Genomic DNA, 447,488 nt, shown 5'->3' with positions numbered 1-447,488 from the left:
TGCGCTCCCGGCTGCCCCCCCCCCGCGGGCGGCCACCCATCCCCGGGTGGGGGGGGCCCCAACATTGGCGCCCCCGCGACGTTGGTTGAGAGACTTGGGAGACATTGCTCATGACCGAAGTGCACGGCGAACTGCGCGCCGGCCAGACGGCTGATTCAGAAGGATCCATGACCTCCTCGCTCAGCGGCCCGGACCCGATGGCCGGAACGATCCCCGGACCGCCTCCCACCGGCGACGACGCCGACAAGTCCGGATCGGGGTCCTCGGGCACCGTCACTCGGCTCGGCGACCAGATCTTCCGCACCCTCTCGGTCGGCTCGGGCATCTTCATCTCGGTGCTCATCGCCCTGATCGCGGTGTTCCTCGTCATCCAGGCCGTTCCCGCGCTGCTGAAGAACACCGAGAACTTCTTCACCTACTCCGGCGACTGGGTGACCTCCGGTGACAACCTGCAGTTCGGCATCCTGAACCTGCTCTACGCCACCATCGTGGTCTCGGTGATCGCTCTGATCCTGGCCATGCCGATCGCGCTGGGGATCTCGATCTTCCTCACCCAGTACGCCCCGCGCCGCCTCGTCGGTCCCATTACCTACCTGGTCGACCTGCTCGCCGCCGTGCCGTCGATCGTCTACGGCCTCTGGGGCATCCTCGTGCTCGGTCCGGCGCTGGTACCGCTCGACAAGTGGCTGGTGGACAACCTCTCCTTCCTGCCGTTCTTCAAGGAACCGACCCAGGTCGCGAACCTCTCGACCGGTGGCACCCTGCTGACCGCAGGCATCGTGCTCGCCGTGATGATCCTGCCGATCATCACCGCGGTCACCCGCGAGGTCTTCGTCCAGACCCCCATGGGCCACCGCGAGGCCGCACTCGCCCTCGGCGCCACCAAGTGGGAGGTCGTGAAGGTCTCGGTCCTGCCCTTCGGCTTCTCCGGGTACATCAGCGGCTCGATGCTCGGCCTGGGCCGGGCACTCGGCGAGACCATGGCGCTGCTGCTGATCATCTCGACCGCCGGTCCGCTGAACTTCAACCTGATGGAGAGCGGTGAGACGTTCGCCACCAAGATCGCGAACAACGCCGCCGAGTTCGACTCGCCCATCAAGACCGGTGCCTACATCTCGGCCGGCCTGACCCTGTTCGTGCTGACCTTCATCGTCAACGCCGCGGCCCGCTCGGTCGTCGCAGGAAAGGCGAAGTCATGACCGCCACCCTCGAGAGTCCCAGTGTCGGCCCGGTCAAGCGGGATCCGTCGGGATTCACCCCCGTCATCGCCCGCCGCAAGATCACCGACAAGCTCGCCCTGGTGCTGGTGTCGGTCGCGCTGCTGATCGCGCTCGCGCCGCTGGTGTGGTTGCTGGTCACGCTCATCTCGCGCGGCATCAGCCCGATCCTGAGCGCGGACTGGTGGCAGTTCGACGAGCTGCACGGCGGAGCGTTCAACGCGATCGTCGGCACCCTGCAGCAGACGCTGCTCGCCGCGGTGATCTCCATCCCGGTCGGCATCTTCGTCGCGATCTACCTCGTGGAGTACGGCAACAAGTCGGCGCTCGCCCGCTTCACCACGTTCATGGTCGACATCCTCTCCGGTGTGCCGTCCATCGTCGCCGCGCTGTTCATCTACGCCGTGTGGCGCACCACCCTGGGCCTGCCGCGCTCGGGCTTCGTGGTGGCCCTCGCGTTGGTGCTGTTGATGATCCCGATCGTCGTGCGCTCCACCGAGGAGATGCTCAAGATCGTCCCGCAGGATCTGCGGGAGGCGTCGTATGCGCTCGGTGTGCCGAAGTGGCGCACCATCGTCAGCATCGTGCTGCCGACGGCGCTGTCGGGCATCGTCACCGGCGTCATGCTCGCCGTCGCCCGCGTGATGGGTGAATCCGCGCCGGTGCTGATCCTCGTCGGGTCGACGAGGGCGATCAACAACAACCCGTTCGAGGGCAACCAGCAGTCACTGCCCCTGATGATGGTGCAGCAGTACAACAACGGCCCCGACGCCCTCGACAAGGTGTGGGGTGCAGCGCTGACCCTGGTGCTCATCGTCGCGGTGATCTACTTCGGCGCCAAGCTCGTCTCGCGCCTGTTCGCCCCCAAGAAGGCCTAGGCGAGTCTTCGCCCGACCACACCGCCGCACACAGACATTTCGCACGACCGGAAACGAAAGAGCCCGAACATGGCAAAGCGTCTCGACATCAAAGACCTGAACATCTACTACAGCGCGTTCCACGCGGTGAAGGACGTCTCGCTCGAGGTGCCGCCGCGCTGCATCACCGCCTTCATCGGCCCCTCGGGCTGTGGCAAGTCGACGGTGCTGCGCACGCTCAACCGCATGCACGAGGTCACCCCGGGCGCCCGCGTCGAGGGCAAGGTCCTGCTCGACGGTGAGGACATCTACGGCCGGGCGGTCGACCCGGTGAGCGTGCGCTCGACCATCGGCATGGTGTTCCAGCGTCCGAACCCGTTCCCCACCATGTCGATCCGCGACAACGTCGTGGCCGGTCTGAAGCTGCAGGGAATGCGCAACAAGAAAGAGCTCGACGAGGTCGCCGAGCGCAGCCTGCGTGGCGCGAACCTGTGGGAAGAGGTCAAGGACCGTCTGGGCAAGCCCGGCGGCGGCCTCTCGGGTGGACAGCAGCAGCGTCTGTGCATCGCGCGCGCCATCGCGGTGTCGCCCGAGGTGTTGCTGATGGACGAGCCGTGTTCCGCACTCGACCCCATCTCGACCCTCGCGATCGAGGACCTCATCACCGAGCTGAAGAAGGATTACACGATCGTCATCGTCACCCACAACATGCAGCAGGCTGCACGCGTGAGCGACCAGACGGCGTTCTTCAACCTCGCCGGCGTCGGCCAGGCCGGACAGCTCATCGAGATCAACGACACCGAGACCATGTTCTCCAACCCCGAGCAGAAGGCCACGGAAGACTACATCTCCGGCCGCTTCGGCTAAACGACAGCACACTCGACCACCACAGCCCCGGTCCTCCTCGTGAGGGCCGGGGCTGTGGCACGTTTGGGGCGCAGGGTCGGCACCCTCGGCGCACAGAAGGGCACGCCCGGCGGAAACCGCCGAGCGTGCCGAAAAGCTGTGTCGAGCGTGCCGTGACTAGTGCGGCTGCGCCTCGACGAACTGCTCGGGGGTCTTGCCCGTCGACTGGAACACGACGCGACGACCGATGAGCACGGCGTGGTCGGCGAAGCGCTCGTAGTAGCGGCCGAGGAGGGTGACGTCGACGGCCGCGGCGACGCCGTGCTTCCAGTCACGGTCCATGAGGACGGTGAACAGGTGACGGTGCAGGTCGTCCATCGCGTCGTCGTCGCTCTGCAGGCGCAGCGCGTCGGTGGGCTCCTGGCTGTTGAGCACCTCGCGGGCCGACAGCGCCATCTGCACGGCGAGACGACCCATCTCGGCGAAGTAGCCGTTCACCTCTTCGGGCAGAGCCTTGCTGGGGTGGCGACGACGCGCGACCTTCGCGACGTGGAGTGCGAGGGCACCCATGCGGTCGACGTCGGCGACGATCTGGAAGCCGGAGACGATGGCCCGCAGGTCACCGGCGACGGGGGCCTGCAGCGCGAGCAGGGCGAACGCCTGCTCCTCGGCCTGTGCGGAGAGCCGAACGATCTGCTCGTGATCGGAGATGACCGACTCGGCGACCGCCAGGTCTGCCTGGAGAAGTGCCTGGGTGGCGCGCTCCATGGCGACGCCGGCGAGTTCTGACATGTGACCGAGGATGCCGTTCAGTTCGGCCATCTGCTCGTGGTACGCATTCCGCATGTGCCAAGAGTACTGGCAGACCCCGATCGGACGGTTGTCTCGCGGTGAACGCGTGGTGAACGCGCAGGAAGGTCGAGGTTTCGGCGGTCGGTCAGCCGCTGCAGGAGGTGTCGGCGGCGTTGGTCACCGACAGGTCGCCGGGTAGGTCGACGGCCTCGTCGGATCGTGGATTCTCGGTCACCCGCAACGATTCGCCGGCGGTGGGCACCGCGCCGATCTCGCCGGGGTAGTCGCTGCCCAGAAGAACCTCGACACCGGATTTCACGGTCCGGTCCGACTGGATCACGGCACCGGAGATCATCGAGGCGACCGTCGCGGCGGCGGCCTGCTCACCGGGGCCGTAGCGGACCACCGTCTGCGTCTGGTTCTCCGAGGCGTCGGCCACCCCGCGCACGTCGAATCCCAACTGCGACATCTGGTCCGACACCCGCGTGGCCAGGCCTGTGGTCCCGGTCCCGTTCAGGACGCGCACGCCGACCGCCGACGGCGACAGTGCCGAGGCCGTGATGACCTGGGGTTGTTCGGGCGGTGTGCTCGGGCTCGCCGACGACGGCGCCTTCGACGAGGAGGAAGACGAAGACGGAGTCGACGCCTTCTGCTCGCCGGGCAGCGGATCGTCGTTGATGACGGCGTCGAAGATCGCGTTGATGTCGTCGGTGCGCGGGATCTCGTTGTTCGACCCGTCGGTGGTGGTGCCCGAGGTCGGGATCGTCAGGAACGTGACGCGTCCCGCCTGCAGACCCTCGAGCGACTGCGCGAGGTTCACGAGACTGTCGGTGTCGATGCCGTCGACGTAGCTGTACTTGGTGAAGGTGTTGATGATCCCGTTGAGTCGCGCCGGGTTCGACAACACCTGGCCCGAGAGCATCCCGCGCAGCAGCGCCGACATGAACAGCTGCTGGCGTTTGATGCGGCCGTAATCGCCGTTGCCCTCGGTGTCGATGGTGCGGGCGCGCACGTAGTTGAGTGCCCGTTGGCCTTTCACCGTCTGCTTGCCCGGGCGCGACAGGATCTGACCGAGCTCGTAGTCGTAGAGCGGTGTGGGGGAACACACCTGCACGCCGCCGAGCTTGTTCACCACCTGTTCGAACCCGAAGAAGTCCATCGCGATGAAGTGATTGATGTTGAGACCCGAGAGCTGCTGGATCACCTTCACCGCGCACTTGGGTCCGCCGTCGCCGTAGGCGGTGTTGAGTTTCGCCCCGGTCTCGGCGGGGATGACGTTGTTCGGGTCGTAGGTCGCGGTGTTGTTGTCCCAGCTGTCGCAGGCGGGGCGGTCGATCTGCAGGTCACGCGGGAACGACACCGCCACGACTCGACTCCGGTTGGCCGGGACGTTGACGAGGATGACGGTGTCCGACCGGGCGCCCTCGGCGTCGGCGGTGGTGCCTGCGCCGACCTTGCCGTTGTTCCCGACGCGGGTGTCGGTGCCGACGATCAGGTAGGTCTGGTCGCCATACTGGGCGCCCTTGTTCCGGATGTTCTTGTCGTTGGCGTCGACGGCGTCGATGGTGCGGAAGCCGCCGTTGGTGACCCGGAGGTATCCCCACACGGTGCCGGTCCCCACCAGCGCCAAGACCGCACCCACCACGATCACCACGCGAGCCGCAGTCCGGGCGCTGCGCATCCGACCGCTGCGTTTGGCGGCCTTGGCCACCCGGTCGCCACGCGGCGGCAGGACCTCGGGGGCGACGGCTGCGCGGGGCGCGGACGGTCGGGAGGGCGCCGGCGGGGCCGGGGTGTCGTCGACGACGGGCGGGATGGTCTCGGTGCGGTCGTCGTCGGCGGCAGGCGGAGAAGGCGCGGGAGGAGATGGCGCAGGGGGAGTGGAGACAGGGGGCGCCGACGGCGGGGGTGTGGGAGGCGGTGTCGCGGCCGCCGACGGGTCGTTCATCTGCGCGAGCAGCTCGGCAACGGTCAGGCGGCCGGAGGAGCCACGGCGCAGACGTTCCCGATCGGTGGGCTCGCGCAGTACGCCGTCGGACGGATGATCGAGACGACGACGGATGTCGTCGCGTCGGGAACCGGGGGCGGGGCGACGCGCGGGATCACCCGGATCTGCTGATCCGGGAGTGGGGTCGTCGCTCACCGAACTCCTCTGCCGTTATGGGAACGTGACCGATGGTACGTGCCGCTACGGCCGGATGAACATGTCATGGAATCGACTCAGCCCCCGGAGTGCATGACGTCGGCGCCGGCGGGCACGGCGTCGTCGTCGGGATCGTCGAGCCAGCCCTGGGGCAGGGCGACGGCCGCGGGCGATCCCTGGCGTCCGCGCGGACCGTGACCGTCGCGGGGGAAGGGTGCGTCGGCGTCGAGCGTGCCGACGAGGTCGACGAGCTGATCGACGCTGGTGACCAGCGCGAGGTCGCGGCGCAGATCCGAGCCGACCGGGAACCCTCGCAGGTACCACGCGACGTGCTTGCGGATCTCGCGCATGCCCTTGTCCTCACCGTGGTGGTCGGCGAGGAGACGTCCGTGGCGGACGATGATCTGCGCGACCTCGCCCAGTGTCGGCGGGGTCGGCGCGGGGAGTCCGTTCAGTTCCGCGCTGAGTTCGGCGAACAACCACGGGCGGCCGAGGCAACCGCGACCGATCACGACGCCGTCGCATCCGGTCTGCTCCATCATGGCCACCGCGTCCGGCGGTTCGAAGATGTCGCCGTTGCCGAGCACCGGGACGTCGGTCACGTGCTCCTTGAGGCGTGCGATCTCCGACCAGTCGGCCTCGCCGGAATACCGCTGTGATGCGGTACGCGCGTGCAGCGCAACGGCTTTCGCGCCCTCGGCGGCGGCGATGCGGCCGGCGTCGAGGTGGGTGTGGTGGTCGTCGTCGATGCCGATGCGGAACTTCACCGTCACCGGGATGTCGGTGCCCTCGGTCGCGCGGACCGCCGCGGCGACGATCTGGGCGAACAGGCGGCGTTTGAACGGGATGGCCGCGCCGCCGCCCTTGCGGGTCACCTTCGGTACGGGGCAGCCGAAGTTCATGTCGATGTGGTCGGCGAGATCCTCGTCGACGATCATCTTCGCCGCGGCGTAGGTGTACTCCGGATCGACGGTGTAGAGCTGCATCGACCGCGGGTTCTCGTCGGGCCCGAAGGTGGTCATGTGCATCGTCGACTCATGCCGTTCGACGAGCGCGCGGGCGGTCACCATCTCGCAGACGTAGAGGCCCGAGACGGTGCCGGTGCGTTCCAGTTCCAGCTCCCGGCACAGAGTGCGGAACGCGACGTTGGTGACACCGGCCATCGGCGCGAGCACCACCGGACTACCCAGTGCGAAGCGCCCGATGGAGAGCGCGGGACGGTCCGATCCCGATGCCGAAACCGCCGCGCCCGAGGAATCGGGGGCGGCGGTTGTCGGATCCAGGACCGTGGTCACGGGCTGCCTAGGACGCGCGGGCCTCGCGCTTGGCCGCCTCACGGGCCAGCGCGCGATCACGCATCTCCTCGAATTTCAGGGTGTCCTCGCCGAGCTTCTCGACGAACGCACCGAGGCGCTCGCGGTCGGCCTCGCCCTGGGCGCCGAAGTCGTCGCGGTCGAAGACGTTGAGCTTGCGGAGGATCGGCAGCACGACCTCCTCGTGGTGCTGACGCAGGTCGTAGATGCCGTGCTTGGCCATCAGGACGCCGTGGCGACGGAAGTTGGGCATGCCGGCGCCGGGCATCTGGAAGTTGCAGATCACGTCGGTGATCGCGCGCATGGTCTGGTCCGGCGTGAGGTCCATCGCCGCGGAGACGATGTTGCGGTAGAAGATCATGTGCAGGTTCTCGTCGGCGGCGATGCGCTGCAGCATCTTGTCGGCGATGGGGTCGTTGCACGCGCGGCCGGTGTTGCGGTGGCTGACGCGGGTCGCGAGCTCCTGGAACGTCACGTAGGCGACGGTGTAGAGCAGGCCGAGCTCGCCGCCGTGGGCCTCGACCTCGTCGGCGCGGTCACCACCGACACCTACGGAGGTGAACCCGTTGGTCATGTGGATCATGCGAGCCTCTTCGAGGGCCACGGGATCGACGCCGCGGGTGACCACGAGGTAGTCGCGCATCGCGAGTCCGTGGCGGTTCTCCTCGGCGGTCCAGCGGCCCACCCAGTGGCCCCAGGCGTCGTCGGTGGAGAAGTTGTTGGCGATCTCGCGGTGGTACGAGGGGAGGTTGTCCTCGGTGAGGAGGTTGGTGATCATGGCCGCCTTGGCGACGTCACCGAGCTCGGACTGCTCCGGCGACCAGTCCTGACCGCCGAGCATCGCGAAGTTGCTGCCCTCGTCCCACGGCACGTAGTCGTGCGGGTTCCAGTCCTTGGCCACGGCGAGGTGACGGTTCACGTTCTCCTCGGCCGCAGGCGACAGCTCCTGGAGGAGTTCGAGCTGGGTCATCTCGCGTGCCATGTGTTCAGCCCCTCTTCGACGTGCGTGGATCGACTCTCGACAGTGTTTCAGAGTACGGGCTCTCCCTGTGCGACCCAAGTTTCCGCAACACTGTCGTGACGAATACCAGTCACGGTCCGCCCCGGTACCGCGGGCGTCAGCGGAAATAGGCTCCGGTCGTGTCGAGCCACCGCTGCGCCTCGGCGGTGATGACGCCGTTCTCTTTCGCCCGCACACACCAGGTTTTCGCGGCCTGGCCGAACTCCATCGGGTTGTAGACGTCCTCCTCGCACGACCACAGGCCGTCGCCGGCGAAGGTGAGGATGGTGATGTTCGTCGCCGACACCACCGAGCCGTCCCCGGGGTCGCGCATCGGGTTGTCGATCTCGCAGATCACCCGGGCGGTGGCCGGATCGGTGACATGCCACAACGACGGGAACGCCACCATGTGGTTGCCGGGGAACGTGCCCATCGTCGTCGCGATCCAGGGCCGGATCTGCTCGCGGCCCTTCATGGTCCCCATCGCGTGCTCGATGTAGTCGGCGTCGACGGTGAACTGCTCGGCCCACGGGTTCCAGTCGCCGGTCGCCGCGCAGGCCTCGGTGGTCGCCTCGAACGCCGCGAATGCGGCGCTCAATTCCTCGGGGGAGAACCGTACGGACATGACCCGCACCCTAGGCGATCAAGCGCTCGCTTGGTCGGAGGATCGGCGTCAGGCCGGGTCGAGGATGCGCTTGAGGAAGGTCTTGGTGCGGTCACTGGTCGGGGCCGCGATGACCTGATCCGGCGATCCGCGTTCCACGATCGCGCCGCCGTCGATGAACAGCACCTGCGAGGCGACCTGTGCGGCGAATCGGATCTCGTGGGTGACGATCACCATCGTGGTGCCGGTGGTGGCCAGATCCTTGATGACGCCGAGGACATCGCCGACCAGTTCGGGGTCGAGAGCCGAGGTCGGCTCGTCGAACAGGACGACCGTCGGCTTCATCGCCAGCGCCCGGGCGATGCCGACCCGCTGTTGCTGACCACCGGAGAGCTGGTGGGGGAGTTGGTCGGCCTGCTTGCTGAGCCCGACCTGGTCGAGCAGGGCGAGGGCGTCGGTCCGCGCCTCCTCGGCGTCGCGTTTCTGCACGATGACCGGACCTTCGGTCACGTTCTGCAGCGCGGTCCGGTTCGGGAAGAGATTGTGGCTCTGGAAGACCATGCCGCTCTGGAGGCGGTATCGGGCGAGCAGTGCGTTGTCGGCGCGGGTCAGCGTTCGGCCGGATCCGGGACCCCGTTTCGGTCGGCCCAGCTCGGCGAAGTCGACGCTCACGTCGCCGATGCGGATCACTCCGGCATCGGGGATGTCGAGGGCGTTGAGCGACCGCAGCATCGTCGTCTTGCCCGAACCCGAAGGGCCGATGATGACCGAGACCGACCCCGTATCGACCGTGAAGTCGATGTCGTGGAGCACCCGGATCGGGTCTTTCCCTGGACCGGGGAACGACTTCGTCAGGCCGGTCGCCTCGATGACGGGTGTGCTGGTCATGTGGCCACGTACTTTCGCAGTCGGTCCTCGAATCTCGACTGTCCGAACGACAGCACGAGGCAGATCACCCAGTAGTACAGCGCGGCGGTGCTGTAGAGCGCGAGGTAGTCGAAGGTCGACGCGGCAGCGATCTGGGCCTGCCGGAACATCTCGGTCACCAGGATCGTCGAGGCGAGCGAGGTGTCCTTCACCAACGAGATCAGCGTGTTCGACAGCGGCGGAACGGCGGTACGTGTCGCCTGCGGCAGGATGATGCGGCGCAGCGTCGTCGTGTAGTTCATGCCGATGGTCGACGCCGCCTCCCATTGACCCTTGGGGACCGACTCGATCGCTGCTCGGATGATCTCGGCCGCGTAGCCGCCGACGTTGAGGCTGAAGGCGACGATGGCGGCGGGGAACGGGCTCACCACGATGCCCAACTCCGGTAGCGCGTAGAAGATGATGAACAGCTGCACCAGCAGCGGAGTGCCGCGGATGATCGAGATGTACAGCCGTGCAACGCTGCTGACGATCCGCCGCTTGGACATACGAGCCAAGGCAACCCCGAGTGCGATCGCCAACCCGATGACGAAGCTGATCGCCGTCAAGGGGATCGTCCCGGTGATCGCCGACTTGAGCAGCGGGACCAGATTGCTGCGGACGACCGACCACGCACTCGGCGCCGTCGCGGTCGCGTCGAAGTACTTCGCGTAGGTCCTGTCGAGGGTGCCGTCGTCGCGCAGGGCGGCGATCTCTGTGTTGATCGCCGGTATGAGTCCGGAGTTCTTCCGTGCGGCGAAAACCTGGCGGCTCTTGTCCGATGTCGTCGCCGCGATCTTCACGGACTTGTCTTTCTTTCGGGTCAGGTAGTCCTTGACCGTGAGCTCGTCGTTGACCGTCGCCTGGACCCGACCCTGTCGGAGAAGGGTGATGGCCTGATCGAAGCCCGGCACGGGTTCGATCACCGCGCCGGCCGCCTTCGCGATCTCGGCATAATTGCTCGACAGCGATTGCGCGGCGGTCTTGCCGCGCAGGTCGTCGACCGACCGGATGGAGTCGTCGCCCGAGCGCGCGACGACGACGCTCGCGGATTCGACGTACGGGTCGGACAAGTCGTACTTCGCTGCGCGCTCGGCGGAATACGAGATCTGGTTGGCAATGAGATCGAACCGCCCGGCCTCGAGCGCGGGGAACAGACTGTCGAAGCTGGCCTCGACGAACTTCACCCGCAGGCCGAGCTTCTTCGCGACATCGGTGATGACGTCGACGTCGAAACCCGTGAGCGGCCCGGTTCCGTTCTCGTGGTAGCTGAACGGTGTGTACGTGCCTTCGGTGCCGACGGTGAGGACACCGGGTTCGACGGTCGACAGGGTCGGTGCGGCGTGCGCTTTCGGCGTCGCACCGCCGATCACGAGGCTCGCGGTCGCCGCCAGCACGATCAGCAACAGCCCGACGGCGCGTCGACCGAGCGACGGTGAGCAGGTCATGGTTCATCCAACCATCGCGGCCTGCTGAAAACGTCCCCGTGGAGCCGGTCCGAGGGCATATTCCCCTCGGTGGGCCGAATGGGGGCAGTTCTCAGCAGCGCTCGTATCGGTACGCCGCGTCGCCTCGCGGGAGCAGGTCCCGGTCGCGCAGGATCGTCATCGGCGGGGTCGCCGGACGCCGGCACACCTCGGCGAACGACCCGCGCAGGTCGTCGGTGTACTCGATGTCGAACACCCTGGGTCCGTAGACGTCGGTCGCGGCGCCGCACTCGTCGAAGCGATCGCACTCCTCGGTGACGGCGAAGTCGAAACCGATACCGTCGCGGCCGCGGGTGCCGAGGTCGGTGGTGTTCTTCTGGCCGACGGCGAGTCCGGCGCGGTGCGCACGTGCGGTGAGGTCGGTCGCGAAGGTGACGGCGTCGTCGAGGGTGAATGCCCCGCGTGCACGGGTGTAGGAGTCGAGGTTGTCGAACTCCACTGCGCGAAAGCCCTTCCGCGCGCACGTGTCGATCGTGGCCTGTTGTCGTGCGGCGGCCGCAGCACGCTGCTCCGGCGTCGACAGGTCGAGCAGGTGTTCGTCGGGCCAGCCCGGGTCGACGAGCAGCGACCCGTCCGATCGCCGGACCAGCAGCTCCCGCGGCCATTCGACGCCGGGCTGGGTCTGGAACCCGTTCACGTAACAGATCGTGTAGATCCCGACCGCGGACTCGGCGGTGCTGTCCCGCGCGACGACGGTGACGCCGTCGGCAGGCGGGTACGCCCCGCCGAGCTGGTAGTCGAACCCGCCGGTCGACGGGGGTGCGGTGATGCCGTCGCGGGCGACCGGTGAGGTCACCTCGACCCCACGGTCGTCAGGCGTCGCGCTGCAGGCACCCACCAGGAGGAGCAGCGCGACGAGCAGCGACCGGCGCACCGCGGTCAGCGACCGGTGCTGTCCCACACCGACATCAACTCGGTGAGGATGTCGGTGGCCATCCCGAGGCCGCCGAGGTGACTGTCGCCGGGCATCGGGTACAGCGTCGCGTCGGGGAGGAGATCCACGACGTGCTGTCCGTGTCGGAACGGGATGATGTGGTCGCGGTCGCCGTGCCACCAGCGCACCGGGACGGTGACGTCGCCGATGCGGAAGCCCCAGTCGCGGGAGAACACGACGACGTCGGCGAACGGAGCCTCCATGCGGTGCTTGCCGCCGTTGAGCAGGTCGTCGAGGAACATCGCCTTGAACTCGGGGCGCGCCAGCAGTTGCCGGTCGGCGCGTGGCGACAGCAGTCCGTACAGGCCGATGGCCGGGCTCGCGATGGGCCGCGCCACGCGGATGAATGAGCTGACCGTCCGCCCGATCGGTGCGCCCGCGACCTCGAGCACCCCGGCGGCGTACTTGCCCAGGCCCATGGCGCCGCCGTCGATCGCGTCGGGACCGACGGTCGGTGCGACACCGCCGAGGACGCCGGCCACCACGACCCGTTCGGGCATCGCGTAGGAGGTGGCGAGGGTGTACGGACCGCCGCCCGACAGGCCGATCACGGCCATCTGGTCGACGCCGAGGGCGTCGGCCACGATGCGCAGGTCGTCGGCGAAACCGAGCACCGACGGGTAGCGGTATGGGGTCGACGACCCCACGCCGGGACGGTCGAGACCGATCACCCGCACGTTGTTCTCGCCGGCCCACCGACGGGCCTCGAGGGGGATCTGCCGTCGCGCTCCCGGGGTGCCGTGGAGCCAGATCACCGCACGTCCGTGGGGGGATCCGAATTCGGCGAAGCCGATCCGGCGCCCCTGGCGCACGGCGACGGAACCCTCGATCTGCGGGCGGTCGATGTCGATCACCTCTCGAATATGCCACCGGCTCCGTATCGGTCGTCGGCGTTCCGCCACGCGAAGGCCGACCGTGCGCGCGAAATGCGCAGAACGTGCCTTACGCGCTCAAGCGTGACTGTGATCTGCACGACCCCGAGACTCCAGATGTAGCGGAGATCACTCCGATCCAGATCACTCCGACCCAGATCGTTCCGAACACAGTCCGGTGAGAAAGCGGTAGACGCCATGCTCGTAGTACTCGGCCTCCTGATGGTGGTCACGTTCATGTTCCTGATCATCACCAAACGCGCCACCCCGGTGGTCGCGCTGATCCTGGTCCCCGTCGCGTTCGGTCTGTTCGCCGGCGCCGGACTCGGTATCAGCGACATGATCAGCGACGGCATCAAGGACCTCGCGCCGACGGCCGCGATGCTGTTCTTCGCGATCGTGTTCTTCGGGATCATGATCGACGTCGGGCTGTTCGACCCGGTGGTCCGCCTCGTGGTCCGGCTGGTTCGTGACGATCCGGCGAAACTCGTTGTCGGAACCGCGGTTCTCGCGATGATCGTGTCGCTCGACGGCGACGGATCGACCACCTTCATCATCACCACCTCGGCGCTGCTGCCGCTCTACCTCAAGCTCGGTGTCAGCCCGGTGGTCCTCACCGTCGTCGCCGGCCTGGCCAACGGCACCATGAACATCCTCCCGTGGGGCGGCCCCACCACCCGCGCCGCCGCCGCGCTCGGCGTCTCCCCGTCGGATGTGTTCGTCCCGATGATCCCCTCACTGGTGGTCGGCCTGATCGTCGTGATGATCTTCAGCTACCACCTCGGCATCATGGAGCGTCGTCGCATCGGCAAGATCGAGATCCGCGAATCCGTGCTCTCCCGTTCGGGTTCCGGTGGCGACTCCGCGGTCGCCGTCCTCGACGGACCCGGCGCCGGTGGCACCGGGAACGGCGCCGCGCCCCGCCCCTCGATGGCTGTCGGCGACGGCCCCGACGACACCGACGAGACCCCGGCCCCGAACTCGGGCTTCACCGGTGGCGCGCTCGATGAGAACCGCCCCACACTGCGCCCGAAGCTGTTGTGGGTCAACGCCGGTCTCACCGTCGCACTGCTCGCCGTGCTCGGCATGGACGTCATCTCCATCCCGGTCCTGTTCATGATCGCCGCCGGCATCGCGCTGGTCATCAACTTCCCCCGAGTCGCCGAGCAGCAGGCCGCCATCACGCGGCACTCGTCGTCGATCGTCTCGGTGGTCGCGATGGTCCTCGCTGCAGCGGTGCTGACCGGCGTGATGTCGGGAACCGGCATGGTCGAGGCGATCGCCCAGTGGCTCACCTCGGTCCTCCCGACGTTCCTCGGACCGCACATGGCGATCGTCATCGGCATCCTGTCGATCCCGTTCACCTTCTTCATGTCGAACGACGCCTTCTACTTCGGTGTCCTGCCGGTGCTCTCGGAGACCGCGGGCAAGTACGGCATCGATCCCTCCGAGGTCGCCCGCGCGTCCATCACCGGGCAGCCGTTCCACATGCAGAGCCCGCTGGTCCCCGCGATCCTGCTGCTCGTCGCCCTGGCGGGGGTGTCGCTGGCCGATCACCACAAGAAGGTGCTGTGGCGAGCGGGCCTGGTGTCGCTGTCGATGCTGGGAGTCGGCGTGCTCGTGGGGGTCATCCCGTTCTGATCGGTCAGACATCGAGATCGACCAAGGTGGGCACCCGTCGTATGACGGGTGCCTACCCTTTTCGGATGAAGCTGCGCAACCAGGTGTTGGTGCTGCAGATCGTCGTCATCGTGCTGAGCCTGGGCGTCGGGTTCGGTGTCCTCATCTCCGGTTCCGGTGACCGCCTGCGCGACGAGTACGCGCAACGCGCATTGGCCATCGCGCGGTCGGTTGCCAGCGATCAACAGGTCCGTGCGGAGGTCACCCGCTACTCGCGGCTCACCCCGGGTGCTGTCGACCCCACTCGCGCCGCCCTGCAGGACGGTCCGCTCGAGCAACAGGCGCTGGCCGTCGCCGCCCGCACCGGTGCGCTGTTCGTCGTCATCGCCGACGACCGCGGCGTGCGACTGGCCCACCCGGAGGTCGACAAGCTCGGACAACCATTGAGCACCGATCCCTTCCGCGCGCTGTCGGGATCGGACGACCTCGCCACCGAACGCGGCACCCTCGGCGAATCGGTGCGGGCCAAGACGCCGATCCGCGGGTCCGACGGGCGCATCGTCGGGCTGGTGAGCGTCGGCATCTCGACCGAGCAGGTCCGGCGTGACATCCGCGGTGACATCGTCACCACCACCGCGCTCGCCGCCGCCGCCCTGCTCGTCGGCGTCATCGGATCGGTACTGCTGTCGCGCCGCTGGCGCAGGCTCACCCTCGGCCTCGAACCCGACCAGCTGTCTGAGTTGGTTCGGGAGCAGGAGGCGGTGCTGCACTCCATCGGCGACGGCGTGGTGGCTGCGGACGCCCGCGGCATCGTGCGGGTCGTCAACGACAGGGCGCGTGACCTCCTCGCCATCACCGGCGACGTCGGTGACCGCATCGACGACATCGGCCTCACACCACGGGTTCTGGAGGTCGCCCACGATCCGGTCGAGACACCGCGCGCGGCGGCGGTGGGCGATCGCATCGTGTTGGTGAGCTCGAGGCGGGTGCGCCGCGACGGCCGCGACCTCGGCCTGGTGGTGTCGGTGATCGACCGCACCGATGTCGAGGGACTCACCCAGGAGGTCGCCTCGATCAAGGCGATGACCGACGCGTTGCGTGCGCAGCGCCACGAGTCGGCGAACCGGATCCACGTGGTGTCGGGTCTGATCCGGCAGGGGCACGCCGACGCCGCGCTGGAGTACCTCGACGAGGTCGCCGGCACCGGACGCTTCGCGATCGAGACGCCCGGACTCGACAACGTCGCCGAACCGCATCTGCGCGCGTTCCTCGACGCCAAGGCCGCGTCGGCCCGCGAGCACGGCGTGACGCTGGTGCTGGGGCCGCAGACCTGGATCGACGGGGAGCTCACCTCGCCGGTCGACGTCATCACCATCGTCGGCAACCTCGTCGACAACGCGATCGACGCGGCGAGCACCGGCAGCCGTGAGCCACGGACGGTCGAGGTCGAGGTGGTCGCCGACGGCGACACCGTGCACGTCACGGTGAACGACAGCGGCGACGGCATCGAGTTCGACGACCGGGACGAGGTGTTCGTCGAGGGCGTCACCAGTCATCGCGATTCGACCGTCCCCGGTGGCCGCGGCATGGGTCTGGCGTTGTCACGTCAATCGGCGCGCGGTCACGGTGGCGACGTGACCATCGGCGACCCCGGTGGCGAGGTGTCCGGAGAGAACCCGTTGGGTGGAGCGGTGATGGTGGCGCGGGTTCCCGGTGTGTTGCGGGTGCTCAGCACCGAGAACGGGGGGACGTGATGGCCAGAACCGAGTTGTCGCTGTTGGTGGTCGACGACGACTTCCGCGTCGCGGCCCTGCATGCCTCCATCGCCGACGCGATGATCGGCTTCACCACGACCGCACGCGTCGGGAGCGTGGCCGAGGCGCGGACCGCGCTCGTCGACCATCCGGAGATCGATCTCGCCCTCGTCGACGTGCACCTGCCCGACGGGTCGGGCATCGAGCTGATCCGTGAGATGCGCTGCGACGCCTTCGTGGTGACCGCGGAGGACAGCGCCACCGCGGTGCGGCACGCACTCACCGCCGGCGCGCTGGCCTATCTCATCAAGCCGTTCGAGAACACCGAGCTCGCGCGACGCCTCGCCGGCTACGCGCAGTACCGGCGCATCGTCGAGGCCTCCAGCCTGGTGCAGTCGCAGGTCGACTCGGCCATCGCGACGATGCGCGGCGAACGCGTCACGGCACCGCGCTCGGAAGAGATGTCGCAGACCGAGCAATCGATCCTCGCGGCGGTCACCGAGGCCGACGGGCCGGTGTTCGCCGATGAGATCTCGGTGTCGGTGGGGATCTCACCGCCGACCGCACGGCGGCACCTCGCCACCCTGGTGGCTGACGGGCGACTGGCCATGAAACTGCGGTACGGGACCACCGGTCGCCCGAAGCAGGAATACAGGCTGCCGGAGCAGTGATTGCAGATGTCGGATGTTCGTATGCTTTCTCAAATTATCCGTACAAAGGCGCGGGAGATTGGGACATACTCCACATGTGTCCCCGATCACGCTCACGACAACCTCGACTCTCGAGGTCGAGATCTGTCCGCTCTGCGAGCACCGCGTTCGTCGCGACCCCTCGGCCCTGATCGACCGGCCGATTCTGCGCACCCTCTATCGCTGGAACCGTGCCGTCGACGACGCCGTCGAGCGGGTCACGGACTGGTTGGCGTTTCACGGCGACGCTCACATGTCGTGCTTCTGCGACGAGATCTCCGCCGGCCGGGGATTCGGGTGGAGCGGTGAACTCTGCGACTGCTGCCACCCCAGCCACGCGCACTGACGCGAGAGTCCTCCCGGAAAGAGTGCCCCCAGTAGGGCTCGAACCTACGACCTGCGGATTAAAAGTCCGTAGCTCTACCAACTGAGCTATAGGGGCTGGTGCCTGCGGCGAACCGAGGCACGAGGGAGTTTACAGACGGCTCAGCGGGTCCGGCACCGTGCGGCCTGCGCGTCGCGGATCTGCGCATCGGTGAGCGCGGGGACCGTCACCGTGTGGCGCTGCCCGTCGGCTCGGATGCTGTCGAGCATGAGTTCGAGGTACCGCCGCCACGTGCCCGGCGCGGTCGACTCGGTGACGTCGGCGACCGCCGACAGCATGGTGAAGAAGGCGAAGAAGTCGGTCCGTTCGATCTCGGGACGCAGCACGCCTTCGTCGACCCCGCGTCGGTGGACCTGCTCGATGAGGGTGGTCATGGCCGTCTTGGCGGTCTCGATCGCCGGCGCCGTGTGGTCGATGCGCATCATCACCGAGGCCAGGCCCCGGTCGCCGGCCATCGTCTCGCCCACGTAGGTGAACAGCGTGACCACGCTCTCCCAGGTGTCGGGCGACTCGAGTGCGGTGCGCAGGCGCGTCGCGACGTCGTGCAGGTGCTCGACGAAGACGCCTTCTATCAGTTGGTCGCGGTTGTCGAAGCGGCGGTAGACGGTTCCCACGCCGACGCCGGCGTGGACGGCGACATCGTCGAGCGTGACCTCGAGCCCCCGTTGCGCGAACAGCTCACGAGCTGCGGCGATGATGCGCAGTCGGTTGCGTTCGGCGTCGGCGCGGAGCGGCTTGGCGCAGGTGGGCGCCTGGTCCGCTGTCCGCTCTGTCCGGGTCGCATCCGCAGTGGTCATGATCACAGCGTATCAAGTGGAGCCAGAATCTCCACTTAGTGCTAGCGTGATCTTCGTAACCGGAGGCAATACCTCCGCCTAGCTACTCGTTCGGAGAAGTCATGACCACATTGACGAAAGACCTCGACGCCGACGGCGCCGGTGACACGGAGAAAGGGGAGAACGCGGGGGAGCGCCACCACCGGCTCCGCTGGGTGATCCTCGGTGTCCTCGCGCTCGCCCAGCTGATGGTGGTGCTCGACGCCACCATCGTGAACATCGCTCTGCCGCATGCGCAGTCGTCGCTCGGCTTCGACAACGCCGACCGGCAGTGGATCGTCACGGCCTACGCCCTCGCCTTCGGCAGCCTCCTGCTCCTCGGCGGCCGTCTGTCCGACATCTTCGGTCGGCGCAACACCCTGATCATCGGTCTCGTCGGCTTCGCCGTGATGTCGGCGATCGGCGGCGCCGCGGTCAACTTCGAGATGCTCGTGATGGCCCGTGCCGGCCAGGGCGTCTTCGGTGCGCTCCTCGCACCCGCGGCCCTGTCGCTGCTGACCACCACGTTCACCGACCCGAAGGAGCGCGGTAAGGCCTTCGGCATCTTCGGCGCGATCGCCGGCGGTGGCGGTGCCATCGGCCTGCTGCTCGGCGGCATGCTCACCGAGTGGGCCGACTGGCGCTGGTGCCTCTACGTGAACCTGGTGATCGCCGCGATCGCCCTCGTCGGTGCGCTGCTGTTCATCGGCCACAACAAGGCGGCGGTCCGCCCGCGTCTGGACATGCCCGGTGTCGTCACCGTCTCCGCGGCCCTGTTCTCGATCGTCTACGGCTTCTCCAACGCCGAGACCAACGGATGGGCCGACTGGGCCACCATCACCTGGCTGGTCGCCGGTGTCGTGTTGCTCGCGGTGTTCGTCACCCTGCAGGCCCAGACCGCACACGCCCTGCTGCCGCTGCGCATCGTTCTCGACCGCACCCGCGGCGGGTCGTACCTGGTGGTGTTCATCGCCGGCATCGGGATGTTCGGCATCTTCCTGTTCCTCACCTACTACCTGCAGCAGAACCTCGGCTTCAGCCCCATCAGCACCGGACTCGCATTCCTGCCGATGATCGGTGCCCTGGTGCTCACCGCGACGATGTCGACGGCGGTACTTCTGCCCCGATTCGGGCCGCGCTGGTTGATGACGATCGGCATGCTCGTCGCCGCCGGCGGCATGGTGTACCTGACGCAGCTGACCGAGACGAGCTCGTACGCCTCGGACATCCTTCCCGGGTTGATCGTGATGGGTCTCGGCATCGGTTCGTCGATGGCGCCGGCCATGCAGGGCGCGATCTCGGGCGTCTCCGCCGAGGACGCGGGCGTCGCGTCGGCCACGGTCAACACGATGCAGCAGGTCGGCGGCTCGGTCGGCACCGCGCTGCTCAGCACCATCGCCTCGAGTGCCGTCGCGAGCTACCTCACCGACCATGCGTCGGCGGTGGCCTCGAACCCGGCGTACGCAGGTCAGCTCGCCGCCGTGCACAGCTACACCACGGCGTTCGGTTGGGCTGCCGGCATCTTCGCCGCCGGCGGTGTGATCGCCGCGCTGCTGGTCCGAAGCGGCAAGCTGCCGGCCACGCCCGAGGGTGCGGCAGTCGTCCACGCCTGACGCCTCTGGCGCCAGGGCCCGGGGTCGCCACGGCGGCCCCGGGTCCTCTGGTCAGCGGATTTGAGAAAATTCCGGCCGATGTCCTAAGCTCATCTGGCTCCCCACGGAGATACTGGCCCCCTTCGTTTAGCGGCCTAGGACGCCGCCCTTTCAAGGCGGTAGCGCGGGTTCGAATCCCGTAGGGGGTACGCTGATCCGGCGTTCGAGGTGACAACTCGAGATACGCCGGAGCACGTGTTGTACAAGCAAGGCCCTGTGGCGCAGTTGGTTAGCGCGCCGCCCTGTCACGGCGGAGGTCGCGGGTTCGAGTCCCGTCAGGGTCGCCAGGTTTCTGGTGATCAACCGGAGGTCGGTGCATCGGCACCATCCGGCCAGGTAGCTCAGTTGGTACGAGCGTCCGCCTGAAAAGCGGAAGGTCGTCGGTTCGATCCCGACTCTGGCCACCCATTGTTTCTGCAGGTCAAATGGTTTCTCCACGCCTCGGCGGTCAGCCGCGCTGCTCATCGATTGCGATGCGGGCTGCAGCCCGCAACACAGCGTGAACCGTTCTTCTGTCGGCCGCTTGGTCAGTTGTCTGCCTGAGTAACGATGCTGTTTGTCTGTACGACATGGATTCCGTGAACGACGGCGGGCAGGGTGCGACCGATGGCGGCGGAACCTCGTCGCGCACCAAACGAACTCCGACGATCGCGGTGTGGGTCGTGACCCTCGCCGCTCTGGGAGGTGTGGTCGCTGCGGTGCTGGTGTGGCCGGAACCTGATCCGCAGGTGACGTCGTCACCGTCGACGAACGGCAATGCATCCACATCCACCGTGTCGGACCCGAAGGCCGCGATCCCCGGCTGCGACGAGGTCGTGGCGACGTCCGCTCCCGGCGAAGAGACCTCCAGAATGGCAATCGGCGAGGACGTATACGACAATCCCCGGTTTCCGTGGTTCACCAGCGCCAAAGCCACCGCGATGTCGGATGCGCTCAAGGGTCTGCTACCCGCGGGGGCCGAGCTCCAGTTCGGCAGAGTGACGGAATCGTTTGTTTTCCAGCCCATTACCGATTTCGGGGACCCGGATCCGACAGGATCGACCAACGCCTACGGCTCGGTGATCAACGGCGACGCCCGCGGCCGCGTGCAGGTGTATGTGCAGAAGACCTCGGCTCCTGTGCCGCCCTGTGTGACAGGGCAACTCGATGAGCGCCGCACCCTGCCGGACGGGACTGTCGTCGACGTTCGCGAAACGCGGCGCCAAGACGACGGTGAACAGACCATCGCTCGTTCGGTGGACGCCTATGTGGCCGACGGATCCTGGATCGGGGCCACCGCCGACGACAGGATCGGTGAAGACGAGAAGGAGCGTAGCGGCAAGCCCCCGTTGACCATCGACGATCTGGTGCGCATCGTGAGCAACCCCCGACTGCGCGTCAGCACCACCGTCCCCCCGGGCACGCCCGCGCCGCGCGAGGAATGTCTCGGCTTCTACGGTGGGTCGATCGGTCCGGTTCTCACTCGCGACCAAGCCTCCAGGCTCGACAGCGTCCTCGAGACGATTGACTTCGGGGGCCGCAAACCGCTTCCTCTACAACCCAGCAACTCGACGAACCATGCACTGTGTACGAGCGTTCCGTCGATAGGCGCGGACGCGAAACTCGACATCTCGATCGCGGGCGGCCAGTCCGCACCAATCGCGGGGCGTCCCGATCCGACGGACGGTTACCGCGGAACGACCAGGAGACTCGCCGACGGGTCCATCGTGCAGACGACATTCGACTCCGTCGTCGTGACGCGACCCGACGGAACCCAGGTTTCGGTGACCGCCGAGATTTCCTCGCCCGCTCAGGTGCCGGCCGACGGGATGCTCGAATCCATCGCGCTGACGCCCGGGTTGACACCGTGATCGCGCTGGCGCGACCCCTCCGATGGCACGCGCGTAGCGCTGGTGAACCCGAGTCGTGACGACTCCAAGGTTCCGGTGGTGCGACTGTCGAAAGCCACCGCGATGACGAACGCCGTGGACGAACTGAGTCCGCCTCGATCTGACGGGTCGGCCGCTTCCCCGCCAACTCAGCCGGCTCGGGACTCCGGCCGGTGCAGAACCGAAGCGACGGGGCGCGATCTCATCTGGCAGCTCTGCGTCATTGCGGGCAGCAAGTGATGCCGACTATCGCCGATGGCATCACTGGGATGGATAAGTGATGCCATCCAGGGGACTCGCCATCACTTCGGTTGACCGTTCTGCGTGAGCCGCCCCAGCCGATAGCGGAGTTTCGGTTCGCGATCCCTGTCCGAGGTCATCCCCGCGGTCCGTTCGATGTGGTCGTCGCCGAACCGGGCGAGCAGCAGATCGTCGACCAGTCGCACGTGCGTGGGCGCGAACTTGTAGTCCATCGCCGAGATGACGGCGTCGACGTCGGCGGCAGCCAGGAACTCGTCGAGGTCGTCGCGCACCGTGATGCCGTTCGCGGCGAGCAGCGTGACGAGCCATTCGTAGGCGTTCGCGCGGGCCGGACTGATGTCGGGCAGCGCGTTCGTCAGCACCTCCTGCAGGGTGCCGATCTCGATCTCCTCGGTGGCGCGAGCGTGCGCGAGGTCGTTCTTGTGGAGAGTGTCGACCTCGGCGAACTGCGCGTCGGCCAATTCGATCAGTCCGGCGGCGAGCGTGAAGGCGCGGTCGATGGGAGCCGAAGACGTTGTGCGCGAGCCCTTGTAGCGGATGCCGTGCTCGATCTCGGCCCACGCGTGCTGCAGGACGGTGCGGATCTGCACCTCGAAATCGAGGTCGTCGTCGGCGCGGAGGATCAGATGGGTGCCCGCGTACCCGAAGGTGCCGGCGCTCTGCGTGACCGAGGTCTTGTCGACTCGCTGCCGCACCTCGAACGTCGAGGTCAGGGCCTGCTCCACGCGGTCGATGTCCGACGTCAGGTACGTGATCACCCGCACGCCCACCAGGTCGGTGACCTCGCGCAGTGGGTCGGTGAACATCGGCGCGCCGGATTCGTCGAGTCGAGCGAACTTGCCCGCCGCCGAATCGGGCTCCTTGGTGCGGGATTGGACGGCGTGCACGGCGATGTACGACTCGGTGAGTCGCAACGTCACGGCCCGTTCCATCTCCGCGGTGGCCTGCTGGAACCGTCCGAAGTCGCGAAGGTAACGGTCGATCGCCGAGGTCATCTGCGCTCCTTCCTTGATCAGACGAGTCTAGGAGACGTGGCGCTCCGTGGAGCGCGGCATCACGCGCGCGTCAGCGTGCACATCACTCCCGAATGGTCGCTCAGGCGTACCTCCGGCGATGTCCCTGACCAGGTGCGCAGGCCGGCGCAGGTCAGATCGGATGCGACATGGTCGATCAGCGGACCGTGCTCGACGTCGCCCGCGGTGTGCACGGTCCATCGGCCGAGCACCTCGGCGAGTCGAGACGCGACCCGTACCGGCTGTCGCACCCGGGGCACGCGCTGATTCATGTCGCCGGCGATCACCACGGGGATGTCCGCGTCCAGGCCCGACACCAGTGCTTCGATGTGGTCGAGACACTCGAGGTGCTCGGACCACACCGCGGCGTCTTTGCGACCGGTGGAGACATGGGCGTTACTCCACGGAATACACACGGCGAGAACGCGGATCGGCCCTGCGGGTGTGGTCGTCATCGCGGTCACGACGCGCCCGGCCCCAGCTCCGGTGGTGATGCGTTCGACGTCGGTGAGCGGCTGCTGAGACCACAGAAGCACCTTGCGGCGATCGCGCTCGCGGCCGTACCCCCAGTCGTCACCTCCGTCGGCGACGTGGCCGCCCTCGGCAAGCAGTCCGCGGCGTCCCTCCGTCACGACCAGGACATCTGCGTCGGTGTCTGTCAGACGCTGTCGGATCAGCTGTCCACGACGGCTGCCGACGGTCGCCCAGGCGGTGTTCCACGTCGCGACCGTGATCTCGGGTGTGCGATCCATGGTCGCACTCTAGATTCCGCTGCGCCGAGCGCGACACGGCACCATGGAGGCATGACCATCCTCGTTCTGCTCGAACTGCACCTCGATCCCGCTCAGCGCGACGCCGCGCCCGACATCATCGACGAGACCCTCGTCGCGACCCGCGCGTGGCCCGGGAACGAGGGGATCGAGGTCGTGGTCGACGACGACGATGCGTGCCACGTGATGGTCGTCGAGCGGTGGGCCAGCACCGCCGATCACGCCGCATACGCGGAATGGCGCCTGACCCCTGAGGGTGCGAGCCGCCTTCGGGACATCGTCGCGGCGGCGCCGGTGAAGACCGTCTGGTCGACCACCATCCCGCTGCGCGACTGACCCGCCTGGGCCACGAGCCACCCACGGACCAGCGCCGTCACGCGAGCGGCAGCTTCACCGAATCCGTGTCTTGCGAGGGGGTTTCGACGCTGTGTTCGTCGTTCTCCGACTCCGGGGTGCCGGGGTGGGCGGGCAGGAAGACGAGCGTGAGCACGGCCGCGACGGCCGTGACGCAACCGGCGACGATGCATCCGGTGGCGAAGCCGTCGACGAATCCCGAACGGGCGATACCGGCGAGTTGCTCACCGGCGCGGGCGCCGGCCTCCCCGAAACGCTCGGCGGCGATCCGCGACGCCTCGAGGGCGGCGCCGATGGAATCGCGTGCGGGATCGGTGAGCTGGCTCGGTAGTGCGAGCCCGTCGAGCTTCTCCCGGTAGACCGACAGGGCGACCGATCCGATCACCGCGACGCCGAGCGTCCCGCCGAGTTCGCGGGTCGCATCGTTGACCGCGGAGCCCATCCCGGCCTTCTCCGGGGCGACGACGCCCATGATGGCCTCGGTGGCCGGAGCGCTGGTGAGGCCGATCCCGGCGCCGAGGAAGATCATCTGTCCGGCGATCACGAGGTAGCTCGTGTCGGTCCCGACCGTCGAGGCCCAGATGAAGGCGACGCTCAACGAGAGCAATCCGAACGCCACGACCAACTTCGAACCGATGAAGACGGCGATCCGCGGACCCAGCAGAGCGGCCATCGCCAGCGAACCCGCCACCGGCAGCATGCGGAGTCCCGTCTCCAGCGCGCCGTAGCCGCGGACGGACTGGAAGTACTGGGTGACCAGGAAGATGAAACCGAACAGCGCAAAGAACGCGGCGGTCACCGCGCCGCTCGCGGCCGTGAACCGCATGTTGGCGAACAGGCGTACGTCGAGCATCGGGTGTTCGACGCGTATCTCCTGGACGACGAAGGCCGCGAGAAGGACTGCTGCGGAGACGAATCCGACGAGTGTCGCCGTCGAGGTCCATCCGCGGTCCGGCGCCTCGATGATCGTGTAGACCAGGGCGCCCAGCGCGACCGTGGACAGGACGAGCCCCACGAGGTCGAGGGGTGGTGTCGACGGATCGCGGGAGTCCGGCACGAACCGGAAGGTCAGCACGATCGTCACACCCGCGGCGACGGCGCCGAACACCAGAATCGATCCCCACCAGAAGGATTCGAGCAACGCACCGCCCACGACGGGTCCGACGGCGACCGACATCCCGGTCGCGGCGCCCCAGATGCCGATGGCCGTGACCCGCTCGGACCGTTCGGTGAAGACGTTGGTCAGAATCGACAGGGTGACCGGGTAGACGACCGCGGCCGCGACTCCGGCCACCGCACGCCAGGCGATCAGCATGTCGGGGTTCTGGCTCCACGCCCCGGCCAGCGACGCGACCAGCGAGACGGTGAGTCCGAGGAGTAGGAAGCGTCGTCGACCGAAGCGGTCACTGAGCGACCCGGCGGCCAGCACCAGGGCGGCGAACGCGAGGTTGAACGCGTCGACGATCCACAGCAGGTCCCGTGTCGTGGCGCCGAGTTCGGTCACCAGCGACGGCAGGGCGATGTTGACGATCGTCGTCGAGACGTTGACGACGAACACCGCGAAACACAGCGCGATCAGCACCGCGGTCTTGTTGGTCGCCTGAGCGGAAGGACCCCCGAGGAGTGGCATAACGAAGTTCTATCACGCCCTCGGGGCCGTGTCATCATTGGCGTGTGACCGAACAGCACGACACTGCGACCGATGCGCGGCCGCAGACCGTTCCCGAGAGGTTGGTCGCAACGACGATCGAGTTGCTGGCGCAGGTGGGTCCGTCGGAGATGAAGGTGCGTCGGATCACCGAGGCCGCCGGCCTGTCGACGATCACCGTCTATCACCACTTCGGCGGCGTGGCCGAATTGTTGACCGCCGTTGTCTCCGAGGGGTATCGAGCGCTCGCCGCGGCGATGGAGGACGCAGAGCACTGTGACCCCGACCCCGGTGCGCAACTGTTCGGCATGGCCCTGTCGACCCGACACCTGGCGCAGCGAAACCCGCATCTCTACGACTTGATGTTCGGGCTGTCCACGCGTGGGACCTACCGCTCGGTGACGCCCGCGGCCGAGAACGTGGTGGCCGAACGATTCGCCGCCGGCTACGACATCCTCGCCTCGGCATGTCACCGACTGGTCGAGTCCGGGCGCATCTCGGTCACCGATGGCGACCAGGTCGCCGCCCAGTTGTGGAGCTTCGTCCACGGTTTCGTGACGCTCGAGGGGGCGGGGCACTTCGCCCGCTTCGCCAACCCGGTGGCCGAGGTGCTCGCCCCGATGGCCATCAACCAATTCGTGGGGATGGGCGACGAACGTGCGCGCGCCGAGGCGTCGGCGGTGATAGCGCTGCACTGGTGGAACACCGAGGGGCCCGGCGCATCGGGAACCTACGCGATCAGCTGATCATCCGTCGGGAACGCAGTTGTCGGTCGTTCCTGACGTCACGGCGGTCCGGGTTCTCGGGAGCGCGGTCGGAGGTGTTCCACTCTCAGCCCGGGGTCGACGATGAGAACACCCGCAGGTGGCGTGGCGCGGATCGGTGAGACCCGAAGCCGCCGATCAGCCCGCGGTGGCCACGTCGTCGGCGCGGGACTTGTCGGCGTACATGTGCTCGTCCGCGGCACGCAACAGTGCGGTGTGGTCACCGTCGGCCGACCAACTCGATCCCACCGACGCCGCGATGGTGATCGGGGCGGGCACCGAGGGAAGGCGATGGACGCCGGTGACCGCGGACTTGAGGGCAGATCGATAGAGCTCGATGTCGGGGCCGGACGACCGCGACCGGACCAGCACCACGAACTCGTCTCCGCCGATACGGCACGCCAGATCAGCCGGATCGATCTCATCGGCGATGCGGCGTGCCACCGCGACGAGCAGCTCGTCCCCGGCGCCGTGACCGTAGGTGTCGTTCACCCTCTTGAAGCCGTCGAGATCGAGAAACAGCAAGCCGAGGGGGCCGCTCGTGTGTCCGTCGATCTCGGCCATCAGGCGGTGTCGGTTGCCCAGACCGGTCAGAGCGTCGGTGACGGCGAGCCGGGCGAGTTCGTTCTCGGCGGTCTTGCGGCGGGTTATGTCCTGGATCTGCGCGATGATGATGCCCTCGCCGCCGGTACCGCGCACGACAACCGCGTTGCGCTGCACCCACACCACACTGCCGTCCTTGCGCAGGTACCGCTTCTCGGACTGGATGTGGGTGCGGCTCCCGTCGAGCAACTGGGCCAGATGACGGTCTGCGGACTCGACGTCGTCGGGGTGGGTGATGTCCCGAAAGGTCAGCTGCCGCAGCTCGTCCGCGGTGTACCCGGTCAGTGCGCAGAGGGCCTGGTTGACCTGTAGCCAGTGGCCGTCGGTGCCGACCACGGCCTGGCCGATCGCCGCGTGGTGCATCGACGTCTCGAACAGTGAGACCGCAGCGTCGCGGGCACGCTCGGCCTCCACCCGTCGGGACACATCGGCGACGTGGACGGAGAACCCCCGCACGCGGCCGTCGACGATCTCGGGAACATAGGTGGCCTGGGTATACCGCGTGACACCGTGCACGTCGACGAGGGTGCGGTCGAACTGCTGCGGTTCGCCCGCGAGCACGGCCTCGATGTGCGGTCGGTTCAGTTCGTACACCTCGGGGCCCAGGACGTCACGGATGTGCATCCCGCGCGCCTGCTCGGGGGTGAGACCGAAGTACTCGACGTAGGCCTCGTTGGCGGCGAGGTTGCGCAGATCGGCGTCCCAGTACCCGATCAATGCGGGGACGCTGTCGATGACCCGGCGAAGGATGGCGGCGTCGGAAACGCTCTCGTCCACGGCCGTCCCCCTCTGTGTCGCTCGAGGTGATGATCCCACAGCGCCGACGTCAGTCGTGGGTGATGACCACCTTGCCCGCGGTGGTCTTGCCCGCCTCGACGTGGGCGAGCGCGTCGAGGGTGTCATCGAACCCGAACACCGAATCGACGATCGGGCGCAGGGCCCCACTGTCGTACAGCGCGGCCAACTCGGCGAGCCGGGCACCGTCGGCGTGCATGAAGAAGAACCGGTAGTCGACGCCGTTCTTCTTCGCGGCCTTGCGCACGCTCCGGCTCACGGCGGACAGCACCCACTCGAGGGGCTTGGGGGCACCGAGCTGCCGCGCGAAACCCGCGTCGGGTGGGCCGGTCACGCCGAGGGCGAGACCGCCGGGCGTGAGGACGGTCAACGACTTCAGGAGGTTCTCGCCGCCGACGGCGTCGATCACCAGGTCGTACCCGGAGACGACGTCGGCGAAATCGGCCGTGCGGTAGTCGATGACCTCGTCCGCGCCGAGGCTCGACACCAGGTCGATCGATGACGCTCCGGCGGTGGCCGCCACGTGGGCGCCGAGGTGGTGGGCCAGCTGCACCGCGGTCGACCCCAGACCGCCCGCACCGGCGTGCACCAGCACTCTCGACCCCGGGCCGATGTGTGCGGTCTCCACGAGCATCTGCCAGGCCGCGAGCGCGACGAGGGGCACCGCGGCGGCCTCGGTGAACGTCAACGACGCCGGCTTGTGGGCGACGTCGCGCTGGTCGATCGCGATGTACTCGGCGAAGGTGCCGATCCGCAGATCCCGTGGACGCGAGTAGATCTCGTCACCGACGGCGAAGGCCGTGACGTTCGCTCCGACCTGCGTGACGGTGCCGGCGACGTCGTGGCCCAGCGCCAGCGGGAACCGGTACTTGAGCAACTGCTTGAACGTGCCGCTGCGGACCAGCATGTCCAGCGGATTCACGCTCGCGGCAACGACTTTCACGAGGACGTCATCGGGTCCCACGGTGGGTGCGGGGATGTCGGCGGCGTGGACGGGGCGCTTGTACCCGTCGATCACGAACGCCTTCACAGCGTGAGTGCGTCGTCGGCCATGGCCTCGACGGTGTCGGGGGTGGTGCCGCGGGCCGCGGAGCCGGTCATGACGTTCTCCTCGAGGGGTGTGCGGATCGGTGTCATCGGCGACGGTAGCGGAGCCGCTCGCATCTGTAAACAGATCGGTGTACTTTACGAGGATGACCTCGACGACCTCGACCGCCACGTCGGGCGTGCGCGACCGGATACTCGGCGCGGCGATGGAACTGTTCTATGTCGACGGCATCAACGTCACCGGCGTCGACCTCGTCGCGTCGAGGGCGCAGGTGTCGAAGCGGACCCTGTACAAATACTTCCCCAGCAAGGTCAACCTGGTCGAGCAGTACCTCGCCCGGCTGGTGCAGATCGCGCTCGAGCCCTGGGAGGCCGAGGCCGAAGGGCCCCGCGACCGGCTGATGGCGTTGTTCACCGTCCCCGAGCGGGGGACCGGGCGCATGCGGGGATGTCCGTTCCACAACGCTGCGGTGGAGGCGGCCTCGGCGATGCCCGAGATCGCGGACTTCGTCCACGAGCAGAAACACGCCTTCGCGCAGGCGATCATCGGGCTGTGTCGTGATCTCGGTGTGGCTGATCCCGACGTGCTGGGCCTGCGGATCGCCCTGCTCTACGAGGGAGCCGCCGCGCTGTCGACGTCGCTGGACTCGGTGGAGCCCTGGCGACAGGCACGTTCGACCGTCGAGTTGTTGCTCGAGGCCGCAGATCCCGCGGGCGACGGGTCGCCGCGCTAGCGGGTCCCGAGGTAGATCATCGCGGTGTACAGGACGACCGCGGGGACGAGTACCGCCCAGCCGGTGATCAGGATGTTGCGGACCCCCGCCGAGCGGCACAGTCCCATCACACCGAGCATGTTGACGTTGGGCAGCGGACCGTAGGTGTCGGCCTTGGATGCGAACAGCAGGACGACCACCCACACGCCCGAGCCGATCCCGGCGGCTGCGGCCAGCTCGCCGAACACCCTGTCCACCAACACCACCTGCGCGGCCGAGGCCCCCGGGACGCCGACCCAGCCGATGAGGGCGACGGTCATCGCGAGCAGGAATGGCGACAGATGCGCGATGTCGGTGCCGTAGGAACCCAGCACCACCGAGAACGGGTTGATGCGGGCGATCGCGGTGAACAGCACCGCGAGTCCGAAGAACAGGACGAACAGCCACGCGAGGGCGGCCGCGCCCCGGAACGCACTCGTGACGAACGCCTTCGGCGACATGCCGGCCCCCAGGGCGGTGGCCACCGCCATGAGCGGGAGCGCGACGATCGGCAGCACGATACCCGCGGTGGTGACGGTCGCGACGACGAGCACGACCGCGAGGGTGACGGCGAACGCGATGGTCGCGCGGGTCGCGCGGCGGTCGTCGCCGGTGTCGGTGGGGAGGGCGACGAGCTCGTCGGGGGCGTAGTGGTCGTCGAGGTCGCGTGTGCGGCGCTGCATCCACGGCACCACGATCATGCCGACGGCGAGCGACACCGCGGCGAGCGGTCCGCCGCCGTGGAGCAGGTAGCCGAGGTAGCCGATGTCGGCGGCGCCCATGATCGCGATGTTCCCGGACGCGAAGGGTGCGACCGCGAAACCGGCACAGCCGCCGATGAATATCGCCGAGGCGGTCGCCGACCGTGTGAGTCCGGCCCGCGCGGCGATCGGCAGCAGCACCGGGACGGCGACGGCCAGGGCCCCGGCCAGCGTGCCCAGTGCACCGACCAGGAGCAGGCAGGTCACCATGATCCCGGCCCCGACGGCGGTGGGGTTCGAGGTGCCGACGAACCGCATCGCTGCGGTGACGATCGCCGCCGCTGCACCGGTCGCGCGGAGGATCTCCGCGAGCGCCCCACCGAGCAGGATCACGATGCCGATGACGGTCACCTGATCGGTCGCGGCCTCGGTGGCCATGTCGAGTGCCGTCCGTGCCCCGGGCAGCAGGATCAGCAGCCCCGAGACGACCGCGACGGCGGTCGCCCGCAGGATCGGCATGCCGAGCGCGGCGAGGAGCCCGTAGAGCACGATCGGCGCGAACCCCCACAGCGTGGACGTCTCGACGGTCACCCCGACGATCAGCGAGACGGTCAGGCCGGCCACCGCCACCCCGGTGGGGAGGCGGCGCATACGTCGCAGGTCAGACCCGGTCGAGCCGGTGAGGGTGTTCTGCACGCGAGGACGATATCCCTCAAATCGGTCATGGGCGTCACAGTCGACGATTCCCCTCGCCGGAAGGATCCGTCGTCCGCGAACGTTCTGGATGAGGAGATGCTTGTCACCCCCACCCGGATCTGGACCCCGTCACGTGTCGTCGTGACTCGTTCGGCGTCCGAACTCCCGCACACCGCCGAGATCCTGAGGCGGTGCGAGGCCGCAGGTGTGTCCGACATCGACGTGCTGTCCGGTGACCGGCTCACCGGTCTGCGCGGCGGGTCCGAACGCGAGACGTACGCGATCGCCAAGAAGACGCTTGCCGTGGTCGTCGCACCGCCCAGTGTGCTCCGGCCGCAACCCATCCCGCCGAGCGCTGACTGGCGGATCGATCTCGCGAAGGGCTGCCCGGCGCACTGCCAGTACTGCTATCTCGCAGGATCGCTCTCGGGTCCACCGGTCACGCGCGTGTTCGCCAATCTCGACGAGGTGCTGGCCGGTATCGGAACCCACGCCGGGTACGGCAGAATCACCTCGGGCACGGCCGAGCGCGGCCACGAGGGAACGACCTTCGAACTGTCCTGCTACACCGACCCGTTGGGGATCGAGCACGTGACCGGCTCGCTGGCCGAGGCGATCACTCGCGTGGGGGCGGGGGAGTACGGCGACGGGGTGTCGCTGCGATTCACCACCAAGTTCGACGATGTCACCGACCTCCTCGCGCTCGACCACCGTCGGCGCACCCGGGTGCGGTTGTCGGTCAACGCCGACGACATCGCCCACCGTTTCGAGGGCGGCACCGCGCGGATGCCGGCGCGCATCGATGCGCTCCGACGACTCGCGCAGGCCGGCTACCGGGTGGGACTGACGATCGCGCCGATCATGCCCGTCCCGGGATGGCGTGAGCAGTACGGTCGCCTGCTCGCCGATGTCGCCGCTGCCGTGCGCGACGTCGACGACCTCGATCTCACCGCGGAGATCATCACCCACCGGTTCACCGCGTCGAGCAAGGACGTACTCCTGAGCTGGTACCCCGGTACGAAACTCGAGATGGACGAGGATCTCCGGACCGTCAAGCGCACGAAGTTCGGTGGCGCCAAGTACGTCTACCCCCGCGAGACGATGGTGGAGATGAAGTCGTGGTTCACGCGAGAACTCGACGCGGTGTTGCCCCAGGCGCACCTTCTGTACTGGACGTGACGACCATCGACATCGACGGCGCCTGAGGTCAGGTGACCGCGTCGGTACTGTGGATGGTGGTCCACCGGTGGGTTCAGCGAATCAGCCCGCTCCCGACGATCATCGGATCGTCACACCGACTCATCGGAGCCCACCATGCCCACCGTCTCACGCACCTTCTCCGTCACCGCCGCGCCCTCCCGCGTCGTCGAGTACCTCTCCGACTTCGGCAATGCGCCGCAATGGGATCCCGGCACACAGACCTGCACCCGCAACGACGACGGTCCGATCCGCGTCGGGTCGAACTGGCACAACGAGTCCAAGATCGCCGGTGTGAGTACGGAATTGACGTACACGCTGAAGACGCTCACCGCCGACACCATCGTGTTGGTCGGTACCAACGACACCGCGACCTCGACCGAGACCATCACCGTCCACCCCGACGGCGGCGGCAGCGAGGTCACCTACACCAACGAGATCGAGCTGCAGGGGATGGCCAAGATCGGCGCCCCGGCGATGAAGCTCGTCTTTGAGAAGGTCGGCGTCGACACCGAGAAGCAGCTCACCGAGGTCCTCAACGGACTGGCCGGCCCGCAGGGCTGATCGGCCTCACCCGCCAGGTCGACGGTGGGATGCCCACACCGCGGCATGTCCCGGTCGATACAGTTCGCTGCAGTGAGCAGTGTCGACCGAGGATGTGGGATGGGCGAGGAAACGACAACGAACGTGCACGTGGCGATCGCCGAGGTCGCCCGGCGTCTGCATTCGGCGGAGGACCGGCCGGCCGAGGCGGTTCTCGGCGACGTCGTCGGCGGGGCGCTCGACCACGTGCCGGGGGCCGAGGCCGCGAGCATCTCCATCACGCACGGCCGCAACGCGCTGACCACCGAGTTCTCCACCGATCCGCTGGCTACGCGGCACAACGAGATCCAGACCGCGCACGGTGAGGGTCCCTGCCTCGCCGCGGCGTGGGAGGAGGCCGTGGTCCGCATCGACGACCTGTGGGAGGACGACCGCTGGCCCGGCTACGCGGCCGAGGCGCGTTCGGCGGTGCCGTTCCGGTCGATCCTGTCGTTCCGGCTCTACACCGCCGACGAGAAGTTGGGGACACTCACGCTGTACTCCCGCGTCCCCGGCAACTTCGGGATCGACGTCGAGGAGATCGGGCTCGTGTACGCCGCGCACGTCGCGAACGCGTGGATTGCGCGTGAGCGCAAGAACCAGTTCACCAGCGCCCTGGCCAGTCGCGACATCATCGGTCAGGCCAAGGGGATGATCATGGAACGCTTCGGCATCGACGCCGTGCAGGCGTTCGAGTTGCTGCGCCGCCTGTCGCAGGACAGCAACGTGAAGCTCGCCGATCTCGCTCGACAGTTGGTCGAGACCGATCACCCCGCCCGCGAGGAGTCGTCCCGCTCCTGAGTCGTCACGTTCCGCAGGGCCTCGAGTGCGGCGACGCAGTGGGCGACCTCGTCGTCGATCGTCACGCGGTCGGGTGCGGCGGGATCCGACCACTGCAGAGCCCGGTCCTCGACGTAGGCCGTCCACGCGTGGATGAGCGGGATCTCGCTCTCCGGCGCGCCGATCGACTCGGCGATCTGCCGGGCGAACGTGAGCCGCAGGCTCACCACCCGGTCGCCGCCGAGCGCCACCGACGCGGTCCCGTAGACCAGCGCGAGGTAGAAGTCGCGGCGTCGTTCGATCTGCTCGAGGAACCGTCGGACGAACTGTGTCGGCGCCGCCTCGGCGGTGGCGTCGGGATCGGGTGCGGTGGTGCGGAGCACGCGTCGCGTGGCGGCGTCGATGACGGCGTCGTAGAAGGCGCTCTTGCTGGGGAAGTAGTGGAACAGCAGTCCGCGCGAGATCCCCGCCTCGGCCGCGACGGCGTCGATCGACAGCTCGTGGATGGGCCGCTCGACGAGCATGCGCAGGCCCAGCCCGAGCAGTTGACGGCGGCGGTCCTCGGGGGACATCCGGCTCCGTGAAGGTGTCGACACGCTATTGAGCATCGCTCAACAGAACGCTACTGTGCAACCCATGGACCTCAGCCATTCACCGCGGGCCACCGATCTCCGCGATCGTGTCCGCTCCTTCATCGAGACCCACATCGAACCCGTGGAGCACGACCACCACCGCGAGATCGCCCGCCTCCGCAACGGTGGCGGCGACCCGTGGCAGCCCCTGCCGTTGATGGGCGAGCTGCAGACCAGGGCGCGCGCGGAGGGCCTCTGGAACCTCTTCCTGCCCGCCGGCCACGAGATGCACTACGCCGAGAAGTACGGCACCGACGGCGGCGCGGGCCTGAGCAACATCGATTACGCGCCGGTCGCCGAGGCGATGGGCCGGTCGTTCCTCGCCCCGCAGGTCTTCAACTGCAACGCCCCCGACACCGGGAACATGGAGGTGCTGCTGCGCTACGGCACCGATGCGCAGCGCGAGGAGTGGCTCGAACCGTTGCTGGACGGTCGGATTCGCAGCGCGTTCTGCATGACCGAACCCGACGTCGCCTCCAGCGACGCGACGACGATGGAACTCACCGCCGTCGCCGACGGCGAGGACATCATCCTCAACGGACGCAAGTGGTGGTCGACCGGTGTCGGCAGCCCCGAGTGCGAGATCCTGATCGTCATGGGCCTCACCGCCCCGGACGCCGACCGGCACCACCGGCACTCGATGGTGCTGGTGCCGCGCAACACGCCGGGTGTCGAGGTGGCGCGCATGCTGCCCACGATGGGGTTCTTCGACGAGCCCGGTGGCCACGGCGAGGTCACCTTCACCGATGTCCGCGTACCGCGCGAGAACTTCATCTCCGGCCCGGGCCAGGCGTTCGAGATCGCGCAGGGGCGCCTCGGACCGGGTCGTGTGCACCACGCGATGCGCGTCGTCGGCCTGGCCGAGAAGGCGCTCGAACTCGCGTGTCGTCGCGGCAGTGAGCGACTGGCCTTCGGCAAACCGATCGTGAACCTCGGCGGCAACCGCGAACGGATCGCCCAGGCGCGCATCGCCATCAACTCCACGCGCCTGCTCATCCTCGATGCCGCCTACAAACTCGACACCGGTGGGCCGTTCACTGCGCTCAGCGAGGTCGCGCAGATCAAGGTGGCGGCGCCACGCATGGCGCAGGAGGTCATCGACTTCGCGATGCAGATGCACGGCGGCGCGGGCCTGTCCGACGACTTCCCGCTCGCCGCGGCGTGGACGAATGCCCGCGCGCTTCGACTGGCCGACGGGCCCGACGAGGTGCATCTCGGGATGGTCGCCCGCATCGAGCTGGGTTCGTACGGGATGAAGCGATGAGCCGGCGCGTCATCGTCACCGGCGGTGCGTCAGGACTCGGCGCCGCCCTGGTGGAGCGTTTCGCCGCCCGCGGCGACCGGGTGCTCGTCACCGATCTCGCCGAGGAGTACACCGGCCCGCAGGGCACCACCTACCGCCGACTCGACGTCACCGACGCCGACGACTGGGCCGATGCCCGCGATCACCTCCAGGCCACCTGGGGTGGGGTCGACATCGTCGTCAACAACGCCGGCATCGCCGCGGGTGGACGGATCGACGTCGTGACCCTCGAGGAGTGGCGTCGCATCGTCGACATCAACCTCCTCGGCGTGGTGCGCGGGTGCCAGACCTTCGTCCCGATGCTCAAGGAACACGCGAGCGCCCAGAAGGGCACGCCGGCAGGACAGATCGTCAACATCGCGTCGATGGCCGGGCTCGTGCACCCGCCGGCCATGTCGTCGTACAACGCGGTGAAGGCCGGCGTCGTGGCGCTCAGCGAGACACTGTCGTTCGAACTCGAACCGTGGGGCATCGCCACCTCGGTGGTGTGTCCGTCGTTCTTCCGCACCAACCTCTCGTCGTCGCTCGCCGGCAGCGACGCGATGCTCGACCAGATCGCCGCGCGCCTCATCGACCGCTCCGACATGGGCGCCGACGAGGTCGCCGACGCCGTGATCGCCGGCGTCGACGCGCGTCGGCCGGTGATCCTCACCGACCGGGCGGGCCGGAAAGCGTTCTTCGCCAAGCGGTTCGCACGCCGCGCCTACACCCGCCAGATGCTCGGCATGTCCCGACGCATCCACGGGGCCACCGCCTCGGCCCCGACCACCGACAGCAGGGAGTCGACATCGTGAACTCGCCCATGACCACCCTCATCACCGGGGCGAGTTCGGGTCTCGGTGCCGAGATGGCGCGTCAGTTCGCCGCTCTGGGACATGATCTCGCGTTGTGCGCCCGTCGCACCGACCGCCTCGAGTCGCTGCGTGCGGAGATCCTCGCCGCGCACCCGGGCCGCCGCATCGAGCTCGCCGCGCTCGACGTCACCGACGACGAGGCCGTGTTCACCGTCTTCGCAGATCTCCACGCCCGTCTCGGCGGTGTCGATCGGGTGATCGTCAACGCCGGGTCGGGGTCGGGCGCCGCGCTCGGCACCGGCAAGCAGCACGCGAACCGTCGCACGGCGATGACGAACTTCGTCGGGGCGCTGTCGCAGACCGAGGCCGCGCTCGAACTGTTCCGCGCGCAGGGCCGCGGACACCTGGTGATGATCTCGTCGGTGTCGGCGCTGCGCGGGATGCGCAAGGCCATGACCACCTACGCCGCGACCAAGGCCGGTGTCGCCGCCATCGCCGAGGGCGTGCGGTCGGAGAACATCCGCGGTGTGGAGGTGTCGGTGATCTATCCCGGGTACATCCGGTCGGAGATGAACGACCACGTGGAGCAGAAGACGAAGCTCATGGTCGACACCGAGACCGGCGTGACGGCGATGGTGAAGGCCATCGAGAAGCGGGCTCACAAGGCGTACGTCCCGACGTGGCCGTGGCTGCCGGTGTCCCTCGCCCTCAAGGTGTTGCCGCTGTCGGTGGTGCGGAGGATGGTGTGACCGACGGTCACACCGGCGAGGTCGCCGGCGCCCGCCCGGTTCGTGACGAAGATGCCTTCGACGCCGGGGCCGTCGCCACCTGGCTGCGCGACAACGCACGGGATACAACAGGCCTGGACGTCACACCGGAGGTCCGGCAGTTCTCGGGTGGTGCCTCGAACCTCACATATCTGCTGCGCTACCCCGATCGGGATCTGATCCTGCGTCGACCGCCGGCCGGCCAGAAGGCCAAGGGTGCCCACGACATGGGCCGTGAGTACCGCATCCAGACGCAGCTGGCGCCGGTGTTCCCCCACGTGCCGACCACGATCGCGATGTGCGACGACCCGTCGGTGATCGGTTCGGAGTTCTACGTGATGGAGAGGCTCGTCGGCCACATCCCTCGTCGTGAACTGGGTGTCGATCTCGACCGCGAGCAGGTCCGGGCGTTGTGCACGAACGTGATCGACCTCCTGATCGACCTGCACGCGGTGGATCCCGTGGCCGCCGGCCTCGACGGCCTGAACCGCGGCGACGGTTATGTCGGCCGGCAGGTCAGCGGGTGGTCCGATCGGTATCGCAAGGCGCGGGTGTGGAACGTCGGCACCTTCGAGTCGGTGATGCGCTGGCTCGACGAGAACCAGCCCCCCGACAGCGGCAACTGCCTCATCCACAACGACTTCCGCTTCGACAACGTCGTGCTGGATCCCGACGACCCGACGCGCCCGATCGGTCTGCTCGACTGGGAGATGGCCACCATCGGCGACCCGCTGATGGATCTCGGTGGTGCGCTGGCGTACTGGGTGCAGGCCGACGACGGTCGCGTGTTCCGCGGCACGCGTCGGCAGCCGACACACCTGCCCGGCATGATGACCCGCCGCGAGGTGGTGGACTACTACTGCGACCGCACCGGGCGAACCCTCACCGATCGGGAGTGGGCGTTCTACGAGGTGTTCGGGCTGTTCCGGCTCGCGGTGATCGTGGCGCAGATCTGGTACCGCTACCACCACAAACAGACCACCAACCCCGCGTTCAAACACTTCGGGAAGCTGGTGATCCTGCTCGAGTTCCGTTGTCGCCGACTCATCCGGCAGGCCGGCAGGTGAAGCAGATCCTGCTGGTGCGCCACGGTCAGGCGTCGTTCGGGGCGCGTGACTACGACGCGTTGTCCGACCGCGGCCATCAGCAGGCCTACCTCCTGGGCCGCGCCCTGCACGTCCGGGGCGTGCGGCCCGACGTCGTGATCCACGGCGACATGACCCGACACCGCGAGACCGTCGACGGGCTGATCGGCGGCATGGGGCCGGCCGTCGCGCCGCCGGTCGACCTCGACGCCGGGTGGGACGAATTCGACTTCGCCCACGTGATGGAGGTGCACAAGCCCCTCTACCGGCATCGCGCGGTGATGGTCGCCGACCTCGCCCGCACCCTGAGGCCGCGGCAGGCTTTCGAGCAGGTGTTCACCGACGCCACCCTGCGCTGGGTGAGCGGCGACCACGACGACGACTACCGGGAGTCGTTCCCGCGGTTCACCGATCGTGTCCTCGGTGCCCTCGACAGGGTGGCGGCACGTTCGCCGGACCGGGGGATCGCGGTGGTGGTCACCTCCGGTGGACCCATCGCGCTGGCCCTCTCCCACGTCCTCGCCGGTGACGCATCGCTGTGGCCGACACTCAATCGCATCGCCGTGAACACCGCGGTCAGCAAGATCCTGCACGGCTCGCGTGGCCTGACCGTCTCGACGGTCAACGGCCACGAGCATCTCGAGTCCGACCCGGACCTGCTCACCTACCGCTGACCTGACTGTGTGGAAACGGTCAGTCGAGGCTGTGCTGGCTGTGTGGAAACGGTCGGGCGAGTGGTTGTGCTGACTGTGTGGAAACGGACGTTGAGTGTGCTGACCGCGCATCGTGAGCCGACGACGAGACAACGCACACTCGACGGTCGGCTTCCGCACCGTCAGCGGCAGTACAACACGACCAGAAACCGAGATACACTAACGTTCAACACTATTCACTGAAATCAACTCCCCACGCCTCGAACATCCGTGCTAATCTGGATGTACAGAACCACCTGGGGAGGGGGCAGTCCGTGAGTGATCTCGTTGCGAAATACGTGGCCCTGCAATCCCTTGTGAAAGAGATCGCCGCAGAGACCTCGGACGCCTACGACGACGAGACAGTCGCTCAACTGGCGATCACCCATGAAACCGCTGTTCGCCAACTCCAATCCGCCGGCAACCGTCGCATCCTCGAGGTCTCCGATCGCGATGCGCACCGCGCGGCGGGGTGCGTGACTCTTGCTGAGTTCCTGCAGACGAAACTGCGGATCACGCAACCGAAGAAGCGTCTGAAAGAAATACAGGCGCTCGAATCGATGCACGCGATGACCGGCGAGAAACTTCCGCCGGTATGCCCCAACACGGCACGCGAGTTGGCCGCCGGAACGATTGGCCCCGACCACGTGCACGCGGTCCTCGACGTGATGGCCAAGATCCCCACCGCGGTCGACCCCGAGCACCGCGCCTTCGCCGAGAAGACCCTCGCCGAGTTCGCCACAACGCTGACACCGAAAGAGATTGCCGCCGCCGGCGTACGCATCCTCGCCCACCTCGATCCCGATGGCACCCTCACCGACGATCGAGATCGCGCTCGGAATCGGAAACTGAATCTCGGCTGCCAAGACAGCCAGTTGATGTCGAAGTTGACCGCCACGTTGGATCCGATCACCCGAGCCTTGTTCGACGTCGTGCTGGCGAAGTGGGCCGCGCCCGGCATGAACAACCCCGACGACGACCAGTCACCCAAGGGCGACGGCAGCGAGATCAGCAGCGATGTGCTGCGCGAAGCCGCGGATCGCGATTGCCGCTCGCAGAGTCAACGCAATCACGACGCTCTGAAAGCCCTGTTCGACGCCGCGGTCAACGGCGGACTCCTCGGTGCATCGCATCGTGGGTTGCCGCCGCAGATCATCGTGTCCATCACCGACGCACAGCTGCGCGAGCACGCCGGCGTCGCACGCACCGCCACCGGGACCGACCTCCCAATCTCGGAGGTCGTGAAGCTCGCCGCGACAGCGCAGACCCATCTCGCGGTGTTCAGCGACGTCACCGGCGAACCCTTGTTCTTCGGTCGCGGCAGGCGGCTGGCGTCCCAGGCGCAACGGCTGATGGCGTTCGCCAAGTACGGCGGGTGCAGCAAAGACAACTGCCCGGTCCCGTTCGCGCACACCGAAATGCACCACGCCGAACACGATTGGGCCGACGGTGGACTGACCGACGCCACTGACCTGGCACCCGCCTGTGGACCGCACAACCGCGCCGTCGGGAGTGAGCCGCATCAGTGGAGCACCGAGAAGATCACCGACGGACCCGACCGAGGCCGCTACGGCTGGCGCCGCAACACCGACCCACCCGAGACACTCCGCGCGAACCACCTGCACCGCATCGACGAACTGCTGCACCAACATTCGTCGAGCAACGACTTGTGGGCCGACCCGCCGGACCTGTCACAACGGCCGCGGCAGCTGATCGACGTCGAACACCAGCTCGCCCGCCTCGCGGCCGAGCGGCTCCCGCCCGCACCTCGTATCGACATCACTTGGCCACCCGACATCGACGTCGGCGCAGCGTGACACCGGCCGCGACACGAGTCCCGGCCGGCGTGGCTCACTCGCGCGCGGACTCCAGCGCCGAGTTGAACGTCGAACTCGGACGCATCACCTCGGCGGTCTTGTCCCAGTCGGGGTAGTAGTAGCCACCGATGTCGACCGCGTCGCCCTGGACCTTCGCCATCTCCTCGACGATGGTGTCCTCGTTGCTCTTCAACCTGTCGGCGAGCTCGCCGAAGTGCTTGGCGAGACCCTCGTCCTCGGTCTGCGCCGCGAGCTCCTGCGCCCAGTAGAGCGCCAGGTAGAAGTGGCTTCCCCGGTTGTCGAGCTCGCCGGTGGTGCGTGAGGGCCCCTTGTCGTCCTCGAGCAGGCGACCGGTCGCGGCATCGAGCGCCGCGCCGAGGATGGTCGCGCGCTTGTCGCCGGTCTTCTTCCCGAGATCCTCGAGGCTGACCGCCAACGCCAGGTACTCGCCGAGCGAATCCCACCGCAGGTGGTTCTCCTCGAGGAGCTGCTTGACGTGCTTGGGGGCGGAACCGCCGGCACCGGTCTCGTAGAGCCCGCCGCCCGCCATCAGCGGCACGATCGAGAGCATCTTCGCGCTGGTGCCCAACTCGAGGATCGGGAAAAGGTCGGTCAGGTAGTCACGCAGGATGTTGCCGGTCGCGGAGATGGTGTCGAGCCCGCGGATCAGGCGCTCCATCGTGTACCGGATCGCGCGGACCTGCGACATGATCTGGATGTCGAGGCCGTCGGTGTCCTCCTCGGCGAGGTACGTGCGGACCTTGGTGATCAGCTCGTTCTCGTGCGGGCGGTACGGGTCGAGCCAGAACACGACCGGCATGCCCGAGTCCCGGGCACGCGTCACGGCCAGCTTCACCCAGTCGCGGATGGGCGCGTCCTTGACGATGCACAGCCGCCAGATGTCACCCTCCTCGACGTTCTGGGTCAGCAGGACCTCGCCGGTCGCGTTGTCGACGATGTCGGCGACACCGGCCGCAGGGACCTCGAAGGTCTTGTCGTGCGAGCCGTACTCCTCGGCCTTCTGCGCCATCAGACCGACGTTGGGGACGGTGCCCATGGTGGTGGGATCGAACTGGCCGTTGGTCTTACAGAAGTTGACCATCTCCTGGTAGATCCGGGAAAACGTCGACTCGGGGTTGACGGCCTTGGTGTCCTTCTGGCGGCCGTCGGCGCCGTACATCTTGCCGCCGGAGCGGATCATCGCCGGCATCGATGCGTCGACGATGACGTCGCTGGGGGAGTGGAAGTTCGTGATGCCGCGCGCCGAGTCGACCATCGCCAGCTCGGGCCGGTGCTCGTGGCACTTGTGCAGGTCGTCGACGATCTCCTCGCGCTTCGTCGCGGGCAGCGAGTCGATCTTGCTGTAGAGATCGGACAGGCCGTTGTTCACGTTGACGCCGAGTTCGTCGAACAGCTCACCGTGCTTGGCGAACGCCTCCTTGTAGAACACGCGCACCGCGTGACCGAAGACGATGGGGTGCGACACCCGCATCATCGTCGCCTTGACGTGCAGCGAGAACATGACGCCGGTCTCGTAGGCGTCCTGCATCTGCTCCTCGTAGAACTCGATGAGGGCGGTCTTGCTCATGTACATGCTGTCGATCACGTCGCCGTCGGTGAGCGACACCTTCGGCTTGAGCACGTGCGTCTCGCCGTCGGTGGTGGTGAGCTCCATGCGTACCTCGCGGTCACCGTCGACGGTCATCGACTTCTCGCCGTGGTAGAAGTCGCCCTCCTCCATGTGCGCGACATGAGTGCGCGACGCCATCGACCACTTGCCCATGCTGTGTGGGTGCTTGCGGGCGTACTCCTTGACCGCCTTGGGTGCGCGACGGTCGGAATTACCCTCGCGCAGAACGGGGTTCACCGCGCTACCCAGACATTTCGTGTACTTGTCGTGGATCGCGGCTTCCTCGTCGTTCTTCGGGTTGCCCGGGTACTCGGGGAGGTCGTAGCCCTTCTCCTGCAACTCGGCGATCGCGGCCCGCAGCTGGGGGACCGAGGCGCTGATGTTGGGGAGCTTGATGATGTTGGTCTCGGGCAACTGCGTCAGCCGACCCAGCTCGCCCAGGTTGTCGGGCACCCGCTGATCCTCGGGCAGCGTGTCGCTGAACTCGGCCAGGATGCGGCTCGCCACCGAGATGTCGCTCGAGGTGACCGTGATGTCGGCCGCATCGGCGAAGGCGCGCACCACAGGCAGGAATGCGTGTGTCGCCAGCATGGGCGCCTCGTCGGTAAGGGTGTAGATGATGGTCGGCTTCTTCGCGTTCATGTTTCGCCTTCGCCTCGTAGTACGTGGACTGTTCCGGGGGTCTGCCCGTGTCCGCCTACACCAGTATCACGGACGGGCCCGCCTGCCGAGCGATGGCTCGGTCGTCTCGCCTGCGACCTGGCCGATCGACCCGCCCATCAGCGGCGTCACGCGTCGGGTCGGGCGACGTCGGCCTCCCATCGGGCGCGCCGTTCGTCCATGCTCTGTTCCCACCACGGTGTGCCGCGCTCACCCAGCGCGACCTTCGCAGCCTGCACACCGGCCCGCGACTCCGGCGCCCCGTCGGTGCGCTTCACCTCGCGACGCCACGCCATCAGGATCGACCGCAACTCGGCGTCGCGGTCGGCGGGGATCTCGGGATCGGTCGCCCGCCACCGACGCCCCTTCACCACGATGTAGCGCCCGTCGGAGGTGCGCTCGGGTCCGTCGCTCATGCGTCAACGGTGCCACGTTTGCCTCCGGGTGGGTCGAACCGTCCCGACGACCATCCGGGCCGCCCTAGGGTGACGGTGTCCTACCCCGTTCCACGACAGGAAGATTCATCATGAGCGACAGCGTCTACCGCATCACCGAGATCGTCGGGTCCTCGCAGACCAGCATCGACGACGCCATCAAGGGCGCGATCGCCCGGGCGAACAAGACCGTCCGCAACCTCGAGTGGTTCGAGGTCGTCGAGACCCGCGGCCACATCGAGAACGGTCAGGTCGCCCACTTCCAGGTGACCCTGAAGGTCGGCTTCCGACTCGCCGAGGACGGCGAGTAGCGGCCGACACCGGTCCTCGCGCCGGCGAGGATGTTCCGGGTCACCCCAGGTCGGGTCATACCGTCAGCGTGGGCGCAACCCTGTCGCACCCGAGGGGGGCGGCCCGAAGATCATCGTCGATGCGCATCAACTGGTTCTTGCTGAAACCCGTGTTCATGGCGGCACTCGTGGGTGTGGTGGCCGGATGTGCCGGGACCGGCGTCGGCGGCGGCGACAGCGGTCCGCCCCACCGCGGGGGCACGCTCAAGTACGGGCTGTCGCTGGCGCCGACCTGTGCCGATCCGGCGCAGGCGTCGAGCAACCAGACCATCTACGTCACCCGTCAGGTCGTCGACTCCCTCACCGACCAGAACCCGAAGACCGGCGAGATCGTCCCGTGGCTCGCGCAGAGCTGGCAGGTCGATCCCACCTCGCGCGAGTTCACCTTCCGGCTCCGTCCCGGCGTGACGTTCAGTGACGGGACCCCTGTCGACGCCACGGCGGTGCAGCGCACCTTCGACGCGATCGTAAAGAGACTCGGCGGTGTGAAGGCGCCTCTGCCGGCGAGTTACCTCGCCGGATACGCAGGAACGACCGTCGTCGATCCGCTGACCGCGCGGGTGACGTTCTCCGCCCCGAACGGGCAGTTCCTGCAGGCGTCATCGACGCCGCAGCTCGGCATCCTCGCGGCGTCGACGAACGCGGAGTCGCCCGAGACGCGATGCCAGTCGGGGATCGTCGGGTCCGGGCCGTTCACCTACGCCGACTACCAGCAGGACCGCTCGGCGAAGCTGGTTCGCCGCACCGGATACGCCTGGGGTTCGGCGGCGTTCGGACACACCGGTGAGCCGTATCTCGACGCCATCCAGTTCACCGTGGTCCCGGAGTCCGGTGTGCGCACCGGCGCCGTGTCGTCGGGTCAGCTCGACGCCGTGAGCGACGCGTTGCCGCAGGACGCCCCGCTGATCGAGAACACCGGCGGATCCATCCGGACCACACCCAACCCGGGCCTGACGTTCGGGATCCAGCCGAACGTCTCCCGGGGTGTCCTCGCCGACCCCGCGGTGCGGCGTGCGCTGATCCCGGCCATCGACCGGAAAGAACTCGTCGACACGGTGCTCGGTGACGACTTCCTGCCCGCGACCGGCGTGCTGTCGATCAAGACCCCGGGCTACCAGCGCGCCGACGCGGTCACCTTCGATCCCGAACGCGCGAAAACGCTGCTCCAGCAGGCGGGCTGGACGCCCGGATCGGACGGGATCCGGGAGAAGAACGGCACGCGCCTGAGCTTCTCCATTCTCTTCAGCGCGGTGTTCGCCGGCAATCAGACCATTCTCGAACTCGTGCAGCAGCAGCTGCGCAAGGTCGGGGTGGACGCGCAGCTCGATCTGGTGTCGCTGCCCGAGTCGACATCGCGGCAGAACAGCGGGGACTTCGACGCCACGTACTACAACTCGACCCGCGGCGACGGCGACATCCTGCGCACCTCGTTCTCGGTGAGTCAGCGGGACCTCAATCAGCAGGCCGCGCCCGACCCGGTGCTCGAGCAGGCGTTCGTCGGCGAACTCTCGACCACCGAGGCAGCCGCCCGCAATCGCTTCTTCGCGCAGGCGCAGCAGCAGATCCTCGACAACGGTCTGTGGATCCCGACCATCGAGCTGTCCCAGGCGATCGGTGTCGGCCCCCGTGCGCACGCCGTCGCTTTCGACGCGTCGGCGCGGCTGCAGTTCTACGACACCTGGGTGAACGGAGGCTGACGACATGGCCCGATATCTGGCTCTGCGCGTACTGCAGGCGATCGGTGTGCTGTGGGCGGCGTTCACCGTGTCGTTCATCGTGCTGTTCCTGCTGCCGTCGGACCCGGTGAGCCTGGCGGCCGAGGGCGGCGGCGTGGGCACGCCGGTGGACAAGGTGGCCATCGCGGAGCTGCAGGCCCGGTACGGACTCGACCAGCCCGTGTGGGAGCAGTACTGGACCGCGCTCACCCATGCGGTTCGGGGTGACCTCGGTTTCTCCATCTCGACCGGACAGACGGTCACCGGCGCCATCGCGGCCGCGATCCCCAGCACGTTGGCGCTCGCGGCGACCGCGTTGGCGCTCGCCGTCGGCGGTGGCGGTCTGCTCGCGTTCCTCGGTGTCTACACCCGAGCCCGGTGGCTGCGCACGCTGCTGCTGTCGCTGCCGCCGCTCGGTGTCGCCGTACCGACGTTCTGGGTGGGACTGATCCTGCTGCAGTGCTTCTCGTTCGGCCTGCCGGTGTTCCCGGCGTTCGGCGACCGTACACCGGCCGCGGTGGTGCTGCCCGCGATCACGCTGGCCATCCCCACCGGGGCGGTGATCGCGCAGGTGCTCGCGAACTCCCTCATCTCGACCTGGCGTGAGCCGTTCGTCGAGGTCGCCGCGACCAAGGGTGCGTCGCGCTGGTACATCCACACCCGACACGTGTTCCGGCTCGCCACCGTTCCGACGCTGACCATCGCCGGCGTGCTCGTCGGCGAACTGCTGGCCGGCTCGGTGGTGGTCGAGACGGTGTTCGCGCGGGCCGGGGTCGGGCGACTGACGCAGACATCGGTGCTGTCGCAGGACATCCCGGTCGTGCAGGGTGTCGTCGTGCTGACCTCGCTGGTGTACGTCGTGGTGACGTTGGCCGTCGACGTCGTCTACCCGTTCATCGATCCACGGATCGTGGAAGGTACGCGCACCCGCCGCGAATCCGCCACCACGAAGACCGGGGCGCCGTCGGAAGAGGCTCATGTCTGATCATCTCGTGCTCGATCCACCCGCGCTCGACGAACCGTCGCCGACGGAGCCCGGGCGCCGCGTCCGGCGACCGTCGCTGTCGCAGTGGGGCGGCCGGGTGTCGGTGGCCCTGGCCGTGCTGGTGGTGCTCCTCGTCATCGGCTGGGCGATCGTGCCGTCGCTGTTCGCGAGCGGCGATCCGTTGTCCGGTACCCCGCGCGAGAAGCTGCAGCCACCGAGTGCATCGCATTGGTTCGGGACCGACAACATCGGACGCGACGTCTACACCCGCGTCGTACACGGGTCGCAGCTGTCGCTGACCGCGACACTGTTGGCCGTCGGCATCGCGCTCGTCGTGGGGTCGCTCATCGGGCTGCTGGCCGGCGCGGTCGGGGGCGCCGTCGACGCGCTGCTGATGCGCATCGTCGATGTGCTGCTGTCGATCCCGCTGCTGTTGCTGTCGCTGGCGCTGGTCACCGCGCTCGGGTTCGGCACCGTCAACGTGGCCATCGCCGTTGGCGTCACCATGGTCGCGAGCTTCGCGCGGGTCATGCGATCGGAGGTCCTGCGGGTTCGACGGGCGCCCTACGTCGAGGCGGCGTTCGCCGTCGGATCGCGGTGGCCGCACGTGCTGGTGCAGCACATCCTGCGGAATTCCTACGCGCCCGTGATCGGGCTCGCCGCGGTCCAGTTCGGGATGGCCGTTCTCGCGGTGTCGGCTCTGAGCTTCTTGGGCTACGGCGCGAAACCACCCACCCCGGAATGGGGTTCGCTCGTGTCGGAGGGGCGCAACTACCTCGCGACGGCGTGGTGGCTGACCACGGTGCCCGGTCTGGTCATCATCGCCGTCGTGCTCAGCGCGCATCGGCTCGGTCGCGCGGTCCAGGAGCGTCGGTCGTGACGCGGAAGCGTGAGCCGCTGCTGGTCATCCGCGGGCTCCGGGTCGCCTATGGCGACACCGAGGTCGTGCACGGCGTCGATCTCACCGTCGACCGGGGTGAGGTGATCGCGCTGGTCGGCGAATCCGGCTCGGGCAAGACCACTCTGGCGCATGCGGTGGTGGGACTCCTGCCCGCCGGCGGACGCGTCGTCGACGGCGAGATCCGGTTCGACGGCGAGCGTATTGATTCCGCGCCGGAGCGTCGCCTCGAGAAGCTGCGCGGGTCGCACATCGGTGTCGTGCCCCAGGACCCGACGTCGTCGCTGAACCCGGTGCGGCGCATCGGCGATCAGGTGGGCGAGATCCTGCGGGTCCATGGTCGGGCGAACCGGCGTACCGCCGCGCTCGAGGCGGTCCGGATACTGGAGGAGGCGGGCATCGACCGCCCGGAGGTCCGCGCCCGGCAGCACCCGTCGGAGCTCTCCGGCGGCCAACGACAGCGCGTCCTCATCGGCATCGCACTGGCGTGCTCGCCCGAGCTGGTGATCGCCGACGAGCCGACCAGCGCACTCGATGTCACCGTGCAGAAGCGGATCCTCGACCACCTCGACGAACGCGTCGACTCCACCGGCGCCGCGGTTCTCTTCATCACCCACGACCTCGGGGTCGCGGCCGATCGGGCCGACCGGATCGTGGTGCTGCGCGACGGCGTCATCGTCGAGGACGGGCCGACGGCGCAGATCCTGACCTCCCCGGAACACGAGTACACCGCGCATCTGCTGGCCTCGGCGCCGAGCCTCGCACAGCCGCGGACCCGTCGGACGCCGCCGCGGGTGCACGGGTCGCCGCTGCTGTTGCTGCGGGAGGTGGGCAAGACCTTCCGGGCCGGCGGGGAGAAGCTCGTCGCGGTCGACGGTGTCTCCCTCGAGATCCGGCGAGGCCGGACGGTGTCGCTGGTGGGGGAGAGCGGCTCGGGGAAGTCGACCACCGCCCGCATCGCCGCACGACTCGAGACACCCACGACCGGATCGGTGTCCTTCGACGACACCGACGTCAGCGCCGCACGTGGAAAGCAGTTGCGGGACTTCCGACGTCGGGTGCAGTTCGTGCATCAGAACCCGTATCTGTCGCTCGATCCGAGCCTGTCGGTCGGCGACACGATCTCCGAGCCCCTGCGCGCCTTCGGCATCGGCGACCGTGCCGGTCGACGGACGCGGGTCGCCGAACTCCTCGCGAGCGTGTCGCTGCCGGGCGACGTGGCCGATCGCCGACCCGCACGTCTGTCGGGAGGTCAGCGACAGCGGGTCGCGATCGCGCGGGCACTGGCGCTCGAGCCCGACCTCGTGATCCTCGACGAACCCGTCTCCGCGCTCGACGTCTCGGTGCAGGCGACGATCCTGGAACTGCTCGACGACCTGCAGCGCGACCTCGGTCTGACGTACCTGTTCATCTCGCATGATCTGGCCGTGGTGCGCCAGATCAGCGACGAGGTGGCCGTCATGCGAGGCGGACGGATCGTCGAGCAGGGCGACGTGTCATCGGTGTTCGATGCGCCGACGCACCCGTACACACGTGACCTGCGCGATGCGGTGCCCGGGCGGGACCATGTGCCCGGTCGATCCGGATAATTGCCCGATCGACAGCATCAACTGCCCGATCGGCGGGGTCAGCGGCGCGGGGCGACCTCGTCGAGGACGGTGAGGATCTGGCGCACGAGGTCGTCGATGTCGGCGTCGGTGGTGTCGATGGTGATGTCCGGGTTCGCGGGGGCCTCGTAGGGCGCGTCGATGCCGGTGAGGCCCTTGAGCTCCCCGGCGCGGGCGCGCGCGTAGAGGCCCTTGGGATCGCGACGCTCGCACTCGGCGAGCGGGGTGGCCACCGCGACCTCCACGAACGGCAGGTCGGCCGCGTCGTTGAGGGCGCGGGCGATGGCCCGATCGGATTCCAACGGCGACACCAGCGACGCGATGGCGACGACACCCGCGTCGGCGAGCAGACGCGTGAGGTGCCCGACCCGACGGATGTTCTCCGCCCGGTCACCCGGGGTGAACCCGAGATCGTCGGACAGGCCGTGGCGCACGTTGTCGCCGTCGAGCAGGTATGCGGTGCGGCCGGATTCGACGAGTGCACGCTCGAGTGCGACCGCGACCGTCGACTTGCCCGACGCGGGCAGGCCCGTGAGCCACACCGTGGCGCCGGACTGACCCGTCGCGCCCCAGCGGTGGGTCCGGTTGAGGGCAGACGGATGCCACTTGACGTCCTTGCGCACCTGCGCACCGGGCTTCACCTCGCGGGCGTCGAGGATGGTGCCCGCGCCGACGGTGTCGTTGGTGGTCTCGTCGATGAGGATGAAGGCGCCGGCGTCACGGTTGCCGACGTACGGATCGGCCACCACGATGGAGCTGGTGCGCAGCGTCACGACGCCGATGTCGTTGAGCGCCAACTCCACCGGCCCGTCCTGCTCGTCGAGGGTCTCGGGGTCCAGCCGCGACGACAGGGCCTGCACGGTGGCGCGCACGGTCGTCGCGGTGTGCTTGAGCGACAACCGATCCCCGGCCCGCAACGGGGTCTCGCCGAACCAGCAGACGGTGGCGTCGAGCTCGCGGGCCAGCACGGGAACATGCGCCGCGTCGTCGCCACTGACCAGCACGTCGCCGCGGCCGATGTCGATGTCGTCGGCGAGCTGGACCGCCACCGACAGCGGGGCGACCGCGACGTCGCGGTCGTCGTCGAGGGTGTCGAGTGCGGTGACGGTGCTGCGCGATCCCGACGGCAGCGCGACGATCGGGTCGCCGACGGCGAGGGTGCCGGCCGACAACCGCCCGGTGTAGCGACGGCGTTCGGTACCCACCGGCCGCGACACCCACTGGACGGGCAACCGGAGCTCGGTCGACTGCGCCGACGGTGCGACGAGTTCGATCGACTCCAGGTACTCCAGCAGGGTGGGGCCGGTGTACCAGGGCGTGTGCTCCGACCGGTGCACCACGTTGTCACCGTCCTTGGCGGCCAACGGGATCACCGTCAGCTCGACGTCGCCGAGACGTCCTGCGAGCGCGACCAGTTCGGCCTCGACCTCACGGAACGTCGACTCCTCGTATCCGATGAGGTCGATCTTGTTGACCGCGGCGACGAGGTGTTTCACGTTGAGCAGCGTCGCGATCCGGGCATGGCGACGGGTCTGGCGGAGCACGCCGGCGCTCGCGTCGACCAGCAGGATCGCCACGTGCGCGGTGGACGCGCCGGTGAACATGTTGCGCGTGTATCGCTCGTGTCCCGGGGTGTCGGCGAGGATGTAGTTGCGGGTCTCGGTGGAGAAGAAGCGGTAGGCGACATCGATGGTGATGCCCTGCTCCTGTTCGGCGCGCAGACCGTCCGAGAGTGCTGCGAGATCGGGGACACCGTCTTTGAGCACCGCCTCGATGTGGTCGAGGGGCAGGCTGTCGGTGTCGAACATGAGACGACCGATGAGCGTGGACTTGCCGTCGTCGACCGAGCCGGCCGTGGCCAGGCGCAGCAGTTGGCGGTGGGCGTGGGTCGTCATCAGAAGTATCCTTCGCGTTTGCGGTCTTCCATCGCCGCGATCGATGTGCGGTCGTCGGCGCGGGTCTCCCCGCGCTCGGACACCGTCGCCGCCGAGATCTCGGCGATCACACCGGCGATGTCGGTCGCGTGCGAGCGCACGGCGCCGGTGATGGTGAGATCGCCGACGGTGCGGTAGCGGACCCGCTCCACCGAGGCGGTCTCCGACTCGCTGGGCGGGGTGAACTCCGACGTGGCCAACAGGATCCCGTCGCGCTCGAAGACCTCGCGTTCGTGGGCGAAGTAGATCGACGGCAGCTCGAGGTCCTCGAGTTCGATGTAGCGCCAGATGTCGAGTTCGGTCCAGTTGCTCAGCGGGAACACCCGTACCTGCTCGCCCCGGCGGATGCGGCCGTTGTACAGCGACCACGGCTCGGGGCGCTGGGCGCGCGGATCCCACTGACCGAACTCGTCGCGGAAGCTGAGCACACGTTCCTTGGCGCGGGCCCGCTCCTCGTCGCGACGGGCACCGCCGAACGCGGCGTCGTGGCGACCGGCCTCGAGCGCGTCGAGCAGGGTGCGGGTCTGCAGGCGGTTGCGCGAGGCGTTCGGGCCACCGATCTCCTGGGCGCGGCCGGAGTCGATGGACTCCTGCACCGAACCGACCACCAGGGTGTGGCCGGCCTCGCCGAGGCGTCGGTCACGAAACTCGATCACCTCGGGGAAGTTGTGGCCGGTGTCGACGTGGAGTACGGGGAACGGCAGCGGTGACGGGCGGAAGGCCTTCTCGGCCAGCCGCAGCAGCACGATGGAGTCCTTGCCCGCGGAGAACAGCAGCACGGGGCGTTCGAGTTCGGCGACCACCTCGCGGATGATGTGGACCGACTCGGCCTCGAGGGCCCGGAGTTCGTCGACGTGTGTGGTGTCGTCGGTGAGCGTGGGCAGGGTCATGCGGACGCTCCTTTCTCGAGAGGGTCGGCGCCATGGGTGTCGCGCTGGTATCGGGCGATCCAGTCCGACGACCGCGCGTTGGCCTGTCGTTGCAGTGCCGGTGGAGGAGCCGACGCCGGATCGAGGCCCAACGCCTCGAGCACCCGGGCCACCTCGGAGGTGGTGTCGGCCGCCAGCCGCCGGTACTCGATCTCGATGGGGGAGATGTCGGCTTCGGCGAACCAGCGCCGCCAACTGCGTTCCTGTTCGGCGAGGATCCGGTGTAGATGGGCGATGCCGCCCGCGTGGTACTCGGCGCGGGCATCGACCTCGGGGTCGGCGGCACCGCGCCACACGCGAGTCTGCACCGCGCGCCACATGGAGACGGCCTGGGCGGCGATGTCGTCGCGGTACACGTGGACGTAGAGGACGTCGGGACCGAGCAGGTCGGAGATCGCCGAGCGCAGGTCTGTGCCCGAGCGGTTCGGCAGACCCGCGGCGTGCGCGGTGAGCAGCGGCGTCTGGTTCCACATCAGCTTGCCGCCCCACACCCCGTTGTCGGTGGCGCCCGCGGTGCGGATGCGCGCCGCCCACTCGTGCGCGGTCTCGGTCTGCGGTGTCCCGGGGTCCAGTGGGTCGAGCAGGTGCAGGATCGACTCGTCGGTGACGCCGTCGAACCACTCGCGCGGCTGCGGCGTGAGATCGCTGTGCGGCAGGTACTGGAAGAACTCCTGCGGATGACCGGCCTGGCCGGTGGCCCGCAGCGACTCCACGAGCAGCGTGCTGCCGCTGCGCTGGGTCGCGAGCACCAGGTAGGCCCGCGGTCGGTTCGTCATCTGCGGAATACTAGTCAGATCGCAGCTCGATTGTGCACCAGTGGTTTTCGCTCACCCTGGGCGTAAACGTCGACGGCAGGGCGCCTCAGCGGAGTCGCGGCGGAGCAGTGGTGCCGGGGACCGCGGCCCAGGCGATCAGGCCCTCCACATCCAGCCCGTGCGGTGGATCGGCGGCGAAGGATCGCAAGCCCTCGACGCCGCGGGCGAGGAGTCGCTCGGCGCCCTCGGGGCGTCCGCGCAGGCGGTGGGTGAGACCCACCGCCAGCTGCGCCAGCGACTTCCACAGATCGGCATCGCCGGCGCCACGGTCGCGCGCGGACTTCCATGCGTCCTCGAACACCTCGTGGGCGTGAAAAGGGTGCCCGGCGTCCAGGAGTCGCTGCGCCTCGGTGATCGTCGCCTCGACACTGCGCACGACACCCTCGGGCGCGCGCGGCACCCCGACGGCCCCACGCGGCAGAGGCCGGCCGAGACCGTCGCGTGGGCGGGCGTTGCGGGGACGGCCATCGGGATCCCTGTCCCGTCGTTCGTCGCCCACACCTGTCATCGGTCCACCCTGTCACGGCACTAAGTTGCATTATTTTCGGTCACATCGCCGTTGACGCCCACGGCGCCGCGACGACAGGGTGAGAGCCAGGCAACAGAAGGGCTCACACATGGACGCCATCACATTCGCCCGCACCATCCGGGAGCGCCGCGAATCGATCGGATACTGGGTCACACTCGATGCGCCACCGGCCACCGAGCGCATCGCCCGTGTCGGCTACGACTTCGTCTGCCTCGACGAACAGCACGGGATGATGGGCTACTCCGGCATCCTCAACGGGATGATGGCCATCGACGCCGGGCGCACCGCCGTCGGACTCGTCCGCGTCGGGGAGAACTCCGAGCGGCTCATCGAACGCGCCCTCGACGCCGGCGCCGTGGGCGTCATCGTGCCGATGGTCAACACCGCCGCCGACGCGGTGCACGCGGTCGCCGCGACCCGCTACGCACCGCTGGGCGTGCGGTCCTACGGACCGGCACGGTCCGCGCTGCGCATCGGGCCCCGCCCCGCCGAGGCCAACGAGGCCACCGTCGTGATCGCGATGATCGAGACCCTCGAGGCGCTCGAGAACATCGAATCCATCTGTGCCGTCGATGGACTCGACGGCGTCTATGTGGGCCCGTCGGACCTGTCGATCGCGCTCGGGGGTGCCTACCCCTACGACCCGTCGATCAACGAGGTGTACGAGCAGGCGCTGGCCACCGTGGCCGACACCGCCCGGCGTCACGGTGTCGCCGCGGGGATGCACGCCCCCGACGGCGCCACCGCGGCACTGCGGATCGACCGCGGCTACACCTTCGTCTGCATCGCCAACGATCTCGCGCACCTCGAGGTCGCCGCGGCCACCCACCTGCATGCCGCGCGTATCGGGGTCCGCGACGCCGAAGCCGTCTCGCGCTGAGCCGTTCTCAGGTCAGGCGCACACCCGAGATGGCGCGCGCGATGACGAGCTGCTGGATCTGCTCGGTGCCCTCGAAGATGTCGAAGATCTTCGCGTCACGGTGCATCCGCTCCACCGGGTACTCGCGGGTGTAGCCGACGCCGCCGAGGATCTGGATCGCACGCTCGGTCGACCACACCGCGACGCGACCGGCCTTGAGCTTGCTCATCGACCCCTCGGCCGCGGCGAACGGCTGCTTCGCCGCACCCATCCAGGCGGCACGACGCACCAGCAACCGCGCCGCGTCGATCTCGGTGGCCATGTCGGCCAACATGAACGAGATCGCCTGGTTCTCGATGATCGGCTTGCCGAAGACCACGCGATCCTTCGCATAGTCGAGGGCGTACTCGTAGGCGGCGCGGGCCACGCCGATCGCCATCGCGCCGACGGTGGGGCGGGTGGTCTCGAACGTCGCCATCGCGGCCTGGGCGCCGGTCTTTCGGCCCTCTTTCGCGCGGGCGATCTTCGCGTCGAGTTTCTCCTTGCCGCCGAGCAGAGCGCTCCCGGGGACGCGGACGTCGTCGAAGAAGATGTCGGCGGTGTTCGAGGCGTGCAATCCGTGCTTGCGCAGCTTCTTCGGCGCGGCGATGCCCGCGGTGTCGGACTTCAGCACGAACGCGGCCTGTCCGCGGGAGCCGAGGCCGGGTTCGACGACGGCCTGCACCACGAGCACGTCGGCGATGCCGCCGTTGGTCACCCACGCCTTCTGGCCCGAGATCACCCACTCGTCGGAGGCCTCGTCGTACTTCGCGGTGGTGCGCATGTTCGCCACGTCGGAACCGGCCTCGGGCTCCGAGGAACAGAACCCGGCGACCTTCACGTCGTCGGCGGTGCCGTAGCACTGGGGGACCCATTCGATGATCTGCTCGAGCGTTCCCGCGGCGGCGATCCCGGCCGCGGCGAGGCCCGTGCCCATGATCGCCAACCCGATGCCGCCGTCACCCCAGAACAGCTCCTCGGTGAGGATCGGGAAGCTCTGGCCGGTCTCGTCCTCGCGCAGGTTCGACATGATCTCGAAGCCGTAGAGCCCCGCCTTGGCGGCCTCCTGCAGCACCGGCCACGGCGTCTCCTCGCTCTCGTCGTACTCCGCCGCGGCGGGCCGGATCGTCTTCTCGGCGAACTCGTGCGCCCAGTCGCGCAGCGTGATGTGGTCGTCGGTCAGAGCCAGCGAGAACGTCATCGAACGCCTTTCGTACAGGTGAGGATCGGCGCGGATGACGCGATCTCCTCGACTCTAGGGGCGGGGGTCGTGCCACGCCGAGAGATCAGTCCAAGACCGGGCGATGCCCGTCGGCGGGTACCAGCGGGCTGTGACCTTCTCCCACCGGCGGTGTCGGTGCGGCGCCGTACCGTGCGCACATGGACCAAGGGACCGCGCGCGAGCTCCTCGACGCCGAACGTGCGGAGGCGTCGGCGCTCATCGAGTCGATGCACGCACGCCTCGCCGCGGTCGTCGACGCCGCGGTCGACGAACACGCCGACGACGAACACGATCCGGAGGGGTCGACCCTGGCGTTCGAACGGGGACAGCTCGTCGCCCAGATCGACCGGTCGACCCAGCGCGTCGCCGAGGTCGACGCGGCGCTGACGCGTCTCGCGAACGGCACCTACGGGCGGTGTCTGGACTGCAGGGGCGACATCGCCGAGGTGCGACTCGAGGCCCTCCCGGCCACCGGGGTCTGCATCACCTGCGCCTCCCGGCGACATCGATCGCGCTGGTGAACTCGGTTACTTGCAGCGTGAAGTGAAGTGCTGATACTTTTTGCTTCACGCATGAAGTGAATTGATGTGTCCCTGCCCCGCTCGACCGCCCGCGAAAGGCCCGCCCATGACCACCACCCTTCCCCGCGATGTCGCCCTCCTGATCGCCCGAGTCGGCGTCGGCGTCGTGTTCCTCGCGCACGGACTGCAGAAGCTCGACGTCTGGGGCTACTCCGGGACCAAGGCGGCCTTCGCCGGGATGGGCGCTCCCGTCCCGGGCGTCTCGGCATTCCTCGCGACCTGGATCGAGATCCTCGGCGGGGTCGCCCTCATCGCCGGAGTGGTGACGCCGATCGTCGGTCTCCTGCTGGTCGCCGACATGGTCGGTGCCTACTTCATCGCCCACATCGGCAACGGCATCTGGATCTCCGACGGCGGCTACGAGCTGGTGCTCGGACTCGGTGCCGCCGCCCTCGTCATCGCCGCGGTGGGTGCCGGACGCTTCAGCATCGATGCCGTCCTCGGTGAGCGTCTGCCGTGGGTCCGCCCGGCCGCGAGCCCGGCACGCGCTCGGGTCGACGCCCGCTGACGCGGCCGCGCTCAGCCGTGCTGTTCGGCGTCGAGGCTCGCCCGTAGCCGTGTGCCGATCTCGCGGAGGTGGCGGATCTGGGTCGCGGTGAGCGGATCCAGGACGAGGCGCCGCACGGCGTCGACGTGACCGGGGGCGGCGTCGACGACAACGGCCATCCCGGCGTCGGTCAGCTCCGCGAGCGTGAAGCGACCGTCGGTCGGGTCGGGACGGCGGACGAGCCATCCCCGTCCCTCCATCCTTGCGGCCACCTGCGAGAGCCGGGGCAGTTGGGACTGGGTGAACTCGGCGAGCTCGCTCATCCGCAGTGTGCGCTCGGGTGCGTCGGACAGTCCGCCCAGGACGAGGTACTCGAAGTGGGTGAGGCCCGAGTCGCGCTGGAGCTGGCGGCTCAGTGCGCCGGGGAGCCGCATCATCACGGTGGTCAGTGCCATCCACGCCTCGAGCTCCTCGCTGTCGAGCCAGCGCGTGGGGTCCTCCGGGGTGGGGTCGGCCATGCTGGGGAGCGTACTGCAGGCACGAAAACCCCGGCCGCAGAACCGAGTTGCGATCTCTCCAGGTGGTTCGCGGTGGGTCCCCGACGGTGGCGGTGTCCGATTCCGCGGAACCCGGATGTGATCGCCGTTACACTCGCGATCATCAGACGCCAGGTGTGAGGAGTTCCGATGACCGCCGATCTCGACCCGGGCCCACAGACCGTCAGCGACGGTCGGGGGCTTCTCACGGACTTCGTCACCCGCTGGGCACAGGAACGGCCCGACGCCGCGGCCATCACCTACGGCGACACCTCGTGGACGTGGGAGCAGTGGGACCTGCGGATCCGGCGGCTCACCGGGGCATTGCGCTCGGCGGGAATCGGGCGGGGTGACACCGTCGCCTTCGTCGACAAGAACCACCCGGCGTGCCTCGAGGTCACCTTCGCCGTCGCCGCCCTCGGTGCCGCGGTCACCATCGTCAACTGGCGACAGGCCGGTGACGAACTCGTCCACGTCCTCGTCGACAGCGGCTCGACGCTGGTGATCGCGGGTGCGGAGTTCGCCGAGTCGGTTGGTGCGGTCGCCGACCGCACCCCGGCGGTCACGCGCACCCTGGTGGTCGGCGGAGACGCCGGCGCCGACGACTACGAGACCTTCCTGGCCTCGGGTGAGCCGACCTCGGCCGGTGCCGACGTCACCGACACCGACACGCTGCTGGTCATCTACAGCTCCGGCACCACCGGTCGCCCGAAGGGCGTGGTCCTCGATCAACATGCGCTGATCACCCACACCGTCGACAACGGTGACGTGTTCCCCTACGCCGAGGGCGACATCAGTCTGGTGGCCATGCCGCTGTTCCACGTCGGCGGTATCTCGTACGCGTTCATCGGGATCCGCGCCGGCGTGCCGAGCATCATGACCCGCGAGCCCGACGCCGCGTCGCTGGTGGGGGCCTTCGTCGCCGGTGCCACCCACGCCTTCTTCGTCCCGCCGGTCCTCGCCGGTTTCCTCGCCGCGGGTGACGGTGCCATCGGAGCGTTCGCGAAGCTCCGGTTCGTCGGTTACGGCGCCGCGCCGATGCCGTTGCCGCTGCTGCAGCGGGCCCTGAACGCCTGGCCGCACATCGATTTCGTCCAGGTCTACGGCCAGACCGAGATCGCGGGTGTGGCCACCGTCCTACGTCCGGAGGTGCACAGGGATCCCGCGCGCGAGCACCTGTTGGTCTCGGTCGGGAACGCGTTGCCGGGCGTGGAGATCCGCGTGGTCGACGTGGTGACCGGAGAGGACGTGCCCGCGGGCGAGGAGGGTGAGATCTGGCTGCGCACAGCGCATGCCATGACCGGATACCTGAACCGACCCGACGCCACCGCCGAGACCATCACCCCCGAGGGGTGGCTGCGCACCGGTGACATCGGTCGCATGGACGCCGACGGGTACGTCTTCGTCGACGACCGGATCAAGGACATGATCATCACCGGCGGCGAGAACGTGTACGGACCCGAGGTGGAGCGGGTTCTCATGGAGCACCCCTCGGTCACCGACGCCGCCGTCATCGGCGTCCCCGACGAGCGGTGGGGTGAATCGGTGAAAGCGGTGGTCGCGGTGTCGACCCCCATCGACGCCGAGGAGGTCATCGCGTTCTGCCGTACGCGCCTGGCCGGATACAAGTGCCCGCGCACCGTCGACGTGATCGACGCTCTCCCGCGCAATCCCAGCGGCAAGATCCTCAAGCGCGAACTGCGCGCCCCGTTCTGGGAGGGGCAGGGCCGCCGGGTCTGAGATGCACCCCGCGCGTGCGCGGCGCGCGGGGTCGTTGGACAGTGGGGTGATGGACAGCAGCCCGACGCCCGTCGACCTCACCGGTGACGACGCGAGCGTGCGTGCCCGGATCGCGGAGCGTCTCGCGGGGTTCCCGTTCACCCGGGTCGATCCGCCGGACACGCGACGCGCGGCAGTGGTCATCGCGGTGACCTCCGTCGACGGCGTCCACGGCATCTGGCTCACCAAACGACCCGACCGGATGCGGGAACACCCCGGTCAGTACGCGCTGCCCGGAGGCCGTCTCGATCCGGGTGAGGACGACATCGACGCCGGATTGCGGGAGCTGCACGAGGAGATCGGCGTGATCGCCGGCCGCGACGACGTCCTCGGCCGGCTCGACGACTACCCGACGCGATCGGGCTATGTGATGGCACCGATCGTGGTGTGGGCCGGGCCCGACCGCGTGACTGCGCTGAATGCCGCCGAGGTCGCCACCCTCTTCTTCATCCCGATGGACGAGGTCGCCGTCGAGCCTCGATTCATCGCGATTCCGGAGTCGCCGCGTCCGGTCATCCAGTTGCCGATCGTGGGGGCGCTGGTGCACGCACCGACCGCCGCGGTGATCTACCAGTTCGCCGAGGTGGTGCTCGCCGGGCGGGAAACGCGGGTGGACGACCTCGAGCAGCCGGTGTTCGCCTGGCGCTGAGCTGCGAGAACCGGATGTTCACCACGAATGTTCTCCCCCGGGGAATACATCCGGACTGCGGTCCGGTTGAATGGGTGTCAGCAACGCGAACCGCCCCGGTTCACACCACCTGTAGGAGAAACCTCATGGCCGACACCATCACCACCACCGATCTCGCCGCGGGCACCTGGAACATCGACCCGGTCCACTCGGCCATCGCCTTCTCGGTCCGCCACCTCGTCGTGAGCAAGGTGCGGGGCACCTTCGACACCTTCAGTGGCGCCATCACCATCGCCGCCGACGGCACCCCCTCGGTCACCGCGGAGATCGACGTGACCTCGATCAACACCAAGAACGAGCAGCGCGACGGCCACATCAAGTCCGCCGACTTCTTCGACGCCGACACCCACCCCACCGCCACCTTCGTCTCGAAGTCCGTGGCGAAGAAGGGCGACGACTACGTGCTCACCGGTGACTTCACCCTCAAGGGCGTCACCAAGTCGGTCGATCTCGACCTCGAGTTCAACGGTGTGAACCCCGGCATGGGTCACGGCGAGGTCGCGGGCTTCGAGGCCTCGGTCGAGCTGAACCGCAAGGACTTCGGCATCGACATCGACATGCCGCTCGAGACCGGCGGCGCCGTGGTCGGCGACAAGATCACCATCACCCTCGAGATCGAGGCGCTCAAGGCCTGATCTGATCTCGCGGCGGACATCTTCGCAGACGCGAGGGTGGTCGCGCCACTGCTTTTCGGCGCCCGTTAATTCGGTCGACGCACGTGGGCGGGTCGCCTACCTTCATCGGTGAAATGCACTGCAGGAGCACACCGATCGGAGGAGAGACCATGAGCACATTCCACGTCGCCGGGGCGCCGCGCGTCGTCGCAGGACTCGACCTGCGGTCGCTGTGGGCGGGCCTGCGTCCGCGTCACGAGCCGGTCGAACTGACCGACGAGCAACGGCTGCAACGACATCTGCGTCGGCAGAACCGACGTGAGATCGAGCGTGCCGCGTATCGCGCTGCGTACCAGCAGTTGTGGTTGCGCCGCTGATCGGTCAGCGGGGCGCGATGCCGTTCACCACCAGGTCGACGAGGCCGGTCAGATACCCCTCGTCGACCTGTTGGTGTGTCAGGAGCAGGCGTGCGTAGATCGGCGCGTACAGCGACTCGAGCGCGAGTCGGTGATCGACGGTGTCGGTGATCTCGCCGCGCGCGACGGCGCGTTCGAGGATCACCCCGACGGTCGCCATGCGGTCGTCGACGAGCCGCTGTCGCGCCTCGTCGAGCCGGTCGAAGTCGAGAGACATCGTCGCCAGCCGCAACAGGGCCTTGCTCTGGGGTGACGAGAGCGAATCGCGCAGCCCGATGGTGAGCTCGAACAGGTCGCTGCGGAGGTGGCCGGTGTCGGGGACGGTCACCGATCCGATGTCGATGTGGTTGAGCAACGCGTCGGTGATGAGCTGTTCCTTGGTTTTCCACCGCCGGTAGACCGATGTCACATGAACGCCTGCGGCCTCGGCCACCGATGCGATGGTGACACCGTCGAAACCGGTGTTGAGCAGCTCGTTCACTGCGGCGTTGAGCACCCCGTCGACGACCGCCTTGCCGCGGCGATGGGTCTTCTGGGGGGTTGCCACGCGGCTGAGCCTAACGCAAGGCGGGTTGCGTTATGTACGCTTTCGCAAAAGGTGTTGCGTTAGATGGGACGGATTCGGGGAAGGCGGTGACCGACATGACAGGACGTGCGACAGCGCGCGTGCGCAGGCTCGGTGGCCGCAGCGCGCGTGAGCGCCTCCTCAACCCCTCCACGCTGCCCGGCTTCGGCCTGGTGCGGTCGGTTGCCGGCGACTACCCGTTCGCCGGACGCGACTGGGAGTCGATCGACCCGGCCGAACGCAGGACCGTCGCCCGCCGCCTCATGACGATCGCGGTGCTCGGCATCGTGGTCGCCAACGTCGCGGTCGGCATCGAGACCGTCATCCTCGTCGCCCTGGTCACCAGCGGCGGCGATCTGTCGTTGATCTCCGAGGACGGGACGTCGATCGTCGCGGTCGCCCTCGCGCTCGTCGTCGGCGTGGTCGTCGACCTCATCGCCGGGGTCTCGATGGTCCGCCCCCAGACCGCATGGTTCACCAGCGGTGAACCCGCCGACGCCCACCGTCGACGCTCGGTGCAACGGATGCCGATGCACGGCGTCGTCGCGACCGCGATGGGCTGGGCCGCCGGTGTCCTGACCTACGCGGTGGTCAGCGCCGACGCGTCGTGGATACAGATGCTGATCGTGAGTTGTGCCTTCGCGCTCGCCGGGGCGTCGTCGGGCTGCGTCACCTACATGGTGCTCGAACGTGCCGGCCGTCCGATGGTCGCCGCGGCCATGCGCGACGCACCGCCGCGCCGGCCGATGCTCGGTGTGCGCGAACGCATGATCGTGCTCTGGGTGGTGTGCAGCGGCGTGCCCCTGGTCGGCATGCTCATGATGAACATCGGCCGCGCGATCGGGTGGGTCCCGCCGAGCCACACCGCGCTCGACGTACCGACGGTCGTGCTCTCGGCGATCTGTCTGCTCAGTGGCGCCCGCGCCATCGCGCTGGTGTCGAAGTCGATCACCGACCCCCTGCGCGGTATGCGCCGTGCCGTCGACCGGGTGGGGGAGGGCGAGTACGACACGAAAGTCGACGTCTACGACTCGTCGGAACTCGGCGTGCTGCAGCACGGCTTCAACGAGATGGTCGACGGCCTCACCGAACGCGAGCGGCTGCGCGACCTGTTCGCGCGCCACGTCGGCAGCGAGGTCGCCGCGCAGGCGCTGTCACACGACGTCGGGATGCACGGCGTCAACACCGACGTCGGTGTGTTGTTCGTCGACATCGAGGGCTCCACGCGCTTCGCCGAATCGGCCGACCCCACCGTCGTCGCGGAGATGCTCAACCGCTTCTTCACCATCGTGGCCGAGGTCGTCGAACGTCACCACGGTTTCATCAACAAGTTCGAGGGCGACGCCGCGCTCGCGGTGTTCGGCGCGCCCAACGCCATGGACGACCCGTCGGCCGCCGCCCTGCGCGCCGCGCGCGAACTCGGTGCCGAGCTCGAGGCGCTGCACCCGCTGCGGGTCGGCATCGGGGTGTCGGCCGGTCGCGTGTTCGCCGGCAACATCGGCGCCGAGACCCGATACGAGTACACCGTGATCGGTGATCCGGTGAACGAGTGCGCGCGCCTCGCCGAGGTGGCCAAGAGTGCCAAGTCGAACGTGCTCGCCGGTGGTGCGGCCGTCGCGGATCTGCTGGGCGACACCCCCGTCACCGACGAGGACGTCGACGACGAGGACGCCGGCTCCGAGATCGTGGCGCACGACGAGATGTGGGAATGGGTCTCGATGGGGTCGATCACCCTGCGCGGCCGGGCCGCGGCGACCGAGCTGTTCGCCCCGATCGATCTGCTGCCCGACGGGGAGTCCCCGATCACCGAGCTGGTCGACGGCCTCATCCGCAAGCCCCTGTCGATCCTGCGCGGCCGCCGCTGACCCTGCGCCGGGTCAGGGTGTGGGTGCCGCCAGACGCGTCAGGTCGACGTTGCCGCCGGACAGGATGACCCCGACGCGCAGACCGCCGAAACCGTGTCCGGCGTCGAGCGCCGCGGCCACGCCCAACGCCGCGGTCGGTTCGATGACGAGCTTCGCCCGCGTCGCCACGAGTTGCATGGCCTCGATCAGGGCGGAGTCGTCGACGGTGAGGATGTCGGTGACCCGCTCCGCGATGATGCCGAACGTGTGACGCCCGAGGTGGGTGGTCTGGGCGCCGTCGGCGATGGTGCGCGGCGGGTCGATCGTCACGATCGACCCCGACCGCAGCGATCGCAGCCCGTCGTCGCCTGCGGCCGGTTCGACCCCGTAGACGCGGGTGTGCGGTGCGAGTCCGCCCGCGGCCAGCAGTGACCCGCTCAGCAGTCCGCCACCGCCCAGGGGCACCAGCAGCACGTCGAGATCGGCGGTGTCGGCGAACAGTTCGAGCGCCGCGGTGCCCTGCCCGGCGATGATGTCGGGATGGTCGTAGGGCGGGATCACCGTCGCGCCGTTCCGATCGGCGATCTGCGCCGCGATCGCGGCACGGTCCTCGGTGTAGCGGTCGTAGCGGACGAGGGTGCCGCCGTACCCCCGGGTCGCGGCGACCTTCGGCGGTGGTGCGTCGTGCGGCATCACGATGGTCGCGTCGATGCCGTGCAGTCGGGCGGCCAGCGACAGCGCCTGCGCGTGGTTGCCCGAGGAGAAGGTGACGACACCGCGCCGCCGCACCTCGGGGTCGAGACGGGCGATCGCGGTGTAGGCGCCACGAAACTTGAAGGCCCCCATGCGTTGCAGGTTCTCGCACTTGCAGAACAGCTGCGCACCGGCGACCTCGTCGATCGCGGTGGAGGTCACGACCGGGGTGCGGTGGGCGACACCGGCGAGCGTGGACGCGGCGGCTTCGACATCGGCGAACGTCAACGGCTCGGGGGTCAACGGGTCGGCCATGAGCGTGACCCTACCCACGGGACCGTCGGCGTCGGTCCCGGTCCTCTGACCCCGGGTAGCATCGGCGCGGTGAGCACATGGTCGATGAACGACATCCCGGATCAGACCGGCCGCACGGTGGTCATCACCGGCGCCAACAGCGGGCTCGGCGCCCAGGCGGCCACGGCGCTCGGCGCCGCGGGGGCCACGGTGATCCTCGCCTGCCGCACGGTGTCGAAGGCCGAGCCGGTGGCCGCGGAGATCGGGCCCAACGCCTCGGTGGCCGCGCTCGACCTCGCCGACCTGTCGTCGGTGCGGGCGTTCGCGGAGGGTATCGACCACCTCGACGTGCTGATCAACAACGCCGGCGTGATGGCCGTCCCGAAGTCGCGTACCGCCGACGGTTTCGAGATGCAGTTCGGTACAAATCATCTCGGTCACTTCGCGCTGACCGGACTGTTGCTGCCGAAGATCACCGATCGGGTCGTCACGGTGTCGTCGTTCGCCCACGCGATCGGCAAGATCGATCTCGACGATCTCAACTACGACCACCGTCGCTACGAGCGGTGGTCGGCCTACGGTCAATCGAAGCTCGCGAACCTCATGTTCTCCTTCGAACTGGCGCGCAAGCTGGGCCGGTCGGGTTCGTCGGTGTCGTCGATGTGCGCCCACCCCGGCTACGCCAGCACCAACCTGCAATCGCACACCGAGTCGTTCTACGACCGCTTCATGAAGCTGAGCAACCTCGTCGCCCAGTCGGCGGCCGACGGCGCGTTGCCCGAGCTGTACGCGGCGACGTCGCCCGAGGCGGCGTCGGGGGCGTTCTACGGCCCGCGCGGACTCGGTGGGTTGCGGGGTGCGCCCACACTGACCAAGCCGCTGCCCAAGGCACGCAACGAGAGTGTGGCCCAGTCGTTGTGGGTTGCGTCGGAGAAGCTGACGGGCGTCACGTTCGACCTGTGACCGCGGCGGAGCGAACACGTTCGCTCCGGTCGGTAACAGTCGCTTCTGAGGGATTTGCGCTGTAGCTTGTCACCGATCACCACCGCGATGATCGGAGAACAGTCGTGACCAGCCCTGACGATCCGACGCCGGACAAGCCGTCACCGCCGAGTCCCGCGGGTGAGCCTCCGACATATCCACCGACCTATCCGCCGGCGGGGTCCGCGCCCGGATCGGCCCCGATGCCTCCCGGCGGTGTGCCACCGCAACCCGGCGCTCCCGGGGCCGGTCCCTACGGCGCGCCGCCGCCCTATGGAGCCTCGCCGTACGGCGAACCGCCGAAGAAGTCGCGCAAGAAGCTGTTCTTCATCATCGGCGGCGTCGCGGTGTTGCTGCTCGTGGTCGTCGTGATCATCGGTGTCGTCGCCTCGAAGGACACCATCACCGACATCAACGATGCCAAGGCCGGTGACTGCATCACCGTGAGTGGCAGCAGCACCGACGCCACCCCCAAGACGGTCGACTGTGGCGGCGACACCTTCAATTTCATCGTCGCCGAGAAACTCGACGGTGGCGCGAACTGCGCCAACGAGCAGTACTCCCAGTTGACGCAGAAGGACAAGGGCAAGTTGTGCCTGGTCCCGAACATGCAGGTCGACAAGTGCTATCAGCTCGCCGGTCCGGGCGGATCGATCACCGATTTCCGGCAGGTCGAGTGCGGGGAGGCGCCCGGTGAGGGCGGCGCCCAGGTGGTGACGGTGCGCAACCGCGAGGCGGCGACCGAGATCGATTGCACCGACGGTATTCCCGTCACCTTCGAGAAGCCCACACCGCTGGGCTACTGCCTCGCGGTGAACAACGCCACCGGGTAGCCACAGTCAGCACCAGGAGAATCCGACGATGTCGACACCGAACGCGGGCCGAGCATGTCGACACGTGTGCCAGGTGACCCGCGTTCGCCGAACTGAACTGCGTTCGGCTCTGTAGCGGATCGCGGCCGGGTCACCACACCCCGGTGGGCCGGAACTGCACGCTGATCCTGGGACCGACGCCGGTGACCTTGGGCACCGCGTGTTCCCACGTGCGTTGGCAGCTGCCACCCATGACGAGCAGATCACCCTGCGCGACAACGAACTTGCGCGACGGACCGCCGCCGCGCGGGCGCAACATCAACGGGCGGGGCGAGCCGAGCGACACGATCGCCACCATCGTGTCCTCGGTGCTGCCGCGTCCGATGGTGTCGCCGTGCCAGGCCACACTGTCGGATCCGTTGCGGTACAGACACAGACCGGCGGTCGCGAAACCCTCGGGGAGTTCGGGGCGGTAGTGCGCCGACAGCGCGTCGCGCATCGTCGTGAGCAGTGGGTGGGGGAGTGCGACACCCTCGCCGTATTGGCAGAGGAGTCGGGGAACGTCCACCACGCGGTCGTACATGGCGCGCCGCTCGCCGCGCCACGGCACGTCGTGGGTCAGGCGCTCGTGCAGCTCGGACGCTCCGGCGATCCACCCCGGGGCGATGTCGACCCACGCGCCGTCGGTGAGGGTGCGTCGCACGACGATCGACGCGAGATCGGCGCACGCGGGTTCCTCGGTCGCCTCCTCGAACAGCGAACCCTGCAACCCGGCCGTACCCATGGGCCGAGTCTAGCGAGGATCGAACACGTGTGCGAGCAGATTGCGAGCTCAGTGTCGCAGCGCGCGCAGGCGCTCGGCTCCCTCGACGAGGACCTCGTCGCGCTTGGCGAACGCGAACCGGACCAGGTGCGACCAGTTCTCCCGTCGGTCGACGAACGCGCTGACCGGCACCGCGGCGACACCGATCCGCGCCGGCAGGTCCCGGCACAACTGCTCGCCGTCGGAGTAGCCGAGGGGACGGGGGTCGGCGCAGACGAAGAACGTGCCCTCGGAGCGGTGGACGTCGAAACCCACCTCGCGCAGCGCCGCCGACAGCAGGTCGCGCTTGCCCTCGAGCGCGGCGCACGACGCGCCGACCCAGTCCATCTCGTGGTTCAGCGCATGAGCGATCGCCGGTTGGAAGGGCCCGCTGCCCACGTATGACATGAACTGCTTGGCGGTGCGCGCCGCGGCGACGAGACGCGCGGGGCCCGAGATCCAGCCGACCTTCCAGCCGGTGACGTTGAACGTCTTGGCCGCACTCGACACCCGCAGTGTCCGTTCGGCCATCCCCGGCAACGCGGCGATCGTCGCGTGCGAGCGGCCGTCGAAGACGAGGTGTTCGTAGACCTCGTCGCTGAGCACGATCACGTCGTGGCGGATGCAGGCCTCGGCGATCGCCGCGAGGTCGTCGTGCGACAACACCGTCCCGGTGGGGTTGTGGGGGCTGTTCACGATGACCATAGCGGTGGCGTCGGTGATGGTCGTCGCGAGAGCGTCCCGGTCGAGCACGAACCCGTCACCGTCGGCGACGAGCGGCACGGTGGACCGGAACGCACCGGCCATCGCCGTGGCCGCGGCGTAGGCGTCGTAGAACGGTTCGATGAGCACCACCTCATGGCCCGGCTCCACCAGGCCGACGACCGCCGCGGCGATCGCCTCGGTGGCACCGACGGTGATCAGGATCTCGGCGTCGGGGTCGTAGTCGATTCCGAGACGGCGTGATTGGTGGTCGGCGACCGCCTGACGCAGCGCGGGGATACCGGGGCCGGGCGGGTATTGGTTCTGGCCGTCGGCGATGGCTGCACGCGCGGCGTCGAGCATGGACTGCGGGCCGTCGGTGTCGGGGAAACCCTGACCGAGGTTGATGGCGTCGTGCTCGACGGCCAGCTGCGACATCTCGGCGAAGATCGTGGTCGCGAACGGCGCCAGGCGGGCAACGGTGGTCATGTCCTCCAGGCTGTCACACCCCACACGGGGTGCCCGTCGATGGCAGTAGTGTCGTCCACAGGCCCGATGCGGTGCGTGCACCCGAGGAAGCGGAGAGAGAGTGATGACCGGTCCCGAGGACTCGACGCCGCCCGGATGGACCCCGGCCGACGGAGGTCCGCCGGTCCCGCCGCCCCCGCAGGATCCGCCCCCGTACTACCCGCCGCCCCAGTACCCGCCCGTCGGCTCCCCGAACCCGCCGCCGCAGATGCCGTACTACCCGCCCCCGGGACAACCCACCCCGTTCCCGGCGGCCCCCGGCCCGTACGGCCCCGGCGTCCCCTCGGCCGCGATGGGCTACGGGATGAACCCGTACGGCACACCGCCGCTGCGACGTTCGCGGCTCAAGTGGGTGCTGCTCGCCGTCGGCGTGATCATCGCGCTGATCGGCGCGATCGTGGTGGCCGCGGCGGTGCTGACGCGCGACAACATCACCCGCATCGACGACGTGTCGGTGGGTAGCTGCATCACCGTGTCCGGCGAGAAGAACGACGCGACACCGAAGAAGTCCTCGTGCGATGCGCAGTCGTTCAGCTTCATCGTCGCGCAGAAGACCGACAGTGAGTTCAGTGTCTGCGGCGATCCCCTCGACGCCCAACTGACCCAGGACGACCGCGGAAAACTCTGCCTGGTCCCGAATCTGCGCACCGGCAAGTGTTATGTCTTCCCGACCGCGAACGGCTCGATCGTCGACTTCGCGGAGATCGACTGTGCTGCGCCCTCTCCCGATGCGGGCACTCTCGCCATCAAGGTGGTCGACCGGATCGAGTCCGCATCGGTGAACGTCTGCACGCAGGGGACGCCGCTGCAGTTCACCCGCCCGACGCCGCTCACCTACTGCGCCTCCCTGCTGACCCCGCAATGACAGGACCCCGTCCGTGACCCACCCCGGCTTCGGGCCACCGCTCGGCCCTCCGTCGCCCTACGGCCTGTACCCCCCTCTGCCGTCGGCCCGACGACGCGCGGTGCCCCCGATCCTCTGGGTCGCGCTGGTCGTCATCCTCGGACTCGTGATCGCCGTGGCGGTGTTCGCGTTCACCGCCATCCACAACCGTGTCGATTCCACCGACGACGTCGCCGTCGGCGACTGTGTCTCGGTGCGCAACGCCGACAACGACGAGGTGAGCGTGCGGCGGGCCAGCTGTGGCCGCGACGAGGTCACCTACTACGTCGCGAGCACGTCGGACCTGTCACGTTCACGGTGTCCCGGCCCGGCGTACGACCAGGTCTCGCTCTCCGGTGACGGATCACTGTGCCTGTCACCGAATCTGCGCGAGGGCAGGTGCTACGAGATCGGTTCGCGGTCGGCATTCGTCGACCGTGCCTGCACCGCGATCGCCCGGGGATCGAACACGATCGTCGAAGTCGCCCGCCGCATGGCCGGTGACATCACACCGCAGTGTCCATCCGGCAGTCGCGCCGTCGGGTTCGCGCTCCCCCGTCCCGTCGGCTACTGCCTCGCACCACCGTCGGGCACACCCACCTGATCGGAGGGGCGGTGTCGGCTCAGCCGATCGCCGGACCGAGCAGGTCGTCGGCGTCGGTGATGCGGTAGGCGTACCCCTGCTCGGCGAGGAACCGCTGGCGGTGCGCGGCGTAGTCGGCGTCGAGGGTGTCGCGGGAGACCACCGAGTAGAAGTGGGCCTGCCCGCCGTCCTTCTTGGGACGCAGCAGCCGGCCGAGGCGCTGCGCCTCCTCCTGTCGGGACCCGAAGGTGCCCGAGACCTGCACGGCGACAGACGCTTCGGGCAGGTCGATGGAGAAGTTGGCCACCTTGCTGACCACCAGCGTGGAGACCTCGCCGCGCCGGAACTGATCGAACAGGATCTCGCGATCCTTGTTCTTCGTGGAGCCCTGGATCACCGGGGCGTCGAGCGCGGCGCCGAGTTCCTCGAGTTGGTCGATGTAGGCGCCGATGATGAGCGTCGGCGAACCCTCGTGGCGGGCGAGGATCGACTTCACCACGTTGACCTTGGTGTGCGCGGTCGAGCAGAGCTTGTACTTCTCCTCCGGCTCGGCCACGGCGTACTGCAGTCGTTCCTCGTCGGTGAGCGTGACCCGGACCTCGATGCAGTCGGCGGGGGCGATCCAGCCCTGCGCCTCGATGTCCTTCCACGGTGCGTCATAGCGTTTCGGGCCGATGAGGCTGAACACGTCGCCCTCGCGGCCGTCCTCGCGGACCAGGGTCGCGGTGAGGCCGAGGCGACGCCGCGACTGCAGATCGGCGGTCATCCGGAACACCGGTGCCGGCAGCAGGTGCACCTCGTCGTAGATGATGAGGCCCCAGTCGCGGGAGTCGAAGAGCTCGAGGTTGCGGTACTCGCCCTTCGACCGGCGGGTCATCACCTGGTAGGTCGCGATGGTGACCGGACGGATCTCCTTGCGCTCACCGGAGTACTCGCCGATCTCCTCCTCGGTCAGCGACGTGCGGGCGATCAGTTCACGCTTCCACTGCCGACCCGCGACGGTGTTCGTCACCAGGATCAGGGTCGTGGCACCGGCTTTGGCCATCGCCGCGGCGCCGACCATCGTCTTGCCCGCGCCACAGGGCAGCACCACGACGCCCGAGCCGCCGGCCCAGAACGAATCGGCGGCCATCTGCTGGTAATCGCGCAACTCCCAATCGGTCTCGGCGAGCTCGATGGGGTGCGCCTCACCGTCGACGTACCCGGCGAGATCTTCTGCGGGCCAGCCGATCTTGAGGAGCAGCTGCTTGATGTGGCCGCGCTCGGAGGGGTGCACCACGACGGTGTCGTCGTCGAGACGCGCGCCGAGCATCGGGGCGATCTTCTTGTGGCGCATGACCTCTTCGAGCACGGCGCGGTCGAGGCTGACCAGCGTGAGACCGTGCACCGGACTCTTCACCAGTTGCAGACGGCCGAACCGCCCCATCGTGTCGACGATGTCCATCAGCAGCGGCTGGGGCACCGCGTACCGCGAGTAGCTCACGAGGGCGTCGACGACCTGCTCGGCGTCGTGTCCCGCGGCGCGTGCGTTCCACAGCGCGAGCGGGGTGATGCGGTAGGTGTGGACGTGCTCGGGGGCGCGTTCGAGCTCGGCGAACGGCGCGATCGCGCCACGCGCGGCGGGCGCGTCGGGATGGTCGACCTCGAGGAGCAGGGTCTTGTCGGACTGGACGATCAAAGGGCCTTCGGTCACCGATCCATTGTCCACGGTTTTCGCAGACCGTGTCGCGGCCCTCGACGGGCGGTCGCGTGCGGCTACGAGCCCTCGAGGAGCTCCACCGAGGTGATGCGGTGCAGCGCGTAGCGCTCGTCGGCACCGTCGGCGTCGTTCACGACCAGTTGACCTGCACCGACGAGCTTCGGGACCACCACGTGCTTGCTCGCCGAACCGTGGGCGTCGACATAGCCGATCCGCACCTCGCGACCCACGCGCATCGCCAGTTGCAGCAGCGCCGTCGCCGGTTCGCCGCCGCCGGCGCGGACCGCGGACGCCGAGTGCGCGGGCACCGCCGAGACGGCGGTGTCCTGCATCCGCATGCGGGTGACCACCGTCGCCAACTGCTCGGCGTTCGGGGCGGGTGGCCTGCGCGCCGAGCGCCGCTGGTTGCGCTGGATCGGCACACGCGCCCCGCGCTCGCGGAGATCGACCAGGTCGCCGGCACTGTCCTCGCCCGCGGGAGCGAAGCCCGCCGCGCGCAGTTCGTCGAGCACCTGCCGCAGCGGAGCCTGCGACACCGCGACGGTGGGCGCGAGAGCCCGCAGCGCCAACGCCTCGGTGACCGGTGACGACAGCACCGCCGCCAACGTCGTCGCGTCCTCGCATCGGATGAACGACGACGCGACCCCGACGCGCAGCTGGCCGTGGCGCCGGGCGACGTCGTCGACGAGGTACTCCAACGACTGCGGCACCGGTGTCTTCGAGTGCGCGGTGAAGAAGCCCATCAGCTCGGTGCCGGTGCGCCCGGTGTCGAGGGCGCGGCGCACCGAGGTGTCGGTCACGCGGAACACCGAAGCGGCGCCGCCGGATTCGAGGTCGGCGACGAGCGCGAGCTCGGCCGCGAGCTCGGCGGTCAGCGGTCCGGGCGCGGTCACGGTCAGATCGGCCTGGGTGAGGAAGAAGTCGATCGGATCGGGCAACGCCTTCGCCATCGCGGCCACCACAGGCTTGTCGACATCGACTGCGGTGACGTCGCGCTCGGCCATCGTGAGCAGCGCCCGACCCGACGCCGTCAGTGCCCCGTGCGCGACGAGACCCAGTGCGCGTGCCTCGTCGAGCGTCGCGTCGACGAGGCGGCGGGACAGCCGTCGTTGCCACCGGGGGTGTCGCCAGGCGATGAGGGCCATCAGCGCATCGACGTCGATCGACTTGCCGGGTGCGCCGGCGGCCAACGCGGTCAACACCATTCGCCGTTCGACGACCGCCGACACGTCGTAGAGATCGCCGGCGAGCGAGGGGATCGGTGCGCCTTCGGTGCTGGCCTCGCCGATCTGCCATGGGCGTCGGGGCAGCGTCAGCCAGGCGTCGGCGATCGCGAACCAGCGTCGCTCGGGCGGCTGGTGCAGCCACGGATCGGCCGACACCGTCGGCGCCCAGGCCGGTTCACCGCTCTCCAGAGGCGGGTCGGGGAACCCGCTGTCGATGAAGCGGGCACCGGCGAGCAACTCCACCACGAAACCCTGTCGCGTCGAGTCGATCCCGGTGGTCTTGCAGAGCTTTCGCAGTTCGCGGACACCGAGGCCGCCCGCCCGCAGCACCAGCGCCGGGGTGGCGCCGAGCGCGGCGACGGTGTCGGTGAGGTGGCGCAGCAGTTCCAGGGCCTCGCCGCCGGCGGCCGCCTCGACGTCGGCGACGGTGAACTTCCGTGCCCCGGTCACCGGCACCAGGGGCGGCTCGCGGAGATCGTGTGGCTCACCGGGTTTCTCGCCGCGCAGCACCTGGCCGAGGACGGGCGGCAGCTCCACGGTCTGATCGTCGACACGGGCCAGCAGACCCAGCGACACCAGTCGCGGGACGGGCCGCTGCGGATCGGCGTCGGGCGCGGCGTCCCGGGTGCGGCCCAGCGGTGAGCCGGTCGCCAGGGTGTCGAGGAGTTCGCGCTCGCGCTCGCTCACCGACGACAGTGTGTCGGCGATCTCGGCGAGCGTCAGATCGGCGAGCGGCCCGGTGAGGTGCATCGCCCTGGTGGGCAGGAGCGCGGGGGTGTGTGCGCCGGTCATCAATTCGGTGTCGGGGCCCCACACCAGCGCACGGGTGCGCAGCAGGTCGAGTCGCGCGACGATGTCGTCCTTCTCGGCCCGTCCGTCGAGTGCGGCGACCACCGCGTCGACCGAGGTGGGGACACCGATGCGTCGGCGGTCGGTGTCGGTGCCGAGGCGGATGGTCTGTTCGGCGACGGCCACCGACAGCAGGTCGAGGTCATCGGCCGCGAGGTTGATCGAGGGTCCTGCGAGCGCTCGCTGGGCGAGCACCGCGGTGCCCGCGGGCGGGGGACTGGCGAGGTCGGGCCGGGCAGCCATCAGGGCGACGAGCTGCTCGTCGGTACGGGCACCGAGGTCGGCCGCGAGCCCGCCGGGACCTGCGGCATCGATCGAGCCGTCGCGTCGATCCCCAGAACTCATCCCACCGATGATAGGGACCGCGCTCATGGCAGAATGATCGCCGTGGCTGAAAAGAAGAGATACGTCGACAACGGCTGGCCCCAGTCGGACGAGGGTGATCACGAGCACGCCGTGTCGGAGTTCGCCGCCAGCATCTCCGGCGCGCTCTCGCCTTTCGGCGACGTCGAGTTCCCGCTGCCGGTCGATCAGCTCCCGTACACGCACGCCAAGACCACACCCAACCGCTGATCAGTGTCTGATCCGCGGTCGCCGGGTGACGAGCTCCCCGGCGATCCCGGCGCCGGTGGCCTGTCCCACATCGATGCGACCGGCGCCGCGCGCATGGTCGATGTCGGAGGCAAGTCGGTCAGTGACCGTGTCGCCGTCGCCGGTGGGACGTTTCGCACCACCGCCCAGGTGATCGACGCCCTGTCCGACGGAGCGCTCGCCAAGGGCGACGCACTCGCGACCGCCCGCATCGCGGCGATCATGGGCGCCAAGAGAACTCCCGACCTCATCCCGCTGTGCCATCAGGTGGCGCTGTCGTCGGTGACGGTCGACTTCGCGATCGCGCCCGAGAGCATCGACGTCACCGCCACCGCTGCCACCTCCGACCGGACCGGCGTCGAGATGGAGGCCCTGACCGCGGTTGCGGTCGCGGGGCTCACTCTGCACGACATGGTCAAGGCGCTCGATCCGTGGGCGAGCATGACCGACATCCGTCTGCTCACCAAGTCCGGCGGCAAACGCGGCATCTGGACCCGATGACCACCCACACCGCGCGCGTCGTCGTCTCCTCGAGTCGGGCTGCGGCCGGTGTCTACGCCGACCGCACCGGGCCCGTGATCGCGGAGTGGCTCGCCGCACGCCTGATCGAGGTCGACGACGTCGTCGTGGTCGCCGACGGGGACGACGTCGGTGTCGCGCTCCGCGCCGCCGTCGACGCGCAGATGTCACTCGTGATCACGACCGGGGGTACCGGGCTGCACCCGACCGACGTGACACCCGAACAGACCCGCGCCGTCCTCGACCGCGAGATCCCGGGGCTCGCCGACGCCGTGCGCGCCGCCGGTGTCGACAAGGTGCCCACAGCGATCCTCTCGCGTGGCACCGCGGGCATCGCCGGCTCGACGCTGATCGTCAACCTCCCCGGCTCGACGGGCGGCGTGAAGGACGGACTCGCGGTGCTCGAGCCGGTGCTGGCCCACGCTCTCGATCAGATCCGCGGCGGCGACCACTGATGGCCGCGGTCGTCGCACGCGCTGTCGTGACCGATGCGCCCATCGACCTCGCCGACCACGAGCGTGCCGTGGAGGCCGCCGCCGACGGTGCCGCGGGTGCCGTCGTCGGGTTCGTCGGCGCGGTCCGCAACCACGACGGGGGTCGCGATGTGCGCGCACTGCACTACTCGGCGCACCCCACCGCCGGCGACGTGGTCGCCCAGGTCGTCGCGAAGGTCGCCGCGGAATCCGACGGGGTGCGCGCCATCGCGGTGTCGCATCGTGTCGGTGACCTCGTGATCGGTGACGCCGCGCTCGTCGTCGCCGTCGCGGCGGATCACCGTCGTGCCGCGTTCGACACCTGCGCGCGCCTCGTCGACGACGTCAAAGAGGCTCTACCGGTCTGGAAGCACCAGATCTTCGCCGACGGCACCGACGAGTGGGTCGGCTCGGCCTGAGCACACGCTCGAGGATTGGACTCGAGTAATGGAAAAGGGCCCCGCACGGACCTGATGGTCACGTGCGGGGCCCTTCGACTGCGAGCCGTCTAGGAGATCACGGCAGGGGGAGAAGTCCCTTGTTCTGGTTGAACAGAGCGATCTGTCCGGCGTCGAGCTGGAAGCCGCTGCGCTTGGCCTGCTCCCAGAACGCGGCGATCGCCGGGTTCACGCCGGGCTTGGCGACGGCCTCGTCGACCTGCTTCTTGACATCGGCCGTGGACTTGGCCGGACCGGCCTCGTCGAGCGACTTGACGGGGGCCGAGGCCTTGCCGTTGAAGTCGGGTGCCTTGAACTCGGGGAGCTTCGGCACGTCGGTCGGCGCCGAGCGCGGGGTCGGCGCACCGAGGCCGGTGCCGCAGACGGGCCATGCGCCCTTGCCCTGGCCGGCGAGCACGCGCTCGGCGACGGCGATCTGCTGCTCCTTGGTGGCCTGGTTGGCCGAGGGTGCGTACTGGGTGCCGCCGTGGCCGGCCCAGGTGCTCTGGCTGAACTGCAGCCCGCCCTGGTAGCCGTTGCCGGTGTTGATTCCCCAGTTGCCGCCCGACTCACACTGCGCGACCTGGTTCCACTCGGAATCGGTGGCGGCCGAGGCGTTGCCGACTCCCATGAGGAGGGTGGCGCCACCGCCGAGAACGGCGGAGGTCACGGCCACGCGGGCAACGGTACGGGTGGCGGATGACTGCTTGCGATGACGTCCGGACATAGAGCTGTTCGTTCCTCTCTCCACGCGCCGACGAAGTGAGCTGTCGGGTTCGGGCTGAGAGGTTGCCCGGCTCCGCGGTGCGGAGCTTCACCCCGAGGGACTCGTCGTGGTCGACGAGCTCCGTTTCCGATGCCGGCGTCCGAAGACGGTCGGTGTCGGAGGTTGGGTCCCCCGCCCTCGTTCCTGAAGTGTGTCTCTGGTGGCTCTGTCCACGGAACGAGGTTTGGCGCGGCAGACAGAACGTGTTGTTTCGGGTGTGGCCACAGGTGCAGCCGAACGAGACGCTACGTGTTCGTCTCAGGTGTGTCATACCTTCGCATGACGAACGAGTCCAGGTGTCGCATCGCGTCTCGGGCGTGTTTCGGTTGTCCTCGCAGGCCACAGCGCTGATAGCCGGTCCGTGTCCGATCCGTTATCGCCTCGTGATGTGAACAAGGTCACAGCGCAGATCGGGCATGGATTCGGGCGGGTGGGAATGCTTCCGCGTGAGCCCGAAAAGTGGTCGCGCAGTCGGGATCTCACAGATACGCAGTTGTGACCTCAGCCACCGGCGAACGGTGGTAGAACCTCGATGACAGCGCACGGGGCGACCGACATCGCACGATCGCGGACGGCGACGGAGTCACGCAGGTACGTGCATCGGCGCAGGACCTGCGCCAACGCCGGGTTGTCGCGCCCCAGCGCCGACTCGAGGTCACCCACCGTCGCCGACGAGCCGATCTCCACCGTTCGCTCGTCGTGGCCGGCGGCCGCGCGTGCGGCCGCGAAGAAACGCACCTGCACCACCACGGTGTCGTTGTCGACGCTCATCCGCCGATCGCAGACATCGGTCGGGTGGGCTGGAGGAAGCCCGGGTCGTTGATGGCGTGTCCGGGGAGCTTGCCCCAGGTCGCGCCGCGCCACGCCTGTGCGATCGCGGCGTCGTCGGCGCCCGTGCGCAGCAGTGCGCGCAGGTCGGTCTCGGTGGTCGAGAACAGGCAGGTGCGCAGCTGTCCGTCGGCGGTGAGGCGCGTGCGGTCGCAGTCGCCGCAGAACGGGCGGGTGACCGAGGCGATGATCCCGACCCGCGCGGGCACGACGGTGCCGTCGGCGTGCGTGACGTGATGGCCGTCGACGATCCACGTCTGTGCCGGAGCCGATCCACGCGGTGCGGTGTCGGCGATCAGGTCGTAGTCGCGGGAGAGTCGTTCGACCACCTGATCGGCGGTGATCATGGCCGTCCGCGACCACTGGTGCTCGGCGTCGAGCGGCATCTGCTCGATGATCCGCAACGAGAAGCCGTTCTCCAAGCACATCGCGAGCAGCGCCGGAGCGTCGTCGAGCCCGCCGTCGGGATGCAGCACCGCGTTCACCTTCACCGGGGTCAGGCCTGCCTCGGCGGCCGCGGCGAGCCCGTCGAGCACGTCGGCGATGCGGTCGCGTCGGGTGATGGCCGCGAAGCGTTCGCGGTCGAGGGTGTCGAGGGAGACGTTGACCCGGCTCAATCCCGCGGCGGCCAGCGCCCGCGCGTGGAGGCGCAGTCCCAGTCCGTTGGTGGTCACCGACGTCTCGGGATGGCCGGGCAGCGCCGAGACCGCCTCGACGATGCGGGGGAGATCCTTGCGCAGCAGCGGCTCGCCACCGGTGAACCGCACCGCCTCGATGCCCAGTTCGGTCACGCCGACGGTGATCAGGCGGATGATCTCGTCGGTCGAGAGCACGGCGTCGCCGGGCAACCAGTCGAGTCCTTCGGCCGGCATGCAGTAGGTACAGCGCAGGTTGCAGCGATCGGTCAGCGAGACACGCAGGTCGCGGGCGGCGCGACCGAACGTGTCGACCATCGGGCCCTCGGTGGGCATGCCCTCGGTGTCGACCCCCGTGCCCGACATCGCGGCGCCCGACGACATCGATGCGCCGGGAACGGCGAGCGGGATGCCCAGGGCGATGGCTGTCATGAGACCAGCGTAGCCAGCTGCGACAGCAGGCGGCGATGACGCGGACGACCGAGGGGGCCGCTACGGGTCAGGCGCGGGCCTCGAGCGCCCGGAACGTGCTCGCGTGGAACACCAGCGGCTCGATGTCGGGGTCGGCGTCGAGCGCGGTGATCTCGAGCAGCACCAGGTCGTGGTCGCCGGCCGGGATCTCGGTGTGGATGGTGCACGAGAGGATCGCGGCGGCATCGGGCACGAACAGTGCGCCGGTGTCGGTCACCGCGGGCGTGACGCCGTCGAAGCGGTGATCGGCCGCACCGGCGAGCTGACGGCACAGCGCATCCTGACCCGCGGAGAACACGCTGACCCCGATCGACGGCGCGTCGCGCAGTTTCGGCCACGTGGTCGACGTGTGTTGCACGCACAGCGACACGAGCGGCGGGTCGAGGGACACTGTCGCGAACGAACTCGCGGCCATGCCCACCGCGTTACCGTCGATCTCGGCGCACACCGCGACGACCCCGGACGGGAAACAGCTGTAGGCCTTGCGCAGGGCGTCGCCGTCGGCGGCGGGGCGCAGGTCGGTCGCGGTCACGGTCATCGGTGTCCCCCCTGTGGTGTCCCTGCCATCCAAGTCCCGCTGATCCAACTCCCGCTGATCCGAGTCCCCCTCATCGGTGTCCCCGTCATCGGTGTCGCCGTCCCGATCGCAGGGCGAAGACGAGCGCGAGCACGAAGCCGATGGGCAGGCCAAGGGTGCACAGATACACCAGGGCGGGCGCGCGCGTGCCGTCGTCGAGCGCGGGGACGGCGAACATCGTCGCGGTGGCCACGATGCCGATCGCAAAGAAGATCAGCGCTGCGTAGAGCAGTCGGTTCCCGGAAGCCGGTGGCATACCCACGACGGTAGAGCAGCGCGCCGGTAGGGCGCGCATCGGCGCCCGCCGTCGACGGTGATGGAGTCCGTGCGGGCAAATCACTCGACGACGAGGGCATAGAATGGTGGAGTAGCGCGTCGGTGAGTGGGACTGATGTCTCCACCTCGATGCGCTTTCGTCGTGCCAGGGGATTCCCGGGCCGACGACTCGAGACCTACGACGATGTGAAGGTGAGCACGGTGCCTACCGGCAAGGTGAAGTGGTACGACGCGGAGAAGGGCTTCGGCTTCCTGTCCCAGGAGGGCGGGGAGGACGTCTACGTGCGGTCGAGTGCGTTGCCCTCGGGTGTCGAGGGGCTCAAACCCGGCCAGAAGGTCGAGTTCGGCATGGCCGCCGGGCGTCGTGGTCCGCAGGCGTTGTCGGTGACCGTGCTCGAACCGGCCCCCAGCGTCGCGAAGAACGCCCGCGAGGCCGCCGCCGCACGTGAGCCGGCCGCCAAGCGTCACTCACCCGACGAACTCCACGGCATGGTCGCCGACCTCATCACCCTCCTGGAGGGCAAGGTGCAGCCCGATCTCCGCCACGGTCGCTACCCCGATCGCAAGACCGCACAGCGCATCTCCGAGGTCGTCCGCGCCGTTGCCCGGGAGCTCGAGCACTAGCCTCTGACGCCGTTCGCACCCTGTCGCTTCGTTCGCATGCCGCTCGACGCTTGCGAATGACGCGCATCCGTGCGAACGAGCGGCCAACGCATGGGACTAGCCGCTACCGGTGAAGTTCACGATCGCGACGGGGCCCTCGGGTGTCGGTGTGTTCGGCGGCAGGGTCTTCAGCGACCAGAAGCCGCGCGTGATGGGTGCGCCGCCGGCGTCGGTGCGACCCGACGGCAGGCGCACCTCGACATTCGACACGATCTTGTCCTTCGTCGACGACACGGTGAACGTGAACCGCTCGTTGGGTGCGTAGAACACCGGCGGCTCCTGCTCGAACCCCTTCGGCGTCAGGTACTCGACGGTCAGCGCCCAGGGGGCGTCGGCGATACCCTGCGACACCGAGATGATGGCCTGCTCGCCGACCGGGACGGGCAGCTCGCGGGCGAAGGTGCCCTCTTTCCCCTTGCGGCAGTTCGACAGATCGATGTCGCAGAGGATCGTCGGCTCGACCTTCACGAGTGTCTTGCCCGTGGTGGCCTGCAGGTAGGGCGCCTCTTCCTCGGAGCCGGAGGTGAGCGCGAACACGCCGCCCGCGACCACCGCCACGAAGACGACACCGATGATCGCGATGATGGCGAAGAACTTCTTCTCGCCGGAGCTCAGTCTGAACACGAGGCTCTACTGTCCGTTCTTCTCATGTGACTCGACGCGGACGCGACGGGTGGCCAGGCGGTCGAGGTCGATGGCACCGGTGGGTTGGGTCTGGGCCGGTCGGCGTCCACCGAACCCGGGGACCAGCGTGGCGCCGCGGTAGGTGAAGAACGTCTGCGACATGCCCAGCGCCAGCAGCACCGACACCACCGTGAAACCGATCCACAACGTCGAGGGCAGCAGCACGCCGAGCGCCGCGCCGATCACCCAGCACAACTGCAGCACCGATTCGGATCGGCCGAACGCCGAGGCGCGCGACTCGTCGGGAAGGTCGTCCTGGATCGAGGAGTCGAGACACACCTTGCCGATGGCACTCGTCCCCGACGCGACGAGTGCGGCGAGTGCGGCGAACAGGATCGAGCCGAACACCGCGGCCAGCACCGCGGCGGCGAGGCTCGCGCCGGTCACCGCGACCACGATCTTCTGCGGGTTCCGCAGCTCGAGTCGGGTACCGGTCGCGTTGCCGACGAAGTTGCCGACACCCGCGGCCGCGCCGACCGCACCGAGCAGCGCCAACTGCATCCACCCGGTGTGCGAGTTCTGGTTCGACTTCGCCCAGAACGCGATGTAGAGGGTGAGAAAGCCGGTCAGGATGCGGATGGTGCCGTTGCCCCACAGGCCGGTGAGAACGTTGCGTCCCAACGGCTGTCGCATCTTGGCGGCCAGTGCCGCGGGGGTGAAGCTGCGTTCCTTGGCGCCCGAGGGTGCCGGCGGTTCACCGTGGTAGGCCAGCGTCGCGGGGATCTCGCCCGCGGTCACCTCCACCCACGCCGGGATGCGCATGCAGAACACCGCGCCGGCGATGGCCAGCAACGCCAGACACACCATCGCGCCGGGCAGGTGCAGGGGCAGCACCTGGCCGAGCATGGTCTCGAACAGTGCCGCCGTGGCGCCGCCGATGACCGTGCCGACGACCAGACCCCACGTGGTGAGACGGGAGTTCACGCGCACCAGGTCGATGCTCGGCGGCAACACACGCGGCGTGACCGCCGATTTCAGCACGCCGAACGACTTCGACAGCACCAGCAGACCCAACGCGCAGGGGTAGAGCACCCACGGGTCGTAGGTCAGCTGGTCCTTCACCGGATCCCATCCGGCGTTGGTCATGATCAGCAGCGCCAACAGCACGCGGATCCCGAAGGTGGTGGCCATGGCGATGCGGCGCCCGCGCTGGAGTTTGTCGAGCGCCGGACCGATGAGCGGTGCGATGAGTGCGAACGGCGCGATGGTCAGCGCGAGGTAGAGCGCCACCTTGCCCTTCGACTCCGCACTCGCCGCGGCGAAGAAGAGGGTGTTGGCGAGAGCGACGGTCATCGCAGCGTCGACGGCGTTGTTCAGGATGACCGGGAACGTCAGAGCGGTGAGGCCCGATCGGTCGGCGCCGTCGGCGGTGGCCGCGCGATGGAGTTTGTCGATGCCCTTCGAGGTCAGTTCGCGACCACGCAGGGCGGCGACCCGGGTGACGGTGAGTTTGCGCGGCATCGAGCGCGCACTGTCGCGCGTGGTGCCGCGTTCGGCTGCGGGCTTTTGATCCCGCTCGGAGCGATCGTCGAGGGGGTCGAGGTGCGGGTTGTGCGTCGGCGGTGGACGGTAGGCAGATGCTCGGGGCGGGACCGTCGACCGCGGCGGGGTCGGCACACGGCGACGTCCGTCGACGGGATAGTTCGCGGCGCCGGGATGTTCGCCGGCGGGCCGGTCGGTGGGTCCCACGAAGCGGTCGGTGGGAGCCGCGGGATCGGCCTGCGGACGTCGCACACGCGGACGCACTCCACGACGCTCTCCGGGCCGGTTCACCGTGCCGATTCTTCCCTATCGCTCCGATCGCGACCAACCCGCAACGCTGGTGTCGGCGCACGATGCGGCAGAATAGTGGTGTGGATACTGCTTTCGAGGACTCGCCGACCGACCGGTCGACACCGACTGCCGATCTCGAGGCGCGTCTGATCGCCGCCGTCGACATCGCGCGCGAGGCCGTGGAGGCCTCCGGTGAGGGCGCCGTCGGCGAGCACATCGAGGCCGTCGTCGAGGGCGACTGCACGGTGTCGCACTACTTCACCGCCGATATCACCGGTTACCGCGGCTGGGTCTGGTGCTCGGTGCTCGCGACCTGTCCTCCCGCCGAACCCGGCGACGACATCGACATCACCGTCAGCGAGATCGCCCTGCTGCCCGGTGCCGACGCGCTGACCGCGCCGCAGTGGGTGCCGTGGGCGGAGCGGATCGCCCCCGGCGATCTCGGGCCCGGCGACGTCCTCGCCGCACCGGCCGACGACCCGCGCCTCGTCCCCAACCACATCGACTCCGATTCGCTCCTGTCGGAGTCCGACCTCGACGAGGTCTCCGACGTCATGCTCGAACTCGGGCTCGGCCGTACCCGCGTGCTGTCCCGGGAGGGCCGCGACGACGCGGCGACGCGCTGGTTCGAGGGACCGCACGGTCCCGACAGCGACATGGCCGGAGCCAGCAAACTCCACTGCGGAAGCTGCGGTTTCTACCTCCCGGTCGCCGGCGCACTGCGCGTCGCGTTCGGTGTCTGTGCCAACCAGTACGCCGCCGACGGCACCGTCGTCTCGGCCGAATACGGCTGCGGCGCGCACTCCGACGCGGTCGCCCCCTCGGGCGAGGGGTCGCCCGCGTACGACGCCTACGACGACGGCGCCATCGAGATCGTCCCCGCCGCACCCGCCGAGACCGTCGAGCCTGCTCCCGCCGCCGAGCCTGCTCCCGTTGGCGCCGCGCCCGAGGCCGCCGCCGAAGCCGAGGTCGTCGCTGACGATGCACCGACCGAGGCAGAGGTCGCGCCCGTGGCCGACGAATCCGTCGCCACCGACAGCTGATCCGTCCCCTGCCGGCGATGACCACCGTCGTTGTGCCGGAACCCGATCCGTTCGACACCGCGTCGATCCGGTCGTCGACGCTGCGGTCGTGGGAGTCGTCGGTCACCCGGCTCGCCGAGGACGTCGCGGCCGAACGCGAACTCGTCGAGTTCGGCTACCGCGACCGACTGCTGACCGAACTCGCGGCCAACGCCGCCGACGCCGCCGACGCCGCCCACGACACGGGCGGCGGTGCCCTCGCGGTGTGGCTCGAACCCTCCGACGTCCTGCACGTCGCCAACACCGGTGCGCCGTTGCACGCCGAGGGTGTGCGCTCGCTGTCCGCGTTGCGCGTGTCGGCGAAGAAGGCCGCGTCGGTATCGGATACGGGGTCAGCGCAGGTCGGACGCTTCGGCGTGGGTTTCAACGCGGTCGCCTCGGTCGGTGTCGAGGTGTCGGTCCGGTCGCGCACCGGCGGTGTCGTGTTCGGGCTGCGACGCACGCGAGAGGCGTTGGCCGACAGTGACATCGGCGTGGACATCGGCGGGGAGATCGCGACCGCACCCCTGCTGCGATTGCCGTGGCCCGACCCGGTCGCCCCCGCCGACGGATACGACACCGAGGTCGTCGTCACCCTGCGCGACGACGTCGACGGACCGACGCTTCTCGCATCAATGGCCGGTGAGATCTCCACCCTGCTGCTGGAACTGCCTGCGCTGGAGTCGATCACGTGCGGTGACACGATGATGCGACGGACGGGGTCCACGACCGACGACGTCGACACCCTCACCATCGGCGACACGACGTGGACGCAGGTCAGGACCGCGCACGCGCGGTGGCTGATGCCCGGCGCCGCAGATGCGCCCGCACCGCTCGACGCCGACGTCCTGCACGCCCCCACCCGCACCGACCTCGCCCTGACCCTGCCCGCGATGTGCGTCGCCGACGTCGCGGTCACCCCGGATCGGCGCGCGCTCCACCCCGACACCGACATCCGCGTCGCCGCGCACGGCTACCACCGGCTCGCCCTCGCCCTCGACCCCGCGCACCGGTTGGCGGTCCTGCCGTCGGCGGGCTTCCCGGCGAGCGCCACCGACGGCGATCTGCGCGACGCCGTGATCGCCGACCTCACCGACCATCGCTGGTTGCCCACCGCCGACGGCGAGCTGGTCGCCCCGGGTCGTGCCGTCGTGATCGCCGACGCCACAGAACGTCTCACCGTCCTGCTCGCCGAGTTCCTCGACGGTGTCGTGATCGCGGAGCTGTCGGACACGACGTCGCTGCGCCGTCTCGCCGCGGTCGGCGTCACCGAGACGTCCCTGGTCGACGTGTGCGAACGATTGTCGGGCGTGACCCGCCCACCGCAGTGGTGGCGCGATCTCTACGAGGCGATCTCGCCGTTGATCGCCGACGACAGGGTCCGCGGCGAGATCGCGACCATCCCGGTGCCCCGGGCCGACGGCCGCATGTCGATCGGTGCCCGCGGACTGGTGCTGGCCGATCTGCGTGCCAGGACCGACGCCGCGGACGGCGCTGCGCCGCCGTCGATCTCGTGGGTCGCGACCGTGCACCCCGACGCCGAGCACCCGCTGCTCGAACGGCTCGGCGCGCAGCGTCGCTCGGTCGGTGAGCTCCTCGCCGACCCCGCGCTGCGGGCGGCGATCACCGACACCCACGACTCCGACTCGTGGGGAGCCGATGCGGATGATCCGGCCGAGGCGCTGGCGCACGAGGTGCTCGGTCTCGTGGCCGCCGACCCCGACGCCGACATCCCACCCTGGTTGGGGCAGTTGCTGATCCCCACCCAGACCGCCGAGCCCGACGAGGAGCCGCTGCGGCCCGCCGACGAACTCCTCCTGCCGGACAGCCCGATCGCGTCGGTGCTCGTCGCCGATGCGCCGTTCGGTCGTGTCGCCGCCGAGGTCACCGACCGCCACGGTGTCGAGGCGCTGCGGCGGATCGGTGTCGGGTGGGGCTTCACCGTGATCGCCGACGAGTTGCCCACCGGCCCCGACCACGACCTCCCCGACGAGGCGCAGTGGTGGGACCACCTCGATTCCGAGCCGCAACGCCTCGTCGCCGTGCGCGATCTCGATCTCGTCGACCCCGATCGATGGGCACAGGCCCTGTCGCTGCTCGCCACCGATCCGGCGACCGCGGGCACCCTGACCGACCCCGTCGGCTACACCGCCTGGTGGCTGCGGACGTACGCCGAGATCGACGACACGCCGCTGGGATGGTTCCGCGCGCCCGACGACGACACGTTCACCGGTGTGCTCGACCCGTTGGACCATCCGCACGCCGCGCTCCTGGCCGGGGCGCTCGCGGGTGCCGAGGTGACCTCCACCGACCTCGCCGCCGTGGTGCTGCGCCGCCTGGGCGACGCCGATCGGGACATCGCGCCCGGTGTCGCCGCGACAGCCCACGCCGCGCTGGTGCGCGCACATCGCCGCGGCGTGCTCGATCTCGACCGTCTCGATCCGCCGGTGGGGGTGCGCACCCTGGCGGGCACCGTCTCCGACACCGCCGTCGTGATCGACGCACCGTGGATGCTGCAGATCGTCGACCCCGACGACGCGGTGGTGCTGCCGCCGCCGCTGGTGGCCGCCGACGCGACGCGGCTGGCCTCGATCCTCGACATCGCCACCGCGGGTGAGGACCTCGCGGTGACCGTGGCCGAACCCGGTGAGCCCTCGACGTGGGCGCAGAGCGCGGTGGCCTGGGCGTTCGCGCTCACCACCGGCATCGCGGCGCCCGGCGGCGAGGTGCGCCTGCACGACGCGGTACGGCTCGACGTGCGTCACGGCGACGGCATCCGTCACGTCGAGGTCGACTGGTGGGTCGACGACGCCGGCGTCCACCATCTGGGCCAGATCGGTGACACCACCCGGAGGAGAAGGTGACATGCCCTTGACGACACCGGGCGTCGATCACGACATCACGCGGTGGGTCGCCGACCACCGGACGGCGTGGCTCACCGACGTCTTCCGCGTCATCACCACCGTCGGCAACACCGCCGCCATGACGCTGATCGCGGTCGTCGCGGCAATCGTGCTGTGGCGGATCGGTTCCCGGGACCGGGCGCTGACCGTCCTGATCGGGTCGGCCTCGGGATGGCTGCTGATGCAGGCGCTCAAACACCTCATCGCCCGACCGCGCCCCGAACCGCGGTTCCGGGTGATCGCCATCGACACCTTCTCGTTCCCCTCGGGGCACGCCATGATGTCGGCGGTCGTCCTCGGGCTGGTCGGGGTGGCGGCGTGGCAGACCTCGACCCGGGTGCGTGCGCACCCGGCGATCCTCGCGATCGCCCCGGCAGCGTCACTGCTCATCGGTGCGAGCCGCGTCTACCTCGGCGTGCACTGGACCACCGATGTGGTGGCGGGCTGGGTGATCGGGGCGATCTGGGTGGTGCTGGCCGGTGCGCTCGCGCGAGCGCTGCGTGCCCGGCGTCGGACGACGGCGCCGGCCCGCGACGTCAGCTGAGGCCGCGCTGGGCCGCGCGGTCGCCGCGGCGACTCGCACGCCGCTGCACCGTGAAGACGGTCGTCCCGAAGACACCCACAACGAGCCCGATGATCGCGCTCACCAGGGTCGACGTGGACCCGATGCCGGTCGCAGCGATGACGATGGTCGCGACGAGCCATGCGGCCATCCCGACGTAGACGACGTTGTCGGGCGTCATCAGCCACGTCGGGGGTTGGGGGAGGGCCTGCGCATCGCCCGCATCGGTCATATGTGCCAGCGTAGGGTCTGCTCCGGGCAAGGGACAGCCCCACGAGCCACCACACCGCGAGAATTCGACACACCAGGAGGCGGGCGTGCCGCGCATCCCCAGCGAGAAGACCGATCCCGAGAACACCGGCACCCCGGGGTCGGTTCCCGGGAGGTCCGGGGCCGTGCATGATCGGCTCGACCACTTCTTCCATGTCTCCGAACGCAACTCCACGATCTCCCGGGAGATGCGCGGCGGACTGGTCACCTTCTTCACGATGGCCTACATCGTGGTCCTCAACCCGATCATCATCGGCGGCGTCGCCGGCAGTGACCGTAACGCCGACGTGTTGGGCAACGTGCTGCCGATTGCGGCCGTCGCCGCGGTGACCGCGCTCGTCGCCGGGCTCATGTCGATCGCCTTCGGCGTCATCGCCAACTACCCGTTCGCCATCGCGACCGGACTGGGCATCAACAGCCTGCTCGCGGTGAGCATCGCGCCCGACGTCACCTGGCCCGAGGCCATGGGCCTCGTCGTCATCGACGGCATCATCATCGTGCTGCTCGCGGTCACCGGACTCCGCAGTCGCGTGTTCGCGGCCATCCCTGCCGAACTCAAGGCCGCCATCGCCGCAGGCATCGGCTGCTTCATCGCGTTCATCGGCCTCGTCGACGCCGGTTTCGTCACCCGCACCCCCGACGCCGCGGGCACCACCGTCCCCGTCGGCCTCGGGGTCGGCAACTCGATCACCACCCTGCCCACGCTCGTGTTCGCGGTCGGGGTGCTCGTGATGGGTGTGCTCGTGGTGCGCAAGGTGCGCGGCGGTCTGCTCATCGGCATCGTCGTGACGACCCTGCTCGCGGTCGTGGTGCAGGCCTTCGCCGACCTGCCCGCCTCGGGCAACGGCCGCAGCGGATGGAGCCTGAACATCCCAACGTGGCCCGGGACCATCGGTGACCTCCCCGATCTCAGCCTCGTCGGCGACGTCGACATCTTCGGCGCGTTCATCCGCATCGGCGTGCTGTCGGCGTCGATCTTCGTGTTCACCCTCGTGCTGTCGAACTTCTTCGACGCCATGGGCACCATGACCGGGCTGGGCAAGGAGGCGGGCCTCGTCGACGCCGACGGCAACCTGCCGAACGTGGGGCGCGCGTTGGTCGTCGAGGGTGTCGGGGCCATCGCCGGCGGCACCGCGTCGGCGTCGTCGAACACGGTGTTCGTCGAATCGGCGTCGGGTATCGCCGAGGGCGCGCGCACCGGACTGGCCAACGTCGTCACCGGGCTGCTGTTCCTGGTCGCGATGTTCTTCACGCCGCTGTATCAGATCGTCCCGCTCGAGGCCGCCGCCCCGGCGCTGGTCGTGGTGGGCGCGTTGATGATCGCCCAGATCCGGTCGATCGACCTGACGCGGTTCGAATACGCGCTGCCGTGCTTCCTCACCGTCGTCGTGATGCCCTTCACCTACTCGATCGCCAACGGCATCGGCGTCGGGTTCATCAGCTGGGTGGTGCTTGCCGCCGCCCGTGGGAAAGCGCGATCGGTGCACCCGCTGTTGTGGATCATCGCGGTGCTGTTCGTGGTGTATTTCGCCAAGGGCCCCATCGAGACACTCATCGATCGTTGACCACGGATTTCATACCGACGACCGATGCGCGGTCATTCATAGGAGTTGGCGCGTCACATTGGTAGTTCGGCGTGCAATGGGTATGACGTGACCTATTGTTGACCCCGTGAATGCCAAAGACGACAAGCTGGCCAGCGATCTGGCTCTTGCGGTTGTGCGCCTGGCGCGGCACCTGCGCGGGCGGCGGCAGTCCTCCACGGTGTCGTTGACGCAGCTGTCGGCATTGTCGACCCTCGATCGCGAAGGCCCCATGACGCCGGGCGCGATGGCCGCCCAGGAGCGCGTCCAGCCGCCGTCGATGACCCGCGTCATCGCCTCGCTCGCCGATCTCGGCATGGTCAAGCGCGACCCGCACCCCACCGACGGACGTCAGATCATCGTCACGCTGTCCGATCTCGGCAACGAGGTGGTCCGCGACGAGACCAACGCCCGCGAGGCGTGGCTGCGCGGTCAGCTCGAGAAGCTCGACGGCTCGGAACAGGCCGTTCTCCGTCAGGCCGTCGAGATCATGTCGACGATGGTCTCGAGCAGCGACTAGTTGTAGTGACCTGACACGTTGTTGTCAGGCGGCGAGCCGGCTGATGGGTGGTTGTCCGCCGAGGGCGGAGTGGCCTCGTTGAGTGTTGTAGCGGCGGAGGAATCGGTCAAGGCCTGTGGTGCGTGCGCGGTTGGATGACCAGGGGCGGGCGTAGGCCCATTCGGTGAGCAGGGTGCGGTTGAAGCGTTCGGCTTTGCCGTTGGTCCAGGGGCAACCGGGTTTGATGAAGCGGCGTTTGAGTCCCCAGGCGGTGCAGACCCAGCCCCAGTTGCTGCCGCGGCGGTAGACCATGGCGTTGTCGGTCAGCAGCCGTCGCACCCGGATGCGGTGGCCGGCGAACCATTCCAGAGCCCGCTGCAGGAACGCGGCGCTGGTGAGGTCTTTCTCGTCGGGGAGGACTTCGCTGTAGGCAGGCCGGGTGTGGTCGTCGATGGCGGTGTGGATGTAGTCGTAGCCGATGCGGACTCGTTTGTGCCGGTTGGCGACTGAGACCGCGGCGTCACGTCCGTGTAGTCGCCACCCACCTCCGGTGGGGATGCGGCCGAGTTTCTTGACATCGACGTGGACCATCGAGCCTGGGGTGCGGTGCTCGTAGCGGACGTTGCTCCGTCGCGACGCACGTACCGGTTCACCGGTGATCGGGTCGATCGCCGCCAGGTGGGGCATGTGGTGGCGGGCCAGGATCCGGCCGACCGTCGAGGGATTCAGACCGAGTTCGGCGGCCAAGACCACCGCGCCGGGGCGACGGCGGCGGCGCACGGCAAGAACCCGTTGTTCGATCCGGGCCGGTGCGCGGCGCGGCGTCCGTAACGGGCGTGAGGATCGATCTGCCAGGCCCGCCTCGCCGTTGTCGCGGTGGCGGCGTAGCCATTTGTAGACCGTGGCCCGCGAGACCCCAAGTTGCTCGGCGACGTGGGCTGGTGGCCAGCCGGCAGCGACACGCTCGATCATCAGGCGGCGAGCGAATACGGTGGTACGGGCGTTAGCGTGGGACACGAGGACCTCCTACGGGTAGATGCCAGACACATCCACTCCGTCAGGAGGTCCTCCCCATTTCAAGACGGCACGCCGTAAACAACGTGTCAGGTCACTACAACTAGTCGCGGGGTTCTCGAGCCGGGTTTGCCTGATCTGCCCTCTTCTTAGCGGCGGTAACATGGTCGGGTGCCGTTGCCCCTGATGTTCTCGTCCCTCGGGGTACGGAACTATCGCCTCTGGGCCGGTGGCCAGGTCGTGTCGCTCGTCGGCACCTGGATGCAGCGGATCGCGCAGGACTGGTTGGTCCTGCATTTGTCCGGGAACAGCGGTCTCGCCGTCGGCATCGTCATGGCCCTGCAGTTCGGGCCCACCGCCGTGCTCTCGATGCCGGCCGGTGCGCTCGCCGACCGCTTCGACAAACGTCGTCTGCTGATGGCCACCCAGATCGGCATGGCGCTCTGCGCATTGTTCCTCGGCGTGTCCGACACCCTCGGCATGGCCACCCTCGGACAGGTCTATGCGCTGTCGCTCATCCTCGGGTGCATCTCGGCGATCGACGCCCCGATCCGCCAGTCGTTCACCGTCGAGATGGTCGGTCCCGAACACCTGCCCAATGCGGTCGCGTTGAACTCGATGACCTTCAACCTCGCGCGCATCATCGGCCCGGCCATCGCCGGCGTACTGATCACCGTGATCGGTACCGGCCCCGTGTTTCTCGTCAACGTGGTCAGCTTCGTCGCCGTGCTCATCGGGTTGGTGCTGATGCGCCCCGGCGACCTGCTGCGCAGCGAACGGTCCACCGGACGGTCGTCGGTGCGCGCCGGCATCGCCTACGTCCGAGCCCGACCCCACCTCGTCGTCGTGTTCGCCACGGTGTTCATGGTGTCGACGTTCGGCATGAACTTCCCGCTGTCGCTGGCGTTGTTGACGGCCAACACCTTTGCCGGTTCTGCCGGTGGGTACGGCTTCCTCTCGACCATGCTCGCCGTCGGGACGTTGGCCGGTGCGACCCTCGCCGCGCGTCGTCGCCACCCGGCGCGTCTGCGGCACTTCCTCGCCGCCGCCACCGTGTTCGGTGTCCTCGAGGTCGTCGTGGGGCTGATGCCGAACTTCGCGTGGGTCGCCGTCATGCTCGTGCCCACCGGCGCGGCCGTCCTCACCTTCAGCACCTCGGCGATGAACATCGTGCAGCTGTCGGTGGACTCGTCGATGCGCGGCCGCGTGATGGGTGTCTACATGTTGTGCTTCCTCGGCGGGACCCCGCTCGGCAGCCCACTGCTCGGCTGGCTCGCGCAGGTGACGGATCCCCGTGCGCCGTTGATCCTCGGCGGCGCGATCAGTGTCGTCGCGACCGTCGGGTGCATCGCGGTGCTCATGCGCGTCCGCCACATCCGACCCCACGTCGACCACGGCAAGCTCGTCCTCACCCCCGGCGACACCAAGGATCCCGTCACCGTCTGACCTGCCCGGTCGACGGGGTGGGGTGGGTCAGAAGAAGGTGCCGGAGAACGGTTTCCGGTCGGTGAGGAAGGCCTGATCGAGGTCGCAGAGGGTGGTGTGGTCGGCGGCCCAGAGGCGGTCGGCGGCGGCGAACTCCGTGGCGCGGTACCCGCCGAGGTAGATGCTGCCCAACACCGACACGTCCATGCGCACCGTCGCGGGTTCCTCGGTCGGTGCCGCGGTCGCCTGACCGTCGCGCACCGACATCGCGAACCGGCCACCGTTGCCGCGGAAGGTGTCGGTGATCTCGAGGACCGCGTCGAAGTCCTCGGAGTAGGTCCGTGCCTCGAGTGCGGCGGTTATGTCGATGATGCGCAACCACATCGAGTCCGAGATCGCCGTCACCGTCGGTGCGCGCAGGTTCGTCAACTTCATCGGCAGCGGGTCGTCCACCGGGATCGATGCGGTGACCGTGGGCGTCAGGTCGAGGCCGAGCAGCACTCGCCACAGATCGGTGTGCGCGGTGTCGGTGATCGCGACGAACTCCGACACCTCCGCCCGTGACGTCCCGTCGACGTGGTTGATGCGGTAGCTGGCGTAGCCGTCGGGATGCACGAGGTAGTGCAGCGCAGAACGGCCGTCGCGCAACATCTCCCGGTCGGCGAAGATCATGTTCCACCACACCCGTGACCGCACGATCGCGCCCGGGTTCATCGACGCCCAGCGGTCGTGCAGATCGGGCACCAGCGCACGGACCTGCTCGTCGGTCGCGAACCGTACGGGCGAGTACGACGGCGGCGGGTCCCGTAGCTCGGCCTTGTTCAGGTCGATCGTCGCGCTCTGCTCGAAGCAGGCGGGCCCGTAGCCGAACCGTTCGTAGATCGTGGCCTCGCTGGCGGTGAGGATCGAGAAGACGTTCTCCTCGCGCTCCCACTGGTCGAAGAGCTCGGTGATCATCATGCGCAGGATGCCGCGGCGACGATGCGTGGCCGCCACCGACACCCACGACAGGCCCGGCAGGTCGGCACGGGTGCCGCCCGGCAGCGTGAGGGTCATCCGGTAGAACATGGCGACACCGGCGAGCACCGATCCGTGCGGTCCCGAGTCGTCGTAGACCACCACCACGTCGGAGTCGCGCAGCTTGCTGCGGATGTCGGCCTCGGCCTCGGCGTCGAGCGGGTGGATGAACGCGAACGCGCGGGCGTCGGCCGCGATGATCGCCGGCCAGTCGGCGTCGGTGGCCCGCCGCAGGGTCAGATCGGTGTCGGTCACACCTTCTACGTTTTCACATCCGGCGGTCCCGGAAATATCGGGACTCGATCCACGCTTGACTCTGGTCATGAGTCAGACGAATGGATCCGTGTCGCACGAGGGGGCGGGCATGCGCCTTCTGCCCACAGCCGGGCTCGCCGTCGTACTCGGCGCGGTGATGCTCGGCACCACCATGCCGACCCCGCTGTACTCCACCTACGAGCGCGAGTTCGGGTTCTCGCTGCTCACGGTGACCATCGTCTACGCGATGTACGCGGTCGGCGTGCTCGCGGCGCTCATCGGGCTCGGGACCTGGTCGGATGTGCTGGGTCGCCGGCCGATCCTGGCGCTGGGCGTCGGGTTCTCGGCGGCCAGCGACGTGGTCTTCCTCCTCGCCGGGGACACCACCGTCCTGCTGATCGCACGGGTGGTGTCGGGGCTGTCGGCGGGTGTGTTCGTCGGGACGGCGTCGGTGTCGATCATCGAGATGGCCCGCGGACGACTGGCCGGACGCGCGCCGGTGATCGCCTCGCTGGCCACGATCGGTGGGCTCGGTCTCGGACCGGTCGTCGCATCGATGCTGATCACGTGGGCTCCGGCGCCCCTGCACACCACCTACTGGGTCCACCTGGGTCTGATGGCCGTCGCACTCGCGATCATCGCGGCCGTCCCCGAGACCCGCGGTCGCCACCGTGAACGTTCGCTCGGACTCATGCCGGTGCGGGTGCCCGAGGACATCCGCGCGTTCTTCCTGCGCGCCGCCCTGCTCGGGTTCGCAGGGTTCGCGGTGATGGGCCTGTTCACCGCCCTCGCACCCACCATCTCGTCCACGATCGTCGGCGTGCACTCGGCCATCGGCGCGGCGCTGCTGACGGTGTCGGTGATGGCGGGATCACTGCTCGGCCAGCTCTCCGGCCGCGCACTCGCCCGCGAGGTCGCCGACATCCTCGCGATCGTCGCGATGATCGCCGGTATGGCGGTCCTCATCGTCACCCTCGTGGTCGGACGGTGGGAACTGCTCGCCGTCGCCGGGATCGTCGGCGGATTCGGGCAGGGCATCGCGTTCGCGCGCGGCCTCCAGGGCATCGCCACCGGCGCCCCGGCCGACGAGAAGGCCGCGGTGACCTCGGCCTACTTCGTGATCACCTATATCGCCATCAGCCTGCCCGTCGTCGCCGAGGGGTTCCTCTCCCGCGCGGTCGGGGTGAAGACCGCAGGCATCACGTTCGCCGCCGTGGTGATCGGGCTCGTCGCCGCCGCCGCGCTCCTCCTGGTCCACGAACGGCGTGTCGAGGCCGCGCGCACGACACCGGCGACGGCGGACGCCTCCGCCTGATCGTCCCCGCCTGATCGTCCCCGTCTGACCGTGCGCCGGGCCGCGCGGAACCCGTCGGGTTGGATGGGCCCATGCCTGTAGACGTCATCGACATCGTCGACCCCGACGATCCCCGCGTCGACGACTTCCGTGACCTGAACTCCGTCGACCGGCGCCCCGACCTCCCCGTGTTGCCCGGCGGTCGTCCCGGTCGGGGACTCGTCGTCGCCGAGGGCGTGCTGGTGGTGCAGCGGATGATCGCCTCGCGGTTCACCCCGCACGCGTTCCTCGGCGTCGACAAACGCCTCGGCGAGCTCGCCGACGATCTCGCGCTCCCGACGGTCGACGGTCTGCCGTTCTACCGCGCGAGCGCCGAGGTGATGGCCGAGATCGTCGGGTTCCACCTCAACCGCGGCGTGCTCGGGGTCGCGCGCCGACCCGACCGTCTCACCGTCGACGACGTCGTCGCCGATGCGCGCACCGTCGTCGTGCTCGAGGGCGTCAACGACCACGAGAACATCGGCAGTATCTTCCGCAACGCCGCCGGACTCGCGGTCGACGCGGTCGTCTTCGGTCGCGGGTGCGCCGACCCCCTCTACCGCCGAGCCGTCCGTGTCTCGATGGGTCACGCACTCCTCGTACCGTTCGCGGCTGCGGAGAACTGGCCCGGCGACCTCCACGACCTCCGCGACCGCGGGTTCACGGTGGTGTCGTTGACACCCGACGCCGATGCGGTGCCGCTCGCCGACGCCGTCGGCGCCGACAGGGTCGCGTTCATGGTGGGCGCCGAGGGACCGGGACTCTCGGAGACGGCGATGCGGGCCGGCGATGTACGGGCGCGGATCCCGATGGCCCGCGGCACCGATTCGCTCAACGTGGCCACGGCGGCGGCGATCTCGTTCTACGCCCGCGTCGCCCGATGATGGGTGGTTCTCGCGACGACAAGCCCAGGTGGGTTCCGCGAGTACACAGAACCGGTCAGCGGCGAAGGTGCCGCAGCGCGGACGACGCCGCGTTGTAGCCGCCCATCCCGTGGGCGCCGGCGCCCGGCGGGGTCGACGCCGAACACAGGTACACCCCGTCGATGCCCGTGGCGTAGGGATCGATCGCCGGGCGCGGCCGGAGCAGCACCTGCAGCCCGCCGTTGGAGCCGCCGATCACGTCGCCGCCCGCGTAGTTCGGGTTGCCGGAGGCGAAGTCGGCGGTGGTGGTCACCGAGGTGGCCCGGATGCGCGAGGAGAACCCGGGCGCGAACCGCTCGATCTGTGCTGTGATCGCCTCCGTCGCGTCGCCGGAGAACCCGTGCGGCACATGGGCGTAGGCGTAGAGAGGGTTCAGGTCGCCGTGTGCGCGCGACGGGTCGGCGACGTACTGCTGTCCCACGATGAGGAACGGCCGGTCCGGCATCACCCCTCGCGCCACGAGTCTCTCGGCGGCGAACACCTCGTCGGCGTCGCCGCACACGTGGACGGTGCCCGCCGACGCGACGCCTGGAGCGGTCCACGGCACGGGGCCCTCGATCGCGTAATCGACCTTGAACGCCCCCGGCGCGCGGCGGAACCGGCGATAGGCGCGGTGCACGCGACGGGGGAGGAGGTCGCCGTAGATGTCGGCGGCCACCTGCGGCGAGGTGTCGAGGAGCACGATGTCGGCCGGCGGCAGGTCGGCGGTGTCGGTCACCCGGTGTCCGGTCTCGACGGCCCCGCCCAGGTCGACGAGCATCGCTGCGAGTGCGGAGGTGATCGCGGCCGAGCCGCCCCGCGCGACCGGCCAGCCGAAACGGTGCCCCGACGCGGCGAGCATCAACCCGACCGCGGACGTCAGCGGTCGGTCGAGGCGGGTGTAGGCGTGCGCGGCGGCACCGGCGAACGCGGCGCGTCCCTGCGGTGTCGCGAACAGGCGCGCGGTGATCGTCGCCGGCGGCAGTGCGCGGGGACCGAGCGCGGCCAACGCGAGCAGGTGTCGCGGCAGGTGCACGATCGGTTGCATCACCTCGGCGGCGAGGTCGTCGAACCGCGCGGCCAGGGGTCCGACCAGCGCGCGCCAGCGCGAGCCGTCGCGGCCGAGTCCGTCGGCCGTGGCGTCGATGGACCGGTGGAGCAGCGCCGCGGTGCCGTCGTCGAGGGGGTGCGCGCAATCGATCGGAGCGTGATCCCAGTGCAGTCCGTAGCGGGCCAGGTCGAGACCCGACAGGAACGGTGACCCGACACCGAGCGGATGGAACGCCGAGCAGTGGTCGTGGGTGAGCCCGGGCAGCGTCAGCTCGCCCGAACGCGTACCGCCACCGATGGTGTCGGCGGCCTCGAGCACCGTCACCGCGACACCCGACCGGGCGAGGTGGACGGCGCCGGCGAGCCCGTTCGAACCCGACCCCACCACCACGGCGGTCGTCATCGGGGGACGACCTGCGACACGACCTTCCGACCCATGGGTTCGACGCTACCGACTCGCACGGGCAGGGGAGACAATGACTCATGTCGTCCGCCGAGCCGACGCCCTGGGCACTGGGGCTCACGCTGGCCGCGGTCTCGGCGATCGTCGTGACCGGGGCGGTCCTCGGTGTCTACAGCGTCGTCGCCGAGACGGGCCGCCTGCTGGGCGTGTTCGCCGTCGTCGTCGTGTGCGGGGGCATCGGCCCCTCGGCGTGGGTGTGGCGGGAACGCCCGGTGCTGCGATGGATGGGCGGCGGTGCGCTCATCGGCCTCGCCGTCGGTCTGGTGGTCGCGGTCGCGTACGCCGCGACACGGTGATCAGCGCTTGCCGAAGCCGAACCATCGCGCCACCTTGACCACCGGTGGCGCGTCGTCCTCGACGGGCCGGGCGCCCGAGTCGGCGGTGTGCGGGGCCGATGTCGCCGGGGTGTGGTCGGCGTCGGTCGGCTGGTGACCTGCGGGGCGGATCGCGAAGCGCGACACGGGAAGACGCGAGATGGGGAAGTCGGCCCCGGCGTTCTCCGGTGACCCACGGCCCGCGTCGAGACGCAGCCCCAACCAGGTGTGCGCGGCGCAGGCGGCGAACTCGACCGGGTGGAACGGCAGGGCCTGGGGATCGTGGGCCACGCCGTCGACGTACTGCAGCGGATGCTCGCCGGCCCAGAAGGGGCCCTCGAAGAGGAAGGGCAGTCCCTCGTTCTCGACGATGTCGACCGGGTCGGCGGCGAAGGAGCGGCGCAGGCGTCCGGAATCCCACTGTGCGAACACGCCGTACGCGGCCTCGGTGTCGGTGTGGACGAGGTAGGCGTGCGCGGTGGGGCGGGCGGTCACGAGTTCTCCGGGCAACTCCGACGGCCGGGTCGCGGCGAGGCGGGGACCCGCGATCACCGCGAGACGTCCGTACACGCCGACGCCGATCTCGTCCTCGGCGCCCGACGCCACACGATCGAGGGTGGTCTCGCCCCGCGGGACGAGGACCGAGTCGCCGACGACGGTGCGCGCCAGGGTCTCCGCGGTGACGTGGTCGTTGACCACGCCGAGCCGCAGATCGGCGATCGGGTCATCGCTGTCGATCAACCAGAGCATCGATGTCGTCGCCACGACAGGCACTCCTTCGGTCACTGACGCCCCAACCCGTTACTGGTGCCCATTGCTACGGACTCCGAGGAGGACATCTTCCCACGCCGGAACCGAGGGTTTGCGTGCGGCCTTGCGTCGACGAGGGGTCGGCGCCTCGTCCGATGTGGGTGTGCCGCTACGCATGTCGAGCGGATCTGCGGCAGGCGCGGGCACCGTCTCGGACGCCGCGGTCTCCGAGGTCGCGGCCGGCGTCGGCTCGGCCCTTGTCTCCCTGTCGATCTCGGTGGCACGGTCGATCTCGGTGGCACGGTCGATCTCGGCCACCGGTACCTCGTCGGGCTCGACGTCGTCGTCGAGATCGTCGACCACATCGGCGTGGTGGTCGATGAGCGTGGGCTGGTGTGGTTCGGGGGTGTCGGACGCGACGACCCGCGCACGTTGGCGACCGATGAGGTCGTCGGCACCGACGGTGTAGTGCTCACCGGCCGCGGCGAGGGAGACGACGGAGGTCAGTCCCCGCAGCGGACGGCTCAGGTCGGGGTCGGTGATCTCGTCGGCGGTCTCGTCGAGCGGCTCGGTGATGCCACCACCCGAACCGGGCTGGTATCGCCAGTGGGCGTGGTTCTCCGACCGTCCGACCCGCCAGCTGACCTGGACGATCCAGCGACCGTCCTCGCTCTTCCAGGCGTCCCAGTCGGTGTCCTCGGGGTTGTGGCCCCGGGCGCCGAGTGCCGACGCGACGACCTCGGCCAGTGTCGACAGGGCCGGTCCGTCGATGCGGATGGGGTGCGAGGACGAGGCCAGTTCGGCGGCACGTGACCGTTCGAGGAGCACCGGGTGGGCGAATCGGGAGACCTTCTCGGGCGTCACCCCGGCCGCGGCGGCGACCTGGGCGACGCTGGCACCGGCCCGGATGCGGGCCTGGATCTCGCGCGGTCGCAGGGTGGACTCCATCTCGATCTCGATCTGTCCGAGTCGGGAGATGTCGCCGCGTGCCGCGGCGCGCAGTCGGTCGTCGGCGGGGAGATGGAACTTCTCGCCGGAGTCGGGATCCTGACAGATCACCGACCCACCGTCGGTGTCCAGACCGATGACACGCAGTTCACGCATCTGCCCCTCCTCCTCGAGTGAGAGCGGGTGTAACCGATCTGTCGTGACCGATGTTCATCCGAGCGACTGTTCACCCGACCCTAGTGCAGCGACGGCGTGTCGGGTCGATGACACACCGGGAAACACCAGCTCAGCAGGGCTGTCTCGATTGTCCCACGGGCCACTTGCGTCACGCCCACCCCCACCAGTTGGGCCCTCGTTTGCGTTGGTTGGGCCGTTGTTCGTATCGGTGGGGCACCGGAGCCCACTCGATACGAACGTCGGCCCACCTGGCGCGAACGACGGCCCACCTGGCGCGAATGTCGGCCCACCTGGCGCGAACGACGGCCCAACTGGCGGGGTGGCGGCAGACAGGGTCAGAGCGCGGCGACCACGTGGTCGATGCAGCGGGTGAGCGCGGTGATGTCGTCGGGCTCGATGGCCGGGAACATGCCGATGCGCAGCTGGTTGCGACCGAGCTTGCGGTAGGGCTCGGTGTCGACGACACCGTTGGCGCGCAGGGTCTTGGCGACGGCCGCGGCATCGACCGAGTCGTCGAAGTCGATGGTGCCGACCACCTGGCTGCGGTGCTCCGGCGCGGCGAACGGCGTCGCGAACTCGCTGGCCTCGGCCCACTCGTAGAGACGCGACGAACTGTCGGCGGTGCGCTTCGTGGCCCAGTCGAGGCCGCCCTGGCCGTTCATCCACTCGAGCTGGTTGGCCAGCAGCAGCAACGACCCGACCGCGGGGGTGTTGTAGGTCTGGTTCTTCGAGCTGTTGTCGACCGCGGTCGGCAGCGACAGGAAGTCGGGGCACCAGCGGCCCGAGGCCTCGATCGACGCGATCCGCTCGAGTGCGGCCGGGCTCATCAGTGCCAGCCAGATGCCGCCGTCGGAGGCGAAGCTCTTCTGCGGCGCGAAGTAGTAGACGTCGGCGTCGGCCGCGTTCACCGGCAGGCCGCCGGCACCCGACGTCGCGTCGATCACGACCAGCGCGTCACCGGCCGCCGACGGGCGCGAGACCGGCACCGCGACACCGGTCGAGGTCTCGTTGTGGGCCCAGCCGATGAGGTCGACGTCGCCGGCCTGCTCGGCGGTGATGTCGGCCGGGTCCGGGGCGGTGCCCGGGTCGGTGGAGATCACCGTCGGGTCGTCGAGGAACGGCGCCTTCTTCGCGACACTGGCGAACTTCGACGAGAACTCGCCGTAGGTGAGGTGCAACGACTTGCGCTCGATGAGGCCGAAGGACGCGGCGTCCCAGAACGCGGTCGACCCGCCGTTGGAGAGGACCACCTCGTACCCGTCGGGCAGCGAGAAGAAGGTGTGCAGCCCGTCGCGGATCGCGCCGACGACGTTCTTGACCGGCGCCTGCCGATGGCTCGTGCCGAACACCGATGCGCCGGTGTCGACGAGCGACTGCAGCTGCTCGGGGCGGACCTTCGACGGGCCGCATCCGAAGCGGCCGTCGGCGGGGAGGAGGTCGGCGGGGATGGTGATCGCGGAATCGCTCATGGGGCGATCGTAGTTGCCGCAGCCGTGGTCGACGACGGCGCATACGGCCCGTCGACACCACCGGGACCCGCACACCCTTGCCCCCGACTGAACAACTGTTTAGTATGTTGAACGGTTGTTCAGCCACGATGGGTCGAGTGCAGTAGGGGAGGGAACCGACGTGAGTGATCTGACCGCCCGCGCGCGGGTGCGTGACGCCGCGATCGCCGTCTGGGCCCGCGACGGGTTCGTCGCGTCGGTGCGGACGATCGCCGAGGAGGCCGGGGTCAGCCCGGGACTGGTCATCCACCACTTCGGGTCGAAGGAGGGGCTGCGCGCCGAGTGCGACGCGCACGTCGCCGACGTCACCCGTGAGCGCAACCGCGCCGCCCTCGCCGATGCCGAACGCGGTGCCACGGCCGTCGGCGACCAGCTCGCGGGCCTCGCCGACGCCGGACCCTCCCTGATGTACTTGGTGCGCAGCGTCGCCGACGGTGGCGAGTTCGCGCGGTCCTTCATCGCCCGCCTCGTCGCCGACACGCAGGAGTCGATGCGGATCGGTGTCGCCGGAGGTGTCATCCGGCCGTCGGTCGACGAGGCCGCCCGTGCGCACCACCTGGTGGCACAGTCGCTCGGCGCGATGCTCGTCGACCTCACCGTGCACCCACCCGCCGATCACGCCGACAGCGCGGCCATCGTGCGCGACCACGTGCAGCGCACGATGGTGCCCGCCGCCGAATACGCCACCCACGGCGTCCTCACCGACACCTCGATGTTCGAGGCCGTCCTCGCCCACCGGAGGGCAGAGCGGTGACCGCATCGCGCGAGGCCGTGGTGGCCGTGTCCGGCCTGCGCAAGCGGTTCGGACGCAGCCAGGTACTCGACGGGCTCGATCTCACCGTCGAGAAGGGTTCCGTCGCAGGCTTTCTCGGACCGAACGGCGCCGGGAAATCGACCACCATCCGGGTGCTGCTCGGGACCTGTCGGCGCGACGCCGGGTCGGTCGGCGTCCTCGGGGGTGATCCCGTGCGCGACGCCGTGGCCATCCATCGCCGGATCGCCTATGTCCCCGGCGATGTCGCCCTCTGGCCGCAGCTGACCGGTGGCGAATGCATCGACGCACTGCTCGCGCTGCGGGGGGCGACACCGCGACCGGCCGATCGCGCGGCGATGATCGAGCGCTTCGATCTCGATCCCACGAAACGTGTGGCGACGTATTCGAAGGGCAACCGCCAGAAGGTCGTGCTCGTCGCCGCGTTAGCCTCCCGCGCCGACCTGTTGATCCTCGACGAACCCACCTCGGGTCTCGATCCGCTCATGGAGGACGTGTTCGGGCGCTGTGTGCGCGAGGCGGCCGACGCGGGCACCTCGGTGCTCCTGTCGAGCCACATCCTCGGCGAGGTCGAACGACTCTGCGACACCGTGACCATCATCCGGTCCGGGCGCACCGTGGAGAGCGGGACGCTCACGCAGATGCGTCATCTCACCCGCACACGGGTGACCGCCGAGGTGGTCGGGTCGACCGACGGGCTGGCCGGGCTTCCGGATGTCGCGGACCTCGAGACGACGCCACCGACCACCGACACCGACGCCACCGCGGTGACGCTGTCGGTCGCTCCGGCGGGACTGTCGGCGCTGCTGGTCGAACTCGGCACCCGCGGGGTCCGGTCGCTGCAGATCGCGCCGCCCTCGCTGGAGGAACTGTTCCTGGGCTACTACGGCACCGACCGTGACACTCCCCACCGGGACGAGCCCCACCGTGACGTCCACTGACCTGCGCCGGCCGACCGCGGGGGTCGGGTTGCTGACCGGTTTCGCGGCACGGCGGGAGCGGGTCCGCACACCCCTGGCCGTCGTCGCGCTGCCGGTGCTGGTCGGGGTCACGGGTGCGGCCATGGCGTCGCTGTATCCCGACGCCGCCGCCCGCGAGGCGTTGCGCTCGGGTGCCGCGGACAATCCCGCGTTCCGGCTGCTACTCGGTCCGCTGGGCGGCGACACCTCCGCCGCCGCGATCACGACGTGGCGGGTCGGGCTGTTCCTGGCGCTCGTCGCCGGGATCCTGGTCGCCCTCACCGTCATCCGGAACTCTCGCGCCGAGGAGGATGCGGGCCGCGGCGAACTCGTGCGCGCCGGTGCCGTCGCACCGACGGCTCCGATGCTCGTCGCCGCGGCGGTCGCGACGACCGTGGGTGTGGCCCTCGGCATCGTGACTGCCTGTGCGACAGCAGTCGTCGGTGCGTCGGCCGCATCGGCGGTGATGGTGGGCGTCGGCTACGTGACGGTCACCGCCGCCGCCGTCGGGGTGGCCGCGATCGCCGATCAGGTCTTCGCCACCGCACGCGCGGCGGGCGTCGCCGCCGTGACCGTGCTGGCCGGTGGCTACGTGTTGCGGGGCGTCGGTGATCTCGTCGACGGGTTCACCTGGCTGCGATGGGTGTCGCCCGTCGGGTGGGTCGAGCTGATCGACCCGTTCGGGCAACGCCGTGTGCTGCCGGTGGTCGCCGGGGTGACGGTCGGCGTCGTCGGGGTCGCGGTGGCGGCGGCCGTCGCGCGTCGTCGCGATCTCGGCGAGGGCCTGCTGGTGCGTCGAGCCGGGCCCGCGGGATCCCGACGACTGCGCGGTGCCGGTGCGCTGGAGGCGCGGGTGTCGGCACCGACGATCGCGCCGTGGGTGTCGGCGACCGCGGCCTACTGCCTGCTGCTGGGCTTCCTGCTGTCGTCGGTGGGTGATCTGGTGCCCTCGAGTGGTGGCGTCACCGACATCGTCCGCGACCTCGGGGGCGGTGGCGCGCTCGCGGAGGCGGTCATGACCGCGGTGCTCGGGTTCGTCGGTGTGATCGCCGGTCTCGCGGGTGTCGCGGTGGTCGTCCGGGCCCGTGCCGACGAGACAGCGGGGCGCACCGAGCAGATCCTGGCCACGGCGACGTCGCGGTCGCGGCTGTTCCTCAGCACCGCCGCCGCTGCTCTCGGGGCGTCGGTCGCCGTGATCGTCGCGGCCTCGGTCGCCGTCGCGGTGGCCCACGCCGCCGGCGCCGGGACGTCGGCGGTGCCCGACATCGGGACCGTCCTGGGTGCCGGGGCCGTGCAGATCCCCGGAACGCTGCTCGTCGTCGCGGTCGGTGTCGCCGCGTACGGCTGCCGGCCACGTTTCGTGGCGGCGGGATGGGCCGCTGTTCTGGGGGACATGCTGCTCGCCCAGTTCGGCGAACTGTTCTCCCTGCCCTCCTGGGTGCGTGATCTCGCACCCCACACCCACGTGTCGGGGATGACGCCGGGCCACGTCGGACTCACCGCGCCGATCGTGAGCCTCGTGGTCGCCGCGGCGCTGCTCGGCCTCGGCTGGTGGGGGTTCGGTCGGCGCGACATCGTCGGCGCAGGAGGCGGGTGACACGATGCGGTCGTGGATGTCGAGACGTTTCGCCGACTGCTGACCGAGCCCGGCCAGGCGTTGCTGGCCGAGATCGCCGAGCGCGCCGGCGTCGAATCCGATCACGCGCTGGGCAGCCGGCTGCGCACCGTGCACGACGGCGACTTCGTGGCCGCCGCCGTCACCCAGAACCACCTTCGTGGGCTCGCGAGAACCAAGTTCGGCGACGACGCCGCACGCATGTACTTCACCCACGACGCCCTCGAGCAGGCCACCCGCGCCTCGGTCGCGACGCATCGCGCCCAGACGCTGCGGTCACTCGGCGCCGATGCGGTGGTCGATCTCGGCTGCGGCATCGGCTCGGATCTCCTCGCATTCGCCCGAGCGGGTCTCGCGGTGCGGGGTGTCGACATCGACCCGGTCCGCGTCGAGATCGCCCGGGCCAATCTCGCCGCCCTCGGCGTGCCGGGCACCGTCGAGGTCGGGGACGCCACCACCGCGCCGGTCGCCGACGGGGAGGTCGCGTTCTTCGATCCCGCGCGGCGCACCGCACGGGGCCGGGTGTTCCGTCTCGACGGCCTCACGCCGCCATGGGATCTCGTGGCGCAGCGGCTCGCAGGGCGCGCGGTCGCCAAGGTGATGCCCGGTATCGCCCATGACGACATCGGCGACGGAGTGCGCGCCGAGTGGGTCTCCGAACGGGGCAAGCTCGTCGAATGTTGCCTCTGGGGAGCAGGATTCGACCACGACGACGCCGGGCGGCGCAGTGCGACCCTGCTGCCGGCAGGGGTCTCGATGAGCGGCGGCGGCCCTACCGGCTCCGACGCCGACACCGACGAGGCGGGTCCGGTGGGGCGGTACCTCTTCGAACCCGACGACGCCGTGATCCGCGCCGGCCTCGTCGCCGATCTCGCCGAACAGATCGACGGGTGGCTCCCCGACCGGCACATCGCCTACATCACCACCGACGACCCGGCCGACACCCCGTTCGCGCGGGGATATCTCGTCCTCGACGAGCTGCCCTACCGGACCAAGCAGTTGCGCACGGCCCTACAGGATCTCGACGTCGGCACGCTGACGGTGAAGAAGCGTGGCGTGCAGGTGGTCCCGGAGGATCTCATCGCCAAGCTCCGACTCACCGGAAGCCGCTCGGCGCTGATCGTGCTGACCCGGGTCGCCGGTGCGGGCCGCGCCTTCCTCGTCGAACCGCTCGCCCGCGGCTGAGAACGCCCGGGGGTCAGGCGATCTCGCCCCAACCGTCGACGTCCTCGGGGCGTCGCGGCCCGGGTCCGGTGTAGATCGCGGCCGGCCGGACCAGCTTGCCCAGGCGCTTCTGTTCCATGATGTGGGCGCACCATCCCGCGGTCCGCCCGCAGGTGAACATGGCGGGCATCATGTGCGGCGGCACCTCGGCGAAGTCGAGGATCACCGCGGCCCAGAACTCGACGTTGGTCTCGATGGCCCGGTCGGGACGCCGTTCGCGCAGCTCGGTCAGCGCCGCCTGCTCGAGTGCCGCGGCGACCTCGAAGCGGGGTACGCCGAGTTCCTTCGCGGTGCGGCGCAACACCCGGGCCCGTGGGTCCTCGGCCCGGTAGACCCGGTGCCCGAAGCCCATCAGCTTCTCCTTGCGGTCGAGGATGCCCTTGACGAGCCCGCGGGCGTCGTCGGACTGTTCGACCTCGGTGATCATCGGCAGCACCCGCGCCGGGGCGCCACCGTGCAGCGGTCCGCTCATCGCGCCGACCGCTCCCGACAGCGACGCGGCGACATCGGCGCCGGTGGAGGCGATCACGCGGGCGGTGAAGGTGGAGGCGTTCATGCCGTGTTCGGCGGCGCTGACCCAGTAGGCGTCGATCGCCCGGATGTGCGCCGGATCGGGCTCACCGCGCCAGCGCGTCATGAAACGTGCAGTGACGGTGTCGCATTCGTCGACCTGCGCCTGCGGTACGGCGGGCTGGTGGATGCCGCGCGCCGACTGCGCCACGTACGACAGCGCCATCACCGACGCCCGGGCGAGGTTGTCGCGGGCGGTGGCGTCGTCGATGTCGAGCAGCGGCTGATACCCCCAGATCGGGGCGAGCATCGCCAGCGCGGCCTGCACGTCGACGCGGACGTCGCCGGTGTGGATGGGCAGCGGGAACGGTTCGGCCGGGGGCAGGCCGTCACCGAAGCGACCGTCGACCAGCAGGGCCCACACGTCACCGAACGTGACCCGGTTCTCCACGAGGTCCTCGATGTCGACGCCGCGGTACCGGAGGTTGCCGCCGGCCTTGTCCGGCTCGGCGATCTCGGTGGTGAAGGCGGTGACACCTTCCAATCCCGGAACAAAACCGTCGGGGACGAGGTCGTCGGGCACGTGTGCGGTGTCCGAGGGGGTCGGTGAGCTCTCTGCCATCAAGTCGACTCCTTCGTCGCCCGTTCGCACTGCTGACGGTGAGAACTCTAGTGCCCACATCCGCACACACCGAGTCAGCCCACAGGGTTCGACCGGCACGCAGGTGGGTACGTCGACGACAACAGCGAACGCCATCGACACAGGAGCGACCATGACAGACCCGACAGCGCAGGGACCGGCCCCCGACGACGACAGGGCGGTCCTCACCACGCGGCAGGGCCACCCCGTGTACGACAACCAGAACCAACGCACCGTCGGCCCTCGGGGTCCCGCGACCCTGGAGAACTACCACTTCCTGGAGAAGATCAGCCATTTCGACCGGGAACGCATCCCCGAGCGGGTCGTGCACGCTCGGGGCGCCGTCGCCTACGGCCACTTCGAGGCGACCGGGAAGTGGGGCGACGAGCCCATCGCGCAGTACACCCGGGCGCGGCTGTTCGCCGAGGAGGGCACCCGCACCGACGTCGCCGTCCGGTTCTCGACCGTCATCGGTGGGCGCGACAGCTCCGAGTCGGCGCGTGACCCCCGGGGTTTCGCGGTGAAGTTCTACACCGAGGACGGCAACTGGGATCTGGTGGGCAACAACCTCGGGGTCTTCTTCATCCGCGACGCGATGAAGTTCCCCGACGTCATCCACGCACTCAAACCCGATCCCGTGACATTCCGGCAGGAACCGGCCCGCATCTTCGACTTCATGTCGCAGACCCCCGAGGCGACGCACATGCTGGTCAACCTGTTCTCGCCGCGGGGGATCCCCGCGAACTACCGCACGATGCAGGGGTTCGGCGTCAACACCTACCGATGGGTGAACGCCGACGGCCACACCCACCTGGTCAAGTACCACTGGATGCCGACGGTGGGCGTCGCGAGTCTGACCGAGGTCGACGCCGCGGCGATCCAGGCCCGCGACCTCGGACACGCGAGCAGGGACCTCCACGACCGCATCGAGGCCGGTGAGTTCCCGCAGTGGGATCTGCTGGTGCAGATCATGAGCGACGACGACCACGACGAACTGGACTTCGACCCCCTCGACGACACCAAGGTGTGGCCCGAGAACGATTTCCCGCCGAGGCTCGTGGGGCGGATGACGTTGACGTCCAACGTCGCCCACCACTTCGCCGAGAACGAGCAGATCGCGTTCGGCACCGGCGTGCTGGTCGACGGTCTGGACTTCTCCGACGACAAGATGCTCGTGGGTCGCACGTTCTCCTACTCCGACACCCAGCGGTACCGCGTGGGCCCCAACTATCTCCAGCTGCCGGTCAACCAGCCGAAGAACGCCTCGGTGGCGACCAACCAGCAGGGCGGCCCGATGCAGTACCGGGTCGATGCGGTGGGGAACGACCCGCACGTGAACTACGAGCCGTCGACCACCGGTGGTCTGCGGGAGGCACGGGCACCCCACGGTGACGATCAGGGCCCACCGGTCCACGGCCGCCTGACGCGGTCACGTATCGACCGCACCGACGACTACACCCAGGCGGGGCAGCGGTATCAGCTCCTCGAGCAGTGGGAGAAAGACGATCTGGTGGGCAACCTGGTGGCCAACATCTCCGAGGCGACCGCTCAGGTGCAGCAGCGGATGGTGTGGCATCTGCTCATGGCCGACGACGAGCTCGGAATCCGGGTGGGCCAGGGGCTGGGTGTGTCGCCCGACGACGTCCGGCACCTCGAACCGCTCGCGACGCAGTCACTGTCGGACGCCGAGGAGCAGCGGCGAGTGAACCTGGGCAAGAACGGCCCGCGCGACGTGGAGGGCCTCGTCATGACCCACTGCGTTCCCGACGAGCACGTGGAGGTCGCATCGTGACCGTGTCGGCCGAGGACGTCCGCGCGCTGCTCACCAGCGACGCCCGCGACGCTCATCTGATCCTGGAGGAGGGCGTGGTCTCGGTGGTGTCGGCCGATGCCGTCGCCGACGACCCGTCGGCGCTGGTGGTTGCCACCGCACGCGAGATCACCGACGCGCTCGGGCACGCTGACCTGCCCGGTGACGACCGACTCCGCATCCTGGCGGCACAACTCGACAGTCGCGTGGCCACGCTCGGCGGCTGACGTGGCAGGCCCCCGCACCCATCATCCCCGACGAAAGGCGTCATCATGTCCACCACCCCGAACCCGTCCGACACCCCCGATCCGTCCGTCCCGTCCGTCCCGGCCGCGTCCGGTCCCACGCCTCCGCTGCCCATGACGGCGGCGGTGGCCGCGGGTGCGGCCTCGCAGGCGGCGCCGGTCGGGCCCCGCGTGCTCGGCGCGATCACGGCCGCCTACAGCGCGGCGCTGCTCGTCCGGCCCTCATTGCTCGCCCGACCGTGCGGTTTCGCGCCGGGAACCGCCGTGCCCCGGTCGGTCGCGACCCTCATCCGGGGGATCGCCGTCCGCGATCTCGCCGGTGGCGTGGCGATGGTGGCCGCGCCCCCGGGAGCCCCGTTGACCGCGGCGATCGGTGTGCGGGTCGCCTCCGACCTCGGTGACGCCGTCGTGTTCGGTGCCGGCCTCACCGGCACCCGCGCGCCCAAGATCGCGGGATTCGCCGCGATGTGGGGTGCACTGTGTGCTGCGTCGACCCTCGTCGGGCGGCGCTGAACGCGCCCGGCCCCGCGTGATCGACGCCGTGCGGAGGTGACCGTCCGACGTCGGGAGTAGCGTCGTCCCGCGTGGATGGTGAGGCAGTGAACGTGTCCGATATGCGCGTCGGCTACGGCTCGGCCGGGGGCGGGGGACTGGGTCCGGAGTCGTTGACCGGCGACCCGCTGTGGCTCGACCTGTTCGAGCGGTGGCTGGCCGACGGCGTCGCCCGATCGATCCCCGAACCCAACGCGATGGTGGTCGCGACCGTCGACGCCGACGGCGTGCCCGCGACCCGCACGGTGCTGTGCAAGGCGGTCGACGACCGCGGAATCGTGTTCTACACCAATCACGATTCCGACAAGGGCAGGCACCTGGCCGCCGAACCCGTTGCCTCGGCGACGTTCCCGTGGATCGCGATGGAACGTCAGGTCCACTTCCGCGGCCCGGTGGTGCAGATCGCGCGTGCGGAGACACAGGCCTACTGGGACAGTCGCCCGCGCGGATCGCAACTCGGCGCCCACGCCTCGACGCAGTCGCACCCCATCGCGTCGCGCGCGGACCTCGAGGCCCAGGCGCGCGCGGTGGCCGACCGCTTCGAGGGCGACGAGCCGGTGCCGCTGCCCGAGAACTGGGGTGGGTACCGCATCGAGCCGACGACCGTCGAGTTCTGGCAGGGCGGCGCCGACCGGCTGCACGACCGGGTCCGCGCGCTGCGCGACCCGGCCACGGGCCGGTGGGACGCCCGCAGGCTGCAACCCTGATGGCGGGTCTGCTCGCCGACACCGCGCCGCTGCGCAGTCCCCACTTCCGCCGACTCTGGTCGGCGAACATCGTCACCGTCATCGGTGCCCAGCTCACCGTCGTGGTGGTGCCCGCACAGATCTTCTTCATCACCGGCAGTTCGGCGTACGTCGGACTGGCCGGCCTGTTCGGTCTCGTCCCGCTGGTCGTGTTCGGGCTGTGGGGCGGCGCCGTGGCCGACATCGTCGACCGTCGCCTGCTGCTGATCATCACCACGATCGGCCTCATCGGTTGCAGCGCCCTGTTCTGGCTGCAGGCCGCTGCGGGTATCGACAACGTGTGGGTCATCCTGTCGCTGTTCGCCGTCCAGCAGGGCTTCTTCGCGGTCAACCAGCCGACCAAGTCGGCGATCCTGCCCAAGATCGTCGACATCAAGGACCTGCCCGCCGCGAACTCGCTCAACATGACGGTGATGCAGGCCGGCGCCATCGCCGGACCCGTCATCGGCGGCGCGCTCATCCCCAAGCTGGGGTACTCGACGCTCTACCTCGTCGACACGATCTTCCTGTTCGCCACGTTGTGGGCGGTCATCCGGTTGCCGTCGCTGACACCCGAACGCAGCGACGACGCCCCGCGCGTGGCCGGACTGCGGTCGGTCATCGACGGATTCGTGTACCTGCGTGGGCACAAGGTGTTGATGATGTCGTTCGTCGTCGATCTCATCGCGATGGTGTTCGGTATGCCGCGGGCACTGTTCCCGCAGATGGCGCACGAGAACTTCGGCGGCCCCGACGGCGGTGGCCTCGCCTTCGCGTTGCTGTTCGCCGCGATCGGGGCGGGCGCTGTCGTCGGTGGCGTGTTCTCGGGGTGGGTGTCGCGGGTACAGCGGCAGGGCCTCGCGGTGATCGTGTGCATCGTCATCTGGGGTGCGTCCATCGCCGGGCTCGGAGTGGTGGTGGCGTTCGCCGGGGGAGCGACGTTGCCGATGCTGCCCATCGCGGTGGCGCTGCTCATGATCGGCGGCGCGGCCGACATGGCGTCGGCGGCGTTCCGGCAGTCGATGCTGCAGTCGGCGGCCAACGACGACGTGCGCGGGCGTCTGCAGGGTGTGTTCACCGTCGTCGTGGCCGGAGGTCCGCGCATCGCCGACGTCGCGCACGGCGGGGTGGCCGCGACCGCCGGCGTGGCGGTGACCACCGCCGGCGGCGGTATCGCGGTCATCGTGTTCACGGTGGTCGCGGCACTCGCCGTGCCCGCGTTCGTCCGGTACCGCCTCGTCCACTGATTCGCCCGAGCCACTGATCTGCTCGAGCCGCTGAACCGACGGGTATGCCGGCCGCGTCGGTACCCTTGCCTGCGTGAAGGAGATGACCGGTCGCATCGGCGGCAGCGTGGTGCTGCTGGCCGCGATGGCGGTCGTCTATCTCGTGACCGTGTGGACGACGGCGGGTCAGCGGGTCGACCAGCGCATCTACGAGTCGATGTACGGCGCCGACACGTGGCGTGACCTCCTGCATCGCGTCGGTTTCCAACGGGTGACCGACCCGCGGCTGTGGCTTCTGGCCGCGGTCGCCGTGATCGTCCTCGGTCTCCTCGCGCGGCGTCGGGGCAGCATCATCGCGCTGCTCGTGCTGCCCGCGCTCGGTGTCGTCGTCGCGCGGATGCTGCGGACCGAGATCCTCCCCCGGCCGGAGCTGATGGACATCGCCCGCGCCGCGTTCAACACCTTCCCCAGCGGGCACACCGCGGCCGCCGCCGGCTGTGTCGCCGCGGCGATCCGCGCGGCGCCACGGGTGGTGGCCCCGGTCATCGCGGTGGTCGGCGCCATGTGGACCACCGTCGTCGGCCAGGGACTCATGGAGGTCGGTGCCCACCGACCCAGCGACATCGTGGGGTCGCTGCTCATGGTGGGTGCCGCGATGCTCCTGGTACCCGATTCGACGCGCTCGGGGGTGCGGCCGCCGATCGCCGCGCTGACCGGCGTGCTCGCCGCGGTCGGCCCCCTCGTGTGGGCCGTGTACACCGGCCACCTGGTGCTGGCCGCGATCGGTGTGGTCGCCGCGGGTGTCTTCGCACTGCTGACCGCGGGTATCGGCTCGCGTGCGCGGCGCGCGACTCCGCTCACGGGAACGTCTGTGCCGCAACCCCGGTGGGTCGCCGACCGCTGATCGCGGTCCACCCGTCGCATCGTCCGCACCGCCCCACCGAGGTGTGTCGCTCGTCACCAACTGTGGCCATCGTCAGGGCTGCCGTGGCTTACTATGCATTCCGTCATATCAATGATGATTGTGACAATGCACAGGAGCACCATGGCGCACGGGCACAGTTCGGTCCTCGGTCGTACGGGCGCGTTCGCGGCTCGGCGTCGGTGGTGGGTCATCGGCTTCTGGCTCATCGCGGTCGCGGGTCTCAACCTCGCGGTGCCCCAGATCGAACACACCGCCGCGGAGAAGTCCGCCGCGTTCCTGCCCCACCACATGCCGTCGGTGGATGCCCTGCGAGACATGTCGACCGACTTCGGATCACCGGCCTCGACGGCGGTCGGCAACGTCGTGCTTGCCGCCGACCGCGGGATCGGACCGGCCGAGACGCAGTTCTACGGCGAACTGGTCCGCAGGCTGGCCGCCGACACCGACAACGTCGCCTACGTGCTCGACATGTACGGCAATCCCGCGACGCGGGACTCCGCGCGCAGCCCCGACGGCCGGGCCGTGACCGCGATGGTCGTCGCGCAGGGCGATGTGGGCAGCACCCGCGCGCACCGCAGCACCGTCGAGATCCGGTCCGAGATCGACGCGATCCCCCGGCCCGCCGGCCTCGACGTGTACTACACCGGCGCCTCGCCGACCCTGGCCGACCTGTTCTCCTCGATCGATGTGTCCCTGCTGATCATCACCGTGGTCTCGCTGCTGCTCATCACCGTGATGCTGCTGATCGCCTACCGGTCGCTGTGGGCGGCGATGGTCCCGCTGATCACCATCGGCGTCGGCCTCGGTGTGGCGCGTGCGATCGTGTCCGCACTCGGCGCCGGCGAGCTGCTGCCGATCTCCAACTTCACCATCGCGATCATGACCGCGTTGCTGCTCGGCGCGGGAACCGATTACGCGATCTTCCTGATCGCCGGCTACCACGATGCGCGACGGGCGGGTCAGGACCCGACCGCGGCTCTCACCACGGCGAGTGGGCGGGTGTCACCGATCCTGGTGGCCTCGGCGCTGACCATCGCGGCGGCCGCCGCCGCGATGGGGTTCGCGAAGGTGGGGATGTTCCGGACCGCCGGTCCGCCGACCGCGATCGGGGCGTTAATGATCCTCGCGGTGGCCGTGACGTTGACACCGGCCCTGATGGCGGTCGCCGCCGGACGCGGTCGGCTCGAACCCCGCGCCGACACCGAGCGCCGGTGGCGCAGACGTGGTGCGGCGGTCATCCGCCACCGCGGCCCTCTCGCCGCGGCCTCGCTGGTGGTGCTGATCGCGCTGGCGATGGTGATCCCCACGATGCGGGTGAGTTTCGACGAGGAGTCGGTGCAGCTGTACGCCAACGACTCGACGCGCGGATACGACGCGGTCCTGGAGCACTACGGCGTCAACGAGATCCTGCCCGAGTACCTCGTGGTCCGCGCCGACCACGACATGCGCAACACCAACGACCTCGCGGCGCTGGAGATGATGGCGATGGCGGTGTCGAAGCTGCCCGACATCGCCCACGTCCGGTCCATCACGCGTCCCGACGGCGCGCCCATCCCCGAGACGTCGACCGGGTACCAGGTGGGGCAGGTCGGCAGTCGTCTCGACGACGCGCATCGACAGGTGCAGGACGCGACACCCCAGCTGCGTCAATTGGCCTCGGGTGTCACCGATCTGCGCGACGGCGCCGACTCGGCCGCCGCCCGTCTCCCCGAACTCGTCGCCGGCACCGATCAGGTGGTGTCGTTGGCCGACGGGGTGCTCGGTGCCGCCGACACCGCCGAGCGGATCGTCGCCGCGGCATCCGGGGGATCGCTGGACCTGCCCCAGGGTGTCCGGGCGCTCTCGGTGCTCGCCGACGTGCTGGGGAACCTGATCCGCGATGTCTCGCAGAGCAATGCGACGACCCTGGACGCGGCCTCGCGCCTGCAGACGGTCTTCGGCCCGATGCTGACCGCGGCACCCGATGCGCGGTGTGTCGCCGACCCACGCTGCCTCGCCGCCCGCGCGGCGTTCGCGGTGTTCGATCGGGCCACCGCCGGCGAGGCGTCGCAGGCGCTGCGCGAGGTGTCGGCGATCGCCGGGGTCCCCGGTGTGGTGGTTGCCCGCGCCACCACCGCGCTCCCCGAGATCCGCACCGGATTGACCCAGATCCAGGCCCTGCTCGACGGACTCGGAGGTCGCAGCGTCGAGCAGATGCGCGGCGACCTCGGCCGTCTGACCTCGGGCATGGCCGAACTCACGGGCGGCATGAACCGGCTGGCCGACGGGCTGCGGCAGGTGAAGGACGGTACCGACAAGACCGTCGCGCTCACCGCGCGACTGACCGCGGGGCTCGGCGAGGCCGGCGGGTATCTGCAGACGATGGCCCGTGACACCACAACCGGCCCGGGCGCCGGCTTCTATCTCCCTGCACAGGGATTGAGCGATCCACGGTTCGTCGCCGGATCGAAGCTGCTGTTGTCGCCGTCGGGCCGCACCGCCCGGATGCTCGTGATCCGCAGCGACAACCCGTACGGGCACAAGGCACTTCGGGATGTGGGCCGGATCGCCGACACCGCCCGCACCGCCGCGACCGGGACGGTGCTCGAACACGCCGAGGTGTCGTCGACGGGACTGGCGTCACTGTCGGCCGACATGAGTGATCAGGTCGACCGGGACTTCGCGCTCTACGCGCTCGTGGCGATCCTCGCGGTGTTCGCCATCCTCTGCGTGCTCCTGCGCAGCCTGCTGGCGCCGGCACTGCTGGTGCTCGCGGTCATCCTGTCGTTCGGCGCGACCGTCGGGGTGAGTGTGCTGGTGTGGCAACACCTTCTGGGCATCGACCTCGACTGGTCGGTGATCCCGATCGCGTTCATGGCCCTTGTCGCCGTGGGCGCCGACTACAGCATGCTGTTCGCGTCGCGGATCCGAGAACACTCGTCGACCGGGATGATCAGCGGCATCGTCCGCGGGTTCGGGTCGACCGGAGGCGTGATCACCACGGCGGGAGTCGTCTTCGCGGTCACCATGTTCGCCCTGATGAGCGCCACGGTGATCAACCTGTTGCAGCTGGGTTTCACCATCGGTGTCGGGCTCATCCTCGACGTGGTGATCGTGCGGACCGTCCTCGTGCCCGCGGCGATGGCGGTGATCGGCAACCGCGTGTGGTGGCCGGCGAAGGTGTGACCGCGACGACGCCCCGCCGGCAGAACGTGGCGGGGCGTCGTGCGTCGTACGACTGTGCCGGGGCTCAGGCCTTGGCGTAGGTCAGGCAGTTCGCGGTGTCGGAACCCTCACCGGCGCCGATGCGCACGGCCGCGGCGGTGCACTCGAGGTCGGCGTTGTGCGAGCAGTCGGCCCGCTGGCAGGCGCCGACCTGGGGCGAGACGACGTCGAGGCCGCCCTTGGTCGACAGCGGGATGAAGGTGGCGCAGTCGGCGGTGCCGTTGTCGCCGCTGACGTTGATGGCGAATGCGTGGCATCCGTCGTGGTTGTAGGAGCATGCGCTCACCGAACACTCGGTGACGTGCGGCATCTCGAGAGTGGCCATGGGAACCTCCGGGAAACTCGGGTGGACACGCGATCACGTGGCGTCGAGATCGCCTGGCACGCATCACGCTACGACCGGGATGTGGTTTCCACCAGCAAGGTCAGGCTCCCCTTCGCGGACGCTACGGGTCGGGGTGAGGTGACGGTCAGGCCGCGATGCCGAGGGTGTCGAGGATCTGCCGGAACTCCTGCGCGACGTCGTCGAGGGGAGCGAGCGACCGCTCGACGCGCGCCAGGATCAGCGCCCCCTCGGTGGCGGCGATCATCATGACGGTCACCGACCGTGCGCGGCCGGACTCGACACCGGCGGCGATCAGGGCGTCGCGGATCAGGACGTGCCATTCGGCGAAGATCGTCGACACCTGATCGTGCAGGACGGGATCGCTCTCGGCTCCGCCCACCGCGGCCCCGGCGACGGGGCACCCGGCCTCGAAATCACTCGAGGTGAGCAGATGACGCCAGAAGGCGAAGAACCCGTCGATCGCCTCGTGCAACGGCTGATCGATGTTCGACCGGATCAGCGACGTCATGGTGTCGCCCGCGCCACGCAGGGCGTCATGGAGCAGTTGATCGCGGCCGCCGGGGAAGTGGTGGTACACCGATCCCCGGGGTGCGCCGCTGTCGGCGAGGACGGCGTCGACGGTCACCGCGGCGGCGCCGTTGCGCTGCATCAGACCGATGGCGCTGCGCACCATGCGGGCGCGGGTGTCACCGCGTCGCGCCATCACTGCACCACCTCTCGCAACGAACTATGTCCAAAAGCATACCGTGGCCGCGCGGACGGGCGGACCATCCGCGCTAGGCGTGCGGGTCGATCATCAACGAACACAGATCCCGCAGCTGCGCCATCTGCTGCGGCGAGAGCCGACTGCGCATGGCTCGTGACACCTCGCGGGCGTGCGCCGACCCCGCCCGTCGTGAGAGCTCGCGGCCGGCCTCGGTGAGGGTCACGACGACCGCGCGTCCGTCGCCGCCGTCGCGGCTGCGGGTGATGAGACCACGGGTCTCCATCCGGGCGATGAGCCGAGACAGACCCGGCTGGGTCAACAGCACGTCGTCGGCGAGGTCGGTGATCCGCTTGCCCGGCGCCGCGTGCGCGGCCGACAGGGCGTGGAGAACGCCGTACTCGCTGGCGTGCACCTCATCCCATACGGCACTGTCGGCGAGCTCGCGGGCGATCGTCGCCTGCGCCCGGTAGAGCGCCTCCCACGCCTCGTTCGCCGACACGACCCCGCCCGACACGACCCCGCCCGACGCGATCCCGTCAGGGGTCATGTGCGGTCCGCGGCGATCGGGTTCGCCCCCATCAGCCGCGTCACGGCCGGCTTCACCGACCCGCCGAGCAGCTCGATCCCGCGCAACATCGCGTCGTGTGGCAGCTTCGTGTTCGTCATCTGCACGGTGAGGCGTGCGAGACCGCCGAGGTCGTCGGAGACGCGGGCGATCTTCTCCGCGACGGTGTCGGGTGAACCGACGAACATCGCTCCGTGGGGTCCGGCCATGGCGTCGAACTCGGCGCGCCCCGGGGCCCCGAAACCACGCTCGCGGCCGATGCGACCGAAGAGGTCGGCCCACCCCGGGTAGGCGGCGGCGATTGCGGCGTCGTCGGTGTCGGCGACCAGGCCGGGCGCGTGGATCCCGACGGGCAACTGCTCGGGGGTGAACCCCGATCGTGAACCGGCCTCGCGGTACAGGTCGATCAGCGGGCGGAACCGGCGCGGTTCGCCGCCGATGATCGCGACCATGAGCGGCAGTCCGAGTCGGCCTGCGCGGACGAAGGATTCGGGGCTGCCGCCCACGCCGAGCCACATCGGGATCGCGCCCTGCAGCGGCGTGGGATACACGCCCTGACCCCGCAGCGCGGGGCGGTGCGGACCACTCCAGGTGACCGACGCCGGGTTCTCCCGGATGCGCAGCAGCAGGTCGAGTTTCGCTGCGAACAGCGAGTCGTAGTCGGCGAGTTCGAGTCCGAACAGCGGGAACGCCTCGGTGAACGATCCGCGCCCGACGACCATCTCGGCGCGACCGTTCGAGATCAAGTCGATGGTGGCGAACTGCTGGTGCAGGCGCACCGGGTCGTCGGCCGAGAGCACCGACACCGCGCTGGTCAGTCGGATGTCGCGTGTGCGGGCCGCGGCGGCGGCGAGCAGCACTGTCGGCGCCGAATCGTAGAACTCGGCGCGGTGGTGCTCGCCGATGCCGTAGACGTCGACCCCGGAGCGGTCGGCGACCTCGACCTCCTCGAGCAGGTGGGCGATCCGCGTGCGACCGTCGATCTCGCGACCGATGTCGTACTCGACGACCGAGGAGACGAAGTTGTCGATACCGATCTGCATGGCGCACCGTCCTGTTCGTGCGGGCGTCACGGTCGCGCCCGTCTCCCCTCGGACAACAACATGCGCGGTCATGTATTCCGGACCGCGAGGATCGCGTCGGGCGATCAGCGCTGCCAGGGCAGATCGGCCCGCCGCGCGGCGCTCACCGGGCAGTAGTGCTCGGGCAGCCCGCGCCGGTCGACCGGCGGGAGGTTGCGGACCGGGGTCTCGACGAGGGGGGCGTCGGCGGCGACGCGCCCCGACACCCGGTCCCACGCGTCGCGGGGACGGGGGTGCACGCGATACCGCGGCGGCACCAGGCGCATCGTCACGTCGACGGCGCGCCCGAACCGACGGAACCGCCGCTCGTCGGTCGCCGACCACGACAGGCCGAGCAACTCGCGCACCGGTTCGTCGTAGAGGCCCGTCGTGACCCACACGAAGCCCCGCGCGACGACCTTCGCGGCCGGTCGCCACAGCACGCCGGGCATCCACGACATCCACGGCGGCGGGGGAAGTTCGGCGATGTCGAGAACGGTGCGCACCGCCGGGTGGTCCTCGAGGGCGTTGTGGCACATGTGATCCCAGTACGCGAGGAAGTCCTCGTAGGTGTCCGGGCACGGCCGCATGCTCAGGCCGTACATCGAGTACCAGACCCTCGACTCCTCGAACATCGCGCGCTTGTCGGCCTCGGAGATCGCCGGCCCGAACGCCTCGGCGCACCGCACCGCGCCGTACCAGAACGTGGCGTGCGCCCAGTAGAAGACGTCGGGGTCGAGGGCGTGGTAGCGGCTTCCGTCGGGCATCACCCCGGAGATGGTGCGGTGGTGGTCGCGCACCTCGCGTCCGGTGTCGGGCGTGCGGTCGAACACCACCCCCGAGATCGGATAGAGCGACCGCATCAACCGCTGCCATCGCTCACCGAAGAAGTCCGAGTGCTCCCACACCGCCGCACCGAGTTTCGGGTGCATGTTCTGCATCGAGCCCGACCACAGGCCCATCAGCATCCCGCGCCAACTCCCGAAGTACCTCCACGTCACCGAGTCGGGACCCAGCATCGGGATCTCGTCGTCGGCGCGCGGGGTGCGGTCGGGATGCGTGGCCGTCATGAGACGAAACAGTAATTCCGTCTCACCCGGCTCGTCAACGGTGTGTCGGGACCAGTCGCACCCGGTCGCCCGCGACGAGTTGCGCGGCGGCGTCGATCGCGTCGGCGGTGAGCACCGCGACCACGGGGTACCCGCCGGTCACCGGGTGATCGGCACCGAACAGCACCGGTTGCCCACCCGGGGGCACCTGCACCGACCCGAGCGCGACACCCTCCGAGGCGCGCTCGGTGCTCGCCGGGTGCAGGGCCGATGGCGGATCGGAGCGGTGCGGATCGCGGTCGAGGCGCACCCCGATCCGGTCGCTCGCGGCGTCGACCACCCAGATCCCCGCGGTGAGGGCCTCGGGGTCGATCAGGGCGTCGGCGCGGGGTCCGGGGGAGATCGCCAGCGTGATCGGGCCGTGGTGCGCGGCGGCGGCGGTGAACGACTCGGTGGCCATCGGCCACGGCCCGGCGTCGGACCCGACCGGCAGTCGGTGCCCGGCCGCCACCGTCGGCGGCCCCAGGCCCGAGAGGGTGTCGGTGGCGCGCGAACCCAGCACGGGCGTGGCGTCGATGCCGCCGCGGACGGCCAGATACGACCGCAGCCCCACGGTCGGCGGGCCCAGGGTGATCACGTCGCCGGCGTGCACCGCGAACGCCGCCCCGTGCCCCATCGGGGTGTCGCCGCGGGTGACCGCGCACGGCGCGCCCGTCACCACCACGAACGCATCGTCGTCCACGCGGACCCGCAACCCGCCGAGGGTGGTCTCCAGGGTCGCCGCCGTCTCGGTGTTGCCCACCAGTCGGTTGGCGAGGCGGTGCGCTCCCCGGTCGGCCGCGCCCGACATCGGCACCCCGAGATGGGCGTGGCCCGGTCGGCCGAGGTCCTGCACGGTGGTGAGAGGACCGGTCGCCAGTACGTCGAGGCCGGTCATGTCGCGCGGAACCGCACCGTGGCGCCGGGTGCGAGCGTGGCGGGCGGTGTGCGGTCGACGTCCCACAGCGCGATCGCGCTCGTGCCCAACAGGTTCCAGCCGCCGGGGCTCGACCGCGGGTACACCGCGCTGTACCCCGCGGCGACGGCCACCGACCCCGCGGGCACCGACGACCTCGACTCCGCACGCCGTCCCAGCGCGCACAGGGCGTCGAGGACCGGGGTGCGTGTCCCGTCGGGTCCGGTCGTGTCGGGCACGAGGTAGCCGAAACCCGGTGCGAAGCCCATGAACTGCACGCGCCAGACGGTGTCGGTGTGGGCGGCGACGACCTGCCCGGGGTCGACGTCGAGCGTCGCGGCGACGGCGGCGAGGTCCGCGCCGTCGTAGTCGACGTCGATGATGACGGGTGACGCCGCGAAGGTGTCGGTGCGAGAGGTGTCGGTGCCAGTGGTGTCGCCGGCAGGGGTGTCGATGCGAGCGGAGCCCGCGGCGCGCAGCACGCGACGGATCCCGAGCCGGTCGAGGCCGGCCCCCGGGGTCCCCTGCACCAGCACCGTCTCCGCGGTCGGGACGACGTCGAGGACGCCGGTGAGCGCACCGTCGGCGGCGGCCGTGCGCAGGGCGTCGGCGGCGATCAGGGCATCACGCCACGGGGCCTCGGCGTCGGCGAAATCGAGCAGCACGGCGTCGATTCCGGCAGGCAACTCCCGCATCGACCCACCGTACGTCGCAGCTGCCGTGGGCCACCACCGCGACGGCGCCGACCACGACGCCCGAGCCGGGCTGTCGGTGGGTGTCGGTGTGCCAGACTCGATGGCGTGGGCGAATTCAGGATCACGGCGGGCGACTACAGCGCGGACATCGTGGCCCGCGGGGCCGGACTGCGAGCGGTCCGGCACGGCGACCGACTGCTGACCGAGACGTGGGACGCCGCGGAGGTACTGGCCACCGAGGGTGGCAAACCGCCGCTGTCGGCGGGCCTGGTGCTGGCGCCGTGGCCGAACCGCACCGCCGACGGCCGCTACACGTTCAACGGTGTCGACCATAAGCTCGAGATCACCGAGACCGCCCGCAACAACGCCAACCACGGCTTCGTCCGCACCGTCGAGTGGAACCTGCACGAGGTCACCGACCGGTCGGTGACCCTCGGGGTCCCCATCGGTCGCCACCCGGGGTGGCCGTTCGACCTCACCCTCGTCGCCGAGTACGCCCTCGACGCCGAGACCGGTCTCACGGTGACGGTCACCGTCACCAACGTCGGTGACACCACCGCACCGTTCGCGCTGGGCCACCACACCTTCGTCCGGGCCGGCGACGCCGACATCGACGACTGCACGCTGCAGCTCGCCGGAGCCGCCACGCTGCCGCTCGACCCGCAGCGCCAGCTGCCCGCCGGTGACCCGACACCGGTCGCGGGCACCGACCTCGACTTCCGGTCACCCCGGCGCATCGACGGGGTCTGGATGGACACCCCGTTCACCGATCTCGCCGTCGAGCCCGGTCGCACCGGATCGACCACCGGCAGCGAGGGCCGCCACCGCAACCGACTCACCGCGCCCGACGGCGGGAGCACCGAACTGTGGACCGACCTCGGCTTCAGGTGGGCGCAGGTGTTCACCGCCGACCCGGCCCACGACCAGGCGTTCCCCGGCCGCGGGCGCGCGCTGGCGATCGAACCGATGACCGCGCCGCCCAACGCGCTGGCGTCGGGCACCGACCTCATCGTCTGCGCACCCGGTCAGATGTGGTCGGGCAGTTGGGGACTGCTCCACCATGGCAGTGGCGACCAGGCGCGCGGCGACGCCGCCGGGCCCGAGGTGCTCCCGGCGTGAAGGAGATCGTGGTCTGCGGGGAGTCGCTCGTCGACCTCGTCGCGCACACCGGCGGCCTCGCACCCCTGCGCCCGGCGCTGGGCGGCGGCCCGTTCAACGTCGCGGTCGCCCTCGGCAGGCTCGGGTCGGCGGTGTCGTTCTGCTCGCGCGTGTCCACCGACCACTTCGGTGACGAACTCGTGGCGTCGCTGCGGGCGGCCGGGGTGAACCTGTCGCTGCTGCAACGGGATCCGGCCGCGCCCACCTCGTTGGCACTGGCGTCGCTGGGCGACGACGGCGCGGCGAGCTACACGTTCTACGTCGAGGGCACCGCCGATCGTCAGGTCGTCGATCCCGGGCCGCTGCCGGGCACGGTCGGTGCGCTGGCCTTCGGGACGCTGTCGCTGGTGCTCGAGCCCGGCGCCTCGGTCTACGAGCAGATGATGCACACCCATCACGCGCAGGGGCGCCTGATCATGCTCGACCCCAACATCCGGACGCCGGTCATCGCCGACGCCGACGCCTACCGCCGGCGGTTCGTGGGCTGGCTCCCCTCGGTCGACGTGGTGAAGGTGTCCGACGACGACGCCGACTGGCTCGCCGACGGCCCTGCCGGGTCACGACCCGCCGACTGGCTCGAGGCCGGTGTCGGCGCGGTCGTCACCACCCGCGGTGGTGCCGGACTGTCGGTCACCACCGGCGAGTTCACCGTCGAGATCGCCGCCCCGTCGGTGACCACCGCCGACACCATCGGCGCCGGTGACACCGTCGTCGGGGCGCTGCTGCACTGGCTGGACGCGCACGGGTCGCTCGGCGCCGACGCGGTGCGCGACCTCGACCGCGACGCCTGGCAGGCCGCGCTGACCTTCGCCGCCCGCGCCGCGGCGATCACCGTGTCGCGCCCCGGCGCCGACCCTCCGTGGGCGGGGGAGCTCACGAGCGACTAGGTTGACCTCAAGGCGTACGTACACCCTCCGAAGTGGCCCACGAGGCCCTCCAGCCAGTCGAAAAGGGGCCTCCAGTGTCCGCGGAAACAGTCTCGTCGAACGGGGCAGAAGCCCAGACCGCAAAGTTCACCTACCCCGGAGGCGAACTCGACCTCCCCATCGTCGAGGCCACCGAGGGTGCTGCCGGCGTGGGGCTCGGCAAGTTCCTCGCCCAGACCGGCATGACCACCTTCGACGGCGGGTTCGTGAACACCGCGTCGACCAAGTCGGCCATCACCTACATCGACGGCGACGCCGGCATCCTGCGCTACCGCGGCTACCCCATCGACCAGCTCGCCAAGCAGTCGACCTTCATCGAGGTCAGCTACCTGCTGATCTACGGCGAGCTGCCGAGCGCGAGTGAACTCGACGACTTCACCAACCGCATCCAGCGGCACACCCTGCTCCACGAGGACCTCAAGCGGTTCTTCGACGGGTTCCCCCGCAACGCGCACCCGATGCCGGTGCTCTCCAGCGCCGTCAACGCGCTCAGCGCCTACTACCAGGACTCGCTCGATCCGAAGGATCCCGAGCAGGTGGAGCTGTCGACGATCCGTCTGCTCGCGAAGCTGCCCACCATCGCGGCGTACGCGTACAAGAAGTCGGTCGGCCAGCCGTTCCTGTACCCGGACAACTCGCTGAGCCTGGTCGAGAACTTCCTGCGCATGACGTTCGGGTTCCCGGCCGAGCCCTACGAGGTCGACCCCGAGGTCGCCAAGGCCCTCGACATGCTGTTCATCCTCCACGCCGACCACGAGCAGAACTGTTCGACCTCGACGGTCCGTCTCGTCGGGTCGTCGCAGGCCAATCTGTTCACCTCGATCTCCGGCGGCATCAACGCCCTGTGGGGTCCGCTGCACGGCGGCGCCAACCAGGCGGTCCTGGAGATGCTCGACGACATCCGGGCCGGTGGTGGCGACACCAAGGAGTTCATGAACCGGGTGAAGAACAAGGAGGCCGGGGTCAAGCTCATGGGCTTCGGACACCGGGTCTACAAGAACTACGACCCGCGCGCGGCCATCGTGAAGGAGACCGCCGACACGATCCTCAAGACCCTCGGCGTCACCGACGACCTGCTCGACATCGCGAAGGGCCTCGAGGACGTCGCCCTGCACGACGACTACTTCATCGAGCGCAAGCTGTACCCGAACGTCGACTTCTACACCGGCCTGATCTACCGCGCGATGGGCTTCCCGACCCGCATGTTCACCGTGCTGTTCGCCCTGGGACGCCTGCCGGGCTGGATCGCGCACTGGCAGGAGATGAACGCCGACCCGAGCACGAAGATCGGCCGTCCGCGCCAGATCTACACCGGGTACACCGAACGCGACTTCACCGAGATGGGACAGCGCTGATGGCCGACCAGACCAAGCCCGAGGTCGATTTTCCGGAGGGCCCCGCGCCCACCGAACTCGTCACCGAGGACATCGTCGTCGGTGACGGCGACGAGGCCGTGCCGCACGGCATGGTCGACGTGCACTACGTCGGCGTCGAGTACGAGACCGGCGAGGAGTTCGACTCCTCGTGGGACCGTGGGCAATCCGCGAACTTCCCCCTCGACCGGCTCATCCCGGGCTGGCAGCAGGGCATCCCCGGCATGCGTGTCGGTGGGCGCCGCAAGCTGATCGCGCCGCCCGAGCTGGCCTACGGTCCCGCGGGTGCGGGACACCGGTTGTCGGGCAAGACACTCGTCTTCGTCATCGACCTGCTGGGTGTCGGCTGAGGCCGATCAGCTGTCGAACGACCGCGTGTCGTCGGGTTCCTGCGACGGGGTCGACAACAGGCCACCCAGCAGTGGGTCGCCACGGAAGTGGTTCTGCGCCATCACGATCGCGCGGCTGTGCTGTGCCACCGCCACGCGGTGTGCCCGCGCCTGTCGCACGATGACCTGACGGGCCCGGGTCGGGTCGACCTGCATCAGTTCACTGACGATGCCCACGGCCATCGACACCTGTCGACTGTCCTCGAGCAGCCGGCCGATGACGTGGCCGGTGGAGGCACTCCGGTTCCCTGATCGACCCGACGACAGTGCGATCGCAGCGAGATCGGCCAGCATCGCCCCGTGCAGGGCCGGTCGGTGCGCACCCCACGGTTCGGCCGCGTGGACGACGACCGATCCCACCGGTGCGTTCATCACGGTGATCGGGAACGCGCGCATGCTGCGCAGGCCGGCCGCCCGGGCCGAGGCGCGAAAGGTGGGCCACCGATCCTGTTCGTGCTCGTCGTCGAGATCGGCGATCATGGTGATCGCCCCGTCGGCGGCTGCGGTGAGAGCGGGGCCTCGGGCGTAGAGCGCGGTGTCGAGGGCGTCGTCGGGCCGCGTCGACTCGGCCACCGACATCGCCGACAGCTCGATCGACGAACTGTCGAGGAGGATCACCGCTGCCGCACGTGCCCGGTGCCCGCGGCGTGCCGCGTCGGCGACGCGCTCCATCACCGTCCCCGCGTCGAACGACTCGGTGAGGGTGTGGACGATCTCGGCGACGGCGACAGTGGCCGCGTCGGCGCCCCGGGTGTGCTCGCTGGGAGTCATCGTCGGCCCTCGTTCTGCTCGTCGTTCCGGTCCTCGTCGTTCTCGTCGTCGCGGAAGGTGATGGCCCGGGACACGATGTCCTCGGCGACGTCCTTCACCGGGCGGCCCTGTTTGTACGCCAGGGCGCGCAAACGGCCGAGCGCCTCGTCCGGCGAGACCGAGAGCTGGACCGCGACCATCCCCGACGCCAGGTAGACGCGCTCCCGGCTGAACTCCCCGGGCTCGAAGACCGGCGCCGGGGCGCCGTCCCCGTGCTCGGTGTCGGCGGCGTAGACATCCCAGTTCCGTCGGATCGTCACCGCGGCCGCCTCGGCGCACATCGTCGCCGAGGCCAGCTGGGTCTCGGTGAGGCCCCCCGGACGCCGACGATACAACTCCAGGACCCCCAGCGGCGTGCCGGAGTCGCCGACCGGGATCGCGAAGACCGCACGGGCACCGAGGGCGATGGCCTCGGCGGTGAACACGGGCCATCGCTCGCCGTCGCGCCCGGCGTCGATGTCGTCGAAGAGGTGCACCCGCCGCTGGACGAAGCTGTCGATACAGGGACCCTCACCCAGCGTGAACTGCAGATCATCGAGTTGCTGGGAGATGACATCACTCGCGTAGACGAGTTCGCGGACCACACCGCCGGACCCGAAGAAGGCCATCGCCGCACCGTCGACCTCGGTCAGTCGCACCACGATCTCGCACAGCTGTGCGATGCCACCGAACAGGGCGTGACGGACATGGTTGTTCTCCGGCGGGTTGTCGTGGGTGTTGTTCACCGGCATCTCCACGGGGCTGCATCGAGGCGGTCAACCGGCTCTCGGCGGTGCCCCGTCAGGACTTTCGACTGTAGCGGTCGTCGGGATCCGACGACACCGCACCCGCCCGACGGCGCATGTAGAGCGGGGTAGCCAGCCACGCGGTGCCCAGCACGACCGCGAGCACCACGCCGGCCGTCGCCCCCGCGGTGGAGGTGACGACCACGTCGACGATGAGCGTCACCGCACCCACGATGGCGACCCCGAGCAGGAGGAATCCCCCCATCGCGAGACGGTTGCCGGCGCGCACGAGACGGTCGATCGCGTGGCGCCGGAACAGGATTCGATGCATCGCGACCGGCGCCACCAGCAGGACGGTCGCCAGCACCGAGGCGAACAGCGTCACCAGGTAGATGGTGGTGTCGCGGTCGTCGATCGAGGCGAACCGACTCTGGAACGGCAACGTGAGCAGGAAGCCGGTGAGGAACTGCACGCCGGTCTGGATCACCCGCAACTCCTGCAGCAGCGACGACCAGTTGCGGTCGAGGCGTTCGATCGGGGTCTCGCCCCGGACGTTCTCGTTCCATGCGTCGTCGTTCACGCCTCGTCGTCCCTCATGCACCGGCACCGTTCACCTCTCGATCTCAGCACGTCGCGCCCCCGTGACAGACTGCGACGGTGAAACAGCATCGCGGGTCGGGACTGGTTGCAGGCGTCGATGTCGGGGGCACCAACATCGAGGTCGGGTTGGTGAACGCCGATCACGAGGTGGTCGACCGCGCGAAGGCGTCGACACCCACCGACGGCCCCGACGCCGTGCTGTCGACCATCGCCGACCTCATCGGATCGCTGAAGCACCGTCCGGACGCCGTCGGGGTGGGCATCCCGGGTGTCGTGCACGACGGTGAGGTGCTCACCGTCCCCAACCTCGAGAACTGGCACGAGCGCGTCGCGATCGACGACGACCTCGGTGGGCGACTCGATCTGCCTGTCGCACTGGGCAACGACGTCAACGTCGGGTTGCGCGGTGAGTGGCGTGCCGGCGCGGCACGCGGTGTCGACAACGTGCTCGGCGTGTGGCTCGGGACCGGCATCGGCGGCGCCCTCGTCCTCGGTGGGAACTTCTTCGAGGGGTCGCGCGGCGCGGCCGGTGAGATCGGCCATGTGGTGGTGCAGGAACGTGGTGCGCTGTGCGGCTGCGGGCGACGCGGTTGCGTCGAGGCCTACGCGGGTCGGCGATCGATGGAGACGACCGCGCAGGCGATGGTCGACGCGGGCCGACAGACGCGCCTGTTCGAGATCCGAGACGAGGTCGGCAAGACCAAGGTGACCTCGAAGGTGTGGAAGAAGGCACTCGACTCCGGCGACGATCTGGCGACGTCGCTGTTCGACACGGCCGTCGAGACCCTCGGTGTCGCCATCGGTTCCACCCTCAACCTGCTCGATCTCGACCTCGTGGTGATCGGCGGCGGACTTGCCGAGAAACTCGGCGGCGCACTGGCCGACCGGATCGCCGACGCCGCCGCCCCGTGGGTGCTGCAACCGAATCCCGATCGGGAGTTCGTGGTGTCGGCACTGGGCGACGACGCCGGCATCGTGGGTGCGGCCGATCTGGGTCGTGCGCTGCTCGCGCAGCGCTGAACTCTCTCGGCCGACCGGTCAGAACCGGTCGCAGGTGGCGATGACCCTGGCGATGCCGCGGTCGATCTGCGGCCGGTAGCGATCGACCTGGGCGGCGACGTCGGGGTTGCGGTCGAGGTAGCGCTGCACCTCGGCGCGGCGCTGTGGCTCGGGGAGCACGACGATGCGCTCGAACTCGCCGCGGATCTGCGGGTTGCGCAGGTAGCCGCCGAGGGCGGGGGACACCGCGGTGGTGGCCCGCTCGACCTGGCCGACGGTGCAGGACGTGCCGGGGACGCCGCGATCGGCCGGTGCGGCCGACGCGGTGGCCGGCATGAGGGCCATCGCGCCGATGCCTGCGGCCGCGATCGCGAGGCCGGCGGTGCGGGAGATGCGGGTGCGAGAGATGCGCTGTGCCATGGAGTCTCCTCGTGGAGTGTCGCTGTGGAGGCCGCGCAGACACCGGCGGTTCTGCAGCGTCGCGACCTGCCGTCCACCGTAGCGCGACAATTCCGACATGCCCGCCGATCGGTCCCTGACCAGCGTGCGCCCGGGCTGCGGGGTCAGGCGCCGATGGTGATGGTGAGCCGGGTGCCGCCCAGCGGGCTGTCGGTCAGCGCCGCGGTGCCGTGGTGCAGGACGGCCTGCTGGGCGATCAGCGCCAGACCCAGACCCGACCCGGAGTGTTTGCTGGTGCCGCGTTCGAACCGTCCGAAGAGTCGGTCGCGATCGGCGACGGGGATGCCGCGCCCGTTGTCGTCGACCACGACGGCCGCCCCGGCCGGGCCGGGGTGTGCGGCGACGACGACCTCGGTCGCCTCGCCGTGGCGTATCGCGTTGAGGACGGCGTTGTCGACCGCCATCCGCAGTCCCGTCTCGACGACGGGCACGATCACCGACGGTGCGCCTGCGAGGGTGATCCGCACGCCCGGATGCCGCGCACTCGCCTCGGTCACCACACGGTCGAGGAGATCGACGACGTCGACGGCCTCGCGATGTCGGCCGCCGAGTTCGCCCTGCGCGAGGCTCTCCAACGCCGCGAGGGTCTCCTGGATCCGGGCGTGGGCGCGACGCAGGTCGCCGACGATCTCCGCGCGCGCCACGGCGTCGGGGGCGAAGGTGTCGAGCACCTCGAGGTCGGTGCGCATCGCCGTCAGCGGGGTCCGCAGTTCGTGGGCCGACACCGACGCGAAGTCGCGCGCGGTGGCCAGCGCCTCCTGGGTGCGGGTGCGTTCGTCGTCCACCCGGTGCAGCAGCGCGTCCATCGCCTCGGCGAGCTCCTCGGCCTCCCGGGCGCCGCGCACCGACTGCAGCGCAGTGCGTTCGGGTGATTCCGGGCCGGCGTCGACGCCGATCGCCGCGGTCTGTCGGGCGAGGCGACGCAGGGGTCGCACGGCGAGGCCGCCGAGCAGCCACGCCAACACCGCCGCGGCCGCCACCGCACCCAACGCGATGAACAGCAGTGCCCGGCGCTGGTCGTCGATGCGGTTCTCGGTGTCGCGCAACGGGATCGCCACCGACACCGTCGCCAGACCGTTGAGCACCGTCGAATCCAGCACCGACACCGTCTTCACGCGATAGTCGGTGCCCGCGATGGTCTCGTCGCGCACCCCCACCGACTGTGTCGGGACCGGCGGTGTCGTCGAGGCGACCGACAGGGTGCCGAGCCGGATCGTGGCGAGCGCGCCGGCGGCCACACCGGTGGCGACGGTCGTCGCGTTGGGGTTGGAGATGCTGGGTTGCATCGCCGCCGAGAGGGTGTCGACGCGGGCGTCGAGTTCGCGGTAGGCGCTGGTGTGCACCTGGGTCCACGCGACAGCGCCGACGATCGCGACGATGACCACGGTCGCCGCGGTCGCGGCGAGGGTGACGCGGGTGCGCAGCGACGGCGTGCGCCTCACGGCGTGGTCCGGACCACGAACCCGACCCCGCGGACGGTCTGGATGATGCGCGGTTGGCCCTGCGCCTCGAGCTTGCGGCGGATGTAGCCGACGAAGACGTCGACGACGTTGGTGTCGGCGGCGAAGTCGTAGCCCCACACCTGGCTGAGGAGCTGCACACGGCTCAGCACCATCCCGGGGTGCTCCATCAGCACCGCGAGCAGTTCGAACTCCCGGCGCGTCAGGTCGACGAGGTGGCCGTCACTGTGGACGCGGCGCGCACCGACGTCGAGGTCGACGTGGGCGACGCTGCGGACGTCACCCCGCGCCGGGTCGTTCGTCGGTGCCGCGGTGGCCTCGGCGGGGCGACGGCGGAGCAGGGCCTTGATGCGGGCGACCAGTTCGCCGAGGTCGAAGGGTTTGGTGAGGTAGTCGTCGGCGCCCGCCTCGAGGCCGGCGATGCGGTCGTCGACCGAGGTGCGTGCCGACAGCACGCACACCGGGATGTCGTCGCCGATCGCGCGCAGGGCCGTCACCACCCCGACACCATCGAGTCCGGGCATGTTGATGTCGAGCACGAGCAGGGCGGGCCGACGGACCTGCATCGCACGCAACGCCTCGGCACCACCGGTCGCGGTGTCGACGGAGAACCCGGCCAGCCGCAGCCCACGCTGTAGCGAGTTGAGGACGTCGGCGTCGTCGTCGACGACGAGCACACTGACGTCGGTGGCGGTGGTCGACTCGTCGGGCATGGGCTCCATTGTGCCCAGCGCAGCCGGGCGGGCACGTGGTCGGCGCGCACGGTGTCGTGGTTGCCGCTGTGTCGTGGTTGCCGCTGTGTCGTGGTTGCATGGAGGTGATGACCGACACCGCGCTGCTCTGGTTCCGCCGCGACCTCCGTCTCGCCGACCTGCCGTCGTCGTCGGCGGCCGCCGACGCCGCCGACGAGGTGCTGGCGTGTTTCGTGCTCGACCCGACGCTCATCGCGAGCTCGGGGGAGCGACGCCTGAAGTTCCTCTACGACTCACTGCGCGATCTCGACGAGCAACTCGACGGTCGCCTGCTGGTGGTGCGCGGCAAGCCCGAGAACCAGATCCCGCTGATCGCCAAGGCGGTCGGCGCTACGTCGGTGCACATCTCCGAAGACCACACCCCCTACGGCGTGGCCCGCGACGAGCGCGTCGAGTCGGCGCTGTCGAAGGTCGGCGACGGCGTCGAACTCCATGCCACCGGTTCGTCGTTCGCGGTGACGCCCGGTCGTGTCACGAAGTCCGACGGCGAGCCGTACAAGGTGTTCACCCCGTTCTTCCGTGCCTGGCGTGACCACGGTTGGCATTCTCCGGCGAAGACCGGGCCGAAGACGGCGACGTGGGTCGACCCCGCCTCCGTGACGGGCACGAAGTCGTCGGATGTCCACGCCCACGACATCCCCGACCTCGACGTCGAGTTGTCGATCCCCGCCGGCGAACGTGCGGCGCTCAAGCGGTGGAAGCAGTTCCGCGGCGGCACCGGCGACTACGGCGAGCACGCCGTCGGCGACTACGACGACGAGCGCGATCGTCCCGACCACGACGCCACGAGCCGGATGTCGGCGTACCTCAAGTACGGCAACATCCACCCGCGCACCATGCTCGCCGACCTCACCCGCCTCGAGGACGACGGCGACCTGAAAAAAGGTGCCACCTCGTATCTGCGCGAGCTGTGTTTCCGCGACTTCTACGCCTCGGTCCTCAAGCAGTGGCCGCACAGCGCGTGGCACAACTGGAACCGCGACTTCGACGCGATCGAGGTCGACGAGGGCAAGGACGCCGATGCGGCGTTCGAGGCGTGGAAGGCCGGCAAGACCGGTTTCCCGATCGTCGACGCGGGCATGCGCCAGCTGTCCGGGTCGGGGTTCATGCACAACCGGCTGCGCATGATCGTCGCCTCGTTCCTGGTGAAGGATCTCCACGTTCCGTGGCAGTGGGGTGCGCGCTGGTTCCTCGACCAGTTGATCGACGGTGACCTCGCGAGCAATCAGCACGGCTGGCAGTGGACCGCCGGCTGCGGCACCGACGCGTCGCCCTACTTCCGCGTGTTCAACCCGACCACCCAGGGCCTGAAGTTCGACCCGACGGGTGACTACGTCCGTCGCTGGGTGCCCGAACTCGCCGATGTCGAGGGCAAGGCCGTCCACGAGCTCAAAGACGGCCGCCCGTCGGATTATCCCGACCCGATCGTCGACCACAAGGCAGAGCGCGAAGAGGCACTGCGCCGGTATCAGGCCATCTCGAAGAAGTGACACCACTGCCGAGTTAGGGTACCCGAAACTTTTTCTTCGCCCGAGTTGAACTCGGTGTCGCGGTGTGTCAGATTGGTGCGATGGCCGCCACCCCTGTCGACTCGCCGACCTCGGACGCCGAGGCCGACCCGGCGGCGTCCGGCAAGGGTGTCCGGCGCACCCGGCGGTTCGCCGGAGTGGCACTGCTCGGCCCGGCGTTCGTCGCGGCCATCGCCTACGTCGACCCCGGGAACGTCGCGGCCAACGTCACCGCCGGTGCCCGCTACGGCTTCCTGTTGGTCTGGGTCCTCGTCGTGGCGTGCGCGATGGCCGTGATCATCCAGTACCAGTCGGCGAAGCTCGGGATCGTCACCGGCAAGACACTGCCCGCGCTCCTCGGCGAGCGACTCCCACGTCGCCGTCGCCTCGCGTTCTGGGGACAGGCCGAGATCGTCGCCGCGGCCACCGACATCGCCGAGGTCGTCGGTGGTGCCATCGCGTTGCAGCTGCTCTTCGATCTCCCGCTGGTCGTCGGGGGCGCGATCGTCGGTGTGATCTCCATGGCCCTGTTGGGTTTCCAGTCCCGCAACCGCCAGCGCACCTTCGAGTCGATCATCGCCGGTCTGCTGATCGTCATCGTGGTGGGATTCCTCGCCGGCCTCGTCATCAACCCGCCGTCGGCGGGGAATGTGTTCAGCGGACTCGTCCCTCGTCTGCAGGGCACCGACACGGTGCTGCTGGCGACGAGCATGCTGGGCGCCACGGTGATGCCGCACGCCATCTATCTCCACTCGGCGCTGGTCGTCGACCGGCACGGGCCCAGCACGACCGACGCCCGCCGCCGTCGACTCGTGCGGGCCACCCGCTGGGATGTGGTGTGCGCGTTGGTGGTCGCCGGAGCGGTGAACATCTCGCTGCTCCTGCTGGCCGCGCAGAACCTGCAGGGCAAGGAGGGCACCGACACCATCGAGGGCGCCCAGCGCGCCGTCGGTGACGCCATGGGGCCGGTGATGGCCACCGTGTTCGCCGTCGGACTGCTGGCCTCGGGCCTGGCCTCGACCTCGGTCGGCTGCTACGCCGGGGCGTCGATCATGCAGGGACTGCTGAAGATCCGGCTGTCGATGGTGGTGCGGCGGCTGGTGACGCTGGTCCCGGCCCTGGTGGTGCTCGGCAGCGGTGTCGACCCGACGTGGGCCCTGGTGATCAGCCAGGTGGTGCTCAGCTTCGGCATCCCGTTCGCGATCATCCCGCTCGGCCGCCTCACCCGCGACCGTGCCCTGATGGGTGAGTTCGCCGATTCACGCAGCCTCCGCGGCGTCGCCATCGCGATCGCGACGGTGGTCGTCGCCCTCAACGTCGGCCTGATCGTCCTCACGGTCACCGGCACCGGCTGACCCACCGGGGGTCAGGCCTTCCTGAGGTCGGGGTTCTCGGCGTAGACCTCGGCCAGGACCGACATGTCGAAGATGTCGGAGGCCGAGATGGTGTAGCCCGCCTTGGCGAGGGCCTCGATGTTCCTGGCGATGAGGTCGTCGGTCATGGTGAGCAACCCGTTGGCCTTCGTGTCGGCGGAGACGACGAGCTCGTTCTGCGCCTGCGCCTCCTTCACCTGCTCGTCGAGCTTGAGTCCCAACGACTTCCCGTAGACGTTGACGGCGAGTTCGGCGGACTTCTCCGGGTCGGCGACGGCGTCGTTCCAGCCCTGCACCTCGGCCTTGAGGAACTTCTTCAGCGTGTCGCGCTCGTTGTCGATGGTCTCCTGACGGACCACCAGGGTCTCGGCGACCAGGGGCAGGTTGTAGTCGGCGAACAGCAGCGTCTCGGTGGGGAACCCTTTCGCGGCCAGGGTGATTGGCTCGTTGGTGCTGTAGGCGACCCAGCCGTCGACGTCACCGGTGGTCAGCGGGGTCGGGTCGTACTGCACCGTGATCTTCGAGATGTCGCTCTCGCTGAGATTGTTCGCGGTCAGCAATGCCTTGAAGACGTTCTCGTTGGAGGCCTGCACCCCGATCTTCTTGCCCTTCATGTCGGCCGGCGACGAGATGGGCTTCTTCGCCGACGACATGATGCAGAACGGGTTCTTCTGATAGGTCGCGGCAACGGTTTTCAGCTTGGCGCCCTGCAGGATGACCGGCGCGGTGAGCTGCGGTGCGGTCGTCCCGATCCACACCTTGTTCGAGGTGAGACCGGTCTCGACACCTGTTCCCGCACCGCCGCCGGTGATGAGTTCGGGATCGGCGGGCAGACCCGCGGCCGTGTAGTAGCCCTTGTCGAGTGCGTGGTACTCGCCGGCGAACTCGATGTTCTTGATCCACGACAGCTGCATCTTGATCGCGTCGGAACTCGACGACGACGATCCCGAGCTGCACGCGGCGAGCAGACCCGAGCCGCCGACGGCGGTCGCGGCACCACCGGCGATGAGCGAATAGCGCAGGAAGGAACGACGATCGAAGGTGGGACTCATGATTCTCCTCAGGTGGGTTCGGTGCCCATGCGGGCGAGCACGATGTTCTCGATCACGCCGACGACGGCATAGAGCACGATGGAACTGACGGTGATGACGACGACCGACGCCCACAGCTCGTCGTAGGCGGCGGCGGGCAGCGCCTGCTGCAGGCTGGCGCCGAGACCCTTGTTGGTGCCGAGCCATTCGCTGACGGTGGCGCCGATCATGGCGCCCGGCACCGACACCTTCGCCGCGGCGAACAGCGCCGGCACGGCCGAGGGGAGCGACGCCATCCGCATCGTGGTGAACCGGGTGCCGCCGTAGGCGGTGATGACGTCGCTGATCTGTCGCGGCGCGTTGTTCAGCCCGGTCATGATCATCACCAGGGCGGGGAAGAACACGATGATGCCGCCCATCACGGCCACGCACGCCGGTCCGCGACCGACGATCATCGTGATCAGTGGCGTCATCGCGACCAGCGGGACCGAGCGCAGCAGCATCGCCAACGGCATGAACGTCTGCGCCGCAGGCCGGAACATCACGAACACCGCGGCGACCCCGATGGCGGCCACCATGCCGGTGACGAACCCGATGCCCGTGTCGCCGAGCGTGATCCACAGATCGTCGAAGATCGCCGACCGCTGCGACGACGCGTCCGAACCCGAGACGAGGAACTCGAACACGTCGATCGGGGTGCGACCGATGATGGGCCCGATGTCGGGGAACGCGAGCAGGAACAGCGACCAGATCACGACTATCAGCACCAGCGAGCCCACCAGCGCGCCGAGGAACCGGGTGGTCGTCGAGAACACCGAGGTGCGGGTCATCGGCCCGAACCCGATCCCGAACGCACCGATTCGCCGGTCGCCCAACGGTTCACGAACACCGCCACCACCGCGACGATGGCGTACCCGATGCCGGCGACGGCACCGGCGATGAGCGCGATCGCCCACACCTGCGGGATCGCGGCGCTCTGCTGGGCGAGGATCATGGCCGGACCGATGCCCTGTTCGGGCATCGACAGGAACTCACCGAGCACCGCACCCAGTACCGCCGCCGGGGCGGCGATCTTCAATGCGCCGAGGATGTTCGGCAGGGCGGCGACGATGCGGACCCGGATCAGCTGGGCGAACACGCCTCCGCCGTGCACGCGCACCAGGTCGAGTCCCGCCTGCGGTGGCGACCGCAGCCCGGTGAGGGTGCCGATCATGGTCGTGAAGAACACCGAGATCGCGGCGAGGAACACGATCATCGTCTGCACCTCGGTGAACGCGACCTGAATGATCGGTGCCACCGCGATCAGCGGGGTGCAGTAGCTGATGATGGCGAGTTGGGTGGCCAGACCTTCGATCAACGGGATGACGACCACGAGCAGCGCGACCGCGATCGCGAGCAGGTTGCCCCACAGGAACCCGCGCAGCGCCAGTTCGACGGTGGGGGTCACGTTGGTCGAGTAGAACTGGGCGCCCTGGTCGCCGAGGGCGTCGATCACCGCCAGTGGCGTCGGTATCGTGCCGGAGAACCACCGTGCCACACCGGCGATCGTCCACACCGCGATGACGGCGACGAGTCCGGCGACGCCTGCGCCCCAACGGGATCCGGCCGTGCGCAGCCCACCCCATCGCGCACCCGGCACGGGGACGCGCTCGATCCCGGTGCTCATGTCCGCCGTGCTCACGTGGAGGCGGGGGTCGAGGTGCGGCCGAACAGCAGTCCGCTCAGGTGATCGTGCAGGGCGTGGAACTCCGGCGTCCGCATCATCTCGGGCACGCGCGGACGCGGCAGGTCGATCGGCAGCACCTCGATGATCCGTCCGGGTCGTGGGCTCATCACCGCGACCTCGTCGGAGAGGAAGACCGCCTCGGCGATCCCGTGGGTGACCATCAGGGTGGTCGCGGGCTTCTCGGTCCAGATGCGGAGGAGTTCGATGTTGAGGCGTTGGCGGGTCATGTCGTCGAGCGCACCGAACGGCTCGTCGAGCAGCAGTGCGGTCGGCCGGACGACCAGCGCCCGGGCGATCGAGACACGTTGGCGCATACCGCCCGACAGGGTGGCGGGTTTCGCCTTCTCGAAGCCGGTGAGTCCGACCAGCTCGATCAGCTCGGCGATCAGATCGTCGTCGACGGGCATACCCGCGACCTGCAGGGGGAGCTTGATGTTGGCCGCGACACTGCGCCACGGCAGCAGCGCCGAGTCCTGGAAGGCGATCCCCAGCCCGTGGTCGCGCTGCAGGTCGCGGGGGGACTTGCCGTTCATGAGCGCGGTGCCGCCGGTGGCCTGTTCGAGGCCGGCGAGGATGCGCAGGACGGTCGATTTGCCGCACCCCGAGGGGCCGAGCAGCGCGAGGAACGATCCCTCGGGGGTCTGCAGGGTCACTTCGTCGAGGGCGGTCACCGTCGAGGACCGCGACCCGAACACCTTGGTGAGTCCGGAGACGTCGATACCCGTCCCGGGGGGACGGGTACCGACGGACGACTCGGGAGCAACCATGTCGGCGACGCTAGGTGCCGGTGGTTGCTGCGGTGTTAACCCTGTGTAACGCCGACCTTCTCGGGCGCCGGCGCCGAACCCGACGAGCCCTTGAGCGCGTCGGCCCAGCGCACCTTCGACCCGGTCTGGAGGATCGACCGCTGGTAGATCCGCGACGCGGCCCACACCGCGGCGAGGCACGCGACGATCATGATGACCACGGTGCCGATCACCTGGACGGTGTCGGTCTCACCCGCGGCGATCCGCATCGGCATGAGCGACGCCGAGAAGGGCGGGATCCAGCTGAGCACCTTGATGAAGGTGGAGTCGAGCGAGTTCACGCCGAAGATGCCGGCGTAGAGCACGCCCAGCGACAGGATGGTCAACGGCGCCGCCGTGGACCCCAGTTCCTCCTGTCGCGACACCATCGCGCCGGTTGCCGCGTAGAGCGTCGCGAAGAACAGGAAGCCGAGGAGGAACCACACCACGACCGCGGCGAGCATCGACACCGCCGCGCTGGGCACGGTGAGCACGCCGGTCACCGACGCGGTGATCAACCCGGCCCCGCCCAGCACCACCAGCTGACCGAAGGTGATCGCGCCGATGCCGAGGATCTTGCCCCACAGCAGGTGCAGCGGGCGGATGGTGGCGAGCAGCAGTTCCACCACACGCGAGGTCTTCTCCTCCACGACACCGGCCGACACCATGCCGCCACCCTGCATGATCGCGAACAGCAGCAGGATCACGCCCACGTAGGCGATGGCCAGACGTTGGCCCTCATCGGGCTTGGCGGGGTTGATCTCGGTGACGTCGAGACGGTTGCCGGCCTGCTGGTCCCTGGCGAACGCCGCCGGGTCGATGTTGTTGCGCGCCAACGCCTGCTGCTGGGCGAGCTGGGCGATCGCGGTCCGCACGATCGTCTCCGAGGTGCCCGAGAGCCCGTCCTTGGTGACGGCGGTGAACGCGGGTCCGCCGGCCTGCCCGGCGGCGAGGGCCACCGACACGTCGCCGGAGTCGACCTGGGTGCGTGCCTGCGCGACGTCGGCGAGCGGCACGATCTCGATCGTCGTCCCGGTGACCTGCCCGGCGGCGGTGATCGATTGCGACAGTGCGGTGTTGGTGCCGACGACGCCGATCTTCTCGGGCTTGTCGTCACCCCCGGTGAAGATCGACGCGACGATGAGACCGCCGATGATCACCACGAGGAGCAGTGCGTTGGTGACGAGGAACGATCGGGCACGCACGCGGGTGTTGATCTCGCGCCGTGCGATCAGCGAGACCGCGCGCCGCGCGCCGAGCCGGGTGGAACCGGATGTGTTCTGGCCTGTGATTCTCGGGGTGCTCATGCGGATACAACCTCTCGGAACAGATCGGTCAGGTGGGGAAGGCTGGTGGCGAAGCGGTGCACCGGCCCGTGGGACATGGCCGCGGCCAGGATCTTCTGGTCGTCGGCGCTCGAGTCGAGGGTGAGGAAGCTGTCGGCGCCGCGGTAGTCGACGTCGACGACACCGGGCAGGCCGTCGGCCCAGCGGGTGCAGGTGTCGGGACCGGTGACGTGCAGGGTGACGCCATCGCGACCGCGGAGTTCGTCGACGGTCCCCAGCGCCCGCATGCTGCCCTTGGTGATGATGCCGACGCGGTCGCAGAGCCGTTGCACGAGATCGAGCTGGTGGCTCGAGAACACCACGGGGACCCCCTCGGCGGCCTTCTCCTTGAGCACGTCGCTCATGACGTCGACCGCGACCGGGTCGAGACCGGAGAACGGTTCGTCGAGGACCAGCACCGACGGTTCGTGGACGAGTGCCGCGGCCAGCTGCGCGCGTTGCTGGTTGCCGAGGCTGAGGTCGCCGACGTTGTCGTCGATGCGTTCGGCGATGCCGAGCCTCGCGACCCACCGCTCGACGTTGTCGCGGGCGTCGGCGGTCGACAGCCCGTGCAGTTCGGCGAGGAACCGGAGTTGTTCTCCCACCTTCATCTTCGGGTACAGGCCGCGTTCCTCGGGCATGTACCCGATCTGACGGCGCATCTCCAGGTCGATGGGTCGGTCGCCGAGCAGCACGCGGCCGGAGTCGGCGGCGAGCACACCGAGGATGATGCGCATGGTGGTGGACTTGCCGGCGCCGTTGCTGCCGACGAAGCCGAAGATCTCGCCGGGGTGCACGGTGAAGGTCATGTCGGCCAGGGCGACGAGATCGCCGTATCTCTTGGTCAGTCCATCGATGATCAGTGGTTCGTTCACGGTCGCCTTCTCTCGTTGTGGGTGAGTGCGATGACTGCGGAGGGTCGGTGTCGAGGTGGGATGGCGAATGTGGCTGCGGCCGTGGGGATCACCACCGTGCCGGGGCGGGGGGATCCCGATCCGACGCGGGCTCGATCGCCGCGAGGGTGGTGGCGGCGTCGGTCGGGAGCTCGGGGTCGGGCTCGGGCTCGGGCTGCTCGAGGTCGACCGGCTCGGTGTTCTCGGAGGTGAGGTAGTCCTCGGGATCGGGGTCGTCGAGCCACCAGGACGTCAGGATCGTCGGTGTGCAACTGCCGATCAGGGCGATCGTCACGAGCACCACGCCGACGCCGTAGACGTTCTGGCCGGACACCTTCTCGAACGCCGAACCCATCAGGATGAGGAACATGAACGGGATGAACGTCAGCGTGTAGAGCACGATGTAGCCGATGGAACGCGCCGAGTTGCGTTGCGCCAGTTGGATCTCGTCGAGGGCCGAGACGGGGGCGTCGGCGATGGCGCCGGTCACCACCTTGAGGATCGAGAGGGTGGCGAGGATGCCGAACAACGATGCGAGGTAGGGAGCGACGAACCACACCGAGCTGAAGAACGCGATGACCGCAGAGATCGTCAGCACGATCAGGAACACGATCAGCAGTCCCACGAGCCGGCGAAAAGACCGTCGGTTCCGGAGACGGGGGAACTTCGACGCGTTCTTCGCCAGCAGACGTTCGTATCGACCGGCGCGCCAGTTCTCGTACCGACGCCACAGCTGGGGTTGGGCGTACTCGGGGATCGCCGAGTGGGGATCGGTCATCGTCAGGCTCCGTTCCGTTTGGCGTACAGCTCGGCCGACATCGCGCCGAACTCGGTGCGGCTGAAGACGGCCTCGACCGGCAGGCCGAAGACGCCGCAGATGCGGAACGCGAGGTCGAGGCTGGGGTAGTTGTCGCCACGCTCGAGAGCGCCGACGGACTGCACGTTGATGCCCACGAGGTCCGCGAGCTCGGCCCGCGACATCCGACGCTCGGCGCGCAGTACGCCGATGCGGTTGTAGATCGGGAGTTGCACACCCCGCCGGACTGGACTCATGCAACCAAGTATTAGGAAAACACAACACTATGTCAACAGGTGACAACGTATCGACGCGTCGTCACGACGAAGCGCCAGGTCAGGAGGTGACGGCTGCCGTCGTGGCGACCGTGATGGCCGCGGTGATCGCCACCTGTATCTGGCGCGTCGCCGCACGTAATGCCGCGTCGGCCCATGAACCTGTGGTGGCTGTCGCGATCTGGCCGGGATCGGCCGAGGGGAACCGTCGGTGCGCCATCCGCGTGGCATCGAGGACGGCGATCACGGTGGCGACGTGGGGGCGGAGGGTGGCGCCGGGAGTGCTGATCGCCGCCTCGACCTCGCGCGCCACCTCGGCGGCGGCCTGTCCCGGCACCGGGAGCCACTGATGGGTGGTGAACAGGCGCAGTCGCTTTCGGGTGCGGTGTTCGAGAACGCCCGCGGTGACGGCGGCGGCCACCTCGTCAGCGCGAACGCGGCCGGCTGTGGAGGTCAATCGGGTGATCACCTGCGGGGGTGTCGTTGATCCCGCCGCGGCGATCGCGTGCAGCGCGTCGTCGAGGACCGTGGTGCCCACCGGTGACGCATCGGTCACGGTGATCGAACCGTCGACCAGATCGATCCGCTCACGCAGGGCGAGGTCGGCGACCAGGGCGCCGGCCACGGCGACATCGAGCACCCCGTCGGGGGCGAGCGCGACGCCGGTCCTCGGGTCGAAGGAGAGCCAGATCAGATCGGTGACCACCGTTCGCGTACTCATGACCGTCCATTTCGTTGGTGTATCTTGCTAACGATATGGCATCCCGGTAGCCACTCGTCGCCGTTCGTCTGACATCGAGGAGTCAGTACAGTGCCAGGTCAGGGCCTACCGACCTTCCCGGTCGCCTCCGCACCTCGCGTCGCCGACGACGTGGCCCTGACCGCACCCACCGATGATTCCGGGAAGTGGGTGATCTCCGCCGGCGCCACCCACTACTACCGCGCGGGCGCCGACCTGGTCGAGTTGCTCGGTGCGCTCGACGGGCGCCGCGGGGTCGACGACATCGTGGCCGCCCTGGGTGACCGATGGTCGCACGAGCGGGTGCTCGCGGGGCTCGAGGTCGCGCGTCGCATGGAGCTCCTGGACGGGTCGGACGACGATCGGCAGACCCTCGACGGCCGACGTGTGAAGTTCGTACCGCCGCTGACCGTGCAGATCGCGCTGACCCGACGTCTCGACCGCACCTTCGACGCCCTGCTCGCCGCGGCGCGTCCCCTCGCCGCCCTCCCGAGAAGACCCGGTCTCGTCGTTCTCGCGGCCGTGACGGTGGTCGCGATGATCTGCTGGGCCGCGCAGATCGGCGCCACACTCGACGCGCTCGCAGGCACGCTGACGATCGCCGAGATCCTGGTCGTGCTCGCGGTCTCGCTCGTGGGAACCGCCGTGCACGAGTTCGCCCACGGCCTCGCGCTGAAAGCCCAGGGCGGCAGGGTGAACCGCATGGGGATCATGGTCTTCTACCTGATGCCTGCGTTCTTCTGCGACATCTCCGACGCCTGGACCCTGCCACGGCCGGCCCAGCGCGTACGCGTCGCGTTGGCGGGGATCACCGTGCAGTGCAGCGTGTTCGGGATCACCTCGATCGCTGCAGCCGGAGCGTGGGCCGCCGGCGCCGACGGGATACAGCGCGTCCTGCTCCTCATCGCCCTCACCAACATCGCGATGGCGTTGATCAACCTGATCCCGTTCGTCAAGCTCGACGGATACATCGCCCTCATGAGCTGGTGTGACGTGAACCAGCTGCGCGAGAGGTCCATGCGCCTCGTCTCCGACCGCAGCCTCGCGATCCTCTACGGCGCCAGGGTGCCCCCGACGCCGGGCGTCGCGCGATGGCGCTGGTGGTACGGCGCCGGCTGCATGATCTTTCCCGTGGTGGTGATCGTTGCCGCGCTGGGGAACTGGCGCGGAGCGCTGGCGGGACTCGGTGTCATCGGCGCCGTCGTCCTCGCCCTGGTGTCGCTGTATCTGATCCTCGTCGTCGGTACCCTGGTTCTACGGGGGCTGCGGCGTGCACGTGACTTCGGGGCGGCGCTGCCGAGAATGATCGCGGTGACCGGTGCCGTCGTCCTCGCACTCGGCGCCGCCGCGCTCCTCATCCGCACCGACGAGACCGTCGACGGGTCGTTCGTGACCGCCGACGGCACCACCTATCTCGTCTCCACCGACGCCGCTGTGCTCGATGCCCTCCGCGCCGGTCAGTCGGTCGCGTTGCGCGAGAACGGCATCGTCCTGCATCGCGACGTCGCCTCGGGGGAGCTGTCGGGGGACCGCCTCGCGCGTGATGTCCCGCTGACCGCGCTGCTGCCGGTCGGAGGTCTCGATCTCGACGTCCCCGCCACCTGGGTGCGCATCGACGGCGTCGACGCGCCGCGCGTACTCGACGGGCTCGCCGAGGTGACCGTCGGACGGGTGTCGTTGGCGCGCAGTCTCGTCGATCGTTTCGTCTGGCCGACCGCGCTCGGGCGGTGGTGACCGATGCACCGGATGACGTTCTGCCCCGCGGGCTCCCCGTTCTACGACACCGTGCGCACTCCACCGGACGACCCCGGTTACGGCACCGACCTCGACCTGCCCGCCGGCTGGCATCGCCTCCCGGGTGAGGACTGGACCATGATCGTCGACACCGGCGTCACGCTGCCGCTGCAGGGCTGGAAGATCCACGTGTCGGCGACCCACCACAACGCCGCCGAGGTCCTCGCCCGCTGCTGGAGCTACCTCGTCGACGGCGGTCACGCCTTCAAACACCTGCGGTCGCAGGCGGTGCTGCTGCGACGGAACGGCAAATACGGAGATCGCTCGGGCAGTGGGAAGTTCGTGACGATCTATCCCCCGGACCTCGACACCTTCACGACCGTGCTCACCGAGCTCGACCCCGTCCTCGCCGGTCTCGACGGCCCGTACATACTCAGCGATCTGCGGTGGCGGCAAGGCCCCCTCTACGTGCGGTACGGCGGATTCGTCCCCCGCCCGACCCGCACCCGCGGCGGACGCGTCGCGTACTGCATCGAGGACCCGCAGGGCCGTCTGGTCGAGGACTCGCGCCGGCCCGGATTCCATCCCCCGGACTGGGTCACCGTTCCCGCGGTGCTGCAGCCCGCGCTCGAGGCGCGCGCACGGGGCACCCTCGAGGGCTTCCCCTATCGCGTGGACCGGGCACTGCACTTTTCTAACGGTGGTGGCGTCTACGCCGGACGTGCCGACACAGACGACGCACCGGTGCTCATCCGTGAAGCCAGGCCGCACGCCGGGGTTGATCTGCGCGGCGAGGACGCGACCGACCGGCTGATGCGCGAACGCGACGCGATCGATCGTCTCGACGGTCTCGGCATCGTCCCGCGGGTCATCGACCTGCGCCGTGGCCACGAACACGACTACCTCATCCGCGAATTCGTCGACGGGGTCTCCCTGCTCGACGCCGCCGCCCGTCGCCGCGCCGAGTGCCCGGCCGCGGAGTACGTGGCCTGGGCCGGGGAGATGACCGATCGGGTGGACGCCGCCGTGACCGTCGCCGGTGAACGCGGCCTCACCCTCGGTGACGTCCACCTCGGCAACGTCATGGTCGGCGCCGACGACCGCATCAGCCTGATCGACCTCGAGACCGCGTCCACCGAACCCGACGCTCTGCAGGTGCACGCCGCGGCAGGCTTTCAGGCGCCGCCGTCCTACCGCGGACCGCGGATCGACCGGTATTCCCTCGGCTGCCTGCGGCTCGCCGTGTTCAGTGCCGCCCTGACCACGACCCTGCCGTGGAACAGCGACGCCCTCGACCTCGCACTGGACCTGATCGCCGTCCGCTACGACCCGCCGGATACGTTCGCGCGACGTGTGCGAGCCGATCTCGGATCCGCCCGGCCACTCGGATTCTCCGGGACCGAGGCGTGTCGGCCCGCGCCGACGATCAAGGAGGTGACCGACGTGCCCGCGGTGCGGTCGGCGATTCTCGCCTGGGCCACCCCCGAGCGCACCGACCGCCTCTACCCGGGCGACTGCACGTCGTTCTCCGTGCCCGAGGGGGGATTGTCGTTGGGTTACGGTGCGGCCGGGGTGATCTGGGCGCTACAGGTGACCGGCGCGACGATCCCCGACGACCACCGCACCTGGCTCCGCGAACACCCACTGCTGGCCGACCCGCGACCCGCCGACATGGGCTGGGGCCTCTACACCGGACTCACCGGTGTGGTGCACACACTCGCGGTGATCGGCGAGACCGAGATCGCGCTGCGCATCGCGCGGACGGCGTTGCGCGATGCGCTCACCTCCGACGAGACGGCCGATCGCCACGGCGTCGACCTCTTCTCCGGACTCGCCGGGATCGGGCTCACCCTGACCGATCTCGCGGACCGCACCGGTGACGGCGACCTCGTCGATCTCGCCTCGGCGGTTCTCGACCGTGTCGCGACGCGATGGGACGACGATCGCCACCGCGCTGTCGCACCGGGTCTGCTCTCGGGATGGTCGGGCCCCGCCCTGTTCGCCGCACGCCTGCACGACCTCACCGGCGACGATCACGCCGCCGACCTCGCCGTGCGTTTCCTCGCCCACGACGTCGCCGCCTTCGACCATCGCCCGGAACCCGGCGTCCGCACCGCGCTGCCCGGACCACTCGGAACCGCCCTCGTCGCCGCCCAGTTCGCCGCCGACGCCGCCATCCCCGCCCCCTCGGCGGAGAGCTGGGCGGCCCACGCGACCCGTCTTTCTCGTCGCGGCGGGCACAGACACATCGGCGACGGCGCCGGCCTCGCCGCCGGGTGGGCCGGTGGAGCCGTCTGTGCCGCCATCCTCGACCGCCACGGCCTCGTGGACCCCGACGTCCGAGATGCGCTCACCGACCCGACCGAACTGCGGGTGTACTCGAGCCGACTCGGTGACGAGATCGGGTTCCTCGGTCAGGACAACTGGCGACTGTCGATCGACCTGCTCACCGGTTCCGCCGGTGTGCTGCTCGCGGTGCACGCGCTCGACGGCGGACCGGTGACCCTGCCGCTGCTGTCGCGACCGGTCTGACGGTTGTGGCCGCGCCGCGGATCTCGGTGATCTGTCCGACCTTCAACCGCTCGACGGCCATCGTCGACACCGTCGAGTCGGTGCGAGGGCAGCATCACCACGATTGGGAACTCATCGTGGTGTCCGACGCGAGCACCGATGACACCGACTCGGTCGTGGCCGCTCTGGCGGCCGACGACGACCGGATCCGCCTCGTGCGCACCGACCGTCGACACGGACAGCCGGCGACGCCACGCAATGTCGGTCTGGCCCATGTCCGCGGCGACATCGTCGCCTACCTCGACCACGACGACCTCATGGTGCCCGATCACCTCGCGACCGTCGCCGGGATGATCGACGACGGCGCCGAAATCGTGGCCACCGGCGCGACCACGCGCGACCCCACCAGGCGGATGACCACGCGGACCCGGGCCGCGCATCTGTTCTGGCATCCCGAGATCGCGGTGTTGGGGCCGACATTCGAGCCGTCGCGCGTCGCGCATCGCACCGGACTCGTCGAGCGCGTCGGCGGGTGGCGGCCCGGCCCGGGACTCGAGGACTGGGACCTGTGGGTGCGGGTGTCCGACGCCGGCGTCGGCTTCACCACCACCACCGCACCGACGGTGGAACTCCTGGCCGACGCCGCCACGCGTCGCCACCGGATGGCGTGTCGATTCCACGTCGCGGTCGCCACCTTCGACACGGCACGCGATGCGGCCCAGGCGTTGTCGCGGCTACGCGCCGACGACGACGCCGAGCGACACCGCGCCGCGCTCGTGGCCGACATCGTCGACTGGTATCGACCGATGACCCGGTCCGCGGCGTTCGTCACACCGAGCGGATGGTCGGGCGACCCGGTCGACGAGGTCGTCGACTCCCTCGGTACCCCGCGCCCCTGGTCGGATCTCGTCGTGGTGCGCGGTGATCGGGGGTTCGCCGTCGCCCGCCCGGTCGCCTGCCACACCGCGGCCCACGCGTCCCGCATCCAGGCGCTGGCCGACCGCATCCGTCGGCGTCAGACGGCGTTGGCGCGCAGTGTCATCGGCGCAGATCGGCCATGACGCCCTCGATGTCCGAGTGATCGAGCGTCCCCAGTGCGGGCAGTCCGCGCCCCCAGGCATCCAGGCACTGCCGGGCCGCGCGTGACGCGTCGTCGCCGCTGATCGGAGGCATCGTGGTGATCCCCCAGTCGTCGACGAGCGCTCGGAAACCCTGCACCGGATCGGCGTCGACGGCGCGGACCGATCCGATCTCGGCCCACAGCCGCGCCAGCCGCTGCGCCGATCCCCACCGCCGGTCACCGTCGGCGACGCGCCGCCACCACGGCGGGATCACGGCGGCGAACGCCGCGATCTTGCGTGCGGAGAACATCGTCGACAACTCGTTGCTGAGGTACCACCCCTTGTTGGCGAACGGATCCCGCGACGGGCTGGTGAACTCCGCGGACTGGGCCCACGCGCTGAGTTTCGCCGCCTCGAGTCGGTCGTCGGCCGTCATCGCGCCGTCGGCCGCACCCGCACACAACCGATCGCCGACCGCGATGGCCCGGCGGATGACCGTCAGCACCAACTCGTCCTCGATCCTCTGCCCGTCGGGGGACACGTCACCGATGAACGCGCCGCTCTGCCGGACGACGTTCTCCATCACCCCCTCGAGCACGAGGTGTGCGGGCAGGGTGGCCGTGGCGACGGGATCCAGTACGGCGAGATCGGGTTGCAGCGCGGTACCGAACAGCAACCGTTTCCGGCCGCCGAGCACGAGGCAGGCCCGCGGCCCCCGCTCGCTACCGGTACCGATCGTGGTCGGGACGGCGACGTGGCGGATGACCGGTGTGGTGGTGTCGCGCAGGAAGATCACCCCCGACCGCCCTGCCGCGTCGAAGTGGCGTCGTACCCGGGGATCGGCGGACATCGCCACGGCGACCTTCACCACGTCGAGTGTCGCGCCGCCGCCCAGTGACACGACGACATCGCGTCCGGCGAGATGGTCGGCGACGACCTCGACACCGGGCATCGCCGTGTCGGCGGGGGTGGCGACGACGTCGACGGTTGCCCCGGCCCAGGTGATCGCCGCGCGCAGCTCGCGGGCGACGGCGGTGTCGCAGACCGCGGGATCGGCGACGACCACGACCCGGTGCGCGCGGCGATCCTGCAGCCATCGCGACATCCCGCCGACGCCGATCAGCATGGGGCTCGCCGGAGCGAGAAACACCGCTCAGCCCGCTTCGCGCACGGCCGCGGTCACCGCGAACCGCTCGAGTCCGCGGGTGATGCATGCGAACAGGGCGTCGAGGTCGGCGTCGGTGTAGACCAGTGCGGGGACGAGTTGGACACCCGAGATCCCCGGATGCACGATGGCGCCCTCGGCGCGGATGCTCGCGACGACCGCGGCGACGTCGCGTTGATCGAGCGGTTCGCCGCTCCGCGGATCCGACAGGGCCACGGCCCGGAATGCCGCGGGACCCACCGACGCCCGTACCCAGCCGGTATCACGGGACAGGGCATCGATGGCGGCGTCGAGACCTGCGGCGAGGACGGGGACCCGGTCGGCGATCGCCAGGCGCTCGACCTCGTCGATGGTGGCGCAGATCGCCGCGCAGGTGATCGGCGTCCCGGCCTGGGTCTCCCCGTGTGACAGCAGGCCGCCGGGGGAGTCGAACCGCTCGTCGACGTGACCGGCGACGAGCACGGCCGACCCCGCTGACGTCCCGTTGGTGAGGCCCTTCGAGGTCACCAGCAGATCGGGCGGCTCCGGCCAGCGCTGACTCGCGAAATACGTCCCCGTGCGCCAGAACCCGGTCGCCACCTCATCGGCGACGAGGAGGAACCCGTACTGCTCGCGCAGGTCGAGGAGTGTCGCGATGTATTCCTCGGTGAGGGCCACCGCACCGCTTCCGAGCATCGGCTCGACCACCATCGCCGCGATCCGGTCGCCTTGGCGCCGCATCAGCGCCGTCAGCGCCTCGCCGTCGTTGGGCGCGACGTGGCGGATCAGGCGCTGGTCGACGCCGTAGATCTGCTGGCCGAGATCCTCGCCGGTGAGGGCGAACCCGCCGAAGGTGAGACCGTGGAAGCTGCCGTCGAGCGCGGCGATGAGGTTGCGCTGCGGCCTACCGTCGAGCGCGTGGAACTGCCGCGCGAGCTTCATCGACAGGTCGTTGGCGGCTCCGCCCGCGGTCGAGAAGATGACCCGTGAGAACGCAGACGGGCCGGCGACGCGGCGTAGTGCCTCGGCGGCGGCGCGGGCGTAGGTGTTCTCGTAGCGGAAGACCGACAGGTACGACGCGTCGCGAGCGGCTCGTCCGATGGCGTCGGCGATCACCTCGTTGCCGTATCCGAGGTTGACGTTCCACAGTCCACTGCTCCCGTCGAGCAGCTCGACACCTGCGGCGGTCTTCACGCGCACCCCGTGGGCCGAGGCCATGCACAGGTCCTCGTGGCCGTGCAGGTCGTGGGTGATCAACGACGGCCACAGCGCACCCCTGCTCACGGGGTCACCGCCTCGATCACGAGGTAGCGGTGGCGGCCGTCGGGGGTGGTCACGACCCGGGTGCGCCGGATGGTGAACCCGACCTCGGCGAGTTCGGCGGTCACGACGTCGGCCGGCACCACGCCGATGCGCGTCACACACACCTCGACGGTGTCCCCGGGGCCGGTGAGCTGGTCCTCGTCGTACATCACGACGACACGTTCGGTGGCGGCCGCGGGCCACGACTCGATCATGCGGACGTGTCGCCCGCCCGCACCCTCGGCGCGGGTGCGGGCGATGGCGTCGCCACCGGCGTGCTCGGCGTCGAGTTCGACCGTCGAGACCACCAGTACGCCACCGCTGAGGAGTTGGCCGAACAGGTTGCGCCACATACCTCGTCGCGCGTCATCGGTCAGCAGAGAGATCGATGTCGTCGCGATCACCGCGGCCGCCACCGACTTCTCGGGTTCGGCGTGGGTGGCCATGTCGCCCTGCACCAGCCGGGCGGTCCCCCGCAACCGCGGCGCGGCGTCGAGGCGACGGCGCAGCAGGGTCAGCATGGTGTCGGAGAGATCGACCGCGGTGACGTCACGTCCACCGGCGACCATCGGCACCGTGACGCGACCGCTGCCCGCGGCGAGTTCCAGGACGGGGCCGGGGTGGCCCTTGATGGCCGAGAGGATCTCGAAGACCTCACTGGTGTTCGAGAAGCCGATGTCGTCGTAGAGGTCGGCGCCGAAGTCGTCGTGGTAGAGGTCGCGCAGCCGCACCCGTTTGCCGGACCCGGCGAGGTCCGCGCGCGCGAAGTCGGGGATGGCGTCGATGTCGGTGACGGTCATCGCCTCACGCCCCGACCGTCTGAGATGCCTCGGCGCGCGTCGGTGTGCCGAACCCGATCCCGACGGCGGTCATCGCGGCCAGCAGCCGTCCCGTCGCGCCGTCGGCGTCGGGGGTGACGGGTTCGGTTGAGGTGAGCACGTTCTCGAGCAGGACGCCCGCGTCTCGCGACACCCTGCGCAGTCGACCCTCCTGCCACACGAACGCGTGATCGGAGGTGAAGGCGAGAACGGGCAGATCGCCGCGGGCGCGGTCGGCGTCGGAGGCGACCCCGGAGTCGAGTCGCGCGCCGAAGCCCGAGACGCGGACGTCGTCGTGTCCGTGGGACCGGATCGCGCGGATCGCCTCGACCGCGCACAGGTATCGGCCGAGCCAGGGGCGGTCGGCGACGGACCGCGCCCGCAGGTCGGGGTCGACGACGTGCGCGAGGGGTATGGCCGCACCGACGAGACCATCGGGCCCGCCTTCGGCCCAGGCGGTGTCGAGGCCGGCGACGGTGAAGTCGGAGACGGTGCCCAGCGGGGTCGTGAAGGGGGAGACCGCGATGTCACCCTCAGGAGACACCGACAGCCGCACCCGCGGGCCGTCGACCGCCGGTCCGGTGGGGAATCCGAGTGCGGTCAGATCGGCCAGCGCGACCGCGGGGCTGGTGAGGAACTCTGCGAAGGTGCCCGATTCCGCGGCGGAGTCGGCATCGTCGAGATACTCCGCGAACTCGGAGTCGGAGGTGACGCGCACGACCGTGCTGCCCAGGATCGAGACGTAGGGACTCGAGGAATAGTCCTGTACCCGGACCGAGACCGGACCGTCGGGGTGATCGGAACACAGATACACCTCGTCCATCTCGCCCAGGTCCCCGTCCACGTCGACGACCACCGTGGGGGAGTCGGCGAGATCGCAGGCGACGTCTCGCGGGGCGAACACGGTCACGGCGCGACCGAGGACGTCGGTCAGGTCGGACACGTGCGCGGTCCGCGACACCGCGATCTCGGGTGGTGCGCCCGCCGGGCGGGGCGAACCGTAGTCGATGCCGGTGATCAACGTGCGCAACCGCGGGGTCATCCGGGTGAGGTCGCCGGTGAAGTACATCGTGTTCTCCTCGCTGTCGTCGGGCTGTGATGAGGGTCGGGATGAGAGGTCAGACGGTGGCGGTCACGGGCGTGCGGATCGCCGAGAGGATCTCCCGGAGATCCGACATCGCCGCCTCGCGACCGTGGACCGAGCACACCCCGGTGGTGTTGAGGACCACCTCGTCGACACCGGCCCGGTGGTACTCGGCCAGTCCGTCGATGATGTCGGAGACCGATCCGTGGAGAAAGGCACGTCCCTCGATGAGATTGTGCGCGGATTGTTCGAGATCGTCGGTGATGGCTATTCCCGCGGTACTGAGCATGGCTCGATAATGTGGAGCGGAAATGTGCATCCGGTTGCTTGCGAGAACGATGTCGATCGCATTCCGGGAATCATTGTCCAGTGCCACCGGGACCATTGCGACAATGCGTGGACGTCGCGGTCGTCCTGCATCCCGTGCCCCGTCGGCGAGGGCGGGCGCGAGGCGTGCGGCGACATGATCAGGGGGCGTCAGCCATGTGATGGCCTCGTCGGCGAGTTCACCGGCGAGGTGTGCCATCCGCTCACGAAGCACCCCGAATCCCAGGCGCACCGGCGGTGCCGCGACCGCGGCCATCGGGCTGTGACAGTGGAAGTACTCACCGTCGAACCGGGCCTCCCGGTGGTCGATCAGATCTCGCAGGATGGTGGCGTACTCGCGCACCGCGGCCAGTTGCCGGGCGTACGGCGCGCCCAGCGTCATCGCCTGAAAATGCTTGTCACCAGGTCCGATGCCGAGACTGAACGATTCTCCGGTCGCGATCGCCGCGGTCGTGGCCTGATGTATCGCATCGAGTGGGTGACGAAGGGGCATCAGGGCCACGCCCACGCCGGAGGGGACGCGGAACCCTGCCGCCGCAGCCGCGGTGAAGCCGCCGAAGGTGTCGAGAACCATCGACTGTCCCTGCCACAGACGCACGGCATCGGTCCACTGGACGAGTGCGGCGAACGGCAGGATCTGCTCGACCCGGCGCGGGATGAACGGGAGCAGCACCGAGACCGCGGGTGTCGTCGACGGGTGTGTTTCGTGTGCGGGGTTCATCGTTGTCTCGAATGGTTCCCGTGCAGGCAGGCGTAATCATTTCTCTTGCGAACAATATCGCCTCGACCTACACTGATGACCGTTCTACGCAGCCTCTCTCATTCGATGAAAAGGATTGACATGACCAACGACAAGTCGGTGGAACTCGCCCTTCAGGAATTCGATGTCGAGCAGATGGAGGACCTCGACGCGATGGACTGGGGTTCGAGCTTCGCGACCAGTTTCGCCGCGTCCATCGGTGCGAGCGTCGCCCTCTCCATCGCTACCTAGACCGCACTCGGCGGGTCTACGCAGAAATCAGGCGGGGTGTTCGCACCCCGCCTGATTTCGTGGTCACCGCAACCGTCCGGCGCCGGCGCGCCGGCGCGCCGGCCCCGGGGGTCGACGCGCCGAGCGCGGCTACTCGTTCGCGATGTGCTTGCGTGCGACGAACAGCAGAACCACCGATGCCACGACGACGATCACCGCCCACGCGCCCACCGCCACCGTCTGCCAGCTCTCGCCACGGCTGACCGCGAAGAGAATGGCGGTGATCGCACCGACGGCCAGCACGTAGAACGCGGCAAGCGTGCCGATGCCGAACCCGCCGGAGGGTTCGGGCGCGCTCACGTGAGGATCGAGATCGCGGCCGAGTAGCTCACGGCGCCGCCGACGCTGGCGCCGCTGATGGCACTGAGGACGTCACTGAAGCCCGGTGCGTCCATGTCCTCGAGTCGTTCCACGTCGAACTCCTGCAGTGCGAGTTCGATCGACCGGTCGTTGTTGATCGCCACGATACGTCCTTTCCTGAGGGTGAGTAATGATCGAAGCGTACGGAGTGCTCAGGAAGTTCGCAATGCTTTGGATCATGACGGTCAGATGAACGACGGAGGACTGCTGTGTGCAGGTCAGACCGTGTCGGCGACGACGCGCGCGGCCTCACGACCCGCGCGGTTGGCGCCGATGGTCGACGCCGACGGGCCGTATCCGAGCAGTTGCACCCTCGGTTGCGCGGCGACGACCGTCGCGAGTCGACCGGTCATGGTGATACCGCCACCCGCACTGCGCAACCGCAGCGGCGCGAGATGGTCCAGCGCGCTGCGGAATCCGGTGTTGTAGAAGATGACGTCGACGTCGAGGTGCGTCCCGTCGGGAAATGCGACTCCGGTGTCGGTGATGCGCGTGAACATGGGTCGCCACGCCAGGATCCCGTCGGCCTGCGCCGTGGCGATCGCCGGTGTGCGCCGCAGGCCCGTCACCGACACCACCGATGTCGGTGGCAACCCCGCGCGGACCCGCCGTTCGACGCGGGCGACGGCTTCGCGACCCTGCTCGGGGGTGAAGGGTCCGTCGGTGAACACCGGCTCGGTGCGCGAGCACCAGAAGGTCTCCACATCGGTTGCCGTACGGGCGATCTCGATGAGCAACTGGACGGCGGAGATCCCCGCGCCGACCACGAGGACGCGCTCGCCGTCGAACTCGTGGGGGCCGGTGTAGTCGTGGGTGTGCAGGGTGCGGCCGGTGAACCGCTCGGCGCCGGGGATGTGCGGAACGAAGGGGCGATCCCAGGTACCGGTCGCGTTGATCACGGTGGCCGCCTCGAGTGTGGTCGTCGGCGTCCCGGGACCGCTGCTGCCGGTCACCGCGAACCGGGGGTCGTCGGGGTCGCGCCCGGGTACGAGGTGCACCGCGCTCACATGCACCGGTCGGCGGACGGGCAGATCGAAACGTCGTTCGTAGCGCCCGAAGTAGTCGGCGACCGCGGTCGAGGCCGGCCACTCGTCGCATTCGACGCCCAGAGCCTCGGTGAGGCCGTACCCGGGGAGGTCGTGGACGTGGTTCGCGCCCGCGAGGGTGAGTGTCGGCCACCGGAACTGCCACGCCCCGCCCGACGACGGTGCGTGGTCGAGGATCGCGAATCGACCGTCGAGGCCCCGCCGCTGGAGGAAGTATCCCGCCGACAGTCCGGCCTGACCGCCACCGATCACCACGCAGTCGAGCTGCTCGTCGGTGGGCACGACGAGAACTCTACTCAGTGAGCACGGCCTGACGGTGGGCACGCGGGAGCCTGATGCTCTCGGCGACGAGGAACTGCAGTCGTCGTTGAACCATCACCGAAACGGGTTCAGGTGGCGCATGGTCGGCCACGATCTGCGCGGGCCGGTGCAGGTGATTCGCGCGTGGTGGGCCGGTGCTGCCGTTGGGTGTCCAGCCGTAGCGTCCGCGGTCGGGCCCGGAGTCGATCTTCACGGTCCGGAATCGGCCCGGGCCGTCGCCGACGACGCGGTTGTGGGGACCGCAGGCGGGGGCCAGCTCGGTGACGTCGGTGGCACCGCCGTCGGCCCAGTCGGTGTCGGCGTGATGAATCTCGACATGTGCGAAGGGTGCGGGGCATCCGGCCTTGCCGCAGCCGCCGTACTGGGAGAACAGCACGAATCGTTGGGCCTGCGTCGCCAGTCGCTTGCCGCGACCGTAGAACAGCGGTTCGCCGGTGATGTCGTCGAACACCGACAGATGCATCTGTGCCGTCGCTGCCAGCGCGATGACGTCGGTCATCGGGAGGTCCGCGCCGGTGGCGGTGTGGGCGATCCCGGCTCGCTCTCGTAGCTGCGTGTCGGTGATGGACACGATGATGTGGGGCGGCAGACCCCGGTGGGAGCCGCCGAGCAGCCCTCCGTCGACAGCCGCCTGCAGCAGCGCCTTCAGGGCGTCGTGATTGCGCTGGGACTGCGAGCGGTGGTCGCGATCGGCGGCCTCTCGCACGCGAGCGGGGTCGACACCGTCGTTGCCGCCGTGCGGTGAGTGATCGTCATCGGGGTTGTTCATGCCCGGCGCGGCCCAGGCCGCGAGGACGACGTCGAACAGCGCTCGTGTCATCGGGTCGAGATGGCCGGTGAGCTTCGACATCAGCAAGGAGTCCTGGGTGCCGATGCCCACGCCGCGGTTGCGGGCGCGATCGCGGTCCGACGGCAGGTCGCCGTCGGGGTCGAGATGCGCCAGGATGCGTGCGCCCGCGCGGGCGATCTCGCGCGGGCCGAAGTCACGCGCGATGTCGGCGAGTTGCGCCTCGGCGCGGTCGCGCGCACCCGAAGGTGTTGCGGCGGGCACTTTGTCGAGGACGTCGAGCACGGCGATGACGTGCTCGTGGGACAGCGCACCGTCGGCCATGGCGGCTGCGGTCTCCGGGCAGCGCGGGGGCAACGGTTCGCCGGTCATCGACAGCATCGACGACAGTTCGGCGACCTCGCGGAGCCGTTTCTTGGGCGCCGCGACCCGGAGCTGTTCGCCGACGAACTCGATCAGGTTGCGGCACTGCACCGTTCGGTACGCCTCGCGATCGGATACGTCCGCGATTCGCCGAAGTCCGGTGGATCCCATGGTGCGCGTGAGTCGTTCGTGGGTGATCGCGAGTTCTGCGACCTCCGACTCCGTCAAGGCGTCGGTGGATTCGTCGGCGATCTCGGTCAGGAGTGATTCCACCGCAGCGTATTTGGCGATTAGAGTGTTCCCCACAGCGCAGCCTCCCCCCGGATGCATCGACTGCCACAAGTCTAGTTCACATGTGCGACAATCGCAAGTGTGTTCGATTACAAGTTCCTCGTCGCTGCCCGGGTTGTGGTCGCGGCCGTCCGGTGTGTGTCGCGCGATACGCTGACCGCCATGATCGGGAGCACGTCGAACGGGTCCGTCACGACCATCGAGCTGCAGCGTTCGGACAAGCGCAACGCGCTGGACCACGCCATGGTGGACGGTCTCGTGGCCGCGGTCGACGACGCCGTCGCCGCCGGTGCGCGTGCCATCGTCCTGACCGGTGAGGGCCGGGTGTTCTGCGCGGGGGCCGACCTGTCGGGCCCGGTCTACGACCCGGACTTCCTCGCGAAGCTGGTGTCGGCGCTGCAGCGCATCGAGTCGGTGCCGGTACCGGTGATCGCGGCCGTCAACGGCAGTGCGCTGGGTGCCGGTCTGCAGCTGGCCATGGTCGCCGACCTGCGGGTGATGGCGCCCGACGCGCTCTGCGGGATACCGGCGGCCAAGATCGGAGTCGCGGTCGACGAATGGACGATCCGACGACTCATCTCGCTGGTCGGATCGGGTACGGCGCGCGGGATGCTCATCGGGTGCGATCCGCTCACCGCCGAGCACGCGCTGTCGGTGGGTTTCGCCAACCGCATCGGCGACCTCGCGATGGCGCAGGAGTGGGCGGCGAGCATCGCCGAACTCGCACCGCTCACCCTGGCCCACTACAAGCTGGTGTTCGCCGGCGACGGTGCCCGCGACGAGGTGCCCGCCGTGCGCGCCGAGGCGATGATGCGTGCCTGGGAGAGTGTGGATCTCGCCGAGGGTCGCGCCGCGCGGACCGAGAAGCGCAGCCCGCGGTTCACCGGACGGTGAGCGTCACCGCACTCGCTTGACCGACGAGCCCGGACGGTAGACGAGCCGCTTCACCGCGGCCGGCGGCGGCGCGATCCCGGGACCGCCCGCGCGCATCCACTCACCGACCTCGGCCATCGCCGAGGCGGTCAGCACCTTCTGCAGCCAGACCGGCCGACCACCGTTGGCCCGACCCGCCCGCGACGGCGACACCACGATCACGTTCGACCGCGCGCAGTCGTCGAGGCAGTCGCTGGTCCGAACCCGTGCGGCGTCGCTCGCCGAGGCACGCAGCGCGTCGAGGTGCTCGTCGTGGTCGATGTCGGGATGTTTCCGTGAGGTGCCGCAGCAACAGCCGCGACACACGGTCGCCGTCGGCAGGGTGGTGGCGGACTTCGTGCCGGACAGGGTGAGCTCCGATGGTCGGGTGGGGACCGGCGTGGCCCGGTGACCCTGACGAGCCTAGGTCACGTGCCGATGACCTCAGTACGCCACCCGCCTTTCGTGCGCAAGGCTAAAGGGTGTGAGTTTTCGTGCCCGAAACATGCTCGAACTGCACGGGATACACGTCGCCTCTAGCGTCGCGATATTGCCCGCCGGTCGGCGGACACACATCCGCGAATGCCGACGACAGAGGAGAACGCATGACCCAGGAAGTCGTGGAGCCGAATCCGGCTCTCACCGGACCGCAGGCCGCGGCGACACGAGAGACGCTGGAGGACTACACCCTTCGTTTCGCGCCCCGCAGCTATCGCAAGTGGGGGCCGGGCGTCGTGTCGATCTCCGCACTCGGCGGCATCGCCTACCTCGCCGACTTCGCGATCGGCGCGAACATCGGTATCGCCAACGGCACCGGCAATGCGTTGTGGGGCATCCTCTTCTTCGCCGTGGTCGTCGTGTTGACGGGCTATCCGCTCGCCTATTATGCGGCGCGCTACAACATCGACCTCGACCTCATCACGCGCGGTAGCGGTTTCGGCTACTACGGCTCGGTGCTGACCAACGTCATCTTCGCGTCGTTCACGTTCATCTTCTTCGCCCTCGAGGGCTCGATCATGGCCCAGGGCCTCAAGCTCGGACTCGGGATCCCGCTGTGGCTCGGCTATCTCGTGTCGTCGGTGCTGGTGATCCCGCTGGTCATCTACGGCATGAACACCCTGGCCAAGCTGCAGGTGTGGACCACCCCTCTGTGGCTGGTCATGATGGTGCTGCCCTTCCTGTACCTGCTCATCACCCATCCCGACGCGGTGGGTGACTTCCTCTCCTACAGTGGCGGACTCGACGGCAAGGGAGGCCAGGGCGTGTCGTTCGCCGGCACCATGCTCGCCGCCGGTGTCTGCCTGTCGTTGATCGCCCAGATCGCCGAGCAGATCGACTACCTGCGCTTCATGCCGCCGAAGACCGCCGAGAACAGCCGCCGCTGGTGGACCGCGGTGATCACGGCCGGCCCGGGCTGGGTGTTCTTCGGTGCCATCAAGCAGGTCGTGGGTCTGTTCCTCGCCGTCTACCTGATCCTCAACTTCGCCGACCAGGCCGGCGTCGCCAACCAGCCCGTCGAGCAGTTCCTCGCCATCTACGAGGACTTCATGCCGCACTGGCTGGCCCTGACCCTCGCGGTCATCCTCGTGGTCATCAGCCAGATCAAGATCAACGTCACCAACGCCTACTCCGGCTCGCTCGCGTGGACGAACAGCTTCACCCGCGTCACCAAGACCTACCCGGGTCGCCTGGTGTTCCTGGTGTTCAACGTGGCCATCGCCATCGTGCTGATGGAGGCCGACATGTTCAGCTTCCTCAACAATCTGTTGAACTTCTACGCCAACTGCGGCATCGCGTGGATCGCCACCGTCGCCTCCGACATCGCGATCAACAAGTTCCTGCTGAAGCTCTCGCCCAAGCAGCCCGAGTTCCGGCGCGGGATGCTCTACAGCGTGAACCCGGTCGGGTTCGGCAGCGTCGTCATCGCCGGCGGGTTGTCGATCATGACCTACTTCCACGTGTTCGGTGACGCCATCCAGCCGTACTCGCCGATCGTCGCCCTGGTCCTCGCGGTGGTGCTGCCGCCGATCTTCGCCATCGCGACGAAGGGGAAGTACTACCTGCGTCGCACCGACGACGGGATCGACCTGCCGATGCTCGATGCCGACGGCAACCCCTCGGATGCCAAGCTGATGTGCTGCGTCACCGGCATCGAGTTCGAGCGGCCCGACATGATCGCCTCGGCCAAGCCCGGCCCGAACGGGGAGAAGCAGTACATCTCGTCGTTGGCCCTGTCGTGTGACAAGACCGGCGAACACGTTCTGCCCGAACAGAAGTAGCACCACCACGGGTGATCGGCCCGGCACTGCGGGGAGCATTTGACATGATCGGTCGATGACTCCCCGCAGTGCTGCGCAGGTCCTCGACCTCGTCCTCGACGAGAACACGTGGGTGTCGTGGGATGCTCCGGCGATCACCGCCACCGACGATCCGCGCTACGCGGCCGATCTCGCCAAGGCCCGCGAGAAAAGCGGGGTCGACGAATCACTGCTGACCGGTGCGGGACTCGTGCACGGTCACCGCGTCGCCGTCGTCGTCAGCGAGTTCGGTTTCCTCGCCGGATCGATCGGCCGCGCCGCCGGGCGCCGGATGGTCGCCGCCGTCCGACGCGCCACCGCGCAGGGGCTGCCGCTGCTGGCGTTGCCCGCCTCGGGCGGCACCCGGATGCAGGAGGGGACCCCTGCGTTCCTGCAGATGGTCGCGATCGCCGCGGCCGTGGTCGACCACAAGGCGGCTCGACTGCCCTACATCGTCCATCTGCGACATCCGACCACCGGCGGCGTCTTCGCCTCCTGGGGATCGCTCGGTCACGTCACCCTCGCCGAACCCGACGCACTCATCGGCTTTCTCGGGCCGCGCGTGTACGAGGGGCTGTACGGCGAGCCGTTCCCCGAGGGCGTGCAACGCTCCGAGAACCTCCGCGCCCACGGTCTCGTCGACATCGTGACCCCGGTCGCCGACCTCGCGCGTCACGTCGACGCCGTCCTGAGCATCCACGGCTCCCGGTCGGCCGCGGCTCCGACGGCCGGCCCCGACCTCGCAGGGCCCGCCGCGGTCGGCGACGCGTGGGACGCGGTCCTCGCCTCACGACGCGAGAACCGCCCGGGTGTGCGAGACCTGGTGCGTCACATAGGCACCGAGGTGGTCGCCCTGAGCGGCACAGGCGAGGGGGAGAGCGACCGCGGGCTGCTGCTGGCGATGGCGCGCATCGGTGGTCGGGGAGTGGTGGTCATCGGCCAGGACCGGCGCCTGCAGCGGCCCAAGTCACTGTTGGGCCCGGCCGCTCTGCGGGTGGCGCGACGCGGCATGGCGCTGGCCGCCGAACTCGATCTGCCGCTGGTCACCGTCGTCGACACCCCGGGTGCGGATCTGTCCAAAGACTCCGAGGAGGGCGGGCTGGCCGGTGAGATCGCGCGCTGCCTGGCCGATCTCATCGCGCTGCCGGTGCCGACGGTGTCGGTGCTGCTCGGTCAGGGCGCCGGTGGCGCCGCGTTGGCGCTCTATCCCGCCGACCGGGTGATCGCGGCCGCCGGCGGTTGGCTCTCGCCGCTGCCGCCCGAGGGGGCCAGCGTCATCGTCCACCGCGACACCGACCACGCCGCCGAACTGGCCCGCGCGCAGTCGATCTCGTCGACGGATCTCCTGGCCGCGGGTTTCGTCGACGTCATCGTGCCGGAGGCCACCGAACCCGCCGACGACCCGATCGCGTTCTGTCGCGACGTCGGCCAGGCCGTCACCGCGGTGCTGACCGAGCTCGACGGGACCGATCGACAGCAGCGAACCGACGCAAGGATGCGCCGGTTCGACTGAGCCCCACTCGATCTCACGTGTCGAGGATCAGGGGAAGAAGAGCGTCCCGCCGTTGAAGTCCTGCGCCCAGCCGCGGCCGTTGCGGTACTCGTCGCTCACCGGGAACCCGAAGAACCCGGTCGATCCGCCCTTCGCGGTCCACCGGGCGAGGATGCCACCCCACACCGTGCGGGTGCCGCCGGCCGAGGAGTAGTAGACGTTGCCGCCCTGGAAGTTCTGTCGCTTGCCACGCCCGGGGACGTCGATCTCGTTCGTCAGGGGCCAGCCGAGCACCCCGCGCTCGTACCGCAGCGACGCCCACTTGCCGCGGATGGCGCCGCCCACGTAGTGCGCGGTGCCGCCGGCGACATTCGCCTTCCAGTAGAACGAGACGTTCTTCTCGAACCTCTGGAATCGCCCGCCCTGGTAGGCAGGGGACTCCGGGATCAGCGGGTTGCCCCAGGTGTCGGGTCCGCCGGTGGCCGTGTAGGCCTCCTCGATCCGCCCGCCCACGGTGAACTCGCCGTAGGTGTCGTCGGCGCTCGCCACCCCGGCGAGCTGCGTCGACGCGAGCGTCAACACGGTCACGGCCGCGACGGTCAGTGCCGTCACTCGTTCTCTGATGCGCATGGGTGTCACTTTCTGCTTCATGAGGTCACCGACCCGGGTCGATTGTTCCCCCACGGCGACGGTTCGCACCAACCGTCGACCACCGAGGGTGACGGGACGCGGTCCCGCCGCAGTCTCCGATATGGTTGATGAGTACACGTAATTAGGGAGGCTAGATGTCTGACGTGATCCCGGACTACCCGATGACCCGGACCTGTCCGTTCGACCCACCCGCCGAACAGACCGAGAACGGCCCGGTGTCGAAGGTACGGATCGAGACGGGCGCGACCGCGTGGCTGGTCACCGGCTACGACGAACAGCGCGAGGCTCTCGTCGACCCGCGTCTGAGCTCCGACTTCCGTCGCCCCGGCTACCCCGCGCGGGTGCTGGCGCGGCGGACGCGGTCGTTCATCTCGATGGACAACCCCGAGCACCAGCAGCAGCGTCGGATGCTCATCAAGCACTTCACCGTCAAGCGGATCGCGTCGATGCGGCCGGCCATCGAGGGGTTGGTCGACACATTGCTCGCGCAGATGCTCGCCGGTGACGGCCACGCCGATCTCGTCGCCGACTTCGCGTTGCCACTGCCGTCGCTGGTCATCTGCGACCTGCTCGGCGTCCCGTACGCCGACCACGACTTCTTCCAGCGGTGCAGCAGTGTGCAGCTGACCGTCACCGCGCCGATCGCCGAGCGCGAGGCGGCGCGCGACGAGCTCGCCGACTATCTGCGCGACCTCGTCGAGAAGTCGGTCGAGAACCCCGGCGACGACCTCATCGGCGACCTCGTGGTCAACCAGGTGCGGCCCGGTCACCTCACGACCGCCGAGGTCGCCGACATGTGCAGCCTGCTGCTCATCGCCGGACACGAGACGACCGCGAACATGATCGCGCTGGGGACCCTCGCGCTGCTGCGCCATCCCGACCAGCTCGCCGAACTCCGCGCGAGCGACGATCCCGCGCTGATGACCTCGGCCGTCGAGGAGCTGTTGCGCTACCTGACGATCGTGCACCAGGGACTGCGACGCGTGGCCACCGACGACATCGAGATCGCCGGCACCACCATCGCGGCGGGGGAGGGCGTCATCATCTCCGCCGACGCGGGCAATCGCGCCGACGACGCCTTCGACGGCGACCCGAACACCCTCGACATCCACCGCGCCGCACGACACCATGTCGCGTTCGGCTTCGGGGTGCACCAGTGTCTCGGGCAGGCGCTCGCCCGTCTCGAACTGGAGATCGCCTACCGCGCGCTCGTCACCCGTGTCCCCGGTCTGGCCGTGACCGCCGATCTCGACGACATCGACTTCAAGGACGACATGTTCGTCTACGGCGTCCGGTCGCTGCCCATCACGTTCGACACCACCGCGGCGGCGGACGCATGAGCATCGACATCGATCGCGACGCGTGTGTGGGCGCAGGCCAGTGTGTTCTCGCGGCACCGGATGTGTTCGACCAGACCGAGGACGAGGGCGTCTCCTACGTCCTTCCCGACGCACCCGTCACGAAGCGGACATCGGAGATCGCCGACGCCGTCGACCGCTGTCCCGCGAGGGCCATCACGACCACCGTGTGACGCACTTTCGGCTGACGCGCTCGTGGTCGGTCGTTGATAGCCTCAGCCGGGTGAACGGTCCTTGCGCTCCGACCTCGGTGATCGTCGGCCGATGCTGATCCGGCTGCTGCGTACGTATCTCGCGACCTATCGTCGTGAGCTGCTCGCCGTGGTGGTGCTCCAGCTCGTCGCCACCATCGCGATGCTCTACCTGCCCACGCTCAACGCCGACATCATCGACTCCGGTGTCGCGCGCGGCGACACCGACTACATCGTCGACATCGGCATGTGGATGCTCGGCATCTCCCTGGTGCAGGTGCTGTGCAGCATCGCCTCGAGCTACTTCGGTGCACGGGCGTCGCTCGGCGCCGGCCGCGACATCCGCCGCGACCTCATGCGCCGTGTCAGCACGTTCTCCGCGCGCGAGGTCGGCCAGTTCGGTGCGCCGTCGCTGATCACCCGCACCACCAACGACGTGCAGCAGGTGCAGATGCTCGCGGTGATGGCGTGCACGATCCTCGTGACCGCACCCATCATGTGCATCGGCGGCATCGTCCTCGGCCTGCACGTCGGCAGCTCGCTGGCGTGGGTGCTCGTGGTCGCCGTGCCCGTGCTCGGCGGCAGCATGGCGGTCATCATCGCCCGCATGATCCCCGGCTTCCGGGCCATGCAGAGCCGCATCGACACCGTCAACCGTGTTCTGCGCGAGCAGATCACCGGCATCCGCGTGGTGCGTGCGTTCGTCCGCGAACCCTACGAGCGCGACCGTTTCGACCGCGCCAACGACGACCTCACTGACTCGGCGCTGCGCGTCGGCCGCCTGATGGCGCTGATGTTCCCGGTCGTCATGCTCATCACCAACGTCACGATGGTGGCCATCGTGTGGTTCGGCGGGTACAAGATCGCCGACGGCACCGTCGAGATCGGTTCCCTCACCGCGATGATCAGCTACGTCATGCAGATCATGATGGCGGTGATGATGGCGTCGTTCCTCGCCATGATGGCCCCGCGCGCCACGGTGTGCGCCGAACGGATCTCCGAGGTCCTCGACACCGACACCTCGGTGAAACCACCGGAGAAGGTGGCACCGTTCGTGACCGATCCGGGCACCGTCGAGTTCTCCGGCGCCGAGTTCCGCTACCCCGGCGCCGATGCGCCTGTGCTGTGCGACATCTCGTTCACCGCCACCCCGGGCACCACCACCGCCGTGGTCGGTTCGACGGGGTCGGGGAAGACCACCCTGCTGGGCCTCGTCCCGCGACTGGTCGACGTGACCGGCGGCGCGGTGTCGGTCGGCGGCACCGACGTGCGCTCCCTCGACCCCGACGAACTGCGACGCGTCATCGGACTGGTGCCGCAGAAGCCGTACCTGTTCTCGGGCACCATCGCGACCAACATGCGGTACGGGCGCCCCGACGCCACCGACGACGAGATCTGGGAGGCGTTGACCGTCGCCCAGGCGGCAGACTTCGTACGCGACATGCCCGATGGCCTCGACACCGCCGTCGCGCAGGGTGGCACCACCGTCTCCGGCGGGCAACGACAACGACTCGCGATCGCCCGGGCGCTGATCCGCCGGCCCCACATCTACCTGTTCGACGACTCGTTCTCCGCACTCGACCTCGCCACCGACGCCCGCCTGCGGGCGGCCCTGCGGCCGGCGACCACCGATGCGTGTGTCGTCATCGTGGCCCAACGCATCTCGACGATCATCGACGCCGACCAGATCGTGGTCCTCGAACACGGCCGCGTAGTCGGCGTGGGTCGCCACCACGAGCTCCTCGACACCTGCCCCACCTACACCGAGATCGTCGAGTCGCAGATGGCGGTGGACGCCCGATGACCCGCCCCGGCGGCGGCGGTGGCATCCCGATGGGCGGGGTGCCGGGGGAGAAGGCGCGGTCGTTCCGGCCGTCGGTGAAACGTCTCGGCGGCAGGCTGGCGACGCGCCGGTTGTCGCTGGTGGTGATCTTCGTGGCCGCGGTCGGATCGGTGGTCCTCACCGCGCTGTCGCCCCGGATCCTCGGGCACGCGACCGACATCATCTTCTCGGGCGTGATCGGTATGTCGTTGCCCGACGGCGTCTCCAAGGCCCAGGCGGTGGCGGGTCTGCGCGAGCGCGGCGACGGGACCTACGCCGACATGGTGTCGTCGATGAACGTCACGCCGGGCACCGGTGTCGACTTCGGTGCGCTGGGGTCGACGCTGACGCTCGTGCTGGTGCTCTACGTCGCCTCGGCCCTGCTGGCATGGTTGATGAGCCTGCTGCTCAACGTCACCGTGCAGTCGACGGTGCGCGAGCTGCGCACCGAGGTGGAGGACAAGATCCACCGACTGCCGTTGCGCTACTTCGACACCACCCCGCGCGGAGAACTGCTCAGCCGCGTCACCAACGACATCGACAACGTGTCGCAGTCGTTGCAGCAGACCATCTCCCAGCTGCTCAACTCGCTGCTGATGGTCATCGCGATCCTGGTGATGATGCTCGTCATCTCGCCGCTGCTGTCGCTGATCGCGATCATCACCGTGCCGCTGGCGGTGCTCGCCACCGCGATGGTCGCCAAGCGGTCCAAGCCGCATTTCCTGGCGCAGTGGAAGAGTACCGGCGCACTCAACGCACAGGTCGAGGAGGCCTTCACCGGCCACGAGGTCATCAAGGTGTTCGGGCGCGCGCAGGAGGTCGCCGACCGCTTCGACGAGCGCAACGAGTCGCTCTACGCGTCGAGCTGGCGGGCGCAGTTCATCTCCGGGATCATCATGCCCACCATCATGTTCCTGGGGAACCTGAACTACGTCGCGATCGCGGTCGTCGGTGGTCTGCGCGTGGCGTCGGGCAGCCTCAGTCTCGGTGAGGTGCAGGCGTTCATCCAGTACTCCCGCCAGTTCACCCAGCCGCTCACCCAGATCGGGTCGATGTTCAACCTGATGCAGAGCGGGGTCGCCTCGGCCGAGCGCATCTTCGACATCCTCGACGCCGAGGTCGAGGACGCCGACCCGGCGACGCCGAAGGTTCCCGTCGGCGGAGCCGGCCATGTAGCGGTGGAGGATGTGTCGTTCAGCTACCGCGACGACGCACCGCTCATCGAGGCGCTGTCGCTGACCGCGCAGCCCGGGCACATGGTCGCGATCGTCGGTCCGACGGGCGCGGGCAAGACCACCGTGGTGAACCTGCTGATGCGGTTCTACGACGTCGACGCGGGCACCATCACCCTCGACGGCGTCGAGACCCGCGACATGACACGTGCCGACCTGCGGAGCCGAACGGGCATGGTGCTGCAGGATTCCTGGCTGTTCGGCGGCACCATCCGCGAGAACATCGCCTACGGCGATCCCGACGCCGACGACGCCGCGGTGATGGCCGCCGCGCGGGCCGGCCACGTCGACCACTTCGTCTCCATCCTGCCCGACGGCTACGACACCGTGATCGACGAGGAGGGTGGAGGTGTCAGCGCCGGGGAGAAGCAGCTCATCACCATCGCGCGGGCGTTCCTCGCCCAGCCGCGGCTGCTGATCCTCGACGAGGCGACGAGTTCGGTCGACACCCGTACCGAGCTGCTCATCCAGAAGGCGATGCAGGCGTTGCGGGCCGACCGCACGAGTTTCGTGATCGCGCACCGGCTCTCGACGGTGCGCGACGCCGACACCATCCTCGTGATGGAGGGCGGCAAGATCGTCGAGCAGGGCTCCCACGACGAACTGATCGATGCCCGCGGCGCCTATTTCCGGCTCTACAACAGCCAATTCGCCGGCACGGTCACCGCCGACACCGATCGCTGAGCCTCACACCTGCACCGGTGGGGTCGCGCAGACCGAGATGACGGCGGTGCCCGCCGTCCGCAGACCGTCGTCGACGAGGACGCGGAACTCGTCGTTCTCCACGAACGGCAGGTCCGAGGTGTAGACGAAACGGCCGTCGGCGTCGATGCGGACCGAGCCGTGCCGGGGGCCGCCGACTACGGTGTAGATCCGACCGATGCCGTCGTCGGGGCCCACGATCGCGCCGGGCACCGAGCGGGTGAGCACGGTGACGGCGTCGGCGGTCGCGGCGTACACCCGGGCGCCGTCGGGACTGCACACCAGGTGGCGGGGGAACTCGCCGGTGGGCGCTGCGGCGACCACCGCGCCGGTGCGCAGGTCGACCGCCGACACGGCGTCGCCGAACGACGCCGACACGTAGACGGTGTTCCCGTCGGGTGCCGCGGCGACGCCGGTGTGGAACCCGCCGAGGTCGATCACCGAGACCACCATCAGGGTGCGGGTGTCGACGGTGATCAGCGTGCGCGCGCCGGTCGAGACCAGGTGCAGCCGTGTGTCGTTCGCGCCGAGGGCCATGTCGTGGACGAAGCCGTCGGTCCGGATGGCGCCGACCTTGCGCGGCGCGCTCACCGCGTCGCCGAGTGCGATGTCCCCGAGTGCGACGACGTGGACGATCGCGTCCGGACCGGACTCGTCGAGCACGTAGGCGCGCAGCCCGTCGTCGCTCGTCAGCACCGAACGGATCCGACCGAGTCCGTCGACACGCCCGACCTCGTCGCCTGCCGCATCGAGGACACGCAGCGAACCGTCGGCGCCGGCCACGATCAGTGACGCCCCGTCGGGCGACACCCCGACCGCGACCGGGGCGGACACGCGCACGCCCCCCATCACCGTGGCCGAGGCGGTGTCGACGACGGCGATCGTGTCGTCGTCGGTGAGTGCGATGAACAGACGCGCACCGGACGGGTCGACACACAGCGCCGTCGGGACGCCCGGGAGATCGACCACGCCGACCACCGCCGAGGTGACGGTGTCGATCACCGTCGCCGACGATGCCTCGGAGCTGATGACGTAGAGGCGGGTGCCGCTCGCGTCGAGCGCCGTGGTCCGCGGTGTCGCGGCCAGGTCGATCGACGCGCTGCCGGTCGCGTTGGCGCAGAAGCGCACCGGCGTGCGCGCGGCGTCGGCGGACACGATCGGGGTGACGGCGAGCGTGTGTCGTCGGCCGGCGTCGTCGGAGACGGCGACGCGGAAACGGTCGGCGACGGGACCGGCCGTGCGACTCAGACGGTGCACCGCCATCCCCGGCACGTAGTCGAAGGAACCGTCGGGGCGCACGGTCACCCGACCGTGCTGCGGTGCCGACTCGAGGACGTGGCGCCAGGCGGTGTCACCGGCGCCGGCGGACGCGGGATCGACGACCGAGACCCGGCCGGTGACACGACGGACGCCGGTGTCGCCGGTGGGGGGTGCCGCGGTGTGGAACACGCGCCGCCGCAACGAGGTCTTCCAGCGCGGCGTCGCGGGGACGGGCGCGGTCGGGACGACGGGGTCGAGCGGGATGCCAGGGACGAACAGCTGCGGGACGGGGTCGAGGCGCGTCGGCAGGTGGGCCGTCCCGCGCGTGATGATCGGTCCCGATCGGTCGTTCCCGATCTCGTCCCGTCCGGTGTCGCGATGGCCGACCGTTGTCTCGATCGGACCGTTCTCGTCCAGCCCGTGCATCTTGCGCCCCCGCTGTCTTTCGTCAGATGTTCACTGTCTCGACCCCGCGCGTTGCACTCCCCGCCGCCACGAGATCACCTGTGTGGTGCTGCCACCCATAGTGCCCCCAGAGTGTGAAAAAAATGCAAAAACGCCAGTTCAGCGATGGTTGGACGGTGGTTAACGACGGCCGACGCACCGCGGGGCCCCACTCGGCGCGATCGGTGTCGGCCGATCGGCCTATCGTCGTCGGATGGACACCGGGGCTCCGATCACGATTCGTCTGATCGGCGTCGTGTCGGTCGGTGTCGTGTCGGAGGTCCACGGTGAACGGGTCGTCGATCCGCGGGTGGTCGGAGGACCGCGCTGTGTCGAGATCCTCGCCTACCTCGCCCTGCACCGTCAGCGCGAGGTGAGCACCACCGAACTGGCCGATCTCATCTGGACCGACGGCCGGCCCCGCTCGTGGACCTCGGCGCTGCGCGGGCTCATCTCGAAGGTCCGCGACGCGGTCGAGGCGGCGGGCATCCCGGGTGAGTGCGTGCGATCGCGGGGCGGCAACGTCCGGCTGCTGCTGCCCGAGTCCGCGGTCGTCGACCTCGAGACCGCACGGGCGAACTGTCGGCCGGCGATCCCGGACGCCGACGGCACGATCGATCACCGCGCGGTGGCCCAGCGGGCACGTGCGGCGTTGGCGGCGCTCTCCGACGAGGCTCTCGTCGGGGTGACGGGGGACTGGGCCGACCCGATCCGCGCCGAGTGCGTGACCCTGCGTCTGCGCGCCCTGGATCTCGACGCCGGATCGTCTCTCGAGACGGGCGAGAACGAGCACGCGGTGGCCTCGGCCGAGGCGCTGCTCGCCGCCGACCCCCTGCGCGAGGTCGGCTACCGGATGGCCATGCGCGCCTACGCCGCACTGGGTGACCGTGCCCAGGCCCTGTCGGTCGCGGCCCGGTGTCGCCGGGTGCTCGCCGAGTCGCTCGGCGTCAACCCGTCGGCCGACACCGAGGCCGTCTTCGCCGACCTCCTGCGCGACGACGCCGACGAGAGCTCCGCGTCGCGGTCGGCCGCCGTCGACGAACCGGTGTCGATCGGACCGTCGACCTATCCGTGGCTGCACATCGTCGGCCGGGGCGACGAGATGCGCGAACTCGAGACCGCGATCGACGCCGCCGCGCACGGACACGGGCGATTCGTCGTGGTCTCCGGCGAGAGCGGCACGGGCAAGACCACCCTGGCGACCGAGGCCGCGCGCCGGGCACGCGAGGCCGGTGTCGAGGTCGTCGTGGGCCGCTGCAGCGAGAACGCCGCCACCCCGTACGAGCCCTTCGTCGAAGCGGTCACCCACGAGATCGATGGCCGCGACACCGCCGACACCCGCGAGTGGCTGACCCGCCACGGCGCCGACATCCTGCGCCTCACACCGCGTGCGGCGCGCCGCTTCCCCGACCTCATGCCGGCGTCGGTGTCCGATGACCGGCCGCTGGTGATGGAGGCGGTGGCGACCTGGCTCACCGGTGACCCCGGCACCACCACGGTGTTGCTGATCGACGATCTGCAGTGGGCGTCGGCGGCGACACTGACGGTGCTGCGCTACGTCGTCGGGGCGTCGGCGCAGTCGAATCTGTGTGTGGTGGCCACGGTCCGCGACGACTTCGCCCCGCACCCCGAACTCCTCGCGACGATGCACGCCGCCGAATCGGCGGGCCGTCTGCACCGCATCCCGCTGGGGTTGCTCACGCCGACCGACGTGAAGGAACTCGTCGATCTCGCGGGCTTCGACATCGACGCCACCGCGCTGCACCAGCGTTCCAACGGGCTGCCGATGTTCATCGCGTCGCTGATGTCGGCGCACTGGCGGATGCCCGAGGAGGCGTTGCCCTCCTCGGTCGCCGACGCCGTCGCCCAGCTCGAACGCCGCCTGTCCGACGCCACCGTCGGGTTGCTGCACCTGTGCGCGGTGATCGGGATGGCGGTGTCGCGCAGCGTGCTCCGGCACGCCGCCCGCTGGTTCGACCCCGACGCGTTCGACGACGACACGCGGTTCGCCGAGGCGATCGACGAACTGATGCTGCGGCGCTTCCTGCTGCTGTCCGACGACGACTCCGACGACTACTTGCGCCTGCGCCACCCGCTGGTGCGGGAGACGCTGTACGCGACCACCGCCGGCGCGGTCCGCGCCCGCATGCACTCCTCGGTGGCCCGCGCGCTCGAGGAGATCGGCGCGTCGGTCGACACCGACGACTTCGTCCGGTTGGCGTATCACCTCAGCCGCGCGCTCGACACCGATCGTCCTGCCGCGGCGAGGTATTCGCGTCGTGCGGGCGAGAACGCCCACCGCGTCGCCGCCTACGAGGACGCCATCGAGTACTTCGGTGACGCGTTGGACCGCATGGTCCCGCGCGGTGATTCGGTGGCTCGCTGCGAGGTGCTCATCGCCCGCGGTCGGTCGATGCGCCGCATCCGCGACCCGCAGGCCCGCCCGACGCTCTTCGAGGCCGCGGCGATGGCCCGGCGTCTCGGCGAGCTCGACCTGCAGATCGCCGCGACCCTGGCGAACGCGCTCGAGGGCATTCTCTTCGTCCAGATCCACGGCATCGACCACGAGCGGGTCGACAGCCTCGGTGACGCCCTCGCCGCACAGGAGGCATCCGGTGTCGAGGACAACGCCGACACCGCGCGCCTGTTGTCGCAGTTGGTGATCGAGCTGGGGTGGGAGAACGACTGGGAGGCCCGCCGCGGGTTCGCCCTGCGTGCGTTGGCCGCGGCCCGCGCCGTGGGTGATCGCGATGCGCTCGCCGCGGTGATGCTGTCGGTGCTGATCGGCCTGAGGGTGCCGCAGTGTGCCGATCTGCGGGAATCGGCGCGCGCGGAGCTGTCGGATCTGATGTCGCTCGCCACGCAGCGCGTCCGCGATCCGGCCGTGGCGATCTGGTCGTCGCGCGCGGAGGTCGAACACGGCGATCCCGATGCGGCGCTACGGATCCTGAGTCGGATCACCGAGGCCCAGACGGCACGCAACCCGGAGCTGGCGGCGCTGGTGCAGTACGGGCTCGTCGGCATCGACGTGACCGTGGGGCGTCTCGCGCACGCCGAGGAACGGATCGCGATGCTCAACGCGTTGCCCACCGCGCCGAACGACGTCTCCAAGTGGGGGCGACTGCAACTGTCGCTGCTGACCCTCAACACCCTGCGCGGGGATTTCTCCGCGCAGGTGGCCGAACGCGACGTCTTCGTCGAGGCGGCGCGTGTGGTCCCGGCGTTCCGTCCGATCCTGGCGCTCGCCCTCGACGACGTCGGGCACACCGATGTCGACGGCGCAGCGGCCCTGCGGGCCGAGGCCGTCGAGCTGATGGACCACTACACCGCCGAGCGTGTCTCCGAGATCCCCACGTCGGTGACCGTGTCGATCTATCTCGCGACGCTCGCCCGCGCCGCCGCGGTGACGCGCAACGTCGAGGTGTGCCGTGCGGTCTACGAGCGGCTGGTGCCGTTCGCCGATCAGACGATCATCGTGTGGGCGGCGGTGTTCGGCGTGGTGCACCATCACCTGGCCCACCTCGCGATCGCGATGGGCGACCTCGACCGCGCGGCGGTCCACCTCGCCGACGCGCGCCGCGAACACCGGCGTCGAGGCTATGTGGCCTGGGAGATCGAGACCGAGCACCTCGCGTTGGTCCGTGCGGCGGACTCCGGTGCGAGCGTGGATCCCGCAGAGCTGCAGGCGGTGTCGGCGCGGGCCGAGCGCATCGGGGCGACCGCGATCGTCCGCCGTGTCGCCCTTCTGTCCGACGCGCTCGGCATCTGACGCGAGCGGGGCGCAGCGGGCGCCGACCGGTGGCTCAGCGGATTCCCACCACGATCACGTCGGCGTCGACGGGTGCGTTGCGCTCGTAGAGGTCGTCGATGCGGACCGCGAAACGATCATCGGTGACGAACGGTCCGTCGGCGGTGTAGACGAACGAACCGTCCTCGCACACCGACACCGTGCCGTGCCGTGGCGGGCGCCGGAGTTCGTGGTGGACGCCGGAGTCGAGGAGTCCGCCGAGCACGGTGCCGGTCACCGTCCGCGACAGCACCGTCACGCCGTCGGCGCCCGCGCAGTAGACGGTGTCGCCGTCGGGTGCGACGACGACGCATCGCGGTCGGGCACCGGCGCGGACCGTCACCGCGCCGGATCGCTCGCCGTCGACGTCCACGACCGTGACGGTCTCGTCGAGAGAGTTGACCGCGACCACCGAGCGGCCGTCGGCGGCGAACATCGGGGCGCTGTGGCCGGGTGCGAGGGAGACGGTGTGCACCGTCATGAGCGTCGCGGCGTCGAGGACGATCAGGCAGTCGCCGTGTCCGTGGGCGCCGGCGTCGAGGAGCGCGAGGCGACGACCGTCGGCCGACATCGCGACGCCGCCGATCACCCCGCGCGCGGTGAAGCGGTGGGTGGGCAGCGGTGCGTGCGTCGGCGACTCGACGAGCTGTACGGCGCACGCCGAGGCGTCCTCGGTGACCACGTGCAGCCGGGAGTCGTCGGGCGAGAGCAGCACGCCGCACACCGTCCCGAGATCGTCGAGGTTCACCAGCGTGCGGATGGTCGCGGTGTCGATGACCTCGATCTCCCCGCCGCGGGTCGCGACGACCAGCCGCGTCCCGTCCGTCGACAACGCCAGGCGCATCGGCGCGTCGATCCACAGCGAGTCGAGGATCTCCCCGGTGGCCGTGTCGACCACGTCGACGCAGTTGCTGCCCGCGATCGCCGCGTAGATCCGCGGTCGGTGGGTGTCGACGACGAGGGCCGCGGCCGGCCCGGTGAGGTCGAACGTCTCGACGACACGGCTCGACATCACGTCGATCACCGAGACGACGGCGGCCTCGGGCGAGACCGCGTAGAGCCGTTCGCCGTCGGGGCTCATCGCCAGGGCGCCCGGGGTGTGCGGCAGGGGGATCGTCGCCGTGGTGACGGTGTTGGCGCTCGTCGCCACCTGCGGCTCGCGCGTCCCGGTGCCGACGGGCACCACCACCGCGATCCGGCGGGTGGTCCCGCTCGGTTCGGTGCCGGTCACCACGAAGGTGTCGTGGGTGGGTCCGCCGGTCGCGGCGGCCCGGATCGCCGCGCGCGTCGGGACGTAGCGGAACTCCGTCGCCCCGATCACCGTCGCCCGGCCGAGTCGCGGCAGCACCGTCATCCGGTGCCGCACCGACACGGGGTCGGTGTCGTCGACGTAGAGGTTCCCGCTGATCGTCGCACCGCCCGCGATCAGCGGACCGCCCACCCGCAACGCACGCCCCGCCCACCGCAGCGTCGCGGCGCGCGCGGCCTCCGCCCGCTCACCCCGGTCCGCGGATCGGTCCGCGCCGACCGCGCTGTCCTGCATCTCCCGCTGATTCATCGCCCCACCTCGCTCTCTCCGAGCAGGGTGGCGAACGAGTGCAAGTTTTCTGTAAGAGTCGCAGGTCACACCGATGGGCCCGGAATCGGCGGAGCCCGCGCCTACAGTCGTGTGGGCGTCGCGGTGTGAGCTGCGGCGACGGCGAACCCGTGTCAGATCGACCGGTGTTCACGACGACGAGGAGCGTGTGGAGCGATGGCGTATCGGTACCTGGGCAACAGTGGCCTGAAGATCTCCGAGATCACCTACGGCAACTGGTTGACCCACGGCTCGCAGGTGGAGAACGACATCGCCGAGAAGTGCGTGCGCGCCGCGCTCGACGCCGGCATCACCACCTTCGACACCGCCGACGTCTACGCCAACGGCGCCGCCGAGACCGTGCTGGGGCAGGCCCTGGCCGGCGAGCGTCGCGAGGGACTCGAGATCTTCACCAAGGTCTACTTCCCGGTCGGTGAGCGCGGCCCCAATGACACAGGGCTGTCGCGCAAGCACATCTCCGAGGGCATCAATGCCTCGCTGAAGCGTCTCGGCACCGACTACGTTGACCTGTACCAGGCGCATCGCTACGACCACGAGACGCCGCTCGAGGAGACCATCACCGCGTTCGCCGACGTCGTGCGCTCGGGCAAGGCCCTCTACATCGGGGTGTCGGAGTGGACCGCCGAGCAACTGCGTGACGGCCAGCGTCTCGCCGGCGAGGCCGGGTTCTCGATCATCTCCAACCAGCCGCAGTACTCGGCGCTGTGGCGGGTCATCGAGGAGAAGGTGGTGCCGACATCCGAGGAGCTCGGCATCTCGCAGATCGTGTGGTCGCCGATCGCCCAGGGCGTGCTCACCGGCAAGTACAAGCCGGGGCAGGCGCCGCCCGCGGGGTCGCGCGCCACCGACGACAAGGGTGGCGACGAGATGATCAAGCGCTACCTCGACGACTCGGTCCTCACCGACGTCGCGAAGCTCGAACCGATCGCCGCCGACCTCGGGATCACGATGGCGCAGCTCGCCGTCGCGTGGGTGTTGGCCAACGACAACGTCGCCGCCGCCCTCGTCGGCGCCTCGCGGCCCGAGCAGATCAGTGAGAACGTGAAGGCATCCGAGGTCACCCTCGACGCCGATGTGCTCGCCAAGATCGACGAGGCGTTGTCGGGCAGCATCATCCGCGACGCATCGCTGACGAAGAGTCCCGAGACGCGCCTCGTCTGAGGGCGGCCGACCGCATCGGCGGCGTTCGTCGCGGAGGGAGTGTCGGCGGCCGTGGCTACTGTCGAGGACATGGCCCTGATACCGACCCCGCCGGCGCCGTCGGGGACCGATGACCACAGCGCGACGGTCGCCTGGGTCGCCGAGCATCTCGGTGATCTGGCCCGCGAGGACCCGGCCGACATCGCGGCGGGTGCGTTCACCGGTGGACAGACCGCGGCCGATGTGGCGTTGGCGTCGCTCGACATCACCGGCTACGCACGCGACCGCAACACCGTCCTGCCGGTGGGGCGTCGCGGAGCGAGCCGCATGTCGCCCTACATCCGCCACGGGCTGCTGTCGCTGCGGGAGGTGTGGGACGCGGTGTCCGACGCACCGGGCCGCGACAAGAGCAAGTATCGCGACGAGCTGCTGTGGCAGGAGTACGCCCGGCATCTCTACGCCCGCGTCGGCACGGAGCTGGGGGAGTCGCTGCGCTACGAACAACCGCGTCGCCCGGTGTCGCCCGAGGACCGTCCGTTCGGCGGCGACCCCTGGCCCACCGAGATGAACTGCATGTCGGCGACGCTGGACGAACTCCACGGCGACGGCTGGCTGGTCAACCAGACCCGCATGTGGATGGCGTCGCAGTGGGCGGTGCGTGTCGGCGCGACGTGGCGCGAGGGTGAGGACGAGATGTTCGCCCACCTGCTCGACGGGTCGCGCGCGGCCAACCGGCTGGGCTGGCAGTGGACGGTCGGGACCGGTTCGGGCAAGCCCTACGGTTTCAGTCGCTGGCAGGTGCAGAAACGGTCACCGTCGCTGTGCAAGGAATGCGCGCTGAACGCCGACTGCCCCATCGAGGACTGGCCGCCGAGCGATCACGGCGCACCGCTCGACGGGCCGTACCTCGGCGCCTCCGACATCCCCACCGGACCCACCGAGGTCGACGGCGGGAGCGGCGACCAGGTCTGGCTGACCGCGGAATCGTTGGGACACAACGACCCGGCCCTCGCCGCCGATCCCGACCGGCCCGCGGTGTTCGTGTTCGACGACCCCCTGCTGCGGAAGCTGCGGTTGTCCGGCAAGCGACTGGTGTTCCTCGCCGAATGCCTCGGCGACATCGCCGCCGGTCGCGAGGTAGAGGTGCGGCGCGGTGTGGTCGCCGACGAACTCGACGGCCGGTCGCTGGCCGCGACGTGGGCGCCGGTGCCCGGCTTCGGTCGGATCTCCGCGCAGGTCGTCCCCACCGAACTGCACCCCTGGCCGTGGCTGGTCACGCCCCGCCGGGCGCCGGTCCGGTCGTTCAGCGCATGGCGCAAGGCGGTCGGCACCCCGCGCTGAAATCCGCGCATCGGTCGCCGTGGCGGCGCCGGTCTCCCTAGTCTCATCGGTATGCGAGCCTCGCGGACACCGACCCCGGCGGAGGTGCGTGCGTGACCGCGGTGATCGCGACGATCAGTCTCAAGGGCGGCGTCGGCAAGACGACCGTCACCGCCGGACTCGCGGAGTTCCTCGCCGGCGAGTTCGGTCGCAGCGTGCTGCTCGTCGATCTCGACTCGCAGATCAACCTCACCACCATGTTCCTCGGCGACGCGCGGTGGCTCACGTTGAACGCGGCCGGGCACACGCTGGCGACCCTGTTCGCCGACGCCGTCGACGGCACCGCGGAGTTCTCGCTCGAGGACACCCGCCAGCAGGACGTGTCGACGGTCCGCGGTGTCGGCGGCATCGACCTCATCCCGTCGTCGCTCGATCTCATCGAGGTGACCGAGGAGGTCAGCGCGATGCGGGTGCGCACCGACGACACCCTCGCCGGGGTGTCGGCACTGCGGGATGCGTTGGCGCCCATCATCGGTGACTACGACGTCGTGCTCATCGACTGCCCGCCCAACATGGGTCCGATCACCCTCAACGGCCTCGCGATGGCCGACGCCTACCTCATCCCTACCATCCCGGATGTGTTGTCCACGTACGGCATCCCGCAGATCCAGACCTACATCGGCAGTTTCGGTGACGAGATCGGGCGGCGCCTCGTCGAACTCGGTGTCGTGATCACGAAGTACAAGGCGAACTCCGCGGTCCACCGCGAGACGGTGACGAGGCTACGGCGCGACCCGTCGATCCAGAACGTGCTGCCCGGCTACCTCGGTGAGGCCAACGCGATCGCCGCCGCAGCCGCCTTCGGCGAGTACCCGACGCTGCGCGCGAAGTACGGCCGTCCCCAGTTCGACCAGTTCCGCGCACTCGCCGGCACCGTCCTCATCGAGGCCTCCGCCAAACTCCCACCCCGCCCCACCCCGCCAGGTGGGCCGTAGTTCCCGCCAGTTGGGCCGTTGTTCCCGCCAGTTGGGCCGATATTCGCGTCGGTTGGGCCGTAGTTCCCGCCGGTCGGGCACGTAGCCTCGTCGAGTGGGCACCTCATCACCGACGGCCGCGCACGATCGGGCCGCCGCCCTCGACGCCGCCGACCCGTTGCGGACGTATGTCGACCGGTTCGTCGCCGGTTCCGGTGTGCAGGCCTACCTCGACGGCAACTCGCTGGGCCGCCCGACGCGCGTGACCGCGGAACGGATGCGCGCGTTCGTCGACGACCAGTGGGGCGATCGGCTGATCCGCGGGTGGGACGAGGGCTGGTTCGAGGTGCCGCTCACCCTCGGTGATCGTGTCGGTGCCCTCACCCTCGGTGCCGCGGCGGGCCAGACCGTGGTCGCCGACTCCACCACCGTCCTGCTCTACAAGCTGATCCGCGCGGCCCTCGCGCTGCGGCCCGGCCGCACCGACATCGTCGTCGACCGCGGCAACTTCCCGACCGACCGGTATCTCGCCGAGGGCATCGCCGCCGAGACCGGCGCGACCCTGCGCTGGATCGACCCGGCGCCCGATTCGGGCGTGACCGTCGACCTCCTGGAACCTGTGCTCGGCGACCGCACCGCGCTCGTGCTCGTCAGTCACGTCGCCTACCGCTCAGGACACCTGCTCGACGCCGCGGCGATCACCGACGCCGCACACGGCCACGGCGCGCTCGTCCTGCTCGACGTGTGTCATTCCGCCGGTGCGCTGCCGGTCCGCCTCGACGCGTGGGGCGTCGACCTCGCCGTCGGCTGCACCTACAAGTACCTCAACGGCGGGCCCGGGTCACCGGCGTTCGCCTACGTCGCCGCACGACACCTCGATGCGATCACCCAGCCGATCCAGGGGTGGATGGGTGCGGCCGAGGCCTTCGAGATGGGGCAGGGTTACGTTGCCGCGCAGGGTGTTCGACGGCTGCTCAGCGGTACGCCGCCCATCGTCGCCATGCAGCCGATGGTCGACATGCTCGACCTCATCGACGAGGCGGGGGTCGACTCGATCCGCGAGAAGTCCGCGGCCCTCACCGCGTTCGCGATCGACCTCGTCGACGACCGCCTCGCCCGGTACGGCGTCACCCTCGCCACGCCTCGCGACCCCGACCGTCGCGGCGGCCACATCACGATCGACCACCCTGAGTCGCGACGCATCACCGCCCGCCTCTGGGAACGCGGCATCATCCCGGACTTCCGGCGCCCCAGCGGGATTCGCCTCGGGCTCAGCCCGCTGTCGACGTCGTTCGCGGAGGTCGCCGTCGGCATCGACGCCATCGAGACCGAAATGGTCGGCTGACCTACAGCGGCAGCGCCCGTTCGATCGCGGCGAGCGTGGCCGCCCACAGGCGGTCGGACGGGTCGATGATCGCGAAGTGGTCGCCGGGAGCGGTGACGGTGGCCACCTCGTCGCCGGCCGCGGCCGCCGCCTGTGCGTAGTCGGCGCTGATGTCGATCAGGTTCGGGTCGTCGTCGGTGCCGCACGCGATCACCTGCGGCACGCCCAGCGGCAGTCGGTGCCGGGGCGACGACGCCACGTCGTCGGGTGAGTCCGGATCGAACCGATGGCCCAGCGCGTTCTCCACCGCCCCGTCACCCATCCGCCGCTCGTCGGCGGTCGCGAGATCGATGACCCCGGCCAGCGACACCGCGAGCACCGGCCGATCGGTGTCGGCGGCGACGCGCAACGCGAGTTGCCCGCCGGCGGAGTGGCCGATCACCGCGACCGGTCCGTCGGCGTCGACCGCCGCCACCGCGGCCGCGACATCAGCGGTGGTCGCCGCCCAGCCGTGTTCGTCGGGTCGGCGGTACTCGATGTTCCACACGGCCACCCCGGTGTCGGCGAGCGCGTCGGCCAACGGGTCCATCAGATCGAGCCGGTACTTCGTACGCCAGTAGCCGCCGTGGATCAGCACCGCGGTCCAGCGCGGATCGGCCGAGGGCCTGCGGACGGCGATGTGCTGGTCGGCGTGGTCGCCGTAGGTGACGGTGCTCGCGGTGACATCGGTGCTCATGGATTCGAGTGTGCCCGAGGCGGGTCATCGGCCGAACTCCACCGGGCCCCCGGGGCATCCGTGCCACGATGGGCCCATGGGACTGACGATTGCGGTGACCGGCCCGACCGGGGAGATCGGTATCTCGGCGGTGACGGCTCTGGAGGCCGATCCGAAGGTCGACCGGATCCTGGGGATGGCGCGTCGACCGTTCGACCCGGCCGAGCACGGATGGACGAAAACCGAGTACCGCCAGGGTGACATCCTCGATCGCGACGCCGTCGACGATCTCGTCTCCGACGCCGACGTCGTGATCCATCTGGCGTTCATCGTCATCGGTTCGCGTGAGGAAGCCGAGCGCATCAACCTCGCAGGCACCCGCACCGTGTTCTCGGCGACCATCGATGCGAAGCGCCCGAAGCGGATGGTCTACACGTCGTCGGTCGCCGCGTACGGCTATCACGCCGACAACCCGTTGCCGCTCACCGAGGACACCCCGATCCGCGGCACGAAGGAGCACTACTACTCGGCGCAGAAGGCGCAGTGCGAGGAGGCGATCGCCGATCTCGTCGCGGGCACCGACCTCGAGCTGTTCATGCTGCGGCCCTGTATCGTCGCCGGCCCGAAGGCCCCCGCGCTGGCCAACGCGATGCCGTGGAACATGTTGCCGGGTATCGCGACGTCGGCGATCAACGCCGTCCCCGGACTGAAGGTCCCGTTCCCCGACCACGGCGTACCGGTGCAGCTGGTGCACCATGACGACGTGGCCGCAGCGATCGCGTTGAGCGCCACCACCGACGCGCCCGCAGGCGCCTACAACATCGCCGGTGACGGCACGGTCAGTCTCACCGAGATCGTCGACGCACTCGGCGGCCGACCGGTCCCGGTGCCGTCGTCGGCGGTGAAGATGGCGGCCGAGGCGGTCAAGCGCCTGCCGTTCATGCCGTCGTTCTTCGAATGGATCCACATCGGCCGCACCTCGGTCGTCATGGACACCAGCAAGGCCCGCGACGTCCTCGGCTGGACCCCGCAATTCTCGGCGAAGGACACCCTCGAGGCGCTCGCCTACGCCCGCAAGTCGCAGGAGTAGGCGAGGCGCCTCAGGCGCGGGTGATGCGAAAGATCGGGAACTTCCGGCCCTCCGCGGTCTTCGTGTATTCACCGAAACCCGGTGAGGCGTCGGTGAACTTCTTCCAGTCGGCGTCCCATTCGCTGTCGGGGACCTCGGTGACGTCGACGGTGATGGTGGCAACCTTCCCGTCGTCCGGGATCTCCATCTCGATCCGCGGGTTGGCCCGCAGGTTGTGCACCCACGCCGGGTGCTTCACGGCGCCGGCCGCCGAACCGACGATGAGCCAGCTGTCGTCCTCGCTCAGCGCGAACAGCGGGTTGAGTCGGATGTCGCCGGACTTGGCGCCGATGGAGTGCAGGACCACGAGGTTGTCGCCGAAGCCTGCGGTCTCGACGTGGCCGTTGTTCGAGCGGAACTCGTTGATGATCATCTCGTTGAAGTCGGTCATGGGCTCATCATGACAAGGGACGGTGCCCGCAGGTGGGCGATCGCTTCACGCGCGGATGACCGATCGATGGCTCACACTGATCGACATGCCAGATTCAGACCCCTCGTTCGCATCGGCCTTCCGCTGGACCAAGGTCGAGGGCACCGACGCCGTCGTCGCCCCCGGAGACCGGCTGACCTGGCCGCGCACCGTCAGCATCGGCCTGCAGCACGTGGTCGCGATGTTCGGTGCCACCTTCCTGGTCCCGGTGCTGACCGGGTTCCCGCCGGCGACCACCCTGCTCTTCTCCGGCATCGGCACGATCCTGTTCCTGCTCATCACCCGCAACCGGCTGCCGAGCTACCTCGGGTCGAGCTTCGCGATCATCGCGCCGGTCACCGCGGCGACGGCATCCGACGGCCAGGGATCCGCGCTCGGCGGCCTGGTGATGGTCGGACTGCTGCTGATCGTCATCGGCGTCGTCGTGCACGTCGCGGGCATCCGGTGGATCGAGATGCTGATGCCGCCGATCATCACCGGCACCATCGTCGCGGTCATCGGCCTCAACCTGGCGCCCACCGCCAAGACGAACTACGAGAAGGATGCGCTCTTCGCGACCGTCGTGTTGGTCCTGCTGATCGCGGTGCTGGTGCTGTTCAAGGGCCTGATCGGGCGCCTCGCGATCTTCGCGTGCGTGGTCCTCGGCTATCTGCTCGCCCTGGCGCGCGGCAAGGTCGAGACCGACGCGATCGGGGCGGCGAGCTGGGTCGGATTCCCCGACTTCACCACCCCCACACTGCATCTGTCGGTGCTACCGCTGTTCATCCCGGTGGTGTTGGTGCTCGTCGTCGAGAACATCGGGCACGTCAAGTCGATCCAGACGATGACCGGCGTCGACTACGACAAGCAGATCGGTCGCGCGCTCGCCGCCGACGGCATCGCCACCGTCCTCGCCGGCAGCGGCGGTGGTTCGGCGACCACCACCTACGCCGAGAACATCGGCGTGATGGCCGCGACGAAGGTCTACTCGACGGCCGCCTACTGGGTCGCCGGCATCGCGGCGGTGCTGCTGGGCTTGTCGCCGAAGGTGGGCGCGGTGATCGCATCGATCCCGCCGGGCGTGCTGGGTGGTGTCACCACCGCGCTCTACGGCCTCGTCGGGATCCTCGGTGTCAACATCTGGGTCAGCAACCGCGTCGACTTCTCCAAGCCGATCAACCAGTTCACCGCGGCCATCCCGCTGGTCATCGGCATCGCCGACTTCAGCTGGACCATCGGCGATCTCAGCTTCGGCGGCATCGCCCTCGGCGCCGTCGCCGCACTCGTCATCTTCCACGCCATGCGCATCATCGGCGGGTGGAGGGGAACGGTCGTCGTGGACGACGCGCCCGGTGAACCGGCCACCTCAGAGCGCGCCCAGTAGACCGGACAGCAGCGCGAAGATCTACTCACCCCGAATGCTCGAAACCACTCGACCGGCGTAGCGGCATCACCGATCCTGGACGCATGACATCGGAGACGCACCCGGTCACGCCCGATCGTTTCGAGGACTTCGCCGACGTGATCAACCCGAACCGCCGGGCCAACCACTGCTGGTGTCTGTCGCACCGACTTCGTCTGCGAGAGATCGAGGAGCTCGGCGAGGGCAGTCGCGAGCAGGCCATGCGTCGACTTGCCGAACGCGACCACCCGCCCGGCGTCGTGGCCTACCGCGACGGGATACCCGTGGGCTGGTGCAACATCGGGCCGCGATCGGAGACCACGCGGCTGACCGGGAGCAAGCTCATCCGTCCCGTCGACGACGTCGCGGTGTGGAGCATCGTGTGCGTGGTGGTCCGCGGCGGTCACCGCAAGCAGGGTGTGTCGGGTCAGGTGATCGCCGGTGCGGTGGAGTACGCGCGCACCGCGGGCGCCCCGGCCGTCGAGGCGTATCCGGTCGACCCGCCCGGTCGCATGGACACCACGATGGCCTTCGTCGGTACGCGAAAGATGTTCGTCGCGGCCGGGTTCGAGGTGATCGGTGAGACCGACGCGGTGGCCTCGAAGATGCCGCGGCTGATCATGCGCCGCGACCTCACCTGACGGCGGCACGCATCTCCGTGACGTCACCCGGTCTCGTCTCCGCGCCCGGTCATGATCAGTGCCATGTTGGTCAGCGCCCGGTTCTGGCGGCCATCGGGGTGGATGTCCCAGTAGGCGCTGTGATCACCCAGGCGGGGATGGTTGCTGTGGTCGGAGGTGAAGCGCTGGGCACCGAACACGGGATTGTTCGGGCTGATGCCGTGGATGCCCTCGGTGAGTCCGATCAGGTCGGTGGTCGAGGTGCTCGCGTAGACGTGCTGCGCCATGTCCGACGGCGCGACCCCGGTCAGCGACAGGTCGTCGGGGGAGTTCGGCCCGCCGATGCCCGGGCTCGCGAGGAACACCAGATCGTCGGCATTCAGGGTGTGCCCCTCCGAGGCGGCCTCACCCACCACCACCGTGCCGTAGCTGTGGCCGAGAACGGTGTTGTGCGAGCGCGAGGCGCCCTCGTGGGTCGCGCGCAATCCGTCCTGGAAGCGGTCGAGGGATTCGACCGCGCCGGCGGCCGAGGCCGGTCCGGCGGCGGCGGCGAGCCCGCGCGGTGCGTGATAGCCGTACCAGGCCACCACCGAGGTCGCCGCTCGCGGATCCGCCCGTTCGGCGGCACCCACCATGGTCTGCGCACGGTCGACACCGCCGCCGATGGTGCCCAGGTCGGAGCCCGTACCCGGGACGTAGGTGGTCACGTTCGCCGCGGTGTCGGGGTTGTTGACCGCCACCGCGCCGCGGCCCCGGTCATCGACCTGCAGCAGGAAGCGCGGATTCGAGCCGGTCGGGTCCTGGAGCGCCCTCTCGAGTGTCATGAGCGCGCGAAACCTGGTGTCCGACCCGGTCCGCGCGTCGATCTGCATCTCGGCGAGATGTCGGCGGTTGAAGTGGTCACGATCGGCCGCGGGCACCCCGTCTCGATTGCCGACCGACCGGTCCGCGTTCCACAGCGCCGCCTTCTCGTTCGCGGTGAGGGTGTCCCAGAAGGTGTTGAGCGCTTTCGGGTCCGACGGCAACGACGCCCGCCGGTCGACGATCGCCGACACCTCCGGTCGCACCGGCACCGAGGTGGTCGCGCGGTCGGCGGCCTGACCGAGCGCGGTCAGGGTCGAGTCGATCTGACGGGCGAGATCGGCGTCGGCCCGACCGGCCGCGGCGAGCGCGGCCATCAGGTCCTGGTGGTGCACAGCGGCGTTCGTGGCGGCGATGGTCGCCGCGACCGTCTGCGAGGCACCGGCCGGGACGTCGACGGGGTGGCCCGGACGCGCGTCGGCGGGTGGGGTCACCGCGCCGGTGTCGGCGACGAGGTATCCGTCGGCGATCAACGAGTCGGCCAGTGTGCGCGCCACCTCACACGAGTGGACGAACGTGGGCCCGACGCGGTGGAGGTCGTCGGTGATGTCGAGGATCGTGATCCCCAGACGGTTGCTGAACTGCTTCTCGGCATCGGCCTGTGCCGACGACGCCCGCGCGGCGTCACCCCGCCAACTCTGCGACACCGCGTCGACGTCGCGCAGCAGGTCGTTCATCACGGCATCGAAAGCGTCGACCATCGCATCGACCTGTGCGGCCGTGTCGGACAGGGCGATTCCCCGGGTGCTCCACGCGCGCACCTGCGACACCGTCGGGCTGCTCACCGGCGCCTACGGCTCCGTGGTCAGGGTCGCGCGGATGCGGGCGGCGTAGGTGTCGTCGGCGAGGCCCACGGTGTCCGCGGCGGCGCGGTTCGCCCTCGCGAGGATGTCGACGCGGCCGGCCACCTCGGCGAGGGCCTTCGCAACGGCCGCCTCCGCGCGGGCGCAGACACCCGCCACGTCGGATCCGGCGACACCGGAGATCGTTGCGGCGAAGGCGTTTCCGGCGTCGAGTCCACGGATCGACGACGCGCTGACGCGTTGCTTCTGCGACAACACGCGGATGGCGTCGAGATCGGCTCTCATCACGTCGGACACGGGTCGCTCCTTCCCACGCCGATCGGTCTGCGGCGTGGGCCGAAAGTAACTGTCCGGTGTGTCCGCGAAGTGCGGTGAGATCCGCCGGTGCACAACGCCGACGGCTGTCGCGGTATCTGGGGAAAACCCGATCAGTCGGCGGCGAACGCCTCGTCGGGATACCAGCGCCGGTAGACGTCGGGGTGGGCGCGGGTGCGGCTCTTCCAGGTGTTCTCGCCGTAGGTGGCGAACAGCGGGTTGGCCGGGTCGGCGGTGATGCCGGGGGCCTGCGCGCCGGCGGGGGCGCCGATGGTGGGGATCACCGCGTCGAGCGACGGGGCGAAGAAGTAGGGGATCGACAGGCGTTCGGGTGCATGCGGCGCGGTGAGCACGCGATGTCGTGTCGCCTTCAGATAGCCGTCGGTGGCGACCTCGAGCATCTCGCCGATGTTGACGATGAAGGCTCCCGCGAGGGCGGGCGCATCGATCCACGTGCCGTCGGCGCGTTCGACCTGCAGCCCACGAGAGTCGTTCTCCAGCAGCAGGATGGTGAGCACGCCGGAGTCCTTGTGCGCACCGACACCCTGATCGTCGACGGCCCGGTCGTCGGTGCGAGCGGGGTAGCGGATGAGCTTGATCAGCGTGGCGGGCAGGGCGAACGCCTCGGTGAACGCATCGGCCTCGGCGCCGAGCGCGACCGCCCACCGCGACAGCAGCTCCCGCGACACCCGCGCCAACTCGGTGTCGTAGGCGGCGACGGCCTCGCGGAGTTCGGGCAGCGCGGCCGGCCATTGGTTCGGTCCCTGCAGCCGCAACGGGCCGCGGGCGTCGGGGAGCGGTGTGCGCTCGGGGCCGATGTCGATCTGTTCGCGACGGTCGACCGACCCGTTGGTCAGCTCGCCGCCGAGCTGGTTGTAGCCCCGGAAGTGCGGGCTGTTGATCATCGCCACCGACTGCTTCTCGGCGTCGGGCAGGGCGAAGAACGCCCGCGCGGTGTCGCGGATGCGGTCGATCGCCGAGTCCGGGACGCCGTGGTCGACGAGATGGAAGAACCCGACCTCACTGCTCACCCGCGCCAGGTGTCGCCGTCCGTCGGCGGTGTCGAGGTCGGCGAGGGAGATGACCGGAAGCATGTTCTCGACGATAGGTCGGGTGGCAGGGGGACCGCCGCCGACGGCCGGTTTCCCGCAGCACTGCGCCGAAAGGCGTGGCCGATCCACAGCTGCGAAGGGACGAAAACGCCAGCTCACGGCACTGCGACCAACCGGAAATTACGTTTCTGAAAAAGGTGTAACGGGCGGCCCGACATTTGCGACAATCCCCGTGAGATTCATGTGAGGCCACTGCGAGTTCACTGTTGTGAACCCGGGTGAGTGGCGGTCCACCTGGTGCAGACGAAGCGGCAGAGGTTCACGACTCCCATGCGCTCGTCACCCATCACCCGGCTCCGCCTGGAGCCCCTGACTGTCCAGAGGTCGAAAATGAATCGCAATGCCAAAGGTGCCCTCGCTGCCGGTGCCGCCGTCGTCGTCCTGCTCGGCGGTGCCGGTTCGTACGCGCTGTGGAGCGACACCGCGACGGGCGCCAATGGCACCGTGACGACCGGTGAGCTCAAGCTCACCGCGGTGGGAACCCCCACCTGGAAGGATGTGTCGGCCACCGGCATCGTCGGCGGGACCACCGTCAACCCGGTCACCGACTTCCTCGTGCCGCAGGACACCTGGGAGTACACGACCACCTACACCGCGCTGGCGACCGGTAAGAACATGAAGGCTCAGGTCACGGTCAGCCCGGGCACCGCGGGCGCGCTGCCGACCGGCGTCACCCTCACCCCGACCGCCACCGTGGCGGGCGCCGCGGCCACCGGCGGCACCGCCGTCACCATTACCCCCGGCGCCCCGCGCACGGTCGAGGTGAAGGTCACCGTCGCGTTCGCCGATGTCACCGGCACCACCAGTCAGAACACCCCGGTCAACGTGTCGGGGATGACGGTGAGCCTGAACCAGATCCGTCCCTGACGATGACTCGGTCGGGTATCGCCCGGCTGGTCGTCGTCGCCATCGCAGGCCTGGTGGTCGCACTGTCGCTCGCGACGGTGCGATCCACCGGCGCCCTGTGGTCCGACCGTGCCAACGCCGCATCGGCCACCGCCACCACCGGCACCCTGACCCTTGTCGCAGGGAGTGGGTCCGGCTCGTCCTACCAGTTCCCGGCCCTCAACGGCAGCAACATCCTGACCGGTGACCAGACCCAGGCGCCGCTCGTCATCAGCAACGGCGGATCGACGCCGTTGCGGTACCGGCTCACGACGGCCGGGCCGGTGCTGACCTCGGGTCCGGCGGCCACGGTCGCGCTGTCGGGAGCAGTCGGTGGCAGTTGCGGCGCCGGGGCGCTCACCGGCGCCACGGCGTTCACGCCTGTCACCACCTCGACACCGGTCGCGACCACGAGCAGCTGGAGGTCGCTGGCGCGCGGCGCATCGGAGACGTGGTGCGTCCGCAGCGTTCTGCAGTCGGTCGCCGCCGGCACCGGGTCGTCCACCTACACCATCGCTTTCACCTTCGGAACAGAACAGACGAGGCCATGACCACGGTGCACGAGGAGTCCCGCAGCGCCCGCGATCAGCGTCGCACCGGACCGCTGTGGTGGCTGTGGCAGACAGTGACCTGGCTGGCCCTGCTGTTCCTGGTCGGCATCCTCCTCGCCGCGATCGTGGTGCCGAAGGTCGCCGGCGGACAGCCCTACACCGTTCTCACCTCGTCGATGACGCCGAAGTACCCACCGGGCACCCTCATCGTGGTGCGCCCCGCCGACCCGGCCGCTCTCGACATCGGCGACGTGGTCACCTACCAGATCCGTTCGGGCGAGCCCGATGTCATCACCCATCGCATCGTCGGGGTGACGTTCGACCAGCAGGGCAACCGCATCTTCACCACACAGGGCGACGCCGTCGACAAGCCCGATGCACGGCCGGTGCAGCGAGCACAGATTCGCGGCGAGCTGTGGTACTCGATCCCGTACCTCGGCTACGTCAACAACTGGATCACCGGTTCGGCGCGCCAGATCCTCGTCTACGGGATCGCCGGTGTGCTGTTCGTCTACGCGGCATGGCAATTCGTGCGGTCGATGCGTGAGCGCCGCGCGACGAAAACGTCATGACCATGAGTCTCCGAGCCCTCGGGTTCGCGTTCATCAGCCGACGGTTCCGGGCCGTCCTGTCGGTGGGGATGGTGCTGGGACTCGGCGTCGTCGGGACGTTGGCGCTGTGGTCGAACTCGGTCACCACCACATCCGGCACCTTCACCACCGCCACCATCTCGATCCTGGCCGACAACACGAAGAGCGCGAACATCGCTTTCGAGCCGAACGGCCTGTTGCCCGGGAAGTCGGCGGCGAAGGTCATCACGGTCTCCAACTCCGGCAGTACGGCGCTGCGATATTCGGCCGCCGTCGCCAGCGCCGATGCCCTCGGAAAGGGGATGACGCTCACCGTGATCCCCGGTGCGACCGCGTCCAACGGTGTCTGCAGTGCAGGGACTGCACTCACCTCCGGCTCGGCGATCACGGCGACCCCGACCACGTTCGTCACCGGACGCGGACCGCTCGCAGCAGCCAACGGCGCCGAGACACTCTGTGTGCAGGTCAACCTGCCCATCACCGCCCTGGCAACCCTCGCCGGCACGTCGGGCACCATCACCCTCACCTTCACCGGGACCGCAGGTGTCTGACATGGCTCCCCGCACTCGCCGCTACCTCACCGAGACCGCCCTCACCCTGGGTGCGATCGCGGGCGTGCTCTGCGTGCTCGCCGCGGTGGCCGGGGTCGCGTTCGGTCTGTCGCCGTTGGTGTTCCGCACCGGCTCGATGGCGCCGACCATCGGTGTCGGCGACGTCGCCATCGCGCAGTCGGTCCCCGCTTCGGGGGTCGCGGTCGGCGACATCGTCAGCGTGACCCGTCCCGACGGAGAGCGCGTCACCCACCGCGTGGCGTCGATCGATGCGCGTGTCGGCAATTCGACCACCATGACCCTGCGCGGCGACGCCAACAACGTCGCCGACGCCGCGCCCTACACGGTGACCTCGGTCGACCGCGTGCTGTTCGACGTCCCGAAACTGGGGTATGTGCTCGGTGTTTTCGCCAGTCCCTACGCCTGGGTGCTCGCGACCCTGGCCACCCTCGGGCTGCTGTGGATCGCCTTCGGCCCCGACCGGCGAGCGCCGGGTACTGCGGCGTCGGGGCGCCACGCCCGTCACGCGGCTCCGGCACCGACGGGGTTGCGCCGCAGCACCATCGCGGTGCAGGCCGTCGCCGTCCTGCTGGTGGTCGCGGCGGCGGTCACCGGGTACGCGCGCACAAGCGGCACCCTCGCCGCGCTCACCGATTCGGCCACCGCGTCGGGAACCGTGTCGGCGATCCGGCCGACGGCACCCGCATCGCTGTCGTGTGCGAACGTCTCGGGCAGCGCTCGATTGTCGTGGCCCAACCCCGCAGCCAGCCAGGGTTTCGACTACCAGTTGATCTTCACGCCGACATTCCTCGGTGGGAACCCGACCACGACCGTGGTGGCCGCGTCCACGACGGATCCCGCGAGTCTGCTCGTGTCCCGCACCTCGACCGGGGGAGCGCTCGGACTGGGCCTGCTCGGCACCTACTCGGTCGAATTGCGCAGCAAGGTCGGCAATTTCCTGTCCACCGGCCGCGTCACCATCAACCTCACCGTCCTCCTCGGCAGCGTGATCTGCGGCTCGAGCTCCGGTACGCCGTCACAGAACACCGTTGCCGCCCGCCAGGCCGCACCCGCCACCACATCGTCTGTGCCATCCACCTCGGCGTCGGCGTCGCCCTCGTCGGAGACGGCGGTCCCGAGCTCTGCCACGAGCACGCCCTCGTCGACCACATCAGCCACCGCGGCGCCGACGTCCACACCCGCCGGTGCCACGCCGTCACCTACGCCCACCGCGCAGGCCGCGCCCGGGGTCACGTCGCCGGATGGTGCGAGCACCGCATCGGTCACCGACGGCGTCGTCGTGATCCGTGACGTCGCGTCGGGGGCCGAGCAGTACCGCTCGGATCTGTCGGCGGCGTCGGTGGCGTGGGTCGACGACACCACCCTGCGCGTCACCTCACGCGACGGGACGACGACCACGCTGAAGCGCGTGGCCGGGGTGTGGAGCGTGGCGGCCGCGGCACCGACCACTGCCCCTGCCGGCTGAGGCCGCACGTCGGTCGACGAGTTCGTGCGCTCGGGTAACCTCACGCTCGAATCCGTACTTTCGACCGGCAGCCTCAGGAGTCACGATGAACACGAAGACCATCGGTGCGATCGCCGGTGTCGCGGCCTGTGTGGGGGTGCTCGCGGGATGTTCGTCCGACGGCACCACAGCGCTTCCGTCCGGCGCCGGTGAGCAGGGTGGCGCGGCGGCCGGTGCGACCGCGCAGACCGACGGCAAGCCGCTGTCGAGCTACCTGCTGCAGCAGTCCGATGTGCCGGTCGGTTTCACCGCGCTACAGGTGCCGGCGGGTGCGGGTGATCTCAGCGGATCGGTGATCGACGCGACGAAGAGCGCCAAGATCACGCCGTCGTCGTGCCAGCCCGACCTGTCCGGCCTGTCTTCCGACGACGCCGCGAACTCCCCGAAGGCGTTGTTCACCAACCCCTCTGCGGGCACATCGATCATCTCGGCGGTCAACCCCGCGTCGAACAAGAACGCCTCGCTCAGCAACTTCAAGAAATACAACCTGGGCGACTGTGCCTCCTACGAGCTGACGTCGTCGGTGAGCGGTCAGTCGTTCACCGCCACCGTGCAGACCGAGGACGCCGGCGTCGAGGTCCCCGGCATCGACGACGCGCTCACCGTGCAGCAGAACACCCAGACGCAGATCCCCGGTGCCGGCACGCGGTCGTCGACGGTGCTCATCGCCCTGATCCCCGTGCCCGGCGGCACCATGACCGTCCAGGTCGGCAACGTCCTCGGTGGCGCTGCCCCGGACAAGTCACTGTTCTCGACGGTCGTCGACGCCGCCGCGAAGCGCGTGACGGGCTGACCATGACGAGCCCCGAGAACGTCGACGAGACCTACGCCCACCTCGGCGAGATGATCGAGCAGGTCGGTGCGCTGCAGCGTGAGGCGTTGGCCATCACCGCCAGCGCCCTGTCGCACGATCGCCTCGTGGAGGTGTGGGTCAACGCGACCGGTGTCGTGATCAAGATCGAGATCGACCCCGAGGCGCACGCCGAAGTCGGTGCCCGCGGTCTCGCTGCGGCGATCACCGAGACCACCCAGGAGGCTGCCGCCATCGCACAGCGGGAGGTCGCGGTGAAGACCGCAGAGATCCGCGAGGTCACCGGCATCTCGAATATCGCTTCCGAGCTGGCCAACGTTCCCGGTCTCGCCGATCTCACCTCGTCGGTGACGGCGTCGATCGCGGATCCTGCTGCCGAGGAACGTGTCCGGCCGCGTCACGACCGCGGGGCGTGGTGACGTTTCGGCCGGCTGAGGGCTCGGCGGCCTGAACGTTTTGCTGGCCTGTCGCGTCTGACCGCGCGACAATCGACGGACCCCGAACGAGGAGGATCGATCATGCTGGTGGCGATTCTGGTGCTCAGTGCGTTCGTGCTCGGTGTGGCTGTGTTGGTGAAACAGACCCGCGGTGAGCAGTCCGAGCAACCTGCGCAGCGACCCGGTCGTGGGGGCATCACGCCGATCTACAAGCGCTCGTCGTCATCGGGCATCGGTGGTCGCGTCGGTTATCTCGGCGGTGGGGGAGACGGCGGCGGATGGTTCGACGGCGGTTCCGGTGGTTTCGACGGTGGGTCCTGCGGGTCGGGTGACAGCGGCTCGGGTGGCGGGGATTCCGGCGGAGGCTGTTGACCGGCCCGCTGGGTGAGGCCGGCGGCGTGCAGAAGGTCGTCGACGCGCTCGCAGGTGCGCAGACGGTCACCGTTCTCACCGGCGCCGGCATGTCCGCAGAGAGCGGAGTGCCCACGTTTCGCGATGTGCAGACGGGACTGTGGGCGCGGTACGACCCGATGACGCTGGCGACCCCGGAGGCGTGGGAGGACGACCCGGCGCTGGTGTGGGCCTGGTATCAGCGACGACGCGCCATGGTCACCGCGGTCGAACCCAACGCCGGACATCATGCGCTCGCCTCATGGGCGCGAGCCTCCGACGTGCGAGTCGTGACCCAGAACGTCGACGACCTCCACGAGCGCGCGGGCAGCACCGACGTGGTCCACGTCCACGGCAGTCTGTTCACCTGTCGGTGCGACACCTGCGGCCGGTCGCACGATGCCGAGGTGGTCGATCTCGACACCGACCGCCTCGACCCACCCGAATGCGGGTGTGGAGGTCTCGTGCGCCCCGGCGTCGTGTGGTTCGGGGAGTCGTTGCCGCAGAACGCGTTCGCCGAGGCCACCGCCCGCGCCGAGGCGTGCGACGTGTTCCTGCTGGTGGGCACCTCGGGCGTGGTCTACCCCGCGGCCGGCCTGCCGCACATCGCCCGAGCGGCCGGCGCGACGATCGTCGAGATCAACCCGCACGAGACGGACCTGTCCGACGCCTGCGACATCACGGTGCGATCCACCGCGGCCGTCGCGCTGCCGGCGATCGTCGAGGCCGTCGCTCCCTGACGACTACCGTGGACGGGGTGCCGAGAGGGGCACGGTGCACGGGAGGGAACACATCATGACGCCGCGTCGCATGCGATTCGCACTGATCGTCACGGTGATCATTGCTGTCGCGGCCGTTGCGACCGCGATCTGGGGCCGCGGCGACGATGCGCCGACGTCCGACGGTCCCTTTCTCACTGCCGACAACTTTCCGTCCGGTTACCAGGTGTCGCGTCTGTCGAATACAGCGCCGTCCGGCATCGGCGGTACGACGACGCCTGCGGAGTGCGGGCAGGTGGTCGCTGACCAGGCCGCCCGTGAATTACGTTCCACCACAGTCGGTGTGCTCGCTGTTCCGAAGGACGAGACCGCACCCACCTTCGCGCAATCGATTGTCACCGGCGGTGAATCGGTGTCCGACACGGTCGGAGTCGTCCGGAGATGTTCTTCCTATCGGCAGCAGACCGACACCGAGTCGCTCGACTCGATCTCATCGATCCTGTCGACCCCGGCAGGTTGCCCTCGCGACGCCACGGTCATACGAGTCCGTACCCGATTCCGCTCGCCGACAGGCGATTCTGATTCCACGTCGGTGAGGGCCTACGTCCAGGGCGGGGCCTCGGTGGGCATCCTCACCGCGTCGCTCACCCAACCCGAGGCGCCGGTGCCCGATGACTTCTGCAGACTGACGTCTCTCGTCGCTGATCGGCTCGAGTAGCGCCGCCGCTCGTCAGCTGCTCAGCACGTCCTGCATGCCAGGGGCCAGCACATCCGACAGCGCCGACCACGGGACGGTGATGGTGATCAGGCCCGCGGCGTAGGCACCCACCTGGTAGTCGCCGAAGTGGATGCGCATGCCCTCGGGCGACGCGGTCCAGTTCGCGTAGTTGGTGAGCGTGGGGGCCATGCCCTCGCGGACGTAGCTGGGGCCGGCGGTGGTGGTCGGCAGGATCTTCGCGGCTTCCGACGACAGTCGTTGCAGACCGGAGTCGAGGTTGCCGAACGCATCTTGGAGGGTGATCGGCTTCGCGTTGTCGGCGTTGATGGTGACCGTCGAGATCAGCGAGTCTCCATGTGCGCCGGGTGGGTTGGCGATCCAGCCGGTGATCTGCTCGGCACTGATCACGCGCCCGCCGATGTGGAACGGCCCCTTCGCATACCCGTTGCTGAGCGTGAAGCCGAAGGGCGGGTCGTACTGCGCGTCGATCTGGTCCTGGAGCGCCGCCCGCATCGACTGGTTGAACTCGGCGGTGACGGCAGGCGTGCCGCCGGAGAGCTGCGGGATGGTGACGTCCCAGGTGGCGCGCTGGTTCGCTCCGGTGATGCGAGCGCTGGTCGCGGTATACGGACTGCTGGTGGCTGTCGTGGTGGACGGCGTCGCCGAGCCGGGTGACGCGCTGGGCGACGCCGTGACCGTGACAACCCGCGTCGACGGTGCGGGTGTTGCAGTGCCGTCAGTGCTGGAACACGATGCCAGGCTCATCGTCAGCAGAGCTGCAGCAGCAAGGTAGCCGGAGGCGCGCGCAGATGTCATGGAACAAGTGTGCGCTTTTCTGCCCCCAACGGTCGAGGTCGGGTGGTGCGTGAGCTGCAGTTCCGAGCGCCGCGGCGTCATGCGCCCGGCGAAGGTCAGGTCAGCCCCTGGAGGGCGTCGACGACGCGGTTCAGGGAATCGCTCGCTTGCTTGTCAGCGCTGCCGATCCTGGTGGCGTCGGAGACGATGCGTTGGCCCATCTCGCGTAACGCAGCAACCGCATCGCGCGTTTCGGATTCCATCATCGAGCAGTACGCCGACGTCGCCGAACCGGCGGCGAAACCCGGGTTCGCTGCGGCCGCGGGTGCGGCGCTGTCATAGCGTCCGGCGATCGCAGCCGCTGCAGTGTCGGCGTCAGCGGTGATCTGGCTGCCTGCCTGCGCCACCTTGTCGGGGTCGATGTCCGAGAACGGTTGCGTCACAGTAGTTTCCTCACAAGTTGCTGCACAGGGGTCCGAGGGTGTCGTTGCGCGCTGAGAAGCCGTACCAGCCGAGCAGGAACAGCAGACCGCACGTCAGCAGCAGCACAACTCCGGCGAACAGCGTGAGTCGTCGGCGGGTGGAGGCAAGGACGACGATGGCCGCTACGACGCCAACCGCGGAGAGCAGCATCGTCACCCAGAAGTACTGCGCGATCTGCAGCGGTGGGTGCGGATCGCAGGTGCGGCGCATCTCATCGCGCACGGAGATCGCCGCAGCGATCTGCGCGCCGTAGAGGACGGCTGCGGCTGCTGTCGCGATCGCTGCCACGGCCAGAGCGAGTCGCGTGCGAGTCGCGGTGACGGCACTGGTCATGCGTGTGCTCACCAGCCCTGTCGCGGCCGCACGAAAACGACATCCTGGTCGCCCTCAGATTGCTCGCCCTCGGGGAGACGGCCCTGGACGGAATAGTTCTCCGCGCTGGGTGTGTGCTGCGAATAGACCGCTTCACCGTCAGGGAGGACGGAGGTGACGATGGCGGCATGGTGCGATTCGCCGTCAGGTTCTCCGCCCGGTCCGTCGTTGTAGTTCCAATACGCGACGTCACCGGGTTGCGCGTCCTTTGCGCTCACGGTGGCACCGCCGTTGTTCTGGAAGAACTCCCGCTGAGCGTTGGCGTTGTACCAGGAGTCGGTGTGGCTGATGCCTTGCACCGATGGGATCCCGGGCAGGTCCGGTGTCTTCCAGTTCCAGTCGCCGGCGGCCGATCGTCCCCAGCCGTCGTCGTCGGTGGTGAACGTGCCCTTCTCGTCGAGGCCGGCGCTGAGAAGTCCGTTCGACACATAATTGGCACAGTTGTTGTCGAACACGTCGATGGACTCGTCGTTCACATGATCGCGTGCGTATTTCAGGAAGGCGATGCGGTTGTACCCGTTCTCGTTTGCCTCCAGGCTCGTTCGTACCGAGGCGGGGATGCCGGGCAGGTCGTAGACGTCGATCGGTACCGCGTTCTCCAAGGTCGTCCGCTGATTGTCGGAGAGTCCGTTCCACCACCGTTCGACGGCTTCGGGTGATTGTCCGTGGGGGAGGGTGTCGCGCAGCATGGCAATCGATGCCTCCACGGCGTCGGACTGCTTCGCGCGCGCCGAGTCCTGAGAGGTCGTATCGGGGTCGACCCTCAACGACGTCATCGATTGCTCGGCGAGCCCGTCGGCTTGGGTGGCTGCCTCCACTGCATCCGTGATTAGGCTCTGCGCCTCGGTCTGCACCGACTGCAGGCGTGCGAGGTCACCCGCGGCGACCGTCGGCGGGAGGTTCACGGTTCCGTTCTCGTCGACGGTCAGTGAGTTCGCAGTGGCGTACGAGACCGCCGACGTCAACTCTCGCTGCGCCAATTCGACGGCGTCCTGCAAAGTGTCGAGAGCAGCGGCCGCCGACCGGTTCAGGATGGCCATCACGTCGAACTTGTCGGCCGCTGTGGCCAACGAGTCGCGGACTGCGGCGCCCAGTTCGTCTTTCCAGGAGTCCTCGAGCTTCCTGCGACCGTTGGCGTGGATGGCGTTCGCCGACTCCTCGGAGTCCTTGGCCGCGGCGAGCAGATCGTCGGCAACCGCTTGGAACTGAGCGGGTTTCGCGTCGCGTAGTTGCGCGAAGGTGACCACGCAGTCCTCCTTGTCCCCGGGCTCGGATTGACGCCGTGATGGTAGCCGACCCGCAACCCGTCGATCGAGTTCAACCGTGATCGGCGAACTTCTCTTGATTTTGCGCACGACGTGAGACAAGCTACAACTCATGAACTTGAAGCATGGAATACCGGAGCCATGGGCGACGGCGCTGACCGAGGCGGGATTCGTGAGCCCGTGGGACACGCCGAGCATGAACCGATTGTCGGAGGCGACCGGCATCCACGTCTCGACGATCTCGCGGATCGTGAAGGGGCAGAATGTCAAAGGGCCGACGAAGGATGTCGTGACCCAGCTCGCTGAAGCGTTGGGGAAGCCGGCACGCGAGGTGGGCGGGTGGATCGACGCGGCCTGGGCGCAGCTCGAGCCGTACACCCCGCCCGCAGCGGCCGACCTGATGACGAACGAACAGCGCGCGGCGGTCGATTCGATCATCCGCGCGTTCGCCACCGCCAACCGTGCTGCGGCCGACAGTGCGAGGCTCTCCGATGAGCTGGCCGTGGCGATGGCGAAGAAGCCAGGGATGCGCGCTCAGAGCAAGAGGACCTGACGACCGAGCGGTCGCGAATTCACCGCGACGTTGCACGAGATCACTTGTGGTCAGACTCCTCGTGTGAGGCGGGATGCGCCTGTTCGCGGCCCGTCAACGTCGCTGTGAGCGGTGCGAGTGTGTCGAGATAGACCACCGCCAGCGCGTCGGAAAGGGTGCCGGCATCACGCACTCGTTGGCCCTCGCGCCTGTCGACATCATCGCGCTGTGCCACCGGGCTCCTGCGGTCATGGCTTGCGCTGCGAGACCGCTGTCGCTGCGAGGAATGCCGGGTGTACCACATCCCAGGTCGCGATGAATGCGTCGTCGACGATGCTGCGTGCCAACGCTTCTGAGTCCTCATGGGAGCACGTGAGGCTGGTCTCGGTGCCCGCCCACCCTGCCTCGACAAGTAGTTCCCTCTGCTCGTCTCGGCACTCTGCGTCGGGATGCAGCGTGGTGATGTCGATGCAGGCCACGCGCTGGTCTCGCGGCGAGGTGGTCACCACGACCGATCCGTGTGGACCCTCGGTGTTTTCGCTCGATTGCGCAACGGTGAGATGCTGTCCGGGGCGCAGGGCGTCGAGATCGCCTGCGAGCTCATCGATGTAGTCCTCCCACGCCTGCGCGGTCGCGAGGTCGACCGTCGGGGGCTGCGAGTGGCCGGCCGGGGCCGTCGATACCCAGCGCCTGCCGCAATGCGGGCAGGCCGTCGTCCAGGAACTCGAACCATCGCGCGAGGTACCAGCCGAGGTAGAGGTACTTGTAGATCCCGTCGCACGGGTAGAACGTTGCGGCGTAGAGGTCGCCGTTGCTGATGACGAGGGTGATGCCATGAGATTTCGGACCGAGGAGCCGGGCGAGCGTCGGCGCTGACACAGCGGCCGGGAGGTCGGTGATCACGCGCGCGAAGATGTCGACCTGCGGTGCCCGCATCGAGACCGCCACCGACGTCGGGAAGTCGGCGCCGGGGATCGTGATCACGGCATCAGAACCGATGACGGGAGCTCCGCCCGCGAAGGCCGCGAGGTCGTCACGAATGCGGGCACGCAACGCAGCGGGACCGAGTCTGACGGGTAGCGACGCCTCAGAGCTGACGAATTCTCCACCGATGCCGGCGATGTCGTCGGGCTCGGAGAGCAGCCAGGTGTATCGGGCGATGTCGACGACGGTCGACGCCAATTCGCCGGCGCACCCGGACTCGCAGATGATCCGATCGGCTCGGAGCATCGGCGGAAGGATGGTGGCGTCGTCGGCGGATCGTGGTCCGACGAGTCGCCACCCGACTGCGGATAGCTGGCGAATCCGCAGCCCGTCGGCCGCCTCGCCGTCGGCGGGGACGATGAACACGAATTCCTCGTGGTTCAGTCGCTCGATGCGACGGGTGAGGGTGGAGGCGAATCCGCTCCACTCCGCCTCGAGATTCGTCAGTTGGTCGGTCATGGTGACCTCCTTGATTGCTGACGCGGCCCGGTCGTCAGCGGATGGATCGGGGCCGTCGGATCGGCGATCGCGGACCCGCACTCGGTGGAAGAACCACCGTTCACCTGCAGGTTAGATCACGGGTCCGACAGCGATCGGGCCACCGTCGGGAGTGAGCATGCGCCGTCCTCCACAGAACGGGACGATCGTGTCGTGTCGGTGCGCGAAGCCGTACCAGGCAATCACACAATGCACCGCGTGCAGGCCGGCCAGGACGATCGCCGAGATACGGGTGGCCGGCCGCGCCGCGAGAACTGCTACGGCAGTGGCAGAAAGGCCGGCGAACGCGACCAGGATCATCACGATCGAGTCGAGCGCGAGGAGGTCAACGGCTGATCGCGTTTCGGCGCAGTGCCGTTTCACCTCGGGCGCGAGCGCCATTGCGCCGGTGGTGATGTGGGCCTGCAGGGCGACCGCGATGGGTGTGGAGAGCAACGCCGTGCCCCACCAGAGGGCATTTACCCGTCGGCGATGAGGCTGTGGGGGTGACCCAGGATCGCCCGTCGCGTGCATGTCGGCGCCGGTTCTCGCTCCTGGTTGTGGGGCAGCTGTCGGCCGCCGCGAGTCGGCTTTGAGATGTCCTCGAGACGTCTAAAGTTCCCCCGGCCGGCGCGCGCGGGACGCAAGTAGGGGCCTCGAGCGTTCACCAGTCGAAGGAATCGCATATCGAACGCAACTGAGGGGACGAGCTGACGTGTTGTCGAGAGTCGTGAATGTTGTCGAGCAGGTTGCCGATGCCGCACTGGGGATCGTGGGGGTTCGTGTGCTAACCGAGGAGCCGTCGCACACCACGACGACGCTGACGAACGCGGTAGAGATCCGGCGGTACGGTCCGCGGATCGCGGCCGAGACCACGGTGCAGGGTGCTGACGAGGAGAAGGCGCGGTCGGACGGCTTCCGGCGTTTGGCCGGCTACATCTTCGGCGGCAATCAGGCGGGGGAGAAGGTCGCCATGACCGCCCCGGTCAGCCAGGGTTCGTCGAAGGGTCAGAAGATCGCGATGACCGCGCCGGTGTCGACGTCGAGCGACGAGAACGGTTGGGTCATCCGGTTCTTCATGCCGTCGAAGTGGACCATGAACACTCTGCCGATCCCGAATGACGATAGCGTCCGGCTCGTCGAGGTGGCCGAGGAATCGGTTGCCGCTGTGCTTTTCACCGGCTCTCGGAGTTCCCAGGCGGTCGCGGCGAAGACGAAGGAACTGCTCGATGTGCTGTCGGCGAAGGGTGTCGAGACGGCGGGCGAACCCGTCAGCTGGTTCTACGACCCGCCCTGGACCCTGCCCTTCCGACGTCGCAACGAAGTGGTCGTCCCGATCGTCGAGTGCGACTGAGCGTTGGGTGCACTGGCATGCCTGTTGCAGCCCAAATCCTTTCGTCGCGCGTAATTGAGTCGGCGCCGGACCTGAGCCCGTTAGCCGCGGCCACGGATGCTGTGTCGGGGCCTGAAGCGCAAGTTCACCCAGCGGGTTGAGCGCATCGCCCGAACTCCCATCGTGACCCCGGTTTCGATGGTTTGGTAAGTGCAGATTCGCTTTCATTCGCGCAGTCTGCGATTTTTCAAGACGCCGATCGGATCCAGCTAAGGCCACCCGAGGTCTGAGGACCGCACTAGCCTGCGGAAAGGACTTCGAACGCCTTCCGACGGTTGTGGACTTGACGGCAAGCCCATAACCGTCGTTGCAACGGACGGCGACACACTCTGGGTTACTGCCACCCGGGACGCTGCCGAACTGAGGTGTGTTGCATCATTGCGTGATGATGACTTTTCGGTTTGTAGATCCTGAGGACGGCGAAACGGTTGAGGGTGAGTTCGCCGGCGATTTTAAATGGCACTTCGACACGAAGGATTCTGTAGCCTCAATTGTTATTCCGGCTGACCCTGTCGCAATATTCGGCGATGTCATCAGCGAAGGCGCCCGACTAAACTGGCGTCTGAAGTTTTACTCACAGGATAGTCTGGGCAATCCTCTATTGGTTCTAGAAGACTTCGGTACTGTTGGCGACGTTGGCGAAGGCGTGGCGGCGATCGAGGCAGCTATTCGCCGCCAGGCGAGCTGAATTAAGCAACGAACTACCGATACCATTGTGCTGGACCAAACGTGGAAATCTGGTCGAAAGGGACCTTTTTGTTGAAGTCGCGTCAGACCTCATTTAAGGGTTTTCGGTGAATGGACACTAGTTGGTCTTTATCGGTGCAGGCGCAGCTGCGCATTGACGCTATGGACTGGCTGCGGGTCCGTTCGAATGACGGTGACGCGATCCTGACCTCAGAGGACCTTCTCGAGTTTCGGTTTCGTGGTGAGCCATTTCGCTTAATGGATGCTCAGCGCGGCATTCGGAAGCCGCGGCAGTTTGACAGCGCTCTGTCTATCCGTACCGTCTACAGGCCAGAGGGATATGAGAGGCCGTACGAAGACACAGCCGGCTCCGACGGACTAATCCGTTACAAGTGGCGCGGTACTGACCCCGGGCACCCCGAGAACATCGCGCTTCGTCGGGCGCTTGAAGAGCGAGAGCCGCTTATTTGGTTCTTTGGCGTGGGAATTGCGCAGTACAAGCCCATATTCCCGCTTTACGTGTTCGACGAGGAACCGGACCGCCACCAATTCCTGCTCGTGACTGACGGCGTTCGAGAATTGGTGACGACGGGTTCTCCGATAGAGGAGCATTTACGCAAGTATGTGGTGGCAGAGGTTCGGCGCCGGCTGCACCAGCCCGTATTTCGCGCGTCGGTGATGCGTGCTTATCGGAGCCGATGCGCAGTTTGCGCGCTCGGGCACGCTGAACTTCTAGATGCCGCCCATATTGTTCCCGACTCGGAGCCGGAGGGAATCGCAGCGGTGCGTAATGGTCTTTCGATGTGCAAGATTCATCACGCGGCGTTCGATTCGAGCATTCTCGGAATCGAGCCGTCTTCGTTGAAGGTGGAGATTCGCTCAGATTTGTTGACCGAGATTGATGGTCCGATGCTGCAGTACGGGCTGAAGGAGCGCCACGGCCAGCGGCTGATGGTTCTACCGTCAAAGCGTGTCGAGCAACCCGACAAAGAGCTGCTGGCGGCGGCGTTTGAGCGGTTCAACGCGGCGAGCTGATATGCAGCGTCGCCGCGTTAGCGGTGACGACCTCTAGTCTGTCTAAGCCCGCCGGAGCGAATCGAGATCACACTGCTCCCGCCGCCACTATGCGACGTTGTTGGCTTTTCGGGCGATCGGTGCTGATGGCGCGACCGCCGCCGGGCAGTTGTCGTGCCAGCTTCGATGGCCGCAAGCAGCTTATTCTCCCGTGCCATAAGGGTCTGTTGTCTATTTGCGCTATCCGGAGTAATGCCGGTGCGACGAACCTCCCACCGCAGCGCCTCCACCTCGATGCGGACGTCTCGTAGCTGTAACGTCAAAGGCCTGTCTAAACTGTTAGACGCGGTTCCCTTCGTGCGCGGTTTTGACTTCCTTCTGCGCTTGCGTTCAGAAGACTTCTCATCGCCAAGCGTCTCGCGACGTTTCACCGGTGCCGGTGTGGCCGAACTTTTTCGAGTTTTCGAGCTGTGTTCTGTCGGTTGCTGCGGAAAGAATTGCCGCAGCTTCGCCCGCTCCTCGTCCCACGAACCCAACTTTCGCCTCCGCCTTCTTCGAAATACTAAAGTTCCCAGACGTGGTCCGGGTCATCGAGGGCTGCACGAACTTGGCTGAGGTCGCCCATGTCGGCGATGGGCGACGACTTCGCAATGTCGACAACGCTGTCGACAACCGTCTTGATGACCGCTGGATCGCCGGACTCGAGGGCGGTGTCGAGGCGGGTGAACATCTGGTCGATCGTGTTCTTACGGTCCGCGAAGACGAGCGCGAAGTAGTTTCGAAGGACGTTCTCGCCGGCCTTGATCCGCGCAATCTCGGTATCGCGCGATGCACGGATCTGTTCCTGCTTTGTCGACTCGGTCGCGTGGATCGTGACGCACTCCTGCGCGGCATCCACGACCTGCTTGAGGGCGTTGAAGCCGTCGAGCGCAGACACTGCCTTCATCGCGGGTGGGACAACAGTTCCCTCGTAAACTTTGCGTTCAGCCATCGATGGTCTCCTTGGTCATCGTGCGGTATTTCACCGCGATGGTGGCGCTCTCGTCGGTGAGATCGCCTTCGTCGTCGAGCACCTTCGTCGCCGCGACGTCCCGAACGCCTTGCGCTAGGAGAACGCAGCGCTGGAATCGGGGAGCGTGCGCAGTCGGGTCGAAGTCTTCGGATTCAAGCTCGTCGAGCGCGACGACCGCCCGCGACGTCAAATCTGCGAGAACACCGCTGAGTTCATCGACGCGTGCTTCGATCGCGTCGAGTCGGGCGGCTAGGAGGTCGGCCTCGGCAATGGCGATGTCGATCGAAGCAACCTTCGACTTCGCCTCCGTAACGGCTTGCTTGCCCTTACCCTTCAGGACCAGTCCGCCGACCAGGAGCGCTGGTCCAACCGTTACGACATTGAGCACGGTGGCGCCGAGCGCCATTCCTCCGCCGCCCGTTGCCAGGCTGCCGCCGCCGAGCCACGCGAGGGTCGCACCTTGAGCGGCTGCACCGCTGAGCCCGGATATTGCTGCGCCTGTGCTCGCTGAGGCGAGAGCGCCAACTGTTCCGGTGACGGCCGCCGACGTCCCTGCACCGGCGGTGAATGCCCCAACGATTCCGCCCAGGATTCCGCCGAAGTCGATCACAGGACCTGTTGTGGTGTTGACGACTCCGACAGTCACATCCAGGCCATCGGTCAGAATTCGCTCGTTTTCTTTGATCGAGCGGGCGTTCCGCCGCATGAAGTCGGCGAGACGTAGCAGAACCTTCTCGATGGCGTCCTCTTGCTGGCTGCCGTAATCGGTCAGGCGTTGGTTGGTCACTGTGGCACGCGCTTCACTTTTCTTGCGGCTGTCTTCGTACCGAACGATCGCCGCCTGGAGGTCTTTGCGCGCCCGCTTCATGTCGAGTGCGCCTTTGCCGCCGAGGGCGAGTCCGCCACCGCCGGTGGCGCCGCCGGCCACGATGATCGCCGCAGCGATGAGTGGTAAAGGCATATTAGTCTCTTTCGTTGGTACTAGAACGTCAGTTGTTTGCGCGGCCAGAAGCTTTGCGCCAGATGGCGTGGTCGAGAGTGGTGGCGTCGACGCCGAGGTGGTCTGCGGCGTCACGAACGAGCGTTGCGCAGGTGGTAGGCGTCAGATCGGAACGACCGATAGCCGTCGAGACAAAGCGAAGCACCATGCGATCGGACTTCACGCCGGGAAGCCCGGCGAGCATCAGCGCGTACTCAAAGGTGATTCCGGACCGTTGTGCTTCGGCCGACGTCCAGAGCTTCTTCAGCGCGGCGCGGCGATCTTCGTTGCCGGCAGCCAACTCACCGTGCTCGCGGAACTGAGCCGACATCCGGATCCCCGCGTCGTGGAGCTTCTGGGCGACATCGTGCATGACGTCGGCCTTCAGCGAGGCGCCCCGCTTAGTGGATGCCGCCTTGAAGTTGCCGACTTTCTTGGCCCAATTACGGGCCCCACCGAGCTGATCGAACGACGCCAGGAGTTCCGCGGTGCCGTCGGTGGCAGCGGCGTCGGCCCGTAGCTCGCGGTAGCGGTTCACGACGTTCAGCACGCTGTTGTAGTGCGCACCAGTTGACTGAATCGAGTCGATGATGCACAACGCAAGGCTGTCCGGATACCCGTTGGGCCGGAACCACTCTGACTGCGGACCCAGCTGGTCGCGGCATGCCCCTGCGAGCTTGTCGAGATCGGTTGCTCCAGACACGGCGACCCCCTTTCGTTCTGCGACACCATCGCAGAGAGGTCCGACAAACCCGGCAGCGATCGCTTTGGGCAAATATAGCGATCGCTACCCGCCCGTGTACGCATGTCTGGCAGTATCGGTTTGCTCGCCGAACTTTCGAGGGGATTGCTGTTGTCGGATATTGCCTGGTTGGACACGTCCCCGGACGAAGAGCGGCAGATGCGAGAAATCGTCAAGCTCTTCTCCGACAGCTCGACACTCGATGACATCGGGATCGGCCAGGTGCGCGACAGCCTGGCCGACCGCCTGTTCCCTGCGACATCGACGGTTCACACCCGTGCGCGGTACTTCCTGTTCATCCCGTGGATCTACGCGGCCGCGGCCGGCAAGTACTCCGGTACGCAGGCGACGTCGAAGGCGCGTGACCAGGAGCGGGCGCTCATCGAGACGATGAAGAAGTCCGGCCACACCAAAGGACTGATCGGGCGCGTCGCCGGCGCGAGCGTCGCGACACTGCCCTCGAACATCTACTGGTCGGCACTCGCAAACCTGGGTATCCGCGGGGAGTTGCCCGGCAGTCCGACCGGGTGGAACGTCAGCGTCGAGCCGCCGCCCGGCTTCCCGAAGACGGTCGACGATGGCTTCGCGCTCTCCACCGAGGAAGCCCGGTGGCTCCAGGAGCGAGTGCTGACCACCAAGCCGACGTCCTACCTCGCGCACATCCTGCGGTCCGGCCTCGACGCGGACATCGACTCCATCGTCTGGCCCTGGGAGCATCCCGCGCTCGCAACCGCGAGTCCGGAACTGCAGGCGCTGGTGGAACACGCCCGGCTCTTCTCCCTCGCCATGGAGGGCGCCTCGCTGCTCTACAACCTACTGCTGGCGCAGAAGTACGACGGCCTGGTCGAGCCCGACGAGCCGTGGGCCCCGTACTACGCGGAGCGACTCGAGGACTGGGCGGCTGAAATCGCTGACGATGTAAATGCACTGAGCACCTGGGACCTGGCCGAGTTCTGGCGCGCCGCCGAGGCGGATCGGAACACGCCGATCCCGGGCGGGACCCGACTCTTCGTCCAGACATGGATCGACGAGGTTCGTGCCGGACGCGCTGCGCAGGCCTCCGAGTCGGAGCCTCTACGCACGTTGATCGCCAAGCGTGAACATCAGAACAAGGGCGAGCAGTCACGCCTCCGCACAGACAACCTCATCAAGCAGTGGTCGGGTGCGTCAGGCGCCAACCGCCTCGCGTACCGATGGCCGACCGTGCAGACGCTGGTGACCGACATCCGGGAGGGCCTCGGGCATGCTCCCGCCTGACAGTCGAACGACGCTACTGAAGAAGCTCGAGCCGCCGCCCGGCTACTCGGTGACACACGTCGTCGGAACAACATTCACCCTCGATCTCGACAGCGCTCTGCTCCCGTCGCTCGCGCTCTCCCGCAGTGCTGCAGCCGACTCCGCTGACCGACTCGAGACAATCGCCGCGGTGCAGGCGAGCATCGGCAAGATCGACATCTTCCATCAGCTCGGTCAGATCAACGTCTCAGGCACGCGTTCGCGGCTCCACACTCTGCTCGAGCCCGCTGTCCACGGCGTGCGTCCGGCAAATGGCTTCCTCTTTCACCCGAAGGTGTGGATCGCTCGCTACGAGGACCCCAACAACCTCACCCGCATGCGGATGCTGGTCTTGAGTCGCAACCTGAGCCGTAGCAAGTCCTGGGACGTCGCGGTCGCGCTCGAGGGGTGGGTGATGACCACGCCCAAGGCCTCGAACAGGCCGATCGCCGACTTCGTTCGCTTCCTGCCCGAGCAGGTGACGGTGCCTCTGCCGGCGAGTAGACGAACACGGCTGACAGCACTTGCCGACGAGATCCGCTACGTCGAGTGGGAGCTACCGAAGGGGGCGAACTCTCTGGAGTTCCACGCCTTCGGCCTTCCCGGTCGGCCGCGGCCAAAGATCGACTTCACCGGCTACAAGCACCTGATCATCTCGCCATTTCTCACCGACGATGGCTTCGCCGAGCTGGTGCCCAACGATTCGAAGAACGTGACCGTCGTGTCCAGGCAGGAAGCTCTCGACGGGTTGTCGAAGGACAACGCCGAGTGGATCACCACCCCGTACGTGCTGTCCCCGACAGCGGGTATCCCGGCCGAGGACGAAGAGTCCACCGGGTCAGCGGCACTGTCGGGACTGCACGCAAAGCTCTACTGCGTCGAGCGGGCGAGAAACGCTCACCTCTTCATCGGATCAGCGAACGCGACGTACAAGGCGTTGAACGGCAACGTCGAAATCCTCGTCGAGTTGACCGGTGGCGCAACTGCTCTCGGCGTCGACCGCTTCCTCAGCAAGGACGGCTTGCTCCCGATCCTGGAGGAGACGACTGCCGGAGCTGGCGAGACCGTCGACAACGAGGCGCAAGTCGCGCTGGACGCGCACATCAGGGCGATCGCATCGATGGAACTGCAAGCGGTGCTCACCGGCGACAACGAGGCCTACGACCTGCGAGTCGTCAGCCGCGAGCCAGTGCCATCGAAGCCCGATGTCACCGTCGCGATGTCGCTCTACACCGACAAGTCAACGGCCACTGAGCTGAACCCCGGAGTTCCGATTGACGTCGCGTTCGGCGGGCTCGCCCTGTCCGACGTGACGGCATTCGTCGTGATCGTCGCCAGCGACGCCGGGGGCCGTCAAAGCGCGACCATCGTGAAATGCCACCTGATCAAAGATGTTCCGGGCCGAATGGATTCCATCGTCACCAACGAGATCAACAACCCCAACGACTTCCGTCGGTTCCTATCCCTGCTCCTCGCCTTCGGCGCGCCGACCGAGGAGACCGAGGGCGGAGAGGGGGAGTCAGCCGGTGGAGCAGGGAAGTGGCACGTCTTGGAGAACGGACTCTTCGAACAGCTCCTCAAGGCAGCGACCCTGAGCCCGGAGAGTCTCGAGCGTCTCGCCGGAGTGGTCACTAGCATCATCCAGCGCGGCGACCCCCACAACGTCCTCCCCGACGGCTTCCCGGATCTGTGGGCTGCCATCTCTGCCGCCGCCGACATCGAGGTGCCCGCCCATGCCTGACAACACCACGTTTCGCGCCGAGCCGTATCTGGCGAAGCTGCGTCCGTTCCAGCGTGCAACGGTCGACCACGTCGTCGACATCCTGTACCGCAGCAAGTCGGGGAAGCGCTTTCTCGTGGCCGACGAGACCGGACTGGGCAAGACGATGGTCGCCCGCGGCGTGATTGCGAGCGCCATCGAGGCATTGCAGGACGAACCTGGCGTGGACCGCATCGACGTTGTCTACATCTGCTCGAACGCCGACGTCGCCCGGCAGAACGTGAAAAAGCTAGACATCCTCGGCAACGAGGCGTCGCTCTCCACCCGTCTCAGCCTGCTCGCTGCCGAGACTGACAAGCTCAAGAACGGCGACCGGTCCGCAGGCAAGCCTGTCAACCTGGTCTCTCTCACTCCGAAGACCGCCTTTCCCGACAAGGGGTGGCGCGGCGGCACCAGTCGCGAACGAGCGTTGCTGCACATCATCTTTCGAGACCGATTGGTATTGAAGGGCAAGTACGAAACGGCGTCGTTGCGATTGCTGCAGGGCGGGGTCGGGACCATGGAGCGCTTCAAGCAGGCGGTCACCAACTTTGAATACCAACTGGGCGCAGCGCCCGGGCATGGTGCCGGCAAGCTCGACGCGGAGATCGTCGACAGGTTCTGGAAGATGGCATCGCAGCCGGCCGCGGACAACGGTTCGCTGGTCGACCGGTTCACCGCGTTCGTCGAGCAGACCGCGGGGAAGTCCAAGGTGCCGGCCGCGTCCAGTGAGGTGTCTCAGCTTCACAGCGAGCTACGCCGCACCCTGGCACGCGCGTCGGTGGATGCGCTTGAGCCGGATTTAATCATCCTCGACGAGTTCCAGCGATTCACCGAGCTACTCGACGCGGAGAATCCCATCGCCGAGCTGGCACACGACCTGTTCACCTTCGAGCACGCCAAGGTCCTGCTGCTCTCGGCCACGCCGTACAAGCCGATAGACAATCTCAGCCAGGATGGCTCGACACACCAGTCAGAGTTCCTCGGCGTCCTGGAGTTCCTCGCGCACGAGAAGGCAGGGGAGCCCGCAGCCGGGATCGAGAAGCTGCTGGCTGAGTACCGGCAGTCGGTGAAAACTCGGACCGACCCCGCCGAGCTGCGCGATCGCATCCGCGGTGAGCTTCTCCAGCTCATGTGCCGAACCGAACGGCCGACGAAGTCTCGCGAATCCATGGTCCAGGAGCGCGAATTTAAGGCCCCCGCGATCAGCGCCGACGCAGCAGCCCAGTTCTTGGCCATGTCGAAGATCGCCAAGCACGTCGACAGCAATTTGCCGATGGACATCTGGAAGTCCGTGCCCGAGCTCGTGCACTTCTGGGAGGCCTACAAGATCGGCGACAGAGTACGGAAACAGCTCGACGCCGGCGACGAGGAACTGAAGGAGATGGTCGCATCCCTCCGACGACTGGACCCTGCGGCGGTCGACCGTTTCGACGAGCTTCCGGTCGACAATCCGCGTCTCCAAACGCTTCTCGACGAGACGACCGGGAAGGGATGGCAGTCGCTGCTGTGGATGCCGCCTTCGCTGCCGTATCTGAAGCCCGGCGGACCATTCGCGTCTCCCGACGTGGCGAGCATAACGAAGAAGCTTGTCTTCTCGTCGTGGACTGCGACACCCACCGCGGTGGCTTCTTTGGTCAGCCACGACGCGAGCCGACGTATCGCCCGCCCCGACCAGTCGCGGACCCCCAAAGTCACGGTCGAAAACCGAGATAGTGTGTCGCAGCGTATTCAGTTCCGAAGGTCCGGCGATCGGCTCAGCGCGATGGCCGGATTTCTTCCCTTCTTTCCGCTACCGGGGTTGGCGGACATGGCAGACCCGCTGCAGCGAGCAGGCGTTGCTGGGCAACCGTTCAATCGCGAACTCGCGGAGTCGAGGATTGCCGGCGATCTGCAAAGCCGGCTCGGACGCGACGTCCACGAGTCGGGAGCGAGTGAGCTGTCTGCGTTGACCTGGCAGTGGCCACTCGCGCTCAGCGACGGCATCCTCGACGAGGCGTTGTCCGCAGTGATCGTCGATGCGAGTCATCAGGCGATCACCGTTGCCGACGCCATCGCCGGCCGGGCGGCGTCAAAAGGTGTTGAACAGGAGGACGATCGGCGCGACCAGGGTACGGCCATCGACGAATACGTCACCGAGGCGTGGGCTGTTCATCGCGGTAGGGCGACGCTCGACGTGCGGGCGGTGCCACCCGGGTTGGCGGCGCAGACGGCGCGTCTCGCGATGCATTCGCCCGCCAACTGCGCATGGCGTTCCTTCGGCCGGCTCTCCGTCGACGATTCGGCAGTGACAAACGGAGGCCGATGGCGCGCTGCAGCCATCTTGGCCTCCGGCCTGCGAGCGTTGTTCAACCGCTGGGATTCCGCACTCCTGCTGGACCAGCTGTACGGCTCAGCCACCCCCTACTGGCAGCGCGTTTTGCAGTACTGCGCTGACGGCAATCTTCAGGCTGTGCTCGACGAGTACCTCTTCCACCTGGTGCAGGTGGAGGGTGACGCGGCGTTCGACGATGCTGCCCTGATCAAGTTTGCCTGGCACGCCGCGAGCGCGTTGAAGGTAACCCCGGCCGCCTACAAGGCGAAGGACCCGCTGGAGGAGCAGGACATCGACTTCTCGAATCGCTTCGCGATGCGCTACGGCGGGGCAAGGGAGAGCGAGGAGTCTGCGAGGCCGTCGGAGATCCGAGACGCGTTTAACTCGCCCTTCTGGCCGTTCGTACTCGTCTCGACGAGCGTCGGCCAAGAGGGGATCGACTTTCATCCGTGGTGCCACAACCTGGTGCACTGGAATGTGCCGACCAACCCAGTCGACTTCGAACAGCGCGACGGCCGTGTCAACCGGTTCCGGGGCCACGCGGTGCGCAAAAACATCGCGCACCAATTCAGTCGAAAGATTCTGGGTGCCAATAATCCCTGGCAGGAGGCGTACCGACTCGCCGGCGAAAACGCCCCGCACTCGGATGTGCCGGGTCTTGCACCTGAGTGGGTCTACCCGGGGCCGGCGTCTGTGGCACGCGATGTCATGCCGTATCAGTTGAGCATCGACGCTGCGCGGCTAAGGCGCACCCATGAGCGAGTCGCATTGTACAGACTAGCTTTTGGGCAGCCGCGGCAGGAAGACTTGATGGAGCTGATGGCTGCAGCTGGTGTGAGTGAATCAGACGCCAGTCAATGGCGGGTCGACTTGCGCCCCTCGGGCGCGACCTGATGCAGCCACTCGGACTGAACGCTTCTGGCGTCTGCCGCGGCGGAATCCCAGCGAGCCCGACTTGTTCACGGTTCGATTCACTGAGAGAAACGAACGCAGCCCAAGCCGAGGTGGTGGCAGGCTCCAACTCGGATTGTAGGAAACTTGATGGACGTTTTTGAGGTACACAAGCAGCTGGTCGACGACTACAAGTCGTTCACGACGTCGTCGGTAGAGGTGCGAAATCCTCGTCTCAAGCAGCATATTGACGAGCTGATAGAGCGTGGTGACCAGTGGCCCGAGCCGTGGCTATCGCTCAATCCACTATTTGAATCCGGTGGATCCATCGAGGAGCTGGTGGCTGAGGGCCTGCTCGGCGCAGAATGCGAGCGCATCTTCCGTCCGAAATCGCACCCCGAAGACGTCGGAGACCGTGCAATCACGCTGCACCGTCACCAACGACAGGCGATCGAGGCGGCGCAGACAGGAAAGTCCTACGTATTGACGACAGGCACAGGGTCTGGAAAGTCCCTGGCGTACATCGTGCCAATCGTCGACCACGTTCTGCGGATGGCAGAGCGCAAACCCGGGGTGAAGGCGATCATCGTCTATCCAATGAACGCGCTGGCGAACAGCCAGGTCGGCGAGCTCGAGAAGTTTTTGCGGCACGGCTATGGGCCGGCGGGAAACGAGCCTGTCACGTTTGCCCGCTATACCGGCCAGGAGCAGGGTGAGGATCGCGAGAAGATCCTTCGCAACCCGCCGGACATACTTCTCACGAACTACGTGATGCTCGAACTAGTCCTCACCAGGCCGGAAGAGCGCCGCCGGCTGGTGCAGGCCGCGCTGGGTCTGCAGTTCCTAGTGCTCGATGAGCTACATACGTACCGCGGGCGCCAGGGCGCCGATGTCGCGATGCTGGTTCGCCGCGTGCGCGATGCCTGCCAGTCTCCGAAACTGCAGTGCGTCGGAACCTCGGCGACGATGGCGAGCGGTGGCACGATCGACGACCAGCGCGCGGTGGTGGCGAAGGTGGCTAGCCACGTCTTCGGGGCTGAGGTAACGCCCGAGCGTGTGATTGGCGAGACGCTCGACCGCGCTACGAGCGGTAACCACAACGACATTGGACGCCTTAGTGCCGAGGTACGCGCTGGCGGCGCCAGCGGCAGTTATGACGCGCTCGCGGCATCATCACTCGCCACCTGGATCGAGACGACGTTCGGCCTCGACAAGGAGCCCGGCACCGGTCGGATTGTTCGGCAGCAGCCGGCGCGGGTGCGTGAGTCAGCAGCGCGCTTGGCAGGCGCCACAGATTGCACTGTCGACGAGTCTGAACAGGCCATCCGGGCGACGCTGCTCGCAGGGTCCAACGAGCGGCATCCCGTCACGGGTCGTCCCTTGTTCGCGTTTCGGCTGCATCAGTTCCTGTCCAAGGGCGACACGGTCTATGTATCGATCGAGGCCGAAGAGCACCGGCACGTCACGTCCACCTATCAGGTGTCAGTGCCAGGTGAGCCGGAGAAGGCGCTGATCCCATTGGCGTTCTGCCGCGAATGCGGGCAGGAGTATTTGGTTGTCGCCCGCATTGGCGACCGCGGTACTACTCGTTACCGGCCGCGCCGGGACCGCGACGCCAGTGGCGGCGACGAGGCGAACGGATATCTCTATGTTTCTTCCGATCAGCCATGGCCGACAGACCCGCTTGCTGAAGGGCGGTTTCCCGACTCTTGGGTCTCCGATGGCCAAGTGGTTGAGCGTCTGCGCAAGCACCAGCCCCGGTTGGTGAGGGTAAGCGTTGACGGGACCGAAGCGTCGAACGGGCTACGGGTCGCCTACGTTCCATCCCCGTTCCGTTTCTGCCTGCGTTGCAAGGTTTCGTATGAACAGGCACGCGGAAGCGATTTTGCGAAGTTGGCAACGCTCGATGCCGAGGGCCGCAGCTCGGCGGTTTCGGTGGTAAGTGCATCGGTGGTGCGATCCCTCAAGCAACTACCGCCGTCGGAGCTGCCGGACAATGCGCGGAAGCTGCTCACGTTCGTTGACAACCGCCAGGACGCCAGCCTGCAGTCCGGCCACTTCAATGATTTCGTTCAGGTGACCCAATTGCGCGGCGCCGTGTACCGCGCACTCGCGGGCGGTCCGCTGCGGCACGACGAGGTGGCGCAGCGGGTCGTCGCGTCACTCGGCTTGCCGTTCGAGTCGTATGCCGCCAACCCCGACGCCGTCTATGGCGCGCGGTCCGCCGCGCAGCGCGCGTTTAAGGAGTTCATCGAGTTTCGACTGTATGCCGACCTTCAGCGCGGGTGGCGGGTGACGATGCCCAACCTCGAGCAAACGGGCCTGCTTCGCGTCGATTACGAGTCCCTAGGTGATATCGCCGCAGATGCGGCGCTGTGGGACCAATCGCCGGCGTCCCTCCAGTATGCGCGGACCGGTGAACGGGAAGAGCTATGCCGCATCGTGCTCGACGAGTTCCGGCGCGAGCTCGCTGTGGATGTTGACTGCCTGTCCGAGGACGGCTACGACCGCATCCGGCGTCAGTCAGAACAGGTACTGACGGGGTTGTGGTCGATCTCCCGGCGCGACACTCCACCGATGCTGGGAGTGGTGTCGACCCGGTCGGGTACACCGGGGCGCCCGCGCGCGGAGGTGCGGTTGACCGGAAGGGCCGCCCTCGGGCGCTATATTCGGGACCGCAGTGGGCTGCGCAATCTCGACGGCTCAACGCTCGATACCGCAGATGCTCAGCAGGCGATCGAAAACCTTCTCGCTGTACTCGAACGCGCCGGGCTGCTGACGAAGATCGTCCTCCCAAAAGACGACGGGCTCAATTATCGACTCAAGGCCTCGGCGATCATCTGGTGCGCGGGCGACAACCGGACCGGTGCACCAGACCCGCTGCGACGCACCGCGACTTCCGATCAGGGCCTACGAATCAATCCGTTTTTCCAAGATCTTTATCGCAATACGGCGCCGACTCTCTCCGGGCTGCATGCCCGCGAGCACACCGCGCAAGTCTCTTCGGTAGATCGCGAGAGTCGAGAACGCGAGTTCCGTTCCGGGGCATTGCCGTTGATGTTCTGCTCTCCGACGATGGAGCTAGGGGTCGACATCTCGAGCCTGAATGCCGTGGGCCTACGCAACGTACCTCCGACACCCGCAAACTACGCGCAGCGTTCGGGCCGCGCGGGACGTTCGGGCCAGCCGGCGCTCGTGGTGACCTACTGCGCGACCGGCAACTCGCACGACCAGTACTACTTCCGACGGTCCCGGGAAATGGTCGCTGGATCTGTGGCCGCACCCCGTCTGGACCTGACGAACGAGGCGTTGCTGGCATCGCATGTGCATGCGCTCTGGCTGGCTGAGACCGGAGCAGACTTGCATTCTCGGATGCCCCAACTGCTGTCCGTCGAGGACGAGGGAATGCCTCTTCTTGTCGACCTGGCGCGGGTTCTCGGCGAGCCCGACGCCATCCGACGCGCCACCGATCGCGCCGAGGAGGTCATCGCGCCGTTGCGCTCGGATCTGGAGCAGACGGCATGGTGGCACGACGGCTGGGCGGCGTCGATTATCGCCAACGCACCTCAGGGATTCGATGATGCATGCGGCCGTTGGCGGGAGCTCTACCAGGCAGCTTTGGCTGACCAGCAGGAGCAGAACAGGGTCGTCCTGGATACCTCTGCGTCGCACGGGGCACGGAATGCCGCGGAGTCACGTCGACGCGAGGCCGAGAGTCAGCTGCGGCTACTGCGTAACGAGGATTCCGGTCGCGGTCACTCTGACTTCTACACCTACCGGTACTTCGCGTCCGAGGGATTTCTGCCGGGCTACAGCTTCCCGCGGCTGCCGCTCGCCGCGTACATCCCAGGCGTGCGCACGGCGGCGGGCGCTGCGGACGGGGGTGACTATCTGCAGCGCCCGCGCTTCCTTGCGATCAGTGAATTCGGGCCCGGCGCGCTGATTTATCACGAGGGTGCCCGCTACGAGGTGCGCCGTGTGCAGGTGCCCATGTCCAGAGCCGGCGTCGGCACAGTCGACCTTCAGGACGCCCGTCGTTGCGAGGAGTGTGGCTACCACCACGTGCGGCAGGCCGGCCTGGACGTGTGCGAGAACTGCGGTGTCCCGCTGTCCCCCCCGCGATACAACTTGATGAAGATGCAGACCGTGTTCACCCGGAGGCGCGAACGTATCTCGTCGGACGAGGAAGAGCGCCGTCGGGCGGGCTTCGAGTTGGAGACATCGTTTCGGTTCAGCCAGCACGGCCTCCGCTCCGGCCGCCTCGACGCCGACATTGCCGGCCCGAACGGGACGCTCGCCGAGTTCGTCTACGGCGATACGGCTGTGGTTCGAGTGACGAATCTTGGCCGACGGCGACGCAAGAATCCGAATGAGCTCGGTTACTGGCTCGATACCGTGAAGGGCAACTGGCTCAGCGAGAAAGACGCATCGGATGCGACCCCGCAGGATGGCGGTCTTGAGGATGCCGCCGATGCCCCGTCGAAGTCCAAGGTGATCCCTTACGTCGAGGACACCCGAAACATCGCGTTGTTACGCCTGTCCGCGCCGGTGGACGAATCCGTGGCGACGACGCTGCGGTACGCACTAGAACGCGGTATCGAGGCCGAGTTCCAACTAGAGGACTCAGAATTGTCAAGCGAGGCGATGCCTGACAACTCGGAGCGTGCACGGATGCTGTTCACCGAGTCGGCGGAAGGTGGCGCCGGCGTGCTTCGCCGTCTGCACGGGGAACCGGACGCGCTCGCACGGGTGGCGCGCCGCGCCTTGAACATCGCCCATTTCGGTCCCGCCGGAGAGGACTTCGGGAGGGCCGAAGGAGGGCGGGAGCGTTGCGAGAAAGCCTGCTATGACTGCCTTCTCGCGTACGGCAATCAATCTGATCACCAAAAGATCGACCGGCACGCGATCAAGGATTTGCTGCTCGCGCTCGCGTTGGCGGAGACGTTGCCCCGGCACGACGACGCGAACCCTAGTGCGGAACCCGACGATTTGCGCAGACAGTGTCGCTCTGATGGCGAGCGGGCATTGGTTGACCTGCTTGTGACGCACGAGTTCGCACTACCCGACTCCGTGCACGAGTCGGTGGGCAACGTCGATGCCGATTTTGTCTTTCGCGGTGACGAGGGGGTGACTGTTGTGTTCGTGGACGAGTCCGGTGACGCGGCGGGCTCGGGCCGCGATGATGCGGCCGAGGACGAGCTGATGGATCGAGGATGGTCGGTACTGCGTCTGCGGGTTGGCGACGACTGGCTGTCAGAGTTGCGCGCGAACACGTACGTGTTCGGCACAGGAAAGAGGTAACGATGGGTTTTGCGCCCGGCAACTTGGTGACCGCGCGTGGTCGCGAATGGGTCGTCCTCCCCGACAGCACCCAGGACTTCCTTGTCCTGCGACCGCTAGGAGGGCTTGACGACGACATCGCGGGCGTCCTGGTTAGCGAAGGCGTTACGGCTGCGACCTTCCCTTCGCCTCACGCAGACGATCTCGGCGATCACTTCAGCGCACAACTGCTCATAAATGCCATGCGGATCGGGTTTCGTTCCACGGCAGGCCCGTTCCGCTCGCTCGCATCCATCGCGGTGGAACCGAGGGCGTATCAGCTGGTTCCACTGATGATGGCGCTGAGGCAGGACGTAGTCCGGCTGTTGATCGCCGACGATGTCGGCATCGGCAAAACGATCGAGGCTGGCCTAGTCGCTGCGGAGCTGCTCGAGGTCGGGGAGGCTCGCGGATTGGCCGTGCTGTGCAGCCCGGCGCTGGCCGAGCAGTGGCAGTCGGAACTGCGGGAGAAGTTCGGAATGGAGGCCGAGCTTGTGCTCCCATCGACGGTTCGACGGCTCGAGCGGGGCCGGATCGGGACAGAATCGATCTTTGAGCGCTACCCGATCACAGTGGTGTCCACTGACTTCATCAAGAACTCAAGGCGGCGGCACGAGTTCCTGCGCACCTGCCCCGATCTAGTGATCGTCGACGAGGTGCACACCTGTGTCGCGGCGTCCGGTCAGGGCGGGTCGGGCCGCACCCAGAGATACGAGCTCGTGCGCGAACTCTCCCGTGACCGCTCCCGGCACATGATTTTTGCCAGCGCGACGCCGCACTCTGGAAAGGAAGAGGCGTTTAGAAACTTGCTCGGGCTGCTCGACCCCGTGCTCGAGACCGTCAATTTGGACGACAGGAAGGGGCGAGAGCTGCTCGCCCGGCATTTCGTGCAGCGCCGCCGCGGCGACATTCGCCGCTACATCGATGAAGACACGCCGTTTCCGAAGGACCGCCTCACTCGAGAAGTGCCCTACGCACTATCCCCGGAGTACCACGCGCTGTTCACGAAGGTTCTGGACTACGCCCGCGAGACTGTGCGAGCCGGCGACGGCGAGCTGACGAAGCGGGTGAACTGGTGGTCCGCGCTAGCTCTGCTTCGCGCGCTTGCCTCGTCGCCGCGCGCTGCAGCGCAGACGCTCCGGACGCGGGCCGCCTCAGCGGCCGCGGATTCCCCAGACGAGGCGGACGCGATCGGCCGAGCGATCGTGCTCGATCAGGCCGACGACGAGGCTATCGAGGCCGCGGACACCACTCCGGGCGCTGGCAGCGGCGACTCGGGAAACGCGGCCGCTCGCCGCCTCCGCGGGTTCCTCGCCGACGCCGCGAAGTTGGAGGGCAAACCGGACCGCAAGATCACGACCCTGGTTAAGGAGGTCAAGCAGCTCCTAGACGAGGGCTGCGATCCGATCGTCTTCTGCCGCTTCATTGACACCGCCGACTACGTCGCAGGGTACTTGGAGAAAGCGCTGGGTCGCGGCGTCACTGTTCGCGCAGTCACCGGCACGTTGCCTCCGTCCGAGCGGTTGGGACGGATCGACCAACTGACCGCCACTACTGGCCGGCACGTCCTCGTCGCGACCGACTGCTTGTCCGAGGGCGTAAATCTGCAGGACAGTTTCCAGGCGGTGGTGCACTACGACCTCGCGTGGAACCCGACGCGACACGAGCAGAGAGAGGGTCGTGTCGACCGGTTTGGTCAGCGGGCCAAGAACGTGCGTGCCGTCACCCTGTACGGGCGTGACAATCAGATCGACGGCATCGTGCTGGAGGTGCTGCTGCGTAAACACGAGGCGATCCGCAAGGCGACGGGTGTGTCGGTTCCCGTGCCGGACAATAACTCCGCTGTGGTGGAGGCCTTGATGGAGGGGCTATTGCTACGCGGCAGCGACGCAGAGCAACTGTCCCTGGACCTCGATGTCCAAGAGAAGCAGCTGAGTCTCTACCGGGAATGGGAGTCGACTGCGGAGCGGGAGAAGCTTGCACAGACGAAATACGCGCAGCATGCGATCAGACCGGAGGAGGTGTCGGCGGAGGTGACCGCGGCCCGCGCCTCGCTGGGCACACGCGAGGACGTTGCCATTTGCGTTGAGCATGCGCTGAAGGCGCTGCGGTCGACGATTAGCCACACGAGTGCCGGGTTCACCGCGACATTGCTGCCGCTTCCCCTGGGGTTGAAAGATGCGCTGCCCCCGGACCGCAACAACCCGCTGCTGTTCGCAGACGACCTTCCGGTCCGCCGGGGTGACGCAGTGTTGTCCCGCACCGATGCGACAGTTGACGCAATCGCACAGTACGTGCTCGAGTCGTCGTTGGACGCCGGGATGGACGAGGCAGTGCGCCCGGCGAAGCGCTGCGCGGTGGTGCGCACTAGTGCGGTGGAGATTCGGACCACCCTGTTGGTTGCGCGGTTCCGTTTCCATCTTGAGTTGCCGTCCCGCACCGGAACCCGGCAGCTGGTGGCCGAGGATGTCGCGGCGCTGGCGTTCCAGGGGGCCCCCGCGCAGGCCAAGTGGCTGGACACCGACGCCGCCGGTGCGTTGCTAGCTGCTACCCCGAGCGGCAACGTCCCCGCCCCGCACGCTCGACAGTTCGTCACCCGGGTTGTCGACGGCTTGGACGGGCTCCGGCCCCATCTCGACGCGCACGGGGCCGAACTGGCCGACCGATTGTTAGCGGCGCACCGCCGAGTGCGGCAGGCGTCGTCGGAAATCGTGCGTGGGTTGAAGGTGACCGCTGAAGCGGGAGCCGATGTGTTGGGTGTGTTCGTGTTCGTACCGTCGATCGGCGAGGGTGCCAAGTGAACGGCGATTCGTTCGTTGGAGTCCGGATCCAGGGTGGGCTGCTGCCGGCCGACCTGCCGTCACAGCTCGCGAGCGGGCTCGATCCGGTCGGCACCCCGCTCGCCCCGAAGGACTATCACCTCGCATCCGGCGAGACAGTCCGGGACGCAGCCAACCGTGTGTGGGCATACCTCCGGGGGGCGTGGATGGGGTATCGCGACGCCCTTGCTCAGCTTCCCGCGGACGCTCCAACCACAGCGCTAACCAGAGAACGCTTCTTGCTGGTGCTGTTGGACCAACTCGGGTATGGCCGGGTACCCGTTACGGGTAAGGGCGGCATCGCGGTAGACGGGCATCTATTCCCTGTCTCTCATCTGTGGGGCACCACGCCCATCCATCTGCTCGGTTCCGGCACTGCCCTGGACACCCGTACTAAGGGTCTTGCCGGCGCGGCCGGGTCGTCCCCGCAGTCGATGGTGCAGGAGCTGCTGAACCGCAGCGACGAACATCTGTGGGCAATTCTGTCGAACGGTCAGATTCTTCGGCTGCTGCGAGACTCGACATCGCTCGTCGGGTCTGCGTACGTGGAGTTCGACCTGGAGGCAATCTTCGACGGTGACCTGTTTGCCGACTTTCTCCTGCTCTATATTTTGTGCCAAGTGTCGCGGTTGGAGGTCCGCGACACCGAGGTGGGGCCGGCGTCTTGTCGGTTGGAGCGGTGGCGCACTGACGCGGTCGAATCCGGTTCTCGTGCGCTAAATTTGCTCCGCGATGGCGTGGTGGACGCGCTACGAACCCTCGGTGTAGGTTTCATGGCACATCCCGCCAATGCCTCTCTCCGGCAGGACCTCGCCGCTGGCAAGCTCTCGATCTCAGATGTCAACCATGCTCTGCTGCGGGTGGTGTATCGGCTCCTCTTCACGTTCGTTGCCGAGGACCGAGGCGCCCTGCTGGACCCCGCGGCCGATCCGCAGGCTCGGCAGCGGTATCTGGACTACTTCTCGACGGCCCGATTGCGCAGCACAGCGCGCCGGCGTCGCGGCGGCCGGTACGGCGACCGCTGGCAGGCGCTGACGCTGGTGTGGCGTGGCCTCGGCAGTGAGGACGGCCGACCGGAGCTGGGGTTGCCGGGTGTAGGCGGACTGTTTGATGACGGATCGCTGGACTTCCTGACTGATTGCGAACTGTCGAACGAGTCGCTAACGGCGGCGGTTCGCTCACTGTCGCTTGTGCGCGAACCGAAGTCCGGAGTGCTGCGGGTGGTCGATTACCGCAACCTCGGTGCCGAGGAGCTGGGCAGCATCTACGAGGCGTTACTCGAGTTCGTGCCGCAGTGGGATCCGGCGACCAAGCAGTACACCCTCGACATCGCGTCCGGAAACCAGCGCAAGGACACCGGCTCTTACTACACGCCGACCTCCCTCGTGGAGTCGCTGCTGGCCACCGCACTCGACCCTGTTCTGGACGACGCAGTGAAGTCTGCCGACACATCTGACCGCCAGGTAGCAGCTCTGCTTGCAATTACGGTGTGCGACCCGGCCTGCGGCAGCGGGCATTTCCTCGTCGGCGCAGCAAGGCGTATCGCGAAGCGAGTCGCCGCCATCCGCACCGGCGACCCGGAACCGGCGCCAGGGCAGGTGCGGTCTGCGATGCGGTCGGTGATCACAAGCTGTGTGTATGGCGTTGACGTGAATCCGCTTGCCGCGGAACTCGCAAAGGTTTCCCTGTGGATGGAGGCCTTGGAGCCTGGACGACCCCTGGCATTCCTTGATGCACAGATCAAGGTCGGGAATGCGCTTATCGGTGCGACGCCAGCTCTGCTCGAAGCGGGACTGCCGGATTCAGCGTTCAAGGCAATCGAGGGAGACGTCAAAGCAATCGCGACGGAGGTGACGCGAGCGAACAAGGCTGAACGGACAAGCCAGGGCACCCTCCTAGCTCTGGACGATGCGATCGCCGCGAACACGGGCCTGGCCGCAACGGTCAAACAAGTGGTCGGTGCGGATCCTGTGTCGCTAGCGGATGTCCACGTGCAGCAGCAGCGACTCAAGGCGTACGCGGAATCGGACGAATACCAGCAGACGCGCCTCACGGCTGATGCGTGGTGCGCCGCGTTCGTGTGGCCTCTGCAGCCGGACGCGCCAAGTCCGATCACGCACGCGACGATCGTGGCACTCGGCAATGGCCAAGCACTCACAGAGGCACAGGCCAGGGAGGTGGCTCGTCTGACGGCGGAATACCGATTCTTCCATTGGCACCTGGAGTTCCCCCATCTCTTCCCGGCAGTTGCCGCCACCGGCGACACCATCAACGAGACCGTGGGTTGGGCCGGCGGCTTCTCTGTGGTGATCGGAAACCCGCCGTGGGAACGCGTCAAGTTGCAGGAGCAGGAGTACTTTGCGGCACGAGACCCCGCCATCGCCACCGCGCCGAACGCGGCAGCACGCAAACGTCTGATCGCAAAGTTGCCTGAAACGAATCCAGCGCTTAACCGGTCATTCATCGCGGAGCGACGTCGCTCCGAGGGCGTTTCCCATATTCTGCGAAACTGCGGTCGTTACCCGTTGACTGGGCGCGGTGACATCAACACCTACGCAGTATTTGCCGAGGCCGATCGGAGCCTGCTCGCGGGCAGTGGTCGGCTCGGCGTGATCCTGCCGACTGGCATCGCCACCGACGCCACCACCCAGTACTTCTTTAAGAATCTGGTGGAGCACGGCTCGATCGCGAGCCTGTATGACTTCGAGAACGCGCGACCGCTGTTCGAGGGCGTGCACCGGAGCTTCAAGTTCTGCTTGCTTACCTTGGCCGGCCGCGACACCCGTGAGGCACGAGCCGACTTCGCGTTTTTCGCCCACGATCCAACTGATCTGAAGCGGCCGAACACTCGGTTCACGTTGAGCCCAGAGGAAATCACGCTCCTCAACCCGAACACGGGCACTTGTCCGGTATTCCGGTCGCGCCGGGATGCGCAAATCACGCTCGGGATATACCGAAACTCCCCGGTTCTCATCAACGAAAACGACCGACGGAACGGGAATCCATGGGGCGCTTATTACCTTCGTCTTATCGACAGCGGCGATCATTCGGAGCACTTGCTGGATGAACCGATAGAAGGAGTTGACTGCCTGCCCCTTCGTGAGGCGAAGTCGATTCACCAATACAATCCGCGATATGCGTCCTATAACGGCTTGGATTACGCGGAGTCGCCCGTAGATCAGTTGAGCAACCCCAATTTCCAGCCAGCTCCGAAGTACTGGATTAAGTCTGAGATATTCGAAGAAATTGTATCTAGATATGGAGCTAACGACTGGTTCCTTGCCTATCGAGGAATTGCGAGATCAACGGACTATCGGACAATAATCGCCTGTGCCCTTAATCGAACGCCCGCGACGAGAAAGCTGCCGATTTTAGGTGCAAGCGATATCCGCAAGCCGCTGCTACTTGCAATTTTCAATTCGTTCGTACTAGATTTTGCAGCTCGCCAGAAGATCGCTGGAACCGATACGTCATTCTTCCTGATTAAGCAGCTTCCAGTCCTGTCACCTTCGAGATTCGATGAGCGAGCTCCATGGAGCGCATCGGAAACTCTTGTAGATTGGGTTTACGAACGAGTTGCTCGCCTCAATTACAACGACCACAGCATGCGGTATTTCGGACGCGCCTGCGGCGATGAAGGACCGCCCCATGAGTGGAACACTGTGGATAGGGACAGGGCACGAGCAGAGCTCGACGCCGCGATTTTCCATCTCTACGGCATCGGCCGGGACGACGCCAGTTATATCCTAGATTCGTTCCCGATAGTCAAACGCAAGGACGAGGCAAAGTACGGCGAGTACCGCACTAAGCAAACGATACTAGTGCATTACGACGCCATGCAGAAGGCAATCGATTCCGGTGAACCGTACGTGGAGGTAGCGGCAGACTTTGCAAGCTCAGAAGATTGATTTGAAGCGTACACGGCAGCTCAGTCCACGGAAACCTGATGAAGATGACAGATGAGATAGCGTCGAACGAATCGCCCGGTTTTAATGTCCGGAGGGAGCTCGAAGAGGTACTCCGCTCCGACACCTCTCGCCTGGGTGACGTCTTTCGAACCGACGAACCCGGGAAACGGTCAGACGAGATCGCAAGCGAGCTGGGTGTATCAACACCCGGGTTCGTCTCAAATATTCGCACTCAGATCCGCGCGGTGCTGGAGGGGGAGGTTCCGACCGCCCCAAGCATGGCTCAGGATACTGTTCGCAGGTGCACATCGATTCTTAGGAGCAATTCTCTGAGTCCCGCCGCCTCGGCATTCCTAGCGGATGTGGTGGAACGCGCATCCGCGAATGCGAGCATCTCGACACCGCTGGCTCAACCGAGCGATCAAGTGCTCCATGCGTGGAAGGTGAACGGAGCAAACGTCGCCGGGAAGGACATGGTGTCCGTGTGGCGCAGAAAGGGCACCGTCTCTTTACCGGCCAAGCTTCTGCGTCCGGTGCATCAGGACGTCGCCCGCGACGAGCTGAAGGGATACGTCGAGGAGGACTACCGCGCTTCCGGCTACGCGGCACGTCAACAGAAGCTCGACGAGTTCTATTCGTTTCTGGCCCGCATGCACCCCGGCGATCTAGTTGTCACCGTCAGCCAGGGAAGGGCGTATTTCGGCACCGTCACAGGCGATGCCGAATACGTCCAGAGCAGCGACGGTCGCTCGAACCTCCGCCGGCCGGTCAAATGGGAATCGGTCACCCACCCGAGCAATGACTTGCCACTCGAGATCGCTTCGCGTCTCAACGCACAGGGCGACGTGGTGGACATGACGCCGCAGGTCGACACCCTGCGAAAGCTCACGGGGCAACGCTCTGCCTTGGTACCGGCCACCGGACTTAACCTTCCTGATGCGAGCGATGACCTCGCACGTCGCCTGCATGTGCCGCGGGAGTGGCTTCAGGAATGTGTCGACCTGCTGCGGGATCGACCGCAGCTAATCTTCTATGGCCCACCAGGCACGGGAAAGACCTACATCGCAAAGGAACTCGCCCGGCACCTCGCCGGGGATTCGAACGTCAAGATCGTCCAGTTTCACCCTGCATACTCGTATGAGGACTTTTTCGAGGGGTACCGCCCAGCTCAGCAGGGCGCAGGACAGATTGGCTTCGAGTTACGGCCTGGCCCGCTGCGCACGATTGTGGATTATGCGAACGAGAACCCGGACGCCGTCTATGTGCTCATCATCGATGAGATGAACCGCGGCAACCTTGCGAAGATCTTCGGTGAGCTCTACTTCCTGCTCGAGTATCGGAACGAGGGCATCGACCTGCTCTATGGATCGGTCGCCGACGAGCAGTTTATGTTGCCACGCAACGTGATTCTCATTGGAACGATGAACACCGCCGACCGGTCCATCGCCCTTGTCGATGCGGCAATGCGCCGACGGTTCGCGTTTCTCCCGCTGCATCCATCGGAGGCGCCCACCTCGGGCATTCTTCGAAGTTGGCTTCAGGCCACGAACCGTCCTCTCGCAGTAGCCGACCTGCTCGACACCCTGAACGCGCTTATTGACGATGAGGATTTCAAGATCGGTCCCTCGTACTTCATGCGGGACGCTGTATACGAAGAGAGGGGCCTTGACCGGGTGTGGCGCACAGCCATTCTTCCGCTCCTCGAGGAGTTCCATTATGGTGACCGCGGCACGAACGTGCGGTCCCGATACGGACTTGACGCGCTACGCGAGAAGGTCAGCCTCGACGAGATTTCCGATGTGGACAATGGCGAAAACGCCGCTGATATTGATTGAGGGCGGGCCGGCACGGTCGGCCCACCTTTCACTCACCGAATACGAGGCACTCCGTAGCCTCACCATCGTCGATGTCGCGCCGACCCTGGAACCTGGCTTGTACTCGGTGTCGGCGGGTCGCAAGATCGGTGCAGTGTCATTCGGTGACATGGAGGTAATCGTTCGGCCCAAGATCGCCGACCTCAACCGACTAGTCTTCCTGCTTGGCTACAGCTTGCACCGCGACATCTGGCGTGACGACCAAGTTCGTCTCACTCAAGCGGACGACTTGTTGCCCGCACTGGCCGAGGCGTTCTCGCGCCTCGGTACGTCCGCCACCGAGCAGGGCCTGCTCCAGGGCTACCGCACGATCCGCGATCTCATGCCTGTAGTGCGCGGACGGATACTGGCTGGCGAGCAGATGTCCAGGCGATACGGACTCCCGGTCCCGCTTGCCGTGGAGTACGACGATTACACCGTCGACATCGCCGAAAACCGCCTGCTCTTGGCGGCCGCGCACAGGCTTCTGTCGGTCCCCGGGGTGTCGCCGGCGGCTCGGCGTCGGTTACAGAGGCTTCGAATCTCGCTCGCCGACGTCACCACACTCGCGCGTGGAGCCGCCCAACCCGCCTGGGCGCCGAGCCGCCTCAATTCTCGATATCACAACGCTCTGCGCCTCGCCGAAATTGTTCTCGCTGCGCAATCCTTCGAACATCGCGCTGGCGAGCTGTACGTTACCGGGTTCATGTTCGACATGTGGAAAGTCTTTGAGGATTTCGTATGCGTCGCTTTGAGCGATGCGATCAAGGTTGGAGCGGGACGAGTTGCGACCCAACTCCCTATCTACCTTGACGGTGAAAATCAGGTGCGAATGAAACCGGACCTCACCGTTCTGGGGAGTCGGGGGGAAGTGAAAGCTGTTTTCGACGCGAAATACAAAGCTGAAAGACCAGAGGGATTTCCCAATGCAGACGTTTACCAGATGCTGGCGTACTGCACGGTAACCGGCCTGCCAGACGGTCATCTAGTTTATGCGAAAGGGAACGAGTACCCCGTCACCTACGCGGTCCGCAACTCGAAAGTGGTTGTCCATTGTCACGCCCTCGATCTGTCACTCAAGCCTAGCGACCTTATCGCACAAATAGTAGCTATTGCTGACCTTGCCGTTCGGCGCGAACAATTAAAGTAACGCCTCGCCTCGGTGACCTGTATGCCCCGCGCGGGCGAAGGTAAGGGCGAGAAGAGGCCTACACATGATTTGGGAACGAGGGATGCGTATGTCTGGCGCTCGCGACTTGATACAGACGGCGGCGCGAGTTGTTCTCGCGCGACGCGTCGTCGTTCCCCCAAATCTCGCCAGCCGAGCTGACGTGATCCGAATGTTCGCGAGCATAAGTGTGGCCAATGCAGTTGTGGACTGGCCGTCAGCGTTAGTTTCTCGCACCGCCGACAGAATGTTGGCGCCACAGTCTGCGCTCCCGCGTCACATCCTCGCGGCAGCGATCGATGCGGCGTTGACGGCCGCTCCTGGGCTATTCGACACGAACGCCGACGAGCCGATCACAGCCGAAGCGCTGTCGGCGGCGTCGTGGGAGATCGCTCATCTGGATCGATTGTCGATCTCGGCACCGACGCCGCTGACGGCTGAGCTGCTGCGGATTCACGACGCGGCGATCTCCTCGCTTGGAGATCACTACTACCTGCCGTTCGAGGCGCATCGCGTCGCGATGGAGAACCTCGACTCGCTCGGTGAGGTGATCGTCTACTGCCCGACGCCGCGAACACCGCGGGACAAAGAACTGCTCGACGCGCTCGCCGAGCGGGGCACGGTTATCGAGCCGCCGGAACCAGCGTTTGGAACGCAGGTCGTTCACGCTTCCGACGCCGATGACGAGGTCCGGGCCGTGGTGCGACTCGTGCGCCAGCACCTGGCCGACGGGACGCCGGCTCATCGCATCGCGATCCATTACGGCTCCACGGAACCGTATCTTCGGTTGCTCCACGAGCACCTCGCGGTCGCCGGCGTCGTGGTCAACGGGCCGGCCGCGGAGGGGCTCGCGGACCGCCCGGTTGCGCGAGCCCTCCGCACGCTGCTGAGCTTCGATTCCGACGACATCCCGCGACGGGAACTGCTCGCGGTGCTGTCCGAGCGGGCTCTGATTCAGCCACCACTCGCCGACGGCGTGGTTGGCCAGCCGCTGATCGAGCGGCTCACGCGCAAGACGGTTCCGATCGTCCGGGGCGACGACTGGGAGCGCCTCGCTCCCGGGCGAGTCGCGGAGCGACATTCAGCAGCCGCCGCCGCGGTGTACCGGTGGGTCACTGATCTCCGTCATTACCTCCGCGGGATCCATCGGGCCGCGAGCTGGGTCGAGGCGTCCGATGCGCTGATCGGTCTGGTCGACTCAATGTTCCGGCCGCCGTCGGACGAGCTCGCCGCGCGAGACCTCGAGGCAATCCGCTTCGTCATTTCCGACCTCAGACAGATCGAGGGCATCGCCCCTGCGCCGACAGCCGCGCGGATTGCGGATGCGGTCGACCGACGGATCCGCTCGTACGTCGGGCGCGTCGGAACACGCGGCGTCGGCGTCAGCGTCGGACCGCTCAGCGACGGCGTCGGACGCGACCTCGACGTCAGCATCATCGTCGGCGCCGCCGAGGGAATCATCCCCGCACGCCACACCCCGAACCCGCTGCTGCCGCCCGAGGTCACCGGCATCACGCCCGCCGACGACATCGCCTACCAACGCGCCGTCTTCGACGGCACCCTCGCCGCCGGCGAACACCACCGCGTCATCACCTTCCCCCGCGGCAGCCTCCGCGGCGGCGCCGAGAAGGTCCCGTCCCGCTGGCTGCTCCCCACGCTGGAACACCTCGCCGGTCACTCGGTCGGCATCACCAGCTGGGGCGACGACACTCGCGGCATTGACGCCATCGTCAGCGTCGAATCATTCGACTCCGCAATCCAATCCGTCGACCCACGTCTCGGGACCAGCGCAGCGTCGGCCACCGAGTGGCGGCAGCGCGCGCTCGACGTCGTCCCGGCCCGCGAGCGTCGCGGCGTCCTCGACGACCCGATCGTCACCCTCGGCATGGCCATGCGCAGCGACCGCCTCCACGGCCGGTTCACCCGCTTCAACGGCAACGTATCCGACGTCGCCGAGCTCATCCGCGTCTTCGACGAGGCCATCGCCGCAACCACACTCGAGCGCTGGGTCGCGAGCCCCTACCGCTACTTCCTCACCGACATCCTCAAGGTGCGCGTCCTCGACGACCCCGACGCCGACCCGCAGATCGACCCGCTCACCAGTGGCAACGTCATCCACCGGACGCTGGAGAGATACATCAAGGAACGCATCGACGGCGACGGGCCGTCGCTGGATCGACTGCTGGCGTTGGCCGACGCAGAACTCGCCCGCGAGCGAGCCAACTCGCCTGGCTGGCTGGCCCAGTTGTGGGACCGCGACCGAGTGCGGATCCGCGCTGACATCGAGGACTTCTACGCCCACGACCTCGCCGACCACGAGTCGGGCTGGCGACCCCACGCCGTTGAGCACAAGTTCGATGCTCTCGCCCTCGTCCTGCCCGGCGCACCGATCACCCTGCGGGGGTCCGTCGACCGCATCGACCAGCGTGAGGGCGCAGTCCGTGTCACCGACTACAAGAGCGGATCGCCCAAGCCCTTCGACAAGATCACCGACGCCACACCCACCGACGAGGGGACGAAGTTTCAGCTCCCGATCTACGCGCACGCCGCGCGCGACCTCGGCGCCCCCGTCGACACGCGCTACTGGTTCGTCACTCGCAAGGGTGGCTACACGGAGATCGGGTACCGAGTCGACGACGCGGTCCAGCGCATCCTCGTCGACGATCTCCGCCTGGTGTGCGACGCGATCCGCGCCGGCTACTTCCCACCGAAACCCGTCGAGAGTCATTGGGGTGACGACCTGCTCGAGCTGATCGGGATCGCGGGGCTACGCCGCAGCTGGACCAACCTCGACGACGTCGACGAGATCGCCGAGTACACGGCGAAGTACGGGAAGTGACGATGACTGAGCAGACACTCGTCGACGACGCCGCCCGCCGACGCATCACCACTGACACCCGCAGCACCCTCTTCGTCGAAGCCGGCGCCGGCAGCGGCAAGACCCACGCGATGGTTTCGCGGATCTGCCAGCTGGTGATCGAGGACGGCGTCGACCTCGACCGCATCGCCGCCATCACCTTCACCGAGAAGGCCGCCGCCGAACTCCGCGAACGCGTCCGTGTCGAACTGGCTAAGCACACCGGGGATCGCGCCGAGCGAGCTCTGCTCGCCGTGGACACTGCCGCACTCGGCACCCTGCACGCCTTCGCTGCCCGGATCATCAGCGAGCACCCGTTAGAAGCGCATGTGCCGCCGCGGATCTCCGTCGTCGACGCGCTCGGTTCGCAGCTCGGTTTCGAGCATCGCTGGCAACGCATCCGCGCGCAGCTCTTCGGCGACCGCGACGTGTGCCCGCCCGACCTGGTCGCCGCGACCAGCATCATCCTCGCCGCCGGCGCGTCCATCGACCAGGTGCGCAACTACGCCGATGCGCTGGACCAGAGTTGGGATCGGCTCGTCGTCGATGAGTCAGCCCCGGTTCTCGCTGAGGCCGACATCAGCGACATCGAGGCGCTCGTCGACGATCTCGCCGATTGTCTGGGTGACTGCTCCGACCTCGACGACGGACTCGCCGTGCGCATCTCCGAGGTGCTCGCCTGGCGCGACGACCTGCGCGCCGGTATCGACAGCGATCGGTGGGTGTCGATTGCGCTCGCCGCGCCGGGTGCGCCCAACAAGGGGAAGGGTGCCTGCTGGACCGGTGGTGCCGCGCGCGTCAAGGAGATCAAGGAGCAGCTGCGCGAGCTGAAGGCGCTCGGGCCGGAGGTTGCGGGCCGCTACATCGGCAGCGCCGTCGACGTGCTGACGCACCACCTGTCGCGCATCGTCCTCGACGAGGCCGACGAGCGCCGACGAACCGGCGCGTTGGAGTTCCACGACCTGCTTGTGCTGGCTCGCAACGTGACTCGTGACCCGGCGGTGCAGGAGGCGGTGCACGCTCGGTACGAGCGGATCATGCTCGACGAGTTCCAGGACACCGATCCGCTGCAGCTCGAGCTGGTGAACAACATCGTCGCCGGGGCGGAACGAGAGGGACGGCTGTTCACTGTCGGGGATCCGAAGCAGTCGATCTACCGCTTCCGTCGCGCCGACATCGCGGCGTACATGACCGCGCGCGAGGCGACGCCCGCCCGCGACATCGTCAGCCTCACGACGAACTTCCGGTCGACGGTGCCGGTCATCTCCTGGGTGAACCGGGTGTTCGGTGCGCTGATCGCCGCTGAGCCGCGGATTCAGCCGGAGTACCAGCCGCTCGACGCAGCCCCGGGTCGGCCGGAGTGGGATCCCACTGACGGGCCGGGCGCATTCGTCTTCGCGGACACGTCTGATGTCGCCGAGGGCGAGGCAGACCTCAGTTCAAGCGAACTCGCACGGACACGAGAGGCGCGCGACGTCGCGCAGATCATCTACACCGCGATCACCGACGGCTGGCGCAAGGAGGTGCGCGCGGGCGAAGGGTATGCACACGAGCCGATCGCGCTGCGGGACATCTGCATCCTCATCCCGTCGCGGACGGTGCTGCCGTACCTCGAGCGGTCTCTCGACGACGCCGGGATCGAGTTCCGTTCCGAGGCTTCGTCGCTCGTGTACTCGACGCAGGAGGTGCACGACCTGCTGCTGACCGCGCGGGCACTGGCGAACACCGCGGACGAGGCTGCCCTCGTCGGCGCTCTGCGCACGCCGCTGTTCGGATGCGGCGACGACGACCTCCTGCGATGGAAGGCAGCCGGCGGTCGCTGGAACTGGTACGGGGATCCGCCGGCCGGACTCGAGGCGTCACCCGTGGCCGATGGGCTGAGGTACTTGCGCGAGGTGTGGTTCGAGCTCGGCTCGCTGACGCCGGGCCGATTGCTGAGCAAGCTCGCCGTCGACCGCCGTGTCTTCGAGGTGTCGATGGACTCGCCGAGGCACCGGGACGTGTGGCGGCGCTTGCGGTTCGTTGTCGACCAGGCGCACGCCTGGTACGAGGAGGACCGCGGATCGCTGCGCGAGTACCTCGACTGGGCCGCAACCCAGCAGGAGGAGACCGCTCGGGTCGCCGAGGCTGTCTTGCCGGAGATCGGTGTGAACGCCGTGCGCATCATGACGATTCATGCAGCCAAGGGCCTGCAGTTCCCGATGGTGGTGCTCGCGGGGATGAGTGGGGGAATGCGGCGTGCGGCCGAGGCGCTGATCGTCGACGACGACGGCGTCATGCACTCCTACATCTCGAAGGGTGCGAAGAGCGTCGACTACGAGACCCCGAGCGCCCGCGAGAAGCAGCATGCGATGGCCGAGCGGATCCGGCTGCTGTACGTGGCGTGTACACGAGCCGAGTCGCAGCTCGCTGTGTCGGGCTATGGAGGTGCGCGCGATGCGTGGAGTGCCGTGTTGCGGCCCGGACTCGATGCTGTTGCCGACCCTGTGGCGCCCGAGCTTCGCGAGGTCGAGAGGCTCGAGGAACCGGTCGTTGAGCGGTCGACGATCGGGGAGACGTGGGATGAGTGGCTCGTGACAACCGAACGCGTGCAGGAGAACTCGTCGAAGGTGTCGCTGCTGTCGGTGACGTCGATCGTGCACGGGGAGTCTGCGGCCGAGTCCGCGGTGCGGGGCGGGTACGCGGTGCCTTCGCGGCCCGACGACGAGGTGCTCCCGTCGTCGAGCGGGGCGATCGACCATGGCAAGGAGGTCGGGACGGCACTGCACGCTGTTCTCGACACAGTCGGTCTGGTGGATCCCGACGACAAGTCGGTAGGGGAGGTCGCACGGGCGATCGGGCAACGCGCCGGCGTCACTGACATCGACTCGTTCACGGCGATGGTGCGGTCGACGCTGGCGTGCGACGTGGTTCGTCGCGCGGCAGCTTCAGAGCACTGGACCGAGATGCCGCTGTACGGGATGGCGCCCGACGGTGAGACCGCGATCGAGGGCATCGCCGACCTCGTCTACCGCGACGGCGCCGACCTCGTGATCGTCGACTACAAGACCGACCTCGGTGTCACCGCCGCGACCGTCGACGCCTACTTCACGCAACTCGTCATCTACGCCTCGCTGCTCTCGAAGGCGACGGGGGAGCGGGTGTCAAGGGTGGAGTTGATCTTCTGCCGTCGTGATCGCGCACAAGTTATGCGCCGGCTGGTGCTCTGATCGCGCCCGGCGCAGCAAAGTCGGATCTGTGAAGGCGAGCAACGTCACCAGTACTCACCGACGGACCAGCGTCCTTCGTAGAAGACAGGGGTCGAGCTTCGAAAGCTATGGGCGGGGCACGTTAAGTAAGCGATGACCCGGTCAGCAGCTTGGGAATACCTGACGCCGGAGTCGCCGGTCACTCTCACTGTTTTAGCGCCGAGGTCTCGTGCCCTTTGTTTCGTCTGCGTGAGAACCTCCTGCCAGGGCGCGGATGATACGTCACTCCGCACGATATATATTGCGTCTTGGCCGGTCATCGGGCTTGCTGCGACAGCAAAAATCTTTGGACCGACCTCGATTTCAAGAACATGATAATTGGCGAGTGCGTCCCCAACAGAAAGGCGCTCACGGACTCTCGAAGAGGGCGAGATGAGGCAGAAACGAGGCTCGAGAACATCGCGAAGTCTCGGGTATCGCTCCGTGATGCGATCAAGAATTCGAAGACGCTCCTCATCGAAAACCGTTGGCGAAGATCGGTAGTTTGTGATTGGTTGAAGAGCGGGACGCGCTTCGGACTGCGTGCCAGGCGGCAAGATCTGCCTATCCAGGAATCGAAACGTTGTTTGTGGCGGACCCAGATGGTCGTGAAGGCTCGTGAGAGCGGAGAACTTTCCAGCCAGAAGGTCGTCAACGTCGACGATCGCTTGCCACCGTCTACGTTCGAAGTCGCCAAGCTCAGGCGTTAGGTATCGGTATACGGCGCGCGCCACGGACGAGGGCGGCTTGGCGGTGTCGGTCCGCATGTCAGAAATGAGGTCGGCAACGGCCTCGACCTGTTGCGTAGCGGCGCGCAACGAATGGTCATCGGACGTAATCGCCATCGAGGTCATCGACAGTAGAATTCGGTGGGCTTTGTCGATACCCCCGTAGTCCATGCTCCGCGCCTCTTCGAGCAGTGTGCCCAAGATTTCTGTTGGGTCGGAGATCGGCCCCTCCCACCCGAGCGAATCCCGCAGCGTATGTAGTTGTGCTAATTCCTCGGTCACCACGTGCGCGATCACCCGCAGCTGCTCCTCCGCCTGAATGGCGGCATCGACGAATTGGTATCCGAACTCCACGCCAAGACGCCAGACGAGGTAGGAATCTCGCTCAGGATCGAATCGCTTCAGTAAATCGCTCGCGGCGGCGCGATCACTGACTTTGCCAGGAAGGCGTCCCACAAGCGCAGCGTGATTGTAGAGGCTCAAGGTTCCATTATTTCAGAGAGTATCTGGGCGTTAGTTCCGCGGCCCGCAGGACCTCGGGAACCGGGCGGCGCATTTTCTCCGCGGACACAGCGCAGCAAGCCCTGTCGTCATTCCCAGGTGTCCTTGGGGGTGGCGACTGGCATGAGGTCTTTGGCTTCCAGGAAAGCGACCAGATTCTGTGCGAGATCTCGTTCAGCGATAAGTGCAGACAGCGATCGGGATTTGGGGTCGCTGATCGCCTCCACGGTGTTCACCTGTGCCGAGAGTTCGGCTGCGACCGCAGAAGCCTTCAGCCAGATGTCGTCGTCGTGGTCGTGTCCGAGGCTCTTCTGCGCGTGCGCGACAGCACACGCGAGCAACAGCTGACCGGAGTTGAGACGGGCACCGTCCACACGTCCGCCGACGGCGGCCGCGGTCGTGATCGCCGCGCCGGTTCCTGCGATCCCGCCGATGGCCGCGATACCGCCGACCATGCCGCCGGGGCCGAGCGCGGCCAAGCCGCCTGTCAAGGCGGCAGCGCCCGCCGCACCAGCGGGAGCGAGGGCAACCAGGCTGTACGGCGCGATCGCGATGACCGCGACGCCGGCTGCTGCGAATGCTATCCGGCCCCAGTTGGCCCCGGATTTCGTCATCTTGGTGATCGTCTCGTTGAACCCGCGAATGATCTCTTGCAACTCGAGGGCGAAGTCCTTTGGCAGACCCACCTTTTTTGCGATGTGGGGAATCGCTTTGAGTCCCGCGTCCTCGATGTCGATCTCGAATGGAGCGATGAGGTCGCTGAGCGCGAGGATCGTGAGCTGCTCGATCAGTCGCGTTTGCGTCCAGTGCTTGGGGACATCAGGTGTCTCGCCCTCGGCCAGCTTGTGGAATTCCCGGGGAAGGGGAATTCCTTTGGAGTCGGCATCCCAGATCTGCGCGACCAGGTCAGCACGTTTGCTCCGCACCGCTTCGGAATAGCGGGCTTTGACCTTCCTGTCGACGATCGACGCACGGACCGCGTAGCAAAAATGCAGTTCGAGGATCAGTGCAGCCAGATCATCGGTCAATGCCGTTGTCACTCGGCTCGTACGGGCAGGCGTCAGCTTTGATTGATGAAACGCGGTACCGACGGCACGCGCGACGGCTCTGTTCTGCAGGTAAAAATTCGATCCATGTCCCGCCTGGCCGATGTCGACGCGGAAATCCTGCACATCGGCGAAGACGCCGGCGAGGCCGCGTGCGCGTGTGATCGGGTCACGGGGACTGAAGAAGTTGAGCCAGGAGTCGATCGACGAATAGGGGAAATTCCCGATCAGCTCCCGCCGCGATGTAGTGAACAGCTTCGTATTGGCTGGGCTCCCGATCGTCACCACCCGCCGGACGTCGACGTCCTGCGGTAATCGACTGAGCAGGTCGACGGTGACGACGCTCCCCAAGCTGTGGCCGACGATGACGATTTCTCCCACGTCGGGGATCTGAGAGAGGACTCGCTGGAGGACCGCGCCGCGGATGCCCTTCTGATAGGCGTAGGCCTTGATCTGGGCAACCTGGCCGGCGAAGAGTTTCTCGGGCAGAGCCCCCGCGAGTTTGCCGAGCGCCCATTCCGGGGGATCAGCGTCCATCAGCGGGAACCCCAGACTTTGCACGGAGGGATCTGCGCCGACAGCTCGAGAGGCTTCGATCTGTCTGTTCAGGAACTGCGCGCGCTCGGTCAAGACATCCATCTTCTCGCCGTGCGAGGTCGGCTTCGGTACAGCGGCTTCTGCGTCGGGAGAAGACAAGATGTCGGCGTACGAGGGCGTGATGACGTCATCTTCGCTGATGGGCGGGATCTTCTGGGCCTTCAGTCCCTCGTTCAGCCCCGCGAGCCACCCGCGGTCGAGATCGCCGTTCCCGACTCCGTGGAGATAGACAAGCTTCAAGTACATGCCCTTCGTGTCGTGGACAAAACGCTGCTGAAGTGCTGCCGCGAGATGCGGCTTCTTCCGCGTCGGCAGTGTGGTCGGGGCACCCGGCTCTCGGCGGAGAGCGCGACAAGTCCAGCCCCGTCGTCGCTTTCGTCAGTATCGTTGTATCGCAAACATCCGACAAGAGACATCGCTTCGCAGAGACCGGGCGTGCGAGCGCCGCTTGATCGAGTAGCCCAGGGTGGCGGTGTCTTTCGACGGCCGAGCCCGCCAATACCAATAACCAATCCGTAGCTGGTAGCGATTGACGTCGACACTGAGATCCTCCGGGACAATCTCCGGTCAACTTCGTCGAATGGGCCACTCCTTGCCTGCAGGCCGGCCGAGCGTGACTGCTCAGTTTGCAAGGGTCCGACCGGGAAGGCTCGAGCCGACGGTGCGGCGTGCTTCTCGAGCGCCCGTCAACGAGTGACGGGCGCAGGCCCTTCGCCCACGCAAGTGCATCGTTGTAGCGCCACGACCCCGCGCCCTGTCACGCAAGTTTTCCCTCGGTCAACGATGGATCGATACACGAATGCCCATCAGCCACGGGACCACCCGCACTATGGTCGGAGAATGGCGCAACTACCGAACTCGCTCGTCGAGGGTTGGAAGCCGTCGCGGGCCGTTGACGCATGGGCCCTCGAGCACGGCTTCAGCAAACATCGCCCGATGTCTGATCAAGAGCTTCGGGAATTCACACGAGAGAACGGTGGCAACGCGCCTGGCCTGTACCTCTGGGAAGATTCCGAGCACCACATCTACATCGGGATATCCGAGCGCCACGTCGCGACGCGGCTACGCGCGCATGCACGGAACTTTCGCGAAGTCTCGAATATTCAGTCATTCAGATACCTCCCCAACGCCGGAACCTCGAGCGAACTCCGCCATCGTGAACGCCAACTCGTGCACTCCGCCGCCGAGAGCGCCTCCAACTTCATCGTCATGAACCGGGAACACGCTGCGATGGTAGTGGGCGAGTCGCCCCTCGATGTCTTTGCGACCCCTGATGAACAGCTTGCGTGGCTCGACGACCCGCCCAGTAGCTGGACGCCCTTCTCTGAGTCGCACGCAGTGAAGAAGACCAAAGCGGCTGAGCCTGCGTGGGTCCGATTCGAGCGCCGTGACGATTCGCAACTCATCATCGACGCTGTGGCGCTGTATGCGCGGCTGTGCGTTCCGTTTGCGTCGAGGACGGAGGGCACGTGGTGGGTGGTCACCTGTCCCGGTTGGAAAAACCCGGAGTGGGAACGAGTCTGCACGGTCAGCATCTCCTATCTGGAAGTGCTCTGGTTCGCTGAGAACCGGCAGACAGGCGATGTGTCTGTCCGAGTCGGAACCGACTTTCAGTTCCTGCCGTCCCTGTGGGGAACAGTGAAACTGGGTATGACCCCGTTGGGAAAGCTCCATCGATCGGGCGGTCCGTTCGAAGAGGTGATCGAATTCGAATCGGTAGACGCGTTCGTCGACGCTCTGCAGAAGTCGTCGCCGCTGCGTCACGGTGCAGCGCGCTTCGCTCTCGATCGGATGCGGACAGGGAGGGTCGGGCGTTACCGCGACTCCCACAGTCCGCAGCTGGCCGCTGCGGCATTGACGCGGGCGAACGGTCTGAAGATCAGCCAACCCGCGAAGCACTCCAGACTGACGCGAATCCGCGATGCGGTAGTTCGGCGACGGCTCGGCGGATCCGCATCGTGACCTCGACCTCGGATTGGATCGAATCGATCAACGAGGTGCGGCGACGCCAGAGAGCGGATTGCATTGACTGACGCGTTGGAGTCGGAGCTAAGAGCAACCACCGGTGCGATCAGCGCCGAACCGCTGGCCCGCATCATGTTCGGCAGTCGTGAACTGTTCCACTCGAACCTCATCGGTTGGTTCTGCGAAACCATGCCGGCGCAGGCAACCGCTGTGTTCGATTCGCTGCTGCGGCGGGATGGGCACCCTGACATCGGGCGCAGCGCGAAGGTCGTCGTGCACCGCGAGAAAGGCCATAAGGACCTGGTGATGGAATGGCCTGCCGGCGAGCGCCGTCCAGTGGTCATCGAGAACAAGGTCTTCAGTCTGCCGGATTTCGGCCAGCTCGACCGCTATGCGGCGGATCTGCGCAACGACCCGGCAATGACGGGTTGCGACGCCGTTCTTCTGAGCCTTTCCGACCCGAAACTGCCTGAGGGGCTGTATCAGTCGTCGGGCGGAAAGCGTGAAGCCCCGATTGTGTGGAGGCACATTTCGTATGGGACTCTCGGCGCGGCCATCGACGAATCCGTCGGGAGCTCGGGCGCCGATTACGCGACCGAGACCGTTCGTCACTACGCGAGCCTGATTCAGAATCTGGACAGATTGGCTGGCCTGCTCGAGGTCGGGCCCGGCGGTAACGAGCCGGTCCACACAAACTCGATACTGTCCGCGGCCACCAACGATCCGCAGCTTGTGAGTGCGTTGTCAAAACTTCGCGCGCGAAATGTGGTGACTCACATCGAGCGAATGCTGGACGAGGCGCAGTTCGGACGAGCTTCAGGTACCGGGTTCTCGAATGGATCGCCGCTGATCGAGATGTCCTACGCACTCGGGAAGACAAAGCGGGCAACCCGTCTCGGTTGGCAACTGCAAGGCGATCAGCTTCGGCTGTGTGCAGTGCTTCCCACGCTTGCGGGCCGAACCGCGCTCACGCGCGAACGACGGGAACTGTGGGGAAGCACGAACCAGTCAGCCTTCGACTTCGGCCCCTACGAAGAGGTCTTCGACCGTGGCCCGCTCGAAGCTTTCCCGCTCAAGAAACCTTTCAACCGTTTCGATCCGGATTTCATCTACCGGTATGTCGACGCAAAGGGCATCACTGTTTCGCAGCTGACCGAGTTCGCTCGGCGTCGACAACGACAGATCGACCAAGTGGCGCCGGCGATCGTGACGGCTCCGAACGAAGTAGTTGGTGACGAACGCGGAGTCTGATCGACACCGGCAAATTGTTTGGAGAGTCGCAACGACGTCCGTGAAGTCTCACAGTCGACCAGGGTGAACGTACCTGCAGGATCAAAGTATTCGGAACTCATCTAAACTCCGGCCAGATGATGTCCGAGCGAATGGTGTCCACGCGCCGGTGGCCGAGCCAGAGTGGAGTCCCTGCGGGCTGGGTGGCGTACAGGCCGTGCGCGGCGGAGGCGACACGGTCGTACTGACTGGGCCACCTGATCGTCTCGGCGATGTCCGACAGACGGTCACGCCCTCGGCCGAGCGCGCGAATCACGAAATCGGGATCGGGCAGCAGGTGGGACTTGTTGAGATTGCATCGTGCGCAGGCGAGTACGAGGTTGCTCAGTCCGTCGAGCCCCACTCTCGACCAGGGGAGCACGTGGTCCACATGGTGTGTCGTCGGCGCATCGCAGTAGAAGCACCGGGGCCCGAAGTTCTCGAGGAGCGCTCCACGTGCCCGTTCGAGGGAGACGCGGTCGGCGCCGAAGTGATGAGCGGCGAGATCCGGGACGTCGCGGTGCAGGAAGGGGTTGAGCCGGCGCACATCGTCGAGCCACGCGATCTGCAGCGCCGGCCTCATCAGCGATGACAGGCGCGCCAGGGTGGTGCACACGCCGGGGAGCAGCGTGATTTGGTTGTCATGCAGAGCGAGGGTCCGCGCTGACACTCGGTCGCTGAGCCACGTGTCGTCGTAGAGGAAGAACTCGTGGTGTTGCGCACCGCGGACGCGCTGGAGCCGGAAGAGCGGTTGAGTCACCAACACCTGCTTCACCGTTGCGATGGCCGCGAGGTGGTCGGTGGGATGCGATCGAGCGGCCACGTCGATGGTCGGTTCGGCACCACCGGCCGACGTCGCGACCGACCGCAACGTGCGCACGGTGTCGGGGATGCGTGCGACGGGGTTGCTCGACTGACGCAGGTAGTGGCCGTCGAGGTCGCGCACGGGACGCCAGTAGAGCGCGATCACCCGTGCGGCGAGGTCGTCGAGATCGACGTGCAACTCGGCGTCGGGATCGGCGGGAACGTGCTCGACGGCGTGATCGAGCAACGCGATGAGGGTGGCGAGCTTGTAGGTGGCCGTGCGCAGGCCGTCGTCGAGGACGCTGACGAGTTTCTGCCCCAGCGCGAGCGGGTCAGCCGCGGGAGGGGACATGGCTCCTGAAACTACCCGCATCACCAACGCGATCCGATAGAACGGAGAGCGACGGCCCGGCGGTCTCGACCGATACGGAACCGGGGGAGTCGATGTGGTCGGAGGGCCCGATAGTGCCGATACAGCAACCAGAGTCGCCGCGCTTCGCTCACAGCAGCGAGGCGTCGGTGTGGAACAAGCTCGTCGATCAGCTGATGGACTCCGACCTCGTGATCCACGGGCAGCGGGTCACCGATCACCTCAAAGACCACGAGATCGACTTCCTCGTCGCCATCGAGGGCGCAGGCATCATGTGCCTCGAGGTGAAGGGCGGCGAAGTCTGGCACGACGGCGACTCGTGGCGCCAGCGGCGTAACGGCACGCATCATACGATCGAGCCGGTCCGTCAGGCGCGCGACGCCTGCTACGCGCTCCGCGATTTCGTCGAGGCCGATCCCCGGTGGACGCAACGCCGCGTGCGCTGGGACCACATGGTGGTACTACCCAACACCGAGCTGCCTGCCGACTTCGCGGTACCGGACTGCCCGCGGTGGAAGGTGATCGACCGCACCCAGCTCGATCAACTGCTGCCGCTGATGCGCATCGTGCTGCTCAAGCAGGAACTCGACCGGACGTTTATCGATTCGGCCGGCATCGCGGAATTGCAGACGTGCCTCGCCGGACGCGGGCTACCGCAACGCGATGTGGTGGCCCGGGCGTCGGAGAACGAGATGACCGCCGATCTGTTGAGCCAGGAACAGGCAGTGATCCTGCGCGCGATCGACGTGCTCGACCGCGTCGAGATTCGTGGCGGCGCCGGCAGCGGGAAGACCTACCTCGCCGTCGAGCAGGCACGGCGCCTGACCAAGGCGGGCAAACGCGTTGCGCTGATCTGCTATTCGCACGGGCTCGCTTCCTACCTCGAACGACTCACCGGTAGCTGGAACCACAAGGAGAAGCCCGCCTACGTCGGCGAGTTCCACGACCTCGGCAAGCAGTGGGGAGCGGCAACCGGGCCCGACGAGAACATCCGCACCACCGAGACCGCGCAATTCTGGGAACACGATCTCCCGCTCCAGATGACCGAGCTCGCCGAGGCGCTGCCGCCGGGCAAGAGGTTCGACGCGATCGTCATCGACGAGGCGCAGGACTTCGCCGACGAGTGGTGGAGGCCTATGCTCGCCTGCCTCGTCGACCCCGACACCAGCGGGATCTACGTGTTCAGCGATGAGGCGCAGCGCGTGTTCGATCGCGAGGGGTCGCCGCCGGTGGCGTTGGTGCCGCTCGTGCTCGATCACAACCTGCGCAACACCCGGCAGATCGCGAAGGCGTTTCATCCACTGGTCGGTCAGCGGATGCAGCTCCGCGGCGGCGAAGGCCCCGAGGTCATCTTCGTCTCCTGCTCTGCCGACGATGCGTTGGGTGTCGCTGACGATCAGGTCGACGGCCTACTCGCCCAGGGCTGGCGATACGAGGACATCGCGCTGCTGTCGACAGGGAGTCGCCACCCGATCCAGGTCGAACGGCAGGAGGAGGGGAGTGCTGCGTACTGGAAGACGTTCTGGGAGAACGACGACATCTTCTACGGCCACGTCCTGGGCTTCAAGGGCCTCGAGCGCAGCGTCATCATCCTCGCGCTCAACGAATCGCATCCGCGCGAACGCTCGAAAGAGCGTCTCTACGTCGGACTCTCGCGTGCCCGCGATCAGCTCGTCATCTGCGGTGATCCCGGGTTCGTACGCGAGGTCGGCGGGTCGGATCTTGCATCACGACTGAAGCTGTGACCGCTTGCGCCTGACGCCTCGTCGAATAAGGCGGGCAATGAACCGTATGAGCGCAACCGCGAGGGTTGCCAGCGGGATCGAGAAGTAGCAGGTCCCGATGACACCGAGAATGGTCCAGAAGATCGCCGAGGCGATAGCCGTGAAAGATGTGTCGAACGAGTGATCGCCGGCCTGGATCTCGCCGTAGAGAAATGTCCCGATCAGGGTGCCGAAGACGCCGACGATCAGCAGCACAGTTCCCCAGGCAATCGAGCTCAGCCAGAACGTCGTTCGGTCACCTGTGCGTTTTTCCTTTGCGCCTCGTGGTGGTGTTGGCGAATTGGTTTGAGCGTCGTTCACGGCATCATCCGGCATGGGATCGATCCGGTCTACTGGTCTGCAGCCCGTCGCGACTGAGCCGCCGCTCGGTAGAAGTGCTTGCTGCTGCCGCCATTTCCGCATCATGCAACACGAGCCCGACCAGAATCACAGCCGATGTGGTCGGTAGACAGAGGCCGAGCTGGTCCGGTGACTGACTCAATTAGCTGCCTCACCGTCCTCGACGACAACTGCACGTCTTGTCCTTCTGCGATAGGCAATTCGAATGACGCCGGTCACGAGAGTCGCAGCGGGGATCGAGACCAAGCAGGTCAGGGCAATTCCGGCCAGTGACCAGAACAGTGCTGGCGGGAAGGTGCCGACGATCGCGTGGACTGAGAACCCGTCGGAGCGAATCACCGTGATGCTGAAGGTGCACCACAGCGCGATCACGGTGCCGACGAAGAGCGCGCCGGTACCTCGCACGGCTGACACCAACCAGAACGCGACGCCGTAAACGCGGGGCTCGCGGTCTGTCATGCCCCAGCGCCCCGGGCAAAGTCGCCGAGGCGGCGATTGCTGTCGCAAGTGCACCAGTGCAGGGCGCTGCCCAGGAAATTGGTCGTGAGTTTCTTCATCATCGCGTCCCGTTCCTGGGCGAGGGAAACATGTTGGTGAGCTGCGGCACGATCGGGTCCGGATTCGCCGATTTCCCGCCCTTCAATGAGTCTTCGCCGGCGCCGATGTCGTGATGCCCTAACAGGTTCAGCGACGGGCCGAGCCCACTGCCTGTGTCCAACCCGTCTGGTGCGTCCTGAGACAACGCAGCCTAGGTCAGTCATGTCGAGTGGCGGGTCGTTCCTGCCTTCTCGGAAGCACTGCGCACCGGGTGCCGTCTGCGTTGCCAACGGCGTGATCGCTTGAATCGCGGTGGGGCGCTCTGCCCGGTAGCGGCCTCGAACTCTTCGACTGAGATGTACTTCTGCAGCAGCGAAACCACCATTGCAGCAAGGACACCCACGACGAACAATTGGCCCAGCAGGACGAGTGGGCCCGCGACCAACCCCAGTCCGTACCCTCGCCACCCGGCCTTCTGTTGTTGCTCGGCCGTGGTTCCGGACCGGACGATCATCGGAAGTCCGAGCTTCTTCTCGGCTTCCGAACGCCGCATCAGCGAGAAGCCCCATGCGAAGCTCGAGAGCACCGCTACAGACATGACAGTCAGGGCGACTGCGCGAAGTGATGCCGGTGTCCCGGGGTCGGTGATCACAATTGTGAAGAGCAGTCCGACGAACCATGTAGACAAGCCGAAGAGAGCGAACCACAGGAGAAACAACCAGGTCCGCAGCCACCAGTAGTAAAATCCGCGCCGCTGCCACGTCTTTCCGAGCAGCCTGATCGAGGGGATAGGATCCACGGCTGTTTGCGTCACCCGAAGACCGACTTCCATACGGATTTGGTCGAGTTCCAGGCGCCTTTACCCATGTCTGCTATGTCGTCCCCGGTGTTCGAGAAGGTATTGCTCGTGCCATGCAGGACCCCGGCCACAACTCCGTGATCGTGAATATCCTCGGACCAGTGCTCGTGGAAAGCGTTGTACCCCACTCCTCCCACTGCGACTCCCACGAGACCGGCGGTTGCGCCGACGGCAAGCACTGGCGCCTCCACGGGTGCTGCGGCAACCACCAACGCCCCGCCGGCCAAACCGACCGCTCCCGCGGCGTAGTCGTTCACATGCGCGGTGGTGTTGCTCCAACCCTTTTGGTGGTCGTCGATCGCCTGCAGTTCTGCCACTGCACCTGTCGCCGCAACATCGATCACCGGAATGTCCTTGAGAAATTTCAGTTTGCCTGGCAGTTTCTCTGAAAGGCTGCCAACTCCTTTCAGGTCCGAGATCTTGCTGTTGAGTATCTGAGACATCGGCAGTTCGCCTTTGCCGGCCTGCGCGTCCGCCAGGTGGGATTTCATCGCGTTTAGCTCTCGTGAGGCCGCAAGATGGTTCAACCGTGCTTCTGTGCCCTCGGGTACTGCGAGGCCCTGTTGCCTATATCGGGCCTGTTCAGCCTTCAACTTCCAGCGAAGTTCACGAAAATCCTCGCGCGACTTCGCGATGTCTTCGGGAAGGTTGCCCTTCACCTTGTCGTTGCGGTCGTTGGGTACGACGTAGAAGGACTTCAGGTAGTCGCCCATGGTGATAGAGTCAGCCCCTTCTTGTCGTCCGAAACCACGGGCTCGGCCAGTTCGGCGAGATCGGAAGCGGCGTCCAGTCGAAATCCCTGAGCCAGTTGCTTCGCCTCGGCGTACGCGGCCTGATAGTCCATCTGAGCTTGCATCGCGGAAACGGCGTTCGGTGCCGTCGGATCGCCGGTGATGACGAGAGGAAGCGGAACGCCGTCGGCGCCTATCTGGGCACCGCGTGCTTGCGCTTCGTGCGCGCCGTCATAGAGCGCGGACTCCAGGGCCGACAGACTGTCGGCGAGATCAGCGATCACATCTCCCGCTTTTCCGGCGAGTTCGCCGATAGCGCCGGCTCGAACCGCGTCCGACGTCCACAGCTTGCGGAACATCTCGGCCGCCTCACCGGACCAACTGGCGTCGCTACCGAGCTTGTCCACCCCATTCGTGAGATCGGAGACGATGGGCTCTACGAGTCCCGGCGCTTTTTGTAACGTCGATCCTGCGGACTGGAGTCCCGCGATGTCCCCGCCGACCCAACTCATCGGAAATCCTTATTGAGGTTGTCCCAGAGAAAGCGGTTCTTGTTGACCTCTTCTGTCCGGTCGTACTTGTCGCGAGCGTCGTGAAGCTTTGCCGAATGGTCTTCGATCGAGGCCGACATGGATCGGTTCAATACTCCGAGCATCTCGACGACCGCCTGCATTGCAGCGTTGCAGCTGCCGTCACCTGAGTCGGCAAGCGTCGGGTTCGACGCCTCTGCGGCCGCGTCGTACTCGCGCGCAGCGTTCGCGAATCGTCCTGACAGAGCAGCGAGATCCTCGAGAACCACTTTCACATCAGTCATCTGTCAGCACTTCCTGTAGAGCGGCCAGTCGGCCGGCGGTCCATTCGGCATCCACGACGCCCGGCGTCGGATCGAGCACTATCGGGACCCCCATGTGAACCGCGGCCAGATCAGCGGGCGGCAGTCCCACCCACGGTTGGAAGTCGCCCAGCATGGCAACCAGAGCTTCGACTGTGGAGAAACAGAGGAGCACGGTGTGCCCCTTCGACGTCGCGAGCTCGATGTCAAAGCCTTTGGTCCCGTCGACACGGGGGTGAGCGGGGATGATCGCGAGATCAGGCAATTGCGACCCGATTGATGCGGCGGCGTTGTCGACCTGTCCCGCGTGCGAACGCCGGTAGGTCTCCTCGGCCCGGGAGGTCGCGCGCCACATGTCGAGGAGCGCGGCGGGTGGCTGCGCGGCCCAACCGTTCTCCTCGGCCCACTCGTCTTGCATCTGTGCGGCTGTCAGGTCGCCCGGCTGCCATGTCACGGTCCGATCGCCCCCTCGTCGTACAACGGTTCTGTCGCGGTACCTTAGCGTGTCTCATGAAGGCGACTTCGGTGAACGACAAGGCCTCTGATCTGCGTGTTGCACGGGCCTTGGACACGCCTCAAGGCGTCGTCGCCGCCACGGGACCAAATCAGGCGGCTCGTACGTTGGAAGAGGAGATGCCGCAGCCAGCGGTGTTCCAAGGAGGTATCGATGACCACGAAGTACGCGAAGACGAGCGAGGCCGTGAGCCGACTGACGCCCGATCAGTACCGGGTGACTCAGAAGGACGGCACCGAGCCGGCGTTCGCCAACGAGTACTGGGACAACCACGAGCCCGGGATTTACGTCGACGTCGTGTCGGGTGAGCCGTTGTTCTCCTCGACCGACAAGTACGACAGCGGCACCGGTTGGCCGAGCTTCACCAAGCCGATCGAGTCCGACGCCGTGACCACCAAGACCGACCGCAAGCTGCTGATGAAGCGCACCGAGGTCCGCTCGGCCACCGCCGACAGCCACCTCGGCCACGTCTTCGGCGACGGCCCCCGATCGGAAGGCGGCCAGCGGTTCTGCATGAACTCCGCGGCCCTGCGGTTCGTCGGAGTCGACGAGCTCGAGGCCCAGGGCTACGGCGAGTACCGCACCCTGTTCACCACCCCCACCACCACTGAGGAGCACACACGATGAGCACCGACACCGGCCAGGTCACCACCGCAACCGGCACCGAGACCGCCGTCCTGGCGGGCGGCTGCTTCTGGGGCATGGAAGACCTCATCCGTCGCCGTCCCGGCGTGATCTCCACCCGCGTCGGCTACACCGGCGGCACCAACGACCACGCCACCTACCGCAAGCACCCTGGCCACGCCGAGGCCGTCGAGATCGTGTTCGACCCGTCGCAGACCACCTACCGCGACATCCTGGCGTTCTTCTTCCAGGCACACGACCCGACCACCAAGGACCGCCAGGGCAACGACCGCGGCTCGAGCTACCGCTCGGCGATCTTCCCGCAGTCGCCCGAGCAAGAGAGGGTGGCGCGCGAGACCATCGCCGACGTCGACGCCTCGGGTCTGTGGCCCGGCAAGGCCGTCACCACCATCGAGCCCGCCGGCCCGTTCTGGCAGGCCGAGCCCGAGCACCAGGACTACCTGATCCGCAACCCCGGTGGCTACACCTGCCACTACGTGCGTCCCGGTTGGGTGCTCCCCAAGCGTGACGAGGCCACCGCCAGCTGAGTCTTTTCGCACCACGGCGTACGCCCACCGTTCCTCCCCGGAGCGGTGGGCGCTCTCGTGTCCGGGTTTCAAGTCCGTGTGAATGCGATCTATCGGGCAAAACGCCCATGCCTCTGGGTGTTTCGTGGCAAGTGCCTGTTGATTCCATCGGCGGACGGTGCTTGCGGGTGATCAGTGAGACTCTGGAACCATGCCCCGTATCTCGTTGACGAAGAAGTCCGCAGCGGTTCTCGCCGCACTCGGATCGGCCGTCGCCATCACCTGCGCCACCGCACCGGCGGCCCAGGCCGACATCCCGAACATCCCGGCGATCGCGAACGGGGGAGCGGCCCTGGTGCGCGGCGCGACTCTGCTGCACATCAACAGGTTCGGTAACTACGGCTGCGAGGACTTCGTCGACGCCGCGTACGGGAAGACCACGGCCACCGGGATTCCCCACGATGGCGCTCTGGCCTTCTATCAAGCCCTCGCCGCCCGTGGGCAGGGCCACGCCACGCTGCCGGCGCCGCCCGGTGCCCTGGTGTTCTCCCGCGGCGAGGACGGCGACCACGTCGACATCGCCATCGGCAACGGCCAGTACGAGAGCGGGGGTGTGCAGGGCTTCGCGCGGGGTATGGCGACGGCACCAACAACCAGATCCTGCCGTCGGCCAACCTCGGCAGGTGGACCCTCGTCGGTTGGGCGTATGCACCGTGGAGCGCTGTCTGACACTCCGACGCTCGTCACCTGAAGGTCCTCTGAAGGTCTCCGCGACAATTCCGACGTTCTCAGGCTGAACACAGGTTTTCGCGCGAGATTCGGCCGTGCATCACAGCGATGACACGTGAGGAGAACCATGACAGCCACCGGACACACAGCCATCTGGACTCGACGGGTGGGCGCGGCTGCAGCCGTCGCACTCGGGGTCGGACTGGCCGCGGGAATTCCCGCCGCGACCGCATCGGCCGCGCCCGCGCAGTGCACACCGCAGGCCCGCGCGGCCGCCGTGGCGCAGGCCGCGCCCGCGATCGCCGGCGTCCTCGCCCGTCACCCGGATCTCGCCGCTGAACTCGCCCACGTGCGCACCCTGCCGAAGGATCAGCGGCGCAACGAGATCCGTGCGTTCCGCAAGACCCATCGAGAAGAGTTCAAGGAACTCCGTCAGGCTCGCACACCGATTCGTGACCACCACAGGGAGTGCCACCCGAAGCGGTGACACGCCACCGCTGTGCCCGGTCGACCTCAGTCGGCCGGGCACAGTGCCGGGTGCATCAGGCCTCCATCACCTTCTCGGTGGGGAGCTCTCCGACCGGGCATTCCGCAACGCCGATGGTGTCGCGGGTGATGGCCTCCACGGCACGTTGGGTGGCCTCGGCGTCGGTGACCCAGTTGCGATAGAAGTCGAACGGACACTCCGCGACCCCCTTGTCGCCGTCGCCGCCGGCGAAGACGCCGGTGTATCCGCGGTGCAGGAGCTTGAAGAGGTGGTTCTGCGACTGGTCGTACCGACGCGCATCGCGAATGGTCGACAGTGACAGCTGGGCATACTGGATGCCGTACTCCTCTTCGCCGCATTCGCCGAGAGTGCGGCCGTCGAACCCGATGATCGAGCTGTGGCCGAAGTAGGAGTACACGCCGTCGAAGCCGGTGGCGTTGGCCACGGCCACATAGCAGTTGTTGGCCCACGCCATCGCTTTGGCCATCAACACCTGCTGCTCCTTGGCCGGGTACATGTATCCCTGCGGCCGCACGATCAGCTCGGCGCCCTTCATGGCGCAGTCCCGCCAGATCTCCGGATAGTTCCCGTCGTCGCAGATGATCAGCGAGATCTTCAAGCCCTTCGGCCCATCGCTCACGTACGTCTGACCGCCCGGGTACCACCCCTCGATCGGTGTCCACGGCAGAATCTTTCGATACTTCTGCACGATCTCGCCCTGATCGTTGATGAGCACCAGGGTGTTGTAGGGCGGCTTGTTCGGATGATCCTCGTGGCGCTCTCCGGTGATGGAGAAGACGCCCCACGTCTTCGCCTCCCGACAGGCGGCGGAGAAGATGTCGGTCTCGTCGCCCGGGATCACCGACGCGGTCTCATACATCTCGTCGGGGTCGTACATGATGCCCTGCGTCGAATACTCAGGGAACACAACGAGATCCATACCCGGCAGACCGCTCTTCATGCCGACGACCATCTGCGCGATCGACTGCGCGTTCGCGAGCACCTGGGCGCGGGTGTGCAACCGCGGCATCTTGTAGTTGACCACCGCCACCCCGACGGTGTCCGGGCTGGAGGAGATGTCTCCGTGTCGCATGTGCGCTCCTGACGGGGCCGTGGGTGGGCGTGCACCCTCACGCTAGAGCGATCGCCATGACCGTGCTGTTACCGCGAGGTTCGCGGTGCGTGAACGACTTTCACCCACTGCGCATGCGTGGCGGGTGCTCTAGGTTCGCAGGGGAACAGACGGAGGGTGTGATGTCGGGATACATGAACGAGCGTTTCCGCGCTCTGGACCCGACCGCCGGGTTCCGGCTCGGCGACCTGCGATCACCCGCAGCGTTGGCCGAGGGTCTGCGTGGGTCGATCATCGGTCAGGACCACGCCGTCGACGCGGTGGTGCGGGCAATGACCATCGCCGCGGTGGGCCTGCGCGACCCGCGGCGTCCGATCGCGTCGCTGCTGCTGGTGGGCCCCACCGGTGTCGGCAAGACCGAACTCGCGCGCCAGGTGGCCCACCACGTACGTGGAGACGCCGACAATCTGTGCCGTATCGACATGAACTCCCTCGCCCAGGAGCACTATGCGGCGTCGCTGTCGGGGGCACCACCGGGGTACGCCGGCTCGAAGGAGCAGTTCTCCCTGTTCGACCGTGAGATGGTCGAGGGCACGGTGTCGCGGCCGGGGGTCGTGCTGTTCGACGAGGTGGAGAAGGCACATCCGACCGTGCTGCGTGCGTTGCTGCAGATTGTCGACACCGGCACGCTGCGCCTGGCGTCGGGCAACTCGACGATCGATTTCCGCAACGCGATCATCCTGCTGACATCGAATCTGGGGTCACGGGACGTGCACGATCTGCAGCGCCCGGTCGCTCGCTCGCCGGTGGGCCTGTTGACGTCGGTGGCTCGTCGGTTCCGTGGTGGGTCGCGATCGGAACGTGACGTGGTGCTGAACGCGGTGCGTGCCTTCTTCGATCCCGAACTGCTCAACCGCTTCGATGAAGTCATCACGTTCACGTCGCTCGACGACACCGACGCACGCCGCGTCGTCGACGCGGAGGTCGACCATCTCATCGCGGCGCTCGCCGCCCGTGGCGTCCACGCGACCGTCACCGATCGTGCTCGTACCCAACTCGTCGACGCCGGTTTCGACGCGCGCTACGGTGCCCGTGCGCTGCACCGGGTGATCCGCACGGAGTTGCATGCGCCGATCGCTACGCTGCTCGCCACCGCAGACGGGGGAGTGCTCGGGCACGTCGTCGCCGATGCTGGCTCGGCGGGAGTGTCGGTGACCGCGGCACCGGTGCGCGCCCAGGCAACGCAGAACGCCCACCGACCCTGAAGGCCGGTGGGCGTTGCAGTCGTGCGGTACAGCGTCAGGCGTTCTGGGTCTCCAGCGACGGGTAGTCGGTGTAGCCCTCGGCGCCGGGCGCGTAGAACGTGGCCTGGTTGGGCTCGGTGAGCTCGGCGCCCTGCTTGAGTCGCTCCACGAGGTCGGGGTTGGAGATGTACCAGCGGCCGACGATGACCGCGTCGGCGGTGCCATCGGCGACGAGCTTCTCGAGCTGCGCGAAATCGGACTCGATCGCGAAGCCGGTGTTGAGCAGGAACGGGACCTTGATCTCGGGACGCAGGGTCGCGAGAACCGGGTCGGTCGGCTCGATGAGGAAGTGCACGTACGCGAGCGGGATGTCGGCGATGGCGCGCAGCAGCTCCTGGTGCACGGGCACGGTGTCGGACTCGTTCATCCCGTTGGCCTTGTGGCCGGGGCTGAGGCGGATACCGACCTTGTCGGCACCGATCTCGTCGACGACGGCCTTGACGACCTCGATCACGATGCGCGCGCGATTGGCGGGCGAGCCGCCGTATTCGTCGGTGCGCTGGTTGCTGTCGTCACCCAGGAACTGGTGCAGCAGGTACCCGTTGGCGCCGTGGATCTCCACGCCGTCGAGGCCGGCGTCGATGGCGCGGCGAGCAGAGCTGCGGAAGGCGTCGACGATGCCGGCGATCTCACTGGTCTCCAGGGCGCGTGGCGCGATGAGGTCGACGGTGCCGTTGGGTCCGTGGGCGGTGCCCTCGGCGGCGATGGCCGACGGGCCGACCGGGTCGCCGCCGGGGAGGTCGGGGTGCGCGACGCGACCGACGTGCCAGGTCTGGACGAAGATCTGGCCGCCCTCGTTGTGCACGGCCTCGGCGATCTCGGCCCACTTCGCCTGCTGCGCATCGTTGTGGATGCCAGGGGTGTTCATGTACGCGCCACCGGCCGATGCACTCGACTGCGTCGCCTCGGTGATGATGAGTCCGGCACCCGCGCGCTGGCGGTAGTACTCGGTCTGCAGATCGGTGGGCGTGCCGTCGGGCTCCGCACGCAGGCGGGTCAGGGGCGCCATGAACACGCGGTGCGGCGTGTGGATGACACCGGAATCGAACGGCTGGAGCAGCGGTGAATCAGCGTTGAGCGTGTAGGTCATGCACGGGTCAACACGGTGGGGGTTCGCAGACAGTCCCCGATGCGACGCACGTCACTGTCGCTCCCGGTAGGAGTGGTCCGATGCTGCGACGGTAGCCAACACACGCGAGCGACTGACAGACGCTCCAGCCGCAAGGTTCGCGTGTCGAAACACGCATGCCCCTCCTCAGCCGGACATAGGCTACTGCGCGAGTGCTACCAAAATCGAAATCTTGAAGAAGGAATCTTTCATGAGGCCGACCAAAATCGAGGCTGATATCGCGTCGCTCCTTCAGCGCTACGTGTACGCACTGGTCGACCCTCGAGATGGTGTGCCGTTTTATATTGGAAAGGGGACGAATTCGCGGGTCCTGCAACATGGACTTGACGCCACCCATTGGTCCGAATTAGGCGACGACTCGGCAGACGAAGAGCACGCGAAACTCGCTCGTATTAACAGCATTCGATCCGAGCACTTGGAACCCGAAGTATGGATCTTGCGATACGGGATGACGCCCAACGAGTACTCTGCAGTCGAGGCGACTGTTATTGACCTTCTGAGAACATTCCCCATCGCTTCCCTCAACCCGCCAGATCGCCGACGCGCGCTGACAGGTGGCGTCGATCTAACAAACAAAGTCCGCGGTTCTGGCGCGGCAAACGGAGTAATTCGCCTCAGTGACCTTGTTCGGGAGTTCTCGGCGCCGAAGCTGACAGCCGAAGAGCCCTTACTGCTGGTCACGCTGGGGCAGTGGACAGAATCGTCGGAGCGTTTACCAGGCGGCGGCTACCGGACTGGGTCTGGTTTCAAGAAGGAGTGGGTTGATCCCTCTGTGCTTGCACCAGAGTTGGGTGTGTTGGGCGAGTCAGTGTGCTGTTGGTGGAAGTTGAACGAGCTGCGAGTAGAAAAAGAAGGCATCCGTCATATGGTCGCCTGCTATCGGCAAGTGACTCGCGGGCTATTCAAGATCGAACCGGACTCTCTCAAAGTCACCGAATCAAAGACATCTGCCGGCAGGGCTTCGAAACGAAAGGGCTTTAGTGTGACCGCCGTGACCGAGGGACCTCTGTGGGAAGAGGTTATTGGTCCAAACGGTCACCGAATACCGCCGAAAAAGAGGGGTGAGCAAGCGCAATACCGCTACTGGCCGTACCCGATTAGTGGCTGAAGTTGCCTATCCTCCCGCATAAATGCCAGCCCTACGGACTGTGCCGACCGATGGACGTCTCCGACCGCCTGTGCGCGCTAGATGGTCCGCTGCATTGCAGCGAGTACCCCCGCAGTCAACTGGGGGTTGTCGAGTGGGTACGGGGAATTGTCCAGGTAGATCCGAAAGTTCTCGCGAGGCTTGATGACTCCGGGGCTGAAGGTGATGACACCGAGGCTCTCGCCATTTGCTGTCTTTATCCGCATCTGTGTCGGCCCCTTGACAAGACTGATCAGCATCCCAGGAACCGCAAGAAAGAAGGCATCACCGGTGAGCCTGCTCGGCACACCCAGAGTTCGGCGCCACACTGCATCGCGAAGGCGCTCGGTCACTGAGAAAAGCCTCGTCCCCGACGCGGAGTGAATCGTCCAGTGAGTTTGGAACACCGCACGGAATCGATGCGCTTTGACGATCGCAATGACCTGCCCGTGTGGATCTTTCGCCTCTGTGATGCGGCTCCCGAACCGCGGGCGAGTCAGCGTGTAGAGCGGCTCTGTAGTGGTCTGGGTTGCTGACACGGTAACCGGCTCACGGCGTGGCCTATCCGGGTGATTGATCCACAGCAGGGCAACTTTTCGGCCGGTTGCATCCGGACCGGTTGCCGACATCCGGAACTTGGCCTTCTCGGGCCTGACGACGAGAAGATGAGCGGGATTCTTTTCCTTCTTGAGCTGCGAGGGCCCGCGCTTCCCTTCCGTTGGGCTGAGTCCGGTCGATTGCGCCGTCATCGGCCCTCATCCTTCGCCTTGTCCGCCAGTCCGTCGAGCTGGGTCTGCAACTGTTCGACAGCGGCCGGCGTATTTTTGAGTGCTTCGGGAACATCCTTCGCAGTCTGGACGAGCGACGTGCCCTCCACCTTCTCCGCAGTGTCGGGACTGATGAAGGAGTGCAGCTCCTGCTGCGTGGCGTTTGCAGAAGCCGATGTCGCGGTCGAAAGGACCTGCCGCGTACCCGATCTGAGAACTGATTCCTCCGCTTTTTCTCCGAGTGGAGTTACGGCTCTGGGAAGGATTCTTTCGCTCACCGCCTTGCCAGCCGGGCCGGTGAGCATGCTGAAGGCGCCCTGCGATGCGATCTTGGTGGGGTCGAGCTTGTTCTCGCCGGTAGCCAGCGACTCGACTCCCTCCTTGCCGAATTCCACGCCCGCTCCGATGGAGGCATTCTGTGCCGCGCCTTTGGCGACCGCGTTCACCGCCTTGGGCACGGTCGTCCCGACTGCTGACGCCGCGGTGCGACCGGCATCCGCGGCCGCCGAGGCGCCCGCTCGTCCGGCTTTTGCCGCGGCCGACGCAGCAGTCTTGACCGCGCCGGTGGCCATTGGTTCGAGCTTCGACAGCACCTCCGCTGCGCGTCCGGCGAAACCCTTCACCGCGGCCGCGACGGCGCGGGCTGCCTCGATGAGGGCCTCGATGACCCGACGGATCTTCGCGGCAGCGGTGGCGATGCGGGCAGCGACGGCGGCCTGGGCGGCAATCTCGTCGAGGCCGGCGGTGAAGAACGCCAACACGGCTCCGCCGGCTTCGATGGCGGCGGTCTCGATGATGAGTTCCTTGAGAGTGGAGATGATCTCGTGGTGGGCCTGGTCGAGATGGGCCGCGTACTCCGAGCAGGAGGCGCCCAGTTCGGTGCACACCGACGCGAGATCGCTGAGGTGCTGGCCGGTGTCGGTGCAGGCCGTGGCTGCGGCACCACACTCGGGACTCTTCTGCGCGGACACCGCAGAGGCAGCACCCGCCACGGGACGGGCCGCAGCCTGCAGTTGCGCGGCGGTGGCCTGCCACGCGGCGTCCGCGGCATGCAACCGGTCCTGGTGACCGTTGGGCCACACGTATCCGACGAGTCCCTCGACCAACGACCATCCGGGCGGTCCTCCACCACTGCCGCCCGCGGCCGAGGGCGGTGACGGGGCGGACATCGTCGGGGGAGTGGGCGCGGCGGGCAGCGCAGCATCTCCTCTGCCGCCGATGGTCGCAGCGGCGTCGGCTTGGGCGTGGTTGGCGCCGGTGGCGTGCAGCCGGGTCGCAACGTTGCCTGCCGCGCCGACCGCAGACGCGACCGCGCTCAATGCTGCGCGGGCGCCCTCGTCGTAGCTGTTCGACCATTCGGCGCCCGCGTTGTCGGAACCACCCATCCCGCCGGAGCCGCTCAGAGCCGCAGCCAAGGTGCTTGCGGCCGACTGGGTTGATCGCGCGACGTCGGTCATTCCGCTCGCGGCGTGGGTGAACTGGACGGGATCGACGACGAGAGTCGGCATCAGCCCCACATCTCCGTGTTCGCGGTGACCGCGGCGGTGTAATTGGTGTGCGCGGTGTCGCCTGCTGTGCGCAGTTCGGCGACAGCTGAACGCATCTCGGCTGCACCCTTTGTCCAGCGGTCGTGGGCCGCGCGCTGGGCGTCGGCGGCCTCGCCGGTCCAGGTGGTGTGCAGTGAGGCGACGGTCTTGTCGACGTCGGAGCAGACAGTCTCGGCGTCAGAATCGAACCGAGCCATCGCGGCGACGATGTCGGCGAGTTCGTCGGTGTTGATCGTGAACTGTTGCGCCATCAGAGGTCCAGGTTCAGCAGGCCGGAGCCACTGGTGCCAACGGTCGAGGCGTTCGACGACTCCTGACCGGAATAGGTGCTCGCGTTGGAGGCGAGCAACGACGACGTCGAGTCGAGACCACCCACGACCTCTTTCGCGCCGTGCAGCCACTGCTCCCAGTCCTTGCGGAACGCGTCGGCGGCCTGGCCTTTCCACCCGCCGTTCAGCAGACCGTCCACGCGCTCGGTGAGCGAGCGAACCCGGTCGTCGAGGTTGTCGGCAGCGGCGCGAACGCTCTGGGATGCGCGACTGACCTCGTCGGTGGACACCTTCAGTTCAGACATCGGGCCTCTTCTCGCGTCTGCCGGGCATACGTGCGAATCGTTCGCCGACAATACGGTACGCAAGACGAAGGAGCGACCCTGACCTGCGACGATTCGGACAAATGGGACTTGCCGCAGGGCGGCAGAGTGTTAGTGGTCGAGATTCAGCCGGGGCTTTGAGGCTGCATCAACCTTCCCTAGTCGCTCAGCATTCCGACGCTCGGTCTCCGCGTAGCGATCGGCCGCATAGTTGATCCTGTGTGACTGCGTATCGAGCCGCTCAGCGAGGTGGTCGGAATGTTCGGTGAGTTGACGCACGGCATTTTCCAGCGCCTTCTTCGAATCGCCTACCCAGCCGGAAGCTTCCGCGTCAAAAGCTGCGTAGGCGGTCGCCGCCGCATCGTGAACTCCAGCGCGAGCGCTGTCTATCTGGCTCGCAGCGTGACCTAGATCGGCCGCGTCAACGGTCAATTCGTCGTCAGGCATCGCGATGCGCCTCCTCGATCGTCTGCGTACGAATTTACGGTAACTTGAGTCGCTGCCAGAGGTACGCAGAGACGGAAAGGGCGTCGGCTCGTGGGTGGTCTACAGGTTGCTGACATAGCGCGATGGGACCCGGTCGCCGTCGGCGAGGTCGCGACTGCCAGTCAGAGACTGGCCGTCGCAGTCGATGATGCCGTTCATCCGCTTGCTGGGCTCCCGGGTTTGGAGAGTTGGACGGGAACCGCAGCGAGTAGCGCAAAGTGGGCAATGAGAGACTGCCGCAAGGACGCAGATCGGTACATAGCCGCCACCAAGATCCTCGGCGGGGCGACCACCATTGCCCAGGCGCCGGTCGAGGGCCTGGTGCGAGCGCTGATCGACATCACCATGACGGCGTCGAGTCAAGGTCTGCGAGTGATCGCCGAAACAAGCACTGTCACCGTCGCGGCTTCCACGGCGGGGTTCTCCGATGAGGAGATCTCAGAGGTCAATCGCAACATCGAACAGTTACAAGCCAGAGTCGACAAGCTCGTGGCGGAGGCCAATCGTGTGGACGACGAGCTCGCGGAGGCGTTGTCGAAGGTCACCGACGACGGCATGAAGTCCGTGTGGAAAGTTTCCGGCGCGGATGTCGATTCGTTTGTGGTCGGCGCGCTTGCGGGCGCGAAGACCGATCTGCTGGCGAAGTACGGAGCGCAGGCGCTGACCAGCGCGGACAGTAGCTTGCGCCCCTGGCTCACAGAGATCAACGTCCTCAAGTTGAGTCGAGTCGGTGTGGTCGGCAACGTTGCGATGATGATTCCCGCGATCGTCTCCGACGTAGGCGGAGGTGACGACGTCGGCGTTGCGGTCGCGAAAGAGGCGGGCGGGGCGCTGGCGGGTATCGGCGCTGCCGCCGGAACCGGCGCTCTCGTCGGAAGCGTCGTTCCCGTCGGCGGTACAGCTGTGGGGGCTGTCGCCGGCGTGGTTGTGGGCGGCGTGGTGGCCGTCGCCACGTCGAAAGGGATTGGAGCGTTGTTCGACTGATGATCGACACCGCCGAATTCACGTGGCACAAGGCAGCGGACAGGCGAACACGCAGTCTTCTGTCGTTCCTGATTCTGGCTGTGCTGATGGTATTCATCGGGGCGGTGTCGGCGCTCTTCGGCGACTACTGGATCACGGGCTTCGCCGTCGCATTCCTCGTAGCCGGTTATCCGGCACTCATGGCGCCGGCACCCCGGCTGATTACTCTGACCGATTCAATCGAGGCGCGTCAGAGGAAGCCGTGGACACACTCGCACTGGGTTTTCCCTGTGATGATGCTCATTGCAGCCGTATCGCTCACCGTGCCGGTCTTCGCTGGCTCCATAACCGGCGGCGCAGCACGGCTCCCTTACATCGCGGCCTTGGCGTGGTTCCTGGTGTTCGCGACGTTGATCCACGCCCTGAGGAATCGCGGGACCCTTCGCCTTTCTCGCGACAGCGTCGGGGTGGCTGGTCGTTTCGCCACCCCACTGGTCGACGCCGACTTCGCGCTCGTGCAGATCAGAAAGCTGGCGTTTCCTCAGCTGGAGATGACGTTGGCGCAAGCGCCCAAGCGTGTCCTGTTTCCCACGATGTGTTTCGGCTTGGAAGCCAATTCGCTCTACTCGACCCTGCGGCATTTGGCAGAAGCAGATCCCGCGACGCGCGACGCTTACAGCCCTGAGCTGATTCGCGAGATGCTGCTCTTCACCCCCGACCGAGAGGTCGCGGTCGGTGAGAGCATCGAAGTCCGCGTCGTAGCCCGGCCACGGACACAGGCGGCGTGACGGCCCCGGTGGCGAGAGTCGCTTTCGGGCATCCGATGGCTCGGGTTGATCTCGTACGGGAGTTCACGAGCACAGGTTTGTCGATCACTGGACTGCCGGAGGGGTGGCGGAAGGTGCGTCGAGATGCGGAGCTCGTGACGGTGTCGGACCTGTGGGTCGACGGCAAGGAGGTCAGTCGACAGTCCGAGCTGTCACCGGGGGAGCGCTTCGTGTCCAATGCGATGGCGACAGCGTGGCGAATCACCGATCTTCCGGTTCCGCCCGACCACCTGCTGCAGTTCGCCGAGGCGATGACCGCGGCAACACCGGGTTGGACGCGATACCTGCGCAAGCCAACTCCGGGGCAGGAATGCGGCTCCATGTTATTCGGCGCCCTCGAATCTCCCTTCGGTGAGTTGATTTCGAACTCGCACTGCGTCGTGCGGTCGATCCAGACCGGAGAGTTCATTCTGGCGCAGCTCAACGTGACGGCGCTGGCCTCTCACAGACAAGAACTGGACGGCGTTCGACTGACCGCTGCTGCCGGTCTCCGTGACGTTTGATCTCCGTCCAAGCCCCGACATCGGCGGTAATCTTCACCGCGTGACGACAGACTGGCGTGAAGAGATGGTCGCGACCCTGCGGGGTCTGATCCTCGGGGCCGACGGCGACATCTCCGAGGAGATCAAGTGGCGTAAGCCCTCGAATCCCGATGGTGTGCCGACCTTTTCGTGCGACGGACTCGTCTGCACGCTCGAGACCTACAAGGACAAGGTGAAGCTGACGTTCGCGAAGGGCGCGTCGCTCCCTGATCCGAACAACGTGTTCAACGCGAGCCTCGACGCCGGGACCCGGCGCGCCATCGACATCAAGGCCGACGACGAGTTCGATCAGACCGCGTTCACCGCGCTGGTCCAGGCGGCGGTCGCCCACAACCGCAGCTGAGCGCGACTGCTCGTCAGAGCAGCGCCGACACCTGGCGTCCGGCCTCCAGCGACAGCGGGTCGTCATAGAGGGCAGCCAACGCGTCACGCAGGCGGACGACGTATTCGGTGGTGGCCTCGTCGGGCGCGGTGGCGGCCGGACGGTCGACGCCGCTGGTGTTGATACTCGCCGTGGTCATGGCGGACCTCGAATCGCTCGTCGAACACCGCCGGCATCGAGCCCGGCGGCGTGAGTGGGCAGATCGTGTGCGTCCGACGCCGTAGTGGGCAAGCACCGGGAATGTCCTTGACGGTAACGAAGTCCAGGTCAGCCCGCAAAGCGGAATTCCACAGGCCCCGTCACAGACCCGGATGGCCGTCGTCGTCGGGCGGCACCGGGTCGGGCTCGTCGGACACGCCCCGCGCGACCATCTGGATGATCACCAACGGCGGATCCGACCCGTCCACGAGTTCGCCTGCCGCGTCGACGATCAACCACCCGCCCTCGAGGCGCCGCAACCGGATCCCGTCGAGAGCGGCTCGGTGCTGCGTCCCGGCGAACACGCCGCTCGCGACCTCGAAGATGCGACGGACGTCGTCGGGGTGCGGGGTGTCGCGATTGTCGCGGCGCCCCTTCCACGCGATACCGCTCGGCGGGTCGGTGAGCCACCGCAGCACCCGCATCTTCTCGACGTCCATCACCACCACGTGGATGTTCGACACCCGCGCGATCGAGTTCATCGCCAGCGACTCGACCCGCGTCGTCGCCGGCAGGTTCGGCGCCTCGAAGATCACCCCCGACAACGCCGACGGTCCGGTCGGCAGCATGCTCACCGACGCACGAGTCGCATCGCTCGATCCCGGGCGCAACGTCGCCGTCCCGGTCCAGGGACCCCGGTCGGGGACCAGCATCGCCTGCACCAACCCGATGGTGTCGTCCACCTCGACGAACCGCAGTGCGTCGGCGCTGAGCACGGTCGACGGTTCGGATCCGGCGACGCGGCGGCCGACCAGGGCGGCGGATTCGGCGGGGACACGGAACCGGCGATCGCTCGAGTCCCAGGAGAAGGCGGCAGCTCCGGGCGGGCGCGAGACCTCCGACTCCGAGGCCACCCACGCTGCCGCGACCTCGGCCGATGTACCGGGGATCGGCACACAGCGGATGCCGTCGAACACCACATCAACGGGCTTCTCCGACCGCGGGGCACGCGCCCACCGATCGAGGTCGACCGCCACCGACCGGGCACGTCGCGCGCCGAACGCATCGGTGAGCGCGCGACTCAGCGACGTCCGTGCCCGCGGCACACCCTCGCGGCTGAGCACGGCCGGTCGTCCGGGTTCGCGGAGATCCGCGAGCACCCACTCGACACTCGCCATGAGTTGAAGTTACGTGAGCGTCGGCAACGAGTTGAGACGCGGTCGGTCATCGGTACGGCAGAATCGGGACTCGTGACGTCCCAGGCCCAGTCCGAGGTACGAACCGCCGCCACGACCCGGGAACTCGACGCGTGCGCGCGCACCCTGGCCTCGGCCTTCGCCGACGATCCGTTGATGTCGGTCATCTGGCCCGACACCGACCGCAGGCACGCCGCGCTGCCGCGCTACTTCACCGCGAGCCTCCGGTACGAGCACAGCCGCATCGGCGTCGTCGACCACCTCACCGACCCCACCGGACGCCCGATCGCCGTCGCGGCGTGGGACGGTCCCGACCGCGGCGGCACCCTCGCCGGCCTGGGCCGGACCCTGCGCGGCGCGCCCCGCACCGTGAGCGCGCTCGGTGGTCGGCTCGTGGCGGGTCTCGACGTGCGCCGCCGCCTCGACGCCCACGCGCCGACAGGCCGCCACTGGACGCTGGTGAACCTCGGCGTCACGCCGGCCGCACAGAAAAGCGGGCTCGCGCGGATCCTGCTCGACCACCGACTCGCCTCCGTCGATGCCGACGAGCACCCTGCCCATCTGGTGTGCACCCGCGCGGAGAACGTGGCGCTGTACCGACGGTTCGAGTTCGACGTCAGCGAGGAGTTCGCCCTCGTCGACGGGACACCGCTGTGGTCGATGGATCGTCCACCCGCGCATCGGTGATCAGTGGGCTGTCGGTCGGCGTTCACCCGACGGCCGAGTCGGTGGCAACACCACCCATCGGAGGGCCTGCCGGAGCACGGTGACCGTCTCGGCCCACGCGTGTTGCTCGTGTCGACACGCCGCGGCCTCCTCGCCGTCACCCGATTCGTCGGCCGCGTCTGCGTGCTGCCCCCAACTGATCTCCTCGAGCGTGCACAGGCGCATGAACTCGAGGATGTCGCCGCGGTGGTGCCCGCAGATCTGCGCGACCTCGGCCGGGGTGAGCGGACCGTCCTGATCGAGCTGGATCAGGGTCATGAGCGCCTCGGGCAGCGCCTCGGCGTCGACGTCGTCGGTGTCGGCAGGAGGTCGGCGGTCGGTGAGGGCACTGCGGATCTCCGGTGCGTCGTCGGTGAGGAAGTCGAGCCACGCGGCGAGCGTCGAGGACAGATTGCGCTCATGGAACACCGACGCCTCGAGCGTCATCGTCGCGAAGACCCTGTCGTCGGCGAGAAGCATCCCGACCGTGCCGGCGGAGGTCACGTGGGCGGCGAGGTAGGGGCCCGCCGCGTCGCGATCGGCGACCCGTTCGACGATGCACGCCACCATCTCGATCGCGGGTGTGTCGGCGGCGATGCGGATCCACGAACTGATCGCGCCCGGGATGCGGATGTCGCCGTCGGAGTCGACGTTGATCTCGGTGCCGGTGATGCGTTCGATCGCCTCCACCACCAGGTGCCGCAGATGCGTCTGATCGGTCGGGACGACACCGATCGGGATGTCGGGCTCGAGCGGTGGCGCGGCGGCCACGGCACCGGGGGCAGCGAGGAACGACGGGTCCAGCACCTCCCACACGCGGCGCAGGGTGCTCTCGACCGCCACGGCGAGCCCGTCGACCCCGCGACGGCCCGATTCGAGAACGAAGCTCCCGCTCCGGAGCTGTCGCCAGCCCAGCTCGCCGAGAACGGCGACCTGGTCGAGGCGGCATGCCTCGGTGGGGTGCAGGTCGGAGGCGACCACCGTCGCCCGGACCCGACGCGATCCGGTGACCGAGAACCGGATGGCGCCGTGCGGTCCCTCGGGGAACTCGACCGTCGACTGGGCGACGAGGATCGTGTCGTCCCGCTCGAGGAGTGCGAGTCGATCGGCGAGGTCGATGCGGAACGACCGCCAGGCCGCGGCGACGGCATCGTCGAGATCGAAGTGGGTGCGCATGGCGCCTCCTTCCGGAATCGACGGGGCGTCGAATCGTTGTGCTGCTCTTCGTCTTCGACGCTAGCGCAGGGGTCCGACAGTCTTCGTCGACCCCGCGGTCACCACTCGTGGCCACAGGACCCGCAGCGGCGGGTCGGGGCGTCGCCGATGACCACACACCCCGCGCCGAGGGTGCCGTAGGGCGGCGGCCCCACCGGCATGCCCCACAGCACCCGGAACGTGCGGTGCTCGTTGCAGACCGGGCAGGCCGGTCGGTTGCCGAACATCAGCTCGTCGACGCTGGGGCCGAGCGGCTGGTGCACGATGTCGTGGCAGCTGGGACACAGCGCGACCCAGCCGACGTCGTTGTACGGCTCGTCGTCCATCCGGTGGCGCTGCAGCCGCGGACTGGTCTTCCCGGCCCATCGTCGGCCGCATCCGGTGCATCCCCAGGAACTGTCGGGCCATGCGACGCCCATCGTGTCGACGTTCGCGCAGGACGAGCCGAGCGCGAACCACGGTGTCGGTGAGGCACACTCGGCGACGATCGCGTCGATCACCGCGGCGCCCTCCGTGCGGTGCAGCGTGCGCGGATCGACGGTGACGGCGGTCCCCGCCCGCCGGGTGATCGCGGCCGCCGACAGCGGGTCCGACACCCACGGGTCGGCGGGGTCGAGATCCCAGTCGTCCTCATCGGTGCCCATGCGCAGCACCGACACCCCGAGGACCGCCGCCTCGCGTCCCTGCACGACGGTGACCACGGTGTCACCGTCGGCGACATCGTCGGGGAAGGTCCACCACGTCTCGTCGGTGGTACGGCCGGACCCGTGACGGTCGATCGACTCCCACGGCGCGGCGAACACGACATGCACCGGACGATGCGGGTCGAGGGTGGGGCGGGTGCTGATGGCGGGCTCCTCGGGTGAGCTGGTGGTCTGGGGGTCGCCGACGATACGGCCGGGGTCCGACAGTGGTGGTCGGCACGGGGGAAGCCCTGTGAGAGTGTGAATCGATGAAGCCGTTCTTCGAGGTCATCTCCCACGATGGTGAGGTCGCCTACCGCGCCAACGACCACGCCCAGAGCGCCTGGGGTGACGACCACGTCGCCGGCCCGGCAGTGGTCGGCCTGCTCGCGCAGGTTCTCGAGGACGAGCAGCACCTCGAGGGCTTCCTGCCCGCGCGCACCACCTTCGAACTGCTCCGTGCGTTCAAGACCGCGCCCACCGTCGTGCGGACCGAGGAGATCCGCACCGGCTCGCGCATCAAGGTCTCCCGCGCGCAGGCGTTCCAGAACGACACCCTCGTCGCGACGGCGATGTACGTGCAGTACCGGATGTCGGAGAACGCCCCCGGCGACCGTTGGCGTGCCGACGACACCGTGCCCGCGCCGCCCGTCGACGACGAGCCCGACGCAGTCACCTGGTATCACTCCGACAGTGTCGGTTGGACCAGCGAACTCGAGAAACACCTCGACGCCGACCGCAGCACCGCCTGGTGGAACGTGCTCCCGATGACCGCCGACCGCCCGCCGAGCCCCTACGTGCGGGCGGTGACGACCGCCGAGTGGACCAGCCTCGTCACCAACATGGGCACAGAGTGGGTCGGCTACATCAACGGTGACCTCACCGTCGCGCTCTCGCGACTGCCCGAGGGGGAGTGGGTCGGCGTCCGGGAGGACTCCCACATCGACACCGCAGGGATCGCCGTCGGCACCACCACCTTGTACGACCTCCACGGTCCCATCGGGTCGGGAATGGTCACCGCGCTCAACAACACCCGGGCGTTCTCGTGAACCGCCGACCCGTCGCAGCCTTCCTCGACGTCAACGACACCCTCTCCGATCTCGCCTCGGTGGCACCGGCGTTCACCGACGCCGGTCTGCAGGCCGGTGACGAGCGGGCCTGGTACCTCGCGGTGCTGCGCGACGGGTTCGCGGCCACCGTGGTGGGCGACAACGCCTCCTACGCCGCGATCGGTACCGACGTCGCCCGGTCGATGGTCCGTGCCGCACACCCGGACCGGTCCGACGCCGACCTCGACGCCGCGGCGCAGGCGATCATGACGGCCATGGTCGCCGCGCAACCGCACGCCGATGTCGTGCCGGGGATCGTCGCGCTGGCGCAGGCCGGTGTCCGGGTGATCACGCTGAGCAACGGATCGACCGACGTCGCACGAAAGCTGTTGGGCGACACATCGGCCGGAGCGTCGATGGACTCGTACCTCTCGGCGAACGACGCCGGATCCTGGAAGCCGTCACCGGCCGCCTACCGACACGGATTGCGGTCGGCCGGCGTGGCGGGGGTCGAGGCGCTGATGGTCGCCGTGCACCCCTGGGACCTCGAGGGTGCGCGCCGTGTCGGCATGCGCACGGCGTGGATCAACCGCACCGGGGCCAACCTATCCCGCGCATTTCGGCACGCCCGACATCGAGGTCGCGTCGCTCGTGGATCTCGCCGGCGTCCTCTGACCTGGACTCGTCAGCGCTGGATGTCGCTCTCGGTGAACACATATCGCTGATAGGCGCCCGCGGCGTCGAGCTGCGGCGTGGTGACGATGGAGCGCATCCGTCCGCTGACCATCGCGCGGGTCAGTGCCCGCGCGAGGTCGGGGTCGAGCGCCTGCACTTCGTCGAGCAGATCGAGCAGATAGGTGCGCGATCCCTGTTCGTGGACAACGCCTCCCACGGTGCGCTGCGCTCGGATGCCGTCGGGGCCCAGGGCCGCGACGGCGACGAACAGTTCGGTCTCGTCGGCGTCGAGCACCAGTCGGTAGAACAGGTCGCCGGCCGACTCCGTCCGCATGCCCGCGGGCATCGGCACCTCGGTGACCTCGGCCTCGGACTCGCGGGCGAGCAACATGATCGACTGGCTCGCCGCGCGCAGGCTCACGCCGCGATGGCGGTCGGTCGGTGTCGTGTCGCCGACGAACTCGACGCGCAGCGCGGGGGTCTCGAGGGCGACCATGGCCTCGGCGAGCCTCGCCTGCAGATCGTCGAGGGTCTGGCCGTCGGCCCAGGTGTCCGCTACCGGGTCGACGTACCAGTCGGACTGCAGAACGACGTCGGGCACGTACGGCGATTCGACGTCCACGGCCATGCCGGACGCCTGCGCGAGCTGACACACCGCGGTGATCGGCAGCGAGAACATCCCGCGCGGATCGGCCCGCCGGGGTGCCGTGGCCGTCCAGTACGCGCGGTGGGCGTGCAGGGCCTGGTCGACGGAGGCGGTCAGACCGTCCCGGTCGCCGTCCCAGAGCGCTCCCAGGATGGTGATGACGGGCCGGTCGAGGAACCACGCCGATTCCGCCGCGGTACCGCTCGCGTGGCCCAGTGTTCGCGCCGCCAGAGAGATCTCGGCGTGCCAGTCGGGGGACGCGGCGCCCAGTGCGACCAGCCCGCGATGCAGGTGGGCCTGATGCGGGGACGCCGCACCGACGATCGGTGCAGGGGAGACGTTCTGCGCAGCCGTGAACGCGCTGCTGCCGATGGAGAGCCGGCCCCACCAGTACAGGGCCGACCACCGATCCACCGTGTGCACCGATGCACGCGACTCGCGCGGGTCGAACAGCGCCGTGTGGTGATCGGTGAGGAGGCGCGCGACACCGATGAGGTCGTCGCCGCGGGGATCGGCGGCACACAGCAGACCGAACAACCGTTCCTCCGCGGCGATGCACGCCGCGAGCTCGTCGGGCCCGGAGGAGTTCTCGCGCCACCACGCGGCGTCTCGGGACATCTCCTCGCGCGCCGAGTCGTCGTCGAGGTCGAGTGCGAGCTCGTGTCGTGGGACGACGACGCGTGTGTTCACCGGTCGAACTCCTGAGGCCGTGTCTCGATGGGTGGTCCCGGACAAACGTATCGGACGCGTGATCGTGACGATCAGCCCGTGGGCGGGCGCCGCTGATCGGGTGGGGTGTCGCGCCGCAGCCGCTCGCGGCGCAGGGCCACGCGCAGCGACTGGGTGATCAGCAGCATCGTCGCGCGCCACTCGGTGGCCTCGTCGCGGCAGGCTCTCGCCTCGTCGATGTCGCCCTCGTCGGTGGCCCACTCCGCGGCCGCGTTCAGGGACTTCACCTGGCCGAGCGCGGCTCTGATGTAGTCCATCGCGGTCCGTCGGTTGTCCCCGCACAACCCCATCACGGTCAGCGGGCCCGGCTTCGGGCCGTAGCGGGACAGGTGGTGCACGCGCATCAGCGCGGCAGGGACCGCGCCGTCGTCGACGGCCGGCGGAGGTGTCGCCAAGGCGGCATCGATCGTCGGCACGTCGTCGATGAGGAACTCGGTCCAGGTGCGCAGCGCAGCGATCAGATTCGCGCGATGGAACGTCGCGCACCCCAGGCGCAGCGTCGCGTACATGTGGGTGTCGATGAGCCTCAGCCCCACACTCGGCCACCGAGCGGCGTGGGTGGCGAGGTAGAGCGCAGCGCCGGCGACATCAGGCACCTCGTCGACGATGCAGGCGAAGAACTCGAGATGCGGTTCGTCGTCACACACCCGCAGCCACGATCCGAGGGTCCCCACCGGCACCTGGATGTCGCCGTCGGAATCGACGACCACCGCATGGTCGGTCGCCTCGGTGAGTGCTTCGACGGCCAGGGCGCGCAGCTGGTCGACCGTGCGCACCACCACACCGATCGCGAGTTCGGACTCCGCGGGCACCGGTGTGGGGTCCCCGACGAGAAAGCCGGGGTGCAGCACGTCCCAGATCTCGCGCAGCGCGGTCTGGGCCTGCAGGGCGAGGGCGTCGACCTCGCGGCGCCCGCACTCGAAGACGTGGCGTCCCTGCGCACCGCGCAGCCACTGCCATCCGGCCGCATCGAGTCGCTGCACCTGGTCGAGGTGGCAGTCGGGGGTGGTGTGCAGGTCAGCGGCGTCGATGGTGCACTGCAGCCGATGTCGGGAGGTGACGGTGAACGTGAGCCGACCGCGGGGGCCGTCGGGCAGGTCCCGTGTCGACTGCACGATCTCGAGGTCGTCGCCGCGCTGCAGTCGGGCCAGCCGGTCGGCCAGATCGATGCGGAACGTGCGCCACGCGGACTCGACGGCGGAGTCGAAGTCGGTGTCGTCCACGCCTGCCCCTCCCGTCGCGTCGCCCTGCCGGTGGTGGCGGGTGTCGGGGAAGGGTACGACCGTGGTCCGACAGGTCAGCCGGGACGCACCGGCGACGGGTAGTCGGGCAGATCGATCGCGTCGGCGGGCGGGGAGGAGAACCGAGCGGCGATCGACTGCACCGGCCGCGACGCGGCGACACAGGCCGCGGCGTTGAGCAGACGGACGCCCAGCCGCGACTTCGGGTTGGCCACCCGCGGTGTACCGGGCGGCAGCTTCTGCGCCTGCGCGACGTAGGGCCGCAGGATCGACTCGTAGCGGGCGAACGCGTCACCGCCGGCGATCATCTCGTGGGCCAGCACGTACGCGCCGACCAGCGACAGGCTCGTCCCCATGCCGCTGACCGGAGAGGCGCAGTACGCCGAATCCCCTAGCAGCACTACGCGTCCGTAGCCCCAGGTGGGAAGCTTCACCTGGCCGATGCCCTCGAAGTAGAAATCGGTCGAGGCGTCCATGCCGTCGAGCACGCGGGGCATCTCCCACCCGTCGTCGCCGTACCGCGCACGCAGTTGCGCCTTCTGCCCGGCGGTGTCGAGTGCGTCGAGTCCCTGCTCATCGGTGATGAACGACAATGCCGCTCGGGTGGTGCCGTGGGTGTCGGGGCGGACCAGTGCGGAACGACTGCCCGGGAACGAACACCACGACGCCCACTGGGTGTCGGATGCGGCGCGCGGGATCGTGAAGTACGAGGTGTACATGCCGAGCGGGCGGATGGCGTCGGCATCGTCGACAATGAGTCGTCGTGTGCGTGAACGCATGCCCTCGGCGATGATGACGTGATCGAACGTGCGGGCCGCGCCGTGGGCGAACGTGACGTGGACGCCCGCGCCGTCGTCGTCGAGATCGGTGATGGTGTCGCCGAAGACGGTCTGCGCGCCGGCGGCGGTGGCGGCATCGAACACGATGCGCGCGAGATCGCCGCGCAGGATCTCCAGTTCGGCGGTCGGTCCGTTGCCGTCGGCGAAATCCGATGCCGCGAAAGCCGCCTTCACCTTTCCGTTCGTGTCGACGAACTGCAGGCCCTTCTCGCCGGTGCCGGCCGCGCGGATGAGGTCCTCGACCCCCATCCGCCGCGCGACCGTCCGACCGGCACCGCGCACGTCGACCGATTGGCCGCCGGGCCGCAGCCCGTCGAACCGCTCGACCATGGTGACGTCGAACCCGGCGCGCGCCAGCCAGTAGGCCGCGGTGGGTCCGGCGATCGACGCGCCGGAGATCAATACAGTGGTCATCGCCATCGTCCTGTCGTCACGTAGTAGGCTTCTTGATGAAGTAACTTGATGATCAAGGTATCCACCGTTGGCGTGGTTGTCAACGTCGACGAAAGGTGCGCGGTGTCGAACGATGCGAGCGGTCACCGCGAGCGCCTGCTCGACGGATTGCAGAGGTACGGAGCCGATTTCAACCAGTTCGGCCGACGTTTCGCCGATTCTCTCGGCCTGCACACGACCGACGCCGAGGCGCTCATCGACATCGTCTACTTCGAGGACCAGGGCATGCCGCTGTCCCCGGCACGTCTCGCCGAGCGCATCCATCTGACCTCGGGCGCGACGACCTCGTTGCTCAACCGGTTGGAGGCGGCGGGCCACATCGTGCGCACCCGCGAGCACTCCGACCGCCGGGTGGTCACCCTGCGCAGCGGTCCGTCGGTGCACGACCACGCCGACGCGTTCTTCGGGCCCCTGGGGGAGAGCATCGACGCGATGATGGCCGACTATCCGACCGAGGTCCTCGAACAGTTCGAGGCGTTCCTCGCCGACCTGCACCGCACGATGGTCGCCCACATCGAGCGGCCGGATCCGCCGCCGACGTAACGGTTCTCAGGGGACGACGGTCACCGGGCAGGGGCTGTTGCGCACCGCACGGCCGGCGATCGATCCGAAGATGCGGTGCACCAGCGTGGTGCTCGCGCCGATCACGATGCCGTCGGCGTGGTGCTCACCGGCCAGGCGCACCAGTGAGCCCGCGGGGTCACCGACGGTGGTCTCGAAGCGGATGTCGACGTCGGACTGCGCCCCGAGTTCGGCGATCTCCGCCTCGATCCGCTGCCCGGCGTCCACCAGGGCCGCACACCCGGCGACGGTGGCGCTGGTGGTGGCCACCGTGATGGGGACGACGTTCACCGCGATCACCGCCGACGCATCGCGCGTGGCCTGTCCGAGCGCGTAGAACAGTGCGCGCCAGGAGGTGTCGGATCCGTCGACCCCGACGAGCAGGGTGCGGCGGTCGATCGGGGTGGGGTTCGGTGCGGGCATCGTGGGGTGCCTTCGGTCAGCGACGCTGGGCGACGGCGCGGTCCTCGCGCAACGCGGTCTCGGCCATCACGGCCTCGCCCTCGAGTGCGGGGATCTCGGTCACCGCGCTCTCGGCGTCTGCGCGTTCGTGCGACTCGGTCTGCTGCTCCTCGATGTCGGCGTCGGTGAGCGCGCCGTGCACCGTCGACAGCACCACCGCGGCGATCACGACGGCGACGGCGCCGAGGATGAACGGCACGTGGTCGTTGTAGTGTTCGACGAGCTTGCCCGCCGCGAACGGCGCGAGGCCGCCGCCGATGAAGCGCACGAATCCGTAGGTGGCCGAGGCGACCGATCGCTGCACCGGTGCGATGCTCATGACCGCGGTGGTGACGAGGGTGTTGTTGAGCCCCACGAAGATCCCCGAGGCGATGGTGGCGCCGATGACGACCGACTGGCTGCCGGAGAAGATCCCGATGACGAGGCAGGCCAGCGCCATGCCGACGAGCGCTCCGTAGAGCGTCTTCGGTGTCCCGAAGCGCGACTTGAGCATCGGGGCGCCGAACACCGCGAAGATCGCGACGAGGATGCCCCAGCAGAAGAACACCGCACCCAACTTCAGTGCCGAGAGGTTCATGAGGAACGGCGCGTACCCGAGGATGGTGAAGAAGCCCCAGTTGTAGAGCAGGCCGGTCACACTCGTGGTCGCGAGACTGCGGTGCCGCAGGGCCTGGATGGGCTCGAGGATCGACGACTTCTCGGCGGGTTTGGGGGTCGAGGGGACGAAGGCGATGGTGGCGACCAGTGCGATCAACATGAGCACGGCGACGCCGAAGAACGGTCCGCGCCAACTGATGTTGCCCAGCACGCCACCGAGCAGCGGTCCCGACGCGATACCCACGCCCAGTGCGGCCTCGTAGAGGATGATCGCGCCGCCGAAACCGCCTGTCGCCGAACCGACGATCACCGCGAGTGACGTCGCGATGAACAGGGCGTTGCCCAGGCCCCATCCGGCGCGGAAACCGACGATCTCAGCGATGCTGCCGCTGAAACCGGCCAGCGCCGCGAAGATGACGATGATGACGAGGCCGACCACGAGCGTCTGCTTCGCGCCGAAGCGGCTGGAGAACCACCCGGTGATGAGCATGGCGACCGCGGTGACCACGAGGTAGCTCGTGAACAGCAACGTCACCTGCGACGGTGTCGCGTCGAGCTGCGACGACAGCGACGGGAGGATCGGGTCGACGAGGCCGATGCCCATGAACGAGATGACGCAGGCGAAGGCAACCGCCCACACGGCCTTGGGCTGGCGGAACGAGTCGAGAAACGACCCGGAGCTGTGCGTGTGTGCCACGGTTCCTCCTGGTGGAGCGTCGATCGTCGGTGGCGCCGTTGAGCGCCCACTTATCCATAGATACTCTATATAAAACCCCTATGCAATCCCTCGGATCGATCTATGCTGGCGGCATGAGCAAGCCAACCTCGACCGTCGACGACCCGGCGATCACCCGTGAGATCGGCGAGACCGTGTACGCGCTGATGACCGAACTCGTCCGGGGGATGCCCCGCGACATGAGCCTGACCTCGGTCGCCACGCTCTCGACACTGAACCGACTCGGCCCGCGGCGGGTGACCGACCTCGCCGCGTCGGAGGGCGTGACGCAGCCGTCGATGACAGCATTGGTCACCGCTCTCGAACGCTTGGGCCACGTGACTCGCCGCAGCGATCCGAGCGACAAGCGGGCGTCGCTGGTGAGCGTGACCGACCGAGGCCGCGACTACGTGGAACAACGACGACGGGCCGGTGCCGACACGGTGGTGTCGGTGCTCGACCGTCTCACCGACGACGAGCGTGACGCGCTGGCCGCCGCGGTGCCGGCGATGACGCGCCTCCGCGAACTCAAGTCCGATGAGCGGCTCGCCTGACGGCCCAACTGCGGCGAACGACGGCCCAACTGCGGCCAATGACGGCCCAACTGGCGGGAACGACGGCCCAACTGGCGGGTGGGGTCAGGGGTTGAGGTCGTAGAGGGTGACCCCGTCGACGATCTGCGGACGGTGATGGGCCATGACCCAGCTCGTGATCTGCGCCGAGGCGGATGTGCTCTCGCGCATGGGGATCGGGCTGGCGAAGGCGATGAACCAGTGGATCTGGTGATCGGCGACGTAGCGCTGGAACTGCGCGAGGGTCGGTGACGGGTCGCCGCCGGAGAACCCGCCGACCGGCATCACCGGCTTCTCGATCGCGAGCTGGTATCCCGACGCCGACAACGCACTCACCGTCGCTGCGGCCCATCGGTAGTCGTCGGCGTCGCGGGCCAGCAGGTCGGTCACCGCGCGCGGCGGCGCCTCCCCGGTGAACATGCGTTTCGCGGCCTGTTGCGCACCGGGCGCCATCGCCCGCGGCGCATTGCCGAATCCGGGGAACGTCCCCGTCTTCGGACCCGCTGTGGCCAGTCCGCCGACGCGGGGGGTCCCGACGGTGTCGAGGGTGTAGGCCAGTGGTCCGGCGAGCCCCACGACGACGGCGGCCACGACCACCGCGCGGGTGGCCCATCGCCCCGGGCGGAACCGTTCGACGACGAGGCCCACGACCGCGATCACCGCGACGGCGATCACGAACGGGCGCAACCACGCCTGGAAGTCGGGTGTGCGGCCGAGCACGATCACCGCCAGGACGGCGGTCACGATCACCGAGACGACGAGAACGCCACGCACCCACAGTGTCTCGCGGTGCTGCCAACCGCGCACCGACCCGATGCCGACGAGCAGCGCGATCGGCGGCACCAGGGCCAGGGTGTAGTACGGGTGGAAGATCCCGGCCATATAGCTCATCAGTACTGCGTTGGAGAACAACCACAACCACGCGAACACGAGAACGGCGCGCTCGAGATCGGTGCGCGCCACCCGGCCCCGCACCGCGATCGCCGCGGCACCGAGGACGAGCGCAGCCGGGATGAGCCACCCGACCTGTCCACCGACCGCAGGGGAGAACATCCGCAGGATGCCGGTCTGACCACCGAACGCCGCGAGCATCCGGTTCATGCCCTCGGCCGAACCGCCCGACCCGCCGGCACCTCTCGCACCGCCGAGGCCGGAACCCTCGTCACCGGTGAGGCGTCCGAGACCGTTGTACCCGAGGGTGAGCTCGATGATCGAATTGTGTTCGGTGCCGCCGATGTACGGGCGCGAACCGGCCGGCCACAACTCGACGGTCAGCACCCACCATCCCGCGCCCACGATCGCCGCACCCAGCGCGGCGAGCAGATGCACGATGCGCGTGCGCACGGCGGTCGGACCGCAGACGAGGTAGACCACGGCGATCGGCGGCACGATCAACAGTGCCTGCAGCTGCTTGGTGAGAAACGCCAGTCCGATGAGGCCGCCGGCGAGGACCGCCCACCGCAGGCAACCGTCGTCGAGGATGCGCAGGGTCGCCCAGGCTGCGCCGATCAGCAGCAACACGAGCAGGGCGTCGGGGTTGTTGAACCGGAACATCACCGCGGCAACGGGTTGCAGGGCCAGCACGACACCCGCGACGAGACCGGCCCACGGGCCGGCGACGCGGCGGGCGATGACGTAGATCAGCGCCACCGCGGCGACACCCATCAGGGCCTGCGGCACCAGGATCGACCACGAGTTCAGACCGAAGACCCGCACGGCGAGACCGGAGATCCACAGCGACACCGGAGGTTTGTCGACGGTGATGGAGTTCGCGGCATCCGAGGCGCCGAAGAACCACGCCTTCCACGACTGCGACCCCGCCTGTTCGGCCGCGGCGTAGAAATCGTTGGCGTAGCGGTTGATCGACAGGTCCCACAGGTAGAGCACCGCGGTGCCGATGATCAGCGCGACGAACGCGATGCGGTGAGCCCGGTCCGATCCGGTGTCGCGCGCGGCGCGTCCGACGGTCGGCGCGGTGTCCGCGGGAACCGAGACGGTGGCGGTCATGCGAGGGACTCCTTCTGCAGGTGGCGACCGAACACCCAGCGCAACGAGACGAAGCGGACGACGGTGGCGAGCAGGTTGGCGCCGATGAGCACGGCGAGGTCGACGTGCTTGTCGGCGTGCGGGAAATCGGCGTGCAACACGTAGAGCGCGAGGGCCGAGATGGCCCATCCGACCCCGAAGATCGCGATGCCCTGGATCTGGTGACCGACGGCGCCGTCGCGGCCCCGCACCCCAAAGGTGAAGGCCCGGTTGGCCCACGTGTTCACCACCGCGGTGATGAGGAGGGCCAGGAAGTTGGCGGGTTGCGCGCCCACGAGGGGGTGCAGCGCGAGGTAGAGCAGCGCGAACGCGATGGTCGATGCGACACCGATGATGCCGAATCGGACGAGGTGACCGATCATGCCGCGCGGCACCCCGGACACCTCGGGTTCGTCGAGTCGATTGCGCCCCATAGTCGCTCGCAGCTCGGCGATGGGGAGGTCGCCGCTGCCCAGGGCGCGGGCGACGCGCCAGCACCCCTTGAGGTCCTCGGTGGCGGTCTTGACGATGTCGACCTTCGAATCGGGGTCGTCGATCCAGTCGACGGGCACCTCGGCGATGCGCAGCCCCACGCGTTCGGCGAGCACGAGCATCTCGGTGTCGAAGAACCAGCCGGTGTCCTCCACATGCGGTAGCAGTCGCCGCGCGACGTCGGTGCGGATCGCCTTGAAGCCGCACTGGGCGTCGGTGAACCGGGCGTGCATCGCGGTGCGGAGGATGAGGTTGTAGCCGCGGGAGATGAACTCGCGTTTGGTTCCCCGGATCACCCGGGCCGAGCGCGACAGGCGCGACCCGATGGCGATGTCGGAATGTCCCGACAACAGAGGCGCCACCAGCGGCATCAGTGCGTTGAGGTCGGTGGACAGGTCGACGTCCATGTAGCAGACCACCTCGGCGTCGCTCTCCCGCCAGACCGCGTTGAGCGCCCGCCCGCGACCTTTCTGCTCGAGGTGCACCACACGCACCCGCGGCAGGGTCTCGGCGAGACCGCGTGCGACGGCGAGGGTGCGGTCGGTGCTGGCGTTGTCGGCGACGGTGATCCGCGCCGAGAACGGTGTCGTCGCGAGGTGCGCGTCGAGGCGACGCACGCAGTCCTCGAGGTCGGATTCCTCGTTGAAGACGGGGATCACGACGTCGAGGGTGGGGTGCGGTGGCGTCCGGTCGAGGGTCACCTCCATCTCGGGGGAGGCGATCGGGTGCCTGGAAGTCATCGTGTGCGGCCTCGCGGTTGCGGTGATCGGGTGTCGGATACACCCGATGTTGAGCAGTGCTAAAGACCGAGACTACGACCGGTTCGCGAGTGGGGCCACAGATGGCGGCGGAGAACCGTCGATGGTGACCAACGTCATCGTCGAGATGCGCGAGATGCCCGAATCGACAGGGGTTTTCGCCCGCGGACACACAGCGGACTCCCAGGGAACGTCGTGCCCGACAGACGCCACGGGCCGGCGTCTCCGCGATGTGCAGAAGCCGCCGGCCCCTCGGTGGACGGCGACAGGGCGCCGTCGGGTCTGGGTCAGATCAGTGCGAGACCTTGCGACGTCCGGTGATCGAGACGTAGGCGAAGATCAGGACCGCGGCGACGATGATGCCGACGATGAACGGCACGACCTTCCAGCCGCCGTTGTCGTTGCTGTAGCCGAACTGGTAGGTGAGCCACGATCCGATGAGGGCTCCGAGGATGCCGAGCACGATCGTCATGATGACGCCGATGTTCTGCTTACCGGGCAACACGAGACGGGCGAGCGCGCCGATGATGAGGCCGCCGATGACGGCGGAGATGACAGTCCACATGGTGAGCTCCTTCGGGGTTCGCGACGGTCGGCGGTGCCGACCGCGGCGAGGAAGGGGATCTCACTTCTGAACGCCCCGAGGGTCTTCGTATTTCGTGTGCACCTCGGTGTAGCACCGTGGAGTCGGTGTCGGCGCGTCATCCGGTCGGGTGACGCACAACCGTGTTGCTTTCTCGCGAAAGGTCACGAACGTATTGCGCTCTACGGTCGGTCGCCGACGGCGAATTCGGACATCGTTCATCGGCCGCGGGCATAGTGGGGGAGCCACCATCACGCCGGGAGTTGTGAGGACCTAGATGACAGAGTTCAAGCAGTACATCGCCGAAGAGATCGCCATCGATCACGCCGACGGCATGTTCGGGCGCCGGGAGGCGATGCGTCGCCTCGGGCTGTTGGGCCTGTCGGCCACCGCCGCGACCGCCGTCCTCGCCGCCTGCAGCACCGACAGCAGCGACTCGGGCACGGCCTCGGCGACATCGTCGGGCAACGCCTCGGCCGCGACGCCCAACGCCGCGGGCACCTCCTCATCGAACACCGCGGGGGCGCCGGGGATGTCGACCGCCGTCGGCACCGAGGCGATCACCTTCGCCGGACCGAGTGGCACGCTGCGGGGCGCCTACGCCGCGGCCGCCGACGCCAAGGGCGCCGTGCTCGTCATCCACGAGAACAAGGGCCTCACCGACCACATCCGCACGATCGCCGGTCGGCTCGCCGGCGCCGGCTACTCGTCGCTCGCCATCGACCTGCTCTCCGAGGAGGGCGGCACCGGAACGTTCGACGACCCCGCGCGGGCGACCGCGGCGCTCGGCAACGTGCCGCAGGCCCGGTTCGTGGCCGACATGAAGGCCGGCATCGCCGAACTCCGCAAGCGGGTCCCCGGGAAGAAGATCGGCGTCATCGGGTTCTGCTTCGGTGGCGGGCAGGTGTGGTCGCTGCTGGCCTCGGGCGACACCGACATTGCTGCCGCCGTCCCGTTTTACGGTCCGCTGCCCGAGGGCGCGAACTTCGCCGGGTCGAGGCAGGCCGCGGTGCTCGCGATCTACGCCGGCCTCGACCAACGCGTCAACGCGTCTCGGCCGCAGGCGGAGGCGGCACTGAAGGCGGCCGGGATCAACTACCAGGTCGAGACGGTGCCCGACGTCGACCACGCGTTCTTCAACGACACCGGCACCCGGTACAAGCAGCCCGAGGCGGAGAAGGTCTACGGCCAGGTCCTCGGCTGGTTCGGCCGCTACCTCGGCTGAGACGACCGTGCGCGCAGAGCGGCGAACGCCCCGGTGCACCACAGCGCCCACGCGATGAGCAGTGGCTGGAAGAACAGTCGGATGAGGCGTCCGGTGTCGGTGTCGAGGCCGAAGGCGTCGGTCCCGGTGACGTACTGCGAGATGTTGCCGGGGAAGACCGCCACGAAGAACGCGGCGACGATCCAGCCCACGATCACCCGGTGGCGGTGGAGCGCGAGCAGGGCCACTCCCAGCACCAGCTCGACGACACCCGAGGCGAGCACCACGAAGTCCTTGCCGAGTGGCACCCAGTCGGGCACCTGAGCCTGGAAGGTGTCGCGGGCGAAGAACAGGTGCGCGGTCCCGGCGAAGATCAGGAATCCGCCGAGCAGGCCGCGTGCGGCGTTGCGCGGCCACGTACGGTTCGGGGCGTCACGGGTCGGGGTCACAGAACGATCGTGCCCGACCGGGGCCACGATCGGTGTGCGACGAACGCGTCACATGTGCCGGACAGCTTCAGTGAACAGTCGTACACTGAGGCCATGAACGATCTGGCCCAGCAGCGGCGCACCGAGGTCCGCGAGCTGTCCCGTCTCGCGCTGGCCGAACTGGGTGACGCCACCGCCGGCATCGCCAAGGTCCACTCGGCCTTCTCCGAACACATCTTCGCCGGCCTGCGCCTCGGCCTGGGCGACTTCGTCACGCCCTCGAAGATCCTGCACGACTCGATCGCGGCCGGCACGTACTCGGTGATCACCGCGGTGTGCGACACCGCGTCGGAGATCGCCGGCCAGACCGCCGACGGCTGGGGACGCCCACCGTCACAGACCTCGAAGGGCGCGTTCGCGATCGCCGCGGTCAACGGCCTCATCGGTGACCACCTCAACGCGCAGGGCAGCCCCCTAGCCGAGGGCATGACGATCCGCGTCGACGGTGTCCCCGTCGCCCCGACACGATCAGCACTGGCGGAGGCGTTCCCGCGGGCCACCGGCCGCATCGTGGTGTTCCTGCACGGATTGATGGAGACCGAACTGGCCTGGCGCATTGGCGGGCGACCCACCTACGGCGAGCGCCTGGGCGACGACCTCGGCGCCACCGAGGTCCAGATCCGGTTCAACACCGGCCGCCACATCTCCGAGAACGGCCGCGAACTCGACGATCTGCTGTCGCGTCTCGTCGACAACTGGCCGACGCAGGTCGACGAGATCGCGCTGGTCGGGCACTCCATGGGCGGGCTCGTCGTTCGCAGCGGCTGCCACAGTGCGGCGCTGGCCGACCACGAGTGGGTGTCGCGGGTGCGCCACGTGGTGTCGCTCGGTACCCCGCACCTCGGGGCGCCGCTGGCCCGGTCGGTGCACTACCTGTCCGCGGCGCTGGACAAGCTGCCCGAGTCGCGCCCGTTCGCGCGGTTGCTCCGTCGGCGCAGTGCCGGCGTGCGCGACCTGTTCCACGGATCGCTCGTCGACGAGGACTGGTCGGGCCGTGACCTCGACGCGCTCCGCGTGGCCGCCGTGCAGGAGGTCCCGCTGCTCGAGGGCGCCACCCACTGCTTCGTCTCGGCGTCGGTGACCCGCAACCCGCGCCATCCGCTGGGGCGCATCATCGGCGACGGACTGGTGCTGGTGCCCAGCGCCAACGGTCGCGACAAGAAGCGGCACATCGGGTTCCGTGACGAGGACGGATTCGCGATCACCGCGGCCAACCACTTCACGCTGCTCAACCACGACGAGGTCTACGACTGGCTGTTCGCCCGCCTCGACACCTCGCCGACCATGCCGATGCAGAAGCAACTCACCGCCGGCGCCCCCGCGGGCCCGAGCCCGGTTCGCCCACCGTCGTCGGACCTCGGTCGCTGCTAGGTCTGGGTCGCTGTCAGCGGTCGAGTTCCTCGGGATTCGGCCGCGTCTGCTCGGTCCACGCCGAACCGTCGTGGAACCGCTCGATCGACGGATCGTGCAGATCCGGATACCAGCCCTCGGGGATGGGCGGCGGCTTCTCCCGTGATGCCCGCACGAGGGCGAACACCACCCCGACGGCGACCACCACGACCACGACGACGATCACCGTCACCAGCACACCCATGGCTGTGAGTATGTCCGCTCCGGGGTCCCGAATGCGGCCGCACCCGCGAAGTCGCAGGTGGTCGGCGGTGTCGCTCGGGGTGTCACCGGACTGTCTCGAACGCGCGTCGAGCGCGGATCGATCGCGAGACAACCGCAATGGCTGCTGTACACATGTTAAATTCACTCGTCTGTCACCAGAGCTGTAGAGGGGTACATGTCCGTGCTGCGCAGAGTTCTCGCGGTCGTCGTCACCGGTTGTGCGCTGGCACCCATCGCGATCGGGGCCCCTGCACTCGCGGCACCGGCGCCGCGTGTGGTGCTGCCGAGTTCGGGATGTGCCAACGACCTCCCCCAGCCGCCGAGCCCCGGGAGCCCGCTCCCGCAGGTGCCGCCGCGTGTCGACTTCAACGTCCCCTACCTGAAGTTGCAGCCCGTCCCGCAGTTCGGGCCGCAGAACTCGCGGCAGCGCATCCCGTCGCAGCCGACGCCGAAGGATCCCTGCAAGGACCCCTGCCCCGACATCACCGATCCGCCGAAGCCCGCGGCGCAGGTCCCCACCGGTTCGGGCAACATCCCGATCCCCAAGATCACCATCACCCCGCGGCCGTTCCTCACGCTGCCGGTGCCCGTCCCCGGTGGCACCCCGCCGCCCGGGCAGGCCCGTCCGCCGCGCCTCATCCCCGGCACCACGCCGGGATCGGTGACGCCGAAACTCCCCAATCCGCGCGCCGGTGGACTCAACTACGTCGCGCAGCTCACCGGTAAGGGCTCGACGAGTCGCACCGACAAGCGTTTCCAGGTCAACGGCACCGACCTCGGCATCATGTGGAAGGCCACCCCGAACAAGGTCGCCGTCGCGTTCGGCGACACCTTCGGTCGCGGGTTCCGTCCGCCGGGCGCCAACGGCGGCGACTGGCGCTCGAACACCCTCGGGTTCAGCGAGGACTCCAAGCTCGCCGACGGCATGTCCATCGACACGATGGTGCAGGACAGCCGGTGCCACGCAGCGGAGCTCATCGCCAGCCGCAAGGTGAACTACGCCGAGCAGACGACGATCCCGACGTCGGGCTTCGCCATCGGCAACCGGCAGTACATGAGCTACATGTCGATCAACAACTTCACGCTGCCCGGTCAGTGGTTCACCAACTACGGCGGTCTCGCGTGGTCGGACGATGGCGGCTCCACGTGGACCAACTCGCAGTACGCCCGCTGGGACAACATGTTCGGGCTCGCGAACTTCCAGGTCTCGTCGATGGTCCCGCAGGGTGACTACGTCTACATGTTCGGCACCCCCAACGGCCGACTCGGCAGCACGGGCCTCGCCCGCGTCCCCACCGCCGACGTGCTCAACAAGTCGGCCTACCAGTACTGGATCAACGGGAACTGGGTCCCCACCAACAACGGTGAGAACGCGTCACCGATCTTCGGTGGCCCCACCGGTGAGCTGTCGGTGCGGTACGAGGAGCGCTCGAAGCTGTGGCAGGCGACGTACCTCGACGTGCTGCGTGGCGCGATCGTGTTGCGGCAGTCGAGGTCTCCGCAGGGCCTGTGGTCGGAGCCGACGAACCTCATGTCGAGCGCGAAGTACCCGCAGCTCTACGGCGGGTTCATGCACCCGTTCTCGACCGACAAGGATCTGTACTTCACGGCCACGACGTACACCTCGTACAACGTGGACCTGATGCACGTCCGCACCAACTGAGGACGGTTCAGCCCAGAAGGGTTCAGCCCAGAACCGTTCAGCCCAGCGTCTTCTCGCCGGCAGCCGTGTCGTCGGCCTGTGCCTTGGCCAGTCGCGCGTTGCGGCGGCCGTAGAACAGGTAGATGGCGAGCCCGAGCGCGAGCCACACCAGGAACCGTGCCCAGGTCGCGACGACGAGGTTGAGCATCAGGTAGATGCACGCCAGCGCGGAGATGATCGGGACCACCGGACTCAGCGGGACGCGGAACGGGCGCTTCAGGTTCGGCTTGGTGTGGCGCAGGATCGGCACCGCGATCGAGACGATGAGGAACGCGAAGAGCGTGCCGATGCTGACCATCTCCGACAGGTCGGTGAGCGGTACCAGTCCGGCGAGGATCGCCACGAAGATCGTGGTGCCGATGGTGAAGCGGAACGGTGTGCCGAATCGAGGTGACGATTTCGCGACCGACTGCGGGAGCAGACCGTCGCGGCCCAGCGCGAAACCGATGCGGCTCATGGCGATGATGTCGACCAGCGTGACCGAGGTGAGTCCGGCGACCGCGGCGATCGCGATGAGGGTGCCCGCCCAGCTGGCGTCGTTGGCGTCGAAGGCCTTCGCGATGGGTGCGCTGGAGTCGAGGTCGGTGTACTTCACCATGCCGGTGACGACGAACGCGACGAGAACGTAGAGCGTGGTGCACAGGCCGAGCACGATGAGGATGGCGCGCGGGATGGAGCGCGCGGGGTTCTTCGTCTCCTCGCTGAGGTTCGCGACCGCCTCGAAACCGGTGTAGGCGAAGAAGACCACGGCCGCGGCGGTGAACACCCCGGAGATGCCGAACGTGGCCGGCTCGAACCCGCCGATCCACTGCAGCAGGGGCTGATCGAACGTGGCGACCTTCGTGGTGGTCGGCTCCGAATGCGGCACGAACGGGATGAGGTTGGCCTTCTTGATGAAGAACGCGCCCACGACGATGATGAACACCGAGATGGCGACCTTCACCAACACCAGGGTGTTGGTCACGCGCGCGGATTCCTTCACCCCGACCGCGGCGATCACGCCGAGCACCAGCACCAGGGCGACGGCACCGACGTTGACGGTCGACTCCTCGGTGAACAGCGACGGCGGCAGGTCGAAGAGATCGGCGAGGTAACCCGACCAGCTACGTGCGACGACCGCGGCGCCGAGGGCGAACTCGAGCACGAGGTCCCACCCGATGATCCAGGCGAACACCTCGCCGAGGGTCGCGTAGGCGTAGGTGTAGGCGCTGCCCGCGGTGGGGACGGCCGAGGCGAGCTCGGCGTAGCAGAGAGCGGCGAGCATGCTGACGATGCCTGCGATGAGGAACGAGATGACCACCGCCGGACCGGCGTTCTCCTTCGCCTGGATGCCGGTCAGCGTGAAAATGCCGGTGCCGATCACGATTCCGACGCCGAAGCCGACGAGGTCGCGGGTGCGCAGGGACTTGCGGAGGCCGCTGCCCTCTCCGTCACCCGCACCGGCGGCGGCGTCGCGCTGTATGGCCTCGACCGTCTTGGTTCGCAACACGCTCAGGTCTCTCATGCTCATGATCTGACGCTAGCCCGACGCGGATTCGCCTCGACACCGAACCGCCCGTCCACTTCCGGGCGTGTCCGGTTCGTCTGTTTTCAGGGCGCAGGGCGGGGAACGAACAGCTCGGCGGGTCGGCCGACGTCGGCGGTGGAGAACTCCCCGGTGCCGCGCAGGAACGGCAGCATCCTTCGTCGGAAGGTGTCCTTGGGCAGCTCGCGGTCGGCGACGGCCTCGTGTAGGCGCCGCAGGTCGAGCAGGGTGAATCGTTCGCCGAGAACGTGATCGGGGTCGGGTCGGTCGGCGTACCGCGTCCGCAGATCGTCGACGGCGTGGGTGACCATCTCGTCGTGGTCGAAGGCGAGACGCTGCGCCGGGCGGCCGTCCACGACGGCGACGAGCCGGGTGTCGGCGGGCAGTGCTCCGGCGGGGATGACCGCGCCGTGGGCCATCGACAGCACCCAACCACGGTCGTCGCGCGCGGGGTCGTCGTGCATCGCGAGTTGGTGGAAGGCGAGGTCGCTGACCCCGACCTTCGTGCGCAGCGCGCGTACGGCGGCGTCGGCGAGGCGTTCGCCGGGGTGCAGGAATGTCCCCGGCAGCGCGACGCCGTGCGGCCCCTCGACGACCACGACGTGCAGGCGGTGGTCGTGGCGATCGTCCTGAGGGACCGTCAGGACCGCGACGTCGACGGCCACCGACGGACGCGGGTGATCGGTCAACGCCCTGCCGAGGTCGTCTCGCCACACCATTGCTGGACTATAGCGCGTTTCTGCGCTAACCTTTAGCGCAGAGTTGATCTAAAGAACGAGGAGGTCGCCATGCATCTGACCACTGACCAGCGTGACCGCGCGGTCGCGACCCTGATCGGCAGCGGCGCCGGTGACGCACTGGGCGCCGGCTACGAGTTCACCTATCCCGCCGACGATGTCGTGATCGACATGATCGGCGGCGGACCGTTCGACTGGGCGCCGGGGGAGTGGACCGACGACACCTCGATGGCGATGTGCGTGGCCGAGGGTCTGGCGCCCGGTGTCGCCGACCTCGACGCCATCGCAGCGGCCTTCGTCCGCTGGTACGACACCTCGCCACCCGACATCGGGAACCAGACACGGTCGGTGCTGAGCCGGCGCAGCCCGTCGGCCGCGGCGATGACCGCGGCCGCCGCGGCGGTGCCCGGCCGCACCGGCGGGAACGGGTCGTTGATGCGCACCGCGCCGGTCGCACTGGCCTTCCTCGACGACGCGCCCGGTTGCGCGCGGGCGGCCGGGGCGATCAGCGACCTCACCCACGCCGACGTCCGCGCCCGTGAGGCGTGTCAGATGTGGTCGGCCGGGATCGCCCACGGGGTGCGCACCGGAGCACGCGACGGCGTGCGGATCTGGCTCGACGCCGCGCCCACCGACGTGCGCGACCACTGGGGACCGCTCCTCGACGCCGCCCAGTACGGAACGCCCGCAGAATTCCCGAACAACGGCTGGGTGGTCCACGCGCTGCAGACGGCCTGGTGGGCGATCTGCGGTGCCGACGGCGACGTCGTCGAGACGCTGGAACGCTGCGTGCGCGCCGGCAACGACACCGACACCACCGCCGCCATCGCGGGCGGGTTGGCCGGGGCCTGCGCGGGCACCGCGGCGATCCCCGAGGAGTGGAAACGCCTGCTCCACGGGTACCCCGGCCTCACGACCACCGACCTCGTCGTCACCGCCGACCGCATCACCGGCGCCGACACCGCACCCTTGAAGGAGACCCCATGACCGTCATCGACGTCGTCCGAGGCGACATCACCACCCTGCGCAGCGACGTCATCGTCAACGCGGCCAACTCGTCGCTGCTCGGTGGGGGCGGTGTCGACGGCGCGATCCACCGCGCGGGCGGCGCGGCGATCACCGACGAGTGTCGACTGATCCGGGCGACCACTCTGCCCGACGGCCTCGCCACCGGCGCCGCTGTCGCGACCACCGCCGGGGCACTGCCCGCACGGTGGGTGATCCACACCGTCGGTCCGCGCCACTCGTCCACCCACGACCGGTCGCACGTGCTGCGCCTGGCCTACGCGCGCTGCCTGCTGCTCGCGCACTCGATGGGGGCGACCTCGATCGCGTTCCCGCTGATCTCCGGCGGCTCGTACGGGTGGCCGGTCGGTGACGCTGTGGCACAGCAGGTTCGCGCGGTCCGCGAGGCCGAGGTGTCGGTCGACCTGGTGAGCCTCGTCGCCTACTCGACACAGATCGAACGCCTGACCCGCACCGCCGTCGACCGCTCCGGGCGGTAGGGCAGAATCGAACCATGGCTGGTGATAGACCGCATGTCCTGATCATCGGCGGAGGTTTCGCCGGCGTGTTCGCCGCTCGGCGCCTGAAGAGGGCGGACGTCTCGGTGACCCTGCTCGACCGGGGCACCTCGCACGTGTTCCAGCCGCTGCTCTACCAGTGCGCCACCGGGCTGCTGTCCGAGGGCGACATCGCCAGCCCGCTCCGACACCTGCTGCGGCGATGCCGCAACCTGCGCGTGTTCCTCGGTGAGGCCTCGAGCATCGACGTCGCCGCGAAGACGGTGACCGCGCGCCGATTCGACGGGTCGACCTTCGACATCGATTACGACTACCTGATCCTCGCCGCCGGGGCGCGGCAGTCGTACCACGGCAACGAACAGTTCGAACAGTTCGCGCCGGGCATGAAGACCGTCGACGACGCTCTTGCGATCCGACGCAAGATCATCTCGTCGTTCGAGATCGCCGAGACCCTGCCGACGGCGGCGCTGCGCAAACCGTGGCTCACCTTCGTCATCAGCGGCGGCGGCCCCACCGGGGTCGAGATCGCCGGGCAGATACGCGAACTCGCGATCCGCGCGCTGTCGAAGGAGTTCGACTCCATGGACCCCGCCGAGGCACAGGTGATCCTCGTGCACGGCGGCGAGCGGGTGCTCGAGTCGTTCCACCCGCGACTGTCGGGCAAGGCGCAGAAGACCCTCGACAAGCTCGGCGTCACCACCGTCCTCGGGCGTCACGTCACCGACGTGGCCCGCGATCACGTGATCACCACCGACAAGAAGACCAAGGCGACCGAGCAGATCGACACCCGCACCGTGCTGTGGACCGCCGGGGTGGAGGCGGTCCCCTTCGCGGGCGCGTTGGCCGAGGCGACGGGTGTCACGCCCGCTCGCGGCGGCACGATCCCCGTCGGACCCGACCTGCGCGTCGCCGGGCACGAGAACATCTTCGTCGTCGGTGACGTGATGAGCCTCGACGAGCTGCCCGGTGTCGCCGAGGTGGCGATGCAGTCGGGACATCATGCCGCGGTGCTGATCTCACGCGTGGTGGGCGGGAAGGCGAAGACCGACAGCCCGTTCCGCTACCGCGATCTCGGAACCGCCGCCTACATCTCGCGCTACCACGCGCTGCTGGAGTCGGGTCCGCTGCGGCTGTCCGGTTTCCTCGGATGGCTCGGATGGGGCGGCATCCACATCTTCTTCCTCGCCGGCAGTCGCAACCGCGTGTGGACGCTGGCGAGTTGGGCGTCGACCATCATCGGCGGCAGTCGCGGCGAACGCGCCATCACCTACGGCGATCCCGAGACCGCGCGGCGTCCCTACCCCTGATCGGAGGCGTCGGGCTCCCCGCTCCCGTCGGGGTGATCGACGATCTCGTAGGTCGGGTTGATCATGATGACGCCCTTGCGGCCCTGTCGGGCCTTGCCACTCGCGCGCACCACCTGACCCGGGACGATGTCGGTCCCGCCGGCGGCGCGGTCGTCGTCGGGCGCGAACCGCAGTCGCAGCAGTCCGCTGTCGTCGGTGATCTCGACGATGTGGACCTCCTCGTCGTCGATGCTGCGGTCGAAGGTGTCGCGGACGCGGCCCTCCACCGTGCCGCGGTGACCGGGCAGCAACCCACCGATGGCCAGGGTCGACGCTGCCGCGGGCTCGTCGTGCTCGCGGCGCGCCGACTCGTCGTCGCGGGCGATGCGGGCCTGCAACTGCTCGACCCGCCGCGTGAGGCGTTCCTCGACGACATCGGGGAACGCCTTGCGGATCTCGGCCTGCACGTCGAACGGGATGATCGTCGCCGCGGCGTGCGGGATCTCGCTGACCGCGCGGGAGATCTTGTCGGCACTGCGGTCGTGCAGCAGTCGCCCCAGCAGCGGCGCATAGGTGCGCCGCGGCAGCAGCACGGTGACGTGCGACCGCGGTGCGGCCCCGAGTGACTCGACGACGAGACGCTGTACGCCGCGCGTGAGACGACGGTCGGGACAGTCGATGATGGTCAGCGGCGTTCGCAGCCCGTAGTGCTCCCACCGCTTCCGGAGCTTGCGGGCCTGGTCGGCGTCGACCATGAGGTGGACCGCGGTGAGCTCGTCGGCGCGCAGACCGTGCCCGTAGCGCAGGGCCTCGAGGACGGCGAGATCGACGGCGCTGACCAGCACGAACGCGGTGTGGCGGGCGTAGTTCACCTGCTCGGGGCGGTTCGAGCGGAACTCCTCGAGGATGGCGGCCTCGGCGCGGTACTCCCGGTTGAGGCGGATGAGCCCGAACACCAGCAGCGGGAACACGACGACCACGAGCCACGCGCCCTCGGTGAACTTGGCGATCGCGAAGATCGCCACCACCACCGTCGAGACGACGCCGGCACCGAGGTTGATGGCGAGGCGACGTCGCCAGCCGCGTTCCTTGTGCGTGAGATGGTGTTTGGTCATCCCGTAACCCGCCATGGCGAACCCGGTGAACACACCGATCGCGTAGAACGGGATGAGCGCGTTGACCGAGCCGCCGGTCGCGACGAGCAGGACGATGGCCAGCAGGGCGAGCACGATGATGCCGTTGGAGAACACCAGGCGGTGTCCGCGTTTGCCGAGCTGCCGCGGCAGGAACCGGTCGGCGGCAACGAAATTGGCCAGTGCCGGGAACCCGTTGAAGCTCGTGTTCGCGCCGGTGAACAGGATGGCCGCGGTCGCGATCTGCAGCAGCACGTAGAGCGTGGAGCCGAGTGCGCCGCCGCCGAACACCCGCCGCGCGATCTCCGACAGCACCGAGGGATAGCCGTCGACGTAGGGCGTCGCGTGGGTCTCGTAGGCGAGCCACGCGACACCGGTGAGCAGGATGCCGAGGACGCAGGCCATCACCGTGAGGACCTGACGGGCGTTGGGGCCCTCGGGCTTGCGGAACGATCCGACGGTGTTCGAGATGGCTTCGACTCCGGTCAGCGACGAGCCGCCGTTGGCGAACGCGCGCAGCAGGATGAGCAGGGTCGCGCCGGCGATCAGCCCGTTGCCCTGGTGGACCTCGACGGTGCCGGGCAGCTCCGACGGCACGTACTTCGCCAGGCCGGTGGTGGCCTCGCGGATCACGCCGACCACGATCATCAGCAGCACCATGCCGGTGAAGAAGTAGGTGGGCATCGCGAACGGCCGGCCGGCCTCGCGCAGGCCGCGCAGGTTCGCCCAGCACATCAGCACCACCACGGCGATGGTGATCTCGAGGCTGTAGGGCCCGAGGGGCTTCACCGCCGACACCACCGCCACGGTGCCCGCCGACGCCTGCACCGCGACGGTGACGACGTAGTCGATGAGCAGGGCGGCGGCCGCGATCTGCGCGACACGCGGGCCGAAGTTCTCGCGCGCGACCACGTACGACCCGCCCGCGCGGGTGTAGGCCATCACCACCTGGCGATAGGAGGCCGCGACCAGGATCAGGATGCACAGGATCACGCCGGTGATCGGCAGCAGCAGCGAGAACGCGGCGAGGCCGGCGTAGGGGAGCAGTTCGACCAGGATCAGCTCGCTGCCGTAGGCCGTCGAGGAGATGGCGTCGGGGGCGAGCACGCCCAGCGCGACCGGGTTGGTCAGCCGCTCGTTCTTGAGCTCGTCGGTGATCATCGGCTTGCCGAGCAGCAGGCGTTTCGCGGCGTACCCGACCGACTCGGGGACGTTGCGCGACAGTTCGACGCCTGCGCCCTCGGCCGGGCTGCCGACGACGTGGGGCTCGGTGCGGTCGGACACGGTGACTTCCTCCTGCGACACGGCGCCCGATCGCGATCGGAGCGGACCAGCGTCAGCTTAGGCCACCGACGCTTCGCGGCGGTGCGGCAACGGCCGAGATCGACACTGCGACAACGACAAAACGGACAATGCGAAGTGCGTGCCCGAAGGGCTCGGGGTGTGTCCCCCGACACCGTCGGCGCGGCCCCTCGCAGGCGGATCGTCATGCGCCCTCGGCCATCTCGCCGCGCTGCTACTCTCGGCTTTTATGTCTGCAGCCCCTTCCGTCGAGCGCCCGGAGACAGACGGTTCGCACCCGTCGACGACGCCGACACCGCGTCGCCGCCGGCCCGGTCGAGGTGGATCCGAGCGGGGCGCGTCGGCGCGGACGGTGGCCGCCGAGCGCATCGCGCAGTGGTCGGGGCGACTGCTGACCCTCGCGGCGATCGTGTCGCTGCTGGCCATCCCGTTCCGCCACGTCCGGGTGTTCGACTGGGCGACCGACATCGTCAGTGCGTTCAACGTGCCCGCCGATCCCAGCCTGTTCGTCGTGCTGCTGGTGCTCGCCCTCGCGGGTGCCGTGCGGCGCCGGTTCAAGGCCGCCCACACCGCGCTCGTCGCGGTCATGATCCTTGCGGTCATCGACGACGCGAACGTCGCGGTGCTGCTCACCTTCTACTCCGATCAGGTGACGTTCCGCGCCGACCACAGCATCCACGTCGCCCGCGTCATCGCGTGGTCGGTGCTGGCCGTCGGTGCGGCGACCCTCATCGCCGTCGCGTGGTCGCGTCGCGCGTACACCGCCGAACTCGCCCGCCGGTCGGTGCGCGTCGCCCTCGGTGTCCTCTTCGGCGGACTGCTCACCTCGTTCGTCGTCACCTTTCTGCTCACCTTCGCCTTCCCGCGGTCGCTGCGCGGGATCGACGAGGTCGCGCTGTGGAGCTTCCGCTCGACCTTCGGCGACCGGGCGCGGCTCGACACCCCGCTGCTCGAGGGCCACGAGGGGCACCACCTCATCTACGTCCTCGCCGGGTCGATGTCGGCCATCGCGCTGGTGCTCGCGATGGTGACGCTGTACCGGGCCAACCGCGACAACGAGTTCGTCGACGCCGACGAGGAACTGCGCGTACGCCAGCTGCTGCTGTGCAACGGCGAGGACGACTCGCTGGGGTACTTCGCGACGCGTCGCGACAAGTCGGTCGTGTTCTCCGCCGACGGCAAGGCCGCCGTCACCTTTCGTGCGGTCGGCAGCGTCAGCGTGGCCAGTGCCGATCCGATCGGCGCCGCGGAATCGTGGCCCGGCGCGGTCCAGGCGTGGCTGGAGAACTGCCGCACCCACAGCCTGCACGCCGCGGTGCTCGCGGCCGGCGAGGCCGGGTCGAAAGTGTACCGCGCGGCCGGACTCAAGTCGTTGTCGATCGGCGACGAGGCGATCATCGATGTCGACGACTTCACCCTGCGCGGCACCTCGATGAAACCGGTACGACAGGCCGTCAACCGCGTCACCGCGGCCGGCTACACCATCTCGATGCGTCGCCACAGCGAGTTGTCGCCCGACGAACTCGCCGAGGTGCAGCGCCTCGCCGAGGCGTGGCGCGGTGAGGAGACCGAACGCGGCTTTTCCATGGCGCTCAACCGTGTCGGCGACCCGGTCGACGGTCGCTGCCTGCTGGTCGCCGCGCACGACGCCGACGGCACGATCCGCGGATTCCTGTCCTTCGTTCCGTGGGGCCTGCGCGGGGTGTCGCTGGATCTCATGCGCCGCGACCGCGCCGCGGAGAACGGCATCAACGAGTTCCTCGTGGCCCGGCTCATCGAGGCGGCCGGCGATCTCGGGATCCGGCGGGTGTCGTTGAACTTCGCGGTGTTCCGGTCGGTGTTCTCCGGTGCCGAACGCGAGGGTGCGGGCCCGGTCACCCGTGTCAGCGACGCCGTGCTCAGCTTCGCCTCGAAGTTCTACCAACTGGAATCGCTCTACCGCTCGAACCAGAAATACCACCCGCAGTGGGTGCCCCGGATGCTCTGCTATCACCCGTCGTTGACGGTGATGCGTGCCGCGGTCGCCGTCGGTGTCGCCGAGGGCTTCCTGCCGCACATGGGCCCGAAGTTCCTGGTGGGCACCAAGACCCCCGACCAGCAGCCCGTCCGCGACGACCCCGCGTTCGTACGTGCCGTCGCCGATCTCGAACGCGACCTGCTGGTCGCGCGGGCTCCCGCGCCGAAGCTCAACGACCAGCAGCGCACCCGCCTCGACAAGCTCGAGACCATCCGGGAGTCGGGGCACGAGGCGTACCCGGTGTCGGTGGAGCGCACCCATCGGGTCGTCGAGATCTGTTCTGCGCACGCGGGTCTCGGGGCGGGAGCGCGAACCGGTCAGACCGTGTCGATCGCGGGACGCGTCCGGGCGATCCGCGACCTCGGCGGCGTCGAGTTCGCCGTCCTCGAGGACGACCGTGCCCGCATCCAGATCGTCTCCGACGCCGATGTCGCGACGACCGGTGAACACGAACGGTTCCGGCGCAGCGTCGACACCGGCGACCTGATCGCGGTGACCGGCGAGGTGATCGCGTCGCGCACCGGCGAACTGTCGGTGGCGATGTCGCGGTGGACCATGGCCGGCAAGTGCCTCAACCCCATGCCGCAGCTGACGGCCGAACTCTCCGACGACGTCCGCGTGCGCGATCGGCCGCTGGATCTGCTGACCAACCCGTCGGCGGTCGAGTTGCTGCAGAAGCGATCCCGGGGTGTGCGCGCACTGCGCGACACGTTGCACGCGCATGCGTTCCTCGAGGTCGAGACGCCGATGCTGCAGACGGTGCACGGCGGCGCCTCGGCGCGACCGTTCAAGACCCACATCAACGCCTACGACCAGAAGCTGTTCCTGCGCATCGCGCCCGAGCTCTACCTCAAGCGACTGTGTGTGAGCGGGATGGGCGCCATCTTCGAGCTCAACCGCAACTTCCGCAACGAGGGTGCCGACGCCACCCACAACCCCGAGTTCACCTCGCTCGAGGCGTATCAGGCCTACGGCGACTACAACTCGATGCGCGAACTGACCCGCGAACTGATCCTGGCGATGGCCGTCGCGGTCAACGGTGAACCGATCGCGGTGCAGCGCAGCGAGTCCGGGGAGGTCGAGAAGGTACGTCTGGACGGCGCGTGGCCGATCATGACGGTGCACGAGGCGGTGTCGCGGGCGTGCGGCACATCGTTGTCGTCGGCGAGCTCTCCCGCCGAGGTCGCCGCGGTGTGCGCACAGCACGGTGTCGAGACCACCGGCGACATGCCCGCCGGGAAGATGGTGATGGAGCTCTACGAGGCGCTCGTGGAGAAGCAGACCCGGTTCCCGACGTTCTACTGCGATTTCCCGGTCGAGGTGTCGCCCCTGGCACGCAAGCACCGGTCGGATCCGCGACTCACCGAGCAGTGGGACCTCGTCGGGTTCGGTGCCGAACTGGGCACCGCGTACTCGGAGCTGACCGATCCGGTCGACCAGCGTGAGCGGCTCACCCGCCAGTCGCTGGCCGCGGCCGGCGGTGACCCGGAGGCCATGGCCCTCGACGAGGACTTCCTGCACGCGCTCGGCTACGCCATGCCCCCGACCGGCGGCCTCGGGCTCGGCGTCGACCGGCTGGTGATGATGCTCTGCGGCGTGCCCATCCGCCCGACCCTCACCTTCCCCTTCGTCCGACCCCAGACCTGACCGACGGGGCGGGGTGGTGGCGGTTGCCACTGCCCGCCGACAGATCCACATGGGCGTCGGTGTCGAATCACCGACATGAGTTTTGACACCCCGGGGGCGATGCGGCCTGCGCTGCATTGGACACAGACCCCACCCGCACCGACCGCGGTCGTCCTGGTGCTGCACGGCGGCAAGGTCGCCAGCACCGCTCCCGCCGAGACCAGCCAGCTGTCGGCCGCGCGCCTGCGACCGTTCGCCCGCGCCGTCGCGAAGACGATGCCCGACGCCGCGGTGGTGATGCTCCAGTACCGGATGCGGGGCTGGAACGGTGCCGACCGGTCGCCCGTGGCCGACGCGCGCTGGGCGCTCGACGAGATCCGTGCCCGCTTCGGCGACACCCGCGTGATCCTGCTCGGGCACTCGATGGGCGGTCGGACCGCGGCCGCGGTGGCCGACGACCCGTCCGTCGACTCCATCGTCGCGCTCGCCCCGTGGTGGCCCGACGGCACCGAGACCGACACCCTCTCGACCCGGCAGCACCTGATGGTCCTGCACGGTCGGATGGACCGGTGGACCAGTCCGCGGTTGTCGCTGAAGGCGACGGTCCGCGCGGCCGACCGCGGCGTCGACGCCCGGTGGGTGTCGATGGGAGCTGCGGGACACTTCATGCTGATGCGATCGTGGGTGTGGACCCGCCGTACGGTGGCCGCCGTCGGCGCGGCGTTCGCCCGCATCGCCTCCGCCCAGACAGACGACGACGCTCGACAGGAGAACCGACGATGACGACCACCCCCACCGTGGCCGGCCGCACCACCTCCGGCGCCGCAGGCACCGTCGCCGAGCTCCTCGCGCCCTACGTGGGCGGCGAGCTGCCGGTGCACCTCACCGCGTGGGACGGCAGCACAGCCGGTCCCGCCGATGCGCCGAAAGTGATCTTGCGCAGCCCCCAGGCACTGCGCCGACTGCTGTGGAGCCCGGGCGAACTCGGCGCCGCACAGGCCTACGTCACCGGCGAGATCGACGTCGACGGCGACCTGAACGAGGCGCTGACCCACGTGTGGCGCGTGGTCGGTGAACGGAAGCTGTCGCGCATCGCGATCACCCCGGCCCGTGTCGCGCAGCTGGTGCGCGCGGTGTCGAAGCTCGGGGTCCTCGGACGACCGCTCCCGGCGCCCGCGAGCCAGGCCGTGGTGAAGGGCAAGCTCCACACCCTCGCCCGCGACCGCGCCGCCATCAGCCACCACTACGACCTGTCGAACGACTTCTACTCGATGGTGCTCGACCCGAACATGGCGTACTCGAGCGCCTACTTCACCTCCGACGCACCCGATTACACCCTCGAGCAGGCGCAGCGCGACAAGCTCGACATGGTCTGCCGCAAGATCGGGCTCGACGCGCGCCCGGGTATGCGTTTCCTCGACGTCGGGTGCGGCTGGGGCTCGCTGAGCCTGTTCGCCGCGGCCGAGTACGGCGCGCAGGTCACCGGCGTCACCATCTCGAAGGAGCAGAAGGCGTTCATCGACGCCCGCATCGCCGAACGCGGTCTGGGTGACCGCGTGGAGATCCGCATCCAGGACTACCGCGAGATCCCCGACGGCCCGTTCGACGCCGTCGCGTCGATCGAGATGGGCGAACACGTCGGCCAGCAGAACTACCCGACGTACACGAAGGCGTTGCACGACAACGTCGTCGAAGGCGGGCGGGTGCTCATCCAGCAGATGTCCCGCAAGAAGGGCGACAACCCCGGCGGCGGGCCGTTCATCGAGCAGTTCATCGCGCCGGACATGTTCATGCGCCCGGTCGGCGAGACCGTGGCGATGATCGAGCAGTCGGGACTCGAGGTCCGCGACGTGCACGCGATGCGCGAGCACTACGTCCGCACCGTCGACGTCTGGTACGACACCTTCGAGAAGCGGTGGGACGACGTCGTCGCCATGGTCGGCGAGGAGACCGCACGCGTGTGGCGTCTGTACCTCGTCGGTGGCGGGATGGCGTTCCGCGACGGCCGGATGGGAGTCGACCAGATCCTGTCGGTGCGCCCCGACGCCCGCGGCCGCTCGTCGATGCCCCCGGTCCGCAACTTCTGACAGGCTGGTGCGATGACCTTCGACTGGAGCCAGTTCGGCATCGTCACCGGCGCGAGCCTGGCCGGTGTGATCATCCTGCTGGCGATCACCGCCGCGATCGGGTTCTCGATCGGCCGCCACAACGTCGTCGACGTGACGTGGGGACTCGGCTTCGTCGTGATCGCCGCGATCACCGCGGTCCTCGGCAACGGCGACCTGTGGCGACGTCTGCTGGTGCTGGTGCTCATCGGTGCCTGGGGCCTGCGCCTGGCGACGTCGATGTTCCGTCGGTCGCGTGGCAAGGGTGAGGACCCCCGCTACGAGAAGCTCCTCGACGACGCCGGCGGCAACCGTGCACTGACCGCGATCACGAAGATCTACGCCACGCAGGGACCGGCGCTGTGGTTCGTCTCGTTGCCGCTGCAGGTGTCGTCGGTCGCGCACGGCACGCTCTGGTACCTCGCGGTGATCGGGGTGCTGATCTGGGTTCTCGGCGTCACGTTCGAGACCGTGGGCGACCTGCAGATGGACCGGTTCAAGGCCGATCCGTCGAACAAGGGCACCGTGATGGACAAGGGGCTGTGGCGCTACACGCGACATCCCAACTACTTCGGCGACGCCTGCGTCTGGTGGGGCACGTTCCTCGTATGCATGACCTTCTGGCCCACCGTCGTCACGTTCCTGTCGCCGATCGCGATGACGTACTTCCTCGTGTTCGCCACCGGCGCCCGCCTGCTCGAACGTCACATGGAGCAGCGCCCCGGCTACCGCGAGTACCAACAGCGCACCAGCTACTTCATCCCCCTGCCGCCGAAGAAGGCCTGACCGCCACTGCCGCCGACGAAGGCCTGAGTGCGCGCCTGATCGACGAGCCGATGGGCGGGTTGCCCGTATCGGCAGCAGCGTTCAGGCGTCGTTCACCGGCGCGACACCCGTCGATCACCACGCTGCCGGGCTGGTGCCGTGATCTACATGCATGGCCGTGAATCCGTTCAGCAGTGGCACGTCGAGGGTCAATCCGACGGGGGAGACCGTCGACACGGGGGTGCCGCTGTCGGCGGCGGCCACCATGACCACCGCCGAACAGTTCGAGTGGCACCAGAACAACCTCAGGCGGCACTCGGTCTCACGCCGCAACTTCCTCGCCGGCAGTGCCGCCGCCGCGGCCGCCGCCGGTGTCGGGAACCTCGCGTTCTCGGGCATCGCCTACGCCGCCGACGCGCCGCTGGCCGTCGGTGGACGCCACGTCTCGTTCGGTTCCGACGCCGCGAGCCAGCTCCGGTTCTCCGCGCAGCTCTCGCGGAACCCGGGCGCCACCAAGGTGTTCCTCGATCACGGCCCCACCCCGGCGCTGGGTGCGACAACGGTCGCCGAGGTCCGCAACCTGGTGAGCCAGGTCCCGATCAGCAGCGGCGGCATCCTCGGCGCCGAGCAGTTCTACGTGCACGCCCCGGTCGACGGCCTGCCCTCGCGCATCCCGCACTTCTACCGCTGGCGCACCGCCGACGGCCGCACCACCGACGTCCGCAGCGCCGCGCCGGCCCTCGGTCGCGGACGCAGCGCCCCGTTCCGGTTCACCATGATGGGCGACCAGGGCGTCGACGAGACCCCCACGCAGCCCCCGGGTCTCAAGGCCGGTGACTACGACGACCTGTACTACAAGGCCGACAACCAGCCGAACGTGAAGCACGCGGCGAACATCGTCAACCAGATCGCCGCCCGCAACGGCGCGTTCCACATCCTCGCCGGCGACATCGCCTACGCCGACCCGTCGGGTGCGGGCAAGCCGCCGAACTTCGTGCCGAGCGGCAGCGCGCCCACCGGCTTCGACAAGTTCAACCCGTACGTGTGGGACGGCTACTTCGCGGCGATCGAGAAGACCGCCTCGCGTACCCCGTGGATGTTCGCCACCGGCAACCACGACATGGAGGCCCTCTACGGCCCGCAGGGATACGGCGGCCACGCCGCACGCCTCGACCAGCCGACGAACGGCCCGGCGGGGTGCCCGTCGGTGTACTCGGTGGTCTACGGCAACGTCGCGGTGCTCTCCCTCGACGCCAACGACGTCTCCTACGAGATCACCGCCAACACCGGCTACAGCGGCGGACGGCAGACCGGCTGGGTCGCGAGCACGCTGGCGAAGTTCCGCGCCGACCCGAACATCGACTTCATCGTCGCGTTCTTCCACCACTGCGCGTACTCGACCACCGATTCGCACGCCAGCGACGGCGGCGTGCGGGCGGCGTGGAGCAAGCTGTTCGACCAGTACCAGGTCGACGCCGTGTTCCAGGCCCACAACCACATCTTCGAGCGCACCGATCCGATCCGGAACAACCAGGCGCGCAAGCCCGCTCCCGACGGGTCGACGGTGTCGGCGAAGACCGACGGCACCGTCTACTACACCGTCGGTGGCGGCGGACGGCCCCGCTACGGGTTCCAGCCCGGCGAGTCGGAGAGCTACCGCGGCAACGTGGTGAAGGACAACACGGTCCCCAACAGCTACGTGTGGACCGCCGACGGCAAGAAGCAGGCCGAGAGCGTCGAGTGGTCGCGGGTGCGTTTCCGCAACTACTCGTTCATCAGCATCGACGTGGTCCCCGGCATCCCGGGGATCACCAAGAGCCGCATGGACATCTCGGCCATCGACGAGTACGGCCGTGAGTTCGACCGACTCACCTTCACCCGCGCCATCTCGATCGGCGGGGTCCCGTTCGGCTCCTGACCGCCCCGTCGCAGTCGGCGCCGGTTGTCTTCGGGGAGCCGTCAGTGTCTTACGCCTAGTCTGTAGCCATCATGGGTAACTCGGTGCGTCCGGCGATCGACCGCGCACTGCGGTTCCTGGTGGTGTCCGATCCGGGGCAATTGCGGTTGCGCAGTGCCAGTCAGACCACGCTGACGCTGGTGCTCGCGCTCAGCGTGCTCGTCGCGTTGACGCGCCTGTTCGGTGAGGCCATCACCGTCGCCATGCTCGGTTCGGTGGTCGCGATGTTCTCCTCGTTCGTGGTGAAGGACCGCACCGCCCGCGGTCGCCTGCTCACCACGGCGCTCATCGCGCTGCCCGCGGCCACCGCCGTGACCGTCTCGACGTTCCTGGCCCAGTACGGCGTGCTCGCCGACGTCGGTTTCGTGGCGGTGCTCTTCGGTGCGGTGTGGGTCCGTCGCTTCGGGCCGCGCGGGTTCGCCCTCGGCATGGGGTCGTTCATCGCGTACTTCTTCGCGCTGTTCCTGCGCGCCACCCCGGGCCAGATCCCCGAGCTCATCGGGTCGGTGCTCGTGGGTGTCGCGTGCGCGCTCACCGTCCGCTTCGCGTTCCAACACGAGTGGGCCGGTGCCGAACTCACCCGACTGACCCGCGCGCTGCGGGCGTCGTCGCTCGCGGTGGTCGATCTCATCGCACCCGCGAACGTCCCCGGTGCCGCCCCGGTCGGGCGGCACGAGGAACCCGCGTCGAGCGACGCCGTCCGACATGCGCTCGAACGCCTCGCCAACACCGCGCTGATGATCGAGGACTGGCTCGACCGCAACGTCGCCGCGGCGCACGTGTCGGTGACCGGGAAAGACCTCTCGCGGCGCATCTTCGACGCGCAGCAGGCCACCGAACAACTGGCGTTCGCGATGCGTCCGCGGCCGGGGACGCCGCGGTCGGTGCTCGCCGAGCGGCCCGCGGTCGCGCAGGTGCTGCTCGCGGTGCGGTCGGTGCTGCGCAATCACCCCTCGTCGGAGGACCTCACGGTCGCACGACGCATCGTCACCCGCGCCGAGGCGGCGGCCACCGACAGCGATCAGCACTCCATCGTGATCCGGGCCGCGGCCCGAACGGTGCGCGCGCACATCGCCGTTCACCGGGTGACCGCGCACGCCCTCGCGACCGCGGAGGCCCACGAACCCGCCGCGGTGCTCCCCGCCCGCACCGGGACCGCGTCCGCCGCCGACGACGCCGCGAGCCCCGAGACGCCTCGGCACCGCGGCCTGCGCGCCCAGTTCGACCGACTGCAGCCGAGCACCCGCACCGCGATCCAGGTGGCGATCGCGACCTCGGTCGCCACGGTGCTCGGCGAACTGGTGTCACCGAACCGGTGGTACTGGGCGGTGCTCTCGGCGTTCGTGGTGTTCACCGGTACCACCACGCGGGGCGAGATCCTCACCCGCGCAGGCCATCGCATCGTCGGCACCGTCGGTGGGGTGTTCGCCGGCGTGCTGCTCGCCGCCGTCGTCGGCAACCGGGCGCCGGTACAGCTCGCGCTCATCGTCGTCTGCGTGTTCTGCGCGTTCTACCTGGTGACCGTGGCCAACGGTCTGCTGGTCTTCTTCATCACCGTGCTGTTGGCGATGCTCTACGGGCTGCTCGGCACGTTCTCCATCGCCGTACTCGAGCTACGTATCGCCGAGACGTGCGTCGGCGCCACGGTCGGTATCACCGCCGCGTACTTCATCCTGCCCACCCGTACCCGGGAGACGGTGCGCGACAAGGTCGATGCATACCTCGACGCGCTCGGCGACGTCATCGACGACTCCATCACCTCGGTCGTGGAGCCCGGCAGCGGTGTCGACCTCGTGCCGGTGGCGCGTCGGCTCGACACCGCGCTCCAGGAATTGCAGACCGCCGCACGGCCTCTCGGGATGGGGCCGGCCAGTCGTGCCCGTCGCGGGACCGCGCGCCTGGTGCGGGTGCTGGAGGCCTGCGACCGCGCCGCGCACGCGCTGGTGCGGGCCGGGATGCTCGCGGCGACGGCCGACCCGGCCAGCGGACCCACCGGCGACCTCGCGCGCGCGGTGGTCGACGGGGCCGACGGGGTGCGGGCGTCGGTGATGTCGCTGCGCTCGGTGGTTCGGGGTGAGCTCGGAGAGTACGACGACACCCTCGCCGACGCGAGTCCTGTCGCGCAGGTGTTGTCCCGTGACGCGCAGGAACTCTCGACCGCCACCATCGTGGCCGTGCGCGCGCTCGACCGGCTCGACCACTCGGCCGCGCTCACGCGCGTCCCGGTGTGACGCGGCGGGTCAGGACCGGCGGATGGCCGCCAGCACCAGTCGCGCGATGGCGGCGTTGCCCTCCTGCGTGGGGTGATCGGACAGGCCGTCACCGCGCGGGATCTTGCCGTTGAACCAGCGCACACCGTCCGGGGTGCAGGCGTCGTGGCCGACCGCGGGTCCGGCGACGTCGACGAAGGTGTCGCCGTGGCGACGGGCGGCGGCCGAGAGCACACCGTTGAAGCGGGTGAAGAAGTCGCGCACGAACACCGCGTCGGCGGAGCTGAACGGTGCGTCGGGGTAGCAGCCGCGCAGGCCGTAGTAGCCGCCGTGACCGACGACGAGGACGCGGGCCCGCGGCGAATTCGCGTCGACGACGTTCAACACGCGATCCATCGACACGCTCAGCGCGGCGAGCTTCTCGGTGATGTTCGCCGCGACGGTCGCATTGGTGCGGCATCGCGAGTCCGTGCCCGGCACGAACGAGAAGCACGGCCCGATCAGCGAGCCCCAGTTGATGTCGTTGCCGCCGATGGAGAGGGTGACGAGGGTGGTGTCGGGGCGCAGGGCGGCCGCCTGGATCGGCACGCTGCGCACGATCGGCAGGGGGGTGGTCTGGCGACGGTCGGTGATCTCGGCGGTCACCGCGCCGCGGCACGCGACGGTGGTGAACGACGCCGGACGCAGTGCGCGGGCGACGCGCTCGGGGTAGCCGCCGCCTCCGCGACCGCAGCCCTGGGGGTCGAACGACTCGACGATGCCCGCGCCGATCGCCCGGGAGTCGCCGAGGGCCACGTAGCGGACCGGCGTGGCCGCCGAGGCGGGTGCGACGACACCGAGACCGAGCAGCGCCGCGATCGCGACGACGACGGTGACGGCGGCCCGGACCGGCGAACCCGACCGGATCGAACCGACTGCTGAGTCCGTGCGCATGAGGCTCCCCGCCCTGTCGTCGAGGGCGACGTCGCCACTCGCATCGGAGCAATGATGACTCATCGACGGCGAATGATCACGCGCGGGCCGTGTGCCCGGTCGACGGCGCCGATCGGTGCATCTGCACGCACGATCGGTGCCGCCGCCGCGGGGTGGGGGCCGGGGTCAGAGGGAGACGGTCATCCCGCGCGGGCCGCGGACCACCATCTCGGATTTCCAGTCGACGGCCTCGACGGTGAGATCGGGGAACGTGCCGGTCAGCGCGCGGAGCGCCTCCTGCAGTTCGACACGGGCCAACGCGGCGCCGAGGCAGTGGTGGGCGCCGTGACCGAAGCCGATGTGTCCGGCGTTGCCGCGGCCCGCGCGGGGACGCGTCGGGTCGTAGCGCTCGGGGTCGTCGAAGGCCTCGGGGTCGCGGTTCGCCGACGCGATGGACACCAGGACCGGTTCGCCGGCGCGGATCCGGACCCCGGAGAGCTCCACGTCGTCGAGGGCGTAGCGGGCCTGGCCGGCGCCGATCCCCAGCGGCACCAGGCGCATGAGTTCCTCGACCGCGCCCGCGACGAGCTCGGGGTGATCGTGGAGTTCGCGCCACCGGCCGTCGTGGGCGAGGAGGAACAGGATGAAGTTCGGGATCTGCGAGGCGGTGGTCTCGTGCCCGGCGACGAGGATGCCGTTGCACAGGTCGATGAGCTCGATCTCGCTGAGCCGGTCGGTACCGCCGTCGCCGTCGCGCGCGTCGATCAGCGCGCAGATGAGGTCGTCGGCGGGGTCGGCGCGTTTCACCGCGAGCAGCCCGCGCATGTAGTCGCGGAACTCCTCCCGACTGGCGTCGAATTCCGCGGCCGACAGCGACGTCGTCGACAGGGCGGCGTCGCTCCACCTGCGGAACAACGGCTGATCCCGCTGCGGCACGCCGAGCAGTGCACAGATGACCCGCACGGGCAGCGGCAGCGCGAAGCGGTCGACGAGATCGACCGGACCCGCACCCGATCGCATGTCGGCGACGAGGTCGGCGCAGATGGCGGCGGCCGCGGGACGCAGGTTCTCGATGCGACGCGGGGTGAAGGCGCGCGCCACCAGGGTGCGCAGGCGGGTGTGGTCGGGCGGATCCATCGAGAGGATGCCGGAGTTCTGGCGCCCCTCGCGCATGCGCGGTTCGTCGTGGTCGGCGGCGACCGCCCGGCTGAACCGGGGATCGGCCAGGACGGTGCGGACGTCGTCGTAACGGGTCGCGAGCCAGCCGATCTCACCGAACGGGAGTCGTACGCGAGCCAGGCCGCTGTTCGCCCGGATCTCGCCGTACTCGGGTGCGAGCTCGAGATCGTCGGGTCGGTTGAACGGATAGTCGACGGCGTCGGCGCTTCGATCCAGCGACAGTGTCACGGTGGTCTCCCCGGTTTCGGTCTACACGTATGTGTTTAGCAACACAAAACAAAGTAGCGCAGATGCCAGGCCCACGCCAGGGAGGTTCGTCGCCGCGGGCCGTCATGTCGGGGATTGCTAGCGTGGGCTGTCCGGTGATGCAGGCCGCCGGGGATCGGATCGACGCGCCCGGCGAGAACCGGGGACCGCGGCGCCACACCGGAACGACACACCGCCTACGGGCGCAGAACGGGAGCAGACATGTCACGGATCGCCATCGTCGGAGGCCACGGCAAGATCGCACTCATGCTGGCGCGGCTGCTCGTGGACGACGGTCACCAGGTGAGCTCGCTCATCCGCAAGCCCGAGCAGTCCGACGACATCACCGGTGCCGGTGCCGCGCCGGTCATCGTCGACATCGAGAACGCCTCCACCGAGCAGATCATCGAGGCGTTCGAGGGACACGACGCGATCGTGTTCGCCGCCGGCGCCGGTGGCGGCAACCCCGACCGGACCTACGCCGTCGACCGCGACGCCGCGATCCGCTGCGTCGACGCCGCTTCGGCCACCTCCATCAAGCGGTTCGCGCTCGTGTCGTACTTCGGCGCCTCCGTCGATCACGGTGTGTCGCCGGATGATTCGTTCTACGCCTACGCCGAGGCGAAGGGTGACGCCGATCAGTACCTGCGGGCCAGCGACCTCGACTGGACGATTGTCGCGCCGAGTTCGCTGGCCGACGGCGATGCGACCGGCACCATCCGCACGAAGGAGGAGGGTGCCGAACAGGGCACCGAGGTCGCCCGCGCCGACGTCGCGGAGGTGATCGCCGCCGTGCTGCGCACGCCGTCGACCGTCGGCCGGATGATCGAGTTCACCGGCGGCGACACCCCCATCGAGAAGGCGCTGGGCGCCTAGCTCCTCACAATCTCTCGATGATGGTGGCGTTGGCCTGACCACCCGCCTCGCACATGGTCTGCAGGCCGTACCGGCCGCCGGTCCGGTGCAGGGCGTTGACCATCGTGGTCATCAGCCGTGCGCCGCTGGCGCCCAACGGATGTCCGAGAGCGATGGCGCCGCCGTGGACGTTCGTCTTCGCCAGGTCGGCGCCGGTGTCATGGGCCCAGGCGAGGACGACCGGACTGAACGCCTCGTTGACCTCGAACAGGTCGATGTCGCCGATCGTGAGACCGGCCTTCTCGAGCACCTTGTGTGTCGCCGGGATGATGCCGGTCAACATGAGGATCGGATCCGAGCCGACGACCGTCGTCGTGTGGACGCGCGCCAACGGGGTCAGACCCAGCTGCTGTGCCTTCTCCGCGGACATGATCAGCAGTGCCGCACTGCCGTCGGAGAGCGGGCTCGAGTTGGCGGCGGTGATGCGCCAGTCGATGTCGGGGAAGCGGCGCCCCATCGCCTCGTCGTAGAAGGCCGGGCGCAGTTGCGCCAGAGCGTCGATCGACCCACCGGGGCGGATCATCTCGTCGTGCTCGAGCCCGGCGATCGGTGCGAGTTCGGCGTCGAAGTAGCCGGCCTTGGTCGCCGCGGCCGCCTTCTCGTGCGACGAGAGCGCGAACTCGTCGAGCTGGGTCCGGCTGAGATCCCAGCGTGCTGCGATGAGTTCGGCGCTGTAGCCCTGCGGGATGAAGCCCCCGGGATAACGCTGCGCGAGCGCCTCGCCGAACGGATCCGCCCCGGGTCGGATGTCGGACATCATCGGCACCCGGCCCATCGACTCGACGCCCGCGGCGATCACGACGTCGTACGCGCCCGACATCACGCCCTGCGCGGCGAACGACACCGCCTGCTGGCTCGAGCCGCACTGCCGGTTGATGGTGGTCGCCGGCACCGATTCGGGGAAGCCGGCGGCGAGCACGGCGTTGCGGGCGATGTTCTGTCCCTGCTCGTCGGCCTGGGTGACGGTGCCGGTGATGACGTCGTCGACCAGCGCCGGGTCGATGCCGGTGCGTTCGACGAGCGCACGCAGGCTGTGGGCGAGGAGGTCGACCGGATGGACGCCGTGCAGCGCGCCCGACGCCTTTCCCTTGCCGATCGGGGTGCGAACGGCGCCGACGATGACGGCGTCGGTGCGTGCGGTTGTGGCCATGGTGCGTTCCTCCACTCGATGGGTCGCCGGTCAGGAGGTCTGACTAGCTCTATCACTAGTCAACTGTCTACCAGCTGACTTGCTTCCCGGTAAGTCAGGGGGCGCCTGCGGTGGTCGCCGCGCCGGTACGGTTGTCGGCGTGATCCGCAAACTTGCCGCCTCCGCGAGCGTCGGGGCCGTCGGCGCCTTCACCACCGGCCTAGCCGCCACCGGCTCGGCGACCGGTCGCGCCTTCGGGGCGTCGCCCGAGGCCATCGCCCCGCACATCAGCGCCTCGCCGAACCAGCGCGACGGGTTCTTCGCCAACCGCGAGCCGTCGATCGCCGTCGACGTCGACCGCACCGGGGCCGTCGACATGATCAAAGCGCGCCGTCGAGGCGACCCGGGGTCGACCGTGCCGGTCCGCGACCCTCTGTTCGTCGCCCCCGGCTTCGCCGACACCGCCGCCGCGCTGGCCGTCACGTGGCTCGGCCACGCCACCGCGCTCGTCGAGATCGACGGACGCCGCGTGCTCACCGACCCGGTCCTGTCGAAGCGCTGCTCCCCGTCGCAGGCCATCGGCCCCGCGCGCATGCACCGCGCGCCGTGCACCGCGTCGCAACTGCCCGACCTCGATGTGGTGTTGATCAGTCACGACCACTACGACCACCTCGACATGACCACCGTGGTCACCATCGCCCGCGAACAACCCCGCGCGCACTTCGTCGCCCCGATCGGTGTCGGTGCGCACCTCGAGTACTGGGGCATCGCGCCCGACCGCATCTCCGAGGCCGACTGGGGACAACGCGTCACCCACGGCGACCTCACCTTCGATTGCGTTCCGGCACGGCACTTCTCGGGCCGCGGCGTCGTCCGCAACCTCACCCAGTGGGCCAGCTGGGGCGTGCGCGGCCCGCAGCACTCGGCGTTCTTCACCGGCGACACCGGCTTCACCGAGGCCTACCGCGACGCCGGCGGCCCGTACGAACTGACGCTGGTCCCCATCGGCGCCTACGACCGCATGTGGCCCGACATCCACGTCGACCCCGAGGAGGGCGTCGCGCTGCACACGATGCTTGCCGGCGACTCGCTCGCCGACTCGCTGATGGTGCCGATCCATTGGGCGACCTTCAACCTCGGCCTGCACACCTGGGACGACCCGGTGCGCCGCATGCTCGCCGCGGCCGACAAAGCGTCGGCGGTCACCGCGACACCGGCCCCGGGAACCCGCATCGACGTCGTCACCCGCACCGGCGCGGGTCTCGACGATCCCGACTGGTGGCACGGCATCGCCCAGAACTGAGCACCCCGGGAACCGACTCTGCTCATGGTCCGGGAACCGGACATGAACGCCGATCGTTGGGTCGGCATCAGCGCCGCACCGCGGACGCGGCGCACCGACGAGAGGACACACACATGGACTTCAAGCAGCTGACCACCAAGGCCAAGTCGCTGGTGAGCAAGAACTCCCAGTACATCGACAAGGGCGCCGACGCGATCGACAAGGCGACCAAGGGCAAGTACACGAGCCAGGTCGCCAAGGGTCGCGATGCGGCGAAGGATGCCGCGAAGAAGCTGGGCGATCAGCCCAAGTAGGGCGTTCGATCGAGAGCAGCGGTCATCCTCACTCTGCGGCGCGGGCAGTCGGCGATCACTCGTCGGCTGCCCGTCGTCGTCTGCACGGTGCTCGCGGTCGCCCTCGCGGCGGCCGGGTGCACCGCCGAGCAGGCCCCGGATGCGCGCCCGTCATCGACGCCCGGCAGTCCTGCGGCAGAGTCCGCCGACCTGCCGGGTGCACCGTCGCCCGCCGAGCGCGGGGCGATCGTGTCGCGGTCGCCGATGACGGTCGACCCGGGCGGGCCGCTCGCCGACGTCTCGGTGACCCGTGTCGTCTACCGCTCCAGCGCCGGTTACGCGCCGGGCGATCCCGACGGCACCTTCGGCACGCAGGTGTCGGGCATCGTCGCCGCACCCTCGGGCACGCCTCCGCCCGGTGGATGGCCGATCGTCGCCTACGGCCACGGGACCACCGGGACCGCGTCGAACTGCGGCCCGTCGGGCTATCCCGATCTCCTCGGCGGCGCGTCCACGATCGCCTCACTGGTGAACCGCGGTTACGTGGTCGCCGCGTCGGACTATCAGGGCCTCAGCGGTCCGGGTGCCTCCGCCGACGCCCGTGTCACGACCGTGCCGCACCCGTACCTCGACACCGACACCGTCGCGCGCAACATGATCGACATGGTCCGCGCCGCGCGCACGATCGTGCCGCAGGCCGGGACACGATGGGCATCGATGGGGGCATCGCAAGGGGGACAGGCCGCCTGGGCCGCGGGAGAGGCCGCCGCGACCGACTACGGATCGGGATTGCGCTTCGTGGGAGCCGCCGCCCTGGCGCCCGCGGCCGATGTGTCGCCGATCGCGGACGGCTACGACGCGCAGCCCTATGCGGCACCGACGTTCACCCAGATCCAGATCGCGTTCATCCCGTTGATCGTCGACGGTCTGCGCGCGGTGTATCCCGATCTCCCCGTCGATCAGTACATGCGCGGCGGCCTCGCGGCCGGCGCGCAGGCGCTGACGTCGTGTGGGTCGGGGAGTGCGTTCTCCAAGTACTCCGCGTTGACCGGTGTCCGACCCGGTGATGCCGCGATCCGATCGGCATCGGCTCTGCGGCAACTGCACTCGATGCTCGCCGCCGATGCGCTCCCGCAACGCCGCTCGGACGCCCCGCTGTTCGTCGGTTACGGCGACTCCGATCAGATCATCACGCCGAGCTGGACAGCCGGTGCGGTGACGAGGGCGTGCGCGATGGGCGACACCATCGAGCGGACGGTCGCGGTGGGCAAGGGGCACACCAACACCGGCCTCACGCCGAGCGCGATCGACTGGATCGGCGACCGCTTCGCCGGTGACCCCGCCCCGAACACCTGCCCCCGCTGACCCCACTGCGCTGATCTCACTGAGCTGCCCCCCACGTCGCCAGTTGGGCCGTCGTTTCCATCCGTTGGGCCCTCGTGTGAATCGTCGTGGGACGAGGGCCCCTTGGACGCGAACAACGGCCCACCTGGCGGGAACGACGGCCCAACTGAGGCGAACAACGGCCCAACCGGCGCAGACAACGGCCCAACTGGCGCAGTGGGGATCAGCGGGGTGGAGCGGGTCGGGCGTCGGCGCGGCCGAGGGCGCGCACGACCGGTTGCAGGCGTGCATCGGCGGTGCGACGCAGGAGGTAGGTTGTGAGCGAGTCGTCGATGTCGTCGATCGGCAGCACCACATAGTCGTCGGGGTCGAGCGACGCCACGGCCTCGGATTCGACCGGCACGATGGTGAACCCGGATGTGCTGCGCAGAAACATCATCAGACCACTGATGTCGCTGAACACCGCGTCCGCGTCGACGACGGCACCGGCCGCGGCGAGTCGATCGGCCCGTCCCTGCCCGAGATCCCAGTGCCGCGGACCCCGGATGTAGCGCATGCCGCGCAGGTCGCTCAGCTGTAGGGACGTCCGCCCAGGGAATCGTGATGCATCGACGACCGCGCCCAGCGGCTCGCAGTAGAGGACCAGGGTGGTGAGGCGGTCGTCGGTGGTTCCGACGTGGGCGATGGCGAGATCGATGGAGTTGCTCAGCAGCGCCGACTCCATCTGCAACGAGGGCATCTGTCGGATGGCGAACGAGAACGTCGCCTCGAGGTCCCGGATCGACGAGGTCAGCGACCGACGATGTGCGGGATTGAGCACGTCGGGGATCGCGAGACGCACCTCGACCCGACCGGTGTCGGGGCCGACGAGTCCGGGGATGGCGTCGAAGTCGGCGACCACCGACGACGCCAGCGGCACGAGGGCCTCGCCCGCCGCGGTGAGCCTGGTGTGGTGGGTGGATCGCTCGAACAGGGGCGTGCCCAGTTCGCGTTCGAGGGTGCGGATCCGCTGGCTCAGCGGCGGCACCGACATGTTCAGCGACCGTGCGGCGCGGGTGAAGTTGAGTTCGCGCGCGACGGCGAGGAAGTACCGCAGATGATGCATCTCCACAGTGCACGAGCCTAGACCGGTGTTATCGCCGTGGACATACCGATCTGAGCCAGACGGTAATTCTCTTACCTTGGGCAACGACCTAGCGTGGAACACATGACCACCACAGACATGAACGCAGATCCGACATCCGGCCCTCTCGCAGGCGTCACCGTGGTCGACATCTCGACCGTGGTGATGGGCCCGTACGCGACGCAGATCCTCGGTGACTTCGGTGCCGACGTCATCCGCATCGAGCCGCCGTTCGACACCGCGCGCACCTCGCCGGCCAACACCGGCCGCAACCCCGGGATGGCGCCGCTCTACATGCAGGTCAACCGCAACAAGCGCAGCGTCGCCCTGAACCTCAAGGACCCCGAGGGTCTCGCCGACCTGTTCGCGATCCTCGCCGACGCCGACGTGCTCGTCACCAACATGCGCGCCGGTGCGCTCGCTCGCCTCGGTCTCGACTACGACGCCGTCCACGAGCGCTTTCCCCATCTGATCTACGCCCATGCACAGGGTTTCGCCCCGCAGTCGTCGCAGGGCAACCGTCCCGCCTACGACGAGGTCATCCAGGCCGTGTCCGGACTGGTCAGCCTCCAGGACCGCGCCGGCGACTCGTTGCAGTTCATGCCGACGTTCATCGCCGACAAGACCGCCGCCCTCTACCTGCTCAACGGCATCCTGGCCGCGCTCTACCACCAGCAGCGCACCGGCGAGGGCCAGCACGTCGCGCTCGCGATGGCCGACGCCATGATCGCGGTGAACCTCGTCGAGCACATGGCCGGTGACGTGTTCGTCCCCGCCGCCGGCGATGTGGGCAACCCGTTGAGCCTCACCGGCGCCCACGCCGCCATGCGCACCAAGGACGGTGGCGCGATCGCTGCCGTGCCGTACACCAACGAGGCCGTCCGCAAGCTGCTCATCGGCGCCGGACTCGAGGAGGACGCCGCCGACCCGGCCTGGGCATCGCCCACCATCGATCGCCCCGTCTTCACCGCGGGCATCGAGAAGGTCCTCGCGCACTCGACGAACAAGACCACCGCGGAATGGGAGGAGTACCTCACCGCCGAGGACATGCCCTACGGCGTCGTCGTCGACATCGCTGATCTCCCGAACGACCCCTACGTGCGGGAGGTGGACCTCATCACCGAGGTCGAGCACCCCACCGAGGGCACCATCCGCGTGATCGCCAACCCGCTGCACTTCTCGGCCACCCCGACGACGTACCGCCGTCACGCCGAACGCGCGGGCGCCAGCACCGACGAGGTGCTCGGCAGCGTCCGCGCAGACGCCTGAACCACCCTGCCCGAACAACCAAGGGAGACAATCATGGACCTCGAACTCTCGAGTGCCGACATCGAGTTCCGCGACAGCCTGCGCGAGGTGTTCGGAGGCGAGATCCCCGCCGACATCCGCCGCCGCACCGCGTTGAACCAGACCACCCACGACGACATCGTCACCAGCCAGCGGATCCTCCACCGCCACGGGCTCGCCGTGCCGCACTGGCCGGCGGAGTGGGGCGGCAAGGACTGGACCGCGACGCAGTCGCACATCTACGGCTCCGAGATGCAGCGCGCGGGTGTCCCACAGCCGTTGGCGTTCAACGTCTCCATGGTGGGCCCGATCATCGCCGAGTTCGGTTCGCAGGAGCAGAAGGAGCGCTTCCTCCCCGCGACGGCCAATCTCGACATCTGGTGGTCGCAGGGCTTCTCGGAGCCGGAGGCCGGTTCCGACCTCGCCTCGCTGAAGACCACCGCCCGCCGCGACGGGGACCACTACGTCCTCAACGGGCAGAAGACCTGGACCACACTCGGCCAGTACGGCGACTGGATGTTCGTCCTCGCCCGCACGAACCCCGACGCGCCCCGCAAGCAGCAGGGCATCTCGTTCCTCCTGCTCGACCTCACCAGCCCCGGCATCGAACGCCGCCCGATCCGTCTGTTCGACGGCAGCGCGGAGGTCAACGAGTTCTTCTTCGACGACGTCGTGATCCCCGCCGAGAACCTCGTCGGTGAGGAGAACAAGGGCTGGACCTACGCCAAGTTCCTGCTCGGCAACGAGCGCAACAGCATCGCGCAGGTCGGTACCGCGCAGCGGATCTACGCCGATCTCGCTGCCGCCGCGTCCGAGACCGACACCGGCGTGGGCACTCTCGCCGACGACCCAGCCTTCCGTGGGTCGATGCACTCGCTGAAGACGCGCCTGCTCGCCCTCGAGGCGACGCAGCTGCGGGTCACCGGCGCCTCGGAGCACGGCCAGGCGAGCCCTGTCTCGTCGCTGCTCAAGATGGAGGGCACCCAGACCCTGCAGGAGCTGACCCGCCTGCGGATGTCGGCCGCCGGCTCCGACGGCGCGATCGTCTCCGCCGAGGGCGACCTCGTCGCCGACCCCGCCGCGACCGCATCGGCCGAGCAGTACCTCAACCTCCGCAAGCTGTCGATCTTCGGCGGCTCCAACGAGATCCAGCGCGGCGTCATCGCCAAGACCATCCTCGGACTCTGAGTCTCAGGGACTTTAGGAGAACACCATGAACCTCGACCTGAACGACGACCAGCAACTCCTCTTCGAGACCGTCGACTCCGCCGTCGGCCGCGACTACACGATGGGCGGCCGCGCGAGCGCGACGTCGTCGGACCTGGGCTGGAACGCCCGCACCTGGTCCACCCTCACCGAACTCGGCCTCACCGGCCTGACCATTGACGAGGACCACGGCGGCGTCGGCGCCGGACCGGTGGAGCTCTACGCGAGCCTGCAGGCCATCGGCCGTCACGCCGCGACCGAGCCGCTCCTCGACGGTGTCGCCCTGCCCGGTTGGTTGATCACCGACCTCGGTGACCCGACCCAGCAGAAGGAACTGCTCGGCGCCCTGGCCGCCGGTGAGGCGACCATCGCGGTCGCGCACGCCGAACCCGGTCGCGCCTGGGACGCCGCACCGGCGACCACGGTGACCTCGCAGGACGACGGCTCTGTCACCATCACCGGCGTCAAAGCGCCGGTGGCGCATGCCGATCAGGCCTCGCACCTGCTCGTCACCGCGGTCGACAGCGACGGTCGCACCCAGGTCGCCGTCGTCGAGTCCAGCACCTCCGGCGTCGCCCGGGCCGACGGACGCACCGCCGACTGGACCCACGCGTCGCAGGTGACGTTCACCGACGTGCAGGGTGTCCTGCTCGGGGACGGGACCGCCGACGTCACCGCAGCACTGCGGTCCGCGTTCGCGCGGGCTCGTATCGCCCTCACCGGCGAGGCCGTGGGCCTGATGGAATCCGGCCTGACGCTCACCGTCGAGTACCTGAAGTCCCGCAAGCAGTTCGGCGTTCCGCTGTCGACGTTCCAGGCGCTGGTCCACCGCGCCGCCGACCTCTACGCGCAGGTCGAACTGGCGCGCTCGATGGCCCTGTACGCCACCGCGACCGCCGAGGCCGTCGCGAACGGCACCGCCGACTCCGATGTCCTCACCTCCACCGCCGACGACGCGTTCGTCTTCGTGTGCGACGCCGCGATCGGGGTCGCCGAGGAGATCGTGCAGCTGCACGGCGGTATCGGCATGACCTACGAGTCGGAGATCGGCCACCACGCGGCGCGCCTCGTCGGCATCACCGCGACACTGGGTGGTGTGGAGGCGGCACGGCGTCGCGCGGTCGCCTCCGACACCGTCCTGCGCGCACCGAGCGCGCTGCTCAACAACGCCGACGCCGCCTGAGAGGAGGGATCGCAGTGTTCGACCATCTGCTCGTCCTCGACATCGCCGGCGGAGCCATCCGTCGGGTCGATCTCGACGGCACGGTGACCACCGTCGTCGCCGAGACCGGTTCGGCACCCGACGGGATCGCACACGACCCGGCAGGCGACCGCATCTGGTGGACGCTCATGGGCCGCCCGCGGCGCGGAGACGACGGCGCCGACTTCACCGACCGCAACGGCAGTCTCCGTTCGGCGCGCACCGACGGCTCCGACGTGACCACCGTCCTGCCGGACGGTGCGATCACCACCGGCAAGCAGCTCGACCTCGCCGACGGCCACCTCTACTGGTCCGACCGCGAAGGCGGGCGCGTCACACGCTCGACCGTCGACGGCCACGATGTCACCGACCTCGTGACCCGTCCCCGCGATCCGGAGACCGGCCTCGTCGACATCGGCGACCAGTGCGTCGGTGTCGCGGTCGACGTCGCCGCACGCCACCTCTACTGGACGCAGAAGGGTCCGGCGAAAGGCGATGCGGGACGGATCTTCCGGGCCGGCCTCGACATCCCGGCCGGGGAGACCGCGGAGAACCGCAGCGACATCGAGACGGTGTGGTCGGATCTGCCCGAACCGATCGACCTCTGGCTCGATGCCGCGTCGTCGACGCTGTACTGGACCGACCGCGGCGCGGCCCCGTACGGCAACACGCTCAACAGCGCACCCGTACCCGCCGTCGGTGAGCACGGCGTGGAGCCGACGATCCTCGCGAAGGACTTCGCCGAGGCCATCGGTCTCGCCGTCGACGCCGAGGCAGGCGTCGCCTACGTCACCGCCCTCGACGGCACCGTGCGCGCCGTCCCCACCCGCGCGGGAGCGCCCGGGGAACGCGTGCTCGCCACGATTCCCGGCAGTGCGTTCACCGGCATCGTCGGAATCCCGGCACGAACGGAGCAGTCATGACCCCCACACCCACCCTCGCCATCGTCGGTGCCGGCGTCATCGGGATCTCGTGGGCGCGTCTCGCCCGCGAGCACGGATGGACCGTCACCATCACCGACCCCCGTCCCGATCTCGCCGACATCGTCACCGCCGAGTTCGGTGACGACGAGAAGGTTCGGGCGACCGACGATCTCGCCGACGCCGTCCGCGACGCCGACATCGTGCAGGAGAACGGCCCCGAACGGCTGCCGATCAAGCAGCAACTGTTCGCCGAGATCGGTGCCGCTGCTCCTGCGAACGCCGTTCTGGCGACGTCGAGTTCGTCGATCACCTCCTCGGAGATCGGCGTCGACCTCGACGCCGACGTCGCGGCGCGGTTGTTGGTCGGTCACCCGTTCAACCCGCCGGAGCTCATGCCGCTCGTGGAGGTCCTCCCCGGTGAGCGGACGGCGCCGGCCACCACCGACCGGGCCGTCGAGCTCTATCGCGCGCTGGACCGCGAACCCGTGGTGATCCGCCGCGAACTCCCCGGTTTCGTCGCGAACCGCCTGCAGGCCGCCATCTCCCGCGAGGCGCGCTACCTCGTGCAGGAGGGTGTGGTGTCGCCCGCCGACCTCGACACCATCCTGCAGAACTCGCTCGGACTGCGGTGGGCGACCATCGGACTGTTCGAGGGCAACGTCCTCGGCGGCGGCCCGGGCGGCATCGCCCAGCTGCTCGCCGGCGTGGGTGCGCAGACCGGCGGCATCGAGCCCGGCGTGCCCGCCACCGATCCCGCGTCGATGCGCCGTCTCGTCGACGCCGTCGAGGAGACCTACGGTTCCGGCGAGGAGGTCTACGAGACGCTCGCGAGACGGCGCGATCGCCGTACGCGTGCGGTGTTGGCTGCACTCGCGGCGGTCGACGGGTAGTTCGCCCATCCCGTCATCGGAGGATGGCATCGACCCCATAGTCTGTCGGCATGGCTTCTGTGAGCGAGAGCGTCGAGGTTCCCCTGAGTCCCGACGACGCCTGGACCAATGTCTCCGATCTCTCCCGCTACGACGAGTGGCTGACCATCCACGACGGGTGGCGCAGCGACGTACCGACCCGTGATCAGCTGGCGAAGGGCCTGAAGATCGCCTCGGTGGTCGCGGTCAAGGGCACCCGCGTCCGCTTCGAGTGGACGGTCGACAAGTTCGATCCGCCGAACATCGTCGCTCTCAAGGGCAACGGCAAGGGTGGTGTGAAGGTCAAGCTGAGCCTGACGTCGGTGAAGTCCGGCGACGGCTCCAAGGTCACCATCGACCTCGACCTCGGCGGCCTTCCGATGATGGGCCCCGCAGGCAAGGCCGCGGCGAAGCTGGTCACCTCCGACCTCCGCGAGTCGCTCGCGAAGTTCCAGAAGGTCTTCGCCGAATAACGCCGACGCCCGCACCGTCGCGGGACGTCCGTTTCGTCGGGGTTCGGCAGATCCCGATTCGTCGCCTGGGCTATCATCCTCGACGACATCGCTGCCATCGGTGCAGGTCACCGCAGCTGAGTGCAGCGCGACGGACGGGGATCCCATGGGGCGTCATCACGCTGCCGACGAGTCGACGTCCGCCTCCCGGCGTGGTTCCGACACCGCACCGCCACAACGACGGCGTCGCGGACTGCTGATGTCGGCCGCGGTCGTCGTCATCGCCCTCGCGGCGGGCGGCGTCGTGTGGGCGACGCTCGCCGACTCGGCGGGCCCGGACTGCGACTCCCGTACCGGCATCACCATCGCCGCCGACCCGTCGATGACCACGGTCCTCAAATCCGTGGCGCCGCAGGCGTCGGAGAACTCATGCTTCGACTACACCGTGTCGGCCGTCGCCGGGACGGGTATCGCCGGTGAACTGACCCGCGGCGAGGGCGCGCCCGATCTGTGGGTCGCCGACTCGACCGGTCGCGCGACGACCGTCACCCGGCAGGTCCGCGTCCCCACCGACATCGTCGTGCCGTCGGTGGCGACCACGCCCGCCGTGGTCGTCGGATCGTCGCTGCCGCAACTGCCCGACTGGGTGTCGGTGATGAAGCTGCCCGACCTGCGCATCGGCAGTCCGTTGGATTCCAGCACCGGCAACGCCCCCATCGTCGGAGCGCTGGCCTCGGTCGAGAAGGGCACCTTGAGCAGCAAGGACCTCACCGACGCGATGACGCTGCTCGCGATCCAGCAGGGCAACGTCCGTACCGCCGACGACTCCGAGGAGTCGCGTCTGGCGCTCGCGGAATCCTCCGGTGTCCCCGTCGTCACCACCGAACAGCAGTTCCTCTCCCACACCGCGGCGACGCCGACCACGAAGCTCACCGAGGCGGTCCCCGCGGTCGGCACCGCATTCCTCGACCACCCGATGCTCGTCACCGCGGCCGCCGACCGGCGGGACACCGCACGCGAGGCCGGACAACGGTTCGCGCGCGAGGTGTCGAGCGCCGCCGGCCAGACGGCGCTCGCGGCGCAGCACTACCGACCGCCCACGCGCGCACCCCTGGCCGGTACCGGTGTCGGCGACGTCGCGCCGATCGCGCTGCGCGACCCGTCGCAGCAGACGAAGACCCTGCGGCAGTGGGCGGTGGTCGCCGAACCCATCCGCACACTGGTCGCGATGGACGTCTCGGGGAGCATGGAGGAGCAGGTCGGTTCGTCGACACGCGCCGAACTCCTCGTGCAGGCGGCGCTCACCGGGAACAAGCTGTTCCCCAACAACACCGCGATCGGCATGTGGTACTTCTCGGTCGACAAGGGCGGCCCGGGACAGGACTGGGTGGAGATCGCCCCCATCGAACGCGAGGACCACGTGCGGCCCGACGGCCGCACCCAGCGCGAGTTCCTCAACAGCCAGGCGCAGGACTACCAGCGCTACGTCGGCGGCGGCACCGGCCTCTACGACACGACCCTGGCGGCGTACAAGAAGGTGCTCGACACCTACGACCCGAACTACTCCAACAGCATCATCGTGCTCACCGACGGTCGTAACGAGGATCCCGGCAGCATGGGTCTGTCGGAGCTGTTGTCGAAGATCAGAGCACTCCAGGACCCGGCTCGTCCCATCGACATCGTCACCATCGGCATCTCCGCGGACGCCGACACCTCCGCGCTGCAGCAGATCGCCGATCTCGCCCCCGCGGGCACCAGCTATCAGGCGAAGGACCCCACCGAGATCCCGTCGGTGTTGGTCGACGCGGTCGCGGCCCGGGTGACCGCGGCCGGCCGCTGACCGGCGACCAATCCGGCGCCGGGCGCACTCCGAACCACACCGCGTAACAGGTTTCCCGTCCGCGGCGACGTACGGGTGACCGAATGGTGTGCGACGAGGAGGGCGGGCATGGCGGACTCTGTCGACACGTCCCCCCACGCCACAGGATCGACCTCGATCGCCGTCGATCTGCGTGCTCGCGTCGACCACGCCGCCCTCGCCGAGGCCATCGCCGCCCATGCCCCGGTCTGCGCGTCGTCCGGTGTCGACTCGGTCCTCGTGGACGTGGTGAGCCGCGACCACGCCGTCATCGTCCTGACCCATCGCCACGCCGATCCGCTCGGCCCGCTGCCCGCGATCGCCGCCGCCTACGCCGCCACCCGGAGCGCGGGGCCCGACGTTCGCACGACCGCCACCGACCACATCGACACCGCGTCCCCTCTCACCTCGTACCTCCCGATCGACACGGCGTCAGCGGCCCTGTCGGCGTCGACGTCGCGTGCGCTGCGCCTGAAGGCCGGCCGCGACGACGTCGATCTCGCCGACGTGATCGCCGCGGCATGCATCGAGTCCGGACGTGCCGCCCGGGTCGAGGTGCTCGACGGCGTCGGGCCGGTCTCGTTCGGCGACCTGTGCGGAGAGGTCGCCGTCCTGCGCCGCGACACCCCGGGTGAAGACGCGCCGGTGGTGCGGGTCTATCGCACACGCGATGACCGCCTGCGCCTCGACCTCGTCGACGCGACCGCCGATCCGCACCGCGGCGTCGACCGTCTTCTCGCGGTTCTCACCTCGCCCGCCGCGGCATCGGTGCCGACGTCATGGGACGACATAGACGAACTGACGGTCCCGGCGACCGTCGTCGACCTCGTGGACCTGGCGTTGGCCCGCGACCCCGACGCCGTCGCGATCGAGTTCACCCGCGGCGGCAAATCGATCTCGTACGGCGAGTTGGACAGTCGCGTCAACCAGGTCACACGCGGACTGGTGGCGCACGGGGTCGGCACCGACGTCGTCGTCGGGGTGATGTGCGCCGATCCGGTGTGGGCGACCGTCGCGACGCTCGCCGTGTACCGCGCCGGCGGGGGAGTGCTGCCATTGCCCGTCTCCGGCGCCCCGACACTGCTATCGGGACTGATCGATGCGGCCGATCCGGCCTGCGTGGTGACTGACCGCCTGCTCACCGACGACGACATCGATCCCGACGCGGTGATGGGTGAATTCGTCCGGGACGCCGACGTCTCCGACATCCTCGGTGCCGCGGGCCCGCGCCCCGTCGCCGACGCGCACGACCCCGCCGCGTCCACCCTGTTCGAGCAGGACCACGACGTGACGTCGTTGGCGCGCACCGGCTTCGACGTCATCCCGCCGTGGGTGACCGTGATCGCCCTCGATCCGCTCGAGATCGCCGACCACTCCGACGACCCGATCTGTCCGAGCGAACTGCACGGGCCCGCCCGCCTCGGTTCAACCGCGCTGGTCGCGTGGGTCGCCTCGGGAAACGCTGCCCCCGTGGTCATCTCGCACTCGTCGCTCGCCGCCCGTCTGCAGTGGACGGTCTCGCAGGACGGCGAGGTGGTGACCGATCTGCCCGACACGCGCCACCTCGACGCCGATTGGATCACCACGGTCCTCCTGCCGCTCACGACGAGTGCGACACTGCGCGCCGACGGGCAGTCCGCACGCCGCGGCACTGCGCCGGATCGATCGGCGCGGCGGCGAGTCTCGCCGACCCACACCCTCACCCGTCTGGCCGAGGGGTGCGGCGCGATGCCCGCCTGGAACACCGAGATGTACGTCCTCGACGACCGGTTGCAGCCCCTGCCGCCGGGTGCGGTCGGTGAGCTGTACATCGCCGGCGCCCACCTGCCGCGCGGGCACGCCGGTCGGTCGGCGTCGACGTCGTCACGTTTCGTCGCCAACCCCTTCCGGCCCGGTGAACGCATGCTGGCCACCGACATCCGGGTCCGACGCGACGCCGACGGTTCGCTCGCCGAGGTCGAATCGGGTGCCGTGGTGCACCCGACGGTGATGGCGCCGGAGTCATTGCGTCGATTCGACCGGATGGGTCCCGCGGGTCGGCTCTCCTGACCTCGCGCGCGTCGATCACACGACAACGGCGGTGAACGCGACGCTGCTGCGCCGGTTCACCGCCGTCGAGGTCGGTACCCGCCGAACGGGTTACAGGATGGTCAGCATCTCGTTGTAGGTCGGCAGCGGCCACAGATCGTCGGCGACGAGACCTTCGAGCGTGTCCGCGGCGACCCGCACCTCGGCCATCGCCGGGATCAGCGTCTCCAGCGCGTACGTCGACTCCTCGAGTTCGGACTCGCCGTGGAACGACGCGATGCCGTCCTCCAGGGTCGCCAACGACGAGCTCAGCGCACCGATCGCCGTCGTGATGTCGGTGAGCAGCGGGTTGGCGGCGTCGAGCCCGGCCGCCTTCACGTTCACCGCGATCCCGGCCAGCTCACCCTGGTAGCGCAGAGCGGTCGGCAGGATCATCGTCTTGGCGATCTCGGCGGTCTCCTTGGCCTCCACCAGGATCGTCAGCGCGTACTGCTCGAGGATGACGTCCTTGCGGGCCTCGAGCTCCCGCGCCGACAGCACGCCGTAGCGCTCGAACAGTTCCTCGTTCTCCTTCTCCGCCATGAACGGGACCGCGTCGACGGTGGTGCGGAGATTCTTCAGCCCACGCGACGCGGCCTCCTCCTGCCATGCGTCGGCGTATCCGTCACCGTTGAAGATGACGGCGCCGTGGTCGGTGATGACCTGCTGCAGCACGGTCTGCACAGCCGCGTTGAACTCGGTGCCGTCGGAGGTCAGCTTTTCCAGCTCGGTGGCGAGGTAGTCGATCGAGTCGGCGAGGATCGTGTTGATCGCGACCATCGGGTCGGAGATCGACTGGTTGGACCCCGGCGCACGGAACTCGAATCGGTTGCCGGTGAACGCGAACGGGCTCGTGCGGTTGCGGTCACCCGGATCGGCCTTCATCGGCGGCAGGCTGTCGACACCGAGTTCGAGGACGCCCGACTCCTTCGACTCCGTGGCACCGCCCTTGGCGATCTGGTCGAAGACGTCCATCAGCTGATCGCCCAGGAAGATCGAGATGATCGCCGGCGGAGCCTCGTTGGCACCGAGACGGTGGTCGTTGCTGGCCGAGGCGACCGAGGCGCGCAGGAGGCCACCGTACTTGTGGACGCCGCGGATGATGGCCGCGCAGAACACCAGGAACTGCACGTTCTCGTGCGGGGTGTCGCCGGGGTTGAGCAGGTTGCCCTGGTTGCTGTTGCCGAGCGAGAAGTTGACGTGCTTACCCGAGCCGTTGACACCGGCGAAGGGCTTCTCGTGCAGCAGACAGGTCATGCCGTGGTTCTCGGCGACCTTCTTCATGATGGTCATCATCAGCTGCTGGTGATCGTGGGCGAGCACCGAACGCTCGAAGACCGGGGCCAGCTCGAACTGGCCGGGCGCGACCTCGTTGTGGCGGGTCTTCGACGGGATGCCGTGTTTGAACAGCTCCCGGTCGAGGTCGATCATGTACGCCAGCACGCGGTCGGGGATGGCGCCGAAGTAGTGGTCGTCGAACTCCTGGCCCTTGGACGGCTTGGCGCCGAACAGGGTTCGCGCCGTCGTCATGATGTCGGGTCGTGCGTAGTAGAAGTGCTCGTCGATGAGGAAGTACTCCTGCTCGGCGCCCGCGTACGACACCACGGTGTCGACGTCGCCGTGGCCGAACAGCTTCAGCAGACGCATGGCCTGCTTGCTCATGGCCTGCTGGCTGCGCAGCAGCGGGGTTTTCTTGTCGAGTGCCTCACCGGTCCACGAGATGAAGACCGTGGGGATGCAGAGGGTGTTGCCGTTCGGGTTCTCCAGGATGTAGGCCGGGCTGGTGACGTCCCAGCCGGTGTAGCCGCGGGCCTCGAAGGTGCCGCGCAGGCCGCCGTTGGGGAAGCTCGACGCATCGGGCTCGCCCTGCAGCAGGGTCTTGCCCTGGAACTCGGCGAGCGATGCGCCCGACGAGTCGGGCTCGAGGAACGAGTCGTGCTTCTCCGCGGTGAACCCGGTCAGCGGGTAGAAGACATGGGCGTAGTGCGAGGCGCCCTTCTCGATCGCCCAGTCCTTCATGGCGTTGGCCACGACGTCGGCGATGGTGGGGTCGAGGATGGTGCCCTCGTCGATGGTGGCCGCGACCTTCTTGAACACGCTTTTGGGCAGACGGTCCTTCATGACCGCCTTGCTGAAGACGTTGACCCCGAACAACTCGGCGAGGGGCGCCTCCGCCGTGGCGCACTCGGGGGTGCTGTGGGCGGTTACGGCCTTGATCGCCTCACGGCGGGAAATGCTGCCACTCATGGGTCACTCCTGGATGTCCGATCCACCCCCGATGGGCTGGATACAACGTGAAAAGAACGCTCACGCGACGCTATGGGTGACCTGTCGCGGGGGCGTTTCCATCGTGTGACGCCCAGGAAACACGCGAGGCAGACCCCGGTTTCCGGCCCTGTGGGCGGCGAAAATGGGGTCTGTGGACCGAAGTGATTCGGAACGCTATCGACTTCTGACCATGGCGGCAACCGCAAGGACGTCTCGCCGTCTCAGAACGGCGGTGGGTCTTCGGTGTCGGCGTCGCGCGCGGCCTGCTGTTCGGCGTTGCGGGTGCGGCGGTTGTGTTCGCGTTCTGCGTGTCGGCGGGCGTGTTTTTCGGCCAGGCGTGGTCGGCGTCTGGTCGGTGCAGGCTCGGTGTCGCCCGGGGTCGTCGTGTCGGTGGGTGGGGCGTGTTCGGGGGCGGTGAATCGGATGTCTTTCAACGCGGGGAACAGGTCGGTGCCGTCGAACGCCGGCCCGGGCACGGTGCGGCCTTCGGGGGTGACGATGACCCGTTCGGTGCGGCCGTCACGGCCGGTGGTCTGGTCGTCGAGAAATGCCGTGTGGGTTTTCAGGTTGTGGTGGAACCGGCACTTCGATCCGGTGTTCCCCGGACACGTCTGTCCACCGTTGCAGGGATTTTCGTGGTCGTATTCGCGGGTGTGGTCGATGTCGCACACCCACGCGGCGCGGTCACACCCGGCGATGTCGCAGTACAACGACCGCGCACGGACGACGGTGTCGAGTGCGGTCGAGGGCCGGTAGGGATTGCTCGGGCTGTGCGGGGCGAGAGGCTGGTCGCGGTGTCCGATCGGCGCCACCGTCAGACCAGGTTCCTGCAGGAGGTCGTCGAGGTGGGCGGGGGAGATGACGCCGTAGCCGTCGAGGAAACACGGTGTCTCGCCATCTCCGGCGACGGTCTCCAGGTCGCAGATGACGTGCAACGTGATGTTGCTGCCGGCGCCCGGCACATTGCGGGCGGTGGGATTGTCGTCGGCAGTGGGTGCATCGCAGTCATCGCTGCCGCACTGGCATTCCCACGCCACACCCATGACGAGACAGAAATGGGCATCGGACTTCCGTGCCGCGAGCGTGCGGTCGTCGTTGCTGCAGACCGCGCGCGCCAGCGCCTCCACTCGTCGGGAGACTGCGATGGCTTTCTCCGCAGTGCTGGTGGTTTCGACGCGGGCCATGCCGTCCTCGAGGCGTTCGAGCCAGAACCCACGGGCATCGACCGCGGACTTGCGGCGGGCACGTACGGCGTCGGGGTCGACGCGGTAGACGCTGCGGTCGACCATGTCCCGGATCCGCGACGGCGACCACGATCCCCGCCGCCGAAGAGCGGCCGCGATCTCGCCGTCGACGATCTGTTGGGCCTCGCGGTCGATGAGCAGGTCGGTCCGTTCCACGATCGTGCGCACATAGCGGGGTGCGAGCCGCCCGTCCCGGAGACACGTAGCGACCTGAGGTAGACGGTCGCGGAGCGCGACGGCGGTGTCCACGAGACGCTCCGCTGCGCCTTGCGACATCGCGTGGGTGACCGCGATCCGGGCTGCGCACTGCATCAGGGCGTCGAACGTGCGGCGGTCTGAGGCCTCCTCCGGCACCACCAGTCGGCGGTGGAGCTCTCCGGCGTCGCGGTAGCGGGTCCATTCCAGGAATGCCTGCCCGGCCGCGGCGTGAACCATGTTGTCCAACAACGAGTTCACCGGCGCGTCAGCGTGATCGGTGAGCAAACCCACCGACCCCGCATCCACCTTAGCCCAACCCCCGTCGACCATAAAAGAAGCCTAGAACAGGGGTACGACAATCACGCGAGGGTGAGTGCGCGAGCGTAGACACCGGTCCGCTTCCGTTCGCAGGAGGACGCGCTGCGGTCTCCGATAGACTCGTGCCGTTCCGGGCTGATGTGCCACGCTTCGGTGCGCGCCTTCGTAGCTCAGGGGATAGAGCAACCCTCTCCTAAAGGGTAGGTCGCAGGTTCGAATCCTGCCGAGGGCACAGAAACGACACGACCCCCACGCCGACGGCGTGGGGGTCGTGTCGTGTGCGTGGTGTGTCAGGCGGCCGGCGACACGGTGTCCGTGCTTGTCGACGGTGCCGAGGTCTTGCTCGGAGTCGTCGACGTGCTGGTCGGCGTGGTCGGCGTGGTCGACGTCGAGATCGGATCGGTGTCCGTCGGGGCCGTGTTCGACGTGGTGGTCGAGGTCGGCGCCGGGGAGCTGGTGGTCGGGGTGGTCGCGGTCGTCGGTGTGGTGGTCGACGTCGGCGCCGTCATGGCCGGTGTCTCCTCGGTCGGCGCCGTGGCGACCTTGCGCGCGGTGACCTGCTTGGTGACCGTGTTCGGTGTCGACTCGACCGGCGTCTGGGTGCCCGATCCCGAACCACCGAAGAGGCGCAGGTAGGTGTTCACCAGGTTCAGCAGCGGATCGTTGGCGGCCGAGACCGTCGACGGTGTCGGGGTTCCCAGGTTCCCGGTGCGGTCGTAGGCGGCCTCGATCTGCGGACGCAGGATCGCGTCGAGCGGGGCGGCGAGGAACGACGGCATGAAGCGCAGGATCGGCAGGGTGTTCTTCACCGTGATGAAGCGTGTGTTGCCGACCGTCTGATCGCGAAGGATGTTGTCCTTGTTGTCGATATCGACGTTGAAGTAGTCGCCGTGATCGAAGTACATGCCCAGCGCGGTGTTGATCATGACGAGCATGTTGGTCGGGTTGCTCGGGTAGTCGCAGAAACCGTCGTACTGCCGGCACACATCGGTGATCTGGTAGTCCGATGCACCGAGCGGCGGCTGGAAGTCGACTCCCAGCGGGGGACCGATCTTGTAGCCCGGGTACCGGGTGAAGAATCCGCCGTTGGGTCGCATCGGGTTACCGAAGACGACGAAGCTGAGGTCGTCGGTGGACGGGGTGCTCGCGGCTCCGCCACTGTTGCGCGTCGCCTGCAGTGCGTTGATCTGGCGGCTGACCACCGAGGCGCTCGACGAGTAGCCGACGATGACCACCTTCTGGCCCGGCGTGTAGGTCTGCGCGAGAGCCGCATTGATCTTCTCGAGGCCCTCGTCCTGCGACACGTTGAACAGCGTGCCGTCGGCGCCGGCGCTGATCGGCGTCTGCGCCGACCACTTCACAGGCGTGAATGTGTAACCGTTGTAAGGGGTTCCGGGAAGACCCGTGAACCGATTGTTCAGTTCCTTCTCCATGTTGACGCCGTCGGGATTGCCGTTGCCACCCATCACCAGAAGGGTGTTGGCGGTCAGGGCGACTGCCCCGGTCGACGGCGTCGTCGTCACCGTCTGGCCGAACAGGATCGCGGTTGCGGACATCGCCAGAACAGCAGACATGGCGGACTTGTTGATGAGCTTCATGATCTTCCCCCAGAAAGTGCCGGCCCGTGTGGACCGACTACCGGAACCCCGGCGCCCCCCGTACGTGATCAGCATCTCACACCTAGCGATCGATGGACACCCTGATCACCTGCGGTGTCCACCGTTCAGACGAATCCTCGGATCCCCACGATTCGCTGTACAGAAGTCCTGCAGCACCTGTTATAACTATGCTTAATCTGCGGCAAAAGAAGTAATTACCAATCCGCAGTACATCGAAAGCGGTAATCACGTGTCCATGCTTCGCCCCCGCCCTTTTCCTTTCGCCAAGACTGTCGTCTCGTTATCTGCGCTCACCATGTTTGGCGCATTCGGCGGGCAGGCATTGCTGCCCAATGGTGAGCCGGCCTACTCGATCCTCAACGTGGCCAAGGTGATCGAGAAACCGACCACCCTCGGTGTCGCCGACAGCGACCTCACCAACATGACCGACGCCGACGTCAATGCGACGCTCGACAAGTTGAACTCGATCGGCGTGAAAGACGTTCGACTGTTCATTCCGTGGGCCGACGTCGAGACCAGCAAGGGCAAGTACGACTGGACGAAGATCGACAAGATCATGAATGCCGCGAAGGCGCGCGACATGGGCGTCATCGCGACCATCACGCACTCGCCGAACTGGGCCGTGACCGATGATTCGTATCCCGCACGCGTCAGCCCGCCCGCCAAGTCATCGGACTACGGCGACTTCGCGGGCGCCGTCACATCCAGGTACAAGGGCATCGTCTCGGGCTACGAGATCTGGAACGACACCAACGGTGGGTCCGTCTTCGGCGGCAAGGCTGACCCGGTCAAGTACACGGAGATGCTCGCCGACGCCTACGCCAAGATCAAGATGGCCGACCCGACGGTCACCGTCATCGCCGGTGTCTTCGGGGCCATCCCCACGAACGCCGACGCAGGCGACCTCGACGCGCCGACATTCCTCGACCAGATGTACAAGGCCGGAGCGCAGGGAAAGTTCGATGCGATCTCCTACCACCCGTACCAGTACACGACGCCGTACTCCGGCAACTCCGATCCCGAGTACCCCCTCGGCGAGGTCAACCGAATGCACGCGCTGATGGTGACCAACAAGGACGGCCAGAAGCTGATCTGGGCCTCGGAGTACGGCTTCCCGACCTCGGAATCCGGTGGCACGGGGCAGCAGGCCGCGTATATCAAGGACTTCATCACGACCTGGAGCAAGCAGTCGTTCGCCGGTCCGATGTTCATCTACACCACGCGCGACCAGGCGGAATACATCCCGACCGAGGCGCCGGTTGCCCCGAAGCCGCTGGGTGCCAACGCCACTGAGGCTGACAAACTCGCATACGCGCAAGCGTTTGCGGTCTACCGCCAGGCGCAAAACGTCTACAACGAGAAGTACTTCGGCATCTACGACTACCAGTTGAACCCGAAGGAATCGGTGAAGGTGATCCAGGACTACCTGGCCTCACAGGTCCCGGTGGCCGCGCCGCCGAACGTGCTGGCGCTGTTCCTGCAGAACTTCGTCACGTCGATCACGCAGGCGTTCACCAACTTCACGTCGATCTTCACCAACGCGATCAACTCGTTCTTCCAGGCGATCCAGCGGATCTTCGCGCCGCCGGTCGCAGGTCCGCCGGCGACCACCGAGACCTCGGGTCCGGGATCGGGTGGCGCATCAAGCAACCGGGTCGCGGCCCTTCGCGTGGCGGCGGCTGCGCCGACCACCGAGTCGGCCCCCGAGTCGACCGAGAAGTCCGCGCCGAAGGCCTTGATCGCTGCGAACGATGAGTCGACGTCGGAGGCTCCTGCGCCGCAGTCGACGACGCCGTCGACCACGGAGTCGAGTGCCCCGGTCACGCCGAGCACCCCGGTCACGCCGAGCACGCCGAAGTCGAAGGACCCGGTGTCGAGCGGCGCGGGTTCGGCCGTCACCCCGTCGACCACCGAGAGCTCGACGACCCCGGCGACGGATTCGGTGACGCCGTCGATCATCTCGACGCCGAGCGCGACCGCACCGGAGAAGACGGAGACCGCGACCGCGGGCGCCGTCGGCTGATCTCGACTCAGCACTGACCGCGGGCGGTCATCGGTCCTGACGGACCGGTGACCGCCCGTTGTCGTAGGTGCGGGTGGCGAGACGGCCTAGAAACCCAGGCCCATCCAGTCGGTCTCGGTGAAGGTCTTCTCGAGGAACTGCGCCTCCACCGCCACGACATCGGGGTCGGGTTCGGTTCCCGCCGTGGAGATGTCGCGATCGGCGATGGCCTTGAGCGCGCCGATCACGCCGGCCTCGTAGGTGCCGAACGCGCCGATGACCTCGCTGTCGGTGTGCCGATCATCGGTGTCGCGCCACCACGCCCACAGGGTCATGCCGTCGGGGGCGGGGGAGAAGCCGACGGTGACACCATCGCGCGTGAGGGTGGGGCAGTCGTCGGGAAAGCGTTCGCTCATGGGCGCACCGTAACCGCGGCGGCCGACAGCATCGGGTCGATGACGAGCATGCCGCCAGGGTTCTTCACAGCAGCGCGTTGTTCACAGCAGGGTCGACCAGTAGTACCAGAACCGCTCGCCGATGAGCGCGACGACGACGATGTAGTAGGCGATGAGGGCGAACCACGCCTTGTCGACCACACGCCACAGCGCCGGCACCGACCCGAGGCGGGCGGTGGTCTGCGCCGCGATGACGAACAGGATCGGCGTCACGGTCCACACCGCCATGCAGTACGGGCACAGCGCGTTGATGCGATACAGGCTCTGCACGATCAGGTACACCACGAACACCATGCCCGCGCCCAGTCCCGCGGTGAGGCCACCCCAGAACCAGATCGGCAGATCGACGCGCGCCGCCACCAGCGCACCGATCACCAGCACCACGCTGAACGCGCCGATGCCGATCAGCGGGTTGGGGAACCCGAAGAACTGAGCCTGCTTCGTCACCATCACCGACCCGCACGACAGCACCGGGTTCAGGCTGCAACTCGGCCGGTACGACGGGTCCTCGAGGAGCTTGAACCGTTCGATGGTGAGCGTGACCGCGGCGAGGAGCCCGATGGCGCCGCAGATGAGCAGCACGATCGCGGTCGCGCGCCTCGGTGCCCACACAGGCTCGGACGAACTGTCGTCGGGAACTACGGAATCGGTCGATCTCGACGACTCGTCCGACACGGCGATCGACTCGCTCACCACGACCTCCTCGGTTCCTGACACGCCCCGCCGGTGTCCGGGGCGAGACCAGGCTACAAGTGCCGACTCCAGGCGTGAATGAGACGTCGCGGTGACGCCTACAGGACCTTCTCGATCTTCCCGGTCAGTGCCTGCGGCTTGGTGGTCGGCGGGAACCGGTCGACGACCTGGCCCTCCTTGTTGACCAGGAACTTGGTGAAGTTCCACTTGATCCGGTTGCCGAGGATGGTCGACTTCTCCGAACGGAGCCACGCGAACAACGGGTGCGCGTCGCTGCCGTTGACGTCGACCTTCTCGAACATGGGGAAGCTGACGTCGTAGTTCAGGTTGCAGAAGTTCTTGATCTCCTCGGCGTCGCCGGGCTCCTGGTGACCGAACTGGTTGCACGGGAAGCCGAGGACCACGAGGCCCTTGTCGGCGTAGGCCTTGTTCAGCTCCTCGAGACCGGTGTACTGCGGGGTGAACCCACACTGCGAGGCGGTGTTGACGATGAGCAGGGGCCGGCCCCGGTACTGCTCGAGGCTGACCTCCTCACCGTCGATGGTGGTGGCGGTGAAGTCATACGCGGTGGTCATGACTCATATTCGTAGCGCATCTGCGGCCGGATGGTGTCATGGAGGTGCCGACGGCCACCCCTTAGAGTGATCCGCGTGACCTCATCGCGATCGGCCAGCGCCGTGTCCCGGACCGTTCTCGTGACGGGTGTGTCGAGTGGGATCGGAGAAGCGGCGGCACGCCTTCTCGTCGAGGCCGGCCACACCGTGATCGGGACCAGTCGGCACCCCGAGTGCATCGCCGAGGCCGATCGCGTGCCGGGTGTTCGCTACATCGCCCTCGACCAGACCGATCCCGAGAGCGTCGAGCGCTGTGCCCGTGAGGCAGGCGCCGTCGACATCCTCGTCAACAACGCCGGCGTGAGCCACATGGGTCCGCTCGAGGACACCCCGATGTCGACGATCTACGAGGTGTTCGCGACCAACCTGTTCGGCCCGATCGCGCTGACGAAGGCGCTGCTCCCCGGAATGCGCGAACGCCGCTTCGGACGCATCGTCATGGTCGGATCGATGCTGGGCAGCTTCCCGCTGCCGTTCCGGTCGGTCTATGGCGCCACCAAGAGCGCGATGCACGCGTTCTCCGACGCCACCCGCCGCGAGTTCGCGCCGTTCGGCATCGCGATCAGCACCGTCGAGCCCGGGACCATCGCCACCGGAATCGCCGACCGCCGCATCTACACCGTCGACGAGGCATCGGCCTACGCCGCCGATTACGAGGTCGTCGCCGCCGCGACCCGCCGCAACGAGGCCAAGGGGCTCGCGGTCGGTCCGGTCGCCGAACTGGTGGTGGCCGCGGCCCTCGCGGAGAACCCGCGCACGCTCTACGCCCGCGGCAACATGGCGCCGATCGTGTTCGCGCTCAAGCGGATCCTGCCATCGCAGTCGATGCTCGACGTCATGGCCCGGTTCCACGGGTTGAAGCGCGCCCGTCCGTGACGGAGCCGATGACGTCGCGCGCGACGGGGCCCGCGGGGGTACGCACGCTCCGCGTGATCGGCATCGGCCCCGGTGACCCACGCCAGATCACCCTCGAGGCCGTCGACGCACTGCACGGGGTCGACGCGTTCTTCGTGCTCGAGAAGTCCTCGCGCGGCAAGGGTTCCACCACCGAGGTGTTGATCGGTGTGCGCGAGCAGATCTGCGAACGACACCTCGGTGCCGGGAACTACCGTTTCGTCGAGGTCACCGACCCGCCCCGTCGAACCGATCCCGAGGACTACGACGCCGAGGTCCGACGCTGGCACGACGAGCGCGCCACCCGCATCGAGGACGCGCTGCGCCACGAACTCGCCGACGACGGTGTCGGGGCGATCCTCGTGTGGGGTGATCCCGGGCTCTACGACAGCACCCTGCGCATCGCCGACGCCATCGTCGACCGCGGGCGGGTACCCCTGCGCATCGAGGTGGTCGCCGGCGTCAGCAGCGCGTCGGCCCTGACCGCGGCACACCGGATCCTGGCCAACCGCATCGGCGAACCGATCCTCGTCACGACCGGTCGACGACTCGCCGACACGCCACCGGGCATCGACACCAACCAGATCGTCATGCTCGACGCCGACTGCACCTTCCGCCACACCGCCGACCCGGACGACCACATCTGGTGGGGTGCCTACCTCGGCACACCGCACGAGATCCTCATCAGCGGCACCGTCGGCGAGGTCGGCGACCGCATCGCCGACGAACGCGCCCGTGCCCGTGCCGAACACGGCTGGATCATGGACATCTACCTGCTCCGCAAACCCTGACCCGACGGCCTCGAGGGGCCGCAGGATCAGAAGAGGTCGGCGAGAGCCGACAGCATCGCGTCGGCGATGTCGGATCGACAGATCACGAAGTCCCGGACGTAGGGCCGCGACCGGTTGTAGACGACCGGCGACCCGTCGAAACGACTGCAGTGCAGGCCCGCGGCGAGCGCGACCCCGACGGGGGCGCAGTTGTCCCACTCGTATTGACCGGTCCCGTGCACGTACGCGTCGGCGTCGCCGCGCACCACGGCCATCGCCTTCGCGCCGGCCGAACCGACCGAGTACGGCGTGAGCGACAGCCGGTCGGCCACCCAGGCGGTGTCGTAGTTCAGGCCGTACCGCGACACGACCAGCCTGCCCGACGGTTCGGCGGCCTGCGACACCTCGTCGGTACGGAACAGCTCGCCCGTCGCGGGCAGGGACACCGCGCAGTCGGTCGGTTCCCCGTCGACGGTGAGGGCGATGTGGACCGCCCAGTCGTCGCGTCCGGACGCGTATTCCCGTGTGCCGTCGAGGGGATCGATGATCCACACCCGCTCGCTGCGCAGTCGTGCGCCCGAGTCGCGGGCCTCCTCCGACAGGACCGCGTCGTGCGGACGGTGGATGGCCAACGCCGCCGCGATCCACGCCTGGGCGACGGCGTCACCCACGTCGCCGAGCACGCTGCCCGTCAGTATCGAGCGGTGTCGTGCGGCGACGAGCACCTCGCCGGCTCCCTGGGCGAGACGCGCGGCCAGTTCCACGTCGGACAGTCGCGACCCGCGCGGCGGCGTGGCGCTGTGCGGTGATCGCATCGACGTCCTCTCCACCTTCGGCCCCTGTGCCCTCGTCCCGGCCGCCCTCGACCCGGCCGCAACGGGCGTTCGGCGTTCGTTCCCCTCCACCTTCGAGCAGACTAGTGATCATGCCGGAGTTGCCCGAGGTGCAGGCCATCGCCGACTACGTCGACGGACGTGCGGCCGGACTACCGATACGTCGCGTCGACGTCGCGTCGCTCGCCGTCCTGAAGACCGCCGACCCGCCGTACTCGGCGCTGGCGGGCCGGATCGTCGCCGGTGTCCACCGCATCGGCAAGTACCTGGTGATCAGCACCGACCCGGCCGAGCCGACACCCGTCGAGCCCGGTGCCGAACGCGACGTCATCCACCTGGTGATCCATCTGTCCCGCGCCGGGTGGCTGCGGTGGTCGTCGAACCTGTCGCAGACACCACCCCGCCCGGGCGGCAAGGGCCCCATCGCGCTGCGCGTCCACTGCGGCCTACCCGGCGAGGGATTCGACGTCACCGAGGCGGGCACGCAGAAGCGCCTCGCGGTGTGGATCGTGCGCGACACCGCCGAGATCGAACGCATCGCGACGCTGGGTCCCGACGTCCTGTCGCTGACACGGGACGAGCTCGCCGCGATCCTCGCCGGCACCGGGGCCCGCATCAAGACCGTCCTCACCGATCAGCGGGTCATCAGCGGCGTCGGGAACGCCTACAGCGACGAGATCCTGCACACCGCGCAGATCTCCCCGTTCGCGACGGCGAAGACGTTGTCGAACGAGCAGCTCGATCGGCTCTTCGTCGCGGTGAACGCCGTCCTGTCCGACGCGATCGTGCGCCTCGAGGGCGCCGAGGTCGCGACCATGAAGGGCGAGAAACGATCGGGTCTGCGGGTGCACGCGCGCACCGGCATGCCCTGCCCGGTGTGCGGCGACACGGTGCGCGAGGTGTCGTTCACCGACCGCGCGTTCCAGTACTGCCCGACGTGCCAGACCGGCGGGAAAATCCTCGCCGACCGGCGGATGTCACGCCTGCTCAAGTAGCCCACGGCGGCGTGACACCCGTGCGTTAGCATTCTCGACAGATGCCGCACACATTTGCGGTCGTTCACCGGCCGTGACGCGTCGTCGCCGGACGCCGCACGGACCGGAGGCATCACGGGGGGCTGACGATGGTGGTGGATCCGCGGTGATCCGCATCGCCGTCGCGCTCGGTCAACTCGGGTGGGCCCTGTCGCACTGGTGGAAACGACAGGACCAGTTCGCCTGGTTCAGCAGCTACCTCGCCGACCGTCAGCTCATCGAACCGAGTCGCATCATCCTGGCCCTGTCGGCCGCGTTGGTGACCCTGGTGCCCGTCGTCGTCCTGATCGACGCCGATCTCACACCATCGTTGCTGGCCATGCTCATCACGGCGATCGTCCTGGGGGCGGGACTGTCGCTGATGTGGGTGGTGCTGCCCTGGCCGTCGCCGGCACGATCCCGCGCCTGGGTGTGCGTCTGCGACGTGACGATCCTGGTGGGGTCGCTCGCGCAGTACACGACCCTGGGCGGCCTCTACGGCTGCGCGGTGTTCGGTCTCGTGGGCGCCTACATCGCGTTCTTCCACAGCACGCGGATGCTCGCCGCCCACCTCGTGTTCTCGCTGGTGTCGGCGGGCATCATCGCCGGCTTCATCATCGCCGACGACGGGGCGGCGACCTCGAGCGTCGCGGTCGGCCTGATCCAGGCCGTACTCATCGGCATCTCCACGCCGGTGGCGACCCAGTTCCTGATGGAGGCGTTGGCGTCGGACGCCGCGGCGGCCGAACTCGACACCCTCACCGGGGTGTTGAACCGCCGTGGTCTCGAACGGGCTCTCGACCGGCTCAACAGCATGGACCCCGACAACGTGCACGGCCTCGCGGTGATCGTCGCCGATCTCGACAACTTCAAGGAGATCAACGACCGCTACGGCCATCGCTACGGCGACCGCGTGCTCGCCGAGATCGCGACGCGACTGCGCGCCGCGCTCGGTGTGAGCGGCGTGGTGTCGCGGATCGGTGGCGACGAGTTCGTCGTCGCGGACAGCCTGCGCTGGACCGAGCCAATGCGCCTGGCCAACCAGGTGCTGCACACCATCTCGACGACCAGCGACCCGCCGGTGACGGCGAGTGTCGGCGTCGTGCACCTCACGGGACGACTCCCCGGGCATCGGTCGCTGATGACCACGGTGCTGTTCACCGATCTCGCTGACGCGGCGATGTACGAGGCCAAGCGTGCGGGCGGCAACACCGTCCGCACCCGGTCACACGACTACGGCGCCGCGATGGTCGCAGAACCGGCGCCGTCGCCCCGCCCCGCACCGCGGCCGTACTGACCGACACGCGGAGATCGCGGCCGACCTAGCTCGTCGGGGCTGGCGACGACGCAGGCGCGACCGGCGAACCGTCGGACCACACCACCGGCGCGGCCTTGTAGTCCGCCGAGGGGTCGGTCGAGGTCTGCGCCCAGTAGATGACCCGGTTCAGGTCGACGCCCTTGTCGGCCACGGCGACGAAACACGTCGCGTAGGAATTGCCGCGTCCCAGCGTGCGAGGGGCCTCGGTCGCGCGGCACCTGTCGAAGTTGTCGGGCGGGTTCTCGGTCAGCGTCGCGGTGCGCCCGTCGCTGCTGCCGGCCAGGCCCACCACCGACGGCACGTCGAGCTGGCGGTTCGCGAGCTGGGTGACGGTGACGTGGACGTAGAAGGGCGTGCCGCCGTGGGTCACCGACTCCGGCAGTTCCGACGCCGATCCGGGTTCGATGCCGGTGACGGTGAACATGGCGAGTTGCCCGGCGGGCCGGAACGCGTCCGCCGGCAGGTAGGCACTGGCCCCGAACGCCAGCGGCGTTCCGGTGGGGGTGCGATCGACCAGGCCCGCGGGGGCCACGACGTTCGCCGACACCGGCACTGACGTGCTGGGCCGGGCCGGGGAGTCGACACCCGCCGACTCCGAACCGGACGTGCATGCGGTCAGGGTCGCGGCCGTGCCGACGAGCGCGAGCGCGGAGGTGACAGCGGTTCTCAACGTGACCATGTCAGTGATCGTATGCAGGGATCACCATGGAATGGCGACAAGTCCCCGCCGCGCCGCGACCGCGGCGCCGAGTTCACCGAGCCGATGGCGATCCATCGTCACCCCGCGGCCGGGCCGACCCGGCGTGACCAGGGTGAGCGTGATGCGTCCCGCCGACCGGCCCGACCACAGGCGCACGATGGTCCGCGACGGCGCGTCGGTGGGTCGTGGCTCCACCGACCGCACCGCCATCCCGGTGGCGCGATGCCCACCGAGCTCGTCGAACACCCCGCCCAGGTCGCCCAACGGGGACACCAGCGCCTCGCGGCCGCCGGGGTCGGGAACCATCGCGTGGGCGACACGGTCGCCGAGGAGCTGCAGCAGTTCGGCGGGCATCCCACCCGGTGGACCCAACCCGGAACCGGACGCGCCGGCGCCGGTCGCGGCGTAGGCCGCGCGCAGCTTGCCCGCGCACGCGGCGGGGTCGTCGGCGTCGTCGATCACGCTTTCCGCCATCATCAGCTCGCCGGTCTCGTCACCGCCCGCCATGGGGATCGCGACCTCGACCGGTCCGGGGCCGCGGACCTCGCGCACGAGGTCGGCGGCGAGTGCGGTCGCGACCGCGGTCGAGGTTGCGCCGCTCTCGGCGACGAACCGATCCCAGTGCGCCGCATCGACATCGAGCACGGCGTGGACCTCGCGCACCGGCGGGCCGGAGTGGTCCGCCGCGGGTCGCGACGGCGGGCGGGCCGCGGCGAGGAGTTCGGCCCGGACCTGCGGATCGACCACGGTCCGCGCGAGACTGCGCAGCACACCGACCACGACGTGTACCCACAGCAGCAGCGCGTCGATCACGTCGTCGCGCAGCCGTGGCGGCGCGGTCGGGGTGCGGACCGCGCTCGGATCGGACCCGGCCAGCGCCGCACGGGCCACGCCGATCAGACCGAGACCCTCGGTGACGACATGCGAGCAGCTGACGGTGACCGCCGAGCCGCCGTCGGTGACCGGGCGCATCGCGATCTCCCACACCGGCCCGTGATCGACGTCGAAACCCGCTGCGGCGCGGTCGTCGGCCCACGCCACCACGTCGTGGGGCGCGACGGGCTCGGGATCGACCCGCAGCGGTGCGACCGCCGCGTCGGCGACGAAACTGCGACGCGCGAACGGGACACGCGATGTCGCCACCCGCCGCGTGAGATCACTGGCGGCGAGCAGTCGGTGCAGGTCGGCGAGATCATCGGGTGCGATCGGCTCGGCGAAACGCCACACACCCTGCATGACTACCTCGGCACCGCGGCCGTGGTTTCCGCGGTAGAAGATGTCGTCGAGCACCGACAACCGCGCCGCCGCGGCGCGGTCGGCGAACCGCGGCCGGTCGGCGCCGGGAGTGTCAGACGTCGCGTCCACGCTCTCCTCGATACCACCGGATGAGGGCATCGGTGGACGAATCGTCCTGCGCGGCCGGGGCCGCCGGGTCGATGAGGACCTCGAGCAGTTCCTTGGCCTGGGTCTTGCCGAGCTCGACACCCCACTGGTCGAAGGAGTTGATGCCCCAGATCGCGCCCTCGACGAACACCTGGTGCTCGTAGAGCGCGATGAGCTGTCCGATCACCGACGGCGTGAGCTTCGGCGCGAGGATCGACGTCGACGGCCGATTGCCCGGCATCACCTTGTGCGCCACCACATGCGGGTCGACCCCTTCGGCGGCGATCTCGTCTGCGGTCTTGCCGAACGCGAGGACCTTGGTCTGGGCGAAGAAGTTGCTCATCAGCAGGTCGTGCATCGATCCCGAACCGTCCGCGTCGACGGGGAGATCGTCTGTCGGGGAGGCGAATCCGATGAAGTCGGCGGGGACCATGCGGGTGCCCTGGTGCAGCAGCTGGTAGAAGGCGTGCTGACCGTTGGTGCCCGGCTCGCCCCAGAAGATCTCGCCGGTGTCGACGGTGACGTGGTGACCGTGGGAGTCGACGGATTTGCCGTTGGACTCCATCGTGAGCTGTTGCAGATAGGCCGCGAAACGTGCCATGTCGTTGGAGTAGGGGAGCACCACGCGCGACTGTGCGTCCCAGAAGTTGTTGTACCAGAGGCCGATCAGGCCCAGGATGACCGGCGCGTTCTGGTGCAGCGGCGCCGAGCGGAAGTGCTTGTCGACGATGTTGAAGCCGTGCAGGAAGTCGGCGAACGCCTCCTTGCCGACCGCGGCCATCACCGACAGCCCGATGGCGGAGTCGACCGAGTAGCGGCCCCCGACCCAGTCCCAGAACCCGAACATGTTGTCGGTGTCGATACCGAAGTCGGCGACCTTCTCGGCGTTGGTGCTCACGGCGACGAAGTGCTTGGCGACGGCGCCGTCGTCGGGCCCCGCACCCAGCTTCTCGAGCAGCCAGGTGCGCGCGGCGGTGGCGTTGGTGAGGGTCTCGAGCGTCGAGAACGTCTTCGAGGCGATGACGAACAGTGTGGTCTCGGCGTCGAGGTCGGCGAGGGTGCCGACGAGGTCGGCGGGATCGACGTTCGACACGAAACGGCAGCTGATCCCGGCGTCGACGTAGTGCCGCAACGCCTGGTAGACCATCGCCGGGCCGAGGTCGGACCCGCCGATGCCGATGTTGACGACGGTCTCGATGCGCTTGCCGGTGTGACCGGTCCACTCGCCGCTGCGCAGCGCGTCGGTGAACGTGCCCATCTTGTCGAGCACCTCGTGCACGTCGGCGACGACGTCCTGACCGTCGACCTTCAACGTCGCACCCTGCGGCAGCCGCAGCGCGGTGTGCAGCACCGCGCGGTCCTCGGAGGTGTTGATGTGTTCGCCCCAGAACATGGCGTCGCGCCGGCCCTCGAGGTCGACCTCGCGCGCCAGCGACACCAGCAGGTCGATGGTCTCGCGCAACACGCGGTGCTTCGAGTAGTCGATGTGCAGGTCGCCGACGTCGATGACGAGTTCGCGGCCCCGCTTGGGGTCGACGGCGAAGACCTCGCGCAGGTGCATGGCGTAGACGTGCGGCTGGTGGGCCGACAGTTCCTGCCAGGCGTGGGTACCGGTGATGTCGTGATCGTGATCGGTGGTGTCGCTCGTCATGGTGGACCTCTCGGTTCTGGCGTCGCGCGGGCTCGTGACCCTCTCCGCGATCAGCCTAGTGGCGTCGCCCTGACCCCTTCACGGTGGACGCGCACCCCGCCGGAGGTGTCGGGTCCCTAGGGTGGACGCCATGACGGGGTTCGCCGACCGCACGCCGCCGGCACCGTGCTGCTCACCCGCCGCGGACACCGCGAGAACTCTGCCGGAGGCCGGACCCGTCACGACGACGGGCATCCACCGGGTGACGCAACGTCCGCTGGCCGGGGGTCGCTTCGCGATGGGTGACGCGTTCGCCGAAGGTGTCGCGACCGACGGGGAGACGCCGTGCCACACCGTCGCCGTCGCCGCGTTCGCCATGGACGAGACCGCCGTCCGCACCGCCGATTTCGCGGCGTTCGTCGACGACACCGGATACCGCACCACCGCGGAGAGGGCGGGGTCGTCGGCGGTGTTCCACGCGCTGGTCGACGCCGCCTCGGTCGATGTCCTCGGTGTCGCACCCACCGCGCCGTGGTGGTGGGAGGTGCGCGGCGCCGATTGGCGACACCCGTTCGGACCGGGCATCACCCCCGGCGGCGACCTCGCCGACCACCCGGTGGTGCACGTGTCGCACCACGACGCGCTCGCCTACTGCCGGTGGGCGTCGCGGGCGCTGCCCACCGAGGCGCAGTGGGAGTACGCGGCGCGCGGCGGACTCGAGGGCACCCGCTTCGGGTGGGGCGACGACCGTACGACACCGTCGGGTACCGAGCTGTGCCACGTCTACGACGCCGCGGTGTGGGACTCGCCGTTCCCGGCGCGGCCGGGTTCGCGGGTGGGTGCGCCGCCGACACTGACCGTCGATGCGCTGCCGCCCAACGGGTTCGGCCTACGGCAGATGTCGGGCAACGTGTGGGAGTGGTGTGCCGACCGCTTCGACCCGCGGTGGTATCGACGCAGTCCGACCGCCGACCCGACGGGTCCGGACCGCGGTGCGACCCGGGTGCTGCGCGGCGGCTCCCACCTGTGCGACGACTCGTACTGTCGGCGCTACCGAGTCGCGGCGCGTTCGCACACCACCCCCGCATCGTCGGCGGGCAACATCGGGTTCCGCACCGTCTCGCCCTGCTGACCTCAGAGTGCGGAGAAGGCCTCGTCGAGAAGGGTTCGCGCGCCGATCATCTCGGCGTCCTCGCCGTTGAGCAGATCGTCGAGCCCCTGCTGGAAGATGCCGTCGAAGGTCACGTAGACGAGTTGCCGGGTCAGTCGCGCCGGGGTGCCGCGGAGTTCGCAGTACCGACTGACGACGTTCCAGATCATCTCGGCGCGGCGGAGTTCGATCTCGCGGACCTCGTCGCGGAGCGACTCCTCGTAGCGGGTCTGGTTGCGCAGGTCGTACCAGAGGCGATGCAGTGCCGAGTCGGCGCGGAGTGTCGCGACGAACATCGACGAGAAGTCCCGTCGGAGTTCCTCGGCCGTCGTCGCCGAGGCCACGGCCTCGTCGTAGCGCGTGACGCACATGTCCTCGTAGATGCGGACCGCCTCGGCGATGAGGTCGAGCTTGTCGCGGAAGTAGTAGTGCAGGACCCCGTGCGAGAACGCGGAGTTCTGCGCGATCTCGCGCAGGCTGGTGCGCGCGTAGCCCAGTTCGGCGAGTGTCTTCAGCGTCGCGGTCGCGAGCTCGCTACGGCGCGCGGCGAACTTGTCCGGGCCTCGCTGCCCCGACCGCACGTCGGGTCGCGTGGCGGTGGTCATCGACCGAGTGTACGGCGCGATCGGTGCGCAACGTGCGCCGACGAGCGCCGCAGGGCGCGCTTCCCTGACACCCGGCCAAAGATTTCTTGACACCTGACCAACAATTCCTTGACAGCTGTCAAAGGACGTTCTTAGTGTGATGCCGATCGCATTCATCCTCGGTTGTGCCCGGCATCTCCCGCCGGGCCACGTCCGTCCAGGGAAGGGCACACACATGACGAGTTACGACCTCACGGGCCGGAAGGCGCTGGTCACCGGTGCAGCACAGGGGCTCGGCGCCGGGATGGCGTCGGCGTTGGCACAGGCCGGGGCTGCCGTCGCGGTCGCCGACATCAACGACGACCTCGGTCACGAGACGGTCGACAGCCTGCGCGCGGCCGGCGCGAAGGCGGAGTTCGTGCACCTCGACGTCCGGCACGACGCCGAGTGGGAGTCGGCCATGTCGACGGCTGTCGCCGCACTCGGCGGCATCGACATCGTCGTCAACAACGCCGGGGTCGAGGTCACCGACCTGCTGATCGACTTCGACGCCGAGGCCGCGTCGACCCTGCTGTCGGTGAACGTCCTCGGGACGGCGCTGGGCATCAAGCACGCGTTCCGCGCCATGCGTCCCGGCGGGGCAGCGGGTGCCGGCGGCGCCGTGGTCAACATCGCGTCGGTCGCCGCCACCATCGCGTTCCCCGGTATCGCGCTCTACTCCGCCTCGAAGTCGGCCATCGACCGCCTCACCCGCGTCGCGGCCGCCGAATCGGGCAAGCTCGGCTACGGCGTGCGGATCAACTGCATCTATCCCGGCCTCACCCCGACGGCCATGGGCAACAAGCTCGCCGTCGAGACCGCGGGACTCGGACTGTTCGACTCGCCCGAGGCCGCCGCGGGTGCCGTCGCCGAGCTCACCCCGCTCGGGCGACTCGGCCAGGTCGACGACATGGCCGACGCGGTGGTCTTCCTGTCGTCCGACGCGGCGAAGTTCATCACCGGCGCCGGGCTCCCGGTCGACGGCGGGATGGGGATGTGACCCTGACGCCGATCCTCGTGTCGGCGCGGGTCCTGTTGTGACGCTGGCGTTCTACCTCGACAAGGGGGCATCGCTCGGTCCGGATGCGCCGTGCCTCACCCTGCACGGGGAGTCGATGAGCTACGGCGAGGTCGTCGCACTCTCGCACGCCGTCGCCCGCGCTCTGCGCCGATCCGGTGTGCGCCCCGGGGACAAGGTGGGGATCCTCTCGGCCAACCACCCCACCTCGTTCGCGTGCGTGTTCGGGATCGCGCGGACCGCCGCGGTGTGGTGTCCCATCAACCCGCGCAACGCAGCTCAGGAGAACGCGGACCTCCTCGATCTCATCGACTGCACGACCCTGCTGTTCCAGCCCGCGTTCGACGGCCTCGTGGCCGAGATCGCGCCGCAGCTCCCGTCGCTGGTGACACTCGTGCGGCTCGGCGAGTCCGACGCCACCGCGACCGGTCTCGACGACTGGCTCGCCGCGGCGGCCGACGACGACCCGGTCGACGACGCCCCCGTCGACGACGTCGTCGCGCTCGTCGGCACGGGCGGCACCACGGGTCGCCCGAAAGGGGTGATGCTCACCGACCGCAACCTGCAGACGATGACGTCGGTCGTGCTCATGCGCTATCCGTTCGAGGGGCGGCCGCGGTACCTCGCGCTGGCCCCGTTGACCCACGCGGCCGGCGTCCTGTGCTTCCCGATCATGGCGCTCGGCGGCGAGATCGTCGTGATGGACCACCCGGACGTCGGAGAGTTCCTCGAACACGTTGCGCGACACGGGATCACCCATACCTTCCTGCCGCCGACGCTGATCTACATGGTGCTCGCCCACGAGTCGCTCGACACCACGGATCTGTCGTCGCTGCAATGCTTCTGGTACGGGGCGGCGCCCATCTCGACCAGCCGCCTGGCCGAGGCGCTGACGCGGATCGGGCCGATGGCGCAGCTCTTCGGTCAGTCCGAGGCGCCGATGATGATCTCCACCCTGTCGCCGGCCCAGCACCGTCGGCCCGACGGCAGCATCCATCACGATCGGCTCGCCTCCGCGGGGTTCCCGTCGCCGCTGGTGACCGTCGCGATCCTCGACGAGGACGGGGTGGCCGTGCCGGCGGGCGAACGCGGCGAGGTGTGTGTCCGTGGGCCGTTGGTGATGGCCGGCTACTACCGGAACCCGGACGCGACGGCCGCGGCGTCGGAGCACGGCTGGCACCACACCGGCGACATCGGGTTCCTCGACGACGACGGACTGCTCCACATCGTCGACCGCGCCAAGGACATGATCATCACCGGCGGCTTCAACGTGTACTCCGCGGAGGTGGAGCAGGCGCTCATGGCGCACGACGCCGTCCGCGATTGCGCCGTCGTCGGTCTCCCCGACGAGAAGTGGGGCGAACGGGTCACCGCCGTCGTCCTCCTTCACGACGGCGTCCCGCCCAGCGCTGAGGAACTGACCGCGTTCGTGAAGGCACGCATCGGATCGGTCAAGGCGCCCAAGCAGATCGAGATCTGGCCCGACCTGCCCCGCTCCACCGTCGGCAAGATCCTCAAGACCGACATCCGCTCCACCCTCACCATCCACTGACCCCCGCTCCAACCGAGGAGGACTCCATGCTCGAACTCGCCCTGTACCTGCCCAACTTCCGCGAGAAGATCACCGTCACCGAACTCGAGGACCTCACCGCCCTCGCGGAGGAACTCGAGTACGAGTCGGTCTGGACCCTCGACCGCATCATCGTCCCCGAGTCGTCGGATCGCGCGGAGATGGAGTTCGCCTTCGGCATGATGCACGAGCTGCCCAAGCAGCTCCCCGTGTCGTCGAGAGGGGAGTTCCTGCAGGGGTTCCCGCTGATCCCGTGGCTCGCCGCGAAGACCACCAAGGTCCGTATCGGCATGAGCATCATCGACACCCCCTACCGGTCGCCGGGTGTCCTCGCCGCCGAACTCGCCACCATCGACCACCTGAGCAACGGTCGGCTCAACGTCGCCGTCGGATCGGGGTGGATGCCCGAGGAGTTCGCCGCCGCGAGCGCGGGCCACATCTTCCCGCGACGTCACCAGCACCTGCGCGAATCGATCGAGATCATGCAGGGCATCTGGGCGAACGACGTGTTCGAATACCACGGGGAGTTCGCCGATTTCGGTCCCAGCGGCTTCGGCGCCAAGCCGTTGCAGAGTCCGCGCCCGCCGATGTACTTCAGCGGCCTCAAGGACGCGAAGCGCGCGGCGAAGCGCGTCGCGAAGTACGGCCTCGACGGGTGGATCGGCATCCAGGACTCGCCCGAGGAGATCGCGACCTGGCGCGCCGGGATCGCCACGGAACTCGCCGAACTCGACACCCCGCGGACCATCGACGACCTCGACATCGCCAGCATGATCTGGACGGTCATCACCGACGTCGACATGGACGACACCCCGGCCGGCAAGGCGTCGAACCTCCTCGTCGGGTCCGAACGGCAGGTGACCGACATCCTCAAGCGCTATCGCGAGGCGGGACTGACGAAGCTGCTGGTGTGGCCGCCGTTCGCCGACGTGCCCACCGCGAAGACGATGGACGACATGAAGCGCCTCAAGAACGACATCCTCCCGAAGATCGAGGCGATGTAGCTCGTGGCCGTGAGTCAGTCGGGTTCGGTGCGCCGGAGCTGACGCTGGTCGCCCAGCGGGCGACGCGACGGCAGGCTGCGCGTCTTCTCGCGGGCCGGTTCGGTATCGAGCTGGGCGTGGTGGCGGCGCATGAACTCCGCGGCGATCGCGGTACCCGTCGCCTCGTCGAGGAGCTCGTCGCCGGTGTCGGTCCGCCAGGTGTGCAGGCGGGCGGCGAGATCGTCGCGGAGGTCGGCGTGCGCGGGGTCCTCGGCGAGGTTGGTCCGTTCGAGCGGGTCGGTCCGCAGGTCGTACAGCTCGCGTTCCGGCCGTGGGAGGTCCTGGGAGCCGTCCAGCGCCAACGCCGACGGGCTGTCGAGGATGTCGAGCGGGAGGCTGAGCGCCGGTCGGCGGGCGTAGTTCTCGATGTAGCGATGGGTGGGTGTGCGGACGGCCCGGATCGGGTCGAAGCTGTCGTGGAACGTCTTCTCGGTGAACAGCTCCGAGCGCACCGGATCGGCCGGGGCCGGATCCTCGCCGAACATCTCCGCGGCGTGGGAGAAGCCCTCCATGTCGTCGGGCACGTCGAGCCCGAGGGCGTCGAGGAGCGTGGGGGACAGGTCGACGCCGCTGAACAGGTCGGAGTAGTGGTGCGGTGCCACCCCGCGGGCGCTCGGCGGCCGGATGATGCATGCGACGCCCGTACCCGCCTCGTAGAGCGTGGATTTGGCGCGGGGGAACGCGACACCGTGATCGGTGATGAACACGATCCACGTGCTGTCGTCGAGACCGAGGTCGGTGACCGTTTGCAACAGACGTCCCACCGCCGCATCGGCTTTGGTCACCGACGCCTGCAGGCCCGCGATGTCCTCCCGCACCGGACGGGCGTCGGGGAGGAACGGCGGCACCGTCACCCCGGCCGGATCCTCGGGCGGGTACTCGTCGGCGGGGTAGGGGCGGTGCGTCTCGAAGAAGCCGGCGGTCAGCAGGAACGGACCGTCGGTGCCGTGCTCGGTCAGCCACTCCTGGCTGCGCGCGACGACGTGGTCGCAGCGGGAGTCCGAGACGTCCCAGTCGTCGAATCCGATCCGCGCCGGGTCCGAGCTCTCGTGCTGCATGCCGAACAGCTGCGTCGTCCACCCCGCGGCGGACAGGATCGCCGGGAGCGTGCGGACGTCGTCGTGGTACTCGAACCCGTGGTGGGCCAGGCCGATCAGGCCCGTGGAGTGCGGGTAGCGCCCGGTGAACAGGGCTCCGCGAGCGGGGGAGCACAGGGGCGCGGCGGCATGCGCGTCGGTGAGCAGGACACCGGCCGCGGCGAGCGCGTCGAGGTGGGGACTCACGACGCCCGCGGCGCCGTAGCAGGCGAGGTGGCGGCCGAGGTCGTGCCAGTGCACGAACAGGACGCTGTCGCGGGTGGGGCTCACCGGCCGAGCGGACCCCGGCCGAGACGCAGCAGCATCATCGCGAGGGTGTGACCCTCCTGGCCGAGCTCGGAGAAACGCTGCAGGACCTTCATCTCGCGGCTGTGCACGAGGCGCGGTCCGCCCGACGCCATGCGGGTGCGCCCGACCTTCTTCGAGATGGCGGTGCGACGTTTGATGGCGCCGAGGATGATCGCGTCGAGGCGGTCGATCTCGAGGCGGAGTTCGTCGATCTCGTCGGGGAGGTCGTCGACGTCGGACGAGAGCCCGTAGCTGCTCAGGTCGATCGGCGGGCCGGCCGCATCGTCGGAGGCGTTCATCCGACCGATCTTGCCACGTGTGTCGACCGATCCCGGGGCGGGCGACTGGTACCAATGAGCGGTGGCGCACCCGACCCGTATGACCCCGCGCGCGTCGGTCGACGTGCCCGCCCGCCCATGGTCGGCGCATTCGGGCCGAGTGATGCCGGTCGCCCTCGGGGTGTTGCTGCTCGTCCACCTGGCACTGCGCGTCCACGTGCTCGCGCGGGGCAACTTCTACTGGGACGACCTGATCCTCAGCGCGCGGGCGGGCACCCACGGTTTCCTCGCCCCGTCGCTGCTGTTCGACGACCACGACGGGCACCTGATGCCCGCGGCGATGGCGCTGGTCGACACGGTCACCGCCGTGGCCCCGCTGAGCTGGCCGGTGGCCGCGGCCACGCTGCTCCTCGGGCAACTCGTGGCGACGGCGTCGGTGGCGCGGATGGTCGTCGTCGTCGCCGGATGGCGACCGGCCGCACTGGTGGCCCTCGCCTTCTACCTGCTCACGCCGATGGCCGTGCCGTCGTTCGCATGGTGGGCGTCGGGGCTCAACAACCTCCCGATGCAGGCCGCGATGGCGTGGGTGGTCACCGATGTCGTGCTGCTGACGCGCGACCGCGCCGGTGCCGCGTCGGGTGGGCCGCGGTCCCCAGCGATCGAGAGTCCGCCGGTCGGGAGTCGGACGATCGTGGTCCGCTCGACAGTGGTGTTCGCCGTCGCCCTGGCGTTCTTCGAGAAGTCGGCGCTGATCCTGCCGGTCGCGTTCGCGGTCGCGCTCCTCGGTGTGCGGCTGTCGCAGCTCGCTCGCGATCCGGGGGAGCCGACCCGCGCACTGCCGGCGGTCTGGCGTCGCGCCAGCGGCCTGTGGATCTCGCTGGCGGCGGTGGCCGCGGTGTGGGCGGTGGCGTTCTGGGTGATCGGACGTCCGACCGCGGGCGAACACTCCCTGCGCCAGACCGCTGCACTGGTGTGGCGCGCGGTGTCCGACGGTGTCGTCCCTGCCGTCGCGGGTGGGCCCTGGACGTGGGACCGCTGGGTTCCCAGCCCGCCGTTCGGCACACCGACCGTCAGTCTGCAGGTCGTCGGCTGGCTGATCGTCATCGGCGCGGTCGTCGCGGCGGTCCGTGCGCGACACGGTGCGGTGGCGATCGTCGTCAGCACGGTCGGCTACATCGTGGTGGCCCAGGCGCTGGTGAGCTGGAACCGCAGCAGCACGACGACGGCGCTGGAGTTGTCGCAGACCCTGCGCTATCTCCCCGACACCGCCGTCGTGCTCGTGGCCGCGGCGGCCCTGGTGATCGCGGCGCCGGCGCGACCGGGCGGGCATCCGAGCCGTCGGCTGCGGATGCTCGGATCGACGGTCGTCGCGTTCACGGCCATCGGGTCGGTGGTGTCGACGGTGACGTTCGCCGCGTCGTGGTCGCACGACCCCACCGGCGACTACGTCAGGACTGCACGCGCATCCCTGGCCGCCTCGGCCGACACCCCGATGTTCTCCCAGCCCGTCCCCCTGGAGGTGCTGACGCCGGTCGCCTACCCCGACAACCTCGTCGACACCGTGTTCTCCGGTCTGTCGACGCGTCCTGAGTTCGGCGACTGGACCGACGATCTGCGTGTGTTGAGCCCGAGGGGCGCGATCACCCCGGGCGCGGTGACCCGGACACGGGCGTTCGCCGCCGGCGCGGGTGCCTGTGACCGCCCCGAGGTCACCGGACCGACCATGCTCCCGCTCGACGGCCCGCTCATCCGCTGGCGGTGGACCGTGCAGTTCGCCTATTGCGCGAACGCCGGTGGCGAGGTCGAGGTGCGGATCGGGGACAGCGCGCCGGTGATCGCGCCGGTCGAGGCGGGCCTGCACGGCCTGTGGGTCCAGGCCTCCGGTACCGGGACGACCGTCTCGGTGCGTCCCCGCACGCCCGGGTTGGCGCTGCACCTCGCCGCCGGCGTGGTCGGCGAGGTGTACGACCCCGCGCTCCTCCGCTGAGCCCCGATCGATCCACTAGAACACCTGTGCGCATGGCGCGGACATCCTGTCCGACCGCGCGGGTAGGATCGCTCCCTGATGACACCCGCACCACAGCCCTCTCTTCCCGGCCTCACCAGGGGCGATCCCGTGGTCTCCGGGATGTCCGGCGACGCCCTCACCGATCGTGCCCGCGAACTGCTCGAGGGCCTCAACCCCCAGCAGCGCGCCGCCGTGATGCACACCGGCGGCCCCCTGCTGATCGTCGCGGGCGCCGGATCGGGCAAGACCTCGGTGCTCACCCGCCGTATCGCGTATCTGCTCGCCCAGCGCGACGTCTCGCCGGGTGAGGTGCTGGCCATCACGTTCACCAACAAGGCCGCCGCCGAGATGCGCGAACGCGTGATCGAGCTCGTCGGCCCGCGTGCGAACCGCATGTGGGTGTCGACGTTCCACTCCACCTGCGTCCGGATCCTGCGCGCGCAGGCTGCGCTCATCGAGAGCCGCAACTCGAACTTCTCCATCTACGACGCCGACGACTCCAAGCGGCTGCTGGCGATGATCGTGCGCGACCTCGATCTCGACCCGAAGAAGTTCAGCCCCCGCGGCTCGGGCATCCACATCTCGAACCTGAAGAACGAGCTCATCAGCCCCGAGTCGGCGACGGCGACGGCCGCCGAGGCCGACGACGACACCGCCACCACCCTCGCCGACATCTACTCGCGCTACCAGGCGCGTCTGCGGGCGGCGAACGCGTTCGACTTCGACGACCTCATCGGCGAAACCGTTGCGCTGCTGCAGAATCATCCCGAGGTCGCCGAGTACTACCGGCGCCGGTTCCGACACGTGCTGGTCGACGAGTACCAGGACACCAACCACGCCCAGTACGTGCTGGTGCGTGAACTGGTGGGCACCGGCGAGGGTGCGGTGACCCCGTCCGAACTGTGTGTCGTCGGCGACGCCGACCAGTCGATCTACGCGTTCCGCGGCGCGACGATCCGCAACATCGAGGAGTTCGAGCGCGACTTCCCCGACACCGAGACCGTGCTGCTCGAACAGAACTACCGCTCCACCCAGACGATCCTGTCGGCGGCGAACGCGGTGATCGCGCGCAACCCCAACCGTCGTGAGAAGAAACTGTGGACCGATGCCGGCGAGGGCGAACTGATCGCCGGGTACGTCGCCGACAACGAGCACGACGAGGCGTCGTTCATCGCCCGTGAGATCGACTCCCTCTGCGACACCGGCGAGTTCACGTACTCCGATGTCGCCGTGTTCTATCGGACGAACACCGGGTCGCGGTCGTTGGAGGACATCTTCATCCGCCTCGGTATCGCCTACAAGGTCGTCGGCGGGGTGCGGTTCTACGAACGCAAGGAGGTCCGCGACATCGTCGCGTACCTGCGTGTGGTGGCCAACCCCGAGGACACCGTGAGCCTGCGGCGCATCGTCAACACGCCCAAGCGGGCCATCGGGGACCGCGCGCAGGCCTGTGTCGCGGTCTACTCCGAGAACGCGGGCGTGAGCTTCTATCAGGCGCTGATCGATGCGGCCGCGGGCAACGTCCCCCTGCTCAACAGTCGTGCCGTGAAACAGATCTCGGGTTTCGTCGACCTCATCGAAGGTCTGCGCAACGATTTCCTCGCGGTGTTCGGCGAGTCCGACACCCCCGAGGCCGACACCACCACCATCGACGCCGGATCCGAGAGTGCCGACATCGGCGAACTGGTGGAGGCGATCGCCCACCGGTCGGGGTACCGCGACGAGCTGGAGGGCTCGAGCGATCCGCAGGACGGAGCGCGGCTCGACAACGTCAACGAATTGATCTCGGTGGCACGCGAATTCAGCGCCGACGCCGCCGCACTCGACCCCGCCGACCGGCCCGACCCGGAGGAGGGACTACCCGAGCCCGGTTCGCTCGCGGCGTTCCTCGAGCGGGTGTCGTTGGTCGCCGATGCCGATCAGGTGCCCGACAGCGCCGCGGGCATGGTGACGATGATGACGTTGCACACCGCGAAGGGACTCGAGTTCCCGGTCGTGTTCGTCACCGGCTGGGAGGACGGTCAGTTCCCGCACATGCGGGCCCTGGGCGACCCCGCCGAGCTCAGTGAGGAGAGGCGGCTGGCCTATGTGGGCATCACGCGCGCCCGCAAACGCCTCTACGTCACGCGGTCGATGGTGCGTTCAGCGTGGGGACAACCGGTGTCGAACCCGGAATCACGTTTCCTGCAGGAGATCCCGCAGCATCTCATCGACTGGCGTCGGACCGAGCCGCGTCGGCGTGAACGGTCGTTCGGCAGTTCGGGTGGCTTCTTCGGCTCCGACTCGTTCCGCTCCGGCGGCAACGGCAGCGGTGAGCGCAGCTCGGCCCGCGGGCGCAGCTCGTATTCGGCGAGCCCCACGCGTGGCCGCAACAATCAGGTGTCGGTCGCCGTCGGCGATCGGGTGAACCACGCCAAGTACGGCATGGGCAAGGTCGTCGCGAAAGAGGGATCCGGGGCGACCGAGCGGGTCACGTTCGATTTCGGCAGCAGCGGCCGGATCACACTGATGTCACTGGGCGGACTGCCCGTCGACAAGCTCTAGCGCGGGTCGGACGGCGAGGGGGTCGGACTATCCCGTGTAGTTGGAGAGCGGCACGCCGTGCTCGGGGAACCACGGCATGGGGTCGACCTTCATGCCGTTGACCCAGCGCTCGACGTGAACGTGCGGTCCGGTGGAGAACCCCTCGTTGCCGACGCGGGCGATGACCTGACCGGCCATCACCTTCTCGCCCTTGGTGACGAGGACGCCACTGGAGGCCATGTGGCCGTACATGAAGATGCTGCCGTCGGCGGCCTTCACCTGGATCCAGTTGCCGAAGCCCGACGCCGGCCCGGCCTCCACCACGACACCGTCGGTGGCGGAGTGGATCGGGGTGCCCAGGGGGGCGGCGAAGTCGATGCCGCCGTGGAAGGCGCCCCAGCGGTAGGCGAAGCCCGAGGTGAACTGGTAGAGCCCCATGTCGACCGGCGAGGCGTAGAGCGGCGTGCGGGATGCGGCGTCGGCGGCCGCGGCGTCGCGGGCCATCTTGTCGCCGGTCGCGAGCTGGTCGGTGAAGTCGTGGAGATCGGTGGGTGCGGCACCGGGTGCGACCGCGGCGTCGCCGGTGACCGACGGGTCGAGCGGGGTGACGGCGGCGGCACGGTTCACCGAACCCGACGCGGGCTCGGCCTTTTGCTGCGGTGCCTCGGGGGTCGAACCGGTGTCGATCTGTCCGCTGACGGCGACCACGGCCGCTCCGGCGGCGACGGCGAGAAGCGCGGCGCGACCCTTGAGCGCGGTGGGCGGTGCGGAGACGCGGTGCCTGCCACCCGAGCGCGGGGCGCGGGTCTGCGGCAGGCGACGGAACGCCTTCTCGTCGTCGGCGGGGTCGAAGTCATCGGGGCGGGCGCCGGTGACCGAGAACGGGTGGTGGTGGGCCGTCTCGTCGAACTCGATCTCGGCGATCAGGATGTCCTGGGTGACCTCCGCGGGCAGCGATCGCCGGCGCGGGGTGTCGCGCACGGGACGATCGGTGAGGTCGGAGGAACGGACGTCGGCGTAGCGCTCGTCGGTGCGGCTGTTCGAGGTCGCGGTGTACGGATGGGCGTCGGCTCGAGACGGGTCGGCGAACTCGGCGTCGAGATCATCCCAATCGATCGGGATGATCGAGGTGATCTCCTCGGGTCGCATCCGTACTGCCAAGACTGCACCTTCCGATTCGACACACGCCACCACCGAGGTTCCTCGGTACTGGGCGTGAGCTGCGCCTTTCGGCGACGACCCCCGGTTGAGTTCCGTTGGCGTTCCCCGCGGGGAGATGTGGTCGTGACCACGTGCCTTGGAGACGGTAACGAAATGATTGCAGCGTGTGCAACCGCGCGCGAACAGTTCGTCATCGATGTGAGCTGCATCACAAGAGGTGCTGGTCAGGGGCGATTGGGAGATAACGGACCCGAACGATCGCTCGTGCGGCACCTCTCCTACGCTGACCCAGTGATCTGGGGCACATGCGTCGGGACTGTCCCCGAGCGGTTCCGAGCGCGGCGATACAGTCCGTTGGGGCTCGCGACCGCAGACGATCCTCGCGGGAGAACAACTATCAGGAGCGGGCAAACACTAGAGATGGTGAGCTGAATGGATCTGTTCGAATACCAGGCGAAGGAACTCTTCGCCAAGCACGAAGTCCCCACATCGGCCGGACGTGTTACCGACACGGTGGCCGGGGCGACGCAGATCGCCGAGGAGATCGGCAAGCCCGTCATGGTCAAGGCTCAGGTCAAGGTCGGCGGCCGCGGCAAGGCAGGCGGAGTGAAGTACTCCAAGGACGTCGCGGAGGCCACCGCCAACGCCGAGGCGATCCTGGGACTCGACATCAAGGGCCACGTCGTCAAGAAGCTCCTCGTGGCCGAGGCCAGTGACATCGCGGAGGAGTACTACATCTCCTTCCTGCTCGACCGCACCAACCGCACCTACCTGGCCATGTGCTCGGTGGAGGGTGGCGTCGAGATCGAGGTGACCGCCGAGGAGAACCCCGACGCACTCGCCCGTATCCCCGTCGACGCCGTGAAGGGTGTCGACCTCGCGTTCGCGCGGGAGATCGCCGAAGCGGGCAAGCTGCCCGCCGAGGTCCTCGACGCCGCGGCCAACACCATCCAGAAGCTCTGGGAGGTGTTCATCAACGAAGACGCCCTCCTCGTCGAGGTGAACCCGCTGGTTCGCACCCCCGACGATCAGATCCTGGCGCTCGACGGCAAGGTCACCCTCGACGCGAACGCCGACTTCCGCCAGGAAGGTCATGCCGAGTTCGAGGACAAGGACGCGACCGATCCCCTCGAGCAGAAGGCCAAGGAGAACGACCTCAACTACGTCAAGCTCGACGGACAGGTCGGCATCATCGGCAACGGCGCGGGTCTGGTCATGTCGACCCTCGACGTCGTCGCGTACGCCGGTGAGAAGCACGGCGGCGTGAAGCCCGCCAACTTCCTCGACATCGGTGGCGGCGCCTCGGCCGAGGTCATGGCCGCCGGTCTCGACGTCATCCTCGGCGACGATCAGGTCAAGAGCGTGTTCGTCAACGTCTTCGGTGGCATCACCGCGTGCGACGCGGTCGCCAACGGCATCGTCGGTGCGTTGAAGAAGTTGGGCGACGACGCGAACAAGCCGCTCGTCGTGCGCCTCGACGGCAACAAGGTGGAGGAGGGTCGACAGATCCTCGCCGACGCCGACCACCCGTTGGTGACCTTGGCCGAGACCATGGACTCCGGCGCCGACAAGGCCGCCGAACTGGCGAGCAAGTAAAGGACTGCTGACTCATGTCTATTTTTCTGACCAAGGACTCCAAGGTCATCGTCCAGGGCATCACCGGCGGCGAGGGCACCAAGCACACCGCCCTGATGCTCAAGGCCGGCACCCAGGTCGTCGGCGGCGTCAACGCACGCAAGGCCGGCACCACGGTCTCCCATGACGGTGGCGTGGAACTGCCGGTGTTCGGTTCGGTCGCCGAGGCGATGACCGAGACCGGCGCGGACGTCTCCATCGCGTTCGTGCCGCCGAAGTTCGCCAAGGACGCCATCATCGAGGCGATCGACGCCGAGATCCCGCTGCTGGTCGTCATCACCGAGGGAATCCCGGTGCAGGACAGCGCGTATGCGTGGGCCTACAACAAGTCCAAGGGCGAGAAGACCCGGATCATCGGGCCCAACTGCCCCGGCATCATCACCCCCGGTGAGTCGCTCGTGGGCATCACGCCCGCGAACATCGCGGGCAAGGGTGAGATCGGCCTGGTGTCGAAGTCGGGCACGCTGACCTACCAGATGATGTACGAGCTCCGTGACATCGGATTCTCGACCGCCATCGGCATCGGCGGCGACCCGGTCATCGGGACCACGCACATCGACGCCATCGCGGCGTTCGAGGCCGATCCCGACACCAAGGTGATCGTGATGATCGGTGAGATCGGTGGCGACGCCGAGGAGCGTGCCGCCGACTACATCAAGGCCAACGTCACCAAGCCGGTCGTCGGGTACGTCGCGGGATTCACTGCGCCCGAGGGCAAGACGATGGGCCACGCCGGCGCCATCGTGTCCGGCAGCTCGGGCACCGCCCAGGCCAAGAAGGACGCGCTCGAGGCCGCCGGGGTCAAGGTCGGCAAGACCCCCTCGGAGACAGCCGATCTCGCCCGCGAGATCTACAAGGGCCTCTGAGCCCAGAGCTTGTCGCGACGGCCCCGCCTCACGGCGGGGCCGTTGTCGTCGGTACGGGTCAGCGCGCGGCGAGGATCTGCTCGCGGAGGATCTCGGCGTGCCCGCAGTGCTGGGCCAACTCCCGCAACAGGTGCAGGTAGGTCGTCCACAGTGGGTGCGGGGTCCGTCCACGCACCTCGGTGTCGAGATCGAGTGTCGCTGCGACCTCGCGTGATTCGTCGCAGGCGTGCCGGTGGGCGGCCTGGATCGAGGCGATGGTGTCCTCGGGCGCGAGTACCCACGAATCCTCGACGGACTCCGGCAGTCCGATCTCGGCGCGGGAGCGTCCACTGATGTCCTGGTCGAACCACACCCGTTCGGCGAAGGTGACGTGCCGGACGATCCCGAGCAGGGTCGTCGCCGACGGCACCAGCGACCGGCGCACCTCGTCCTCGGTCAGCCCGTTCAGGCTGTCGTGCAGCATCATTCGGTGCTCGTCGAGCAACGCGTCGAAGCGTGCGCGGAAGTCACCGGACGTGGGGATCGTCATCGTCCCAGCATCGCCGACCGGCGTCGGGTCCGCAACGGAGATCGTCCGGCCGCAGGACCGCCGTGGGCAATGTGACCACGGTGGCGTCTGCGCCGGACGATCTCGGCCGAGGCGAGCGGCTACCGCGGCGCCTCGTGCTTCGGGTGGCGGATCGCCTCCCGCATCTCGTACTCGCGTTCCTCGTCGGCGAACCCGCCACCGAGATTGTTGCCGTTCAGCATCGGGTCGCCGCGGAACTGCGTCTCCATGTCGTCGATCGAATAACGACCGCCGTCGGGATCGGAGTCGTCGGGATCGGAGTCCGCGGGGTCGTCGTCCTTCTCGATCGGGTTGGCGTCGGAGTCGAGGCCGTGGGCGGTCAGGATGCGCTCACGGTCGGCCATGCCCTTGCGCATCATCGCGCCCTGCGCGGCGGCCATCATGGTCGTCTTACCCGCGAGGATCCGGTCGAACTCCTTGCTCTCGCGCCACCTCTTGCCGACCAGCATCGTCACGATGCCCAGCACGGCGTAGCCCGCCGCCAGCAGCAGCGGCTGCCAGAACGGTTCCCCGACGCCGTAGAGCTCTCGTTTGATCATCTCGGTGATGCCGTGGCCGACGACGAGCGGATTCAGGTCGCCGAAGATACGCGGCACCATCCATGTCGGGTACGCCGCACCCGACGACGGGATCGACAAGAACACGAACATGAGCAGCGCGACGGCGGTGACGAACCGACCGAAGAAGTACGAGAGCCCGTTGACCGCCAAGCCGATCGCCAGAACCCACAGGAACGAGATCCCGATCATCGGCAGCAGATGGTCGGAGGTGTAGACACCGATCACCGGGCCCGCGAGCAGGTTGGTGAGAACCGATGCGACGACGGCGCCGCCGGCGAGGATGCCGACGCGTGTCCTATGGCTCAACGGCGCGCCCATCATGCCGATGAACATCGCGACCATGTAGCCGCCGATGCACCACGACAGCATCAGGTACATCGCGCCCATGCCGTAGGAGTCGCCTGCCGGCAGTGGGGCGATGTCGTTGATCTGGACCGATGAGCCGCTCTGGGCGAAGGTCTGCGTGAACGCACTCTTCATCAGCGACGCGGCCTGGAACTGGTGCGCGCTGGCGATCGTCACCACCGGCTTGCCGCCGACCTGGGAAGGCAGGCTCAGCGAGGCGGCGGCACTGCCGTCGCGCACGGCCTCGGTCGCCTCGTCGGCGGTCTGGTAGAGCCGGAAGTCGAACATGCCGGCCTGGGCCTTCGAGAACTGGTCGGTGAAGGTCGAGGCGGAGGGGGAGTTGACGACGGCCACGGGCGCGTCGTGGATCTGCGGGGAGTGGAAGGCCCCGAGGTAGCAGAAGCAGAAGGCGATCATGAAGAACACCGGGAGCCACAGCTGCAGGCCGATCATCTGCAGGGCGGGCGGCAGCGAGCTGTAGAACTTTCGCCACCGCGTGGTCAGGGCCTTGATCATGACTTTCCCCTCGTCGTCGGATAGGTAGATGTATAGCCCAACTATATGCAAGGCGCATCTATTTCCGATACGGCGGAGGAATTCTCAGGCGGCGAGCGAACCACCGAAGATCTGCCACGCCAGGAGTGACTTGGCGACGAGGCTGAGAACGAGGTACGTCTTCTCGCCGAACGCGTAGCAGCGCCACGGGCCGATCTCGCGGTACTGCAGCCACTGGTTGACGGCGAAGGTGGAGAAGAAGACGAGCAGCGACACGAAGATGCCGATCACGAAGCCGGGCACCCGGTCGCCCGCGCCGACGAAATTGACCAGGATCGCGATCCAGGGGGCGGCGCCCGCGACACATCCGAACCAGAACGGCAGCATCGTGGTCGCGTCGCGGCCGGGCGGATTCATCCGCTCCTGCAGCCACCCGAACAGGATCATCGCGATGTTCGCGCCGCACACGACGATCACCGTGCCGATGTCGGTCAGACCGAAGTAGAAGCCGATCAGCACGATCATGATGGTCGCGCTGATCGAGTACTCGACCCACCGGAACCGGTTGATGCCGCGCCGGAGATCCGATTCGTAGAGGCCGCGCGCGACGGTCGCGGTCAGAAGATGGTCGACGGCGGCGAGGAACAGGAACACCGCGATCGCGGCGCCGATCGACACGTCGACCAACGACGACGGCGGCGGCTGGGCGGCGCCGGGCGGACCGGTGGGGAACGACGAGGTGATGGTGATGGCGAAGCCGTTGCCCAACAGCAGGATCGCGACCGCCTGCGCGGCGTGGAGCACCGTCAGACCGATGTTCCACCGTCGCAGTCCGGCGAGTGCGGAGTCGGTGACGCCGGTGGCGATCGCAGTCATGAGGCAAACGCTAGTCCGGTCCGCGACCACGGGGCAGGGGCTTGGTCCGCGTCACCGCACGATCGAGACCTGGGGTCGCGCGCAGTTGACTGGCTCGACACACACATCTGTCGGTCTCCGCCGGCGAAGTGCGGTGCGGTGTCGTGCGATCGGGCGACTGTCCGACCACGCGCGTAGAACATTCAATTACTGGTGATTTACCAAACGTTGGGAAAACGAGGCATTACACGATGACGCAACCGCCGTTCGGCAATGGTGGACCCCATCCCTATGAGGGCCAGTGGCCGGGTCAGGAGCCGACGCAGCTCGGTCCACTGCCACAGAATCAGGGCGCCAAGCGCAAGAAGTGGCCGTGGATCGTCGGCGCAGTGGTGGCACTGTTCGTCGCCATCGGACTCGCTTCCGGCGGCGGCACGGACGAGCCGAGCACCGCAGCGTCGTCGCAACCCGTCGTCGAGACCAGAACCGTCACCGTGGAGCCGACTCCCAGCAGTACGGCGCAGCAGCCGACGACGGAGGAAATCGCGGAGCAGGTGACGACAGCCGTCGCCCCTCCGCCGCCCGCGCCCGAGACCCGCAGTCCGGTGTCGTCAGGAGTGCGCAACGCGGCCAGCTCGGCGTCGGACTACTTGTCCTTCTCAGCGTTTTCGCGCTCGGGTCTCATCAAGCAGCTGGAGTTCGAGGACTTCAGCACGGCGGATGCGACAGCGGGGGTCGACTCGCTGGACGTCGACTGGATGGAGCAGGCCGAGAAGTCGGCGAAGAACTACTTGGATCTCAGCTCCTTCTCACAACAGGGTCTGGTCGAGCAGCTGGTGTTCGAAGGGTTCACCGAGAGTCAGGCCCAGCACGGAGCGCAGTCGCAGTACTGATGCCACCGGCGCCAGAGACGCCGTCGCCACGTGCCAATGAACCGGCGATTCGTGAAATACTCCGTAGCGCAGCAGTTTTGAGTACGCTCGAGTGATGACAACCCCTGGCGGCCAAGCCTACGTGGTCCTTCAAGTCATTTTGAAGGAGAAGTTTCTGGGAACAGGATCAGGCAACCTCACCGAACTCGAGAAGGCCATCAATGCGCAGGCCGCCCTCGGGTATCGATTGCACACCATCACGACAGCGTCATCGGGTAGCAAGGGATTCGGCGGCGGTGACCGCATCCAGGCCACGATGGTGTTCGAGAGGCTCGGGCTGTGACACCCTGAGAGATTTGTCAGCGCAGGCCGACGCCCGACCAGAAGTCGCACTGGTGGTCGGCGGCGTGGTCGACCATGCGGACACCGGACGAGGTGAAGCCCAGAACGGGCGCCGAGTTAGGCGTCGTCGCGGGCCACGCGGGTGCGCCGGACGCGCTCGGCGTCCCGGTGTGGGCGAACGACGACCAGTACTCGATCATCGTTCGCGACAACGCCGCCTGTGGATCGCGAGGCACGAGGTCGCGGCCGCCGATGTCGAAGATGTACGGCAGATCGTCGGCGTGGAATGCCGCATCGGGGATCTGTGGTGACGAACCACCACTCACGTTGGGCCCGGTCTCGTCGGAGAACTCGTAGCTGAACACCGGTGCGTGCGCTGCGTACTCCCGTGCGGACCGTGTTGTCGGACAGGCCCAACCGGCGTCGGTGAACGTACGGGCGAGTGCGGCGGGCGCGGTGGTGAACCGCGCCGGCGGATAGCGTTCCGCGACATCATCGGCGCGTGCGCCGTAGGCGGCTCGGAGATCATCTGGGAACGACGCTGCGGTGTACGCGGTCGGCATCGCAGCGAGAGCACCTGCGGTGAAGGCGTCGTTCTCGTCGCGGTTGCCGCCCGAGATCAGCGGTACACGCAATGTGTCCCCCGAGGCGACGGCGGCCCGAGGATCTCGGGGGAGCAGGTCGGTCCCGAAGGCGAGATCGTTGCTGAAGTTCTCGTTCTGCTCGAGAAGGGCCGATGTCGGCCGGGATCGCAGACAGTCGAGTGTCGTGGTGCCAGAACACCCCAAGGCCTGCGCAGCGGTCGTCCCCGTCGCGATGGCGGTCGCCGCGGGCACGTACGGCCGCTCCTGTGGTACCCCGGGATAGAAGGCTCCCGCGGGGAACACCAGCGCACACGACCCCGACGAGATGATGGCCTTGTCGATGAGGCCGCGTGCCGCAGGAGAGGTCAGCGCAGCACACGTCGACATCCCGCCGGCGGACTCGCCGAAGACGGTGACGTTGTCGGAATCTCCGCCGAGGGCTTCTGCGTTCCGCTTCACCCAGCGCAGCGATTCGAGTTGGTCGGCGAATCCGAAGTCGCCGCCGCCGGCGAGTCCCGGAAGCGCGAGATAGCCGAAGATGCCGAGGCGGTAGTTCACCGTCACCACCATGACATCGCCGGTGTCGGCGAGCCGCTGGGCGTCGTAGGCGGAACCGGAGCCCGTGGTGTAACCGCCTCCGTGCCACCAGACCATCACCGGCAAGGGTTTGTCCGCGTCGATCCTGCGTGGGGTGGTGACGTTGAGGAAGAGGCAGTCCTCGCTCGGTGGATCCGTCGTGACGCCCGGTGTCGGGGCCTGCTCGCATCGCGCACCGGGGCGGGTGGCGTCCACCCGCGCGTCCGGCGTGTCGACGGCTGTCGGCAGAGTCCACCGCTGTGTACCGGTGGGCGGTTGCGCGTATCTGATCCCCAGGAACTGGCGGGTGGTCGTACCCGCTTTCCCCTGCAGCACACCGCTGCTGGTCTGCACCGAGAGTGGGGCGTCGGTGGGTGCCGACGTGCGCGTGCTGTCCTCGCCGCACGCCGCCGTGGCGATCAGTGCGAGGGAGGTGAGGGCGCAGACGATCTTCCTCATGCGGTCTCCGATCGGGTTGCTGCGTCGAAGAGGTTGCCGATCTCCCGTCCGAGACGGGTGGGATCGGCGCCAGCGGCGATCTGGCCGATCGCGGTGTCGAGAACGGCCCGCAGTGATGCGGCCATCACGTCGACATCGAATCGTCGGAACTCACGTGTCCGCTGCCCACGTCGCAGAATCGCTGTCACCTTCGCCGTCTCGACGGCGTGCTCGTCGCGGTCGTCGCGTCCGACGGTGTCGACGTGGTCGGAACGATAGATCGCCGACAGTGCCACCATCTCGCGGATGTGCCGGGTATAGAAGGTGATGCTGCCGGTGATCATCGCGCGGATCGCAGCGGACGGGGTGCCGGCATCCTGGACCGACGTTTCGACCTCGTCGCGACCGAGCGAATAGATGTGCACCACCACCGCGTCGAGTAGGGCCGCTCGATCGGTGAAGTGGTAGTTGATGACGCCGCGACTCACCCCCGCGCGTGCGGCGATGGCCACGAAGGTCGCTCCCGCGACACCGGCCTCGGCGAGCACGGCGATGGTCGCGTCGATGAGTTGCTGACGTCGCTTCTCCTGGATGAAGGTCGACGGTCTCGCAGTCGCTGTCGCCACTTTTCAAATCTAACACTGGTGATGATTATTTGTCATCAGTGTCAGAAATATCGCATGGCACACCCGGCGCTCGACATGGATGTCAGAGGGCGCCGCTAGGCTGGTGTCATGTTCGCGGGGGTGGATGTGACGGGGGTCGACGACCTGTTGTCGTCGCCGTCTGCCCGCATCGCGACCGAGATCGCGCAGGATGCACAGCGGTCGGAGAATCGTTGTGCCGCAGCCAAGGTGATCGCGGCCGGTCGTCTGCACGAGATCCGTTTCGCCGCGATTAGTGCCGGTGAGGACGGGCTCGGTCCCCAGTTCGGCAACATCGCCGACAAGGGCGCCACCGTCGAGGTCGCGACAACACTCGGTGTGTCGACGTCGAAGGCCACCACCCTCATCGGTCTGGCGATCGCGCTCGACGCGCTACCGGATCTGCGGGCGGCATTCCTGAACGGTGACATGGACATCTACCGCACCACCATGATCGCGACCACCATCGACACCCACGAACCGATCGTGCGCAAGCAGCTCGAGGCCGAGGCCATCCGCCTCGACGCCGAGACCGCGATGTCGCATCGGCAACTCCGCGACCGCCTCGAGGCGATGTGCATCGAGCTCGATCCCGAACAGGCAGCGCGTGATCGCGAGGACTTCGCCGAACAGCAGGACTTTCGTGTGAAACCCGATCGGCACGGTCACGCGGTCATCGCCGGATGCGTTCCGGCGCAGGATGGTAGAGAGATCGAGGCCCGTGTCGCCGATCTGGTCGCGACTCTGTGCCACGGTGATCCGCGTTGGATCGGCCAGAAGCGTGCCGCAGCCCACCTCGCTCTCATCCGTGGCGAGACCACCCTGTCGTGCTGGTGCGGTGCTGATGACTGCCCGAGTGCGTCGGACGCACCTTCCGCCGAGCTGGTGCCGGTGCGCACACTCGTCGTCGTCCACGCCGACGCCCCCACGCCGGCAGGCCACGTCGGCGCGATGACGCCGTGGATCGACGGACACGGTGCCATCGATCCCGTACTCGTACGCCGACTTGCCGCCGACGCCACCTGGCAGGAGATGTACGGCGACACCCTCACCGCGCACTCCCAGACGTCGGCCTCGGGTGCCCGACGAGGTCGCCGGCACCCCGCCGGAACGATCGGCTGTATCCGCGACGGGCACCGTCAGACATCTGGTCACACACCGGCGCCCGGACCGCCACCCGGTGCGCTCACCTACACGCCGTCACAGTCGTTACGGGACTGGATCACCGACCATGATCAGCACTGCCGGTTCCCGTTCTGCAACCAGCCGCCCGATGCGTGCGAGATCGACCATCAGATCCCTTTGGACCACACCGATCCCGCGGGCGGCGGGTGGACGATCCGGATCAACCTGGCACTGTTGTGCGTGCTGCACCACCACGTGAAGACGGCGGGGCTCTGGCACGCCCACATGCACCCGGACCGCTCCATCACGTGGACCCACCGCGACACCGGCGCCGCGTTCACCACCCATCCGGTGCGCTGAGGCTCAGATCCCCACCACCACGCGCTGCCGCCCCAGTTCCTCTCGATAGCGTTCGACGTTGGCCATCTTGATCGACTCGTATCCCCGCACCATGTCGGGGAGTTCGGCGAGCGCGATCGCGGCCTCGAGCCGGTCACGACCGATCGCGCCGGACGAGACAGCCGCGACCATCCCGTCGAGCACTGCTCGGTACTCGACGATCAGTTCCCGTTCGGTGCGGCGTACCTCGGCTCGACCGAACGGGTCGAGTCGGGTGCCCCGCAACCTCTTCGCCCGTGCCAGACCCGAGAGCGCCGGCCGTGCCCAGCCGCCCAGCGACAGCTTGTTCCGCATGCCCATCGCCCGCAGCGTCGGCGGATGTAGCCGGACCGCGACCTTCGCGTCGTCGCCGAACTGGCCCGCGACCTCCGCCGCGAACGCGGCATCGGCGGTGAGTCGAGCCACCTCGTACTCGTCCTTGTAGGCCATCAGCTTGAACAGGTTGCGCGCCACCGCGATGCTCAGGAGCGATGTGCCCAGGCTCTTCTCGGCCTCGATCACCCGTGACATGTCCTCGACGTACCGCTGCGCATAGCGCCGGTCCTGGTAGGCGATGAGCTCGTCGACCCGTCGCAGCAGGACCTCGCGAAGCTCGTCGTCGAGGTCGCCGAGCGACGTCACCATGTCCGATGCCGCCGACGACGGCGTGGCCTCGACCGGAGCGGGATGGCGCTGCGAGATCGCCGCACGCACCGCGTCCGGATCGGCGACCACCTGACGTCCGCGGCGGAACGCCTGCAGATTCGCCGCCACCGCGACACCGTTGAGCTCGATCGCCCGTTCCAGTGAGTCGGCCGAGATCGCCAGCGCCCCCGTCTGATACGCCGCACCCACCATCAGCATGTTCGCGTACTGCTCGTCACCGAACAGCTCGGTCGCGAGCGACATCGGGTCGAGATACACCGCCCGTCCGGTCGCACGGTCGATCGCGTCGTGGATCTGCTGGTCGGTGGGGAACCCGACCGAGGTGTCGACCACCATCGCGCCGGTCGGGATCGCACTCGTCGACACCACGGCCGTGGTCCGGTCCGGGCTCGCGACCTTGAGGTTCACCGGGTCGGCGCCGACGAGCGGATCGCACGACAGGTAGAGGTCGCAGTCACCCGAGGCGATCTTCGCCGCCTGCTCGATCGGACCGTCGGGTGTGGGCGGTCCGATCTTGACGTCGCTGACCACCGCCCCACCCTTCTGGGCGAGACCGGTCATGTCGACGGTGCGCGCATCGAGCCCGTCGAGCACACCAGCGGTCGCGAGCACCTGCGACACCGTCACGACGCCGGTACCGCCGATACCGGTCACCCGCAATCGGAAGCCGTCGTGGGCGCGACGTCGGCGGTCCGGTTCGACGAGCTGCGCGGCCGAGAGGTCAGGCACCGCACCCCGTGCCGTCGGCGCGGTACCGGGTGTCACGGTCACGAACGACGGGCAGTCGCCCTTGAGGCACGAGAAGTCGAGATTGCATGAGCTCTGGTCGATGTGTGTCTTCCGACCGAACTCGGTCTCCACCGGATGTACCGACAGGCAGTTGGACGTCTCGCCGCAGTCGCCGCAGCCCTCACAGATGCGTTCGTTGATCATGACGCGCTGCGCGGGGACCGGTGCGTTGCCGCGCTTGCGCTTCCGGCGCTTCTCGGCGGCGCAGTGCTGATCGTGCACCAGGACGGTGACACCCGGGACCGCCGCCAGTTCGTTCTGCACCTCGAGCATGTCGTCGCGGTGTCGGACGGTCACCGCGGCGGGGAGTCCCAGAGCCCGGGTGCGGGTCGGGTCGTCGGAGGTCACCACGACGCGACCCACCCCCTCGGCGAGGAGCAGCGCCGTGAGCTGCGGCAGTCCCTGCGCGCCGACCGCATCCTGACCACCGGTCATCGCGACGGTGCCGTTGTAGAGCAGCTTGTAGGTGATGTTCTCGCCGGAGGCGACGGCGTAGCGCAGCGCCAGGGATCCGGAGTGCATGAAGGTGCCGTCGCCGACGTTCTGCACGAAGTGGCGCTCGGTCAGGAAGGGCGCCATGCCCAGCCACTGCGCACCCTCGCCACCCATCTGCGTGACGCCGGTGACGTCGCCCACCTGCGCCGGGTCCATCAGCAGAACCATGGCGTGGCAACCGATCCCCGCACCGACGAGGGTGTCGTCGGAGACCTTCGTCGAGCTGTTGTGCGGGCACCCCGAACAGAAATACGGGCTGCGCACCGCGAGCGGCAGCTCGATGCGGGTGCGCCTGCGGCTCTGCCGGTCGACCCAGTCGACCGCGGCGGGCACGTGGTGGCGGCGTGCGAGTCGCGAGCCCAGTCCTCGCACCACCGCGTCGATGTCGAGTTCGCCGAAGCGCGAGAACAACGTCGACCCGTCCTCGTTGGCCTTGCCGACGATGGCGGGCGCGTCGGAGCGGCGGAACAGGATGTCGCGCATCATCGTCTCGATGAAGTCGCGCTTCTCCTCCACGACGATCACCTCGTCGAGTCCGGCCACGAACTCGTCGAGCACCTGACGCTCGAAGGGGTAGACCATGCCCAGCTTGAGGATGCGGATGCCCAGTGATCCCAACTCGTCGTCACCGATCCCGATGAGTCGCAGCGCTTCCCGGACGTCGAGATAGGTCTTGCCCGCAGCGACGATACCGATGCGGTCGTCGGCGGTGCGCGACACGATGCGGTTGAGTCCGTTGAGGCGGGCGTACTCCTCGGCGCGTGGCTTGCGGATGGTCAGCTGGTTCTGTTCGAGCTCCATGAGGTTGGCGCCGAGCAACTTGCCGCTCGGGATGTGCGGGCTCGTGCCGAGGTCGCCGTACACCGGCACGATGCGGTCGGGGTCGACGAACGCCGTCGAGGCGCCGTCGGCGACGTGCGCGGAGATCTTCATCGATGTCCATAGACCCGACACCCGCGACATCATCGCGGCGTGGACGCCGAAGTCGAGGATGTCCTGCGAGTCGGCGGGGTAGAGGATCGGCATGTACAGGTCGGCGAGCGCCATCTCCGACGCACAGGGGACGGTGGAACTCTTCGCGCCGGGGTCGTCGCCGACGAGGGCCACCGCGCCGCCGTGGTGGTGGGTGCCGATGAGGTTTGCGTGCCGAAGTGCGTCCGACGCCCGGTCGAGCCCGGGTGCCTTCCCGTACCAGTACCCGACGACGCCGTCGCGGACGTGGCCCCCGGCGTCGGCGGCGAGGTGGCCGACCCGGGCCGCGACCTGCGAACCCATCACCGAGGTCGCGGCGAGCTCCTCGTTGAGTGCCGGGCGGTGGGTGATGTCGAGCGGATCGAGGTGTCGACGTCGGCGGGCGATCTCGAGGTCGTACCCGGCGAGCGGCGATCCCTCGTAGCCGGAGATGAACGACGCGGTGTGCAGGCCGCTGCGGCGATCGATGCGGGCGCGGTCTCCGACCATGCGGACCAGCGCCTGGATGCCGGTGAGGTAGATGGTGCCCGACTCGCGCGTGTAGCGGTCGTCGAGCGAGAAGGCGGTCGCACCGTCTCGGTGCGGGTCGGTCGGGCCGCCGGTAGGGCGCTCGGTTGCGAGGGTCATAGGGGTCACCTGGGCCTTTGCGTATGTGTCCGGCCGCGGCCCCGGGGGTGGTGGGGACGGCCGTCCTTTGTTGTCGGTGCATCACCGTGTGTCGGTGACACCACCGTAGGCGGCGATCGTGACGTGTGTCACGTCGGGATGCATCATGGCGGTATGACGCAGTCCTCCCCTCAGACCTCGTACGCCCGCGGTGAGGCCCGCCCGCCTCTGCTCGAGACGACCATCCCCGCGAACCTCGCCGCCACGGTCGCTCGCGTCCCCGACAACGACGCGCTGATCGACTGCGCGGCCGACCGGAGGTGGACCTACCGTGAGTTCGCCGCGACCGTGCACGCCCTCGCGGCCGGCCTCCACGCGCGCGGACTGCGTCCCGCCGACCGCCTCGGCCTGTGGTCGCCGAACCGGTGGGAATGGGTGGTCACCCAATACGCGTGCGCCGAGATCGGCGTCATCCTGGTCAACCTCAACCCGGCGTACCGGCAGCGCGAGATCGAGTACGCCCTCGTGCAGTCGGGGGCCTCGACGGTCATCGCGGCGCCGTCGTTCAAGGACTCCGACTACCGCGCCATGCTCGCCACCGCACGCGCCTCGTGTCCCGACCTGCGCGAGGTCGTCGTGATGGGCGACCCCGACTGGGACGAGCTGCTCGCCCCACCGACGGAGGAGGCGTCGGCCGCGGTCGCCGCGGTGACCGCAGGGCTGTCGGCCGACGACCCGATCAACATCCAGTACACCTCGGGGACAACGGGATTCCCGAAGGGGGCGACGCTGTCGCACCGCAACATCGGCAACAACGGATACCTGGTCGGGGAACTCTGCGGCTACACCGCCGACGACCGCATCGCCATCCCGGTGCCCTTCTATCACTGCTTCGGCATGGTGATGGGAAATCTCGCTGCGACGAGCCACGGTGCGGCGATGGTGATCCCCGCCCCGGCGTTCGACCCGGAGGCGACCCTGCGTGCGGTCGAGCAGCACAGGTGTACCAGTCTGTACGGCGTGCCGACCATGTTCATCGCCGAACTCGCCCTGCTCGATTCGACCGATGCCGGGTCCTACGACCTGTCCTCGCTGCGCACCGGGATCATGGCGGGGTCGCCGTGTCCGGAACACGTGATGCGCCAGGTCGTCACGCGGATGAACATGGATGAGGTGTCGATCTGCTACGGCATGACCGAGACGTCGCCGGTGTCGACGCAGACCCGCACCGACGACTCCCTCGACCGTCGCGTCGGCACGGTCGGGCGTGTCGGTCCGCATCTCGAGATCAAGATCGTCGACGGCGACGACGCGACGGTCGACCGCGGGGTCGCCGGCGAGTTCTGTACCCGCGGCTACAGCGTGATGAGTGGCTACTGGAACGAGCCGGCGAAGACGGCCGAGGTGCTCGGCGACGACGGCTGGATGCACACCGGTGACATCGCCGTCATGGACGACGACGGGTACGTGCAGATCACCGGGCGGATCAAGGACATGGTGATCCGCGGCGGCGAGAACATCTATCCCCGGGAGATCGAGGAGTTCCTCTACACCCACCCCGACATCCTCGACGCCCAGGTGATCGGCGTCCCCGACGAACGGTACGGCGAGGAGATCATGGCGTGGGTACGGCTGCGTGACGGTGCGCCGGTGATGACGGCGGAATCGTTGCGGGAGTTCTCGTCCGGGGTGATCGCCAAGCACAAGATCCCGCGGTACGTCCACGTCGTCGAGGAGTTCCCGATGACCGTGACCGGCAAGGTGCGCAAGGTCGTGATGCGCGAACAGGCCGCGCAGATGCTGGGCGTGACCGCGCCATGACCCCGCAACCCGAGACCACCGCGATCGAACGCTTCGCCGAGCGACTGCCCGACGACGTCGGGGGCGACTACGCCTCGATGTGGCAGTGGTCGATCGACGAGCCCGCGCGGTTCTGGCGTGCTCTCTGGGATTTCTTCGACCTCGAGAACCGGGGCGCCCCACTGGGTCCCGACGACGACGCGGTGTTGTCCGACGAGACCATGCCCGGCGCGCAGTGGTTCCCCGGCGTCGAACTCAACTACGTCGACCAGGTGCTGCGCCACGCCGACGGCTCAGGCGGTCCGGCGCTGATCGGCATAGACGAGGCGGGGGAGCGGACCGTCATCGACCGCGCCGACCTGTCCGGGCGGATCGGCGCTCTTGCCGCCGCGCTGTCCGACGCGGGCGTGAAACGCGGCGACGTCGTCGTCGGCTACCTGCCCGACGTCGTCGAGGCGATGACCGTGTTCCTCGCGTCTGCCTCGCTCGGCGCGATCTGGTCGGGATGCGGCGCCGACTACGCACCCGACGGTGCCGCGGCCCGTCTCGGCCAACTCGCCCCGAGCGCACTGGTCGTCGCCAACGGGTACCGCTACAACGGCAAGTGGATCGACAAGCGCACGCACGTCGACGATCTCGCCGCCGCGCTGGGGACGCTGCGCGCGATCGTCACCGTGCACATCGACGGCGGCCCCGCGCTGTCCACCGACGGGTGGGGCGACGTCGCCGTCATCGATCACGACACCGTCGTCGCCGAGCCACGTGCACCGCAGGTCGCCGACGTCGCCTTCGACCACCCGCTGTGGGTGCTCTTCAGTTCCGGCACCACCGGCCGCCCGAAGGGCATCGTGCACGGCCACGGCGGTGTCGTGCTCGAACACCTCAAGGTCATCTCGCTGCACTCCGACCTCGGCCCGGGTGACGTCTTCTTCTGGCAGACCGCGCTCAGCTGGATGATGTGGAACTACCGTGTCGCCGGGTTGCTCTGCGGCGCAACGGTGATCTGCTACTCCGGCTCCCCGCTGTATCCCGACGCCGACCGGCTGTGGTCGCTGCTGGAGCGTGAGGGCGTCACCTACTTCGGGACGAGTCCCGGCCAACTGCAGGCCTCCCGCAAGGCGGGCCTGCACCCCGGCACCGACCACGATCTGCACCGGCTCGCGACCCTCGGCAGCACCGGATCGACCCTGGCCGCCGACCTGTTCGACTGGGTCGCCGAGAACGTCGGCGCCGGAGTCGCGGTGTCATCGGTGAGCGGGGGCACCGATGTCGTCACCGCCTTCGCCGGCGGTTCGGTCGGCGTACCGGTGGTGCCGGGCGAGCTGTCGGTGCGCTATCTCGGCGTGGCCCTGCACAGCTGGGCACCCGACCGGACCGAACTGATCGACGAGGTCGGGGAGATGGTCATCACAACCCCCATGCCGTCGATGCCGGTGTCGTTCTGGGCCGACGACGACGGCAGTCGCTACCGCGCCGCCTATTTCGAGCACATCTGGGAACAAGGTGCGATGCCGGGGGTGTGGCGTCACGGCGACTGGGTGACGGTCACCGACCGCGGTTCGGTGGTGATCCACGGCCGCAGCGACGCGACACTGAACCGCCACGGCATCCGCATGGGGTCGGCCGACATCTACGAGGTCGTCGAAGCCGTCCCGGAGATCGCCGAGGCCTTCGTCCTCGGTGTCGACGGTCCCGACGGCGCCTACTGGATGCCGCTGTTCGTCACCCTCGTCGACGGCGCGGCACTCGACGACGCCCTGATCGCGCGGATCGCGTCCGACGTGCGTACACGGCTCTCCCCGCGGCACGTCCCCGACGAGGTGATCGAGGCCCCCGGCATCCCGCACACGCGCACCGGCAAGAAACTCGAGGTCCCGGTCACCGGGATCCTGGCCGGACGGACCGACGTCGCGATCGACCCACGCTCGATGGACGACCCGTCGCTGCTGGAGTGGTACACCGCCCAGGGGGCCGCCCACCGATGGTGAGCGGGGCGCGGCGGACGGGGACGGTTCGCCACGGCAAGCACTTCGACTCACGCCGGGCGCAAGGGGTCACAGACCACCGATGCGTTGCTGTCATGTCCTCCATGACTTCCACACTCTCCCGTGACACCACCGTCCCGACCGATCGCAGCGCCTGGACCGAGACCCCGAGCGACTCCGCCGGGTGGATCCGACGCGCCCATGAGGTCGCCGCGATCCTCGCCGCCGACGCCGTCGAGCGCGACCGCGCCGGCGCGACCCCGCACGCCGAGGTCGCCCTGCTCAAGGAGTCGGGCTTGGTCACCCTCCTGGGCCCCGTCGAGCACGGCGGTGGCGGCCAGGACTGGATCACTGCCTACGAGGTGATCCGCGCCGTGGCCGCGGGCGACGGGTCCATCGGCCAGCTGCTCGGATACCACCTGCTGTGGTTCTGGGCGGCCCGACTCGTCGGCACGCGCGAGCAGATCGAAGCGGTGGAAACCGCTGCGACGCAGAACAAGTGGTTCTTCGGCGGCGCGGTCAACCCGCGTGACAGCGACGTGAGGATCACCGACAACGGCGACACCATCAGCTACCACGGGCGCAAGTCGTTCTCGACGGGGTCGCACGTCTCCGACGTCACCGTGCTCGAGGGTGTCCTCGAGACCACCGGCGCCCACGTCTTCGCGATCGTGCCGAGCGACAGCGAGGGCCTCACCTTCCACCACGACTGGGACAACCTCGGTCAGCGGCTCACCGAGAGCGGCAGCGTCACCATCGACAACGTGACCACCGAGTGGGCGTCGGCGGCCGGTTTCGTGGACAAGGAGTTCCAGCCCCGCGTCTACAACTCCCTCAACGTCCCGATCATCCAGCTCGTGTTCGTGAACTTCTATCTCGGCATCGCCCGGGGCGCGCTGCAGACCGCCGCCGACTACACCCGCGACACCACCCGCCCGTGGTTGCACGGCGGATTCGACCGCGCCGTCGACGAGCCGTACGTCATCGACACCTACGGCGACCTGACCACGAAGCTGTGGGCCGCCGAGGCGCTCGCCGACGCCGTGGCCGTCGAGCAGCAGCAGATCCACGACAACGCGTGGGACGTCACCGCCGCCGAACGCGGTGCCCACGAGGTGCGGGTGGCCGCGGCCAAGGCCGCCGCCACCGACGTCGCGCTCGAGATCACGACCCGCATCTTCGAGGTCACCGGCGCCCGTTCGACGGCGTCGAAGGTCGGACTCGATCTGTTCTTCCGCAACGTCCGTACGCACACGCTGCACGACCCGGTCGCCTACAAGCGTCGCGAGGTGGGGCGCCACCAGCTCATCGGCGAACTGCCCGAACCCACCTGGTACAGCTGAGGCATCCGACACCGTCCGACGAAACCCGACACGACCCGTGAACCCGCCGGTCGTGTCGGGTTTCGCCGATGTCGGAGGGGTTGCTCGCGGACATCGGTACGTTAGCGTGGGCAGCGATGATCGGCCGCGGTGTCGATCGCGGGAACGCGATCGCCTGAGGTCACGAGTGCACCAACGCGGTCACACGCGAACGAATCCGGTGAGGAGACACCACATGACGTATCAATCCGGCGGGGGCCACGACCGACCAGGCTCGGGATCGACACCCGCGAGCGGCTCGGAGTACGGGACCCCGGGTTCCTACGGTCAGCAGGGCCAGCAGTGGGGCCAGCAGGGCTACCCCCAGGGCTACGGCCAGCAGGCGGGGCAGCAGCCGACCTACGGTCAGCCCGGTCAGCCCGGTCAGCAGGGCTACCAGGGCTACGGCCAGCAGCCCGGCCAGGGCGGTCAGCCGGGGTACGGCCAGCCGCAGCAGCCCGGTCAGGGCGGCGCGCAGCAGGGTTACGGACAGCAGCCGGCCTACGGTCAGCCCGGTCAGCAGGGCTACCAGGGGTACGGCCAGCAGCCCGGTCAGCAGGGTGTGCAGCAGGGATACGGCCAGCAGCCCGGTCAGCAGGGCTACGGCCAGCAGCCGTGGGGCCAGCAGGCCTGGGGTCAGGGTGCCCAGGGTGGCCAGCAGCCCTGGGGTCAGCCCGCCCCGGCGAAGAAGCCGAGCCAGGGTCTGCCCGCCGCGATCGGCACCTACCTCGTCTACATCCTCACCGCGCTCGGTCTGGTGAACCTGTTCCTGGGCTTCGCCAACGGCATCAGCTTCGGTGACACGGCGGGCAGCAGCACGCTGTTCCAGTCGATCATCGGTGTCCCGCTCCTCGTGCTCGCCGGAGCCGGTCTCATCGCCGGCACCACGCTGCTGCCGAACATCACCGGCAAGGTCAGCCACATCGTGGCGCCGCTCTCGGTGGTCGCGGCGCTCATGGCGCTGTTCCAGATCGTGACCCTGCCCGAGGGCGTCAGCGCCGGCATCGGCTCGATCCTGCTGCTGGTGTTCGGTCTCATCCAGGCCGTCGTGGCCGTCGTGCTCCTGCTCGTCGACGCGAAGGTCCTCAAGACCGCCCCGCTCGCGGGCTCGGCCGGTTCCGACAACGACCACACCGCCGACACCGGCCGCCAGGCGACCACCGCCGACTCGGCCGCGCAGACCGCCGTCACCCCGTCGGCCTACGGCTACGGACAGTCGACGGGTCAGTCCACCGGTTCGGCCGACGCCCACACCGGCGGCTCGGCGAGCCAGACCGCGGCCACCCCGGCGCAGGGGCAGTCGGCCCAGGCGCAGCCGTCGCAGGCCGCCCAGCCGACGTACGGACAGTCGGCAGGCACCACCGAGTCCGGCGCGGGCGCGTCGGCGACCGGCGGCGACGCCGCGAGCGGACTGCCCACCGCCGGAACGCAGCCCGGTGCCTCGCCGTACGGCGAGCGCACCACCTCGTTCCAGAGCCCGGACCACCCGGGGTCGTCGGACGCACGCTGATCCACCGGTCGGGCGCGTCGAGGTGACTCGGCGCGCCTGACCCAGGTCAGGGCCCTTCGGTGACACGCTGATCGGCGATGGTCATCTCCACCGGCGACACCCTGTCCACCCGTCTGCGGGAACTGCGCCGTGCGCAACGTCGACACGACGCGCACAGCGCCGGTTCCACGCGCGAACTCGTCGTCGTCGCCTTCGGTGTCGGCGCCGCGACGATGCTGCTCATCGTCGTCCTCGCCCTGGCGTCGCTGCTCGCCGCGGGCAGCTCTCTGACCGGACTGACCGCCGCCGCCGGCGCCATGTGGCTCTCCGCCCACCAGGTCCCGCTGACCATCAGCGAGGTGACCATCGGCATCCTGCCGCTGCTGCCGACCCTCCTCATCGTCGCGATCGTGGCCCGCGTCACCGCGGGTGCCGCATCACGCCGCGGACGATCCGAGATCGCCGCGGTCCTCCTCGCCGCCGTCGCGGGCCCGCTGCTCATCACCGTCCTCAGTCTCGCGCTGGTGATGGACGGCTCCACCGTCCTCACCGTGGCGAGCCCGAACGTCCTCCTCGCACTGGCGTGCACCGTCGCGGTGCACGGTGTCGGTGCCGGCCTGGGTGTGTCCCACGGGCAGTGGGCACGGATCGGTGCCCGTCTCGGTGTCGCCGAATGGGCGCCGAACGCGATGCGCGCCGCCGCGGTCGCGGTGATCGGTCTGCTCAGCGCGGGCGCACTCCTGCTGGTGGTGCGCCTGGTCTGGCAGTTCTCGGTCGTCGGCGACGTCCTCACGCAGGGCAACGGATTCGCCGGCGCGCTCGGTCTCACCGTGCTGTCGGTGCTCTACCTGCCCAACATGGTGATCGGCGCGTCGGCCGTCCTGGTCGGCGCCGACGCCCACATCGGCACCGCGGGCGGCGACCTGTTCTCCGCGCACGGCGGCTCGGTGCCCCCGCTGCCCGTCGTCGCCGTCCTGCCCTCGACGGTGTCGGTGGCCGCCCCCGGACTGATGCTGCTCACCGCGATCGTCGCGTTCGTCGCCGCCCGTCGTGCCGTGCACGTCGACCCGATGCGCGCCACACGCACGGTGGCCGCGACCGCGGGCCTGGCCGCGGTCGCGATGGTGGTGCTCACCTGGATCGGTGGAGGGCAGCTCGGCGAACTGGGCTCGGCCGGGGCCACGGTGCCCGCCACCGGCGTGTTCACCTTCGGTTGGTTCGCCGTCGTCGGCATGGTCGTGACCCTGGTCCACGGCCTCCTGCCGTCCACGCGCGCGGCCCGTCGTGCCTGGTACGCCGGTGACGAGGCGTTCGACGACCTCGATCCCGAGGACGCCGAGTTCGACGACGACCTCGAGGCGCACGACCCGGAGGGCGTCGACGCCCCGGCAGTAGACGATGCCGACGATTCCTCCGAGGGCCGCGACGGCTTCCCCGGCGACGACGAACCCACCGTCGAGGTGGAGCCGGTGCGCGCACCGGCGTCGATGGTGTTCGGCGTGCAGTACACCGACCCCGACGATCGTCACTGACCGACTGCTGACGTCGTTCCGGGTGCGCCCGCGGCGGTATCCGGTGGATTCGCCTACAGGACAGCCCACTAGTCTCGGAGGCGTCACGAGCTCCGGTAAGTACCCGCGCCGGACTCGACACGCCATCGCGAGGAGTCGACCCTGAACGCCACGTCACCCGACGACCGCCCCGCGGTGGTCGTGCTGGCATCGGGTACGGGGTCGTTGCTGGCGGCGATCATCGACGCCACCGCCGCCCCGAGCTTTCCCGCGCGGATCACCGGTGTCGTCGTCGACCGTGACTGCCGCGCCGCCGAGCTCGCCGGTGCCGCGGGAATCGAACTGCGGCGCTGTGTCGTCGCCGATCACACCGACCGCACAGCGTGGGACGCCGCGCTCACCGACACCGTCGCCGAGCTCGGTGCCGACGTCGTCGTCACCGCGGGTTTCATGAAGATCCTCGGTGCAGCGTTCCTGGACCGTTTCGGCGGACGGATCATCAACTCCCATCCGGCGCTGCTGCCGTCGTTCCCCGGGGCCCATGCCGTGCGTGATGCGCTGGCGCACGGCGTGAAGGTGACCGGCGCGACGGTGCATCTCGTCGACGACGGCGTCGACACCGGCCCCATCCTCGCGCAGGCGCCGGTGATGATCGACGACCGAGACGACGAGTTCTCCCTCCACGATCGCATCAAGACCGTCGAACGTGTCCTGCTGGTGCAGGTCATTGCCGCATTTGTGACCAGAACTGTTGTGTCCGAAGGACGAAAGGTCCGTTTCTCGTGAGTGAAGGCCCCCGCATCCCCATCCGTCGCGCGCTGATCAGCGTGTACGACAAGGCCGGTCTCGCCGACCTCGCCGCCGCGCTGCACGGCGCGGGGGTGGAGATCGTGTCCACCGGTTCGACGGCGAAGACCATTGCCGCCGAGGGCGTCCCGGTGCTCGAGGTGTCCGACCTCACCGGGTTCCCGGAATGCCTCGACGGCCGCGTGAAGACCCTGCACCCGCGGGTGCACGCGGGGATCCTCGCCGACTCGCGCAAGCAGTCGCACCGCGACCAGCTCGCCGAGCTCGAGATCGCGCCGTTCGACCTCGTCGTCGGCAACCTGTACCCGTTCTCGGCGACCGTCGCCTCCGGCGCCGGGTTCGACGAATGTGTCGAGCAGATCGACATCGGTGGTCCGTCCATGGTGCGCGGTGCGGCGAAGAACCATCCGTCGGTGGCCGTGGTCGTCGACCCCGACGACTACGCACAGGTGATCGCGGCGGTCGGCGACGGTGGCTTCACCCTCGCCGAACGGACCGCACTGGCCGCGAAGGCGTTCGCGCACACCGCGGAATACGACGTCGCGGTGGCCGGGTGGCTGGCCGCGCAGCTCGCCGGGGATGCTGCGCCGGCGTGGACCGGTCGCGCCTGGACGCTCTCGGCGCCGCTGCGCTACGGCGAGAACCCGCATCAGTCCGCGGCCCTCTACGTCGACGGCACCGGCACGGGTGGGCTCGCCCGCGCCGAGCAGCTGCACGGCAAGGAGATGAGCTACAACAACTACACCGACGCCGACGCCGCCTGGCGTGCCGCACACGACTTCGATCGTCCCGCCGTCGCGATCATCAAGCACGCCAACCCCTGTGGCATCGCCGTCGCCGGCGAGAACGGCGACATCGCTGAGGCGCATCGCAAGGCCCACGAGTGTGATCCGGTGAGCGCCTACGGCGGCGTCATCGCGACCAACACCTCGGTGAGCGTCGCGATGGCCGAGCAGATCGCCGAGATCTTCACCGAGGTCCTCGTGGCACCCGGTTTCGACGACGGTGCCCTCGGCGTGCTGACCCGCAAGAAGAACATCCGCATCCTGCTGGCGACGCCGCCGGAGCGCGCGGGAAACGAACTGCGTCCCATCTCCGGCGGACTGCTCGTGCAGCAGCGCGACATCGTCGACGCCGACGGCGACGACCCGCAGAACTGGCAGCTCGCGACCGGCGAACCCGCCGACGCCGCCACCCTCGCCGATCTGCAGTTCGCCTGGCGCGCATGCCGTTCGGTGAAGAGCAATGCCATCCTGCTCGCCTCTGACGGTGCGTCGGTCGGCGTCGGCATGGGGCAGGTCAACCGCGTCGACTCGGCGCACCTCGCCGTCCAGCGCGCCGGCGACCGGGCGGCGGGCAGCGTCGGTGCGTCCGATGCGTTCTTCCCGTTCCCCGACGGCCTACAGGTGCTGACCGCCGCCGGCGTCCGGGCGATCGTGCAGCCGGGCGGATCCATCCGCGACAACGAGGTCATCGACGCCGCCACCGAGGCCGGCATCACCCTCTACCTCACCGGATCACGCCACTTCGCCCACTGATCGGGCTTCGCGCTCCACTTGCCGAGCGGCGCTCCACTTGTAGGCGGAGCGTGACTCGACTGGTGGAGCGCCTGGCGTGATGTCAGACGAGTCCGGCCCGTCGTAGGCCGCGGAGCAGCAACGCCCGGAACCGTTCGGGGTGCATCAGGTCGTCCCAGGTCCACCGGATCATGACGAGGCCGAGATCGCGCAGGGCGTCCTCGCGGACCTTCTCCCGCCACACGTCGTCGGCGGAGTCACCCTCGCGGCCGTACTTGGTTCGACCGTCGAACTCGCCGACCAGGATCCCGCCCCAGGCGAAGTCGACCCGAGCGACCCGTCCGTCGGAACCGATCACGTGGTCCACCTGCAGATCGGGCACCGGCACGTCGGTGAACCCGCGCATCAGCGCTCGACTCAACGATTCGCCGACACTCTCGGATCTGCAGTCGGCCATCGCCAGTGCCCGTCGGGCCACCGGACTGCCGACACGGCGCCGCCCGCGATCGGACACCGAGAGCAGTTGCTGGTGCGCAACCCCCCGTCGCAGCGCGCCGTCGAGGACGGTGACGGCCTGGACGAACGTGCCCGATCGCGCGACATCGACGGCGGTGCGCGCCATCGACGTGACCGCGATCCCGTCGACGATCGTGACCTCGTCGGACTCCCACGGCGTCGCATGCAGCACGAACGCACGCTGTTGACGACGTCCACCCGATCGGCGGTTCACGGTGAAATGGAGGTCGTCGGTGCGGCCGAGGGTGGGCATACGGTGCAGCGCCGCGGCCGAGTGATGACTGACCACCTTGCCGGGTTCACCCATCGACACCGCCGCGCGCACCCGTGACCGGTATCGGTGGTCGAGGTCGGCATGCCCACTGTCGCTCATCGACGGGGCGTACACCCCGCGGTAGAGCCGGTCGAGGTCACCGTCGCGCGTGGCCGCGGCGAGTGACCAATCGTCGACCACACCGGCGGCGATGGCGTCGCGGCGTCGGATGAGCCCACTCGGGTCGGGCGTCAGGTCTCGCATCGCCACATCACACCAGCCGACGATCGGTGCGCGTGCGCACGGCGGGCCTGTCGGATCGCGCCTGTGCACGGGCTTCGATCTGTGGATCGGACGCTCGCGCTCCACCTTTCGAGCCACGCTCCACCTACAAGCGGATCGCGACTCGAGAAGTGGAGCGCGAATGCGGTCAGGTGGTGGAGTGGCGGAGGTCGTAGACCTCGTAGCCGCCCACCTTCTTCGCCCGGTAGTGCGCCTGGACCCACTGTTGGATCTGGCCGGTGACCGAACCGGAGGTGTAGCGGGAGAACAGTTCCTGCGCCTGCGAGGTCTCGCGCGCCGTCAGGCCGAGGCTGCTCCCGAGGGCCGCCTGGCTCGAGGTCGAACCGCGCCCCGACCGACCGCCGCTCGACGACGACAGCAGGTAGTACGTGACGTCGCCGTTGCGCACGTACTGCTCGAACTGCCCGAGTGTGGGCGCGGGGTCGTCGGAGAACCCACCGATCGCCATCACCGGTGTGCGGGTGTCGAGTTCGATCTGCGCAGCGGCCGAGGAGCGGCTCACCGCCGCCGACCACCGGGAGGTGGTGGCATCGAGCAGCGACGTCAGCGCGGCCGACTTCTCGCCCCCGCCACCGAAGAACGAGCCAAAACCGCCTCCGCCCTTCGACGGGTGGTCCTCCGACGCCGGGCTCACCGACGGGCCGCCGCCGGTGTGCGGTGTCGCGACGACCTCGGCGGCGTAGGCCGCGGGTGCGGCCAGCGCTGCGAACACCGCAACGGCGGCGACACCGATCAGCGCACGACGCCCCCACAGGCGTCGGTCGCCACGCAAACCGAGCACCAGGATCGCGACCACCGCGACGACGGTCGCGGCCAGTGCGGTCCAGGCGACGCCGGGCAGCCAACTCGACTGACGCTGCATGAGGACGAATCCCCATACCCCGGCTGCGCCCACGATCGCCGCGAGACCCACCACGCCGGTCACGCGGTGCCGTTGCCGCCAACACTCCACGACGCCGATACCCACGAGACCGGCGATCGGCGGAGCGATCGCGAGTGAGTAGTACGGGTGCGGGTTGGACTTCATGTACGACAGGACGATCCCGTCGACGACGAGCCACGCTCCGAAGGCGATGGCGCCGGCGCGCACAATGTCGGTGCGGGGGAGCCGTCCGCGCAGGGCGATCACCGCGACGAGGGCGACGAGCGCGGCGGGGAGCAGCCAGGAGATCTCGATCCCGAACTCCCCGGTGAACAGACGGGTGATCCCGGGGCCGTCGGCGAACATCGAACCGCCGCCACGCGATCCGGCCCGGCTGCGCACCCGCTCCATCAACTCGGTCGCCAGCGGCGAGTCGGCGATGGATCGACCCGCTCCGCCGCCCTGTTTGCCCTCGATACGCGCGAGACCGTTGTAGCCGAGCACCAGGTTCATGAAGTTGTTGTCGGTCGACCCCGCCAGGTAGGGCCGCGACGACGCGGGCCACAGCAGGGTGAGCAGTACGTACCAGCCCGCCGAGACGACCATCGCGGCCGCGGCGATCAGCAGATCGCGGATGCGCCGACCGATCCCGGTGGGCGCGGCGACGAGGTAGACCAGCCCCAGTGCGGGGACGACCATCAGGCCTTCGAGCATCTTCGCCAGGAATGCGAAGCCGATCGCAACACCGGCGAGGGCGAGCCAGCGGGCCGAGGCGACGGCAGTGGCCCGGATGGCGCAGTACGCGCCCGCGGTCATCAGCAGCACCATCGCCGCGTCGGGGTTGTTGAATCGGAACATCATGGCTGCGACGGGGGTGACGGCGAGCGCGGCCCCGGCGACGAGACCGGCTGGGCGACCGGCGATCCGGGTACCCGCGGCGTACATCAACGCCACCGACGCGACGCCCATGAGTGCCTCGGGGATCAGCATGCTCGCGCTCGAGTAGCCGAAGATCTGCCCCGACAACCCCATCACCCACTGGGAGACCGGCGGTTTGTCGACGGTGATGAAGTTCGACGGGTCGACCGACCCGAACAGCAGGGCCTCCCAGTTGCGCGAGCCCGCCCACGCCGCTCCCGCGTAGAACACGTTGGCGCTGCCGTTGACGGTGATGTTCCACAGGTAGAACACCGCGGTGGCGAGCAACAGCACGCCCACGGCGAGGCGATCGCGGGGTCGCGCGGGTGGCAGGGCGGGCGGCGCGGTCGACGGGCGGGTGTCTGTGTGCTCGGCGCCCGGGGGCTGGGCCTCGGGGGGCGCGATGTCGGTGGTCACGACTGCACGCTGGTCGGCCGCCCTGACAATCGGATATCGGTTCCCTGTGAAAGAGCTGTCAGAACGCCCCGGAGAGGGACCATTCCGGCAATGCGCCCGGACCCCTGTCGCTGGTGCGGGCGTCCGGCCTCGCGGGAGGTCTCAGCGCAGCGCGGCCCGCGAGGGCGACAGATCGTCGAACGACACCCCGAGCGCGGCCAGGTCGGCCGGGACGGCGTCGCCACGGACGGCGGCCGCGGTCACCCGCGCCATCGCCGCGCAGGTCTGTATGCCGTATCCGCCCTGTCCGGCGCACCAGTGCAGTCCGGCCACGTCCGGGTCGGGCCCGACGACCGGGGTGCGATCGGCCACGAACGAGCGCAGTCCGGCCCAGGAGGAGCGCACGTGCCGCGCGTCGAGCGTGGTGCACTCGGCGATGGCGTCGAGCGCGCGGGCGATCTCCAGTTCGTCGGGGCGCGCGTCGTGGGGGTCCACCGGGGTCTCGTCGGCGGGGGAGCAGAGCAGTTGTGCACCTTCGGGTTTGAGATAGAAGGCCTCGTCGATGTCACTGATCGTCGGGGTCGTCTCCCCGGCGAGATCGGCAGGGCGGGCGATCATGAACACGGTGCGACGCCGTGGACTCAGTCCGATCGGGCGTGCACCGGCGATCGCGGCGAGCGCATCGGCCCATGCGCCGGCGGCGTTGACCACCTCGGGTGCGCGATGGACGTCGCCCGACGTGGTCGTCACCTCCCAGGCACCACCCGTGCGCGACATCGACGTCACCGCCGACGATGTACGGACCTCGCCGCCGCGCTGTCGTAGGCCACGCAGGAAACCCTGGTGTACGGCGTGGACATCGATCTCCATCGACCCCGGCTCGTGCAGGGCGACCTCGACGGCCTCGGCACGCAGCGCGGGGAACAGTGCGACGGCGTCGGCGGGATCGAGCAGTTCGACTGCGGGGGCGAGCGTGCGAACGGAGGCGAACATCTCGCGCACGGCGTCGCCGCGACCCGGTCGCGCGAACTGCAGCATCGGACGCGGCGTCATCAGGGGACGGTCGAAACAGTCGGGCGGGTCGACCAGCGCACTGCGGCTGCCGGTGGTCAGTGCCCGGATGGGCCTGTTGCCGTAGGACTCCAGGAACAGCGCCGCCGACCGGCCGGTGGAATGGAACGCCGGGGTGGCCTCCTGCTCCAGCACGAGCACCGAACGGTCACCGGACAGTTCGTAGGCCACCGAGACACCGGCAATGCCCGCACCGACGACGATCACATCCACATCCACCCGCCCCATTGTGCTCGGAGCGGGTGGATGTGTCGTGCGGTGCGCCGTCGTCGCCGGCGGTGCCCTCAGACGTTCTGGGTGAGCAGGAACAACCCACCGGCGAGCGCGCCACCGATGATCGGGCCGACGACCGGGACCCATGCGTAATTCCACTCGAGGCTGCCCTTGCCCTTGATGGGCATGAGGGCGTAGGCGATACGCGGCGCGAGATCGCGCGCCGGGTTGATCGCGTAACCGGTGGGACCACCCAGGCTGTTACCGATGACGAGCACCACGAAAGCGACTCCGGCGTAACCGAGTCCGGAGTTGCCCAGATCGAGGGTGCCCCCGTTCTGCGAGATCGCGGGCGACCGCAGGATCCAGAAGACCAGCACGAAGGTGCCGATCACCTCGGTGACGGTGTTCCAGAAGTAGTTCTTCACCTGCGGCCCCGTGCAGAAGATGCCACGGGTGTTCTCCGGGTGTGGATCGGCGTCGAAGTTCTTCTTGTAGGCCAGATAACAGAGCATGGCCCCGATGAACGCGCCGATCATCTGCGCGCAGATGTAAATCGGCACCTGCGACCACGGTGTCTTGTCGGCGATCGCCAACCCGAGGGTGACCGCCGGGTTGAGGTGGGCGCCGGACTGCCACGCGATGGAGGCGCCGGCGAACACCGCCAGGCCCCAGCCGAAGTTGATGAACAGGCCACCGCTGTTGTGGAAGCCCGACTTCACCAGGTTGTTTCCCGCGACGACGCCGGCACCGAGGAGGATCAGCACCGCGGTGCCGATGATCTCCCACAGCCAGATCTGGCCGTCGCTCACGGTGCTCACGCAGACACGTCCGCGACGGAGGCCGATCCACGCACCCCGGGTGCACCCATGCGGGCGGCGTCGGCGGTCGCGTCATCAGGTTGACGCTGCGACTCGATCTCGGCCGCGACGCGTGCGCGGTAGTTCTCGATCTCGCGAGCACGCTGCGCGTCGTCCCAGCCCAGCGGGCCGGCGACGATGTCGGCGACCTCGACCGCCGCGCCGGTGCCGCGATCCTTGGTCTCAATCGACATCCGTGTACGTCGGGCCAGGATGTCGACGAGGTGCAGTGCACCCTCATGGGTGACCGCGTAACGGATCTCGGCGGCCAGGTAGCGGTTGTCGCTCGCGGCGACCGGGCGGGCCAGCTCGGGCTCGGCGTCGATGATCGCGAAGATCTCCGAGATCGCGCTGCCGTAGCGGTGCAGGAGGTGCTCGATGGTGGCGACGGGCAGATCGTGCTCGTTGGCCAGACGCACCCGCGCCTCCCAGAGGTCGTCGTACCCGTCGGCACCGACGAGCGCCACCCGATCGGTCCGCGACGGCTCGACCCCGCGAAGGCCCTCGACCGCGGCGTCGATGGCGTCGGCCGCCATCACGCGGTACGTGGTGTACTTGCCGCCCGCGATCACGGTGAGACCCGGCGCGGCCGGAACCACGGCGTGCTCCCGCGAGAGCTTGCTGGTCTGGTCGGACTCGCCGGCCAGCAGCGGGCGCAGCCCCGCGTAGACGCCGACGATGTCGTCGCGCACCAGTGGCTTCTCCAACATCACGTTGACCTCGGCCAGGATGTAGTCGAGATCGGCGCTGCTCGCGGCGGGATGCGCGAGATCGAGGTTCCACTCGGTGTCGGTGGTGCCGATGATCCAGAAGTCGTCGCTCCACGGACACGGGATGACGAACAGCAGGCTCTTCTCGGTCTCGGTGATGAGGCCGACGGCGGAGTCGATGCGGTCGCGGGGGACCACGATGTGGACGCCCTTCGACGCCTTCACGCGCAGCTTGCTCGCGCCGCCGACCATCTCCTGCAGTTCGTCGGTCCACACACCCGCCGCGTTGACCACGTGCTTGGCGCGGACCTCCACCTGCTCTCCGGATTCGAGGTCCTCGATGCGAGCGCCGACGACCCGGTCGCCCTCGCGGAGGTAGCTGGTGACGCGGGCACTCGACGCGCACAGGGCGCCGTAGCTTGCCGCGGTGCGCGACAGCATCATCGTGTGCCGCGCGTCGTCGACCTGGCCCTCGTAGAACAGCACGCCACCGCGGATGGTGCCGCGCTTGGCGCCGGGGAAGATCGAGAACGTCCTCTTCTTGCCGATGTGCCGGAGGTGATGGGGCACACCGCGTCCCGCACCGAGCAGATCGTAGAAGCCGATGCCGGCACCGGCGTACGCGCGGTCGTAGACCGGCGTGACGAGCGGGAAGATGAACTCGACCGGACGCACGAGATGCGGTGCGACGGTGTTGAGCATCAGCTTCCGCTCACGCAGCGCCTCGAAGACGAGCGAGAAGTTGAGCTGCTTGAGGTAGCGCAGGCCGCCGTGGAACAGCTTCGAGCTGCGGCTCGAGGTGCCGGCGCCGTAGTCGATGGCCTCCACGAGGCCGACGCGCAGACCGCGGGTCGCGGCGTCGAGGGCGGCACCGCCACCGACGACACCACCGCCGATGACGAGGACGTCGAGTTCCGTCGCGGCCATCGATGCCAGTGCGGCACGGCGGGATTCGGGATTGAGGGCAATGGGTTGCAGGGTCATGCGGGTGTTCTCCTGGTGATCAGATGTGACTGCCGGCCGTCGGTGTGGATCACACGTCGACCCAGTCGAGGGTGCGGGTCACGGCCTTTTGCCAGCGCCCGTAGTAGTCGGCACGCTCGTCGTCGGTCCAGTGCGGCTCCCAGCGGGAGTCCTCTTTCCAGTGCGTCTCGAGCTCGGAGGTGTTCTTCCAGAACCCGACCGACAGCCCGGCCGCGTAGGCGGCACCGAGCGCCGTGGTCTCGGCGACCACCGGTCGGCTCACCGGGATGCCGAGCACGTCGGACTGGATCTGCATGCACAGCGAATTGGCGGTGACACCGCCGTCGACGCGCAGCACCTCCAGCTTGACCCCGGAGTCCTTCTCCATCGCGTCGGCGACGTCGCGGCTCTGGTAGCAGATGGATTCCAGGGTGGCGCGGGCGATGTGGGCATTGTTGTTGAAGCGGGACAGGCCGACGATCGCGCCGCGGGCATCCGACCGCCAGTAGGGCGCGAACAGTCCGGAGAACGCGGGGACGAAGTAGACGCCGCCGTTGTCGGGGACCTCGCGGGCCAGCGACTCGCTCTGCGCCGCACCGGAGATGATGCCCAGCTGATCGCGCAGCCACTGCACGGCCGAACCGGTGACGGCGATCGAGCCCTCCAGCGCATACACCGGCGCCTGGTCACCGAACTGGTAGCAGACGGTGGTCAGCAGACCGTTCTTGGACCGCACCAGCTTCTCGCCGGTGTTGAGCAGCAGGAAGTTTCCGGTGCCGTAGGTGTTCTTGGCCTGTCCGGGCGAGAAGCAGACCTGGCCGACCATGGCGGCCTGCTGGTCGCCGAGCGCGCTGGCGATGGGGACCTCACCGGCCAGCGGACCGGTGCGGGTCGTGTGCCCGTAGGGCTCGGTCGGCGACGACGCGACGATCGTCGGGAGCATCGCCTTCGGGATGTCGAACAGGGCGATGAGCTCGTCGTCCCAGTCGAGGGTCTCGAGGTTCATGAGCATGGTGCGGCTGGCGTTGGTGACGTCGGTGACGTGCACGCCGCCGTCGACGCCGCCGGTCAGGTTCCAGATCACCCAGGTGTCGATGGTGCCGAACAGCGCGTCGCCCGCCTCGGCATCGGCCCGCACACCGTCGACGTTCTCGAGGATCCACTGCGCTTTGCCCGCGGCGAAGTACGTGGCCGGCGGGATGCCCGCCTTCTCGCGGATGATGTCGCCCGCTCCCGACTTCTCGAGTGCCGAGGCGATCTTGTCGGTGCGGGTGTCCTGCCAGACGATGGCGTTGTAGTAGGGCCGACCGGTGTTCTTGTTCCAGACGACGGTGGTCTCGCGCTGGTTGGTGATGCCCAGTGCGGCGAGGTCACCGGCCTTGAGATTCTTCTTGCGCAACCCGTTCTGCAGCACCGACGAGGTGCGCTCCCAGATCTCGATCGGATCGTGTTCGACCCAGCCGGCCTGCGGCATCACCTGTTCGTGCTCGAGCTGGTGGCGCGCGACCTCGGCGCCGGAGTGATCGAAGATCATGAAGCGGGTACTGGTCGTACCCTGGTCGATGGCGCCTACGTAGCTGGTCATGGGTCCTTTTCCGTGAGTCACAACGCTGTGGGGGAAAGTCGAGACCGGTGATCTGGATCTCACCGTGACATCGACGGTATGCATCTGTTTCGACTGTGACGAGTGATCGCGTTCGGCATTGTCGAACGCCTTCGGCTGCGTTCGGCGGCGGGTAGCGTCGGCGAGGTGCCGGGTCTCATCCAGTCGGTCGAACGCGCCACCGCGGTGATGCATCTGCTCGCCGCCCGCGACGAACCGATGACACTCGCCGAGATCGCCGCCGCGGTCGGCGTCGTGAAATCCACCGCCCACGGCCTCGTGCGCACGCTGGTGGCCGGCGGGGTGCTCGACCAGGACGAACGCAGCGGCCGATATCGGCTGGCCGACGATCCGTTCGGCCCGCGCCGCGACGTGTGGGACGTCAACGAGATCCGGTCGCGTGCCCTCAACTGGACCGACGCGCTGGCGTCACGGACGACGATGGCCACACAGGTGACGGTGGTGCGTGACGGCGCCGTGCAGGTGGTGCACGATGTGCTCGCCACCCGCGGAGCCGGTGCCCGACCGCTGATGACCGGGTCGATGGTGCCCGCCCACGCCGGGGCGCTGGGGCGCGTGCACCTCGCTTACGACGCCCACCTCGCGCGGGCGGTGCTGCGGGAGGACCTGATGGCCCACACCCAGCGCACGATCGTCGATCCGGCGGTCCTCGTCGCCGAACTCGCACGCGTCCGCGACACCGGGTGGGCGGTCGCGGTGGGTGACCTCGTGCACGATCAGGCCGCGGTGGCCGCCCCGATCCGCGACGCCGGGGGCACGGTCATGGCCGCCGTGGGCGTGATGGGCGGGGTCGACGACATCTGCGGCCGTGGCGAGGCGCCGCGAACGGCGGTCGTGGACAACGTGATCGCCGCGGCACGGTCGATCTCCCGAGAACTGGGCCACGGCGTCGCGCCCGGCAGGGGGACCCGGTGAGCACCCACTACGTCGCCGCGATCGACCAGGGGACCACGTCGACCCGATGCATCGTCTACGACCGCGGGGGCGTGCTGGTGTCGGTGGCCCAACGCCGTCACCGCCAGTACTTCCCCCGGCCGGGCTGGGTCGAACACGACGCGTCGGAGATCTGGTCGCTGGTGCGGCTGCTGATCCCCGAGGCTCTTCGATCGGCGGGCGCGACGACCGACCAGATCGTGGGTCTGGGGATCACCAATCAGCGTGAGACGACGGTGATCTGGGACCGTGAGACCGGGATCCCCCTGCACCGGGCCATCGTGTGGGAGGACACCCGCACCTCCGATCTCGTCGAAGAACTCCGCGCCCACGGCGATGCCGACGATCTCCACCGACGCAGCGGCGCACCGCTGTCCAACTACGTGTCCGCGCCGCGCCTGCGGTGGCTGCTCGACACGGTGCCCGGGGCGCGCGAGGGGGCCCGGGCGGGACGCGTCCTGTTCGGCACCATGGACACCTGGCTCGTGTGGAACCTGACCGGTGGACCCGACGGCGGGCTGCACGTCACCGACCCCACCAACGCCGGACGCACCATGCTGATGAACATCGAGACCGGCCGGTGGGACCGGGAGTTGTTGGCCGCGTTCGACATCCCCGAACAGATGCTTCCCGACATCCGTCCCTCGCTGAGCGCGGTGGGCGTCACCGCCGACCCGGTGCCCGGTGTCGCGATCACCGCGATGATCGGCGACCAGCAGTCGGCGCTCGTGGGACAGACGGCGCTGGCGAGCGGCGAGTCGAAGTACACCCTGGGCACCGGCGGGTTCCTGCTGTTCAACACCGGATCCGAACTCGTGCGGTCACGCAACGGGCTCATCACCACCGTCGCCTACCAGATCGACGGCGAGCCCCTGTGTTACGCGCTCGAGGGTTCGAACCCGACCGCGGGCGCCCTGGTGGAGTGGCTGAAGGAGAACCTCGGGCTCATCGAGACCGCCGCCGCCATCGAGACCCTCGCGGGCACCGTCGAGGACAACGGCGGCTGCTACATCGTGCCCGCGTTCTCCGGCCTGCACGCCCCGCACTGGGTGTCGGGCAGTCGAGGACTCATCGTCGGACTCACCGCCTACGTCACCCGCGGCCACATCGCGCGGGCGGCGTTGGAGACCAACGCCTTCGGGGCCCAGGCCATGATCGCGGCGGTCAACGACGACCTCGCCGCCGCCGACGCCGCGACCCGCCTCACCGAACTCGTCGTCGACGGCGGGATGACCGGCAACAACCTGCTGATGCAGATGATCGCCGACATCTGCGGGCTGCCGGTGGTGCGACCGCGGATGGCCGAAGCCGTCGCCCTCGGTGCGGCCTACGGCGCCGGACTCACCGCCGGGTTCTGGACCGACACCGCGCAGTTGCGCCGCAACTGGCAGGCCGCCGCCCGCTGGTCGCCGCAGATGCCCGCCGCCGAGCGGGACCGTCAGGTCGCGACGTGGGCGCGCGCGGTCGAGCTGTCGTCGAACTGGCGACCGGCCTAGGCGACGGGGACGGTCAGCACCCGACCGATGCGGTGGCACGGCAGACCTGCGCGGCGACGTCGTCGGTGCGCAGCGACCAGAACTGTTGCGCGCCTCCGCCGCCGGTGACGAGAACGGTCTCGTCGCCGAGCGCGGTCAGTCGTGCCGGCCCCTGATCGGCGGTTCCGTACAGATTGCCGACCCGCCGCACCGAGCCGTCGGCGCCGATGCGGTGCACCGTGCCGTCGGCCGACGCCGTCGCCGTCGTGGTGCCGACAGCGGCGATCGAGGTGACCGACCACCGACCCAGCGGGGTCCGCGCGCCGACCTGGCCGCCGGTGTCGGACCGGTAGCGGGTGATGCCACCGGTGCTGTCGCCGACGACCACCTCGTCGTTCACGTATCCGAGAGCGGTGACCGGTGCGCCCGGGAGCAGCCGCCCGGAGACCTGACCGGTGCCCGACGCGGTGAGGCGGGTGCGGACGACACCGGTCGACCCGCCGAGCGCGATCTGCCCGCCATCGGCCGAGAACGCCACCGCGGCGACCGGCGCCCCACCGAGATCGAGATCGACGACCGGGGTCAACCCGCGACGGTCGACGCCGTAGACGCCCACGGAGGTGTTGCCGCGCAGACTCATCGCCAGCATCGACGACGTCGGGGCGAACCGGATGGTGCCCACCGGCTGGGGTCCGAGCGTCAGCGGCGCACCGACCGCGACCGGGGCGCCGCCCGCGACGTCCCACAGCTGGGCGCGGTGTCCGGCGTCGACGGTCATCATCCACCGGCCGTCGGGGCTCATCGACGCACCGTCGAAGTGATCGGGGGCGTCGATGACCAACCCGCCCAGCGGAGTCGACGGATCGGCGGCGTTCCACACCTGCACCGGGCCGTCGACGAACGACGTGACACACGCGGCCTTCGCCGTCGAGCACGCCGGCGTCGCGACGCCGCCGAAACCGCCGTCGAGCTGACCGGCGGGCAGCGACCACACCTGCGGCACACCGCTGCCCGTGGTGACCAGCGTCGAGGCGTCGGTGAACCGTGCCGCCGAGATGGTCGTCGATTCCGAACGGAGATCACCGGTCAGCACCCGGGGCGCGGCGGCATGGGTGACGTCCCAGACGCGGGTCGACCCGTCGGCCGAGGTCACCGCGAGCCGGTGTCCGGTGGGTGCGAACGACAGGCTCGACACCCCGACGACGGTGTCGTCGACGCCGGGATCGACTGCGCCCGAACGGCCGAGCCCGGGACCGACCCGGGTCGGTCCGGACGCCGACAGCGTCGCCAGCGTGACCGAACCCGCGGTGTCGGCGACGGCGAGGGTACCGCCGTCCGCGGCGACCGCGAGCGCTGCGACGGGGTTGTCGAGGACCAGTCGCGTGTCGCCGGCGACCGGGGAGCGGGGATCGGACAGATCCCAGGACGTGACGCGGCGATCGGCCGATCCGACCACCAGCGTCGGCGCCGTGTCGGGTGTCGCCGACGGTGCGAACACCGCGGTACGAGCCGCGGATGCGCCGGGGAGTGTCGACAGTGCGACCGGTCGGAGCGGATCGGCGACGTCGACGACGCGTACCGCGCCGGCGGCGTCGACGGTGGCGAGCCAGGGTCGGTTCGGCGCGAAAATCACCGAATCGACCGGCACGGGCCCGCCGTCGACCACGACGGGTCCGCCGGCGATCGCACCCGCGGCGTCGACGGGCCACAGCCGCACGGTGCCGGCGTCACCGGCGGCGGCGAGCAGCGTGGCCCCCGCGTCGAGGGCCACCGACTGCGGTCCGCGGGCGGCGGTCGCGTCGTCGACGGTGGCGGTCACCGGCGCGTCGCGGCCGGTTCGGGTGATCCGTACGGTCCCGTCGGCCGAGGTGAGCGCCACCCGGTCCGAGCGTGGGGATCCGCCGGTGGCGACCGCGACCGACGGCGGGACCGCCGTCACCGGTCGCGCCAGCGGGGTCGACTGGGTGGCGAGCAACGCCGACTCGGCGCGGGGGTCGCCGGGGGCCGAACGGTAGGCCTGCAGGGCGAGACGCGCCGACGCGGTCGGGTCGGCGGCGGCGGTCGCGCCGATCCGCGCGAGGGTGGCGTCGGTGCGGGCGGCGTCGCGTTGCGATGTCGTGTCGCCGCCATGGATCACCGAGGTGATCGCGACGACGAGCGAGACCACGGCGACGAACACCAGCACCCCGAGCAGGACGCGACGTCGGGAGCGGCGCAGCGCAGCGCGTTCGCGGGAGCGGGCGAGGAAGGCGTCGGCGGGCGCACCGAGGACGTCGACCGGTTCGACGGCGCGGTCGGCGGACTGCAACCGCGCGCTGTCGTAGAGCTCATCGGTGGGATGGCCGCCGGCGTCCCAGCGGGATGCGTCGGCGATCACCGCGGCCCGGATCGGGGCACCGGCACGTCGGTGGGCGGCCCAGTCGGCGAGGCGGGGCCACACGGTGAGCAGGGAGTCGTGGGTCAACCGCAGGCGGTCGTCGACCGCGCGGACGAGGTTCGCACCGATCAGGTGGTCGATGACGACGTCGAGCCGACGATGTCCGCCCAGCCGGGTGTGGAGATCGGTCCGTGCGACATCGGCGGCGACCACGTCGCCGTCGGCGGTGACACGCAGCGCCGCGAGGAGGACCAGCCGTGCCGTGCGGCGGTCGGCTTCGGTGAGCCGGGTCCAGGCGCGTTCGGCGGTGGCCTCCACGACGGAGTCGAGGGGATCGGATGCACGCAGGGCCGCGAGCGTCAGGGTGTCGTCGGCGCGGGTGCGCCACAGATGGTCCATGAGCATCCCGAGCGCGACGAGGGCCGGGGCGCCGGACTCGACGGAGCGGAGGTCGGCGACGATCCGGTCGCCGAGACCCGCCTCGACCGACACGCCGCGGGCGCGGGCGGGCGAGGCGACGGCGGTGAGGAGTTCGGTGTCGCTCATCGTGCGCACGACGACCGCGCGGTCGTCGAGGGTGCCGACGAGCACCGGCTCGGCGACGGCACGCGCGTAGAAGTCGGCGCGCAGGACGATGACGACCGCGAAACGGTCGTCGCCCGCGAGACGGTCGACCGCGGTGAGGAATTCAGCACGGGTCGCCCGGTCGCACAGCGTGAAGAGCTCCTCGGCCTGGTCGACGACCAGAAGGCACGCCGTGGCGTCGGGGTGATCGCCGGGATCGGCGGCACCGCGTGCGCCCTCGAGCGCGGCCATCGGCGCGGCGCCCGGGGTCATGGTGGTGACGGTCGCGGCGACGCGTTCGCCGCCGCGACGCAGACCGCTGCGGCGGACCTCGGGGATGAGTCCCGCCTGCACCAACGAGGTCTTGCCCGCACCGGATGGACCGACGACGGTGACGATGCCGCCACCGGGGACCGCGCGGACGTGCAGCCGACGCCACAGGTCGGTGCGACCGAAGAAGATGTCGCCGTCCTCGGCGGAGTACGGGGTCAGGCTGCGGTAGGGGCCGGAATCGGCGCCCGCGTCCGCACCGGGTGCGTCGACGGCGTCCACGCTGATGTCATCGGTGGTGTCGGGTGCGGCGTCGTGGGATGTGTCGACCGGGACCGTGACCTCGCGCAGGTCCGACCCGCCCCGCTCACGCCCGTCGTAGGACATGGTCGACCTCGTCGGCGGCCGGACGGGTCGTCGAGAACGACCTCGCGTCCGATTCCGGGCACGGTTGAGCTCCGTGGTGTACGTGCACGAGGTTCCCCCCTCGATCCGGTGGTCTCGCGACCGCCGGGATGTCTCCTACGGTCGGCCGATCGGCCGGTACCGCGTGTTCCCCGCCCGCCATTGTGGGGACACCCACGGCTTTTGTCCAATGGCGGCCGCGTGCGCGACGACCGCGTCGACATAGTTTGTGTCGCTACGGATTCGGTGGCGCGGCGTCGATCTCGGCCGGGCCGATCGTGGTCGGACTGATCAGCCCACGGCGCCAGATCTCGGTGAGCGTCATGATCGCGCTCTCCTCGTCGCGCTCCACATCCTCGTCGCCACCGGTGACGAACCATGTCCAACAGAAGGATTCGAGCATCGACACGATCGCCGAGGCGAACAGGTGCTTGTCCAAGCCGATCTGCACCCCGGTCGCCTCGGCGGAGCGGAAGACGGCCAGGACGGCCCGGATGCCCTCGGATCGTCGGTGGCGCCACCACTGGGCGAACTGCGGATCGGTCATCGACAGCTGGAACGCGCCGATCATCTCCGGCAGGTAGTCGCGGTAGGAACTCCAGTAGGCCCGCACGGCCAGCTCGACGTTCACCCCCGGGTCGGGCGTCAGGTTCCGGCGCGTCTCGTCGAGGACCTGCGCCGCGAACTCCCCGAGCAGGGCTTCGAGCAGCTGCTGCTTGCTGTCGTAGTAGTTGTAGAACGATCCGGTCGAACGCCCCGCGGCCGAGGCGATGTCGGCGATCTTCGCCGTCAGGTAACCCTTCTCGGCGAAGACGATGCGCGCCGCGTCGAGCAGTGCGCGCTCGGTGCGGCGACCCTTGGGTGTGGTCGCCGCCCCGCCCGTGTCGACACCGCTCGTCCCGGTACCGCCCGTGTCGGTCGAGGGGGTGTCGGGTGTCGTCACCGTGACCTCGCCGTCACACCACACCCGCCGCACGCAATTCGGCCAGCTGCTGTGCGTCGAGGAAATCGGCGTAGACCTCGGAGTTGTGATGTCCCGGGGTGGCCGGCCCGGCGCTGCGCACCGATCCCGGGGTCCCGAGCAGCTTCGGGACGACCCCGGGACCGAGCACGGTCTCACCGATCCGCTCGTCGTGGTGGTCGACGATCATGTCGCGCGCGAGCATCTGCGGATCGGTGACGACCTCGGCGACGGTGTTGATCGGACCCACCACGACCCCGGCGGCGGTCAGTGTCTCGATGAGCTCGTCGGTCGGCACGGTCGACGTCCACGCCTCGATCTCCGCGTCGAGCTCGTCCTGGTTGTCGCCGCGGGCGGTGTGGGTCGCGTAGCGCTCGTCGTCGGCGAGTTCGGGGCGACCCATCGCCGCGCACAGTCGTCGGAACAGGGTGTCCTGGTTGGCACCGATCACCACGAGTGAGCCGTCGAGGCTCGGATAGATGTTCGAGGGCGCGATGCCGTCGAGGCGGGTACCCGACGGACCGCGGACCACGCCACCCATGTGGTAGTCCGGGATCGTCGACTCCTGCACGGCCAGGCAGGATTCGGTGAGCGCACAGTCGACGACCTGTCCCTCGCCGGTGACCGTCCGGTGGTACAGCGCGGCCAGCGCTCCCTGCACGGCGAACATCCCGGCGAGGGTGTCGCCGAGCGACAGGGCCAGGCGTGGCGGCCGTTGTCCCGGATACCCGTTGAGATGACGCAGACCGCTGACCGCCTCGGCGACCGAGGCGTAGCCGGTGCGCGCCGAATCGGGTCCCGACTGTCCGTATCCGGAGACCCGGACGAGGATGATGCCCCGGTTGCGTTCGCGCAGAACCTCGTAGCCGAGTCCGAATCGTTCCAGCGTCCCGGGTCGGAAGTTCTCGACGATGATGTCCGCGGTGGCCACGATGTCGAGGAACAGCGCCCTGCCGCGTTCGTCGCGGAGGTCGAGGGTGACCGCACGTTTGTTGCGCGCGTGCACCGTCCACAGGAAACGGTGCCCGTCGCGTTCGGCCTGTCCCCACCCGCGCAACGGATCCGGGGATCCCGGCGCCTCGAACTTGATGACGTCGGCACCCATGTCGCCGAGCAGCCGGGCGCCGAACGGGCCCGCGATCAGCGTGCCGAGCTCCAGGACCCGGATGCCGTCGAGGGCGCCGGTCGGGACGGGGAGGTCGGCCGCCACGGGGTCTGTGTCCGATGTGCTCATGGGTCAAGGGTGACGAATCGCCACCGCGACCTCCGCGTCGGGTTCAGGAAGGGGACGGCGGCGGGAGGCGTGAACCGCCGTGATTCTGCCATTGCTCGATGGCAGTGTAGTGTCCGATGAATCACTTTCGTTGGGCTAAAGTGTCAGCGATCACTTTGTGGGGCGGTCGTGGGACGCCGGCCGTCGTCGAGAATCAAGGGGGGTTCGTGGTCTCAGGGCAGGTGCGGGCCACGCCGTCGTTGCGTTCGTCCCTCGGCGGCGCGGTCGACAAGAGCGCCGATGCCGTCGCGACCCTGGGACGCCTCATCGAGCTCACCGTCGCCGCATTCGTGCACCTGGTCCGCGACGTGGTGACGTTCCGACACCCCTGGCGCGAGACCATGACCCAGACGAGCTTCTTCGCCGGTGTCGCGGGGATCCCGGCGGTGTTGGTCGCCATACCGTTCGGCGTCATCCTCTCGGTGCAGGTCGGCGGCCTCACCCAGCAGCTCGGCGCCACCTCGCTGGCCGGTGCGGCCGGAGCGCTGGGCATCCTGCAGCAGGGGGCACCCATCGCGTCGGCGCTGCTCATCGGAGGTGCCGTCGGGTCGGCCATCGCCGCCGACCTCGGTGCCCGCACCGTGCGCGACGAGATCGACGCGATGCGGACCATGGGCATCGACCCCGCGCGACGGATGGTCGCGCCGCGACTGCTCGCGGTCGTCTTCGTCGCGCCGCTGGTGTGTATGGAGATCATCTTCGTCGGCGTCACCGCCGGCTACTTCATCAACGTGTCTTTCCAGGGCGGGTCGCCCGGCAGCTACCTCGGCGGGTTCGGTCAGTTCGCCGGGGTCGGCGATCTCGTCATCGCGCTCGCCAAGTCGATCCTGTTCGGCATCGTGGTGGTCGCGATCGCCTGTCAGCGCGGACTCGAGGCGCGTGGCGGACCCCGCGGCGTCGCCGACGCCGTCAACGCCGCCGTCGTCCTCGGTGTGGTGGCGTCGTTCCTGCTCAACCTCGCCGTCACCCAGCTGGTCACGATGTTCGTGGCGACGAAGGCGGGCTGACGCACATGGTCGGGTTGCAGACGTACGCGAAGTCGCGGCGATGGACCACGAATCTCGGCCGTGCCGCGGTGGTCCCGGTGTCGGCCGTCGAACGCATCGGCCACCAGGCGTACTTCGTGTTCGATGTGATGCGCTCGATCCCGCACGCCCTGCGCGTCTACCGCCGACAGACCCTCGCGGTGCTGTCGGACCTCATGTGGGGATCGGGCGGACTCGTCGTCGGCGGCGGCTCGGTCGTGGTGCTGGTGGTGCTGGGCCTGTCGGTGGGCGGGTCGATCGGCATCGAGTCGTTCGCGACCCTGAAACTGTTCGGCATCGGGCCGCTGACGGGGTTCCTCTCGGCCTACGTGAACACCCGCGAACTCGGACCGATCGTGGTGGCCATCGGGTTCGCCGCGCAGGCGGGATGTCGCATGACCGCCGAGATCGGGTCGATGCGCATCTCCGAGGAGATCGAGGCCCTCGAGGCGCAGGCCATCCGGCCCATCCCGTTCGTGGTGAGCACCCGCGTGATCGCCGGGATCGTCACGATCATCCCGCTGTTCCTCATCACCCTAGTCCTGAGCTACCTGTCGTGCGCGTTCGTGGTTAACACGGTCAACGGGCAGTCCTCGGGCACCTACTACCACTACTTCAACGCGTTCCTCGTGCCCGTCGACATCCTGTTCTCCGTCATCAAGGCCGTCGTGTTCGTCGTCGCGGTCATCCTCATCCACTGCTATCAGGGGTTCTACGCCAGCGGTGGACCCGAGGGCGTCGGCGTCGCCTCGGGCCGCGCGATCAAGAACAGCTTCGTCATGATCGTGGTCCTCGACATGCTGCTCACCCTCGTCTTCTACGGCTCCGACGTCGGCTTCAGGTTCTCCGGCTGATGGCGTATCACGACCCGTCCGGGCGCGGGCCCTCGCGGACGGCACTCCTCGGTCTCGGCGTGGCGACCCTCGTCGTCGTGCTTGTCCTCGCGATCCCGCTCACGCTCTACGCACGCGGCGATTTCGACAGCACCGTTCGGGTGTCGGCGGTCGCGGACTCGGTCGGTGACGGGCTCGCCGCCGGTGGTGACGTGAAGTACCGGGGACTGATCGTGGGACGGGTCGACGGGGTGACCGTCGCCGCCGACGGTCGTCAGGAGATCGCGATGTCGATCGACGCCGACCAGGCGTCGTCGATCCCCGACCGGGTGTCGGCCGCCTACGCGCCGTCGAACCTGCTGGGCGTCACCGGGATCGAACTGAAGGCGGCGGCGTCGACCGCGTCGGGGTCGACACCAAGGTCGACGGGCGTCTGCGCGACGGCGAACGGATCACCATCGGATCGGACTCGACGAACGTGTCGGTGGCCGACCTGCTGCGTCAGGTGGGCGAGATCTCGACCACCATCACCGGCGACGAGTTCAGTCGCACCATCGACATCGCCGACCGACTCGTCACCGCGGTGCAGCCGCTGGTGCGCTCGGGCCTCGACCTGCTGAACCTCGCCGCCTCCCGGCAGCAGATGCCGCTCGCGGAGTTCATCCGCATCCTGGGTCCGGTCACGCGCGGCGTCGCCGACCTCGAGGGACCGTTCGACTCGGTGCTCATCAACCTCACCAAGCAGACCGCCGCCTACACCGACCCCCGCGTGGTGAACTCGGTGAAGGACTCGCTGTCCGGACTCATCTCCACCGTCGGCGGCCTCGGCGGACTCGTCGGCGACAACTACGACGGACTGGCCACCCTGCTCGATTTGTTGATCGTCACCGGATCCCCGCTGGGACAGACGCTGCGGTCGATCCCGCCCGCGGTCGGCGACGCGCGAGAACTGTTGGGCCGACTGGAGAAGTCGATGCCCACCCAGAACGGGAAGGTCACCCTGCAGATCGGGCTCACCGTCGCGCAGATGCCACAGCTCGCACCGTTCCTGCAGATGCTGGCACCCCCCGCGCCGAAGCCCGCGCCCCGGACCCCGGCGCCCCGGACGTCCACCCCGAAGGCGGGTGGACGATGACGCTGCGTCGTTCGTCGATGGTCTACCTCGCGCTGTTCGTGGTGGTGATGATCGGCGCCACCTGGGTCGTCGTCGGTGCCCTGTCACCGTCGGTCTCCGGCGACCAACGCACCGTGACCGCAGACTTCTCCGACGCCTCGGGACTGTCGCCGGGCAACGACGTGCGCCAGATGGGTGTGCGCGTGGGGAAGGTGTCGTCGGTGGAACTGCACGACGACATCGCCCGGGTCACCTTCTCGATGCAGAAGTCGGTGCCGCTGTTCGACAACACCGACATCGCGATCCGCTACCTGAACCTGGTGGGGGAGCGCTACCTCGACGTGTTCACCGACGGTCCGGGCAGCGGTCGGGCCGACACCGCGGCGGTCATCCCGCGCGCCCGCACGATCCCGTCGTTCGACATCACCGCCCTGTTCAACGGTCTCCGCCCGGTGTTCAAGGTGCTCAACCCCGCCGAGATCAACGAGTTCACCGAGAACATCCTCGCCGTGGTGCAGGGCCGTGGCCCCGATCTGGGCTCGATCCTGGAGAAGCTGAACCAGGCGACGTCGTTGGTCGCCGACCGATCCGACATGGTGGCGGCGTTCGTGACCGGTCTGGGATCGGTGGCCAAGGAGATCGAGTACAAGTCACCGCGGCTCAACGAGCTGATCAGCCGCACCGGGGACGCGTTGGGCGCGTTGGCCTCCGACCTCGACAAGACCGAGCAGTCGCTCACGTTGGCGGCGAGAGCGCTCACCCCGCTGCGACTGGTGCTGCAGAGTCTCAACGGCGTCTACTACGGCAACTACGCCGACATCGACCGACTGCTGCGCAAATACATCCCCGCCACCAACGACGCCTCGGACCTGCTCGCGCGGATCCCCGGCATCCTCGATTCGCTGCTGGCGTCGGTGAACTCGGCGACCAAGGCCTCCTACAGCTGTGGTCGCGGCCAGTCGGTCCCCGGACCGATCACGAGCGTGCTCCTCGCCGGCGCCCCGGTGGTGATCTGCCGATGAGCCCCCTGGTGACCGCGCGTCGAGACGCCGCCTCCGTACGCCGCCGGCAGGTGGTCTTCGGACTCGGTGGGGTGGTCGTGATCGTGATCATCGCCGTCGTTGCCGGTCTGCTCTACGTGGTGCCGTTCGGGAAGTCCGACGTGACCGCCGATTTCACGTCGAGCGGACAGATCCGCTCCGGTGATGAGGTGCGCGTGGCCGGCATCGTCGTCGGATCGGTCCGATCGGTGGAGGTCGTCGGCGACCACGTCGAGATCACCTTCGACGTCGACGACTCGGTGACGATGCGCGACGAGTCGAGCGCCGACATCCGACTGTCGACGGCCATCGGCGGGCACTACCTCGCGGTGACGCCGAAGGGGTCGTCGCCGTTGCGCGGCCACATCCCCACCGAGCGCACCTCGACCCCGTACGAACTGACCGATGTCATCCGTGACTCCGGCGATGTGGTCGACAAGGTCGACGCGCAGACCGCGCGAGAGACGTTCTCCCAGGTGAATCTCGCGTTGCGGGGACGGTCGGATGCGGTGCGCGACATCATCGCCCAGGTGTCGCAGGTGACGACCACCCTCGGTGACCGCGACGAGGACCTCGACCGGGCGATCGCCGTCACCGAGGAGTACCTCGGGGCCCTGAACAACGGTCGGGCGAAGCTGGTGAACCTGCTGCGACTGGTCGGCGTGATCGGCTACCGCTTCTTCCAGTTCCGTGAACAGGGCTTGCAGACCGTGCGCGGCGTCGACGCGCTCTTCGCGTTCCTGCAACCGCCGGTCGAAGCGCTCTCGGGCACCATCGACCCGCAGATCGACAAGATCAAGGCCATCGTCACCGAGTTGCGCACCACGCTCACCGGGTCGGGCCCGGTCCTCGACAAACTGACCGCGATCGCCAACCAGCTCGGATCGGCGCTCGGCGTGTCGGGCACGCCCACCGTCGACCTGTCGAAGACGGTGGCCGACGCCCCCGCCCTGTGCATCCCGATGCCGGATCGGCGGTGCTGAGATGACCACCCGGACCCCCGTCTCGAGCACGCGCCGCTGGGCCACACGATCGGTCGTCGTCGTCGCCATCGTGGCCGTGGTGGTCGGCTGTGTCGCCGCGGTGAGGGCGAGCGACGACGCGTCGAGCACCTCCGGGTGCGCGATCATGGCGGACTCGATCGGGCTCTACCCGGGCAGCAACCTCACCCTGCGAGGCGTCACCATCGGCTCGGTGACGGGGGTGGCCCCGTCGAACGGCCGTGTGCGCGTCGATTTCTCGATGGACTCCGACACGAAGCTCCCGGCCGACGTGTCGGCGGTGACGACCTCGGACTCCATCGTCACCGACCGGCGTCTGGAGATCCCCACCAGTTACGTCGGCGGCGCCACCTGGGACACCGCGAACTGCATCCCGATCGAGCGGACACGCACCCCCAAGAGTCTCAGCGAGGCGTTCTCGGCCTTCGACAAGCTCTCCGCGCAGCTCACCGACGCGCAAGGCCGCTCACCCGAACAGCAGCAGGCGGTGAGCACCGCCCTGGCGTCGGTCGACGACAGCCTCAAGGGCACCGCGGAGGACTTCAACCGTGCGGTACAGGGACTCGGTGCGGCGCTGGGCGATCCGCAGCTGCGCGACACCCAGCTGCGGTCGCTGATCACCAACGGACAGCAGCTCGCCGACTTCTTCGTGCAGCGGTGGCCCGACGTGCGACTCGCGGTCGACAACGTCGGCAAGTTCGCGACGGCGCTGGGCGACCTCACCCGCGAACTGAACCCCGCACTCGTGCGGCTCACGTCGGTGGTCCCGAAGTTGGCGTCGAACCTGCAGCGTTTCGACCCGATCCTGTTCACCCTGCTCGGCCTCATCACACCGCTCGTCGAGCTGTTGCCCACCGACCAGATCGTCGCGCTGCTCAAGTCGCTGCCGCCGGTCATGTCGGCTCTGCAGGCCATGGCGCAGGACAAGCAGGCCGGCCTCGCCGTCACGATCAAGCCCCCGCGGGTGCGGGTGCCCGTCGCCTCGGCCGGCGTCACCTGCGCCGTGCTCAACCGTGCCTTGGCCGGGTCGTGCCGGCCGTCCCCGGGCGCGCGGACGTCGGTCGACACCGACCTCGTGGCCCTCGTGCTCGGGTCGGGCGGCATCCGATGATCGGCGAGCGGCGTCGCGCGCGGCGCACCGTGCTGGTGGTCGCGACACTGCTCGTCGCGTGGATGTCGGCGGCGTGCGGGATCCAGGTGACCGATCTGCCGCTGCCCGGCACGCGCGTGTCCGGGGAGAGCCGGGCGTTGAAGATCGAGTTCAGCAACGTGTTGAACCTGCCCGCGCGGAGCAAGGTGTTGCTGGGCGGCACCAAGGTCGGGGTGTTGCGGTCGGTGGGCATCGGCGGGTCGGCCACGTCGCCGGTGGCCGTCGCGACCGTCGACGTGGAGTCCGACGTCGACGTGCCGCAGGGAACCCGCGCAGCCCTGGAACAGTCGACGCTGCTCGGCGACATCTACATCTCGCTGACCCCACCCGCATCCGGCGGCGGTGTCCGGCTCGGGAACGGGGCCACGATCCCGCTGTCGCAGACCACGGTCACCCCGGCCGTCGAGGACCTGTTGGGCGGCATCGCGGCCCTGGCCAACGGCGGCACGCTCGAGAAGATCCAGCGCACCGTCGACAAGGCGAACACCGCCTTCCCGCAGAACAAGGCCGAACGTGACAAGGGCATCGAGACCTCGCGCGAACTCATCGCCCGCATCGCCGAGAACTCGTCGTCGGTGGGGGAGATCCTGGATTCGCTCGGCGTGCTGGGCCGTTCGGTCCAGGAGCAGGGGCCGGGTCTGGGGTTCGCGCTCGACGTCGGGCCCGAACGCATCGGCGGGGCGCTGGTGTCGTTCGTGGGTTTCGCGAAGGTGTTGACCTCGTTGGGGTTCCAGTTGACCAGCGTCACGAGGCTGCTCGGCCCGCGCTACCAGCAGCTCGTGGGGCTGATCGACACCGCCAACCCGCTCGTCGACCTCGCGGTGTCGTTGGACGCCTCGGCGCCGTCGGACATCGCACGACTCGACGCGCTCGTGAACGACAAGATCCTGCCGCTGCTGGCGAGTCCGTCGGTGAACATCGTCGACATCACCTCCCCGCGTGGGCTGTCGACGCCGATGGCGTCGAACGACCAGATCCGTACGGTGGCATCGACGTTGCGGATGATCGGGGCGATGCGATGAGGATCGGGGTGCGCACCTCGCTGGTGCTGCTGGTGGTCGTCTCGGTGGCGTTGGCGGCCTATCTGGGTATCGGGATCCTGAAGCTGAAGCCGTTCACCGACACCGAGACCGTCACCGTGGAGATGGCGTCGTCGGGTGGGCTGCTGCCCCGATCGCGGGTGCTCTACAACGGCATCGAGGTCGGCCAGGTCACCGACATCGCCGTCCGTCCCGACGGTCTGCGGGCGACGCTGTCGATCGACGCCGGCTACGACATCCCCGCCGACGCGGAGGTGACCGTGGCGAACCTGTCGCTGGTCGGCGAGCAGTACGTCGATTTCAGCTCGGACCGCGCCGGCGGCCCCTACCTGCGTGACGGTGCGGTGTTGAGCCGCAACGTGGTCACGCAGTCCACCGTGGGGGACACGTTGACGAATCTGCAGCGGCTGGTCGGCCAGGTCGACCCGAAGCGGTTGCTGAGCATCGCCAACACCATCAACGCCGGCTACCTCGGCCGCGAGGACGACATCACCAAGCTCGGCGAGTTCTCGAACCAGTTCTCGCGGACGGTGACCACCCAGCGCACCGAGTTCTCCGACCTGTTCGACACCGCACAGGAATTCGTCCGCAAGGCCGACGGCATCGGCCCGCCGCTGTCCGCGGGATCGCGGGCCCTCGGCGCGAACGGACCGGGCATCACGGCATTGTTCGGTCTGTTCCCCGGTCTGGCGAGTGCAACGAACGGCGCGGTGGCGTGGGATCAGGTGATCAACCCGTTCGTGACGAAGCTGAGCCAGTATCTGCAGCGGATCCTGCCCAAGGTGACACCGCCGCTCGGTGTGCTGCTGCCCCTGATCTCCCAGATCGCCCCGATCACCAACATCGACATCGCGTCGTTCGTCGAACGCGGCCTGCAGATCGTCGACGAGAACGGCGTCGTACGGTTCCGCGTGGCCACCAAGTAGCGTCGCCCGCATGCACAAGGAGATGACTGCCAGTGTCTGAGCTGGGCACACCGGACGAGGACTCGGGAACACCGGACGAGAACAGGGCCGCCTCGGAGTTCTCCGGACTCGACGGGCGGTCACCCCGCACGCCCGACAAGCCCGAAAAGCCCGCCGAGCCAAAGGCACCGGCGGCCGCGACGCCCGCCGAGCCCGGGAAACAGGCCGAGCCCGAGGCGACCGCGGCCCTGAAGCCTGCCGAGTCCACCAAGGCCACGAAGTCCACCGAGGCCACCTCGGCCCGGCGCCCCGGCCGGGGTCTGCTCATCGCCTCGGCCGTCGTGATCGTGGTGCTGGCCGTGGCCACCACGGTCGCGATCGTCTCCGCACTGGGCTATCGCGACGACTATCGGGGCCTCACGTCGCAGAACGCACAGGCCCAGCGGGCCGAGGACGTCGCGAGCGACTACGCCGTCAAGGCCGCCGAGATCGACTACCGCAACTTCGATCCGTGGTTCGCGGCGCTGAAGACCGGTGTCGACGACGCCATGATCAAGCAGTTCGCCGACACCGAACCCGTTCTGCGACAACTGCTCGGACAGCTGCAGTGGGTGTCGAAGGGCACCCTGGTCGGCAGCGACATCAAGTCGCAGAACAACGGGGTGTACGTCGTCCAGGTGTTCGTCGACGTGCAGGTCACCAACGTGCAGTCACCCGGTGGCGTCAAGACCACCGCGCTCTACCCGATCACGGTCGACAAGAACAAGAACTGGGCCATCACCGACATCAGCGGTGGCGTCGCGCCGCTCGCCACGAAGTAGGTCACCGCGCACCGTCGTCAGATCACAACGGCAGCAGGATGTTCTTCACGGTCGGGTCGGTGCGCAGGTACTGCTGCACGGCCGGGTCCTTGAACACCGCGACGAGCTTCTTGATGTTGTCGGCGTTCTGCCACCGGGTACCGATGGTGAGCTGACCGGCGAACTCGTCGGGGGCCGCCGGCGAGAAGATCTGCTTGCTGATCGGGATGCCCGCGGCGAGGTAGTACTCGGTGTAGCCGACGGTGGCGTCGAGGTCGGGCAGTGCTCGCGACTGGGCGGCGAAGTCGAGCAGCGTGAACTGCAGGTTCTTCGGGTTGGTGGCGATGTCGTCCTGGGTGGCCCGCGACTTGTCGATGCCGGACTTCAGGGTGATCAGCCCCGCGCGCTCGAGCAGCCATAGTCCCTGCGCCTCGTTGGCCGGGTCGGAGTAGAGCGAGACCTTCGCGCCGTTCGGCAGCTGCGAGACGTCGGTGTACTTGTCCGACCAGATGCCGAAGCCCCAGCGGAAGACCGGTGTCGCGGCGACCTCCTTGAAGTCGGGGTTGGCGTCGAGAACCTGGGACAGCCACCGCTTGTGTTGGTAGATCGTGCCCGCGACCTCGCCGTCGCTGACCGCGCGGTTCAGGGTGGTGGAGTCGGCGAGACCCTTGAACTTCACCTTGATGCCGTACTTGGGCGCCACGTTCGTCGCGATGTAGTCGACGAGGGCCTGCTCGTTCGCGTTGCCCTCGGCGGTGACGACGGTCAGTGTCGCACCGGCGGTGTCGTTGGGGGACTTGTCCTCCGAGCCCAGGAGACGCCATGCGACGAGTGCGGCGACGATGACCACGACGACCACCACCGCCCCGATGATCAGGGGCGTGCGCCGCTTCTTCACCTCGAAACCGCCGGTGCCGTTCTGTGTGGGTGTCGTGCTGGTCATGGTTCTCCTCGGTGTGCGGGTGTGGACGGTGCAGGGATGGATCGGCCCGCCACCGGTGGGTGGCGTGCCGGGCGTGACAGGGAGAGGTCAGATGCGCGCGGTGGCGCCGGAGCGGACCGATCGTTCCGGGGTCAGGAATCGGACGAGGGCGTCGCCGACGAGTTGGATGGCCGCGACGGTGATGACGAGGGTGACGATGGTCGCGATCATCACCTGGTGGTCGAAGCGCTGGTAGCCGTAGGTGACCGCGATGTAGCCCAGACCGCCGGCGCCGATGGTGCCCGCGATCGCCGAGTACTCGATCATCGCGATCGTGTTGATGGTGAGACCGCCGACGATGTTCGGGAGGGCCTCGGAGATCTGTGCGGTCCAGATGATCTGGATGGTGGAGCCGCCCGACGCTGTCGCGGCGGCGACCACCGACGTGGGTACCGCGCGCAGCGAGTTCTCGACGATCCGCGTGAAGAACGCGATACCGGCGATCGACATCGGGACGACTGCGGCGGGGATGCCGATGTTGGTACCGGTGACGAAGCGGGTGAACGGGATGATCGACGTCATCAACACCAGGAACGGCAACGACCGGCCGATGCTGATGATCCACGATAACGGCGTGTGGAGCCGCCGGTTCTCGAACAGTCCACCGGGAGCGAGGTTGTGGACGATCGCACCGAGGGGGACGCCGACGAGCAGCACGACGACCATGACGATCCCGACCATGATGACCGTGTCGCGGAAGGCGGGGATCAGCAGACCCGGGATCTCGTTGGTGGGCACCGTGATCGATGCCAGGACCGATGTCGTGGCGCTCATGCCGCGACCACCGTGGCCTCCGAGGCGACGGAGTGGACGGCGAGGCCCAGTGTGGCGGCGGCGGCCGGGACCTTCTCGGCGGCAGCACTGTCCACGGCGAGGGTCCATCGACCCACCGAGACCCCGGCGACGTCGCCGACGTGGCCGGCGAGCACCGACACCGGTACCCCGATCTGGTTCGACAGGCGCACGATCCAGTCGCGCGGGACCGCGACGGTGGTGTGGGTGACCTCGAGGACTGCCTGTCCGGGTGCGGCGACCGACGCTGTTGCCTGCGGTCGAAGCGCTTCGCCCAGAACGGATCCGGGGTCGAGGAGGAGGTCGACGACAGCGCCCTGTTCGATGATCCGACCGTGATCGAGTCGGCCCACCCGGTCGGCGATCTTCACGATGGTGTCCATCTCGTGGGTGATGAAGACGACGGCGAGATCGAGGTCGTCTCGGACCTCGCGGAGCAGTTCGAGGAACGATGCGGTGGCCGCGGGATCGAGTCCCGAGGTCGCCTCGTCGGAGAGCAGCACCGACGGCCGCAGGGCCAGCGCCCGGGCGATGCCGACGCGTTGTCGCTGCCCGCCGGAGAGCTGGTGGGGGTATTTGTCGGCGTGCGCGGACAATCCGACGCGGTCGAGCAGTTCGGCGACACGGGCCTTCGTCTGCGCGGTCGTCACCCCGAGGTACTCCAGGGGTAGCGCGACGTTCTGCGCGGCGGTCCGTCGGCTCAGCAGGTTCGCCGACTGGAACACGGTGCCGATCCGCCGACGCGCCACCCGGAGGGCCTTCGGGTCGAGGTCGGTCAGGCGTTCGCCGTTGACGACGACCTCACCCGACGTCGGACGTTCGAGCAGGTTGATGCACTGCGCCAGCGTGGATTTGCCCGCACCCGACGGCCCCACGACGGCGAAGATCTCACCGGCGGGGACGGTGAAGTCGACACGGTCGAGCACGGTCACGGCATCGGTGCCGCGGCCGTAGGTCTTGGTCAGGTCATGGATCTCGATCACGCCCAGAATCATCGGTGACCGGGGTCGGATGTCCCAAGTGTTCAAATCAGGGTGATTCGTGCACCGGCCTCGACCGGGACACGTATTCCTTTACCCCAGCGTAGGATTCGTGCTATTGCCTGGCAGGCGGCCACCCGGGCGCGAAAACCCTCGACGCCGGCGCGCACAATAGACTTCTGATGACGTTCCTCACCCTGGTGCTGCTCGTGGCAGCCGGATTCGGCGCCGGGCTGGTCGGTTACATCACCGGTCTCGCGTCCATCGTGAGCTATCCGGCACTGCTGCTCGCCGGGCTGCCGCCGCTGGCGGCGAACGTCACCAACACCGTCGCGCTGGTGTCGGTCGGTGTCGGCAGCAGCGCGCAATCGGGGAGCAAGCTGCTCGACGAACCCCGCCGACTCGTCACGCTCGGACTGCTCTCCGCGGCCGGCGGTCTGGCCGGCGCGATCGTGCTGCTGCGGTCCTCGCCCGGGTCGTTCGAGACGGTGGTGCCCTACCTCGTCGCGCTGGCGTCGGCGGCGGTGCTGGCCCAGCCGTGGCTGCGTCGGATGGCCGGGCACCGCGAACTGCCCACCGTCTTCGCCGTCGGCATCGTGATCGTCTCGGTCTACGGCGGCTACTTCGGGGCCGGGGCGGGCACCATCTTCCTGGCGCTGGCCTTGGTCACCAGCGCCCATCCGTTGTGGCGGGCCACGCTGCTCAAATCGGCGCTGCTCGGCATCTGCAACCTCGTCGCGGCGATCGTGTTCGCCGCGACCGGGCCGGTGCACTGGATCGCGGCGGTCGCGATGGGCATCGGCTGCCTCGCCGGCGGCTACGCCGGGCCGCCCGTCGTCGCACGACTGCCCGAGACCCCGCTGCGCATCACCATCGGCGTCCTCGGCTTCGCCCTCGCCCTCTGGCTCGCCGTCCGCTGACCGCGACCCCAACCCGCCGACCGTGCGGAAAACTGCCGCCGAGCGTGCCGAAAAGTCTCGCTGAGCGTGCCGATCCGGCTGGTCGCGGCGGCTGTCGGTGCGCTCGGCCCACAATCTCGGCACGGTCGACGGTCAGTTTCGGCACACTCGGCGGGACGTTCGTCGCGACGAGGGACGGGAGAAGAACCGCCTCGACCAGGCTTCGAGTGCACTCGCATGCAAAGACTCGTAGCGTGGAGTGGTGACGTCTCAGCAAACCGCTCATCCCACGCCGCGCACCCTCGGAGAACTCCGCGCCTCCGGACACATCCAGCGCACGATCAAAGACGAGATCCGCAACAACCTCCTCACCGCCCTGCGCACCGGCGCCGACCCGTGGCCGGGCATCGTCGGGTTCGAGACCACGGTGATCCCGCAGCTCGAGCGCGCGCTGCTCGCCGGTCACGACGTGGTCATGCTCGGCGAACGCGGACAGGGCAAGACGCGCCTGTTGCGCACGCTGGTCGGCCTGCTCGACGAGTGGACACCGGTCATCGAGGGCGCCGAGCTCAACGAGCACCCCTACGAGCCCATCACCCCGGCGTCGATCCGCAAGGCCGCCAACCTGCAGGACGATCTGCCGATCACCTGGAAGCACCGCTCGGAGCGCTACGCCGAGAAGCTCGCCACCCCCGACACCTCCGTCGGTGACCTCGTCGGCGACGTCGACCCGATGAAGGTCGCCGAGGGCCGCAGTCTCGGCGACCCGGAGACCATCCACTTCGGACTCATCCCGCGCGCACACCGCGGCATCGTCGCGATCAACGAGCTGCCAGACCTCGCCGAGCGCATCCAGGTGTCGATGCTCAACGTGATGGAGGAGCGCGACATCCAGGTACGCGGCTACTCGCTGCGCCTGCCGCTCGACGTGATGCTGATGGCCAGCGCCAACCCCGAGGACTACACCAACCGCGGTCGCATCATCACCCCGCTCAAGGACCGCTTCGGCGCCGAGATCCGCACGCACTACCCGCTCGAACTCGACGACGAGGTCGCCGTCATCGAGCAGGAGGCCGACCTCGTCGCCACCGTGCCGACCTTCGTCACCGAGATCCTCGCGCGGTTCACCCGCTACGTCCGCGACCACCCCTCGGTCGACCAGCGCTCGGGCATCTCCGCCCGTTTCGCCATCGCCGGTGCCGAGACGGTCGCCGCGGCCGCGTTGCACCGCGCCACCGTCGTCGGCGAGGAGTCGGCCACCGCGCGCGTGGTCGATCTCGACTCGGTGATCGAGGTGCTGCGCGGCAAGGTCGAGTTCGAGTCGGGTGAGGAGGGTCGCGAGATGGAGATCCTCGAACACCTGCTGCGCAAGGCGACCGCCGACACCGTTCGCGAACACCTCGCGGGAATCGACATGGCGCCGTTGGTGTCCGCGCTCGAGACCGGTGAGCCCGTCGTGACCGGCGACCGTGTGACGGCCAAGGAACTGCTCGGCTCGTTCCCGGAGCCGGACAAGACCGGGCCCGTCATCGACACCATCGCCGAGCGGCTCGAGGCCACCGACGACGGGGAACGCGCCAGCGCACTGGAACTCGCACTCGAGGGCCTGTTCCTCGCCCGCCGGATCGGCAAGGAGGCCGACGATTCCGGCCAGACCGTCTACGGCTGACACACACTCCACGGACAGAGACTGACAATGGCTCGCAACAGATTCCACCGCTCGCGCTATCGCCGCTACACCGGTGGGCCCGATCCGCTGGCACCACCGGTCGACCTGCGTGAGGCACTCGACGAGATCGGTGCCGACGTGATGGCCGGCGTCTCGCCGCAACGCGCCATGCGCGAGTACCTGCGTCGGGGCACGAGTGAGATGCGTGGTCTCGACAAACTCCGCGAGGAGATCAACCGCAAACGTCAGGAACTGCTGAAGAAGCGCAATCTCGACGGCACGTTCGCCGAGGTGAAGGAACTCCTCGACAAGGCCGTTCTCGCCGAACGCAAACAGCTCGCCCGCGACCTCGACGACGACGCGCGCTTCGCCGAGATGCAGATCGAGAACCTGTCGCCGTCGACGGCGCAGGCGGTGCAGGAGCTCGCGAACTACGAGTTCCGCAGCCCGGAGGCCCAGGCCGACTACGACAAGATCAAGGATCTGCTGGGCCGCGAGATGCTCGATCAGCGGTTCGAGGGCATGAAACAGGCCCTCGAGGGCGCGACCGATGAGGACCGCCAGGCCATCACCGACATGCTCGCCGACCTCAACGAGCTACTCGCGAAGCACAATCGCGGTGAGGACACCACCGAGGCCTTCGACGAGTTCATGGGCAAGCACGGTCAGCACTTCCCGGACAACCCGCAGTCGACCGAGGAACTGATCGACTCCCTCGCCAAGCGTGCCGCCGCGGCGCAGGCGTTCTACAACTCGCTGTCGCCCGAGCAGCGCGCCGAGCTCGATCAGCTGTCGCAGCAGGCGTTCGGCTCGCCGGATCTGATGAGTCAGCTAAGCCAGATGGACTCGCAGCTGCGCGAGGCCCGACCCGATCTGGGCTGGGGTGACTCGCAGGATTTCGAGGGTCAGCAGGGCATGGGGATGGGCGAGGGTGTCGGCGCGCTGCAGGATCTCGCCGAGCTCGAGTCGTTGTCGGAGCAGTTGTCGCAGCAGTACAACGGATCCCAACTCGACGACATCGACCTCGAGGCCCTGGCCCGCCAGCTCGGCACCGATGCCGCCGTCGACGCCCGGACCCTCGCCGAGCTCGAGAAGGCATTGGCCGAGCAGGGCCTGTTCGACCGCGACGCCGACGGCAACCTGCGGTTGTCGCCGAAGGCGATGCGGCAGTTGGGCCAGTCGATCTTCAAGGATGTCGCCGACCGTCTCTCGGGTCGTTCGGGCGATCGCCAGACCCGCAGGGCGGGAGCGACCGGCGAATCGACCGGGGCCACCCGCGAGTGGGAGTTCGGCGACACCGAACCGTGGGATGTGACCGCCACCGTGGGTAACGCGGTGCGGCGCACCATCATCGAGGACCCCGAGAGATCCTTGGCTGCAGGAGATCTCGCGCGTCATGGCGTCCGCATCGATGTGCGCGACGTGGAGGTGTCGGAGACCGAGTCGCGCACGCAGGCGGCGGTGGTGCTGCTGGTCGACACCTCGTTCTCGATGGAGATGCAGGGTCGCTGGCTGCCGATGAAACGGACTGCCGTCGCGCTCAACCACCTCATCAGCACCCGGTTCCGCAGCGACGAACTCGAGATCATCGCGTTCGGGCGCCACGCGCGCACCATCGACATCGGTGAGCTGACCGGGCTGCAGGCGGTGGCCGAGCAGGGCACGAACCTGCACCACGCACTACTGCTGGCGGGGAGGCATCTGCGCAAGCACCCGAACGCGCAGCCGGTGGTCCTCATCGTCACCGACGGTGAGCCGACCTCCCACCTCGAACCCGACGGTCACGCCTTCTTCGACTGGCCGCCGCACCCGGCGACCCTGGCGGTCACCGTCCGCGAACTCGACACCATCTCCCGACTCGGGGCGCAGGTCACCATCTTCCGGCTGGGCGACGACCCGAGCCTGGAACGTTTCATCGACCAGGTGGCCCGCCGTATCGGCGGTCGGGTGGTGGCCCCCGACCTCGACGGTCTCGGTGCCGCGGTCGTCGGCGACTACCTCGGGTCACGCCGGGGCCGCCGTCGGTGAGTGCGGAGGGCACCGTCCGTGTGGGGACGTCGGGATGGGTGTACCCGCCGTGGCGGGGCACCTTCTACCCGAAGGGGCTGCCGCAGCGTCGCGAGCTCGAACATCTTTCCCACACACTGAACTCCGTCGAGATCAACGGTTCGTTCTATGCCCTGCAGAAGCCAGAGAGCTACTGCAGGTGGGCGGAGTCCACGCCCGACGACTTCGTGTTCTCGGTCAAGGGGCCACGGTTCATCACCCACATGAAGAAGCTGGTCGACGTCGAGACGTCGCTGGCCAACTTCTTGGCCTCGGGCATGTTGGCGCTCGAGCACAAGCTCGGCCCGGTGCTGTGGCAGCTACCTCCGACCATGCGCTTCGATGCCACTGTCCTGCAGGATTTCCTGGGGCGTCTGCCCGCGACGACGTCGGCCGCCGCCGCGCTCGCCCGCAGCCACGACGCCCGTCTCGACGGGCGCGCGTGGACGACCGTCGAGAACGACCGTCCGATGCGCCACGCGCTCGAGGTACGGCACCCGAGCTTCGTCGACGACGCCGTGACCGACATGCTGCGGTCGGCGGGTGTCGCGGTGGTGCTGGCCGATTCGGCCGACAAGTTCCCGGTGATCGACGAGATGACCGCCGACTTCTCCTACGCGCGTCTGCACGGTGACGCGGAGATCTACGTCAGTGGCTACACCGACGACGCCCTCGACACGTGGGCGCGACGATTCGCCGACCGCGTCCACCACGGCGACGTCTTCGTCTACTTCGACAACGATGCGAAGGTCCGCGCGCCGGTCGATGCCCGCGGCCTGCTCGACAGACTCGGCTGACTCAGCGCTTCCGGGAGATCGAGGGGCGTTTACGCGACACCTCGACGCCGCCCATGAGAGCGAGTCCGTTCACGATGATCGTGGGTGCGCCGGGCCGTCCGCGGCCGGAGGCGCCGTGCGGGAACCCGCCCATCACGCCGATCCCGCGCACCTGCACGGTCGCGTCCACGGGGACGAGGATCTCGATACCGCCCATGACGGCGACCGCCTGGATCGTGAGCACCGGCGCGGTGAACTCGACACGCCGCAGGTCGATCTCGGCGCCGCCCATCACCGTGACCACGGTCAGCCGGTCACCGACCCCGACGGTGCCCTTGAGTTCGGTGCCGCTCATCACCGCGACCTTGGTGCTCACGACGGTCGGGTCGGGACCCGGCCGCATCGTGTACGCCGGTGCGACAGCGGGTTTCGTGAGCGACAGTCCTCCCGCGTGCGCGGCGATGTCGTTGACCGGGAGATCGTCGGTGAGGGCGTCGAGCTCGCCGAACGTGGTCGCCGACACCGCCGTCGACGCCCGCGTCTCGTATTCGACGGGGGAGAGGTGTCCCTGGGTCATGGCTGCGGCGAGGATGTCGTGCACCAGGCTCCGGTCGGCGTCGGAGGCGCGCAGCCGTGCGCGTTTGTCGAACGAGGGGGACGGTTCGGTCATGGGATCGACGGTAACCAACGCCGAGGCGTCTCCGCTACGACAGATGTCATCGATCGATCAGGCGAGCAGGAGGGCCACGATCGCGATCACGGGTATCGACGCGACGGTGGTGACCAGGGCCGTATCGCGGGCGAGGACCTCGCCGCGACGGTAGCGGGTCGCGTAGACCAGCACGTTCTGGGCGGTGGGCAGCGAGGCGATGACCACCTGGGCGAACAGGTGATGGCCGCGCTCACCGAACAACCAGTACGACAGTGCGAAGACCAGCAGCGGCTGCGCCACCATCTTCAGCACCGAGGCCAGGGCGACGTCGCGTCGCGGACTCTCGCCCTTGCGCAGGACCGACACCCCGGTCAGCGACAGGCCGAAGGCGAGCAGGGCACCGGGCACCGACGCGTTGCCGAGCATGGAGATCGGTTCGGCGACGGCGTGCGGGAGTCGCCACCCCGCGAGCGAGATCACCAGGCCGGCCGCACCGCCGAGCACGATCGGGTTGGTGAGCGGCGCGATGACGGTGTCGCGCAGGGTGATCCGACCGGGCCCATCGTGCAGTGCGGTCAGATCGAGCGCGGTCAACGCGATCGGCGAGTAGATCATGATCTGGAACAGCAGCAGCGGGGCGACGAACGACGCGTCGTCCAGGACGAAGATCGCGATCGGGATGCCGAGGTTCGCGCTGTTCACATAGGAGGACGCGAGTGCGCCGATCGTGGCCTCGGGGATGTCGCGATGCAGCACGAGTCGGGCGAGGAGAAAATAGGCCAGCCCGATGAGCAGCGCGCTGCCCCCGGCGATCACCAACGTCGAGGAGAAGATCACCGAGACGTCGGTGGTGGCGAGCGAATCGAACAACAGCGCCGGGGTGAACACGAAGAACACCAGTCGGGCGAGGACCTGCTGGGCGTCGGGTCCGAGGACCTCGGTACGGCCGAGCACGTATCCCACCGCGATCACGATGAAGATGACGGTGAAACCCTGGACGACTCCGGACACCGGGGCCGTCTAGGGTGCGGCGATCACAGAACGAGAAACCGACCGGTGAGCCATCACGAGCAGCGGCCTACCGGTCGGTCGTCGATCACCTACCGGTGGTGACGAAGGGGAGCAGGGCCATCTCGCGCGCATTGCGGATCGCGGTGGCGACCTGACGCTGCTGCTGCGGGTTGAGGCCGGTGACGCGACGGCTACGGATCTTGCCGCGGTCGGACAGGAACGTACGCAGAAGGGCGACGTCCTTGTAGTCGATGTGGTCGATCTTGCGCTCGCGCAGGATGTTGCGCTTCGCGGCGACCTTCGTCGGCTTCTCGTTGCGCTTACGGGTGGGCTTGGCAGCCATGATCGCTTCCTCAGTTCATTGTCGTTCGGTCAATCGCCGATTGTCCATCTTACGCGAGATCTGACCCGGTCTTGACCACCGGTCGTCGAGGGTGCCGACGACCGCGACCTCACCAGCTCGACTTCGTGATACCCGGCAGCTCACCGTTGTGCGCCATCTCGCGAAAGCGCACCCGGGAGATGCCTGCCTTACCGATGAAACCACGGGGACGGCCGTCGACCGCATCGCGATTGCGCACGCGGGTGGGGCTGGCGTCGCGGGGGAGTCGCTGCAGGGCGAGCTGGGCGGCAGCCCGCTCGTCGTCGGTGGACCCCGGAGCGCGCACGATCTCCTTGAGCTCGGCCCGCCGCGTCGCGTGACGGGCGACGACCTCGCGACGGTGTTCGTTGCGGTTGATCTTCGATTTCTTGGCCATGGTCAGCGCTCCTCTCGGAAGTCCACGTGCGCGCGGATCACCGGGTCGTATTTGCGGACGACCAGCCGGTCGGGGTCGTTGCGGCGGTTCTTGCGGGTCACGTAGGTGTAGCCGGTCCCGGCGGTCGACTTCAGCTTCACGATCGGCCGGACGTCGGTGCTCTTGCTCGCCATCTAGAACTTCTCCCCTCGGGCCCGCATCCGGGCGACGACGGCGTCGATGCCGTCACGGTCGATCGTCTTGATGCCCTTGGTCGAGACGCGCAGCGTGATGCTGCGGCCCTCGCTCGGCACGAAATAGCGACGCCGCTGGATGTTCGGGTTCCAGCGGCGGTTGGTGCGCACGTGCGAGTGCGACACCTGTTTGCCGAAACCGGGCGCGCGCCCGGTCACCTGGCAGTGGGCGGACATGATCCCTCCGATCGTGGCCGAGGTGCCGGCCTTGTTGGAAACGATTGTCGATACGGGCTAGGCTAGCACCATGATGACAACGGTTATCAACAACGAAGGAGGTGTCCGGTGGCCGTGAACCGCACACCGGTCGTGGTCGTCACCGGTTTCGACCCGCTCGCCGTCGACGGGGTCGCATCCGCCATGGCGGTCCCCGGAACGGTGGTGGTCCACCACGATCTGGCCGCACTGTCGCAGGGCTCGATGACCCGCACGATGCACGACCACGACGCCACCGGGGCGCCGCTCACCCGCGTCACCCGGATCGACCTGGTGCACGGATGCGTCTCGTGTGCGCTGCGCGAGGATCTCCTACCGCTGCTGCGCTCGCTGCACCGCCGCGGGAGGGTCGAACGGATCGTGCTGGCCCTCGACGCCCTGATCGAGCCTGAGCCCCTGTGCTGGGCGATCGAGCACGTCGTCGTCTCCGACGTACCGGGACAGATCGACGGCCCCGCCGGCCGCGACGTGGAGATCGCGGCGGTGATCGGATGCATCGACGGCGCCACCTGGCTCGCCGACGCGACCGGCGACGACACCCTCGCCGAGGCGGGACTGCAGTCCCCCGAGGACGAGGACGAACGCACGATGGCCCAGGTCGCGGTCGGCCACGTCGAGTTCGCCGACGCCCTCGTCGTCGGGGCGACCGCCGCCGACAGCTGGGAGGCGGCCCGATTCGGCGCGGTGGTGGCACGGCTCGCACCGCGGGCGCCGGTGCTCCTCGAGACGCCGCAACGACCGGTGTCGACGCCGATGATCGAGGCGTTGCTCGCCGCCGTGGCCCCCGACGCGCGCCGCGGTCGCGGTACCGGCGCCCACGACCCCCTGCTGACCGGACAACCGCCGCTCGACGACGACTGCGGTGTGCAGCTCGTCGAGTTCACCGCCGACCGGCCGATGCATCCGGGGCGTCTGCACGACGCGATCGACTGCCTGCTCGACGGCGTCGTGTGCTCACGCGGTCGGCTCTGGGTGGCGACCCAGCCGGATGAGGCGCTGTGGCTCGAGAGCGCGGGCGGAGGTCTGCGGGTGGCGACCGGCGGGCCGTGGCTCGTGACGATGACACCCGAGGAGATCGCGCGGTGCGCGCCCGAGCGGGTGTCGATGGCCTCGCTGCGGTGGCATCCCGAGTTCGCCGACCGGGACACCAGCATCGTCGTCCTCGCCCACCGCGCCGACCCGCGACACATCGTCGACACCCTGCGCGCGGCCTGCCTCACCGACGCCGAGATGGCCGCCGGTCAGGCCGCCTGGGACCGCTGGCCAGATCCCTTCGGGACCTTCCACCGTGATCCCTGCGAACCGGTCGAGGCCTCCGATGACCCCACCGATGTCCCCGCCACCCACCCCCGAGAGGCAGACCGCCCATGAAGCCCGGACTCCACCCCGACTACCACCCCGTCCTCTTTCGTGACTCCGCGACGGGCACGACCTTCCTCACCCGGTCCACGGTGACATCCGATGTGCTTTTGGAGTGGGAGGACGGTAACCGGTACCCTCTTGTGGTTGTCGATGTCACGTCCGACTCGCACCCGTTCTGGACCGGGGCGACCCGCGTGATGGACACGGCAGGACGAGTCGAGAAGTTCGAGCGCCGGTACGGGCGCCGAGCGCGACCGACCCAGACGTGAGTGGAATTCGAAGAAGGGCTTGATCATGGCTGTACCGAAGCGCAGGATGTCGCGGTCCAACACCCGCAGTCGCCGTTCGCAGTGGAAGGCGGAGAACCCGCCGTTGCAGGAGGTGAAGGCCGGTGGCGTGAGCCAGCGCGTGCCGCGTCGCCTCGTCAAGGCAGTGAAGCTCGGGATCATCGATCTCGATCGCCGCTAGGCGCTTCGCTCCCACCAGCACCTCCACAGGACCGGTTGTCGCACCCGCGACGACCGGTCCTGTGGTGTCGGCGTGCATCGCCACCGACGAGATCAGGTCGCGTCGAGCACACCGGCCGTGATCTCGTCGGCGACGGCGACGGGCGCCTCGATCGGCGCGAGGTGGCCGACGCCCTGCAGAACGGTCAGCCGTGCCCCGGGCACGCGACCGGCGATCAGCTCCATACCGTCGACCGGGGTCGCGACGTCCTCACGGCCGGCGACCAGGCGCAGCGCCGTGGTGATCCGACCGAGATCGTCGCGCACGTCGAAGGCGCCGAGGGCTTCGCAGACCCGCGCATAGCTCTCCGCGTCGCAGGCGCGCAGTGACCCGATGAGGGAGTCGACGGTCTCCGGTTCGCGGTCCCGGAAGCCCGGCCCGAACCATCGCTCCAGCGACCCCGGGACCACCGCGTCGATCCCGTCGGTGCGGACGAGTGCCGCCCGGTCGGCCCATCCGTCCGACGTCCCGATACGGGCGCCCGTGCAGGCCAGCGTCGCCGAGGTGACGAGACCCGGGTGGCGGAGCAGGAGGGCGAGACCGACGGCACCGCCCACCGAGTCCCCCGCGTAGTGCACTGCGACGGCGTCGCGATCTGCGAGCAGGTCGGCGGCGATCGCCGCGACGGCGTCGGCCAGATCCTCGACGGTGAACGGGTCCTGCGTCGGATGCCCGGTCCCGTGCCCGGGCAGGTCCCACCCGACGACGTCGACCCGGTCGGCGAGAAGTGCCGCACACGGACCCCAGAGGTCCGCGACGGAGGTGCCGAGCGACGGCCCCACCACGAGAAGTGGTCGCCCCGGTCGCCGCGGACCGAGGTCGACGGTCGTCACCGCCACGTTGGTCATGCCGCCTCCGTCAGCTCGAGTCCTACGGCGACGCGCAGCTCGTCGAGGGTGATGCCGTGCAGGTCGCGGACCGCGGCGCCGTCGGGGCCGACGTCGAAGGTCGCCACGTCGGTGTACACGCGGGTCACGCAGCCGACGCCGGTGAGCGGATAGGTGCACTCCTGCACCAACTTCGCCGTCCCGTCCTTCGCGAGCAGCGTCATCATCACGAACACCTGCTTGGCGCCGATCGCGAGATCCATCGCCCCACCCACCGCGGGGATCGCACCCGGCGCGCCGGTGTGCCAGTTCGCGAGATCGCCTCCGACGGAGACCTGGAACGCCCCGAGCACGCAGACGTCGAGGTGTCCGCCGCGCATCATCGCGAACGAGTCGGCGTGGTGGAAGTACGACGCACCGGGGAGCTCGGTCACGGGGATCTTGCCGGCGTTGGTGAGGTCGGGGTCGATCTCGTCGCCGAGCGCCGCCGGACCCATGTTGAGCATCCCGTTCTCCGTGTGCAGGACGACACCCGAGTCGGCGGCGAGGTGGTCGGCGACCAGGGTCGGTTGCCCGATGCCGAGGTTCACGAACGAGCCGCGCGGGATGTCGGCGGCGATCGCCGCGGCGATCTCGTCCTTCGTGCGGGGACTGGCGGTCATCGGGGCACCTCCACGATGCGGTCGACGTAGATCGACGGTGTGACGACGGATTCGGGGTCGAGGGAACCGGTCTCGACGACGTCGGTGACCTCGACGATCGTCTGCGCGGCCGCGGTGGCCATCACCGGCCCGAAGTTGCGGGCGGTCTTGCGGTAGACCAGGTTGCCCATGCGGTCGGCGACGTGCGCGCGGATCAGAGCGACGTCGCCGCGGATGGGGTACTCGAGGACGTACGTGCGGCCGTCGATCTCTCGGGTCTCCTTGCCCTGCGCCAACTGCGTCCCGACCGCGGTGGGGCAGAAGAACGCACCGATGCCGGCGCCGGCGGCGCGCATGCGCTCGGCCAGCGTCCCCTGCGGCACCACCTCCAGCTCGATCGCGCCGTCGCGGTAGAGGCCGTCGAACACCCACGAGTCCGACTGGCGGGGGAACGAGCAGATGACCTTGCGGACGCGACGTTTCGCCAGCAGCGCCGCGAGCCCGGTGTCGCCGTTGCCCGCGTTGTTGGACACGACCGTGAGATCGGTGGCGCCCTGGTCGATCAGCGCGTCGATGAGCGCCACGGGCATGCCGGCCATGCCGAACCCGCCGACGAGGACGGTTGCGCCGTCGGCGATCCCGGCGACCGCCTCGGCGGTGTCGGGGCAGATGGTGGTGATGCTCATGCGGGCCTCCCTGTCGTGGCGGCGTTCTCGAGGACGACGGCCAGTGCCTGACCGACGCCGATGCAGATGGCGGCCACACCCCAGCGCTGCTTCTCGTCGCGCAGACGGTGCGCGAGGGTGCCGAGGATCCGGGTGCCGGATGCCCCGAGCGGGTGGCCGATCGCGATGGCGCCACCGCGGGCGTTGACGATCTCGGGGTCGATGTCCCACGCGTCGACGCACGCCAGTGACTGCACCGCGAACGCCTCGTTGAGTTCGACCGCGCCGACGTCGGACCATCCGATCCCGGCTCGTGCCAACGCCTTCTGGGCCGCCTCGATCGGTGCGATGCCGAAGTCCTGCGGTGCGAGGGCGTGCGCCGCACGCCCCGCGACGCGGGCAAGCGGATCGCCGGGGAGCGCACCCTCGGCGGCGAGGACGATCGCCGACGCGCCATCGTTGAGGGGACTCGCGTTGCCCGCGGTGATCGTCCCGTCGGTGCGGAACGCAGTCTTCAGTCCGGCGAGGGTGTCGGGGGTGGTGCCCGGGCGGATGCATTCGTCGCGGGTGAGGTCGGCGCCGTCGACGGCCACGACGAGGTCGTCGTAGAAGCCGTCGTCCCAGGCCCGGGCGGCCAGCCGGTGCGACCGGGCCGCGAAGGCGTCCTGTCGGTCGCGACCGATCGAGAACCGCTCGGCCAGTTGCTCGTTGCACTCGCCGAGTGAGGCGGTCCACTCCGCCGGCATCCGGCTGTTCACCAGGCGCCATCCGAGCGTCGTCGACACCGCGGTGACGTCGCCGGCGGGGAACGCCCGCGACGGTTTCGGCAGCACCCAGGGCGCGCGGGTCATCGACTCCACGCCCCCGGCGACGACGACGCGGGCATCGCCGGTCTCGATCGCCCGCGATGCGGCGATGGCGGCGTCGAGACTCGACCCGCACAGCCGATTGACGGTGGTGGCCGGGACGGAGACCGGCAGATCCGCGAGCAGTACCGCCATCCGCGCGACGTTGCGGTTGTCCTCGCCGGCCTGGTTGGCACACCCGAGGACGACCTCGTCGACGGCGGCCGGGTCGAGCCCGGGGGTGCGGTCGACCGCGGCCCGCACGATCGCGCCGGCGAGATCATCGGGTCGGACACCGGCGAGGGCGCCGCCGAACCGCCCGAACGGGGTGCGTGTCGCGGTGTGGACGAATGCGTCGCTCATCGTGGGCCACCTACTTGCTCGTCGTGGTGTGTGTGTTCGCTATGCGAACGCACGTGCGCTATACGAACAGGGTAACAGTCGGGCAGGTCAGCGGGCCAGTACCGCGAGATCGTCGGAGATCGCCGCGGCGGCGGCGCGCAGTCGGTCGAGGTGGGCGAGTGCGTTGTCGGGCCCGGCGTGCATCGAGATGTTGACGGCCGCGACGACCCCGTCGGCGGTCCGCACGGGGACGGCGAGCGAACGCAACCCGACCTCGAGTTCCTCGTCGACCAGCGTCCACCCCTGTTCCCGGGTCTCGGTGAGGACCGCGAGGAGGCGATCGCGGTCGGTGACCGTCCGCGGGGTCAACGGGGTCAGCGTGGTCTGCGGCAGTGGGTCGCCGGGCCGGTCGGCGAGCAGGACACGTCCCATCGAGGTCGCCCACGCCGGGAACCGCGTGCCCACGGTGATGCCGACCCGCATCAGTCGGTGACTCGACGCGACGCGCGCGACGTAGACGATCTCGTCGCCGTCGAGGATTGCCGCCGACGTGGACTCGCCGACGTCGGCGGACAGCGCCGCGAGGTGTGGCTGTGCCACCTCGGGCAGCCCGAGCCCGGCGAGGTAGGCGGTGCCGAGTCGGAGAACCTGTGGCGTGAGGGCGAACTCGGACCCGTCGACGCGGACGTACCCGAGCTCGACGAGCGTGTGCAGGAGCCGACGTGCGGTGGCCCGGCTCAAGCCCGCGCGCGCCGCGACGGCGCTGAGCGTCATCGCGGGATGCGTCGCGTCGAAGGCGGTGATCACCGACAGGCCGCGGGCGAGGGACTGCACGAATTCGTCGGCCATGCCGGGAGCCTAGCCAGCGTCGGGTGCCGCGGGATCCGGCGCGGTCCCGCGGCGGGCCGCGAATTCGGCACCGCGGCGGGCCGCGACTTCGGCACCGCGGCGGGCCGCGAGTTCGGATCGGGTGCGGACGCCGAGCTTCGCATAGACGCGGGTGAGGTGGTACTGCACCGTCTTGACCGACAGGAACAGTTCGGCGGCGGCCTCACGGTTGGTCATCCCGGTCGCGACGAGTGCGGCGACTGCCTCCTCCTGCGGTGTCAACGCGTCGTGCGGACGGTCGGCGATCACCGCCCGCACACCGCCCGCCCGCAACTCGCGCTCGCACCGCAGGACGTAGGTCGTGGCCCCGAACGATCGGAAGTGGTCCCGCGCGTCGGTGATGACGACGTCGGCGTCGCGGCGTCGTCCGGCCCGCCGCAGGGTCTGCCCGTAGGCGAACTCGACCCGGGCGCGGTCGTAGACAAGCGGGAGATCGTCGAGGTCGGCGAGCGCTCCCTCGAACGTCTCGACCGCCGCGTCGACGAGGCCACGGGCACCGAGCAGCCGACCCCGTGCGTACGCGAGACGTGCTCGCGCCGAACGGTGGTCGCGGTCGCGGGCAGGCTCTTCGTGCTCGGCGAGGAACGTCTCCGCCTCGTCGAGGCGACCCTCGACCACGAGTGCGTTGGCGTACACGTCGGGCCAGGGCCAGAAACCGGGCTCGGCCACGTCCCCGCGCGCCCACGACCCGGTCAGCGGGGCGAGCGCTCGCAGGACCCCCGCGTAGTCCGTTCGCGCCTCGGCGACCGCGGCGCGGGCCAGTGCGGCGGGTACGCGCATCACCTCGTAGTCGTGACCGGCGATGTCCCGGGACCGCGTGGCGGCGTCCGCCGCCGCCCAGTCGCCACGCAGCGCATGGATCTGGGTGATGGTCCACTCCAGGAGCGGGATCATCAGGCGGGTCCCGGTGCGCTCGGCGAGATCGACACCGGCGCGTGCGGTGCGCATCGCACCGGTCCAGTCGCCGGTGACGAAACACGTTCGGGCGAGCCATGCGTGGGCCCAGAGGGCGATGCGGGTGGATCCGCCGAGGTGGTCGGTCGGTGTCGCCGACTCGAGTTCGGTGCGTGCCCGGGCGACCTCGTCGGCCGCGAGGTGCAACCATCCCGCGCCCATCTGGACCCGCTGACCCACCGGACCCGTCTTGTTGTGGTCCCAGAGGTTCTCGTAGCCCAGGAGGGCCTCGCGCATACGGCCGGTCGCCCCGAGTCCGAGGCCGCGGATCGCCCCGACCTCGACGGCCACGGGGTGGTCGGCGCCGACGAGTGCGACCGCCTCGTCGGCCCAGCGCACCAGGCGAAGACCGTCGCAGCGAGCGAGGCTGTGCAGCACCTGACGGTGGCAGATCATCGCGGCGATCTCCGGGTCGTGGACGGGGCGCACGGTCTCCCACGCGCGGCGCAGGCGCGCCGACGCCTCCTGCGGCCGGCCGCGCAGGATGGCGAGGTACCCGAGCACCGAATCACGCAGTGGGGTCTCCCGCAGACTCTCCACGGCGGCGACATGGTCGGCGGCACGGGCGATGTCGCCCGCGCTGATGAGGGCGTCGACCGACCGGAGGAAAGTCGTCTCGCGGTCGACGACGTCGGTGCCCATGCGACCGGCCACCGCGAACAGGTCGGCGGCGGTGGCCCATTCGCCGTCCGCGCCGCGGCGCGCCGCCATCGCGACGAGGTCGTCGGCGAGTGACCGGTCGGGCAGTGCGGTCGCCCGCGCGCGGTGGGCGAGTGCGCGGGCCTCGTCGTCGAGGGCGTCGGCGGCCGCATGGTGCATCGCCGCGACCGCGGTGCGCGACATCGTGGCGAGCACCGCGACCCGCGTCATCGGGTCGACGGTGTCGAGCTCGATCGACTGCGAGCGCTCGTGCGCGGTGAGCAGTCCGGCCCGGACCCCGGTGTCGACGGCCGACCACGGATCGTCCACGTGCGCCATGCCACTCACCACCGTTAGGTCGGTCGGGGCCCCGAGCACCGACACGGCCTCGGTCATCCGGCGCGCGGCCGCGTCGCACTCCTCGAGGGCGGCGGTGACCCGCGCCGCGACGTACCGCGGTGCCGGCAGCGATGCGTCGGTCCGGGTCCAGATGTCGCGGGGCGCCTCGCGCACCAGCGCCAGCACGGCCCGTGGGCGACCGAGTGTGTGCGCGGCCAGGCGCGCGGCGACCGTGGGGCGCAGCGCCATCCCGTGACGTGCGGCGAGCTGGGCGACGTCCTCGGGGCCGAGGGGATCGACGGGGATGATCCGATCGGCGGTGTCGAGGACCGCGTCGATGCGGGGATCGTTCCCCGACAGCGGATGTCGTGTCGCGACGACGAGCAGATGCGCACCCGGCCGGTGTCGGACCGCGCTCATCACCACCTGCATCGAGTGCACGTCGGCGTGGTGGGCGTCGTCGACGATGATCACCGTGGCGACCGCGTCGTCGGTGTGCAGCCCGAGCGCGAGATGCTCGGCCGCGGCGACGGGTTCGTCGGGACCGGTGTCGTCACCGAGGAGTTGTCGCAGGATGCCGCCGGACACCCCGGACTCCCAGTGCAGGCCGCGTGCCCTGCGAACCGTGACGGCGTCGTCGCCGATCGTGTCGACGAACGAGGACACGGCGGTGGTGAGACCGGCGCCCTCGACACCGTCGACGACGACGGCGGTCGACGTGGTGCGCGCGACGTCCAGCGCCGCACGCAGGTCGGCGAGGGGTCCGTGGAGGCCCACCGGCGTCGACGAGTCCTCCATGACTGCGAGGCTAGTCATGCGCGAGGAGCGATCGGACCGGATCGTCGTCATGGTCTCGCGGCGCGACCTGCTCGCAGTCGTCAGCCGAGATCGCCGCCCGCGACCGGCAGCACCGTCCCGGTGATGTAGGACGCCTCGTCGGAGGCGAGGAAGCAGATCGCCGCGGCCTGCTCGTCGAGGGTGCCGTAGCGCTTCATCGGCGACGAGTCGACGGTCTGGTCGACGATGGCCTGGTACCAGTCCTTCTCCTGCTCGCTCTGCGGCGCGGGTCCGCGGGGGATGCGTCGTGGGGGAGCGTCGGTGCCACCGGGTGCGGTCGCGACGACGCGGACCCCGTGTGGGGCGGCCTCGAGTGCGAGCGCCGAGGTGATCGCGTTGACCCCGCCCTTGGCCGCCGCGTACGGCACCCGGTGGACGCCGCGGGTCGCGACCGACGAGACGTTGACGATGGTGCCGGCGCCGCGGTCGACCATCGGACCGATCACCGCCCGGCACGACCACAGCGTCGGGTACAGCGACCGCGAGAGTTCCTTCTCGATCTGCTCGGTCGGGTACTCCCAGAACGGTTTCGCCCAGATCGTCCCGCCGACGACGTGGATCGCGACGTCGACGCGTCCGTGCGCGGCCAGCGCCGCGTCGACCGCGGACTGTGCACCGCCGACGGTCTCGAGGTCGGCGAGCACACTGTGCGGGTCCTCGGCGGTGGCCGGGTCGCGGGCCAGTTCCTCGGCGAGCGCCTCGACGGCCTCGGCGCGGTCGGCGAGCACGAGTGCGCCGCCCTCGGCGGCGATCCGTCGCGCCACCCACTCACCGATGCCCTGCGCGGCACCGGTGACGAGGACGACCTTGCCGGCGAAGCGTCCGGGGCTCACGAACGCGGGGCGGCGGGACTCGTCGGCGTCGCGCATGGCCCGGCGCATCGTGGCCTTCGACCGGTCGGCGTGGTCGGCGATGAGGGTCCGGGCGGTCTCGCGGTCGCCGGCCTCGATCGCGTCGACGATGTCGAGATGGTCCTGGGCGCACCGCGGGTCGCACCACGTCGCACGCCGCAGTGTCTCGGCCATCGCCGCCTTCACCCCGAGTGCCTGATACGCCTGCAGCAGGTGGGCGTTGCCCGTCTGGGTGAACAAGTAGTCGTGGAATGCGGCGTTGGTCTCGGTGTAGGCGTGCGCGTCGACGAACCGGTCGCCGTCGACGTGGCGGGTGGTGGCCTCGGCGAGCAGGCGGTAGCCGGTGACCTGTGTCGGCGTCAGCCGTCCGATGATCAGCTCCAGCGCACCGAGTTCCAGCGCGCGTCGCGCCTCGAAGACGGCGTCGGACTCGCGCACCGACGGGTGCTCCTCGCCGATCTCGTAGTCCCCGCCTGACTCGTTGTCCCCGCCCGTCTCGGGATCACCGTGGATTTCGGCGGGTGCCGACGGGCGCGACACCAGGGGTGCGGTCTCGCGGGCCGGCATCACCGTCTGGGCGGCGATGATGCGGGCGTCGATCGCCTCGGCGATCGCGTCGCCGTCGTCGAGAGGCGTCGGCGACGAACCGGTGGGCGCCGGCGCCATCCGCTGTCCGGCGATGCACCGGAGGGCCTCGTCCTCGTCGGCGGCTGGGATCCGGGCGCCGTCCGACCGCGGATGCACCTCGCGGTCGCCGAACAGCACCTGTCCGGCGATGCCGCGCGCCGACACCTCGACCGCGTCGTCGACGGGTGGGGGAGCGGTGTCGACCTCGACCGGGTCCGGGTCCGGCACGGGTTCCGGGGCGGGCGCCGGCTCCGTCGGTGGGTCGACCACGGTGGTGGCCGTCGACGAGGGCAGGAATTTCTCGTAGTAGAAACCCGTCGGCGTGACACCGAGATCGCCGATGTGGGCACGGACCCCCTCGACCATCGGCGGCGGTCCGCACAGGTAGATCGCGACATCCCCGTCGTGCAGGTGCTCGGGTCCGATCAGCGTCGTCACGCGCCCCTGGTTCACGGCGGTCGTCGCCGTGTCGGACACACAGTGGTCCCAGGTGAACGTCGATCTGGGCTGCGAGGTCGGTGAGCGTGTCGAGTTCGACGAGGTCGTCGTCGGAGCTCACCCCGTAGACGAGGTGGACGGGGCGGTCACTGTCGCTGTCGCGCAGCGCCCGGAGCATCGACAGCACCGGCGCGAGACCGGTGCCACCGGCGATCAACAACGCCGGGCGGGACGCCTCACGGAGGAAGAAGCTGCCGTGCGGTCCGGTGAACGAGATCGTGTCGCCGACGGCCGCGCGGTCGGTGAGGTACTCCGACATCACCCCGCCGTCGATGATCTTGACGAGGAACTCCAGTTCGTCGGATCCCGGTGGGGTGCTGAAGGAGTACGACCGCCCGGCGTCGGTGCCGGGCACCGCGATGGTCACGTACTGCCCGGGCAGGAAGGCGATCCCGCCCTCCGGTGCGGCCAGGGTGAGGCGGGCCGTCGACGGCGAGAGCCGGTCGACCGCGGTGACCCGCGTCGTGTGGGTCGCCGCCCGCGTCTTGGCCACCTCGGACGTCGACGCGATCTGCACGACGAGGTCCGACCGCGGGGTCATGCTGCAGGGCAGGCACATCCCGCGCTCCGCCTCGTCGGCGGTGAGGGCGTCGTCGATGTACTCGCCGCCGTCGAACTCGCCCGACTCGCACACCGCCTTGCAGGTCCCGCAGGCACCGTCGCGGCAGTCGAGCGGGATGTTGATGCGCGACCTGTAGGCGGCGTCGGCGACCGTCTGCCCGTCGTCGCAGGTGATGAATCGGGTGACACCGTCCTCGAAGGCCAGCGCGACGCTGTGGCTCATGGGGTGCCTTTCAGAAGTGATACACGTCGACGACGTGGTGGATGTAGTCGTTCTTGAGCACCACCGTCTTGCGGCGGATCAGCGGCGACTCACCCGAGAAGTCGATGGTGTAGAAGGACGTGCCGTAGTACGGATCGATCGTCTTGTACCGGAAATACATGGTGTGCCAGTTGAATCGGACGTCGACCATGTCACCGCGGCGCTCGATGACCTCGACGTTGGAGATGTTGTGGCTGGTGCGCGGCTCCGGGATCGACGTAGCGCTCGACCGCTCGGTGCGGATGCGGAACACCCGGTCCTCGAGGCCGCCCTTGTTGGGGTAGTAGATCAACGAGATGTCGGTCTGCGGGTCCTCGGTGAGCAGGTCGTCGTCACCCCAGCTCGGCATCCAGTACTCGACGTCGTCGGCGTAGCAGGTGAGCCACTTCTCGAACTCGCGGTCGTCGAGATACCGCGCCTCGCGGTAGAGGAACTGTTCGATCGCGGTCTGGGTGATCACCGTGCGGGGCTCGGTGGTGGTCATGTCACTTCTCCTGGTTGTCGACGGCAGCCATGAGCGTCGAGCGCCAGTAGCCGTGCTGCACGGTGAACAGGCCCTCGTCCTCGTTCTTCACGCCGGCCGAGATCACGTTCGGCATGTCGAGCGCCTCGGCGACGGGATCGGGTCCGGTGAGCCAGTGCTCGGCCCCACGGCTCATGTCGTTCCACGGCGCGTTGGTCGCCCGGAACGTCAGCTGGCACGAGCGGAACTCCTCGAGATCGTCGGGTGTCGCCATGCCCGAGGCGTTGAAGAAGTCCTCGTACTGCCGGATTCGATGCGAGCGTGCCTGCGCGCTCTCGCCTTTGGGTGCGATGCAGTAGATCGTCACCTCGGTCTCGTCGGGCGCGATCGGCCGGAAGTGGCGGATCTGGGTGCTGAACTGGTCCATGAGGTAGACGTTCGGGTACAAGCAGAGGTTGCGCGAACCCTTCACCATGAACTCGCCCTTGGCGTCGCCGAACTTCTCCTTGAGGGCGTCCATCTGGTCCCAGAGCGGGCGGTCCTGGGGGTTCGCGGCCCAGGTCCACAGGCACAGATGGCCATTCGGGTAGGACCAGTAGCCGCCGCCGGACTTGCCCCAACCCCCGGCGTCGAGCGCCTTGGTGGTGTTCTTCGACTCGCCGTTGTTGCGCCGCGAGGTGGTCGCGGCGTAGTTCCAGTGGGTCGCGGTGACGTGGTACCCGTCGGCGCCGTTCTCCGCCTGCACCTTCCAGTTGCCGTCGAAGGTGTACGACGACGCACCGCGGAGCACCTCGAGTCCGTCGGGAGACTGGTCGACGAGCATGTCGATGACCTTGGTGGTGTCCCCGAGATGCTCGGCGAGGGAGGTGACGTCGTCGTTCAAGCTGCCGAAGAGGAAGCCACGGTAGCTCTCGAACCTCGGCACCTTGGTCAGGTTGTGCGACCCGTTGACGTTGAACGTGTCCGGGTACCCGGCGTCGTCGGGATCCTTCACCTTCAGCAGGGTGCCGTCGTTGCGGAACGTCCACCCGTGGAACGGACACGTGAGGGTGGTGCGGTTGTCGGTCTTGCGACGACAGATCATCGCCCCGCGATGCGCGCAGGCATTGATGAGGCAGTGCAGCTCACCCTCCTTGTCGCGGGTGATGACGACCGGCTGCCGGCCCATGTAGACGGTGAAGTAGTCACCGGTGTTCGCGACCTGGCTCTCGTGGGCGAGGTAGATCCAGTTGCCCTCGAAGATGTGCTTCATCTCCAGCTCGAAGACCTCGTCGTCGGTGAAGATGCGCCGGTTGGCCCGGTAGACGCCGGCCTCGGCGTCGTCGATGACGGCGTTGCGCAGTGTCGCGTGGACGTGGTCGGCGATGTCGGTCATCGGTGCCTCCGGTCGGTGTGCGGGTCGACGAGATGTCTCCTCCGATGCTCACACCACGTGAACCAGATCACACCAGGTGTTCACCCAGGTCTGGCTAGGACAGTCATTGATCGATTCCATCGATCAATACGCCGCATTTAGGTCTTTGTGCCCGAACAATGACCGTCCTAGTGTGAAGGGCATCACCCTGACACCCCGCTCGCGAGGAGGCGACGATGGATCTGCGCCATCTGCGCTACTTCGTGACGGTCGCCGACACCTGCCACTTCGGCCGGGCCGCGCAGCAGTTGCACATCGCGCAGCCTGCCCTGTCGCAGTCGATCCGTCAGCTCGAGGACGAGCTCGGCGTGACGCTGTTCTCCCGGACGACCCGCTCGGTCGCGCTCACCCCGGCGGGTGAGTTCTTCCGTGGCGAGGCCCTTCGGCTGCTCGACGGGCTCGCCCACGGGGTCCGCGGGGTCCGGCAGGTCGCCGACGGGCGGACCGGCCTCCTGCGGATCGGCTTCACCGGCACCGCGGCGTTCGACCAGCTGCCCGCCATTGCGCGTACCGCGGGCGCCCGGCTGCCCGGACTCGCACTCGAGATCCACGGCGACCTCCTCACCCCCGCGCAGGTCGACGGTCTGCGGTCAGGCGACCTGGACATGGCGGTCCTGCGCCCACCCGTCGCCGGCGACGACATCGAGACACGCACCATCGAGACCGAACGCCTCCTGCTGGCGCTGCCCGCCGACCACCGTCTCGCCGGCGAGCCCGCCCTCACCGTCGCCGACCTGGCCCACGACGACTTCGTCGTCTACGCCGACGGTCAGTCGGCGGTGAACGACGCGGTCGTGCGCAGTTGTCGCCGCGCGGGTTTCGCCCCGCGGCGGGCCCACGTGGCCCCCGGCACGTCGGTGTTGCTCGCGCTGGTCGCCGCGGGACTCGGCGTCGCGATCGTGCCCGAGTCGGTGCGACGCCTCTCCCTCGAGGGGGTCGTGGTCCGCGACCTCGACGGTGCCGAGACCGTCGACCTCGCCGTCGCGTGGTCGCGTGAACGCCGGTCGGCCCAGGTCGAGGCCATGGTCGAGGTCCTGCGCGACGCCGGTCTCATCCCCGGCGGTCCCGACGATCCCGCGCAGCGGGAACCGTTGTCCCCGAACGATCTCGGCGGCACCCCCGACATCGTGAGCCCGGACTTCGTGAGTGCAGACACCCTGGAGGACGTCCGATGAAGATCACGCACGTCGACGCCATCCCGTACCGCATCGCCTATCGCAAGCCGCTGCGGTTCGCCAGCGGCGAGGTCCACGCCGCCGAGCACGTGCTCGTCCGCGTGCACACCGACGACGGGATCGTCGGGGTCGCCGATGCACCGCCGCGGCCGTTCACCTACGGCGAGACCCAGCGCGGCGTCGTCGCGGTGATCGAGGACCTGTTCGCCGACCAGGTCGTCGGCGCCTCGCTGCTCGAGCGGGAGTCCATCCGTGCCCGCCTCGACCGGACCGTCGGGAACCCGGTGGCGAAGTCGGCGATCGACATGGCCATGTGGGATGCGCTGGGGCGCAGCCTGAACCTGTCCGTCGGCGACATGCTCGGCGGTTACACCGACCGCATGCGGGTGAGCCACATGCTCGGTTTCGACAGTCCCGCCGCGATGGTCGACGAGGCCACCCGCATGCGCGACGACTACGGCATCACGGTCTTCAAGGTGAAGGTCGGCCGGCGGCCGGTCTCGCTGGACACCGCCGTGGTGCGCGCGCTGCGCGAGGGTCTCGGCGACGACGTCGAGCTCTACGTCGACGGCAACCGCGGCTGGACCGCGGCCGAGTCGGCGCGCGCGATGGCCGAGATGGCCGACCTCGGGTTGACCCTCGCCGAAGAGCTCTGTCCCGCAGACGATGTGGTCTCGCGTCGATGGCTGGTCTCGCGCCTCGACATCCCCTTCGTCGCCGACGAGTCGGTGACGACACCAGCCGAGGTGACCCGCGAGATCCTCGGTGGCTCGGCGACCGCGGTGTCGATCAAGACCGCGCGAACCGGGTTCACCGGATCGATGCGCGCCCATCACCTGTGCGAGGGACTCGGGGTGGACGTGGTGATGGGCAACCAGATCGACGGCCAGCTCGGGACGGCCTGCACCGTGGCCTTCGGCGCGGCGTTCGCCCTGACCTCGCGCCGAGCGGGGGAGTTGTCGAACTTCCTGGACATGTCCGACGACCTGATCACCGAACCGCTCACCATCCGGGACGGCGAACTCGCGGTCCGACCCGGCCCCGGACTCGGCGTCGAGATCGACCCCGACAAGCTCGCCGCCTACCGCATCGACCGCTGAGTCGACCCGCACACCTCTCACAGCCCTGAGAAGAAGGAGAACACCATGACCGTCGACCAGAGCGTCGCCACCGCAGCGGCGTCCGGCGCCAACGCCACCCAGCGCTTCGCGAGCGACAAGCGCCTCGCCGCCGACACCCCGCCCGAGCGCGTCAGCATGCTCGCACGCGAGGTGCTGTCGGCGGTACACACGACCATCCGCGACCACCAGGTCACCTACGACGAGTACAACGCCCTCAAATCGTGGCTGATCCAGGTCGGCCAGGACGGTGAGTGGCCCCTCTTCCTCGACGTCTGGGTCGAGCATGTCGTCGAGGAGGTCGCCAGCGACACCCGCGATGGCAGCAAGGGCACGATCGAGGGTCCCTACTACGTGCCCGACGCCCCCGAACTGGGCTCGGAGGCATGGCTTCCCACCCGCGACGGCGAGCAGGGCACCCCGCTGCTGTTCGAGGGTCAGGTCCGCTCGGTCGACGGAACCCCGATCTCCGGTGCGACGCTGGAGATCTGGCACGCCGACGCCGACGGCTTCTACTCGCAGTTCGCGCCGGGCATCCCGGAGTGGAACCTGCGTGGCACGGTCACCGCCGACACCGACGGCCGCTTCCACATCCACACGATGAAGCCCGCGCCCTACCAGATCCCCACCGACGGCGCCTGCGGCAAGCTCATCTCGGCCGCCGACTGGCACCCGTGGCGTCCCGCGCACCTGCATCTCAAGGTCGCAGGCCAGGGACACCAGCAGATCACCACGCAGCTGTACTTCCCGGGCGATCCGCACAACGACGACGACGTGGCGAGCGCCGTGAAGCCCGAACTGGTCCTCGATCCGCGCGACATCGACGGTGGCCAGCAAGTCACGTATGACTTCGTCCTCGACAGCGACGCGGCGGTCTGACGGGATGCTCTTCGCCGTCGGTATGGATGTCGCGCTGCCCCCGGACATGGATCCGGGGGTACGCGCGGACACCATCGCCCGGGAGAAGGCCTACTCACAGGAGCTGCAGCGCGGAGGTGAGTGGGTCAGCATCTGGCGCTGCGTCGGCCGGTACTCGAACCTGAGCATCTTCGACGTCGCCGACAACGAGCGACTGCACGAGATCCTGTGGAACCTACCGCTCTTCCCGTTCATGACCGTCGACGTCACCCCGCTGGCGACCCACCCCTCGGACATCGCGGCCGGCTGAACCCCGCCGCGTCGTCCACGACCACCCGCTGATCCGCACACGAGTTGGAGGACCCCGACATGACCACATTCGTTCTCGTCCACGGCGCCTGCCACGGAGGATGGACCTGGCGACCCGTCGCCGAGATCCTGCGCGAGCAGGGTCACGCCGTCCACACGCCCACCCTGCCCGGGCTGGGAACCGAGGACGAGCGGGCCGATGTCCGGCTCGAACACTCGGTCGCCGCACTGGTCGACTACGTCGAGCAGCGTGATCTGCGCGACATCGTGCTGGTCGGGCACAGCTGGGGAGGCTTCGCGGTCTCCGGTGCGGCGCAACGGATGCCCGATCGCATCGAGCGGCTCGTCTACTGGAGTGCCTTCGTCCCCCGCACCGGCGAGTCGCTGATCGACCTGTGTCCGCCCGCGTACGGGGACATGTTCCGCGGGTCCGCGCAGGCGTCGCGGGACAACTCGGTGATGTTCCCGTTCGAGGTGTTCGCCGCGGCCTTCATGCAGGATGCCTCCGAGGACGTGCTGCGGGTGGTCCATCCGTTGCTCGAGCGCCAGCCGTTCCACACCATGGACGACTCACTGGACCTCGACGACTGGGCACGGCTCGAGCTGCCGTCGGTGTATCTGAAGTCCGACGACGACCTGGCGCTGCCGCCCGGCGAGTTCGGTTGGGACCGTTTCGTGGGACGACTCCCCGAGGGGACCCCTCTGCTGCACACCCCGGGCAGCCACGAGGCGCAGTTGACCACACCCGAGACGCTCGCCGCGTCCCTCGTCGAGGCTGCGACGGTGGGCATCCCGGTCGCGAGCCGTCGTGGATGATCTCCGGGTCGGCATCGTCGGGGCCGGTATCGGCGGTCTGACACTGGCGTTGGCGCTGCGCCACCACGGGATCTCCTGCGACATCTACGAGAAGACCGCTGAGCTCGGCGAGGTGGGCGCGGCAGTCGCGCTGTCCGCCAACGCCACCCGGTTCCTCGAGGGTCCCTTCGGCCTGAAGGATCAGCTCGATGCCGTGTGGGCCGACATCCCGCAACTCGTCTACCGCGACGTGCGCTCCGGGTCGGTCATCGGCAGGCACTACGGCGGAGACACCTACCGACGGCGCTACGGCGCGACCTACGCCGGTATCCACCGCAAGGACCTGCAGTCGATCCTGTCGGGCGCCGTCGGCGACGAGTGCATCCACCTCGGCAAGGCCGTCGTCGGGTGCGACATCGGCAGCGTAGACGACGGCCGGGACGCGGTCCTGACGTTCGCCGACGGCACCTCGGCGACCGCGGACCTCATCGTGGCGGCCGACGGCGCGCGGTCGATCCTGCGCCGGATGATGCTCGGCTACGACGACGCGCTGTACTCGGGGTGCTCGGCGTTCCGCGGTGTCGTCGACACCGATCGCATCCCCTCCCTGCCGGATCCGGACGCGATCCAGTTCTGGATGGGCCCGGGCGGCCACATGCTGCACTACCCGAGCGGTTCCGGGAAGCAGAACTTCTTCCTCGTCCACCGTGGGCCGGCGCCGTGGCCGTCGGAGGCGTGGACCGTCGAGTCGACCGCCGCCGACCGCGACGCCCTCGTCGAGGACTGGCATCCCGCGCTGCGGGAGATGGTCGACGCCGCACCGGTGGGACAGCGCTGGGCGCTGATGCACCGGCCGCCCCTGGCGCGCTGGAACTACGGCCGGGGCTCGCTCCTCGGCGACTCCGCCCACGCACTGGTGCCGCATCACGGGCAGGGCGCGAACCAGTCGATGGAGGACGCCGTCGTGCTGGCCGACTGCCTCGCCGACGCACCGGACGTGACGACCGCGCAGGAGCGGTACTTCGCGCTCCGCCATGATCGGACCCGCAAGGTGCAGTTCGCGTCGATCACCACCGCCGACGTACTGCACCTGCCCGACGGCTCACCGCTGCGGGTCGCGCGCGACGCCCGGCTGGCCGACGCGTCGATGCCCGACCGCCATCTCGACTGGATCCACGGCTTCGTCGCGAGCGACACGGCACCCCTCCGACAGGACGCCGCTGCGTCGTCAGCGTGAGGCGCCGACCGCGCGGCTCCCCGGCCACCAGTTGCGTGCGCCGAACAGGGTCATCATCGCGGGGACGAGCATCATCCGGACCAGGATCGCGTCGAAGATCACCGCGACCGCGAGTGCGAAACCGAATTGTTTGAGTTCGAGCACGTTCGCGCTGAGGAACGCGCCGAACACGACGACCATGATCGCCGCGGCGGCGGTGATGGGTCGTGCGGTGTGTTCGATGCCGTCGACCACGGCGGCGTCGTTGTCACCGTCGCGGCGGAACACCTCGCGCATGCGGCCGATGAGGAACACCTCGTAGTCCATCGACAGACCGAACACGACCGCGAACACCGTGACCGGCAGGTAGACCTGGATGTATCCGGCCGAGGTGAACCCCAGCACCGACTGCAGCCAGCCCCACTGGAACACCGCGACCGTGAGCCCCAGCGCGGCGCCCGTGACGAGGACGTTCATCACCACGGCCTTCACCGGGATCACGATGCTGCGGAACACCAGTGCGAGGTAGAGCAGCGAGAACCCGAGGATGAGAGCGATGACCCAGGGCATCTTCGACGAGATCTCGTCGGAGGCGTCGACGACGAGTGCGGTGGTCCCCCCGACGTAGGCGCGCGGACCGCCGTCGGCGGTCACCGTGGCGGCCTTGTCGCGGATGCTCTGCACGAGGTCGATGGCGTCGGTCGAGTCGATCGCGACGGCGGGTATCACCACCATCAGCGACCGGCCGTCGTTGCTCTGGGAGTAGGTGTACGACACCCGTGGATCGGTGCGCAGGCCGTACTCGAACTCGACGGCACGTTCGGCCTGGCTCTCGGAGAGCTGCCCGCCGTCCGATCCGCCCGTGAACACCGTCGTGATGGGCGAGATGGTGCCCGCGGCGAACTTCTCCGACAGCACGGAGTTGGCCGGGCCGCTCGGCTGGTCGCGCAGCGCCGCGGTCCCGATGTCGACGCCGTACCGGATCGAACCGATCGGGATCATGCAGATCACCAGCACCAGCACCCCGGAGACGGCGTAGCGCCACGGATTGCGCATCACGTGTCGCGCCCACCGGGCCCACCAGCTGCCGCCGGCCGAGGCGTCGTCGGTGGGGCGGGCATCGGCCGGCCGGTAGCGGGCGGGCAGCCCGAGGCGGTCGACGGCGGGGCCCAGGACCGCCAGGGCCGCGGGCAGCATCGTCCACGCCACCGCGAGGACGCACACGATGGTGACGGCGACGACGAGTGAGATGGTGCGCACCGCAGGCACGTTCACGATGGTCAGCGAGGCCAACGCGATCATCACCACCAGGCCCGAGACCGCGATGGTGTGTCCGGCCGTCGCCATCGCGACACCCACCGAACGTCGGATGCCGTCGGTGTCGGTGCGCGAGGTGACGCCGCGGCGCGCGAGTTCCTCCCGGAAGCGGCTGACGATGAACAGGGAGTAGTCGATGCCCAGCCCGAGCCCGATCATCGACGCGACCGTGGTGACGAGGATGTCGAAGGTCATGACGTCGGCCAGAAGCGCGATCACGCCGAAGGCGATGAGCAGTCCGAAACCGGTGGAGATCAACGGGATCAGGCCGGCCACCAGACCACCGAGGGCCAGCACCAACACCAGCAGCGCCAACGGGATGCCGACGCTCTCGGCGCGCGTCGCGTCGGCGGACTCGACGCGCGTCAGGTCCACGGTCATGGGGGAGTAGCCGGTCATCGCGACGGTCACACCGTCGCGGGAGGCGTCGGCGAGACGGTCCTGCAACCGTTCGGCGACCCCGATGCGCTGGCTGGGGTCGCCGCGGACCCCGACCAGGGCGACCGCCGCGGACTTGTCCTGCGAGATCTGCGGCGCGAAACCCTGTGTCTGATAGGGGTCGACGACGCTGACGACGTCCGGGGAGGTGCGCAGGTCGTCGACGACGGCGGTGACCCGTGCCCGGAAGGCGGGGGCGGCGGTGGTGGCCGTGGTCGACGAGAAGGTCACGGCGAGCTGCTCGGTGCCGTAGTCGGCGAAGTGTCTCGCGAGCAGGTCATCCGAACGGCTCGAGTCGGTGCCCGACACCGAGAAGTCCACACCCACCAGCTTCGACTGCAGCGCCGGGTACAGCGCCGCCGAACCGAGGGCGAGCAGCAGGCCGACGACGATGACCCGGTAGCGGTGGCGTGCGATGAACTCGCCCCATCGCCTGCCGATCGGGGCCCGACCGCCGGACAGCTCGCGCGCCTGCCGTTCCTCGGGCTGCTGTGCGGTGTCAACCATGTCGCCTTGTCATCTCCTGCCGTGCCCGCGCCGCGTCACCGGCTCACGCCGGGTCGAGATCCCGACTGTAGATCCGGTATGTCCGATACGGGCCCATCTCGACGCGTGAGAGCACCGAGCCCTTCATCCACTCGCTGTCGTCGAGCACGGGTGCACCCTCCATCCGCGTGTAGCCGCGTTCGGCGATGCGGCGCCACATCTCGACGATGACCTGTGAGGCGACCGAGCGGTCCGGGCATGTCTTGTCGACGAGCATCATGTCGACACGGACACCGTCCATCAGGCGGGTGCGCTTGGGGCCCTTCACGTACCAGAGGGTCGCGACGTCACGGACCCAGCGGAACCGGAACCTCGCTGCGCGCTCCATCGCCTGGTTCGCGTCGGGGATGCCCATGAAGAACGCGACCGGCTTGCCCTGGTACTCGGCCAGCAACGTCAGGTGCGGGTCGAGGATCGGCAGCATCATCTTCTGCAGATCCCGCATCTCGGGTCGGGACAGGGGCGAGAAGCCCCAGAAGTCGGTGAACGTGGTGTTGTACAGCTCGCGGATGATCTCGGTGTCGCGTGCCAGCGTCCGGTATCGCATGCGTCGGAACGTGATCTCCGATCGCGCGCTCACCCGCTCGTAGAGCTGCTTGTGACGGGCGAACTTGTCGCTGCAGAACATCTGGTACGGCTCGTCGAAGCGGTAGCTGTAGAAATCCTTCATGCCGACGAGTCCCCACTTCTCGAACTGTTCGGCGTAGTACGGCGGGTTGTGCGGCATGCCGATCAACGGCAGCCGCGGCTGTGCGTCGACGACGATGCCTGCGCTGTAGAACATCGACGGGCTGAACGGTCCGGCCATCGTGGCCAGACCTCGCACCGACACCCACGCCGAGGCGGCGTCGAGCAGGTCGGTGGCGACGACGTGGTCGTCGACGGCCTCGTAGAAGCCGAAGAAGCCGAACGATTCCCCCGTGTACGAGGTGAACGCGAGGTCGTGGATCGCGACGACACGGCCCACCGGTCGGTCGCCGTCGCGGGCCACGAACGCCTGGAAACGCCGTTCCTGGGCCAGTTCCGGGTTCGGTCGGCGCAGGATCGCGAGGTCGATCGGTTCGTCGGGCAGGGCGTGGGGGTCGTCGCGGTACACGGTGCGGTACACGGCGGAGAAATCGTCCCAGTCACGCGCGGACTGGACCGGGCGGACGGTGATCACGAGTGCACCTCCTGCGGTGTCCGTGCCGAGGCACGGGGCGCGGCGGGCGGCATCTGCGCCACCGACACCGGTGACAACGCGACGGTGGTCTTGCCTGCGAACACGTATTGCCCAGGGCTGACGGTGATCTCGGAGACCAGCGAGTCGGGGAGGAACACGTCGCACTGTGATCCGAAGCGGATCATCCCGTACTGCTCACCGCGGTCGAGGGTGTCGCCGACCTCGACGTGGGCGACGATCCGGTCGACCCACAGGTCGGCGATCTGGGTGACCGTCGCGACGGCACCACCGGGGTGCTCGACGCCGATGGTGAGCCGCTCGTTGGCCAGCAGGTAGTCGCACCCCTCGTCGTACGGGGAGTGGCGGGCGATGAGGTTGGCCCCGACGCGCGCCATCGACCGGTTGAAGGGGTCTGCGCCGCGGTGCCGCCGGAACACCACCGTCCCCGCGATCGGCGAACGGTTGCGGTGCACCGAGTACTCCGACATGTAGATGCCGACGAGATATCCACTCGCGTCGGGCGATCCGGGCTCGGCGTGCACCACGTCGGTGAACTCCGAGAGCGGGATGGTGCGCCCCTTCTTCACCGCGAAGGGCACCCGGCCGGCCTCGACACGTTTGACGTACGTGACGAACCCGTCGGCCGAGGCCACCACCGCGCGAGGATCGGCCGGCGGGATGCGTTGCGGGTCACGGAAGAAGAACCGTAGACGCCAGTAGACGACCGCGGCCACGAACGTCCCCACCGACGCCACGGCACCGACGATCCACCACCGCAGGGCCGACGTCACTGCGATCGGCCCTCGTCCATCGAGGCTGCCCATGACACATACCTTTCGAGCAGAGGTGACCCGACACGGCGGGGCAGCAGGCCGATCCCGGCGCACGCGAGGTAGAACCCCACCGAGTACGTGGCGTTGACGAGCTCCCCGGCGAGCGGGGTGTCGGAGAGACGCACCGCGGTCGGCTCGACCCGTCGTGTGCGACCACCGTCGCCGGTCATGCCGAGGTGGCCATGTCCTTGAGCTTGACCGTGCTGAAGTACAGCTCGAACAGGCGCCGGTGATCGCACCACGACGCATCGTGGTCGGCGGGCAGGATCGCCTCGGGCTTGTGCACCTTGCGCATCAGGATGTCGATGTTGTCGCCGAGCATCGTCTGGGCGAACTTCGTGCCGACGAGATCGGCGACCTTGCCGAAGAACTCGTCCCATGTGACCAGGTCCAGTCCCAGCAGATCGGCGTAGAGGCTGTGGTCGTAGTCCTCGGGGTTGCTCGGCAGCAGACGGGTCATCGGCTGCTCGGAGATGGCGTTGCGCGCCATCACCTCGCAGATCACGTCGACGGGCACGTAGTTCATGCCGGGTCCGTCCCAGATGGCACCCACGGCGATGGCCACCTCGACGATGCGCCAGAAGCTGTATGCCCGACCGGGATCGAGTCCGCGCTGGGTGCTGCCGAGGATGTAGGGCGCCTCGCACAGCGTCACCGAGTAGGTGTCGGACTGCGACAGCCACCCGAGCAGTGCTGCGTTGACCCACTTCATCTGGGCGTAGCCGGAGTACCACCACGAGTCGGCGCGACGGAAGTCCTCGGGTCGCTGGTAGAGATGCGCGCCGATGCTGCCGACGTAGGTCACGTGCTTGCGGGTGTGGGTGATCGAGAACTCGAGGGTGCGCAGCAGGCTGATGAACCAGTCCTGACGCAGGTCGAGGTAGCTCGAGATGTAGTCGGTGGAGCTCGCGCAGTTGTAGACCAGGCCGACGTCGTCGGCGAGTTCGAGGTAGCGCTCCTTGCTCAGCCCGAAACGACGTTCGGTGACGTTGCCCTCGACGAACACCACCTTCGCGGTGTTGGCCGAGATCTCGTACTGGTCGAGTGTGGCCTGCAGGCGCTGTTCGACCGTCTGTTCCTCGGTCGGTCGGATCATCGCGTAGACGCGCGTGATCGACGGGTCGCGGGTGAGGGTGCCGATGAGGTGGGCGCCGAGAAACCCGTTGGCGCCGAGGATGAGTGCGGTGTCGCGGCGCGGGGCCGGCAGCGTGGCGACCCGCTTACGGGTCTCCTCGTCGATGGTCGGCCGCAACGCGGTGGGGTCGCCGGTGCTCAGTGCGACGACGTCGGCGTATTTGCCGTTGAACCGCAGTCCCCGGCACTCCGAGGTGATCAACGCATCGGCGTGTGGCCAGATCGGCCGCAGCGACTCTCCTTGAACTCCCACCCCTGTTGTCATCGTCCCCGACCCTTCTCTCACGACGTTGTACGAACGAGTGCCGACGCTAAATGCATCGGTCGGGTGTTCGGGTCGAACCGTGCGAGGTTTGTGAGGTTCCACAGGCGTGCACATGACGCCTGTTGAGAACGTCTCATTCGATGAGGGCGCGAAACAGTTGCAGGTTTCCAGCATTCGACCCACCGCGTTCGGACGTGTCTCAGCGAGGTCTCAGCCCTGCACGTCACACTGGTGGCATGCGCATCCTGGTGGTCGACGACGACCGCGCGGTCCGGGAGTCCCTCCGTCGATCGCTCTCGTTCAACGGCTACACCGTCGAGACCGCCGGAGACGGGGTCGAGGCGCTCGAGCAGATCGCGTCGACCCGTCCCGACGCCGTCGTCCTCGACGTGATGATGCCCCGCCTCGACGGTCTCGAGGTGTGCCGACGACTTCGCAGCACCGGTGACGATCTGCCGATCCTCGTCCTGACCGCGCGTGACAGCGTCTCCGAGCGGGTGTCGGGCCTCGACGCCGGCGCCGACGACTACCTGCCCAAGCCGTTCGCGCTCGAGGAACTGCTGGCCCGGCTCCGCGCACTCATGCGTCGCGCCGGGGGCGAGGTCGACGCCGACTCCGAGGCCATGACCTTCTCCGACCTGACCATGGACCCGGTGACCCGCGACGTGAGCCGCGGTGAGCGGTCGATCAGCCTCACCCGGACCGAGTTCGCGCTGCTCGAGATGTTGATGGCCAACCCGCGTCGCGTGCTCACCCGCAGCCGCATCCTCGAGGAGGTGTGGGGCTACGACTTCCCGACGTCGGGCAACGCGCTCGAGGTCTACGTCGGGTATCTGCGCCGCAAGACCGAGGCCGACGGGGAGCCGCGCCTGATCCACACCGTGCGCGGCATCGGCTACGTGCTGCGCGAGACGCCGCCGTGATCCGGACGCCTCGGTGACCTCGGGCCACGGGCGGATGCGCGACGCCACCGCACTCACCCGCTCGATCTCGTTGCGGCTGCGGGTCACCCTGCTCGCGGCGACCGTCGTCGGCATCGCGGTCGCGGTGATGGCGGTGAGCGCGTACGCCGTGGTGTACCGCGCGATGTACGCCGACGTCGACGCGCAGCTGCTCAACCGGGCCGACGGCATCACCCAGCTCGCCCGATACGGGGTGCTCGACGACTCGCCCGAGAGCCTCGTCGCCGGAACGCTGTTCTCCACCGACATGTCCGTCGCGCTGGTGCTGCCCAACGGTCGTGCCTTCCAGATCGGTGACGTGCCCTACGGCCCCACCGAGAAGGCGGTGGTCGCCGGTGACAGCGGCACCGCCTCGACCCTGCGGACGGTCGACAACCAGCGCGTGATGGCGCGCAAACTGGTCGACGGCAACACCCTGATCATGTCGCAGAGTCTCGGCCCCACCGACAAGGTGCTGGGCCGCCTCGCGTGGGTGCTCGCGATCGTCGGCGGCTGCGGTGTCATCCTCGCCGCCGTCGCAGGCACCACCGTCGCCCGCGCCGGTCTGCGCCCGGTCGCGCGCCTGACCCAGGCCGCCGAACGTGTCGCCCGCACCGACGACCTCAACCCCATCACCGTGACCGGCAGCGACGAACTGGCCCGTCTCACACAGAGTTTCAACCTGATGCTGCGTGCGCTCGCCGAATCGCGGGACCGACAATCGAGGCTGGTCGCCGACGCCGGGCACGAACTGCGCACCCCGCTCACGTCGTTGCGCACCAACCTGGAGCTGCTGATCGCGAGCAGCGCCCCCGGCGCCCGCGCCCTGCCCGAGGCGGACATGGCCGACCTGCGTTCCGACGTGATGGCGCAGATCGAGGAGATGTCCACCCTCGTCGGCGATCTCGTCGACCTCGCCCGCGACGACGCTCCGCAGGTGGTGCACGAGGAGGTCGACCTCTCCGAGGTCCTCGAGCGTTCGCTCGAACGGGTCCGGCGGCGCCGCAACGATGTCGACTTCGCGGTGTCGATCACCCCGTGGTTCGTGTTCGGGGAGTCCAACGGGCTGTCGCGCGCGGTGCTCAACGTGCTCGACAACGCCGCCAAGTGGAGCCCCCGCGACCGCCCCGTCGTCGTGACGCTGCGACCGATCGGCCCCGACCGGGTGGAACTGGCCGTCGGCGACGCCGGGCCGGGCATCCCACCGGAGGATCGTGAGCTCGTGTTCGACCGCTTCTACCGCTCGACTGCCGCGCGGTCCATGCCCGGTTCCGGGCTCGGGCTGGCGATCGTGCGCCAGGTGGTCAGCAAACACGGCGGCACCGTCGTCGCCGGCGAATCCGACATGGGCGGGGCCCTGATCCGGATGGAACTCCCGGGTCGTCCGACCCCTCTCGAGTCCGCGCCGCTCGAACAGTCGCGCTGACACGCCGGGCGTTTCGCCGGAGTTCTCCAAGGAAACTGGGGGCTGGGGTCTCAGTCCCCTCTCAGGACGGTCGCGCACCGTTAGGGTCGAGCAGTCAGATACGCGCACAGCCGCGACGGACACGGGTCCGCAGCGCGGCACCACGCCACACGGCGACACGAGCATGATTGGGGCATCGAAGGCATGACCGACAGCCAGCACGGGTCGGAATCGGGACAGGGATCGACGCCGGGGGACCGGTCGGCATCGGAGTCCGGTTCGCCTGATCAGCACGGTTCGACCGGCCCCACCCCCGACCAGCACGGCTCCGGCCAGTACGGATCTGATCAGTACGGCACCGATCAGTACGGGTCGGGCCGGTACGGCGCGGGTCAGCACGAGTCCGGCTCCGCCGGCACCCAGCCCTTCGGGTCGAGCCAGTACGGCTCCGGGCAGCAGCACGGATCCGACCAGTACGGCTCTGATCAGTACGGCTCTGGGCAGCAGTACGGGTCGGGCCAGTACGGGTCCGATCAGTCCTCGACCGGGCAACACGGGTCGGGTCAGTACGGAACAGGCCAGTACGGATCAGCCCAGTACGGTTCGGGCGCGCAGTTCGGCTCCGACGGTCAGCAGGGCTACGGCCAGCACGGCTACGGCGGTCAGGGCGCAGGTCCGGCCTACTACCCCGCCTCGTCCTACGGTGCCGGCTCGTCGTACCCGGGCGGTGCGCCGGCCGCGGCGCGCGGAGGCTCGCGTGTCGGACTGGTGGTGCTCGTGGTGGTGCTCGTCGCACTCGCCGGCGGCATCGGCGGTGTCGTCGGTGCGGGTTTGGAGAACTCGACCTCGAACTCGGTGTCCGGCGGCGTCGTCAGCGGTCCCCGTGACAACTCGCAGCCCGCCGCGGCGGCGGTCGGCTCGGTGCAGGAGGTGGCGGCGAAGGTGCTGCCGTCGGTCGTCTCGATCGACGTGCGCATCGGCAATCGCGAGGGCGAGGGCTCGGGCATCGTGCTGAGCCAGGACGGCTACATCCTCACCAACAACCACGTCGTCACCGCCGAGTCGTCGGGGACCGGCCAGCTCACCGTCAGTTACAACGACGGCTCCACGTCGGGAGCCACCGTCGTCGGCGCCGACCCCATCTCCGACATCGCCGTCATCAAGGCGTCGAAGACCGGGCTGACCCCGATCACCCTGGGACAGTCCGGGAACCTCGCCGTCGGTCAGAGCGTGATCGCGGTCGGTTCGCCGCTGGGTCTCGCGGGCACCGTCACCACCGGCATCATCAGCTCGCTGAACCGGCCGGTGTCGACGCAGGGCGAGGACAACAGCACCGCGTCGGTGATCGACGCGATCCAGACCGACGCCGCCATCAACCCGGGTAACTCCGGTGGTGCGCTGGTCAACGCGAACGGCGCACTGATCGGCGTCAACACCGCCATCGCCAGCCTGTCCGACAGTGCCGGCGCCCAGGCGGGCAGCATCGGCCTCGGCTTCGCCATCCCGATCGACCAGGCCATGCGCGTCGCGCAGGAACTGCAGCAGACCGGTCGCGCTACGCAGGCCGGACTCGGTGTGTCGGTGCAGTCGGCCTCGGCCAACGCCCAGACCCCCGGTGCCCAGCTCTCCGCGGTGACCCCCGGCGGTGCGGCGGCGAAGGCGGGTATTCCGTCCGGCGCCGTCGTCACCAAGGTCAACGATCGCGTCATCGCCTCGGGTGATGCCCTCGTCGCGGCCATCCGGTCGCATGCTCCCGGCGACCAGGTCGCCATCACGTTCACCGCGAACGGCTCGAGCCGCACGGTCAACGTCACCCTCGACACCCTCGACACCGGAGGCCGCTGATGAGCACCATCGACACCGACCCGTCCGCCACCGAGAGCGGTGTGCTGCGGATCCTGCCGTCGGTACACAGCAGTACTGTCATCGGCGACACCGACGAATCGGGGTTGATCGGCCGCGTGAGCAGCCGCGACCTCGCCGCCGCCGATGTCGCAGCCGAACGCCTGGCTGCCGACGCGAGAGGACAGAAGATGAACGCGGTGAGCCTGGAGTCGCAGGAACTCGGCCGGGCGCTGGTCGTCGTCGTCGACGACCGCGCTGCCCACGGCGAGGATCAGACCCTGATCGGGCCCCTCGTCGGCGAGCTGCTCACCGAGGCCGGCTTCCACGTCGACGCCACGGTCGCCGTCTCGGCCGACGAGGTCGAGATCCGCAACGCTCTGAACACCGCGGTCATCGGTGGTGTCGACCTGGTCGTGTCGGTCGGCGGCGTGGGCGTGCGTCCCCGCGACGTGACCCCGGAGGCCACCGCGGGACTGCTCGATCGCACCCTGCCGGGTATCGAGGAGGCCGTCCGCAGCTCCGGCCTGGCCGCCGGTGCCGCCGACGCCGGACTCTCCCGTGGCGTAGCGGGCATGTCGGGTCAGACCCTCGTGGTCAATTTGGCCAGCTCGCGGGCCGCGGTCCGCGACGGCATGGCGACGGTGACCCCGTTGGCCAAGGCCATCATCGAATCGATCACCGAGTTCTGATCTCTCCGTGACCGACCGCGACGAGTGGGAACGACGTCGGCGACTCGCCGAGGTGTTCGGCGACGACCTGCCCGACGTCACCACCGACGAGGCGACACCGTCGAGTGATCGAGATCACCCGACGTCCCGGAATGCCGACGATCGTTGGTTCCTCGACAACCGCCCGCCGCACCACGGATGAGCTCCGGTCTCCGCAGGTAAGGGTGCACTGATCCGACTCGTCCGTCATGCCCGTTTCCGACCCTTCGTCTGCACGGTTGCATCGTGTTCACCTCACCCTTTTCCGACACGGGCGAGCCCATGTGTTGTCGGGTGGGGCTGCTACGGCTAACGTCCCACCTGACACAGCACCGAGCCGGCCTCGGGGGGTGCTGGGTCGTACTGCAGATATGTGTGGATCAGGTCGGCGCGAGCAGCGTGCGAAGTTAACCCATAGGTAACGTCGCGCAATCTGCCTGTTAACGATCCGCGACACCATTCTGCAGAACCGTCAGGTCACTCCGGGCTAACATTTCGATGTCGTCGGGATATACGCACTTCCTTGAGAGGGAACGAATGAGCAAGATGAGCAACTCCGGCCTCCGCCGCGTGATCGGTGCGAGCGCCGTCGCCGCGGTTGCCGCCGTCGGTCTGGCCAGCATGGGCGCAGGTAACGCCGCTGCCAAGCCTCTTCCCAACGGTTCGAAGACGACCATCGGCGTGGACGGCTCGGTCGTCAAGCTCTCTCGCACGGGGGAGCGCGCAGTGGCGATCCCTACCGAGTCGCACAACGGCGCGGATAGGTCTGCCGAAGTCTTCGGCGGAGTATTCGCCACCTTCCCCAAGGGCAACGCAGGTGTGCTGAATGTCGGCTACGTCGTGGGCTGCCAGGTCGACATCACCGACTTCAGTATCAACCCCGGAATTACGTTCAACCAGGGCTACGACTTCTTCACGCCGACCGCGCCTCTCACGCTTGGCGTGTCCGTCGGTCCGGGCATCACCATTCCCCTCAACCCGGGCCAGGCAACATACGTACCCATCGGTGAGAAGACCGGTGACGGCGGGACTCTCGGGGTTCAGTACCAGCAGTACCGGATCGACGTGACAAAGTGCGGCGGTTACGCGTCGGCACGATCGATGGCGACGATTGAACTGCGTGGCGACAACTATGTGAAGTCGACCCTGTACGGCGCTCCGTTCAGCTTGAACTGACGATCAGACCACTCCATTCCGAACCAAGCTGAACTTTCCGAAGGGCAATGATGAAAAACAACACGATGCGACGCGCAGCCTCCGCTGCGGCTATCGCTGGCGTCTCCGCAGTGGCGCTCGCCAGCATGGGCGCTGGCAACGCTGCGGCCGCAACACTTCCGAACAAGGTCGTCACACAGAAGCTGGTCGACGGAACGTCGGTCACTGTCAGCCTGACCGATCAGTCCTACACAATCGCTCGATCGACTGCCGCGATCGCCACCAGTCGGCACGCGTGGTTGAGCGGCAAGGTCCGTGTGACCGTGAACGGTCAGTCCGCGGGCGGATCGATCATCGCTGGCTATTACGTCGGGTGCCAGGTCAGTGTCGGTGGCGGAGCAACCTCCAACGGGAGCTTGGGCGCGGGAATCGCTAGTGACGGCGGCACGGACGCGACTGCGACATCGCCGGCTATCGACCCGCAGGAGACTCCGAACCTGACCGTCTCCGGCTCGCAGGGCATTTCGCTGGCCTTGGCCCCGGGAGCTACGACTTTCGTGCCCGTCATCAACTACAAGAATTCTGACGGCGACACGGTTAGCGGGCTCACGTTCAGCGGTAAGAAGGCTGGCCTTGCGTACAGCCAGGTCGACTTCAATGTCGAGAAGTGCGGTGGCTTCGCCGAGGCCAAGGCATACGTCCGGGTCCAGGTTTCGACACCGTCGGTGGACGGTTACGTGACATTGGTCGGCCGCCCGTTCAGCCTTCGCTGATCTGCTGATCTGACAGTTCTCCCACGCAGGGGGAGTGGCCTTCGGCCGCTCCCCCTGTGTCGTGTCCGGGGTATCCGCGCCGAGTCGTCATCCGGGGTTCGGTGCGGTGTCACATGGGTTCTCTAGAGTTGGGCGCGCCGGTGCACGAATGGGTGGCGCGGCTCACCTTTCGCATGCACAATGATCTGGTTGCTGTGCGGGGGCGTGGCACCGACAGACCTGCTGCGAGAAGAGAAACGGGGTGACCGACATGACTGTTGACACCGAGATGGGCCGGGCGACCGGCGAATACGGCGATGACCGATTGGTGCAGTTCGAGCTGGGCTGGTTCCAGCGGGGTGGCGGTCCCTCGGAGGCCATCCGCGCGCAGTTCGGTCTCGGCGACGTCGAGTTCTTCACCCGGCTGCGCTCGCAGCTCGACTCTGGCGACAGCGACGCCCTCCCGCCACGTGTGGCCGAACAGATGCGCGCGGTCTGCCGCAAGCGTCTGTGGTTGGCGCGCGCCAGCTGACCTTCGCCGCGCCACGCGGTGTCCCTGCGATGATGGCGGGATGACCGGACCGGCGCGTCACCTCTGATGTCGACCCTCGCGTGGGTGGGGGTGATCATCGCCGTCCTCGTGGTGGCGACGGCGGTCGTGGTGCTGCGGACCCGCACCCGACCCACCCTCACGACACCCACCGAACGCGCGGTGCACGCCACCCTGCACACGGCGTCGCTGGCCGCCGCACCACTGCGCGAAGGGCTGACGGCGGAATCCGCCGAGTCGGCCGCACCGCACCTGCGGGCACTGACCGCCGCCGACGCGGTCGGTGTCGCCGACGCCGACGGAACGGTTCTGGTGTGGGACGGCCCCCACGGGGGCCTCGCCGCGCACTTCGCCGACGCCGCGACCCGCTGCGTGGCCGACGGTCGGCGCATCCTCATCACCTCGGGTCTCGAGGAGTCCGGTGCCCGTGCGCTGGTCGTCGAACCCCTCACCGGCACCGAGGTCCTCGGGGTGCTCGGCGTCGTCACCCGAACCGTGCCGGGACCGGGCGCCCTGTCGGCGATCACCGACGTCGCCCGCTACGCCGGTAGTCAGATCCAGCTCGCCGAGCTCGACGCCTCGCGCGCCCGACTCGACCGCGCCGAGGTCCGGGCGCTACGGGCCCAGATCAGTCCGCACTTCATCTACAACGCCCTGTCCACCGTGGCGTCGTTCGTCCGCACCGACCCCGAGAGGGCACGGGAACTCATCGTCGAGTTCGCCGACTTCACCCGCTACTCGTTCCGCGTGGCGGGGGAGTACACGCTGCTCGCCGACGAGCTCCGCAACATCGACCGTTACCTCACCCTCGAACGAGCGCGTTTCGGTGAGAGCCTCGACGTCCGCCTGCAGGTGGCGCCCGAGGTGCTCAACGTGGTGTTGCCGTTCCTCGCCCTGCAACCCCTGGTCGAAAACGCCGTCCGGCACGGCATCTCGGGTTCCCCGGCCGGCGGCACGGTGACCATCGTCGCCGACGACGAGGGCGCCGACTGCGTCATCAGCGTCGAGGACGACGGGGTGGGGATGGATCCCGAGCTGTTGCGGTCGGGGCTCGACGGCACGACCGCGGTGGGTTCCGGGGTCCTCGAGACCGCCCATGTCGGACTGGCGAACGTCGACGACCGCCTGCGGGCGGCGTTCGGCGACGACTACGGTCTCGTCGTCGAGACGGCGCCGGGCGCGGGCACGAAGGTCAGCATGCGTGTGCCGAAGTTCCGCCCCGGGATCACCGTGTGATGGCAGCATGGCTCACGTCGTGACCCAGATCCCCGATCTCTCCGCCTCGCCACCTCCTCGTGGGCTCACCGTCCTCGCCGTCGACGACGAACTACCCGCGCTGGACGAACTCGAGTTCGCCCTGATGCAGACCGATCCGGTGACGACGGTGCTGACCGCCTCCGACGCGACGACCGCGCTGCGGCTCATCACCGACTCCCCGACACCCATCGACGCGGTGTTCCTCGACATCAACATGCCGGGGCTCGACGGGCTCGAACTCGCGCGGGTGCTCGGTGCGTTCGCCGATCCGCCGTCGGTGGTCTTCGTGACCGCACACGACGACCGCGCGGTGCGGGCCTTCGATCTCGGCGCGGTCGACTACCTGCTCAAACCGCTGCGCACCGAACGTCTCGCCGAGGCCGTCCGCCGGGTCGTCGACCATCGCGCCGCGCCGTCGGCCACGCCCGGGCCGGCCGACGCGAACGACACCGACGAGGTGCTGGCGGTGGAGATCGCCGGCATCACCACCCTCGTACCCCGCTCGGACGTGCGGTGGGTGGAGGCCGTGGGTGACTACGCGCGGTTGCACACCGACCGCGACGCCCACCTCGTCCGCACACCGCTGTCGACACTCGAGAACCGCTGGCAGCACGCCGGATTCGTCCGGGTCCACCGCTCGTATCTCGTGCACCTGCCCTCGGTGACCGGCATCCGCACCGCCGGATCGCAGACCGTGGTGTGCCTGCGGCCCGTCGGCGAGGCGCCGGGCGTCGAACTCCCGGTCAGTCGGCGGCACACCCGCGAACTCAAGGACCGACTCGTCGGTGGCCGCTCGTCGGGTGCCCGGTGACCACCCCTCGCGACCGTCGCCCACCGCCACGCGAACGTGTCGTCCTCGCGCAACGCCGCGGCGCCCGGCGGGTGCGCAGCCGGGTGGAGGTGCAGGAGCAGACCGAGATCGGCGACGCGTTCGTCCGCGGTCTGATCCGCGCGCAACTCGGTCTCGCCCTGCGCGTGGGTGGCGTGGCCGCGACCGCACTCGCCGCACTGCCGGTCCTGTTCCTGCTCGTCCCGTCGATCGCCGACGTCAGCGTCGCCGGGATCGGTCTGCCCTGGCTGATCCTCGGTGTGGCCGTGTACCCGGTGTTGTTCGCCGCGTGCCGGTTCTACGTCCGTCGCGCCGACCGCAACGAGCAGGAGTTCGTCGATCTCGTCGACGACTGACGGCGATGACCACCATCGCCGGACACCCCGTACCGGTCGCTACGGCGATCGCGTTGATCGCCGCCGCCGTGGCGACCGTCGCCATCGGCGCCTACGGGGTTCGACTCGCGCGGACCACCTCCGACTTCCTGGTCGCGTCCCGCAGCGTGGGGTCGCGGTGGAACGCCGCGGCCATCTCCGGCGAATACCTGTCCGCAGCATCGTTTCTCGGCGTAGCGGGGTTGATCGCCAAATACGGCGCCGACGCGCTGTGGTACCCGGTGGGGTTCACCGCTGGCTACGTCGGTCTGCTGCTGTTCGTCGCGGCCCCACTGCGCCGCTCGGGTGCCTACACCGTCCCCGATTTCGCCGAGTTCCGTCTCGGCTCGCGCCGGCTGCGCTCCCTCGCCACCGCGTCGGTGGTGCTGATCTGCGTGCTCTACCTCGTGCCGCAGCTCCAAGGCGCCGGGCTGACCCTCGACATCCTGCTCGGCGTACCGCCGTGGATCGGTGCGACCGTGGTCGGACTCATCGTCATCGCGAACGTCGTCGGCGGTGGCATGCGTTCGATCACCTTCGTGCAGGCGTTCCAGTACTGGCTCAAGATGACGGCCATCGCGGTCCCCGCGCTGGCGCTCGCCATCCACTTCTACGCCGACGACAGGCGACCGGGCGACCTCGGCTCGGCGGCACCGCCGGTGGTCACCGCGGCGACCACGGTCGACGTGACCACCGACGTCCGCGTCACCGTCTCCACGCCGCTGCAGCTCGGTGCCGACGGCCGCATCGACGGCGCGGAGGTCACCGGACCGTTGCGGCTCGAACCCGGCGAGCACGAGGTGTCGGCGGGAACCACCCTGGACCTCGCCGCCGGGTCGCCGGTCCCGGTGGTCGCCGGGGCGCCGACCACCCACGCCGAGTGGATGCGACCGGGATGGGGGTTCGGCGGAGCGCACCCGCTGTTCCAGGTCTACTCGCTCATCATCGGGATCTTTTTGGGCACCATGGGGTTACCGCATGTGCTCGTGCGGTTCTACACCAACCGCGACGGCCGCTCGGCGCGCGCCACGTCGATGGCGGTCGTCGGTCTCCTCGCGGCGTTCTACCTGTTCCCGACCGTGCTCGGTGCGTTCGCGCGCCTCTATGTCCCGCAGCTGCTCATCACCGGCACCTCCGACGCCGCGGTGCTGCTGCTGCCCGGATCGGTGCTGTCGGGGATCGGCGGCCAGATGCTCGCCGCACTCGTCGCCGCGGGCGCCATAGCGGCGTTCCTCGCGACGTCGTCGGGTCTGCTCGTCAGTGTCGCCGGTGTGCTGAGCACCGATGTGCTGCGCGGCCGTGTCCGCGACTTCCGCGTCGCGTCGGTCGTGGCCGGGGTGGTGCCGGTGCTGATGGCCGTCGGGGTGACGTCGGTCGACCTGTCTCGCACGGTCGGCCTGGTGTTCGCCGTCGCGGCCTCGACCCTGTGTCCCCTTCTGGTGCTCGGCATCTGGTGGCGCGGGCTCACCGCGATCGGGGCGGCGAGCGGACTGCTGGTCGGGGCGTCGGTGGCGGGTGCGGCGGTCGTCGCGACCACGTTCGGCGGGTTCGACGACGACCTGCTCGGGGGATGGCCGTCGGTGCTGGCGGGATATCCCGCCGCGCTCAGCGTCCCGCTCGCGTTCGCCACCATGATCGTGGTGTCGCGTGCGACGCCCGCCCGCATCCCGGCCGATGTCGGCCGCATCCTCACCCGACTGCACGCTCCCGAACGACTCGGCGTCGGCCGCGACCGCGAGGTCGGTCTGCGGGACGAGTGACCGGGTTGCCGTTCGTCGTGCCGGGGCGACCGTTCGTCGCACAGCCCGACCCCTCGCCGTGTGACCGCGGCCACAGCGCGCGAATGTGACCTGGGTCTCGCTACCGTCTGCTCACACCGCCACGCCCCCGGCGTGCCCGAACAGACATCGGAGTCCTCGATCATGACCGCAGCCGATCTCGACCCCCACGGGTCCGACGCCCCGGGCGTACCCCCGCGGCGCACCCCCGACGCGCAGGCGTTCGTCGACATGCAGGCCACCCCGGAGTTCCAGGAGCTGCGTCGGCGCCTGCGCACCTTCGTCTTCCCGATCACGGCGTTCTTCCTCGCCTGGTACGCGATCTACGTGCTGCTCGCGACCTACGCCGCGGACCTCATGGCCACCAAGGTGTTCGGCAACGTCAACCTCGGCATCATCCTGGGCCTGGGCCAGTTCGTGTCGACGTTCGTCATCACCGCGATCTACGTGAAGTTCGCGAACCGCGAGCTCGACCCGCGGGCCTCGGCCATCCGTGACGAGCTGGAGGGACCGCGCGCATGAGCACCCTCGCCGCAGCGGGCGCATCGGTGGGCAACCCCGCGCTCAACATCGCCATCTTCGTCGCGTTCGTGGTGGTCACCATGACCATCGTGATCCGCGCGAGCCGCACCACGAAGAAGGCCTCGGACTTCTACACCGGAGGCGGACAGTTCTCCGGCCCGCAGAACGGATTCGCCATCGCCGGTGACTACCTCTCGGCGGCATCGTTTCTCGGCATCGCCGGCGCCATCGCGGTCTACGGCTACGACGGCTTCCTGTACTCGATCGGGTTCCTCGTCGCCTGGTTGGTCGCCCTGCTGCTCGTCGCCGAACTGCTGCGCAACACCGGTCGGTTCACGATGGCCGACGTGCTGAGCTTCCGTCTCTCCGAACGCCCCGTCCGCATGGCCGCGGCGCTGTCGACCCTCGCGGTGTCGCTGTTCTACCTGCTGGCGCAGATGGCCGGCGCCGGCGGACTGGTGTCGCTGCTGCTCAACATCGACGGCAAGTTCGGGCAGGGCGTCGTGGTCGCGGTCGTCGGACTGCTGATGATCGCCTACGTGCTCATCGGCGGCATGAAGGGCACCACCTACGTGCAGATGGTGAAGGCCGTGCTGCTCATCCTCGGTGCCGGCGTCATGTTTGTCCTCGTGCTCGTCGCGGTGAAGGGCAACTTCTCGACACTGCTCGCCGACGCACAGGCCAACTCCAGCAAGGACATCCTCGCGCCGGGCGCCAAGTACGGCATCAGCGCGATGTCGCGGCTGGACTTCATCTCCCTCGGCATCGCCCTCGTCCTGGGTACCGCGGGCCTCCCGCACGTGCTGATGCGCTTCTACACCGTGCCGACGGCGAAGGAGGCGCGCCGCTCGGTCACGTGGGCCATCGGACTCATCGGCGCGTTCTACCTGTTCACGCTGGTCCTCGGGTACGGCGCGGCCCGCATGGTGGGGCCCGACGTCATCCAGGCGGCACCGGGCAAGGAGAACGCCGCCGCGCCGCTGCTGGCATTCGAGCTCGGCGGCACCATCTTCCTGGCGGTGATCTCGGCGGTCGCGTTCGCGACCATCCTGGCCGTCGTCGCCGGTCTCGCCATCACCGCGTCGGCGTCGTTCGCCCACGACATCTACGCCAGCGTGATCAAGCGCGGCACGGCCACCGAGGAACAGCAGGTGCGCGTCTCCCGCATCACGGTGGTGGTGATCGGTGTGGTCGCCATCGTCCTGGGCATCCTCGCGATGGGCCAGAACATCGCGTTCCTCGTGGCGCTGGCGTTCGCCGTCGCCGCCTCGGCCAACCTGCCGACGCTGCTGTTCTCCCTGTTCTGGAGGCGGTTCAACACCACCGGTGCGTTGTTCAGCATCTACGGCGGTCTGATCACCTGCATCGGTCTGATCGTGATCTCGCCGGCGGTGTCGGGGAAGCCGACGTCGATGTTCCCCGACGCGAACTTCGATCTGTTCCCGATGTCGAACCCGGGCATCGTGTCCATCCCGGCGGGATTCCTGCTCGCGGTGATCGGTACCTACATCGGCGGCCGCAGGCAGGAGAACGCCGCGCGCCAGGCCGAGATGGAGGTCCGGTCGCTGACCGGAGTCGGCGTCGAGAAGGCCGTCTCGCACTGATCGGTGGCCGGAGGGTGTCGTCGCGATGAACGGCACCCTTCGGCCCTCGGTGATCGGAAATGCCTGCACGCTAATGGGTTTGGCGCGCAACGTAACGAACGTCTCCTTCGCGACATCTGGTGTGATTCGGACGCGTGGTGATTGACTACTCTGGCTAACTACTTGACCAGAGAAGCGGAGCACTGCGTGATCTCGATCGGAATCGTGGGCGGTGGTGCGGCGGCGATCAGCCTGCTCCGCCAACTGCCCCACGGGGATCGTCTCGATGTCGTCGTCTACTCCGACCGGCCGCCGGGCCCCGGGCGGGCCTACGCCGAGCCCGCGGAATCGGCACTGCTCAACCGCCAGGTGTTCGCGATGTCGGTGTCGGACGCATGGCCCGACGAGTTCGCCGACTGGGTCGCCGCGCACGCACCCGACCACCTCGACGACGGCGAGCACTCGTTCGTCCCGCGAGCGCTCTACGGCCGCTATCTCGTCGACTCCGCCGAGAGTGCGCAGGCCCAGCTCGGCGACCACCTCACCTTCGTGGCCGGCCGCGTCGTCGACATCGCCCCGCGCGCCGGGGCCTACCGCCTCACCGTCGCATCGGCCGACGGCGGGGTCGTCGAGGCCACACACGATCTGGTCGTCCTCGCGCTGGGGTCGAGTCCGCCGGCCGATCCCTACCGGCTCACGGGCCTGCCCTCCTACACCGGCGACCCCTACCCGATCGACGGCTGGCTCACCGACGTGGTCGGTGCCGACGACGCGGCCGTCGTCGGCACCGGTCTCAGTGCCGTCGATGTCGCGCTGGCCCTGCGACGCAACGACTTCACCGGCCGCCTCACCATGTGCTCGCGTAACGGCATCGTGCCCGACGCGCGAGCGATCGTGTCGCCCTTGGACTTCGACCCCGACATCTCCGCGCTGATCCTCCGGGTCACCCGCAAACGCGGTGGTCTCGAATGGCAGGACGTCATGCAGATCGTGGACTATCTCGCGCTGGGCGAGGGGATCCGGCGCTCGGAGGTGCGCGCGGCGTTCGCTGCCGTCGCGCGTCCCGCGGGCGAACGCCTGTCCGACGGCGCCGACCCCACCCGGTCGGTCGACGCCGCGGTGCAGCGTCTGGTGATCGGCATCGCCCAGCACTACGTCAACGAGATCTGGTCGGCCATGACCCGGCGGGCGCGCACGGAGTTCCTCGCCACCACCCATGCGGGGTTCCAGGCGTTGTCGAACCCGTTGCCGGCCACGAGCGCGGCGGCCCTGGGCGCGATGGTCTCCGACGGTCGCCTGAGCATCCGTGCCGGCGTCACCGACATCGAGCCCACCGCACAGGGATTCGACATCGCCTTCCGCCACGGGGACCGGGCTGCGGTGACGCAGGTGGTCAACGCCACCCGCACCGCGGCCGGGGCCCCGTCACCCGCCGCGGGGGCGGTGGTCTCCTCGTTGCTCCATCGCGGACTGGCGCAGGCCAATCCGTACGGCGGACTGCGCGTCGACATCGTCAGCAACGCGCTGCTCGACCGCAGCGGTGGGTCGGTGCCGGGTCTGTACGCCATCGGTGAGATCGCCTCGGGCGACCTCTACTACATCAGCAGCATGGGCAAGATCCGACGCCGCGCACGCTCGGTCGCCCGCCAGATCGTCGACGAGTCGTTGCGACCCGCCCGGACGGGGTCGGTGCATGTCTGAGACCACCGTGACGCCCGACGCGCGGGTGCGCGTCATGCTGCTCGTGGCCGTGATGGTCCCGCAGCTCGGGCTCAGCCTGCTCAACCCGTCGATCCCGACGATGGCGACCGATCTCGGCACCTCGGTCTCGGCGATCCAGCTGACGCTGTCGGGATACATGGCGGGCTACGCGATCTCGATGTTCGCCGCCGGTGTTCTCGCCGACCGCTACGACGCGCGGCGCCTGCAGGCCCTCGGCCTCGTGCTGTTCGCGGTGGGCGGTGTCGCCGCGGCCCTGGCCCCGAACGTGGGCGTGCTGTTCGCCGCGCGGGTGGTGCAGGCGATCGGCGGTACCTCGGCGACGGTGCTGTGCCGCCTGGTGATCCAGCGTCGGTTCCCGTCGTCGGCGCGGATGCAGATCCTCACCTCGCTGTCGATCGTGATCGCGGCGACCCCGGCGCTGTCACCACTGGTGGGCGCCTCGCTCATCGAGATCACCTCGTGGCGGGTGCTGTTCGCAGTGCTGGCGGTGATCGGACTCGTGCTCGCGGTCGCGTTCGCGCGGATGGTCCCGTCGGCGCGACCGGACGTTCCCGCGTCGGTCGGTCCGCGCACGGTCGCGGCCGGCATCGCGACCGCGCTGCGGCGCCGTGGATTCGGCATCAATGCGTGGGTGATCTCGCTGGCGTGGATGAGCTATTTCCTGTTCATCGAACAGTCCGCGTATCTGCTGCAGGACATCCACGGTCTGTCGACCCTCGACTACGGATTGGTGCTGACGATCCCGGCGATCGGCTACATCGCCGGCAGCATCGGGATCCGCCGCGCGAGGTCGCACACTCGTGCCCACCTGGTGGGCAGCGTCATCGGCGGTGTCGGGGCCGCGGCGCTCGTGGCCCTCGCGACCGCGGGTGTGGGGTCGGTCTTCGCGCTGGTGATCCCGCTGTCGGTGACCTTCATCGGTGTGGGCGCGGCGATCCCGCACGCGCAGAACGGCCTCATCGGGCTCGACCTGCCCGCCCAGGGTGTCGGTGCAGGACTGTTCTTCTTCATCCAGATGGCCAGTGGCGCGGTCTACACCTCGGTGATCGAGGCCCTGCACCTGCGGACCGAACTGCCGATCCGGATCGCGATCGCCGCGCCGGCCCTGGTGCTGGTGGCGATCGCGGTGGGTCGGACCGTCCGCTCCCGGGCGGCGACGACCGCCGCGGCGACGATCGAGCACCGCCGTCCGCAGCGTGTCGGATGAGTCCTACTGCTCGTGCTTCGCCGTCGGCGAGCTGCCGCCGCCGGAGCCCTGCTGCGCGATGAGGTCGCGGATCTCGGTGAGGAGCTCGGCCTCGGTCAGGGCGGCGGCATCGTCACCCTGCTTGGCGCGCAATGCCTTCAACTTCTCGAACGGCATGACGATCACGAAGTAGACGACCGCGGCGATGATGAGGAAGTTCAGCGCGGCGGTGATGAGCGTGCCGAAGTCGACGAAGGTGTTGTCCTGCCCGCTGCGGATGAGGAAGCCCAGGCCCTGGGCCTGATCGGTGCCGCCGATCGAGTTGATGAGCGGCTGGATGATGCTGTCGGTGAACGCCTTGACGATCGCGCTGAACGCCGCGCCGACGACGACCGCGACCGCCAGATCGATCACGTTGCCGCGCAACAGGAATTCCTTGAAACCCTTGATCATGTCGATGTCTCCTCGCTGCGGTGTGCGATGTGACGCTGCCCCGGGCCACATCGTGTGGGCACATGGTAGCCACCTGGCATCGCACCCGTGCGGATGTGCGGCCGGATCAGTGGAACACGACGGTCACCGGCGCCGCGAGAGCGGTGCCCGCGACGGCGTGGGCGTCACGTTCGGGCATCGCGAGCATCACCACCGGTGCCCGGCCCCCACGATCGCGGGCGTCGTGCGCGGGCACCACCGCCACCACCGCACCCCGCACCAGCACGCGCCCCTCGGCGGGGCCGGCTCGTCCCGGTCCCGTGGTGTCGGTGTCGGCCGACTCGGTGAGGACGTCGACCACGTCGCCGGAACGCAGCAGGTCGATGACGGCGTCGTCGGCGAGGCGGATGGGGACCAGGCGCGCGTCGGCATCACCGACGAGCTGTGCGGGCAGCCGCGCCGACAGCAGTCGCCAGTCGGTGAGGATCTCCCCGCCGCGCACGGGGCCCGTCACCGTGCGACCGACGCCGTCGCGGTCCATCCGCAGGGCGCCGTCGGGAACCGATCCCGGCGCCACCTGCGCGTCGACGAGGTCACCGGCCACCAGCGTCGAGCCCGGGGTGAGATCGTGCGCTGCCACCAGCACCGTCGCGAGCTGCTCGCCGCGGTGGGCGACGACGGCCATCACGATCGAGGCGGTGAGCAGCACGATCGCCGCGACGCGGCGAACGGCCAACGTGCGGACCCAGCCGGGCCGAGCGGCGCTGCGCAGGCGGTCGGCAACGGTGGGGGACAGACGGGTGCGGTCGACCATGTCGGCGACGGTAGGGACAGCGCGCAGCGATGGCGATCCGCCGCGGTCACGCCCTGGGGAGCACCCGCATCTGTGGAGCGATCAGGACGCGGCGGCCGAGGAGGTCGTGCCCGAACCGCCCTTGCCCGACCCGGAACCGCCCGATCCCGAGCTGCTCGACGAACTGCTCGACGAGGTGGAGGTCGAGTCCTTTTTCGTCTCCTTGGTGCCCGACGAATCGGACTTGCGCGAATCGGACTGGGAGGAGTCCGAGCTCGAGGAGTCGCTGCTCGCGCTCTCCGATGCGGTCGACCCCGACCGGCTGTCGGTGCGGTAG

Annotated in this window: 407 protein-coding genes, 5 tRNA genes, 2 pseudogenes and 1 riboswitch (1 of these 415 only partly in view); of the genes and pseudogenes, 223 read left to right on the top strand and 191 right to left on the bottom strand. The window is 68.6% G+C overall.

The genetic code is table 11. The features are described 5' to 3' along the window. Positions 1-167 precede the first annotated feature (167 nt). The 3 genes from pstC to pstB all read left to right on the top strand — a co-directional run bounded on the left by pstC (position 168) and on the right by pstB (position 2,941). Positions 168-1,199: a phosphate ABC transporter permease subunit PstC gene (gene pstC, locus ACQ7HM_RS11480; protein ID WP_434216377.1), complete on the top strand. Its 1,032-nt coding sequence runs from the start codon at positions 168-170 to the stop codon at positions 1,197-1,199. Beyond that, entirely contained in the window at positions 1,196-2,095 is a 900-nt protein-coding gene (pstA, locus tag ACQ7HM_RS11475; RefSeq protein WP_434216376.1) for a phosphate ABC transporter permease PstA, read from the top strand. The genes pstC and pstA overlap by 4 nt, the downstream gene beginning before the upstream one ends. Positions 2,096-2,164: 69 nt before the next feature. Next, entirely contained in the window at positions 2,165-2,941 is a 777-nt protein-coding gene (gene pstB / locus ACQ7HM_RS11470) for a phosphate ABC transporter ATP-binding protein PstB (protein WP_434216375.1), read from the top strand. A 156-nt stretch (positions 2,942-3,097) separates the two neighbouring features. Here pstB and phoU read toward each other — a convergent pair whose 3' ends face one another. From phoU to ACQ7HM_RS11425, 9 genes are all read right to left on the bottom strand, one after another. Beyond that, positions 3,098-3,766: a phosphate signaling complex protein PhoU gene (gene phoU, locus ACQ7HM_RS11465; RefSeq protein ID WP_045824264.1), complete on the bottom strand. Its 669-nt coding sequence runs from the start codon at positions 3,764-3,766 to the stop codon at positions 3,098-3,100. Positions 3,767-3,857: 91 nt separating this feature from the next. Beyond that, positions 3,858-5,855, bottom strand: coding sequence for an LCP family protein (locus tag ACQ7HM_RS11460; RefSeq protein ID WP_434216374.1), 1,998 nt, complete (start codon positions 5,853-5,855; stop codon positions 3,858-3,860). Between the two features lie 77 nt (positions 5,856-5,932). Then, positions 5,933-7,018, bottom strand: a complete 1,086-nt coding sequence (gene dusB, locus ACQ7HM_RS11455) for a tRNA dihydrouridine synthase DusB (RefSeq protein WP_434216413.1) — start codon at positions 7,016-7,018, stop codon at positions 5,933-5,935. Between the two features lie 139 nt (positions 7,019-7,157). Then, a complete protein-coding gene (locus ACQ7HM_RS11450) occupies positions 7,158-8,150 on the bottom strand; it encodes an acyl-ACP desaturase (RefSeq protein ID WP_434216373.1) in 993 nt (330 codons plus the stop codon). A 136-nt stretch (positions 8,151-8,286) separates the two neighbouring features. Further along, a complete protein-coding gene (locus tag ACQ7HM_RS11445) occupies positions 8,287-8,793 on the bottom strand; it encodes a nuclear transport factor 2 family protein (RefSeq protein WP_434216372.1) in 507 nt (168 codons plus the stop codon). A 48-nt stretch (positions 8,794-8,841) separates the two neighbouring features. After that, positions 8,842-9,660: an amino acid ABC transporter ATP-binding protein gene (locus ACQ7HM_RS11440; protein WP_434216371.1), complete on the bottom strand. Its 819-nt coding sequence runs from the start codon at positions 9,658-9,660 to the stop codon at positions 8,842-8,844. Beyond that, entirely contained in the window at positions 9,657-11,126 is a 1,470-nt protein-coding gene (locus ACQ7HM_RS11435; protein WP_434216370.1) for an ABC transporter substrate-binding protein/permease, read from the bottom strand. Before ACQ7HM_RS11435 ends, ACQ7HM_RS11440 begins: the two co-directional genes overlap by 4 nt. 91 nt (positions 11,127-11,217) lie before the next feature. After that, positions 11,218-12,066, bottom strand: coding sequence for an endo alpha-1,4 polygalactosaminidase (locus ACQ7HM_RS11430; RefSeq protein WP_434216369.1), 849 nt, complete (start codon positions 12,064-12,066; stop codon positions 11,218-11,220). Continuing rightward, positions 12,045-12,953: an alpha/beta fold hydrolase gene (locus ACQ7HM_RS11425; protein WP_434216368.1), complete on the bottom strand. Its 909-nt coding sequence runs from the start codon at positions 12,951-12,953 to the stop codon at positions 12,045-12,047. Before ACQ7HM_RS11425 ends, ACQ7HM_RS11430 begins: the two co-directional genes overlap by 22 nt. Positions 12,954-13,169: 216 nt before the next feature. Here ACQ7HM_RS11425 and ACQ7HM_RS11420 point away from each other — a divergent pair, with 216 nt between their 5' ends. The 4 genes from ACQ7HM_RS11420 (at position 13,170) to ACQ7HM_RS11405 (ending at position 17,380) form a co-directional block, all read left to right on the top strand. Continuing rightward, entirely contained in the window at positions 13,170-14,612 is a 1,443-nt protein-coding gene (locus ACQ7HM_RS11420; RefSeq protein ID WP_434216367.1) for a CitMHS family transporter, read from the top strand. A 65-nt stretch (positions 14,613-14,677) separates the two neighbouring features. Then, complete coding sequence (locus tag ACQ7HM_RS11415; RefSeq protein WP_434216366.1) at positions 14,678-16,345, top strand: ATP-binding protein; 1,668 nt, start codon at positions 14,678-14,680, stop codon at positions 16,343-16,345. After that, complete coding sequence (locus tag ACQ7HM_RS11410; protein ID WP_434216365.1) at positions 16,345-17,016, top strand: response regulator; 672 nt, start codon at positions 16,345-16,347, stop codon at positions 17,014-17,016. Before ACQ7HM_RS11415 ends, ACQ7HM_RS11410 begins: the two co-directional genes overlap by 1 nt. 76 nt (positions 17,017-17,092) lie before the next feature. Beyond that, entirely contained in the window at positions 17,093-17,380 is a 288-nt protein-coding gene (locus ACQ7HM_RS11405) for a hypothetical protein (RefSeq protein WP_434216364.1), read from the top strand. 23 nt (positions 17,381-17,403) lie between these two features. Here ACQ7HM_RS11405 and ACQ7HM_RS11400 read toward each other — a convergent pair. Together ACQ7HM_RS11400 and ACQ7HM_RS11395 are read right to left on the bottom strand one after the other, a co-directional pair. Next, a tRNA-Lys gene (locus tag ACQ7HM_RS11400) sits at positions 17,404-17,476 on the bottom strand. Between the two features lie 44 nt (positions 17,477-17,520). Further along, positions 17,521-18,216, bottom strand: a complete 696-nt coding sequence (locus ACQ7HM_RS11395) for a TetR/AcrR family transcriptional regulator (protein ID WP_434216363.1) — start codon at positions 18,214-18,216, stop codon at positions 17,521-17,523. A gap of 101 nt (positions 18,217-18,317) precedes the next feature. On the opposite strand from ACQ7HM_RS11395, the gene ACQ7HM_RS11390 reads away from it, so the two are divergent. The 5 genes from ACQ7HM_RS11390 to ACQ7HM_RS11370 all read left to right on the top strand — a co-directional run bounded on the left by ACQ7HM_RS11390 (position 18,318) and on the right by ACQ7HM_RS11370 (position 21,736). Continuing rightward, the gene (locus ACQ7HM_RS11390) at positions 18,318-19,847 is read left to right on the top strand and encodes a DHA2 family efflux MFS transporter permease subunit (RefSeq protein WP_434216362.1); all 1,530 of its coding nucleotides are present in this window, start codon (positions 18,318-18,320) and stop codon (positions 19,845-19,847) included. Positions 19,848-19,962: 115 nt separating this feature from the next. Further along, positions 19,963-20,035 (top strand) — tRNA-Glu (locus tag ACQ7HM_RS11385). 61 nt (positions 20,036-20,096) lie between these two features. Then, positions 20,097-20,173: transfer RNA gene (locus ACQ7HM_RS11380), tRNA-Asp, on the top strand. 43 nt (positions 20,174-20,216) lie between these two features. Next, positions 20,217-20,290, top strand: a tRNA-Phe gene (locus ACQ7HM_RS11375). A 165-nt stretch (positions 20,291-20,455) separates the two neighbouring features. After that, entirely contained in the window at positions 20,456-21,736 is a 1,281-nt protein-coding gene (locus tag ACQ7HM_RS11370; protein WP_434216361.1) for a hypothetical protein, read from the top strand. Positions 21,737-22,056: 320 nt separating this feature from the next. Here the strand turns inward: ACQ7HM_RS11370 and ACQ7HM_RS11365 are convergent, their stop codons facing one another. Beyond that, a complete protein-coding gene (locus ACQ7HM_RS11365) occupies positions 22,057-23,010 on the bottom strand; it encodes a GTP pyrophosphokinase (RefSeq protein ID WP_434216360.1) in 954 nt (317 codons plus the stop codon). Between the two features lie 59 nt (positions 23,011-23,069). After that, positions 23,070-23,780, bottom strand: coding sequence for an endonuclease/exonuclease/phosphatase family protein (locus tag ACQ7HM_RS11360; RefSeq protein ID WP_434216359.1), 711 nt, complete (start codon positions 23,778-23,780; stop codon positions 23,070-23,072). A 51-nt stretch (positions 23,781-23,831) separates the two neighbouring features. Between ACQ7HM_RS11360 and ACQ7HM_RS11355 the strand changes: the two genes are divergently transcribed. Further along, the gene (locus ACQ7HM_RS11355) at positions 23,832-24,134 is read left to right on the top strand and encodes a putative quinol monooxygenase (protein WP_434216358.1); all 303 of its coding nucleotides are present in this window, start codon (positions 23,832-23,834) and stop codon (positions 24,132-24,134) included. 37 nt (positions 24,135-24,171) lie between these two features. Here ACQ7HM_RS11355 and ACQ7HM_RS11350 read toward each other — a convergent pair whose 3' ends face one another. After that, complete coding sequence (locus ACQ7HM_RS11350; protein ID WP_434216357.1) at positions 24,172-25,782, bottom strand: MFS transporter; 1,611 nt, start codon at positions 25,780-25,782, stop codon at positions 24,172-24,174. Between the two features lie 44 nt (positions 25,783-25,826). On the opposite strand from ACQ7HM_RS11350, the gene ACQ7HM_RS11345 reads away from it, so the two are divergent. Next, on the top strand, positions 25,827-26,546 hold the full coding sequence (locus ACQ7HM_RS11345) for a TetR/AcrR family transcriptional regulator (protein WP_434216356.1): 720 nt from the start codon (positions 25,827-25,829) through the stop codon (positions 26,544-26,546). A gap of 156 nt (positions 26,547-26,702) precedes the next feature. On the opposite strand, the gene ACQ7HM_RS11340 is transcribed toward ACQ7HM_RS11345, so the two are convergent. Together ACQ7HM_RS11340 and ACQ7HM_RS11335 are read right to left on the bottom strand one after the other, a co-directional pair. Continuing rightward, positions 26,703-27,944, bottom strand: coding sequence for a sensor domain-containing diguanylate cyclase (locus tag ACQ7HM_RS11340; protein WP_434216355.1), 1,242 nt, complete (start codon positions 27,942-27,944; stop codon positions 26,703-26,705). Positions 27,945-27,993: 49 nt separating this feature from the next. Next, positions 27,994-28,992: an NADP-dependent oxidoreductase gene (locus tag ACQ7HM_RS11335; protein ID WP_434216354.1), complete on the bottom strand. Its 999-nt coding sequence runs from the start codon at positions 28,990-28,992 to the stop codon at positions 27,994-27,996. Between the two features lie 163 nt (positions 28,993-29,155). Here ACQ7HM_RS11335 and ACQ7HM_RS11330 point away from each other — a divergent pair, with 163 nt between their 5' ends. Then, positions 29,156-29,743: a TetR/AcrR family transcriptional regulator gene (locus ACQ7HM_RS11330; RefSeq protein ID WP_434216353.1), complete on the top strand. Its 588-nt coding sequence runs from the start codon at positions 29,156-29,158 to the stop codon at positions 29,741-29,743. Here the strand turns inward: ACQ7HM_RS11330 and ACQ7HM_RS11325 are convergent. After that, entirely contained in the window at positions 29,740-31,158 is a 1,419-nt protein-coding gene (locus tag ACQ7HM_RS11325) for a Na+/H+ antiporter NhaC family protein (protein WP_434216352.1), read from the bottom strand. The two genes, ACQ7HM_RS11330 and ACQ7HM_RS11325, sit on opposite strands and share 4 nt — an antisense overlap. A 96-nt stretch (positions 31,159-31,254) precedes the next feature. Here ACQ7HM_RS11325 and ACQ7HM_RS11320 point away from each other — a divergent pair, with 96 nt between their 5' ends. The 3 genes from ACQ7HM_RS11320 (at position 31,255) to ACQ7HM_RS11310 (ending at position 33,738) form a co-directional block, all read left to right on the top strand. Continuing rightward, positions 31,255-32,337 carry a spore photoproduct lyase family protein gene (locus tag ACQ7HM_RS11320; protein ID WP_434216351.1) on the top strand — a complete coding sequence of 361 codons (1,083 nt, stop codon included), beginning with the start codon at positions 31,255-31,257 and terminating at the stop codon, positions 32,335-32,337. A gap of 135 nt (positions 32,338-32,472) precedes the next feature. After that, the gene (locus ACQ7HM_RS11315; RefSeq protein ID WP_434216350.1) at positions 32,473-32,919 is read left to right on the top strand and encodes an SRPBCC family protein; all 447 of its coding nucleotides are present in this window, start codon (positions 32,473-32,475) and stop codon (positions 32,917-32,919) included. 99 nt (positions 32,920-33,018) lie between these two features. After that, positions 33,019-33,738, top strand: coding sequence for a GAF and ANTAR domain-containing protein (locus tag ACQ7HM_RS11310; protein WP_434216349.1), 720 nt, complete (start codon positions 33,019-33,021; stop codon positions 33,736-33,738). Here the strand turns inward: ACQ7HM_RS11310 and ACQ7HM_RS11305 are convergent. Continuing rightward, positions 33,705-34,289, bottom strand: a complete 585-nt coding sequence (locus ACQ7HM_RS11305; protein ID WP_434216348.1) for a TetR/AcrR family transcriptional regulator — start codon at positions 34,287-34,289, stop codon at positions 33,705-33,707. The genes ACQ7HM_RS11310 and ACQ7HM_RS11305 overlap by 34 nt on opposite strands. 64 nt (positions 34,290-34,353) lie before the next feature. On the opposite strand from ACQ7HM_RS11305, the gene ACQ7HM_RS11300 reads away from it, so the two are divergent. The 6 genes from ACQ7HM_RS11300 (at position 34,354) to ACQ7HM_RS11275 (ending at position 40,807) form a co-directional block, all read left to right on the top strand. Further along, positions 34,354-35,613: an acyl-CoA dehydrogenase family protein gene (locus tag ACQ7HM_RS11300; RefSeq protein ID WP_434216347.1), complete on the top strand. Its 1,260-nt coding sequence runs from the start codon at positions 34,354-34,356 to the stop codon at positions 35,611-35,613. Beyond that, positions 35,610-36,446 (top strand): SDR family NAD(P)-dependent oxidoreductase, encoded by an 837-nt coding sequence (locus ACQ7HM_RS11295; RefSeq protein ID WP_434216346.1) that lies wholly within the window; start codon positions 35,610-35,612, stop codon positions 36,444-36,446. The genes ACQ7HM_RS11300 and ACQ7HM_RS11295 overlap by 4 nt, the downstream gene beginning before the upstream one ends. Before the next feature lie 8 nt (positions 36,447-36,454). Then, positions 36,455-37,195 carry an SDR family oxidoreductase gene (locus tag ACQ7HM_RS11290; protein ID WP_434216412.1) on the top strand — a complete coding sequence of 247 codons (741 nt, stop codon included), beginning with the start codon at positions 36,455-36,457 and terminating at the stop codon, positions 37,193-37,195. Next, positions 37,192-38,280, top strand: a complete 1,089-nt coding sequence (locus ACQ7HM_RS11285) for a phosphotransferase family protein (RefSeq protein WP_434216345.1) — start codon at positions 37,192-37,194, stop codon at positions 38,278-38,280. The genes ACQ7HM_RS11290 and ACQ7HM_RS11285 overlap by 4 nt, the downstream gene beginning before the upstream one ends. Next, positions 38,277-38,972 carry a histidine phosphatase family protein gene (locus ACQ7HM_RS11280; protein WP_434216344.1) on the top strand — a complete coding sequence of 232 codons (696 nt, stop codon included), beginning with the start codon at positions 38,277-38,279 and terminating at the stop codon, positions 38,970-38,972. The genes ACQ7HM_RS11285 and ACQ7HM_RS11280 overlap by 4 nt, the downstream gene beginning before the upstream one ends. A 293-nt stretch (positions 38,973-39,265) precedes the next feature. Continuing rightward, positions 39,266-40,807, top strand: a complete 1,542-nt coding sequence (locus ACQ7HM_RS11275) for a DUF222 domain-containing protein (RefSeq protein ID WP_434216343.1) — start codon at positions 39,266-39,268, stop codon at positions 40,805-40,807. Positions 40,808-40,841: 34 nt separating this feature from the next. Here the strand turns inward: ACQ7HM_RS11275 and ACQ7HM_RS11270 are convergent, their stop codons facing one another. Both ACQ7HM_RS11270 and ACQ7HM_RS11265 read right to left on the bottom strand, forming a co-directional pair. Next, positions 40,842-43,079 carry an NADP-dependent isocitrate dehydrogenase gene (locus ACQ7HM_RS11270; protein ID WP_434216342.1) on the bottom strand — a complete coding sequence of 746 codons (2,238 nt, stop codon included), beginning with the start codon at positions 43,077-43,079 and terminating at the stop codon, positions 40,842-40,844. 146 nt (positions 43,080-43,225) lie between these two features. After that, positions 43,226-43,513 (bottom strand): hypothetical protein, encoded by a 288-nt coding sequence (locus tag ACQ7HM_RS11265; protein WP_434216341.1) that lies wholly within the window; start codon positions 43,511-43,513, stop codon positions 43,226-43,228. A gap of 110 nt (positions 43,514-43,623) precedes the next feature. On the opposite strand from ACQ7HM_RS11265, the gene ACQ7HM_RS11260 reads away from it, so the two are divergent. From ACQ7HM_RS11260 to ACQ7HM_RS11240, 5 genes are all read left to right on the top strand, one after another. Beyond that, the gene (locus tag ACQ7HM_RS11260; RefSeq protein ID WP_434216340.1) at positions 43,624-43,842 is read left to right on the top strand and encodes a dodecin; all 219 of its coding nucleotides are present in this window, start codon (positions 43,624-43,626) and stop codon (positions 43,840-43,842) included. Positions 43,843-43,961: 119 nt separating this feature from the next. Further along, positions 43,962-45,578, top strand: a complete 1,617-nt coding sequence (locus ACQ7HM_RS11255; protein ID WP_434216339.1) for an ABC transporter substrate-binding protein — start codon at positions 43,962-43,964, stop codon at positions 45,576-45,578. Positions 45,579-45,582: 4 nt separating this feature from the next. Continuing rightward, positions 45,583-46,581, top strand: a complete 999-nt coding sequence (locus ACQ7HM_RS11250; RefSeq protein WP_434216338.1) for an ABC transporter permease — start codon at positions 45,583-45,585, stop codon at positions 46,579-46,581. Further along, positions 46,574-47,461, top strand: a complete 888-nt coding sequence (locus ACQ7HM_RS11245) for an ABC transporter permease (RefSeq protein WP_434216337.1) — start codon at positions 46,574-46,576, stop codon at positions 47,459-47,461. Before ACQ7HM_RS11250 ends, ACQ7HM_RS11245 begins: the two co-directional genes overlap by 8 nt. Beyond that, positions 47,458-49,068: a dipeptide ABC transporter ATP-binding protein gene (locus ACQ7HM_RS11240; RefSeq protein ID WP_434216336.1), complete on the top strand. Its 1,611-nt coding sequence runs from the start codon at positions 47,458-47,460 to the stop codon at positions 49,066-49,068. The genes ACQ7HM_RS11245 and ACQ7HM_RS11240 overlap by 4 nt, the downstream gene beginning before the upstream one ends. A 38-nt stretch (positions 49,069-49,106) precedes the next feature. On the opposite strand, the gene cysC is transcribed toward ACQ7HM_RS11240, so the two are convergent. The 4 genes from cysC to ACQ7HM_RS11220 all read right to left on the bottom strand — a co-directional run bounded on the left by cysC (position 49,107) and on the right by ACQ7HM_RS11220 (position 53,272). Continuing rightward, complete coding sequence (cysC, locus tag ACQ7HM_RS11235) at positions 49,107-50,981, bottom strand: adenylyl-sulfate kinase (protein ID WP_434216335.1); 1,875 nt, start codon at positions 50,979-50,981, stop codon at positions 49,107-49,109. Further along, complete coding sequence (gene cysD, locus ACQ7HM_RS11230) at positions 50,981-51,910, bottom strand: sulfate adenylyltransferase subunit CysD (protein ID WP_434216334.1); 930 nt, start codon at positions 51,908-51,910, stop codon at positions 50,981-50,983. Before cysD ends, cysC begins: the two co-directional genes overlap by 1 nt. Further along, positions 51,907-52,725 carry a trehalose 2-sulfotransferase gene (stf0, locus tag ACQ7HM_RS11225; RefSeq protein ID WP_434216333.1) on the bottom strand — a complete coding sequence of 273 codons (819 nt, stop codon included), beginning with the start codon at positions 52,723-52,725 and terminating at the stop codon, positions 51,907-51,909. Before stf0 ends, cysD begins: the two co-directional genes overlap by 4 nt. An 85-nt stretch (positions 52,726-52,810) precedes the next feature. Then, positions 52,811-53,272, bottom strand: coding sequence for a DUF309 domain-containing protein (locus tag ACQ7HM_RS11220; protein WP_434216332.1), 462 nt, complete (start codon positions 53,270-53,272; stop codon positions 52,811-52,813). A gap of 109 nt (positions 53,273-53,381) precedes the next feature. On the opposite strand from ACQ7HM_RS11220, the gene ACQ7HM_RS11215 reads away from it, so the two are divergent. After that, complete coding sequence (locus ACQ7HM_RS11215) at positions 53,382-54,173, top strand: HpcH/HpaI aldolase family protein (protein WP_434216331.1); 792 nt, start codon at positions 53,382-53,384, stop codon at positions 54,171-54,173. A 7-nt stretch (positions 54,174-54,180) separates the two neighbouring features. On the opposite strand, the gene ACQ7HM_RS11210 is transcribed toward ACQ7HM_RS11215, so the two are convergent. Beyond that, positions 54,181-55,392: an acyl-CoA dehydrogenase family protein gene (locus ACQ7HM_RS11210; protein WP_434216330.1), complete on the bottom strand. Its 1,212-nt coding sequence runs from the start codon at positions 55,390-55,392 to the stop codon at positions 54,181-54,183. Positions 55,393-55,571: 179 nt separating this feature from the next. Here ACQ7HM_RS11210 and ACQ7HM_RS11205 point away from each other — a divergent pair, with 179 nt between their 5' ends. Together ACQ7HM_RS11205 and ACQ7HM_RS11200 are read left to right on the top strand one after the other, a co-directional pair. Next, a complete protein-coding gene (locus tag ACQ7HM_RS11205) occupies positions 55,572-55,934 on the top strand; it encodes a TraR/DksA family transcriptional regulator (RefSeq protein ID WP_434216329.1) in 363 nt (120 codons plus the stop codon). A gap of 106 nt (positions 55,935-56,040) precedes the next feature. Beyond that, positions 56,041-56,502 (top strand): DoxX family protein, encoded by a 462-nt coding sequence (locus ACQ7HM_RS11200; protein WP_434216328.1) that lies wholly within the window; start codon positions 56,041-56,043, stop codon positions 56,500-56,502. 11 nt (positions 56,503-56,513) lie between these two features. Here the strand turns inward: ACQ7HM_RS11200 and ACQ7HM_RS11195 are convergent, their stop codons facing one another. After that, complete coding sequence (locus ACQ7HM_RS11195) at positions 56,514-56,999, bottom strand: MarR family winged helix-turn-helix transcriptional regulator (RefSeq protein WP_434216327.1); 486 nt, start codon at positions 56,997-56,999, stop codon at positions 56,514-56,516. 168 nt (positions 57,000-57,167) lie between these two features. Here ACQ7HM_RS11195 and ACQ7HM_RS11190 point away from each other — a divergent pair, with 168 nt between their 5' ends. From ACQ7HM_RS11190 to ACQ7HM_RS11175, 4 genes are all read left to right on the top strand, one after another. Continuing rightward, a complete protein-coding gene (locus ACQ7HM_RS11190) occupies positions 57,168-58,757 on the top strand; it encodes an AMP-binding protein (protein WP_434216326.1) in 1,590 nt (529 codons plus the stop codon). A 49-nt stretch (positions 58,758-58,806) separates the two neighbouring features. Next, complete coding sequence (locus ACQ7HM_RS11185; RefSeq protein ID WP_434216325.1) at positions 58,807-59,445, top strand: NUDIX hydrolase; 639 nt, start codon at positions 58,807-58,809, stop codon at positions 59,443-59,445. A gap of 125 nt (positions 59,446-59,570) precedes the next feature. Further along, the gene (locus tag ACQ7HM_RS11180; RefSeq protein ID WP_434216324.1) at positions 59,571-60,119 is read left to right on the top strand and encodes a YceI family protein; all 549 of its coding nucleotides are present in this window, start codon (positions 59,571-59,573) and stop codon (positions 60,117-60,119) included. A gap of 149 nt (positions 60,120-60,268) precedes the next feature. Further along, positions 60,269-60,475, top strand: a complete 207-nt coding sequence (locus tag ACQ7HM_RS11175) for a hypothetical protein (RefSeq protein ID WP_434216323.1) — start codon at positions 60,269-60,271, stop codon at positions 60,473-60,475. A 4-nt stretch (positions 60,476-60,479) separates the two neighbouring features. On the opposite strand, the gene ACQ7HM_RS11170 is transcribed toward ACQ7HM_RS11175, so the two are convergent. Beyond that, positions 60,480-61,061: a TetR/AcrR family transcriptional regulator gene (locus tag ACQ7HM_RS11170; RefSeq protein ID WP_434216322.1), complete on the bottom strand. Its 582-nt coding sequence runs from the start codon at positions 61,059-61,061 to the stop codon at positions 60,480-60,482. Between the two features lie 95 nt (positions 61,062-61,156). Here ACQ7HM_RS11170 and ACQ7HM_RS11165 point away from each other — a divergent pair, with 95 nt between their 5' ends. Next, the gene (locus ACQ7HM_RS11165; RefSeq protein ID WP_434216321.1) at positions 61,157-62,944 is read left to right on the top strand and encodes an adenylate/guanylate cyclase domain-containing protein; all 1,788 of its coding nucleotides are present in this window, start codon (positions 61,157-61,159) and stop codon (positions 62,942-62,944) included. Positions 62,945-62,956: 12 nt separating this feature from the next. On the opposite strand, the gene ACQ7HM_RS11160 is transcribed toward ACQ7HM_RS11165, so the two are convergent. Continuing rightward, entirely contained in the window at positions 62,957-63,931 is a 975-nt protein-coding gene (locus ACQ7HM_RS11160) for a threo-3-hydroxy-L-aspartate ammonia-lyase (protein WP_434216320.1), read from the bottom strand. Positions 63,932-64,000: 69 nt separating this feature from the next. On the opposite strand from ACQ7HM_RS11160, the gene ACQ7HM_RS11155 reads away from it, so the two are divergent. Continuing rightward, the gene (locus tag ACQ7HM_RS11155) at positions 64,001-64,873 is read left to right on the top strand and encodes an oxidoreductase (protein WP_434216319.1); all 873 of its coding nucleotides are present in this window, start codon (positions 64,001-64,003) and stop codon (positions 64,871-64,873) included. A 104-nt stretch (positions 64,874-64,977) separates the two neighbouring features. Further along, positions 64,978-65,724 carry an LppU/SCO3897 family protein gene (locus ACQ7HM_RS11150; RefSeq protein WP_434216318.1) on the top strand — a complete coding sequence of 249 codons (747 nt, stop codon included), beginning with the start codon at positions 64,978-64,980 and terminating at the stop codon, positions 65,722-65,724. A 130-nt stretch (positions 65,725-65,854) separates the two neighbouring features. Here the strand turns inward: ACQ7HM_RS11150 and ACQ7HM_RS11145 are convergent, their stop codons facing one another. Further along, complete coding sequence (locus ACQ7HM_RS11145; RefSeq protein ID WP_434216317.1) at positions 65,855-66,487, bottom strand: alpha-ketoglutarate-dependent dioxygenase AlkB; 633 nt, start codon at positions 66,485-66,487, stop codon at positions 65,855-65,857. Positions 66,488-66,535: 48 nt separating this feature from the next. Further along, a complete protein-coding gene (locus tag ACQ7HM_RS11140) occupies positions 66,536-67,696 on the bottom strand; it encodes a pyridoxal phosphate-dependent aminotransferase (RefSeq protein WP_434216316.1) in 1,161 nt (386 codons plus the stop codon). Positions 67,697-67,799: 103 nt separating this feature from the next. Here ACQ7HM_RS11140 and ACQ7HM_RS11135 point away from each other — a divergent pair, with 103 nt between their 5' ends. Continuing rightward, positions 67,800-68,600: a hypothetical protein gene (locus ACQ7HM_RS11135; RefSeq protein WP_434216315.1), complete on the top strand. Its 801-nt coding sequence runs from the start codon at positions 67,800-67,802 to the stop codon at positions 68,598-68,600. Between the two features lie 13 nt (positions 68,601-68,613). Then, positions 68,614-69,222: an LppU/SCO3897 family protein gene (locus ACQ7HM_RS11130; RefSeq protein WP_434216314.1), complete on the top strand. Its 609-nt coding sequence runs from the start codon at positions 68,614-68,616 to the stop codon at positions 69,220-69,222. Positions 69,223-69,241: 19 nt separating this feature from the next. Here the strand turns inward: ACQ7HM_RS11130 and ACQ7HM_RS11125 are convergent, their stop codons facing one another. Continuing rightward, positions 69,242-70,894 (bottom strand): DNA repair helicase XPB, encoded by a 1,653-nt coding sequence (locus tag ACQ7HM_RS11125; protein ID WP_434216313.1) that lies wholly within the window; start codon positions 70,892-70,894, stop codon positions 69,242-69,244. A gap of 62 nt (positions 70,895-70,956) precedes the next feature. Continuing rightward, a complete protein-coding gene (locus ACQ7HM_RS11120) occupies positions 70,957-73,320 on the bottom strand; it encodes a helicase-associated domain-containing protein (protein ID WP_434216312.1) in 2,364 nt (787 codons plus the stop codon). Between the two features lie 33 nt (positions 73,321-73,353). On the opposite strand from ACQ7HM_RS11120, the gene ACQ7HM_RS11115 reads away from it, so the two are divergent. From ACQ7HM_RS11115 to ACQ7HM_RS11100, 4 genes are read left to right on the top strand one after another with little or no spacing between them, the layout of a single operon-like run. Further along, entirely contained in the window at positions 73,354-73,548 is a 195-nt protein-coding gene (locus tag ACQ7HM_RS11115) for a hypothetical protein (RefSeq protein WP_045824154.1), read from the top strand. 3 nt (positions 73,549-73,551) lie between these two features. Then, positions 73,552-74,067 (top strand): cyclic pyranopterin monophosphate synthase MoaC, encoded by a 516-nt coding sequence (moaC, locus tag ACQ7HM_RS11110; RefSeq protein ID WP_434216311.1) that lies wholly within the window; start codon positions 73,552-73,554, stop codon positions 74,065-74,067. Then, on the top strand, positions 74,064-74,540 hold the full coding sequence (locus ACQ7HM_RS11105; RefSeq protein ID WP_434216310.1) for a MogA/MoaB family molybdenum cofactor biosynthesis protein: 477 nt from the start codon (positions 74,064-74,066) through the stop codon (positions 74,538-74,540). Before moaC ends, ACQ7HM_RS11105 begins: the two co-directional genes overlap by 4 nt. Further along, on the top strand, positions 74,540-74,977 hold the full coding sequence (locus ACQ7HM_RS11100) for a molybdenum cofactor biosynthesis protein MoaE (RefSeq protein ID WP_434216309.1): 438 nt from the start codon (positions 74,540-74,542) through the stop codon (positions 74,975-74,977). Before ACQ7HM_RS11105 ends, ACQ7HM_RS11100 begins: the two co-directional genes overlap by 1 nt. A 97-nt stretch (positions 74,978-75,074) precedes the next feature. Here the strand turns inward: ACQ7HM_RS11100 and ACQ7HM_RS11095 are convergent, their stop codons facing one another. The 5 genes from ACQ7HM_RS11095 to ACQ7HM_RS11075 all read right to left on the bottom strand — a co-directional run bounded on the left by ACQ7HM_RS11095 (position 75,075) and on the right by ACQ7HM_RS11075 (position 78,528). Continuing rightward, the gene (locus ACQ7HM_RS11095) at positions 75,075-75,722 is read right to left on the bottom strand and encodes a transglycosylase family protein (protein ID WP_434216308.1); all 648 of its coding nucleotides are present in this window, start codon (positions 75,720-75,722) and stop codon (positions 75,075-75,077) included. A gap of 9 nt (positions 75,723-75,731) precedes the next feature. Next, positions 75,732-75,870: riboswitch (cyclic di-AMP (ydaO/yuaA leader) on the bottom strand. A gap of 392 nt (positions 75,871-76,262) precedes the next feature. Then, positions 76,263-76,511, bottom strand: a complete 249-nt coding sequence (locus ACQ7HM_RS11090) for a MoaD/ThiS family protein (RefSeq protein WP_434216411.1) — start codon at positions 76,509-76,511, stop codon at positions 76,263-76,265. Positions 76,512-76,528: 17 nt separating this feature from the next. After that, on the bottom strand, positions 76,529-77,656 hold the full coding sequence (moaA, locus tag ACQ7HM_RS11085; protein ID WP_434216307.1) for a GTP 3',8-cyclase MoaA: 1,128 nt from the start codon (positions 77,654-77,656) through the stop codon (positions 76,529-76,531). 67 nt (positions 77,657-77,723) lie between these two features. After that, on the bottom strand, positions 77,724-78,233 hold the full coding sequence (locus ACQ7HM_RS11080; protein WP_434216306.1) for a flavin reductase family protein: 510 nt from the start codon (positions 78,231-78,233) through the stop codon (positions 77,724-77,726). A gap of 85 nt (positions 78,234-78,318) precedes the next feature. Beyond that, on the bottom strand, positions 78,319-78,528 hold the full coding sequence (locus ACQ7HM_RS11075; protein WP_434216305.1) for a hypothetical protein: 210 nt from the start codon (positions 78,526-78,528) through the stop codon (positions 78,319-78,321). A 221-nt stretch (positions 78,529-78,749) separates the two neighbouring features. Here ACQ7HM_RS11075 and ACQ7HM_RS11070 point away from each other — a divergent pair, with 221 nt between their 5' ends. After that, positions 78,750-79,172, top strand: coding sequence for a cold-shock protein (locus ACQ7HM_RS11070; RefSeq protein WP_045824184.1), 423 nt, complete (start codon positions 78,750-78,752; stop codon positions 79,170-79,172). A gap of 96 nt (positions 79,173-79,268) precedes the next feature. On the opposite strand, the gene ACQ7HM_RS11065 is transcribed toward ACQ7HM_RS11070, so the two are convergent. Together ACQ7HM_RS11065 and ACQ7HM_RS11060 are read right to left on the bottom strand one after the other, a co-directional pair. Then, positions 79,269-79,835 carry a DUF2771 family protein gene (locus tag ACQ7HM_RS11065; protein WP_434216304.1) on the bottom strand — a complete coding sequence of 189 codons (567 nt, stop codon included), beginning with the start codon at positions 79,833-79,835 and terminating at the stop codon, positions 79,269-79,271. A 6-nt stretch (positions 79,836-79,841) separates the two neighbouring features. Beyond that, positions 79,842-81,629 carry an MFS transporter gene (locus tag ACQ7HM_RS11060; RefSeq protein ID WP_434216303.1) on the bottom strand — a complete coding sequence of 596 codons (1,788 nt, stop codon included), beginning with the start codon at positions 81,627-81,629 and terminating at the stop codon, positions 79,842-79,844. Between the two features lie 119 nt (positions 81,630-81,748). Between ACQ7HM_RS11060 and ACQ7HM_RS11055 the strand changes: the two genes are divergently transcribed. From ACQ7HM_RS11055 to ACQ7HM_RS11045, 3 genes are read left to right on the top strand one after another with little or no spacing between them, the layout of a single operon-like run. Beyond that, the gene (locus ACQ7HM_RS11055) at positions 81,749-82,711 is read left to right on the top strand and encodes a DUF3027 domain-containing protein (protein WP_434216302.1); all 963 of its coding nucleotides are present in this window, start codon (positions 81,749-81,751) and stop codon (positions 82,709-82,711) included. 17 nt (positions 82,712-82,728) lie between these two features. Beyond that, positions 82,729-85,593 carry a sacsin N-terminal ATP-binding-like domain-containing protein gene (locus ACQ7HM_RS11050; RefSeq protein WP_434216301.1) on the top strand — a complete coding sequence of 955 codons (2,865 nt, stop codon included), beginning with the start codon at positions 82,729-82,731 and terminating at the stop codon, positions 85,591-85,593. Position 85,594: 1 nt separating this feature from the next. After that, positions 85,595-86,176, top strand: a complete 582-nt coding sequence (locus ACQ7HM_RS11045) for a phosphatase PAP2 family protein (RefSeq protein WP_434216300.1) — start codon at positions 85,595-85,597, stop codon at positions 86,174-86,176. Here the strand turns inward: ACQ7HM_RS11045 and ACQ7HM_RS11040 are convergent. After that, positions 86,169-86,426, bottom strand: a complete 258-nt coding sequence (locus ACQ7HM_RS11040) for a DUF2530 domain-containing protein (protein WP_434216299.1) — start codon at positions 86,424-86,426, stop codon at positions 86,169-86,171. The two genes, ACQ7HM_RS11045 and ACQ7HM_RS11040, sit on opposite strands and share 8 nt — an antisense overlap. A 163-nt stretch (positions 86,427-86,589) precedes the next feature. Between ACQ7HM_RS11040 and ACQ7HM_RS11035 the strand changes: the two genes are divergently transcribed. Further along, entirely contained in the window at positions 86,590-88,029 is a 1,440-nt protein-coding gene (locus ACQ7HM_RS11035) for an NCS2 family permease (RefSeq protein ID WP_434216410.1), read from the top strand. A gap of 106 nt (positions 88,030-88,135) precedes the next feature. After that, positions 88,136-88,567, top strand: a complete 432-nt coding sequence (locus ACQ7HM_RS11030; protein ID WP_045824141.1) for a MarR family winged helix-turn-helix transcriptional regulator — start codon at positions 88,136-88,138, stop codon at positions 88,565-88,567. 24 nt (positions 88,568-88,591) lie between these two features. Here ACQ7HM_RS11030 and ACQ7HM_RS11025 read toward each other — a convergent pair whose 3' ends face one another. Next, complete coding sequence (locus ACQ7HM_RS11025) at positions 88,592-89,563, bottom strand: IS481 family transposase (RefSeq protein ID WP_434216298.1); 972 nt, start codon at positions 89,561-89,563, stop codon at positions 88,592-88,594. A gap of 183 nt (positions 89,564-89,746) precedes the next feature. On the opposite strand from ACQ7HM_RS11025, the gene ACQ7HM_RS11020 reads away from it, so the two are divergent. After that, positions 89,747-91,006 (top strand): MFS transporter, encoded by a 1,260-nt coding sequence (locus ACQ7HM_RS11020; RefSeq protein ID WP_434216409.1) that lies wholly within the window; start codon positions 89,747-89,749, stop codon positions 91,004-91,006. Between the two features lie 27 nt (positions 91,007-91,033). Here ACQ7HM_RS11020 and ACQ7HM_RS11015 read toward each other — a convergent pair whose 3' ends face one another. Then, positions 91,034-92,257, bottom strand: a complete 1,224-nt coding sequence (locus ACQ7HM_RS11015) for a GNAT family N-acetyltransferase (protein ID WP_434216297.1) — start codon at positions 92,255-92,257, stop codon at positions 91,034-91,036. Between the two features lie 67 nt (positions 92,258-92,324). Between ACQ7HM_RS11015 and ACQ7HM_RS11010 the strand changes: the two genes are divergently transcribed. Both ACQ7HM_RS11010 and ACQ7HM_RS11005 read left to right on the top strand, forming a co-directional pair. After that, positions 92,325-93,572: an MFS transporter gene (locus ACQ7HM_RS11010; protein ID WP_434216296.1), complete on the top strand. Its 1,248-nt coding sequence runs from the start codon at positions 92,325-92,327 to the stop codon at positions 93,570-93,572. Positions 93,573-93,643: 71 nt separating this feature from the next. After that, positions 93,644-94,474 (top strand): TrmH family RNA methyltransferase, encoded by an 831-nt coding sequence (locus tag ACQ7HM_RS11005; RefSeq protein WP_434216295.1) that lies wholly within the window; start codon positions 93,644-93,646, stop codon positions 94,472-94,474. Between the two features lie 55 nt (positions 94,475-94,529). Here the strand turns inward: ACQ7HM_RS11005 and ACQ7HM_RS11000 are convergent, their stop codons facing one another. After that, entirely contained in the window at positions 94,530-95,945 is a 1,416-nt protein-coding gene (locus ACQ7HM_RS11000; RefSeq protein ID WP_434216294.1) for a phytoene desaturase family protein, read from the bottom strand. Positions 95,946-96,025: 80 nt separating this feature from the next. On the opposite strand from ACQ7HM_RS11000, the gene ACQ7HM_RS10995 reads away from it, so the two are divergent. Then, the gene (locus tag ACQ7HM_RS10995; RefSeq protein WP_434216293.1) at positions 96,026-96,301 is read left to right on the top strand and encodes a DUF2537 domain-containing protein; all 276 of its coding nucleotides are present in this window, start codon (positions 96,026-96,028) and stop codon (positions 96,299-96,301) included. On the opposite strand, the gene ACQ7HM_RS10990 is transcribed toward ACQ7HM_RS10995, so the two are convergent. The 3 genes from ACQ7HM_RS10990 to serC form a co-directional block, all read right to left on the bottom strand. Further along, positions 96,302-97,084: a DUF6928 family protein gene (locus ACQ7HM_RS10990; RefSeq protein ID WP_434216292.1), complete on the bottom strand. Its 783-nt coding sequence runs from the start codon at positions 97,082-97,084 to the stop codon at positions 96,302-96,304. A gap of 36 nt (positions 97,085-97,120) precedes the next feature. Then, entirely contained in the window at positions 97,121-98,173 is a 1,053-nt protein-coding gene (sepH, locus tag ACQ7HM_RS10985; RefSeq protein WP_434216291.1) for a septation protein SepH, read from the bottom strand. A gap of 356 nt (positions 98,174-98,529) precedes the next feature. Beyond that, a complete protein-coding gene (gene serC / locus ACQ7HM_RS10980; protein WP_434216290.1) occupies positions 98,530-99,663 on the bottom strand; it encodes a phosphoserine transaminase in 1,134 nt (377 codons plus the stop codon). Positions 99,664-99,823: 160 nt separating this feature from the next. Here serC and ACQ7HM_RS10975 point away from each other — a divergent pair, with 160 nt between their 5' ends. The 4 genes from ACQ7HM_RS10975 to ACQ7HM_RS10960 are packed head-to-tail and all read left to right on the top strand — an operon-like array spanning position 99,824 to position 104,233. Next, positions 99,824-100,456, top strand: coding sequence for a TetR family transcriptional regulator (locus ACQ7HM_RS10975; protein ID WP_434216289.1), 633 nt, complete (start codon positions 99,824-99,826; stop codon positions 100,454-100,456). Beyond that, positions 100,453-101,415, top strand: a complete 963-nt coding sequence (locus tag ACQ7HM_RS10970; RefSeq protein WP_434216288.1) for an ABC transporter ATP-binding protein — start codon at positions 100,453-100,455, stop codon at positions 101,413-101,415. The genes ACQ7HM_RS10975 and ACQ7HM_RS10970 overlap by 4 nt, the downstream gene beginning before the upstream one ends. After that, positions 101,402-103,030, top strand: a complete 1,629-nt coding sequence (locus ACQ7HM_RS10965; RefSeq protein WP_434216287.1) for an ABC transporter permease — start codon at positions 101,402-101,404, stop codon at positions 103,028-103,030. Before ACQ7HM_RS10970 ends, ACQ7HM_RS10965 begins: the two co-directional genes overlap by 14 nt. A 12-nt stretch (positions 103,031-103,042) precedes the next feature. Further along, positions 103,043-104,233: a class I SAM-dependent methyltransferase gene (locus ACQ7HM_RS10960; RefSeq protein WP_434216286.1), complete on the top strand. Its 1,191-nt coding sequence runs from the start codon at positions 103,043-103,045 to the stop codon at positions 104,231-104,233. Positions 104,234-104,246: 13 nt separating this feature from the next. Here ACQ7HM_RS10960 and ACQ7HM_RS10955 read toward each other — a convergent pair whose 3' ends face one another. Then, positions 104,247-105,404 carry a citrate synthase 2 gene (locus tag ACQ7HM_RS10955; protein ID WP_434216285.1) on the bottom strand — a complete coding sequence of 386 codons (1,158 nt, stop codon included), beginning with the start codon at positions 105,402-105,404 and terminating at the stop codon, positions 104,247-104,249. A 151-nt stretch (positions 105,405-105,555) separates the two neighbouring features. Between ACQ7HM_RS10955 and ACQ7HM_RS10950 the strand changes: the two genes are divergently transcribed. From ACQ7HM_RS10950 to ACQ7HM_RS10920, 7 genes are all read left to right on the top strand, one after another. Continuing rightward, complete coding sequence (locus ACQ7HM_RS10950; RefSeq protein WP_434216284.1) at positions 105,556-107,214, top strand: catalase; 1,659 nt, start codon at positions 105,556-105,558, stop codon at positions 107,212-107,214. Beyond that, a complete protein-coding gene (locus ACQ7HM_RS10945; RefSeq protein WP_434216283.1) occupies positions 107,211-107,459 on the top strand; it encodes a hypothetical protein in 249 nt (82 codons plus the stop codon). Before ACQ7HM_RS10950 ends, ACQ7HM_RS10945 begins: the two co-directional genes overlap by 4 nt. Before the next feature lie 45 nt (positions 107,460-107,504). Beyond that, positions 107,505-107,990, top strand: a complete 486-nt coding sequence (locus ACQ7HM_RS10940) for a hypothetical protein (protein ID WP_434216282.1) — start codon at positions 107,505-107,507, stop codon at positions 107,988-107,990. A gap of 101 nt (positions 107,991-108,091) precedes the next feature. Beyond that, positions 108,092-108,736, top strand: coding sequence for a pyridoxamine 5'-phosphate oxidase (gene pdxH / locus ACQ7HM_RS10935; protein ID WP_434216408.1), 645 nt, complete (start codon positions 108,092-108,094; stop codon positions 108,734-108,736). After that, on the top strand, positions 108,736-110,001 hold the full coding sequence (locus ACQ7HM_RS10930; protein ID WP_434216407.1) for an MFS transporter: 1,266 nt from the start codon (positions 108,736-108,738) through the stop codon (positions 109,999-110,001). Before pdxH ends, ACQ7HM_RS10930 begins: the two co-directional genes overlap by 1 nt. Before the next feature lie 82 nt (positions 110,002-110,083). After that, positions 110,084-110,884, top strand: coding sequence for a phosphatase PAP2 family protein (locus ACQ7HM_RS10925; protein ID WP_434216406.1), 801 nt, complete (start codon positions 110,084-110,086; stop codon positions 110,882-110,884). Between the two features lie 141 nt (positions 110,885-111,025). After that, positions 111,026-114,070 (top strand): MMPL family transporter, encoded by a 3,045-nt coding sequence (locus ACQ7HM_RS10920; protein WP_434216405.1) that lies wholly within the window; start codon positions 111,026-111,028, stop codon positions 114,068-114,070. A gap of 64 nt (positions 114,071-114,134) precedes the next feature. On the opposite strand, the gene ACQ7HM_RS10915 is transcribed toward ACQ7HM_RS10920, so the two are convergent. From ACQ7HM_RS10915 to ACQ7HM_RS10885, 7 genes are all read right to left on the bottom strand, one after another. Next, a complete protein-coding gene (locus ACQ7HM_RS10915; RefSeq protein WP_434216281.1) occupies positions 114,135-114,434 on the bottom strand; it encodes a DUF1540 domain-containing protein in 300 nt (99 codons plus the stop codon). A 145-nt stretch (positions 114,435-114,579) separates the two neighbouring features. Next, the gene (locus tag ACQ7HM_RS10910) at positions 114,580-115,158 is read right to left on the bottom strand and encodes a TetR/AcrR family transcriptional regulator (RefSeq protein WP_434216280.1); all 579 of its coding nucleotides are present in this window, start codon (positions 115,156-115,158) and stop codon (positions 114,580-114,582) included. 73 nt (positions 115,159-115,231) lie between these two features. Beyond that, positions 115,232-115,708, bottom strand: a complete 477-nt coding sequence (locus ACQ7HM_RS10905; RefSeq protein ID WP_434216279.1) for a MarR family winged helix-turn-helix transcriptional regulator — start codon at positions 115,706-115,708, stop codon at positions 115,232-115,234. After that, positions 115,705-116,769 (bottom strand): LLM class flavin-dependent oxidoreductase, encoded by a 1,065-nt coding sequence (locus ACQ7HM_RS10900; RefSeq protein WP_434216278.1) that lies wholly within the window; start codon positions 116,767-116,769, stop codon positions 115,705-115,707. The genes ACQ7HM_RS10905 and ACQ7HM_RS10900 overlap by 4 nt, the downstream gene beginning before the upstream one ends. Positions 116,770-116,873: 104 nt before the next feature. Beyond that, a complete protein-coding gene (locus tag ACQ7HM_RS10895; protein ID WP_434216277.1) occupies positions 116,874-117,857 on the bottom strand; it encodes an oxygenase MpaB family protein in 984 nt (327 codons plus the stop codon). Between the two features lie 34 nt (positions 117,858-117,891). Next, entirely contained in the window at positions 117,892-118,773 is an 882-nt protein-coding gene (locus tag ACQ7HM_RS10890; RefSeq protein WP_434216276.1) for a biotin-dependent carboxyltransferase family protein, read from the bottom strand. Then, a complete protein-coding gene (locus ACQ7HM_RS10885) occupies positions 118,770-119,486 on the bottom strand; it encodes a 5-oxoprolinase subunit B family protein (protein WP_434216275.1) in 717 nt (238 codons plus the stop codon). The genes ACQ7HM_RS10890 and ACQ7HM_RS10885 overlap by 4 nt, the downstream gene beginning before the upstream one ends. A gap of 105 nt (positions 119,487-119,591) precedes the next feature. Here ACQ7HM_RS10885 and ACQ7HM_RS10880 point away from each other — a divergent pair, with 105 nt between their 5' ends. The 4 genes from ACQ7HM_RS10880 (at position 119,592) to ACQ7HM_RS10865 (ending at position 123,293) form a co-directional block, all read left to right on the top strand. After that, positions 119,592-120,605 carry an aldose 1-epimerase family protein gene (locus ACQ7HM_RS10880; RefSeq protein WP_434216274.1) on the top strand — a complete coding sequence of 338 codons (1,014 nt, stop codon included), beginning with the start codon at positions 119,592-119,594 and terminating at the stop codon, positions 120,603-120,605. Further along, on the top strand, positions 120,602-121,531 hold the full coding sequence (locus ACQ7HM_RS10875) for a carbohydrate kinase family protein (RefSeq protein ID WP_434216273.1): 930 nt from the start codon (positions 120,602-120,604) through the stop codon (positions 121,529-121,531). Before ACQ7HM_RS10880 ends, ACQ7HM_RS10875 begins: the two co-directional genes overlap by 4 nt. 74 nt (positions 121,532-121,605) lie before the next feature. After that, a complete protein-coding gene (locus ACQ7HM_RS10870) occupies positions 121,606-122,925 on the top strand; it encodes a citrate synthase (RefSeq protein ID WP_434216272.1) in 1,320 nt (439 codons plus the stop codon). Beyond that, positions 122,925-123,293 carry an FKBP-type peptidyl-prolyl cis-trans isomerase gene (locus ACQ7HM_RS10865; protein WP_434216271.1) on the top strand — a complete coding sequence of 123 codons (369 nt, stop codon included), beginning with the start codon at positions 122,925-122,927 and terminating at the stop codon, positions 123,291-123,293. The genes ACQ7HM_RS10870 and ACQ7HM_RS10865 overlap by 1 nt, the downstream gene beginning before the upstream one ends. Before the next feature lie 6 nt (positions 123,294-123,299). Here ACQ7HM_RS10865 and ACQ7HM_RS10860 read toward each other — a convergent pair whose 3' ends face one another. Genes ACQ7HM_RS10860 through ACQ7HM_RS10850 form a run of 3 tightly spaced genes read right to left on the bottom strand, consistent with a single transcriptional unit; the run spans position 123,300 to position 125,447 of the window. Further along, complete coding sequence (locus ACQ7HM_RS10860) at positions 123,300-124,103, bottom strand: GAF domain-containing protein (protein ID WP_434216270.1); 804 nt, start codon at positions 124,101-124,103, stop codon at positions 123,300-123,302. Next, a complete protein-coding gene (locus ACQ7HM_RS10855; RefSeq protein WP_434216269.1) occupies positions 124,100-124,867 on the bottom strand; it encodes a GAF and ANTAR domain-containing protein in 768 nt (255 codons plus the stop codon). The genes ACQ7HM_RS10860 and ACQ7HM_RS10855 overlap by 4 nt, the downstream gene beginning before the upstream one ends. A gap of 55 nt (positions 124,868-124,922) precedes the next feature. Then, positions 124,923-125,447: a DUF6328 family protein gene (locus ACQ7HM_RS10850; RefSeq protein WP_434216268.1), complete on the bottom strand. Its 525-nt coding sequence runs from the start codon at positions 125,445-125,447 to the stop codon at positions 124,923-124,925. A 77-nt stretch (positions 125,448-125,524) separates the two neighbouring features. Between ACQ7HM_RS10850 and ACQ7HM_RS10845 the strand changes: the two genes are divergently transcribed. Next, entirely contained in the window at positions 125,525-126,487 is a 963-nt protein-coding gene (locus ACQ7HM_RS10845) for an ROK family protein (RefSeq protein WP_434216267.1), read from the top strand. Between the two features lie 18 nt (positions 126,488-126,505). Here the strand turns inward: ACQ7HM_RS10845 and ACQ7HM_RS10840 are convergent, their stop codons facing one another. The 3 genes from ACQ7HM_RS10840 to ACQ7HM_RS10830 form a co-directional block, all read right to left on the bottom strand. Next, positions 126,506-126,886, bottom strand: a complete 381-nt coding sequence (locus ACQ7HM_RS10840) for a hemophore-related protein (RefSeq protein WP_434216266.1) — start codon at positions 126,884-126,886, stop codon at positions 126,506-126,508. 143 nt (positions 126,887-127,029) lie between these two features. Beyond that, positions 127,030-128,367, bottom strand: a complete 1,338-nt coding sequence (locus ACQ7HM_RS10835) for a sensor histidine kinase (RefSeq protein WP_434216265.1) — start codon at positions 128,365-128,367, stop codon at positions 127,030-127,032. After that, positions 128,364-129,098 (bottom strand): response regulator transcription factor, encoded by a 735-nt coding sequence (locus ACQ7HM_RS10830; protein WP_434216264.1) that lies wholly within the window; start codon positions 129,096-129,098, stop codon positions 128,364-128,366. Before ACQ7HM_RS10830 ends, ACQ7HM_RS10835 begins: the two co-directional genes overlap by 4 nt. Positions 129,099-129,205: 107 nt before the next feature. On the opposite strand from ACQ7HM_RS10830, the gene ACQ7HM_RS10825 reads away from it, so the two are divergent. Then, positions 129,206-130,627, top strand: coding sequence for a cryptochrome/photolyase family protein (locus ACQ7HM_RS10825; protein WP_434216263.1), 1,422 nt, complete (start codon positions 129,206-129,208; stop codon positions 130,625-130,627). Between the two features lie 80 nt (positions 130,628-130,707). Then, positions 130,708-132,000, top strand: coding sequence for an Nramp family divalent metal transporter (locus ACQ7HM_RS10820; protein ID WP_434216262.1), 1,293 nt, complete (start codon positions 130,708-130,710; stop codon positions 131,998-132,000). Positions 132,001-132,011: 11 nt separating this feature from the next. Here ACQ7HM_RS10820 and ACQ7HM_RS10815 read toward each other — a convergent pair whose 3' ends face one another. The 9 genes from ACQ7HM_RS10815 to ACQ7HM_RS10775 all read right to left on the bottom strand — a co-directional run bounded on the left by ACQ7HM_RS10815 (position 132,012) and on the right by ACQ7HM_RS10775 (position 139,570). Beyond that, positions 132,012-133,070: an ABC transporter substrate-binding protein gene (locus tag ACQ7HM_RS10815; RefSeq protein WP_434216261.1), complete on the bottom strand. Its 1,059-nt coding sequence runs from the start codon at positions 133,068-133,070 to the stop codon at positions 132,012-132,014. Between the two features lie 8 nt (positions 133,071-133,078). Continuing rightward, a complete protein-coding gene (locus ACQ7HM_RS10810; protein ID WP_434216260.1) occupies positions 133,079-133,879 on the bottom strand; it encodes an ABC transporter permease in 801 nt (266 codons plus the stop codon). Continuing rightward, positions 133,876-134,715 carry an ABC transporter permease gene (locus ACQ7HM_RS10805; protein ID WP_434216259.1) on the bottom strand — a complete coding sequence of 280 codons (840 nt, stop codon included), beginning with the start codon at positions 134,713-134,715 and terminating at the stop codon, positions 133,876-133,878. The genes ACQ7HM_RS10810 and ACQ7HM_RS10805 overlap by 4 nt, the downstream gene beginning before the upstream one ends. 11 nt (positions 134,716-134,726) lie before the next feature. Then, entirely contained in the window at positions 134,727-135,542 is an 816-nt protein-coding gene (locus tag ACQ7HM_RS10800; RefSeq protein ID WP_434216258.1) for an ABC transporter ATP-binding protein, read from the bottom strand. Positions 135,543-135,577: 35 nt separating this feature from the next. Further along, the gene (locus ACQ7HM_RS10795; protein ID WP_434216257.1) at positions 135,578-136,867 is read right to left on the bottom strand and encodes an ABC transporter permease; all 1,290 of its coding nucleotides are present in this window, start codon (positions 136,865-136,867) and stop codon (positions 135,578-135,580) included. Next, positions 136,864-137,760 carry an ABC transporter ATP-binding protein gene (locus ACQ7HM_RS10790; protein WP_434216256.1) on the bottom strand — a complete coding sequence of 299 codons (897 nt, stop codon included), beginning with the start codon at positions 137,758-137,760 and terminating at the stop codon, positions 136,864-136,866. Before ACQ7HM_RS10790 ends, ACQ7HM_RS10795 begins: the two co-directional genes overlap by 4 nt. An 88-nt stretch (positions 137,761-137,848) precedes the next feature. Further along, positions 137,849-138,556: a hypothetical protein gene (locus tag ACQ7HM_RS10785; RefSeq protein ID WP_434216255.1), complete on the bottom strand. Its 708-nt coding sequence runs from the start codon at positions 138,554-138,556 to the stop codon at positions 137,849-137,851. Positions 138,557-138,558: 2 nt separating this feature from the next. Beyond that, a complete protein-coding gene (locus ACQ7HM_RS10780) occupies positions 138,559-138,831 on the bottom strand; it encodes a helix-turn-helix transcriptional regulator (RefSeq protein ID WP_434216254.1) in 273 nt (90 codons plus the stop codon). 79 nt (positions 138,832-138,910) lie between these two features. Further along, on the bottom strand, positions 138,911-139,570 hold the full coding sequence (locus tag ACQ7HM_RS10775; RefSeq protein WP_434216253.1) for a GOLPH3/VPS74 family protein: 660 nt from the start codon (positions 139,568-139,570) through the stop codon (positions 138,911-138,913). Positions 139,571-139,660: 90 nt separating this feature from the next. Between ACQ7HM_RS10775 and mpaP the strand changes: the two genes are divergently transcribed. The 3 genes from mpaP to ACQ7HM_RS10760 are packed head-to-tail and all read left to right on the top strand — an operon-like array spanning position 139,661 to position 144,894. After that, the gene (gene mpaP / locus ACQ7HM_RS10770; RefSeq protein WP_434216252.1) at positions 139,661-141,322 is read left to right on the top strand and encodes a daptide biosynthesis intramembrane metalloprotease; all 1,662 of its coding nucleotides are present in this window, start codon (positions 139,661-139,663) and stop codon (positions 141,320-141,322) included. Positions 141,323-141,325: 3 nt separating this feature from the next. Further along, a complete protein-coding gene (gene lanKC, locus ACQ7HM_RS10765; RefSeq protein ID WP_434216251.1) occupies positions 141,326-143,854 on the top strand; it encodes a class III lanthionine synthetase LanKC in 2,529 nt (842 codons plus the stop codon). Between the two features lie 26 nt (positions 143,855-143,880). Continuing rightward, complete coding sequence (locus ACQ7HM_RS10760; protein WP_434216250.1) at positions 143,881-144,894, top strand: glycosyltransferase family 2 protein; 1,014 nt, start codon at positions 143,881-143,883, stop codon at positions 144,892-144,894. Here ACQ7HM_RS10760 and mpaC read toward each other — a convergent pair. From mpaC to ACQ7HM_RS10735, 5 genes are read right to left on the bottom strand one after another with little or no spacing between them, the layout of a single operon-like run. Further along, on the bottom strand, positions 144,872-146,020 hold the full coding sequence (gene mpaC / locus ACQ7HM_RS10755) for a daptide-type RiPP biosynthesis dehydogenase (RefSeq protein ID WP_434216249.1): 1,149 nt from the start codon (positions 146,018-146,020) through the stop codon (positions 144,872-144,874). The two genes, ACQ7HM_RS10760 and mpaC, sit on opposite strands and share 23 nt — an antisense overlap. Before the next feature lie 27 nt (positions 146,021-146,047). After that, entirely contained in the window at positions 146,048-147,322 is a 1,275-nt protein-coding gene (mpaD, locus tag ACQ7HM_RS10750) for a daptide-type RiPP biosynthesis aminotransferase (protein WP_434216248.1), read from the bottom strand. After that, positions 147,319-148,140, bottom strand: coding sequence for a daptide-type RiPP biosynthesis methyltransferase (gene mpaM / locus ACQ7HM_RS10745; protein ID WP_434216247.1), 822 nt, complete (start codon positions 148,138-148,140; stop codon positions 147,319-147,321). Before mpaM ends, mpaD begins: the two co-directional genes overlap by 4 nt. 4 nt (positions 148,141-148,144) lie before the next feature. Continuing rightward, positions 148,145-149,227 (bottom strand): daptide biosynthesis RiPP recognition protein, encoded by a 1,083-nt coding sequence (gene mpaB / locus ACQ7HM_RS10740; protein ID WP_434216246.1) that lies wholly within the window; start codon positions 149,225-149,227, stop codon positions 148,145-148,147. Positions 149,228-149,276: 49 nt separating this feature from the next. Next, positions 149,277-150,290, bottom strand: a complete 1,014-nt coding sequence (locus tag ACQ7HM_RS10735) for an LLM class flavin-dependent oxidoreductase (protein ID WP_434216245.1) — start codon at positions 150,288-150,290, stop codon at positions 149,277-149,279. A gap of 120 nt (positions 150,291-150,410) precedes the next feature. Between ACQ7HM_RS10735 and ACQ7HM_RS10730 the strand changes: the two genes are divergently transcribed. After that, positions 150,411-150,560, top strand: coding sequence for a hypothetical protein (locus tag ACQ7HM_RS10730; RefSeq protein ID WP_434216244.1), 150 nt, complete (start codon positions 150,411-150,413; stop codon positions 150,558-150,560). Between the two features lie 129 nt (positions 150,561-150,689). Here ACQ7HM_RS10730 and ACQ7HM_RS10725 read toward each other — a convergent pair whose 3' ends face one another. The 4 genes from ACQ7HM_RS10725 to ACQ7HM_RS10710 all read right to left on the bottom strand — a co-directional run bounded on the left by ACQ7HM_RS10725 (position 150,690) and on the right by ACQ7HM_RS10710 (position 153,749). Beyond that, positions 150,690-150,899 (bottom strand): hypothetical protein, encoded by a 210-nt coding sequence (locus ACQ7HM_RS10725; RefSeq protein ID WP_434216243.1) that lies wholly within the window; start codon positions 150,897-150,899, stop codon positions 150,690-150,692. Further along, complete coding sequence (locus ACQ7HM_RS10720) at positions 150,896-151,063, bottom strand: hypothetical protein (protein ID WP_434216242.1); 168 nt, start codon at positions 151,061-151,063, stop codon at positions 150,896-150,898. The genes ACQ7HM_RS10725 and ACQ7HM_RS10720 overlap by 4 nt, the downstream gene beginning before the upstream one ends. Positions 151,064-151,177: 114 nt before the next feature. Beyond that, the gene (locus ACQ7HM_RS10715; protein WP_434216241.1) at positions 151,178-152,287 is read right to left on the bottom strand and encodes a flavin-containing monooxygenase; all 1,110 of its coding nucleotides are present in this window, start codon (positions 152,285-152,287) and stop codon (positions 151,178-151,180) included. 10 nt (positions 152,288-152,297) lie between these two features. Next, a complete protein-coding gene (locus tag ACQ7HM_RS10710; protein ID WP_434216240.1) occupies positions 152,298-153,749 on the bottom strand; it encodes a DUF222 domain-containing protein in 1,452 nt (483 codons plus the stop codon). Positions 153,750-153,929: 180 nt separating this feature from the next. Here ACQ7HM_RS10710 and ACQ7HM_RS10705 point away from each other — a divergent pair, with 180 nt between their 5' ends. Beyond that, positions 153,930-154,661, top strand: coding sequence for an enoyl-CoA hydratase (locus ACQ7HM_RS10705; protein WP_434216239.1), 732 nt, complete (start codon positions 153,930-153,932; stop codon positions 154,659-154,661). 3 nt (positions 154,662-154,664) lie between these two features. On the opposite strand, the gene ACQ7HM_RS10700 is transcribed toward ACQ7HM_RS10705, so the two are convergent. Beyond that, complete coding sequence (locus ACQ7HM_RS10700; RefSeq protein ID WP_434216238.1) at positions 154,665-155,006, bottom strand: (2Fe-2S) ferredoxin domain-containing protein; 342 nt, start codon at positions 155,004-155,006, stop codon at positions 154,665-154,667. Between the two features lie 278 nt (positions 155,007-155,284). On the opposite strand from ACQ7HM_RS10700, the gene ACQ7HM_RS10695 reads away from it, so the two are divergent. After that, positions 155,285-156,958, top strand: coding sequence for a purine-cytosine permease family protein (locus ACQ7HM_RS10695; RefSeq protein WP_434216237.1), 1,674 nt, complete (start codon positions 155,285-155,287; stop codon positions 156,956-156,958). Positions 156,959-157,013: 55 nt separating this feature from the next. Then, a complete protein-coding gene (locus tag ACQ7HM_RS10690; RefSeq protein WP_434216236.1) occupies positions 157,014-158,489 on the top strand; it encodes a carboxyl transferase domain-containing protein in 1,476 nt (491 codons plus the stop codon). 27 nt (positions 158,490-158,516) lie between these two features. Here ACQ7HM_RS10690 and ACQ7HM_RS10685 read toward each other — a convergent pair whose 3' ends face one another. Then, a complete protein-coding gene (locus ACQ7HM_RS10685; RefSeq protein ID WP_434216235.1) occupies positions 158,517-159,098 on the bottom strand; it encodes an LGFP repeat-containing protein in 582 nt (193 codons plus the stop codon). Between the two features lie 155 nt (positions 159,099-159,253). Here ACQ7HM_RS10685 and ACQ7HM_RS10680 point away from each other — a divergent pair, with 155 nt between their 5' ends. From ACQ7HM_RS10680 to ACQ7HM_RS10665, 4 genes are all read left to right on the top strand, one after another. Further along, positions 159,254-160,459, top strand: a complete 1,206-nt coding sequence (locus ACQ7HM_RS10680) for a cytochrome P450 (RefSeq protein WP_434216234.1) — start codon at positions 159,254-159,256, stop codon at positions 160,457-160,459. Then, entirely contained in the window at positions 160,456-160,650 is a 195-nt protein-coding gene (locus tag ACQ7HM_RS10675) for a ferredoxin (RefSeq protein WP_434216233.1), read from the top strand. Before ACQ7HM_RS10680 ends, ACQ7HM_RS10675 begins: the two co-directional genes overlap by 4 nt. 91 nt (positions 160,651-160,741) lie before the next feature. Beyond that, the gene (locus ACQ7HM_RS10670) at positions 160,742-162,472 is read left to right on the top strand and encodes an ABC transporter ATP-binding protein (protein ID WP_434216232.1); all 1,731 of its coding nucleotides are present in this window, start codon (positions 160,742-160,744) and stop codon (positions 162,470-162,472) included. Continuing rightward, positions 162,469-164,406, top strand: coding sequence for an ABC transporter ATP-binding protein (locus ACQ7HM_RS10665; protein ID WP_434216231.1), 1,938 nt, complete (start codon positions 162,469-162,471; stop codon positions 164,404-164,406). Before ACQ7HM_RS10670 ends, ACQ7HM_RS10665 begins: the two co-directional genes overlap by 4 nt. 3 nt (positions 164,407-164,409) lie before the next feature. Here the strand turns inward: ACQ7HM_RS10665 and ACQ7HM_RS10660 are convergent, their stop codons facing one another. Beyond that, positions 164,410-166,110, bottom strand: a complete 1,701-nt coding sequence (locus ACQ7HM_RS10660) for a YncE family protein (RefSeq protein WP_434216230.1) — start codon at positions 166,108-166,110, stop codon at positions 164,410-164,412. 232 nt (positions 166,111-166,342) lie between these two features. On the opposite strand from ACQ7HM_RS10660, the gene ACQ7HM_RS10655 reads away from it, so the two are divergent. Further along, a complete protein-coding gene (locus ACQ7HM_RS10655; RefSeq protein WP_434216229.1) occupies positions 166,343-169,897 on the top strand; it encodes an ATP-binding protein in 3,555 nt (1,184 codons plus the stop codon). Positions 169,898-169,931: 34 nt separating this feature from the next. Here the strand turns inward: ACQ7HM_RS10655 and ACQ7HM_RS10650 are convergent, their stop codons facing one another. Then, positions 169,932-171,473, bottom strand: a complete 1,542-nt coding sequence (locus tag ACQ7HM_RS10650; RefSeq protein ID WP_434216228.1) for a WD40 repeat domain-containing protein — start codon at positions 171,471-171,473, stop codon at positions 169,932-169,934. Between the two features lie 195 nt (positions 171,474-171,668). Here ACQ7HM_RS10650 and ACQ7HM_RS10645 point away from each other — a divergent pair, with 195 nt between their 5' ends. The 4 genes from ACQ7HM_RS10645 (at position 171,669) to kynU (ending at position 176,291) form a co-directional block, all read left to right on the top strand. Beyond that, positions 171,669-172,673 carry an aldo/keto reductase family protein gene (locus ACQ7HM_RS10645; RefSeq protein WP_434216227.1) on the top strand — a complete coding sequence of 335 codons (1,005 nt, stop codon included), beginning with the start codon at positions 171,669-171,671 and terminating at the stop codon, positions 172,671-172,673. 69 nt (positions 172,674-172,742) lie between these two features. Then, positions 172,743-173,993 carry an FAD-binding domain-containing protein gene (locus ACQ7HM_RS10640; protein ID WP_434216226.1) on the top strand — a complete coding sequence of 417 codons (1,251 nt, stop codon included), beginning with the start codon at positions 172,743-172,745 and terminating at the stop codon, positions 173,991-173,993. 92 nt (positions 173,994-174,085) lie between these two features. Further along, a complete protein-coding gene (locus ACQ7HM_RS10635; protein ID WP_434216225.1) occupies positions 174,086-174,967 on the top strand; it encodes a ParA family protein in 882 nt (293 codons plus the stop codon). Between the two features lie 94 nt (positions 174,968-175,061). Further along, entirely contained in the window at positions 175,062-176,291 is a 1,230-nt protein-coding gene (gene kynU, locus ACQ7HM_RS10630) for a kynureninase (protein ID WP_434216224.1), read from the top strand. A 1-nt stretch (position 176,292) separates the two neighbouring features. On the opposite strand, the gene ACQ7HM_RS10625 is transcribed toward kynU, so the two are convergent. After that, positions 176,293-177,006 (bottom strand): alpha/beta fold hydrolase, encoded by a 714-nt coding sequence (locus ACQ7HM_RS10625; protein ID WP_434216223.1) that lies wholly within the window; start codon positions 177,004-177,006, stop codon positions 176,293-176,295. Positions 177,007-177,082: 76 nt separating this feature from the next. Between ACQ7HM_RS10625 and ACQ7HM_RS10620 the strand changes: the two genes are divergently transcribed. After that, positions 177,083-178,075 carry an NAD-dependent epimerase/dehydratase family protein gene (locus ACQ7HM_RS10620; RefSeq protein WP_434216222.1) on the top strand — a complete coding sequence of 331 codons (993 nt, stop codon included), beginning with the start codon at positions 177,083-177,085 and terminating at the stop codon, positions 178,073-178,075. A 10-nt stretch (positions 178,076-178,085) separates the two neighbouring features. On the opposite strand, the gene ACQ7HM_RS10615 is transcribed toward ACQ7HM_RS10620, so the two are convergent. Further along, positions 178,086-178,505: a nitroreductase/quinone reductase family protein gene (locus ACQ7HM_RS10615; protein ID WP_434216221.1), complete on the bottom strand. Its 420-nt coding sequence runs from the start codon at positions 178,503-178,505 to the stop codon at positions 178,086-178,088. A gap of 85 nt (positions 178,506-178,590) precedes the next feature. Here ACQ7HM_RS10615 and ACQ7HM_RS10610 point away from each other — a divergent pair, with 85 nt between their 5' ends. Beyond that, the gene (locus ACQ7HM_RS10610; RefSeq protein WP_434216220.1) at positions 178,591-179,907 is read left to right on the top strand and encodes a uracil-xanthine permease family protein; all 1,317 of its coding nucleotides are present in this window, start codon (positions 178,591-178,593) and stop codon (positions 179,905-179,907) included. A gap of 83 nt (positions 179,908-179,990) precedes the next feature. Next, a complete protein-coding gene (locus tag ACQ7HM_RS10605) occupies positions 179,991-180,566 on the top strand; it encodes a GNAT family N-acetyltransferase (RefSeq protein ID WP_434216219.1) in 576 nt (191 codons plus the stop codon). Between the two features lie 23 nt (positions 180,567-180,589). On the opposite strand, the gene ACQ7HM_RS10600 is transcribed toward ACQ7HM_RS10605, so the two are convergent. The 3 genes from ACQ7HM_RS10600 to ACQ7HM_RS10590 all read right to left on the bottom strand — a co-directional run bounded on the left by ACQ7HM_RS10600 (position 180,590) and on the right by ACQ7HM_RS10590 (position 183,618). Then, positions 180,590-182,191 (bottom strand): alpha/beta hydrolase, encoded by a 1,602-nt coding sequence (locus tag ACQ7HM_RS10600; RefSeq protein WP_434216218.1) that lies wholly within the window; start codon positions 182,189-182,191, stop codon positions 180,590-180,592. Between the two features lie 6 nt (positions 182,192-182,197). Next, positions 182,198-182,506, bottom strand: a complete 309-nt coding sequence (locus ACQ7HM_RS10595; protein WP_434216217.1) for a hypothetical protein — start codon at positions 182,504-182,506, stop codon at positions 182,198-182,200. 131 nt (positions 182,507-182,637) lie between these two features. Further along, positions 182,638-183,618 carry an isopenicillin N synthase family dioxygenase gene (locus tag ACQ7HM_RS10590; RefSeq protein WP_434216216.1) on the bottom strand — a complete coding sequence of 327 codons (981 nt, stop codon included), beginning with the start codon at positions 183,616-183,618 and terminating at the stop codon, positions 182,638-182,640. A 348-nt stretch (positions 183,619-183,966) separates the two neighbouring features. On the opposite strand from ACQ7HM_RS10590, the gene ACQ7HM_RS10585 reads away from it, so the two are divergent. The 10 genes from ACQ7HM_RS10585 to ACQ7HM_RS10540 all read left to right on the top strand — a co-directional run bounded on the left by ACQ7HM_RS10585 (position 183,967) and on the right by ACQ7HM_RS10540 (position 190,813). After that, positions 183,967-184,503 carry an alternate-type signal peptide domain-containing protein gene (locus ACQ7HM_RS10585; protein ID WP_434216215.1) on the top strand — a complete coding sequence of 179 codons (537 nt, stop codon included), beginning with the start codon at positions 183,967-183,969 and terminating at the stop codon, positions 184,501-184,503. 2 nt (positions 184,504-184,505) lie between these two features. Further along, positions 184,506-185,072 (top strand): hypothetical protein, encoded by a 567-nt coding sequence (locus ACQ7HM_RS10580; RefSeq protein WP_434216214.1) that lies wholly within the window; start codon positions 184,506-184,508, stop codon positions 185,070-185,072. Next, entirely contained in the window at positions 185,069-185,644 is a 576-nt protein-coding gene (locus ACQ7HM_RS10575; RefSeq protein WP_434216213.1) for a signal peptidase I, read from the top strand. Before ACQ7HM_RS10580 ends, ACQ7HM_RS10575 begins: the two co-directional genes overlap by 4 nt. Positions 185,645-185,646: 2 nt before the next feature. After that, positions 185,647-186,213 (top strand): SipW-dependent-type signal peptide-containing protein, encoded by a 567-nt coding sequence (locus ACQ7HM_RS10570; protein ID WP_434216212.1) that lies wholly within the window; start codon positions 185,647-185,649, stop codon positions 186,211-186,213. 1 nt (position 186,214) lies between these two features. Then, positions 186,215-187,699: a signal peptidase I gene (locus ACQ7HM_RS10565; protein ID WP_434216211.1), complete on the top strand. Its 1,485-nt coding sequence runs from the start codon at positions 186,215-186,217 to the stop codon at positions 187,697-187,699. A gap of 85 nt (positions 187,700-187,784) precedes the next feature. Next, a complete protein-coding gene (locus ACQ7HM_RS10560) occupies positions 187,785-188,531 on the top strand; it encodes a hypothetical protein (RefSeq protein WP_434216210.1) in 747 nt (248 codons plus the stop codon). Between the two features lie 2 nt (positions 188,532-188,533). Beyond that, complete coding sequence (locus ACQ7HM_RS10555; RefSeq protein ID WP_434216209.1) at positions 188,534-188,968, top strand: YbaB/EbfC family nucleoid-associated protein; 435 nt, start codon at positions 188,534-188,536, stop codon at positions 188,966-188,968. Positions 188,969-189,067: 99 nt separating this feature from the next. Continuing rightward, entirely contained in the window at positions 189,068-189,358 is a 291-nt protein-coding gene (locus ACQ7HM_RS10550; protein WP_434216208.1) for a hypothetical protein, read from the top strand. Next, positions 189,355-190,116, top strand: a complete 762-nt coding sequence (locus ACQ7HM_RS10545) for an SIR2 family NAD-dependent protein deacylase (protein WP_434216207.1) — start codon at positions 189,355-189,357, stop codon at positions 190,114-190,116. Before ACQ7HM_RS10550 ends, ACQ7HM_RS10545 begins: the two co-directional genes overlap by 4 nt. 70 nt (positions 190,117-190,186) lie before the next feature. Continuing rightward, positions 190,187-190,813, top strand: a complete 627-nt coding sequence (locus ACQ7HM_RS10540; RefSeq protein ID WP_434216206.1) for a hypothetical protein — start codon at positions 190,187-190,189, stop codon at positions 190,811-190,813. Positions 190,814-190,825: 12 nt separating this feature from the next. Here the strand turns inward: ACQ7HM_RS10540 and ACQ7HM_RS10535 are convergent, their stop codons facing one another. From ACQ7HM_RS10535 to ACQ7HM_RS10520, 4 genes are all read right to left on the bottom strand, one after another. Continuing rightward, positions 190,826-191,629 carry an RsiV family protein gene (locus ACQ7HM_RS10535; protein ID WP_434216205.1) on the bottom strand — a complete coding sequence of 268 codons (804 nt, stop codon included), beginning with the start codon at positions 191,627-191,629 and terminating at the stop codon, positions 190,826-190,828. Between the two features lie 95 nt (positions 191,630-191,724). Next, the gene (locus ACQ7HM_RS10530) at positions 191,725-192,051 is read right to left on the bottom strand and encodes a hypothetical protein (RefSeq protein ID WP_434216204.1); all 327 of its coding nucleotides are present in this window, start codon (positions 192,049-192,051) and stop codon (positions 191,725-191,727) included. Between the two features lie 10 nt (positions 192,052-192,061). Continuing rightward, positions 192,062-192,424, bottom strand: coding sequence for a hypothetical protein (locus tag ACQ7HM_RS10525; protein ID WP_434216203.1), 363 nt, complete (start codon positions 192,422-192,424; stop codon positions 192,062-192,064). Positions 192,425-192,432: 8 nt separating this feature from the next. Further along, positions 192,433-193,710, bottom strand: a complete 1,278-nt coding sequence (locus ACQ7HM_RS10520) for an amidase domain-containing protein (protein WP_434216202.1) — start codon at positions 193,708-193,710, stop codon at positions 192,433-192,435. A gap of 190 nt (positions 193,711-193,900) precedes the next feature. Between ACQ7HM_RS10520 and ACQ7HM_RS10515 the strand changes: the two genes are divergently transcribed. Beyond that, the gene (locus ACQ7HM_RS10515; protein WP_434216201.1) at positions 193,901-194,281 is read left to right on the top strand and encodes a helix-turn-helix domain-containing protein; all 381 of its coding nucleotides are present in this window, start codon (positions 193,901-193,903) and stop codon (positions 194,279-194,281) included. A 40-nt stretch (positions 194,282-194,321) separates the two neighbouring features. Here the strand turns inward: ACQ7HM_RS10515 and ACQ7HM_RS10510 are convergent, their stop codons facing one another. The 4 genes from ACQ7HM_RS10510 to ACQ7HM_RS10495 all read right to left on the bottom strand — a co-directional run bounded on the left by ACQ7HM_RS10510 (position 194,322) and on the right by ACQ7HM_RS10495 (position 196,177). Further along, the gene (locus ACQ7HM_RS10510) at positions 194,322-194,495 is read right to left on the bottom strand and encodes a hypothetical protein (RefSeq protein ID WP_434216200.1); all 174 of its coding nucleotides are present in this window, start codon (positions 194,493-194,495) and stop codon (positions 194,322-194,324) included. A gap of 13 nt (positions 194,496-194,508) precedes the next feature. Further along, complete coding sequence (locus ACQ7HM_RS10505) at positions 194,509-194,838, bottom strand: TY-Chap domain-containing protein (protein WP_434216404.1); 330 nt, start codon at positions 194,836-194,838, stop codon at positions 194,509-194,511. A 22-nt stretch (positions 194,839-194,860) separates the two neighbouring features. Continuing rightward, complete coding sequence (locus ACQ7HM_RS10500; protein WP_434216414.1) at positions 194,861-195,703, bottom strand: hypothetical protein; 843 nt, start codon at positions 195,701-195,703, stop codon at positions 194,861-194,863. Positions 195,704-195,814: 111 nt separating this feature from the next. After that, positions 195,815-196,177 carry a hypothetical protein gene (locus ACQ7HM_RS10495; RefSeq protein ID WP_434216199.1) on the bottom strand — a complete coding sequence of 121 codons (363 nt, stop codon included), beginning with the start codon at positions 196,175-196,177 and terminating at the stop codon, positions 195,815-195,817. A gap of 274 nt (positions 196,178-196,451) precedes the next feature. Between ACQ7HM_RS10495 and ACQ7HM_RS10490 the strand changes: the two genes are divergently transcribed. The 3 genes from ACQ7HM_RS10490 to ACQ7HM_RS10480 all read left to right on the top strand — a co-directional run bounded on the left by ACQ7HM_RS10490 (position 196,452) and on the right by ACQ7HM_RS10480 (position 198,836). Further along, on the top strand, positions 196,452-197,075 hold the full coding sequence (locus ACQ7HM_RS10490) for an SOUL family heme-binding protein (RefSeq protein WP_434216198.1): 624 nt from the start codon (positions 196,452-196,454) through the stop codon (positions 197,073-197,075). A 424-nt stretch (positions 197,076-197,499) separates the two neighbouring features. Then, on the top strand, positions 197,500-197,802 hold the full coding sequence (locus tag ACQ7HM_RS10485; protein WP_434216197.1) for a hypothetical protein: 303 nt from the start codon (positions 197,500-197,502) through the stop codon (positions 197,800-197,802). A gap of 134 nt (positions 197,803-197,936) precedes the next feature. Next, entirely contained in the window at positions 197,937-198,836 is a 900-nt protein-coding gene (locus ACQ7HM_RS10480; protein ID WP_434216196.1) for an HNH endonuclease, read from the top strand. 541 nt (positions 198,837-199,377) lie between these two features. On the opposite strand, the gene ACQ7HM_RS10475 is transcribed toward ACQ7HM_RS10480, so the two are convergent. From ACQ7HM_RS10475 to ACQ7HM_RS10465, 3 genes are read right to left on the bottom strand one after another with little or no spacing between them, the layout of a single operon-like run. After that, positions 199,378-199,806, bottom strand: a complete 429-nt coding sequence (locus ACQ7HM_RS10475; RefSeq protein ID WP_434216195.1) for a hypothetical protein — start codon at positions 199,804-199,806, stop codon at positions 199,378-199,380. After that, a complete protein-coding gene (locus ACQ7HM_RS10470; protein WP_434216194.1) occupies positions 199,799-200,788 on the bottom strand; it encodes a hypothetical protein in 990 nt (329 codons plus the stop codon). Before ACQ7HM_RS10470 ends, ACQ7HM_RS10475 begins: the two co-directional genes overlap by 8 nt. Before the next feature lie 28 nt (positions 200,789-200,816). Continuing rightward, a complete protein-coding gene (locus ACQ7HM_RS10465; protein WP_434216193.1) occupies positions 200,817-201,509 on the bottom strand; it encodes a heme peroxidase in 693 nt (230 codons plus the stop codon). 102 nt (positions 201,510-201,611) lie between these two features. Between ACQ7HM_RS10465 and ACQ7HM_RS10460 the strand changes: the two genes are divergently transcribed. The 10 genes from ACQ7HM_RS10460 (at position 201,612) to ACQ7HM_RS10415 (ending at position 228,920) form a co-directional block, all read left to right on the top strand. Then, positions 201,612-202,805, top strand: a complete 1,194-nt coding sequence (locus ACQ7HM_RS10460) for a DUF6361 family protein (protein ID WP_434216192.1) — start codon at positions 201,612-201,614, stop codon at positions 202,803-202,805. Further along, positions 202,792-204,564 carry a phospholipase D family protein gene (locus ACQ7HM_RS10455; RefSeq protein ID WP_434216191.1) on the top strand — a complete coding sequence of 591 codons (1,773 nt, stop codon included), beginning with the start codon at positions 202,792-202,794 and terminating at the stop codon, positions 204,562-204,564. Before ACQ7HM_RS10460 ends, ACQ7HM_RS10455 begins: the two co-directional genes overlap by 14 nt. Then, entirely contained in the window at positions 204,557-207,790 is a 3,234-nt protein-coding gene (locus ACQ7HM_RS10450; protein ID WP_434216190.1) for a helicase-related protein, read from the top strand. The genes ACQ7HM_RS10455 and ACQ7HM_RS10450 overlap by 8 nt, the downstream gene beginning before the upstream one ends. 147 nt (positions 207,791-207,937) lie before the next feature. Further along, entirely contained in the window at positions 207,938-213,088 is a 5,151-nt protein-coding gene (locus ACQ7HM_RS10445) for a DEAD/DEAH box helicase (protein ID WP_434216189.1), read from the top strand. A 2-nt stretch (positions 213,089-213,090) separates the two neighbouring features. After that, entirely contained in the window at positions 213,091-215,907 is a 2,817-nt protein-coding gene (locus ACQ7HM_RS10440; RefSeq protein ID WP_434216188.1) for a helicase-related protein, read from the top strand. After that, entirely contained in the window at positions 215,904-219,833 is a 3,930-nt protein-coding gene (locus tag ACQ7HM_RS10435; protein ID WP_434216187.1) for an Eco57I restriction-modification methylase domain-containing protein, read from the top strand. Before ACQ7HM_RS10440 ends, ACQ7HM_RS10435 begins: the two co-directional genes overlap by 4 nt. Positions 219,834-220,198: 365 nt before the next feature. Beyond that, the gene (locus ACQ7HM_RS10430) at positions 220,199-221,668 is read left to right on the top strand and encodes an McrB family protein (protein ID WP_434216186.1); all 1,470 of its coding nucleotides are present in this window, start codon (positions 220,199-220,201) and stop codon (positions 221,666-221,668) included. Then, entirely contained in the window at positions 221,640-222,836 is a 1,197-nt protein-coding gene (locus ACQ7HM_RS10425) for an McrC family protein (RefSeq protein WP_434216185.1), read from the top strand. Before ACQ7HM_RS10430 ends, ACQ7HM_RS10425 begins: the two co-directional genes overlap by 29 nt. Before the next feature lie 265 nt (positions 222,837-223,101). Then, positions 223,102-225,693: a PD-(D/E)XK nuclease family protein gene (locus tag ACQ7HM_RS10420; protein WP_434216184.1), complete on the top strand. Its 2,592-nt coding sequence runs from the start codon at positions 223,102-223,104 to the stop codon at positions 225,691-225,693. Between the two features lie 2 nt (positions 225,694-225,695). Then, positions 225,696-228,920, top strand: a complete 3,225-nt coding sequence (locus ACQ7HM_RS10415; protein WP_434216183.1) for a UvrD-helicase domain-containing protein — start codon at positions 225,696-225,698, stop codon at positions 228,918-228,920. A 44-nt stretch (positions 228,921-228,964) separates the two neighbouring features. Here the strand turns inward: ACQ7HM_RS10415 and ACQ7HM_RS10410 are convergent, their stop codons facing one another. Further along, complete coding sequence (locus ACQ7HM_RS10410) at positions 228,965-230,149, bottom strand: hypothetical protein (protein WP_434216182.1); 1,185 nt, start codon at positions 230,147-230,149, stop codon at positions 228,965-228,967. Positions 230,150-230,256: 107 nt separating this feature from the next. Then, positions 230,257-232,056 carry a hypothetical protein gene (locus tag ACQ7HM_RS10405; protein WP_434216181.1) on the bottom strand — a complete coding sequence of 600 codons (1,800 nt, stop codon included), beginning with the start codon at positions 232,054-232,056 and terminating at the stop codon, positions 230,257-230,259. Positions 232,057-232,650: 594 nt separating this feature from the next. Here ACQ7HM_RS10405 and ACQ7HM_RS10400 point away from each other — a divergent pair. Further along, positions 232,651-233,772 carry a hypothetical protein gene (locus ACQ7HM_RS10400; protein ID WP_434216180.1) on the top strand — a complete coding sequence of 374 codons (1,122 nt, stop codon included), beginning with the start codon at positions 232,651-232,653 and terminating at the stop codon, positions 233,770-233,772. Positions 233,773-233,835: 63 nt separating this feature from the next. Then, positions 233,836-235,026 (top strand): hypothetical protein, encoded by a 1,191-nt coding sequence (locus ACQ7HM_RS10395; protein WP_434216179.1) that lies wholly within the window; start codon positions 233,836-233,838, stop codon positions 235,024-235,026. Positions 235,027-235,123: 97 nt separating this feature from the next. On the opposite strand, the gene ACQ7HM_RS10390 is transcribed toward ACQ7HM_RS10395, so the two are convergent. Continuing rightward, positions 235,124-236,200, bottom strand: a complete 1,077-nt coding sequence (locus ACQ7HM_RS10390) for an HNH endonuclease (RefSeq protein ID WP_434216178.1) — start codon at positions 236,198-236,200, stop codon at positions 235,124-235,126. A gap of 92 nt (positions 236,201-236,292) precedes the next feature. On the opposite strand from ACQ7HM_RS10390, the gene ACQ7HM_RS10385 reads away from it, so the two are divergent. Beyond that, complete coding sequence (locus ACQ7HM_RS10385; protein WP_434216177.1) at positions 236,293-237,963, top strand: NERD domain-containing protein; 1,671 nt, start codon at positions 236,293-236,295, stop codon at positions 237,961-237,963. On the opposite strand, the gene ACQ7HM_RS10380 is transcribed toward ACQ7HM_RS10385, so the two are convergent. The 7 genes from ACQ7HM_RS10380 to ACQ7HM_RS10350 all read right to left on the bottom strand — a co-directional run bounded on the left by ACQ7HM_RS10380 (position 237,946) and on the right by ACQ7HM_RS10350 (position 241,754). After that, on the bottom strand, positions 237,946-238,317 hold the full coding sequence (locus ACQ7HM_RS10380) for a hypothetical protein (RefSeq protein WP_434216176.1): 372 nt from the start codon (positions 238,315-238,317) through the stop codon (positions 237,946-237,948). The genes ACQ7HM_RS10385 and ACQ7HM_RS10380 overlap by 18 nt on opposite strands. Positions 238,318-238,479: 162 nt before the next feature. Then, complete coding sequence (locus ACQ7HM_RS10375) at positions 238,480-238,800, bottom strand: hypothetical protein (protein WP_434216175.1); 321 nt, start codon at positions 238,798-238,800, stop codon at positions 238,480-238,482. 298 nt (positions 238,801-239,098) lie between these two features. Continuing rightward, positions 239,099-239,677, bottom strand: coding sequence for a hypothetical protein (locus tag ACQ7HM_RS10370; RefSeq protein ID WP_434216174.1), 579 nt, complete (start codon positions 239,675-239,677; stop codon positions 239,099-239,101). Positions 239,678-239,688: 11 nt separating this feature from the next. Beyond that, positions 239,689-240,450: a hypothetical protein gene (locus ACQ7HM_RS10365; RefSeq protein WP_434216173.1), complete on the bottom strand. Its 762-nt coding sequence runs from the start codon at positions 240,448-240,450 to the stop codon at positions 239,689-239,691. After that, positions 240,435-240,980, bottom strand: a complete 546-nt coding sequence (locus ACQ7HM_RS10360; protein ID WP_434216172.1) for a hypothetical protein — start codon at positions 240,978-240,980, stop codon at positions 240,435-240,437. Before ACQ7HM_RS10360 ends, ACQ7HM_RS10365 begins: the two co-directional genes overlap by 16 nt. Next, entirely contained in the window at positions 240,977-241,282 is a 306-nt protein-coding gene (locus ACQ7HM_RS10355) for a DUF6317 family protein (protein ID WP_434216171.1), read from the bottom strand. Before ACQ7HM_RS10355 ends, ACQ7HM_RS10360 begins: the two co-directional genes overlap by 4 nt. Beyond that, complete coding sequence (locus tag ACQ7HM_RS10350) at positions 241,275-241,754, bottom strand: SAV_915 family protein (RefSeq protein ID WP_434216170.1); 480 nt, start codon at positions 241,752-241,754, stop codon at positions 241,275-241,277. Before ACQ7HM_RS10350 ends, ACQ7HM_RS10355 begins: the two co-directional genes overlap by 8 nt. 213 nt (positions 241,755-241,967) lie before the next feature. On the opposite strand from ACQ7HM_RS10350, the gene msrB reads away from it, so the two are divergent. From msrB to ACQ7HM_RS10330, 4 genes are all read left to right on the top strand, one after another. Beyond that, complete coding sequence (gene msrB / locus ACQ7HM_RS10345) at positions 241,968-242,441, top strand: peptide-methionine (R)-S-oxide reductase MsrB (RefSeq protein ID WP_434216169.1); 474 nt, start codon at positions 241,968-241,970, stop codon at positions 242,439-242,441. Then, on the top strand, positions 242,438-242,986 hold the full coding sequence (msrA, locus tag ACQ7HM_RS10340) for a peptide-methionine (S)-S-oxide reductase MsrA (protein WP_434216168.1): 549 nt from the start codon (positions 242,438-242,440) through the stop codon (positions 242,984-242,986). The genes msrB and msrA overlap by 4 nt, the downstream gene beginning before the upstream one ends. Before the next feature lie 190 nt (positions 242,987-243,176). After that, on the top strand, positions 243,177-243,716 hold the full coding sequence (locus tag ACQ7HM_RS10335) for a hypothetical protein (RefSeq protein ID WP_434216167.1): 540 nt from the start codon (positions 243,177-243,179) through the stop codon (positions 243,714-243,716). 105 nt (positions 243,717-243,821) lie between these two features. Then, positions 243,822-244,181 carry a hemophore-related protein gene (locus tag ACQ7HM_RS10330; protein ID WP_434216166.1) on the top strand — a complete coding sequence of 120 codons (360 nt, stop codon included), beginning with the start codon at positions 243,822-243,824 and terminating at the stop codon, positions 244,179-244,181. 55 nt (positions 244,182-244,236) lie between these two features. On the opposite strand, the gene ACQ7HM_RS10325 is transcribed toward ACQ7HM_RS10330, so the two are convergent. Continuing rightward, entirely contained in the window at positions 244,237-245,274 is a 1,038-nt protein-coding gene (locus tag ACQ7HM_RS10325; RefSeq protein WP_434216165.1) for an aliphatic amidase, read from the bottom strand. A 161-nt stretch (positions 245,275-245,435) separates the two neighbouring features. On the opposite strand from ACQ7HM_RS10325, the gene ACQ7HM_RS10320 reads away from it, so the two are divergent. Beyond that, entirely contained in the window at positions 245,436-246,518 is a 1,083-nt protein-coding gene (locus ACQ7HM_RS10320; protein WP_434216164.1) for an AAA family ATPase, read from the top strand. A 34-nt stretch (positions 246,519-246,552) separates the two neighbouring features. Here ACQ7HM_RS10320 and ACQ7HM_RS10315 read toward each other — a convergent pair whose 3' ends face one another. Continuing rightward, on the bottom strand, positions 246,553-247,647 hold the full coding sequence (locus ACQ7HM_RS10315; RefSeq protein ID WP_434216163.1) for an alkene reductase: 1,095 nt from the start codon (positions 247,645-247,647) through the stop codon (positions 246,553-246,555). Between the two features lie 229 nt (positions 247,648-247,876). Here ACQ7HM_RS10315 and ACQ7HM_RS10310 point away from each other — a divergent pair, with 229 nt between their 5' ends. After that, positions 247,877-248,794, top strand: coding sequence for an LEM-3-like GIY-YIG domain-containing protein (locus ACQ7HM_RS10310; RefSeq protein WP_434216162.1), 918 nt, complete (start codon positions 247,877-247,879; stop codon positions 248,792-248,794). A 77-nt stretch (positions 248,795-248,871) separates the two neighbouring features. Here ACQ7HM_RS10310 and ACQ7HM_RS10305 read toward each other — a convergent pair whose 3' ends face one another. The 5 genes from ACQ7HM_RS10305 to ACQ7HM_RS10285 form a co-directional block, all read right to left on the bottom strand. After that, complete coding sequence (locus tag ACQ7HM_RS10305; protein WP_434216161.1) at positions 248,872-249,561, bottom strand: hypothetical protein; 690 nt, start codon at positions 249,559-249,561, stop codon at positions 248,872-248,874. Beyond that, a complete protein-coding gene (locus tag ACQ7HM_RS10300; RefSeq protein WP_434216160.1) occupies positions 249,558-251,087 on the bottom strand; it encodes a hypothetical protein in 1,530 nt (509 codons plus the stop codon). Before ACQ7HM_RS10300 ends, ACQ7HM_RS10305 begins: the two co-directional genes overlap by 4 nt. Next, complete coding sequence (locus tag ACQ7HM_RS10295; RefSeq protein WP_434216159.1) at positions 251,087-251,377, bottom strand: WXG100 family type VII secretion target; 291 nt, start codon at positions 251,375-251,377, stop codon at positions 251,087-251,089. Before ACQ7HM_RS10295 ends, ACQ7HM_RS10300 begins: the two co-directional genes overlap by 1 nt. Next, on the bottom strand, positions 251,377-251,700 hold the full coding sequence (locus tag ACQ7HM_RS10290) for a WXG100 family type VII secretion target (protein WP_434216158.1): 324 nt from the start codon (positions 251,698-251,700) through the stop codon (positions 251,377-251,379). The genes ACQ7HM_RS10295 and ACQ7HM_RS10290 overlap by 1 nt, the downstream gene beginning before the upstream one ends. 129 nt (positions 251,701-251,829) lie before the next feature. Further along, the gene (locus ACQ7HM_RS10285; protein ID WP_434216157.1) at positions 251,830-252,165 is read right to left on the bottom strand and encodes a WXG100 family type VII secretion target; all 336 of its coding nucleotides are present in this window, start codon (positions 252,163-252,165) and stop codon (positions 251,830-251,832) included. Positions 252,166-252,429: 264 nt separating this feature from the next. Between ACQ7HM_RS10285 and ACQ7HM_RS10280 the strand changes: the two genes are divergently transcribed. From ACQ7HM_RS10280 to ACQ7HM_RS10265, 4 genes are all read left to right on the top strand, one after another. Next, on the top strand, positions 252,430-253,188 hold the full coding sequence (locus tag ACQ7HM_RS10280) for a hypothetical protein (protein WP_434216156.1): 759 nt from the start codon (positions 252,430-252,432) through the stop codon (positions 253,186-253,188). After that, positions 253,188-253,955: a hypothetical protein gene (locus tag ACQ7HM_RS10275; RefSeq protein WP_434216155.1), complete on the top strand. Its 768-nt coding sequence runs from the start codon at positions 253,188-253,190 to the stop codon at positions 253,953-253,955. Before ACQ7HM_RS10280 ends, ACQ7HM_RS10275 begins: the two co-directional genes overlap by 1 nt. Positions 253,956-254,089: 134 nt before the next feature. Then, positions 254,090-254,497: a hypothetical protein gene (locus ACQ7HM_RS10270; RefSeq protein ID WP_434216154.1), complete on the top strand. Its 408-nt coding sequence runs from the start codon at positions 254,090-254,092 to the stop codon at positions 254,495-254,497. A 40-nt stretch (positions 254,498-254,537) separates the two neighbouring features. After that, the gene (locus ACQ7HM_RS10265; RefSeq protein WP_434216153.1) at positions 254,538-254,879 is read left to right on the top strand and encodes a DUF1801 domain-containing protein; all 342 of its coding nucleotides are present in this window, start codon (positions 254,538-254,540) and stop codon (positions 254,877-254,879) included. A 13-nt stretch (positions 254,880-254,892) separates the two neighbouring features. Here the strand turns inward: ACQ7HM_RS10265 and ACQ7HM_RS10260 are convergent, their stop codons facing one another. Both ACQ7HM_RS10260 and ACQ7HM_RS10255 read right to left on the bottom strand, forming a co-directional pair. Next, positions 254,893-255,057: a hypothetical protein gene (locus ACQ7HM_RS10260; protein WP_434216152.1), complete on the bottom strand. Its 165-nt coding sequence runs from the start codon at positions 255,055-255,057 to the stop codon at positions 254,893-254,895. Positions 255,058-255,217: 160 nt separating this feature from the next. Further along, positions 255,218-256,234: a hypothetical protein gene (locus ACQ7HM_RS10255; protein ID WP_434216151.1), complete on the bottom strand. Its 1,017-nt coding sequence runs from the start codon at positions 256,232-256,234 to the stop codon at positions 255,218-255,220. A gap of 72 nt (positions 256,235-256,306) precedes the next feature. Here ACQ7HM_RS10255 and ACQ7HM_RS10250 point away from each other — a divergent pair, with 72 nt between their 5' ends. Continuing rightward, on the top strand, positions 256,307-256,939 hold the full coding sequence (locus ACQ7HM_RS10250; protein ID WP_434216150.1) for an N-acetyltransferase: 633 nt from the start codon (positions 256,307-256,309) through the stop codon (positions 256,937-256,939). Here ACQ7HM_RS10250 and ACQ7HM_RS10245 read toward each other — a convergent pair whose 3' ends face one another. Together ACQ7HM_RS10245 and ACQ7HM_RS10240 are read right to left on the bottom strand one after the other, a co-directional pair. Continuing rightward, complete coding sequence (locus tag ACQ7HM_RS10245; protein ID WP_434216149.1) at positions 256,940-258,133, bottom strand: TY-Chap domain-containing protein; 1,194 nt, start codon at positions 258,131-258,133, stop codon at positions 256,940-256,942. It abuts the gene before it with no gap. 98 nt (positions 258,134-258,231) lie between these two features. Next, positions 258,232-258,984, bottom strand: a complete 753-nt coding sequence (locus ACQ7HM_RS10240) for a hypothetical protein (RefSeq protein WP_434216148.1) — start codon at positions 258,982-258,984, stop codon at positions 258,232-258,234. A gap of 140 nt (positions 258,985-259,124) precedes the next feature. Between ACQ7HM_RS10240 and ACQ7HM_RS10235 the strand changes: the two genes are divergently transcribed. Next, a complete protein-coding gene (locus ACQ7HM_RS10235; RefSeq protein ID WP_434216147.1) occupies positions 259,125-259,904 on the top strand; it encodes an acyl-CoA thioesterase domain-containing protein in 780 nt (259 codons plus the stop codon). Next, entirely contained in the window at positions 259,901-260,629 is a 729-nt protein-coding gene (locus tag ACQ7HM_RS10230; RefSeq protein WP_434216146.1) for a haloacid dehalogenase type II, read from the top strand. The genes ACQ7HM_RS10235 and ACQ7HM_RS10230 overlap by 4 nt, the downstream gene beginning before the upstream one ends. Here the strand turns inward: ACQ7HM_RS10230 and ACQ7HM_RS10225 are convergent. The 3 genes from ACQ7HM_RS10225 to ACQ7HM_RS10215 all read right to left on the bottom strand — a co-directional run bounded on the left by ACQ7HM_RS10225 (position 260,590) and on the right by ACQ7HM_RS10215 (position 264,448). Next, on the bottom strand, positions 260,590-261,915 hold the full coding sequence (locus tag ACQ7HM_RS10225) for an immunity 49 family protein (RefSeq protein ID WP_434216145.1): 1,326 nt from the start codon (positions 261,913-261,915) through the stop codon (positions 260,590-260,592). The genes ACQ7HM_RS10230 and ACQ7HM_RS10225 overlap by 40 nt on opposite strands. A 71-nt stretch (positions 261,916-261,986) precedes the next feature. Then, a complete protein-coding gene (locus ACQ7HM_RS10220; protein WP_434216144.1) occupies positions 261,987-263,177 on the bottom strand; it encodes a TY-Chap domain-containing protein in 1,191 nt (396 codons plus the stop codon). Positions 263,178-263,251: 74 nt separating this feature from the next. After that, entirely contained in the window at positions 263,252-264,448 is a 1,197-nt protein-coding gene (locus tag ACQ7HM_RS10215; RefSeq protein ID WP_434216143.1) for an FAD-dependent monooxygenase, read from the bottom strand. A gap of 102 nt (positions 264,449-264,550) precedes the next feature. Here ACQ7HM_RS10215 and ACQ7HM_RS10210 point away from each other — a divergent pair, with 102 nt between their 5' ends. Continuing rightward, positions 264,551-265,030 carry a MarR family winged helix-turn-helix transcriptional regulator gene (locus ACQ7HM_RS10210; protein WP_434216142.1) on the top strand — a complete coding sequence of 160 codons (480 nt, stop codon included), beginning with the start codon at positions 264,551-264,553 and terminating at the stop codon, positions 265,028-265,030. A 6-nt stretch (positions 265,031-265,036) separates the two neighbouring features. On the opposite strand, the gene ACQ7HM_RS10205 is transcribed toward ACQ7HM_RS10210, so the two are convergent. Continuing rightward, positions 265,037-265,471: a universal stress protein gene (locus ACQ7HM_RS10205; RefSeq protein ID WP_434216141.1), complete on the bottom strand. Its 435-nt coding sequence runs from the start codon at positions 265,469-265,471 to the stop codon at positions 265,037-265,039. 16 nt (positions 265,472-265,487) lie between these two features. Further along, positions 265,488-266,804: an MFS transporter gene (locus tag ACQ7HM_RS10200; RefSeq protein WP_434216140.1), complete on the bottom strand. Its 1,317-nt coding sequence runs from the start codon at positions 266,802-266,804 to the stop codon at positions 265,488-265,490. Between the two features lie 113 nt (positions 266,805-266,917). On the opposite strand from ACQ7HM_RS10200, the gene ACQ7HM_RS10195 reads away from it, so the two are divergent. Next, positions 266,918-267,376, top strand: a complete 459-nt coding sequence (locus tag ACQ7HM_RS10195; protein ID WP_434216139.1) for a MarR family winged helix-turn-helix transcriptional regulator — start codon at positions 266,918-266,920, stop codon at positions 267,374-267,376. Positions 267,377-267,460: 84 nt separating this feature from the next. On the opposite strand, the gene ACQ7HM_RS10190 is transcribed toward ACQ7HM_RS10195, so the two are convergent. From ACQ7HM_RS10190 to ACQ7HM_RS10180, 3 genes are all read right to left on the bottom strand, one after another. Continuing rightward, on the bottom strand, positions 267,461-269,401 hold the full coding sequence (locus ACQ7HM_RS10190; RefSeq protein ID WP_434216138.1) for an ArnT family glycosyltransferase: 1,941 nt from the start codon (positions 269,399-269,401) through the stop codon (positions 267,461-267,463). Next, on the bottom strand, positions 269,398-270,651 hold the full coding sequence (locus ACQ7HM_RS10185) for a glycosyltransferase (protein WP_434216137.1): 1,254 nt from the start codon (positions 270,649-270,651) through the stop codon (positions 269,398-269,400). The genes ACQ7HM_RS10190 and ACQ7HM_RS10185 overlap by 4 nt, the downstream gene beginning before the upstream one ends. Before the next feature lie 310 nt (positions 270,652-270,961). Then, positions 270,962-271,234 (bottom strand): GlsB/YeaQ/YmgE family stress response membrane protein, encoded by a 273-nt coding sequence (locus ACQ7HM_RS10180; protein WP_434216136.1) that lies wholly within the window; start codon positions 271,232-271,234, stop codon positions 270,962-270,964. A gap of 295 nt (positions 271,235-271,529) precedes the next feature. Here ACQ7HM_RS10180 and ACQ7HM_RS10175 point away from each other — a divergent pair, with 295 nt between their 5' ends. Continuing rightward, a complete protein-coding gene (locus ACQ7HM_RS10175) occupies positions 271,530-272,477 on the top strand; it encodes a dienelactone hydrolase family protein (RefSeq protein ID WP_434216135.1) in 948 nt (315 codons plus the stop codon). Here the strand turns inward: ACQ7HM_RS10175 and ACQ7HM_RS10170 are convergent. Next, positions 272,465-272,905: a DoxX family protein gene (locus ACQ7HM_RS10170; RefSeq protein ID WP_434216134.1), complete on the bottom strand. Its 441-nt coding sequence runs from the start codon at positions 272,903-272,905 to the stop codon at positions 272,465-272,467. The two genes, ACQ7HM_RS10175 and ACQ7HM_RS10170, sit on opposite strands and share 13 nt — an antisense overlap. Positions 272,906-272,998: 93 nt before the next feature. Between ACQ7HM_RS10170 and ACQ7HM_RS10165 the strand changes: the two genes are divergently transcribed. Further along, the gene (locus ACQ7HM_RS10165) at positions 272,999-274,315 is read left to right on the top strand and encodes an esterase/lipase family protein (RefSeq protein ID WP_434216133.1); all 1,317 of its coding nucleotides are present in this window, start codon (positions 272,999-273,001) and stop codon (positions 274,313-274,315) included. 13 nt (positions 274,316-274,328) lie between these two features. Here ACQ7HM_RS10165 and ACQ7HM_RS10160 read toward each other — a convergent pair whose 3' ends face one another. Continuing rightward, on the bottom strand, positions 274,329-274,538 hold the full coding sequence (locus ACQ7HM_RS10160; RefSeq protein WP_434216132.1) for a DUF2510 domain-containing protein: 210 nt from the start codon (positions 274,536-274,538) through the stop codon (positions 274,329-274,331). Between the two features lie 195 nt (positions 274,539-274,733). Between ACQ7HM_RS10160 and ACQ7HM_RS10155 the strand changes: the two genes are divergently transcribed. Next, complete coding sequence (locus tag ACQ7HM_RS10155) at positions 274,734-276,221, top strand: DUF4185 domain-containing protein (RefSeq protein WP_434216131.1); 1,488 nt, start codon at positions 274,734-274,736, stop codon at positions 276,219-276,221. 37 nt (positions 276,222-276,258) lie between these two features. On the opposite strand, the gene ACQ7HM_RS10150 is transcribed toward ACQ7HM_RS10155, so the two are convergent. Further along, positions 276,259-277,770, bottom strand: a complete 1,512-nt coding sequence (locus tag ACQ7HM_RS10150; RefSeq protein ID WP_434216130.1) for an APC family permease — start codon at positions 277,768-277,770, stop codon at positions 276,259-276,261. An 80-nt stretch (positions 277,771-277,850) separates the two neighbouring features. After that, on the bottom strand, positions 277,851-278,504 hold the full coding sequence (locus tag ACQ7HM_RS10145; protein ID WP_434216129.1) for an NUDIX hydrolase: 654 nt from the start codon (positions 278,502-278,504) through the stop codon (positions 277,851-277,853). Between the two features lie 69 nt (positions 278,505-278,573). On the opposite strand from ACQ7HM_RS10145, the gene ACQ7HM_RS10140 reads away from it, so the two are divergent. Genes ACQ7HM_RS10140 through ACQ7HM_RS10130 form a run of 3 tightly spaced genes read left to right on the top strand, consistent with a single transcriptional unit; the run spans position 278,574 to position 281,352 of the window. Beyond that, positions 278,574-279,509 (top strand): ADP-ribosylglycohydrolase family protein, encoded by a 936-nt coding sequence (locus ACQ7HM_RS10140; protein WP_434216128.1) that lies wholly within the window; start codon positions 278,574-278,576, stop codon positions 279,507-279,509. Beyond that, positions 279,506-280,027: an O-acetyl-ADP-ribose deacetylase gene (locus ACQ7HM_RS10135; RefSeq protein ID WP_434216127.1), complete on the top strand. Its 522-nt coding sequence runs from the start codon at positions 279,506-279,508 to the stop codon at positions 280,025-280,027. The genes ACQ7HM_RS10140 and ACQ7HM_RS10135 overlap by 4 nt, the downstream gene beginning before the upstream one ends. Positions 280,028-280,041: 14 nt before the next feature. Beyond that, complete coding sequence (locus tag ACQ7HM_RS10130; RefSeq protein WP_434216126.1) at positions 280,042-281,352, top strand: NAD(P)/FAD-dependent oxidoreductase; 1,311 nt, start codon at positions 280,042-280,044, stop codon at positions 281,350-281,352. Here the strand turns inward: ACQ7HM_RS10130 and ACQ7HM_RS10125 are convergent. After that, the gene (locus tag ACQ7HM_RS10125; RefSeq protein WP_434216403.1) at positions 281,343-283,688 is read right to left on the bottom strand and encodes an amino acid permease; all 2,346 of its coding nucleotides are present in this window, start codon (positions 283,686-283,688) and stop codon (positions 281,343-281,345) included. The genes ACQ7HM_RS10130 and ACQ7HM_RS10125 overlap by 10 nt on opposite strands. Before the next feature lie 307 nt (positions 283,689-283,995). On the opposite strand from ACQ7HM_RS10125, the gene lysX reads away from it, so the two are divergent. From lysX to ACQ7HM_RS10095, 6 genes are all read left to right on the top strand, one after another. Further along, a complete protein-coding gene (gene lysX, locus ACQ7HM_RS10120; protein WP_434216125.1) occupies positions 283,996-287,430 on the top strand; it encodes a bifunctional lysylphosphatidylglycerol synthetase/lysine--tRNA ligase LysX in 3,435 nt (1,144 codons plus the stop codon). Between the two features lie 75 nt (positions 287,431-287,505). Further along, positions 287,506-288,192, top strand: a complete 687-nt coding sequence (locus ACQ7HM_RS10115) for an alpha/beta hydrolase (protein ID WP_434216124.1) — start codon at positions 287,506-287,508, stop codon at positions 288,190-288,192. After that, the gene (locus tag ACQ7HM_RS10110; protein ID WP_434216123.1) at positions 288,189-289,496 is read left to right on the top strand and encodes a class I SAM-dependent methyltransferase; all 1,308 of its coding nucleotides are present in this window, start codon (positions 288,189-288,191) and stop codon (positions 289,494-289,496) included. Before ACQ7HM_RS10115 ends, ACQ7HM_RS10110 begins: the two co-directional genes overlap by 4 nt. 12 nt (positions 289,497-289,508) lie before the next feature. After that, the gene (locus ACQ7HM_RS10105) at positions 289,509-290,300 is read left to right on the top strand and encodes a DUF1295 domain-containing protein (protein ID WP_434216122.1); all 792 of its coding nucleotides are present in this window, start codon (positions 289,509-289,511) and stop codon (positions 290,298-290,300) included. A gap of 151 nt (positions 290,301-290,451) precedes the next feature. Further along, complete coding sequence (locus ACQ7HM_RS10100; RefSeq protein WP_434216121.1) at positions 290,452-292,197, top strand: metallophosphoesterase; 1,746 nt, start codon at positions 290,452-290,454, stop codon at positions 292,195-292,197. A 71-nt stretch (positions 292,198-292,268) separates the two neighbouring features. Next, positions 292,269-294,467: an FUSC family protein gene (locus ACQ7HM_RS10095; RefSeq protein ID WP_434216120.1), complete on the top strand. Its 2,199-nt coding sequence runs from the start codon at positions 292,269-292,271 to the stop codon at positions 294,465-294,467. Between the two features lie 9 nt (positions 294,468-294,476). On the opposite strand, the gene ACQ7HM_RS10090 is transcribed toward ACQ7HM_RS10095, so the two are convergent. Together ACQ7HM_RS10090 and ACQ7HM_RS10085 are read right to left on the bottom strand one after the other, a co-directional pair. After that, positions 294,477-295,379, bottom strand: a complete 903-nt coding sequence (locus ACQ7HM_RS10090) for an SGNH/GDSL hydrolase family protein (RefSeq protein WP_434216119.1) — start codon at positions 295,377-295,379, stop codon at positions 294,477-294,479. 165 nt (positions 295,380-295,544) lie between these two features. Continuing rightward, complete coding sequence (locus tag ACQ7HM_RS10085; protein ID WP_434216118.1) at positions 295,545-296,765, bottom strand: cytochrome P450; 1,221 nt, start codon at positions 296,763-296,765, stop codon at positions 295,545-295,547. Positions 296,766-297,005: 240 nt separating this feature from the next. Here ACQ7HM_RS10085 and ACQ7HM_RS10080 point away from each other — a divergent pair, with 240 nt between their 5' ends. Further along, entirely contained in the window at positions 297,006-297,659 is a 654-nt protein-coding gene (locus tag ACQ7HM_RS10080) for an SDR family oxidoreductase (protein WP_434216117.1), read from the top strand. Between the two features lie 4 nt (positions 297,660-297,663). Here the strand turns inward: ACQ7HM_RS10080 and ACQ7HM_RS10075 are convergent, their stop codons facing one another. Then, the gene (locus ACQ7HM_RS10075; RefSeq protein ID WP_434216116.1) at positions 297,664-298,848 is read right to left on the bottom strand and encodes a thiolase family protein; all 1,185 of its coding nucleotides are present in this window, start codon (positions 298,846-298,848) and stop codon (positions 297,664-297,666) included. Between the two features lie 139 nt (positions 298,849-298,987). Between ACQ7HM_RS10075 and ACQ7HM_RS10070 the strand changes: the two genes are divergently transcribed. The 3 genes from ACQ7HM_RS10070 (at position 298,988) to ACQ7HM_RS10060 (ending at position 301,767) form a co-directional block, all read left to right on the top strand. Next, positions 298,988-300,130, top strand: a complete 1,143-nt coding sequence (locus tag ACQ7HM_RS10070) for an MBL fold metallo-hydrolase (RefSeq protein ID WP_434216115.1) — start codon at positions 298,988-298,990, stop codon at positions 300,128-300,130. A 113-nt stretch (positions 300,131-300,243) separates the two neighbouring features. After that, entirely contained in the window at positions 300,244-300,423 is a 180-nt protein-coding gene (locus ACQ7HM_RS10065) for an antitoxin (protein ID WP_434216114.1), read from the top strand. Between the two features lie 87 nt (positions 300,424-300,510). Continuing rightward, positions 300,511-301,767 carry a lipase family protein gene (locus ACQ7HM_RS10060; protein ID WP_434216113.1) on the top strand — a complete coding sequence of 419 codons (1,257 nt, stop codon included), beginning with the start codon at positions 300,511-300,513 and terminating at the stop codon, positions 301,765-301,767. Positions 301,768-301,969: 202 nt separating this feature from the next. Here ACQ7HM_RS10060 and ACQ7HM_RS10055 read toward each other — a convergent pair whose 3' ends face one another. Beyond that, complete coding sequence (locus tag ACQ7HM_RS10055; RefSeq protein ID WP_434216402.1) at positions 301,970-302,851, bottom strand: LysR family transcriptional regulator; 882 nt, start codon at positions 302,849-302,851, stop codon at positions 301,970-301,972. A gap of 102 nt (positions 302,852-302,953) precedes the next feature. On the opposite strand from ACQ7HM_RS10055, the gene ACQ7HM_RS10050 reads away from it, so the two are divergent. From ACQ7HM_RS10050 to ACQ7HM_RS10015, 8 genes are all read left to right on the top strand, one after another. Next, positions 302,954-304,138, top strand: coding sequence for a CaiB/BaiF CoA transferase family protein (locus ACQ7HM_RS10050; RefSeq protein WP_434216112.1), 1,185 nt, complete (start codon positions 302,954-302,956; stop codon positions 304,136-304,138). A 33-nt stretch (positions 304,139-304,171) separates the two neighbouring features. Beyond that, entirely contained in the window at positions 304,172-305,344 is a 1,173-nt protein-coding gene (locus tag ACQ7HM_RS10045; protein ID WP_434216111.1) for an acyl-CoA dehydrogenase family protein, read from the top strand. Positions 305,345-305,369: 25 nt separating this feature from the next. Next, a complete protein-coding gene (locus ACQ7HM_RS10040) occupies positions 305,370-306,545 on the top strand; it encodes an acyl-CoA dehydrogenase family protein (RefSeq protein WP_434216110.1) in 1,176 nt (391 codons plus the stop codon). Positions 306,546-306,559: 14 nt separating this feature from the next. Further along, positions 306,560-307,486, top strand: a complete 927-nt coding sequence (locus ACQ7HM_RS10035) for a hypothetical protein (RefSeq protein ID WP_434216109.1) — start codon at positions 306,560-306,562, stop codon at positions 307,484-307,486. Then, the gene (locus tag ACQ7HM_RS10030; RefSeq protein WP_434216108.1) at positions 307,483-308,376 is read left to right on the top strand and encodes a 3-hydroxyacyl-CoA dehydrogenase NAD-binding domain-containing protein; all 894 of its coding nucleotides are present in this window, start codon (positions 307,483-307,485) and stop codon (positions 308,374-308,376) included. Before ACQ7HM_RS10035 ends, ACQ7HM_RS10030 begins: the two co-directional genes overlap by 4 nt. 50 nt (positions 308,377-308,426) lie before the next feature. Further along, positions 308,427-308,867 (top strand): type II toxin-antitoxin system Rv0910 family toxin, encoded by a 441-nt coding sequence (locus tag ACQ7HM_RS10025; RefSeq protein WP_055787251.1) that lies wholly within the window; start codon positions 308,427-308,429, stop codon positions 308,865-308,867. Positions 308,868-309,012: 145 nt separating this feature from the next. Continuing rightward, on the top strand, positions 309,013-310,686 hold the full coding sequence (locus ACQ7HM_RS10020; RefSeq protein ID WP_434216107.1) for a substrate-binding domain-containing protein: 1,674 nt from the start codon (positions 309,013-309,015) through the stop codon (positions 310,684-310,686). Between the two features lie 108 nt (positions 310,687-310,794). After that, positions 310,795-312,753: an AMP-binding protein gene (locus ACQ7HM_RS10015; RefSeq protein WP_434216106.1), complete on the top strand. Its 1,959-nt coding sequence runs from the start codon at positions 310,795-310,797 to the stop codon at positions 312,751-312,753. A 90-nt stretch (positions 312,754-312,843) separates the two neighbouring features. Here the strand turns inward: ACQ7HM_RS10015 and ACQ7HM_RS10010 are convergent, their stop codons facing one another. Next, the gene (locus ACQ7HM_RS10010) at positions 312,844-315,018 is read right to left on the bottom strand and encodes a glutamine synthetase III (protein WP_434216105.1); all 2,175 of its coding nucleotides are present in this window, start codon (positions 315,016-315,018) and stop codon (positions 312,844-312,846) included. A gap of 242 nt (positions 315,019-315,260) precedes the next feature. Beyond that, positions 315,261-316,772 (bottom strand): DUF222 domain-containing protein, encoded by a 1,512-nt coding sequence (locus ACQ7HM_RS10005; RefSeq protein WP_434216104.1) that lies wholly within the window; start codon positions 316,770-316,772, stop codon positions 315,261-315,263. Positions 316,773-316,958: 186 nt separating this feature from the next. Here ACQ7HM_RS10005 and ACQ7HM_RS10000 point away from each other — a divergent pair. Beyond that, a tRNA-Arg gene (locus ACQ7HM_RS10000) sits at positions 316,959-317,031 on the top strand. A gap of 58 nt (positions 317,032-317,089) precedes the next feature. Here the strand turns inward: ACQ7HM_RS10000 and ACQ7HM_RS09995 are convergent. Continuing rightward, a complete protein-coding gene (locus tag ACQ7HM_RS09995; RefSeq protein ID WP_434216103.1) occupies positions 317,090-318,397 on the bottom strand; it encodes a PE-PPE domain-containing protein in 1,308 nt (435 codons plus the stop codon). Positions 318,398-318,713: 316 nt separating this feature from the next. Here ACQ7HM_RS09995 and ACQ7HM_RS09990 point away from each other — a divergent pair, with 316 nt between their 5' ends. Then, positions 318,714-320,441, top strand: coding sequence for a cellulase family glycosylhydrolase (locus ACQ7HM_RS09990; protein WP_434216102.1), 1,728 nt, complete (start codon positions 318,714-318,716; stop codon positions 320,439-320,441). Positions 320,442-320,527: 86 nt separating this feature from the next. Here the strand turns inward: ACQ7HM_RS09990 and ACQ7HM_RS09985 are convergent, their stop codons facing one another. The 3 genes from ACQ7HM_RS09985 to ACQ7HM_RS09975 all read right to left on the bottom strand — a co-directional run bounded on the left by ACQ7HM_RS09985 (position 320,528) and on the right by ACQ7HM_RS09975 (position 322,143). Then, positions 320,528-320,836: a hypothetical protein gene (locus ACQ7HM_RS09985; RefSeq protein WP_434216101.1), complete on the bottom strand. Its 309-nt coding sequence runs from the start codon at positions 320,834-320,836 to the stop codon at positions 320,528-320,530. 81 nt (positions 320,837-320,917) lie between these two features. Continuing rightward, entirely contained in the window at positions 320,918-321,568 is a 651-nt protein-coding gene (locus ACQ7HM_RS09980) for a vitamin K epoxide reductase family protein (protein ID WP_434216100.1), read from the bottom strand. Positions 321,569-321,666: 98 nt separating this feature from the next. Beyond that, positions 321,667-322,143: a glutathione peroxidase gene (locus ACQ7HM_RS09975; RefSeq protein WP_434216099.1), complete on the bottom strand. Its 477-nt coding sequence runs from the start codon at positions 322,141-322,143 to the stop codon at positions 321,667-321,669. A 75-nt stretch (positions 322,144-322,218) separates the two neighbouring features. Here ACQ7HM_RS09975 and ACQ7HM_RS09970 point away from each other — a divergent pair, with 75 nt between their 5' ends. Continuing rightward, a complete protein-coding gene (locus ACQ7HM_RS09970; protein ID WP_434216098.1) occupies positions 322,219-323,058 on the top strand; it encodes an SDR family oxidoreductase in 840 nt (279 codons plus the stop codon). Between the two features lie 8 nt (positions 323,059-323,066). Further along, the gene (cobF, locus tag ACQ7HM_RS09965; RefSeq protein ID WP_434216097.1) at positions 323,067-323,867 is read left to right on the top strand and encodes a precorrin-6A synthase (deacetylating); all 801 of its coding nucleotides are present in this window, start codon (positions 323,067-323,069) and stop codon (positions 323,865-323,867) included. Between the two features lie 26 nt (positions 323,868-323,893). Here the strand turns inward: cobF and ACQ7HM_RS09960 are convergent, their stop codons facing one another. Then, the gene (locus ACQ7HM_RS09960; RefSeq protein ID WP_434216096.1) at positions 323,894-324,661 is read right to left on the bottom strand and encodes a 3'(2'),5'-bisphosphate nucleotidase CysQ; all 768 of its coding nucleotides are present in this window, start codon (positions 324,659-324,661) and stop codon (positions 323,894-323,896) included. A gap of 110 nt (positions 324,662-324,771) precedes the next feature. Here ACQ7HM_RS09960 and ACQ7HM_RS09955 point away from each other — a divergent pair, with 110 nt between their 5' ends. Continuing rightward, positions 324,772-325,674 (top strand): Fpg/Nei family DNA glycosylase, encoded by a 903-nt coding sequence (locus tag ACQ7HM_RS09955; RefSeq protein WP_434216095.1) that lies wholly within the window; start codon positions 324,772-324,774, stop codon positions 325,672-325,674. 145 nt (positions 325,675-325,819) lie between these two features. Beyond that, the gene (locus ACQ7HM_RS09950; RefSeq protein WP_434216094.1) at positions 325,820-326,989 is read left to right on the top strand and encodes a GGDEF domain-containing protein; all 1,170 of its coding nucleotides are present in this window, start codon (positions 325,820-325,822) and stop codon (positions 326,987-326,989) included. A gap of 25 nt (positions 326,990-327,014) precedes the next feature. Here ACQ7HM_RS09950 and ACQ7HM_RS09945 read toward each other — a convergent pair whose 3' ends face one another. From ACQ7HM_RS09945 to pgi, 3 genes are read right to left on the bottom strand one after another with little or no spacing between them, the layout of a single operon-like run. Next, entirely contained in the window at positions 327,015-327,689 is a 675-nt protein-coding gene (locus ACQ7HM_RS09945; protein WP_434216093.1) for a hypothetical protein, read from the bottom strand. Between the two features lie 21 nt (positions 327,690-327,710). Further along, on the bottom strand, positions 327,711-329,075 hold the full coding sequence (locus ACQ7HM_RS09940; protein ID WP_434216092.1) for a hypothetical protein: 1,365 nt from the start codon (positions 329,073-329,075) through the stop codon (positions 327,711-327,713). Next, entirely contained in the window at positions 329,059-330,744 is a 1,686-nt protein-coding gene (pgi, locus tag ACQ7HM_RS09935; RefSeq protein WP_434216091.1) for a glucose-6-phosphate isomerase, read from the bottom strand. The genes ACQ7HM_RS09940 and pgi overlap by 17 nt, the downstream gene beginning before the upstream one ends. A 130-nt stretch (positions 330,745-330,874) precedes the next feature. Here pgi and ACQ7HM_RS09930 point away from each other — a divergent pair, with 130 nt between their 5' ends. Next, the gene (locus tag ACQ7HM_RS09930) at positions 330,875-331,855 is read left to right on the top strand and encodes a formylglycine-generating enzyme family protein (RefSeq protein ID WP_434216090.1); all 981 of its coding nucleotides are present in this window, start codon (positions 330,875-330,877) and stop codon (positions 331,853-331,855) included. 2 nt (positions 331,856-331,857) lie between these two features. On the opposite strand, the gene ACQ7HM_RS09925 is transcribed toward ACQ7HM_RS09930, so the two are convergent. Continuing rightward, positions 331,858-332,478, bottom strand: a complete 621-nt coding sequence (locus ACQ7HM_RS09925) for a TetR/AcrR family transcriptional regulator (protein ID WP_434216089.1) — start codon at positions 332,476-332,478, stop codon at positions 331,858-331,860. 214 nt (positions 332,479-332,692) lie between these two features. Here ACQ7HM_RS09925 and ACQ7HM_RS09920 point away from each other — a divergent pair, with 214 nt between their 5' ends. The 3 genes from ACQ7HM_RS09920 to ACQ7HM_RS09910 are packed head-to-tail and all read left to right on the top strand — an operon-like array spanning position 332,693 to position 336,088. Beyond that, entirely contained in the window at positions 332,693-333,496 is an 804-nt protein-coding gene (locus ACQ7HM_RS09920; protein WP_434216088.1) for an SDR family NAD(P)-dependent oxidoreductase, read from the top strand. A 37-nt stretch (positions 333,497-333,533) separates the two neighbouring features. Continuing rightward, positions 333,534-335,066 carry an acyl-CoA synthetase gene (locus ACQ7HM_RS09915; RefSeq protein ID WP_434216087.1) on the top strand — a complete coding sequence of 511 codons (1,533 nt, stop codon included), beginning with the start codon at positions 333,534-333,536 and terminating at the stop codon, positions 335,064-335,066. A gap of 26 nt (positions 335,067-335,092) precedes the next feature. Next, positions 335,093-336,088, top strand: a complete 996-nt coding sequence (locus tag ACQ7HM_RS09910) for an LLM class flavin-dependent oxidoreductase (RefSeq protein WP_434216086.1) — start codon at positions 335,093-335,095, stop codon at positions 336,086-336,088. A 14-nt stretch (positions 336,089-336,102) separates the two neighbouring features. On the opposite strand, the gene ACQ7HM_RS09905 is transcribed toward ACQ7HM_RS09910, so the two are convergent. Continuing rightward, positions 336,103-337,494, bottom strand: a complete 1,392-nt coding sequence (locus ACQ7HM_RS09905; protein WP_434216085.1) for a sulfatase family protein — start codon at positions 337,492-337,494, stop codon at positions 336,103-336,105. Continuing rightward, complete coding sequence (locus ACQ7HM_RS09900; RefSeq protein WP_434216084.1) at positions 337,491-337,811, bottom strand: chorismate mutase; 321 nt, start codon at positions 337,809-337,811, stop codon at positions 337,491-337,493. Before ACQ7HM_RS09900 ends, ACQ7HM_RS09905 begins: the two co-directional genes overlap by 4 nt. 61 nt (positions 337,812-337,872) lie before the next feature. Between ACQ7HM_RS09900 and ACQ7HM_RS09895 the strand changes: the two genes are divergently transcribed. Then, the gene (locus ACQ7HM_RS09895; RefSeq protein ID WP_434216083.1) at positions 337,873-339,777 is read left to right on the top strand and encodes a hypothetical protein; all 1,905 of its coding nucleotides are present in this window, start codon (positions 337,873-337,875) and stop codon (positions 339,775-339,777) included. 78 nt (positions 339,778-339,855) lie between these two features. After that, positions 339,856-342,342 (top strand): DNA helicase PcrA, encoded by a 2,487-nt coding sequence (gene pcrA / locus ACQ7HM_RS09890; protein WP_434216082.1) that lies wholly within the window; start codon positions 339,856-339,858, stop codon positions 342,340-342,342. A 27-nt stretch (positions 342,343-342,369) separates the two neighbouring features. Here the strand turns inward: pcrA and ACQ7HM_RS09885 are convergent, their stop codons facing one another. Further along, on the bottom strand, positions 342,370-343,482 hold the full coding sequence (locus tag ACQ7HM_RS09885) for a M23 family metallopeptidase (RefSeq protein ID WP_434216081.1): 1,113 nt from the start codon (positions 343,480-343,482) through the stop codon (positions 342,370-342,372). 432 nt (positions 343,483-343,914) lie between these two features. Here ACQ7HM_RS09885 and sucC point away from each other — a divergent pair, with 432 nt between their 5' ends. Together sucC and sucD are read left to right on the top strand one after the other, a co-directional pair. Continuing rightward, entirely contained in the window at positions 343,915-345,078 is a 1,164-nt protein-coding gene (sucC, locus tag ACQ7HM_RS09880; RefSeq protein ID WP_434216080.1) for an ADP-forming succinate--CoA ligase subunit beta, read from the top strand. 14 nt (positions 345,079-345,092) lie between these two features. After that, positions 345,093-345,983 (top strand): succinate--CoA ligase subunit alpha, encoded by an 891-nt coding sequence (gene sucD, locus ACQ7HM_RS09875; RefSeq protein ID WP_434216079.1) that lies wholly within the window; start codon positions 345,093-345,095, stop codon positions 345,981-345,983. Positions 345,984-346,041: 58 nt separating this feature from the next. Here sucD and ACQ7HM_RS09870 read toward each other — a convergent pair whose 3' ends face one another. The 3 genes from ACQ7HM_RS09870 to heR form a co-directional block, all read right to left on the bottom strand. Continuing rightward, positions 346,042-346,512, bottom strand: a complete 471-nt coding sequence (locus tag ACQ7HM_RS09870; RefSeq protein WP_434216078.1) for a DinB family protein — start codon at positions 346,510-346,512, stop codon at positions 346,042-346,044. A 119-nt stretch (positions 346,513-346,631) separates the two neighbouring features. Continuing rightward, complete coding sequence (locus ACQ7HM_RS09865) at positions 346,632-347,972, bottom strand: ABC transporter permease (protein ID WP_434216077.1); 1,341 nt, start codon at positions 347,970-347,972, stop codon at positions 346,632-346,634. A gap of 84 nt (positions 347,973-348,056) precedes the next feature. Next, positions 348,057-348,827 (bottom strand): heliorhodopsin HeR, encoded by a 771-nt coding sequence (heR, locus tag ACQ7HM_RS09860; protein ID WP_434216076.1) that lies wholly within the window; start codon positions 348,825-348,827, stop codon positions 348,057-348,059. 230 nt (positions 348,828-349,057) lie between these two features. Here heR and ACQ7HM_RS09855 point away from each other — a divergent pair, with 230 nt between their 5' ends. After that, positions 349,058-349,699 (top strand): Ltp family lipoprotein, encoded by a 642-nt coding sequence (locus tag ACQ7HM_RS09855; protein ID WP_434216075.1) that lies wholly within the window; start codon positions 349,058-349,060, stop codon positions 349,697-349,699. A gap of 94 nt (positions 349,700-349,793) precedes the next feature. Then, entirely contained in the window at positions 349,794-350,021 is a 228-nt protein-coding gene (locus tag ACQ7HM_RS09850) for a DUF4177 domain-containing protein (protein ID WP_434216074.1), read from the top strand. Positions 350,022-350,037: 16 nt separating this feature from the next. Here ACQ7HM_RS09850 and ACQ7HM_RS09845 read toward each other — a convergent pair whose 3' ends face one another. Beyond that, positions 350,038-351,639, bottom strand: coding sequence for a carboxylesterase/lipase family protein (locus tag ACQ7HM_RS09845; protein WP_434216073.1), 1,602 nt, complete (start codon positions 351,637-351,639; stop codon positions 350,038-350,040). After that, positions 351,636-352,244, bottom strand: coding sequence for a TetR family transcriptional regulator (locus ACQ7HM_RS09840; RefSeq protein ID WP_434216072.1), 609 nt, complete (start codon positions 352,242-352,244; stop codon positions 351,636-351,638). Before ACQ7HM_RS09840 ends, ACQ7HM_RS09845 begins: the two co-directional genes overlap by 4 nt. Before the next feature lie 108 nt (positions 352,245-352,352). Between ACQ7HM_RS09840 and ACQ7HM_RS09835 the strand changes: the two genes are divergently transcribed. Continuing rightward, positions 352,353-353,747, top strand: a complete 1,395-nt coding sequence (locus ACQ7HM_RS09835) for a DUF222 domain-containing protein (protein WP_434216071.1) — start codon at positions 352,353-352,355, stop codon at positions 353,745-353,747. 3 nt (positions 353,748-353,750) lie between these two features. Here the strand turns inward: ACQ7HM_RS09835 and ACQ7HM_RS09830 are convergent, their stop codons facing one another. After that, on the bottom strand, positions 353,751-357,314 hold the full coding sequence (locus tag ACQ7HM_RS09830) for an indolepyruvate ferredoxin oxidoreductase family protein (RefSeq protein ID WP_434216070.1): 3,564 nt from the start codon (positions 357,312-357,314) through the stop codon (positions 353,751-353,753). Positions 357,315-357,467: 153 nt separating this feature from the next. Between ACQ7HM_RS09830 and ACQ7HM_RS09825 the strand changes: the two genes are divergently transcribed. The 7 genes from ACQ7HM_RS09825 to purH all read left to right on the top strand — a co-directional run bounded on the left by ACQ7HM_RS09825 (position 357,468) and on the right by purH (position 367,784). Then, positions 357,468-359,114 carry an AMP-binding protein gene (locus tag ACQ7HM_RS09825; protein ID WP_434216069.1) on the top strand — a complete coding sequence of 549 codons (1,647 nt, stop codon included), beginning with the start codon at positions 357,468-357,470 and terminating at the stop codon, positions 359,112-359,114. Further along, on the top strand, positions 359,111-361,081 hold the full coding sequence (locus tag ACQ7HM_RS09820; protein ID WP_434216068.1) for an acetoacetate--CoA ligase: 1,971 nt from the start codon (positions 359,111-359,113) through the stop codon (positions 361,079-361,081). The genes ACQ7HM_RS09825 and ACQ7HM_RS09820 overlap by 4 nt, the downstream gene beginning before the upstream one ends. Before the next feature lie 101 nt (positions 361,082-361,182). After that, positions 361,183-362,421, top strand: coding sequence for an acyl-CoA dehydrogenase family protein (locus ACQ7HM_RS09815; RefSeq protein ID WP_434216067.1), 1,239 nt, complete (start codon positions 361,183-361,185; stop codon positions 362,419-362,421). 214 nt (positions 362,422-362,635) lie between these two features. Further along, positions 362,636-363,949 carry a DUF5336 domain-containing protein gene (locus tag ACQ7HM_RS09810; protein ID WP_434216066.1) on the top strand — a complete coding sequence of 438 codons (1,314 nt, stop codon included), beginning with the start codon at positions 362,636-362,638 and terminating at the stop codon, positions 363,947-363,949. Positions 363,950-364,026: 77 nt separating this feature from the next. Beyond that, positions 364,027-365,460, top strand: coding sequence for a cell division protein PerM (locus ACQ7HM_RS09805; protein WP_434216065.1), 1,434 nt, complete (start codon positions 364,027-364,029; stop codon positions 365,458-365,460). 174 nt (positions 365,461-365,634) lie between these two features. Continuing rightward, positions 365,635-366,225 (top strand): phosphoribosylglycinamide formyltransferase, encoded by a 591-nt coding sequence (gene purN / locus ACQ7HM_RS09800; RefSeq protein WP_434216064.1) that lies wholly within the window; start codon positions 365,635-365,637, stop codon positions 366,223-366,225. Next, positions 366,222-367,784 carry a bifunctional phosphoribosylaminoimidazolecarboxamide formyltransferase/IMP cyclohydrolase gene (gene purH, locus ACQ7HM_RS09795; RefSeq protein ID WP_434216063.1) on the top strand — a complete coding sequence of 521 codons (1,563 nt, stop codon included), beginning with the start codon at positions 366,222-366,224 and terminating at the stop codon, positions 367,782-367,784. The genes purN and purH overlap by 4 nt, the downstream gene beginning before the upstream one ends. A gap of 82 nt (positions 367,785-367,866) precedes the next feature. Here the strand turns inward: purH and ACQ7HM_RS09790 are convergent, their stop codons facing one another. The 6 genes from ACQ7HM_RS09790 to glpK (ACQ7HM_RS09765) all read right to left on the bottom strand — a co-directional run bounded on the left by ACQ7HM_RS09790 (position 367,867) and on the right by glpK (ACQ7HM_RS09765) (position 376,413). Next, on the bottom strand, positions 367,867-368,796 hold the full coding sequence (locus tag ACQ7HM_RS09790; protein ID WP_434216062.1) for a hypothetical protein: 930 nt from the start codon (positions 368,794-368,796) through the stop codon (positions 367,867-367,869). A 166-nt stretch (positions 368,797-368,962) separates the two neighbouring features. Then, complete coding sequence (locus ACQ7HM_RS09785) at positions 368,963-371,032, bottom strand: ArnT family glycosyltransferase (RefSeq protein WP_434216061.1); 2,070 nt, start codon at positions 371,030-371,032, stop codon at positions 368,963-368,965. Between the two features lie 141 nt (positions 371,033-371,173). Next, positions 371,174-372,310 (bottom strand): NAD(P)/FAD-dependent oxidoreductase, encoded by a 1,137-nt coding sequence (locus tag ACQ7HM_RS09780; protein ID WP_434216060.1) that lies wholly within the window; start codon positions 372,308-372,310, stop codon positions 371,174-371,176. Between the two features lie 56 nt (positions 372,311-372,366). Then, a complete protein-coding gene (locus ACQ7HM_RS09775; RefSeq protein WP_434216401.1) occupies positions 372,367-373,107 on the bottom strand; it encodes an MIP/aquaporin family protein in 741 nt (246 codons plus the stop codon). A gap of 5 nt (positions 373,108-373,112) precedes the next feature. Next, positions 373,113-374,849, bottom strand: coding sequence for a glycerol-3-phosphate dehydrogenase/oxidase (locus tag ACQ7HM_RS09770; protein WP_434216059.1), 1,737 nt, complete (start codon positions 374,847-374,849; stop codon positions 373,113-373,115). 49 nt (positions 374,850-374,898) lie between these two features. Then, positions 374,899-376,413, bottom strand: a complete 1,515-nt coding sequence (gene glpK / locus ACQ7HM_RS09765; RefSeq protein WP_434216058.1) for a glycerol kinase GlpK — start codon at positions 376,411-376,413, stop codon at positions 374,899-374,901. 165 nt (positions 376,414-376,578) lie between these two features. Between glpK (ACQ7HM_RS09765) and ACQ7HM_RS09760 the strand changes: the two genes are divergently transcribed. Beyond that, complete coding sequence (locus tag ACQ7HM_RS09760) at positions 376,579-377,367, top strand: IclR family transcriptional regulator (RefSeq protein WP_434216057.1); 789 nt, start codon at positions 376,579-376,581, stop codon at positions 377,365-377,367. After that, on the top strand, positions 377,364-378,881 hold the full coding sequence (glpK, locus tag ACQ7HM_RS09755; protein WP_434216056.1) for a glycerol kinase GlpK: 1,518 nt from the start codon (positions 377,364-377,366) through the stop codon (positions 378,879-378,881). The genes ACQ7HM_RS09760 and glpK (ACQ7HM_RS09755) overlap by 4 nt, the downstream gene beginning before the upstream one ends. 13 nt (positions 378,882-378,894) lie before the next feature. Here the strand turns inward: glpK (ACQ7HM_RS09755) and ACQ7HM_RS09750 are convergent, their stop codons facing one another. The 3 genes from ACQ7HM_RS09750 to ACQ7HM_RS09740 form a co-directional block, all read right to left on the bottom strand. Beyond that, the gene (locus ACQ7HM_RS09750; RefSeq protein ID WP_434216055.1) at positions 378,895-382,458 is read right to left on the bottom strand and encodes an nSTAND1 domain-containing NTPase; all 3,564 of its coding nucleotides are present in this window, start codon (positions 382,456-382,458) and stop codon (positions 378,895-378,897) included. Positions 382,459-382,711: 253 nt separating this feature from the next. Then, positions 382,712-383,311 carry a TetR/AcrR family transcriptional regulator gene (locus ACQ7HM_RS09745; RefSeq protein ID WP_434216400.1) on the bottom strand — a complete coding sequence of 200 codons (600 nt, stop codon included), beginning with the start codon at positions 383,309-383,311 and terminating at the stop codon, positions 382,712-382,714. 121 nt (positions 383,312-383,432) lie between these two features. Further along, positions 383,433-384,671, bottom strand: coding sequence for a CaiB/BaiF CoA transferase family protein (locus ACQ7HM_RS09740; protein ID WP_434216054.1), 1,239 nt, complete (start codon positions 384,669-384,671; stop codon positions 383,433-383,435). A 206-nt stretch (positions 384,672-384,877) separates the two neighbouring features. Between ACQ7HM_RS09740 and ACQ7HM_RS09735 the strand changes: the two genes are divergently transcribed. The 10 genes and pseudogenes from ACQ7HM_RS09735 (at position 384,878) to ACQ7HM_RS09690 (ending at position 393,639) form a co-directional block, all read left to right on the top strand. Beyond that, positions 384,878-385,717 (top strand): MlaE family ABC transporter permease, encoded by an 840-nt coding sequence (locus ACQ7HM_RS09735; protein ID WP_434216053.1) that lies wholly within the window; start codon positions 384,878-384,880, stop codon positions 385,715-385,717. Between the two features lie 5 nt (positions 385,718-385,722). Then, positions 385,723-386,589 (top strand): ABC transporter permease, encoded by an 867-nt coding sequence (locus ACQ7HM_RS09730; RefSeq protein ID WP_434216052.1) that lies wholly within the window; start codon positions 385,723-385,725, stop codon positions 386,587-386,589. Continuing rightward, positions 386,589-386,942, top strand: a pseudogene (locus ACQ7HM_RS09725) (MlaD family protein); the annotation flags it as partial. The gene ACQ7HM_RS09730 and the pseudogene ACQ7HM_RS09725, both read left to right, overlap by 1 nt. 110 nt (positions 386,943-387,052) lie before the next feature. Then, positions 387,053-387,703 carry a hypothetical protein gene (locus tag ACQ7HM_RS09720; protein WP_434216051.1) on the top strand — a complete coding sequence of 217 codons (651 nt, stop codon included), beginning with the start codon at positions 387,053-387,055 and terminating at the stop codon, positions 387,701-387,703. Further along, a complete protein-coding gene (locus ACQ7HM_RS09715; RefSeq protein ID WP_434216050.1) occupies positions 387,700-388,704 on the top strand; it encodes an MlaD family protein in 1,005 nt (334 codons plus the stop codon). Before ACQ7HM_RS09720 ends, ACQ7HM_RS09715 begins: the two co-directional genes overlap by 4 nt. Continuing rightward, positions 388,701-389,705: an MlaD family protein gene (locus ACQ7HM_RS09710; protein WP_434216049.1), complete on the top strand. Its 1,005-nt coding sequence runs from the start codon at positions 388,701-388,703 to the stop codon at positions 389,703-389,705. Before ACQ7HM_RS09715 ends, ACQ7HM_RS09710 begins: the two co-directional genes overlap by 4 nt. 1 nt (position 389,706) lies before the next feature. After that, entirely contained in the window at positions 389,707-390,834 is a 1,128-nt protein-coding gene (locus tag ACQ7HM_RS09705; protein ID WP_434216048.1) for an MlaD family protein, read from the top strand. Next, positions 390,831-391,895 (top strand): MlaD family protein, encoded by a 1,065-nt coding sequence (locus tag ACQ7HM_RS09700; RefSeq protein WP_434216047.1) that lies wholly within the window; start codon positions 390,831-390,833, stop codon positions 391,893-391,895. The genes ACQ7HM_RS09705 and ACQ7HM_RS09700 overlap by 4 nt, the downstream gene beginning before the upstream one ends. Beyond that, positions 391,892-392,839, top strand: coding sequence for an MlaD family protein (locus tag ACQ7HM_RS09695; protein WP_434216046.1), 948 nt, complete (start codon positions 391,892-391,894; stop codon positions 392,837-392,839). Before ACQ7HM_RS09700 ends, ACQ7HM_RS09695 begins: the two co-directional genes overlap by 4 nt. Before the next feature lie 32 nt (positions 392,840-392,871). Continuing rightward, positions 392,872-393,639, top strand: a complete 768-nt coding sequence (locus ACQ7HM_RS09690) for a hypothetical protein (RefSeq protein WP_434216045.1) — start codon at positions 392,872-392,874, stop codon at positions 393,637-393,639. A gap of 22 nt (positions 393,640-393,661) precedes the next feature. On the opposite strand, the gene ACQ7HM_RS09685 is transcribed toward ACQ7HM_RS09690, so the two are convergent. From ACQ7HM_RS09685 to ACQ7HM_RS09675, 3 genes are all read right to left on the bottom strand, one after another. Then, complete coding sequence (locus tag ACQ7HM_RS09685; RefSeq protein ID WP_434216044.1) at positions 393,662-394,561, bottom strand: MetQ/NlpA family ABC transporter substrate-binding protein; 900 nt, start codon at positions 394,559-394,561, stop codon at positions 393,662-393,664. 87 nt (positions 394,562-394,648) lie between these two features. After that, on the bottom strand, positions 394,649-395,374 hold the full coding sequence (locus tag ACQ7HM_RS09680; protein ID WP_434216043.1) for a methionine ABC transporter permease: 726 nt from the start codon (positions 395,372-395,374) through the stop codon (positions 394,649-394,651). Next, positions 395,371-396,375, bottom strand: a complete 1,005-nt coding sequence (locus ACQ7HM_RS09675) for a methionine ABC transporter ATP-binding protein (RefSeq protein ID WP_434216042.1) — start codon at positions 396,373-396,375, stop codon at positions 395,371-395,373. Before ACQ7HM_RS09675 ends, ACQ7HM_RS09680 begins: the two co-directional genes overlap by 4 nt. Positions 396,376-396,554: 179 nt before the next feature. On the opposite strand from ACQ7HM_RS09675, the gene ACQ7HM_RS09670 reads away from it, so the two are divergent. From ACQ7HM_RS09670 to ACQ7HM_RS09655, 4 genes are all read left to right on the top strand, one after another. Beyond that, entirely contained in the window at positions 396,555-397,292 is a 738-nt protein-coding gene (locus tag ACQ7HM_RS09670; RefSeq protein ID WP_434216041.1) for a TSUP family transporter, read from the top strand. Positions 397,293-397,533: 241 nt separating this feature from the next. Beyond that, positions 397,534-398,940, top strand: a complete 1,407-nt coding sequence (locus ACQ7HM_RS09665) for a sigma 54-interacting transcriptional regulator (protein ID WP_434216040.1) — start codon at positions 397,534-397,536, stop codon at positions 398,938-398,940. 27 nt (positions 398,941-398,967) lie between these two features. Continuing rightward, complete coding sequence (locus ACQ7HM_RS09660) at positions 398,968-400,968, top strand: VWA domain-containing protein (RefSeq protein WP_434216039.1); 2,001 nt, start codon at positions 398,968-398,970, stop codon at positions 400,966-400,968. Then, complete coding sequence (locus tag ACQ7HM_RS09655; protein WP_434216038.1) at positions 400,965-401,783, top strand: DUF72 domain-containing protein; 819 nt, start codon at positions 400,965-400,967, stop codon at positions 401,781-401,783. The genes ACQ7HM_RS09660 and ACQ7HM_RS09655 overlap by 4 nt, the downstream gene beginning before the upstream one ends. A gap of 1 nt (position 401,784) precedes the next feature. Here the strand turns inward: ACQ7HM_RS09655 and ACQ7HM_RS09650 are convergent, their stop codons facing one another. From ACQ7HM_RS09650 to rpmB, 6 genes are all read right to left on the bottom strand, one after another. Continuing rightward, the gene (locus ACQ7HM_RS09650) at positions 401,785-402,432 is read right to left on the bottom strand and encodes a DUF1707 SHOCT-like domain-containing protein (protein WP_434216037.1); all 648 of its coding nucleotides are present in this window, start codon (positions 402,430-402,432) and stop codon (positions 401,785-401,787) included. 57 nt (positions 402,433-402,489) lie between these two features. Beyond that, a complete protein-coding gene (locus tag ACQ7HM_RS09645; RefSeq protein WP_434216036.1) occupies positions 402,490-403,425 on the bottom strand; it encodes an AEC family transporter in 936 nt (311 codons plus the stop codon). An 85-nt stretch (positions 403,426-403,510) separates the two neighbouring features. Next, a complete protein-coding gene (rpsR, locus tag ACQ7HM_RS09640; protein ID WP_045824006.1) occupies positions 403,511-403,768 on the bottom strand; it encodes a 30S ribosomal protein S18 in 258 nt (85 codons plus the stop codon). 109 nt (positions 403,769-403,877) lie between these two features. Further along, on the bottom strand, positions 403,878-404,183 hold the full coding sequence (gene rpsN / locus ACQ7HM_RS09635) for a 30S ribosomal protein S14 (RefSeq protein ID WP_434216035.1): 306 nt from the start codon (positions 404,181-404,183) through the stop codon (positions 403,878-403,880). A 2-nt stretch (positions 404,184-404,185) separates the two neighbouring features. Continuing rightward, positions 404,186-404,356, bottom strand: coding sequence for a 50S ribosomal protein L33 (rpmG, locus tag ACQ7HM_RS09630; RefSeq protein WP_434216034.1), 171 nt, complete (start codon positions 404,354-404,356; stop codon positions 404,186-404,188). Beyond that, positions 404,357-404,593 carry a 50S ribosomal protein L28 gene (rpmB, locus tag ACQ7HM_RS09625; RefSeq protein WP_434216033.1) on the bottom strand — a complete coding sequence of 79 codons (237 nt, stop codon included), beginning with the start codon at positions 404,591-404,593 and terminating at the stop codon, positions 404,357-404,359. Between the two features lie 108 nt (positions 404,594-404,701). Between rpmB and mrf the strand changes: the two genes are divergently transcribed. From mrf to rpmF, 3 genes are read left to right on the top strand one after another with little or no spacing between them, the layout of a single operon-like run. Further along, positions 404,702-406,003, top strand: a complete 1,302-nt coding sequence (gene mrf, locus ACQ7HM_RS09620; RefSeq protein WP_434216032.1) for a ribosome hibernation factor-recruiting GTPase MRF — start codon at positions 404,702-404,704, stop codon at positions 406,001-406,003. Next, entirely contained in the window at positions 406,000-406,263 is a 264-nt protein-coding gene (locus tag ACQ7HM_RS09615; protein ID WP_328857350.1) for a type B 50S ribosomal protein L31, read from the top strand. The genes mrf and ACQ7HM_RS09615 overlap by 4 nt, the downstream gene beginning before the upstream one ends. A 25-nt stretch (positions 406,264-406,288) precedes the next feature. Continuing rightward, entirely contained in the window at positions 406,289-406,462 is a 174-nt protein-coding gene (gene rpmF, locus ACQ7HM_RS09610; protein ID WP_045824000.1) for a 50S ribosomal protein L32, read from the top strand. A 92-nt stretch (positions 406,463-406,554) separates the two neighbouring features. Here rpmF and ACQ7HM_RS09605 read toward each other — a convergent pair whose 3' ends face one another. The 9 genes and pseudogenes from ACQ7HM_RS09605 to benA all read right to left on the bottom strand — a co-directional run bounded on the left by ACQ7HM_RS09605 (position 406,555) and on the right by benA (position 418,115). Further along, positions 406,555-407,349, bottom strand: coding sequence for an alpha/beta fold hydrolase (locus ACQ7HM_RS09605; protein ID WP_434216031.1), 795 nt, complete (start codon positions 407,347-407,349; stop codon positions 406,555-406,557). Continuing rightward, complete coding sequence (locus ACQ7HM_RS09600) at positions 407,346-407,990, bottom strand: 3-oxoacid CoA-transferase subunit B (protein ID WP_434216030.1); 645 nt, start codon at positions 407,988-407,990, stop codon at positions 407,346-407,348. The genes ACQ7HM_RS09605 and ACQ7HM_RS09600 overlap by 4 nt, the downstream gene beginning before the upstream one ends. Beyond that, positions 407,987-408,655: a 3-oxoacid CoA-transferase subunit A gene (locus tag ACQ7HM_RS09595; RefSeq protein WP_434216029.1), complete on the bottom strand. Its 669-nt coding sequence runs from the start codon at positions 408,653-408,655 to the stop codon at positions 407,987-407,989. The genes ACQ7HM_RS09600 and ACQ7HM_RS09595 overlap by 4 nt, the downstream gene beginning before the upstream one ends. Continuing rightward, complete coding sequence (locus ACQ7HM_RS09590; protein WP_434216028.1) at positions 408,652-409,842, bottom strand: thiolase family protein; 1,191 nt, start codon at positions 409,840-409,842, stop codon at positions 408,652-408,654. Before ACQ7HM_RS09590 ends, ACQ7HM_RS09595 begins: the two co-directional genes overlap by 4 nt. Before the next feature lie 87 nt (positions 409,843-409,929). Further along, positions 409,930-410,670, bottom strand: a complete 741-nt coding sequence (locus tag ACQ7HM_RS09585) for an IclR family transcriptional regulator domain-containing protein (protein ID WP_434216027.1) — start codon at positions 410,668-410,670, stop codon at positions 409,930-409,932. Positions 410,671-410,679: 9 nt separating this feature from the next. Continuing rightward, the gene (locus tag ACQ7HM_RS09580) at positions 410,680-413,439 is read right to left on the bottom strand and encodes a LuxR C-terminal-related transcriptional regulator (protein WP_434216026.1); all 2,760 of its coding nucleotides are present in this window, start codon (positions 413,437-413,439) and stop codon (positions 410,680-410,682) included. Between the two features lie 80 nt (positions 413,440-413,519). Beyond that, positions 413,520-416,238, bottom strand: a pseudogene (gene benC / locus ACQ7HM_RS09575) (benzoate 1,2-dioxygenase electron transfer component BenC). Between the two features lie 10 nt (positions 416,239-416,248). Further along, positions 416,249-416,761: a benzoate 1,2-dioxygenase small subunit gene (gene benB / locus ACQ7HM_RS09570; protein WP_434216025.1), complete on the bottom strand. Its 513-nt coding sequence runs from the start codon at positions 416,759-416,761 to the stop codon at positions 416,249-416,251. Position 416,762: 1 nt separating this feature from the next. Next, a complete protein-coding gene (gene benA, locus ACQ7HM_RS09565) occupies positions 416,763-418,115 on the bottom strand; it encodes a benzoate 1,2-dioxygenase large subunit (RefSeq protein ID WP_434216024.1) in 1,353 nt (450 codons plus the stop codon). A 215-nt stretch (positions 418,116-418,330) separates the two neighbouring features. On the opposite strand from benA, the gene ACQ7HM_RS09560 reads away from it, so the two are divergent. The 6 genes from ACQ7HM_RS09560 to ACQ7HM_RS09535 are packed head-to-tail and all read left to right on the top strand — an operon-like array spanning position 418,331 to position 423,646. Next, the gene (locus ACQ7HM_RS09560) at positions 418,331-419,329 is read left to right on the top strand and encodes a LysR substrate-binding domain-containing protein (protein WP_434216023.1); all 999 of its coding nucleotides are present in this window, start codon (positions 418,331-418,333) and stop codon (positions 419,327-419,329) included. Continuing rightward, positions 419,326-420,429, top strand: coding sequence for a mandelate racemase/muconate lactonizing enzyme family protein (locus ACQ7HM_RS09555; protein ID WP_434216022.1), 1,104 nt, complete (start codon positions 419,326-419,328; stop codon positions 420,427-420,429). Before ACQ7HM_RS09560 ends, ACQ7HM_RS09555 begins: the two co-directional genes overlap by 4 nt. Positions 420,430-420,474: 45 nt before the next feature. Continuing rightward, positions 420,475-421,326 (top strand): catechol 1,2-dioxygenase, encoded by an 852-nt coding sequence (catA, locus tag ACQ7HM_RS09550; RefSeq protein WP_434216021.1) that lies wholly within the window; start codon positions 420,475-420,477, stop codon positions 421,324-421,326. A gap of 4 nt (positions 421,327-421,330) precedes the next feature. After that, complete coding sequence (locus tag ACQ7HM_RS09545) at positions 421,331-421,615, top strand: muconolactone Delta-isomerase (RefSeq protein ID WP_434216020.1); 285 nt, start codon at positions 421,331-421,333, stop codon at positions 421,613-421,615. Positions 421,616-421,674: 59 nt separating this feature from the next. Further along, positions 421,675-422,430 (top strand): alpha/beta fold hydrolase, encoded by a 756-nt coding sequence (locus ACQ7HM_RS09540; protein WP_434216019.1) that lies wholly within the window; start codon positions 421,675-421,677, stop codon positions 422,428-422,430. After that, on the top strand, positions 422,423-423,646 hold the full coding sequence (locus ACQ7HM_RS09535) for an FAD-dependent monooxygenase (protein WP_434216018.1): 1,224 nt from the start codon (positions 422,423-422,425) through the stop codon (positions 423,644-423,646). Before ACQ7HM_RS09540 ends, ACQ7HM_RS09535 begins: the two co-directional genes overlap by 8 nt. On the opposite strand, the gene ACQ7HM_RS09530 is transcribed toward ACQ7HM_RS09535, so the two are convergent. From ACQ7HM_RS09530 to ACQ7HM_RS09510, 5 genes are read right to left on the bottom strand one after another with little or no spacing between them, the layout of a single operon-like run. Beyond that, positions 423,638-425,887 (bottom strand): MMPL family transporter, encoded by a 2,250-nt coding sequence (locus ACQ7HM_RS09530; RefSeq protein ID WP_434216017.1) that lies wholly within the window; start codon positions 425,885-425,887, stop codon positions 423,638-423,640. The two genes, ACQ7HM_RS09535 and ACQ7HM_RS09530, sit on opposite strands and share 9 nt — an antisense overlap. Before the next feature lie 43 nt (positions 425,888-425,930). Continuing rightward, positions 425,931-427,088, bottom strand: coding sequence for a hypothetical protein (locus tag ACQ7HM_RS09525; RefSeq protein ID WP_434216016.1), 1,158 nt, complete (start codon positions 427,086-427,088; stop codon positions 425,931-425,933). Then, positions 427,085-427,912 carry a phosphatidylserine decarboxylase gene (locus ACQ7HM_RS09520; RefSeq protein WP_434216015.1) on the bottom strand — a complete coding sequence of 276 codons (828 nt, stop codon included), beginning with the start codon at positions 427,910-427,912 and terminating at the stop codon, positions 427,085-427,087. The genes ACQ7HM_RS09525 and ACQ7HM_RS09520 overlap by 4 nt, the downstream gene beginning before the upstream one ends. Beyond that, on the bottom strand, positions 427,876-428,091 hold the full coding sequence (locus tag ACQ7HM_RS09515) for a serine/threonine protein phosphatase (protein WP_434216014.1): 216 nt from the start codon (positions 428,089-428,091) through the stop codon (positions 427,876-427,878). The genes ACQ7HM_RS09520 and ACQ7HM_RS09515 overlap by 37 nt, the downstream gene beginning before the upstream one ends. Beyond that, the gene (locus tag ACQ7HM_RS09510) at positions 428,088-429,320 is read right to left on the bottom strand and encodes an SDR family oxidoreductase (RefSeq protein ID WP_434216013.1); all 1,233 of its coding nucleotides are present in this window, start codon (positions 429,318-429,320) and stop codon (positions 428,088-428,090) included. Before ACQ7HM_RS09510 ends, ACQ7HM_RS09515 begins: the two co-directional genes overlap by 4 nt. Before the next feature lie 236 nt (positions 429,321-429,556). Between ACQ7HM_RS09510 and ACQ7HM_RS09505 the strand changes: the two genes are divergently transcribed. The 16 genes from ACQ7HM_RS09505 (at position 429,557) to ACQ7HM_RS09430 (ending at position 445,947) form a co-directional block, all read left to right on the top strand. Next, the gene (locus ACQ7HM_RS09505) at positions 429,557-430,243 is read left to right on the top strand and encodes a response regulator transcription factor (RefSeq protein WP_045823995.1); all 687 of its coding nucleotides are present in this window, start codon (positions 429,557-429,559) and stop codon (positions 430,241-430,243) included. 34 nt (positions 430,244-430,277) lie between these two features. Continuing rightward, a complete protein-coding gene (locus tag ACQ7HM_RS09500) occupies positions 430,278-431,687 on the top strand; it encodes an ATP-binding protein (RefSeq protein ID WP_434216399.1) in 1,410 nt (469 codons plus the stop codon). A gap of 183 nt (positions 431,688-431,870) precedes the next feature. Next, the gene (locus ACQ7HM_RS09495) at positions 431,871-433,511 is read left to right on the top strand and encodes a trypsin-like peptidase domain-containing protein (protein WP_434216012.1); all 1,641 of its coding nucleotides are present in this window, start codon (positions 431,871-431,873) and stop codon (positions 433,509-433,511) included. Continuing rightward, positions 433,511-434,200 carry a MogA/MoaB family molybdenum cofactor biosynthesis protein gene (locus ACQ7HM_RS09490; protein ID WP_434216011.1) on the top strand — a complete coding sequence of 230 codons (690 nt, stop codon included), beginning with the start codon at positions 433,511-433,513 and terminating at the stop codon, positions 434,198-434,200. Before ACQ7HM_RS09495 ends, ACQ7HM_RS09490 begins: the two co-directional genes overlap by 1 nt. A 7-nt stretch (positions 434,201-434,207) precedes the next feature. Beyond that, positions 434,208-434,381 carry a hypothetical protein gene (locus ACQ7HM_RS09485; protein ID WP_434216010.1) on the top strand — a complete coding sequence of 58 codons (174 nt, stop codon included), beginning with the start codon at positions 434,208-434,210 and terminating at the stop codon, positions 434,379-434,381. Positions 434,382-434,755: 374 nt separating this feature from the next. After that, positions 434,756-435,394, top strand: a complete 639-nt coding sequence (locus tag ACQ7HM_RS09480; protein ID WP_434216009.1) for an MspA family porin — start codon at positions 434,756-434,758, stop codon at positions 435,392-435,394. A 47-nt stretch (positions 435,395-435,441) separates the two neighbouring features. Further along, positions 435,442-436,146, top strand: a complete 705-nt coding sequence (locus ACQ7HM_RS09475) for an MspA family porin (protein ID WP_434216008.1) — start codon at positions 435,442-435,444, stop codon at positions 436,144-436,146. Between the two features lie 250 nt (positions 436,147-436,396). Then, positions 436,397-436,657, top strand: coding sequence for a DUF3263 domain-containing protein (locus ACQ7HM_RS09470; RefSeq protein WP_434216007.1), 261 nt, complete (start codon positions 436,397-436,399; stop codon positions 436,655-436,657). 66 nt (positions 436,658-436,723) lie between these two features. Continuing rightward, positions 436,724-437,911 (top strand): sensor histidine kinase, encoded by a 1,188-nt coding sequence (locus tag ACQ7HM_RS09465; protein ID WP_434216006.1) that lies wholly within the window; start codon positions 436,724-436,726, stop codon positions 437,909-437,911. 7 nt (positions 437,912-437,918) lie between these two features. Next, on the top strand, positions 437,919-438,743 hold the full coding sequence (locus ACQ7HM_RS09460) for a LytR/AlgR family response regulator transcription factor (RefSeq protein WP_434216005.1): 825 nt from the start codon (positions 437,919-437,921) through the stop codon (positions 438,741-438,743). After that, positions 438,740-439,117, top strand: coding sequence for a hypothetical protein (locus ACQ7HM_RS09455; RefSeq protein WP_434216004.1), 378 nt, complete (start codon positions 438,740-438,742; stop codon positions 439,115-439,117). The genes ACQ7HM_RS09460 and ACQ7HM_RS09455 overlap by 4 nt, the downstream gene beginning before the upstream one ends. 5 nt (positions 439,118-439,122) lie before the next feature. Then, positions 439,123-440,895, top strand: a complete 1,773-nt coding sequence (locus tag ACQ7HM_RS09450) for a cation acetate symporter (protein WP_434216003.1) — start codon at positions 439,123-439,125, stop codon at positions 440,893-440,895. A 162-nt stretch (positions 440,896-441,057) separates the two neighbouring features. Then, positions 441,058-441,435, top strand: coding sequence for a DUF485 domain-containing protein (locus tag ACQ7HM_RS09445; RefSeq protein ID WP_434216398.1), 378 nt, complete (start codon positions 441,058-441,060; stop codon positions 441,433-441,435). After that, positions 441,432-443,039: a solute symporter family protein gene (locus ACQ7HM_RS09440; RefSeq protein WP_434216002.1), complete on the top strand. Its 1,608-nt coding sequence runs from the start codon at positions 441,432-441,434 to the stop codon at positions 443,037-443,039. Before ACQ7HM_RS09445 ends, ACQ7HM_RS09440 begins: the two co-directional genes overlap by 4 nt. A 186-nt stretch (positions 443,040-443,225) precedes the next feature. Further along, positions 443,226-444,719, top strand: coding sequence for an FAD/NAD(P)-binding protein (locus ACQ7HM_RS09435; RefSeq protein ID WP_434216001.1), 1,494 nt, complete (start codon positions 443,226-443,228; stop codon positions 444,717-444,719). Continuing rightward, positions 444,712-445,947 carry an MFS transporter gene (locus ACQ7HM_RS09430; protein WP_434216000.1) on the top strand — a complete coding sequence of 412 codons (1,236 nt, stop codon included), beginning with the start codon at positions 444,712-444,714 and terminating at the stop codon, positions 445,945-445,947. Before ACQ7HM_RS09435 ends, ACQ7HM_RS09430 begins: the two co-directional genes overlap by 8 nt. 3 nt (positions 445,948-445,950) lie before the next feature. Here ACQ7HM_RS09430 and mscL read toward each other — a convergent pair whose 3' ends face one another. The 3 genes from mscL to ACQ7HM_RS09415 form a co-directional block, all read right to left on the bottom strand. After that, complete coding sequence (mscL, locus tag ACQ7HM_RS09425; RefSeq protein WP_434215999.1) at positions 445,951-446,379, bottom strand: large-conductance mechanosensitive channel protein MscL; 429 nt, start codon at positions 446,377-446,379, stop codon at positions 445,951-445,953. A 106-nt stretch (positions 446,380-446,485) separates the two neighbouring features. Then, positions 446,486-447,172, bottom strand: a complete 687-nt coding sequence (locus tag ACQ7HM_RS09420; RefSeq protein WP_434215998.1) for an SAF domain-containing protein — start codon at positions 447,170-447,172, stop codon at positions 446,486-446,488. An 81-nt stretch (positions 447,173-447,253) separates the two neighbouring features. Then, positions 447,254-447,488, bottom strand: the 3' portion of a protein-coding gene (locus ACQ7HM_RS09415) for an FmdB family zinc ribbon protein (RefSeq protein WP_434215997.1). 155 nt of this gene lie beyond the right edge of the window; only the last 235 of its 390 coding nucleotides appear in the window; its start codon lies off the right edge, out of view — the gene reads right to left on this strand; its stop codon occupies positions 447,254-447,256.

The organism is Williamsia sp. MIQD14 (assembly GCF_051025635.1).
Taxonomy (GTDB): Bacteria; Actinomycetota; Actinomycetes; order Mycobacteriales; family Mycobacteriaceae; genus Williamsia_A.
The sequence above is the reverse complement of the archived record's forward strand: the minus strand, read 5'-3'. Positions and strand labels throughout refer to the sequence as shown.

Bases quoted from the DNA above. Each gene is read 5' to 3' on its own strand.
- glpK (WP_434216058.1), bottom strand. From the start codon at position 376,413: ATGACCAGCTACGTAGGCGCCATCGACCAGGGTACGACCAGTACCCGC.
- ACQ7HM_RS10685 (WP_434216235.1), bottom strand. From the start codon at position 159,098: ATGCGCATCAGAGAACGAGTGACGGCACTGACCGTCGCGGCCGTGACC.
- ACQ7HM_RS09910 (WP_434216086.1), top strand. From the start codon at position 335,093: ATGCTCGAACTCGCCCTGTACCTGCCCAACTTCCGCGAGAAGATCACC.
- ACQ7HM_RS10620 (WP_434216222.1), top strand. From the start codon at position 177,083: ATGGGACTGACGATTGCGGTGACCGGCCCGACCGGGGAGATCGGTATC.
- ACQ7HM_RS09805 (WP_434216065.1), top strand. From the start codon at position 364,027: ATGGTCATCTCCACCGGCGACACCCTGTCCACCCGTCTGCGGGAACTG.
- ACQ7HM_RS09715 (WP_434216050.1), top strand. From the start codon at position 387,700: ATGACGCTGCGTCGTTCGTCGATGGTCTACCTCGCGCTGTTCGTGGTG.
- ACQ7HM_RS09685 (WP_434216044.1), bottom strand. From the start codon at position 394,561: ATGACCAGCACGACACCCACACAGAACGGCACCGGCGGTTTCGAGGTG.
- ACQ7HM_RS09445 (WP_434216398.1), top strand. From the start codon at position 441,058: ATGACCGCAGCCGATCTCGACCCCCACGGGTCCGACGCCCCGGGCGTA.
- ACQ7HM_RS11290 (WP_434216412.1), top strand. From the start codon at position 36,455: ATGACCACCCTCATCACCGGGGCGAGTTCGGGTCTCGGTGCCGAGATG.
- ACQ7HM_RS09505 (WP_045823995.1), top strand. From the start codon at position 429,557: ATGCGCATCCTGGTGGTCGACGACGACCGCGCGGTCCGGGAGTCCCTC.
- ACQ7HM_RS10320 (WP_434216164.1), top strand. From the start codon at position 245,436: ATGTCGGGATACATGAACGAGCGTTTCCGCGCTCTGGACCCGACCGCC.
- ACQ7HM_RS09700 (WP_434216047.1), top strand. From the start codon at position 390,831: ATGATCGGCGAGCGGCGTCGCGCGCGGCGCACCGTGCTGGTGGTCGCG.
- ACQ7HM_RS10075 (WP_434216116.1), bottom strand. From the start codon at position 298,848: ATGGCCACAACCGCACGCACCGACGCCGTCATCGTCGGCGCCGTTCGC.
- ACQ7HM_RS10475 (WP_434216195.1), bottom strand. From the start codon at position 199,806: ATGGCTGAACGCAAAGTTTACGAGGGAACTGTTGTCCCACCCGCGATG.
- ACQ7HM_RS10400 (WP_434216180.1), top strand. From the start codon at position 232,651: ATGGCGCAACTACCGAACTCGCTCGTCGAGGGTTGGAAGCCGTCGCGG.
- ACQ7HM_RS09450 (WP_434216003.1), top strand. From the start codon at position 439,123: ATGACCACCATCGCCGGACACCCCGTACCGGTCGCTACGGCGATCGCG.
- ACQ7HM_RS10440 (WP_434216188.1), top strand. From the start codon at position 213,091: ATGGGTTTTGCGCCCGGCAACTTGGTGACCGCGCGTGGTCGCGAATGG.
- ACQ7HM_RS09670 (WP_434216041.1), top strand. From the start codon at position 396,555: ATGACGTTCCTCACCCTGGTGCTGCTCGTGGCAGCCGGATTCGGCGCC.
- ACQ7HM_RS10130 (WP_434216126.1), top strand. From the start codon at position 280,042: ATGGCTGGTGATAGACCGCATGTCCTGATCATCGGCGGAGGTTTCGCC.
- ACQ7HM_RS11020 (WP_434216409.1), top strand. From the start codon at position 89,747: ATGTTCTCGTCCCTCGGGGTACGGAACTATCGCCTCTGGGCCGGTGGC.
- msrA (WP_434216168.1), top strand. From the start codon at position 242,438: ATGAGCACCGACACCGGCCAGGTCACCACCGCAACCGGCACCGAGACC.
- ACQ7HM_RS11315 (WP_434216350.1), top strand. From the start codon at position 32,473: ATGCCCACCGTCTCACGCACCTTCTCCGTCACCGCCGCGCCCTCCCGC.
- ACQ7HM_RS11095 (WP_434216308.1), bottom strand. From the start codon at position 75,722: ATGTCCGGACGTCATCGCAAGCAGTCATCCGCCACCCGTACCGTTGCC.
- pgi (WP_434216091.1), bottom strand. From the start codon at position 330,744: ATGACGAGCGACACCACCGATCACGATCACGACATCACCGGTACCCAC.
- ACQ7HM_RS10925 (WP_434216406.1), top strand. From the start codon at position 110,084: ATGACCGGTCGCATCGGCGGCAGCGTGGTGCTGCTGGCCGCGATGGCG.
- ACQ7HM_RS10310 (WP_434216162.1), top strand. From the start codon at position 247,877: ATGAGGCCGACCAAAATCGAGGCTGATATCGCGTCGCTCCTTCAGCGC.
- ACQ7HM_RS10830 (WP_434216264.1), bottom strand. From the start codon at position 129,098: ATGCCCGACGAGTCGACCACCGCCACCGACGTCAGTGTGCTCGTCGTC.
- ACQ7HM_RS09650 (WP_434216037.1), bottom strand. From the start codon at position 402,432: ATGACCGAACCGTCCCCCTCGTTCGACAAACGCGCACGGCTGCGCGCC.
- ACQ7HM_RS10215 (WP_434216143.1), bottom strand. From the start codon at position 264,448: ATGACCACTGTATTGATCTCCGGCGCGTCGATCGCCGGACCCACCGCG.
- ACQ7HM_RS11160 (WP_434216320.1), bottom strand. From the start codon at position 63,931: ATGGCCGACCCGTTGACCCCCGAGCCGTTGACGTTCGCCGATGTCGAA.
- rpsR (WP_045824006.1), bottom strand. From the start codon at position 403,768: ATGGCTGCCAAGCCCACCCGTAAGCGCAACGAGAAGCCGACGAAGGTC.
- ACQ7HM_RS11190 (WP_434216326.1), top strand. From the start codon at position 57,168: ATGACCGCCGATCTCGACCCGGGCCCACAGACCGTCAGCGACGGTCGG.
- ACQ7HM_RS11365 (WP_434216360.1), bottom strand. From the start codon at position 23,010: ATGACCTCGGCGATCGACCGTTACCTTCGCGACTTCGGACGGTTCCAG.
- ACQ7HM_RS11050 (WP_434216301.1), top strand. From the start codon at position 82,729: ATGACCACCGTCGTTGTGCCGGAACCCGATCCGTTCGACACCGCGTCG.
- ACQ7HM_RS10840 (WP_434216266.1), bottom strand. From the start codon at position 126,886: ATGGCACAGCGCATCTCTCGCACCCGCATCTCCCGCACCGCCGGCCTC.
- ACQ7HM_RS11355 (WP_434216358.1), top strand. From the start codon at position 23,832: ATGACCATCCTCGTTCTGCTCGAACTGCACCTCGATCCCGCTCAGCGC.
- heR (WP_434216076.1), bottom strand. From the start codon at position 348,827: ATGACTGCGATCGCCACCGGCGTCACCGACTCCGCACTCGCCGGACTG.
- ACQ7HM_RS10040 (WP_434216110.1), top strand. From the start codon at position 305,370: ATGAACCTCGACCTGAACGACGACCAGCAACTCCTCTTCGAGACCGTC.
- ACQ7HM_RS11115 (WP_045824154.1), top strand. From the start codon at position 73,354: ATGATCGCCGTGGCTGAAAAGAAGAGATACGTCGACAACGGCTGGCCC.
- ACQ7HM_RS09540 (WP_434216019.1), top strand. From the start codon at position 421,675: ATGACCACATTCGTTCTCGTCCACGGCGCCTGCCACGGAGGATGGACC.
- ACQ7HM_RS11395 (WP_434216363.1), bottom strand. From the start codon at position 18,216: ATGACCACTGCGGATGCGACCCGGACAGAGCGGACAGCGGACCAGGCG.
- ACQ7HM_RS10325 (WP_434216165.1), bottom strand. From the start codon at position 245,274: ATGCGACACGGAGACATCTCCTCCAGCCCGGACACCGTCGGGGTGGCG.
- ACQ7HM_RS10190 (WP_434216138.1), bottom strand. From the start codon at position 269,401: ATGACCGCCACCGTCTCGGTTCCCGCGGACACCGCGCCGACCGTCGGA.
- ACQ7HM_RS11045 (WP_434216300.1), top strand. From the start codon at position 85,595: ATGCCCTTGACGACACCGGGCGTCGATCACGACATCACGCGGTGGGTC.
- ACQ7HM_RS09495 (WP_434216012.1), top strand. From the start codon at position 431,871: ATGACCGACAGCCAGCACGGGTCGGAATCGGGACAGGGATCGACGCCG.
- ACQ7HM_RS11435 (WP_434216370.1), bottom strand. From the start codon at position 11,126: ATGACCTGCTCACCGTCGCTCGGTCGACGCGCCGTCGGGCTGTTGCTG.
- ACQ7HM_RS09440 (WP_434216002.1), top strand. From the start codon at position 441,432: ATGAGCACCCTCGCCGCAGCGGGCGCATCGGTGGGCAACCCCGCGCTC.
- ACQ7HM_RS10485 (WP_434216197.1), top strand. From the start codon at position 197,500: ATGATGACTTTTCGGTTTGTAGATCCTGAGGACGGCGAAACGGTTGAG.
- ACQ7HM_RS10905 (WP_434216279.1), bottom strand. From the start codon at position 115,708: ATGACCCCTGACGGGATCGCGTCGGGCGGGGTCGTGTCGGGCGGGGTC.
- ACQ7HM_RS09750 (WP_434216055.1), bottom strand. From the start codon at position 382,458: ATGTCCTACGACGGGCGTGAGCGGGGCGGGTCGGACCTGCGCGAGGTC.
- ACQ7HM_RS09500 (WP_434216399.1), top strand. From the start codon at position 430,278: ATGCGCGACGCCACCGCACTCACCCGCTCGATCTCGTTGCGGCTGCGG.
- ACQ7HM_RS10180 (WP_434216136.1), bottom strand. From the start codon at position 271,234: ATGTGGACTGTCATCTCCGCCGTCATCGGCGGCCTCATCATCGGCGCG.
- ACQ7HM_RS10650 (WP_434216228.1), bottom strand. From the start codon at position 171,473: ATGAATCAGCGGGAGATGCAGGACAGCGCGGTCGGCGCGGACCGATCC.
- ACQ7HM_RS10360 (WP_434216172.1), bottom strand. From the start codon at position 240,980: ATGAGTTGGGTCGGCGGGGACATCGCGGGACTCCAGTCCGCAGGATCG.
- ACQ7HM_RS10560 (WP_434216210.1), top strand. From the start codon at position 187,785: ATGAACACGAAGACCATCGGTGCGATCGCCGGTGTCGCGGCCTGTGTG.
- ACQ7HM_RS09870 (WP_434216078.1), bottom strand. From the start codon at position 346,512: ATGACGATCCCCACGTCCGGTGACTTCCGCGCACGCTTCGACGCGTTG.
- ACQ7HM_RS10355 (WP_434216171.1), bottom strand. From the start codon at position 241,282: ATGACTGATGTGAAAGTGGTTCTCGAGGATCTCGCTGCTCTGTCAGGA.
- ACQ7HM_RS10425 (WP_434216185.1), top strand. From the start codon at position 221,640: ATGGCGAAAACGCCGCTGATATTGATTGAGGGCGGGCCGGCACGGTCG.
- ACQ7HM_RS09465 (WP_434216006.1), top strand. From the start codon at position 436,724: ATGTCGACCCTCGCGTGGGTGGGGGTGATCATCGCCGTCCTCGTGGTG.
- ACQ7HM_RS09925 (WP_434216089.1), bottom strand. From the start codon at position 332,478: ATGACCACCGCCACGCGACCCGACGTGCGGTCGGGGCAGCGAGGCCCG.
- mpaB (WP_434216246.1), bottom strand. From the start codon at position 149,227: ATGTACTTCACCGGCGACCTCACCCGGATGACCCCGCGGTTGCGCACG.
- ACQ7HM_RS09460 (WP_434216005.1), top strand. From the start codon at position 437,919: ATGGCTCACGTCGTGACCCAGATCCCCGATCTCTCCGCCTCGCCACCT.
- ACQ7HM_RS10150 (WP_434216130.1), bottom strand. From the start codon at position 277,770: ATGAGCATGAGAGACCTGAGCGTGTTGCGAACCAAGACGGTCGAGGCC.
- ACQ7HM_RS09865 (WP_434216077.1), bottom strand. From the start codon at position 347,972: ATGATCAAGGCCCTGACCACGCGGTGGCGAAAGTTCTACAGCTCGCTG.
- ACQ7HM_RS11260 (WP_434216340.1), top strand. From the start codon at position 43,624: ATGAGCGACAGCGTCTACCGCATCACCGAGATCGTCGGGTCCTCGCAG.
- ACQ7HM_RS09815 (WP_434216067.1), top strand. From the start codon at position 361,183: ATGACTTCCACACTCTCCCGTGACACCACCGTCCCGACCGATCGCAGC.
- ACQ7HM_RS09660 (WP_434216039.1), top strand. From the start codon at position 398,968: ATGGCTCGCAACAGATTCCACCGCTCGCGCTATCGCCGCTACACCGGT.
- ACQ7HM_RS09580 (WP_434216026.1), bottom strand. From the start codon at position 413,439: ATGGAGGACTCGTCGACGCCGGTGGGCCTCCACGGACCCCTCGCCGAC.
- ACQ7HM_RS10610 (WP_434216220.1), top strand. From the start codon at position 178,591: ATGCCAGATTCAGACCCCTCGTTCGCATCGGCCTTCCGCTGGACCAAG.
- ACQ7HM_RS09555 (WP_434216022.1), top strand. From the start codon at position 419,326: ATGAAGATCACGCACGTCGACGCCATCCCGTACCGCATCGCCTATCGC.
- ACQ7HM_RS11300 (WP_434216347.1), top strand. From the start codon at position 34,354: ATGGACCTCAGCCATTCACCGCGGGCCACCGATCTCCGCGATCGTGTC.
- benB (WP_434216025.1), bottom strand. From the start codon at position 416,761: ATGACCACCACCGAGCCCCGCACGGTGATCACCCAGACCGCGATCGAA.
- ACQ7HM_RS09430 (WP_434216000.1), top strand. From the start codon at position 444,712: ATGTCTGAGACCACCGTGACGCCCGACGCGCGGGTGCGCGTCATGCTG.
- ACQ7HM_RS09560 (WP_434216023.1), top strand. From the start codon at position 418,331: ATGGATCTGCGCCATCTGCGCTACTTCGTGACGGTCGCCGACACCTGC.
- rpmG (WP_434216034.1), bottom strand. From the start codon at position 404,356: ATGGCGAGCAAGAGCACCGACGTCCGGCCGATCGTGAAGCTGAAGTCG.
- ACQ7HM_RS10450 (WP_434216190.1), top strand. From the start codon at position 204,557: ATGCCTGACAACACCACGTTTCGCGCCGAGCCGTATCTGGCGAAGCTG.
- ACQ7HM_RS10580 (WP_434216214.1), top strand. From the start codon at position 184,506: ATGACTCGGTCGGGTATCGCCCGGCTGGTCGTCGTCGCCATCGCAGGC.
- ACQ7HM_RS10885 (WP_434216275.1), bottom strand. From the start codon at position 119,486: ATGCGGGAGTTGCCTGCCGGAATCGACGCCGTGCTGCTCGATTTCGCC.
- ACQ7HM_RS09605 (WP_434216031.1), bottom strand. From the start codon at position 407,349: ATGACCAACGTGGCGGTGACGACCGTCGACCTCGGTCCGCGGCGACCG.
- ACQ7HM_RS10500 (WP_434216414.1), bottom strand. From the start codon at position 195,703: ATGACCGACCAACTGACGAATCTCGAGGCGGAGTGGAGCGGATTCGCC.
- ACQ7HM_RS10995 (WP_434216293.1), top strand. From the start codon at position 96,026: ATGTCGTCCGCCGAGCCGACGCCCTGGGCACTGGGGCTCACGCTGGCC.
- ACQ7HM_RS11410 (WP_434216365.1), top strand. From the start codon at position 16,345: ATGGCCAGAACCGAGTTGTCGCTGTTGGTGGTCGACGACGACTTCCGC.
- ACQ7HM_RS09900 (WP_434216084.1), bottom strand. From the start codon at position 337,811: ATGAACGCCTCCGACGATGCGGCCGGCCCGCCGATCGACCTGAGCAGC.
- ACQ7HM_RS10860 (WP_434216270.1), bottom strand. From the start codon at position 124,103: ATGACTCCCAGCGAGCACACCCGGGGCGCCGACGCGGCCACTGTCGCC.
- ACQ7HM_RS10385 (WP_434216177.1), top strand. From the start codon at position 236,293: ATGTGGTCGGAGGGCCCGATAGTGCCGATACAGCAACCAGAGTCGCCG.
- ACQ7HM_RS10025 (WP_055787251.1), top strand. From the start codon at position 308,427: ATGGCTTCTGTGAGCGAGAGCGTCGAGGTTCCCCTGAGTCCCGACGAC.
- lanKC (WP_434216251.1), top strand. From the start codon at position 141,326: ATGCACCGGATGACGTTCTGCCCCGCGGGCTCCCCGTTCTACGACACC.
- ACQ7HM_RS10030 (WP_434216108.1), top strand. From the start codon at position 307,483: ATGACCCCCACACCCACCCTCGCCATCGTCGGTGCCGGCGTCATCGGG.
- ACQ7HM_RS09930 (WP_434216090.1), top strand. From the start codon at position 330,875: ATGACGGGGTTCGCCGACCGCACGCCGCCGGCACCGTGCTGCTCACCC.
- ACQ7HM_RS10910 (WP_434216280.1), bottom strand. From the start codon at position 115,158: ATGGCGCGACGCGGTGACACCCGCGCCCGCATGGTGCGCAGCGCCATC.
- ACQ7HM_RS11390 (WP_434216362.1), top strand. From the start codon at position 18,318: ATGACCACATTGACGAAAGACCTCGACGCCGACGGCGCCGGTGACACG.
- ACQ7HM_RS11265 (WP_434216341.1), bottom strand. From the start codon at position 43,513: ATGAGCGACGGACCCGAGCGCACCTCCGACGGGCGCTACATCGTGGTG.
- ACQ7HM_RS10460 (WP_434216192.1), top strand. From the start codon at position 201,612: ATGTCTGGCAGTATCGGTTTGCTCGCCGAACTTTCGAGGGGATTGCTG.
- ACQ7HM_RS09740 (WP_434216054.1), bottom strand. From the start codon at position 384,671: ATGAGCACATCGGACACAGACCCCGTGGCGGCCGACCTCCCCGTCCCG.
- pdxH (WP_434216408.1), top strand. From the start codon at position 108,092: ATGCGCGTCGGCTACGGCTCGGCCGGGGGCGGGGGACTGGGTCCGGAG.
- ACQ7HM_RS11175 (WP_434216323.1), top strand. From the start codon at position 60,269: ATGAGCACATTCCACGTCGCCGGGGCGCCGCGCGTCGTCGCAGGACTC.
- ACQ7HM_RS11370 (WP_434216361.1), top strand. From the start codon at position 20,456: ATGGATTCCGTGAACGACGGCGGGCAGGGTGCGACCGATGGCGGCGGA.
- sepH (WP_434216291.1), bottom strand. From the start codon at position 98,173: ATGCGTGAACTGCGTGTCATCGGTCTGGACACCGACGGTGGGTCGGTG.
- sucC (WP_434216080.1), top strand. From the start codon at position 343,915: ATGGATCTGTTCGAATACCAGGCGAAGGAACTCTTCGCCAAGCACGAA.
- dusB (WP_434216413.1), bottom strand. From the start codon at position 7,018: ATGGCCGGTGTCACCAACGTCGCGTTCCGCACTCTGTGCCGGGAGCTG.
- ACQ7HM_RS09510 (WP_434216013.1), bottom strand. From the start codon at position 429,320: ATGACAACAGGGGTGGGAGTTCAAGGAGAGTCGCTGCGGCCGATCTGG.
- ACQ7HM_RS10590 (WP_434216216.1), bottom strand. From the start codon at position 183,618: ATGCTTCCGGTCATCTCCCTCGCCGACCTCGACACCGCCGACGGACGG.
- ACQ7HM_RS10290 (WP_434216158.1), bottom strand. From the start codon at position 251,700: ATGTCTGAACTGAAGGTGTCCACCGACGAGGTCAGTCGCGCATCCCAG.
- ACQ7HM_RS09835 (WP_434216071.1), top strand. From the start codon at position 352,353: ATGTTCGCGGGGGTGGATGTGACGGGGGTCGACGACCTGTTGTCGTCG.
- ACQ7HM_RS10020 (WP_434216107.1), top strand. From the start codon at position 309,013: ATGGGGCGTCATCACGCTGCCGACGAGTCGACGTCCGCCTCCCGGCGT.
- ACQ7HM_RS09780 (WP_434216060.1), bottom strand. From the start codon at position 372,310: ATGGGGCGGGTGGATGTGGATGTGATCGTCGTCGGTGCGGGCATTGCC.
- ACQ7HM_RS11270 (WP_434216342.1), bottom strand. From the start codon at position 43,079: ATGAACGCGAAGAAGCCGACCATCATCTACACCCTTACCGACGAGGCG.
- ACQ7HM_RS10810 (WP_434216260.1), bottom strand. From the start codon at position 133,879: ATGACCCGCACCTCGGTGTTCTCGACGACCACCCGGTTCCTCGGCGCG.
- ACQ7HM_RS09945 (WP_434216093.1), bottom strand. From the start codon at position 327,689: ATGGTCACGTTGAGAACCGCTGTCACCTCCGCGCTCGCGCTCGTCGGC.
- ACQ7HM_RS09585 (WP_434216027.1), bottom strand. From the start codon at position 410,670: ATGGCCGACGAATTCGTGCAGTCCCTCGCCCGCGGCCTGTCGGTGATC.
- ACQ7HM_RS09595 (WP_434216029.1), bottom strand. From the start codon at position 408,655: ATGAGCATCACCACCATCTGCCCCGACACCGCCGAGGCGGTCGCCGGG.
- ACQ7HM_RS10390 (WP_434216178.1), bottom strand. From the start codon at position 236,200: ATGTCCCCTCCCGCGGCTGACCCGCTCGCGCTGGGGCAGAAACTCGTC.
- ACQ7HM_RS11255 (WP_434216339.1), top strand. From the start codon at position 43,962: ATGCGCATCAACTGGTTCTTGCTGAAACCCGTGTTCATGGCGGCACTC.
- ACQ7HM_RS09695 (WP_434216046.1), top strand. From the start codon at position 391,892: ATGAGGATCGGGGTGCGCACCTCGCTGGTGCTGCTGGTGGTCGTCTCG.
- ACQ7HM_RS11305 (WP_434216348.1), bottom strand. From the start codon at position 34,289: ATGTCCCCCGAGGACCGCCGCCGTCAACTGCTCGGGCTGGGCCTGCGC.
- ACQ7HM_RS09830 (WP_434216070.1), bottom strand. From the start codon at position 357,314: ATGACCCTCGCAACCGAGCGCCCTACCGGCGGCCCGACCGACCCGCAC.
- ACQ7HM_RS10365 (WP_434216173.1), bottom strand. From the start codon at position 240,450: ATGGGCGACTACCTGAAGTCCTTCTACGTCGTACCCAACGACCGCAAC.
- ACQ7HM_RS10540 (WP_434216206.1), top strand. From the start codon at position 190,187: ATGCGATTCGCACTGATCGTCACGGTGATCATTGCTGTCGCGGCCGTT.
- ACQ7HM_RS11350 (WP_434216357.1), bottom strand. From the start codon at position 25,782: ATGCCACTCCTCGGGGGTCCTTCCGCTCAGGCGACCAACAAGACCGCG.
- ACQ7HM_RS10525 (WP_434216203.1), bottom strand. From the start codon at position 192,424: ATGACCAGTGCCGTCACCGCGACTCGCACGCGACTCGCTCTGGCCGTG.
- ACQ7HM_RS10315 (WP_434216163.1), bottom strand. From the start codon at position 247,647: ATGACCTACACGCTCAACGCTGATTCACCGCTGCTCCAGCCGTTCGAT.
- ACQ7HM_RS09590 (WP_434216028.1), bottom strand. From the start codon at position 409,842: ATGAGCGACGCATTCGTCCACACCGCGACACGCACCCCGTTCGGGCGG.
- lysX (WP_434216125.1), top strand. From the start codon at position 283,996: ATGTCTGCAGCCCCTTCCGTCGAGCGCCCGGAGACAGACGGTTCGCAC.
- ACQ7HM_RS09600 (WP_434216030.1), bottom strand. From the start codon at position 407,990: ATGACCGCCAGTCCCCGCACGAAGGACGAGATCGCCGCGGCGATCGCC.
- mpaC (WP_434216249.1), bottom strand. From the start codon at position 146,020: ATGCTGATCGGCGTCGGCGGGATGTCGCGATGGCTGCAGGATCGCCGC.
- benA (WP_434216024.1), bottom strand. From the start codon at position 418,115: ATGACCGACATCGCCGACCACGTCCACGCGACACTGCGCAACGCCGTC.
- ACQ7HM_RS10900 (WP_434216278.1), bottom strand. From the start codon at position 116,769: ATGCAGATCGGTATCGACAACTTCGTCTCCTCGGTCGTCGAGTACGAC.
- ACQ7HM_RS10690 (WP_434216236.1), top strand. From the start codon at position 157,014: ATGACTCCCCGCAGTGCTGCGCAGGTCCTCGACCTCGTCCTCGACGAG.
- ACQ7HM_RS11105 (WP_434216310.1), top strand. From the start codon at position 74,064: ATGACCACCCACACCGCGCGCGTCGTCGTCTCCTCGAGTCGGGCTGCG.
- ACQ7HM_RS10275 (WP_434216155.1), top strand. From the start codon at position 253,188: ATGATCGACACCGCCGAATTCACGTGGCACAAGGCAGCGGACAGGCGA.
- ACQ7HM_RS10795 (WP_434216257.1), bottom strand. From the start codon at position 136,867: ATGAGCACCCCGAGAATCACAGGCCAGAACACATCCGGTTCCACCCGG.
- ACQ7HM_RS11135 (WP_434216315.1), top strand. From the start codon at position 67,800: ATGACCGGTCCCGAGGACTCGACGCCGCCCGGATGGACCCCGGCCGAC.
- ACQ7HM_RS10380 (WP_434216176.1), bottom strand. From the start codon at position 238,317: ATGCCGGATGATGCCGTGAACGACGCTCAAACCAATTCGCCAACACCA.
- ACQ7HM_RS10780 (WP_434216254.1), bottom strand. From the start codon at position 138,831: ATGAGTCCAGTCCGGCGGGGTGTGCAACTCCCGATCTACAACCGCATC.
- ACQ7HM_RS10100 (WP_434216121.1), top strand. From the start codon at position 290,452: ATGGCCGTGAATCCGTTCAGCAGTGGCACGTCGAGGGTCAATCCGACG.
- ACQ7HM_RS11295 (WP_434216346.1), top strand. From the start codon at position 35,610: ATGAGCCGGCGCGTCATCGTCACCGGCGGTGCGTCAGGACTCGGCGCC.
- ACQ7HM_RS09955 (WP_434216095.1), top strand. From the start codon at position 324,772: ATGCCGGAGTTGCCCGAGGTGCAGGCCATCGCCGACTACGTCGACGGA.
- ACQ7HM_RS11320 (WP_434216351.1), top strand. From the start codon at position 31,255: ATGCTTGTCACCCCCACCCGGATCTGGACCCCGTCACGTGTCGTCGTG.
- ACQ7HM_RS10920 (WP_434216405.1), top strand. From the start codon at position 111,026: ATGGCGCACGGGCACAGTTCGGTCCTCGGTCGTACGGGCGCGTTCGCG.
- rpmB (WP_434216033.1), bottom strand. From the start codon at position 404,593: ATGTCCGCCCACTGCCAGGTGACCGGGCGCGCGCCCGGTTTCGGCAAA.
- ACQ7HM_RS10955 (WP_434216285.1), bottom strand. From the start codon at position 105,404: ATGGCAGAGAGCTCACCGACCCCCTCGGACACCGCACACGTGCCCGAC.
- ACQ7HM_RS09790 (WP_434216062.1), bottom strand. From the start codon at position 368,796: ATGCGAGACCTGACGCCCGACCCGAGTGGGCTCATCCGACGCCGCGAC.
- ACQ7HM_RS10800 (WP_434216258.1), bottom strand. From the start codon at position 135,542: ATGGTTGCTCCCGAGTCGTCCGTCGGTACCCGTCCCCCCGGGACGGGT.
- ACQ7HM_RS10285 (WP_434216157.1), bottom strand. From the start codon at position 252,165: ATGCCTGACGACGAATTGACCGTTGACGCGGCCGATCTAGGTCACGCT.
- ACQ7HM_RS11330 (WP_434216353.1), top strand. From the start codon at position 29,156: ATGACCTCGACGACCTCGACCGCCACGTCGGGCGTGCGCGACCGGATA.
- ACQ7HM_RS10445 (WP_434216189.1), top strand. From the start codon at position 207,938: ATGGACGTTTTTGAGGTACACAAGCAGCTGGTCGACGACTACAAGTCG.
- ACQ7HM_RS10665 (WP_434216231.1), top strand. From the start codon at position 162,469: ATGACCCGCCCCGGCGGCGGCGGTGGCATCCCGATGGGCGGGGTGCCG.
- ACQ7HM_RS11075 (WP_434216305.1), bottom strand. From the start codon at position 78,528: ATGCCACCGGCTTCCGGGAACCGACTGCTCTACGCAGCGCTGATCTTC.
- ACQ7HM_RS11005 (WP_434216295.1), top strand. From the start codon at position 93,644: ATGCCTGTAGACGTCATCGACATCGTCGACCCCGACGATCCCCGCGTC.
- cysC (WP_434216335.1), bottom strand. From the start codon at position 50,981: ATGACGACCCACGCCCACCGCCAACTGCTGCGCCTGGCCACGGCCGGC.
- ACQ7HM_RS11185 (WP_434216325.1), top strand. From the start codon at position 58,807: ATGGACAGCAGCCCGACGCCCGTCGACCTCACCGGTGACGACGCGAGC.
- ACQ7HM_RS10305 (WP_434216161.1), bottom strand. From the start codon at position 249,561: ATGACGGCGCAATCGACCGGACTCAGCCCAACGGAAGGGAAGCGCGGG.
- mscL (WP_434215999.1), bottom strand. From the start codon at position 446,379: ATGATCAAGGGTTTCAAGGAATTCCTGTTGCGCGGCAACGTGATCGAT.
- ACQ7HM_RS10915 (WP_434216281.1), bottom strand. From the start codon at position 114,434: ATGGCCACTCTCGAGATGCCGCACGTCACCGAGTGTTCGGTGAGCGCA.
- ACQ7HM_RS10090 (WP_434216119.1), bottom strand. From the start codon at position 295,379: ATGCGCACGGACTCAGCAGTCGGTTCGATCCGGTCGGGTTCGCCGGTC.
- ACQ7HM_RS10065 (WP_434216114.1), top strand. From the start codon at position 300,244: ATGGACTTCAAGCAGCTGACCACCAAGGCCAAGTCGCTGGTGAGCAAG.
- ACQ7HM_RS10470 (WP_434216194.1), bottom strand. From the start codon at position 200,788: ATGCCTTTACCACTCATCGCTGCGGCGATCATCGTGGCCGGCGGCGCC.
- ACQ7HM_RS09825 (WP_434216069.1), top strand. From the start codon at position 357,468: ATGACGCAGTCCTCCCCTCAGACCTCGTACGCCCGCGGTGAGGCCCGC.
- ACQ7HM_RS10555 (WP_434216209.1), top strand. From the start codon at position 188,534: ATGACGAGCCCCGAGAACGTCGACGAGACCTACGCCCACCTCGGCGAG.
- ACQ7HM_RS10145 (WP_434216129.1), bottom strand. From the start codon at position 278,504: ATGGTGTGGCGAGACGACCTCGGCAGGGCGTTGACCGATCACCCGCGT.
- moaA (WP_434216307.1), bottom strand. From the start codon at position 77,656: ATGACAGCCATCGCCCTGGGCATCCCGCTCGCCGTTCCCGGCGCATCG.
- cobF (WP_434216097.1), top strand. From the start codon at position 323,067: ATGACGTCGCGCGCGACGGGGCCCGCGGGGGTACGCACGCTCCGCGTG.
- ACQ7HM_RS09480 (WP_434216009.1), top strand. From the start codon at position 434,756: ATGAGCAAGATGAGCAACTCCGGCCTCCGCCGCGTGATCGGTGCGAGC.
- ACQ7HM_RS10010 (WP_434216105.1), bottom strand. From the start codon at position 315,018: ATGAGTGGCAGCATTTCCCGCCGTGAGGCGATCAAGGCCGTAACCGCC.
- ACQ7HM_RS11450 (WP_434216373.1), bottom strand. From the start codon at position 8,150: ATGGCACGCGAGATGACCCAGCTCGAACTCCTCCAGGAGCTGTCGCCT.
- ACQ7HM_RS10655 (WP_434216229.1), top strand. From the start codon at position 166,343: ATGGACACCGGGGCTCCGATCACGATTCGTCTGATCGGCGTCGTGTCG.
- ACQ7HM_RS10080 (WP_434216117.1), top strand. From the start codon at position 297,006: ATGTCACGGATCGCCATCGTCGGAGGCCACGGCAAGATCGCACTCATG.
- cysD (WP_434216334.1), bottom strand. From the start codon at position 51,910: ATGACCCTGCCCACGCTCACCGACGACACCACACACGTCGACGAACTC.
- ACQ7HM_RS09530 (WP_434216017.1), bottom strand. From the start codon at position 425,887: ATGGTTGACACCGCACAGCAGCCCGAGGAACGGCAGGCGCGCGAGCTG.
- ACQ7HM_RS10675 (WP_434216233.1), top strand. From the start codon at position 160,456: ATGAGCATCGACATCGATCGCGACGCGTGTGTGGGCGCAGGCCAGTGT.
- ACQ7HM_RS09995 (WP_434216103.1), bottom strand. From the start codon at position 318,397: ATGAAGCTCATCAACAAGTCCGCCATGTCTGCTGTTCTGGCGATGTCC.
- ACQ7HM_RS09705 (WP_434216048.1), top strand. From the start codon at position 389,707: ATGACCACCCGGACCCCCGTCTCGAGCACGCGCCGCTGGGCCACACGA.
- ACQ7HM_RS10255 (WP_434216151.1), bottom strand. From the start codon at position 256,234: ATGGCGAGTGTCGAGTGGGTGCTCGCGGATCTCCGCGAACCCGGACGA.
- ACQ7HM_RS11080 (WP_434216306.1), bottom strand. From the start codon at position 78,233: ATGACCGTGACCGCGACCGACCTGCGCCCCGCCGCCGACGGCGACGCC.
- ACQ7HM_RS10260 (WP_434216152.1), bottom strand. From the start codon at position 255,057: ATGACCACGGCGAGTATCAACACCAGCGGCGTCGACCGTCCGGCCGCC.
- msrB (WP_434216169.1), top strand. From the start codon at position 241,968: ATGACCACGAAGTACGCGAAGACGAGCGAGGCCGTGAGCCGACTGACG.
- catA (WP_434216021.1), top strand. From the start codon at position 420,475: ATGACCGTCGACCAGAGCGTCGCCACCGCAGCGGCGTCCGGCGCCAAC.
- ACQ7HM_RS11245 (WP_434216337.1), top strand. From the start codon at position 46,574: ATGTCTGATCATCTCGTGCTCGATCCACCCGCGCTCGACGAACCGTCG.
- ACQ7HM_RS10570 (WP_434216212.1), top strand. From the start codon at position 185,647: ATGAGTCTCCGAGCCCTCGGGTTCGCGTTCATCAGCCGACGGTTCCGG.
- ACQ7HM_RS10615 (WP_434216221.1), bottom strand. From the start codon at position 178,505: ATGACCGACTTCAACGAGATGATCATCAACGAGTTCCGCTCGAACAAC.
- ACQ7HM_RS10890 (WP_434216276.1), bottom strand. From the start codon at position 118,773: ATGACCGGCCTCGACGTACTGGCGACCGGTCCTCTCACCACCGTGCAG.
- ACQ7HM_RS11310 (WP_434216349.1), top strand. From the start codon at position 33,019: ATGGGCGAGGAAACGACAACGAACGTGCACGTGGCGATCGCCGAGGTC.
- ACQ7HM_RS10175 (WP_434216135.1), top strand. From the start codon at position 271,530: ATGACAGAGTTCAAGCAGTACATCGCCGAAGAGATCGCCATCGATCAC.
- pstB (WP_434216375.1), top strand. From the start codon at position 2,165: ATGGCAAAGCGTCTCGACATCAAAGACCTGAACATCTACTACAGCGCG.
- ACQ7HM_RS11210 (WP_434216330.1), bottom strand. From the start codon at position 55,392: ATGACGTTCTCGCTGGCTCTGACCGACGACCACATCACGCTGCGCGAC.
- ACQ7HM_RS10155 (WP_434216131.1), top strand. From the start codon at position 274,734: ATGTCCGTGCTGCGCAGAGTTCTCGCGGTCGTCGTCACCGGTTGTGCG.
- ACQ7HM_RS09850 (WP_434216074.1), top strand. From the start codon at position 349,794: ATGACAACCCCTGGCGGCCAAGCCTACGTGGTCCTTCAAGTCATTTTG.
- ACQ7HM_RS09710 (WP_434216049.1), top strand. From the start codon at position 388,701: ATGAGCCCCCTGGTGACCGCGCGTCGAGACGCCGCCTCCGTACGCCGC.
- ACQ7HM_RS10550 (WP_434216208.1), top strand. From the start codon at position 189,068: ATGCTGGTGGCGATTCTGGTGCTCAGTGCGTTCGTGCTCGGTGTGGCT.
- ACQ7HM_RS10775 (WP_434216253.1), bottom strand. From the start codon at position 139,570: ATGAGTACGCGAACGGTGGTCACCGATCTGATCTGGCTCTCCTTCGAC.
- ACQ7HM_RS11100 (WP_434216309.1), top strand. From the start codon at position 74,540: ATGGCCGCGGTCGTCGCACGCGCTGTCGTGACCGATGCGCCCATCGAC.
- ACQ7HM_RS10820 (WP_434216262.1), top strand. From the start codon at position 130,708: ATGGCCGCCACCCCTGTCGACTCGCCGACCTCGGACGCCGAGGCCGAC.
- ACQ7HM_RS11000 (WP_434216294.1), bottom strand. From the start codon at position 95,945: ATGACGACCGCCGTGGTGGTGGGGTCGGGTTCGAACGGGCTCGCCGGC.
- ACQ7HM_RS09615 (WP_328857350.1), top strand. From the start codon at position 406,000: ATGAAGCCCGGACTCCACCCCGACTACCACCCCGTCCTCTTTCGTGAC.
- ACQ7HM_RS09960 (WP_434216096.1), bottom strand. From the start codon at position 324,661: ATGCGATCACCGCACAGCGCCACGCCGCCGCGCGGGTCGCGACTGTCC.
- mpaM (WP_434216247.1), bottom strand. From the start codon at position 148,140: ATGACCGTCACCGACATCGACGCCATCCCCGACTTCGCGCGCGCGGAC.
- ACQ7HM_RS10730 (WP_434216244.1), top strand. From the start codon at position 150,411: ATGACCAACGACAAGTCGGTGGAACTCGCCCTTCAGGAATTCGATGTC.
- ACQ7HM_RS10695 (WP_434216237.1), top strand. From the start codon at position 155,285: ATGACCCAGGAAGTCGTGGAGCCGAATCCGGCTCTCACCGGACCGCAG.
- ACQ7HM_RS10735 (WP_434216245.1), bottom strand. From the start codon at position 150,290: ATGAACCCCGCACACGAAACACACCCGTCGACGACACCCGCGGTCTCG.
- ACQ7HM_RS10050 (WP_434216112.1), top strand. From the start codon at position 302,954: ATGACCACCACAGACATGAACGCAGATCCGACATCCGGCCCTCTCGCA.
- ACQ7HM_RS09810 (WP_434216066.1), top strand. From the start codon at position 362,636: ATGACGTATCAATCCGGCGGGGGCCACGACCGACCAGGCTCGGGATCG.
- ACQ7HM_RS10815 (WP_434216261.1), bottom strand. From the start codon at position 133,070: ATGAGTCCCACCTTCGATCGTCGTTCCTTCCTGCGCTATTCGCTCATC.
- phoU (WP_045824264.1), bottom strand. From the start codon at position 3,766: ATGCGGAATGCGTACCACGAGCAGATGGCCGAACTGAACGGCATCCTC.
- ACQ7HM_RS09680 (WP_434216043.1), bottom strand. From the start codon at position 395,374: ATGAGCGCCACGACATCGGTCCTGGCATCGATCACGGTGCCCACCAAC.
- ACQ7HM_RS10895 (WP_434216277.1), bottom strand. From the start codon at position 117,857: ATGACGGCCACGCATCCCGACCGCACCCCGCGCGCCGACGACGAGATC.
- ACQ7HM_RS10300 (WP_434216160.1), bottom strand. From the start codon at position 251,087: ATGCCGACTCTCGTCGTCGATCCCGTCCAGTTCACCCACGCCGCGAGC.
- ACQ7HM_RS10660 (WP_434216230.1), bottom strand. From the start codon at position 166,110: ATGCACGGGCTGGACGAGAACGGTCCGATCGAGACAACGGTCGGCCAT.
- ACQ7HM_RS10940 (WP_434216282.1), top strand. From the start codon at position 107,505: ATGTCCACCACCCCGAACCCGTCCGACACCCCCGATCCGTCCGTCCCG.
- ACQ7HM_RS10105 (WP_434216122.1), top strand. From the start codon at position 289,509: ATGACCTTCGACTGGAGCCAGTTCGGCATCGTCACCGGCGCGAGCCTG.
- ACQ7HM_RS10280 (WP_434216156.1), top strand. From the start codon at position 252,430: ATGAGAGACTGCCGCAAGGACGCAGATCGGTACATAGCCGCCACCAAG.
- ACQ7HM_RS10330 (WP_434216166.1), top strand. From the start codon at position 243,822: ATGACAGCCACCGGACACACAGCCATCTGGACTCGACGGGTGGGCGCG.
- ACQ7HM_RS09420 (WP_434215998.1), bottom strand. From the start codon at position 447,172: ATGGTCGACCGCACCCGTCTGTCCCCCACCGTTGCCGACCGCCTGCGC.
- ACQ7HM_RS11010 (WP_434216296.1), top strand. From the start codon at position 92,325: ATGAGTCAGACGAATGGATCCGTGTCGCACGAGGGGGCGGGCATGCGC.
- ACQ7HM_RS10140 (WP_434216128.1), top strand. From the start codon at position 278,574: ATGCATCTGACCACTGACCAGCGTGACCGCGCGGTCGCGACCCTGATC.
- ACQ7HM_RS09985 (WP_434216101.1), bottom strand. From the start codon at position 320,836: ATGAGCGAACGCTTTCCCGACGACTGCCCCACCCTCACGCGCGATGGT.
- ACQ7HM_RS09520 (WP_434216015.1), bottom strand. From the start codon at position 427,912: ATGGGCAGCCTCGATGGACGAGGGCCGATCGCAGTGACGTCGGCCCTG.
- ACQ7HM_RS10565 (WP_434216211.1), top strand. From the start codon at position 186,215: ATGGCTCCCCGCACTCGCCGCTACCTCACCGAGACCGCCCTCACCCTG.
- ACQ7HM_RS09475 (WP_434216008.1), top strand. From the start codon at position 435,442: ATGATGAAAAACAACACGATGCGACGCGCAGCCTCCGCTGCGGCTATC.
- ACQ7HM_RS10375 (WP_434216175.1), bottom strand. From the start codon at position 238,800: ATGACAGACCGCGAGCCCCGCGTTTACGGCGTCGCGTTCTGGTTGGTG.
- ACQ7HM_RS10535 (WP_434216205.1), bottom strand. From the start codon at position 191,629: ATGACATCTGCGCGCGCCTCCGGCTACCTTGCTGCTGCAGCTCTGCTG.
- ACQ7HM_RS10705 (WP_434216239.1), top strand. From the start codon at position 153,930: ATGATCGGGAGCACGTCGAACGGGTCCGTCACGACCATCGAGCTGCAG.
- ACQ7HM_RS10165 (WP_434216133.1), top strand. From the start codon at position 272,999: ATGAACGATCTGGCCCAGCAGCGGCGCACCGAGGTCCGCGAGCTGTCC.
- ACQ7HM_RS11140 (WP_434216316.1), bottom strand. From the start codon at position 67,696: ATGACCACCGTTGCCCGCCTGGCGCCGTTCGCGACCACGATCTTCGCC.
- ACQ7HM_RS09730 (WP_434216052.1), top strand. From the start codon at position 385,723: ATGGTCGGGTTGCAGACGTACGCGAAGTCGCGGCGATGGACCACGAAT.
- ACQ7HM_RS10160 (WP_434216132.1), bottom strand. From the start codon at position 274,538: ATGGGTGTGCTGGTGACGGTGATCGTCGTCGTGGTCGTGGTGGTCGCC.
- ACQ7HM_RS11120 (WP_434216312.1), bottom strand. From the start codon at position 73,320: ATGAGTTCTGGGGATCGACGCGACGGCTCGATCGATGCCGCAGGTCCC.
- ACQ7HM_RS10645 (WP_434216227.1), top strand. From the start codon at position 171,669: ATGGCGTATCGGTACCTGGGCAACAGTGGCCTGAAGATCTCCGAGATC.
- ACQ7HM_RS10680 (WP_434216234.1), top strand. From the start codon at position 159,254: ATGTCTGACGTGATCCCGGACTACCCGATGACCCGGACCTGTCCGTTC.
- ACQ7HM_RS10950 (WP_434216284.1), top strand. From the start codon at position 105,556: ATGACAGACCCGACAGCGCAGGGACCGGCCCCCGACGACGACAGGGCG.
- ACQ7HM_RS09920 (WP_434216088.1), top strand. From the start codon at position 332,693: ATGACGAGTTACGACCTCACGGGCCGGAAGGCGCTGGTCACCGGTGCA.
- ACQ7HM_RS11250 (WP_434216338.1), top strand. From the start codon at position 45,583: ATGGCCCGATATCTGGCTCTGCGCGTACTGCAGGCGATCGGTGTGCTG.
- ACQ7HM_RS11200 (WP_434216328.1), top strand. From the start codon at position 56,041: ATGACCACCACCCTTCCCCGCGATGTCGCCCTCCTGATCGCCCGAGTC.
- ACQ7HM_RS10640 (WP_434216226.1), top strand. From the start codon at position 172,743: ATGGCCCTGATACCGACCCCGCCGGCGCCGTCGGGGACCGATGACCAC.
- ACQ7HM_RS10095 (WP_434216120.1), top strand. From the start codon at position 292,269: ATGGGTAACTCGGTGCGTCCGGCGATCGACCGCGCACTGCGGTTCCTG.
- ACQ7HM_RS10045 (WP_434216111.1), top strand. From the start codon at position 304,172: ATGGACCTCGAACTCTCGAGTGCCGACATCGAGTTCCGCGACAGCCTG.
- ACQ7HM_RS10805 (WP_434216259.1), bottom strand. From the start codon at position 134,715: ATGAGCACCGGGATCGAGCGCGTCCCCGTGCCGGGTGCGCGATGGGGT.
- ACQ7HM_RS10865 (WP_434216271.1), top strand. From the start codon at position 122,925: ATGGCCGACCAGACCAAGCCCGAGGTCGATTTTCCGGAGGGCCCCGCG.
- ACQ7HM_RS10195 (WP_434216139.1), top strand. From the start codon at position 266,918: ATGAGCAAGCCAACCTCGACCGTCGACGACCCGGCGATCACCCGTGAG.
- ACQ7HM_RS11040 (WP_434216299.1), bottom strand. From the start codon at position 86,426: ATGACCGATGCGGGCGATGCGCAGGCCCTCCCCCAACCCCCGACGTGG.
- ACQ7HM_RS09490 (WP_434216011.1), top strand. From the start codon at position 433,511: ATGAGCACCATCGACACCGACCCGTCCGCCACCGAGAGCGGTGTGCTG.
- ACQ7HM_RS11440 (WP_434216371.1), bottom strand. From the start codon at position 9,660: ATGACCAGCACACCCGTCATCGAGGCGACCGGCCTGACGAAGTCGTTC.
- ACQ7HM_RS11215 (WP_434216331.1), top strand. From the start codon at position 53,382: ATGGACGCCATCACATTCGCCCGCACCATCCGGGAGCGCCGCGAATCG.
- ACQ7HM_RS11220 (WP_434216332.1), bottom strand. From the start codon at position 53,272: ATGACAGGTGTGGGCGACGAACGACGGGACAGGGATCCCGATGGCCGT.
- ACQ7HM_RS09470 (WP_434216007.1), top strand. From the start codon at position 436,397: ATGACTGTTGACACCGAGATGGGCCGGGCGACCGGCGAATACGGCGAT.
- pstA (WP_434216376.1), top strand. From the start codon at position 1,196: ATGACCGCCACCCTCGAGAGTCCCAGTGTCGGCCCGGTCAAGCGGGAT.
- ACQ7HM_RS11360 (WP_434216359.1), bottom strand. From the start codon at position 23,780: ATGGATCGCACACCCGAGATCACGGTCGCGACGTGGAACACCGCCTGG.
- ACQ7HM_RS10015 (WP_434216106.1), top strand. From the start codon at position 310,795: ATGGCGGACTCTGTCGACACGTCCCCCCACGCCACAGGATCGACCTCG.
- ACQ7HM_RS11445 (WP_434216372.1), bottom strand. From the start codon at position 8,793: ATGTCCGTACGGTTCTCCCCCGAGGAATTGAGCGCCGCATTCGCGGCG.
- ACQ7HM_RS10295 (WP_434216159.1), bottom strand. From the start codon at position 251,377: ATGGCGCAACAGTTCACGATCAACACCGACGAACTCGCCGACATCGTC.
- ACQ7HM_RS09545 (WP_434216020.1), top strand. From the start codon at position 421,331: ATGCTCTTCGCCGTCGGTATGGATGTCGCGCTGCCCCCGGACATGGAT.
- pcrA (WP_434216082.1), top strand. From the start codon at position 339,856: ATGACACCCGCACCACAGCCCTCTCTTCCCGGCCTCACCAGGGGCGAT.
- ACQ7HM_RS09855 (WP_434216075.1), top strand. From the start codon at position 349,058: ATGACGCAACCGCCGTTCGGCAATGGTGGACCCCATCCCTATGAGGGC.
- ACQ7HM_RS10110 (WP_434216123.1), top strand. From the start codon at position 288,189: ATGACGACCACCCCCACCGTGGCCGGCCGCACCACCTCCGGCGCCGCA.
- ACQ7HM_RS10585 (WP_434216215.1), top strand. From the start codon at position 183,967: ATGAATCGCAATGCCAAAGGTGCCCTCGCTGCCGGTGCCGCCGTCGTC.
- rpsN (WP_434216035.1), bottom strand. From the start codon at position 404,183: ATGGCCAAGAAATCGAAGATCAACCGCAACGAACACCGTCGCGAGGTC.
- ACQ7HM_RS11420 (WP_434216367.1), top strand. From the start codon at position 13,170: ATGCTCGTAGTACTCGGCCTCCTGATGGTGGTCACGTTCATGTTCCTG.
- ACQ7HM_RS10205 (WP_434216141.1), bottom strand. From the start codon at position 265,471: ATGCCCGCACCGAACCCCACCCCGATCGACCGCCGCACCCTGCTCGTC.
- pstC (WP_434216377.1), top strand. From the start codon at position 168: ATGACCTCCTCGCTCAGCGGCCCGGACCCGATGGCCGGAACGATCCCC.
- ACQ7HM_RS09845 (WP_434216073.1), bottom strand. From the start codon at position 351,639: ATGAGGAAGATCGTCTGCGCCCTCACCTCCCTCGCACTGATCGCCACG.
- ACQ7HM_RS11195 (WP_434216327.1), bottom strand. From the start codon at position 56,999: ATGGCCGACCCCACCCCGGAGGACCCCACGCGCTGGCTCGACAGCGAG.
- ACQ7HM_RS10185 (WP_434216137.1), bottom strand. From the start codon at position 270,651: ATGACTTCCAGGCACCCGATCGCCTCCCCCGAGATGGAGGTGACCCTC.
- ACQ7HM_RS10245 (WP_434216149.1), bottom strand. From the start codon at position 258,133: ATGCGCACCCACTTCGATCTCGACGATGCCGTCGCCGCGGCCTGGCGG.
- ACQ7HM_RS10670 (WP_434216232.1), top strand. From the start codon at position 160,742: ATGCTGATCCGGCTGCTGCGTACGTATCTCGCGACCTATCGTCGTGAG.
- ACQ7HM_RS10625 (WP_434216223.1), bottom strand. From the start codon at position 177,006: ATGAGCACCGATGTCACCGCGAGCACCGTCACCTACGGCGACCACGCC.
- ACQ7HM_RS10055 (WP_434216402.1), bottom strand. From the start codon at position 302,851: ATGCATCATCTGCGGTACTTCCTCGCCGTCGCGCGCGAACTCAACTTC.
- ACQ7HM_RS10415 (WP_434216183.1), top strand. From the start codon at position 225,696: ATGACTGAGCAGACACTCGTCGACGACGCCGCCCGCCGACGCATCACC.
- ACQ7HM_RS10575 (WP_434216213.1), top strand. From the start codon at position 185,069: ATGACCACGGTGCACGAGGAGTCCCGCAGCGCCCGCGATCAGCGTCGC.
- ACQ7HM_RS11205 (WP_434216329.1), top strand. From the start codon at position 55,572: ATGGACCAAGGGACCGCGCGCGAGCTCCTCGACGCCGAACGTGCGGAG.
- ACQ7HM_RS11180 (WP_434216324.1), top strand. From the start codon at position 59,571: ATGGCCGACACCATCACCACCACCGATCTCGCCGCGGGCACCTGGAAC.
- ACQ7HM_RS09975 (WP_434216099.1), bottom strand. From the start codon at position 322,143: ATGACCACCGCGTATGACTTCACCGCCACCACCATCGACGGTGAGGAG.
- ACQ7HM_RS11145 (WP_434216317.1), bottom strand. From the start codon at position 66,487: ATGGGTACGGCCGGGTTGCAGGGTTCGCTGTTCGAGGAGGCGACCGAG.
- ACQ7HM_RS11165 (WP_434216321.1), top strand. From the start codon at position 61,157: ATGACAGGACGTGCGACAGCGCGCGTGCGCAGGCTCGGTGGCCGCAGC.
- ACQ7HM_RS10235 (WP_434216147.1), top strand. From the start codon at position 259,125: ATGAAGCCGTTCTTCGAGGTCATCTCCCACGATGGTGAGGTCGCCTAC.
- ACQ7HM_RS10135 (WP_434216127.1), top strand. From the start codon at position 279,506: ATGACCGTCATCGACGTCGTCCGAGGCGACATCACCACCCTGCGCAGC.
- ACQ7HM_RS09990 (WP_434216102.1), top strand. From the start codon at position 318,714: ATGTTTGGCGCATTCGGCGGGCAGGCATTGCTGCCCAATGGTGAGCCG.
- ACQ7HM_RS10115 (WP_434216124.1), top strand. From the start codon at position 287,506: ATGAGTTTTGACACCCCGGGGGCGATGCGGCCTGCGCTGCATTGGACA.
- ACQ7HM_RS09770 (WP_434216059.1), bottom strand. From the start codon at position 374,849: ATGACCCTGCAACCCATTGCCCTCAATCCCGAATCCCGCCGTGCCGCA.
- ACQ7HM_RS10420 (WP_434216184.1), top strand. From the start codon at position 223,102: ATGTTGGCGCCACAGTCTGCGCTCCCGCGTCACATCCTCGCGGCAGCG.
- ACQ7HM_RS10405 (WP_434216181.1), bottom strand. From the start codon at position 232,056: ATGTACTTGAAGCTTGTCTATCTCCACGGAGTCGGGAACGGCGATCTC.
- rpmF (WP_045824000.1), top strand. From the start codon at position 406,289: ATGGCTGTACCGAAGCGCAGGATGTCGCGGTCCAACACCCGCAGTCGC.
- ACQ7HM_RS10930 (WP_434216407.1), top strand. From the start codon at position 108,736: ATGGCGGGTCTGCTCGCCGACACCGCGCCGCTGCGCAGTCCCCACTTC.
- ACQ7HM_RS10825 (WP_434216263.1), top strand. From the start codon at position 129,206: ATGACCGACACCGCGCTGCTCTGGTTCCGCCGCGACCTCCGTCTCGCC.
- sucD (WP_434216079.1), top strand. From the start codon at position 345,093: ATGTCTATTTTTCTGACCAAGGACTCCAAGGTCATCGTCCAGGGCATC.
- ACQ7HM_RS11415 (WP_434216366.1), top strand. From the start codon at position 14,678: ATGAAGCTGCGCAACCAGGTGTTGGTGCTGCAGATCGTCGTCATCGTG.
- serC (WP_434216290.1), bottom strand. From the start codon at position 99,663: ATGAGCGATTCCGCGATCACCATCCCCGCCGACCTCCTCCCCGCCGAC.
- ACQ7HM_RS10605 (WP_434216219.1), top strand. From the start codon at position 179,991: ATGACATCGGAGACGCACCCGGTCACGCCCGATCGTTTCGAGGACTTC.
- ACQ7HM_RS09820 (WP_434216068.1), top strand. From the start codon at position 359,111: ATGACCCCGCAACCCGAGACCACCGCGATCGAACGCTTCGCCGAGCGA.
- ACQ7HM_RS10335 (WP_434216167.1), top strand. From the start codon at position 243,177: ATGCCCCGTATCTCGTTGACGAAGAAGTCCGCAGCGGTTCTCGCCGCA.
- ACQ7HM_RS10785 (WP_434216255.1), bottom strand. From the start codon at position 138,556: ATGACCGATCCCCACTCGGCGATCCCCGAGTACGCCCAACCCCAGCTG.
- ACQ7HM_RS09515 (WP_434216014.1), bottom strand. From the start codon at position 428,091: ATGACCGGCGACGGTGGTCGCACACGACGGGTCGAGCCGACCGCGGTG.
- stf0 (WP_434216333.1), bottom strand. From the start codon at position 52,725: ATGACGAACCGACCGCGGGCCTACCTGGTGCTCGCGACCCAGCGCAGC.
- ACQ7HM_RS10455 (WP_434216191.1), top strand. From the start codon at position 202,792: ATGCTCCCGCCTGACAGTCGAACGACGCTACTGAAGAAGCTCGAGCCG.